The sequence below is a fragment of the Legionella quinlivanii genome (assembly GCF_900461555.1).
Taxonomy (GTDB): domain Bacteria; phylum Pseudomonadota; class Gammaproteobacteria; order Legionellales; family Legionellaceae; genus Legionella_C; species Legionella_C quinlivanii.
The window spans coordinates 2,408,330-2,869,702 of sequence record NZ_UGOX01000001.1 but is presented as its reverse complement, the minus strand read 5'-3'; the positions used below and the strand labels follow the sequence as shown (position 1 = coordinate 2,869,702).

Below are 461,373 nucleotides of genomic sequence, written 5' to 3'. Positions count from 1 at the left end.
GAGCCCATAAAATTGGATTGCATCAGCATCGCGATATGCTGGGAACTCAGCAATTGTTATTGATGAAGCAGGCTCAGGATATGAGCCGGCTGGAAAAAAGAAGGAATGTGGCTGAAGAAAAGCGGTTACACGTGCTTGAAGATGTTGCGAAATTCAGTAAAGCACTGATTGATATTCATGACGCCAAATTATTTGCCAGGGAGAGAGTCGCTGCCTATACATCCCATAATTACATCCCAAGGCCTCAGCCTGCTTTTCAGGAGGAAATGAAGGCAAGCTATGTTCACATGCTTAAACTAATGAAATTGCAGCCCACCCCTCAGGTTATTGATAGCCTTAAAGCAACAGCAAAAGCAGCGCAGGTTAAAGACCTGCCCTTGCAAACGGCGCTGAATGGGTTAAAACCGGGTTCAATAGTTCCACAGGAAACGATGAACCTTCTAAATCAGGGAGCGAGATTTTTTGGTGGCCCAATTCGTCCTCAGCCCGTTAATGCTGCAGTTCGGCCAGAGCCTAAACATTCTTTTGCGGGGCGTTAGTTAGCTGCGTAAAAGACCACACTCTACTAGACTAAGTGGAAGTCCTCTCTCTCAAACTGGGAGAGGTTAGGGTGAATTTTAACCCCTCTCTCTAACTCTCTCCCCTGAGGGGAGAGAGGATTTAAGAAAAAAAATCCCCTCTCCCAAGCTGGGAGAGGGTTAGGGTGAGGGTTGATTTTTAAACCAGGGAGCAATCCTAGTGAAAATGGACTTCAGAAAAATATTAAAAAAAGTATGGGATAATTGGAATGCAGACAAAGTGGCTACTTTGTCTGCAGCATTATCCTATTACACCATATTTTCAATAGCGCCTTTGTTGATTATTTCGATTGCCATAGCGGGTCTTGTGTTTGAATAAAACGATTCATCCGGCTAAACATGCAAGACTGGTTAAATAAGCAATATCAGTCTTATCAAGTTATAATGAATCTTTGTTAAGGAGGAATTATGAAAAGATATTCGATCCTGTTATTGTCACTGCTGAGTGTATATTCTAGCTCACTCTTGGCCAAACAGTGTATTGATGCTCATCAGCTTTCCGGTATAGGAAAGGATTTAAAGCAATACACTAAACAGCTATCCTGTCCATTAAACTTAAAATCCTCTGATATTAACTGGGTGATGGACCAGGAATTACCGAAGCTGATTAATAAGCAGTTTCTGGGCGTTGAACCGCCTTCAGATTGGCAGAATATGAGTAAACTGTTAATTCTTAGCTGTTATAGTGATGGTGATCTCTGCGATGCAAAGATTCAAAAAGAAGTGGGTAGTTGCCTCACTGCAAATGGTGCTCTTTTATTGGTCAAATATGGTTCCTGGCTGTCTGATAACTGTGAAGCACTGCAAAACAATGTAGTGGATAAATGGCAAGAGAAGAAAACTGTGGTGTATCAATTAATTGATGAAATATTCACCCGAATAAAGCCGCCGCTTAGTAATTAGTAAATCCAAAATCAGCTACCAGACTGAAAGGTAAAAGGAATTAACTGGCGTGTCCAGAGACACGCCATAGAACGACATTTTATGAAGAAGATGCCGGATTTTGATAATCAGAGTTATTACTGCCTGCAGCCAGACCTGCATCGGGTTCTGCAGCGTGTGAATTTTGCAATAGCAGAATAGTTTCTGTTAACAAAAGACGCTCTTGCTGCTGTCTGCTTAAATACATTTGGTAGTTAATCTCGGCAAGTAAAACCGCAATTTCTTTTTGCACTGTGGCTGAGTTAGCGGTATTGATTTGCTCCACCCATTGTTGCTGAGTTTGTCCGCCGCTGCTGCTTTGATTGCTGTTAAACAATCGCCAGGTGGCCATTGTATATTCACTTAAGGCCTGACTGGTCGTGTTACCTGAGGTCCCACTAAGATTTTGCGGCATGCGTTTGGACAAAATATAATACAGATTACCAATTCCTACCGACACTTGCGCCGCGTAAGTGCGAAGACGAGTGAGATAATCGGTTAGTGTAGTCTGAGCCTGAATCTGATCCGAGGCTTCTGTATTTTTACTCAGATTCAAAGCCTTATTATAAAGTGAATCGTAGGTATTTCTATCTGGCAGAGCGACCGGATTAACCTGTCCGCTGGCATAGCGAATAAAGTTGGCGGCTTCTTGTACCTGATTATTGGCCGTTAAACCCTGGTTCTGTGAATCATCGGAGACCAGCGGGGAAGAAGTTGTTGTCTGACCGCCAGAATTCGTGCTGAACAGCATTGGAGAAAGCAGGGCGTTGCTGTTTAATTGTGAAACAAGCCCCTGCGTATAAGAGCTGTTAAAAAAATCATCGGTTGAGGGCAGGGTGCCTATCACGTTTGACATTACCAGGCTACGATACAGATATTTACATTGCTGCTTCCAGGAACCGTCATTGTTAACACAATAACTGCTGTTAGGGGTTGTCAGAATATTAAAAACTGCCTGGCTGACCGGATCTGACATATATTGCTTATTGGCTGTCTGATCAATCAGAGCGGAGGCACTGACGCCGCTTCCTGAGGTGCTGCCATAGGAAGGAAAAGTAGTTGCAGCCAGACTGTTAATAGTGCTGTTGCCCTGTGAACCGCCGTTCACAATGGGAGCGCCTTGTCCACTACTGCCATTGCTGGATGCGCCTGGTGAAAGCAAAGCGCCGAGAAAGCTGTAATAGCTGGATAATTGAGGAGCTAAATTATTTTGAGAGTTGATCAGCAAATTACTGAAAGTATCCGAGCCGCCCCCGCCCTGACTGCAAGTTCCTCCGGTTGTACAATACTGGGTAATGTCATAACCAAAATACTTTCCAAGATTTTGCAGATAGGTAGGCAAATCACTTTGGCCGCCGCCACCGGCATCATCCAGGCCTCCTGTTGGATCAGCCATAGCAGTCGATGAACAGAGTAAAAGCAAAACGGGTACAGTCTGTTTCAGTTTCAATAGCATTTATTCTTCCCCTTCAAGAGCACGAGCAACAAGTTTTAAGCGATATTCTGAAAAAACGCGTCCCAGCAGACGCAGGCGTTCAAATGTAATATTTCTTTTCAGAAAGAACCCGGCCGGATCATGGCTGCCCAGACTGGTTTCTTCCGCATGGATCAGAATACGCGATGCACTGCCTGGATGTACAGTATCAATGGCTTGTAAAAGTCTAAGGCCGCGTCCTGACTTGATATTTCCTGCCAATCGAATGAAAGCATCCTCCTGGCCCAGCATTCCCATATCGACTTTATCGATGTCATCAAGCTCTTCACCGAGCTTTTTAATAGCCGCTTCCAATTCCGGATTTCCATCCATTGTCCAGTCTTCCACGCTTTCCATAAAGGTAATTACGCGGTAGATCATTGGATCCACATATTCAAACCAATATTGGGCTGAAGCTTCATGACTTAGATCAGGCATACATTTACTCTTTTTTTACTGTCAAACTAATTGATAGACTGGGGGCTATGTAACTACTATAGTATAGTAAGTGGTAGAAAAATCTAATACATAGAAAGTAAATTTTATGAAAAAAGTAAGTGACTCGCGGATAGGTACGATTATCAGAAGTATCTTCAATATTCGTTATTGGGTAGACTACGATCGTTTAAAATCCTTTACCGCTTATCTGGGTAATGGGTTTAAAAAAATGTTTGTTCCCCAGCAAAGCACAACGGGTGAATCTTTTAAACAAGCGGTACGTGAACTGCATCTCGATGACGCCGAATTGCTTGCCCGCCAGAAAGGATTATATCGCTTAAGTATTTTGATGGTGCTGATTGCCATATTCATGCTTGGATATACCGGCTACCATGTTTTATACGGTACCTGGAGATCTATTTTACTGAGCATTGTGGTGATGTTCATCGCGCTTGCTTTATCTTTTCGCTATCACTTTTGGTATTACCAGATTAAACATCGTAAACTGGGAGTTTCTATTAAGGAATGGTATCGGCAGGGTCTGTTAGGTGAAAAACATGAATAAAATAGTATTGGGTTTGCTTTCTGCATTCTTTCCCCTGTTAGCCCTTGCACAAGACAGTGCCAGCGGCGGAAGCAGTTCTATCAGTTTTGCTCCTCCGCCCAGTGATTATTCGGTTGTTTTTCTGGGTAATATTTTTGGAATAGTCGATGGTGTGCTGCATGGCACCGGCAGCCAGATTATGGGGACGATGTTTAGCGTATTCAACTCGGCGGTGCTGGCTCTGGGCGGTATTATAATCATGTACACCCTCCTGGTGTCCACTGTTAATACGGCCCATGAAGGGCAAATGCTTGGGCAGAAATGGTCGTCCATATGGGTTCCGTTGCGATCAACCTTTGGCCTGGCACTTTTAATACCTAAAGCGTCTGGTTACTGCCTGATGCAGATTTTCGTTATGTGGGTGGTCGTACAGGGGGTTGGTGCGGCTGATAAAGTCTGGCAGGCCGCATTGAGTTATCTTAACCGTGGAGGCGTGATAGTCCAGGCTCAGATGGACCCCATGAAATCGATTCTTGGAGACAATGGCAGTATCGCAACAGGGGCTACTGCGATTCTTGCGGGTCAGGTTTGTATGCTCGGGCTGCAAAATACGCTGACAAGTGTGCAGCAGGGATACAAAAATCAGGCAAGTAAAAACTCGGGTCCCTGTGTCAACGGACCCAGTAAGGAAATGAAGGATTTTTGTCAGACCAATGTTCCTGATTTCCTTAATACAGTCAATGTGGTCACCCAGCAAAATAATAATCCGAATAATTCAAAACAAAGTGTTCCAATGCCGAATTTCGACTCGGATTCAGCCTATTCCTTTTTAAACGGCATTTGCGGAAAGATCGAGTGGAATGCCTATCCTGCCGATAAAATTACCACCATTCAAAAAAATATCTCTACTCTCGACAAAAATGAAATTGATACCGTAAAAATGTCGCGAGCGATAGCCATCCAGCAGATGTATCAGGATTTGTCGCAAGTGGCCACGGTGATGGTGAATAATGATCCAAAGCTGAACTCTTCAACCTATGCCTCAATCAATAAGGATAATGAGTTCTCCAAGGTTGCTGTTCAGCAATATGGTGTTGCCTATATGTCTACTGGAGTTCCCTGCAGCAGTCCTGACAAGGATTGTATCTCCTGGGGCAGCGATTCCTCAGCTCAAAGTGCACCACTGTTCAATGGTACTGAGTTTCAGGGAGCGGTAGCGGATTATAATGGCATCATGCTTCCTACTTTAAATCTCTATACACAGGCTACAGAAAGTAAAACCAAGGACAATGTCAGGGATTTTATTGCCAAAGCAGAGGCTCAGGGTTGGTTAATGGCTGGCAGTTATTTTATTGACCTGGCCAAAATTAACTCTTCTGATATCAAGTTGTCGAACCAAACAGATTCAGATTCCGGACTTGACAGCAGTTCCGCGGATATTAGTACCATGACCAATGCGTTTGGAGGCGATGGGACTTGTAAAGGGCAATACTCTGAATTATGTCAATGGTATCAGGGGGATGATAAATATGTAAAACATATTGCCGGATTGATTGACGGCTCCACCGTATTGAACTCAGGATTGGACGTTCCCACCTTTAATTCAATTAGCCATAAGGCGGTAACCGGATTAGGCTCGTCTACGACCTACGGTTATATTAGCAATGCGTCTATGGTGCAGTTACCGGGGCAGCCTGGGATTGTGACAGCGCCCAAATTCGCTATGAAAATTAATATCACTTTCACGCCGTTCTACTTAAAACCGATGAGTTTTAGCTGCGGAAAAGTGCAGATTTTGTTCTTCGTATTCTGTTTGGGCGAAATGTTCGGTGTTCTGCTTTACAACGTCATCTTTGTAACTCTGTTTAATTTGTTCCTCTCTATGATGGCACAGATTATTAATATGGTCGTGTTGACCTTCCTCTCGGTTCCTTTACAAGGGATGGCGCAGATCTTTACCTATGGCGTATCTTTTATTCAGCAGCCCACGGTGAATCCGGTCATTGCGCTGGCAAATATGGGCGTGAACTATATCAATTTTGCCAATGAGTTGTGGATTTATCTGCTGATGATGGCAATTACCAGTATATTAATTCCCTGGTTTGGTGTGTTCATATTCCCGCTGATAGCAATGGTAATGCCTTTACTGATTGCCTGGTTGGGAACGATGGTCAGTATAGGATTTACAACTGCCTATTTTATTCCTTTCCTGCCGTATATGATCTTCACCTTCGGTACGATGGGGTGGTTGATTGCGGTGATTGAGGCCATGGTGGCGGCACCGATTGTTGCACTTGGAATCACCCATCCGGAAGGCGAGGGCGCCTTTGGTAAAGGGGAGCAGGCTATCATGATTCTTATGAATGTCTTCTTGCGGCCGGCGATGATGATTATTGGCTATATCGCCGCCATTGCGCTCTCCTATGTGGTGGTCTGGATTATTAATGCCGGTTTCTACAATGTGGTGACTTTCATTCAGGGGGATCCAAGCGGCTCGGCATTTAGTTACAGCAGCACTTCCGGGGATCCCAGTAAGCAGGCGGGTGCCATTAATACCAGCACGGGATATACGGGTTGGGCGGGTATTTATGGGTTCTTCTTCTCAATTCTGGTTTATACCATGATGTATGTGACGGCAGTGACCAAGTCCTTCACTCTGATTACTTATCTTCCCGATAAGGTATTACGATGGATTGGCGGTCAGCCCGAAGGTATTGGTCAGGAAACCTCACAATGGGCTGAAGAACCCAAGAAGCAGATAAGTGACGCGGGCTCGAGCACGGCTAAAGCGGCTCAGCAGATTGATAAACAACTCAGCGGTTACGCGATGAAAGGCGTCAAGAAAGCCGCTAGCGCGGTCAGCTCGCCTGGAGCGAATGTGGAAGCAACTGCAGGTGGAGAATAATAATTGTTCCGCCCGGTATGGGCGGAACAAGGTTTTCCTGGGATTCGATAGCTATTTTTATCAATATGAGGATTGTGGCAGATCAATTAATGGAGCTGATAATAGCTCCTGTTATTCTCTTTGGTATTCTTTGGTTCCGGCAATAATCAGCTTATAAACCCGTTCACTGATAATTCCTTGTTCAAATTTATTACGGGCATCCACCGTCATTAACTGCCCTTTTTGCCTTACCAGCTTTCGTGTCTGGGAGGTGACATCATTGGGGTCACTTTCAAGCAGAATATCGCGGACCTCTTCATCAAAAACTAAATATTCTCTCAAGGCCACCCGTTTTTCATCTACGGTAGGAACCAGCTTTTGCCAGATACAGAGCCGAATGGTTTCAAGAATGTCGATGGTTCGTCCCAACCGTTCCTCACCGCTAAACGAGGTTACCAGTCGTCGCATGGTTTCAGCAACCCCGGAGGTATGCAGGGTGGTATACACAGGGTGACCGGTCAATGCAGCCTCTAAAGCCGCACTGATTGTTGCCGCATCACGACACTCTCCCACCATAATCAAACGGGGTTTTCTACGAAGCGCATTACGAACGCCATCAGCGAAATCGGGTAAGTGGCGGGGAATTTCAGACTGACTGACCACAGCCGAAATTGTTTCAATCTCATCGAACACAAACTCGATAGGCGACTCATAGGTGAGAACTTTTCGATTGGAATCCTGAGTCTCAATCAATTCGCGAATAATAGAGGCAAGCAATGTGGATTTACCAGAGCCGGTTGCGCCAGTGATAAAGACAATCCCTTCCTGGGGAGCTATAGACTCGAGAATGTTATCAGGAAGTCCCATTGTTTCCAGTCTTGGCGGGGTAGTCGGAATCGTCCGCAAAGTGATTTGGATAGCATCATGCCCTTCGACCAGACAAGCTGTGGCATTGACCCGGTAACGATAACGCACGCCGCGGTTGGGCCGGAATTCATAATGGGTATCGATATCCTTACCTGATAATAACTGGGTAGTAGCGTTAGGACCATAGATGGAATTAATCAGGTCTCCCAGCTCGGTATTGGATAAGGTGCGGTTAGTAATTTTTAGAAGTCGGCCATATACTTCGGCAAAGATAGGTGAGCCGGTCTGAATAGTGATATCTGAGGCATGGAGACTTTCTGCATGCTCTAACATTTTGTCCATAAAAATGGGCGTGAATCGGGTAGGTTCATCTGGCATCAGACTAATGTTACTCATATGCAAATCCTGAATTGAAAAAGTTGACGTATTTAGTTGCTCTGTTGAGCTATTGGCAGCGTTTGCGCTAATTTTTGTACGGAATAGCCTGGTACAGAGTGCGCAGCTAGCTGCTTTTAATTATTACAAAGCTATTGATGTTAATTGTAGACACTCCAGCCCGGGGTCTCAATTTTTTATAACAACATTGTTAGTGATTATAGATTGCGCATAAGTCTTAACTCAAAAAATCCCCTCTCCCAAGCTGGGGAGGGTGAGGGGCACTGCCATTAAGTAAACTCAATCGTATATTGAACTGTCGCCCCCGTGAAGGCGGGGATCCATCTCTGAGCTTGCAATAATGTCGATTGAGAGATGGATTCCCGCCTTCGCGAAAGACAAATGTCCTTAACTTAACGCCAGTGAGGGTTAGGGTTGCTTTTAAACCCCTCTCTCTAACTCTCTCCCCTGAGGGAAGAGAGGATTTTAAGAAAGATTTCTGGCGAAGCAGCTTAATTCACCGGGGCAATTACCGGCTGCCATGCTTTACTTGTCACTGTGATATTAGTGTTTTGTGCGAGCTTATCCATATTTTTGAATTGCTCCAAGGCATTTTCATCTTTCTCTACAGCTGCACGCCACTCTTTGCTGTTAATATTAAGACCGGGTAGCGCTGTGATACGCAATACGCGATCATCAATATGAATTTCCGAAGCATCTCCAGTCACCCCTAGTTCAGTATGGGATACGAAAGGAGGCGAGACCATGTTCATCGCCAGCAGTTTTCGGTAAAGAATCATTCCGCTAAAATCTTCCTTGATACGGGCCACGCTTTCTTCAAGAATTGTATTTGCCTGATCAACGCCGTTTTTCCAGCCTTTTTCTATATAGGCCACCCAGATAGCTCTTTCTTCTCTGCATTTAGGAAGCAAGCTGACATGCGGTGTTTCCGGTTTTTTGTAATCCATCCACAAGTACTGGCGCCAGGTGGGTGGCGTTGTTACAAAATGGGCTTGTTTGGAAACTTTATATACTCTATCGGACACACGGATAGTTTGCAGATCAGCAAGATTTAAAGTATTCCGCCCTTCCAGCAGGACAGGAGGCAGGATATTGTTTTCGAGAATCAGGGAGTTAAAATCATAGACTGCGTCCAGAGTTCGCTGCTGTCGGGTTAATTCGTCATTGATCTGACAGGCTCTCCAGGCAAGTCCTGATTGAGCGCCAAGGCTCAAAGCTGTTTCCTTGAGAGCCATTTCCCTGATTTTACCAACGCTTTGCGTGCCACGGGCATTCGCAGGGCCTGTGTTTCCCATCGCAATAAGTCCTGGCAGTGTGCTGGTATCAATTACCGTTACTGTGGATCGATGTGCGCATGCTGCCACCAAAAGGGTCAAACAGCAAACACTTAAACTAGGAATAAATTTTGACATATCGTAATTCAACTACCTGACTGTTTGGATAAACATGTATGTTCGCCTTGTGTTTGGCCTGATAATCAATGTTTCGCAGTATTTCGGCAAGGCTCTGATCTTTGGCATTCAGACTTATAAGTACCGGAATAGCGGGTTCAGGACCCAGTACTCTTAAACGATAGTGAGCAGCTTTCGCAATACGTGCGGTCAATTCCTCAATCGGGCCAGACCAGTCCACTGAAGCTCTGGCTTGCAGGTTGTAAGCATTGGGTATAGTGAGAGTATTATCCCCGTGCGGTGGAACGATGCTCTTTTCAACTCTGGTCATCTGAAGCATGGAATCGCTAATGGACGAAGCGGCTTCAGCAAGTTTAATCGTTGCATCATCGCTTGGATCATTAAGAGGCGGCTTTTTGTAAATGCCTGTTCCTTTACAGGCCTGCAGCAAGATAGCAGTTGCAATCAATAGTGCCAATTTTTTGTTCATTATTTGTTCGGCTATTTAATGGATCAGTACTGTAATGATTGAAACAGGAGGCTGTCACCTTGTCAAGAATTACCGTACATTTTCAAAGGTAAAATAGAACTCTGCCGGCTTCCTGCGAATGCAGCATTTTGCTTAATATGAATTCTATGAGTATAAACCAGGATCATAGTCGTTCATAAAGCGAGAAAATGACCTGCCCGGCCTGTTTATTTTTTAAGACTACCCATTGAGTATTGTTCAGATTCAGGGGCTCAGGAGACTCTACATAAAGCAAGCCTCCTGGAGCTAATATCCTGTTTTTCGCAATAATATCAATGCATTCTTCCTGGAGGCGACTGGCAAAAGGCGGATCAAGAAAAATGAGATCAAAGGCTTCCTTACAATGTTTGAGATAGTGACGAGTATCGTCATGAATAATCTCAATTCCATTTGCCGAAATACTGTCTGCGGTTTTTCTGAGCTGTTCAAATACCGGCTTGGCCGACTCTACGAAAACAACATGAGCCGCTCCCCGAGACAATGCCTCAAACCCCAGTGAACCACTGCCGGCAAACGCATCCAGACAGCGTTTACCGTGCAGGGAATTCATTAACCAGTTAAACAGCGTTTCCTTTACCCGATCAGGGGTTGGCCTTAAACCTTCCACATCCGGGAAGCTGATTTTCTTTCCGCGGAAGTGACCGCCGATGATTCTTACCGTATTTTTCACATTTTCCCTACACTGATCAGCAGCATGCGCTCTGGATGAATGGTCATATCAAAGGCTTTCTTGATATCTTCCGCTGTTACCGCTTCGATGTGTGCCACGTAGGTATCCAGATAGTTATCCGGAAGATTATAAAATGTCATACGCAAAAGCATACCGGCGATATTGGAGTTACTTGACAGGGATAAGGGGAAGCTGCCTGTCAGATATTGTTTGGCAGCATTTAGCTCATCATCAGTCGGACCGGACTTCAGAAAATCATTTAAAGTATCCTGAGTCATCTTCAGAGCTTGTTTGGCTTGATTATTCTGCGTTGAGAAACTAATCATAAACGGACCATTACCGGGCATCGGCATGAATTGACTGCTGATTCCATAGGTTAAACCATTTTTCTCACGGATCTCGGTCGACAAACGTGAAACCAGTGAGCCGCCGCCAAGAATATAGTTTCCTACCATTAACGGGAAATAATCGGGATTATCGTGCTGGATGCCGATTTGCCCTAATTTCAAAACCGTTTGTGAAGATGAAAAATCAAAGTTGATTTGTTCTGCTCCTGCGAGCGGCGCAGATTTAGCAATTGCGGGGCTTTTAACTCCGGCAGGGATATTTTTAACCAGATTATCCGCAATTTCATGCGCTTGCTGGCTGCTGATGGCTCCCACCATCACAATGACTGCATTATTGGCGACATAATATTTTTTATAAAAATCCTTTACCTGCCAGTTAGAAATTTTCTTCACTGACTCAACTGTGCCGTTTACGGGATGCCCATAGGGGTGATTTTTATAAAGTTTGCTGAAAAACAGATTATTGGCAATATCCGCTGGAGACTCCTGGGCCTGGGTGATTGCAATAATCTGCTGATTTTTTTCTCTGTTGAAAGCATCTTGTCTGAAGTTCGGCTTATTGACGATGAGGTTAAATGTATCCAGTGCCTCATTTAAAGCAGGTAGACTGGTCAAGGTTTTCAAACGTACTATGGCCATGTCGCGGCTGACTTCACTATCAAACTGGGCGCCGGTATTTGCTATTTTCTCAGCGATCTGATTGGCGTCCAGATTGCTGTTTCCCTGATCCAGCAGGCGATTGGTCAAGGCTGCCAGACCAAAAAAATTATTGTCATAGGCAGATCCCGCCGCAAAAGCGATACTGATATCCAGCATGGGAACCTCGTTAGCCTGATAAAAGACCACGCGGGCTCCGTTGCTGGTATTCCATTTTTCAGTTTTGAATGAGGCGGCTTGTGCACACAAACTTAAACTGCTGATGAGTAAAGCGGCTAAAAAATAAATTGTTTTCATTGTAATTCCTTGGACTGCAATAAGGGATACAAACGGGCTTCCGTGATCGTATTCTCATTTAAATAACGTTGAGCTGCTTCCTGAATCTGAGCTGGTGTTATAGCCTGTATTTTGGATGTATAAGTTTCAGCTGTTTCTGAACCCAATCCAATCGTTTCCAGTAAACCCAATTCCATCGCCTGGCCGAAGATAGAATCTTTCTCGAATGTTTTCTGGGCGATAATTTGCGTTTTAATACGATTTAATTCAACGTCATTGACTGGTTCAGTTTGCAGGCGGTGAATTTCACGCAGCAAAGCGGTTTTTAATTCGTCCATAGTATGGTTTTGAGTGGGTATTCCGAAAAGAACGAATTGCGTTTGATATCGGTTATATAAATTGTAATAGATATCTACATTGCTGGCCAGATGGCTGCCGCGTACAAGGTTTTTGGCAAATCTTGAGCTTTCTCCTGCGTCCAGAATGCCGGCTATGACTTCCAGTGCATAAGGTTCCCAGTTCGTTTTGGCTGTTTTTACAGTGGGTACCGAATATCCAAACATAAGCATGGGCAATTTGGCGGGTGCATGAATGGCTACTGATTTAGCCCCTAAATTGGGCGGTTCCAGTTGTGATTTCCGGACAAAACTGGGCTTTCTCTTTAACTGACCGAAATACAATTTCGCAAGCTCATGCACTTTTGCAGGATTGACATCCCCGACCACCACCAGTGTCGCATTGTTTGGGGTATAAAAGCTTTGATACCAGGCGCGGGCATCATTAACGGTCATTTGCTGCAAATCAGTCATCCAGCCTATAACCGGATGATGGTAGGGAGCGGCCAAATGGGCGGTCGCCAGATAACGCTCAAAGGTCAGCGCCTGCGGATTGTCGTCAGTACGCATGCGCCGCTCTTCCTGAATTACCTTGATTTCTTTGGAAAATTCATTGGGGTCCAGGACCAGATTCTGCATGCGATCGGCTTCCAGCTCAAAGGCGATGGGAAGCTGAGAGGCCGAAATTTTTTCAAAATAAGCCGTATAATCGGTATTGGTGAAGGCATTTTCCTGGCCTCCGATTCCCGCAATTGTTTTTGAAAACATGCCGATAGGATACTTTCGGGTGCCTTTGAACATCAGATGTTCCAATGCGTGAGAGACGCCGGTAATACCACCGGGTTCATCTGCGGAACCCACATTATACCAAACCATCACCACGGCCACAGGCGCGCGGTGATCTTCCTTGACAATTAGCTTCAATCCATTATCCAAAGTAAATTTTTGCACGCCGCTCATGGCAAGAGTGGATAGCAAGCTAAAGAAAATTGCAAATACAAGACGCATGGATTAACTCCCGGCGAAAAAAGGTGATAGAATTCCATATTTCCTCTCTTTTGTATACCTTATGATTAAATGGTTTAAAAAAAATCAGGATGTTTCTACAAAAAACTCATCTCCAGAGCCTGAAAGCGACACTCATCAGCCTCAGCGAGAGGCTATGGCAATTGAAACACCCGAAACGGCTCCAGCTGCTGCACCGCTCTTGCCTGAAGTACAACCGCAAGAAGAATCACGACTAAGCCTTTATACCCGCCTGAAACGCGGATTGGCTAAAACACGGCAGCAATTTGGGGATAGCGTTGGGCGCTTACTGCTTGGAAAAAAACAAATTGATGCAGGTTTGCTGGAGGAACTGGAAACCGTGCTGATTAGTGCCGATCTGGGAATTGATACCAGTCAGGAGGTATTGAAGCAGTTAAGCGAGGGAATGGCTCGAAAGCAGCTCAATGATGGGGATGCGGTGTTTCGCAGTTTAAAAGATAAACTGGAAGCCATCCTCAGTCCTTGCTCACAGCCCCTCCTGATTGATAATAAGGCCCACAAGCCTTTCGTAATTTTGGCGGTTGGGGTAAATGGAGCGGGAAAAACTACGACCATTGGCAAGCTTGCCAAACAATTTCAGCAGCAAGGCAAAAAAGTGATGCTGGCCGCTGGAGATACCTTTCGGGCAGCAGCCGTGCAGCAGTTGCAGGTTTGGGGGGCCAGAAATGAAATCCCGGTGATCGCTCAGCATACAGGCGCTGACAGTGCCTCGGTGATTTATGATGCCTTGCAGGCGGCTACTGCCCGCGGTATAGACATTCTGATTGCAGATACTGCGGGGCGCTTGCATACTCAAAATAACCTGATGGAAGAGCTGAAAAAAGTGAAGCGGGTTATGCAAAAAATAAATCCTGATGCCCCCCATGAAACGATGTTGGTGCTCGATGCCAGTATTGGGCAAAATGCTTTGAATCAGGCGCGTGAATTTCACCAGGCGGTTGGTTTGTCCGGTATTACCATGACCAAGCTTGACGGCACGGCGCGAGGAGGAATTTTATTTGCTATTGCCAATGAGTTGGCGATACCATTTCGTTATTTGGGAGTTGGTGAAGGGATAGACGATTTGCGTCCCTTTGAACCGTCACAATTTGTCAAGGCATTGTTTAATGATAATTAAATTTGAACAGGTCAGTAAACGGTATCCAGGTGGATTTGAAGCCTTAAGCCAAATCGATTTTTCCCTCGAAAGAGGAGAAATGGCTTTTCTTACCGGCCATTCAGGGGCTGGCAAAAGTACTTTGCTAAAATTAATTTCCAAGCTGGAAGATCCCTCTTCCGGTCAAGTGATTGTGAATAACGTACGTTTAAATCAATTGCGCAATAATGATATTGCCAGATATCGCAGCAGTTTGGGAATCACCTTCCAGTCCCCGCATCTTTTGAGCGATCGAAGCATCTTTGACAATGTCGCTTTGCCTCTGCAGATTCAGGCCATTCCTCCCGTTCAGATAGCCAAGCGTGTGCATGCGGCTCTGGACATGGTGGGTTTACTCAGCAAGGAAAAAATGCTGCCTGTTCATTTATCGGGAGGAGAGCAGCAGCGAGTGGGGATAGCCAGGGCAGTAGTGCATAAACCGGATTTATTACTTGCTGATGAACCCACAGGAAATCTTGATCCCGGTTTGTCTGCAGAAATCATGAAATTGTTCGCACTGTTTAATCAGGTAGGGGTAAGCGTTCTGATTGCCACACATGATTTGGCTTTGATTGCCGGAATGAAGCATCGGATTATCATGCTTAAAGGAGGCCGGATATGCTGAATAATTTAAAGCAGGCAGGAGCCTATCACCTGCAGGCAGCTACCAATAGTTTTAATCACCTTTGCCGCAAACCTTTAGCGACAATGATGACTGTGATTGTGATTGCAATTGCCTTGACTTTACCCACCTTATTCTGGGTTTTTTCAGAAAATTTGAATCAGTTAACGATTGACTGGCAGCAGGGCGGTCATATTTCTCTTTATTTAAAGTCCAATGTATCCTCAGCTGAGGAAGCCGCCTTGCTGCAGGAAGTACGCGCAGTGGGAGGGGTCGGCCAGGCTTCTTTGAAAACCGCTAATGAGGGTATGCAGGAATTGCAGCAGCAAGAAGGTATGCATGATATTATGAAATATCTGCCGGAAAATCCGTTGCCGGCGGTGATTGACGTGATTCCTGCGGTTTCAGTTAATAATCCCCTGCAGGTCAGACAACTGTTTGAACGTCTGCAATCCATGCCCCAGGTCGAACAGGCCAAACTGGATATGGAGTGGATAACGCGCTTGCATGCCATATTAGGTTTTGCCGGAAAGATTGCTCATGCCCTGATGGCTTTGCTGGCTTCTGCTGTGGTGTTAATCGTCGGTAATACTTTGCGCCTGGCAATTCATAATCGTCATGAGGAAATCCAGGTATTAAAATTAATTGGCGCTACCGAATCGTTTATTCTTCGTCCTTTTCTATATTCTGGCATTTGGTATGGATTGCTGGGGGCAATTTTTGCAGTTCTTTTTGTTAATATTTTTATGCTGAGTATTGCCGTTGCTGTTCAGGAACTGGCCTCTGTTTATCATATGAATTACCCGTTGCAGGGCTTATCAGTGAAACAAGCTTATTCAATTGTTCTTGCTGCAATTTTATTGGGATGGCTGGGAGCGCATTTATCAGTCAGACGGCAGTTGGCTTCTATAGGGCCTTATCATTAACAGGCTCCGTTCCTGAGTCTTTGTGAGGAGCCTCTGTATTGTAATTTACTTTACAGGGGGTGTATAATATGGTATTGAGCACTTGAAGCAGTGTTTTCTGGTAATTTCCTGCTGTCCCTTACTCATAATTACATCAAACAGGAAGACAGCGTTCAGTTTTGATTTTTGGTGATGGAATAACTGGAGGAGTAGTATGAATCGGCAGTTACAACTAGCATCAATCAATTTACCGATTGGAAGTCTCGATGCCTACATCCATCGAGTCAATCTTATTCCAATGCTATCTGCTGAAGAAGAACATGATTATGCAGAGCGTTTTCAAAATGAAAACGATCTCGAAAGCGCACGCCAGCTTGTGCTGGCCCATCTACGTTATGTAGTGCGGGTTGCCCGCGGCTACTTGGGCTACGGCTTGCCCTTAAATGATTTAATCCAGGAAGGTAATATTGGCCTGATGAAAGCGGTAAAACGCTTTGACCCTAAAATGGGAGTTCGTCTGGTTTCATTTGCAGTCCATTGGATTAAAGCAGAAATTCATGAGTTTGTATTACGCAACTGGCGTATTGTGAAAGTCGCTACAACCAAAGCGCAACGTAAATTGTTTTTCAATTTGCGGCAGATGAAAAACCGTTTGGGATGGATGAGTCATCAGGAAGTGGATGACGTGGCCAAAGATCTGGGGGTTTCGCGCGAGGAAGTGTTGCTAATGGAGCAGCGGCTCAACGCGATGGATTCTTCCTATGATGCCTTGGCGACTGATGACGATGATGACGCCTATAAAGCTCCGGCTCATTTCTTGCACGATGAGCATAATGATCCAGCCTATTTGGTTGAGCAAGAAAGAAGCGGCGAACTCGGCCGGGATAATCTGTCGGTTGCTTTTGAACGACTCGATGACAGAAGTCAGGATATTCTTCAGCAACGCTGGCTTGCGGATGATAAAACAACCCTGCAGGATTTAGCTGAAAAATACAGTGTTTCTGCGGAGAGGGTCCGTCAGCTTGAAAAAAACGCTATGAAAAAACTTCGTCAGTACATGGAAGAGATGAGCTAAATCCTTCGTAAGGCTTTAACCCTACTCCTGCGTCCATCGACTTGTCCGAGGGATCCAGAAATCTCGTGTCAGGATTGGACTCTGGATCCCCTGGACAAGCCAGGGGAAGTAGGTAAATATCTTACTTAAGGCAGCGCTATTAGGCACAGGGCCAACCTACAATAACTGCTGACGAAATAAACTAGCTGAAATCATCGTCAAATTATAATTTATTCACATAAGGTGTCAGTACCTGTTCGGTTTGCACGATGATCTGTTGTAGTTGCTCATACAATTGCTCTGAGGAAGGGGTGTAGCCATCCTTTAATGCCTTTTCTAAAGATTCACAGGCAGAAAAAAGACGTTGTGTGCCACAATAGGCTGCCCCGCTTTTTAACTTATGAGCGATTCGTTCAAGCTTTTGCCATTCATGACCTATAAATGCATTCTGTAAAGCCTGACGGTCTTCAGGGAGCTCTTTTGTGATCAGCATTTTTAATAGATCAAGCATCTCTTTTTCGCTGCCCAATTGTGAAAGGGCTTGTTCCTTGTCAAAAATCGGAAAATGATTCAATGCATTGATTGCCGATTCGTTTGTATTCGCCAAGGGCGTATGCAACCTGATATGAGGTAATATTTGCTCAAGGGTGCTCATAGATAAGGGCTTGGTGAGAACCTGATTGACCATATTTGCCCGAGGCTCATCCACCTCGTTAGCGGAATGAGCAGTCAAAGCGAAGATAAGCCGCTCTTCCTGGTGGTGTTCTTTTTCCCATTGTCTGATTAGAGCCGCAAACTGAAATCCATCCATACCCGGCAATTCAAGATCTGTAATGACAATATCGATAGGGTGGCTGCGTATCAATTCAAAACCGGCCTCAGCATTGTCAGCTGAAATATATTCACAGCCTAGTTTATCCAGCATGGTTTCTGCCATTTTTCGTGCAATCAGATTATCCTCTATTAAAAGAACTCTCGATCCTTGAGATTCCAGTTTTAAAGGAACTACAGGCGCTGGTTTGCCTGGTTGCTCCAAATCAGTTAACAAGGCATTTCTAACTTGCATTGCTGGGAGACATTCGGTTTGTGGGCTGATTTTTTTAAGAGGAATGGTTAAGCTCACTGTCGTTCCCTCGCCTTCAATGCTGTTTAGTTGAAACTTGCCTTTAATTAACTGAAGATACTTTTGAACGATATGAAACCCTATTTTTTCTTGTTCCTCATTGTTTAAAGAAGGGAGAGGGGAATTGAAGCGTTCAACTATTCTTTGCTGCGTCTCATTGGGGATCCCTGCACCGGTATCAATCACCTGAAATTGTAAGAATCCTTCTGAAATGCGCTCCACTTTCAATAAAATCGAACCGTTATGGGTAAATTTGATTGCATTATCAATTAGATTTAATAAAACACGGTGTAGTTTTTGCTGATCACCAAAAAGCTGAATTGGAACATTTTGTCCAATCACCAGCACCAGCGATAACTGTTTCGTCTGAATGGCAGGCAGTTCCAGTTTGACCAGACTGTTTAGGCAGTCGGTCAGATTAAACCAGTCGCTGTCCATCTCTTCATGTGGACTATCAGTAGAGATAGTCTTGAGAACAGCATTTAACAAGGTTAATAATTGCTCTCCGCTTTGACTAAGCCATTGCGCATATTGTTTATTTTCCGCTGTAGTCGAATTGTCCTCAAGCATTTTTGACATGCCAATGATTCCGGTAATTGGGGTTCGGATATCATGGCTCATATCAGCAATAAATTCGGTTTTGACCAGATTAGCCGCCTGGGATGTTTCAAGCAGTTTTTGCAGATTAACCTCCAGCTGTTTGCGCTCAGTAATGTCCACCGATAAGCCCAATACGCCAATGCAAACACCTTGCTCATCATACATAGGGACTTTACTGGCGAGCATGGTGACCAACCGCCCATCAGCTTTAGCAATGGTTTCTTCAACATTAATTTTAGCATTGCCCGACATAGCGTCCAGATCGCCTGAAACAAAGAGTTCGGCGTCCTCTCTTCGCCAGTTTAATTCAAAATCAGTTTTACCGATAATGTCGCGCGGGGTTGAATTGAGTAAATTTGCAAAACGGCGGTTACAACCTAAATATACCGAGCGAATATCTTTCCAATAGATAAGATGAGGAAGGCTGTCGATGATACCCTTTAAATAAATATCATTTGCTGAATGATGATCTTTGACCGTAACCACGCCAAGCAATCCCATTAACTGCCCCGTTTGGGATAACAAGGGGGATTTATCCATTAGCAGGGTCAGTGCTTGGTTATGATGCTGAATAGTTCGGGTAATTGCCGAATGCGGAATCCTGTGCATTAATACCTGATCATCCGCTTCGGCAAAATAGCGAATGACTGGATGAGCCATTGCGAGCTCAGCATCTGTTTTACCAACCAAAGATTCCGGGGATTGCACACCGACAAACTCCAGAAAATGCCTGTTGGCACCCAGGTAGAATCCATCTGCCGATTTCCAGAATACCAGTTGCGGTATATTTTCCAATACCGCTTGCATCATTGCTAAAGATTGCATAGGTGCTCCATCACCTTGGTGATTAATCAGATTATATACCATTTAGAAAGGCCGGATTGGACCTGTCTAACTGTTTTATACTCGGGATTGATTAATTCTCAGCGTGTAGTAAACAACACCCAAAAGGAATCCATAGACCAAATGCCCTACCAGCGGAGGGATATTGGCTTTCAAATCCACTAAATTCCATTTTGAAAAGAGAGGAGTTCCAGCAGCCATATACGGTAATAAGGTCATTGGGCCAGCTATCCACATACCCAAACCAAAAAGTAGCCCCAGTAATATCGCAAGACCCCAGGAATGAATGAAATAGCCAAAAACGACGGCGAATACAATACCAGTTATAATACTGACAATGGCATGGACAAGAAGTCCACCTGTCAGAGTGGGCATTCTGATGATTGCTCCCAGGGTTTCAACCATTCCTCCCATCAACAGGAAAAAACTGAATACGATGCCGGCAATAATCCCTGCAATAATTCCGTGCAGTACATTCTTCATTGAAAACATGAAACACTCCCTATTTCAAAATTATACCTGTCTGTATTGACAATAGGTCATCCAGCCTATAAGTCAAGAGAGAAAGGTCTGTAATTTTCAGGCTACAGACCGAGTGCAATTATTGCAACCGCTGCAGCAATTCCTTGCGGGTTTGCTCATCGACAAAGGCATCCTCAATCGCCATGCGGGTGAAATTTAGCATTTGCTGATCGGAAAAACCGTAAATTTTCTGGGCCTGTATATATTCATTAGCCAAATTGGTACGGAAAAAAGGCGGATCATCTGAGTTTAAGCTGATTCTGATGCCGGCCGCCAATAATTGAGGAAGGGGATGGCTTTCAAGGTTTTGAAAGAGGCCCAGAGCGACATTGCTGCCCGGACACACTTCGAGTGCTATTCCCTTGTCTTTAAGCCGAGCCATGGTTTCAGGGGATTCGATAGCTCGCACACCATGTCCTATGCGTTTAACAGGCAGGTAGTCCATCGCCTCCATCATACCTTCTGCAGAAGCAAATTCACCGGCATGAACCGTGCATTCCAAACCGCCCTCAGCAGCAATCTGATAAGCCTTCGTAAATAGTTTGGGTGGAAAATTAATCTCATCGCCGCCCAGACCAAACCCAGTGATACAGGGAACTTTCTCCCTAATGGCTTGTTTTGCCACTTTTATGGCAGAGTCTTCGCCAAAATGCCTGACTGCGGTAACAATAATTCTCCCGATAATCTGATGCCCGGCTTCAGCATCATCAATAGCCTGCTGTATGGCTGCCAAATGCTCGCAGGAAGGGATACCGCTGGACATTTCCGCATGATCCGGAGAATACATGAACTCTACATAAATACCTCCCGCGTCAGCTCGTTCTTTTAGATAATCAAAAGTGATGTCATAGTAGTCCATTGGCTTTTTAATCACTGCCGCGACTGAATCATAGGCTTTCAGAAAATCCAGAAAATCTTTGTATTGATAAGACTGTCCATCCGCTGCGAATAAAGCAGGCGGCAGGTCAATGCGATTGCGCTTGGCAAGCTTTAAAGCTAATTGTGGGGAAATAGTGCCTTCTAAATGAACGTGTAACTCAGCTTGTTTAATTGCCGTCATCAAAACTCCTGATTGAGAAACGAATGTTGGTAAGTTATCATAAAAAGCGCTAAAATTAATTAATTATGTTACGTTGGAATGTACTATGAGCAAAAAAGATATTGATAAGGCTTTTGTCAGTCCTATTGATAAATTCCTGTTTCAATTTGATGCGGAGCATGAGAAATCGGCTTCTCAAAAAAAAGAGATTAAAAAGCATAAACGAATTTTTTATTTTCGTGATCATGCAAATAGAGATAATAACAAAGAAGAGATCTGGGAAGATTTTTAATTTTATTAGATCCGCATCTGTAGGTTGGGCCCTTGGCCCAACATCGAGTCTGGAGTGGTTCAACCCATTTGCGTGAGGCAAGGGCCCAACCCGCAATAGTTCACTTAATTTACCTACGTATTGCGCTATACGCCATTTCTATCCCAAAAAGAAATGCAATGTCTTATAAGCCAGAACTGTTAATAACGAAGCGGCTGGTAAGGTTAGAATCCAGGACATGAATATGTTGCGAATTACTATCAGATTCAATGCGCCAATGCCGCGGGCCAGACCCACCCCCAGAACGGCTCCTACCAGGGTTTGAGTCGCTGAAACCGGAATGCCTGTACTGGTTGCTACGACAACTGTAGTGGCGGCAGCCAGCGTGGCCGCGAAAGCCCTGCTGGGTGTTAATGCTGTAATTGAACTGCCTACGGTCTCAATTACTTTGCGTCCATACATCAAAAAGCCGATAATAACTCCGAAACATCCCAGAAAAATAATCCAGGCAGGATATTGAGTAACCGCAATTGGCGTATTGGCCTGGGTTATCAGACTATGAATTATTGTTAATGGACCCACCGCCAGGGAAACGTCATTGGCTCCATGTGCGAATACCATAGCGCAGGCGGTTAAGGCCATTAGCACTGCGAAATATTTTTCGACTTGCAGAAAACGCTCCCGGCGTCTGATTTTAGGAACCTCGGGAATTCTGCGAATAATAATTATTCCGATAAGCGTAATAACAATGCTGGTTGCCAGGGTGACTGCCAGATCCTGCTTGAAATTGAGGTGGATATCAAAATGATTTAAGCCCTTAAAGACAGTAATGAACGATAGAACTGAACCAATCAAAAAAAGATAAATCGGAATATATAATTTGGCCTTTTCAAGCGGATCGCTTTTGATAAAGATTGTCTGTTGAATACTGATGAACAGGAAGTATGCGGTAATGCCTGCAATCATTGGCGAAGTGACCCAGCCAGCGGCAATACGATACACTTGTGACCAATGAATGGCATCAGCTCCCAAAACCACACTGCCAAAGCCCACCATTGAACCCACAATCGCATTGGTAATAGAGACGGGAAGACCAAAATAACTGGCGAGATTCATCCACACAGTACAGGCAAGCAGTACGCTTAGCATACCTTCAATAAGGATTAAAGGCTGCTCGGATAATTCACTGCTGACGATAATCCCATCGCGCATGGTTTCAGTAACACCGCTCCCACCCAGAAAAGCACCGGCAAACTCAAAAACAATTGCAATAATCATTGCTTGCCGGACAGTGACCGCTTTGGAGCCCATTGTAGTACTCATGACATTAGCCAGGTCGTTCGCGCCGACCCCCCAGGTCATCAGAAAACATAAAGCAATAGCCGCAAAGAAAAAGAATACAGAATAATCCATAAGATATACTACCTGGCGATTAGAATTTGTAATTTGCCGCCCACAATCTGGGCATGATCAGCTAAATCACCAATCCATTGGACCAGCTTATAAAGGAAAACCACTTCAATTGGTGGTAAATCCTTTTCCAGGTCAAAAATGCGGTGTCGGATATCCGCCAATTTGTCATCACTGTCGTGTTCGATTTCATCGAGAGTCATGATCATTTCTTCAACGATTTTGACTTCGCTTCCGCGAAAACCGCTTTCGAGCAGTTCGTCCAGTTCATTGATTGCTTTGCAGGCCTGTTTGGCTGCATCAAGAGAACTATTTAAAAAGGGCATGAACACGGTGGACAGTGCTGACGGAATAATCATCTGACGGCTGACAATTAATCCTGCGATATCTTGCGCCTTATTGGCAATTCTATCCTGAGCACTTAATAGCTCAAGCAGGTCGGTCCGTGAGACTGGTAAAAAAAGGCCAGTTGGAAGATGGAGCCGTAAATCGCGCTTGATCATATCGGCTTCTTTTTCAAGAATTGATATTTTTTCCTGGATATCGCTGGCGCTTGGCCAGTCAAGTCTTAGCACTGCTTCAAAAAAAGGCAGAAGCTGTTTTGCGCATTGAGTTACCTTGCGCATGTGTTGCTCAATAGGACGGATAGGTGAAGGTCCGAACATATTAAAAATGCGTGTCATGAATTTGCTATCACCTTATTCGCGATGCCGCGATTATATACTTGTCATTATGCAAGATGCAATTTTCGATTAATATTTTTCATTATAATTTTCGTGCTATGCTCAGAATGTCAGTGAAACGAATCAGGGAGAGCTGTTCACATGAGACGCTTAATATGGACATTATGGTTTTTTACCGGAAGCCTGTTTGCCGCTGAAATGGTTACCAAAGTCATTAATCTTCATTATCAGCAGGCGGATAATGTAATTCAGTTAATTCAGCCCTTATTATCTCAGGGAGAGGCAGTAAGCGGCAGCGGTCAGACCCTGATTCTTAAAGTCACTCCCGACACATTAACCCAGCTTCGTGGAGTCCTTCATAAATTAGACCAGCCGCCAGTAACTTTTGAAATTGCCGTATTCCAGGGTGACCCTGACTGGCTGAGTACGCAAAACTCGAATACCATCAGTATCAGCACCTCGTCCAATCAGAACCAGCAGCGCTATCAGTCGGTTAAGGTGATGAATGGCGAGTCAGCCTTTATTAGTACGGGAGAAGATCAACCTGTCATTAGCAATGTAGGAATTGGATTCTGGAGCGCTGGGGTCAGCTATGACCGTCGTCTTGTTCAGACCGGATTAATGGTTGAACCATTATTGCAGGGACAAAAAGTCAGGCTCTCAGTTAAAAGGATTCGTGAACAGGATACTCAGACTAGCGATCAGAGCTTTAATCAGCAGCAGGTTATGACCACTGTCATGCTGCCTTTAAATGAATGGGTGCCTCTGGGAACCGCTCAGGGTGAGCCGGCCGCTGATCAGAATACTGAGGTCATTCGCGCGGGTACCCCGTTCACACAAAATTCTACGCTGTACATTAAAGTGAAAGTGGTTAGCAAGTCCAGCTCCGGGATAGAAAAATAAGTCGCAATCGGGCTTTCATTCGAGTGAAGGCTTGTTGAAAAGAAATGGACTTTGTGGTAGTATTTTGATCAGGTTCGGGGCTAATCAATATTGCAAATGCTTAAGTTTTTAATGAATCATTGTGGTTTCTTTCCGGCAGAATCTGAGCATGCCTCGGCAGTAAATTATTCTATGAGAGATTTTATTTATAACTCGGAAAAAAAATCGAGGCATTTTCTTGCAGAGACAATGAAACAAGACAGATTTTCCGGGCTGGGCTGTGCATTAAAAGTATATGGAGAAATTCCTATAAAAAATATGCTATTTACAGTTCTGTTCTATTGCATTATGAACTACGATAGCAATCGCCCGTCTGAGTGGACTATCTATTCTACAATAGAGACTACTACAAAAGCTGGTTTATTAAATCACTTGGCAATGGAAGCAATTAAACGAATTGAGACCGAGGCAGATTATCCAAATAAAGAGGATTACATCATAGACTTGACCAGGTTAAGTAAGAAAGCGAATAAATTACAGAGGGCTTTCTCTATTGAAGCGCTTGATCATCTAAATAAAGCCTGTCTGGATAAAATCGAAGAAATTAATCGTTTACTGTTGCAAAGTCCTGCCTGACAACTATTTCAGTTCAGTTTTGCCACTGTTCTTTATCTCCTCGCCATGATCATAATGTTTTATTTTGTATTGAAACCGCCAATAAAGAAGAAATACACTGCTTAAAGCACCAATCATCATTCCCCACCAAAGCCCTGTGGTTTTCATATCGAATTGCGTAGCGAAAATATAGCCGATGGGTAAGGCAAGCAGCCAGAAGCTGAAGATTGAAATCAGCAAGGTGAACCGCGTATCTTTTAAGCTTCTTAAGGCGCCGAATAGTGCGATGCGCACTGACTCTGCCAGTTGGAACAATGCACCGACGGCAAGGATTCTGGCAGCATCGTGAATAATAGAATAATTTTCCGGTTTGCTGAGGTCAAAATCGACAGAAATAAGTATGTAGGGTAAGAACCAGTAGCAAAGTGCCACCAGAAACATGAAAGCAAAAGAGAGATTCATTCCGGCATTCGCTGCTTTTTTAGCGGCTTGTGTCTCTCCCGCGCCCAGTAAATGGCCCATGCGAACCGTTATGGCCTGGGCAATTGAAAAAATAACCGACATCAGGGTGCCAAGATATTGCATAGCAATCTGGTTAGCTGCCAATAGTTGACTGCCAAAAAAGCCCATAATCAGGGTCAGGGTGAAAAAGAAACCGACTTCAATGCAGTACATAAACCCGATTGGACAACCGATACGCAGCAGCTCGAAGAGATAGGATGGTTTGCTGGCATTAAAGAGTTTTTTAAAATAGGGATGGTAGGATTTATCCATTAATAAATAAAATGCCAGGAGAACCACCGTAATCCAGTAACCAATAGTCATTCCCCAGCCAGCTCCAGCGATTCCCAGTGCCGGCAGCCCCCATTTTCCAAATATCAGCAGATAACTGAAGAGGATATTCATGGCGACATATACCACACTGAATTTTAGAATGACTCTGGCATGGCCGAGGCCAATAATGATTTCAAATAGCGCGGTCATAATAAAAGTGGGTAAAAGACCCCAGCTGATAGCATGCAGATAGGCTTGCGCTGAAGAAACGACAGCCGGACTTTGTCCCAAAACCAGAAAAACCGGTGCCATATTGCGGAAAATCAAGAAACTGGGGATAACCAGAATAAGCGCAAGCCAAATGCCGTCTCTTACCACCCGCGTAATCCCCTGATGATCTTTAGCCCCGAACTTATGAGCCACCAGGATATTAATGGAGCTTAATGTTCCAAAGAGAATGACCACAAAGGTTCCAAAGAGCCAGCTGACTAATGATCCGGCGGCCAGAATGTCGGGGCCCAAGCGGGAAAGAAAAACAGTTTCAAAAAAGAAAACCCCGGATTGTAGAATACCGGTCAAGGCCAGCGGGATAGCCAGCTTAATCAGTGGGGAATAGTCATTTTTGAATCCATTCATGGTATCAGGCCGATTTTAGTTTTATTAGGAATGCCAAGTGGTCATCTTCAGTTTTTTGTTCTTCATTCAGTATAGTAGCAAAGTCATTGCCAGGAAATTTAATACCTTGACAATCCATGAGATTGACCAAACAATAGCGGCTTATTTGACATTATCAGGTTAAATTCATGCAAATTATCAGTATAAAAGGCCGTGAGATTCTGGATTCACGCGGTAATCCTACAGTAGAGGCTGATGTAATACTAGCGAGCGGTGAAATGGGGCGCGCTGCTGTTCCTTCCGGGGCGTCTACTGGTAGTCGAGAAGCCTGTGAACTCCGGGATGGCGATAAAGCCCGTTATGCTGGGAAAGGCGTCAGCAAGGCAGTTGATTTTATTAATCAGGAAATTAATCAGGCACTGCAAGGCTTTTCAGTGGAAAAGCAAGACCAAATTGATGAAACACTTTGTCAGCTCGATAGCACAGAAAATAAATCACGCCTGGGAGCCAATGCGATACTGGCGGTGTCTCTGGCTTCAGCACGCGCTTTCGCCAATGCCCGTAAAGAGCCTCTTTACATGAGTCTTAACCAGGGCCAGTGTATGTCAATGCCAGTTCCGATGATGAATGTCTTAAACGGCGGGGCGCATGCGGATAATAATGTCGATATCCAGGAATTTATGCTGATGCCGGTAGGTGCCTCGGATTTCTTCAGCGCCTTGCAAATGGGAACTGAGGTATTTCATGTATTGAAAGCGGTTTTGAGGAAACAGGGTTTGAATACGGCAGTGGGTGATGAGGGTGGTTTCGCTCCTGATCTGAAATCAAATCGTCAGGCGCTGGATATGTTATCTCAGGCAGTGGAACAGGCTGGATATAAATTAGGAAAGGATCTGGTGTTTGCACTGGATGTTGCTGCTTCAGAACTCTATAAAGAGAGTGCCTATCATTTGGCCTCCGATAATAAGACCCTAGATAGTGCCGGCATGATTGCTTATTACGAAGAGTTGGTTGCCAGTTATCCTATCGTCAGTATTGAAGATGGTCTGGATGAAAATGACTGGGATGGATGGCGTGAGCTGACCCGTCAGCTGGGAAATAAAATTCAATTGGTGGGTGATGATTTGTTTGTTACCAATCCCCGTATCTTGCAAGAGGGAATTTCTCAAAAGATGGCCAATGCGATTTTAATTAAGTTAAATCAGATTGGCACGCTGACCGAAACACGTCAGGCTATTCACTTGGCGCAGGCTAATGGCTACCGTTGCGTGATGTCTCATCGTTCAGGTGAAACCGAAGATACCTTTATCGCTGATTTGGCGGTGGCTACAGGTTGCGGTCAAATTAAAACAGGTTCGCTTTGCCGTACGGATCGCGTGGCTAAATACAATCAATTAATCAGAATCCAGGAGCAATCCGGATTAACCTATGCCGGCAATGTATTTTCGTAATACCTTGATTCTGCACCTGGGCTATAACTTTGCTGAACTGGACTCCACAAATTCATAAAGCAAAGTTATACTGGATAACCGCTTCTTTGATTACACGGATATGCGCTCAATTATTGTCATATTATTGGTAGCTCTCATCGGACTGCAGTACAAACTGTGGCTGGGGGAGGGGAGCATTAGCCAATGGCGTCAGCTGGATAATAAAATTGCTGAAAAAACAGTAGAGAACGAACAGTTATTAGTGCGTAATCATGCTATTGAAGCTGATATACTTGAATTGAAAAGCGGTGAGCAGGCTTTGGAAGAGCAGGCACGCTTTGAACTGGGTATGGTAAGGGATGATGAGGTGTATTATCAGTTTATAGAATAGGTTGATAGTATAAACCTGTCTGTATGATCCAATAGTTTAGACTAGACTTTCTCTTCATTTTCTTGTAATTCAGCCTGTTAAAAAAGCCATCGCGGCTTAGATCACGGCTGAATTTAAATCAGGTGATTGGAATCCATTCAAAACCGGAGGGCGCAGGGGGATGGTTTTCCCATAGACTGACCACATAACCACCTCCGCCAGAGCCAGTTGGCTTTACAGCCAAGGCCCCCATATTGAGAAGACTTTGAATATGATGGCCAAGGTTTTCACTTACCAGCCCCCAGTCTTTAAAACACTGTCCGGCTTGCTGAACGGCATCGCTCAGCATGGTTAATGCGGCAGGAGAGTATTCTTTCTGGAGTGCTTCGCCGCATTTATCAACTGCGTTTTGCATGGATAAATCGATGCGCTCGGCCTGAGCACGATCATTTTGCCATAATTGGTTAACCTGATTGATGCAATGTGAGGTAAAGCCAATCTGACCGCAGGAAGAGAGATACCAGGTAGGTTTCCATTGCTGAGTCATCGGGTTGACCTGGCCTTGCTTAAAATAGATTCCTGATTCAGCGGACACCCCGGCAATATCCAGGCCGCTACTTTTGCCATGAAATAAGTCCTCAAGATTTTTTGCGAAAAGAGGTACTGTTTCAATGGTAATTAATTTCTGGGCGGCAAACCAGCGGGCCATTGCTACGCAAAGAGCGGCTGATGCCCCCATACCTACGCCCACCGGGATGTTGCAATGCAGGTGAAAATGCCCGGTCAAACGATTTAAGGATTGGCCCAGCAATTGTTGGCCCTGTTCAAGCACGCTCCAGAATAACAGGTGCATGTCAGCGCCGTTGGGGCCTTCATAATTGGCGCTAAGTTCTGAATCCGAGGGCTTATAACTAAATATCAGTTTTTTTTCCTTAATGGGGAATACCAGTGCGCTATGGCCTCTCAGCACAGCGTGTTCACCCGCTAAAATCCATTTGCCATATGTAGTAGTTTGAAATTCATAAAACATCATAATTCCCAACCAAGTATTGTTGTTTAAAGCGCTGGGCCAGCTCTTCCTGATCCGGTCGGTAAAGTAAATGAATGTTAGGGCCAGCGTCCATAGTGACAATAGGACCGTCACCTTCTTTTTCCCATAATATCTGTAAAGATTTTAGCAGGGATTTGCTATTTGCGGTCATATAAGTGAAAGGCCGTTCACAGGTCGCAAATAATTGATGCATATCATGGAACTCGCGCCAGCAAATCTGGTAGGCATCGGCCCAATTTTTTGCTTGTAAAGCGTTTAGCAATACTTTGAGATTTTCTACTGCTCTTTGTGGACGTGTAGCATAATGCTTGCTGGTTTTAACCAGACGATGCGCTTCACTTGATGAGATTTGTTTTTCTTCCCGGCTAATAACCACTACATGATGCAGTAGTTGCTGATAGGGCAGGTCAATGCCTTGCACGCTGTCATCCTGCCAAAGAGCCCAGGGAGCAAAAAAGGAGCGGCAGGAGGAACCAGAGCCTTGCCGACTTAGATTGGCTGCTTGTGCAATAGGCGGCAAAGGAATATTTTTCAGTTCACAAAGTGCGCGGATGGCGCATTTGGTCAGGGCTGCAAAACTGGATGCAGAGCTTGCAAGGCCACTGCCATGCGGAAAGTTATTCGATGAACGGACTAAAAAAGAACCCTGATAATCAAAATGACTTTTTAGAAAGGCCAGGTGCTTTAAGAAGCGCTGCTGAGAAGCCAGCGATAATTCAAAGGGCATTGCGCCTGGTAAATGCAGTGGCTCCCAGAAATCCTGTCTGCCGGAATGACTATCGAGAGTCACATTGCTCAATAAATTGGGAAGCGTATAGGAAAGGGACGGATTCGCCGGCAAATTGCTGTTATCATCCTTTTTTCCCATGTATTTTATCAAGGCTATATTTGACGGGGCCTGAGCAAACCATTGCATTAATTATCTCCTCGCAGTTAATGACCGGGGGCGTCATTCCAAAGTATTTTATGCAGCTGAATCTGAAATCTGACCGGCAGTCGATCGGCTACAATCCAGTCCGCCAGAGTTGTTGCAGGCAATTGATTCCAGCTTGGAGAGTAAAGAATCTGGGTCCGTTCATGCAAACGGTGTTCTAGTAAAAGCTGATTGGCCCATTCATAATCGTTACGACTGCATAATACAAACTTTATCTGGTCAGAGGGTTTTAAGTAGTCAATATTGCTAAATAAGTTTTTAGCACATTCTCCGGAATCCGGTGTTTTTAAGTCCATTACTATCATGACACGTTTGTCAACGTTTTCTATGTCGCGAGCACCGCTTGTTTCCAGTGACACCTGATAACCCGCATCGCAAAGTTGCTGCATTAGAGGTAAACATCCTGGTTGGGCTAGCGGCTCTCCCCCGGTAACGCAGACATGGGCGCATTCAAAACTGGCCACTTTTTCGAGAATAGCTGCGATTTCAGTGTTTTCGCCGCCACTAAAGGCATAGGCCGTATCGCAATACTGACAGCGAAGAGGGCAGCCGGTCAGGCGTATGAAAACTGTCGGCAGGCCGACAGTCGTTGATTCGCCTTGTAATGAATGAAATATTTCAGTGATACGCAGTTGGTTGTTTAATTTGGTCATGAGGTACTAAGAGTATGTAATTTAGCCAGGGCGAGCTGTGCCGTGGGCGTGTCAGGGTAATTTTTTAATACTTGCTGCAAACTTTGTTTTGCTTCGGTTTCTCTACCTGATGCTGCCAGCGCATAGCCCATTTTCAGGGTACAGGCTGCTGCCTTGCTGGATGAGGGGAATTGTTTGAGTACCAGGTCAAAATGGCTGATGGCTTCGGCGTAGTTTTTCTTCACCATGTATAATTCGCCGAGCCAATAATGTGCATTGGCTGTGTAGCCTCCATGTGGGTACTGGGCAACAAAAGTATTCATTGCGGCCAAAGCATTATCAAAATGCTTGTTCTTTACTAATTCATAAGCGGCAAGATAGCTTAATTGTTCATCGGCAGGATTATTTTTAGCGGAAGGAATCACCGCTGTATTTATTTCGGTTAGTGCCGTATTGCTTTGCTGAACTGGTTTAACTGTTGTTGGGACTGCAGAAGGTGCCTGACTGAGGCTTGCAGTCGGCGGTGTTTTGTTTTCCAGCTTTAATTCAGTTGGATTTTCATTTCGGGCAATGGATTTGGTCTGAAGTGTGTTGCTTAGTCTTGAATCGAGATCTTTATAGAAAGACAGTTGCTGTTGCTGGAGCTGTTTTAATTCATGGGACTGAACTTCCAGTTGACCGCGAAGCTCCTGTATTTCCTGCCTCATGCCCTGGAGTTTGTCCAGCAGTTCCGCATTTTCACTGTGAGTGAGTTCACTATCCTGGACCAGAGCAATCTCTTCTTCGGGATAACTATCGTCAAGTTGTGCCTTGGCAACAGGCTGCTGTTCCATATCAGCCTGCTGTTCATCGAGAATCGCAAAGTTTTCGCTGTCATCCACTACAGGCGCTTCTGCAGCAGCCTGTAATGGAAGTAAACCTGCGAAACACAACGCGAGAAAGCGATGCTTCATTTGAATCATCTTGTCGCCTCATAAATAAATTCTACACGACGATTTTGCATGTGAGACGCTTCGTCGTGGCCGAAATTAGCTGGACGCTCCTTACCATAGCTGACCACGCGAATTTGCTGTCTGCTAACACCCGCCATACGCATTAATTCAGCGACGGTGTTTGCACGGCGCTCGCCCAGTGCAATATTATATTCACGGCTGCCGCGCTCATCAGTGTGACCCGCCAGTAGCACGCGTGCACCTGGATGAGACTTTAAATAATCGGATTGAGCATTTAAAGAGGCCATGTATTTAGGTGCAAATGTGGAATCATCGTAAGAGAATAAGTACAACTGATTATGGGGCGCCTGTGTGGTATAGGATTCACCTGGTTCCTGACCCGCAAAACGAGTAAACTGGCCCAGACCGTGTGCCGAAGCATCAGTATCACCCATGCCGGAGTAATCACCCGCGCTGCCTGGGGTTTTTGAACAGGATGCCAGCAGGACGACGCTTGCTGCGACCAGTCCCAATTTTAAAAATGACTTAGCTCTCATCCTTTTCTCTCCTTCTTATTCTTGGTTACAAATATTATTCGGGGGATAAAAAATTTAATTCGCCCTAATGGCGAGCCATTGTACAATTGTTTTTGTATTTTCGCCATGATTTTAAGAGTGGATTAGGGGATACTACAAACCGAATTGCATCAAGGATTTACAAATTGCTCTAATTTTCTCTTAAGTCCCTGTTTCGTCCGGTTTAGTGGGAATCATTCTTGACGTGATTTAATACAAACTTTGTAACCCCGGCTGTAAACAATCCTGTGGCCTGATTCGCGGCGATAACACCGCCATAGGGAGTATCGCTTGGGCAGGGCACATGTAATTCGATTATCCTTGAAGCAATAATACGGTTGTCACTGACATGTGTTAAAACAATCTTGGCAGTAAAATCAAGCTGGCTGGGCTTTTTCAGAAAATTTTGCTGCAATTCCAATAGCTGTGTATCGAGACGATAATCGGTTAATTCCGAAGTTGCAGTCGAAGCGACTGCATAGAAATAGCCGCTTTTCTGTAAGCTCTGCACCATGAGAGGCAAGAGCATATCGGCGGGTGGGCCCATCCAGGCATTATGGACAAAATTGCTGATTTCAAAGGGCTTATCGGTATACAGCATCTCTTCGGTGTCGTACCCGGTTGCAGCATCCGGATGGGTTATCAGAATAGAAGCATGGATCGGCTTGCTGGCAGCTTTCTCGCTGCTGAAGCTTTCCAGTTTATATTCATTGGTAACGGTCGGTTTGACCGCACATCCTTGTAAAAACAATAAGCTGGCAATCAGGCCAAAGCGTCCGATTAATCTATTCAAATCACTCTCCCGGTCCGGCTTTAGGCGTCGCGGTTCCTCGAACCACCACAGCTGGATTTTGGCGCATTAAGTTACTGACTTGTTCCAGATTAGCTGCAATCGTATTTAAACGGCGAATCAGAACAACGGCAGGCGGTATGGTTTGTTGTGAAATTTTATCCAGGGTGGTTTTGCCGGCATCCATTGCAGTGCTCACCTTTTCCCCTGCTTCACTAATCCTTTCGGTCATTACATTCAATTTTTCCACACCTTGTTTCACCTCGCGAATAATCGCGGGCAAATCTTTACTGGCTTGGGCGAGATTATGAGTCAGAACGTCTGTGCTTTTCAGAGTATTGTTAATGGTTTCATTATTTTTAGCCACCACATCAGAAAAGCCTTCCAGGTTTTTTAAAGTGTTTTTGATGTAGAGGGCGTTCTCATCATCAAAAATTTTATTAATCTTCACTGTAACACCATTCACATTCTCGGCCACCTCTTTTAATACGCTATCTAATTGATAAAAAAGAGAAGGCTTGGCTGGAATAATGGGATAGGGTTCCTTGGGAATTTTTTTCAAGGGGGTAAGTTCAGAGGAGGAGGCTGATAAACCCACGTAAGTTGTACCGGTAATCCCCTGCGATATTAATGTGGCGGTGGTGCTGGTGGTTATGGGTGTGCCTTCCTCAATATTTAATAAAATTTTAACCTGCTGTGGATCAATCTGGCTTAGTTCGATTTTGGCAACAGAACCCACCGGCACGCCATTGTATTTCACCGGCGAGTCTTCACTGAGGCCGGAAACTGCTTCGTGGATATATACTGCATATATCTTGTATTTCTTTTGATCAAAACCCACTGATAGCCACAGGGCTGACGCCAGCAGGGCCGCAGTAAGGATGACAACAGTTAACCCAACGATAGTGTAATTTGTTTTAGCTTCCAAGGAATCTTAGCTCCGATGGCAAATGCCAGTAGTTTAAAATTTACTAAAGTATTCAGCAATCAGTGGATGCGGATTTTTCATTAATTCTTTTAAAGGCTCCACTGCCAAAACTTCTCCATTTCCAATAAAAGCAACGCGATCGGTTGATTTTAAGGACTCAAGGTCGTGACTTATCATCACAACGGTTAAGTTTAATGTTTTACGTAAAAAAAGAATCAGCTCATCAAACTGACGAGCCCCTCGCGGATCAAGACCTGTTGTTGGTTCATCCAGAAATAATAATTCCGGATCCATAGCGATGGCTCTTGCCGCTGCCGCTCTTCGCTGCATACCGCCGCTTAACTCGGAAGGATACTTGCTCGCTGACTCTTCCGGCAATCCGACCAGCGACAGCTTGAGCATGGCCAGTTTTTCCATAAACTGCTTATTCATGGCCGTGAATTCACGCATAGGAAAAGTTATATTTTCCAAAACAGTCATGGCCGAAAACAAGGCGCTATGTTGAAATAACATTCCCCAACGTTGACGCAACGTATTGGCCTTACGTACAGAAAGGGTCGATATATCCTGGCCAAAAATCTTAATCTCGCCTTCAGTTGGCTTTAAAAGCATCAACAAGCTGCGTAATATTGTTGTTTTACCGCTGCCGCTTCCTCCGATAATCGCAAGAATTTCCCCCTGGTTGACAGTTAAATTGACATTCTTATGAACCCAGTGTCCACCCAGTTTGTTTTTTAAGCCAGTTACTTCAATTACGGGGCTGCCCATTACAAATCCATCCAGCTGTAAACCACTGAGAAGACAGCGTCGGCAATGATAATCAGGAACAAGGCCTGGACCACACTTTTGGTCGTTTGACTCCCGACGCTGTCAGCGCTGGATTCCACCTGAAACCCCTGAAAACAGCCTACCAACGCAATAAGAAAGGCGAAGGCAGGAGCTTTATAAAGGCCTAACATCAATTGAGATAAGCCGACTGAATCTTTCAGGCGGGCGAGAAAGTCGAAATGATTGACGCCAAGCATCCATTTTGACATGAACATCGCTCCAAAAACGCTGAATACATCGGACCAGAAAATCAGTAAGGGAAATACAATCAGCAGGCCAATGACTTTGGGCATGACCAGCAACTCAGTAGGGGATAAGCCCATTGTATAAAGGGCGTCAATTTCTTCATTGATTTTCATGCTGCCAATCTGAGCCGTAAATGCAGAGCTGGTGCGGCCCGCTACGATAATGGCGGTAATCAGCGGGGCGAACTCTCTGAAAATTGCCATTCCTGATAAATAAGCAATAAAGATGTTGGCTCCATAAGTTTGCAGCTGAAGCCCCATCTGGTAAGCCAGCACAACACCAATTAAAAAAGAAAGCAGTCCCACAATCGGCAAGGCTTTGATCCCGGCTGAATCGATAATGGAAACAATGCTCGGGAACTGAAAACGCCGCCATTGGCCGAATGCTTCAAACAGTTTGGTGCTCAGATCGCCAAGCAAAATAATAAAACCGTCCGCCTGATTAATTTTATGAATGGTTTCCTGCCCAATCATTTCAAGAATAGGTTGAGGTTTTGCCGGAGGCACATGAAAATCAAGTACTTCCTGTTTTTCAGCAATCAGTTTAAGCAATTCCGATTGCTGGGTATTAAAATCTTCAAGCTCGGCTTTTTTGTTCTGCTGGTTCAGGAATAAAATAAAATTGTGAAGCGCTAATGCGCCTGCACTATCAAAGTGCTTAAGTTGTTTTCCACTGATATGCAAGCTATCCGATTCTGGCAGTTTTTCTTTTTGCACCGCCTCAATGAAGCCGTTTAGAGTGGAGACAGTCCAGGATCCTGTGCATTCGTATCGCTGAGCTTCTTCATCATATTTCAGCCCGGCGTCTGAGAGTACTTTAGTCATGATTGCAGTGGCTATAAGAATTGTTCTGCGCAGAGAATACAAGCGTTCTGCCAGCCATTTAATTATCTCGAATAAACTATTTACGTAGAGTATCTAGGCGCGCATTTTTTTTCAATCATAAAATTCAGATCTGAAGACTTGAGAAATTGGAGAATTTGTGAGATGACTTTGAATAAGAACCCTGCTTGTAGGTCAGGCCGGTACAGCAGTAAGGATGTAAAATTTGATAATGACGCCATTCAGGAAGTTAAGATTATTTCTTTGGGGGGTAGATCCGGGCTATTTCCGTCTCAAACATGCATTAAAAACGGTCGTGGCGATTTTGATTACCTTGACCCTGAGCATAAAAGAACCTTTGTTTGGAAAATTAATGGCCGGAATCGCCTGCGGATTCTCCCTGCAAGGAATCACTGCCAAGTCTTTTGCTTTGCGGGTTATTCAGGTCATTGTGTTTGATCTGGTTTATTTTATGGTTTTCATTCTGGGATTGAAAGTCAGGGATTCGCATAATCTGACGGCACTGGTTTTAATTGGATTAGGTTTTGCAGTGAACTACTGTCGTCGTTTCGGACTGCAAAACAGTATGGCGCCGATGATGGCCTGGATCCTGTGTTTTTTTGCCACTATTCTGCCTTTTGATACACCGGATGCCGCCTGGATGCATTTGCATGCTCTGATTATTGGTCTTTTAGTCGCGGCCTTGGTGGCAATATTTATATTTCCGGAAAATTATCCCAAATTATATATAAAAAACTCAAATCGTTTATTTAAATTACTCTCAAGAGGAATGAGGGAAATCCGTTACTATCTGGTTAAACGCGACGTTATTCAAAGTTTTGAAAAGCTGTCCTTTGTACGATTAAAACATAATATGAATCATTTGCTCGACAGCAACCAAACAATTGAGCAAAGCGATGTATTTGACGGCTATCAATCAACAGTCAGCGAAATTCTCGTCCATCAATATGCTTTTGTGAGCGCCTATACGATGATGGTGGAAGCTTACCATGTGATAAAAATTCATGATTACCAACTGCCTCGCTCTGTTCGATTATCCTTGGTCGTCATTAACCGGCGCCTCGCAGCACTTTTTGATGCGGTGCGAATGAGAAAGGATTTTGTAATCCGATATGAGCGCGTAAAGGTTTCCCTGCGGCAGCTGGATGAATCCATGAGCCATGAACTTCTGACGGAGCCTACACTGGTAATGGCTTTACTCAATCTAAAATTAACCTTCAATTTGCTTAATCAGCACATGGCTGAACTGGTGAGGATTCAAGATGGCGCTTCGCAATACCACTAAAATAGCATGGCAGGCTGCAACAGCAATTACCATCGCGGAAATTTTAAGTTATTTTCTTAATCTGGAAAGAGGATATTGGATTACCCTGACAGCAATGGCATTGACTACCCAATCCTGGGGAGAGAGTCTGAAACGCTCACTGGAACGGGTAAGTATGACAATTCTTGGCGGCGCGGGTGGTACGTTATTGTATTGGCTAACCCCGCAGAATCAGTATGTAATTCTTGGGATCATGCTATTGTTTGTATTTTTCGCAGTGTATCTTTTTCAGATTTTTCATTTGGCGGCAATGATTGCCCTGACGGGCTTTGTAGTTTACTTATTCGCCATGTTTGGCGACTGGAATCTGTATTTACTGCGAGAAAGAATTCTGGATACAGCGCTTGGTGCTGCGATCGCATTGACCGTATCCACGTATTGTATGCCGGTAAGAACCAATGTAGTTGATTTGTTTGTGGGCTATATAGAAAAAATTCAAGCTTCGTTGTCCAATGAATTCCTTAATCGGCCAATTACTTCACAACCTGTGACCGTTCAGCAATTATATCTTGAATATCAGCTGATACGAAAAAACGCGTTGTCAATCAGCTATGAAGTCCTTTTTCATCGTATTAACCGCAAGGATTTTCATCTTTTACTGACGCAAACCGCTTTTTGTACTCACTATGTAGTGGGACTGATAGAGGCCTATTCCTGGCTTTCCTCCTATATCAATGAAGAGGATAAAAAACGAATTTTACTGGCTGTGGATACCACAATAAACAATCTGGATACACTAAAAAAGCGTCTGAAAAAAGAAACTCACACGGCAATGCTGCCTGCGATTAGCATTATTGATATATTGACGAAGGCAATTAAGGCAGATCCTGCCCGATTTTCTACACTGGAAAGCAAATCTCTGGGATTTTTTAATCTGATGTATTTTTTTACACGATTAAATACACGTCTGAATGAAATTTATTCCTTATTGGAAAAGGTCAAGAAATGATTCCTTTAATCTTATAGTTATCTTCTAATGGTTTATGCTAAAGTCTGCCTTTTTTTAATGAATTATGGTTTTAAACCGCTATTGAAATTATTTCAGATTTACAGGAGAAGGCATGCCGATTAGTAATCAAGCCAGCCAATTATTTCAGGGTTTCTCCAGATTGAATCGCGAGGAACGATTTAATCGATTATTGGAGTTAGGCGCTTTAACTAGCGAGGATGTGTCTTACCTGAGAGCGGGGGGGATACATGACATTAGCCTCGCCGATAAACTAATTGAGAATGTAATTGGCTATTTTCAATTGCCTCTGGGGGTTGCTACCAATTTTCGTATTGATCATCAGGATTATATTATTCCACTCGCGGTGGAAGAAACTTCAATCATTGCGGCTTTATCCAAAACTGCGAAATGGATAAGGCAACAGGGTGAAATAACAACCTGGGTCGATGGGGAATGCATTATTGGACAAATTCAGTTAGCCAAAGTCAAAAATTTTGCACGATTTGAAGCCTTGTTTCAGCAAAACAAGCAAATGTTAATTCAAAAAGCCAATGAAGACGTTGCTACCAATATGGTGAAGCGAGGCGGCGGAGTGAGAGATTTGCATTTGCGTCATTTGGTTCGTGATGACGGAGCTGATATGGCCATTATTCATCTGATGATGAATAGTTGTGATGCAATGGGAGCAAATATTATCAATCAGGTACTGGAATATTTGAAAACCCCGATTGAGAACTTAAGTGGTGAACAAGTCTCCATGTGCATTTTGTCCAATCTTAATGATCAGAAATTAACTACGGCGCGTGTCGTTATTAATGAGGTTGATGACGAATTAGGCGAGCGTCTGCAGGAAGCGTCTTTGTTTGCGGAAAAAGATCCTTACCGCGCTGCAACTCATAATAAAGGGGTTATGAACGGTATTGATCCGGTTTTAATTGCAACGGGAAATGACTGGAGAGCAGTGGAGGCAGGAATCCACGCCTATGCAGCTCACAGCGGCCAATATCGTGCTATTACCCGCTGGCGTTATAAGAATGGTCAATTAACCGGGCAATTAACGGCGCCTCTTATAGTGGGCACGGTCGGCGGTGTGACGGCGCTTCATCCTACTGCCAGCATGTGTTTGCGCATGATGGGAGTTGACTCGGCCAATCATTTGGCAAGAATTATCGCGGCCGTGGGATTAGTACAGAATCTTGGAGCTCTCAAGGCACTTTGCACCGAAGGCATCATCCAGGGACATATGAAATTGCATATTGATAATCTATTATTAGTTGCAGGAGCTAACGAAGATGAAATGCCTTTATTGAAGGATAAGCTGCAAAGCTGGCTATCATTAAATAAGCGCGTTAGTCTTAAAAATGCGCAGGAGCTATTGGCTGAGATCCGCAAAGGATAAAAAAGAATGAAATGGTCTATCCCTGCAAAAACATTTTTAATTGGAGAATATGCGGCTGTGATAGGGAAATCCGCTATTGTTCTTACAACATCGCCCTGTTTTGAGTTGAGAATTAATTCAACCGAAGAAATTCAGGGCATTCACCCTGAATCTCCTGCAGGAAAATGGTGGAGCAGACAAAAGCAGGCTGGCGTAGGGCTATCCTGGTTTGACCCTTATCAGGGACAGGGAGGTTTAGGGGCTTCAAGTGCTCAGTTTCTGGGGGCTTACCTGGCGAGCTGCTACTTACAAAAGGTTACCCCGACGCAAGAAAATCTTTTAAACGCTTATTTTGAATGCGCCTGGAGCGGCAATGGGCTTCGCCCCAGCGGCTATGATGTGCTGGCTCAGTCAAATCATCACTGCGTCTACATCAATCGTGAGCAAAATATCCTTGACTGTTACCACTGGCCATTTCCGGATATCGCCATTCTTTTACTGCACAGCGGAAAAAAACTGGCGACTCATCATCATTTACAGGATATGACTTTACCGGATGCAATTCACTTGCTGCCATCAATAGTTGAACAGGCAAAAACGGCTTTTGAACACAAAGATAGCCAGAGTCTTATCGATGCCATTAATACCTATCATCAACGTTTGTCGGAAATGGGATTAGTGGCAGAACACAGCTGTCAGCAAATCAGGGACTTAAAGGCTGATAAAAGCGTTCTCGCAGCAAAGGGCTGTGGAGCCCTTGGAGCTGATGTATTATTGATTGCAGTAGCGGCTGAGCAATTGAATGAACAGAAAATTAAACTCGCTAATGAGGGCTGGACAATTATTGCCAGTACTGAGCATTTATATGCCGGAGAGGCATTAATTTAAAAAATAATTCAAAAAAATACTTGAAATTTTATCCTAATCCGTTATTATTTCAGCCTCTTTGGGGCCGTTAGCTCAGTCGGTAGAGCAGAAGGCTTTTAACCTTTGTGTCATAGGTTCGATTCCTATACGGCCCACCATTTTTGGTGGATAATCCAAAGAGCAAAAACAAATATTAGTGACAAGCCAATGGGTCGTTAGCTCAGTCGGTAGAGCAGAAGGCTTTTAACCTTTGTGTCATAGGTTCGATTCCTATACGACCCACCATTCAAACCACTAATACTCAGCACAAGTTTTACCCGAATCTCACCAGGCGCTCGTAGCTCAGCTGGATAGAGTACTTGGCTTCGAACCAAGGTGTCGGGGGTTCGAGTCCCTCCGAGCGCGCCAATTTTCTATTTAAAATCAATAGATTACAGACAATGAGTTTGAATACGATGACGTGGTACTGTACAATTTGTAACACCTGATACTCATTTATAGCCTTTTTTTCTCTTCCTCTGCCCAACTATTTTTTCTATACTAAATCAATGAGTTCAAGTCAAACTCTTGAGAGTATATAGAGTATATATGGTACAACGTGATCGAGAAAAATTTGCCAAGAATAAAAAAATAAGCGCATTAACAGCACAACTTAAAGAAATGCTTCCCCAAGTATTAAAGGAAACGAAAACTCGTAATGAACAATCATTACATGCTTATTTTGCTACAAGAAAGGCTCGATACATCGATCTTAAACATGAGGTCATTCCTTCGGCAGAATGTTATATATCTTTATTATAAAAGGACTTAAAACTGATCTTGAAACGGAAGGGAATACACCTTATCAACAATTCTACCAGAATCTCAGTTCATCAGAAATATCCAAAAAATACCTTTATATTTTTTTCCTTCGTACTTATCTTAGGGAATATGAAAATCTTTCTAAATGTCGACCTGATACAGAAGAGGCTATTATTTGGATTGGTCAAAATCATGCGGATTATGGACTTTTGGTTACACCAAGATTTAGAGATGGCTCTTGGGCTAATGATAATAGTGAAATTAGGCGTTTTCGAAAACGATATTGGTCAATAGGACATATCCTAGAAACAGGACTTGTTATACCTAATAAAAATGACGTTTTCCACTTTAAAACCATTGAGGAATATCTGAAGTTCTTTGAACACGTTCTCGTAAGAAATACGGCTTCAACCTATCAAAAACGAATTGCAACGCTATATAGTCAATATGTGCAGGCATCACATAGCCCAGAAGATATATTACTTCTTATTCCCGAATTTCGATATGGAGGTATGAGTTCTAAACATGAATACCGTTTAGATTTTTGTATCATAGATATTGAATCCAATAATAAAATTGGGTTTGAATTATCCCCATGGTCTACTCATGGTCAATTGACCGGAACAAAAAATAAAACCCAAGCTTCGATTAATGCTGAAGCCTCTTCGAATTTTCAGAGGGAAATGAAAAAACATAAAGATTATTTTAAAAAATACGGGATCTTCTCTTTGATATATACTGATAATGAATTAGCAGATATATCAACCATTTTTTCTGATATTGAAAAATACTTACAACCACAAAAAGTTGCTTCTCATCTTCAACTTCATGTCCTTTCAGAGTTTTTTAATAGTTAATCTACATCATAGAATTATTTATAAAAAGTATTCCTTTAAATCTTTTTTCGAAGTCTTCCTTAATCATTTATAGGGATTAATTTATAAAGATGACTCTCTAAACCTAACAATAGTAAAAGTTGTAAATGGGAAAAATAACTCTTCAGTTTTAGTAGAAAAGTAATGATGGGAAAGGTAAACTTTGAATACTTTAGACTGTTGAGAAAGTTAATGGTTCTAATAAGGTTTATCAATTAGTAAATTAACAACTAATCGAATCAGAATATCTTTCTGACTTGGATTACTTTCTGCAACTAATAGAGCAAGTGCTACTAAACCATTTTCATTGAATTTAATCGGCAAATTTTGTGATTTAAGATATAACAAAAACATAAAGCTTCCAATTCGTTTATTTCCATCAGTGAAGGGATGATCTTTGATAATAAAGTATAACAAATGAGCTGCTTTTTCTTCTGGTGTGCTATATAAAGGTTCGCTATCAAAAGTTTGTTCGATGTTATTTAATATACTATCCAGCCCACCATCACGCTCTTTACCAAACAATTCTGTTGCTCGTTACGTGTACGCAATTCTTGTTTTAAAGACTCAATTGCTGATAAAGCTGCTTGATAAGTTAACTTGGATGTCGTTTGTTTACTTTTCGTTGGTAATTTGAGTTTTCCTTCATCATAGGCTAGAAGTAAATCCCAAGCTTTAGTATAGGCTAAAATTATTTGAATGGCTTCTTGGCCTAGGTCATTAATCAATTCATGGTTGATCAATGTTTTCTGCAATAATTCAACGGATTGTTGTAAATCATGAATGCCTTGTTGGTTTAAACGGTTCTCATTGTCTGTATAACTGCGAATTAAATGTTCTTTGAATATGTTGCTAGCCCATTTTCTGAATTGAACGCCTTCTTTAGAATTTACTCGGTAGCCAACAGAAATAATGGCATCAAGATTATAGTAATCAACTTGGTAAGTTTTACCATCTGAGGCAGTTGTTGCAAAATTTGCAACAACTGAATTTTTATCTAATTCATTTATTTTAAATATATTACTCAAGTGTCGTGAGATAACTGATTTATCACGTCCAAATAGTTGTACCATTTGATTCAAAGTAAGCCACACAGTTTCGTTAGCCAAGTTAACATCTAATTAGACATGTCCATCCTTAACTGTATATATTACGACATCCGACACATGCACCTCTTTAGTGTTAATTATTATTGTGGATTCTATCGTTAACTTGCCGGAATGGAAAACATAAAAGAGTATATGCGCAGAATTAAACACTTTACTTGCTATAGTGCCTATATCCTTGCGATCGAAGCAGTATCTATTCCTGCTATATTGGCATTCCCCCTGCCAATTTTTCACGAATTTTTAAAAGGTACTTCTATGGCGTATAGAGTAGCCAATCCGCCACAATGTTAGCAAAAGTTATAGTTTTTAACTTTCTGAGCACATTTAATACTATAAAATTGCCCTTTTTCAAGGACTCTTATATTTTTACCATCAAAAGCCGTGACGATAAATCCAAAACCAAATGCCCCTTCCTGCAAATCTTTAGCTCCGACATCAAAGACTAATTTTGGTTGATCAAGATTTTGCAATATTGCAGGTTGAGAAGCTAGCCTTTGAATATCTTGTTCATACCGCGATAAGCAATACAAAATAGCCAATGCATCATGCAAGGGGCTATGCTCTTGTAAACCCGATATTTGGCTAGCCCGGCTGCCATTGTACAATCGTGTTCAAAGCCTGAATTATCGAAATAACCAGACTTTGATATCTAAGGTGTCTACTGCCAATTAAAAATCATTTGCGTTTTAGAATCTATCGGAGATATTGCTTTAGGTAAAGAAGGACTGCCAGAAACAGGTAGTTTAAAAAACAAATTGTCTCCCTGTTCTTGCGTATAGGATGTTCTATTATATTTTGCCCGAGCTTCTTTAGAGGCGGCAAAGGAGTCGGTTTCCCATTCATAAGGGGAAAGGGGCTGGCCTGCTTTTCCAACTTGTTCCATACGTTTAGAATTTTCAAACAAATTGAATAAATCCAGAAATGAAGGCTCATTATCATTTTCTTTGCATTTATCCAAGACCAGGTTAAGTTGCTTTGGAGAGATTAGCTCTCGACTTGTTAGCGGATATTTTGAACGGTAGCTTGTTCCCTCGTTTATCATTTTTAATTCAAAGATCCAAAAATTAAGTAAATACCTGGTGCGTTCATCTATCTTAATTTTGTTAGTTTCAATGAAATTCAAAAATAATTGGGCTACGGAAGAGTGACCAACGGGCCCCTTTAAGTTCCATAAACCAATATCAAATTCAGCGTGTTCCCTGATATTGGGTGGGTTGGAACGACAACTTTCAGTATAGCCAAATATCTGTGTCTCTTTATCAAGGATATTGTATAACTGCCTTACAAGATCTGTATCTCCTTTTATGTGAATTTCTTTTTCGTAATTATCAGTGAATTGTATTTCAAACATTTGATCCCTCCCTACGAGAAAATTGACAAAGAAGCTCTGTAAACTTGTTTTGCACCCCGAAATTGTTCTGTGGATGCCACAGCAAAGTTTCTTAGACAGACAATCCATTTACGTTCGGCTGTCATAGCGTAAGAATGCATTATACAGTATTGCTTAACATTTGGTCAAACTGATCGATTTTAAGGAGGTTGCTTTCACGTAAGCACGGATACCCTTTATGAAATTATAATTGGTGAATGCTCGATTTCTGTTATAGTTCCCATAAGAATTTTTACAATAAAGTCTGCAATGAAAAAAATTATATTAACTGGCGATCGCCCCACAGGTAAACTACATCTTGGTCATTACGTTGGTTCTTTAGTCAATCGAGTTAAGCTGCAAGATGAATACGAGCAGTATGTAATGATTGCTGATATACAGGCGCTAACTGATAATTTTGAGAACCCTGGTAAGATAGTAGATAATCTTTATGAGGTAGCATTAGATTACTTATCAATTGGGATTGAACCAGGAAAGAGCACAATATTCATACAATCCCATATTCCTGAGCTTGCAGAACTCACTGTCTATTATCTGAATCTTGTCACTTTAGGGCGACTCGAAAGAAATCCTACTGTTAAATCTGAAATTCAGCAGAAAGGATATGATTCCTCCATACCCGCAGGTTTTCTTTGCTATCCAGTCAGTCAGGCAGCAGATATTACCGCATTTAAAGCAGAGGCAGTTCCTGTGGGAGAAGATCAGGTTCCCATGATTGAACAAACCAATGAAATAGTGAGACGGTTTAATAGAATTTATAATACCGATTGCCTAAAAGAAGCAAAACCAATTTTAAGTAAAACCTCTCGCCTGGTTGGGATAGATGGTCAATCCAAGGCAAGTAAATCCCTAGGGAATGCGATTTTTCTTTCTGACACACCCGAAGAAATAAAGCGCAAGGTTTTTTTAATGTTCACTGACCCAGCTCATTTAAAAATAAGTGACCCTGGGAAGGTTGAAGGAAATGTTGTGTTTGAATACCTTAGTGCATTTCATCCGGATCCAGAAGAGGTCAATGAACTAAAGGCACAATATAGGAAAGGCGGACTGGGAGACTCGACAATTAAAAACCTGTTAAACACTAGTTTACAGGCAATGCTTGAACCAATAAGGGAAAAGAGAAATAGTTTTAAGCGTAGTGAAGTAATGGACATTATCATTTCTGGCACTGCTGCAGCTAAAAAAGTAGCAGAAAAAACGCTTGGAGAGGTTCGGAATGCTATTGGATTACGGTATTTTGATATTTGATACTCTTTACCTGGCTTCATTTTTTTACTCTGATTATGGAGTTTTCGATAGGTCTAGCGCTTAGGCTACCACAGCTATACGGCTGTGCAAGATAGCTTTGAAATGCCAAGACCAGAGTTGGCTTCAATTTTTGAAGCGATTAATTTGAAGGATTGAAGAGGGCTTAAAAAATTCTGGATCGATTAAAGCTCCTTTCAATCCCAAAACTATGCGACTGGGGCATGCATCGTAAAATTTGAGAGTACTGATAAAATCCGTGTTCATAGTTATTGTCTTTGTGAGCCCCGCATCTTTTAAAAACACATGCAGTGATCAATTACATCTTCGAGGTAGTGTACAACATATGGGATGTAATGATGGTATAGCCAAGGGACTCATCTGCGAGCATGGCTAAGATATATTTAATGTGGTTTATTTTTTTGCATAAGGTATTTTTTTATGGTAGTGTAGCAATTGGTGTTAATTCAATCCACAGGAGATTACTATGCGTTCACTCTCTGAAATAAATAAGCTCATTCATTTAAACCTTAGCTGGTCTAATCGGTGTCGGGGGTATCTTTTTAAGCGCTAAACCCAAAAATAATGATCGTTCCATCCATTCTAAAGCAATTGACGAATCCATCTTATCCACCACTCGTAAAATGGGAAAAAACTTCCTTGATTACCACAGGCGTACATCCCTTTCTCAACCCCTGACAAACATTGATCATGTTATCACCTATCACAATGGCATTTTGGAGTTGTGGGGTAAACAAAATGATCATCGTTTGGATATTCAGGACTCTGCTGAAACCGAAGCACTAAAACCAACCTATAATATCTTGAAATCACTGTCTCATAATTCGGTGATATTAGACTGTGTTCTACGATCGATAAGTACGTATCAGGTCAGGACAAGTCAAGATGAGCTTGATTTGTTGAATCTGGTTGAACTACTGACCGAACTCCGCTCTAAGGATCCTCACTACATTAAACCTTATCAGGCAGCAATTGAGCAATTAATATTCATTGCTGATAAGGCCCGACTGTCTGCTTGTCTGCGTGAGATAGCTTGCTTACAGGCCCGATATTCAGGGGAAATCAGTTCTGTAAATGAAGGGTATCTAAAGCAAGCAGCAGAACTTCAATTGACTGGAATGCATCAAATTATTTCTCGCTGGAATTTGGCTTTTAATAAGACACGGGTACTCATTGCAGTCGCTGAGGGACCGAAAGAAGATCTGATAGAAGGTCAATATTTTGATGCGTTATATAAAGTAAAAGGCGAGGATAAACCCAACCTTGATTATGTAGTAATGCTGCCAAAACAGTTAGGCACAATTACTGGAGCATGTTTAATTGATAATTTAAGAGAACGATTGCTGAATCAAAGCATAGCAAAAAATATGCTGGGTTGTCCCAAAAAAATGGCTAGAGATGTCTTGGGACCCTATGCACCAGCTGTTCTGGAAAGACTATTCGCCTCCTACAGTCAATCCAGCAAAATCAAGCCTGATAGACATTCATTCTTCCACCAGGCAGTGGAAAAGGCTGTTAGCCTGCAAAATGCATCCTGTCCGAAAATTCAGGGATGATTTTTTTCCTATGCTGAAGCCGCCAGAAAAATGCTTGTTTCATGGCGGTTTCTATTTATTGAGCTTTATAGACTGCATGCCAATATTACCTGGAAAGATCCACCAGCAAATCGATAAATTTGTCATTGTCATTAACACAGGGAATTACTTTCAAACGCTGGCCAGTTAACTGCTGCCATTGCCTTTGAGCCTGTATACCGATTTCCTCCAGAGTTTCCAGACAATCAGCCACAAAAGAGGGGCAAACAACAGCCAGATCAGTTATGCCATCATTGGCAAGTTTAGTTAGCATTTCATCGGTGTAAGGTCTAATCCAGGGTGTTTTACCAAGGCGGGATTGAAAACTTTGGGTATACTGGGATTCAGTTAACCCGAGTTTTTGTGTGATCAATCGCGTTGTTTCATAGCATTGAGCTCGGTAGCAAAAATGATTCGCATTATTGATGGGCTCACACACGGGGTTGCAGATTTCGGCGCAGCCGCCCTTAATCAGCTGGCGCTCAGGCAGACCATGGTAGCTAAATAGATAATAGCTAGCAGGGGTTTGCCGGATTTGATCCGCATAGGCTTCAATAAAATCGTGATGCTGATAAAAATCCCTGATAATGCGTAACTCCGGTATAATCTGCCAGGACATGATTTTATTGAGGGTCGCTTCAACTGCACTGCCTGTTGCTGCAGAGGAATATTCAGGGAACAATGGGATAATGGTTATTTCCCGCAAGTCTTTTAAAGGCTCTAATGCCTGTTCAAGAGTAGGACTTCCATAGCGCATACCTAAGGAAACAACATAGTTCTCACCCAGTTTTTGCTGTAGTTTTTGGGCAATCTTTTCACTAATGCGCAACAAAGGAGAGCCATCATCACTCCAAATGGATTGATAGGCATGCGCTGATTTTTTGGGTCGAAAAGGCAGAATAAAACATTCCACTAAAATGGTTCGTATAGCAGCAGGCAGGTCTATAACGCGCTTATCGTGCAAGAACTCTCGCAAATACCGTCTGACATCAGAGATACTATCGGATGCTGGAGTGCCTAAATTGGTCAGTAATATCCCTTTCTTCATTACATTCTATCTTAGCCTAATGAAAATAATTAAGTAAATTATGTATGGAACTTCAGTTAAAAATCCAGATGAAAATCAGAGATAGCCCCTCAAAAAAAGATGTTTATGGTCTAGTATTAACATTAACGATTAACTCCAAATCAAAATGATCTATTAGGGAACAAAGGGAAATAAGGAGATACACTATGATGGCAGCAGATAGTCTCGTAAATCGCTTACACATTAATCCCAAGCATGAGTTAGCATCCAATACGCCGTTTATGCTCAGGATGTTGTTTAAAAAAGAAAATGATTTACCAGAAAAAACCGATATAGTTAATTTGTTTATTCAGTACATTCCACTTTATAAAGCGATGGAAACTCGATTGGAAGAGCTCACTAAAGAGAGAGCAGTGAGTTATCTGAATATTTTTTGTAAGGAACCATGGCTTAATCGATCCCATTTAGTTGAAGAAGATATTTCCGAAATGATTAACTATGTGCCTGATGAAGAGCAGCACAAACTTTTGCCGATAGACTACACATTTCCAGCAACCAAGGCTATGGCAAACGCTGTGGAGAAAGCAGATCCAATGCATTTATTAACTTATCTCACAGTTAGAAACCTGGCTGACTGCTATGGGGGGCAGGCACTGGGCCGCTTAAACCAGAGGGCATTTGGTGAGGAGCATCCGCTAAGCGCCAGGTTTTATAAAAGTGCATCACGACAAGCTAGAAACCTGGGCGAAGAGGTGAATAACCTGAATCTTTCCAGGGAAGAAGAACATAAGCTAATGCAAATTAGCGATGATTTTTTTCAAATGCATATCGACTTGTTTGAGGAAATGGAGGCAAGGAGACATAATGCATAAAGTCAAGGGGAGAGCCCGTTCCTGAATAGGATGGGGATGGTTCTCCTGTCTTTCAAAGGTGCTTGGATCTATTAAAGCCAACGCCCGAACAATGACCTCGTTCTTATTAACAGGCAAAAAAAAATTATTCAAATTTTGAAAATTAGCCTATGGTAATAAAACTGAGGGAGTTATTATGAAAAAAACAATAAGAATTGCTACAAGACAATCAAAGCTTGCATTGGCACAAGCTGACATTATCCAACGAAGACTATTATCTCGATTTAATGCTGAAATTGCAGTGGAAATCCTGCCTTTAATCACTCAGGGTGATTTGAATTTGGAAAAACCACTCTATGAAATAGGGGGTAAAGGCGTTTTTATTAAAGAAGTCGAGCAAGCATTAATCGATCAAAGAGCGGATATTGCTGTGCACAGTTTGAAAGATATAACATCAAACCTTGCTCCCGGCCTGGTTATGGCGGGATTTACTGAGCCAGAGGGCTATCGTGATGTGTTTATTCCTTCTAAGGATATAGAAGAGCTCGATAAAATTCCCTTAAATTCAACTATTGCCACTGGAAGTTTACGGCGTAAAGCCTTGCTAAAATTTCTACGGCCCGACTTAAAAACCTGTGATATTCGCGGCAATGTGCTCTCCCGGCTGGAAAAGATTAAAGCGCTGCCTGTCTGTGGAACTCTATTATCTGAAGCGGGATTGATAAGACTGGATATTGATTATTCACAAAGCCAGGCACTGGATCCAACCATTTTTATTCCTGCTCCCGGTCAAGGTGTTATCGGGCTGGAAACTCGTAAGGATGACTCCTTTGCAAGAGACCTTTGCAGACAAATCAGTGATGCTAAACAAGTGGATATCTCTACCGCCGAATTGGAATTTTTAATGAAAGTTGGGCTTGATTGCCGTTCTCCGCTTGGGCTGTACACTCAATATGACGGCAGTCATATGGCGATGAAACTGTTTTTAGCTAATGAGAAGATTGACAAATTTCTTCATAAAGATCGTTCTTTCCCTTATTCTGAATATAAAAACGAAGTGCATCAGCTGGCCAATGAAGCGCTTGCATGGATATCTGAGCGAGCAGGCGATAACTGATAGTTATTAAATGATTAAAAGCATGGGTAGGGGTTATGTATAAACAATCTGAAATAGAGTTTCAAAAATCTTCTGCGCTGATTCCAGGAGGTGTTAATTCCCCTGTCAGAGCATTTAAAGGAGTCGGCGGGCATCCTGTTTTTTTTAAAGACGCAAAAGGGGCTTATTTAACTGATGTGGATGATCAACGTTACATTGATTACATTGGTTCCTGGGGGCCTATGATCCTGGGGCATGGTAATGAACAAGTTGTTAACGCAGTCATACAGGCCGCTCAAAAAACCTTAAGTTTTGGGGCGCCCTCGGTAAATGAAACCGAACTGGCACAGCAGATAATTGAAATGATGCCGGCGATTGAAAAAATCCGCATGCTAAACTCAGGCACAGAAGCCGCTATGACAGCTGTTCGCCTTGCTCGCGGCTTCACCCAAAAAGATAAAATTATAAAATTTAATGGTTGTTATCATGGACATAGCGATGGATTATTGGCCAAGGCCGGATCAGGGATGCTGACTCTGGGTATTCCATCCACGCCGGGCATACCCAAAAGTGTGACCGAACATACCCTGGTGGCAGAATATAACAATATAGAAGATGTTGAAGCCTGCTTTGAGCAGTATAAAGACGATATTGCGGCGGTTATCATCGAGCCTATCGCAGGAAACATGGGCTTTGTGCGCGCAGATAAACAATTCCTGCTGCAATTAAGAGAGCTTTGTAATAAAAATCAGACCGTTTTGATTTTTGACGAGGTCATGAGCGGTTTTCGTGTGGCTCGCGGCGGTGCCCAGTCGATCTATGCTATTGAACCGGATTTGACGACGCTTGGAAAAGTGATTGGTGGAGGAATGCCCGTGGGTGCCTTGGGCGGCAGGAAAGAGATCATGGATTATCTGGCTCCGCTGGGTCCAGTCTATCAGGCGGGAACACTGTCGGGTTCTCCGGTTGCTATGGCGGCAGGATTGGCGACCCTGATGCAGCTTGATGATCAGGTATACCAGTTATTGGCTGAACGCTCGAAAGCACTGGTTAATGGCTTAATTGAGCGGGCTCAGGCCAGAAATGTTCCTCTGATTGCTGACTACGAAGGAGGAATGTTCGGATTTTTCTTTACAGAAGAGCCTGAAGTCCGTAATTTTAACCAGGTACAGAAAAGCAATGAATCACGATTCAAAACATTTTATCATGGCATGTTGAAATCAGGGATTTATCTTGCACCGTCTATGTATGAAGCGGGATTTGTATCCTGTTGTCACGGAGAAGAAGAGATTGCCAAAACCCTTGATGCAGCTGAAGAAGTGTTTAAGACTTTATAAATTTATAGCCTGGCGCGATTTTAACCTGGAGAGGGATTAATAATGTTATTTTTGTGGCTCAAAGCGTTTCATATCATTGCCATGGTCGCCTGGTTTGCTGGATTATTTTACTTGCCAAGGCTCTTCATTTACCACAATGAAGCTCGCGACAAAGTGAGTATCGAGCGCTTCAAGGTGATGGAATATCGGCTGTTTTATGCAATCACTTATCCTGCTGCAATTGTGACCACTATACTGGGCATTGGTTTAATTTCAATGAACTGGCATTACTATTCAAACGCCGTTTGGATGTGGCTCAAACTGTTTTTGGTCCTTCTACTTTGGGGATATCATATTCATTGCGGAATTTATTTAAAACGGTTTCGGGACGATAACAATAAACTTTCTACACGGTTCTTCAGAATTTTTAATGAAATACCGACATTATTTTTAATTTTGATCGTTATTCTGGTTGTCACCAGGCCGTTCTAGGAATGAAAACCCAGGGAACAAGTACGATATTGAGTATCGCAAAATCAGTCCTATACTTAAGTAAAGCAAGTGACGAAATCATGCCATCTTGGTCTACGAGGTATTTATGAGCAGCGGATTTTCGAGAAACCAGAAAATGGATAATATGGACCATCACAAGGGCCGTAAAAAAACGGCTCTGACCAGGTCTCATGGAAAAAGAGGTAAGCACACCCCGGAAAATAAAGAATCGTGGATTATTGAATTCATGGCAAACACCATTTTTAATGGCTAAGTTCTGATTTTGGTCTGCGGTTTGCTAATATAATTTCCTTTTACCGCAGATACTTATGGACCACAGATTAAAAAAAATTGCTCTTTTTTCCCTCCCGGTCAGTGCCAATAATCTTATTAATATTCTGGGAAATATTATCGGGGTTATTTTAGTCGCCCAGCTGGGGATAAAAGAGATAGCGGCAGTCAATATTTCAACATCGCTGTATATTGTTCTACTAACTATCACCAGTACCTGTACTTATGCTACTTCTATACTCACTGGTATAGAACTAGCTAAAGCCGAGAGTGGCCAGGATTCATCTCATGCCAGAGTCTTTCAGTCATCGATTATTGCTATTATTCTGTTTAGTCTGCCGATCGCGGTCATTATGTGGCATGGCAGCAACCTGTTGGAACTGGCTGGTCAGCCAGGCACACTGACTCAACTGACTGTACCGTATTTTCATTTTGCCAGCTTAGCCATTTTTGCCATTAATCTGGGAATGGTGAACTCACAATTTTGTATTGGCCTTAAAAAACCAAAAATCAGTCTTTATTTTTCTTTGCTTCGATTGCTGCTGATTAGCATATTATCCTATGGATTAATTTTAGGGCATATGGGTCTTCCCAAACTGGGAATTGCTGGCATTCCAGCTTCCGCTTTTTATGCGCAAAGCATCGTTTGTTTATTAATGTATGCTTATTTCATGGTGAGTCTCGATTTTAAGCGGTTAAACTTATTTAAACACTTTAAGCAATTAACCCTGAGTTCTCTCATCCGTTTTTACAAACTGGGTGTTCCTATTGGTGTTCAATTTGGTGGAGAACTAGCGGCAATATTCGTCAATACAATGATGATAGGCTACTTTGGCACAGATGCCCTGGCTGCTTCTCAGGTATCAATCCAGTACGGACTCTTACTGATCATGATTTTCCTGGGACTATCACAAACCCTTTCAGTATTCACCAGTATTAATTATCAGGAAAATCAGGTTCAAACTATCAAAAAGGACTGTCTCGCTGCTGTTAAATTGCATTCCATACTTTTTTTGGGGCTGGGAGTATTATTTGCTATTGCTTATAGGCCTCTGATTTCATTATATTTTGATGTTAATTTAGTGGAAAATTATTATTTGCTAAATTTAACATTAATCATTACTGCTATACGCTGGTTTATTCTCTACTTTGATGGATTACGAAGCCTTTTTGCCGGGGTCTTAAGGGGTTTGGGGCACTCGGCCTATCCGATGAAAATTGGTCTTTTTTGTTTATGGTTTATTTCCAACCTCTGCTCCTATCTAATTGGCTTTGTCTTGAACGGTGGAATTATTGGATTATGTATTGGATTTAGCAGCGGCTTCGTGGTAGCGTCTTTGTTGTTATGGCTTCGCTTAAATTCTCTTCTTAAAACGGAGTCAGAAAATATAAATGCTGAGTTCGTCAAACAACCTTAATCTTTTAGATATCTACATTTCTGAAAACACAGTCTGCTCTGGCTTCTACGTTCTTCAGCTCCGAGGGATCCAAAAAACTCATAGAGAAATACTGGACCCGTTACTGTATTGTGTTTCTAATTATCCTGTCATGTCTGTCAATGAGGGAATGCACTTCCTGAAGCATAGTCGAATCATGGTTTTTGCAAGATTCTTTTAATAGTAATGTGCCCATGTGGAGTAATACACCAGAGAGATCTTTTATAACTATTGATAACTTTTTATCATCGCTGTCTTTTGGTAAACAGGTTTGAACATGTTCAATATATTCCTTTAAATGGGCTCTTTCCATTTGAATTACTTTTTGCATGAAGTTGGTATCTAATTCTTTACAGAGTTGAAAGATCGATGCTTCAATGAACAGATCAAGCTCTACTTCTATTGCTTTACTCAATAAATTACATTTTTGTTCTGAAAGGGCAGCCAGGTCATCAATATCATAATAGGTAATATTTTCATATTTCCTAACCGTTGAACACACTGCGGGAGGCAAGGATGAATCAGAAATGAAAATATTTTTATCTTTGTCAAACATATCTAAATGGGAAGAATGAATAATTGTCTCGCTCACATTAGTCGCAGTAAAACAGGCATCAACATGGGGAAAATTTTCGACAATTTCATCGATGATACCAATATGATGGGCTGCGTTTCGTAAAAAACCGCAAACCCTGTCGGGGTTTCTGGAAACAATGTAGAGTTTTTTCGGCTCGTGCTTTAGAATCCTCTTCACGATTTCTGTACTCAATTTGCCAGAACCGAAGGTGACAAAGATTTTTTGTCTTGGATCCGGAAAATGTTTTTCAAACGCTTTTTCAAAGCAATTTGCCAGGGAGTTAACTGGTAGTGCCAAACTGTTGTGGATTTTTTTTGACGCTTTATACACATTCTGGTAAATAAAATTCAGCGTTTTGCCCGCAAGTTGATGGGTGGTGGCAATTTCCAGAGATTTCTTAACTTGACCGACAATATTTGTTTCACCAAATATTTTAGAATCCAAACCTGATATCACCCGGTAAATATGCTTTAAAGCCTCCATGCTTTGCATTACTCTAAAGCTTGCCTTAACTTCATCGTAATTAGTGCAGCATTTAAAAGCTATCCACGCAATAACTGCCTCAAGGTCACTTCCTAAAAATACTATTTCAAGGCGATTACAGGTTGAAATAATCAAGCCTTCCTTCACTATTTCAGCATATTTTAACTCTTTAACACGTGACTCCAAATCCTGAAATACAACACCGTATCGACTTCTGACTTCAACATTCATAAATCGATGTGACATGCTCAAACAATAAATACCTTTCATACTGGTCCCTTAGCTTGAATCCCTTAGTATCTATCTTTGACTATTTCATATCTAAAATTAGTCGCCTTTTGTGAAATATAGAAGAGATTGACTGCTTAGGCAAAAAAAACACAGTCTGTTTATTTTTGTTTTCATCATGTTAATGATAATCGTTCTCATTTTTAGCGTCTTTGCCAGAAAGAATTATTAGCTTTATGGATATCGTTAAAATAACAAACTATACTCAAAACCATGCCTATTCCTGTTACAAAGGCAATAACATCCACTCGATATGGCAATCTTATGAACCAATCATTACAGGGCTTACGCATTTTAAATACCCGACCACGAAAGCAGGCGCAAACCTTAAGCAAGGAGATTGCAGCAGCCGGGGGGGTTGCTATTGAATGTCCCACTCTTGAAATCGAAGCTTGTGATACCGCCTGGCTCAACTCATTACCTGGTTTGGATCAAGTACAGCATGCTATTTTTGTCAGCCCAAATGCCGCCTATATCAGTATGCAACATATGAATGAAAAACAGTTGCGCTGGCCAACAGATATGAATGTAATAGCCGTTGGCCAGGGCACAGCAAAAACTTTAAAAGAGTTCAATATTAAGGTAAACGCGATTCCCGCCACCCCAGACAGTGAGCATCTACTCGCACTTACTTCATTACAAGTCTTAAAAGATCAAACCGTACTATTATTTAAGGGCGAAGAGGGTAGAACACTGATTGAAGAAAGCCTCGTGAAAAAAGGAGCGAATTTATTCTGTGTGCCCGTATATCGACGAGTTATGCCACAAATAGATGGGCAGTTTATGAAGGCTTTATGGCATGATGATTTAGTCGACATTATCTTGCTGACAAGCGAGCAATCCATGCATAACCTATTCAAAATGCTTGGCATGGATGCACTCCCCTGGCTACAGCAGAAGCCTTGTGTGGTAATTAGCCAGCGGATTGCGGAAAAAGCAGCTTCTCTAGGCATAAAGAAAGTTATCCTCAGCCATCCTGAAAGAATGCTGGATGCTTTGTATGCTTATACAAAATAAGCCCTGGTATATCCAATGATGCATACTGCGGACAAGCCCCGAGGAATCCCCTCATTTTTTCATTCAAAAAATACGTAGCTTATCAGGTCAAAATGAATTTAATTAGCTCGGAAGAGGAATGAAATTAATGCCGTCAGTAGGCTTTCGAGCAGGGCTAATCCCTTAGGGTAATATAAGCTAAGGGGAAACCAGGCCTGATGGCGCTGTAGTTCCCCTTTTATGAGCGGCCGCTTATTTAGATTCAGGCCTTGCGGTCTCTGAATTTATTATTTCATTTACCCATTGAAACTGCCTATCTCTTTCCTGAAGAATGTTAATGGGCTCCTGTGCTTCTCTTTTATTCCTTTTTGTTTCAGAAAAAAAGCCGGCATTATATTTCTGATTTTCAAATTGCCCTTGCTGGTATAAGGCATGGTAGAGTTTGACTAATCGCCAGCTAAACACTAATACTTGCCCGGGGTTGTTGTCAGCTCTTGCCTTATGAAAGAATAATTGCTCCCTGACCGCTTCTGATACTTCTCTTTCTTCAAATACATAGTGTTTTAATTTCCCATACATTTTCTTCTTTTCTTTGCTATCGAGAGCTTTATCTGATTCTACGATATCATTCGACAATGCAATATCGTCAAGACTTCTTAGCACTACGAAATTTAAAGGATGGAGGGTGTGCATTTTTGACTGCAGATCCTCGCAACAGAGCAGATGCGGTATGCCGTTGGGAAAAATACGTCTTTTACTGACATTGTATTTTTCATGGGTAAGCCGATCGTCGCTATGCAGGTTAAGAAAACGAAGACCCGAAGCATCATCCAGTTTTAAATTTTTCGGCAAGTGGTCTGTGGTTAAATCCAAATTGATCATCGCGTCAATGCCCTGTTTCCAAACCAGAATACAATCATAATCGCTATGAGGCCCAAAAGGTTTGGCCCCCTTTTCATTTGCGTAGGAAAGACCGGTCACACTACTTCCTTTGAAGCATAGATACTCGGGCGGCTCATAGTTCGTTTCTTTATCTACGAAATTCCCCTTATCAAAATTAGTTACAAGGTAATTACAAAGGATGGCAAACTGATGATTGCTCATGCCTAATGGTAACTCATTGGAGCTAAGGGGTTGTCTTTCTGCGTTCCCCAAGACCCCTTCAGTGGAAGAAACGAGGGTTCTCTTAGACCCAATCTGAGTGCTAGAGGATTTCCTTAATCTTCCGATACTTAAATTCGGGGCCTTTTTATTAGTCTCAGTATGTCTTGGCGACTGGACATCCAGGCCGCCTGTTTTGTTTCTGTTTAAATTGATTTTTATTCCTTCCTCGACTTCCCGCATAAATTTTTCTGTCTTGGCCTCAATAATTTCCTCCATTGTTAAATCAGTATGAAGTGATTCTTCTTCAATTTCCTTTTTCAATTGGTTAAGCTTCCCACACCAACGCTCGATACATTTCTTGCGCCGCTGTTCATCTTCAAAATAATGATTGGCCAATATTGTTATCTTTTGCTTAACGAAATACGCCAGGAAGGATGGATTGAGTTCATGTTTACTTTGCATTACACACCTGTGAGCTGTTAGATTAATGTACAAATTATATACTCAATGGGTAAATATTATTAATAGGTAATTAGGAAAATAATTATTTCCATTTTAAACAAAGGGTCTTGTCAGCGATAAAAATTAATTATTTAACTAACCTGTCATCTTTGCGACAACGTGAAGCAATCCAGATCAATTCCTGGGGAGAGGATTATGAACTGGGTTGCTTCGCTCACGCTCGCAAAGACAGCCTTTGGCACTCCTATTTTCAATTACGCGGCAATGCCTTCGCGGAATGACAGCGCCTCTTTCTTATCGAACTGCGAAACTATTCATACGGGTTAGGCTCATACAGTAAAACGCCGTTGCCCTGACGTAACAAAGTCTTCATAATAAAAAAACGGTGATGAATTCCATTAAATCAGAGTTCTGCTTTGTACTCTGTTCTAAAATTAGTGTATGAAAATGATAAAATCCTGGCTGAATACGAAATTAAAAAAACTGACGGATGATGCGGCTCTCAGTGAGCAGTCAGTGTCTTATGCCTCCAAAAAAGCGCAGCCCAATGCTGATTTTTACAAAAACTATTTCTCCCTCATCGCAGATGGTGCACGTCTTAAGCTGGTTGAAGCAATGTTCAACCTGAATCTCTTTGATTTATTTGAAGGCAGGGAATACGTTTTAGAAAGCGAAATCATTGAAAAACTGGGATTAATGCCGATTCGTGCCAAAAAATGGCTGCATCTCTTAAGCAGTGAGCATTTTTTAGTAAAAGCGAAATCCAGAGACTACCGAGTTGCTTACCGACTGCCCGACGAATTCATCGAAATAATCAATAGCGATAAATGGTGGGGGATGAAATTCTTTTTTAATACCTGGCAGGTCGCCGCTGAGGAAAATTTAAGTGATGTATTGCGCTATGGCAAGGTAAAAATCAGTGTCTCCTGGCCGCCGAAAACTGATGGCGAAGTTCAGTGGCTGGAGGACTGGATGAGAAATACCATCCGCCGGCCCGCTGAACGTTTTCTGGAGTCTATTGATTTCACAAAAATCAATACCGTGCTTGATGTGGGCGGCGGCGATGGATCATTGGCCTGTCACCTGGTGAATGCATATCCTCATTTAAAAATGGCAGTATACAATTTACCCAAGTCCGCGGTGCTGGCTCGAGAGAATATTGAAGCCCAGGGATTAACTCAGAAGATAAACGTAGTGGAAGGCGACTTTATCGCGGACGATGCGTTTCCCACCGGTTTTGACCTGCTTCTTTTTTCGCGGGTTTTATATGACTGGGATGAAGCTGTAAACAGAAAGTTATTAAGAATGGCTTATCAGGCCTTGCAAAAAAATGGTTTGGTCGCCATTTGTGAAACATTTAAAGAAAATAATAATGATCTTTGTCTGTCTGCAGAATACCGCTACATGTTCCATGATGATTTTGCTCCTCATGTCATGAAAGCTGCTGCAGACTATTACAGGATGCTGGAGAAAATTGGATTTACTGTCATTTTGCCCACAACAAAAAAAACAGATGTTCTGTATTATTCAATTATTGTTGCGCGTAAATGATGGGTAAGTGCTTATAAAATGCCCACTACATACGAATTAAGAATCAAACAAACAGAAGATATGCTAGGCCAGTTTGAGCGCTCTTATGAGGCCTTAAGCTGGTCTAAACAAAGAATAAGCGAGCATCGAAATTATCAGTTAAGAAAACTTCTGCACTACGCTAAAAAACACTCGCCCTGGTATCAGAAACAATTAGCTCATATTAATCTCGAGCTGTTCACAGAAGAACGGCTTCCAGAAATTCCCGCTATGGATAAAAAAACCTTAATGGATAACTGGGATGAAATAGTCACTGATAAGCGGCTGTCGCTCAAGTTGGTTGAAGACCATATTGATAAGATGAAAGACGATGGAGAGACCTTATATTTACTGGATGAATATCATGTACTGGCAACGAGCGGTTCCAGTGGTAAAAGAGCAATTTATGTCTATAACTGGGATGAATGGAATACCTACTATTTGCACAGCGTACGTTATGCGTCGCGCCAGCCAATCCCGCGCAGGGCAAACCAGGACGCTAAAAAATTAAAAATGGCAATGATCCTGATTTCAAACACTGTCTATGCCATGTATTCAATGATAAAGACTTTTCAACATGATCATGTTGAGCAGTTTCATATTTCAATTACCCAGCCAACCGAGCAAATCATTAATGAATTAAATACAATTCAACCGGATTATTTACTGGGAACACCAACCACGATTGCAAGAATATGCCATGAACCTTACGTGAACCGCTTAAAGATTGACCCTGTACTAGTTTCTGTTTCAGGTGAACCTTTATTCACTCCCATCCGTCAGTTAATTGAAAAAGCATGGCCTAATGCCAGAATCAATAATGCCTATGGCTGCTCTGAAGGTCTGGCAGGGAGTAATTGCGGGGTCAATAGCCGGGAAATGCATCTGAATGAGGATGGCTGTATCCTTGAGCCCGTTGATGCAGAAGAGCAGCGAGTTCCTCTGGGTGTGATTCCTCAGAAAATGTATTTAACGAATTTGTATTTTTATACCTTGCCGCTCATACGCTATGAATTCTTTGATCAATTATTGTTTTTAGATAAACCCTGTATTTGCGGGAGCAACCATCAATTAATTGCAGAGCCAGAGGGACGTCCTGAATATGATTTTATGTACCCCGGAAATGTATTTGTACATCATCTAGCCTTTGTCACACCGCTGTTACTTGAAAAAAATATTCAGGAATATCAGGTCGTGCAAACCGAAAAAGGCGCTCATGTCAGGGTAATGACTACAGGACTGATTAATAAGCAGCTGATATCTCAATCTATAGGCCATTCTTTAAAACAAGCCGGTCTGGAAAGACCTGAAATCAGCTTTGAGGAAGTTACGGAGTTTGAATATTTGTCCTCAGGGAAATTGCGCCGATTTTTAAAGTTGAGATGAGGGAAAATGTATTCTTTTAACGGCTAGAGGGAGAGGGCGAAATTAACAGTCACTGCCAATAAGTTAAGCATTCTTGTCCTTCCCGCGAAGGCGCGCCCTTCGCGGGGGATAACAGTTTAATATAAAAACTGTGTTTAACTTGATGGCCTTGGGGTTTAGCCTCTCCTTTAAAATTCCTCCAGCTCTTCTCTTAAACGTTTTTCTTCGAGTATATCTTCAATTCGCCTTCGCCGTTCCAGCCGTTTGCTGGAAGCAGTTTCGCATACTGCATCATCTATACTGTGGTCGTCATTTATTTCAGATTCAAATTCATTAAAATCCTGCGATTCCATGCAACCTCCTTTTGCTGTTGGCAGCTTCCATTTGAATTGCCTCATACAAAATAACAGAAATCAGGGGCGAGATTCAATGAGTTTTGTTTGTCTGTGATCCTCTCTCCCCTGAAGGGCGAGAGGACTTTAAAGAAGGTTCCGTTTAAAAAGAAAATCCCCTCTCCCTTTGGAAGAGGACTAGGGAGAGTGTTAATTATACCTACATAATCAGTTAATTTTGTGACAAATTATCAGACTCTGAATCCAGTTCCTTTTCGATAGCGTTAATAAAGCGTGTCGAATCGGGGGCGGTGGTTGAAAAAAAATAAGTGACCAGTTCGCCATTTCGATTAATCAGGTATTTATGAAAATTCCATTTGGGGGCACTGCCAAATCCTAATGTTTTATGAGCCCATTGAAAAAAAGGGTGGGCGTTTTTTCCGGTAACAACTTCTTTGCCAGTCATAGGAAAGGTCACGCCATAATTAATCTGGCAAAATTGACCGATTTCTTCTTCTGTTCCCGGCTCCTGTTTTCCAAAATCATTGGAGGGCACACCAAGAATCACCAGGCCGCGATCTTTATAGTCCTGGTATAATTTTTCGAGACCCGCATATTGAGGTGTAAAGCCACATTTTGAGGCAGTATTCACAACGATTAACACTTTGCCTTTAAAATTCGCTAGCGGGAGATCTTGCCCTCCGGCTAATTGATGAAATGAATAGTGATACGCAGTATCAGTCGCGATTGTCATAGGTAAATCCTTTTGGGTGGAATGAAGCGTGAGTTTAGTAACTCACGCGCTTTAAAGAGTCTGAGCTGGAGCGCTATTTTGCGCCAATGCTGCCTGTTTTTCAGCCTCAGCTTCCGCATCTTTCACTTTGGCCTTTTCAGTTTGCAGGGCGTTTTTCAGCACGTCGCTATTAGTGGTTTTGCTAATCGGATTTTCAATATAGTTTTTGCGTTGTGTTGCTTGCTGAGCTGCGACGCGCCGCATTTCTTGCAGACGTGCCTGCAGATCTGGAGTGTCAAACAGCTCATCAGCAGTTTTCGGTTTTCCATTAACCATAATAGTGATATTAGAAAGCGATTTGCTGGGGTCTTTGGGATCAGGAAAAGTTCCTTCCTGAAAGCCGGCACGCAAACAAGCCTCAAAAGAGCGTCTGCCTAATTCCATCGCCCATTTTTCATCTTTGTGATTCACGCTCATTTTGATGGAATTTGCCCCAGTGGCATAGACTGCAGAAGCCAGCGAGGTTAAATCATAAAGAACATTATCGTGACGGGTATTGTAATAAAGAGGGCCAAATTGGGGAAGCTGCATGGAGTATTTGCCATTGCCTTCGACCTTCATAGGCAAGCCTGTAATTCCCTCCATATATTCAAGGTCTTCAATCTTAACATTTTCAAAAATAGCAAGTCCGTTTTCCTTGACATTAACGGAGATTGTCGTTGCTGCAGTTTGCTGGCCTTTTTTATTCAGTTCAGCCACACGAGCTATTTCTTTTTGCATGGCATTGGAGTGATGCCACATAGTAGCCAGCCAGGCTACACGGCGACGTTCATTCTCCGCCTGAGTATGCAGACTTTTAACCTCTTCTGTCACCGAGCTTTCAAACTTGGAAAGTGCGTCTTTATGTGCTTTATCCAGCGTTGTTTCCATCTCTTTTTTAAAACTTTCCAGCTGGGTATCGGTGCTTAAGCCCATCGTTGTTTTCAGCTTGGTCTTAAAATCATCGTCTTTAAAGAGGGCTTCCAGCTTGTCTTTCTCCAGTTTATGCTGGTCGCCGATAGCATTCTTGGCCGCAGCATTGGCCTCCTGCAGCTTGCTGGCGACGGCTTCAACCGGATAACGCGGTGTCTTGCTATGTAAAAGATTGTTTAGCGCGGTCACTGAATTCGCATACTCTTTTTGAGCCGCTGTAGTTTTGGCATCAGTGACCAGGATGTCCTCTAGCGCTTTTTTAACAGCGTTGGCATTATCTTTTGTATCAGCACTGGGCTGATTGATTTTATGACCGAAGTTTTCTTTTTCGTTCTGGGTTTTAATCTCAGCAAAGACGTCTGTATTTTTAACTTTATTTTTTTCGTAGTCATCGAAGGGTGTTTTGCTGCCCAGTTTGATTTGATCAGGTCCTTTTGCACTGGTTTCGTACGCTTTAAATTGCTTGTGCATCGAAACAGGGCTGAACAGCTCCATGCGCTGTTCGGTTTTTAAATGGGTACCAAAAGGAATAAGTGCTACCGGAATATTATCGAGTAACGCTTTTCCGCCAGATACTAATGCGGAGCCTACCTGAGTGAGAACTTCTTTTGGATCAGCCATAAAATTTCCAATTGTTACTGCATATATCACTTAAGTATATCAGCAAAAAATTAACTGTGAATTAAGAAATAAATCAACAATAAAAAATATAATCCGTGCATAATCCTGTATATTTTGCTATTATAGTGAGCAAATTTTATATAACTTAAACCGCTTTACCTTGGTTTTGCTTTATCTTGGAAGTTCTATGACAAATGATTCAACAAGCTTTGCATCTCTTGGACTATCTCAGGCTTTATTAAAAGCCTTGTCTGATATGCAATTTCAAACGCCCTCTCCTGTGCAGGCGCAAACCATTCCCTGCCTGCTTGAGGGACAGGATGTTATTGCCCAGGCGCAAACTGGTACAGGCAAAACGGCAGCTTTTGCTTTGCCCATATTACAGCAGTTAAACCTGAAATCCTCTGCGACGCAAGCCTTAATTTTAGCGCCCACCCGCGAGCTCGCCATACAGGTGGCTGAACAATTTTCTGCTTTGAGTGTTCATTTAGCTGGCATCACCGTTTCTGTTCTTTGTGGAGGACAGGATTATCGCCGTCAGTTAAAACAGTTAAAAGACGGTGCCCAAATCGTGGTTGGAACACCAGGTCGAATTCTTGATCATATCGACAGAGGCACTTTACAGCTCAATCAGTTGAAGACCTTTGTACTTGATGAAGCGGATGAAATGTTGCGTATGGGCTTTATTGAGGACGTGGAGTTGATCCTGTCCAAATTGCCTGAAGCAAAACAAATGGCATTATTTTCAGCGACAATGCCTTATCGTATTCGCCAGATTGCCAATAACTATCTGCGCGACCCTGTTTCTGTTGAAATTCGTTCAGAAACAGCCACTGTTAAAAGTATTGAACAGCGCTTTCTTTTTGCTTCTCAGGGTCAGAAGCCTGATGCTTTGCATCGTATTCTGGCAGTTGAGGATTATCAGGGGGTGATTGTTTTTGTTCGGACTAAAAGCAGCACAGAAGAAGTGGCCGAATCCCTGCAACAGCAAGGTTATCGGGCAATGGCTATTCACGGCGATATCACCCAGGCTTTAAGAGAGCGGATTATTGCCCAGTTCCGTCAGGGTGCGATTGATATCCTGGTAGCTACAGACGTAGCCGCACGGGGGCTGGATGTTGAGCGTGTCACACATGTTATCAATTATGATGTACCGCATGATTGTGAAACCTATGTACACCGTATCGGCAGAACTGGACGTGCTGGTCGAAGCGGAGTGACCATCCTGTTCATTACGCCGCGTGAATCAAGAATCCTTAATACTATTGAAAGACATACGCGACAACGTATTGAAAAAATTACGGTGCCGAATGATCATGCGATTCAGCAAGCACGCCAGAAACGATTTATGGATAATATCTCTGCGCGCTTAACGCATGAGCACTTACCGGCTTATAAAGCCATTGTGGAAGATTATCTTGCGCAAAATAAAGTGTCACCCGCTGACGTTGCAGCCGCCTTGGCATTGCTGCTTCATCAGGACAAGCCCTGGCAGCAAAACTTGCCGCAATTTAAAGAGGCCAAGGAAAAACGCAGCCGCGATGGCGATATAAGAGGCTCAAGAGGCGGTGATCGCCGTCGTGAGGACCGTTTTGAACTGTCAGCAAGAAAATCAGGTAAAAGCGACAAGCGATTCGCTGATAATCATCAACAGGAATTGTTTAGAATCGATGTGGGCCGTATTCATGGTGTTAAACCCGGCAATATTGTGGGCGCGATAGCCAATGAAGCTGGCTTACAGAGCCGTCAGATTTCTGGCCTGAAAATTCATGAGGATTATTCCACTGTTCGTTTACCACAAGGCATGCCTAAAGAAGTATTCCAGGACCTTAACAAAGCCTGGGTTTGCGGACGTCAGTTAAAGCTGACCTCGTTAGGTGTGGTGTAAAGTCAACGCCTTGATCACCTGCTTAACGCGAACAGGTTGGCGTTGTACATAAATGAAAAGATAGATATATAAGCACAGTCTTTGCGAGCGTCAGCGAAGCAATCCATCTCCTAACTTTGTTCAAGTTTCGATCTGGATTGCTTCACTTCGTTCGCAAAGACAACAAGTTAGCCTAGTCGCGGAACTTAAATCAGGGTTAGATTTTCGGTGTATTCGAACCAGAACTCGCCAAAGCTGCAACTCCCAAGACCAGCAATGCAGCACCACCACCTAACAAGGTATAATTATTGATCAATGAAGGTTGGGTATTAGTCACTCTTATCTGCATTTTAATTTCTTCAACCAATAACTTCAAAGGTTCATCCGCATGGATTGGACTTGCGAGTTCGCTGATGAGTGTATTCAGAAATTTTTGGTTGTATTTCTGTGTAATTTCTACGGGCTCTCTTTGATAGTATTCCATCGTTAAAGCATGCGCCTCTGCCACTGCGGCGGTAAGATTCAGTGCGTCTTCATCCTTCCAGTGCTGAATGCCAAAACTCTCTTTATGCATGAAGCGTTTTGTATCGTCTGAACTGTGAAAATTTTGCTTGGCTCTTTGTATTTTGCCAGGGGTATTGAGAATAGAAACCAGGTATCTATAAAACTTTTCCCGAAATTCCTCAGCTGTCACTGCCATGATACTCCTCTTAATTAATTGGTTAATATTTACAATAATCAGGTAAACATCGATAAACACGATAAGTGAAGTCAGCGAACCGTTGACCATTGGTCCTGGTTGCGTATAAAGGAAAAACCCCCACTAGGTGATAATGGTTTAAAAATCCTTTCGCCATCAGTATTTCCATTAGATCATTGGCCCTACCCAATTCATTGACTGAATAAATGATCCAGTCGGGTCGAGCGTTTTGCATAAGATTTACAGCATATAATTCAAGGGAGTTGTATTGTGTCATGTCACGATTATTAAGACACTCGCTGTCAATAAACTCCAAATCAGATCGGCCAAAATAGGGGATTACTCCGCAATCAGACACCAGAATACGGGCATTCTTTTTTGCGTGTTGATTAATCAATTGACTGACTTTAAGACGAAGCGCGCTTCGTTGCTGATAATGACCTAATTCACTTTGAATTTGCTCTGACTTAATGGACGGTATACTGGAAAAAGCCAGCAACAGAATAGCGAGCAGACAGATGAGCTGCTTATAACGGTTACTGATTGAGAAATAGTGCAGAGATTCATTAATTCCCAGAGGGGGCAGTATGCAGACCAGCGCAAATGCGGGCAGAAAAAGACGATTATAATGAGCAATTACCGGGTTGGCATCCCAAAGCAATAAGGCATAGGCTAGTGACGGCAGCCATAAGAGAAGATGCCGGCAGTCGTATCTTGCCATTAAATAGGGAAGTCCGATAATAAGCGATGGAAAACTGATCGCAAGATAATCCTGAATTAGAAAAAAACGATAGTAGGAGGCTATTGAGGGATAAAAACTGCTCATCCATTTGCAAAGATAGCTATTGGGTAGCCACTGGCCAAAATAAGTGAGTCTCCACACAAAATAAATGGAGTAAGGTAGTAGAAATCCCAATATAAAGCAGATGGCTGCTGGCTTCAGAGTAGGTTTCCAGAGTTTCTCTCGAGCGTCACCGGCATGAAACCAGGGGCAAATAATGTAAAGACCGGCAAATACCAGCCATAAAATCCCTTCAAAGCGGGTGAGTGATAGAAGGGTCAGGCTAATACAAAGCCAGAAGCAACTCCCGCGATTGTTTTGTTTAGTATCAGAGAATAGTTGTAGCAATAAAAAAGTAAAGAGCAGGACCAGCATAATGAACAGACTGGTTTCCAGCCCACTCACTGTCCACCAGTAGAGCCCTTTATAGCAGGAGAACAAGTAAACGCTGAGTAAAGCATAAAAAGGGCTGCCAAATAGCCGCGCACAGCGATAAAGTAAAAAGAAGGCTAGTAAAAGACAGCCGGTAGCCACTACTTTGAGAGAAGGGATTAAAGGCAAGCCTAGTTTGATAACCAGATAAGCCAATAGAATCCATGTAAAATTGGAGTAGCCTTCAACTGGCAGCTTGTTGGCTGTCCACAGAAGTCCATTGCCCTGAGCCAATTGCTCAGCGTAACGCCAGCTGATAAATGCATCATCCGTTACAAAATCCCAGCAATTGATCAATGAGTAGCTGAGATTGAATCCAATTAGCAGCAAAATAATTGCGACGAGACTATTTTTTAAAAAAAATGCTTTATTCACTTTCAACCAGTCTGCCCTGAAGCGGGTCTGGCCCCCATCGATTGTTCTTCCTTCTCAGAAAATGCACTTAAATGACTAATAAAGAAAGACAGAAAGTTCCCAATACTATTCTGTTGATAAAATCGTTTAATGGGTGGTCTTGGTTCGTTTACTCCATCCGTCAGTCGAAGGACATAGGCGAGGCAGTCAGTTTCTCCGGGTTTCATGTGATTGGTCATGTAATGCAGTGTACAGGCATGCGTTTCTTGCATCTGCCTGTGCAAAGCCATCATTTCAGCGATTTTTCTACCCGTGGTCTGGCGCGAAATGGGTTGAGTCAGCTCTCTGGTGAGATCGGATGGTGAAATTGCGAACTCGAGCGCAAAAGGGGGTTTATCAGCAATTTTCACTGCAATTAAGGCATGTTGTCCCACATAACCTCTTAAATGTTCACTGACAAATTCTGCCGGATGACTTCCGGCAGTGTAACTGGCGGGCGAATTCAAAAAATGATTCAGCTTTTCCTTATCATTATCAAAATAATTGACCAGCAGATCTTCCAACACTTCGTTGAGATAGTCATGAATTGTTTTACGAGATGAGGTTAATTGATTCAGGTTAAGGTTCAGACCGTCTAATACTAATTTTAATTTCCTGAATAAAGGTTCTTCCAGCAAATATTCCGGTGTTCGATTGCCTATCGCACCCCCAAGACACAAGCCTACAAAAGTACCCAATGCAAAATATTTTAAGGGGTTTTGCTGGTTAATTATTCCCTGGACAACCCCAGTGATCCCACCGAGGATCGCGAAAAACAAGCCAAGTGTAATAGCTAACAATGCAGAGCCAATCGTTAGCAAATGAGGATACAAGACGAAGCTGCTGTTGTATTTATCAATGAGCTTAACCAACCGACCGTATTTAATATTAACCAGCTCAATCTGTTCCTGAAGCTCATCTGCACGCTGCCTGGGATTTAAAAAATCTTTACACTGTGCTGTCAAATCAATTGAAAGGACCAGGATGTCTCTTGTTTGGGGGGTATTGATGGGTTCAATTGCCGCAAGCAATAAAAATAAATGATATTTCAATTCCGTGGTGGGTAATGCAAAAATGTGTTTTCTAAACTCTTCCAGCTTCTGTTTGTATTCTGATGGGAGCATGGCATTTATCACCTGAACGTTTTGATAATTATATTGTGAAGAAAATCACAAAAGTTCAAGCAATAAATGCGAAATTACAAGCGAGTGAATTAAAACCACAACAGGCTGCTATGACAAAAAGAAATCAGAGCATACAAGGCCAGGGGAAAAATTTTTAGAAATCTGCTATTCACTTTCATGAGCGGTTCCATTTATTTGATCAAGAGATAAATCAGGTATTCAAAATTCATGCCGATTTGAATTGGACTGAATATCGGAAACTTACAATTCAAAATTGCCAATTAATGCTCTAATAGTTGACTTATTGTAAATTAAATTGATTGTGTAACAGTTCCATACTATAATTCATCGTTTTTCATAAAATACAATGAATTAAGGCTTTAAATGAAAGTATTACTGACCTTATGTGCTTTGTTTTTCTCCACTGTTATCCAATCGGCCGCTTTAAAAAATATCGTCGTATTCGGTGATAGCCTTTCGGATAACGGCAATCTTTATGAGTACATGCACCATCAATTGCCGCAATCCCCGCCTTATTATGAAGGTCGGTTTACAAACGGCCCCATCTGGGTGGAGCGTCTGCTGGCTCTGTACTACAAACAAAACCCGGAAAGTCATTTAAAGGATTATGCGTTTGGCGGTGCTGGTGTTTCTGAAGAGGATGATGGCGGCGTGCTGTTTACCTTGCGCAGCGAGATCGACAGCTATTTCCTCAGCCATAATAACAGGGCGGAAAAAGACAATCTGTATGTCGTCTGGATTGGTGCTAATAATTATCTTGGCGTTCCGGATGGGGTTAATGAAACGGTTGAACGGGTCAATAAGGGTATTGCTCACAGCCTGTCGGAATTGGCCAGTAAGGGTGCTCGCCATATTCTGGTATTTAATTTACCCGATTTGGGGAAAGCACCTGCTGCCAAAGAGTTCGAGGCGGAAGAGATTCTGTCTGAATTCTGTCAGGCGCATAATGCCGCATTGGCTGAAACGATGAAGCAATTACGCAAGGAATATCCCAAAGTGCAATGGATATTCTATGATGTTAACGAACTTCTGAATAAAATTTTTGCTAATCCTGCTCATTACGGTTTCAACAATATTGAGCAAACCTGTTACGATGTGATGATTGATAAGCCGACCCAGAAATCCGTATTGCAAATCGCCTCACGCATTCGACCCACAAGTGAATTCGATTCCTGCGATGGCTTTTTGTTTTTCGATCCGGTACATCCTACAGGTCCTGCCCATCAGATTATGGCCGAGACTGCCTATCGTCTGCTTAAAGAGGCGAATATTTCATTCAAATAATTGGCTTAGCCCTTCCGACAGCGGAAGGGCAGTCGTACTCAACTTCGGCAAAATTCTTGCATCAAATCATTATTGCACTCAAAAAAGAAATGCGTATGCGCTATCGACTCGTCCTGTTCATCCTGCTTTTTCTCACTCAGCCACTGACTGTTTTAGCCGACGATCGCATTAAAATTAATGTCAATCAGGAGGAAATAACACTGCCTTTCTGGGAGGCAAGACAAAAAGAAGTCAAAGGCGGCATCATTTTGTTGCAAGGTGGGAAACCGGCAGGGGGATCGGAGTTTCCCAGGAAACTGGCTGCTTCCTTAGCGAAAGCGGGATGGTCGGTAGCACTTTTAAATAGCGATCTGAAGGTAAAAACGCCGTGGATAGAGCAATTACCCGAAGCAATGTCGACATTACGGCAAAAAAACAGTAAGCGTCTGATTATGATTCACTATGGTGGTGAGCTCGATCTCAGCCTGAATTATTTTGGCAAACCGCAGTCCAAGCAAGTGAATGGACTGGTGTTACTGTCGGCGTTTCAGAGCCAGCCTGTTGAGGAGACGACTAAAGATGAGCTGGGCAAAGGCCTGCGTTTTCCGGTGTACGAGATATACGCTCAATTTGATTATGAAGCAGTTAAGCACAGTGCTCAGCAATTGAAACTGAAGCTTGAAAAGACAAGATCGAGAAGTTTTCAGGTTCCTGGAAGCAGCCATGATTATTACTATTCCACCGATCTGCTTAAAAATTACCTGAATGGATGGATGAGCCGTCTTCATCCCACTGAAAGAACAAAATTAAGCTTGTAGTTCAGTTATGAAGCGCTAGATTAAATGGAAACTACCACCCTTTGCTTGCACAAATTTGCTCATAAGCTTTAGTAATTCGCTGTGTTTTCTCATTTGCAATTTTAATCATAGCTTCTGGTAAGCCCTGGGCTATCAATTTATCAGGATGATTGCGGCTAATTAATTTGCGATACGCTTTTTTTACTTCCTGCTTACTGGCATTGGGGCTGATTTCCAGAACCGCGAAGGCATGGATTAAATTATTGGGATTCTGATAATTGAATTCCTCTCTGCGTTGATGTGAATTTGATGAGTGCGAGGAAGAGGAGCGCTGATTGCTGCGCTGGGAGTAGTCAGCGGTTGAGTAAGCGCCGCCAAAAATAAAATCTTCATAAAAGCGATACTGCTGTTTCAAGGGAGCAAATCCCATTCGCCGAAAAATGTTGTCCAGCGCTTGAACTTTGGACTCAGTCAGGCCTCCTGCCTTTGCCACCCGGTATTGGATATCCATAAACAATTTCAGAAGCTCGGGATTAACCCGGCAGGTATCCTGAAGCGTGTTTAAGGTGCTTTCGAGATCGAAACGCGGGTCTTTTCCCTCATTGAACAAGCGCTTGGCTAATTCCTGCTGCTCGTTATTTAAGCGCATTTCATTCATTAACTGACGAGCCACCTGAATCTCTTCTTCGGATACTCTGCCGTCCGCCTTCGCAATATGTCCCATGACAGAAAAGGTGGTCTGGAAAAATACCTCTTGAATTACTTTTCTTTTCTCACTGTAATAACTCCAGTGAGGACGTGAAAAATGCTCTGCAAGCCCGCGGTCAAAGAAATTACCGATTAAAATTCCAAATAAAGCGCCTGCGGAGCCTCCCATCAGGTATCCTAAAAAACCACCGATGATTTTTCCCCACCAGGTATGTGTCGTAAAGTACTGACGAAAATTCATGTGAGCCTGCGTTGATTGTTTGAATAAATCAAATCGATATCCATTGTTAGATGATCCCTTTATTATTTCATAAATTAGAAGAATAAACCCCATTAAAGAGACAGTTTACGCTTTGTTAACTCTTATTATAATGGCTAATTAAGTAACTTACATCTAAAACGTCTCCATCTGGATGCCCCGGACAAGACGTGACACGTAGACAGGAGGTGTCATGAGCAGAGAAGAACGTGTTGCTGAATGCTAGGAATACCCCCCGCCGCCTACGTACCACGGCTTGTCCGGGGCATCCAGGGATGCCAGCGCACAGCCCATAGGCTATGAAAATAATCCAATTCAATAAACAATTTCTGAATGCCTGGCAATCGGTATATACTTCTGTTTTTTTGCAAGGAATTCCAATGCGTTATATTTATTCCTTTTTCATGTACCTGATGACACCCTGGCTGCTTTTCCGGCTTTGGTGGAAAGGTAGACAATTGCCTGCGTATCGGGATCGCATTGGCGAGCGTTTCTGGGCAGGCATGGCGCCTGTGCCAAATATTGATGTATGGGTTCATGCTGTCTCTTTGGGGGAAGTCATTGCAGTCACTCCGCTAATCAATGAGATGCTGGCTAAGAACTGGCGGTTGTTAATTACTACTATGACGCCAACGGGAGCAGAGCAAGTGAAGACGAAGTTTGGGGATCGCGTTTTGCATCGATACATCCCCTATGACTTGCCTGATGTGTTGCAACGATTTTTCGTTTCGGTCAAGCCACGCGCTGGTGTGATTGTCGAAACTGAACTTTGGCCTAATCTGATTCATTATGCCAGTCAGGCTAAAATTCCCCTGATGCTTATTAATGCGCGCTTGTCAGAGCGTTCCTGCAGAGGCTACCAAAAGATCAAATGGCTGATAAAACCGGTTATTAATCAATTTACCTGGATCCTTGCTCAAAGCGATGAGGATGGTAGACGTTTTCAGCAATTGGGAGCTAAAGAAGGCCTGGTCCAAACGATAGGTAATATGAAATTTGACTTACAGACCAAGGATATTGACCAGGGACTGTTTCTTCAATTGAAAGCGGCTTGGGGACCGGACCGGCCCGTGCTCATTATAGCCAGTACGCATGACAATGAAGAAGAGCAAATACTGCAGCAATTAACCCGATTGCAGGCCTCTATAAAAAATATACTGGTATTGATCGCTCCTCGCCATCCAGAGCGTTTTCAAAAAGTTAACTTACTTGCAGAGCAGGCTGGATTCAAAACGGCATTGCGAAGCAAGCCTGAGACAATTTCTTCTGAAACTGAAGTGATTACTCTTGATTCTATGGGAGAGCTCTTAGGTTTTTATCAGATTAGTGATTACGCCTTTGTTGGAGGAAGTTTTGTACCCATTGGTGGGCATAATGTGCTTGAGCCTATTGCAATGAAGGTTCCAGTATTTAGCGGTCCTGAAGTGCACAACTTTAAAACGATTTGCCGTGACTTAATGGATGCAAACGCTATGATCATTGTACAATCTGCCGCAGAATTAATAGACAGAGTAGTTGCTCTTCATGCCAATGAAGCGGAAAAAGAAAAGCTGGTATTAAATGCAACCCAGGTATTGAAGGCCAATAAAGGAGCAGTAGCACGCTATTTAGCCGTTTTGGAAACTTTTGTCGATTAGCTGCATTTTCCTGGATCCCGCGAACAAGTCGCGGGACGTAGAAAAAAAGTCGCGGGATAGGAAATAAGCTTAACTGCCCTGGTTTTGTCTTTCTTTAATTTCTGAAAGAGTTTTGCAGTCTATACATAAAGTGGCTGTTGGTCGAGCTTCCAAACGACGCAGTCCAATTTCGACGCCGCAGGCTTCGCAGTATCCGAAATCTTCATCACGAAGACGTTCAAGAGCATCCTCGATTTTTTTGATCAGTTTCCGTTCCCTGTCTCGTGTGCGCAGTTCAAGGCTGAATTCTTCTTCCTGACTGGCCCTGTCATTGGGATCTGCAAAATTCGCCGCTTCTTCTTTCATATGAGAAACTGTTCGATCGACTTCTTCCATAAGAGAGCGCATCCAGGCCAGCAATATTTTTTCAATATGCGCCCGCTGCTGTTCATTCATGTATTCTTCCCCTTCAGTTTCCTGATAAGGGGCAATTCCCATACTGCCAACGGCGTCATTTTTCACGTTAAGTATACTCTCATTGTTTGAATCAATTAATTGTAACGGCATCGAGGCCTCCCACTATTTACGTCCCTTACAGTAAAGCACCAAATTAAAGGCCGTTAGGTATATCAAAAATCGAGTCATTCATCAACCTTTAGCAGCCTTCCTCCACTGACTCTGTCCAGACCTTGTACGTCTTTCCAACACTGTAGATTTTGATACCCATAATCTTTAAGCATAGACCCTACAACAGTTTTTTGATCATAACCATGCTCAATCAATAATAGCCCGTCTCGCTTGAGCCTCGCAATACTCTGTTGCATGATATCCCGAATTGCCGTCAAGCCATCTTCACCGCTGGCGAGTGCGGATTGGGGTTCAAAGCGCAAATCGCCCTGCTGCAGATGAGGATCCGCCTGGGGAATATAGGGCGGATTGGAGACAATCGCATGAAACTGGATGGCATCAGGAATAGCAGAAAACCAGTCAGACTGAAAAAAACGAATATTAGTAATATTCAGGGAAGCGGCATTTTCCCTGGCAATATCGATTGCCTGCTGGCTTATATCACAGGCATAGACTTCCCATTGAGGACGTTCTTTTGCCAGGGCGAGCGCAATAGCGCCGCTGCCTGTTCCCAAATCGATTATTCGTATGTCTGTGTGGTCGGGTATTAAACGAAGACAAAGTTCAACAATCAGTTCTGTCTCAGGTCTTGGAATTAGCGTACTTTCACTTACTTTTAGTGGAAGCGACCAAAACTCCCGCATTTTAATAAGATAGGCCACCGGACGTCCAAGCCGGCGCTCTTTTACAAGATCCCGGAATCGCTGATATTGCTCTGTGTTAAGATTTTGCTCTGGATGCGTATAAAGATAGGTTCTTGTTTTGGAAAGCGTATAAGCAAGTAAAATCTCCGCATCTATTCTTGCCGTATCATGAATATCAGCAAGCATCTCAGTCGCATTGGATAAAGCAGTTTTGATATCAATCATGACGACTTAATTCAGCCAGAAGTTCAGCATGATGTTCCTTCTGCAAGGCATCTACCACTGGTGCTAAATCGCCCTCAATAATATCGCTCAATTGATAGAGCGTCAGATTGATGCGGTGATCGGTAAGCCGGCCTTGCGGAAAATTATAGGTTCGGATCCGTTCGGAACGATCGCCTGAGCCAACCTGCAGTTTTCTTGTTTGCGCCTGCTGTTGTCGTTGCTTGCTTTGTTCTGCATCCAGGAGACGGGTTTTTAAAAGAGCCATCGCTTTCGCACGATTCTTGTGTTGCGAGCGTTCGTCCTGGCATTCGACAACAAGACCGGTGGGCAAATGGGTGATGCGAATAGCCGAATCGGTCTTATTAACGTGCTGACCACCGGCACCGGATGAACGGTAGGTGTCTACGCGTAATTCGTCTGCACTGATATCAATATCGTCAATTTCATCGACTTCAGGAAGAATAGCGACGGTACAGGCGGAGGTATGAACCCTCCCTTGCGATTCAGTTTCAGGGACGCGTTGTACGCGATGGGCTCCGGACTCAAATTTTAATTGCGAGTACACAGAGACACCTGAAATTCTTGCAATAATTTCCTTGTAACCACCATGCTCACCCTGGTTCGCGCTGATGATTTCCAACTGCCAGCCCTGATTTTCCGCATAGCGGCTATACATACGAAACAGATCGCCTGCAAAAATCGCCGCTTCGTCTCCTCCTGTTCCCGCGCGCACCTCGAGATATACATTACGCTCATCATCAGGATCCCTGGGAATCAGATAGATCTGCAATTGTGCATCGAGTTCCTCAATTTGTTTTTTTTCAGCGCTGATTTCATCAGCTGCCATTTCTGCCAGATCCGCATCTTCGCCGGCTGCCATTTCCTCAAGAGCCTGTAGATTTTTCCGGGCATTCTGATAGGTTTCATAACAGGTCGCTACAGGTTCCAGCTGAGCATATTCTTTGGATAAATTTTTAAATTGATTCTGATCGCTGATAACCGATGCATCAGACAACAGACGGCCTACTTCCTGGAAACGTTCGAGGAGCTGCTGTAATTTGGATTCAAGAGATTTCTTCATAACTGGATTGATTAACCGGATTGTGAAAAAGGTATTGGGCCAGATCAAGAAGATCCTGGCGATTATCCCAGGCGGCCTGTCTTAAGCCGACAGTGGGTTGATGAATGAGTTTGTTCAGTATGCGGTTGCAAAAAGTTTCCAGAACCTCTTTTTGATTCTGCCCTGTAGACAGTTGATGAATGGCACGCTCCAGCTCTTGCTGCGCCAAGGATTCCATGTGATTACGATAACCGCAGATAATATCCTTGGCCCGTAATGAACGATGCCAGCGAATATAATTATCGAGTTCGCAGTCAATCAGTTGTTCAGCCTGCAAGGCTGCTGTACGACGTTCATTCATTCCATGCTCAATCATTAACTGCAGATCATCAATATTATAAAGTTCTGTATTGGCCAGCTCGCCTACATCAGCCTCAATATCACGGGGAACCGCCAGATCAAGAAAAAACATAGGCGCCTGGTTTCTTTGAGCCAGGGCGTGTTCTACCAGGCTTTTATTTATAAAAGGCAAGGGACAGGCAGTGGCTGAAATAACGATATCGGCCGAAGCAAGATACTGGGGAATGTCTCCGATGGTCAATGCTTCACCCGCAAAAGCGGCTGCCAGTTGACGGGCATTTTCCTGAGTTCGGCTTGCCACCAGAAATTTTCTTACCCCTTCTTTGTATAAATATTTTGCTACCAGAGAAGAGGTTTCCCCTGAACCAATTAGGAAAACGCGTAAATCGCTGAAATTTCTAAATAGCTGGCCAATTAGTAATACTGCAGCGTAGGCAATGGATACCGGATTGCTGCCAATGCCGCTGCGGCTGCGAATCCTTTTACTTGCGCTAAAAACATACTCAAAGAGGGATCGAAGATTGGATTTGATGGTGCCAGCCTGGCAGGCATGATGATAAGCCTGTTTCATCTGGCCAAGAATTTGCGGCTCTCCAAGCATCATCGAATCCAGTCCACTGGCTACCCTTAGAGTATGCCGGACCCCTTCCTCGCCATGATGAAGATAAAAATAGGGTTGGAGCTCTTCTGCGTGAAGATGATGTTCGCGGGCAATCCAGGGAACCAGTAAATCGGGATCGTCTGTTTCACAGTAGATTTCTGTGCGATTGCAGGTTGAAAGTATGGCGGCTTCATTCACTGCAGGCAAATACATGAGGCGATGCAATATCGAATCCTGAAAAGCAGGCGACACAGCAATCTTCTCACGAATGTCGAGCGGAGCAGTTTTATGATTGAGCCCACAGGCAACAAACACCATAGATTTATCAGAAAAAGCAAAATAATGCAGAATTGTAAACTAAAAAAGGGGGAATTTACAGACTTGACTCGCACAGAGACAAATGAGTTAAAGGATTTACTCAAGTGATTTTCACGTTGGCCGTTAAAAGAAGTAGGCTGGATTCACTGCCATCCTGAGTTAAATAAACAGTAGTCCTGGCATAGATTTCCAAATTGGGCCTATGCTAAACAAGAGGGCTATAAAAAATCGTATCTTCTTACTGTCCTTTAAGGAGCATCAAATGGATATTATTTTCCAAGGGAAGCATAACAGTGAGGAAGCCGCTGAGAGTTTATTGAGTGTATTGAAATTATTTAAAGAGCGCTATCATATAGAGCAGTTTCGCGAAATGCACCTGACCGTGACACTGGTTGATGAGGCGGGCGAGGATGTAGAATTGGTTGACACAGATACCATGCAAACTTATCGTATATTTGAAGTATACCGCAGAGGCCATGAATTATCGACTGGCCGGCGCACTCATCCAATGTTGCAGTTGGTTGTTGATAATACAAAAAAGCAGGAGTAGGGAATGCTTATTGCTCTGCTGGCAATTATTCTGACTTTGTTGTTGGTTGTCGGTTTACATGAAGCGGGTCATGCGATAGCGGCAAGGATTTTTGGCATCAAAATAGAAACCATCTCTATTGGTTTTGGAAAGCCTATTGTCAAATGGCGCAAAAATGGAGTGGAATGGGTTTGGGCGATGTGGCCGCTCGGGGGCTATGTCAAGCTGCTGAACTCTCGCATACATCCTGTAAAACCGCAGGATTATCCTTACTGCTTCGACAAAAAGCCGGTATGGGTAAGAATAGTTGTCCTTTTTTCTGGCGCATTTGTTAATCTGATATTAGCCTGGGCCGCATTATTTTTCTATTTTTCGATGGATCATCAGCAGCAAATTCCAGTCGTTAAACAAGTAGTTACTAATAGTGTGGCTGCCGGTGCTGGAATAAAAAGCGGTGATCGCATTATAGGCGTTGATCAGCATAAAACAGATTCCTGGCAGGATGTGGGTATGTATCTAGTCAGCCATCTGGATAATTCTGCTGTACCGATTAAAGTGATTGGCAGCAATAATACCCATCAGAATTATGTGCTTAATCTTAAAGATCTTCCTATGCAGGGCAATTTACTGACGGCAATCGGCATTGTGCCTGCGGAGAGTCAGGAATATCTTGAGCGCGTTTCTGGTCAGGATTTCATAGAGGCGGCGAACTTTGCAAGTTTTAAACTGAAGCAATTACTATGGTTTTTCCTGATAATTTTAAAACAATTGTTAACCGGCAAGATCCCTTTCTCCGTTCTGTTGGGGCCTGTCGGGCTGTTGAGCGCCTCGATTCTGTCTTTTAAGCAGGGACTCGCGGTGTTTTTATATTTTATCGCGACCTTAAGTCTGGCTGTTGGGCTGGTTAACCTATTCCCAATCCCGGGACTGGATGGCGGCTCTATTATTTTTGCATTGATAGAAAAAATAAGTGGAAGACCCATCTCTGTCGCTCTGGAAATTCTACTATACCGTTTGGCATTGATTGCCTTTTTCCTCTTTCTGGTACAGTTGCTGCTTAATGACCTCCAGCGCTATCTGCGTTAGCCAATTGTTCTGGCACAACATAATACATCAATTTTTTTGACGCCTTGTCGTTTTAATAATGCTGATAACTCATTCACTGTACTTCCGGTGGTCAACAAATCATCCACAAGAATAATATGGGAATAGGGAATCTCTCGTACAGAAAAGCTGTTGAAGAGATTGCTGCGCCGTTGTTTACGATTGAGCTGCGCCTGGGGGGAAGTATTCTTTATTTTCTGACATGAAATGAAATCATAAGGTACCTCTAAATGTCTGGCGACACCTCTGGCAAGAAGGGCTGCCTGATTAAAACCTCTTTGCCGCAGCTTTTTAAAATACAGGGGAACAGGGAGAATGCAATCGGGTTTTTCAAGTGACAGGGGCAAGGCATCAAGAAGCAGCTTAAGCAAGACAGGCAGCAGATAAAGGCCCTCCCGATATTTAAATTCATGAATTAAGCCACGCAGAGGTTCCTCATAACGATAGGCGGTAAATACGCGATTAAACTGCGGCTTTTTTTTAATACAGGCACCACAGAGATCGAATTGTTCTCCTATTGGCATTCTACAGATGCAGCAGGCAGTTTCAATTTTTTTGAACAAGCTCATACAAAATGGGCAAATAGCCTGACTCCCGGTATGGTACTGGGAACAGAGCTTGCAAACAGCAGGTAGTTTTAATCTGTTGAAAATATTTTTCCAGCAGAAAGAGCGGTTATCTAGGCTATCCATCTTTGATAATCCTGTTGCCAGCTAACTAGCGGTGTTATACTTCGATTTTTTTACCAGATTGGATTCATTCCATTTGTGCTGATGATGAACCCGAAAACAGAAGTTTGCAAGGCCTTCAATCGCCATGCTTCAGAATACGAACAGGCCGCCAAGGTACAAAATGAAATTGGTCAACGCCTTTTTGATCGCCTGTCCTACTTAAAAATCACTCCTCGCTATGTGCTCGACTTAGGTTGCGGCACGGGATTATTCACCGTCCAATTGAAAAAGCGCTATCCGCAAGCGCAGGTTATCGCGCTGGATCTGGCCTATGGCATGTTGTTGCAGGCGAGACAGAAGCAGAAATTATGGCGTAAATGGCCTTTGGTCAATGCGGATATGATGCGTTTACCCTTTGCTGATCGCGTATTTGATTTAGTATTTGCCAATCAGGTTATTCATTGGTCGCATCCTTTGCAAGCGGTATTAAAAGAGCTGCATCGGGTGATGAATGTGCATGGGTGCCTAATGTTTTCGACCCTCGGACCAGATACTTTCAAGGAGATTCGTGAAAGCTGGCGGTCGGCTGATGTCTATGAGCATACTAATGAATTTGCTGATATGCATGATATCGGGGATGAATTGCTACGCGAAAACTTCCTGGATCCGGTAATTGATATGGAGCTGCTCGCTGTTCATTATAAAAGCGTAGCGCAATTGATTCGCAGTCTGAAGAATCAGGGAGTGCGCAACATCAATCCAAAACGAAATCATGGATTAACAGGTTGCGAGGCATGGAAAAAATTTGAAAAAAATTATCAGCAATTTTCTACAGAAGATAATAAATATCCTCTGACCTACGAAGTAGTGTACGGTCATGCCTGGAAAGGTGAAAAGCACCAGGATGACGAGGTGTTTATCCCCATTTCAGAGATTGGAAAAGTGAAAAGAAATCCTTAAAGCAGGCACAGAGTTCTCCAGGTTGCGACTGACATTTCCAAGCTCTGGAACTTATTCCCCAGATTACTCTCTATAAGCTATTCTTAATAGATAAGCTGTGGGAGATTGATGGTAATGAGTACCCTGTTTTTGGGGGAAATAAAGTCTCGGATGCTTAGGGAAGACAATATAAATCGAAATGGAGCGAGTCTTTATCGGAACGAATTCGGGCATATAATTGCCCCGCTTTTGCTGACCCAATGGCCGACGTTTAAAAGAAAACAGCCTGTCATATTTAGCGATAAACACCTATGCATGATGCAGCTGGCCGAGTTATGTTATCGAATATTGGTTCGCTGCGAAATTCAGCCTTTACTTTCTTTACAATCGACCCCCATACATGCGAATAACACTATATCCCTATCGCAATTGAACAATATTGAGCAGCGATTATTTACCAGAGTTAACCAGCCGTCGCTATATTTACCCAACGCGAAGGGAGAAAAACTGTCGAAATCCCAGGTTTTAAGATGGACGCATTTATACACACTGGAGGCAGCTCATCTTACAGTCGAACAACAGATAAAAAATTATCCTGATTTAATCAGTGATACAGAGCTGTGGTCGCAGTTTAAAGAGGAAGCAGGGTTTATGATGTATTGTATCGCTTGCGGCGATTGCAATCTGATGAACAAAGTCGATTATATGTTGAATGAATGCCTGCGTTTTCTGGATGTGAGCTGGCTGCAAATGGACATCATACAGCAAAACAATTTCATGTATTACTATCATCGTGAAGTACTGGAAGCTTTTTATGATGATTTTATCGACTACTTTGACAGTCTGGATGAGCATTTTATCTCAATTTACGGGCAAAGCCTGTCACAAATGACTATTAAACAACTGGATGAGCTCTCGATAGAGGATTTCCCTGACCAAGACCCTTTAATTAAAGTGCTTTATGGTCAGGATACAGCCGATTTTCGTCAAAGCTGGCGAGCCAATATTCAGTATGATGAAGCGAGAGAGCTTTATCTTATCACTCGAATATCAGCTCCGGAAAGAGTCATGAAAAATCTTATGAATTAGGGTAGGAAATAATAAGGATTAGGTAATTTAAATCCTTTCTCAGCGAATCCACCTTTCAAATCACTATATTGATCACCGATTGTAGCGACTATGGTATAACCTTTCGCCTCAATCGCCTTTCGCGTGCCTGATTTGAATGGAATAACCGAAGATTCTTTATAATCTATGGGCTTTAAGAAAAGGGCTCCCCAGTGATTGTAGCCCGCCCGGTGTAAATTGAGCTCGGTGGGCTGGCGCTCATTGGTTCGACGTCCAGTCACAAAAAAAACAGTGATATTGTTTTTTTGAGCAAGATTATAAAGATGCAACATGCCAGGAAAGGCGGTCGCCTTGCCTTTAAATACAGATTTTCTAAATGCTTCGGTGCTGACAGCAAAACCGTGTTTCTCCAGGTTGGGATAATTACTCAGGCTGGTTTCATCAATATCAAGAACCAGAGCCAGTTTTTCCCTGTTCTGCATTTTTCTGTTTTGAGCTGCTCGTTTTTCGATATAGCACTCTGCCTGGCGAATCACCTCATTGAATTCTTTTTCATACCGGCCGTCGTTGTGATACTGAACGAGTTCATCTTTAAGAAGACCCAGATTCTGAGGTTCTGCGAACAGATTGGAAAGATTAAAGATTAGAAGGAAAGATAGCAGAATGCGTTGAACTGATAAGGTCATGATTTAATTCCAAAATTAACAGATGGAGGCGCTTCTCGTTGCTTAGTATCGCGGCTTGGCCGCTATTATATCGAGAAAAAACTGACTGTCAAATGAACAGCGTGATAATTAACATTGCAATGCAAGATCGTCAGGAGACAATTGTTTGTCAAACCCATAAACCTTATTGAGACTATCCAAAGTTTTAGCTAGAATACGCCACTGTTTTCTAAATAGAACTGAATTAGTACTATATGATCAAGTTCATGTTATACTTAATGATGAGGAATAAATCAGACTGATTTAGTACTAGATTATTTGATGTGGGGGTGCTATGCTGCGCATCAGCAAATTGGCCGATTATGGAACAGTAGTCATGGTTCATCTGGCAAAATCGCCGGGTCAGCTTTGTAATGCCAGAGATATAGCTCAAAATACTCATTTGAGTATACCGACGGTCAGTAAATTGCTAAAACGTCTGACGGTCGCGGGATTATTAATTTCTGTCAGGGGCGTCAGCGGTGGTTATCGACTGCAGAGACCCGCCAGTGAAATTTCAGTGGCCCAGATTATTTACGCATTAGAAGAGCAGCGCGGCTTGATTGAATGCAGTTTGCAACCGAATGAATGCTCATTGCAAGGCTTTTGTCATATTCAGGGCAACTGGCGCCTGATTAGCCAGGCAATCGAAGCAGCTCTGGACAGTGTCAGCCTGGAGGTTTTGGCCAAACCAACATTGCAAAGTATTGAAATTGACCGCATCAAGCAGTTAGCGAGTGGAGTAAGTCGTGGCTAAAAGCAATGAACAAATTACAGCCCTTCTGGAAAGGGAATATGAACATGGTTTCGTGACCGATATCGAGGTGGAAACCTTTGAGCCCGGATTAAATGAAGAGATTATTCGCCGGTTGTCAGCCATCAAAAATGAGCCTCAGTTTATGCTGGATTGGCGTTTAAAGGCTTTTGCTCACTGGAAAACCATGACCCATCCCGAGTGGTCAAGTGTTCATTATCCGCCGGTGGATTATCAGGCGATATCCTATTATTCCGCACCCAAGTCTAAAAAAGATGCTCCTAAAAGTCTGGATGAGGTCGATCCGGAATTACTGCGAACTTATGAAAAACTGGGGATCCCTTTGCGTGAGCAGGAAATGCTGGCAGGAGTCGCTGTAGACGCGGTGTTCGATAGTGTCTCTGTGGCCACGACGTTTAAAGCCAAACTAGCCGAAGTAGGGGTTATTTTCTGCCCGCTTTCAGAAGCGGTTCATCTCTATCCTGATCTGGTGAAGCAATATCTTGGCTCGGTTGTTTCCTACCGCGATAATTTCTATGCAGCGCTTAATTCCGCCGTATTTAGTGACGGCTCCTTTGTATATATTCCTAAAGGTGTTCGCTGCCCCATGGAGTTATCCACTTATTTCCGAATCAATGCCGCATCCACGGGTCAGTTTGAGCGTACCTTGATTATTGCAGATGATCATAGCTACGTTTCCTATCTGGAAGGCTGCACCGCACCCATGCGTGATGAAAATCAACTGCATGCTGCAGTGGTGGAGCTGGTTGCTCTTGAGGGTGCTCAGATTAAGTACTCAACCGTGCAAAACTGGTATCCCGGTGATAAAGAAGGAAAAGGGGGTATTTATAATTTCGTAACCAAGCGTGGAGCTTGCCGCGGTAAGCGCTCAAAAATTTCCTGGACGCAAATTGAAACCGGTTCGGCAATTACCTGGAAATATCCCAGTGTTATTCTGCAGGGAGATGATTCAGTAGGGGAGTTTTATTCCGTTGCCTTAACGAACAATTTTCAGCAAGCGGACACTGGAACCAAAATGATTCATTTGGGCAAAAATACCCGTTCAACTATTATTGCCAAAGGTATTAGCGCAGGCCATGCCCATAATGCCTATCGTGGATTAGTGCGTATTGCCCCCACGGCGACCAATGCCAGAAATTTCACGCAATGCGATTCCATGTTAATGGGCAGCCATTGTTCAGCTCATACCTTTCCTTATATTGAGGTTAAAAATCCCAGTGCCCAGATTGAGCATGAGGCGACCACCTCAAAAATCAGTGAAGAGCAATTATTTTATTGTCAGCAACGCGGGATTGATACGGAAGATGCTGTATCAATGATAGTTAATGGTTTCTGTAAACAGGTTTTAAAAGAACTACCTATGGAGTTTGCGGTTGAAGCAACCAAATTATTAGGTATCAGTCTGGAAGGGGCAGTAGGTTAATATGTTAGAAATTAAAAATCTTAATGTGGCCATCAATTCTCAACCTATTTTAAAAGGGATTGATTTGCAGGTTAACGCTGGGGAAGTGCATGCCATTATGGGCCCTAATGGCTCAGGTAAAAGCACCTTATCCAAAGTATTGGCCGGTCATCCTGCCTACACTGTGACCGATGGAGAAATCCAGTATGCGGGGCAGGATCTGTTGCCTTTTTCACCGGAACAAAGAGCACAATCCGGTATTTTTATGTCATTTCAATATCCTGTGGAAATCCCGGGAGTTACCAATATTAATTTCCTGAAAGCATCGGTCAATGCTGTCAGAAAAGGTCTGGGTAAGCCAACCTTTGATGCTATTGATTTTCTAAGCTTTATTCGTGAAAAATGCCAACTGCTGGATATGGATGAGAGTTTTCTTTATCGCAGTATTAACGAAGGCTTTTCAGGTGGCGAGAAGAAACGCAATGAGATTTTACAAATGGCAGCTTTAGAGCCTAAGCTGGCCATTCTTGATGAAACCGATTCCGGTTTGGATATTGATGCTCTGCGGATTATCTCCCAAGGAGTTAACGCCATGCGTTCACCTGATAGAGCGATAATCCTCGTTACACACTATCAAAGATTGCTGGATTATATTGAGCCTGATTTTATCCATGTTCTGGCCAATGGGCGAATTATCAAATCGGGTGATAAAAATCTGGCGCTGGAGCTGGAGAAAAAAGGCTATAGCTGGCTCGAGGAGACGGTATAGTCATGAGCGCAATAGTCGAGTTTTATCAATCACAAATCAAGAATAAACCGGCGTCATTGCCCGCTTTGGCAGATGTTCAGCGGCATGCCTTGCAGGAGTTCAGACGCCTGGGGTTTCCCACCCGACATCATGAGGAATGGAAATACACGCTGGTTGATCCGCTGCTGCAGTATGAGTTTCATTCTGAACTGCCTGAGGATGTCAAACAGCCCGCGGTTCCAGCACCTGATTTTGGTATTCACTGTGGTCTGAATAATGGTTCGTTTTATAGTTCTGAAGCCATTTTGCAGTTGCGTGAAAAGGGCGTTATTGTCGAATCCCTTCTGACAATCATTCAGGAACAGCCTGAACGAGTGAATGCCTATTTAAAACAGACGCATTTTGAGCATGGCTTTCAGGCTTTAAATATGGCCAGTTTAAACAGTGGTCTATTTATCTATATTCCCGCAAACGTAAAACTCGAAGAGCCGCTGGTTATTAATTACTGGCAGGATATAAGCGAGCTTGCTGTGCATTCGCGTACTCTTATCATTCTTGAACAAAATGCCTCTGCGGTAGTCGTGGAATCGTATCAAGGTAAAAAGGATTGTGTTTATTTAAACAATCAGATGACTGAGGTTTATTTATCAAAACAAGCTGATTTAACCCATTACAAAATTCAGCAGGAAAGCAGGAAGGCTTTTCACATTGGCCATTTGTCTGTGCAGCAGGCCTATGCCAGTGAGTTTAAAAGCCATTCCTTAAGTCTGGGTGGACGATTAGTGCGCAGCGATATTAATATTGCGATGAAAGAATCACAGGCTGCCTGTTTAATGAACGGTATTTATATTCCCGGCGATAATCAGCATATCGATCATCACACCCTGGTGAATCATATCATGCCCGAATGCCGCAGCACTCAGGATTATAAAGGCATTTTGTCAGGCAAATCCCGAGCGGTATTCAATGGCAAGGTGATTGTTGCCCCGGGAGCTCAGCAAACTGAAGCCCAACAGCAGAATAAAAATTTATTACTCAGCGGACAGTCTGAAGTGAATACCAAGCCGCAGCTGGAAATTTTTGCGGACGATGTAATTTGTTCACATGGTGCCACAGTGGGGCAACTGGATGAGGATGCCTTATTTTATCTGGCAACGCGTGGTATAGGACGGCAGGAAGCCAGCCGTTATCTGATTCAGGCTTTTGCTGCCGAAAATTTGAAGCTGATAGCCTATTGTCCTGCCGCTGAGTGGATTGGCAATTTGATTAATCAGCAATTGGAGGAGAATCATGCCTGATGCAAATACTCTGATTGACACGTTTAACGTGGCCCAAATCCGTAATGATTTTCCTATTTTACATCAAAATGTAAATGAACATCCGCTGGTTTATTTTGACAATGCTGCGACAACCCAAAAACCAAAGTCGGTAATTCAGGCGCTTACTGATTATTATACAAACGATAATGCGAATGTTCATCGAGGGGTTCATGCTCTCAGTGCCCGCGCCACACAGCAATACGAAATTGCCCGCGGTAAGGTTCAACGCTTTATCCATGCTAAAAGCTTAAGAGAATGTATATTCGTACGTGGTACAACCGAGGCTATTAATCTGGTAGCTCAAAGTTTTGTCGGGCCGAGGATAATGCCAGGGGAGGAAATTCTTATAACCCATATGGAGCATCACTCCAATATTGTTCCCTGGCAAATGGTTTGTAAAAAAACCGGCGCAAAATTAACAGTTGCTCCCATTTCCTATGATGGTGAAGTGCTATTGGATGAATATGAACGGCTGTTAACGGATAACACCAAATTCGTCTCAATAAGCTATGCTTCCAATGCCTTGGGTACTATCAACCCGGTTAAGAAGATGATTGAAATGGCCCATGCCAAAGGGGCTTTGGTTTTATTGGATGGCGCCCAGGCCTCTGCTCATCTGCCTATTAATGTCCAGGATTTGAATTGCGATTTCTATGCGTTCTCCGGCCACAAGATGTATGGACCGACTGGCATTGGTGTGCTATGGGGAAAAGAGCATTTACTGGATGACATGGGACCTTATCAGGGTGGCGGAGAAATGATTAATTATGTCACATTTGAAGCCAGCGATTATGCTCAGTTGCCGCATAAATTTGAAGCGGGAACCCCCAATATTTCAGGAGCAATTGGTTTAGGTGCGACCATCGATTATCTGTGGTCACTCGATATGGATGCGGTACTTGCCTATGAAAGTTACTTGCTGGCGTATGCGACCCAGGAGATTAAAGCACTTAAAGGCTTTAATATTGTAGGTACTGCAAAACACAAAGTGCCCATTATTTCCTTTGTTCATGGAAAAATACATTCACATGATATTGGCACTATTCTGGATAGTGAAGGAATTGCCATTCGCAGCGGTCACCATTGTGCAATGCCTTTAATGGACTTTTTTGATATTGCAGCCACTACCCGCATTTCCCTTTCCTTTTATAATACCATTGAGGAAATTGATCGCTGCATTCATGCTTTGAAAAAAGTCAAAGAGGTATTTGCATGAATACAGAACTAAGAGAGTTATATCAGGAAATCATAATCGATCATAACCGTAATCCTCGCAATCATTATGCGATGGAAAAGGCCACTGCGCAGGCCAATGGATTTAATCCTCTATGCGGGGACAAGTTAACGCTTTATGTCAAAATCGAAAATGAAGTGGTGGAAGCGCTTAGCTTTGTCGGTTGCGGCTGTGCGATTTCGCAAGCCTCCGCCTCATTGATGACAGAAGCTTTGCGAGGCAAATCCATCGAGGAAGCTCATCATTTATTTCAGCGTTTTCATCACATGGTTACCAGTGATGAATCCAATGAATTGGCAGCTTTAGATAAATTGGCTGTTTTAGCGGGTGTGCGTGCTTTTCCTGCCCGTGTTAAATGCGCCACTCTGGCCTGGCATACTCTCGAAGCAGCCTTAAAGCAAAGCAGATCGACGGTGAGTACGGAGTAAAACAATGTTCGGATTTAAAAAAAAACCTGAGCAGGAGCAACTTAAAGAGCTTGTGATTAGTGAGCTGAAGACCGTATTTGATCCGGAAATTCCTGTGAATATTTATGATCTCGGTTTGATCTATGATATTGAAATCGATGATGAGCACCATGCTCATGTTAAAATGACACTGACCACTCCCGGCTGTCCAGTCGCCCAGACATTCCCGGGTACAGTGGAACAGGCCGTGAATCGTGTAGAAGGGATTAGCGACTGCACCGTTGAATTAGTATGGGATCCACCCTGGACCCAGGAACGCATGACTGAGGCGGCCAGATTGGAACTGGGTATATTTTATTAATACCCCTAAAAGAAAGTCCTCTCTCCCTCAGGGAGAGAGTTAGAGAGAGGGGATTTTCTTTAAGCTGACACCCATTCACCTTCACATCAATCAAAGGCATTACATCAAACATTATTTACAAGGTCATTCCATGCATCTTCCTGATCAATGGCAGCCATCCACCTCAATACAGCTGTTAAGGCAACGGGCTGCAATTATGAATAATATCCGCAGTTTCTTCAACCAACGCGGCTACTTGGAAGTAGAAACGCCCGCAATGGCTCGCTGTGGCATCACTGATGTGTATTTAAGCAATATCAAAGCGATATTTCGCAATCAGACATATTATCTGCAAACTTCCCCTGAATATCATATGAAACGGCTTCTGGCAGCCGGCAGCGGCCCGATTTTCCAAATGGCTAAAGCGTATCGTGATGATGAAGTTGGCCGGCACCACAACCCTGAGTTCACAATGCTGGAGTGGTATCAGCTGGATATAGATCATCATGCCTTGATAAAAGAAGTGGATGAGCTCCTGCAAACAATCATAAATTGCCCTCCTGCAATCCGTAAAACCTATCAACAGGTTTTTGAGGAACTATGCGCAGTTGACCCATTTGCGGCAAGTATCACTGATTACCGTCATTGCCTAAAGCAATTTGAGTTGGATTATGTGCTGGCGAAGAACGAGCGTGATCCTGATCAATATCTGTTCTTATTGATGAGCCATGTCATTGAACCGGCTTTAGCCAGTAGTGATGCGCCAGTCGTTATCTATGATTTCCCGGTTTCTCAGGCTGCATTAGCCCAGGTCAATAACGGGCGAGCCCAGCGGTTTGAATTTTACTACCGGGGAATGGAGTTAGCGAACGGTTTTCATGAATTGCTGGATATTGAAAAGCAAAGACAACGCTTTAACCAGGATCTAGCTCAACGAGAAAGGCTCAATCTGGAGCTTCCACCCATTGATCCTTTATTCCTCGCCGCATTAGCGCATGGGTTGCCAGCCTGCAGTGGGGTGGCTTTGGGAGTAGATCGCCTGATCATGCTGGCTTTGCAGCAGACTGATATAGCCTCGGTTTTGAGTTTTGATTTCTCGCGTGCCTGATATTTGTGGCCATATGATTGTAGGATGTCCCAAATAAAAAGCCTTTCTCCCGGAAAGGAAGAAAGGCCTTTTGAGCAGAGATATGGCCAGCGTCAATTAGTTATCGCTGTGCTCTCTATTATTGACTTGTTCTTTATCCTTCCTTTTCCCCGAGTTTGCATCAGTTTTTAAAGGAACGACTCGCGCACCGGACTGCTGCTGGTTGCCGCCTTTTTTGCGCTGCATATTCGCACCGGAAGCCTGACGTTGCTGATTGCCAGGCGAACGTCTTCTGCGAGAAGGCGAGCCGCCTTGTCGTTTCTCGCCGCTATTTACAGCTCTGGTATTTTGCTGACGAGGATGCTGATGACGGGTCTGTTTAGGCTCAGTTTTGGCAGCAGGTTGTTTTGATGTCTCATCCGAACCGCCAAAAAGACTCGTCCACAAACGCTTGATAAAGCTGGTCTGAGGCGCTTTTGAACCAGCGGCTACGGCAAAGGCTTTAACAGCAGGTTCGTCTCTTACAGCATCCTGCTCATCGCGCACAAGCGCTAATTCGGGCTGTTGAATCATTGAATAACTGGGTTTCTTGTTCTTGCCCACATTATCTTCTTTTAAGCGCGTGATGCTATATTGAGGTGTTTGCATGTAAGGGTTAGCAATAATAATAATTTTAACCCCATGGCGTTTTTCAATATGCAGAATAAACTCACGTTTCTCATTGATGATAAAGGTCGCCATTTCAACGGGCACCTGAACATGAACTTCTGCTGTTTTATCCTTCAGGGCTTCTTCTTCGATAAGACGTACAATAGACAGACCATGCGACTGAATATTTCTGACAGTACCACGTCCTTCGCAGCGCGGGCAAACTTCCTGAGCGGTTTCTCCCAGAGAAAGTCTCAAACGCTGGCGGGACATTTCCAGTAAACCAAAGCGAGAAATCCGGCCCACCTGAATCCTTGCCCGATCGGTTTTTAATGCTTCTTTTAACTCATTTTCCACGTCACGCTGGTTCTTGCTGGAGTTCATATCGATGAAATCGATGACCACCAGACCACCGAGATCGCGTAAACGTAACTGACGTGCAATCTCATTGGCTGCTTCGAGATTGGTATTTAATGCAGTTGTTTCAATATCGGCACCACTGGTCGCCTTGGCTGAGTTAACATCAATGGACACCAGCGCTTCAGTGCGATCGATGACCAGAGAACCGCCGGAGGGTAGGGGTACTTCACGCTGATAAGCCGTTTCAATCTGACTTTCAATCTGGTAATAATTAAACAGAGGGATATTGTTGTTATACAATTTAACATTGGGTAAGAAATCAGGTTTAACCTGCTCAATGTATTGTTTGGCCTTAACATAGGAAATCTGATCATCAATGATGATTTCAGAAATCGATTTTCTGAGATTATCGCGAATTGAGCGAATAATCACATCACCTTCCTGATGAATGAGGCAGGGAGCCAGTTGATTAGTATAGGCCTGATTAATGGCTTGCCACTGATTGCACAGCATATCAAGATCAGCCTGCAATTCATCCTGGCCTTTGCCAACACCTGCTGTACGAATGATTAAGCCCATTCCTTCTGGTAATTCCAGAGCGTTGAGTGTTTCTTTCAGTTCATCGCGGTCATCGCCTTCGATGCGGCGCGAAATACCGCCAGAATTTGGATTATTCGGCATCAGAACCAGATAACAGCCTGCCAAAGTAATGAATGTAGTGAGTGCTGCTCCTTTGCCGCCGCGTTCCTCTTTATCCACCTGAACCAGTAACTCCTGGTTTTCACGAATTAATGAGGTAATTGGAGGACGATCATCGCCAAATTCTTCAGGATTTTTACTCAGATACTCGGGAGCGATTTCTTTTAGTGGCAAGAACCCTTGTCGTTTTGCACCATATTCCACGAAAACGGCATCAAGACTTGGTTCACGACGAGTGACAACAGCTTTGTAGATATTGCCTTTCTTTTTGACTTCTGTTGGGCAATCAATGTCCAAATCAAACAGGTAATTATCTTTTATCAGGGCAACTCGAACTTCCTCAGTTTGAGTCGCATTTATTAACATTTTCTCCATCACACACCCCGTTGAGGGCGCAACACTTAAGCAGAACGACAGTGCAGGATCTTTTTGTTCGTTAAACGTTTCACGCCCGGGTACAGGCAAAGTACAGCAAACAAACACTAATCATTAGTTCGTATGGCAGTACTGGACAGGGATGATGGCATTGAATAGTAACAATAAGTTACTTTGTCAAATCAACAGATCCCGGATTTATGTCTCTTTAACCAAACAAAATTTATTAAGCATTTCCCAATATTACTAAATTCAGACCATACGCAAGTTACCATTCAATCAATGGTGCATGTAAGTGCTTGTATTTAAAGGACTGTTTACGCAGAGCAGGTGTTTACTTAAGAATAGCGTAACATAGCCTTGACTCTAATATTCAAGTCGTTTTACATCTACACACATGTCTCACATGCGCAGGTATCCGGTGAGTTCTCAGTTTATGACTCTTAATACCGGGTTTACTTCCTTCATATCATTAACCTAAGGGAAGCGCATTTTATTTATCGTAAGTGTGCCGATTTTTATCGGCAATTAAACTTTTTAGTCATTATACGGTATAATTCGGTCGTCGAAATATTTTTTTTCCGACGCCTAGCATTTTAGCAAAAAAAACTGCCACAGCAAATAGGTTATTGAGAATGAATGATGTACGCTATCTGGAAGTCACTGCCAATGAAGAGGGGCAGCGTCTCGACAATTATCTGATGAGGATATTAAAAGGAGTTCCCAAGAGTCATATCTATCGTATCATTCGTTCCGGGGAAGTACGCATCAACAAAAAAAGAGCAGAAGCATCCAGCCGCTTGAAAGAAGGCGATATTCTTCGTATTCCGCCTGTGCGTGTCAGCCAGGAAAAAGAGATTTTTGTCGGCGACAGGATGGAGCAGCGCCTGAGACAAAGTATTATTTATGAAGACGGCGAGCTGCTCGTCATTAATAAGCCCGCAGGTATCGCCGTTCACGGCGGCAGTGGTTTAAATCTGGGAGTTATCGAGGCTTTACGAAAAATTCGGACCGATCTTCATTATCTCGAACTGGTTCATCGTCTGGATAGAGAGACTTCAGGCTGTCTTTTGCTGGCCAAAAAAAGAAGTGCACTCCGATTAATCCAGGCGCAATTGGAAAGCAGAGAGGTAAAGAAAATTTATTGGGCACTTCTTCAAAATAGCTGGGCGGATGAAAAAAAAATTCTGGTTGATGCCCCTTTAAAGAAAAATAATCTGCAATCAGGCGAGCGTGTGGTTGTCGTGCATCCAGAAGGCAAGCCCTCGCAAACAACTTTCAGATTATTGGAGAATTACTCAGATGCCTGTTGGATAGAGGCTTCACCCAAAACAGGCCGCACGCACCAGATCAGGGTACATAGCGCACATATTAAACACCCAATCGCTGGCGATGAAAAATATGGCGGCAGACGTTTGTCCTATGATTTCATTCAGGATCGTTCTCGACTATATTTGCATGCGCGCGCAATTCAATTTAATCTGAAGGATAAAAAACTTTGCTTTGAAGCTGAATTGGATGAGCAATTTAGTCAAACATTAAAATTTTTACGTACACGGGAGTGTGGTATTCATGAGTAAGCGATATCGTCTGGTCGTCTTCGACTGGGAAGGGACAATCAGCGACACTCTGGGGCAAATTATCGATTATGTGGCCAGTGAAGCAAAGCGCCTGAATTTTGGGGAGTTAAATCCTGAAATAGCAAGGGAAAATGTAAACCTTGGTCTGGTTAAGGCGACTAAAAAAGTATTCCCTCATTTAAGTACGCAGCAGATGGAAGAATTGCTGGAGGCGGTTCAAAGTAAACTATATACTCGACATGCGGAAGTTTATTTGATTCCGGGTGTTTTTGACCTAATCAGACGCTTGAGTGAAGAAGGCGTTTTTCTTGCAATTGCCACCAACAAGGGGCAGCAAAGTTTGCATAAGGCGCTGCAAAGCACCGGGCTTGAAAAATATTTCATTGTGACAAAATCGGCAGGCAGCCTTCCATCCAAACCGCATCCGGAAATGCTTAAAGAAATTTTGCAGGATTTTGGAGTTACTGCGAGCGAGACGCTGATGATAGGAGACTCACCCACTGATATGGAAATGGCGAAAAGTTTACAAGTTGATGTGATTGGGGTTGATTTTTACCACCAGCATCCGGAGTTATTAGAGCAATCAGGTGCACTGGCCGTATTTGATGATTACCAGCTGGTTGCAGATTTTCTTCAACTGCCCCAAAAGGATTGATGTCGTGAGTAATCTAACCAGTTTACCCAATATGTTGACGTTGTTTCGGATAGTGCTGATTCCGGTTTTTATTATTGTATTTTATCTGCCCTTCGCCTGGTCGAGGGGTTTGGCGGCCATTATTTTTGCTTTAGCGGGATTTACTGACTGGCTGGATGGTTATGTTGCCCGAAAAATGAAATTGATGTCGCCATTCGGTGCTTTTCTTGATCCTGTTGCTGATAAATTACTGGTTGCCTGTACGCTTCTGCTGCTGGTTGGAGCGAGGGATGTCGATTACATCACATTGCCGGCTATCGTTATTGTAGGCAGAGAAATCGTGATCTCAGCACTTCGTGAGTGGATGGCAGAGGTGGGCAGTCGAGCCAGTGTCACTGTAAGTTACATTGGCAAGGTTAAAACCACATTGCAAATGGCGGCGCTGGTTTTACTGGTAGCCTTTGATCCGACTCAGTCCTGGTGGGGATTAATTGGTTTTATTTTGCTTTATGTGGCCGCCATTTTGACCATATGGTCAATGGTTATTTATTTGTCCATTGCATGGCCAGAATTAACTAAAAAAAGTTAAATTTATGTGTTGACAGAGAATCAATTTTCGGTAAAATGCTTCACATAAAGACGCGGGAATAGCTCAGTTGGTAGAGCACAACCTTGCCAAGGTTGGGGTCGCGAGTTCGAGTCTCGTTTCCCGCTCCAAATTCAAAGCGACGTATAAGTCGCTTTTTTTTCAACAGAAAAATAAGGCTGTGTGGCAGAGTGGTCATGCAGCGGCCTGCAAAGCCGTGTACGCCGGTTCGATTCCGGCCTCAGCCTCCACAAAAATGCCCAGGTGGCGAAACAGGTAGACGCAAGGGACTTAAAATCCCTCGGGAGTTAAATCCCGTGCCGGTTCGACTCCGGCCCTGGGCACCATTCAAGTACATGTTCAAGTTTTAATATCTCAAGTGTAATCTGAGATATCTAATTATTGGAAGAACATCGCCAGCACTTCGATTTTAAGATCTGATGATTGCTCTGTATATCTTCTGCTAGCAAAAAAGATTCAGTTAATATTATTAAAGGATTTCTATGGGATTTTGGCAAAAACTAAAGACGGTCAGCGATCAATATGCTGAAATAACGCATTGTACGGATGGTCTGTTATTTATAGATATGGCAAAGAATACATTGCATCAGTGTATGACAAACTGTGCGACTATTCATCAGGGGTATGTCTATATTAAACCGTTTAAAAGCTATAGTCGAGAGTATCTAAAAAAAGGATTGGAGTTGTTAAATGATGCCAATCTAAATCAGGAAGAACAGTTCAAAATTGTGATTGGTACATTATTAGCTGCCAAGTATTACAATGATCAGTGTTATCCCGATGATATGTATTATAGAAGAAATCCCCGGCATCTTGGTTCGGAAATGAAGGATGCTATCCAAGCACTGCTGGAACCACATGAGGGAAAATCCATATTTACTGCTGAGGAACAGAGTGCTGATTGCAGTCATAAAATAAATGTCTTATCTAATGCTGTATTTAATGACGAATTACATTTGGATGAATCACTTTTTATCAAATCCTCCTTAATTGCTGCTGAGCCATTTAACCTCAAATTAAAAGAGTTGTGTGAAGTTTATGATATTCCATTATCTTTGGAAGAACACACTGATGCTCTGAGCGAAGCGCCTGCAGGGCCCAGATAAACACCTCAGCGTAGGTCGGGCGCTTCGCCCGACAATTCCATTTTCATCAAATTTCAACAATTCGAAAACGTCGGGCGAAGCGCCCGACCTACGTTAGGTAAAATCGGATTAGAGTGTCTCCCACTTTCGGGTAGACCTATCTATTCTGCCATAGTGCAATATGAGCGCCAGTGGGATCCACGAGGATCGCGAAGTAACCAATTTCACCCACTGGCGTAACCGGCATTTTTACAGTGGCTCCTAATTCAGTGGCTTTTTCCAGTTTCTCTTCAAGATCTTCAACCAGGATATATCCCATCCAGTGAGGTGGAATTTCGTTTTGCCTGTCTTTAGGGATTCCCCATATTCCACCAAGATCGTCGCTTCCCGCGGTTTTAATAAACGTATAAACCATATCGCCGGTATCATGTTCAGTGAACTGCCATCCTAACAATTTTCCATAGAATTCTTTGGCAGCAGATACATCAGGCGTAGCTAGCTCATTCCAGCAGAATTTCCCAATTTGTGGCTGGTCCATTATTAATCTCCTTATTATTGAATGGTTTTAATACAGCAAGAACGAATGAGAATAAGTATAGATTATATTAAAACTATAGATTCAATCTTCATCTCGAGCAGAGCGGCTCATTAATTGAAGAACAGCTTGCTGAGGATTCAGTTCCCCCTTTAACAGACTGTTTACTACAGTACAGATGGGCATTTCTACCTGATAGCGATCTGCCAAAAGACAAATTTGTGCCGCGTTATGTTTGCCTTCCACGACTTGTCCGATGAGTTTTTCAGCTTCTTGAGAAGAAATTCCATGACCTAAATGCAGGCCAAAACGGCGGTTCCGAGACTGATCATCCGTACAGGTCAATACCAGATCGCCCACACCAGCCAAGCCCATAAAGCTTTCATCACGTGCGCCCAAAACCTTTCCAAGACGGCGCATTTCCGTTAGACCTCGGGTGATTAATGCCGCTTTGGCATTGGCGCCAAAATGCAGTCCATCGCTGATTCCGCAGGCAATAGCAAGAACATTTTTAACCGCACCACACAACTGAACACCAATTAAATCATTGCTTAGGTAGACGCGCAGATTCTGATGATGCAGAAGGTTGCGAGTGGATTCCTGGTAGGCAATATTATTACCCGCCAGTGTCAGGGCAGTAGGCAGGCTCTGAGCGACTTCTTTTGCAAAAGAAGGACCTGAAATTGCCGCAACTGAAAATTCCTCGCCCCAATGATTAGCGACAATCTGGCTTAGAAATTGATTACTGGATGGATCGAGCCCCTTGGTCAACCATGCGATGCCTCTTGCGGGTTTGTCAATAAGCTCAAGCAATTCAGAAAAAGAATGAGAGGGAACGGCGATAATAACTTCATCAGCCGATGCAGAACATTCATGAAGATTATCAGTGACCTGCAAGTTGTCAGGTAATTTGATGTTCGGCAAATAACGTTGATTACAGCGAGTGGTCTGCATGGAAGCAACATGCTGCGGGTTACGCGCCCACAGCATGACGTTTCTGCCTGTATTCGCTATATGGATAGCGATTGCGGTTCCCCAGGAACCGGCTCCCAATATAGCGATGGTTTTTTGAACATTCATTATTAATGAGTAGTTTCTGTTTCGTCTGCTTTGGATTTGCTTTGCTCTTCAAGTTGCTGCATATACAGGGCATCAAAATTAATGGGTGCCAGTACCAGTTGAGGAAAGCTGCCGCGGATAACTTGTGAAGTAATTGCTTCGCGGGCATAGGGGAACAGAATACTTGGACAGAAACTTCCCAGTAAATGACCTAATTGTTCTTTAGGAGCTCCCTGGATTGTAAAAATACCTGCTTGCTTGACTTCAGCCAGAAACGCCGTAGTGTTTTTATTTTTGACAGTAGCAGTCACAGTAAGAACGACTTCATACACGTTTTTTTCTAATTCAGTATTTTCTGTATTCAGATCCAGAGTTAACTCAGGTTCCCATTGTTGCTGGAAAACAGCAGGCGTATTAGGGGTTTCAAAAGAACTGTCTTTCATGTACACCCTTTGAATCATAAATTGAGCTTCATTCGCTGGATTTGTAGTGGCTTCGTTCATTATTTTTCCTAGTTATTGTAAAAGTTCATTTAGCTTACCCGCATCTTCGAGTGCATATAAATCATCACAGCCGCCGATATGCTGACCATTAATAAAAATCTGGGGGACCGTCCTGCGTCCACTGCGGGCAATCATTTCATCGCGTTTTCCCGGTTCTTCATCAACGCGGATCTCCTGATAACTAACCTTTTTGCTATCAAGCAGCTGCTTGGCTCTTACGCAATAAGGGCAGTAACTGGTGCTATACATAATTATGCTTGCCATAGTTTATTTTCCTTTTACCAGAGGTAAGTCTGCATTTTGCCATGCACTTATTCCGCCTGCCAGAATCATCGGCGCGGTGAATCCCTGTGCACGCAATTTAGCAGCCAATGCCGTAGATTGTAAACCTTTAGCACAAACCAGGATAATAGGTTTGTCTTTATATTTATCCAGTGATTGCTGTTCAAAGTCCTCTACACTGGCACGTACTGAATTAATAATATGACCCTTTCGATAAGTTTCAAGATCACGCAGATCAATTACTGTCGCATCGTCTCGATTAATGAAGTGAACGGCCTGTTGCGGCGACACTTCCTTGGCACGTTTTTTCTGTGATTGAATTTCATTAATTAAAATGAGCAGTAGAATGAGAATTAAGCCTAACCATAAAGCCCAGTGATTAACAATAAATTGCCCAAGTTGTCCCATACAATACTCATGATAATTAAATTACTAGGACTGAATTATCCTTAGAATATCCTGCCAACGCAAGTGATTAAAAGCTGCCGCGCGCCATTTCCTGTAATCTTGCAATCCGGTCAGCAGTAGGCGGGTGAGTTGAAAAGAGGGCAGTCAGACGTTGGCTGGTTAATGGATTGACAATAAATAAATTGGCGGTGGTTGGATGTCTTTCTGCCGCAGGAAATTGACCCTGCTGATTGGCCATTTCCAATTTTCCCAATGCGCTGGCCAGCCATAAAGGGTGACCGGACAATTTAGCTCCGCCGACATCAGCTTCGTATTCTCTTGAGCGAGAAACCGCCATTTGGATCAGGCCTGCTGCCATCGGCGCTAAAATCAGCATTAATATCGCGCCGATCGGGTTATTTCGCTCTCCTTCAGAGTCATGGCCCATCGGCAAAAATATGAACATATTAGCGATTCCGCTAATCGCGCCTGCCAAGGTGGCAGCAATAACACTGATTAGTGTATCCCGATGAGTCACGTGTGAAATTTCATGCGCGAGCACGCCTGTCAGCTCTTCCTGGCTAAGTCTGGATAATATTCCAGTCGTTACGGCAACGCTGGCATGTTCCGGACTTCGTCCTGTAGCAAAGGCATTGGGCACGGGGGCATCAACTATATACACTTTTGGAACAGGGATTTGTGCCCGATTGGCAAGTTGAGAAACAATAGAATAAACTGGATGGCTTTCATCCAGTGGTTGTGCTTTATACATTCGCAATACAATCTGATCTGAAAACCAGTAGGCGCCAAAATTCATAACGACCGCAAAAATCAAGGCAATCATCATGCCGCCATAGCCGCCTAATAAACGGCCGATTAACATGAGAAGGGCTGTTAATGCCGCCAGAAGAATTAAAGTTTTCAAATTATTCATTTTAACCACCATTCCTTGGAATTGAACCGATCGTTTTGCGAGCTCATCGATTTGAATTTTTCGCCAAGCTCGCAATGAATCGACAAGCGATGAGTTGAGCTTCTTATTTATTAATTAGCCATAATTCAACGCTTTTCAAGCTTTATTGTCATAAAAACGCGTAACCTCCGCTAAAGGCTGACCTACGGCGGCAGAAGGCGATTTGATGGCCAGTACCGCTGCCAGAGTAGTGGCAATGTCTGTGGTATAAACAGGACGAGTAATCGCTTGCGGCTCAAATTGAGCGTTCACAAAAAGAAGCGGCACATAACTGTCGTATTGCCAGGGCGTTCCATGATCGACTTTCTGGCCTTCCTGATCTTCACTCAATTGATAAGGAGGCGGCACCAGATAAAGATCGCCGGCGCGGCTTAAATTAGCCATACGAATCACCTTGTCGCTAAGCCAGTCGTGTTGAGTATTGGCCAAAGACAGCGCATAAGCCTGAAAGACGCCGGGGAAATTGCCAAGTGCTTCAACCAGGGTCGCATTGACCTGATCAATATCCATACTATGAGAGCGGATGACGTCATGATTGAGATACACATACGGAGGCATAATCGCTTGCAGAGAGTTAGCTGGCAGCTGGAATCGCTTGAGTAAAGTTTGTTCTATTTTTTGACGCAGTTCACTCTCATTTAAGGCATTGGCTTGCGGCATATGGTGTTCCGAAAGATAGCTTGGCGAGTCACTAACTCCATGATCTGCCGAGAGCACAATTAGGGTATTGGCAAGTCCTACCTGAGCATCAATCGCTTTGAGTAATTTGGCCATCGTTTGGTCAAGACGAAGCAAATTATCTTCTGACTCCAGACTGTTTGGTCCAAATTCATGACCGACTGCGTCGACAGCAGAGAAACTAATGCCTAAATAATCGACTGTATTAGCCGTTTTACCCAATTTTTCTTCTTTGAGCAGGTGAATGGCGAAATCAGCGGTCAATTCATCCGCCTTGGGCGTCATCGATAAGAATTCGTAATATTCTTCACTACCCGGTTCACCAGTATGGTGCGGGAATCCTTTGCCGAAATCCTTGGAGGAGCGGTTAGGAAAGCCTGCCGATTTGGCGAAAGTATATTGATTGACCGGCTTGCTTAACGACCAGGTTTCATTCTTATCCTGATAATCAGCATTCCAATTGATGACCCATTGTGGGTATTGCGTCAAATAATAACTGCTGCTGACAAAGCCGCCATTGCTTCGATCAAACCAATAGGCCTGACCCGCATGGCCAGCAAGAGTGATTGCTGCGCGATCCTTTAAGGAAACGGCGAATGCCTGGCCTTTTTGAGCGAGCACTAATTCATCACTGAGAGTAGAAGCCAGCAGCTGGCGTGGTGAGCGTCCAGGCAATTCTTTTTTTGTGTGCGAGGTTGGAATAATTTTGCTGTTTAAATCTTCCATGCAATAAACAGACTGGCCGGTTTGACGATCAATCCAGTCATTAGCCACAACGCCATGAAGAGCCGGGAAGCTTCCAGTCGCAATAGTCGCATGTCCAACACAGGTTACAGTATGCGCATGAGGGTGATGGGCATTCTGGTAATTGATGCCATGACTTAGCAGGTAGTTAAAACCCTCTGCGCCAAACTTGGTTTTATAGCGCTCCAGCAGGTCGCCTCGAAGCTGATCCACTACAATCTGAACAACCAGTGCGGGCGGTTTGGTTTCTGCCCAGGTCATACTGGTGAGCAGCATCAGCGGTACACTAAGGTATTTCTTCATTTGATTTCCTTTCTGTTGAAGCAAAGCGTCATCCTAAAGCAGAGGCGAAGAGAAATAAAGATTTTTCATCAGAGTTTTTCCTAAACCTGATGTAAAAACAAGAGGTTGTAATTTAGTTAAGTCGTTTAAAGAAAAGTCATGACGAACGGAAATAATTAGTTTACACTGGGTATCGTGAGGAAAGCCCTCACTTTTGGAATATGGAGTTTAAGGAGAAAATTATGGCTTACGAAATACTGAGTTGGACTGCGCTCAAAGAGGCTTGGAAACAACAACAACTTCAAATGAACTCAGACCACTCCGTTGGTGATATCAAAGAATTGGAGCGTTATGGTGATGTCAAGTTCATCAACACTTACATCGCTCATCTGGACAGTTTGAGTGTAGATTACTCAGATGATCAGAAAGCCGATTGTTTATCAGGGGTGATGCTGACAGTCCGCAAGATGGTTTACGATGACTATCCGCGACTTAATCCAAAAGGCGGATTACTTAACAAAGGAAGTTCTCTTTTTCGTGCGCTCGACACAATTTTAAAACCCGAAGATAAGAAAAATCCAATGGACCCTGTCACTGCTTATCGAATTTTAAGCGCTGCGCATCAATCGTTTTCTGCAGAAATTTATGAAGCGGGTGATGAGCTCAAAGGTAAAAAAACCGATCATAAATTTGTTATTCAAGACGACAGAGAAGGTAAAGAAGGAGTAATCTTTAAGCATCTGGAATTTGGCACTACTCTTATTGCCTTGAAAAATGCTGCTCACTCTGGAAAAGATGAACTGCAAAATGAAATCAACAGAAAGGCAAAACTGGAAGAAGAAAAGAGAGCCAGGGAAGAAGCGTTGAAAGCAAAAGGCGGTCACGCAGGCTTTTTATCCAGTTTATCTCATATGTTTCTTGGTGGTGGAAAAGCGTCAGCTTCTACTTCAAAGACTGCGGTAGCCGAGGAAGAATTTGTTCCTGAAGGTCCTTCCACCTGATGCCCCCACAGGTATAGGCTGGGCTTCCAAGCCCAGCACATCCTTTACTTCTCTATCGGATAACCCGCCATACTCCAGCCGGCAATACCACCATTGACTGAATACACTTCCTGATAGCCCATTTGCATCAGTGTTTCGGCTGCAGCCAGCGATCGGACTCCGCCTTGACAGTGCAGATAAATGGGTTCGGCAGTATCAGCGACTTCTTCTTGAATTCGGGCGGCTAATTCGCCCTTCGGAATGTGAAGAGCCTGCGGGATGCGATAATTTTGCCACTCATAGTCTTCACGAACATCAATCAGGCAAAGCTTGCTGTTTTTTTCCATCCGTTGTTTTAATTCATGGACATCGATTGTGGCAATATTATGTTCGTTCATGACTTTTTTCTCTCAATGTAGGTCGTGTTAATGTGGAGTGATGAATAAACCAGTAAATTGCGGCAGTGATTACGCCGCCCAGCAGCGTCGCAAAAGCCCAGGATGCTGCAGAAACCAGGGCAGGCCGCTGGCCCAGCTGATAGAGGCTGCCGGCATCTCGGGCTACTGCACCGGCAAATAACAGATGCAGCAACGCATTAATTAAAATGAGCAGGTATTGAAAAGTGTCGATTTGTGCTGCATATTGTTCTATTAATTGATTAAGCATGATTGTATTGCATCTATTTGGATGAGTAATCATAACAGAAATGCAGGCAAACTGTATTTCTCTTAGGGAAATTGACCGGTTGGATCCCTGGCATATGCAAATAAATGATTAATGTCTTGCGTGGAAAAACCTGGATGCGCTACGCTTATCGAGTCTACGCAGACAATCTGCCTCTTTTTAATAATAATAATCAGAAAAACCTGGCTGTCTCATTAGGCTTGAGTTTAATCGCTGAGGAGTATTCTCATGCATCACTACGATGTACCGGTACCCAGTTTATTTACGGCTCATTGCGGCCCACTGTACCATGTGGAAGAAGTGATACTGAGCCGGATCGCTGATATTGAAGATTGGTTCAGACAACAATGGCGAATGACTCCGCCCCCTCTGACTTCATCTGTTGATCTAAGGCATGCCGGTTTCAAAATTGCTCCAGTGGATACCAATTTATTTCCTGCTGGATTCAATAATCTTAATCCTGATTTCTTACCGCTCTGCGTGCAGGCGGCTCAGGCAGTATTAATCGATTATCTGCCGACCTGCAGGCGTATACTGATTCTACCCGAAAGCCATACGCGTAATCGCTTCTATATGCAAAGCCTGGCCGTCTTAAGAGATATTTTAATGCAGGCAGGATTTAATGTTCGAATTGGCAGTCTGGATCCTGATTTATCGAGTCCTGTTGAAATTGAACTGGAGGGGAATAACAGTTTAGTGATTGAACCCCTGATACGACATGAGGATCGGGTCGGCTTGCATGACTTTGATCCCTGCTTCATTGTATTAAACAATGATCTGTCCACTGGCGTTCCTCCCATTCTCGATGGCATTAAGCAGCGCATACGTCCCACGGCCAAACTCGGTTGGTTTTCGCGTTTAAAATCCAGCCATTTTGGTTTTTTTAATGAAGTTTCTCGTGATTTCTGTGAATTAATCAATCTGGATCCCTGGCTGATTAACCCCTATTTCACCGCGGTGGATGGGATTGATTTTATGGCTCAGGAAGGCCTGGAAAATCTTGCAGAAGCAGCCGATATGCTTTTAAAGCAAATTGAGGACAAATACCGAATTTACGGGATTGACGAAAAGCCATTTCTGGCGGTTAAAGCGGATAATGGTACCTATGGTATGAGCGTTATGATGGTGCATGATGCGAATGAACTGCGGCAGCTGAATCGGAAGCAGCGGACCCGGATGGCAGCCAGTAAAGGTAGCCAGAAAGTTGAGCGCGTCATTTTGCAGGAAGGGGTCTTCTCCTTTGAGACCATGCCCGATGGAGCCGTTGCCGAACCAGTAGTTTACATGATGGGTCAATTCGTAGTTGGTGGTTTTTACCGTGTGCATCAGGGGCGAGGCAGTGATGAAAATCTGAATGCTCCCGGTATGCACTTTGAACCTTTGGCTTTTTCACAACCCTGTAACATGCCCAGAGGCGATTTACCGCCTGTTGAGTATCCCAACCGTTTTTACGCCTATGGCGTCATCGCACGTTTAGCGGCGCTTGCTGCAGCAAGGGAAATCGCTGCAATTGGAGGCGAATAATGAAGCTGGCTGTTTTGATGGATCCTCTGGACTCAATAAAGGCGTATAAAGATTCGACTGTCGCAATGTTGCAGAGTGCTCAGCAATTGGGGTGGGAGTGTTATTATTTTACACCTGCCGATATTTCCTGCAAGCAGGGGAAGGCTTTCGCACAGGTCGCCTCAATCAGGGTGGGAGATGAGCAATCTGGCAACTGGGCTGAGGTGGGTGAAAGAACTGAACGCTCGCTCAATGAGTTTAATATTATTCTGATGCGAAAGGATCCTCCTTTCGATATGGAATATATTTATGCTACTTATGCTTTGGAGCTTGCTGAAAAGGCAGGGGTGCTGGTGGCCAATAAGCCGCAAAGTTTACGCGATGCCAATGAGAAGTTTTTTACCCTGCAGTTTCCACAATGCTGTCCTTTAACATTGGTGACCAAAAATATTGACCGCTTGCACCAGTTCTGGGAGCAGCACCAGCAGGTTGTGTATAAGCCTCTGGAAGGAATGGGTGGGAATGCGATTTTTCATGTCGATGAAAAAGCCAGTAATTTATCGGTTATTCTGGAAGTTTTGACCCGAAATGAAACAGTGACCATTATGGCACAGCGTTACATCCCGGAAATCAAAACCCATGGTGATAAACGCATTTTAGTGATCGATGGCTCTCCTGTTCCCTATGCTTTGGCCAGAATTCCTGCAAAAGGGGATATTCGCGGCAATCTGGCGGCAGGGGCCAGGGGTGAAGTAGTCGAGATAAATGACAGAGATCGCTGGATTTGTGAGCAGATTGCGCCGACTCTGCGTGAAAAAGGCCTGTTTTTCGTGGGTATTGATGTGATTGGCGATTATCTGACTGAAATTAATGTCACCAGCCCTACTTGCATCAGAGAAATAATGCAGGTATCTGGTCTGGATATCGCAGGTGAGTATATGCGCTGTCTGGAGAAGAAGTTGTCATCATAGTAGTTAACTGGAAGAACTCTGTCATTTCGGTGCGCATTATTGTGTAAATGAAAATAGTTGTGCAGAAGACTGTCTTTGCGAACAAAGTGAAGCAATCCAGTGGAAGCTTTGAGCGGGGTGATGGATTGCTTCGCTAACGCTCGCAAAGACGACAGCTTAGTTGCCTGGGTTTATTACGCAACAAGGTTTTCCGCGCAGGCGGAAATCAAAAGATGTTTTCGCAGTGTAGTTCGCGAATGAATCCAGGGATAATTAGCAAACTCAAAACTGGTACTGGGTCTCTGTTTCAGTTAAACTGTTTGTCTTCAAATTGCTGAGCCTGATATGCGTTCCCTTTCCCGTGAAATTCTGATTACGTTTGCGGTAAAAATCGTTCTTCTCATTGCTTTGTGGTTTTTTTGCTTTCATCACATCGAAAAGCCCCAGTCGTTCAAGCAATATCTATTTGGTTCACCGGTGACAATGGAGGCTATCGCAGAACGTTAATTCTTTGATCGGACAAGGGCTTTGTTTTTTTTAACTTCAGTTACTAAGGTGAGCTATGATTCCTGCCAGTGAAGTTGTCGATTTATCCCGCTTACAATTTGCATTAACCGCGCTGTACCATTTTCTTTTTGTTCCTTTAACTCTCGGATTGTCTTTGCTCTTGGCTATCATGGAAACTGTTTATGTAATGACAGGACGTGAAATCTGGCGCCAAATGGTTAAATATTGGGGACTGTTATTCGGTATCAATTTTGTGTTGGGAGTGGCCACAGGATTGACGATGGAATTTCAGTTTGGTACCAACTGGGCTTATTACTCTCACTACGTGGGGGATGTGTTTGGTGCTCCTTTAGCGCTTGAAGGGCTAATGGCTTTTTTTCTGGAAGCCACGTTTGTTGGCCTGTTCTTTTTCGGTTGGGATAAATTATCAAAATTTCAGCATATGTGCTGTACCTGGCTGCTGGCGTTAGGTACAAACTTATCAGCCCTGTGGATCCTGATTGCGAATGGCTGGATGCAAAATCCGGTTGGAGCCACATTTGACTACCAGACAATGCGAATGGAAGTGAGTGATTTTGCCGAGGTCATGTTTAATCCAGTTGCCCAGGCTAAATTTGTTCATACCATCAGTGCGGGTTATGTAACTGGCGCCATTTTTGTTTTGGCTGTCAGCGCTTATTTTCTACTGCGCGGGCGCCATATTGATCTGGCCAAACGTTCGATGACAGTCGCGGTTTCCTTTGGCCTGGCATCGGCTTTGTCGGTGGTAGTTCTCGGAGACGAGAGCGGGTATGTTGCCAACAGCAATCAGAAAATGAAACTGGCTGCAATTGAAGCGATGTGGCACACCGAAAAAGCGCCGGCGGGGCTGACGGTTTTCGGTATTCCAAATGAAAAAACACAAACCACCGACTATGGCTTTGAAGTGCCCTATATGCTTGGATTAATAGCAACACGCTCTATTAGTGAGCCCTTGCAGGGTATCTCAGAGTTAATTGATGAAGGAAAACAGAATATTCGAGAGGGAATGCTTGCTTATAAAGCCTTGGCAGTGCTTCAGCAAAACCCGCAGGATAGTCAGGCAAAAGCTGAGTTTGAAGCACATCGTCATGCTTTAGGCTACGGGCTTTTATTGAAAAAATATACGGAAAATGTAAGCGATGCCACGGAAGAGCAGATTAATTCCGCGGCAAATGATCTCAAGCCGAAAGTGCTCCCTCTGTTTTTTTCATTTCGCATCATGGTTGCTTGCGGCTTTTTCTTTATTTTGCTGTTTGCTGTCGGCTTTTATTTGTCTATAAAACGCAGGCTGCACACCACTCGCTGGTATCTCCATGTGGCTTTCTGGTCGCTTCCTTTGCCCTGGATTGCCGCAGAACTGGGCTGGATAGTTGCTGAATATGGGCGGCAGCCCTGGGTTGTACAGGGAATTTTACCCACCTACATTGCCACCTCGTCAGTCAGCTTTTCTCAAGTCGCGACCTCTCTGGCCGGTTTTATCATTTTTTACACGATACTGGCAATCATTGAGGTTTATTTGATGGTAAAGGCTATACGCCTTGGTCCTGACAGCCTGATACATGGAGAGTAAAGATGATTATCGATTACGAAATGTTGCGAGTGATATGGTGGATTCTCTTGGGACTCTTGCTGATTGGATTTGCGGTGATGGATGGCTTCGATCTGGGCGTGGTGATGTGGTTGCCCTGGCTCGCCAAAGACGATACTGAAAAGAGAATCCTGATTAATAGTATTGCTCCAACCTGGGAAGGCAATCAAGTGTGGTTTATTCTGGGCGGCGGGGCGATTTTTGCCGCTTGGCCCGCATTGTATGCCTTATCTTTTTCCGGTTTTTATCTTGCCATGCTGCTGGTACTGCTCGCATTGATTTTGCGGCCAGTCGGATTTAAATACCGTTCCAAACTGCCATCGATGCAGTGGCGAAATAATTGGGACAAAGCCCTTTTTATCGGCGGAGTAGTGCCGGCGCTGGTCTTCGGTGTGGCAATGGGAAATGTATTGCAGGGGGTTCCTTTTTATTTTGATACGAGCCTGCGTCCTTTCTACACTGGAACTTTCCTGGAGTTATTAAATCCCTTTGCCTTGTTATGCGGGGTATTATCGGTAACCATGCTGGCCATGCATGGCGCGTTTTTCCTGACAGTGAAAACAGTGGGGCCTGTCCAAAACCGTGCAACCGTGGCTGCGCGCGCAAGTGCTATGCTGGTAATTCTTTTATTTGCAGCGGCGGGAGTCTGGATTTATCTGGGAATCGACGGCTATGCCTTGGCCCATCCGATTCCGCAGGATGGACCATCCAACCCTCTTTATAAAACGGTAGTCAGGGTGCCCGGAGCCTGGTTTTTCAATTATTATCAGAAACCCTGGACAATGCTTGTGCCTGCAGCCGCACTGATATCAGCTTTGCTTGCTATTTTATGTTTTAAAAAACAGAAAATAGCTTTTTTATTCAGTGCACTGACCGTTGCATGCATTATTGCTACAGTGGGAGTCAGCATGTTTCCTTTCATTCTGCCTTCGCTAAGCAATCCCTCACAAAGTTTAACAGTATGGGATAGTTCTTCGAGTGCTTTGACTCTAACAATTATGCTGTTTGCAACTCTGATTTTACTGCCGCTGGTTCTTTTGTATACGGCATGGGTTTATCGCGTCCTTAGGGGCAAGGTGACACCAGAGACCGTTAACAATAATTCCGCAATGGGCTATTAGGAGGCATTATGTGGTATTTTTCCTGGATTTTGGGCACAGGTCTGGCATGCACTTTTGCAATATTAAATGCGATGTGGCTTGAGTTGCGGGTTAGTGATTCAAATCAGCCCGTGAATGATATCTGAAAAATGAGGTTAATAGTCTTCGAGTGGAAGATTCCCTCTCGAAGACTGTGCTGCCCGGTAGAACAACGTCAAACAAAGCTTAATTGCCGCCAGGCTTCATAAAGAATAATAGCGACCGAATTAGAAAGATTTAAGCTGCGGCTGTTTTCCTTCATCGGAATGCGAATGGCACTATAGCGCTCTCTTAATTCAGCAGGTAAACCACGAGTTTCCGGTCCGAATAGTAATAGATCGTCATTCTGATAGGTGATTTGATTATAGGGAACGCTGCCTTTGGTGGAACAGGCAAATATACGCCGGTTGCTATTTTGCTCAACAAATGCCGCTTCATTCTCATAGTGAATGACATTGGCCCATTCATGATAATCGAGACCCGCACGCCGCATGCGCTTGTCGTCCATTTCAAAACCAAGTGGATGAATCAGATGTAATTGCGCGCCAGTATTGGCGCACAACCGAATAATATTGCCGGTATTGGGTGGAATCTCAGGCTGATAAAGCGCAATATGCAACATATAAACTTAAACAAATGGAGATGGATTCGCCAATTTTACCTTATTCATCGACATAATCACTACCCAGACCCGAATTACTGCTTGCTTTCTCTCCGCTTTCACCGTTTTCTTCAACATACAAGGATTCCGAGTCACCAGTTTCCCCTTGTTCGCCAGTAATTCGATAATTGCGGTGCTGTAAGTAGGCATCGCGGATAAAGGCATATTTATCCAGGGCTTCATCCATAAGCCGTTCGGTGTCGAACAATTGGGAGCGCAAATCAACATATCTCACTCCAATAAGCGTATTCGTCAGAACAGTGCTGTCCAGATAAGGATAAGGCGTTAGCAGGGGGTATTCAAAGAGCATGCCCATACCATCGCGGAAAGTGCTTGGACCGAGGAATGGAATTACAATATAGGGAGATTCCTTATTTCCCCATTTTGCAAAGGTGAGGCCCAAATCATTACTGTGCGGCGGCAACCCCATTCGGCTGGCAGGGTCAAAAAATCCGGCGATACCTAAGGTGGAGTTAATCAGAAAGCGCCACGTGTCTTTGCCTGCTTGACGTAATTCTCCCTGCAGCAAATCATTGCCTACTGTTGGAATCATATTCACATTTTCATAGGCATTGTTAATGCTGGCGCGTACAGGTCCTGGTAAAACCGCTTTGTAAAGACGAGCCGGCGGTTTCAAAAATGTGGCATCAAATGCCATATTGAACTTGTGAGTCTCGCGATTAATGGATTCATAAGGGTCAACAGGATTAGGGCCTTTATGAATACAGGAGGCAAGCAGAAATGAGCTTGCACAAGTCGTTAAAGCTGCCATTAAACGCATGATATTTCAATTATTCCGAGTCATGGAAAGTTCATGTTACCACTATCTCTGGATCCGCCACAATATGGAAAAACTATTTAAAAATCCATCACAAAGGTTACCGGTCCATCGTTACAGAGGTGGACCTGCATATTGGCTCCAAATTTCCCTTTTGCTACTCTTGAGTATTTCTGATTAGCCAGTTCAACCAGTTCGCTGAATAAAGCTCTGGCCTGATTTGGAGAGGCGGCATTGGAAAAGCTGGGCCTTAAGCCTTTTCGTGTTTCTGCGAGCAGGGTAAACTGAGGAACCAGTAACAAGCCGCCTTCAACCTGCTGCAGATTTAAATTCATTTTTCCTTGCATATCACAAAAGATGCGGTAATTAAGGCATTTTTCAAGCATGGTTTCCAGGGTGGCGCTGTTGTCTGTCGGACCAAAACCGCATAAAATCAGAAGACCATGCTCAATCTGACCGATTATCTGCTGTTCGACTTCTACACGTGCTTCACGAACTACCTGAATAACCGTCAGCATGCGTCTAATCTCTGGCGAGACATTTCCTTGCTTGCGCATATTAGCGCATCAATAATTCCTGCCTCCCTGTCTGAATGGCCTGCATCGCGCACAATGCTTAAATTGGAAGCGGGCAGAGCCTGATGCAATGTCAAGGCACCTGATAAAGGGCATACCATGTCATAACGTCCATGAATCAGATAGGCCGGGATATGGCGCAGTTTACTGGCATTCTTAAGTACCTGATTCTCTTCAATAAAATAGCGATTATTAATATAATGGGTTTCGAGGGTAGCGAGGGTCAGGGCAAAATGCGGGTCGCTATACTGATCAATTAAGTTTTGATGCGGTTGCAGGCTGCTGCAGCGAGCCAGCCAAAGCGTCCAGTTTTTTGCAGCGGACATACGCCCCAATTCATTAGGTCCCTGCAAGCGGCTAGTGTAATAAGCAGGCACTTCATCAAGCTGCGTCTCCGGAATAAGATGAGTAAACTCCTGCCAGTAATCGGGATAAACCAAATTAGCGCCCTGGCGATAAAACCAGTCAATATCCTGTTGTCTGCCTAAAAAAATACGATGTAATAACAAGCCGCAGATTTGCTGAGGATAGAGTTCGGCATACAATAATGCCAGTAAACTTCCCCAGCCTCCGCCTGACAAAACAAAGCGCTGAAGCCCCAGGTAATCCCGAATAGCATCGATATCGTCCATTAACGACTGTGTGGTGTTGTCGTTAAGTTCAAGATGCGGAGTGGAGCGGCAGCAACCACGCTGATCAAATAGAATAATGCGATAAATCTGCGGATCAAAAAAACGCCTGAGATAGGCGTCACCTCCAGCCCCTGGCCCTGGATGCAATACTATAACCGGCAAACCTTCGGGATTTCCTGTTTCCTCAACATACAATACATGGGGGTGGGCAACGGGGAGCTCATGGACATAGTAGGGTTTAATGGGTGGATATAAGCTATGCATAGTTTTACTCGTCTTCCTTTTTACTAATCATATACTTGTTTGTCTGAATTGGAAAACATTCCATAAATATTGCTTTAACTCCACTAAATTTAAGATAATAGCTCATTTTTTTGAAGTGGGAGTCATGCATGACGGTAGAAACATTAACAAAGGGTTTGAATCAAAAACAATATGAAGCCGTCACTGCTGCTTTGAAGAATGTTCTGGTTTTAGCGGGTGCTGGCAGTGGGAAAACACGAGTACTGGTAAGTCGGATAGCATGGATGGTGTCACAGTATAATATGCCCTTTTCATCTATTCTGGCCGTGACCTTTACGAATAAGGCCGCGGGAGAAATGCGCAGCCGGCTCGCTCAGATTTTTAACAGTCCGGTTCATGGTTTATGGGTAGGCACATTCCACGGGCTCTGCCATCGCATGTTGCGCCGCCATTATGAAAGAGCGCGTCTTCCGGAAACCTTTCATATTCTTGATAGTGACGATCAGGCTCGTCTGCTGAAGCGCGTTATAGCCTCCCTCAATCTCGATGAAGAGCAATGGCCGGTAAAGCAGGCTCAATCCTTTATTAATGGTAAAAAAGACGAGGGCCTGCGTCCCTCGCATATTCATGCGCAAAGCTATGGACCTACCCGAACGCTGATTCGTATTTATGAGGCTTATGAGCAAGCATGTCAGAACGCAGGCGTCATTGATTTTGCCGAGATCCTGCTCAGAACGCATGAATTGCTGCGTAATAATCCGGATATCCTTGAGCATTATCGCCAGCGATTTAACGCCATTTTAGTGGATGAGTTTCAGGACACCAACACCATTCAATATGCCTGGATTCGCTTATTAGCCGGTGATCAGGCGGTGGTTATGGCAGTGGGAGATGATGATCAGTCGATCTATGGCTGGCGGGGGGCGAAAGTTGAAAATATCGCTCAGTTTGTCAGGGATTATCCCAATACGGAGACGATTCGTCTGGAGCAGAATTACCGCTCTACGTCAACCATCCTTGAAGCGGCTAACGCCTTAATTACCAACAACAAGTCTCGAATGGGTAAGGAGCTGTGGACAGAGGGACGAGCTGGTGAAAAGATTGTCGTTTACAGCGCTTTTAATGAGCTGGATGAAGCACGCTTTATCAGTGATCGCATTAGTCTTGCTTTGAGTCAGGGACGCAGTGCCGATGAGGTGGCCATTTTGTATCGCTCCAATGCGCAATCCCGTGTTTTGGAAGAAGCATTGCTGCATGCCGGAATTGCTTATCGAATTCATGGGGGGCTGCGCTTTTTTGAACGGGCTGAAATTAAGGACGCACTGGCTTATATGCGTTTGATGGCCAATTCAAACGACGATACCGCGTTTGAGCGGGTGGTTAATTTTCCGACACGCGGTATTGGTGAAAAAACATTGGATGAGCTGCGCCATTTGGCTAAAACAGAGCAAATCTCACTTTGGCAGGCAGCTGAGCTGTTAATTAATAACTCCACACTGACTCAGCGGGCAAGCAGTGCCCTGGCCCGTTTTCTGGATTTAATAAAAGATCTTCAACAGCGGATTGCAGGGCTTGAACTCGATGAGCAATTCAATGAAGTCATCAATTTAAGCGGCCTGTATGCTCATTTCGCGAAAGTGAAGGGAGATAAGTCTGAATCGCGCCTGGATAACCTTCAGGAGTTAATTAGTGCTGCCAAACAATTTCGCTATGAGCAGGATGATTATGATGAGGAATTACCTTTATTAGTTGCGTTTTTAGCTCATGCTTCGCTCGAAGCGGGCGAAATGCAGGCGGCAGAGCATGAGCGCTATGTTCATCTGATGACCCTTCATGCGGCTAAGGGTTTGGAGTTTCCGGTCGTGTTTTTAAGCGGAATGGAAGAAGGGGTATTTCCTGGGAAGCAGTCTATTGAGGAACCTGGACGGCTCGAGGAAGAAAGAAGATTATGCTACGTAGGAATGACTCGGGCAATGGAAGAGCTTTTTCTGACATATGCGGAAGTCAGGCGTCAGTATGGCCGTGAAGAGTATCATCGTCCTTCCCGCTTCCTGCGTGAACTACCCTCAGAGCTTTTACATGAATTAAGGGTAAAAACGCAATTCCAGAAGCCAGTTACTCCCAAAGCCATGACAGCCAGTTTGGCGGAAGAGGCCGGATTGCAATTAGGTCAGACAGTTTCTCATGCCAAATTTGGAACAGGGGTGGTTATTTCTGTGGAAGGAAACGGGGCGCATACGCGTGTACAGGTTAAATTCAAAAGCCATGGAATAAAATGGCTCGTGCTTGCTTACGCCAATCTGACACCGCAAGAGGTTTAAAATTAACTTGAAATTAAAATCTGCTGATGCTACGGTTCATCCGGAAAATTGAAACAGGTGGCTCCAAGTTCATGTGATCGGAGCACCAGCAATGTGGACTATTAATTAAGGGGATTTTCGTGAAATTTTCAGGACTGTTAACAGCTGGCGCATTAATTACTGCAATGTTTTCTCCAATGGCTATGGCAGATAGCAATACCGCAGCAGACACTGCCGCAACCGCTTCCATACCCGACGCGCAAAAGAAAGCGATGGAGCAGGTCATTCATGATTATTTGGTTAATAATCCCGAAGTGTTGATTGAAGCTTCCCAGGCATTGCAGCAAAAACAACAGCAAAACATGCAGCAACAGGCCCAGGCAGCAATTCAAACCAATGCGAACGATTTGTTCAGCGACAAATTAACTGTATTGGGTAATCCCAATGGCAATGTCACCCTGGTTGAATTTTTTGATTATCAGTGTATCCATTGCAAAAAAATGGCGCCTATTGTTGGTGGATTGATACAGAAAGATCCTAACCTGCGCGTTATTTACAAAGAATTCCCTATTTTTGGAAAAAGCTCTGAACAGGCCTCCCGCGCTGCTTTAGCGGCTGCGATGCAGGGCAAATACAAAGCAATGCATGATGCCTTGTTTAATCAGGATCAAAAAGTGACTGATCAAAGCATTAATGATGCAGCGAAAGCGGCTGGTCTGGATATGACCAAGTTTGCTGCGGATATGAATAGCAAAACAGTAACAGATGCTTTGGAAGCTAACCGTCAATTAGCTGAAAAACTGCATTTAATGGGAACGCCTGCATTTATCGTTGCATCGACACCCAATGGCAGCTTTAAAGCAGGCAGTGAGCCAGCGTTTATTCCTGGTGCCGCCAGTGAAGAGGCTTTAATTGACCTGATTAAGAAAGCGGGAAGTAATTAAGCGTTGTTTGCTGGTATAGGCCAGCCCTTTATAAGGGCTGACCTATGTACCAATAAATTGATTAATATCATTTCTACGTCCCGCGACTTGTTTCATAGGTATCTACCCATCACCCCTACGCCCTGCGGCTTGTCCGCAGGGTCCAGTGTTTCTCTATAAGATTGCTGGATCCCTCGGACAAGCCGAGGGACGTAGAAGCGAGGAGCAGACTTTGTTTTCAGAGCTGTGTAGATACCTATGGACTTTTCGCGCGATCCATGAGTCCGCCTGGCTCCCTGGATTCAGCGAATAAACCGCAGAACGCAGAAGTCAGAAATTGCTTAAGAAGAAACTTCTTTTAGCAATGTCATATTTGCTACACTTTGCTGAAACATAGAGTAATGAGATAAGAATGAATAAACCATCGACTTTCCAGGACATTATTTTGACTTTGCAACAATTCTGGGCCAATCAGGGATGCGTGATATTACAACCCCTGGACATGGAAGTCGGTGCCGGCACTTTTCATCCGGCAACATTCCTGAGAGCCATTGGCCCGGAGCCTTGGGCTGCGGCATATGTCCAGCCGTCCAGAAGGCCGGCTGACGGGCGTTATGGGGATAATCCTAATCGCGTGCAGCATTATTATCAGTTTCAGGTGATTTTGAAGCCGTCTCCACTGGATATTCAGGAAAAGTATCTTGATTCACTGCGCGCTCTGGGAGTTGATCCTTTAACCGATGATATTCGGTTCGTAGAAGACAATTGGGAGTCTCCTACTTTAGGTGCCTGGGGATTAGGCTGGGAAGTCTGGCAAAATGGAATGGAGGTTTCTCAGTTTACGTATTTCCAGCAGGTCGGCGGCTTAAGCTGTAAACCGGTCACTGGAGAACTCACTTATGGTCTTGAGCGTATCGCAATGGCCGTTTTAGGGGTAGACAATCTTTTTGATTTGCCCTGGTGCAAGACTCAGGATAAAACAGTGACCTATGGCGATGTGTTTCATCAGAACGAAGTGGAAATGTCAGCCTATAATTTTGAGCATGCGAATGTGGAAGCCTTATTCAGTCAGTTTGATTACTACGAAACCGAGGCTGAAAAATTAATTGCACTGGGCTTGCCTTTACCGGCTTATGAAATGGTTATCAAAGCGTCACATGCCTTTAATTTACTGGATGCGAGACATGCCATATCGGTGACTGAGAGACAGCGCTATATTTTGCGTGTGCGCCAACTATCAAGGTCGGTTGCACAGACTTACTATCAGGCACGTGAAGCCTTGGGCTTTCCTTTATTGAAGGTGTAAACATGGTCAATGATTTTTTATTTGAATTAGGTTGTGAAGAGTTGCCCTCCGGCTCTGTTTTGCCTCTTTCCCGAGAACTAGCCTGTAACATAAAGGATGCACTGGAAAAAGCCGAAATTGCTTATGGTGAAATTAAATCATTTGCTACGCCAAGGCGCCTTGCTGTCCTGATAAGCAAAGTGGCTAGAGAACAGCCCTCTCAAACCTCGGTCAAAAGAGGCCCGGCAGTGGCGGCGGCTTATGATGCCGAGGGTAAATTTAGTCCTGCACTGCTAGGATTTGCGCGCTCTTGCGGAGTTGATGTTGAACAGCTTAGCCGCAGCAAAACCGATAAGGGCGAATGGTTTGTTTATGAAAGTCATTCCCCCGGAGCACCCAGCGAAACCTTACTGCCTGCACTGGTCCAACAGGCATTGGCGAATTTGCCGATACCAAAACCTATGCGCTGGGGAACAGGTGATGATGAGTTTTCTCGACCTGTTCACTGGGCTGTCATGCTTTGGGGTAAGCAAATCATTAAAGCAAGCATTTTTGGTATGGCAACAGGACGCATCACCTATGGACATCGCTTTCATCACCCTCACGCTGTTCAAATAGACCAGCCTGCCGATTATGAACAAGCTTTACATAGTGCGTCGGTTGTTGCTGACTTTGGCAAACGCCGTCAATTAATTGTTGATCAGATTGAAAAAACAGCAGCAGAGGCCAGAGGAACAGCCATCATGCCCGAAGAGCTGGTGGATGAGGTGACCTCAATTGTAGAATGGCCACAGGCCTTATTAGCCAGTTTTGATCCGGCTTTTCTGAATGTTCCACCCGAAGCATTAATCGCTTCTATGCAATCACACCAGAAATGTTTCGCTTTAAAAGATGAAAGCCAGCAGTTGATGCCCTTATTTATCGCAATTTCAAATATCGAAAGCAAAAAGCCGAAACAGGTAATCGCGGGTAATGAAAAGGTCATGCGCGCGCGTTTGAGTGACGCTGCTTTCTTTTTTGAACAGGATAAAAAGCAGACACTTTCCCGACATCTCGATTCAATTTCAAAAGTAATTTTTCAGGCAAAACTGGGTAGTCTGCTCGATAAATCGCTCCGCATTCAAGGGATTATGGAACATCTCATAAAGCCTCTGGGTTTAGACAGAGAACAGGCAATGCGTGCAGCAGAGCTTAGCAAGTGTGATTTGATGACCGGTATGGTTGGTGAGTTCCCTGAATTACAGGGCCTTATGGGATACTATTATGCCCGGCATGATGGTGAAAAGCTGGATGTTGCTGTCGCTCTTAATGAACAATATCTACCGCGCTTTGCGGGTGATGGCCTCCCACAGTCTTCTCTTGGTCTCGCACTGTCTTTGGCCGATCGTCTGGATACCCTGGTTGGAATTTTCGCGATTGGGCAGAAGCCTACTGGTATGAAAGATCCGTTCAAGTTGCGACGGCATGCTCTAGCTATTGTACGTATGCTGGTGAGTAATAACACCGAGTTGAATCTTTCGGAATTAATTGAGGCTTCCATCAGCGCTTATGGCCGTCTGATTAATGCCAATGAGCCGGCTTTGAAAGAAATTCAAGCTTTTATTCTGGAACGCTTGAATTCCTATTATCAAGCGCAAGCTGTGAGCAATGATATTGTACTGGCAGTTCGTGCCCGCCAGGCTGACAATCTCTACGATTTTGAGCAGCGAGTTCAGGCATTGCTTCATTTTATTAACTTGCCCGAAGCGAGCTCCCTGTCAGCGGCCTGTAAGCGTGTCAGCAATATTCTGCAGCAGCAAAGCAATCATATGCATGTGGATTCCAGCCTGTTTTCAGAAGTTGCTGAACAGCATCTTTATGCTTCTCTTCTCGAAGTCGAGGAGCGATCCAAAAGCTGGCAGGAAACTAAAAAATATTCGCTGATATTAAATCAGTTAGCCGGCTTGAAAACTGCAGTTGATGCATTTTTTGAGCGAGTGATGGTTATGGTCGACGAAGAAAAAATCAAGGCTAATCGCTTGGCTTTGCTGAGTCGTTTACAGGTGCTGCTCCAGAGTGTAGCAGATATTTCGGTATTACAGACGGTATCATGAATAAAGTGATTCTGCTGGATCGGGATGGTATTATCAATTCCGATTCAATCAACTATATTCGCTGCGAGGATGATTTTAATTTCTTGCCAGGCAGCAAAGAGGCTATTGCCAGATTGACCCGGGCAGGTTATTTGCTGGGGGTTGCCACCAATCAGTCCGGCGTATCGCGTGGTTATTACACTGAAAAAACGCTGGAGCGGATACATCAGAAAATGCTTGGCGAGTTGCAGGCGGTGGGGGGTGAAATAGCCGCTATAGAATATTGCCTTCACATGCCAGATGAAGGCTGTTTGTGCCGTAAACCAGAGCCTGGTTTATTGCGACGCTTAGCCAAAAGGTTTTCTTGCTCTCTCGAAGGGGTTCCCTTCGTTGGCGACAGAGTATCCGATATCCAGGCCGCACTGGCAGCTGGCGCCACACCAGTTATGGTGTTATCGCCAATGACCGATCGGGTAGGACTAATGAATTATCCAGAAGTTCCTGTTTTCCACTCCTTACTGGAATATGTGGAAAGTTTGCAAGGACAGGGATGATTGAAAATTTATCTATCGCCTATGAAAATGCTCTGCAATATTCACAAGCGGAAGAATTGTCAAAGCGCTTGAATTTGCCCATCAATTTATCCGCAAGGAACCAGCTGCTTGTCGCCAGCAATGGTTTATCACTCAAAATTGCTCCTTTTTCAGCCCAGCAGGCGAGTTTTGACTTTAGCTATTGGCAAGCTCGAAAAAACGAGGGCAAAAAGCAGGGGCTGGTTCGTGCTTGCAAACCACAAGCCGGTTTGCGCATAATCGATGCCACAGCAGGTTGGGGGCGGGATGCAGCAGTCCTTGCTTCTTTTGGGGCAAGCGTTCTGATGCTGGAACGAAATCCGGTGATAGCGGTATTATTAGAGGATGCATTAATGCGCCGAGATCAAGGGTCTGAAAATGCTCTCCAATTATCAGTTCTCCACTGCGATGCGATTCATTTTTTGAATGAACTAAAGGAAGAGCAGTATCCTGATATCATTTATATCGATCCCATGCATCCGGTGCGTCAAAAAACGGCGCTTGTCAAAAAAGATTTGCAGGTGCTGCAGCAACTGATTGGCAGTGATTATGACGCAAATCAGTTATTGCAGATTGCCAGGAAAAGAGCCCGCAATAAAGTGGTTGTCAAATGGCCGCAATCCCTTCCTCCCTTGTTTCCGGCGAATTCTAATATTCCAGGTAAAACAATCCGTTTCGATGTGTATCTTCCAGTTCCCTGAAAACAGTTTGACAGGAAGAGCAATAAAAATGATATAATTGCTCGCAATTTGATCATTTAGTATCTTGGTATGACTCCTCAAACCTTAATTGAACTGTATATTAAACAAAAAAATAAAGCCCGTTTTTCAACAAGTAAGATTTTCCAGGAAGGATACAAAAAAGCATTTCAAGAGGCTACAGCTGATGTTGAAATTGTGGCTAGCGATGAATTTGCACCCCCACTTTTTGAAGGTCAGCCTTCAATTCCTTTTGTGCTCTTTAAGCCTAAAACGGTCAATGCTGAGCGTCCAGCCCCTTTGATTATTCATACGCATGGTGGTCCGAATGTATACATGTCAAAGGATAATTTGCATGCCGAAATTGCTTACTTTCTCACACATGGTTTTGTTGTAGCCTGTCCTAATTATCGCGGCAGTACTGATTATCCTGTTGAAGGGAAAGAAAAGGAAGATTGGTTAAAATGGAAAGATTTGGCTAAAGATAAACATCATATCTATGGGCCGCAGGATATTTACGCAGTGACTCAGTATATGCTTGCAATGGGGTTTATTAATAGTCCCAAGGCAATTCTTAGAGGGGGTAGTTTTGGCTCATTCATCAATGCGCACTTGTTAGCGCAGGTTAAGAAAGGGATTTTTGAAAATCTGTTTAGCGGCGCCCATTTTAGCGGCGGCGTTAAATATCCACATGCCAGTTCGATGCCAACTGATATTCCCATTCTGATAACCCACTCAGAAAAAGACGATATTGCTCCCTATTCCGATGCACAAATCTTTATGGAGCATTTGTTATTACAGCATTTGTCCATTCAGATTGAGGGTAAAGATACGGCAGCCTTGCAAACCTATGTTGCCACAAGAGGCGATCATCACATGATTGATCCGGATCTGGGAGTGGGGCTTATTTATAATCCAACGTCATTAGCAGAACTAACCAGCTACATTATTTATACTACTTCTTTCGTTCATTCACTAGTCGACGGTAATACATTCCAGAATGTAGATTGCTATGATCAATATAAACAATTAATGTCAAACCGTGCTGAAAAACCGGAAGACCAGGCGTATTTGATTGTGAATCAGGCGCGAATTGTTGAACGCTTACGAGCGACCCCCTTTACAGAAGAGCCGCCACAACCCGAACCTGCTCCATTTGATAAACTTCAATCGGCTTCATCCTATACACCTACTACAGGCTTGTTAAAACTATATTTGGGAGACCATTATACTGGTGATGTCAGAACGGATTTCACCTGGTTTTTAAAGCATTGTTTTCGGCCAGTTAATTGGACAGCAACCAAAGAGGTGCTGACTGATGCGGGTAAACAAATGCTGGAAAACGAACAGTTTGTCGATCAGATAGTGACGATGATTGAGCGAGAGAAAAGTTTTCTGGCAGAGCATCCGGATTATGTGCCCCTTTATCACACCGCTGAATATTCCAGCATGCAACTCTATTGCTTTATTAATTTGTGGATCAAGACTTTGAGAGCAGAATTAACCAATCGTTTATCTACTATCACTGAAATGCGATTAGTTAATTTTATAAAAAACAGTATTGATAATATTGATATTTTTCTTCTGAAATGGCGCCGCTTGCATAGTAATGGCGAGACTTTCAATAATATTTTAGGCGCTCCGGACAGAATAGCCGCTTGCAATCCTTCTTCTATCTCAAATTCACACAGTACGGCCTCCTCATCGCTATGGTGGTATTTTAAAGCAGCCTATGGGGAGCGGACTCCATTTGATGAACTGTTTGGTGATTTTTTCAGAATATTGGAAATCTATTCCCCACAGCGTTGCGCGCGCTATAAACATTTTTTTGAAAGAGCCTATCATGGGTTACAGGGAAAACCGCAGGCTCTGATGCAGCAAATATTTCTCCCTAAAAAACTGGCTCATAAAAAATCGTATATGTGTCAGATATGGGGAGAAGAGTTTTCTCATAATGATATGGAGCTTTCCTCTCCCAACAGCCTTGAGTTATTAAGAAGTGACCCTGAACAATTTGAAATGAAGCTTCGTGAACAGAAGCATGCTTTTCAAAATTTTGGAAATTGTCCTGGATTTGGTGATACAGATAATGGGTTCAAATACGCCGGCTTGTTGCAAAATCGCTGGATGGCCGGTGAGCTTGAGGGTGTGGTGATTTATTCACATTTTCGCGATGAAAAACAGCATCAAGCCTTTGTAGCCGAACTAAGTGAATTGGTGTTAGAAGACTTTTCAGATTTTCTTGCCAATGCCACTGACTTGCACGACTCAGTGATACCTGGCACTTATCAAACCAAGCTTCGGCTTTACGAGGAATGGGGTTTATTTAAGAGGCCTACCCGAGTAAGCGATCATTTATTTTATAAACAACAGCTGCAGCTTTTCAGGGGAGAGGTCGAGAATCCGCAGGGTAAAACATTTGAATTGATTTTTCAGGTGGATAGAGATTCCAAGATTAAAATGCAGGAGCGTTTAAGGCAAACGAATGGCGGCGATCCTGGCAGCAAGCAGGTTTTCATTTACTCCCTTTGCCGGTATTTGAAGGGCTATACTTATTACGAACTTTTGGAAGAAATAGCGAAGAAGGCAATTCTTGAACCGGAAGAGAATTTAAAGAAAAAATATCCTCCAGACTATTTACGCTTCGCACCCAATAACTACCCTTATTTTATGAGCATGGTCCAGCAATTCAGCACCCCTGATGCAGTAGAAGCCTATGATCTCAGTTCCAATGGATATCATGAGTTTTATAAGTTATGCCACGATAAAATCAGAGGGCTTTCCTATCGAGACAGTGGTAAAGACGAAAGTGATTTTTTTCTTGAGACTTCCAAAGGTACTTGTTATGCGGTGGACCTATGGGATATGGAATTGTGGACTGCTATTGAATGTGCGCTAAGACATGCCAGGTTGTGTAAGGAAAAGAATAACGGACATGATGTTCGGTCCAGGGTAGAACGACTTTACTAGTTCAGGCTAGATCTTGAGCTTGCTACTGTAAGCGTCAGTATTACAAATATTGAGGCTTTTATCAGGCATAATATGCTCCCTGAGTTATGAATCACAACATTCGAGGCGCGCATTATTTGTTAAACTTTTTTTGATCGGGCTCTGGAATTTGATTTCCTTTTGGACCTTGCGATTTTTTAGTAATTTCGCCTGGTTTTTCCGTCTGATAGTTTCCCTGATGGTGGCTACTAGCCTCTTCGTTCTGAACGCTCACAGGTTTTTTATCATCCATGCGAATTCTCCTTACTTAGGGCTAATCAAAATGAATAAAGAGAGTAACTACATACTTAAGTTTATGGCGGTTCAGCGTAATTTTCAATTACACAGAGCAATAGATTAGCCTTTAAAGAAGGAGGGAGTTATAAACCGAGATAGTGTTCTCGCATGCAGAGATACGAGAACTCAGACAAAATCAGGCAGACATCGCTTTGATACGAGCACTCAGACGGCTTTTAATACGGGCTGCTTTATTCTTATGAATCAGGCCCTTGCCAGCCGCTTTGTCAATAACAGGTTGTGCTTTGGCATAAGCTGCTTTAGCTGCTTCATGGTCACCTGTTTCAACGGCTTTCAGTACATTTTTTACAAAAGTACGGTACATTGAGCGCGCACTGGCATTATGTTGGCGCAATTTAATGTTTTGACGGGCGCGTTTAATTGCTGACTTAATATTTGCCACTTAAAATCTCCACTCAGTAAGACAGCAGCCATTCGTTCGATTGAGGCTACGGACTATATATCAAAAGATGCTAATCATGCACAATGCACTCGATTTTGTCAATATTTATCAGGTCCAGGCAGGCATAAATTCCGATATTTCTGAAATGAAGTCTGCGGAGCATGAAATTGCAGAGTTAATTTAAGTTCTTTGTGTTCTTATTGTGATCATGGTGGCGGTAATGTGTTATAATGGCGCATTTTGTTTCCCTTAAGTCCAACATGAAAGTAAAATTTGAGAATTTCCAAAAATACACTATTTCTGTTTCCCTTCAGGAGGGGCGATTGCAGTTTAAGTTGCGCACAGCAACTGAGTCCTTTAGAACCAATGATTACCAGTTAACTGAGTCATTTAAGTCTTTGTCGACTTTTCCGGCTTCTCAGAATAACGAGCAGCTTCTCTGTACATTCATTCAAGAGCAGTTTAAAACTTTGAACCCCAGGCAGGTGGAAGTCGTTGATCTGAGGCCTTCAGGGAAAAAGGTCGTTCTCGGTGTATCTTATGGCCTGATGGGGGGCGTCACTAGTAATCAGATACTTCAATTGACATTTTCCGGGGTTCAGATGGTTGCTGCTGTGGCAGTGGGTGCTGTAAATCCTGTCGCGGGAGCTGTATTAATGAGCTCAGCGACTGGAACTGCCATAAAAGTGATACAGGATAAAAATTGCAGTACACGTGACTATTTTAAAACAGCTCTGATTAATGGAACTGCTGCTCTCGCGGGCGGCGGTCCTGCGGCTCTGGTTGGAGAAGGGTATAAGGCCATAATTTTGGCAGGCGCCTTGAGTCGACCTACTGCCAAAGTCATGGAAGCAGTAGTTGATAATAAGAAGCTGCCTTCTGGAAAGGAATTGATAGGTGAGGTGGTAGTTGGTGGAATTACGAATGTTGTGGGTAACAAAACCTCCGAGTGGACCTCGAAGGCCTCTCAAATTGTACTGAGTAAATTAATTAATCCTGCCAGCTCAGCATTCAAAGCGGTTGTTAACCAGTCACTTACCGCCGCGACCGCCGCAACCAGCAGCCAGGTGACTTCAACGCTAACTGAAAACATAATTCTTCAGCAGCCTTTGGGTAAGAACCTCGAGCCTGCTACTCTTGTTGCTACCGCACTGGCTTCAGGAGCTGCAGGTGGTATCCATGCCTATATGAATCATCAGGACAAAAGGGTCAAATTAACCGTTCAGGATGAGGATGGCAATGAGCGCGTTTTGTGGAGCGGCAGTGAGCAGGATTATGAGGATTACGACATTGCTGAGAAGGTCAAAGAATGGCAGGAAGTGATGGATCTCGATCAACTGACAGAGAGACTGGCAGAAATAACTGGTGAAAAAAGCTCAGGAAAAAGAAAAGCAGATGATGATGGCGATGAAATATCCCGGGCTAAAAGAGCCAAAGTCGAACCGCTTGTCCCTTTTGAAAAATGGGACGACTCCCTGACTGCGGAGAAATTAGTTAAGACCGAGCGGCATGCTGGAGGAGGTATACAGGCTATTGCTCAACGAATGGCTGATACTTTGGCCTGTAAGTTTTGGGGCGGGGATCCTGCCTATCATGATAGCGCTGCAAAAGAAGCGATGCGTATACAGTTTGAGAAAGATCAGGGCGGTAGTTCAAAAAGGCATGAAAAACGCCTGATCCGCTCGGCAACCCGATACATGGAATCCAATAGAGCTGAACCAGCTGCCAAAGCCTTACTCGCTCAATACGAATCTCAAAAACCAGTCACTGTACAAACGGTTAAATATTTGAATAGCGTGCCTCAAGCCAACCTCATAGTACAGATTTTTATAGAGAAAATTGACAAGGAATTTAAAAAAGCCGGATACGCGCCCCTGAATGGACAACAAAAAACGGAACTAACGATGATTTGCAATCAACATCTGGAAACCACTGCAACTGTCAGACAAAGGGATTCTTTTATTAATGCCTGTTTCGCAACAGCGGGAGGTAATTTTCCCCCAAATGAGATTGAGAAGGGCAGAGGAATTTTTGAACTGGCTCATAAAACTGCTGTGAATGTGGGCGAGCGTCGATTTGGCGGCTTGGAAGTGCAGCAACAGGAACGCGTCCATAAAAACAGAACCAAGGTGCTAAAGAGTGTTGTAAGAGTTGGCGAACAAGCCGTTAAAGAAGTATTTAAAGGCGGTGTGGGAGTTGGCGTGCAAACGAATGGTCAGGACGTGAAAGCAACGGTTGGAACGGCCAAACAGCCTGATGCCATCCCTGTATATAACTCAGGAGAGAAAGGCCAGTTCAGCAAGCAGTTGGATGAGGCAGTCAATAAGCCTACTCCTGCTCGAGAGCAGCCTGTATCAATGGATATCGAGGAAACAGTGCCTTTACAGAAACCGGCTCTGGCTGCAACACTGCCCGTATCGCTGAAAAGACCGGCTCTTCCTGAAAAAGCAAAGGATACTCCCCCTCAAAAGAAAGCGGCTAAAGAGAAAACAAGCGCTTCTTCGAGCAAAGCTGAACGTACCAAATTGACTATACCCACTAAAGAAAAACAAAAAGAAAAAGATAAGAAAGACAACTCTCGCTGGCGTGATCCCAAGACGGGTCGATATACCACAGCCCCTCAGAAACAAATTCCAACTGGCAGTATTGGTTTTTTTAATAAACCTGGTCTCAGCATCAGAGACGCTGATAGAACAGCAGCTGTATCAAACAGTGTTTCCTTTGTGGAGCCTGTAAGGCTGAGTGAAAATATTCAAGTGGAGTTGACGAAGTCGACCAGTGTATCGGCTGTCCAGGTCACTACGGAAAGCGGCATACCCTCTGTCAGTGTTGCTGCGTCCACCCGTCTTGAGGTTTTAAAAACCGAGGGTGGCAGCCGCGTGGATTTGTTTACTGGCGATGTCACTGGCAATGTATCCTCTGAGGGTTTCAATGTGGGTGCCCGGGTTTCTGCGGCAAAAGGGCAGACTTTTTTCCGGTCAAAGCCAAGTTGCAATCAGGATACCTGTACCACAGTAACCGTTGTGGCGGAGCTGAGCCTTCTCAGCGCGGGAGGAGAAATAGGATTTTCAAATAAAGAAAATAAAACGGGTGTCAAACTTGGAGTTGGGGTAGGGCCAATCGGTGCATCCACACAGATGATTATTGAAAAAAGCAAAAATAATGTGAATGGCTCAGTACAGGGTCCGGAGATGTCGGATATGATTGTTAAGTCAAGGATGAAATAATTGCAGATCGGTTACACGCTCTCTCCGTACCTCGGCTGATATCAGTTCCAATGGTACTTACATAAGATATTTGTCTACGTCCCTCGGCTTGTCCGAGGGACGTAGGGCTTAGGGTCATAAGTAAGTGTCATTAGACCAGGGCCCAACCTGCGTCTAATTGCAAAATTTCCTTAAGCTAATGGTAGTGAGCGTTAGACTCAGTTGGTAATTAATGGGATAATCATTCTTTCTTTAAAATCTGAATAATCATGTCTGCGACTGAGATAATGCTTCCAAAACAACAAAGTCTGCTGCGCTCAACCACACTGGTTTCCGTGATGACATTCATTTCAAGAATGACCGGTTTTGCCCGCGATGTGGTCATCGCTCAGCTTTTTGGTGCCGGGGCTGGAATGGACGCCTTTTTTGTAGCGTTTCGGATCCCCAATTTTATGCGGCGCTTATTTGCCGAAGGCGCATTCTCACAAGCGTTTGTTCCGGTTTTGGCTGAATATCAGCAAACGCAGTCCGTTGAGGATGTGCGGCTGTTTATCGCGCGCGTTTCGGGCCAATTATCCGCAGTGCTTTCGGTGGTCACTTTAATCGGCATTCTGGCAACGCCGCTGATTATTTTAATTTTTGCTCCCGGTTTTGGAGAGGGGAGTCCGCGAAGTCTTCTGGCCACAGAAATGCTGCGTATTACGTTTCCCTATCTGATGTTGGTTTCGCTAACCGCAATGGCGGGTGCTGTGTTAAACACCTATGGCTATTTTGCCATTCCAGCGATAACCCCTGTCATGTTAAATCTGAGTATGATCCTGGCGGCCTGGTATCTAAGCCCCATGTTGCCTCAGCCGGTAGTCGCACTGGCCTGGGGGGTATTTATTGCCGGTGTCGCCCAGTTTCTGTTTCAGCTGCCTTTTCTTTATAAAAGAACCTTATTGGTCAGACCCCGTCTAGCGCGAAAGGACGAAGGGGTTAAGCGGGTGATGAAATTGATGATTCCCGCTCTCTTTGGCGTTTCAATCGCACAGTTAAATTTAATGGTCGACTCGATTTTTGCCTCTTTTTTAAAGATAGGCTCTGTTTCCTGGCTTTATTACACTGATCGCTTAACTGATTTTCCTCTGGGTGTTTTTGGTGTGGCAATTGCCACAGTTATTTTGCCACATTTGTCACGCCGGCATGCCGAGCAAAACAATGAGCGCTATTCACGGGCACTGGATTGGGGATTAAGACTCATTTTATTAATTGGCTTGCCGGCAGGGATTGGTCTGGCTGTTTTTTCCATGCCCATGATTGCCTGTTGTTTTTCCTATGGGAAATTTAACTTGAATGATCTTCTGCAAACTCAAAAAAGCCTGATTGCATTGGGCAGCGGTGTGCCTGCTTTTATGATGATTAAAGTGCTCGCCTCAGGATTTTATGCCCGTCAGGATATTAAAACGCCGGTAAAAATCGGGGCCATCGCAATGGTGGTTAACAGTATTTTTTGTGCGGTATTAATCTGGCCCCTGGCCCATGCAGGCCTTGCGCTTTCTTCAACCCTTGCCGGTTATGTGAACTGTGGATTGCTTATTTTCCTTCTTTTGCGTAAAAAAATTTATCATCCGGCAAAAGCTTGGCTAAAATTTATAATGCAGTTGTTGTTTGCCAATACATTAATTGCTGTTTATCTCTATTATGCCAGTGGTGATGTCGAAACGTGGTTGCATCTTTCATCGGTTATGAGGCTCATGCTGCTGTTCGCTCATGTGGGTGCGGCAATTCTTATTTATTTTTCAGCACTGTATTTAACTGGTGTAAGACCCCGGCAATTTCGCGGATTAATTAAGGAGTAAGCTATGCAGGCAGAATTATTTTATAAAAATCAAGGTCAGGATATTGTTCCTGTTTTTCTGCTTGCTAAACAGGATTGGGATTCAGGAATGCCCGAGCTGATTGCCTCTGAGCGTAATCAGTTTTTTACCCAGCGTTTCAAGGGAAATGCGGGGGATATTTGCATCATTAGCGGCGACAATGGAAAATGTCAGAAAGTGTATCTGGGGGCGGGTGAGTCCAACAGTTACTCGCTGTCGCTGGCTATCGCTGCTTCCCGCCTGCCGGAAGGGAATTATCAGCTGCAGCAGGATTTGAGCAATGCGGATATTATCTTCTGGGGCCTGGCTCAATACTGCTATGATCGTTATAAAAAGCAGGAAATACAACCTCGGGTTCTCATACTTAACGAGAATCTGCAAGATATTATTCAGGATGTCGATGCCGCATTCTTGGTCCGAGACCTGATTAATGCTCCCACTAACTGTATGGGACCTGAGGATTTGGCGGATGTTGTAAAAGCGATGGCCACTCGTTATGGAGCCAGTTTTCAGGAATGGGTTGGTGATGAGCTTTTAACGGCCAATTTCCCTGCTATTCATGCTGTGGGAAGAGCCTCTGTTCATCAGCCGCGCCTGTTAAACTTAAACTGGGGAAATGAAGATCATCCCAAAGTTTGCCTGGTTGGAAAAGGAGTCTGTTTTGACAGTGGCGGCCTGGATATTAAACCCTCAAACTTCATGCGTCTTATGAAAAAAGATATGGGTGGAGCCGCGCAAGTGCTGGGACTGGCTCAATGGATTATGGACAAGCAACTCCCGGTCAGACTGCAAGTGCTAATCCCCGCTGTAGAAAATGCTATTGGTCCGGACGCTTATCGTCCTGGCGACGTATTGACGATGAGAAATGGCCTCACGGTTGAAGTGGATAACACCGATGCGGAAGGGCGATTAGTCCTTGCTGATGCGCTTGCCCTGGCGGGCGAGGAGAAACCAGAGCTCATCATTGATTTTGCAACCTTAACCGGGGCTGCTAGAACGGCGGTTGGTACCGAAATTTCAGCCTTATTCTGTAATGATGATGCATTGGCGAATGAGCTATACGATACATCAGTGAGGGTCAATGATCCTGTATGGCGTTTGCCGCTTTATGCACCTTACGCGCCTTTGCTGGATTCTTCAATTGCGGATTTGTCCAATTGCTCCGCGGCCCCTTATGCTGGGGCAATTGTTGCCGCTTTATTTTTACAACGCTTCATTCCCGCAGATACTCCCTGGCTCCATTTTGATGTGATGGCATGGAATACTTCTTCCAAACCGGGCAAACCCGAAGGCGGGGAAGCGATGGGAATTCGGGCAGTAGGTGAATATCTGCTTGGACGATTCAGAAGCTCTTGATTAAGCGCTTGTAAATTGCAAAGATAGGTTCGCGATGAACATGCAATACTGTTCATCACTTATTTGGACCATTCAACGATAAGGATATTAATCTTGAATATCTTGCAAGAAAATCAGTCAGCAATTTCGCAGGCCTCATTTCTGAATGAAGAAACTAAAAGCAGAGCCAGTGGTAAGGCAACCCGTTTTAGTGCATTAGATATACAGCGCGGCATGATCATGATGATGATGGCTTTTTCTCACGGACGCGAATACATGGGGGCGGATAGCTATTCCAACTATCACATGGATGCTTCTCCAGCATGGAAGGGTGATTTTTGGGTCGATTTTTTTCAGCAAGTGGGTGTATCCTCCATTGTCGCTGGCGGTTTCTTTATGATGATGGGGATAGGGATCTACTTCTTATGGCATTCCCGCCTGAAGGAAGGTTACCACGCCAATGAAGTTTGGCGATACTTGCTAACTCGTGGGGCAGTGATGGTAACCGTCCAGTTTACTATCATGGCTTTTTTTGAAACTATTTCCTCCGAGCATTTTTATTTATATGTGGGTGTTCTCTATGCTTTAGGCATATGCATGATGTTGGCGGCGTGTTGTTTACGATTACTTGAAGCCATAAAACAAACTGCCTGGGGTAGAGCACATTCTGCTATCGATTATTGGCTGCCGTTAATGATTGGCGCCGGCATAATAATTATCAACCAGTTACTGGTGTTCCAGACTCAGGCCTCGGATATTTCGCCAACCTTGGGCAAAATCCTGTTGTTGCTAGGAGGAGGCTATAACATTCATGGGATTCATGTGGATTTTGATTTTATGCCCCTTCCCTGGTTCCCCGCTGTCGCCTTTGGACTCATTATCGGCAAAATCATTTCACGTCGAGATGCGAGAAGCATTAAACTTTTGCAGTGGATAGCATTGGCTTTACTGGCAAGCTGGTTTTTGCTAAAAACTGCTTATCTGCAAGGAATATTTTCCTGGGGTGATTATAAGTTACTGGTACCTGGTGAACATTTGGATTGGCGCTCGTATTTCTGCTCCAGTAAATATCCTCCCAGTCTTTCCTATTTTCTTTTTGCCTGGGGCATTAATCTGACAGGAATTCTGCTGTGGTTAAAATTGGAAAACCGTATCGGACACATACCCTTTGTTCTGCAGCCCTTGAAAACCTTTGGCCAATGCGCCTTGTTCTTTTTCATTTGCCATTGGTATCTCTATTATATAATTTCCATCCTGTTACCCGCTAAACTAAGCTCGGCAGGTGGACTCCTGGGCTTCTGGCTAATTGGTTTGATGCTCATGTATCCTGCCTGTTATTTTTACCGCAATTTTAAAATGACAAAATCCAAAGAGTCCTTATGGAGAATGTTTTAAGCCGCAGGACCCAAATGCTCTTAGAACTTTGTCGCTTATGGCTGGACATTGTCGTCCAGCCTCGATAATAGTTTGCATCTGACGTGAAAAAGCGCATAATAGTTGGTTTTTGACGAAATGAAATAAGCCAATGAAACTGACTGTCGAAAATTTGCTTACTGATGCGATTCACTCCTTGAAAGCCTCTAACATTATCCCTCAGGAGGTTGAGGTCGAGATTAAAGTAGAACGCAGTAAAGACACTTCACATGGCGATTTTGCCAGCAATCTGGCCTTGATATTAGCCAAGCCCTGCCGCCAGGCTCCTCGTCAGTTAGCCGAGTTATTGATTAAAGCAATAGGCCAACCTGAAAGCATTGCAAAAATTGAAATTGCCGGCCCTGGGTTTATCAATTTTTTTATGCAAAAAGACAGCTTGTCACAGGTGATTGCGACTGTTTTGGAGCAGCAGGAACAGTATGGTCACAGTGATCTCGGCAAGCAGCAGTCTGTTTTAATTGAGTTCGTATCGGCCAATCCCACCGGGCCTCTGCATGTAGGCCATGGCCGTGGTGCCGCCTTTGGCGCGACGCTTGCAAATTTGCTGAGCGCTGCGGGTTATAAAGTGAGCCGCGAATATTATGTGAATGACGCCGGAAGACAAATGAACATTCTGGCTGTTAGTGTCTGGCTAAGGTATTTGACCCTGACCGGCGAGACAATTACATTTCCGGCCAACGGTTATCGCGGGGAATATGTTAATGATATCGCTGCGGCGGTATTTGAAGAACATGGCGATGAATATAAGAAAGCCTGGACTTTAATCAGGGAAAACCTGCCTGCCGATGAGCCTGAAGGAGGCGACAAGGAACTTTATATTGATGCGGTTATCGAACGCTGCAAGCAATTACTGGGTCTGGATGGGTTTAAATATTTTCATAAGGCAGCGCTTGATTCTGTTTTGGATGATATTAAAGATGACCTGGAAGACTTTGGTGTTCACTTTGATTGCTGGTTCTCAGAACAGCATTTGCTGGAAGACGGTTCGATTGAAAAGGGGATCCAGGCTTTAAAAGAGGCTGGGCACACCTATATCAAAGAAGGCGCGCTATGGTTTAAGGCGACCGATTTTGATGATGAGAAGGACAGGGTGTTAGTCCGTGCTAATGGCCAAACTACTTATTTTGCTTCAGATGTTGCATACCACTGGAATAAATATGATCGCGGTTTTGACCGTGTGGTTGATATTTTTGGCGCCGATCACCACGGTTATATTTCTCGAATCCGCGCAGCGGTTAATGCTTTGGGCCATGATGACAATGCACTGGATGTGTTACTGGTACAGTTTGCCATTTTATACCGTGGCGGGCATCGTGTTCAGATGTCCACCCGAAGCGGCTCTTTTGTGACTCTGCGTGAGTTGCGGGAAGAAGTGGGTAAGGATGCGGCGCGCTTTTTTTATGTGATGCGCAAACCCGAGCAGCATATGGACTTTGATTTGGATTTGGCCAAATCGCAGTCTAATGATAATCCAGTCTATTACATTCAGTATGCTCATGCGCGCATTAGCAGCGTGTTAAGGCAATTAAAGGAAAGAGGCTTAAGCTGGAGCCAGGAAACAGGCATGGCGAATATTTCTAAACTGACTGAACCTCATGAACTGGCTTTGATGACCTTAATCAGTCGTTATCCCGAAGTGATCGCTTCAGCAGCTGCTGTTTGTGAACCGCATCAGATCGCCTATTATCTGCGTGAACTCGCAAACGGCCTTCATAGTTATTACAATGCAGTGACTTTATTGTGTGAACAAGATACTCTACGCTCTGCAAGATTGTGTTTACTAACTGCTGTAAGGCAGGTTTTAAGGAATGGTTTACAATTATTGGGCGTATCATGCCCAGAGAGCATGTGATGGCAAAGGATTACGTAAGAAAGCGACAGTCAAGACAACGAAGCAATGCCCCACGGCAATTGCTATTGTTGCTGGCCTCTTTTTTGGGGGGTTATCTTACCGCTACGATTTTCGATTTTACCAGCTTAAGCGCATGGCTGAATAAACATGTGCTTGCTGCTCAGGAAATTCATCCCGAGGCAACCGTACCTGCTAAAAAGGCCGAGGCCCCGAAACCAAAATTTGAGTTTTATACCCTGTTGGCAAAAGATTCCAGCCCCCAGGTGTTGGCTAATCGTCCAGGAGCCGGCACACCCCGCGCTATTCCCTCTACAAATACCCTAACCGCACAACAAGCGGCCCAACAGTCTTCTCAAGTAGCCCGCGTATCGACAGCACCGGCCGCTACCGCTAAAACTCCAGTCCCGGCAGCACCACAAACAGTGACTGTAGCAGAAAGCAAACCCGTGGCAGCTCCAGCGGCTAAAAATACAAAAGAGTATTACCTGGTACAAATTGCTTCCTTCAATCGACGCCCTGACGCTGAACAAGTAAAAGCGAATCTGGTGTTAAAGGGTTTTGATGTAATGATAACTTCTGCTCCACAGGGACAGGTTACTTGGTATCGGGTGCTTCTTGGTCCTTATCGTTCTAAAGCGCTGGCAGAGAAAGCGCAGGCCGATGTGGCTCGCAGCGAGCATATGAAAGGAATGATTCGCAAAATGGATGCGTAGGTTAAAACTAATGGCGCTGCCTTTAGGCCTTAACCACTACTCCCTACGTCCCTCGGCTTGTCCGAGGGATCCAGAGATCCAATCCTGGCATGAGATTCCTGGATCCCTCGGACAAGCCGAGGGACGTAGAAGATAAAAGCAGACTCTGTTTTCAGAGATGTGTAGATACCTATCTACAAAGGGCAATTCATGACCATTATTTATCAATTTTCAATTCCTGATGTAACCTGTAGTGCCTGCACCAAGCCAATCGAAAACCGCCTTAAAGCGGATTTTAACCCCAGTTATGAATATTATGCCGATCCGGCAAGTAAAACGCTTAAAGTGATTGTCTGGGAGCATAATGAAGCAGATGTCGAATTGAGCGGCAAGATTTGCGGTTTTCTAGATGAGGAAATGTGTGTTAACTGCAGGTTTATGGAAAGTTATTCTCTTAGTTTTCAAACATTACCCAAAACCGGAACGGCCGCGAACCCCTCATTGCCTTCACCGGAATCAAATATCGAGGAAGAAGGTCAGAGCACGTTCTGGATGCAGTTAAAGAATGGCCTACTTTCACACTGGTTTCAGGGCGGTGTGGGGGTTACTGCCGGATTTGCACTGATGATTCTATGTATGTTTTCAGGCGGACTCCCTTTGGCAGCCATGATGGCAATAGGGGGAATCAGCAGTTTACTGACATTTCTGATAGGATTTTCTACATTCAAACAGGCTTATCTGGATATTTTCAAATCAAAAAAATTGAGTATGGATACTTTATTTGCAATAAGTACTCTGGTGGTTTTAGTGGTTTCCCTGGCCTCATTTTTTGTTCCCTGGTTTTCAATGATGTTTGAAGCGGCTTTATTGATTCTTGGATTCCGCCATATTGGCCAGGCGATTAAAAACTCCCTGACCAGACAGTTGATTACTGCGCAAGCCTTTGAAGAGGATCTGCCTGAGTTTGTTCAAGTCTATGAAAATGAGCAATTGACAGATAAACCCCTGGAAGAGATTGAGAAGGGGGAGATCCTTTGTATTTTTCCAGGAGAGATAATCCCTGTGAATGGAATCTGCCTGACCGAAGGCTGCGAATTTTATACAAACGAAATCAACGGCTATCCCGTGCCTAAGAAACTCAAACAGGGAACGGAGTTACTTTCAGGATTGCGTCTGACAGAATACTCTGCTCCCTTAATGATGCGGGTCAGTCATACAAAAGCTGAATCGCATCTGGCACATATGGATCATGCTTTAAAGATTGCAGAGATTTCAAAAGCACCTATTCAGCATACAACCGACAGACTTATGCAGTATTTCATACCCTCAGTGTTTGCCATTGCAGCAGTGACCGGTCTTATTATTGGTCTTTTTTTTCCTCCGGTTTTTGCTATTCAATGCGCAGTTTCAGTGCTAGTTTCAGCTTGCCCCTGCATCCTGGGTTTAGTCGTACCCACGGCCATGAAAATTGGAATCCATAAAGCAGCCCAACATGGGGTTCAGTTCAGCAGCCCCGAGGCCCTCGAAACCGCCGCAAAAGTCACTGCGGTCGTTTTTGATCTTCATGGCACTTTAACCACCGGCATTCCTGTAGTAGAAAAAGTACAGTTTTTAGATCCTGTTCTAAATCAGAAACGCATATTTACTTACATTGCTGCCCTGGAAAAAAAGGCGAAGCATTTTATAGGTGAAGCCTTGTTTGAGCACACAGCGGCTTTTGGAGACGAGTATAAGTCTTTGCAGATTGAAGATTTTAATAACAAGGATCACTCAGGAGTCAGCGGGCTCATTGACGGCTTTGAGATCTGTATTGGTAATGAAGATTTTATGCGAAAACATCAGATTGCTATCGATATTGATTCGAGTGTTCTCGATGATGCGGATTCTGTAGCCTATGTCGCCATTAACGGAAAGCTGCAGGTTTATTTTAAACTGGTCGACCCTTTGAGAGAAGATGCATTCCGCACTCTGGAAATTATGAGAGCCAATGGTATCGAAGTATTCATAAGCACTGGTGCCTGTGAAGAAACTGCAAACCGTTACGGTAAACGTCTTAAGATTCCATCTTCCAATATCAGGGCAGGCAGAGTTGCCTTAGCCGGAAAGGATCAGGACCATTCTAAATCTCAGTTAATCAGAGAGTTAAAGGACCTGGGCTATGTCGTGGCAATGGTGGGTGATGCGGCGAATGATTCAGTAGCGGTAACTGATGCTGATTTTGGCGTGGGTGTGCAATCGCAATCCTCTCATGTGCTGACTTTGAAAAAAGCGGGCGCTATTATCCAAAGCGGTTCGCTTTTACCCATTGCAACTATTTTTACTGTCGCTCGGCAAACGATGAGTAATATAACGCAGAATCTGTATTTTACTCTGGGTTATAATCTGTTTGCGGTGTTGCTTGCCAGCACTCTATTGATTGCTGCAGGTTTTGTTCTCAATCCTGGAATAGGAGCCAGCCTGATGATTTTGCAGATGGGTTTGGTTTTCTGTAATCTTTGGCGTTTCAAAAAACAGCCGATACCGCATTTGGAGTCTTGCGATGCGCAGTTTGAGAATCAGAATGGCCGCGATTCCTATGTTGATTTGCAGCAAGTATTTAAACCCAATGATTTGGGGTTGGAAGAGTTGGTCGAACCAGAAAGCGGAAGCCTCAGATTTCATTCATGCAAAGGCAAACAGCCGGAAGAGAAAATCAGCGCGGCTGCTGCGAAGGGAATGAGTTGCTGTTAGAAGTGATTACTGCAGGTGCTGCCATTAAGTTAAGGAAACTATGTAATTGCATAGGTTGGGCTCTTGTCACTTCATAAGGCTTTAACTCCTACTCCTACGTCCCCCTAAGAGCTTACGTACCCCGGTTTATGCGGGGTATCCAGGCAATGCGTCTGATTGGCAAAAGCATTTTAAAACTCACTACCATTGTTATGGATACCCCGCATAAAGCGGGGTACGTAGGCGCTTACGAGGGACGTAGGTAAAGTCTTAAGGCAGTGCTGCTGGCAGGAATATTTATTTTTTGCCCTGTTCTTTCATCATTTTTTCCATTCGCCGCTGAGTTTCTTCTTCTGAAACGTCCTCGATATGAGTGCCAATGGACCAGATGTGCCCGAAAGGATCAGTGAAAGTGCAGGTACGATCCCCATAGAACTGATTTTCTAAAGGACGAGTAATCGTGGCCCCTTCTTTTTCTGCGAGTTTAGCCACTTCATCCACGTTTGGGACATAGACGTATAAGCCGACTGGCGAGCCGCCATAACTTGCCGGGCTTTTGGAATGGGCTTCTTCGCATTCGTCAGCAAGCATAAATTTGGAATCACCGATACGAAGCTCAGAGTGCATAATGCGGTTATCAGGACCCTCCATACACATGACAACCTCTGCGCCAAGGACTTTTTTATAGAATTCCAAGGCTTTACGCGCCTCGTTGGCAATGAGATAAGGGGTGATGTGATTGTAATCATTTGGTTTATAATTAACGCTAGAACTCATAACAGCTCCCTGTCTATGACTGTAATTGGAATTAACATACTAATAGAATTTTCGGTATTTGTCTTATATGAAAAAAATTGAACGCGAATTTTACGCCCGGGATACGACTATTGTGGCCCAGGATTTATTAGGAAAATATCTGGTTCGTCACATTGGCAATGAACAGAAAATAGGACGTATTGTTGAAGTAGAGGCTTATTTGGGACAGCATGATCTCGCCGCGCACTCTTCAAAAGGCCTTACTCCAAGAACACGTGTTATGTTTGGACCCGCAGGCCATGCCTATGTATATCTGATTTATGGGATGCATTACTGCACCAATATTGTAACTGAAACGGAGGGGAAGGGCTGTGGCGTTTTGTTACGAGCACTCGAGCCCATCCAAAATATCTCAGAGCGTACTCAAGGTCCTGGCTTGTTATCAAAAGCAATGGGGATCACTAAAGAGCATTATGGACAGGATCTCTTAAGCGATCACTTTTATCTTCTACAGGATGAGCCTGGTCAGACCCCATTTTCGATTGTTAAAACACCAAGAATTGGCGTTAATTACGCTAAGGAGTGGGCAAACGAATTACTACGCTTTTACATCAAGGACAATCCTTTTGTTTCAAGAAAATAGGCGTCATGAGCTGCGAAAATCTCCGGTTCTGGGATCTCGCTCTTTGTTATCAAGACGTCCTTCGTCCTGTTCGGTATCCAGTTTTTTGTCATCGGCTGACTCGACCGCGGTCGGTTCTTCAGTTTCGCTGCTTTTATCGGGAGAGTCTTTAGGTTGATTCATGGCAAAATTCCTTCCCTTGTTAATTTCCAAAGCGTCGTCTATCTTTAAATAGTTTTCTTTAATTATAGGATAGACAGAAGCCATAGCAGTAATTGGACTCAGTCGTTTTATCTCTTCCAGGAAGGAGCAGATAATGAAAACATTGATATCTACAATGATTATTGCGTTCTGGTTTTCAATTTTTGCCTGCACAACGACGGAAACCACCCGCAGGGAAATGTCCAGGGTTGGCCAGGAAAGCAGCAAAAATATAAAAGATGAGGAACATGTGCATTCAGTTCAGGCTGCTGTTGGCGATGATCTCAGACAGAAATAGTTCATCTAATATTAAAAATGTTATATTATTGCGCTCATTGATAGATTTATTTATTGGGTAGTCGGTGAGCATTATCAATAAGATTGCGATGGGCCGGATCCCCAAAGCGTATCGCAGTGTGATGGGTTACTATCCTGATCTCATTCTTTATGAATGCAATCAGAATCAATTTGAAAGCAAGTGGCAGCAATTAGCAAGAGCAGATTACATCTATACAGAGGGTTATAAACTACGTTCTGCGGGACGATGGCGTTACTATTTTGAGTCGTTGAAGGGCTGGTTTGGATTTACTAATCATTGCGATGAACATCTGGTGCAACTGTCACTGCGTAAGTTTGCTTATTATGGCTATTTAAAAGGGTATAGAACTCGCGAAACAATACTGAAACACCCTTTGCCTCAGCGTTTTCAACAGCTGGTTAACCAAAATTACAGCTCTGAAATTTCTGCCGAATTACAGAGAAATTTGCTCAATTACTATCGAAATCAGTCCTCTTGTTTTCCGCAATTCGGATCTGGAAGGGGAATATCGCCGCCATCTTACTATGGAAGCAGTTTTGCTGCTTTAAGTTTATGGGATTTAATTCCCTGCCTTGACCCTCAGGATAGTCATCTTATTACTCAAACAAGAGAGAACCTTGAGCCTGATCTTTATCAGCGCTACTCTTTTTTAAATGGCAGTCATTATGCCAGGGCCGTAGCAAATTATTATCTGGCGAAAGCGAAAGAAGATAAGAAAAGCATGTTTTATGGTTTTTCTCCAATTAATTTGTTCATAGAGAATCCACAGGTTAAAACGCAGAGAAATCTGGGACGTGCTTTATATTATGACTCTCTAATATACTTGCAGGATATAGAAATTTATATTGACTATTTTCTTGAGAAGAAAGACGTTTCAAGTGCTTCTAATCTGATTCTACAATTGAAAGATCTCACAAAGGCTTGTGCTTATTTAATTAAACACTTTAATGCTGCTCAACACCTGGGTATCGTTGAAAAAAGCAGTCCTTTGGCAATCGAATTGACTAAACATTATCTTAGGGATTCAAAAAATATTGAAAACATCCGTATGGCCATGAGGCTTGATCCGGGGTTAGAGAAAAGAGAGCCGGCAATGGTGTTTCGTGTGCTGGTGGCTAATGAAGAATTTGAAGAGGCTTATACCCTATATCAGGGAACATCCGAAAAGCGTGATTTCGATAAAACCTGTTGCTCACAGGCTTCAGTCTATTTTCATCAGGAGTCGGAAAAGAAATTAAAAATCGGTCGGGATTTTAGAGGAACTGCCGACTGGGAAAAGGCCGCTTCCCATTATTCGCAAGCCCTGACTGCCAGCAGACAGGCTTATGAACTCAGTCCATGCAATGACCGAAACGAGCATTATTCCAGTTCAAAACGATTCTATGCTCAAATTCTCATCGATGCGGATGAGGCTGAAAACACTGATATTTCAAAATGCAAAATTGCCCATATTCTCTATGCGATTAAACTGCTCAAATCCTGTCAGCCGACGGATAGCATTGAAAAGCAATATCATCAAAAGGCCCTGGTTAAAGCCCTGATGAGAAAAGTTGATTATTTTTGTGAGCTAATTCGCGTGCCGGCAACCTACTCGGCGAATTTGGATGTTCGGAAAGAACACCTTGCAGAGCATACAAAAAATTTTAAACGGATCCTGGAGTCCTTAAAGGAAATAGTGACTTTATTAGAGGGAGCAAAGGAGCGGGAACAGAAATTAATACTGGGAAAAGCCTATTTTCTTTTGGGTGATATCAATTACTTTTTTGATTTAAATGAAAATAATCTGCAATATTTTAGAAAAGCAGTGGATACCGTACCGCTTAATCCTTTTTATAATTTACGCTATTACGAAAGGTTGGTTGTTAAGCAGGAAACTTACAGGGATAGGGGTATTAAAAAGCTTAAAGATTTGGGATTCGAAGTTCTTGACTGGCTGGATTGGGATAAAGAACGGTGGGATCAAGATTTTCGCATTAGTAATATAAAGCAGATTCATTTGCTTGAAGATACGGCAAAACCTTCGGGATGGTTCTCTTCTTTTAGTTTTGGATAGTATAAAGCTAATCCTCTGTTTTCCAGAGGATAAATTGCCAGTTAAGTGGGCACTCCATCGTCTGGCGCCGGAGGGACTTCAGTAGGCGCAGATGCGGGTGCTGGTGCCGAGGGGGGGGAACTGCCTGCGAGATCCGATATCACGTCCGTAGCAAAAACAGTGGCGCCAACAACCAACTTTCCTCCTGCAATAGCGCCCATGGTCGCACCAATAATTCCTGTGGTAGTACTGGCAGCAGAGGAAGCTGCACCTGCTGCAGCCCCAGTTGCTCCGGCTGTTGCCGCCGCAGAGCTGACGGCTGTCGCAGCCCCGGCTCCTGCAGCACTGGCTGCTGCGGCTCCCGGACTTGGGATCCCAAGACTTACCAGTGCACCGCCGATTGTGACATTGCCTGTTACTCCAAACTCTGCACTGGCGAAATTGGTAGCAGCTGAGAGCACATTAACTGCAGGACAACTGATTGTTAAAGTAGGCGCTATAATTTGAATGCCTGCATCATCGATGATAATCGAAGAACCTCCTGACTGAAGCAAAATCATGCCAAGGGCCTGCTGAATGATGACTGGCGATGTATGCAGGCTTATTGCCGAGTCGTCTACGTATTTGAATCCCTGAGTTACTTGCACTGAAAAAGGACCCAGGTACTGAACGGACCCTCCCAGTACTGATTTAATATCAATTCCTGTGGTATCTGTAATATAGGCGCCAGTATAACTTTTAATGGTAGCTCCCAAATGATAACTACCGGTGAAACCTTTTACCGAGGTAATATGGGTTCCCAGGACATGCCAAGCACAATTACCATTCACTTCGGTAATCATGGCATTTCCTATGGAGTTCATCAGATTCTGATCGATATAGTTGTATTGGCTCTGATTGATCTGTACGGTTTCATTGCCTTTGACCTGATAATTTGTGTCCTGATGGCAAACCATTGTGGCGTTGCCTTTGACAAAACGAGTGTAATCTTTGTCAACACTGAGGTTTTTACTTTGTTTGATAGTAATATTGGCATCTTTTCCAATATAGGAGTTGGAGTGACTCAGGGTACTCAAATAGTAGCCCATATCCTGTTGGGATTGAAAAATATCATCCGTTCCCAGAACTATGGTGGTATTATTGTGAGGAGTACGCAGCTTTATTCCCTGGGTTTTTCCTTTCTGTTCATTGATAAAGAAAACATTCTTCTCTTTGGTTTGCAGCCCCATGTATTGCTGATTATCACTGGCAATCAGGTTTCGATGCGTCGAATTATCGATAGCACCTAACAGAATGGGTAAATCCGGATTACCAAAATGAAAGCCGATAGCGACTTCCATTCCCTTGCGCATAGGCAGGCTGAAAGCGTATTTGTCGCCAATATAACTTTCCAGTTTGCGAACCCAGCGAGAACCTTTTCCCGGACCATCATCGCTGATGGCAATGCGAAACTTGTAATGTCCTTTGTCGTTGATTTGAACGGTATCTTCGCCTCCCTCATGATCAACGAAGCCAGGAAGAACGCCGCTGATACGCGGCAACGGGGTCTGAAGGACGGATCGAAAGGGGATTGCCTTATCGATTGAACGGTAGTCGCAGGAAAAATGATCCTCTGGTGCGTCAATAGCCACTGAATGATAGGAAAAAAACGATTTCTTCTGCGAACCGCTATATTTGGCGTGGATGATCAGCATCGGCTTATTTAAATGACCGAGCTTAAAATGCTGGTGTTGTATAAAACTGCCGGGATTAATCAATGCCGCACTGGCGGTGCCATTAAAAATCTCTTTTTGCCACTTGAAGCTCTCGGCAATCTGATTGGCGATGCGCTGATTTTCTTCCTGACTATGAACGTTTTCAGCCCAGTAAACAATTTCTCCAACTCCTTGCGGATCAATGACCGCAGTGGAATTGTAGGATTTGGAGGATTGTTGATAATTGTAGGATTTAACTTTGACTTCGGCCGGTTGTGAGCTGGTGGAAAACTCAAAATCATAAATCAGATTGGCCATGGGGTCGAATTCACTATCCGTTGTATAGCCGTGATAGAATAGTCGATTGATGTCCTTATTCAGTTGTAATGTGGAGTTACTGTCGGTGATAACCAGAACTTCATTATCAGCAGTGTGCTCAAAAAAATAGAATAGGCCTTCGTGTTCCATCCAGCGAGTCACAAACTGCCAGTCGAGTTCATTGTACTGGAATACGAATTCGCGCACAGGATGAGAATTTACAAGATCAAATCGGACATGATTAATATTATTTCTCTGAAAGACATGCCACAGAATTTCCTCAATTCTTTTTTCGAGATAAACATGGGTCCGTCTGGTTTTTTGCAGGCGAGTCACTTCGGGTTGAATAATCATCTGGTATACATAGTATTCATCGAGACTGTCTGTATGACTGAAGTAATTGACGCGGCCGTGCAGAGGGCTCTCGGTTCCCGCTTTGGTCGTAAAAGTCATCTTGGCAGGATGATTAATAATTTCATTACCGTGAATGAGACGTTTGGATGCAAGCTCGACACGAAACTCATAAAGTTCTGATACCCCCATCGTTCCTTCAAACTGCAATATTTCGGTGTCGCTGCCTTCAAAATGCGGGCCGTGCATTTTGGGCATAAGAATCTGATTTTGCATGCAATTCTCCATAATACGTCATTAACAACAATAGCTATTGAGTTATAAGCTGTCAACTGGCCAGAGGCTAACGGCGCTGCTTTTAGACTTTAACCCCTACTCCCTAAGGCATTCCCTCACACCACTACGCTCTCCGCTTATGCCCCTAAGTTCCCCGCTTTATGCTCACTACGTTCCCCGCTTTATGCCCGCTACGATCCCCACTTTATGCCCCTAAGTTCCCCGCTTTATGCTCGCTACGTTCCCCCGCTTTATGCCCGGTACGTTCCCGGATTTATGCTCGCTACGTTCCCCACTTTATGCCCGCTACGTTCCCCGCTTTATGCCCCTAAGTTCCCCGCTTTATGCCCCTACGTTCCCCGCTTTATGCGGGGAATCCAGTGTTTCTCTTTTGAGTTTTCTGAATCCCTCGAACAAGCCGAGAGACGTACATGCTTGGTGCAGACTGTTTTACATAGATGTGTAGAGACCTGTGAGAGAAGACACACGACCTGTGCTGCAAAAATCTCGTTTGCTGGTGTTAAATTTTTGAAAAGATTCTGAATTGGCAGAAAAATTAATAATTTGTGCTATGGTTAACTTATAAGTCCACCAGTGGACATTCTTTTTGGAACAATGGAGAGGAAAATGGCACGCAAAGATCAGTCTGTGGCCCCAAAAGAACGGGTCAATATTGTGTACAAGCCCAGCATCGAGGGGGCGGAGGAAATAGTTGAGCTTCCCCTGCGACAGCTGGTGTTAGGTGAATTTACTAATAAACCGTCCAAACTTCCTCTGGAAAAAAGACAGACCGTCAGTATCAACAAAGACAACTTCAATCAGATTTTAAAGCTTCATGATATCAGAATAACAACAAGAGTGCCCAACCGTTTAAGCAATGATAAGAATGATTTTATTCCACTGGACCTGAAAATTCAGTCTTTGCATGATTTTGAACCTGATCATCTAGTCAAACAAGTTCCAGAGTTAAGAAAACTAATGGAATTGCGAAATGCTCTCAAATCCCTGAAAGGCCCGTTGGGTAACACTCCGGAATTCAGAAGAAAGCTGGATGCCATTGTTAAAGATCCAGGCTTGCGAGATAAACTATTAAAAGATTTGGGTATTGAAGAGAAAAAAGATTCAAAAGATCACTAATCAATAACCCATTTTTGAGGAGATAATGATGGCTGATATGAAAGAAAATCCGGGCAAGGGCCAGGATAAATCATTAGTTCATGATTTGTTGTCAGGGATTGAAATTTCCCCGGAAGAAGAGCGGTATGAGGTAACAAAAACTGGAATTCGCGCATTCATCGATCGTATTGTTGAAGAACATCGAACTGATGAAGCGGTGACTTCGGCGATGGTTGATGATGTGATTGCCGACATCGATGCCCAGCTGTCTGTGCAAATGGATGAAATTCTGCATAACCCGGAATTTCAAAAACTGGAATCAGCCTGGCGGTCATTAAAATTCCTGGTTGATCAAACCAACTTTCGGGAAAATAGTCAGGTTGACTTTATTAATGTGACCAAAGAAGAGCTGTTTGAAGATTTTCTGGACTCCCCTGAAATTGTGAAATCAGGCTTGTTCAAACAGGCGTATAGTTCAGAATATGGCCAGTTTGGTGGTAAACCTTATGCCGCTATTATTGGAAATTATACCTTTGGACCGTCACATAAAGATGTAGCCCTGCTTCGTAATATTGCCGCAGTCAGCGCAATGGCGCATGCTCCCTTTATTGCAGCAGCAGGTCCTGAATTTTTCAATATTAAATCGATGACTGATCTGCCTACACTGAATGATATTGCGGCCATCTTTGAAAGCCCTGTTTATGCGGAGTGGAATGGTTTGCGTGAGTCTGAAGATGCGCGCTATATCGGCTTAACGCTGCCGCGATTCATGCTGCGCATGCCCTATGATGACAGAAGTTATAATCTTCGCACGTTCAATTACAAAGAGGATGTCAGCCATGGTGATGATGGAAGCTTTCTATGGGGTAATGCGGCCTTCGCCTTCGCAGGACGTTTAGCCGACAGTTTTGCCAGATACCGTTGGTGTGTGAACATTATTGGTCCTGAAGGCGGTGGTACAGTTGATAATCTGCCCTGCTATTTCTTTGATGCTATGAAAGAAGTGCAAAGCAAGATTCCCACCGAGCTGTTAATATCAGAGCGACGTGAATTTGAGTTGTCTGAACAAGGGTTTATTCCATTAACCATGCGAAAAAACAGTAACAATGCCGCGTTTTTCTCTGCTAATTCCATCCAGAAGCCAAAAACTTTTGTCGATGTCAGCGGGAACAAGGAAGCGGAAGCCAATTATAAACTGGGAACTCAATTCCCTTATATGTTTATCATTTGCCGCCTGGCTCACTATTTAAAAGTTATGCAGCGTGAAAAACTGGGTATGCATAAAGAAAGAGTGGACATGGAGCGCGAGCTGAATGAGTGGATTGGCAGTTATGTAGTGGATATGGAAAATCCAGTTGCCGAAGTAAGAGCAAAAAAACCGCTGCGTTTTGCCAAAGTCACAGTGGAAGATGTTGCCGGGGAACCAGGATGGTATAAATCCACTTTAATTGTCAGACCTCATTTTAAATATATGGGCTCCTATATTACTCTACAGTTAGTAGGTAATTTAGAAACCGCCGCTTAAGGAGAAAATGGCTATGCAACAACCGGAACTTAATGTCGTACCCTTGCTGCCGGAAGGCGAAGTGGTACGCACCCAGTATAAGCTGATGGCAAGAATAACAACGACTGCGGCTGGCGTTATCAAGGGCAACAGCTCCGTTAAAGGCTATGAGCAATGGGTACAAGCGGTGGATTTTAAAACATCAACTGTCAGGAATTTTGATGCCCAGGATCAGCTGATCGGTGTGCCTGATGCTAAATTTTTCCGACTGACTACTCTCTGGGATGGCGGTGGTATTGTGCCTTTAACGCAAAGTATTTTCACAGGGGAAGATGTAACAACTTGTGATATTCACTGCCTGCGTTCAGGGCCTCAGGGAGAAGTACAACCTGCTGTACTGATTACTCTGAGTCAGGCGAAGGTCCTTGAGGTGGATTATGTTTACTCTCATGTGGCAGGTCCTTTGGTGATTGTTGATTTGCATCCGGTATCATTTAAGATAGTTGACAATCTCAATCGTTATGAATTTAGCTGGAACTTAAGCCGATTGTCCCGAGAAGCTTAAAGGCTGCGGCTTGATTAGCTGATCCATACTTAAATCACTGTGACCCGGCTGCCCTGCAGCCGGGATTGCTTTTTAAGGAGAGCCTTGTGAGAGGGGAGCGTTTAACCGAGCGATTAAGACGATGGGCCAGAAAGGATTCGAAGTCTCTGGATCAGTCCGAGCCTGAAATATTAGTCGAGTCCATAAGAAAACATATCGAGCAGATTCTGTCGACCCGCCAGGGTAATGCGCCGATTGATGAGAATTATGGCTTATCTCAGTCACCTGCGCTGGTAGAAGATTATTCTCTGGCTCGCAAAGAAGAACTGGCAGAGCATTTAAGTCATCTGATTAAAACCTACGAGCCCAGAGTGGCCCAGGTTAGAATAAGCAATCTAATCATTAATCCTGATAAACAGTTAATCACTTGCCATATTGATGGAACCTTAAAAAAACCTTTTGAAGAAATATCGGTTTATTTCACCACGATTCTGACAAGTCATGGTAGAGTAATAGTGAGACTATAGTGCCTGAAATTGATTATTTCCGGGTTTTACATGCTGAAGGATAAGCCATGATTCTCGATTACTACCAATCTGAACTGAGCAAGATAAAAAAACTGGCCAAGGAATTTGCGTCCGCCTATCCTGCTATTGCACCGATGCTAAGAGAGCAGAGCACTGATCCCGATATTGAAAGGCTTCTTGAAGGGGTTGCATTTTTAACCAGCCAGATTCAGATTCTGCTCGATGATAATTTACCGGATATGGTAGATGATTTAACCCAGCTATTTTTTTCCCAGTATTCCAGAGCCTTGCCCAGTACTTCCATTATTCAATTTATTCCCAAACCCAATCTGGGAGAAGCAATCTACGTTAAAAAGGGAACGGAACTGGCTTCGATTCCCGTAAATGGTACGCAGTGTCTGTTTCGTACCGTAGTGGATGTTGAGGTTGAACCTGTCTTAATTGAACAAATCATATTTAAAGAGTCACTCCAGGGGGATAGTCTTCTGGAAATCAATTGCCAGCTTTGCGGTGTTACCTTACAAAACTGGAAAGGCAAAGAACTACGCTTTTTTATAAAACAGCCCTGGGAAGAAGCCTGCAATACATTTTATATGCTTCAGCGCTATGTAAAACGGATTATTCTGCGTGCCGACAATGAAAAAGAGTACATTCTGCCGCTTGAAAATCTGGTTGCCTGCGCTTTGGAGTCAGATGACCCCTTATATCCTCTGGCATTTAAAGACGACAATACGCATTGCATTCTGCATCAATACATTAACCAGCCTTATAAATTTCTGTTCTTTAAATTAAAGGGATTTGACAAATGGATAAGAGAAACGGATGCCACGAATTTCAGGATTTCGCTTGAGTTTAAAGACATCCCTGTCTGGTTTTCTCCTCCAGAAACAGGCAATCTGGTTTTGCATACTGTTCCGATTATTAATCTGTTTGAGCACCATGCCGAGCCTATTCAGCTCGATCATAAAAAGCCGGAGTATCGCGTTATCCCCAGTGATAATGCCGATCAACACTTTCAGATTTATGAAGTAAAGCAGGTGATTGGATATCGCCAACGCGAAAAAAGACAGATAGTGTATGATCACGTCTTAAATTTTAATGATGAGCTGGATTTAAACAAAAAATATACGATTCATAATCGCCCCTCGATAAGCGGCAACGGGCGAGATATTTATATAGGCTTCTTTTACAATTTTGGCCAAGAGTATCCGGTTGACGAAACCCTTTCAGTGACTTTAACCTGTACAAATGGGGATCTAACCACTCTCCTGGATGAAGGGGATATCACCCGTTTTACTGACAGTTCGCCTGAAAATCTGAGTTTCACCAATATTATACCGCCCTCATCCAACATTCCACCGGTTCATAATCAGGCCTTGATCTGGAATTTCCAGTCCTTACTGGTCTTAAATTTTATTCAAATACTGGATAAAAGTTATTTAAAACAAATTGTTAATCTTTATCTCTATGAAAAGGGTGAAAATTATCATCTGAACATGAGCAGAATTCAGGGCGTTGAAGATATTCTGGTTGAAAAGAGCAGGCGTTTGTATCTGGCTGAAATGATTGCTGGCGTAAACATTACATTAGTATGTGAACCCGATCATTTCAAAAGTATTGGGGATATGTATTTGTTTGGCTGTATCCTGGATATTTATTTTTCACAGAACTCACCGATGAATACGTTCACTCAACTGAGTTTAAAAAATTCACGTACTAAAGAGACCTGGAAATGGACACCAAGATTGAACAATCCTCACCAGAGATAGTTAAAAAGCTTTTAGCCCAGCCGAAATCTTTTAATTTTTATCAGGCTATCCGTTTACTCAGTCACGAAATCGAACAGGAAAGGCTGCAAGGAATTCCCGCAAGCCTTGATATCGTTCCCTGGCTAAGTCTTGCTTTTCCTGAAACCGATATTGAAGACATAAAAAAAAATCAGAATAAATATGTTTTAACCGCAACCTTTTTAAGTTTATTTGGTACCACCTCTCCACTGCCCACCTTCTATACAGAGCAGCTTATTCAGGATGAATTTTATGAAATAGGCGAGGTGAAATATTTGCTGAACATTATTCACAAGCGATTATACGAGTTGATGTATGGCGTCTGGTCTAAAAACAGGATAATTGAGCAGTTTGTTGAACATCATAATCGGCAAGTAGAGGATGCACTTTTTGGTCTGATTGGTTTGGCGCTTACAGAGGTTCGGGAAAAAATTCCTCATTATCTGCGCCTGTTAAAATATTCCGGGCATTGGATTAATACTCATCGCAGTTTGATTGGTTTAAGAAATTTTCTGACTGATTTTTTCAAGGTTCCCATTGAGGTGAAATCCTTTTTTCTTGCCATGCAATCGATTCCCTATGATCAGCGCTGTCATATTGGGCATAGTAATAATCAGTTAAATCGTACTGCTTATCTTGGCAGCAGGATTAGAGCCAGCAGTAATAATGTGCTGATTCGGATTGGTCCATTGAATGCTTCAGTATTCCCTACTTTTTTAATCGATAGTCCCAATATTAACTTAATGAAATTATTACTTAAACTGTATGTTCTTGAGCCTTTCAATTACATGATGGAAGTGATTCTTGACCGAGGCTCACTCCAGGGAATGCAATTATCATCAGGTATGTATCCTTTAGGGGTAGCCAGCTGGCTTGCTCCGGAGAAAGAAATTGAATCCTTCACGGTTAGGTATTGGCTTAATAGCAGACTGTCATGAGGAAATGCCAGTCTTGGTTCAATCGTTCTGATAACAGCGGCAGGAAATCATGTTAACCGTCAATTTGAAAGCTTTACTGGAGCGTCTGAATGACTATACCGCTCTGACACTCGAGCAGTCAGTTAATTTATGTATGCAGAAAACGCATCGGGAAGTGACTATTGATCATTGGTTGAGTGAATTGCTATCTAATCCTCGAAGCGATATTAGTTTAATTCTTGAGCAACAGGCCTTGGTGCCAGACAGCATTCGCTTTGATATTCATGCCGGTATTGATAAATTAAAACAGGGGCACAGGGGAAAACCCAGTTTCTCGGTTTCTCTTTTTGACTGGATGCAGGACGCCTGGCTCATCGCGACTCTAGAGCAAAAAGTAGAGAAAATACGTTCAAGCTCTTTGTTGTTTGCTCTGATTAAAAAACACAATCATTATCCCACCCATATTGGAAATGAAATTTTTGAGCTTCTGCCTTTGGAAAGCCTAATGAGTCATTGGCAGACGGATACGATCGAGTCAGTCGAACGGGATATCTCGCAGTTAGGTTCAAACGCAGAGTCTCCTGAGAATCAATCCCGTCTTGGGGAGTCTCTACAGCAGTTTTGTATCAATTTAACAGAAAAAGCACGAAGCGGACAAATAGATCCAGTGTTTGGCCGAGGGCCGGAAATCCAGCAAATGATTGATATTCTGGGGCGGAGACGTAAAAATAATCCAATACTAGTAGGTGACCCTGGCGTGGGAAAAACGGCACTGGCTGAAGGGCTTGCCTTGGAAATCAGCAAGGGGAATGTCCCTGACTTTCTAAAAAACACCAGTATTCTTGCTTTGGATTTAGGCTTACTGGAAGCGGGTGCGAGTGTAAAGGGCGAGTATGAAAGACGTTTGAAAGCGGTGTTGAAAGAAGTAGCCGCCGCCAAATTTCCGATAATCTTGTTTATTGACGAAGCGCATACTCTAATTGGTTCAGGGCAACAGCAGGGTGGACTGGATGCTGCCAATATTCTGAAACCGGCTCTTGTGCGCGGTGAATTGTGTATTATCGCCGCAACAACCTGGCATGAATACAAGAAGTATTTTGAAAAAGACGCCGCCCTGGCCAGACGATTTCAGCTGATTAAATTACAGCAGCCAGACATCGAGGACACCATTCGTATTTTACGAGGATTGCAGCCAATATATGAAAAAGCGCATGGTATCAGCGTTCGTTCTGACGCCTTGGAAGCAGCGGCAGAACTGTCTACCCGCTATATTTCCGGACGACAGCAGCCTGATAAAGCGATTGATTTGATAGATACGGCGGCAGCGAGAGTAAAGATTAATCTGAGTGCAAAACCGGCCGAGGCCAGTGCTATGGAAAATCAAATTGCGGCACTTGAGCAGGAGCTGGGCAGTCTGAGCAAAGATAAAGAACAAGGCCAATCCATTGATCCTAAAAAACTCAAGGCATTGAAGCAGGAAATTAAAGAGAACAAAGCAAGGCTTGATGCAATTCAGAGCGATTGGGAAGAGGAGAGTGCTTTAATCAGTGAACTACTGGCTATACGTGAAGAGATTTCAAAAAAATCAAAAAAAAGCAGCAGCTTACAGAAAAGGCAACAGGAGCTGCTCAATACCATGGGTGAACGGAACATCTCGTTAATTGATCATGAGGTTTCACCAGAAGTTATCGCAAAAGTAGTTTCAGACTGGACAGGCGTGCCTTTAGGTAAGTTGCTGAAGAACGAATATTCCGCTTTGCTTACGCTTGAGCAAAGTCTTGAAGAGCAAATCAGAGGTCAGCATGAAGCGATCGAGGTAATTTCACAACAGTTGAAAGCTTCGAAAACTGGTTTAAGCTCTGTCGACAAGCCTTCCGGTGTTTTTCTACTAGTGGGGCCAAGCGGCGTTGGTAAAACTGAAACTGCATTGACCATCGCAGAGCGCGTGTTTGGAGGTCGTCAGTATTTAACCACTATCAATATGTCTGAATTTCAGGAAAAACATTCTGTGAGCCGCCTGATAGGATCACCCCCGGGCTATGTGGGATTTGGTGAAGGGGGTATGTTAACAGAGGCAGTGCGCCAGCGCCCGTATTCAGTAGTTCTCCTGGATGAAGTCGAAAAAGCGTCACTGGATGTCATGAATCTGTTTTATCAGGTTTTTGATAAAGGCAGTCTGACGGATGGAGAAGGTGAAGAGGTCAATTTTAAAAATACAGTCATTTTTCTGACCAGCAATTTAGGCAGCGATTTGATTCTTCGGTCTGATAATTTGTCCCATGAGCAATTAACAAAATTGATCTGGCCTATTTTATCGGCGCATTTTCAGCCTGCATTGCTTGCCAGAATGACTGTCGTCGTTTATCGTGCCTTGTCGCAGGCAACGCTAAAAGACATCACTCGCCAGAAACTTGAGGCGTTTAAAATGCAACTGGTCCGCACCCATGCCATTAAGCTCCAGTTTAAAGAGGAAATCATTGATTATCTGGTAGAGCGTTATAATGAACCTGAGCTGGGGGCAAGAGAGATTGAATTAAGTCTGCATGCTCTAATAATGCCTGGCTTGGCGAAATATATTCTTGAGGCAATGACAAATAACAGGGAATTGGATGCCTTACATCTTGAAATTGTGGACAATGAGATAGTGATAAGGGAATAGCCTGGAGGCAAGTTGCTTGCTATTTCAGATATTCTATTGATATCATTGAGTTGTCTAGCATTACCTGCAAATAATTATAATAAGAAAGGGAATGTCGGTGTTTAAGAAAATATGTTTACTCTCTGTGGTATTGCTAACTGCCTGCACAATGGGCGGCAATACGAAACAACCCCAATTGGCAGATACTTATCAGGACAATGCTATTCTCATGCGTATTGAGGCTAGTAAAGATCTTAATCTATACAATGATCAGAAACATACCTTGAAGCTTGTAATCATTCAGGTAGAAAAGGTTGAAGATGTTCAAAAGCAGCTGATGTCTTCTGATTCCATTGCCAAACTGCTTGACAGCGCTGATGATTCTGAAGACTCCAAGAACAAGGCAGGGGACAAACAAGTCTATATGCATACCCTGTTTATAACGCCTGGCAGCAAGAAAGTATATACCTTCCCCCGTTTGGCTGGTGCAAGACGAATCATTGTCGTTGCCGGTTATTATGATCTGGTGCCGAACCAGGTGGTGCGAGTATTTGAAATCCCTGTATTTGAAAACTGGAAGCCCGTAACCTTCTGGGAAATGAATCGTAAAATGGGGCGTATAGCAATCTGTTTGATGCTTGGAGCGAAAGGAATTAATTTTACCGACAGCACTTCAAAAGAAACGACCACTGAATCTTTGAAATAGGATAATCCAAAAATGGTTTGGAAAACAGCAGTTGATTGGGAACATGGACTTTTTTTACAACCACAACATTTTCAATGTTCTGAGTTACATCAACAGTTTTTATTAAATCAGGTAATGCGCTATGTAACTCCTTATTTCTGGGGATTTGCCGAGTTAAAACTGAACCATCAGGCCTTGAAGAATGGCCGTTTTGAAGTGGATAAAATGGCCTTATTCCTTCCAGGTGGTGAATATGTTGAGGTGGATTCTAACGCGGTTTTTTTACCGCGCTCATTTTTGAAAGACTGGCCTGCCAATTCTGACTCCATGAAAGTCTATGTGGGAGTGAAGGATTTGTCTTTGTCCAAAAAGAATGTGACCCCTGTTAATCAGTTGGAAGACCTGACCGGAGTCACAACCCGATATATCAGCTATGCTTCTGGTGTTGAAACAGCCGATTTTTATCATCAGGAATCCCAGGCACAGCTTAAAACCTTACAATTCGTCGTTAAGTTATTCTGGGAATTTGAACTGGAAAATACCCATAATTATACATTAATACAAATTGCTGAATTGAAACGTATTGATAACGAAATTAAAAATAATCCGGTGTACATTCCTTCCTGCGTTAATATCGCCGCAGCAGAAAATCTGTTTGTCGGCATGAGAGCGATGCTTGAAAATCTGATGGGCGTTCTCAGTCAGCTTGAAAAGTTTAAGTTGCCAATTGACTGGTATGCCAGTCATATTGATAAGGCCAATTTTGGGCGTTTGTTTTCTTTGCGATCCCTGCTTCGGAGTGTGCCGGTATTAAAGCAATATGTAAAAACGGGTAATGTGCACCCCTGGCATTTATTTACCTTGCTGGAAACTATCGCCTGTGAATTAAGTTATTTTAGTACAGAGGTCAATCTGTTTAGCAGCAGCGAGCAAAATACGACCATTTTACCCGATTACAATCACCAGAATCTAACGGCATGTTTTGCTGCGGTACGAACTCTGTTACAAAAATTAATTATTACGATCGTAGCTGATCCAGGTCGAATTCACAGGATGACTAAAGAGCATAACTATTATTATGCCGATTTGGGCCCTTATTTTATACGACCAGAGAGAAGATATTATCTGGTTATTTATGCAGAAAATAATCAGGAAGAAGTTGCGAACGTCGTTAAAGATTCAAGTAAACTCTGCGCCTACTCAGATATTGTTACTTATATTGAATATGCTTTGCCCGGCGTTCCCATTACCAAATTGAGCGCTGCACCTGAAGGTATACCTCGCGGCGCAAGCTGTCTGTATTACAAAATTGATAACCAGTCTTCAATGTGGCTGAAGATAGAGCGTGAATTAAAAGTGGCCTTATACATGGGTAAAGCGCCAATCGATGTTGTCATTGATATAGTTGCTGTGGGAGCATAAATTGAATCTCCAATCATTATTTTATGATTTGTTTCACTATGTGAGCGAATTAAAAGACAGCGAGTTCTCTACGGTAAGCTTTAACGAGTTTAGGGAGGAGGTCCTTATCCGCATCAAGGAGATCCGAAATCGTAGTGGCTCACTGGATAAAGATCAGGTGAATACGGCTTTATTTGCTGTAGTCGCATGGATTGATGAGTTAGTCCAGAACTCCATGTGGGAAGGAAAAAAAGAGTGGCAGCATCGTTTTTTACAAACTGAGTTTTTTAATACAACGGATGCAGGAAAGGAATTCTTTATTTATTTATCTAAAATTCCGCCAAAACAAGTCGATCTGTTCCGGATTTTTTACCGCTGTCTGACCTTGGGCTTCAGAGGAGAATATCACAGTCCTCTGGATAAACCGGATTTAATTAAATACAAGGCCTACGCGCTGGAACATATTACTCCGGATCATGAAATGGTGGATAACGTAGAGCACTTTATCGCCTTTCCTGATGGATATGAATGCAAGGTTGGTGGAAAAATGCAAATGGGCCGTTCGCCCTGGAAACGATGGTTCTTATGGCTGATACCCATTCCTGTCTTGCTGTTGATTTATTTCTTTTTCTATTTTGTTATCAACAACACTGTTGATAATTATTTACAAATGATCAAATAACCGAGAGATTAAATGAGGTTAATCGGGCAAACAATATTCTGGATGGTTACGCTCCTCGTCTTTGGATTTTTATCTACACTTTTAGTTGTAGGGCATGATCTTCCAATCTGGATGGGCCCCCTGATTTTTATAGGGATATCACTGCTTTTTTATCTGCTTACCTCGATGAGTTATGGCTTGGAGAAGTGGTGGAGAAATCGTAAAAATGAGAAACAAAAGGCCATAGGTGAAAAGGTGGAGACTGGCGGATTAAGCCTGACTCTGCAGAACGCGGTTAACTATATTCATCAAAATTCAGTGGCTGGAGGAGTCAAGCGTTTTTGGCATATGCCCTGGGTTCTGTTTTTTGGCAGTCCCAAAGCCTCACAAATGAATGTCTTCAAACTCCATACTCATTTTAGTGTGGGGGATACCGATGATATCGAATTACAAAGAAACAAAGCAGTAGTCCTGGAAGATTATGTCATTTGGTATGTAGATGACACTTTGCTTCAGACCAATACACCCAGAAAAATTGAGCGTCAATGGCAATCATTTCTTGAAACAATCCGAAAGGGTAAAAAGAAACAACCCGCTGTCCAGCAAATCGTAGTGGAGATACCTGCTTCTCTTTTAACAGGGGGTAATAAGGGGGAGTTATCTTTTTATGCTCGCTCACTAAGGGACCGAATTAACCAGGTCAGTAATATCACCGGATATCGTCAACAAATTCTCTTTATTATTACAGAATGCCAGCATCTGGAAGGATTTGACTCCTATGTGCAGATTGTTCCTGAAAATATGCTTAATCAGGCAATGGGGTATGTGGTCGATGATCCGATGCGCAATTCTTCTTCCAGCAAACCTATCCAATATTTAAGTGAGCGCGCACAAGATGTGATTGATATCATCCTGTTTAACCGCGAGAAACAATTTGATTCCAAAGTATATCGGTTTCCGCTGTCTATTGCCGACTTAAGAGAACAGTATACCATCTTTAGCGAAATATTTTTTTCAGCAACCTCCTACAGTGAATCCCCGGTGTTATTGGGTGTTTACATGACAGGAACAATAGTCAATAAAGGAATTGAAGACCAGGCGTTTGCCTATGACTTAATTGACAAAATTCAGACGCGGCTAATGTGCCCGATGATGCCGCTGAAGAATGAGCTGGCCAGACAACAACGTCGTGAATATGTAAGACTTGGGTTATGGTATTTACTCTGTTTCGGGTTGGCGGGTTATTTGTATTATGTGTACACTCAAACCTCCAAACGCTTGCTTGATTTGGTTCAGTTGTTACCTGCGGAAGAGGTCTATGGAACCAGTCTCGAGGCAAATCTGGTCGAATTCAATGAGTTCCATATTTTAATGAATGCCGTAGATCGCTTTAAAAATCAGTGGCAAATTAAAATTCTTCCATATCGAGGCGGGCTGGACAGGCTTTATGATTTTTTTGGTGATCTATACGTCACCCAATTTAAATCGCATGCCCTGGATATACTGGATGGCAAAATTCTGAACTTGCTGCGTCAGGGCGATGCGGTTACAGATCGCCAGAAAGCTTATCTGGTGCAAAATATGGTAACCCGGGTAAATGCTGTTCAGGCTAAATTGGGCGGTTCTGATCGACAGGCACTGATGAGTATGCCCAATCCTGAAATCAGGTATCTGGGTTATAGCAATATTTCTGAAGACATACAAAACGCGTTTGGCGTTTTATATAAAGATTATATTTACTGGAACTCAAATACAGAGGGATTACGCCTTGAATCGATAAAGTTATTGCGCTGGCTGGAAGATTCCCGTTATTTAAATTCCAATTTACACTGGCTGGTGGAATGGGGGAATACCCGTCCAGGAGCTTACAGTATTGGTCTTAATGATTTCTGGCCTGGAAGTATTAGCATCCGGGAGTATGATATTCAGCCTGCCTTCACCATTCAGGGTGATCTGGCAATTCAGCAATTGCTGGAGCAAATCGAATATGCACTGCCTGTTTATATTGACATTTCTCGTCAGGAAAGTAATTTCAAAGTCTGGTATGAAGAAAATCGCGTTAATAAATGGGAACAGTTCTCCTTTGATTTTTCAAAAGGGCAGAGAACCCTGGCTTATCAGTTTGAATGGGATCAAACCTTCGATAATATGATGACTCCCAATGGAGTTTATTTCAGTTTGATGGACCGTATTAATAATGAATTTTCTCATAAGTTGTCCATTAAAAATCCGCGATGGATTGAGATGATTCATCAATTTGCGGGGTTGCTGAATTACCAATATGAAAGCACTGAAGGCGTACAGCTTAAAGAGCTGTCTAACACCTTGGCAAAATGGGGTGAGGTACTTAATGCACGGCCTTCGCAAATCAATCAGCCTGTGCAGACAATAAAAACAACTCAGACCAGTCAGCCAGTGTCCAGCGATGCTTCGCCTGATGAAATTAAAGCAGTCAGTAACAAGTTGAGTTTTGACAATCAGGTTGATGCTGCCAAAGCCTTCCTTACCTACCGTGGCTTATTGAGAAGATTGTATGCCAAACCTTTTGTGCAATCGGTTAAAGCCTATGCAAGCGCCAAGAGTTTATATGAAAGCCAATCGAGTCTCAGCCGGGATACTTCTAATGTAATTCAGGCTTATCAAGCATTACTTGGCATTCGTCGTACCCTCGATCATTATGATCAGCTGGATGAAACCAATGCGTTCTGGGTATTGATGCGTGGCCCTCTTGATTTTTATATTGATTATACCAATCGCTATGCGTCATGTTATATTCAGCAAAAATGGCTGGATGAAGTCTATTTGCGAACAGCCACAATTGAGGGGGAAGACTTAAACGATCTGCTGTTTGGTAAAGCCGGTGTAGTCTATGCCTTCCATGAAAAATACACTAAACCGTTTATCAAGCAGGTAGGCAACAACTTCGTACCCATTTATGTATTAAAACATAAGTTTCCTCTCTCAGTGGAGTACTACCAATTCCTGAAGTCAGGATTAAATCTCGATACGGGTGATAACAGCCTGGTTAAAATCAAGAAAGAGCTGGATGCGAAACTGCCCACTGATATTACCATCAGAGCCAAACCAGTTAATTTACAACTGGGATCAACCGCTTTACCTTATAAAACAGTACTGAATGTCAAATGCAATGATGATATGGTTTCTCTGGAAAACTTCAACTATCCATCCCAAAGAACAATTCGCAAATGGACTTTGGAGTCTTGTGGACCGGTTGAAATCGATATCTATTTCCCTGCGGCAACCTTAACTATTCAATACGCGGGTAATGACGGTTTCCTTAGATTTTTGCAGGATTATAGTAAAGGCATAGTAACTTATCCTGTAAGCTTATTTCCGGATCAGGCGAAATATTTGAGGGCTAATCGGATCAATGCCATACATGTTTACTACAGTTTAAGCGGAGCAGACGACGTCACCTGGCAAATTGGACAATATTTGGCCGCCCTGAAACAAATCAAGGTTGATAAGGTGAAGTTGGATCAAGTGGTGAAAGTGCCGCGTGTAATTACTGATTGTTGGGAACAAGAGTCATAATATGCTTGAACTTGATCAAATCGCTGGATTAGTTGCCAAGCCTATCACAGATAGTGAACCTGCCGGGGCAAACTGCCAGGACGATGACAAATACATCAGCCTGCGTAATGAAATGCAAAAACTATCACGAGCAGGCCAGTCCAGCGGCATTGAGTGGAATACGGTCAGCAACAATTCACTTTATTTGCTGATTGAAAAATCCAAGGATTTTCAGGTTGCATGTTACCTTGCCTATGCTCTTTTTCATCAGTACCAATATCCAGGTCTTAAAGTTGGAGCGAATGTTCTGACCAATATGCTGGAGCGATATTGGGATAGTTCCCATCCTCAGGACCGACCTCGTGTTAAGGTTAATTTCTTAAACTGGTATGCTTCCCAGTGTTTTAATTACATTCAATATATTAAGCCTGTCGACAACGTTAAGGACATTCAGCAATCGGTCAAATATTTTAATGAAATCAGAGACTTTCTGAAAGATCGGGAACTTGAGTTTGAGGCGTTCAACAATCTGATAGCTACGCTGAATGAGTACCTTCGCCAATTGGATTTTAAAATGGTTGCACCTCAAAAAGAGGAAAAACCTGTCAAGTTGGAAGATAGCGTCAAAACCATTCAGCAAGATGAGAATTTGCCGCTTGAGCAAGGCTTTCTGACCTTGACTCGGGGAGCCCGCGATTTGATGAAAGCGGATTTGACCCTCCCTTATCCCTATTATTTAAATCGGCTCGCTGCCTGGGGAAGTATTGCCGTACTTCCAGACGTTGAAGACGGTGTAACCGGCATTTCACCCCCCGATTTTTTTAGTGTAAAAAGAATTAATACGATTCAGGATGGGCATGACCCTCTCGAAGTTTTAAGATTGGTCGAAGAAATTATTCCTGATGAGCCGTTCTGGCTTGATCTGCAAATTCTTAGTCTTGATATGTTGAAAAAGCTTGGCGAGCGTTACGAAGAGGCATTCGCGGTGGTTAAACGTGAGTTCATTCAGTTTCTCCAGCGCTTTCCTGGCATTGAGAAATTAAAATTCAATAATAACAGCGCCTTTCTCAGTGATTGGGCGCAAGATCAGCTAAATGAGTTAAGAACAACGAGCTCCATGAGTTTTACTGATCGAATGAGTCATTTGTCATTGGCTGAACAACAACAAATCGATGAAATTAAAAGTCTTAGTAAAGCATTCAGCAGAAAAAATATAGAACTCGAAATTGTTCAGCTGGAACAGATAAACAAGCAAGCGGTTTCCGAGCGTGTGCGGTTGACTGCTTATATGGCAATCTGCGAAGAGTTACTAAAAGCAGGAAATCGAACAATTATCAGACCTTATTTATTATTCATTCTTGAAATTATCGACAAACATCAGTTGGGAACATGGGATTCTGTTTTAACATTGGATGCCCTGAGTCTGGTATATCGGGGAATGAAGTCTATAAGAAATAAAATCAGTGATGATTTATTTGAACAGGTTATTCATAGAGTCGCTCGAATTGACTCAAAAATGGTATTGGAATTAAGTAAACTTTAAAAGAGTGCAATGCAAATACTACGTGATCCAACTCACACATTAATCCCTGTTTTTTATCGTCGTGAGAATAAAGATAAGCTGGCTGTGACTCTGATGGCTATGTTTTCTTTCAGCCAACCCAAAGTATTCCTGAGCTTTCAGGAGTTCTGGACCATTGTTAAAAAGAATTTTTCAGACAATGAAATGCTCGATTTCTATCTTCCAAAGCTTAGGGCCGAGTATTTTGTGAAGGGCAGTTGCTTTGCTTATAATCCTGAGACACGTCGTTCTGAAGTAGAAGTGATTCTCGACTCTTTTGAGAAGAAGTTACTAATTTTTGGTGATCGTTACTGGATCATCAATGGCTTGGTTAAGCAAGCATCACAACCCGCTGTATTTCAAACGATGCCCTTATCCTACGAAAATGCATTTGGTGGGGAAGGCAACATTTACAACCCCAGAGGGAAAGGGGACAGGAGTTCCCCTAACGCTGAAAAGTCCAATGAATTACCCAATATAGAAATGCCTGATACCCAGCTTTTAGATGAGGCAGACAAGCCGTTACCGGCTTTGCTTCTACCGTATTCACCTGATTCAAAGATCAATAATTCAAAGTTGGGAACCTTTGATCGGGATTGGTATGAAAACGACCGGCCGTTTTATCCCAAGAATATCGACTGGACTTATTTTAATCGTGCGCTTCCCGATCAGCAGCGTGAGGGGTATTTCAAAGGGAATGAAAGCTTCATGATAAAAAATATGCATCCAGGTAAAAAATTGCTGACTGGCAATCTGCCCGGTATGCGTATCCGCTGTTTTTACCAATATCAAAATCCAGAAGCTAAACTTGAGGAAATTTCTCTTAATCTCGATACGGTATGGTTTATACCCGAGTTCGAGAAAGGAATTTTAATCTGGCATGGGCAGATTGATTTGATTCAGGGTAAAAAGCCTAGCTTCCTTCATAGTGTTCACGAAGCACTTGATGAACCGAAAAAAACGCCTGATTTTTATTTCAGTCGATTAAAAAATCCGGCTATCGAACTTCCTGTTCATGCCTCTCCACCTAAAGAAATAAGACCTCCACAGCCGGGTATTGCGGATGAGCTCGGAGAACAATTAAAAAAGATACGTATTCAGAAAGAGGAGGATCCTGAAACAACAAAGCTTCGCGTGCAGCTAAATACTCTTTTGAGCGGATTATCTCCAGGGGCCAAAATGACTGCTGCGAAAGCGTTTTCGAGTCAGATTCCTAAAGATTCCACATTGAATAAAGCGCAGCCATCTCCTCATGCGACCAGACAATTATTTGAGTATATTTCCAAATATAAAGAAGAAATTGCTGATGGGAATCACTCCAGTAAGGAGAAACAGCAACTATTAGATGAAGCGGTCATACTGGAAAAAAGGCTCAGCATGCTCGATTCCACTGGGAAAATGGCGCAATATCGTCTTGAAACAGCTAGTCCTTCAATGTACACGCGAGACGATGTTATCAGGGCTTATCAGGAAAAAACAGATCTTAAATATGAAAATTTGGCCGGTATTGACCTATCTGACCTGGATTTGTCAGGAATTGACTTGACGGGCTGTAATTTGAGCCATTGTTTATTAGTCAATACCAAATTAAATAAGGCTAATCTTGGGCAGGTCACTTTAATCGGCACTCGACTGGACAAATCAGCTTTGCTGGAAGCAAATCTGACTTCTGCTTATATCAAAGATAGCTTATTCTGCAATGTGGAAGGAAGGCTTGCAAATTTTTCAAAAGCTGAATTGGCCGATTGCAAGCTTGAAAACTGCAACTTCCCACAAGCCAATTTTTATTATGCAAAAATTAGCGAATCCAGTTTTGAACAGTGTAAATTAACTCGCTTAAACGCTGAGGGTTTGATAATGACTGAGAGTTCATTAAAATCCAGCGATTTAAATCAATCCATTTTGAAATACAGTCATTTAGAACGCTGCATTTTTGACCATATTGAGCTATCAGAGGCTGATTGGTCTTACACAGATTGTCGGCATAGCCAATTTAAAGGCATTAGTATCAATCGATTGAAAGCCAAACTAACGGTGATAAGACATTGTAACCTGACTAATTGTCTCTTTGATTATTGCGAATTAACCTCTTCGGAGCTGACTAATTCCCATTTCGAGAAAAGCAGATTCTTACATTGTAATTTGGAGAAGGCAACCTTTGCTGGTACCACGATAATCAATAGCCGAATTGCCCACTCCAATATGAAAAACTGGCGCACCAATGCTGATACAATAGTTAGCAAAACGAAATTTATTAATACAGATTTGAAAGAGTCGGCTTTGCTTGGCGGCAATTTTGATAATATTTCCTGGTTAGCCTGTAGCATGGAAGCGATGCAAGTCACTGATAATATTTGGGTTAATTCGGAGCTCACTCAGTGCAACGCCAGGAAATTACGAGTTTCAGGCAGTGAAATGAAGAGGGTTGATTTTAAAAAGACCAATCTGCTTCAGGCAACTTTTGATCAAAGTCGTTTTATTGAGTCCGAATTTAGTCATTCTAATTTATTTGGAACAACTTTTAATAGTTGTACATTAATTGATACTCAAAAACTGAATTGTCTTGAACAGCAAAGTTATTTTGACAAAAAGGAAGGCTAGCAATGGATTTAGCTCAGTTAAAAAACGCATTGTCAGAACGAAAAGTAATTGAAGGAGAGAACTTTGACGGTACTTTAATTACGGAACTGGATATATTCAGACCTATCTTTTTAAACAGTCATTTCAAGAAATGCGTTTTTAAAAATATGAAATTTAAGGCTGCTATTTTTGAGAATTGCCGCTTTGATGAGGTGTATTTTGAGAAAGTCGAGATGACTATCAATACATTCACTGCCTGCACATTCAACAAGGTCCATGTTGTACATAGTGATTGGAAAAGCGCCGTATTCAACCAGAACAAGATTGATGGACTAATTATCAGTGATTCAAATCTCGCGCTAAGTGATTTCAAGGAAGAGGTATTGGAGAACTGTCAATTCCTGAATAGTGATTTAAGTCAAAGCAGTTTTTCACAATCCCGATTAATTGCTGTACAAATGCAAAATATACAATGGTCGCGCTCAACTGCAACTGAGGCGTGGTTTGAACGTGGAAATTTTTCAAAGGTTGATATGACCGCCTGTAACTTTACCGGTAGCAGGTTTTCCGGTGTACACTTTAAACAATGCAATTTTTTTCACTGCCTGCTGATTAAAGCTAAAATTGATAAAGTCGCTTTTCAGGATCCTGTAGATATCCGGCATATCAATTGCCTGCAAGCGAGTCTTAACCAGCTCTCATTGGAAAAATTGACTTTTTTTGCTGCTGTTTTTCAGGAAGCGAAACTGACCGCTGTCGATTTTAGCCAGGCCCAATTAAGTACGGCCAATTTTATTAGTGCGACAATAGACGATTGCCTTTTTAATCGCTGCCAATTAAACAATGCTAACTTTGAATCTACGATTATTAAGGACTGTGATTTTCAGCACAGCTCCTTAAACGCTGCCAGGTTTAATTATAGTCAGCTTAGTCATTGTGATTTTTCACAATCAGAAATGAACAGCGCGTCCTTACATGACACCAGGGAGCATCAGGTGATCTGGAATATTAAAAGCGGCGAATATATGAAAAAAACAGATCCGGATTTATTAAGAGCAGAGCAGTGGAGCACATAAAAGGTTCCTGCTTCCCAGAGGAAATCAAGGCCTGGCAAGATATTTGGATTCTGTGGGTGAAGCGGCGTTGCCTGGATGAAAACAGGTACGCGGAAAACCTGTCTTTGCGAGCGTTAGCGAAGCAATCCAGTTTTTAACGTTGTTTAAGTTGCAATCTGGATTGCTTCACTTCGTTCGCAAAGACGACAGATTTTCGTTGCTTTGTTCTATTTTTGCAACAACGCCTGGAAAATGGCCGAATGCAGGCTAAAAGCTGACGAGGAGAGCACTATGTTAAAAGAAAATGAAATAATGCGATTGGCCGGTACCGGTGGATGCTATCCCGCTACGATAAAATTCATCGAAGGTGATAATTTTCATTTAAAATTTTCATTCAGCAATTCCACGATCAAAGCAAAAAAAGCGTTTTCTTGTCTGTTGGAGCCCCTGGCTGATGATGAAATCATGGCTTATCTGGGGGAGGAAGAGGTTTATGTGTTAGCGATTTTGAATCGTAGAAGTGAAAATAATGCATGTATTAATATGCAGCATGCGCTTGAAGTTAACGCGCCTTCAATAAGTTTAAATTCCATTGAGCTGAAAATAAATTCTGAAAAAGCCTGTCTGAATTTGCAACATAGCCGGCTTGAGGGGCAAGAATGCAGTTTTCATTTCGAGAAGCTGAAATTCATTGCCAAAACCATTGAAAAAATCTGCGACACATTGAACCTGCAGACTATTCGTCTGTTCCAATGGGTAGAGGATTTGGAGCATCAGGTGTTGGGCCGTTTACGAAGCAGGGTCAAAAAGAACTATCGACTGGATTGCGGCGAACTCACAATTATTACAGAAGACGACGCAAAAATAAAAGCTAAGCAAATTCATTTAGGGTAAATAGTATGACTATGGCATGTATGTTAGGCGGTACCGTTACAACAACGGGAAATACGGATGTTTGTCTTGTTCCGCCTGAGGTACCAACCCCTTTCCCCAATATGGCGACCTGGATAAACAGTATAGGTTTCGTACCTGAAATATTGATCACTATGGCGCCCAGTTGCAATATCCTTACCTCTATCAGTATCTCAACTGGTGATGAGCCTGGTAAGGAGGGCGGGGTAAAGTCAGGTACCACGCAGGGCGTGTTTCAGCCGCTCACAGGCCTGCCGAATGTGCTACTGAATGGATTTCCTGCCTGCAATGTTGGCATAACAAATGGTACGTCAAATACAACTAACACCACATCTATTTATACCGTACCATCACAAACTGTAGTGGTTGCGGCATAGGTCAGGCGTCAATTTGGAAGGAGGCCAAACTTCAACAAATTCTTACCTCTGAGACAAGAATTTTTAGGGATTAATCACAGGGTTCAATAAGTTTCTTCTTGGCTGACCGATAACGTTCTGCCTTTTCAATATCGATATAGCGGTCGGTTGTTGCACTTGAACTGTGTCCGGCATCGTCCCGTACATGTTCTCGTGGTCGAATCTTAACATCTTCAGAAATACCGGTGTGCCGCAACCAATGCACTGTGGCAGCTCCCAGGCCATCGGCCTCTTCTATAAAATGATCGCGGCGCAGCTTTTCAGCAGCGAGATCAAAACAAGTCTGGACGAGACGGCGAAGCGGAGCAGTGTCAGTCATAGGACCATTACCTCGTATTTTTGGGATCAGAGGCGTATTATCGGCGGGAGTGGGTAGATTGCTTAAACCTAAAAATCGCCTCCAGCGACTCAGACTATCCAGCATTGCATCACTTACCGCCACCTGACGTTCTTTATTACCCTTACCAATGGTTGTAAACCACCAGAATCCATTACTGTCCTTGCTGAAATCATTCATGCTGGGAACCCAGCGATCACTTGCGGCAAGCTCTGAAATACGCAAATACATTCCAAAAAGCATACTCAGAATAAAGCGAGTGCGTTCATGTTTTTCAGGATTATCTGCGGCTAAAGTCTCGGCAGCATCCAGTACCGCCTGCCACTGCAAGAGACTAAGTCTTCTAACCGGCGCATTTTGCTGTCTTTTGCGGATAAATTTGCTTTTCTGACGGATTAAGGCAACTGGATTGGAAAACAAGTACTCTTCTGCGATTAAGAAATTAAATAAAGTACTTAAAATTGCGAAAACTTCCTGAATGGCACCCTGAGATAATGAGAAGTCATTGACAGAAGGCTCATGTCCCTGCTTACGAGCCAGCTTACTGACCGTTGCCACAAATGGGCGCCATTCCTGATTGGGCTGTCGTTTACCATCTTTTTCAATGAACCGGGGAACTTTTTTCAGACTAATCCAGCTTGAAGGGGGATGCTGGCAAAACCGTATAAAGGCTTCAATGTCTTCTCGTTTTAATTGCGGCAAGCGGCATTCCCGGACTAACCAGCACCATTGCAAAAGACGCTCGGCTTCTCTTCGATAACTATTAAATGTGCCCAGGCTGCCGCCATAACTTCTTAAAAAATTCAATACATGGATGAAATCGGCATAACAGTCTGGAGAAGGCAGTATGACATGATCTGAATTCTTACTTAATTGATCCAGACTATCGAACAGCGGCAACAACAGTTTTTTCATGACTTAAACCCGAAAGCATTCCTGATTTATGTTAACTTAGCGTCAGTCGGCTGGCAATTTGAATTTATGAGTTCCCATTCCCTGTTTATCAGGAATTGAGCGCGGGATCTAAAAATGATCTATATATTTGAATCAAATACAGTTTGGGTTGAATTGGTTCACTTAATCTATGGATTTTTCAATCAATAAAAAATTAGTTCTCGAATATATTGACCTTAGGAAAAGCAAGCGGTATTATCTGCGCTCTGTCCTAGGACGGGTTTGCGGGGTGTAGCGCAGTCTGGTAGCGCGTCTGCTTTGGGAGCAGAATGTCGGGGGTTCGAATCCCTCCACCCCGACCAATATATTTGCGCCCGTAGCTCATCTGGATAGAGCATCGGCCTTCTAAGCCGAGGGTAGCAGGTTCGAATCCTGCCGGGCGTGCCAGCCTTTGTGCAGTATTCCGATATGGTGAGCGTAGCTCAGTTGGTAGAGCCCCGGGTTGTGATCCCGGTTGTCGTGGGTTCGAGTCCCATCGTTCACCCCATTTAAAACATCAATGAGTCTGAGTTGGTTAAGTAGATTATGCTGAAAAACGGCTATAATATATAGTCGAAACAATTTTTTGGCTATATTCAGAATCCAAAGTCTAAAGATTCGCATCTCGAGTCTTTACAACCAAGTCATACTGTTCGATAATTCCACCCTGTTTTGCGAAAGTGGCGGAACTGGTAGACGCGCTGGATTTAGGTTCCAGTGGGGTAACCCGTGAGAGTTCGAGTCTCTCCTTTCGCACCATTACATGACAAAAATATCCAAGAGGTGACTAGATGCAAATTTCTGTTGAAGCCCTGAATGGTCTGGAGCGTAAGATTACCGTTAGCGTACCTACCGAAAAAGTTGAAGATGAGGTCAAATCGCGTTTGCGTGATCTTGCCCGTAAAGCCAAAGTTGCCGGTTTTCGACCAGGAAAAGTGCCTATGGATGTAGTCAAGAGCCGTTTCTCAAAGGGTGTTCGTGAAGAAGTTGCCCGTGAGATGGTACAGTCAACTCTATATGAAGCGTTGAAAAACAATGAGTTGGTTCCGGCCGGTTCTCCCTATGTTGAGCCAGAAGAGCTCGAAGAAGGTAAAGACTTTAAATTCACGGCAACTTTTGAAGTATTTCCTGAAATCAAAATTACTGAGCTGAACGGCCAGGAAATTGAAATTATTAAATCAGTGATCAGTGATGCTGATGTTGATGAAATGATTAGCAAGTTACGGGATCAAAACAAGGTTTGGAAAGATGTTTCCCGTGCTGCTGCAGAGGGAGACAAAGTCAGCATCGATTTCAAAGGCTTCATTGATGATCAGCCTTTTGAAGGCGGCAGTGCTGAGAAATATGAAATTGTTCTTGGTTCCGGTTCTATGATTCCTGGTTTTGAACAAGGAATTATCGGGGGCGAAATTGGCAAATCCTTTGATATTAAGGTTACCTTCCCCGAAGACTACGGCCACAAAGAATTAGCCGGCAAAGATGCCGTATTTCAAATCACCATCCATAATGTGTGGGAAGGTGAGCAACCTGCATTGGACGATGCTTTTGCTGAAAAGTTTGGCATTAAGGAAGGCGGCGTCGATGCACTCAAAAAAGACATTCGGGAAAATATGACCCGTGAACTGGAACGTCGCGTCAGCGCTACTAATCGCGAGCGTATTTTCAATCAATTGATGTCTGTTAATAGCTTCGATTTACCTGCAGCTCTGATTGATCAGGAAATTGAACATCTTAAACATGATATGTATCATCGCCTTTTTGGGCATGCGCATCATGAGAATGAAAAAATCCCTGACTTCCCCAGAGAGTTATTTGAAGAGCAAGCCAAACGCCGCGTTCATTTGGGGCTTTTATTCTCCGAATACGTCAAGGCACATGAATTAAAAGCGGATAAAGATCGTGTTGACGCGATGATTGAAAAATTTGCCAGTGCTTACGAGAACCCGGACGAGTTACGTAACTGGTACCGAAATAGCAAGGAACGTACTGCTGAGGTTGAAGCCCTTGTTATGGAAGAAATAGTTGCAGAAAAAATCAGTGAGAATGCTAAACTCATCGAAAAATCAATGAGCTACGATGAAGTCATGAATCCCAAAAAGGAAAACACAGAGAAAGGAGAGTGATAAATGGCAGGTCATCCCGATAACCTGATTAGAAATGCCAGCGGCCTGGTTCCTATGGTTATTGAGCAAACGTCAAGAGGAGAGCGCTCCTATGATATTTACTCAAGACTTTTGAAAGATCGCATTATTTTTCTATTAGGTGAAGTTGAAGACCATATGGCTAACCTGGTAGTGGCGCAGCTCCTCTTTCTTGAATCAGAGAATCCAGATAAAGATATTTATCTGTATATCAATTCGCCTGGAGGCGTTGTTACAGCTGGCTTGGCAATTTATGACACAATGCAGTTTATTAAACCGGATGTAAGCACTCTCTGTATTGGCCAGGCTGCCAGTGCAGCTGCTTTATTGCTTTGTGCCGGCGCTGACGGCAAGCGCTTCTGCTTGCCCAATTCAAGGGTAATGATACATCAGCCATTAGGCGGATACCGTGGCCAGGCAACTGATATTGAAATTCATGCCCGCGAAACGCTGGCTGTACGTGAGCGCTTAAACAGCATCATGGCAAAGCATACCGGCAAAACGCCTGATCAAATCATGCGTGATACGGAAAGGGATAACTTCATGAGTGCGTCTCAAGCCAAAGAATATGGATTAATAGACAAAGTGCTTTACGATCGTAATGCATTTACAACTGCAGAATAATTCAGAGTTCAGGACTCTTGACTCAATGGCCTCTTAAAAAGAGGCCATAATCCACTTGGCTTATTTTTATTGATTGTCTAAAATTTTACTAGGTTCTGTCAATTATCATGTCACAGGCAAAGTTGAGGATAGTCATGCGGAGCATTATAAAGGATATAGATAAGAGAGTTTGGCAGCAAAAATTGTTTTGAAGTCAATTCCTATAAATTTAAAATTGCATTCCTTATGAGGAATCGGCACGAGAGGGTTTGTTGATGAGTAAAACCGGTAAAGGTGATGGTGAAAAAGTTTTATATTGCTCATTTTGCGGCAAAAGCCAGCATGAGGTAAAAAAATTAATCGCAGGTCCTTCGGTTTTTGTATGCGATGAATGCGTTGAATTGTGTAATGATATCATTCGTGAAGAAACGCAGGAGACGATTGAGGATACCGAAACCCATTTGCCGACACCCAAGGAAATTTCAAAGTTTCTTGATGAATATGTTATAGGACAGCCTCATGCCAAAAAAGTGCTGTCTGTTGCTGTATACAACCATTACAAGCGTTTGCAGCACAAGCCGCAGGATGGTGTGGAGCTCGGTAAAAGTAATATTCTGCTGATAGGGCCAACAGGCAGCGGAAAAACCTTGCTTGCTCAAACACTTGCCCGATTACTCAATGTTCCATTTACCATAGCAGATGCTACTACTCTGACTGAAGCAGGCTATGTGGGTGAGGATGTTGAGAATATTATCCAGAAGTTATTGCAAAAATGCGATTACGACGTGGATAAAGCGCAGCAAGGTATAGTTTACATTGACGAAATTGATAAGATTTCCCGTAAATCAGATAATCCATCGATCACCCGGGATGTCTCTGGTGAAGGGGTACAGCAAGCATTGCTTAAGTTGATTGAAGGTACAATCGCTTCAGTACCGCCTCAGGGTGGACGTAAACATCCGCAACAGGAGTTCTTGCAGGTTGATACCTCCAACATATTGTTCATTTGCGGAGGCGCTTTCGCCGGCCTTGAAAAAGTAATTCGTGATCGAAGCGACAAGTCAGGTATCGGCTTTGCCGCGCAGCTCAAAAACTCCAAGGATAGCAAAGTCAATGAGAAAATACTGGATGGACTTGAGTCAGAAGATTTAGTGAAATATGGTTTAATACCAGAGTTCGTTGGTCGTCTTCCTGTAGTAACAACACTACATGAACTGGATGAAGATGCCCTGGTTGATATCCTGACTCGTCCAAAAAATGCTTTAACCAAGCAGTTTCAAGCTTTGTTCAAAATGGAGTCAGTTGAACTTGAGTTTCGTGATGATGCTTTACGCCAAATCGCGAAAAAAGCACTGGAACGAAAAATTGGTGCTCGTGGCTTAAGAACGATCCTTGAAAATCTTCTTTTAGACACCATGTATGAATTACCGTCACTCGAGGGAATCAAAAAGGTTGTTGTAGACGAGAGTGTAGTCAGCAACACGAATAAGCCGATTATGATTTTTGAAGAGAGAGACGGTAAGCACTCAGTTGCTGGTGGGGGAGATTAATTCCCTTAGTATGGAGTTGACAAAATGCCCAGCTCCATACTTGTCAATTAAGCAAGTTGATGGCATGGTTCATGCTTTAACTTGCTTAATCAATTACGAACCAGGCGGGTAAATACGACCTGATGTTTCAAAAGCTATCTGCTAGCCTGCATAGAATGTTAGTATTGGATTCAGAAGATTTAAATTGTATTTCCAGCGGTTTGCAAATCATGCAGCCCAGGGAAATAAACGGATTGTAGTCTGAATAAGGGCTTATTATGTCAAGTGAAAACGAACTGATGCCATCCCCGGAGAATGATGAGTTCTCTTTTCTGCCAGTCCTGCCTCTTAGAGATGTCGTAGTGTATCCCCATATGGTGATTCCATTATTTGTCGGGCGGGAAAAATCAATCAAGGCATTGGAAGCTGCAATGGTTGATAACAAACAGATTTTTCTGGTAGCCCAGCGCAAATCTTCCAACGATGACCCGTCACCGGCCGATGTTTATAACATTGGGACCGTTGCGAGTGTCTTACAGCTTCTTAAACTACCCGATGGTACTGTGAAAGTTCTCGTAGAAGGCGAGAAGCGTTCACGTGTCAAAGAATATAAACAAGAACAGGGGTTTCTTGAAGCTCAGCTTGAAGAGGTTGAGGAAGTCGCAGGTGAAATTAATCCCCAGGAAATTGAAATATTAATGCGCTCATTGATGTCTCAATTCGAGCAATATATCAAGTTAAATAAAAAGATACCGCCGGAAGTACTTAGTTCTCTGGCTGGGATTGAAGAGCCGGGACGCCTGGCAGACACCATTGCTGCTCATTTAAGCTTAAAAGTCGATGATAAACAGGATCTTTTAGAAACACTGGAGATTGGCACACGGCTTGAGCGCTTAATGGGGGCAATCGAAGGCGAAATTGATTTGCTGCAGGTTGAGAAACGAGTTCGCGGCCGCGTGAAACGCCAGATGGAAAAAAGCCAAAGAGAATATTATCTCAATGAGCAGATGAAGGCGATACAAAAAGAATTGGGCGAAATGGGCGAGGAAGGAAGCGAAATAGAGCAGCTTGAAAACTCTATTAAGAAAGCCGGAATGCCCAAAGAAGCCAAAGAAAAATCCCTATCAGAATTGCACAAGTTAAAAATGATGTCGCCTATGTCTGCTGAAGCAACCGTCATTCGCAACTATCTGGACTGGATGCTAAGCGTTCCCTGGAAACGTAAAAACAAAATTCAATTTGACCTGCGCAAAGCGGAAAATTTATTGAATAAAGAACATTATGGTCTTGAGAAGGTCAAAGAGCGGATCATTGAATACCTGGCAGTACAACAGCGGGTAAAACGAATGAAAGGGCCTATCCTCTGTCTGGTTGGACCTCCAGGGGTCGGTAAAACTTCACTTGGACAATCGATAGCGAATGCGACAGGAAGAACATTTATCCGTATCGCCCTGGGGGGTGTTCGGGATGAAGCTGAAATCAGAGGGCATCGTCGTACCTATATAGGTTCCATGCCCGGAAAAATCATTCAGAAGCTATGTAAGGCAGGCGTCAAAAATCCGCTTATCATGCTCGATGAAGTCGATAAAATGGCAATGGATTTTCGTGGTGATCCCGCTTCCGCCTTGCTGGAAGTACTGGATCCAGAACAGAATCATACATTTAGCGATCATTATCTGGAAGTGGATTATGATTTGAGTGATGTTATGTTTATCGCCACAGCTAACTCATTGGAAATACCAGCACCCTTACTTGATCGGATGGAGGTGATTCGCCTTGCCGGTTATACCGAGGATGAAAAGATAAATATTGCTGAAACCTATCTTGTCCCCAAACAGACTATTCTTAACGGTCTTAAAGAAAGTGAGTTAACTATTAATGAAGGTGCAGTGCGCGAGATAATCCGTCACTATACTCGAGAAGCAGGGGTGCGTAATCTGGAGCGCGATATCGCCAGTATTTGCCGCAAGGTAGTTAAAGATATTCTCAGCAATAAGAAAACAAAAAAAATAACGGTTTCAAAAACCAATATTGAAAAATACCTTGGGGTTAAGAAGTTCCGTTATGGACTTGCTGAGGAGTTTGATCAGGTCGGACAGGTAACTGGCCTGGCCTGGACCAGTGTGGGTGGAGAACTGCTGACAATTGAAGCATCTATGATGCCTGGTAAGGGAAAAACAACTCATACCGGTCAGTTGGGCGAGGTGATGCAGGAGTCGATTCATGCCGCAATGACGGTAGTCAGAAGCAGGGCTAAATCGTTTGGCGTTCCCGATGACTTTTATGACAAGAATGATTTTCATGTGCATGTACCAGAAGGGGCTACGCCAAAAGATGGACCCAGCGCAGGTATTGGAATGTGTACGGCCCTGGTCTCGGTGGTTACTCATATTCCTGTCCGGGCTGATGTCGCCATGACCGGAGAGATTACCCTGCGGGGGCAAGTGCTTCCAATCGGCGGATTGAAAGAGAAGCTCCTGGCAGCTCATCGCGGGGGTATCAAGCATGTCATTATCCCTGAGGAGAATCGAAAGGATCTTGAAGAAATCCCTGATAATGTCCTAAAGAAGTTAAGCATTCATCCTGTAAAGACTATAGAGCAGGTTTTAGAGCTGGCTTTGCAGCGTAGTCCTCTTGCTGCAGCACCAGATTCTGAGAATTCAGAAGCAAAAGAAGTGGTTTCTGAAAAAACTGCAAAAAAAAATGAAAATAAGGATTTACATACCCATTAATACCGAGTATAGTTCACTCCGTTGTCCGCTACTGGCGGGCAACCCAAGGAAGTGACTGCTTGACTGAGGCTAAAGAATCTGATTAAATTCGCCTCATGGAAGGATGAATAACTGATAGGGGAAAAGATGAACAAAACTGAATTGGTAGAAGCAATTGCAAGCGGTTCTGGTGTTACTAAAGCCGACGCTGGACGAGTTCTTGAAGTGTTTATGTCTACCATTATTGATGCACTGAAAAGTGGTGATCAGGTGGTTTTACCAGGATTCGGATCTTTTTCAACTGGTAACCGTTCTGCCCGTGTTGGAAGAAATCCACAAACTGGCGAACAAATTGAGATTAAAGCGTCAAGAGTTGCCAAGTTCAAAGCAGGCAAATCTCTTAAAGAGGCTGTACAAGAAGCGTAAGTTTTCGGGTGCTTAGCTCAGCTGGGAGAGCATCGCCCTTACAAGGCGAGGGTCGCAGGTTCGATCCCTGCAGCACCCACCAAGAATTGGAGTGGTAGTTCAGTTGGTCAGAATACCGGCCTGTCACGCCGGGGGTCGCGGGTTCGAGCCCCGTCCACTCCGCCAAATTAACGCGCCGTATGGCGCGTTTTTTTTATCTGTTTTTTAGCGTATTAAATTTCTTGTAAACTATCAAAAATGGAACTCCAATAATGTTGCAGAAGCTGAACGAACGTATACAAGGCCTTGTGGCCTGGATAGTTATAATTCTGATTGCCGTAACATTTACATTATTCGGGGTCGACTACTATATGCAATCACACCAGGCTTCCGACGCAGAAGTGACGGTGAATGATCAGCCCATTAGCAAACAAGCCTTTGAAATCAATTATCGGCGTGCTCGTCAGCAGCGTGATCCGTCCGAAATGTCTACTGAAAGTGATGTGGCATTGAAAAAAGAAGTACTCGACGGGATGGTGATGAATGAAGTTACAGTACAAGCCGCACAGGCCGCTGGCTTTGGAGTCAGTATTGAGCAGGCGAATGCTGCAATTCAAAGTATCCCACAGTTTCAGCAGGACGGTCATTTTTCAGCTGAGCGCTACCAGCAGGCTTTGAGCGGAGCCATGTTTACCCCGGAATCTTTCCAAAAGGAAGTCCGTCAGGGGATGCTGCTCAATCAGCAACGTTTTGCTTTTATCGGTACGGCATTTGCATTGCCCAGCGAAGTGAAGCGTTTTGTGAAGCTATATATGCAAACCAGGGATTACGATTACCTGCAAATTTCTACCAGGCTGTTCATGGATAAATCTCAAATTACCAATGATCAGATAGAAACTTATTATAACAGTCATAAAAAAGAATTTATCGCACCAGAAAAAGTAGTTATTAACTTTGTTCGTCTTTCAATGCAGGATGTCCGTAAAAACCTGAAAATTAATGATGAAGAGGTCAAACGTTACTACGAAGAAAACCAGAATAACTTTCTGACCCCCGCCCAGTGGAAGGTGGCTCATATTCTGTTTGCCATCCCCGCGGATTCCTCTGATGAAGCGGCTGAGCAGGTTAAACAAAATGCAGAGGAAGCTTACCAGGCACTGCAAAATAATCCCGCACAGTTTTCACAATGGGTTAAGACAATGTCTGCCGACAAGTTATCAATTAATAATGATGGCGTATTACCCTGGATAGTTGCAGGGCATACCCAGTTTGATAAAGCCCTTTCTGATTTAACGACTCCAGGACAGATCTCTGCTCCCTTTCGTAGCGGAAACGGTTATGAAATTTTCAAATTAATTGATTACAAACCTGCGCAATTAAAACCTTTTGAACAAGTCAAAGCGCAGATAGCCGATCAACTGATGACCGAGTTATCGCAAGCCCGTTATGCGCAATTACTGGAACAATTGACGGACTTAAGTTATCAAAGCCCTGATTCCTTATCACCCGTGGCTGATGAATTAAAATTGACTATTGAGAAATCTGAGCCATTAACACGGGGCGGAGATGATACCGAGATTGGCAAGAATAAACAGATCGTCAATACAGCGTTTAGCCATGATGTGATGGAATTGGGGAATAATAGCGAACCGATCCAGTTAGATAGTGATAGTGTGATTGTATTGCGCGTTAAAAAACATACAGCCGCCAGTGAAAAACCTCTGAATGCGGTTCGCGATGAAATAATCGAACGTCTCGCTTTGGAAAATGCGGCGAATAAGGCCAAAGCATTGGGTACTAACCTTTTATCTACCAAACTGGACTCATCAGAGGATGAGAAGCTGATTGTAGCGAATCAGTTAAAATGGCAAGAGGTTGACAATGCTACTCGTGATACTGACAAAGCCGAAGCAATGATTAACGATCTTGCTTTCAGCCTGGCCAAGCCAAACAGTGTCGACGGCAGAAAATTAATGAATGGCGATTTTGTAATCGTTCGATTAAAAAAGATTTCTGATGGAAAACTAAAAAATTTGGATAAAGAACAACAAGCCAGTTTGGCGCAGCAAATAGAAGCAAATTATGGATTAATGGATTACGATCTTTATGTCAATCAACTGGTTGCCAAAGCCAAGGTTGACAAACATTAACCTATAAACAATACCCGAGATACGAAACCAGGGAGGAGTATTTTATCTTAGGCTAAAGTTTACTCGCAATGTGAGGTAAGTTTATGGCGGTATTTACCAATAATGATATGGCGAAGTTGTATTTGAATTTATCAGGAGATTACGAGCAACTTAAAAATCACAGTTATCCGCGAAAGACCCAGCAGGAAATTTTCTCTACCTTGGCCGCGCGTGTTCATCAAGCTGTGAATGCACCAAACAGCCCCTGGTATACCCTTCCTGAAGAGGAAAAAAATAAAGTTTATCGCGTTCTATATTCATTTTGTAATTCTCTCCCTCAATTTGCCAAGTTAGACGATGACTATCGCAGGCATTATTTTAACTATGCAGCCTACCCGGTATTTCTGCAAATCAAGGTCTATGATCGCCACCATCCCTACGATTGTTATTATGCACGCCATAATGATTTTCTGTTTACCTGGTTAATGTGGGACGCCATGTTAAATCATCACAATCATCACGGGGGTGTAGATGGTTGCTGTGGCCATAATCACGACCATGAAAATAATGGTGAAGCCTGGGCAATGCTTCTTTTGATATTATTGGCAGTCATTGCTGCAGTATTGACTTTTATAGCTTTATATTATTTGTTGCAAAAAATATGCAGTAATGTTGAGCGTCTGCTTTTTAATGAAGGATGGCTGCAAGCGACTATTTCTTTGGCCAGCATGCTCGCTGGTGCGGCGGTTGGTGCTGTTGTAGGTACTTTTTTGTTATCTACTCCTCTAATGTGGCTGGCGTTTACCGCAGGAATCAGCAATCCTATTGGGATAGCAATCACCGGAATCGTTGTCATGACTATTCTGGGGGCTGCTGGGGTTGCATTTATAAGCAACGCGATTCAGGAATATTATATCAATAAAAACAATCCGCATGCCGCTGACCGCGCTGATCCATTTCGGATTCGTGCTGAATTAACCGAAGAAGAGACTGGTAAATTGCTTTTAAAGGGTATCGACCCTTTTGAAGTGACTCAGGCTATTATCGCAGTACGGCATGAAATGGCAGCCCTGGATAAGAAACATTCCGGATCAAACCATAAAAAAATTCCTTCAATCTGGGCCCGATGGTTTACTGAAGCAGGTCGTGAAAGTGACGCGCTGTTGAATACTATTCGAGATTTACGCGAGGGACGCTTGATTTATGTGAAAATAGGCGACGATAAAATCAGAAATCTCATGCATCTGTATGGTCTGACTGATGAAGAAAAACTGGATTTAGTTAGGAAAGGATTAAACCCTGATTCAGTTGAAAATGCTTTAAAGCATGTGTTTACACAAATTGAGAAGCGTATCGCAGCGTTTCGTGATGACACTCTCCATTACGCCAAACCGACTCATGACAATTATTTGCGTGATCAGGATATTTTCCTCGAAAAAATAAGCCGTTTACGCAATGGAGTAGACCGGGTGTTTGAGCTGGATGGGGTCATTTATACTCTGGAGTATCCTCGAATGCACAGTCATCCCGGCAGCTACTATGGCTATCCGTCGCAGCAATACGCTGAATATACCAATCAATATCAGCATCAGCACGCGGGTGGAGCTGGTTTCTTCGGTGGTCAGCAACAAGCCCCTCAATCGGGTTTGGCAGCTTCGAATGAGCCAACGCTTTATGCTTATAATCCCTCTTCTGCTTTGTATCCTAATCTATATGGAGGGGTCGCACCTTCGGCACCGCCAATGGAAGTTCCTCAGAAGTAAAACTTAGCTGTTGGTTGGGCTTTTTGTCTAATGGCGCTGCCCTAAGGCTTAAACCCATACTCCCTACGTCCCTCGGCTTGTCCGAGGGATCCAGGAATCTCATGCCAGGATTGGATCTCTGGCTCACCCGGACAAGCCGAGGGACGCAGATAAATATGTTAAGGCAGCGCCATTAGGCTTTATGCCCAACTGACCAGTTCGATAAAGGAAGTTAGCCGCTATGTCTCTGCAGCAAAAGTTCTCAATCTATAGTGAACAATGCCCATCAAGAAATGTCTTTGAGAAAATCAGTGACAAATGGTCAATTTTGGTAATTAATTGTCTACTGGATGGAACTTGTCGGTTCGGGGAACTGAAACGGAAACTTGAGGGGATTTCCCCAAAAATGCTCACTCAGACATTAATTAAGTTGGAGCGCCTTGGCTTTGTAGTCAGACGATCCTTTCCTGTTTTACCTTTAAAAGTGGAGTATTCATTAACCTCCCTGGGTAATGAATTAGGTAAAATTCTTGGAACTTTAAGGGAATGGACTGAGTCTAATATGGAGGCAATAATGCTTTCCAGCAGTCAGTTTGATGAAACAAGAAAGCCCTAGCTATTGTTTAAACCATTTAAGCAATGTCTCTTCACCCAAATTATCATAGATATAAGATAAATAATCTGAAAGCTCGCGCTCATAATTGTCGCTGGGCAAATGGTCTTCTGCAATGATTGGTTCATGGTGAAAGAAATCGCCGTTTAGGTATTCATTGCAGAAATGCTGATAATCTTTGGTGAACAAAAGGAAAGTGTGCCACATATTATCAATTTCCGACATTTCCGAATGAATGACACAGGAAAAATTTAATAAATCATTGTTTGGATTTTTCTGCTTTTCTGCTTTGTGTTTCTGGCATAACCAGATATATTTCATCAATTCTTTCAAGGCATCTTCTGCTTGTAAACTTGCTTCAGGATAGTCTCTGGCGTATCGAGAGATAAGTTTATTATTTTTATAATTAATCAGTACATCCAGTTTTGGCACACACATAATACTCTTCCTTAATTTTTGCATGCACCATTTTTTAACGTGGTGCATGCGCTATTCCTAGCCAGCACAGGTGCCAGGACCACACCATCCTTTACTAATATTTGCAAGTTTCGCCTGGACAATTTTGTTGATAATAGCTTCCTTCATGGAACTCTCCGGTTTGTTGAAATCGTCATTGAGATTATAAAAGTCCTATTAATCAGTCAATTAGTTACCATTTGGTAACTAAGTAAGCTGGTGTAAGTATAGAAGTGGGGATATTATTTTTCTTGAAGAAATCGTAAGGAAAGTCCTCTCGCCCCTCAGGGGAGAGGGTTAGAGAGAGGTTTTTTTTCCTCGAAGACTCTAGCCTATCGAATGTCTAATCCATGAAGGCCAGCGCTTGACTGCCTGAATAACCTGTTTTATTTTGGGTGAGAAATAATTGTATTGAATTTTATGAATGGCATGTTTAGGTAATAAAAGCCAATAGCGGCCTTGATTTTTCATGTGTTCACCAAGATAAGCTGCTTTCTCACTGGCTCCCCAGTAGATATCGCCTCGTACTAATCCACGAATAGCGCCTCCCGTATCCTGAGCAATCATCAGACGTTTAAATTGCTTCTGTGGCTCATTTGGTACAGGAACTTTGGTAACCAGCCAGAGGGGAGCGCCTAGCGGAATCCATTGACGATCGATTGCCAGGGAATAACCCGGTGTTAAAGCCATTCCCTGGGCACCCAGTGCCGCCGGTTTTTTCAGATTCTGGAAAAAAACAAAGGATTTGTTCTGGTGAAGAATGGGGTTTACTTTTCCGGGATTATTTGACAGATAGTGCTTAATAGCTGTCTTGGACGCATTATCTTTATTCATAATGCCTTTTTTGATTAGAACGCTGCCAATTGACGTATAAGGTGCGCCATTTTCCCCTGCATAGCTAAGGTAGAGATCTTTACCGTTCTTTAGTCTGACAACAGCAGCTCCCTCTATTTCCAGAAATAAGCGATCTACAGGGCTGTTGATCCAGGCAATTACAGGAGCTTTATGGTTTAAAACCCCTTTATCAATCTGTTCACGGGTATACGAAGCGCTTCGCTTGGCCGGCATTCCATAAATAGGGGTATTGTAGACTTTAGAGCGAGTCAGGCTGCCTTTAACCAGCGGGGTGTAATAACCGGTAAAAACTCCTTTGCTGGGCTTTTTTTTGCCGAATTCAATAGGATAAAACCATTTTTCAAAAAATTGTCTGGCTTCTTCCTCATAGACATTATTCATGGATAGGGCGGCTTTACACGCCGGCTGCCAGTCTTCAGCTTTTAAATTAATTTGCTTTGAACCCACTGGATGATCAGGATCTTTTTTCAGAAATGTTTCGCAGGATTTTCTGAAAGCAGACAAGGACTTCTTGACATCTGCTTCCTGCCAGCCGGGCAGCTTGTAATAGGGGATTTGTTTCAGTGTCAGCTGATTAACTACCATCGGGGCAGCAGGTTTTTGATTAACCATCGCTTTGGCCAAAGGAGCTTTGATAAGGGGTAAATGCCCAGAGCTCTTAGTGTATGGTATGGATGGGATTACGCTTACCAAGGCATTCTGCGATGGAGCCTGGAACTTTCTCTGGGGTAAAAAACCCAGCGCGCTACTAAAAATGCAAATGGTTGCGAGAATTATGTAAACTACTTTTCTTTTCATCGGTGTAATTTTACACAATATGGAATTAAATACAACATTTATTTTAAATTGTCAGAATGCTGTGCATAATGCACAGCACCTGGCAAGAGGGAAACTACAATTAATACAATTACTCTTCGAGATTCGACATGGAAACGGCATGATAACCCGCATCCACATGAATAACCTCACCTGTAATACCTGAGGAAAGGGAAGACGCTAGAAATGCTGCGGTATTCCCTACTTCCTCTGCGGTCACATTCCGCTTTAAAGGCGTTGTATTCGCATAGGCATTCTGCATTTTACGGAAATCCTTAATGCCTGCTGCTGCCAGCGTTTTGATGGGCCCGGCAGAAATCGCATTCACTCGTAAACCGCGGCGACCCAGGCTTGCTGCGAGATAGCGTACAGAGGCTTCAAGGCTTGCTTTGGCTATACCCATGACATTGTAATTCGGTACTGCTTTTTCAGCGCCGTAATAGCTAAGTGTGATCACAGAGCCTTCTGTACCCTCCATCATTGGCAGAGCCGCTTTGGCAAGACCAATCAGACTATAGGCACTGATATCGTGGGCAATATGAAAACCTTCACGGTTGCAGGACTCAATAAAATCACCGCTTATCTGATCGGCTGGTGCAAAGGCTACAGAATGAACCAGAATATCGAGTTTATCCCAGTGAGTACCCAATTGTTCAAATACTGCATTCACCTGCATATCATCAGCAACGTCGCAAGGAAAAGTAAGTTGTGAGTTAAATTCAGCCGCCATTGATTCCACACGACCTTGCAGTTTTTCACTTTGGTACGTAAAGGCAAGTTCCGCGCCTTGTTCATGGAATGACTTGGCAATTCCATAAGCTATGGAGCGATTACTGGCAAGACCAACGATTAATGCTTTTTTGCCGTTTAAGAAACCCATAAGACTCTCCTTTATTCATTGTTATGCATGGCCAGAAGCTCACGCATTTTTGCCTGAATCATATCAATCGCAATTCGATTTTCACCGCCACGAGGAACAATAATATCGGCATAGCGGCTTGATGGTTCAATAAACTGCAGATACATTGGCCGCACGGTGGTTTCGTATTGATGCACCACAGACTCAAAAGAGCGATGACGCTCAACCACATCACGTTTTAGCCGGCGAGTCAGGCAAACGTCAAGAGGCGTCGACATAAAGATACGAATATCCATAATTTCGCGCAGTGCTTTATCGGAGAATAATAATATTCCTTCCAGAACTATAATGGCATGCCGGCCGACTGAGCGGGTTTCCGGTAAACGGAGATGTTTGGAGTGTGAATAAATGGGAATATTGACTGATTCGCCGCGACGCAACAGTTTCAAATGTTCACAAAGCAAGGCATGATCAAAAGCGTCCGGATGGTCGTAATTGATTTTTTCACGTTCGGCAAAAGGAAGATGGCTATTATCTTTGTAATAGGCGTCTTCGGAAATGACGACAACTTGCTGAGAACCGAGTTCGTTAACAATAGTATTTGCAAGCAGGCTTTTACCGGAAGCCGAAGGCCCGGAAATGCCAATAATAATGGGTTGTTTACTCATGATGTCAGGCTTTATAACTTTGGGCCTGATGGTAAGCGTTTATCAATTGAAATTCAATGTTTATAGCTTGAAATTAGTGTATTAATTTTGAGGACTCATAGCTCAGTTTTGATTTTTTTCAACAAAACATACACTGCGCCATTGCCCCCATCTCTCGCTAAAGCACTATGAAAAGCAAGGACTTGAGATAGTTGTGGCAGCCAGTAATTAACCAGATTTTTCAATATAGGTTTTTCTCCTCGTAACCCGCCTTTTCCATGGATAATCAATACACAACGATGACCGGCTAAGGTTTCTTTGCTGATAAAATGAATAAGCGCTTCACGGGCTGAATCCGGGGTCTTGCCATGTAAATCAAGTCTTGCCTGAATGTGGATGAGGCCGGTTTTTAACTCACGCATTCTTTTGGATGGAATTGGGTGAGACGTCCAGGATAAAACAGAATCGCTATGCAATTCGTCACGATAGGTATCAGATAAAAAAACAGTGGGTAGAGGACGCTCTGCAAAGGTTGTCTTTTTGGAAGGAAGCGGTAGGGGCTTTGCAGACTGTTCGACTATTTTATTCGATTGCCGAAGCGGTTTGACCGATTGCATTGCATTTCTAAATAATGCTTTATCTTCATCGGATAAATTGTCTTCAGCCATACATTAAGCCTCTTAATATTACTCTGGAAATCAGCGCGCTTGCTATGTAAATGCGACCAAGAGTATTCTTAAACACATCTATTTAATTATACAGGGTTTATATGACGAATATTAATATTGTTTTGGATCTTGAGCCCTCTGAACAGAATAACGGTATCCTTAGACGCGGAATCATTGATTTTAATGTGGCTCATCTGGGAGAAAAAGCGTCTAACTGCAGTGTGTTTGCGCGTGATGAGAATGAAAAGATTATTGGAGGGGCAACTCTTTGGGTACATAGCGACGCGGCTTATATCGATATTTTGTGGGTTGAGGAGGCGTTTCGCCAGCAGCGTATCGGCTCTGCAATCATGAAGGTAGTTGACGATTATGCCAGAAAACAAAATCTGTCCGCCTTATTTGTTGATACCTTTGACTTTCAGGCTTTGGATTTTTATTTAAAACAGGGGTTTCAATTAGTGGCCGAGATTAAAGCCTATCTGCTAAAGCATGATCGCTATTATTTACGCAAGGATTTATCGAATGCGGGAATCTCATCTCTGAGCTAACGCCAACTGAAGAATGGATTCCCGCATTCGCGAGAAGGCGTTGTTGGTAAATGAAGATAGGCGTAAAAAAAACCGTCTTTGCGAGCATTAGCGAAGCAATCCAGATCCTGGCTTTGTTCAGGTTTCGATCTGGATTGCTTCACTTTGTTCGCAAAGACATGTTTGTTGCCTGGTTCTATTTACGCAACAATGCCTCGCGGTAATGACAGAATGTTCCGTAACCTAGCAGGACATCGCATGAGTGCAGGAAATGGGGAAGGATTCATTCAGCGCTACGTGAGCTGCTTCCTCCTTGTTTTTCTCTTTAGAGTTCTGAGTTTTCATGAATTGTATGAATACAGGATTATCACAGGCTTTTCTGCCCGAATGATTACGAATTCTGGGATTAGCTCCCGCATCCACTAAATGTCTGATAACTTCTGTTTTATTTCTCCCCTGCAAAGCGAGATGGAGTGGAGTATTTCTCTGTTTATTCATAACATCCACTGATGCTCCTGAGGTAATCAGAAACGCAACGATATCATCCAGACCCAGGCGCGAGGCATGATGTAATACTGTCATGTGTTTCTTGTCTCTGACAGAAAGATCGGCGCCTTCACGAATACAGATTTCCAGTAAATCTTTTCGCTTAAGCCGGACAGCATAATGAGCAGCTGTTTCTCCCATATCATCCTGAAAATTCACATCAGAGCCTGCTTTCAATAAAAGACGCATACAGGTGGCTTGCTTTTTAATTACAGCCCAGAGCAGAGCCGAGCGCCCAAAGCGTTCATCGGGTTCATCCAATTCCTCATTGTGAGTTTTTATCCTCTGGAGCAATACTTTTAATTCAAAAACCATCCCTTTTGAAGCGGCGCGGCGTAAGGCTTCGTCCAGATCGGGATACTCTGATTCTCCCCGTTTCAGCAGGGTAACACAAACTCGAAGGTACTTTTCTTCCAGCTCTTGAAGCGCAGACGGATTGTTCTGATTGATAAAACCAAGTAATCGCGGACCTAGTCGTCCCTGGGCTGTTGCTACAATTTCAGCATTCGCTGTTTTCATAATTTGACAGAGCAAGTTCTTGCCTAAACATGATTTGAGGTATTCGCTGTCTGCATTTTCAAGAGGTTTTGCTGCAAATAATAGCTCAGCAAACAGAATCACTATTTTCCTTGTTTGTGGCGAATCGCTCATCCTTAATAGTAGAAGCGATCTAAGTGTTTCAAGATAAGAGTCAACAAAATCAGCATTGTGCTCTGTGTATTGATAAAATGGCAACTTTTGATCTACGAATGCTTCCAGAGTGCTTTGAGTGCCCGTTGTAACGATCAAATCGCCGGAAGAGTGAGACATCAATTGTCTCATCAGTTTATTTTCCACTATTGCATGATGATGGATTACGGCCGGTTCAATATTACCCTGGGCCAATAAAATTTCGTTCATTTTCCCTCGCAGAAAATCAATCTCCTGCGTTGAAAAATCACCGAGCAGCATTAACTGATGCTGGCCTGTGATTTCGGTGTAATTCGTTATTGCTTTCCAGCTTGCGTTAAAATTATGATTATTTACGTAGGCAAAACTATAAGCCCTGTTGGGAATTAAAGCCGCTTGTTCCTCATTTAAAAGAGGTAACTGATTAAGCGGGGTTATTGCGGTGATACCTAGTCGGTCCGGACCAAGGCCTGTCGAGCTGAAGATTTTTTGCGAAGGTGGAAGATAGAAAAACAATTCAGGCTGGTCTAAATAATTCTGAAAATCTATCTCTTGCGTCATCCAGTCTTCGGAGAAATCGGGTGCATTGGGTGCTCCTGCAAAAATGTACTTGGTCTCAGGAGAGAATGCTGCGAGCATCAGATTACCATCTGCCGGTTTACAACGGTTTGCATCAATAAATGCAAGCATTGAGTTTTGCTCATCAGTCAAGTCTTCGAGAGCAATAACGGATATACCCAACTCAGTTAAGTGAGAACCGCAAAGCGCTTGGTAGTGATGCATGCTTTCGCGAGTTGTGGTCAAAACCAGCTGGATGTTTTCCGGGTTATTACTTACCAGGGTTTGATGCAGGCTTTTAGCAATTTGTATCGCCAGCATGTAGTCACCTGAAGCGGTAGGACTTAGGCATTGAGCAAAAATGGCAATAAATTTAGACATTCTTTTGGGACTTTAATAAACAGCAGGCCAATTTACAGTAAAAAACTTAAGAGAATATTATGTGGAGTCCCCTGGCTTCTACGTCCCTCGGCTTGTGTCCGAGGGATCCAGGCAATGCGTCTGATAGGCAAACGCATTTTAAAACTCACTACCATTATTATGGATACCCCGCATAAAGCGGGGTACGTAGGCTCTTATAGAATGGTTAAATTTTGTGACCATTTCTCAGGGTTTAACCGCATAATCCAGGAACGTTCAAAAACAGACATTATCTATTCTTCAAATTATCAGGCAGTTCAATATTTTTTTTGTTAACGATAAGATCCCTTATCACCTGGCTATCAAACTCAGGAGGATGATCCCCTTTAATATAAAGATATAAGGCACTGTTAAAAATGGCGTTAAAAGTCGTATTAACAATCAGCCATAATCCAATAAAGACCAGAACAAAGGCCATACTATACTCGTTAGCTACTGACTGGAGCTGTGGCTTAAGCAGGTTAGCAATCAGGCAAAAGACGGCCACAACAGCGGCGATAATCAGAAAAAGAATGAAATTAACAATCAGGAGCTTGCGCCATCCTTTGCCGAGCATTCTGACCGATTGCTTGATTGCTGTAATCGGACCGACATTTTCAGCAACCATCACCGGCATGACAAAATAGGTTATCACTGACCAGGAGAATCCGAAAATCGCACTGAGTATATCAGCAACCGTACTATGGCTTCGTTCAAGGTAGTGGAAAAAGCTGGCGATGGTAGCGCTGATTAAAGTCCAGCCCAGCAAGGGGACCGTTTTTTTCAATGTGCTGGCCATTGCCTGGAAAATATTCATCTTCTGACCTTGCAGGCGGTGAATCACACAGGTAATTAAAGAGGCATTAAAAAATATGGTGATGAAAGCCAGTACAAAATAAAAAGCGAGGATGACTATAAAGAAGATAGGTTTTTGGTGCTGATAGAGGTGCATAATATGGTTAAATTCAAAAAATGAACCCACAAACAAACCCGCAACCGCAATAATTACCGCCAGCATGCTGAGAATGGGCAAAATAAGCAAGGCCGGATTTTTCATTAGAAAACGAAAGCAGGATACCAAAAATTGCCAGCCCGCATGAAAACGTGGTGCGTAAGACATAAGCGTTCTCCACTATGAATTGGAATTAAACGGTTTAAGCATGGGAACCAGTAAATGGCTGTCATAGTCTCCTCCGCCATAAATGCGGCATAAGCCTGTTTGACTCGGTTCATATTTGCTCAGTTGCGATAAGAAAATGTTCCGGGAGAAAAACCACTTTCCTCGCAGTTCCAGCCGCAATTGATCACCCTGTTTAAAGAAAGTGGCAGAGGGAAGCAGTGATAGTTCTACCAAGGCAATCTCTCCTGATTTTAGAAACTGTTGCTCCTCAAAGCGATGCTCCGGTTTCCAGAAAACACTTTCTGCTTCGTCAATTTTACGCAAGGATATTTTTTGCCAGCCTTTACTCACAATATCAAAGCCAAATCCATAACTTCCTTCAAAGTAAACTTCTTCATCCTGATGAAACTTGCGGATTCCTGCAAAAAGGTTCATATCCTGAGTATCGGCCAGCTCTAGCCACAGCTTAAGTTTCATCGGGCCAACAATCTGCAAATCAAAAGGGCAGGTAAAAGTGAGTTGCAAGTTATTCTCAGGTAGAGAGAAATCCCGATGATTCTTTTTATCCGAGTGATTTTTTTCACTTAAGGTCTGGGCTTCTGGATGCAAATACAAAGTAAGCCATTGAGTGTCAGGCAAAGGCCAGGTATTGTGGTAGCTGGTACTATGAATCTGATCACGGCTTTCACGGACTTCCAGTCGAACACCTGGGGTTGATAGCCAGTTGTTTGACTTGTCTTTAAGAAAAAAGTCAAAAAAATCCAGTTGCGTTTTAAGTGCTTCCTCACTGTAATAACTGGACCATTTACCCCCTCGGTGTGTATACAGCCATTTATGTTTTGACTGAATCTGTTCATACACACGAAACGAGCCATTAGTATGCAGACATTGGTCTGAAAAGCTTCCGCAGATGAGCGCAGGCACTTCAATCGCCTTTAGATCAGGTACCCTGGCTTGCCACCAGCTATCTCTTGTAATACGTTGCATTTGCTGGGTGCGTAGTTCAGGGTTTATCATGTGCGTCCAGAACGCATAAAAGCCATCTTCACGAATTCCGCCAGGGCGTGCCAGGTCTTTATAGACATCACTGAATCCTTCCCAGGGGCAAATCGCGGCCAAGTGAGGAGGGTGTAAGGCTGCAACCCGATACTGACTCAATGCCAGATAGGAAACGCCGTTTAAGCCTATTTTTTGATTGGACCAGGGTTGCTCTGCGGCCCATTCGATAAGCTCATAATAATCCTGCGCTTCGGTATCGCTTAGCAAATCAAGTTTTCCCTCAGATTTTCCGGCACCTCGCATATCTCCGTTAATGACCGCATACCCATTTCTGACCCAGAAATCGGGATCAGGGGCCTCCCAACCAGTTAAAGAGGAGAAATGCGAAGGGCTTAGCTGACGTATGAATCGATAGGCCTTTAAAGGCTTATAACGCCCAAATAATGATTTTTTGGGTAACTGGTCTTTGTCATAGGGGTGAAAACAAATCACTACCGGATGCTTTAAACTGTCATCAGGCCGATACACATTGACACTGAGCAAAATCCCGTCTCGCAGACGTATTTTCACGTCTTTTTCAATAATCATGGGAGTTTTTGGTGCGTAGATATCGGTAGGCGGGGAAATAAAATATCGAAGCCGTTTTAAAATATAAACCAATCGAGACTCACTCATAAGGTTTTACTCTGGGGCGCTATAACTTAATGGTTGACTATAAAATGATTTTTTTCAACAAGGAGCCTTGTTTTTACAAGTTTTGACACAAACCAGATTGGGCTGTGAGCCTATATGGGTCTGGTTTGCTCTGATTGCACTCAAAAATTCACGAGCTTAAGCTGTTTTTTTCCATGGTCTTTGCCTGTTCAAACAGTTCGAATTTTCCCAGGTCGCTGACTGTCAGATTTTCCAGGTTGTTTTCAAACCACTCAAGATAGGCTTGGGCTTCTTGCTCGTGCTGTAAGCGCAAATGTGAAAGCTGACTGAGAATAAAATTTTTCGTTACATAATGGGTGGCCTGATAATATTGTTTGATCACTGCTCGATATTCATCGCTGATTTTGATTTCCAAAGAAGCCTGGCGGTTATCGGCTTGTCCGAAAAATCCGCGGCTGGACTGAGTATTACGTACATCAGCAAGACTGTCCTTTTTCATCTGATCTACCTTATTCTATTATGTTCAACTTCTCAGTTTGGACCATTATAAAAGGACTGACAAGTCCTGAATTGTACTCGGCCGGCTGTTTTCTGAAAATTGGTTTACAATTAACAAAAAGACAGGAAAAACAATCATGAACGAAGTGGATATTTTAAAAATGTTTTACGACGAAATGGTTGCCAGAGGGGTCACTCGCGAACAGGTATTTCTCGACCTTGAAGAAGAGGCTGCCAGCAGATTGAGTGACAAACTTGGAACGCCCGTATCAGTAGAAGCGATGCAAAAGCTGGCGGATGCCTGTATAGCCAATGAATGGCTTGAGCGGACCACTATTGATCCAGGCTATAAATTCTTATCGCTGACGGCCGCTGGCTTACAAATTGTATTGAATAATGAATATATCTGAGGAAGCCCCTCGCTTCCTCTATACATTGTGGGTGTTTATTTCGCAATTTGCGCTGCGATACTGCCGAAAATGAGAACGGCTTAGTGTTTTAGCTTGTTCCTCATCAACAACCAATTCAATCACGCGTTTGAATTTTGTGAAGAAGGCTGGAATTTCATCGGACAGATTCAGCAAAATATCATGAAACCCCCGCGGCTCCTGCTGATAGCCAATTTGAATGACCGGTGGAGGCTCAGGACCTTCACCCTGTAGATTGTGAGGAATGAAGCTGTCATCCTTAAAAGTCCACAGCAACTCGTCAAGGCTTTCTGCTTCTTGCCGGTCATTGCAAAAAACAAACACCTGATGGCCTCGTAAATAGGCTTTTTCTAACAGACGACAAGCGAACTGCAAAGCGGTTTGCTTGTCACTGCTGCCTAATAAATAAAAATCAACGCGAACTGGCGGCATGGCGTAAGAACTGAATTAATAAAGGAACGGGCCGGCCGGTTGCGATGCGCTTTTTGCCTGAAACCCAGGCTGTACCTGCGATATCCAGATGCGCCCAGCGGTATTTTTTAGTGAAACGGGAGAGAAAGCAGGCTGCGGTGATGCCTCCCGCGCTTCGGTCAAATGATGCGTTGATCATATCCGCCAGCGGGCTATCGAGAGCATCCTGATATTCCTCATCAAGAGGCAGGCGCCAGCATTTGTCGCCGCTTTTTAATGAAGCGGCAGTGATTTGTTCTGCCAATGCCTCATCAGAAGTCATAAATCCGGTAGTGATCGTGCCTAATGCAACAACCATCGCACCAGTTAATGTGGCGATGTCAATGACCAGTTCGGGATTAAACTGTTCAGCGTAGGTGAGGGCATCTGCCAGCACCAAACGGCCTTCGGCATCAGTATTTAAAATCTCCACAGTTTGCCCGGACATGCTGGTCACAATATCGCCGGGCTTGACAGCACTCCCGCTTGGCATATTTTCCGCACTTGCAATTAAACCAATCACATTAATCGGCAGTTTAAGCATTGCACAGGCTTTGAGAGTGCCAAGTACGCTGGCTGCTCCCGCCATATCGTATTTCATTTCGTCCATCGCATTGGCAGGTTTAATTGACAATCCGCCAGAATCGAAAGTAATTCCCTTGCCGACCAGAACAACAGGGGCCTGACTGCCATTGCCATTATAAGCCAGTTCAATAAGGCGAGGCTCTTCAAGGCTTCCCTTGCTGACAGCCAGCAAAGCACCCATGCCCAACTCAGTCATTTCGGGAATACCAAGAACACGGGTTTTTATTTGCGAAAAGTCTTCGGCCAGTTTCTGAGCCTGTTCTGCAAGAAAACTGGGAGTGCAGTGATTGGCAGGCAAGTCGGCCAGACGCCGGGTTAACCGGATGCCTTCTGCAATCGATTGCGCAGTCGACAATGCAGTATCGCTGGTGTTTGGCAGGTAAAAATCAATCGCCTCCAGGCTATGTGGCTTTTTTTGCCGGGTTTTATAATCAGTTAACTGATAACAAAGGCTGTCCACTGCAAGCAGCATCTGGGTCAGCTGCCAGTCAGCATCCTGTTTGTTAATTGCAGGCAGGGCTATACAGGCTTTTTTGATTTTCTGCTTTAACAGTGCCATTGTGATTTCTTCAACACGTTTTCGCAGGGATGAGGCTTTAAACTCAGACTGCTTACCGCAATGCAGCAGCAATAGGGAGCGGCCATTGATATCGCTTTGCCAGACACTGTCGCCTGCTTCGTTAATTTTAGCCATGAGCCGCGGCAGTAAAGCAACCAGCTCGGCATCATCGATTGTTGAAAATTCATCGGCTCTGGATTCTGAAAACAGTCCCAGCACCAGACATTCATGTGAGGCATCCTGCAATGATTGGATTAATCCGTAGTTCATTTGACTTCCTATAAGACGCAAAAACTGGTAGTTTACCCAATCTTGGATATCATTCAAATGGTTTTAATTATTCGAGACCAGGCATTAAATTGCAGCCTGTCGCAGTGCAGGAATTCGTCTCAGTAATATGATTAATTTATATAGAGACCGAAGGTCGTGCTTATATTCCGTTATCTGGCAAAAGAAGTTTTTATTACACTGGCATCGCTTACCAGCATTTTAATGCTCATTTTCATGAGTAATCAGTTTGTCCGTTATTTAAATCGTGCTGCCAGCGGGCAAATCCCAATTGTCATTATCATGAAACTGATGATGCTTGAATTACCTAATCTGATGGGATTGCTTCTGCCATTGGGCTTTTATGTAGCACTTCTTGTTGCTTATGGCCGCCTTTACGCCGAGAGTGAAATGACTGTATTGCAGGCTTGCGGATACGGGAATTCGCAATTACTGAAGCACAGTTTCATTCTGGCAATTATTGTCACTGTCATTGTCACCGCGCTAACCTTGTGGGTAAGTCCTGTGATTGCCACAGAAAGGGGCAAATTACTGCGTACCACTGGAATACAAACCTTAATCCAAACGATTGTTCCCGGGCGTTTTCGCGGTATTTCCGGGGGAAAGGAAGTGTTTTATGTGGAATCAATGAGCCGGGATCACAGCAAGGCGAAAAATATCTTTCTGGCTAAACAGGTGATTAAGGATTATCAATTTCAGTGGGATATATTGTGGGCTGAGCAAGCTTATGCACAAACCGATCCCGAAACCATGGAAGATTATTTAATTTTACAAAATGGCAGTATCTATCAGGGGCAACCCGGCCATGCGGATTATCAGGTTGCTGAATTTAAGGAATACAAGGCCAGACTGCCGCATCCTGATATTAAAATTGACAACGATATGCGTACCGCAACGACTGCTTCCTTATTTCCCTGGTTTAATTCTGATCCCAAAAAAGCGGCTGAGCTACAGTGGCGGATTTCCATACCGCTGATGGTACTGACATTAACGCTGGTTGCTGTGCCGCTGAGCCGCGTCAATCCGCGTTCAGGGAAATATGCCAAATTATTACCCGCTATTGTGCTGTTTATCATTTATGCCAATTTCATGTTTGTGGCTCGTGACTGGATTGCCGCTGGTAAATTACCGATCTGGATAGGGATGTGGTGGCTGCATCTGATTGTGGCTGGAATCGGTTTGTTATTAATCTGGCGAAACAGGGTGAAGCTGGCATGAAATTACTGGATCGCTATATCGCTAAAAATGTTCTGCTGGCTATTGGCCTGGTTACGCTGCTGCTCGCGGGTTTGCAAATCTTCATTCTTATGGTTAACCAGCTCGAGGATCTTGGCCGCGGGGATTTCGGAATCATTCAGTCGGCGATTTATGTGTTATTGCAAATGCCTTATCAGGTCTATCTATTTTTTCCAATGGCAAGCTTGCTAGGTTCATTAATTGGTCTTGGCGTTATGGCCAACAATCGCGAGTTGGTGGTAATGCGTGCGGCAGGAATGTCTATTGGCCAAATAACAATGGCAGTTTTAAAAGCGTCCCTCATTCTGATTGTTCTGGTTACGCTCATTGGCGAAACTGTAGTGCCAAAGCTTGCCTATTATGCGAATGATGTCAAAGTGCAGGCCATCAGCGGCGGGCAGGCTCTTAGAACCTCTCATGGCGTCTGGCTTCGTTATCAGAATGATTTTATTACCATTGGAACCGTGCAGCAGGATAATACCCTGGTTGATGTGAGACAGTATCATTTTGACGAACATCATCAGATGACTTTTGCACGTCAAATCTGGACGGTAAAATTTTATGATAATAGCTGGTGGGCAGAGAATATCTCGCAGACCTTGATCAATAAAGATCATACAGTGATTCAGCATATCGATAAAATGCCCTGGGATGTCGCTGTTAAACCGTCTATTCTCAATGTCAGCAGCAGTGAACCGGATGAGATGACTTTGAAGGAACTCCGGCAATATCTGCGGGCTCAGAAACAAAATCATCAGACGGCATTAAATTACCAACTCGCCTTCTGGCAGCGAATTATTCAGCCTTTTACTACTGTGGTAATGATGATTCTTGCCATTCCCTTTATCTTCGGGCCGCTACGCTCATCAACAATGGGATCAAAATTACTGGCGGGAGCGACTATGGGTTTTGGTTTTCATATCATTAACCGTTTTTTTGGTCCAGTGAGTCAGGTACTGCAATGGCCGCCAGTGGTAGCGGCACTTGGACCCACAATCTTATTCGCCATTTTAGGCCTGTATCTGATGAAACGGGTCAGATAATGGTTATACGTCATTTGATTGAAGCAGTGGCTAATCCATTTTTTTTATTGATTTTATTCTTTGCTTTTTTACTTTACAAACTGGGAAAATCGACTGATTCACGGCCTCTTTTTATTGGGTTCAGTATTTTTTTTGCTTTCTTGCTAGTGATAAGCACCGGCTGGTTACCTCAACTCCTTACCCACTCCCTCGAAAAACAATATCTCCCGGTAAAGAAAATCAACCCGGAAGTCCAATGGATAGTGGTACTGAGTGGTGGGCAGACCGAAATTGAAGGTTTACCGCCGCAATCCTTACTATATTCGGCCTCGGTCAAACGCGTCCTTGAAGGCTTGCGTTTGTGGCGGCAAAGCCCGTCAATCAATCTGCTGCTCTCAGGTGGCGGCTATGGTCAAGAGAAAGCAGAAGCGTTTCGTATGCGTAAACTCGCATTATTGTATCCTTTGGATACCAGCAGGCTGCAGATAGAAACAGGTTCATTAAATACCGCCGATCAGGCTGTCGCCATAAAAGCATGGGTCAAGGATAAACCTTTTTATCTGGTGACCTCGGCAATTCATATGCCAAGAGCAATGGCACTTTGTGAAGCCCAGGGCTTGCATCCGATTGCAGCTCCTACCGATTTTACTTTGTATTGGGGAGACGAGCGCTGGCAAAAAACAATCATTCCTAATGCGCAGAATATGGTGTTTCTCAATATTGCCTTGCATGAACTGATGGGGCTGGCCTGGGGCAAGGTCAGAGGTTTGTTATAAAACTAAAGATAAGATAGGATCTTTTAACTAAAATCGTTAGAATAGGTCACTCAAACCGTTTTCTAAGTTGTCATGCCAAAACGTACAGATATTAAATCCATTTTGATTCTCGGTGCAGGCCCAATTGTTATCGGTCAGGCTTGTGAATTTGACTACTCGGGTACGCAGGCTGTGCGTGCTTTAAAAGAAGAAGGCTATCGCGTCATTCTTGTTAATTCCAATCCGGCGACCATCATGACCGATCCGGAACTGGCCGATGCGACTTATATCGAACCTGTTCTATGGCCAGAAGTAGCCAAAATTATAGAAAAAGAGCGTCCCGATGCGCTGTTGCCCACTATGGGTGGTCAGACTGCTTTAAACTGTGCGCTTGATTTGGCAAAGCACGGCATCCTCGAAAAATACTCTGTTGAAATGATTGGTGCGACCAAGGAAGCGATTGATCGCGCCGAGGATCGTGATCGTTTCCGTCAGCTGATGAAAAAAATTGGCCTTGAAATGCCGCGTTCGGCAATCGCTCATAGCATGGAGGAAGCGATTCAGGTTCAGGCTCAATTAGGTTTTCCGACCATTATCAGACCCTCCTTCACTATGGGCGGCAGTGGGGGCGGTATCGCATACAATCGTGAGGAATTCGAAGAGATTTGTACGCGCGGTCTTGATATGTCGCCGACGCATGAGTTATTACTCGATGAATCAGTTCTCGGCTGGAAAGAATTCGAGATGGAGGTAGTGAGGGACAAAAACGATAATTGCATTATCGTCTGTACCATTGAAAATTTTGATCCAATGGGAGTGCATACCGGGGATTCGATTACTGTCGCTCCTGCGCAAACATTGACCGATAAAGAATACCAGCGTATGCGTGATGCCGCCGTTAAGGTATTAAGGGCGGTGGGTGTGGATACCGGAGGCTCGAATGTCCAGTTTGCCATCAATCCTGAAGACGGCAGAATGCTGATAGTTGAAATGAACCCGCGGGTTTCCAGAAGTTCGGCGCTCGCCTCAAAAGCAACCGGCTTTCCAATTGCTAAGATTGCGGCAAAACTGGCGGTTGGTTATACCCTGGATGAATTGGATAATGAAATTACTGGCGGCAAAACGCCAGCTTCTTTTGAACCCAGTATTGATTACGTGGTAACAAAAATTCCCCGCTTTAACTTCGATAAATTCCCCCAGACCTCAACCACTCTGACGACTCAAATGAAATCAGTAGGTGAGGTTATGGCAATTGGCAGTAATTTTCAGGAGTCATTGCAAAAGGCGATACGGGGCCTGGAAATCGGGCGCAATGGTTTAAACAGTTTGTTTAAGAAAGGGGAAGATTTAAGCCGGCTTAGAGGGCATTTACGTGAGCCTACTCCGGATCGTCTATGGTATATTGCCGACGCCTTTCGCCAGGATTTAACGCTGGAAGAAATTCAGCTGGAAAGCAAAATAGATGCCTGGTTCCTGTACCAGATTCAGGATCTGGTTATGCAGGAGCGGGCAATTTACGGAAAGACGATTACTGATCTGGATCAACAGCAGCTTCTGCAATTAAAGCGGCATGGATTTTCTGATGCGTTTCTTGCGAAAATTTTATATTGCCGGGAAGAGCAGGTACGTCAGCATCGGCTGGCTTTAGGCGTGAAACCGGTTTACAAGCGCATCGATTCCTGTGCAGGCGAATTTCCCAGTTCCACCGCGTATTTGTATTCCTGCTATGAGGGCAGTTGTGAAGCGCGCGCTGAATCTGATACAAAAAAAGTGATGATTCTCGGAGGGGGACCTAATCGAATCGGGCAGGGAATTGAATTCGATTACTGCTGCGTCCACGCGGCGATGGCATTGAGGGAAGAAGGTTACCAGACCATCATGGTCAATTGTAATCCTGAAACTGTTTCCACCGACTTTGACACCTCGGATCGTCTGTACTTTGAGCCGCTCACTCTGGAGGATGTGTTATCCATAGTGGATGTTGAAAAACCGATGGGTGTTATTGTGCATTACGGCGGCCAAACCCCTTTAAAACTGGCCAGAGATCTGGAAGCGAATGGTGTACCCATAGTGGGAACGTCACCTGACGCTATCGACAAGGCAGAGGATAGAGAGCGCTTTCAGAAAATGGTGGCGGAACTTAATCTGCACCAACCTGCCAATGGCACAGTGCGCAGTACGGAAGAAGCCCTGGAAGTTGCAAAACGCATCGGCTATCCATTGGTGGTAAGACCATCTTATGTTTTGGGTGGGCGGGCAATGGAAGTAGTTTATCAGGAAGAAGATTTGCGCTATTACCTCGAACACGCTGTAGCGGTTTCCAACGACTCTCCGGTGTTGCTGGACAAGTTTTTAAATGATGCCATTGAAGTAGATATTGATGCCGTCTGTGATGGACAGGATGTCATGATTGGCGGGATCATGGAGCATATTGAGCAGGCCGGTATTCATTCCGGTGATTCAGCCTGTACTTTACCGCCTTTTAGTCTGAGTTCGGTAGTTCAGCAGGACTTAATTGAACAAATCAGACAAATGGCTTTAAAATTAGGAGTGGTCGGCTTGATCAATGCGCAGTTTGCTATCCAGGCTGATGATATCTATGTGCTGGAAGTGAATCCAAGAGCTTCTCGGACGGTACCATTTGTTTCCAAGGCAACCGGTCTTCCTCTGGCAAAAATTGCAGCGCGCTGCAAATTAGGGCAAACTCTAAGGCAACAAGGATTAAGTCAGCATTATCCGATGCCGGCTTTTTACTCCATTAAGCTGCCTGTATTTCCGTTTATTAAATTCTCTGGTGTGGATTCCATTTTAGGACCTGAAATGAAATCGACTGGCGAGGTAATGGGAATTGCCAGGCGCTTTGGACAGGCTTATGCAAAAGCACAGCTTGGAGCCGGGGGCAACATTGTTAAACGGCGCCGTGCCTTCGTGTCAGTGAGGGATGCGGACAAAACACGAATTGGTGAAATTGCCAAGCGTCTGATTCAATTGGGATTTGAGATTATTGCGACCCGGGGTACAGCCCTGGTATTGCATGCAGCAGGGATAGACTGCCGCAGAGTATATAAAGTGGCAGAAGGAAGACCTCATGTGGTTGACTTCATCAAGAATAATGAAATTGATTTTATCGTCAATACCACAGAAGGAAAGCAGGCCGCCGCCGACTCGTTTGCAATTCGTCGAAATGCCTTACAACATAAAGTGAGCTATACGACGACTCTGTCAGGTGCCGAGGCAGCTTGTCTGGCAATGAAATATGAAGACCGTGAAACGGTTACTCGTTTACAAGATTTACATTAGAGGTGGATATGCATAAGCATCCAATGACAATTGCAGGTGCAGAGGCACTGAAGAAGGAATTATCTCATTTAAAAAGCGTTGTGCGTCCGCAAATCATCGAGGCGATTGCTACTGCCAGAGCGCTTGGCGATTTAAAGGAAAACGCAGAGTACCATGCAGCCCGTGAGCAACAAAGCTTTACCGAAGGACGTATCAAAGAGCTTGAAGCCAAAATTTCTCATGCTCAAATCGTGGATATCAGTAAGCTTGAAAATAATGGCAAGGTAGTTTTCGGCGCAACAGTAACGATTTGTCATACAGAGACAGGGAATGAACTCAGTTATCAGATAGTCGGTGAAGACGAAGCTGACATAAAATCGAATAAAATTTCCTACAGCTCTCCCATCGGCCGCGCGTTGATTGGCAAACAGATTGACGACACAGTGGTTGTTGAAACACCAGGGGGCAGGGTGGAATATGACATTATTGAAGTGGATTATTTAAACTGAACACCTGCTGTCATTGCGAATGAAGTGAAGCAATCCAGATCGAAAGCTGAACAAAGTTGGGAGTTGGATTGCTTCACTGACGCTCGCAAAGACGGTTTGTTGTGTACCTGGTTTAACTTATACAATATGCCTTACACAAACCAAGGCAGGCAGGGAGCTTCCTCAGCGAAGCTCGTTAACCCCGGACTCATGTCTTTCTGTTTGCTCCACTGTCATTTTTTTCGCTTTCCTTCCGGATGACCTGGTTGTGTTCTTTGTTCCGAATAATCCCTCTGTGACCACAGGGGATAGGGTTTTCTTTTCCAGGGTTTCTTTTAATTTCTCAATTAATACTGCAATGCGTTTTTCCACAATCGGCAAGAGCTGCTCTTTATCCGGGCGCTCATTAATTATTTTTAGAACAGAATGTTTACCTTGTCCGGAAATATTTTTCAAAGCGAGCCAGGGACATTCCAGTATGATTTCAAGCTGCTGGGCGGAACAGATCTGCAGTGTGCGATAGATATAGGGTTTATCAGTCTTTGGGTTAATTTCAGTGAGAAATTTTGTGTGCTGACTTTGTAAAAAAAGCTTTAACAGATCCAGATCCAAAATAACCATTAAATTTTCAAAAAAATAATCTTCTGGCGGGAAGAGCTGGGTATCCCCTCGTCTGCTATTGTCTCTTCTGCTTGATTCCAGTCGGGTAATCAGCAGCGCAGTATCGAGCATGTGCAGGACTTCCTGCCTATGAGATAGAATGACATTGACCAGTCTATTGCCTGTCTCGTTGCAAAATCCAAACATCAATATACCGCCAAAAGAACGAGGGGCTGATTTCTTTGGATTGGGAATATGAAAATGACTATTGCCTATAAAAGAAATCAATTCCGGACGATTGTGAAGAAGACAATATAAAGCCCCCTGACTTTCTATACTCATAAATAAGTTATGAAAGACAGAGACGTCATGATGGCTATTTGTAAATAGATCCTCTTTCGTTATGGAAGCCTGGAACTCAGGGGTCGCTAGCATACCAAACAACATACGACCGGCTGGAAAAGAAGTCATGTGATAAAATAAATTGCTGCCATGATATGCAACATAAGGCATGTATGATATGTCGGATTTGGGGGCTTGCAGAGCATTTTTACAGGGGTACTTCTTTCTTAACCTATCCATCGACAGTGTGAGGCTGGGATATCTTGCCGCCCATCTAAGTACAAGATCTGCGCCAACATTATAATGAAAAAGCTGCGCCAGCAGATGCCCTTGTTCAGTGCCTGTAAAAATTGATCTGAGATAATCTTCATCCCATTCCAGTTCCGCCTGTCCTTGCAGAGCATGCAAGGTATAAATTCCATAGGCATCTTCGCAAAGTTTGGGAAAGAGGGGAGGCTGCTTTTTAGGGATTTGAGGAAATAGCATTTTCATATCAAGATACGCATGTAAGGGCCGCCCATTGAAGGCATCAGGATACCCAAGCAGATCAAGCTGTTTCCTGGTCTCTTCGTTTTTGCATAATAAAGGAAAGACGGGGCTGACCAAATGAGGTTTGCAGCGAAGCAGAATCAGAAAGATAGCAATAGCTAATTGATTGTTGTGTGTAAGCATAAGCGGTGCAATTTTCAATACCAGCTCATCTGGAAGCTCGACTGCATGTTCAATCGCATCCGGGGTTATAATGGGATAGCTTTCCGGATCCCTTATCACAACAGGAAAATAATCATAAAGAAGACTGTGCATTAAAGATTTGGAAGAGAGGATACTGTCTAAGAAATCCATATTCGTTTTTTTTCCATCATGGGTCAGTAGTTGAGTGATGTGCGGATGAGAAAATATATTTTCCCAAAGGCTATACAACTCCTCCCCAGCCCGCCACTTAGAGGTTGCAATAGGTGCCAGCTGGTTCAATCGTCTCAGATAACTTTCTCTGTATAAAGAACATAGTTCGTTGAATAGTGTTTGCGGTTTACCACGAAGCAGGATATTAAGGATCTCAACAACCTTGAGATCTCTATGGTTTATCATCAGAGGGGCTATTTTGAGAATAAGCTTGTCTGAGAAGTGGCCCTTTCGCTTTGTCGCCGTCGGACTCAGAATGCATGTATCATTCTTTTCTATCAGGGGAAAATAATTAAACAAACTGCTAACTAAATGTGAGGAGGAGAAAACGGCTTTCAGAAAGTCCATATCCTCTTCGGTCAGTAGTTGCATCGATTGGGGATGAGTAAAAATTTCATTCCACACACAATCCATGGTGTCCTGATTTTGTTCAGCTGTTTTTTCATCAGGAGCAAGCGCTTTAAGACAATTTAAATAATTATGACGAAGTGTCTTCAGTTCTTGAGCACGCAGTAAGCTCTTGGCGGCTTTGTCAGTATGAATGCTCTTCTTTTCTTGTTCTTGATTGGCTATGGGAGCGGGGGCTTTTGAGACTTCTTTAGCCGCTTGTTTTGAATTGACGGAAATATCTTGCAGGTTCGGGGAAAATGCCAGAGAGGCCGGCCCGGGCTTTGGTCTATCCCAACTCCCCAGTATACTATTTGCCTTCTCTTCAGAATATTTTAACTCTTTCATCAGGACGGAAAGTGCAGATAAATAATCATTCTCAGAATGATAGGCCTTAGCCTGCATAAGCCATTCTTCCTCGGTGGAAGCGCTATGGCCTTTAATATTGAGGCCTTCATTTTCTGCGAGGCGCCGTCCCATTTTGTGCATGGGCGAAACTAATTTCGCCAGCTTTTTATTAGCAGAGTGCAAAACAATGATATTGGCGGTCGACCTTGAGAATAAGACCACCAGCCTATGCATGGGAGCAGCAAATTCTGGATTCCCACGGTCTGGAGCGGGCCGGTTAAATTGCTGTTGATTCTCATCAAATTCAAAATCGCTGGGCAAATTTTTACTGATTTTCTCATAGACTTCCTCTGAAAAAGGTTCAACCAGTAAGGTAGTGGTATACTCAAGGCCTTTACTCGCCTCAGGTGATATAAAGGTGGTGCCAGGAAAATGCTTTTCCAGCATAGGCTTATGAACATCATCTGCAATAATACAAAATTTATGCGATTTCTTAAGCTCATTAATTTCGCTGATAAACTGCGGGCTTAGGTGATCAACCCAAATCAATTCGCCTTCAGCAGCGTCTTCTGACGATTTAATAAAACTGTTTTCATTCTTTTCGCCGATGCCGCCGGTTAATTCATACTTGATTTGTAGGAGTAAATTTAAAAATTTACTATGAAGTTTGGCGCTGCGGTGTGTTGTGGGTAATTTCAGGATATTGAGACTATGCCCTAATTTCTGCGCCTGAGCCTGGATAAGTCTCGCATTGGATTTATTGCCGTCGAGCTTTTGATTGCCATCACCTAAAAAGACTACCTCCCCTTTAGAAATATCAAAAATATTGGCCAACTGTTTGCCAGTTAAATCATTGCATTCGTCAACAGCTATAAATGAAGGTTGAACTCCAAGATTGAGAGAAGAAAAGTGCGGGTGGATTTTATCCTTGGGAATAGCGGCTTCAAATTTTGTATAATGCTGGAAGAATACCTCACGAAACTCCGCTGAGACTTCGCTTATCCGTTTGGCTTTATCGGTATATTGAGTTTTTGTATAGCCTGAGATTAATTTGAATTCCTTATAAAGTCTGACCGGATCAGCAATGAAAGGATGCAAAATCTGTTGATTCGCTTTCGCCAATACCTTTTGTTCGGCATAGAACTGGTCATACCAGCTTTTAAAGAAATTATCCGCTTCTTCTTCAGTAAATAAAGTCCGTTTTGGTGCATTTTCATCACCTGGTACATCCAGTGCGGCGAATTGTTCATAGGTCATGACCCAGACGGGAGGGAGCTCAGGATCAATACTATCAAGTAACTCCGATAATTTATCTCTGACCTGATTAACAAGCGCTGGCGATTTGGCAAGATAAATAATTGGCTGTTGCGACCCTCTGTTTTGCCAGCGCTTTTGTCTGATAAATGTTTCAGCCAAAATCGTTTTTCCTGAGCCTGGTATACCCTCTACATGAATTGGGGTTTGAAGCTCAAATGCAGATTGCTGTAAATCGCTCAACTCAATAAATCGGTGATGATATTCCACCGGCTTGAATCTTGGGTTCTCAGGCACTAATTCTTGCAGACCGGTGCTTTCCAAATCCTCAGCGTTTACTTTTTCCCATAGCTGGTCTTTGTGGTTATGCAAATAGTTTTTTAAAACCTGGGATTTTAAAAAACGTGAATTTTCATATTTATGATTAAGAATAACTTCTAAAACAAGCAGGCGAGGTTTGCCATTAAGTATTTCGGTGGTTAATAAGAGCCTGTCGGAGTGGTTCATGCGAACGCTGTAGATTTTGGGAGTAGTACCGGCCAGTACTTCCAGATCGAGTGCTGCCCATTCCCTGTTTCTGATTTTTGCCAAAGTATTATCAAGAATGGCTGCATCACGGTGGTTTTTCTCAAGAACCCCGTAAGTTGTTTTGTGCAAAGTAAGCATACTTGCCCAAATAAATATTTCATTAGCTTCGTTGGCTTTTTCAATGGGGATTGAGGGGTTTTTTATATTTCTTGTCTTTTGATTTGTCTGAGGTTGGCGGCTGCGTTTTTTATGAGAATGTTTTCTGGTCATGAACGTTATAAATAAGGCGAAGCGGAAGAGGGGAAATATACCATTTGATAAAAAAACAATCAATGTGAGTAAGTTAATGTGGATAATCCTATAGGCTTCGAGGCATTCCCTCACACTACTACGTTCCCGCTTTATGCACACAACTACGTTCACCGCTTTATGCACACTACTACGTTCCCCGCTTTATGCACACTACTACGTTCCCCGCTTTATGCGGGGAATCCAGTTTGTCTACGAGTTTCCTGGATCCCTCGCAGGAATCGAGGGACGTGGCTGTACACAAGCAGAGGAAGTAAATTATTTATATACGAGTTGATGTTCCAAGGCATCCTCAAGCTCAGGATATTGAAACTGATAACCATTATCCATCAGGCGGTTAGGGAGAACTCTTTGTCCGCTGAGCAGAAGGCATTCACCCATTTGACCAAAAAGCAGTTTGATGACCCACGCCGGGATTCTGAATAAAAGAGGGCGCTTCAGAACGCGTGCTAATGTTTTAGCAAAAATCTCCTGAGTAACGGGTTCGGGAGAGCAAATGTTCACCGGACCGGTGATGCCTGGATTAGCGAGGAGAAATTGATAAGCCCCAATAACATCCTGCATATCAACCCAGGAAATGACTTGCTGACCTTTGCCTAAAATACTGCCAATGCCTAATTTAAAAACAGGTGTAAGCTGACCTAACATACCGCCGTCCGGTGATAGAACCACCCCAAAGCGGGTGATGGTTACGGGTATGTCTGCTTCAATGGCTGCTTGCAAAGATTGCTCCCAGCGGATGCCCACCTCGCTTAGAAAATCATGAGGTGATTCATCATCAATAGCGCTGTTTTCGTCAAAGGCCTGGCTCTCATTTTGAGATTGTGTACCATAAATTCCAACTGCATTGGCGCAGAAGTAATGGGGCCGTGCCTGATGTTTTAACAGCCAGTCGATCAGTGTTCTGTTGGATTGAACACGTGAATTAATGATGTCTTGCTTGATGGTATTATTCCATCGAAGGGATGAGATATTTCTGCCGCAGAGATTAATCAGGGTATCAAAGCTATTCGGATCCACACTATCGAGCTGTTCCCAGGCCAAGTGTTTAACTGACTCTGGAAATTGCATTTGCAGGGTTTGCAGATTACGGCCTAATACGGTGATTTGATGTTCAGTACAAAAGGCCGAAACCAGCTTTCTTCCTATAAGCCCGGAAGCTCCTGCAATCAGTATATTCATGATGATCCTTAAGCCATTAATGACAGACTTTGAAGAATGCCTGCTGTCATGGGAGTGAACACTAAATCATTCCCTAATTCCTTTTTTAGTAATTCTATACTTAATCGCCTGGAGCTTTGCATGATTTCCCGTTTCATGTCGCTGGCAGTTTCCCAGATCTCATTCCAGGCTTGAAAAGAGGCTGCTGGATAATCGAGGTGGTGAGCTACCAGTTGCTGCAAAGCACCCATCTTTTTAGGATGCCCGTCTGCGATATTAAAAATACCCTGCACATTGCTTCTGGCAGCAAGCTGTGAGGCAATTTTAACTAAATCGGTGACCAGTATATGATTAGTATAAGGGGCTTGTTGGGGGAATAAAAGGGGGCTCTGACTGCGCGCCGCTTCAATTGGAAGTCGATTAGGTCCGTAAATTCCGGCAATACGCAATAAGACATACGCTGCCTCGTTTTTTCTGGCAAAGCGTTTCCATTGCTGTTCCGCATCCAGGCGCCTTAATTGCCTGTCATGCTGTATACGGCATTTAGCCCGCTCGCTCACCCATTTACCCTGATGATTGCCATAAACAGCGCTGGAACCGAAATAAACAATTTTAATGGGTTTTAAGCTTGTAATGCTTAAAAAGTCCTGAAGAAGAGAGTCATAATCTCCTGACGGGGGAGGAGGAATAAGATAATAGATGGTCAAATCATCTTTCTGCTCGATATTGAGATCGAGCAAATCGCTGGCCACATGCTGTAGACCAGGAAGGTATAATGCAGGATCGTAATGTCTGGAAACCGCGGTGACTTCCCCATGCTGTTTTAATAAATGCTGCGCAAGATAGAATCCGCAATAGCCATAACCGAGAATTAGATGATGCATAATGATTAGGAAAATAAACCTTTCATTATTCAATAAAATTTTAAAAAATCAATAGATTATGTTCACTTTATTGAACGATTACTAATTAAAACATCCAATTTGGTTGTAAATTTACACAATTTGATATTTAATGAAAAAGAACACATCGATGGAGTAAGGGAATGCCTGTCAGTGATCTGTGCCGTAAATCATTTGAAGAAATGATTCTGAATTATCAAAAAAATGGTCTGGAAGATAAGGACTTTGAAAATCTCCATCGCCATCTGAAGCAGTGGCTATATCGAATCAGTGTAGATGACAGCGAATATAATGACGCCCAGTTTGTTATGGAAATTGCTCAAAACGTTGACCTTCTGAATGACCGAAATTCAGGGTTAATCGCTGCTTATCATCAATTTACCAAAGATTATTTCAGGAATACCTCGCAGGCTCGATTATTTGTGAAGGGAAATGGAGATGTTTTAAGTAATTGGCCGGTCACGCCAGAGCCGCTATCGAGATCTCCTGCAGGTCCTTCAAGTGCTGCAACTACCACATTGTTTACCAAGCTCATTCAGGAAACAGCAGAACAGTTTGCTGCAAGACGTAAAGAACGGGTTCTAAATGAGATTAATAAAAAATTTACCATTCTTCCTACTGAAAATTCGCCGGAAATTACTTTAAAGTAGAGGTCATTGATGATTGGATTTCCTGGGTAAATTAAATCTTGCAAAACCGTTCGGCCTTTATGTGTGTGCAAAAAAGTCTTTGCGAGCCTTAGCGAAGCAACCCAGCTTATCACTTTGTTCAGGGTTCGATCTGGATTACTTCACTTCGTTTGCAAAGACGACAGGTTGCTATTTATGCAACAACGCCTTCGCGGAAATGACAGAGTTTGTAACAGCGTTGCATTGCAGCTACCCACTCCAATACTTTATTTGTTAGAATAACAGACTGTCTGGGTTGTTCCCTCCATTATGAGAAAAATGTGAAACCTTATTTCCCAAATTCCATTGAATTAAATGCTATTGGCATTGCGAAACATCAGAATGGTTTAATGCTTTATAACATGGAAAATAAAAGCCCTGAGCTGCTGCTTAGCCTCGCTGATTTATTTGATCTTCCCTACAGTGTCTATTTACTGGATGCCAGAGGAGCCACAGTTAAAATCAATGAAATAGGGGCTGCAGTTTGTGGTTACAATACACCCGAGCAAGCAGTGGGGAAAACAATTTTTGATGTATCCACAGACAGTGCCAGGCATTTGCTGGATAATTGTGAATCCATTTTAAAACAGGAAACCATTCAATTTTTTGATGAGTTTAATACGCGTCTGGATGGTAAATCGCTGCAGTTTTTATCCGTAAAATTTCCCTGTTACGACTCGGCTTGTCAATTACAGGGTACGCTGGGAATATCGATTGTTTTAGGTGAGCACTCACTTGCGGATGCCATAATGCGCCTGACTGATTCAGGTCTTTTACCTGAAAAAACATCTAACAACCCCGCAATTAAACTAAATCTGGAAAATGCCTCATTAACGCCGAGAGAGCAGGAGTGTCTGGAATATACTGTGAAGGGATTTACAGCCAAGGAGATTGCCAGAGAACTCTCGATTTCCCCCCGCACGGTAGAGGAATATATTAATCAGGTAAAAATAAAATTGGGTGTCAGTACCAAACGCGAGATGATTCAAAAAGTGCTTGATGTGTAAATAACCTGGCAACCCCGTATTCAGGACGGAGTGCTTTGAATCTCCGTGATTATTAACATGACGTTATTCAATCATGAGGAGACAAGCATGAAACCTTCCGTTAAAGCCAGTCCTGTAAATACTGAAAATCCTGAAGGGGATACGCAAGAATTCACTATTAGCCGTTTATTGAATCTTAGCAATAATCGTCCCATCAAAAATTTTGCCCGCCGCGGTATTTTTTTTCCTGCTGCGAAAACAATGTCGAGTAAATTTATTAACTTTTATAATCATGGCTGCCCAGTTGAAGCCTGGAATATTGACCCCCAAAAAGTCGCGCGTAACCAGTTCAAAGTGTTTTCAACCGGTGACGCATTTTCTATTCTATCCCCGAATGTTGCCATTCGCGGTGAGAATATCAATATTCATGTGGGGGTTTCATCGGGTACCTATTCGCAGTCAGTATTGCTTCATGAAGCATTGCAGCTTTGCCGCGGGATACATGAACATGGTGCGGAGCGAATAACCCTTGCATTACCCGAACAATTTCATCCGGTATTATATCCTGATGATTTTAATTTACTATTAATTAAATTATTCAAGGCAAGCGGCGCTAATAAACTTTATTATTATGATAAGAATTATCAGGGCATTCTGGATGAAAATCATATTGAAGCGAATATCCCTTTTAAAGTATCTCAGCAATCAAAGCCGGAAGAGTATCAGGTCAGTAAAGACGAATTATCAGCTTACCTGGAGTTACCCGCTAACCAGACGAGCGCGGCAACGTTAGACGCTAAAGTACTTCATTTTACCCGGCGAAGTTATTTAAATGCCGTCTGGTCCAAGCTCGATTTGTCTCACAGTAATCTAATGGAAATTGTCTGTGGCGATGCACCGGTAAGCCTTGAAGTTCCTGAAAAAAAACAAGAACATATATTGATTTGCTGTTCAGCCAACAGGGTTTTAGCTGAAGAAATCGCAAAAGAGCTTCGCCTGAAGGGGGAGGAAATTAAACTCTATTACATCGATGGATCAGGAATGGGAGCCACGATTCCTGATGAGGCGGTTATCGCAGGTTCGGTAGTGACGATTGTACAATCCACTCGCCCCAACCCTGATGATTTTGAGGCATCGGCTGAATACGAGAAAAATGGCGCTTCCGCCTATTTTTTTGAGGCTGCGATGATTGCAAGGCAGGCGCATTTACGGGGTGCCATGCATATCAATCTGATTAATCCTTACCAATTCAGCGCTCGTTCGGATAAGGCAGAAGATAATCCCAAGGGAAAAACGGGTGCTTATGTTCAGCATAATGGAAAACTATTTGAGGCGGCCGGGGTAAATAATGTGGTTACTGCGGAGTGTCATGATAATCATACCTTGTCAGGAACATACACTGGCAAAGAGATAAGAGGCTCGGCAGTCCCCGCACTGACAATTCTTGCTACCCGGATTGCTACAGAATGGCTCAATAATCCGGGACAAGGGCAGTTACGCCTGGTAACCCCAGACGCTGGGGCGGCCAAACGAACCAATGAGTTGACTCAGCATCTGCTAAGTATTTTGGGCGATAAATTATGTTCATCCCGCGTGCTTGGGGAAAAGCAGCGGGATTCTCATCAGGATACTAGTGCGACTATCAATAATATGAATGCTGGTGAGCTGGGAATTAATGCACAGGACAGATATTTAATTACTGACGATGAAACCGCGACGGGTAATACCCTGTGCCAGGCCATTAGCAATTTAAAGAAACAGGGCGCTAATAATATATCAGTCATTGTGGTTCATAATAATATGCCCCTGAACTGGCTGCAGCGACAACTTTGTTTATCGAGATTTCTGTACATGGGGGTGAGTGATTTGCATTTCAGTAATACTCAGGAAATGGGTAGTCTGGCAACTGGTTATGATGATCTCATCCAGACCTATGCTAAAAAAGCAGGTTTAAGCGAAACTCAAGTGAAAGAGCAGGTTTCAGAATGGTTTAAAAAGAATATTGCTGAAAGCTTTCCTGATCATTCACCTCAGTACCTTAAGGATGAGTTTGACCGGTTTACCTCTCAGTTAGAACAACTGAAGAACAAAGTCACTGTTCACTCCCTGGCGGATGAATTTGCAAAAAGGGTTCATATTCAGCCTTCTAAAGTGAGTGTATTTGAAAATACCCCAGGTGTTTCGATGGGGTATAGCTCTGATAAGAGAAATCCGCTATTTGCGTATATACCTCAGGCCCTGGCAACTGATATTAGTGTAAATACTCTGCCGCAGATTTTAGGTAGCGCCATTAGCAATTAATTGTAGGTGGGCCCTTGGCCGAACATTGAGTTCTGGAGTGGTGCGAGCCGTTTGTTGGGCCAAGGGCCCAACAAACGATAGCAGTGAGGGCTAGAGTGCTTTCATAAAGCTGACAAGATCTTTCTTTTCCTGATCATTAAGCTGAAGCTTCAATATCAGATTAAAAAATTCAACGCTATCATCCAGGGTTAATAAGCGGCCGTCATGCAGATAGGGGGGAGAATCCTTTATACCTCTCAAAGGAAAGGTTTTAATCGGCCCGTCACCCACTGCCATCATGTTGTTAATCATTACCGGTTTAAAGAACCGCTCTGTTTGCAGATTATGCATGGTGTTATCGGTGTAATAAGGAGGCGTATGACAGGTTGAACATTGCGCCTTACCAAAAAAGAGCTCCTGGCCGCGCAACTCTTCTGCGGTTGCTTTGGAAGGATCCAGTTTCCCATCTATTGCCAGTTTTGGAGCGGGTGGGAAATCCAGGATTTCCTGAAATTCCGCCATAAAATGAACCTGGCTGCCACGCTCGAGAATATTCACTCCTTTCTTGGTAGCAATCACCGGATCCCCATCAAAATAAGCTGCTCGCTGCTCAAATTCGGTAAAATCCTCCACCGTTTTTAACGCTCTTTGCGATCCAAATAAACGCTGGATATTCAGGCCGCGCAAACTGGGAGTATTAATCCGATGTCTGAATTCCTGTGGTCTGATATCACCTACCAGGTGGGTCGCTTTATTGGTATGGCCGTTCGAATGGCAGTCGAAACAGGCAACGCCGCGGCTAGGGGCCACTGTTCGTCTGTCTTCTGTCTGATTAAATTGCTGCTGCGGGAAGGGGGTAACCAGCAAACGCAATCCTTCTAATTGTTTTGGATTTAAAAGGCCATTAAACAATTCATAATAGTTATTGATATTGACCAATTTTCCTTTGGAAACATCGCCCAGATCAGGGCGGGTTGTCAGGAAAATCGGCGCAGGGAAAATGGGTAGGAAATGATCGGGAATATCGAAATCCAAATCAAAGCGGGTTAAATCACGTTGTTCCTGTTTATTGAATTCATCAATAACAAATTTGGGAAATAGCATTCCACCTTCCGGGTGATTAGGATGGGGCAGTGGCAGAAAACCCAACGGGTATACCCCTTTTTCCTTAATCTCTTCCGGGGTCATCTTCGCCAGGGCTTCCCAGGTTAGACCTGCAGGTAATTTAACACGGACTCCTTCCTGAATCGGCTTGCCGCCAGTCATGGTGGTGCCAGTTGCCGGTTTATTACTGAGGTCATAACGCTGTTCGAGCAAATCAGCATGTTTTTTTTCAACCGCTTCTTTCTGATCAACCATCCGCTTCATAATTGACTGAAAGTCTTCTTTGATATCGACTGGCATGTAGCTTGAGGGATGGTCAGAATACGCGGCTGTTCCGAATCCGACAAGCAAAGGGAAAAGCCATTTGGCAGAAGTGCGCATCAGATAAAATCCTTTTCCAAAAAATCAAAAGCTTAAAAGATAAATCAAAGACTTGCAATAGCCTTCAATTATGGTTGATCCGGCAAAGCGAGGCATAGTTACACTGCTGACAGACCGAACGATTGACAGGCTTCGGAGGGCAGAAACCTTCTGCAAACTCTTTGGCCAGTTGTTCGAGAGATTCTTGCCAGCCCGCTCTCGCTTCTGCCCAGGAACGTTCTTCGGGAAGGCTTTGGATATTTTTCAGTTCATAATCCTTCTCGCTTAAGCCTTTGCAGACATGCTGCCCTTCTTTGAGTGCCGAGAAAATCAGTGTATCGATGGCTTGATCAAGCAAAGCATACATCAAAAGCTGTGGTTCGCGCGGTCGTTCTTCATTCCAGGGAAGGCTGGAGGGTATACTGGTTTTGTAGTCAATAACCCATTTGCTTCCATCAGCCAATTGGTCTATTCGGTCTACGCGCAAATTAAACTCAATACCTTGCAGGGTTAAAAGAAAGCTTTTTTCAAGAGCCTCCACTTTAAACTCAGGACGCTCTTTTTCCCATTCGAGACACAGAGACAACAAACGGTGCAGGCGTTTAATCTCTACTTGCTGTATCAGCGGTGAAAAAGAATACACTCTCTGGCGTCGGTAAGGTTCAATGGCAGAAAGAATGCAATCGGAAATTAATGCGTTAAGTTCCTCTTCGCTTAAAGCCAGCAAACGTTCCTGATCAATAACCTGAAGCCAGAAATATTCAAGGGCTTTATGAGTTAGCTGCCCGCGCTCCAGGAGATTTAAGCCATCAAAGGCAGCCTGGCTTTGCTGAGCATGAAGACGATGAGCTGCAAAGGCCTGGAAAGGGCATTTTGATTGTTTAGCCAATAAAGCAGTGCTTCCCTTGATTAGGGGTTTGCTCTGAGGAATCTGATAGGTTTCTTCCAGCTTTTCAAGTTTAACCAGAGGCCTGGTATTATTAACCCCCTGACCGGTTCTTTGTACCGTGTCTTTTAACAAAGGAGAAGGAAGCTGGGGTTTATCTTCATCAATAGAGGCATAGCTGAAGACAACAAGCGGCGCATTTCGCAGAAAGGAGTCAAACTGTTTTTCCGCCAGATTCAAGGCATATTCTGAGCTGGTGTAAATCCTTTGATATTCTAAAGGGATGAAGGCAGAAGGTTTAATTTTCTTCGGCAGGCATTCATCAGTCATACCAGTCACCCAAAGCGCATCAAAACGTGCCCCTGAGGCTTCCAGTACCCCCATAATATGTAGACCGCTTTTTTCCGCTTTGGGTTGAAAAATAGTATTGGACGCTATCGAATGCAAGGCATCAAGTGCTTGCTCCTGGCTTAAATTGGAGCTAAAAAGCTGCAATTGTTTCAATTCAGAGAATAGATTAAGCAGCTTTTGCAGGCACTGATACGTTTCCGAATCCAGTGCCTGATCACCCGGAAATCCCATATGATTCAGCCTGTTCTGAAAATGCTGCAGCCATTGAGAAGGGGAGGCTGATTGAGGATAAATCTCGATTGAAGAAAGCGTTTTATATAATCCTGGCGTCTGGTGATGAAGTTCTTGTAAAAAGAAATGCCAGTCTATCCTCTCTTCCTGAAGTGAAACGCTGTTTTGTATGAACTGAGCCCGCTTAAGAAATTCTTTACTGGACTGATGTAAAAAAGGTGAATATAGCAGCAATCGAGCCTGATGGTTGCTGAGCGTTTGGCAATCCAGTTTCAGCCACTGCATGGCATGCCCAACAAGTGGATATTCACTTAAGGGCTTGCCCAGTGAAATACTATAGGGAACATTGGGCAGTCTGTTCTGAAGCAGACGCTGCAGTTTTGTGCCTTCAGTCTCCAGAGAGGGTACGACAACCCCAATTCGCCTGGCTTCAGAAAGCTGGGTTTTTGTCCAGGCAATCATTTCCTCATATTCATCGCTTGCATTTTTGGCCTGATAGAGACAGGTGATGCTTGTGGCGGGGTTTAATGTGGTATGAAGCACATTACAGCCGAGCCTCTCTAATTTAATCTGTAAACTTTTTTGTTGTGGAGTGTATTCCTCAAAGCAAACCCAAATACTGGCTGTATGCTGAACGCTTTCAAGAGCCAGGGCCAGATAATCCGCCAATTGCTCATCAACGATAGCCGGGATTTTATCCAGAGCTTGCTGAAACAAGAGAGACCATTTTGCAAAAGATTGAGTCTGCGCAGTTTGAGAAAATGTGGTGGTATTGATATCAAGCTGCCAGCGCTGACATTTGGCCCATGCGTCTTTAACCGCATCGATCAGGCCTGTGTGCAGGGTAATTTCAGTCTGCTGTTTCAGAATATCAAGCCAGAGATAATCGTACTGGGTTTTATTTAATAATAAAGGATGAGCCTTTTGGGAATTATCAAAACACATTCTGTTATATTGCATGCGAAGAAAATCCTGATAAGGCATGCAAAGCGGTTTTTTTAATGTGCTGCTGCTATGAAACTGAAAGAACTGCTCTAAAAGTTCAATCGAAAGACGCTTGGTTGGTGTTATAACTACAGCGCCATCTGCCATTAGGGCAAACAGTTTATCTTTGGCAATCATCCGGCTCAGAGTTCCTTATGCCGGCGCTTGTCCACTGCCCGTAAACCGGGAAAGAAGTGTTTATTAAAATACACTGCGGCCAATGCGGTAACCGGAATTAACCAAAGTCCGATAATCAGGGTGGCTGACAAATAAATTGCGCCAAAAACAACCATATTATCTTTGACTGAGAGCCTGGCGAAATTAGGATCATTCCAATAAGAGTTGACCAGTACGGCAAGGCTGATAATGAGCAGATAAACAATGGCTAACAGAATTCCAAGCAAAAAAGGCCTCCACCAGCGAGAAGGTTTGGCCAGTTGATTTCCAAACAAAGCTCCCAGCAGGATGCCGATAAAAGGAACAACGATTAAGGCATATCCCAAGGGAAAGCCCTGGCTGGCTTTTAAGGGAAGCAAAGTATAGCGAGTAAATATCAGAAATAGAAAGGCAAAAATGCCAAAGAAAACAGCAGCTGCAAATCGAGCGCTGATTGGTTTTTGTTCACTTATTGAGTTCATAATCTTTTTTGTCTGCTTATCGTTTTTCTTTTCAGCCGAAAATCACGCTGTTCCATTTCGCTATGCAGGATAATGTAAACCAGATGACCACGCAAATACACCGCTGCAAACCCGGATAAAATCGCTAGCCACCATCCTACTATGATAATGCTGTTCCTCAAAACAAAAAAATAAATGTTCAGCCAGTCGGGAGAATAGGGAACAATACTGAAATAGGTATCATATTCTTTAAGAAAGTAGAGGAAAAGAAAATCGTAAAATGGCATTGCTGCGGATACCATGAGAAAGCCATACAAAAACACTTTCAAAGGATAGGGCCTTGGGCAATGCACTATTCGTTTGCCAAATAGAAATCCAAAGACGCAGGCGATAAAACCCGCCAGAGCGACTGCAAGGAAAACAGGCAGGATTTGCTCAAATCCTATTAAAAATAGAAAGGCATCAATCAGAATGGTACCGATGACAGCAAGGAATGCGTAATAGGAAGCGCATAGCAATCTGGGATTATGTAATGATAGCGCATCGTCTTTGCGTTTTTTCATTAGCATGTCTCCTGTATTAAACCTGATAACAGCCAAGGTTTGAAAAACCGAGACAAGTTAATTATTCAAGGCGGAAATTAACAATAGCCTGCTATTTAATTTTAGACTAAGTTGGTTAAATTCATTTCATTTATCTACAATTAAAATAATAAAAAAAGAAAAAAATCGGATGAATATGGATATCACACCTTTTTTCAAATTGATGGTTGAACGCGGCGCTTCAGATTTATTTTTTAGTGTGGGCGCTCCTCCCCATATCAAGATTGAAGGCATCACATCCCCGATTGGTCAATCACCTTTAAAATCTCAGCAAATGTCTGAAATCGCCTCGTCTATCATGAACGATGAGCAACGAAAGGAATTTGATGCCACAATGGAACTGAATATGGCCATTTCGCTTACCGGAGTTGGCCGTTTCAGAATTAATCTGTTTCGCCAGCGCGGGGAAGTCGCTATGGTGGTGCGGTATATCAAAGGCATCATTCCCAGTATTGAAGAGTTGCAATTGCCTGCCATTCTGCAATCGATCATTCTTGAAATGCGGGGCCTGATATTGGTTGTGGGATCCACCGGCTCCGGGAAATCGACTACACTGGCATCAATGATTGACTATCGAAATGATAATCACAGAGGTCATATTCTTACTATTGAAGATCCGATTGAATACCTGTATCGCCATAAAAAATCGATTGTTGATCAGCGAGAGGTGGGCCTTGATACCCTTAGTTATGAATCAGCTCTTAAGAATGCCATGCGCGAAGCGCCTGATGTAATTTTGATTGGTGAGATCCGCGATCGCAATACAATGAGGCATGCGATTGCCTATGCAGAAACCGGACATTTGTGCTTATCAACCCTGCATGCGAATAATGCCAATCAGGCCCTGGATCGTATTCTTAATTTTTTTCCCGATGACGCGAGACAGCAATTGCTGCTTGATCTCTCGCTGAATCTAAGGGCAGTGATTTCCCTTCGCCTCGTACCCGGTATTGAAAAACAAAGAGTTCCTGCAGTCGAGATCATGCTCAACTCACCTTATATTGCTGATTTAATTGAAAAAGGAAAAGTCGATGAAATCAAAGAGGTGATGGCTAAAAGCAGAGAACAGGGTATGCAGACTTTTGATCAGGCCTTATTTGATCTTTACAAAGCAGGAAAAATCAGCAAAGACAATGCCATACGCTTTGCCGATTCCAAGAATAACGTGGGATTACAAATCCGCCTGACCGACGAAAAAAGCCTTGATGACATTCAGGACTTAACTATTCAGGAAGATTTTCCCGAGGGTTCCTGAACACACCTAATGAGTCTGCATCTCGCCCAGGCGAAATGGATAATCAACACGGCATTGCTCGTAGGCTCTATACATGCGCGCAGGATTCGGATAATAACCATAGTGTTCGGCCTCATAAGCACAGCAAGGCAGCCGGCTTAAAAAGCATCCGCGCTTGGCATTCCAGACAAAGCCTTTGCCAGTGCAGCTAAGCGATCGCCCGTCAATGCAAACATAACGTGCTTTGGAAGGAGGATTGCCAATAATGCAGCCTTGCGCCAGGCTGATAGAGGGGATTAAAACAAGTAAAAGAGCTATTGTTTTCATTCTTATTTGATCCATTCACTTGCTATACTGATAAGAATAGTTGATTTTAGTAAAAATGTAAGACGGACCGGTGACTTATCTGCGCTTTAGCTTACAGCAATTAAAAAAACAGGATATTAAGGACTTCTTAAGCTTTTATAGTTAAAATGACGGAAGAATTGCGATTGGAGTATTCACATGCCTCAGAATCAGACATTACAAGATGCCATAAAGAAACTACATCATAACAATAATAAAGAGAAACATGAAAAAGCCCAGCGAGCACTGGATGCAATTTTTGCGGCTGATCCAAATGATGAAGCGGCCTTTAAGGCGGCGGTTAAAGCCCATGAGGCGTTCTGGAAAGAGAATGGGGTGGACCCGGTTGACGACCTTGCTAAAGATGGTGCAGATGATGCACCCAATTTTGTGGAGCTTTACAAACAGGTTGCCAAACAACGGGTGATTAGCCGTCTAGGTATACATGAAAGCCATCTCGTAAAATTCATTCTCGATAATCCTGTCGAATTACGAAGACAATTAGTAGTAGACCCTTATAAAAACCACTTTGGCGATCTGACCAAATCAAAATTGCCCTGGGATGCCAGCAATGAGGGAGTCATTTCCAATCCCGCAGCTGCTGAAATCAGCTTGGCTGCCCAGACTTACTATCTCGAATCCAAACTGAAAGCAAGCGACGATTCTCAGCAATTAGATGCCTTGCTGCAGGCAATTGATGACGATGATGATGCGGCATTTCGGCGCGTGCTTCAGAACTGGCAAATTCCCCAGCCTGCTCTTGATAAGATGACTACTGAGGGAGTCGGTGCCCAAATTACACACTCCCTCGCGCTTAAGGCGCTTGAAGCAAGGGCGCGTCTTCTGGCAAGTCAGCAAGATCGCCATAATGATCTGCTTGCTATGATTCAACGAAATGATGATGCTGATTTCGCTGCTCATCTTGGGGCTCCTTATGATCAGAAAGTAGACGCTGAAGATGCCAAAGCACTTCGTGGCGCGATGGGGGGAGAATATCTCAAAGCCAGATTGAACGCAGAGCAGCGGCAAGATACATTATTGCAACTCGCTGGAATGACCATACTTGACAATTTGCAAGCAGCGTTAGCCAATGAGTATGGCAGCCAGGCAGGTAACAAAGATGCACTGAATCAGTATATTGGCGAAGCAGTCACCCAGAGCACTATAAACAGCTTCCGGCAAGTCGCAGCCAGCAAAGCTCTGACTGATAAAATTGCGACGATGAATGATGTGGCAGCCCTTGAAGCGCTGGCCAGGGCAAAAACGCAGAAAGACTTCTCCCAGGTACTGGAGACCGTTTCGGCTTTTGGTTTAAATACACCGGCTAAAAAATCGGTCTGTGAAGCCTTTACCAATTTAGAAGAAATTAAAAAACTGAGTACCATTGCTCATGTTCGCAGTAATTTACTGCCTAAAATACCGCAGACGGACAAAGACTGGGGAGAGGCCAGGGTACATGCTGATCGTTTAGCCACTCTACTTGATCCCGCCTATACCTCTGCCAATTACGCTGCGCAATTCTTACCCGCCAATCCAAAGCCTGAGGAATTGCAATCGTTCAAGGATTATTTCAGTGATCCGGCCCGCTTAATGGAGGCACGCAAAATGGCTCTGGCCGGTTTAATACCGGCTACCCTGAAGAATGCCGATTCAGGGCTTTTAAATGGAATTATAGCCGCCGATGATACTAATAAACTGAAAGCGGCAGTTGCCGCAGTATTGGGGCATGATAAAGCCAATGATTTGATCGATAACGATTTAAATTCTCCCTATAATCTGAAGATTCGTGCCTATGCACATCTTTACCAGATGCCGCAATTTCTGGCGGAAAAGAATTACGCTGATTTGTCGCGGATTGTAGGGGCAAACGGTTGGGAGGGCTTGCCGCCGGTAATGCAAACCGTGCTTCCCGGCTTAAGTCAAAACGATGCGCAGAATCTTGAAGCAGAACTGATTCAGGCCTTGCTTAATAAATACCCTGCTGATGCTGATTTGAATCTGTTGGTTAATTTAACCAAGCCAGGTATTTCAGAGGCTGAATTTAAACAAGCCTTAACTGACCTGCATATTAATCGCCAGGACTGGGTGAATCCAGCTCGTATGCAGGCGGCTCAGAAGGTTGCCGGTGAACGAGCCATGATTATCCGAGCCGAGAATGTCCTCGGGGTTTCGCTTGATCAACGACCGGAACTGAAAAAAGTCATCCTGAATCTTCCCCCAAAAAAGCAGGCTTCTCTTGCTGCCAATGGCGAATTGATTTCATTATTAGCTAGCCGGACTGACGCTGATAAAATCAGGGATTTGCTGAACGACAAGCATCTGAATCTCGATGCACTGGTTCAGGAAAACACAAATCTTGGGCTATTCCACAAGATTCATAATGCCGCTATTGCGAATACCTTAAAAGGTCTCAACGTAAAAATTGACCCCAGTCTGGTGCGCAGTATCAATGAATACATTGATTCTAAAACAACGGCTGAGCTTTCAGGACAGCCACAGGCATTTGCTGATTCAGTTAAAAAACTTTGGGAAATTCTGGAAAGGGCTAATCGGCATGTTGAAGAAGCCGCCTTTAATCGAGCCTTCGGCTATAATGACGATAGAAGCGCTTTAAACCGCCACGATCCCAAGAACAACATTTCACATCAGCATGATCATAATCAGGATTTACGCGCTTTTATGAATGGCGCAAATCCCGCGGGCAGGAAAAGAGTTGCTGATTTTATGCTGGGCTTATCCAAAAATCAGCAATTTACAACGAATCAGTTTCAGCAATTGTGTACGCATCTGGGAGCAGCAAAGGATCGGGCTGAATTGGATCGTTTGATCACTAATGATCCTGCTTTACAAGGAGCAATGCCGCCTGAATTTAGCCGGCAATTAACGGAGAGTGTCTATAGTTTCCTGACCCAGGGTATCAAGAGTGATAAATACAAGAACATGAGCCTTCAGGAGCTAAGCGCTTCCATAGATGCTAGCCATCTTGTAGTTGAAATGAATCTCGATAAGCTTCATAGTTTACAGAAAGAGTCCGGCCATTCTTATTTAAAGTCCTTCAGTGAGTTACAGGAAGCCCTCTGGCTTGATCCTGCATTTGAGGGCCTGTCTAAAACCAATGCGGCGCGAATAGAGGAGGATCTAATAAACACAGAAAAAATGTGTAATATTGTGATCCCTGCACTTAAAGCGCATTTGGCTCTGATTGAAGAGCACCTCAAATCATTACCAGATAATGATCTTAATAGCAAAAAAGCCAAGGCAATCACGAAAGAAAAAGCCTTTCTTACCCAAGCATATAATGAGATTAAAACCGAATTGGATATGTATCTCAAAATAGAGGATGTATTAAAGGGTAACCCCAATGCTTCCGATGAACGCATGCAAAAAGGATTGCTGGCGGCCGTTGAGGAAGCGAAAAAAGGGGAGTATACAATCCAGTTTACTGAGTTTAAGGTAAAGGTTGGCAAAGACGAAGATATTGCTGTCTTTGATGATCTGATTAAGAAGGAAGACGGACAAAGAAAACAGGCGACCTATAATCAGGCTTTACAGCTTGATATCGGGGTGGCAGTCAAGGATTATGAAACAGAGAAAAAGGTTCCGGTAGGCAAAGTCCGGCCCTATATTCTGGAGCATCAAACCAAAGGCAGTGATGGTACGGTCACCATCACTACCAGTACCGTACTTGAGAGACGCCATTCGCAGGATATGGCCCCTAAAACCAGCAAGGGAGAAGAGGCCTATAATCCTTCAAAATCACTGACGTTGGTTCCTAATAAGAAACGTACAGAAGATCAGATGGCTAAGGATGCCATATTCATGGCTATGAAGGCGCTTACCGGTTTAGCGAAAGCCCCAGATAAGGATCATCCGTTTCTGCTAACCGGGGATAATGCGGATGAGGTCAGATTATTGTATGGTGCTTTATTAGCTGTCGGTGAACTTCATCCTCGATTTAAAATCAGTGAAGAATGCATTCGTATGGGCACTACTGCGTATGTTCCTCCAAGATCGAGTGTATGGAGTGACCCCAATTATAAAATAATAAAAAATAATCCTGAATTTAAAGCCTTAACCCAGGGATTTAGTAAGATGGTAATCCAGCAGGAAAAGGCGCAGGCTGATTTGAAGCGTGTGGAAAAGCAGGTCACGAATTCCGGTAATATGTATAAAACGGCTATTCAGGATGGACGTGCGCTTAAGGAATTAGAACAGGAGAATGCCAATCGGCCTCAAAGCCCTTCGGTTGGTTCTCCATAACAAGAGCAATTAAGGACAACATGAATAATAATAATTTGCCAGTCGGTGTATTCGACTCAGGGATGGGCGGCCTGACCGTTCTGCGTGCCTTGAAAAGCTTATTACCCAGAGAGTCCTTCATCTATCTGGGGGATACAGCCCGTTTGCCTTATGGAACGAAAAGTGCAGAAACTGTGCAACAATATGCTGTTCAGATGGCCAGATTATTGATAGCCAGACGCATCAAGGCGCTAGTGATTGCCTGTAATACGGCAACCACTGCCGCCTTGCCCTATTTGCAGGCCATGTTTACGGAAATACCGGTGCTTGGAGTGGTTCGGCCGGGAGCAGGTGCAGTAGTGGCTGCCACACGCAACCAGCAAATTACCGTGTTTGCCACCGAGACCACTATTGCCTCCAATGCTTACCAACGCTTAATTACCGAACAGCTGCCTCAGGCGTCTATCAGTGCGCGTGCCTGTAGCGTTTTGGTAGCGCTTGCCGAAGAGGGGATGGTGAATAATGCAGTAGCACGCGAAGCGCTGCTTTATTATCTGTCTGAATTCAAGAACGAAGATACTTTATTGCTGGGCTGTACGCATTTCCCAGTTTTTCGCCCCTTGCTTGCGACGTTGCTGCCCGAATCAGTCGCGGTAGTTGATTCTGCCGAGGCAACTGCCTATGCGTTTCAAAAGCTATTGTATTCGCATCATCTGCAAACAGACTCTACTTCTTCGGGAAAAATCGAATATCTGGTAACCGACTCTATTCGTCGTTTCCAGACGGTGGGAGAGATTTTTCTGGGTGAAGTATTAAAAGATCACCATATTGAACTGGTGGACGCCTGTTTCCCAGTAGAGGCGGATAATTCAACTCGAGCTGCTTAAGGTGTATGGTCATTGCGAACAAAGTGAAGCAATCCAGTGACCATTGCCTGTATGGTGTCAAAATTGGTTGCTTCGCCAAAGCTTTAAAGACTTTTAATTAAAGACATTGGTTTGTTTTTTAAAGGGAGTAATTATCGAATGAGTGTGGAAGTTGCAAATCCACATCCTTGTGGACCAGCGCATCCTTGCGCCGTTTCCCTGTTCTGGAACATCCTGTTCCTGAATTTGCAACTATCCTTACCCTAAAGTGTAGTCTTTACTTGGCAATGGGTCATTAAGAAACTGTATGCGCGTCACTTGAGAAATATCTCAATTTGAATTTGAGGGAAACTAAATGATATTCTGGATGAATGCGTTCAGGATGTGGTACCAAAGAGCCCCCTTAATGAGAGTCAAATTATTTACATGGTTAAAACCACTAATCAAGCTTATCTGTTTAAGTCTTTTAATTTTACTTGGATTAAGGATATTTGAGTTACAGCGAGGCCCTGCATTAGAGCTATGGCATACTTATGTTCCAAAGGAGAAGCAGGCTAAAGAACTGGATAAGCTTGGCTGGCCACAATACATCGACATAGAAAATTCTCTTTTTGATGCTGTGCGCACTGAGGTAACTGAAAAATTAACTAGCAAGCAGCGCATTCCAGGTAATCGATATTTCTCCGGCAGCCCGGTTTATCCTGAAAAATTTTCTACTGACTGGAATCGTTCCTATATACTTGATCCCCAGGGTCCAGCTGTCGGCGCTGTAGTCTTATTACATGGGTTGACGGACTCTCCTTATAGCTTGCGCCATATCGCCAGACGATATGTTGCTCATGGTTACGTGGCAATCGCGATTAGATTACCAGCCCATGGCACAGTACCGGCTGCCTTAACTGATGTGAAATGGGAAGACTGGTTGGCGGCAACCCGGCTAGCAGTACGTGAAGCACGAAGACGCATAGGCCCGTCGCAACCTCTGCATCTTGTTGGTTTTTCAAATGGGGGTGCACTGGCATTAAAATATGCTCTTGATTCTCTTGAAAATAAAGAATTAACCAAGCCAGACAGGATTATATTAATTTCACCCATGATTGGAATTACACGCTTCGCACGTTTTGCGGGCTTTGCTGCCTTGCCAGCGATATTACCACCCTTTGCAAAAGCAGCCTGGCTCACTATACTCCCTGAATTCAATCCATTTAAATACAACTCTTTTCCAGTCAATGCAGCAAGTCAGTCTCATCGTCTAACTACAGTATTGCAACAACAGATAACACGCCTTGCCAATGAAGGTCGACTAGTTGAACTCCCACCGGTATTAACCTTTCAGTCTGTAATGGATTTTACAGTCAGTACGCGAGCGATAATCCGATCTTTCTATGCTAATCTTCCTGCAAATGGCAGTGAATTAGTATTATTTGATTTGAACAGGGCATCAAAATTAGGTCTTTTATTACGTCCTTCAGCAGATACGGCAGTGGAAAGGCTTCTGAATGCTCCTCCCCGAAACTACCGCAGCGTCATTATCACGAATGCGAATAATGACAGTGTTGATGTGGTTGAACGTGTCACTAATGCTGGAACGGTTAATGAACGTATTTTTCCACTAGGATTGACTTATCCGCGTGATGTCTATTCTTTGTCGCATGTTGCAATTCCTTTTCCAATGAACGATAGTCTGTATGGTCTTTTTCCTGACTCAATGGACTATGGAGTTCAATTAGGAACCATTGCTTCGCATGGTGAACGGCAAGTGCTTATTGTCAGTCTGGATTCAATCCTTCGACTTTCATCCAATCCGTTTTTCCCCTACATGATTCAGCGGATAGAAGAGCAGCTCTCTAAGAGGAGCTAATTTTTTCTTTATTACCTATAGTCTTAGCAAACGAAGTGAAGCAATCCAGATCGAAACTTGAATAACCTTAAAAGATGGATTGCTCCGCTGACGCTCGCAAAGACGATTTTTTGCGTACCTACCTTCATTTATGCAACAATGCCTCTGGGAATGACAAAATCTCTGTTGATCAGCGATCAGAAAAGTAGTCAAGCACTGCTTGATTCCATTGCTGCGGTTGTTCCAGGCTGGACAGATGGCCGGCATTTTCAATAATCACCAAAGCACTGTTTCTGGCGATTTCATGCAGATTCTCACTTTGCCGGGGTGAGAGCACTGAATCGTATTCTCCGCTTAGAATTAACACAGGGAGTTCCGTACTTCCGAGAATGGAAGAAGTGTCTTCTCGCAGCGCCATCCCGCGTAGTGCCGATGCCAGGGCAGTTGCTTTCTGAGATTCCAGAATTTCGAGAAGCTCCGCCTTTATTTGTTCTGATGCCTGCGTGGAAAGTGCTTTGCTGATAAATGCCTGGATAAATGACGAAGTGCCCTTGTTTAAGATTTCCTGGGCTGCAAGTTCGCGCCGCTTTTTTGTATCCTCGTTATCTGCAATTGATTGCGTGCCGGATAAGATTAGGGAATTAATGCGTTGGGGATATTTTTTTAAAAAAGCCAGTGCAACATAACCACCCATTGACTCACCGCCAATGATCGCATTGGGAAGTTGCAAGTGATCAAGAACCATCCTGATTTCCTCGGCATATTCATCCATAGAGACTGGCTTACCATTAACTTCACCAGACTGACCAAAGCCCCACAAATCCACGGTGATCACCCGAAATCTGTGCTTTAGTCCTTCTCTCTGAGCTTTCCAGATGTTCTGGTCGGCAGGAAAAGGATGAATTAATACCAGCGCAGGGCCTTCGCCGACGTCAGTATAGGAATAATAATTACTCTGGGCTGCTGCACTCTGAAATAACAAGCAGAAAAATAAGTATTTTAAAAATCGGTTCATCTAACTTCGTCCATGAAAAAGGGATATACAGCTTAGGGCATATAACCCCATTTTCATAATCAATATTTTTTATCAAAATCATTGATAAAATTGATAATAAAGCGCTGCTTATCAGACAAGGGGATAATGCCGCCCTAAAGAGAATTATCCCCCGCCTATTGTTTTTAGCTGTTTTTAATCATCCATTTTTCGATTAAAAACATGAAAAGTCCGATGGCTAAAAAATATAAGGGCATTGCCTGGAGTGTGCCGTTATGAAAATAGCCCATCCCCAAAGTAAAGACGGAAATCAAAGAGTAATAAAAGAAACCGAACACGCTGGACGCGGTGCCGATACACCATTTGAAGTCAGTCAGAGCGAGTGCCAGGGCATTAGTCGTGACCATGCAAACGCCAAACATAATAGTCATTTGCATTACCAGGCTCATAATAATCATGAACCTCGCAGGCAGGTGCAAATAGACAGCGATAAAGCTGTATATCAGGGTCGCAATCAAAATTATCATTAAGCCGTATTGCATGATTTTACCGGAAGAACGATAGGCATGCAGATATTTGGACAGCAGACCGCCCGACATGGTGCTTATGGCAATGGCAATGAAGCTCATACCAAATTGACTGGGCGACAAACCTAGCATCTTGATGAAATAAAAAGGGCCTTCAGCAAAATAACTAAATGAAATGCCATTACAACCTGCTACCAGAAGTGCAAATCCCATTACTTTTTTGTTACCCAGTAATTGAATAGCCACTCTGGCAAGAGAAATTCGGGCTCGTTGCTGTGGAAGATGCGTTTCAGGCAGATTTCTCGCTACCAGAATGATTAGCAGCAAGCTGAAAAGAGCTAACACTGTAAAAATGCTTCGCCAACCCAGATGTTCTGCAATAAAACCGCCCACGACCGGTCCTACCGCAGGAAACACAGCCAGTGCACTACCGACCACAGAGTAGACTTTACCTAAAGCACTGCCTTGAAAGGCATCCCGGCAAATCGCCTGTCCAAGAACACTGCCGATACTTCCGCCAAAGGCCTGAACAAAACGACTGATCATTAATCCGCTGATAGTTGTGGAATAGTAACATCCCGTACAGCCTATAATGAATATCAGCAGTCCCAGTAGAATTCCGGGTTTTCGTCCAAACCGATCGGAGAATTTTCCCCATATCAGCGTGCCAATAGCAAAGCCGAATAGATAGATAGTGAGTGTATATTCCATCATTGACGCAGAGGTATGCAGACTTTGCGCGATGACAGGAAGTGAGGGCGTATAAACTGTTTCAGACAGTTGGGGTAAACCCGCGATAAGTACAATCAGCCACACAGGCGGCATTTTAAAATTCATAAAAACCTCGAAGTTTTAGAAAATAGAACACTTCTGCTTTTCTAAAAAAGCAGCTCATTGTGAAAATGAAGTAGTTCTTCTCTTAAACAACGACGATTTTTTTCATTCCATAACACCTGAAGCAAAAAGTAGAGCGACTATTATACAGTAAACGAAGGGAGATGTCATTAGGTTATCAAGATTATGTAGGTCGGGCGCTTCGCCCGACATTTCCTTGGATAAGTGACTGCGTCGAATTTGTCCATTTGGATAAAAAAACGAGCGTCGGGCGAAGCGCCCGACCTACACTATCCATATAGTAAAAAGATTAAACTTCAGCAGGGGTTTCGCTCTGATTGATTGCGTTTAGTACCCATTGAACCTGGCTAGTGAGATCAATGTCAATGTAGGAAAGCTCTTCATAGCGGTGATCTTCGTAGGGATTAGACTCCGCATCTTCTGCTTTGATCCGGGCAATTTGCTTATCCCTTTCCTGATGCAGCCAGACAATCTGAGGTTCAAACAAATGAAGCATGCCCTCAACCCATTGATCAAGAATCATCCAGTAAGGGTCATCTTCCAGTGTCATTTCATACTTTTTGATGAAACTGGACACGTGTTTTGCATCATACCAGATCTCGGAGGATACCCATCGGTTTACGGTAAACAGACGTATCGGCTGGCCAAGGCAATTCATGGAAATAGCCACGATATGGGTCATTGGGTTATCCATATTTTTATCCCAGTCGGATAAAGGAGTAGGCGTAATTTTGGCAGGGATCCCCTTATAGCGCAGGAAACAATGAAAATGGCCATGCTCCATGCTTTCATAATCTTCACGATGGCAATGATAAAAATACTGGGCTCCCGTTTGGCGATCAATACGATCTCCCTTGGGATAATGGCTCATCGACTCGTGACGGCGCTTCTTTTGCAGGGTGTAATGAATAATGTTTTTTCCTTTGGCAGTCGTCATCTGTTGCTGGGCTTCCAGAATCTGAGACGCATAGGCCAAAAGTCGGGATTGTTTCGTTTTACTCAAATAAGGTAATGAAAATTCAGACATAAATACACGCTGGAAAAAAAGGAAGCGTTTCCGCTTCCTTTAAAAAATATTAGCTACCGCTGCAGCCGCCACAACCTTTGCAGCCATTGCAACCTTTGCAACCTTTGCATCCGTTGCAGCCTTTACAACCTTTGCAGCCTTTGCAACCAGCGCAACCACTTGCTTGAGTAGTAGTTGAATCAGCATAGGCAGCAGGAACAACAGAAGCAGCTGAAAGGGCAGTCAGTAATGCGGCCACGGCTAAAGTCGATTTTTTCATGATGAATCCTTCCTTTGAAAAAGTTTAGAATTTGAAACACAGTTAAGGACCAGAAACAGTTATCTGGCACATTTACTCCTTTGGAACTTTGTGAGCCGCAGTTAAAGCTTGCTTACAGTTTCAAAAGGTCAATTTAATTATATTAGAGTGGCGCATTTGATCAAGCTATGTTCTTCATATTTTTGAAAATTTTTGTCGTCAAAGGTTTCATTATGATTAAGAGAAGTTCACATTGGCAATTTATGGCGGGTCAAAGTTTTAAGCCGGAACCTTCATTGGGCATACAATCATCTTTCATCTCTCCTATCCTCTGTCTGAACTGATGCGATTTACTTATAGTTGTACACGAATTAACAGTGAGCGATTGATTTAACAGATTGTCTACGGGTTGCCACCAGGAGGAACTGCGATATTCGGATTCATTTTTTTGAAGGGTATTTGCAAAAGCGGCTAAAGCCTCACTTGCCTGAGGGATGGTTTCTAACTTGTCAATCAGCTGATTAAGCCGATTGATTTCAATAAGATTACCGGGCTGTTCTTTAACTAGCGCATTGGCTTGAAACCGGGACTGATAATCCTTCAGTGTTTTAAGCAATTCGTCCCGAAGGACGAAATCTTTTAAATCAATCATGAGATCTTGCAGTAACACTTCAATTTGGGAATTGGGTACAATTCTTGATAAATCATCTGTTCCAAATATTAACTGGCTAATTGCATTCAGCTCAGCTTGTCGAATATGCGGCCTATCTTTGCTTAATTTATTAATAATTGTATTAATCCCCGTGATCGCATTATTAACCCAATTGATTTCGGGGTGATAGTCTCTATGCTTTGCTTCATAAATACGTATTGATAAATCATCGACAATTTTTGTGATTAGCTCTGCTTCCTGTGCAAACCTGATTTGCTCAATGTTTTTATACAGTAAGCTTATTTCCCGGTGAGTTTCTTTAATATCTTTAATCAGATTCTGAGGATGAAAAGGGTTTCGGCCAGTGACAGGGATTTTCGTTTCAGTCCAGAACCGGTCAAGATCAGAAGCACTATTGATATCAATAGCGACTAATTGACTATTATTCTGAGCAATCACATCATTCACCTGCTTCAATTGATCATCAAACAACAGGCCAATAGCGTCATGGTGGCCTTCCTGATGATAAGATTGAAGGATTTCAGCCATTTTATGGCCTTTGAGCCCTGCTGGCGCGCGGACTATTTCAACATTATGTACATCATAGGCCTCAAGAATATTAACAATTTCATTGGTGGGTTTTGTTCCCAGATAGTTACTCAATGCCTGCAATCCTCTATCCACAATGCCAGGTCTGGCAGTTAATATCAAAATGTCATAGCCTTCTTTTTGAGCTCTGCGGACATATTCCAATAAAACCTGTCTCATATGGCTTTGTTTATTGCGAAGGCCATAGAGAGGATTCTTGTCAATTTTTTCTACCAGAGTAGTTCCGTCTATATCAATCGCGATGAAACCTTTGGATGATCGGGGCATGTAAGTTCATTAGGTAAATTGCTTACTATTTATTCTAGTAGAAAAGAAGTTGCTTTATTATCGATGGGACTGTTTTTAAACTGGCGCTTAAGTTATAATATTAGGCATCTAGGTAAAAATAAGGTCAATCATGTCTCAGCTCAGCCGCTTTAAAAAGTCGTCAAATAAAATTGAATTTTTAACTGATCCTTATCTGGACAAAGCGTTTTACGATGACTTATGTGCCATGTCGAAGGAAGAGAGAGAACAATATGCAAATGAAATAGTTGAGCAAATCAAGCATGATGGTGGTATGGAGTTATTAATCATTCGTTTGACCGATCTCTGTTTTGAAGCCAAAGGTGAAAAATTTATTCGAGCTGACAGCGGCGACTTTTTCGCGAATATCTTGCTTAAGATTATAAAAGAACTGGATGGAGACGCTTTTGCAAAGGCTTATCAAGAAAGCAATATTAAAAATGCCTATCCGAAAGATTATGCGTTTAATGAAAAGATAGACCAAATTCTGAATATTATAAGAAGCATTGCTGCAAGAAAAGGAGAGCTGCATCAACAATACCTCTACAGTAATCTGGCTATTAAAATATTCAATTCCTTGATTATGGAAGGTATCGTTAATCCTCAGGAATTAGCACCATTACAACAGATAATTGCAAATAAAACTGCATTGGATGAGTACTTTACCACGCATCTTTCAGATCCAAAAGATTTCAGCGCTGGCGTAGAGCCTTATTTTGAAGCGCAAACAAAAGCCCAGGATGAAAAAGAAGAATTGCACAATAATGCGATTCAGAACATCAAACAGTTAATTCGCAGCAAACCCTGGAGTATACCCGGTTTCTTGTTTATTCGAGGCGGGGTGGATATGAATGTCGACGGCAGAACATTGAGAGTACCTCACCGAGTCGCTGAAATGGCTAGAGCTATTGAAACTTATGAAGCCAAACAAAACAAAACGGAAAATGATTTGTACGACCTGTATGAGCAGATAAAGGATATCGCTCAGGAAGCCCTGGATAATCCACGACAGGGTCGCCAGCCTTCCACTACAAAGTTTTATAATGATGTGCTTGAAAATGTGTACCGGGCCAGAGACGTTAACCTGGTGAACACTAATGAGGATGATCGTGCCAGATTGTTAGGTCTGGATTAATAAGCAATCGTTGAGAACGTCAGCGTTTTTCATGGTGACGTTCTACCGTGTACCCTCTGGCTAAAAACGTTCAGGATCCGCTTTTAGCCAGTGTTTTTTGAAGCATTCCGGAATCTCTTCGCCAAGCAATTGTCCGGGTTTTAAATAATCATAGATTTCGTTAAAGGGTTTAACACAATCCGCACTGACTCGTCTCATCAGATATTCAGGTGAAAGGTCGCTGGGATTACATAATCCCATCGCACCTACCATCTCAAGAAAACTCCTGACGGTGTTATTATGAAAATTCAGTACACGGTATTGTTTCTCTTCGACCACCAGACCACGTTGTAATCTTAAATTTTGGGTGGCAACTCCGGTAGGGCAGGTATTGGCATTGCATTGCTTTGACTGAATACAGCCTACTGCAAACATCATGGCGCGTGCCGCATTACACATGTCCGCTCCCATCGCGATATTGGCGACCAGATCAAAGCCGCTGGCTACCTTTCCACTGGAAATTATTCGGACTTTATCCCGTAAATTAACCCCTACCAGGGCATTATGGACGAAAACCAAAGCCGCTTCCAAAGGCTCTCCCACTCGATTGGTATATTCAACCGGTGCGGCTCCCGTACCGCCTTCAGCGCCATCCACTGTGATGAAATCAGGAGTAATGCCGGTTAAAAGCATTGCCTTGCATATCCCCAGAAACTCATGGCGTTTGCCTATACACAGTTTAAATCCTACCGGTTTGCCTCCGGATAATTGTCGTAAATGTTTTACAAACTCCAGTAAAGTACGCGGAGAATCAAAGGCTGTGTGGGCTGGCGGAGAAAGAATATCGCCTCCGATTTTAATTTTTCGCACCTTCGCAATTTCCGGAGTCACTTTAGCTGCTGGCAAAATCCCTCCATGCGAGGGCTTTGCCCCTTGCGAGAGTTTGATTTCAATCATTTTGACTTCTTCGCGAGTCGACTCGGTGACAAACTCCTTTTCATCGAAATTGCCATTGTCATCCCGGCAGCCAAAATAGGCAGTCCCAATCTGGAATATAATGTCGCCGCCCTGCAAATGATAGGGGCTTAAGCCACCTTCACCGGTGTTGTGAGCAAAATTTCCCAGTTTTGCTCCTTTATTAAGCGCCATGATGGCATTAGGTGATAAAGAACCATAACTCATTGCAGAGATATTCAGACGTGAGGCACTATAAGGCTTGCTGCAGTCAGGTCCGCCGACCACAATTCTGGGTTCAACTTCTGATACATGTTTGGGAGAGAGCGAGTGTAAAACCCAGGTATAACCGACCTGTGTAATGTTACGGCTGGTACCGAAGGGAATCGTATCGCGAACATTTTTTGCGCGCTCATACACCATGCTTCTGATTTCACGATTATAGGGAAGCTCTTCCTGATCATCCGCAATAAAATATTGCTGAATCTCAGGCCTTAGAAATTCCATGATGAACCGAAAATGACCTAATACCGGGAAGTTTCTAAGGATGGAGTGTTTGGTTTGTATCAGATCGTAGATACCCACAATAATGATTGGTACCAGAAAGACAATGCACCAGAGGGTGTCGTGCATCATGATTAGGAAAAAAATAAAGCTTAACAGGACGAGCCCGAATCCAATATACCACTGGCGCCGCATAGTTAAATCCTCTTATAAAACGGGTAAGGAATACAAGCCAGGAGGCTTGTATTCAGGATGAAATTACTTCGTAAATACCTCATATTCAGGGTACCACATGGTTTCCTTTATCGCTGTTTCAATTTCCGCATCACTGATTTTATCTGCATGGTTTTCCTTAATAGCCTGTAAAATCACTGCCTTGGCAATATGTCGGCTTACATCACGAATGACTCGAAGATCGGGCAGCAGAGCGCCTTCACCCTTAATCATTGCCGGAGACAGATCGCTCAATGCCATGGCGGCGGCCATCATCATTTTATCGGTGACGCGACGTGCTTTTCCGGCAACTACTCCCAAGCCTACACCTGGAAAAATATAGGAATTGTTGCATTGGGAAATTTCAATCGGATGAGAACCGATCAAGACCGGATCAAATGGACTTCCTGTGGCAACCAGTGCTTTACCGGCACTCCAGTCAAGAATTTGCTGCGGAGTCGCTTCAGCCCGTGAAGTGGGATTTGATAGTGGGAATACGATGGGCCGATCACAGTAGCTGGCCATACTGCGTATCATTGGCTCGCTAAATTGCTGCGGTTGGCCGGAAACCCCGAGCAGGATAGTTGGTTTGGCGTTATTAATTACCTCCAGGAGGTTAATCTGTTGTCTGTTTTGGACTGTCCAGGTTTTTAATCGGTTTTTGGATTGAACAAAGCCTTTTTGGAAGGGCAGAATATTTTCCAATCCTTCCTGTAGTAAGCCCATCCTGTCGACGAGATAAAAACGTGATCGAGCCTCTGATTCGCTAAGCCCCTGATTCATCATGGCCTGCACCAGTTGCTCGCTGATGCCGCAGCCAGCTGAACCGGCACCGAGAAGGGCGATACGGTGGTCTTTTAGTGGAACACCCGAAACACGCGTTGCAGCAATGATAGCGGCTACTGCAACAGCAGCTGTTCCCTGAATATCATCGTTGAAGGTACAGAGCTGGTCACGGTATTTTTCGAGAATTGGATAGGCATGCTGTTGGGCAAAATCTTCAAACTGCAGCAGTACATTGGGAAAGTATTTTTTGACTGATTGCACAAACTGATCAATAAATTGATCATAGTCCTCTCCTGTAATACGGGAATGCCGCCATCCTAAATACTCAGGATCATTAAATTTTTCCTGATTATTGGTACCCACATCCAATACAATAGGTAATGTATGAGCGGGATGGATACCTCCGCAAACGGAGTAAAGCGATAATTTTCCAATAGGAATTCCCAGACCGCCAGCCCCCTGATCGCCCAATCCCAGAATCCGTTCGCCATCAGTGACGACGATCACATCAATCCGTCGATTTCTCGCAACAGTTGAAAGGATCTGTTCCATTCTATCCCGTTCCGGATAACTAATAAATAACCCGCGGGGTTGACGATAAATACGATGAAACTGCTGACAGGCTTCCCCCACTACCGGGGTATAAATTATAGGTAATACTTCGAGCAAGTTATCAAGGACAAAACGATAAAATAACACTTCGTTGCGATCCTGCAACGCTCTAAGATAGATATGTTTTTCAAGAGGAGTATCTTTCGCATCATAGGCATCGCGGCTGCGTCTCAGTTGCTCGAGAATGCTTTCGGTATTGCAGGGAAGGAGTCCATGCAGCTCAAACAAATCCTTCTCAGCTTCAGTAAAAGCGGTGCCTTTATTTAATAAGGGGTCTTTTAATATTTCCTGGCCGCGTGCCGTAATTTTGGAACTCATAACCACTCCCTGGTAACTGTAATTTAAAATGCCAAATGAACATATATTAGGCTCTGTGAACCTAGTTCATTGGCTGAGAGAAATCAAGATCCTCATTGCAATATTTATCAAGTTTCTGATTCCAGATATCACACTGGAGTTTTACCACCTGATTCAGAGAACCACTTTCCTTGAAAACCTTCCTCAGCAGAAAAGCATCATTGATTTTGTTAAGAATATCATTTTGCAGTAGATTCATAAAATATTGATTGTTTAAAAACTCAATTTGCGGCCTTATTTTTTTTAGCGTATTAAGAATATCATCCTGTATCAGATGATGCTGGCCATTATCGGAGTCAATGATGTCGCCCTCAAAACCATAACGGCTTGCCTGGAACCGGTTATAACTGTATAAAAAATAAAGATCATGACTGACTTGAGTGGGGCGTTCTTCAAGAAGATAAAGTGAAAGGCTTTGTAAATAAGCCGCGATTTGAATGGCTTTACCAAGGCTTAAAGGCGTATCACATACCCGGACTTCCACCGTGCCGAACTCTGGTTTGGGACGAATATCCCAGTAGAAGTCTTTCATGCTGCCGATTATTCCGAGTCGGCGAAATTTATAATAGTACTCAGACAACTCATTCCAATTAATTAAGTAGGGGATTACACCACTTAAGGGAAAGGCGCTAAAGATACTGGAACGGGAAGAGCAATAGCCGGTGTCCACTCCCTGATAAAATGGCGAGGATGCTGCTATTGCAATGAGTTGCGGAACATATCGACCTAATGCATGGGTCAGATACAAAGCATCCTCGGGGCTGGTGCAGCCGATATGAATATGCTGCCCAAAAATAGTGGCTCTTTTTGAAAGATAACGGTATTTTCTGGCCAGATTTTTGTAACGTTTTGCTGGAAAAATCTTTTGCTTAGACCAGCGCTCATAGGGGTGAGAGCCGCCGCCGCAAATATAAGCGCCGACTCGCTCGGCTTCCTGTAACAGGTATTGCTGCAGTTCTGAAAACTCGTGAAGCATGCTCTGAGCCGACTGATGCACTGAGGAGTTAATTTCAATCATGCTCTGAGTAATTTCCGGAACAATACGCGTTTCAAAATTACTGCCATGCACATCTCTTATGATGTCTTTTGAGCAAAATTTGTGCCCCCAGCTTCTCGGATTGATTAATTGAAACTCAAGTTCTATTCCAATCGACACCAGAGCTGATTTTTTGAAAGGTAATCGTCGCATTGTCGTCCTGTTATTTTCTGCAATCCATTGCATAGGAAATTCGATACCAACCTATATTCAATTATAATCTGTAAATCCTAAATGTTCTAAAAATAATCAAGTAGGTTGCCGATTAACCCAATTATCAGCGACTGTGCGATTTAATTCTTTCAATCCTAAGGCGAATCCAAAATATGTCGATATGAGTCTTAAATGCCATTCTGATTATCATTTGGGCATTCGCTGCAAGCCTGAGAACGCATTCTGCATTAAAGGATTAAATAACAACAAGGAAGAAAACATGAGCCCGGAAAAGATTTCATACTTTGTATTAATGGGGGATAGCCTGACCGACCGTGGCACTATTGCGAATAAATATTTATGGGGTTGTATTCCTATGAGCTGGATAACCGGTCTGGATAAAAAATCACCGGATGGCCGTTTCACCAATGGCTATGCATGGAGTGATCATCTGAGCGCCGGTATTGCTGAAGATTTCATTATCAAAGAGGTAGGTAAAGAGTACAAAATGGATGCGACGGACATTAGCGACGCAGTGATTGCCCATGATAGTAAAGTTCGAGCACATGTTCAGGATAGTTATGATTTGGATGATGATCTGGTAGTCCGCTATAAAGGAGTTGATTTCGTTAGAAATTACAGCGAAGGGGGATTAAGCGCGCATGATTATAGCTGGGTTCCAAGCTCAAGTTTGAGCCGTTTCTTTAATCGAATGGTGGTATCAACGCTTGAAGAAATGCGGGAGAAAATGATCAAATATGACGAGACTCATCAGGTGTCGAATACACAGAAAAAATCAACACTGGTTATTGAATGGTCTGGAGCCAATGATTTAATCACGGTTAATGAGCGGCCCACTATTGGCGAAGCAAAAAAAGCTTTGAAGGCCAGAGTTGAAAATGTTGAGGAACTAATAAAAAAAGGCTACTCGAATTTTATTTTATTTAATCTGCCGGACTTGTCATTTACTCCCATGTATCAGCAAAAAAGTGAATATGAGAGAGAGAATGCTCAATCCTGCTCGCTTTATTTTAATGAGCAGTTACGGCTAGCCTGTAATGAGTTAAAGATTCGCTATCCCCATTGTTCAATTGAATGCTTTGATATTAACTCGCTGTTTACTGATATAATTCAGCATCCCCTGAAATGGGGATTTGATCCAGAGAAGGTGAGTACTCCTTATTATGGCTCTGCTGATTTTTACAATGAAGACGGCAGCTCGCCGGCAAAGGGTTATATTTTCTGGGATACTATTCATCCTTCCGCCGATATGCATGCTCTTCTTGCTCATCATTTCTATCTGAAATATCAGTTCAAATACAATTTTATTGCGCCTGATTTTTTAGGTGAAAGCCAGCGAAAAGAGGCGAGTTCAACTATTAGTGAATTGCGGCGTCAGTTTATTCAAGAATACGGCACCCGTCTGGCCAAAGATAAAAACAGCTTTTTTGGCAGCTTGTATCGTTCCAATATTGATTATAAAAATGCCAGTCTCGAAGAGATATTTCGTCACGCACTGTATGAAAAGGGCTATAGAACGCGCGCCAGCATCACTCATTTAAACTGGATAGACAAGAAGGGAAATATCACTTTGAAAGTGCCGCCTTTGGAAACTGCAAAAATGGTTGTGGAGGCGAAGGAGGGGATAAGAAGGGAGCGCCCTGAAGACGAGAGGTTGTCAAAAAGAATGTAATCAGGCAGGCCCAAAATGGGCCGAGTGTTTTAAGTGCCGCAGGTTGATTCAGCGTTTAACCGTCACCCTTACATCATTGGCGTGAGCTACAGAATGTGGTTTGCTTACGCTAACGACCACTTGCTCAAGATTGAATTCTTCTTTAATTAAAGCAGCCACACGGTCTGCGACAGTTTCAATTAATTGAAACGAATTGGATTCAACATAATCAGTCACGCTTCGACAAAGCGCATCGTAATCAATCGTTTTATTAATATCGTCATTACACTGGCTAAAGTCGCTGGGAATACTGATGTCAATAAACAAATTCTGGTTAATTTGCTGTTCCCAGTGATGTACGCCAATGCGGGTGGCAATTCTTAAGGCTTTAATTTCCAGGATATCCATTTTTTAACCAACAAAGACAAAAAGGGCAGGGTAGCAAAGTTTGAGGGCTTATACAATCATATAACCTACGTCCCGACTATCCCCCCTCCGTGCCAACCATACCGCCTACGTTCCACGACTTGTTCGGGGGACCCAGGAATACTCAAAACCCGTTTTTGCGAGCGACAGCGAAGCAATCCAGCTCTTAAGCCTGTTCAGAGTTGGATCTGGATTGCTTCACTTCGTTCGCAAAGACTTCAGGTTCTGATAAAACCGCAAAACGCAGGATTTGCCTGAACTATGCCGATTTCTGCAGACTAATTAATTCCTTTATCCCAGTCTCAGCCAAATCCAGCATGCCATTTAATTGAGCGCGGTTGAAACTTTTTTCCTCCGCGGTGCCTTGTATTTCAATAAAGTCACCGGCTTCATTCATAACGACATTCATGTCCGTTTCAGCAAGCACGTCTTCTGCATAGTCCAGATCCAGCACGGATTGCCCGCGGTAAATCCCTACTGAGACGGCTCCGACATAAGTGAACGCCGGCATTTTTTTAATTTTCTCACGGCTAACCATCCAGTTCAGCGCGTCTCTTAATGCAAGACAAGCCCCAGTAATGGCAGCTGTTCTTGTTCCTCCGTCAGCCTGAAGCACATCACAGTCGATGGTAATAGTATTTTCACCCAGCACTTTAAGATCGAAGCAGGCGCGAAGTGAGCGGCCAATCAAACGCTGAATTTCAAGGGTTCGGCCGCCTTGCTTTCCTTTACTGGCTTCCCGGTCAGAGCGGCTGTGAGTGGCTCGGGGCAACATTCCGTATTCTGCAGTAATCCAGCCTTGATTTTTTCCCTTGAGAAACCGTGGAACACCGTCTATAACTGAAGCATTACAAATAACTCGAGTCTGGCCAAATTCGACCAGTACAGATCCTTCAGCATGCTGCGTATAGTTGCGGTGCAACTGAATGGTTCGAAGTTGATTGGGTTCACGATTGCTGGGGCGCATGGTTTGCTCCTCGATAAAATTGCAAAGTATACCCCTTTCTTCTTAATGATGCACGCAGACTTGCATTTGTACAAATTTAGTTTATAGTCGGCCATCCTCAGAAAGAATTAGTAGTAAAACTCGATTATGACTAATAGTATGACCGCTTTTGCACGAGAGCAAATTCAAGTAGACGGCATGATTTTTTGCTGGGAAATTCGTTCGGTAAATCATCGCTATATGGACGTTTCCTTTCGCTTGCCAGAACCTTGGCGTTTTCTCGAAAATGATCTGCGGACAATGCTTAGAGGGCAGATTAGCCGCGGTAAACTCGAGTGTCAGTTAAAACATCAGGATAATTCCGGTATTGAAAAAACGATTGCAGTTAATGAGCCTTTATTGAATGCTTTAGTTAATACGGCTGAAAAACTATCCAGTGATAACCATCTGGCCAATGATATGAGTCTGTCAAAGGTGCTGGCATGGCCTGGAGTTGTAAACATAGAACAACCGGTTCTTGAGCAATATTCGGCTTCGATTTTAGACCTGTTCAATCATACGTTAAAACGGCTGCAGTTAATGAGATCTGCGGAAGGAGCGGCACTGCATCAACATGTACTGGATAAACTTTCACGGTTAAAAACCGAGATTGAGAAAGCCCGCGGGTTTGCCGGGAAGAACAGCTTGCTCGCCCGCGATAAACTGCTGACCCGATTGCAGAGTCTGAATCTGGAAGTGGATAGCAGTCGAATTGAACAGGAATTGGCGATTCTTTTAAGTAAAATGGATGTAAACGAAGAGCTGGAACGATTGTCGGTTCATATCCATGAAGTGAATAATAGTCTCAATGCAAAAGAGCCCGCGGGGCGGCGGCTTGATTTTTTAATGCAGGAATTGAATCGCGAAGCAAACACACTGAGCTCAAAATCTGATTCCATTGAAATGACGCAGTCTGCGGTAGAAATGAAAGTATTAATCGAGCAAATGCGAGAACAAATTCAAAATATAGAGTAAAGATAAATGGCGAATGATGGCACAGGAAATTTATTTATCGTAGCGGCTCCTTCAGGCGGGGGAAAAACCAGTCTCGTGAAAGAGCTTGTTAACAGCATGCCTGATATTGAGGTGTCTGTTTCGCATACTACCCGTTCCATGCGTCCGGCCGAAAAAAATGGCGTGGATTATTTCTTTGTTTCGGAAAGCGAATTTCTCCGCATGATTAACGACTCAGCGTTTATTGAATACGCAAGAGTTTTCAACCATTATTATGGTACTTCAGTGGCTCAGATTAAAGACAGGCTGGCTGCCGGAATCGATGTTGTTCTTGATATCGACTGGCAGGGAGCGCAGCAAATCAGAAGATTGTTTCCCGGCTCGGTCAGCATATTCATTATCCCCCCTTCGCTTGAAATTCTCAAACAGCGGCTTCAAAACCGTAAGCAGGATAATGAAGCGGTGATTGGGAGCCGGATGTTACAGGCACAGGAAGAATTGAGCCATTATTCCGAATTTGATTATCTGATTGTCAATGACAGTTTCGAGGTCGCGTCCGCTGAATTAAGGTCCATTGTACTTGCCAATCGTTTAAACATACAGCGGCAATCAGTAAAGATTGCAAAATTACTTTCCTTCTTATTAGCATCGAAGTAAAATAGATTATTTTGGTTATAAGCTTAAGATCGTGACTGCGGGCCCTGGTGAAACCGGTTCAGGCTTACTATACGACTGATGCTATAACTTAATACTTGTATTGTGGGGGTTCTAATGGCACGTGTCACAGTTGAAGATTGTTTGGAGCATGTTGCGAATCGCTTTGAATTAGTGATGGTTGCAACCAAAAGAGCGCGTGAGATTGCTGTTCGCGGCGAGCAGCCTTTAGTGGAATGGGAAAACGATAAACCGACGGTTGTGGCTTTAAGAGAAATTGCGGCTGGATTAGTAAAACCAGATATTCTGGATAAAGATTAATTCAAATCGGCAGTATCAGTTGCAATTCAATTTTTCAGCTTTAAGCGAAGGGAGTGCTCTGTGAGCTACTTTAAGGAGTTACACGAAGAGCTTCAACATTATCTTGAGCAACAGCAGGTTGAAAAGTGTCATCAGGCCTATCTGGTTGCCGAAAAAGCGCATCATGGGCAGATGCGCCGATCGGGTGAACCTTATATTACCCATCCAGTAGCCGCTGCGCTGATACTCGCCCGCATGCGCCTCGACTATCAAACTATTATGGCAACCCTGTTGCATGATGTGGTCGAGGATACCTCCATCAGCAAGGAAGAGTTAAGCCAGTTGTTTGGTGAGGAAGTCACTGCCCTGGTAGATGGTGTCACCAAATTGACTAAAATAAAGTTTGAGTCCCGAGCGGAAGCCCAGGCTGAAAATTTTAGAAAGATGGTTCTGGCTATGGTGAAGGACATTCGCGTCATCATTGTCAAGTTGGCTGATCGCTATCACAACATGAAGACTCTTGGGGCGATGCCTTCGTCCAAGCGTCGACGCATTGCAATTGAAACCCTTGAAATTTATGCGCCTATTGCTAATCGGCTGGGGATGCATGCTATTTATGTGGGTCTGGAAGATTTAGGCTTTCAGGCGCTCTATCCCATGCGATTTCGCGCAATCAAATCAGCCGTTGAGAAGTCACGGGGCAATCGCCGTGAGCTCACACAAAAAATAGAACATGACCTGGAAGAAGCCCTCCAGCAATTAAATATTCCTTACGAGCATGTATTCGGCCGTCAAAAACATTTATACAGTATTTATCGAAAGATGCGCCAGAAAAAGGCCTCTTTTACTGAAATCACCGATGTGTTCGCTTTTCGTGTAATCACCGAAGATATAGATGCCTGCTATCGTGTAATGGGGGCATTGCACCGCACCTACAAACCTGTTCCGCAGCGATTCAAGGATTATATAGGTATTCCCAAAGCCAACGGCTATCAGTCCTTACATACTACTTTGTTCGGCCCCTTTGGTGTTCCACTGGAGGTACAAATCCGTACACGCGATATGGATAAAGTGGCAGAAAACGGGGTGGCGGCGCACTGGATTTATAAATCCGCTGGTTTGGAAGTAAATGAAGCACAGCTTCGTGCCCGAGAATGGGTACAGCGTTTATTGGAAATGCAGCGAAGCACCGGAAGCTCTCTCGAGTTTATTGAAAACGTTAAAATTGATTTGTTCCCGGATGAGGTTTATGTATTTACCCCTAAAGGGCATATCATGGAGCTTCCCAAAGGAGCCACTCCGGTTGATTTCGCTTATACAGTACATTCTGGTGTCGGTAATAGTTGCGTGGCTGCCAAGGTCAATCGCCGTCTGGTGCCTTTAAGCATTCCTTTGACGAATGGGCAGACGGTAGAAATTATCACTGCTCCCGGGGCTCACCCCAATCCAGCCTGGCTTAATTTTGTGGTTACCGGAAAAGCCAGAAGCAATATTCGCCACTTTCTTAAAAGCCAGCAGCATAATGAATCGATTGTAATGGGGAAACGCTTATTGGAACAGGCACTTGCGGAATTATCTTCCGATTATGCCAAAGTACCACCCGAATCCCTGCAGGCGATACTCCATGATTTAAATTATAAATCCGCTGAGGAATTACTTTATGCTATTGGGATTGGCAACCAAATGCCAATGGTTATTGCAAAACGTCTGGTGGTTCGCCCGGAGCCTGCCGAGCTCGATAAAAATGGTAAAAGCCGTCCCCTGGCCATTAAGGGAACCGAGGGTATGGTGGTGCATTTTGCCGAATGCTGCCAGCCTATTCCAGGGGATAGCATTGTCGGGCGCTTTCAGCAGGGACGGGGAATTATCGTGCATGCCAGCGATTGCCCGCTGATTCATCATGTCCGCAGCCCTGAGCAGTTCATTGCGTTACGTTGGGATGAGCAGGTTGAAGGTGAGTTCTGGGTGGATATAACCGTTGAAGTGGCCAACCAGCGAGGTGTTCTCGCCGCCTTGGCAACGGCGATTGCCGAAGCGGAGTCCAATATTGGAAATATTAATGTGGATCCTCGCGATGGACGCCACAATGCCGTTACTTTTTCAATCAGTGTGCGTGACAGAACGCATTTGGCGCGTGTGATGAGAAGACTTCGTTCCAACAATGTCGTCATGCGCCTTTATCGAAAAAAACAAGGGGAATGAGATGCAACCAATTCATAGTGAACAAGCTCCGGCTGCTATTGGAACTTATAGTCAGGCTATCCGCTGCGGCGATACAGTTTATCTTTCCGGTCAAATCCCATTGGATCCCGCGACCGGTGTTTTATGTAGTGATGAAATCCGACTGCAAATAGATCAGGTATTAAATAATTTAACCGCCGTTTGTCAGGCATCAGGCGGCAGCTTGGCTAATATTGTCAAGTTGAATGTTTATCTGACCGACTTAAATCATTTTCCTCTGGTAAATGAAGCAATGAGCCGCTTTTTTGTCGAGCCTTATCCTGCTCGCGCTGCCATTGGCGTGTCAGCATTGCCGCGTGGCTCGCAGGTCGAAATGGATGGCATTATGGTACTTGATAAGTCTGTTACGGGATAGTTTGCAGTGGATAATAATCAGTACGCCCAAACCGGGCGTCGGATGTTTATTATCACTTGGCTCCTCCTTTTTGCTTTGCTGTTTATATTTTTTTATTTCCATAGCCAATCCGACAAAGGCCGTGTTGAAAGCCATCCAGGCAAAGTGATCATTAAGGCAGATGCGCAGGGCCATTATCGTATCGATGGCGCTATTGATGGCCAACCTGTCCATTTTATCATTGATACAGGGGCTACACTGTTAGCGATACCAGAAAAAGTTGCGCGGGATTTAAATTTAATCGGGCGCTATCCAATCCGTATGCAAACCGCAAAAGGAACCGTTGAAGGCTCGCTGACAAGGGTAAATAAACTCTCTTTCGGCAATTTTACCTTACATAATGTGAAAGCCGTGATTATTTTAGGTGCTGAAGATGACATGCTGTTAATGGGTATGAACGTTCTTTCGCATTTTAGCCTGACGCAAACTAATAAGACATTAGTGATTAAGAAATCCGATGAGCAGTAGGCATTTCCGCACTGCACTGATTATAAAACGAGAAATACATGAGTATTGTGACATTAAACAAGGTCATCTTAAATGTAGGCGGCAACAGATTGCTTGATGAAGCCGATTGGCAAATCCAGCCGCAGGATCGTGTTGCCCTGGTGGGGCGGAATGGGGCCGGCAAATCCTCCTTGCTGCGCTTATTGCAAGGTGAGATGCTGCCTGACAGTGGCCAGATAAACCGTCTAAGCGGTCTTAGAGTTGCGGGATTAACTCAGGAAGTTCCTGTGCACGATAATGAAACAGTGTATCATTTTCTGGTGAAAAGTCTGGGTGAAACGGGTGAGGTGTTAGCCGAATTCTACCATTTGTCTCAAGGTGAGGATTTATCTGCTTTAGCTCGTTGCCAACAGCAAATGGACAATTTGCATGCCTGGGATCTATTGCCTCGGGTAGATACAATGGCTTCGCGTCTGGGTATTGATCCTTCCTCAAGAATGGACAAATTGTCTGGAGGGATGAAAAGGCGGGCATTGCTTGCAGCGGCGCTGATTGCCAATCCTGATCTACTGCTACTGGACGAACCGACCAACCATCTGGACGTAGAAGCTATTGAATGGTTGGAATCCTATCTAAAAACCTATCAGGGAGCGGTTTTACTCGTGACTCACGATCGTGAGTTTCTTAGTGCTGTATCCAATCGTATTGTTGAAATCGATCGCGGTAAACTCTACACCCATGAATGTGATTACGAAACCTATCTTGACCGGCGTGAGGCAATGCGGGTGACCGAGCAGCGTCATAATGAATTATTCGATAAGCGTTTAGCGGAAGAAGAAGCCTGGATCCGTACTGGCATTAAGGCCAGGCGTACTCGCAATGAAGGCCGGGTTCGTGCTTTGAAAGCCATGCGGGAACAGTATAAAGCGCGCCGAAACCAGCAAGGTAAAGTCAAAGGCATTAATCTTGAGATTGCTCATTCGGGGAATGTGGTCATTGAGGCAGAAAAGCTTAATTATCAGATAGGGGGTAAAACGATTCTTCGCGATTTCTCGCTGCTGCTTTCCCGCGGGGATAAATTGGGTATTATTGGACCTAATGGCTGTGGTAAAACTACACTTGTTCGTCTGCTTCTTGGTGAATTGACCCCCGATTCAGGCCTGGTGAAACAGGGCACATCGCTGGCGGTAGCCTATTTTGATCAGCTTAGAAGGCAATTGGACGAGCAACAGACCGTGATGGCAAACGTTGCAGATGGGGCGGATCACGTCAGCATCAATGGCAAGCAAAAACATGTTGCCAGTTATCTGAAGGATTTTTTGTTCCCCTCGGAGCGCTTTAACCAGCCTGTTTCCAGTTTGTCCGGAGGCGAAAGAAACCGTTTGTTATTGGCGAAATTACTGGCTAAACCGGTCAATTTTCTGGTTATGGATGAACCAACTAATGATCTTGATATAGAAACCATGGAACTTCTTGAAACCATGCTGATAGATTACCCTGGAACCTTAATTTTGATCAGCCATGATCGCGCATTTATCAATCAGGTGGTGACCAGTGTGCTGGTATGGGAAGGGGAAGGACAGTTTAACGAGTATGTGGGTGGATACGATGATTACCAGATGCAGAAGAAAGCCCAAAGACAGTCTCCCTCCGCAGCTTCAACAGCCAGGACTTCGCCAAAACGGACCAACACTTCGAGTAAGCTAAGTTTTAATGAGCAACGTGAACTTTCGCAATTGCCGCAGCAGATAGAAACGCTGGAGGCAAAAGTTGCTGAAGCGCAGTTAAAAATGACAGAAGCTGATTTTTACCAACAGGATGCACAGGCGATTGCCTTATTCGGCCAGCAGTTACAGGCAGATGAAGCGGAGCTCACGAGATTATATTCTCGATGGGAGGAGTTGGAGGGTTAGCACTACCGGCTACGTGCTGCGGGCTTGTCCGAGGGATCCAGGAATGCTTGTAAGCGCTCTGAATTTGAATCGGCCAGTGAGATTAAATTGCGCTATGTAGCGGGTAGGCCTGTGTGATGCAATCTATCCTTGATAAGCTAACCACATCAGAGTTATAGTTTGATTAATATCAATTTTCCTCGTAATTGGAGAAATGCACTGTGTTGCTAACCTTGGCGCTGGTTGTGTTTTGCTCGGCAATAATCGTCTTCTTTGCGGAGGAGTTTGGCGGCGTCGCTAAGAAAATTTTCGCAATTCCTGGTGTTAAACTGATTCTGCCTTTGTTAATTGCTTCATCCATCGTAGCGCTTTATGAAGATTGGATTGTATGGATATTGCTAATCAATAAGTATGCATTTCATAGCGCTATGAGTTCTATTGCATCTTTATTTCCTTTTGAGCAGTTCGCGGCTGAAACGGTGCAGATTTTGTTTTTACTCATCTTAACTCTTGTACCTCCTTTCATTTTTATCACTTTGCGCAAGCGTAAAACAATACTTCCCTTTCCTTACACCTGGTTGATTTGTCTGCTGCTCTGGCTATTTTTCAGTATTTTATTCACGGTCAAATAATTTTACTTAAATTATTTTTTAGATTTCATTTCAAACGCTTATAAGCCTCCTATAATTTATTTAGACAAGCTCAGTTCACTTTGAGGGGCTATGAAAATTTCAGGCAGGCTTTTACAAAAAGCAGTCGAGGCAAAAATCATCGATGAAAACCAGGCCAATCGTTTACTGGAATTTATCAAGATAGAATCCGCACACGAACCCCATTTTGATTTCACTAATGTCCTTTATTACCTGGGCGGCTTAATCGCCATTGGGGCAATGACCATATTTATGAACGTCAGCTGGGAACATTACGGCGGCATGGGCATATTTTATGTTTCACTGCTCTATGCCGTAGTCGGTCTGGGTTTAGCCCATATGCTCGCACAAAAGGAGTTTCCGATACCCGCGGGCATTTGTGCAACCTTCGTTGTAGCCTTAACCCCGCTGGCAATTTATGGGCTGCAGAAAGGCATGGGATGGTGGCCTGATGACAGTGTATATAATGAATTTCATGACCGGATTCAATGGCATTGGATTTATATGGAAGCAGGCACATTAATTGTGGGGATTATCATGGCCTGGCTCTACCGCTATCCTTTTATGATTATGCCCATTGCCGTAACACTTTGGTATCTCTCGATGGATGTGGCTGCATTGATTGTTGATCCGCATTCTATGGATTTTGAGTTCAGAGCGATTATTTCCATGTATTTTGGACTGGTGATTGTTTTAATTGCTTTTTGGGTGGATGTTCGTTCGCGGCATTCAGCGGATTACGCATTCTGGCTTTATATCTTTGGTGTCATTGCCTTTTGGGGAGGGCTCACCTGCCAGAGCTCCGACAGCGAGCTGTCGAAATTTTTCTATCTCTGTATTAATTTAGTGATGATCATAATTGGCGTCGTTCTAAACCGTAAGGTATTTGTTATTTTCGGCGGCATCGGTGTGGCTTTTTATCTTGGACATCTGGCATCGAATGTGTTTAAAGACAGCCTGGGATTTCCTGCGGCTTTGGCTTGTATTGGTCTCCTGATTATCTACTTGGGTACCTTATGGCATAAAAACGAAGATAAATTACGAATAAAACTCCAGTCCCTGCTCCCGAAACCTTTGCAGGAACTATTGCAGGCAAGGGATTGTGGGTAATGCACGCCAGTTTCTTCGTATTACGACGACGCCTTCTTCCTTAGAGCGCCGGGCATAGGAAATCTATACCCTTGTTCAGCATTTAAAATGTAAAGACAGGTAGGGCCCAGCAACTGAAAAATTACTTTGTACATGTTTTACACTAGATGTGGATAACGACCCCGAATCTAAAGCAATTACATTGGTATTTGTTTCATAAGCTGATAAGGGATTAAAGTAAACAGCCCCCATATAACCGAGCTCAACGCTAAGCTCATGGCCCTTTTGCAGAATATGGCTATAACTTAATCCAATTTTTGCATCAAGCTCTGGAACAAGTTGAGTCACACTGGAACTGGATAGCTGCTCACTATTAACAGCAATTCCTACTAATGCTAAATCAGAAGAAATTGCCTTAAATTTATATTGTGCAGGTTGCATGTTACCGATTAAAAGGCTACTCGCGAACTGACCTATAAAATGAATACCTTGATGGATATAATAGTCATTCGCTAATCCTAATCGTGGGCCTACACCGATATAAGTTGAAGTATTATTTAAAGAAAAATTGACTTTTGATCCCCCATAAAAATTAGAAACTAATTTTTCTTTAATCCTGGTGCTACTCAAACCTGTAAAGAAGCGAGTTTGTAAGTTTGAGCCCAAGTTAACAAATTTGCCAACATCTAAATTCACAGCATTATAATTGAAAGTTAATTTAGCTTTTGCACTATTTAAGGAAGCAACACCGGTGATTTCACCGCCAGTTGGAGGAGTACCTGTTTGAGAAAACGGCGATATCCATTGCGATACAGGATTGACATTGACAGCATCTTTATAATTAGTGCTTAATGAAAACCAATTTAATTGAAGGTCTGTGCCTGAGTTTGCAAAAATATAGCGTGCTCCTGCTTGAAATCCTGCTCGATAATCAGGATCAAACGATTTTATTTGCCATTGAGGGGTGGGAATAGGCAGAACAGTTGTGACCGCTCCCCATCCTAAATTTCCAGCCTGAGGTTGCAAAATAAGTGCACTTAAGGATAGATCAAAACCCGGTTTTAAATTTGGGATAAATACATTAAAGAGGTTATCCGTAGTGCCCATAGCGCCTGCAAAGCTCGTGCTATTAAAGCATTGCAGAGCCGCTACTAGAAACGTTTTTATAAAGACTTTATCCATAATGTATTTTTTTTCAGATAGTTAAATGATTTGCGGAAAAGAATAGCTAAATAACTCAGCTTATGCAATAAGGTATTGATTTGTTTTTCCGTAAGAAACAAGCTGTCATTTTGAGTTGCTTAATATAAACCTCGTGGCTAAAATGTCCAAAAAATGAGTGGTCATCTGTAGGAGAGTTCATGTTTTTTCGGAACGTTTTTAGTCTATTTCAATCTTCTCCACGAGGGTACAATCCTGTTCACGATGATATTGAAAGTCCGGATATAAAACCTGAATCACAACCTGCTGCTGCAGAACAACAAACTTTGCAAATACGAATTGATCAATTAAAACAATTTAAAGCAGAAATTGAGGAAATAGAGAGTGAATATAATAAATCCTTCTTCAGGTGGAAAGTGTCAACTGTATTGGTCAGTATTGGCTTGACTGCGGCATTGGGAGGAGGAATTGGTCGCTTAAAGCATAAGTTTTTTAATCCTTACTGGGAACAAAAAGACCTTTTATATAGGCAAAGATTCGAATTCATGACACAAGATGATGATGGATGCACGTCTGCTTCTTTTGGGTGCGCAGGTTACTATCCGAACTTTCTTCATTTTAATTCCAATTCCTTGGCTAACTGCACTCAAGCAGGTTATTCATCTCTGGAAAATTTAGTATGCTCGGACCTGTACATTCAGACATGTTTAAATATTATGGATACAATGTGTAACATTTTAAACTCAACTAACTTTCAATATGTGGATGATGAGACAAACAGACATAATTTAGAAACGACTTTAAACCAGTTGATCGCAGCTTGTTATCTGACACCATTGATTGGTCTTTTAATGGTGGGCTTAATAGACTGGTTTAAAGACAAAAAGCGAGAAGACCTTGTTCCTGTCTCAGCATTGCAAAAAGAAAAACTACAAGAGTACATTAGCCAAATCGGCAGCGATATTCATCTTAATATAAGCAAAAAATGGTTTGGTAATGAATATATTAATAGCGCAGAATTACATTCTCAAATTGATCGAGAAATCACTTTAGCTAACGCCAGACTGCTTGTAAATAACATCGATCAGGATAAGAACAATCGAGCAAGCTTTTTTCAGCCGGATAAGGATGAGGAGCAAACAGGTATTAACCTCACTGACGAAGCGGTTTATTCAGTTTGAGGGCACTGACCGCTACTGAGAACAAGCCCTGTCATTCTGTGCAGCATTGTTGTGTGGATAGAACCAAGCAACCTAAGCTGTCGTCTTTGCGAACGAAGTAAAGCAATCCAGATCAAGCTTTGAGCAGGGTTATGGGCTGGATTGCTTCGCTGAGGCTCGCAAAGACGAACTTATGCACACCTGTTTTCATTTGCGCAACAACGCCTTTTCGCGGAGCCGGAAATCTATCCATGATTCACGGAAACTAATCTTCCTCTAATATTTTAGCGGAAGCATTTTTTTTCATCACAATAATACTGATTCGCCGATTTTTGGGATTTAGCGGATTTTTTTTATCGAGAAGAACAGTCGAGGCGTAGCCTGTAACCCGCATTACTTTATCCTCCTGCAATCCCGATTTCAGCAGGGCTCGTCTTGCGGTATTGGCGCGTTGAGTTGAAAGCTCCCAGTTGGTTTGCTCCAGGTCTTCAGGATTGTGATAGGGGTGGGCGTCGGTATGCCCCTGGATGGTCACTTTATTGGGAACAGAGTTAAGCAAAACGGCGATTTTCGCAAGGATTTGTGCCATCGCTGGATCAATCTCATCACTGCCTAATCCAAACATAGGCTTATCGTCATTATCAATTAATTGTATCCGCAGGCCCTCCGAGGTCACATCCATTAACATGCGATCCTTTAATTCAGTGAGAGCAGGATCATTTTCGATGCTTAGCATGATGTTGGATTGCAGCTCCTTCAACTGCTTCATTTCTTCCTGTTTGAGATTACCGGCGGTGGATTGCTGACCTGACTTGGCAGGTTGATTGTTACCCGAAACCTGGCCATCTTTCTTCTCTAAATTATCACCGCCGCCTTTTACGGTTATCTCTCGTGAACCCATGCTATCGCCGCTTATAAGCGATATCTTCAAGGGTTGCTTAAAATATTCGGACAAACCATCCTTCTGGGCCTTGTTCAGTGATGCCAGTAGCCACATTAGCAGAAAAAAGGCCATCATCGCGGTAACGAAATCGGCATAGGCAATTTTCCAGGATCCCCCATGATGCCCATGACTATGCCCATGACGTTTTTTTATAATAATGGGTGGGTTTTCTTCTTTGTTAGCCATTTGGATAATTTTTCCGAATTTAAGCTGTTTTAGGAGTTTTAATTTCCTCGCTCAACTCATTAAATGACGGCCTGTCATTATTGAATAGAACCTTTCGCCCAAACTCCAGTGAAATAATAGGGGGGTTATTATGCAGACTTGCCAGAATGATTACTTTGATGCAATTCAGCATAATTTGCGTCTGATTGGCGCGCTGCTCCATAGCTTGCGCTACAGGACCAATAAAACCATAGCCCAGCAATATACCGAGAAAAGTACCTACCAGCGCCTGCGCGACCAGAACGCCTAGCTGTGCAGGGGGAAGGTTGATCGATTCCATTGTGTGCACAACGCCAAGCACGGCGGCGACAATACCAAAAGCGGGCATGCCATCGGCGAGCTTGGTAATCGCATTCACCGGGATCATTTCTTCCTGATGATGAGACTCTATTTCAGCATCCATCAGTGATTCAAGTTGGAAAGGCTGCAGGTTGGAAGTGATTATCAATCGGAAATAATCACAGATAAAACTGACGACATGATGTTTGGCTGTAATCTTTGGATAATTACTAAAGATTGCACTGTTCTGTGGATCATCAATATCCGCCTCGAGCGACATCAGGCCTTCCTGCCGCGCTTTATTGAGCAGCGCATACATCAATCCCAATAAATCCATATACACGGCTTTAGGTGCTTTCTGACCTTTAAAAGCGGCAGGAAGTGCTTTCCCAATCGATTTCAAAACCGCCGGGCTGCTTCCTACAATCAACGACCCAATCGCAGCTCCTGCGATGATCAATAATTCAATCGGCTGAAAAATCGCCTTTAAATGACCGCCAGCCAACGCGAAACCGCCAAAAACACTTGCCAGAATAACCAGATATCCAACTAAAATCAGCATAAATTTCCTTATTTCAGGTAATCGTATACCACTTTCCCGTAGGGTAATACCAAATCACTCAGAATATGTACTGCACTCACGACTTTCTTTACCGGCAATAAAGCAATAGGTGCAAGGGCATGATGGAAAAGCTCCAGCTGAGCCGGTCCTGACCATGCACCCTTGATCACCACGTCTTGCAGTTCATATTCGACGAGCTCACAAATTCGAGTGGTGCCATCCACATGAGGAACAAGTTTCAGCAAATAGTTAGGGCTGACCATTGAACTGTGAATTTTCTTATGGTCAAGGCTTTCGTATTTATAACCCATAGTGGCCGTTGCGATACGTGTGGTTTCATAGTCAAGAATTCCCATCAGCGTTTCCTGGACTACGTACAGTTTGGGATTAGCCAGTTTCTTTGGAAAGCCCCAGATTTCCCGTCCAGCGGCGATTGGCGGCAGATCATCAAGATACATGGCATGGGTGTATCCTCCTGTCCTGCCTTTGAAGCTAACCGGAATGACTTGTCCCGATTCAGTATAATCTCCAAAACCTGTGGAGTCAGGCATGCGGATAACTTCAAATTTAACCAGAGGTTCGGTTACCTCAAGAGGGGCGGGAACTACTTCCCTTAACAGGTCAATATCCGTTTCATAGGTAATGATCAAATATTCTCGATTATTAAATCGATAGGGCCCACGCGGATAGGCTGGGCTCGCTAAAGGCATTGCAAAGGCCTTGTCTCTTACTTCAGATTCCTTCATGTTAAACTCCTTTTATTCTAAGGGCTTATTCCATAAACCAACCATGACTGACTACAATGGATTGACCGGTCAGTGCGTTTGTTTCAAATGCCGCAAGGAAAAGAGCCGTATTGGCAACGTCATCAACAGTTGTAAATTCTCCATCGACCGTTTCTTTCAGCATGACATTTTTAATCACATCCTGCTCGCTGATTCCCAATTCTTTGGCTTGTTCCGGAATTTGTTTATCCACCAGCGGTGTTCTGACGAAGCCTGGGCAGATGACATTAGAGCGGACACGATAGGCAGCGCCTTCTTTAGCCACGACCTTGCATAAACCTAAGAGGCCATGCTTGGCAGTCACGTAAGGTGCTTTTAATTTGGAGGCTTCTTTGGAATGAACCGAACCCATGTAAATTACACTGCCGCCTTCACCTGAAGCATACATGTGTCTCAGGCAGGCGCGGGTGGTTAAAAACGCGCCGTCCAAGTGAATGGCCAGCATTTTTTTCCAATTGGCCAATGATAATTTATCCACTGATTCAATAATCTGAATACCGGCATTGCTTACCAGAATGTGAATCTTGCCAAATTTTTTGACAACTGATTCTATCCCCTCATCGACTTGCTGCTCATTCGTCACATCCATTGCGACTGCCATTGCTTCGCCGCCTTTAGACTTTATTTCGCTAACGACCTGCTCTGCCTGATCGAGATTTAAATCGGCGATGACAACTTTTGCGCCTTCACTTGCATAAAGCAGTGCGATTTCTTTTCCAATGCCGCTGGCGGCCCCGGTAACAACAGCAACTTTATTCTGAAGTTTCATAACACAATCCTTGTAAAATGGTCTGTGAAGAAGTATAGCAGTAATTTGAATTAGCGCATCCATTCAATAACTTAATTTATTGCCTGGGTTGTAGCGGTGCAATGCTTGTGTTAAAACCAAACATGGATTGAATGATTGATTGGGGAGAACAAATGGACTGGATGATATTTTTGGAACACCTCAATGAGGATCAGGCGTATCTATATATGATAATCCGTGCAGTATTGCTTTTTCTAATCAGCACAATCGCTTTGCGCTACGGAAATCGGCGTTTTAATCTGCAAACCTCGTTTGATTATCTGCTCTTAATCATTCTAGGGGGATTAATCAGCCGGGGGATTAATGGATCGGCCACTTTACTGTCGACTTTGATAGCGACATTTACCCTAATGCTGTTACATCGGATTATCGCAATGCTCACTTTAAATTTTGAAACCTGTGAACATGTTCTGAAAGGACGCTGTTATTTATTATTTGATCAAGGTGAGTTTCTAATGGATACGATGAACAGACTTCATATCACAGAAAATGATTTGATAGCAGAAATGCGGCGTCAGTTAAACACCGAGAATTTTGCCAGCATTGAAAAAGCTTATCTGGAAAGAACCGGCTCTATTAGTTTTGTATGCAGAAACTCGGTTGACTCAAAGAATTAAACAGCAGCGGTGAAATCAGGTATTAAATATTACTATAAGTATTTAATACCTGTTTCCACTAGCGAAGATAGTCAGACAGCTATATTAGTAATAATAATAACGATTATAGTAATAGCGTCGATCCTGTTCACGGCCTATGTGATGTCCTACCAGAGCGCCCGCACCTGCTCCAATGGCAGTTCCCCAGGCGTCTCCACCTGAAACGGCATAACCGATACCTGCTCCCGCAGCGGCTCCGGTTGCGGTTCCAACTTCAGTGTTAGTACAGGCTGTCATAAAGGAAGAAGCTCCCGCAAACACTAGAATGGGTAAGGTTTTTTTCATGATGTTTCCTCATCTTTTTAGATTCCTTCTTTATCATAATAGCTCAATTTTAACCATTTTGATTAAAATTTAACTTTTGCGCTAATTGAAGAAATCTTGAGAAAAACTAATTCCACCAGTAGTATTGGCAAGATTATTCCTAAAAAAATGAGGATATTATGTTTCGAGGTAGTATAGTTGCTTTGACCACTCCCTTGCTGGACGACAAGGTCGATATAAAAGCTCTGCGCGAACTGGTTGAATTTCATATTGCCGCAGGAACTCATGCCATTGTTGCAGCAGGCACGACCGGAGAGTCGGGAACCTTAAACAAAGAGGAAAAACATCTGGTAATTAAAACGGTAATTGAGCAGGCGCGCGAGCGCATTCCGGTTATTGCCGGTACCGCTGCCAATGCCACTCGAGAATGTATTGAATTGACACGCATGGCAATGGAGTGCGGCGCTCATGCTGCGCTCATCATGACGCCGGCCTATATCAAACCGACCCAGGAGGGTCTGTATCAACACTATCGCCATGTGGCTGAGAATGTCGCCATTCCTATCATTCTTTATAATGTTCCCGGACGTACGGCCTGCGATCTTTTGCCTGAAACAGTAGCCAGACTGGATAAAATATCGAACATCATCGGTATTAAAGAAGCCACTGGACAAATGACTCGTTTGCAGCAGATTCTTCGTTTGTGCGAATCTCGCATGGATGTATACAGCGGAGATGACGAAACCGGTGCGCGCTGGATGCTGGCTGGTGCCAAAGGGGTTATTTCAGTAACTGCCAATGTGGCTCCGCGATTAATGGCTAAAATGTGTGATGCTGCTTTTGATGAAGATCAGGCAGCTTGCCTTCGCTATAATGATCAGCTGATGCCCTTACATAAATTATTATTCTGTGAAGCGAATCCAATTCCTGCTAAATGGGCTTTAAGCAAGATGAATTTGCTAAAAAATGAATTGCGCCTGCCATTGACTCCTCTGTCTGAAAGTTATCACGAAGAGCTGGAAAAAGTTTTGCAGGAACTTCAGTTAATTTAAAATGAAGTGATGGTGTGTGTTACTTTTAAGTATCAAACAGGCTAAACTAATCGCTGGCTCAAAAAATGTCGGCCATTTTTGTGAAACATGTAACCACTATCCCGATATTTGTGTTCATTGATTGTTCGCAGGTCAGGAAAAGTGAAAGTTACCAAATTGTTGTTTTTTCTTTAAGTTAATGGGGATAGTTGTGAAAAAATGCTTTATAGTTATGGTAATAATGGTGCTGCTTTCTTCTTGCTCACGCTATGCCAGTAATGGTGAAAGTTTGTATTTAAGGAGTCAAAATGGACCATCACTTAACGTACCATCGCCCCTGACCAGTGATAATATCAGTCATTTTTATGATTTGCCTGATCAAAAACAAAATGCAGTAGTCAGTATTGTTCCGCCAATTGACGCAGGTGCACAAGCAGGCTAACAGAGAGGGTTGACGAAATGTCCAGTGAATCTAGCGAATTAACAGTGATCCAAGAGCTATCCAGGCGTATGGTGGAAGCACAGCGTAAAATTCGTATCCTGGACAGTATCAAATGGGATGACACGATTAAAAGGGAATTTTTTGAAAATAAAGCCCGAAAATTGCCTTTAGTTGATAAAACCTATTACGATAACAAGCCGCTCCCCTTCGATGTGCAGGAAAAAAAAGAAGAGTTCCGGCTAATCCTGCGAGACGCGAATAATAGCCTGGGTCAATATTCTCCAGTAACCCGACTAATCAAAAGACAGTGTGAAGAATACAGTCGGGCGGTCGAGATGCTGGCGGTGCGTGGCACCCCTGCTTTCAGTGAAATTGCGATGGAGTTATACGGCAGCCCCAATGATGTGTTTTATTCAGGCGGGCCGCGTCTGTCTGAACTGGGTACTCTACTGTTTGATGTGTTAACAGCTCTGGATGTTCAATTGCAATCCGATGCGGACTTAAAGCGTCATACACCATTCCAGGCTCAGCAAATTCTGGAAGCCCGTTTAGGCTCTTATTTTGACCAGCATCCCGGTAAAGTGACAGTGATTGTCAGTGACGATATGGTAGCCGACGCGTCAGCGGGCGCAGACAATATCAAATTAAGCCAGCATGCCATGTTCAGCGATCGGGATTTGAAATATCTTGAGGTGCATGAAGGCTGGGTGCATGTCGGGACAACCCTGAATGGTTCCATGCAGCCTTATTGTTCTTTCCTGTCCAAAGGATCTCCTTCCAGTTCGGTGATTCAGGAAGGGCTGGCAGTCATTACTGAAATTGTGACGTTCTCCTCATACCCTGGACGGGTACGCAAGATTACCAATCGAGTAATCGCATTGGATAAAGTGCGTCAGGGTGCTGATTTTCTTGATATTTATCGTTATTTTCTTGAGTGTGGACTGACAGAAGAGGATAGTTATAATCATGCTGTGCGTGTTTTTCGCGGCAGTACACCCACTGGCGGGCCATTTACCAAGGATTTATCTTATTCCAAAGGCTTTGTCCTTATTTATAATTTTATCCGTTTTGCTATTAGCCAACAGCGGGTTGACGCAATTCCACTGTTATTTTGCGGCAAACTGGTTTTGGATGATATTCCTCTGCTGAGGGATTTGCGCAGTCATGAACTTTTAGCCCCTCCTGTCTATCTGCCGCCGCCTTTCCGTGATTTGGCCGCTTTAAGCGCCTGGATGAGCTTTTCTTTGTTCCTCAATAAATTCAGTCTGGCGGAGATTTCCAAGGGATTTAGCTTCTTGCTGGGCTAATAATTATCAGGAGATTACTATGGGATTATTAGTGAATGGGCAGTGGCAGGATCAATGGTATGACACGAGCAAAAGTAAAGGGGAGTTCAAGCGTGAGAATGTTAAATTTCATCAGGTGATTAGTCCTGATCCAAAGGCTGAGTTTCCCGCCGAGGCGAAGAGATATCATTTATACGTATCCTTAGCTTGTCCCTGGGCTCATCGAACACTGATTTTCAGGAAGTTAAAAAAACTCGAATCCCTGATTGATGTGTCCATAGTCCATCCACATATGTTGGAGAATGGCTGGGAATTCAAAAGCGGGCTGGGCGCCACCGGTGACCGCTTATATAATTTCAAATTTCTTCATCAACTCTATACCAAGGCTGTTCCAGATTATACAGGCCGGGTTACAGTGCCCATACTTTGGGATACTCAAAAAGAGACCATCGTTTCCAATGAATCGGCAGAGATCATCCGTCAATTTAACAGCAGCTTTAATGCGCTGACAGGGGATACGCAGGATTTTTATCCTCAAGCCTTACGCGCGGATATTGATCAAATCAATGAGCGCATTTACCACACAGTCAATAATGGGGTATATCGCTGTGGCTTTGCCACTTCGCAGGATGCTTATGAGCAGGCATTTCTCGAGTTATTTGATACACTTGATTTTTTAGAGTCGCATTTATCAGACAAAGACTATCTGGTGGGTGAACAATTAACAGAAGCCGATTGGCGGTTATTTACAACGCTGATTCGTTTTGATGCCGTTTATTTTGGGCATTTTAAAACCAACCGTCAGCGAATTATGGATTATCCTCATTTATTTGCCTATCTTAAGCGCTTGTATCATTACCCTGGAATTGCCGAAACGGTAAATTTTGAACATATCAAGCAACATTATTATTTCAGTCATCGCATGATTAATCCGACGCAGATTGTGCCTGAAGGCCCGCTTCTTTATCTGGATTAATTCGTAAGTTCTATGTTTTAATAAGCATCATTTTTATTGAGAGAAGAGAAATGACCTTCGTAATTACTGAAAGCTGTATCAAGTGCAAGTACACAGATTGTGTTGAAGTTTGTCCTGTGGATTGTTTTTATGAGGGCCCCAATTTTCTTGTGATTAATCCTGATGAATGCATCGATTGCGCGTTATGCGAGCCGGAATGTCCTGTGGAGGCCATTAAGTCTGAAGATGACCTGGCGGATGAAGAAAAAGAGTTCAAGGAATTGAATGCCGAGCTATCCAAAAAGTGGCCTAATATTACGGTCAAAAAGGATGGTCCTCCGGACGCAAAGGATTGGGAAGATGTGAAAGATAAGCTCAAGTATTTACAAAAAGACTGGTGAGCGCTATTTCGATTAACAGCGATCCCATTGCTCATTGTCGGCGGCTTTTTAGTGAAAATGGCAGATTAACGACTGCCATTCCCGGCTTTGTCGCAAGAACTGCGCAAATAGATCTGGCCGTTGCTATTGCAGAAAGTATCGAAAAAAGCTCGATACTGATTGCTGAGGCGGGTACTGGAACAGGTAAAACCTTTGCCTATCTGGTTCCCTGTCTGTTAAGCGGTAAAAAAACACTGATTTCCACAGCCACCAAAACACTGCAGGATCAATTATATCAAAAAGATTTGCCTAATCTGATTAAAGCCTTGGGCTTGTCACTGCAGATTCAGAACTTAAAGGGAAGAGCCAACTATATATGCCGGCATCGAACCGAATTGCATGCACAGGAAGGGCGTTTTTCACATCCGCAGGCGGTACATGATTTAATCTTTATCCGCGAAAAGCTGCCCTTACTGCAGTCTGGCGAAAGGTCTGAATTACCAGAAATTAACGAAGATGCCGCCGTGTGGCCCTATGCGACATCGACAGCGGATAATTGTCTGGGCAGTGAATGCGAATACTATAAAGACTGCTTTTTAGTAAAAGCCAGAAAAAAAGCATTGGATGCGGATCTGGTGGTGATCAACCATCACTTGTTTTTTGCTGATTCTCAACTGAAAGAAGAGGGCTTTGGCGAGCTGCTTCCCGGGGTAGAGGTGGTCGTTTTTGATGAAGCACATCAGCTCGCTGAAATAGCCGCTTTGTTTAATAGCGAGCGATTTAGTACCAGACAATTAATTGATGCCGCTAATGAGTTGATGCTTGAATGGCCGGTTCTGGATCTCCCCAATCAGCCTTTTAAGGAACTAACTATTGAACTGGATAAAACAATTGATCAATTGCTCTTAGCCATTGCCAGGGAAGACGAAAAAATGCCTTGGGAACAGGTTATCAGGCAGTCGCTCTTTAAAAAATCCTGGGATACTCTGCTCACTATCCTGGATGATTTTATTTCGGCGATTGAAAAGTCTGGCAGTCAGGAGCAGAAAGGGATCGGCAATTGTTTGATGCGATTAAAAGAATCTAAGTCACTCATTCTGCGTATCAGTGATAGCAGCCAGCCATTTATTCGCTGGATTGAACGATTTAAACACAGCCTCACCTGCCATGCGACTCCTTTTGAAGTGGCTAAGTCGTTTAAGAAATTAATCAGCCGGCAACAGGCAGCCTATATTTTTACTTCGGCGACCTTAACGCTGGAATCTTCGTTTAACTGTTTTCTTAAACCCTTGGGATTGGAAAATGCTCAAACAATGATTTTACCCAGCCCATTTAACTATCAGGAACAGGCTTTATTGTATTTACCCAGGGATTTGCCGGATCCAAAGCATAACCGTTATTATGAGTCTTTGCTGGAAAAAGCATTGCCTGTTATTAATGCTTGCAAAGGCCGCTGCTTCTTTCTGTTTACCAGTCATCGCGCGCTGAAAATGGTTGCTCAGTTGCTTGGCAATACATTAAACTACCCACTGCTTATTCAGGGAGACGAGGCCAAACCGATCCTATTAGCCCGTTTTCGTCAATTGGGCAATGCTGTGCTCTTAGGTACCGCCACCTTTTGGGAGGGTGTTGATGTGAAGGGCAGTGCATTATCCTGTGTTATCATTGATAAATTGCCTTTTGCCAGCCCTACGGATCCGGTTATTCGCGGCAAGATGGCCTACTTGAAATCACAGGGCTTGTCCGGTTTTGATGAGCTTTCGCTTCCCAATGCGGTACTGGCTTTGAAGCAGGGCGTGGGAAGGTTAATCCGTGATATTGATGATCGAGGCGTGTTAATGATAGCTGATCCTCGTCTCACTGGCAGAGAATATGGCAGGCAGATATTTTCCAGTTTGCCCAGTCTTCGTAAAACTCGCGATGAGCAAACCGTATTACGTTTTATTAAACAGTTGGCATTAGATGAAGAAATTATTGAGCATTGATACCTCCACTACCCATGCGTTTGTAGCTCTCAGTATCAATGGAAGTGACGCAGTTATCGAACAAAGCGTTCAGCGAAAACACGCTCAGACTCTGCTGCCAATGATTCAGCAATTGCTTGCTGAGCATGAATCCAGCCTTAATCAGTTAGATGGCATTGTGTTTGGACAGGGGCCAGGAAGCTTTACCGGCTTAAGAATTGCCTGCGCAGTAGCCAAAGCTCTGGCTTATGCTCATGATCTTTCTTTATTTCCGGTAAGCAGTCTTCAGGCTATTGCGTGGAATGTACGTCATTCTGCAGTGCCTGACAGCCAATGCCCGGTTCTAGCGATGATTGATGCCAGAATGCAGCAGGTTTATTGGGGTTTTTTTAAGGATGAGTCGGCAACAGAGGAGCAGGTTTCTGATCCTGGTGAAATCTATCTGAACTCTGAAAGCCCAGTTGTTATCGCGGGTATTGGCTTTGAATCCTATTTATCCCTTATGCCAGAAGCCACTCGTAAAAATATTGGCAGGCAGATTGAAACCTACCCTGATGCCTTGTCAATGATTCATCTGGTTCAGGCAGGGAAGATTAACCCAGTGGATGTCGCCGCAGCCGCCCCAGTTTATATCCGCAACAAGATTACTCAGTAAGGAGTCTCGATGGATAAACGTTTGCTTGAAATTCTGGTTTGTCCCTTATGCAAGGGCAAACTGATTTTAAAAGACGAGGAGTTAATTTGCGCTTTTGATCGAATTGCCTATCCTGTTCGCGGAGATATTCCGGTCATGCTCGAGCAGGAAGGGCGGTTAATCCCCCTGGAAGAAAAGGAGCAGTTGTGAATCCTGATTATCATGTCATTATTCCCGCACGCTATAGCTCCTCAAGACTTGCGGGTAAATTAATGCTGGAATTGGCTGGTAAAACGATTATTCAGAGAGTATATGAGCAGGTGCTTCTGGCACAGCCTCGTTCTGTTATTATCGCGACAGATCATGAACTGATTGCCGATCATGCGTCTGGTTTCGGGGCTCGAGTGATGATGACGGATAATACTCATCCAACGGGTACCGATCGACTTGCCGAGGTAGTTAAAAAAAATAATTATCAGCCTCAGGATATCATTGTGAATGTGCAGGGGGATGAACCCTTTATTCATCCTGAGCTGATAAAACAGGTTGCCGCCAGCCTGCAACAGGCTGAAACGCCAATGGCGACTCTTTGCTGGCCGATAGAAACCAGACAGCAATTAAATAACCCCAATGTGGTGAAAGTCGTTCGCGATCAATTTAATAACGCCTTGTACTTTTCGAGAAGCGCTATTCCTTTCAATAGGGATAATCAGGATTCATTGGAGCATATGTTCCGCCATATTGGCTTATATGCCTATCGCGCTTCCTTTATTCTTGATTATGTCAAATGGGAGCCTGCTCCTCTGGAAGTGACAGAGTCACTAGAACAATTACGCGTTTTGTGGGCAGGTCATAAAATTCGCATAGAACAGGCTTGTGTACAACCCAGACAGGATATCAATACCCCGGAAGATTTCGATGCGGCCTGTTTAATGCTTCATGCTAAAGGGGAGTCAGAGCTTTCCTAAGCTTGAGATGCTTCGGCGGCAGCCATTCTTGCTAACTGACTGAGCAATCAGCGCAGGGATGTATAAGAAATATCTCAGGTCTTCATCTTGACCGTGTGAAACTTGTAATATTCTTAAAAATTTCACGACAAAAAATTATCTTAATAATTAAGTAGATAGATTAATTCTGAATTTAAAAAATACAGAGAGGAAATGTCAAGACTGGCGATTGAAAAAAAAAGGCGATACAATGCACTCCCGCAAAATAGATCAACCCACTCAGATTTGTGGATAAGTTTTTTAATTTTCTTCATCACGCACTTTTTTAGTTCTTCAACCAACTAGTAAACCCTTGTTAATGAAGCATTTTGCGCCTTTTATACGAAAAAGTCCTGAAGTTTTTATCCACAAAATCTGTGGATAACATTGTGTATAGCCTGTCAGATTGCCCCCAGGTGAAGGATAAACGGCGATGTGCAGACATCTCTCAATTTGTATTGCTGTTTAATCTTATGCCGCTGGTGCTGACATGAGCTCACTGGACATTTCATTACCCAGGGCAACCAGATTTTTCTCAGTCACAGAAGCTCCGGGAGTCGCATAAAAGAATTGGTGCTTATTATCTCGTTTTGCAAAGTAATCATAGGTACCAATTGCAGTAGTTTGTAGTGGCCTGAGCACATAGGTTCTGATCCATTGCGTGAAATAGTGACGTTTGCCGTCAGAATAATGTTCCATCTTGTCATTATGAAGGTGGTCATTTACATGTTTTATTAAAGCCTCCCTGTATTGCGTATGATTCGTCAGATGAGGGTTGATGTTGATGTAGTGATTATTTTCTTTAATAAAAAGTAAGCGAATATTGAGTAACTTCATGATACGGCGATCAACTTTGTCATACAGGATGTTCTCCTCATCACTGAATTCTTTCTTGTCAAGACACAAGTCCGGACTTTGTATGATATCAGCCAGTATAGATTGCACCTCTTCGTTACAAAAATCCTGTATTTTAGGGCTGTATTTTTGCAAAAGACGAATAATCTCTTTACCCAGGGCATTAATGATTTTAATGGAAGCCTGGTAAGTAGGATGCTCCAGACGTTGCTGGATAATTTTCGCCTGACGCTCCAGAGAATTTCTATATTGGATATCATAATACAGTTCATCGCGATGCGACTGGAGATTGCCAAGCCAGGCTCGTAATTCTGAACCCCTTGTTGTTTCCAGCTCCCTCCAATGCTTATCCAAACTCATCTTCTGTCGGGCCATTGCCGGATAATGCTGTTCGAGCAATGGTTGACAGGGGTTAGTATTAGTGAATTGGGTGTAACCGGCATGAGGTGCATAATATGCCTTATAAAGCTGCTGAAGCTCCGGTTGCCATTTGTTCTTAATCAGCTGTTTTACAGCACTTATTTCTTTCTCCAATTTATTTGCAGTGTACTCTGCTTGCATTCTTAGCGCATAAAGCGGTTGCTGCTGCTGCAAAATTTTTTCGCAAAATGAACGGGCTTCTGAAAGTTCGAAATCCACCGTGACTTTATCTTTGATTAATAGTAGGGCATCATTCGCTGCTTGAATACTTTGACTAAGCTTACGAAAAACCAGTTTCTTTTCAGATTCGTATTCCAGGGTGAGTTTCTGTTTGAACATCGAGTGTCCAGGTCGGTACTGCTCCACCAGTCTCTCAACATTTTGAAGTGCCTGTATACAGATTTCCTGCTGCCCGTGAATAGATTGCAATCGTTCTAATGCAGACAGCGATGGAACTAACTGACTGCATTGCTGCTGATAGGCTGCCAGAATGGCATCGACTTGATTTGACCATTCATTCAACAGAGGCCGCTTTGTCCTGGCTTGAGCAATGATCGGTTTTTCGCTGTCTTCACTGCTAAAAAGTCTAAGCCGCTCATTCAGATCTGTAGAAAACTCACTGAGTTCTGCGGGTAATTTCAGGGCATAAGCTTTGATCATTTGTTCATTTTGTTCAGTGAGTTGGTTTAGCATGTCAAATTCCTTGATAGCGTGAAGGGGAAAGGCAGCAATTTTAGTGTTCAGATGATGCAGCGCGACTATTTGCTTTTTTAAAGTGGCCCAGGATTCCGGGCCTTGCCAGTAAAACAGATTGGCAATCAATTCACTGGTGTTTTGAGAGGCCGCTGTTTTCATAAACCAGCTCTTTACTCCAAGATGAGCATAAACTGAGCGTTCTAATGTCTTGATCGTTTCTCTATTCAAACCGGTAGTTTTGTCTTTAAGTAAGGGAAAGGTATCATTCAGGAAAGTGATTAGATCTTTGGTAAGTTTGAGGCTGTACGGATCTTTTTTATTTCCTATCCTGAGAATAAAAATGCCTAGAAAAAATTTCTCCAACTGTTTTTGAAGCGCTTCGGCTGCCAAATCTTTATGAACCTGCAGTTCCTCAATGTTATTGGTAGCAGGGAATACCTGTGCGAATCGCTGCTCTATTGCATTGTGCAGGCTAGTACGCTTGCTTGTCAGTTTCTGTAATTGCAAAACGGCTTCAGTGATCTCTTTGACGAGAGAATGATGGTAGGCCTGATGATCAATTCGGTTTCGATAATGCATCATAATTTGTGCAATGAGAGTATTAGCTTTGACTGTCTTGTTCTGAAAAGCAGTGACGTACTGATTTAAACGGAATTCTTTGTCTGCCAGCCTTAAGACATCATCTTTCAGCTTAAGATTCTTATGTATTTTTGCCAGAGAGTGGAACTGCTTCATTAATTCATCAATTTCAGCAGATTGGCTGCAGTTTTCCTCTGCTTCAGCCGAGAGGATAATGACTTGTCTTGGTTTTTTTGAGTTGTTTTTACGCATTTAGAAGCTCAAGACTCATTCAAGTAAAATCAAATTACCATCCGATTCTTAAGAAAATATTAAAGAAATGTAACTAAAGTGTAAATTTACGGCTGCCATTAATTTAAGGAGAGATGCATTTAAATGTAGGTTGAGCCCTTGGCCAAATGGCGCTGCCTTAAGACTTTACCTACGTCTCGTAAGAGCCTACGTAACCCGCTTTATGCGGGGTATCATAACAATGGTAGTGAGTTTAAAATGTTTTTGCCAATCAGACGCATTACTTGGATACCCCGCATAAAGCGGGGTACGTAGGCTCTAATAGGATGGTTAAATTTTGTGACCATCTCTCAGGGACAAGCCGAGGGACGTAGAGAGTAGTGGTTAAGGCCTTAAGGCAGCGCCATTAGGCCCATGGCCCAACTTACAATGCTTTATCACCCGCTTTGGCAAGCAGCATTCGCCGTCTAAGGTAAAGAATAAAAGCGGGTAATATCATCATTAATATCCCACAGCTAAAAACCAGACGAAAACGCTCTGCACCGCCAATATCCATGCTGTTTTCAGGAGGTATAAAACCTACGGCCAGGGTAATGAAGCAGCCGATTAAACCCAGGAGGCAAGTTGCATAATAACCCGCTTTACCGCCAGGAATCTGAAAGGTTCTCGGCATGCCTGCGGCTTTACTTTTTAATCGCCAGGCGGCGATAAACATGAACACGTACATCAAAATATATAATTCAGTGCTTAAGTCCGTGAACAGCCAATAGATAGCATTCACACTGGGAAATAATAAAAACCCACTGCACAATAAGGTGACAAGAATCGCTTGCAGAATCAGAATTCGGGAAGCAATCCCATGTTTGTTCAGCCGATAAAGCCAATGGGGCAGAAAACCGTTATCAGCTGCCAGTAACAGGCCTTTGGCGGGCGAAATAATCCAGTTCACCATTCCGCCGAGGCTACCCAATAAAAGCATGACGATAATCAGCGGCATTAGCCAGGTCATATGGTAAGCCTGAAAGAAATTACTAAATGCCTGCATAACACCATCGACAAGACTGATCTGGTCTTGCGGCAAGACGAAGGCAATCGCCAGGGAGCCAAAAATCATGGTAGACAAAATCAGCAACACTGAAAAAAACATGGCTTTAGGAAAATTATGCTGGGGAGATTCCACATTACGGACATGGACTGCAGCCAGCTCCATTCCCAAAAAAGAGGTCATGATAGCCGTTAGCGAAACCCAGGATTGAGTATCTCCCCAGTGAGGAAGAAGATGGGCAGGGCTTAAATCAACTGCAATCGGCTGGCCTTTGATTAGCCAGATAATTGCCAGCAGAATAATAAAGGCCATCGGGATAATCATTCCAAAAATGGCGCAAAAACTGGCAAAACGGGCGGAGGCCTTGAGGCCGCTTAATCCCAGCAAGGTCAGAGACCAAAATACTGTGAGAATGACTGCAATCAGATAGTATTTGTTTTGAGCCAAAGCAGGATTAACCAGATAGGCCAAGGTGCCTGCGATAAACGAGAGAATGGTCGGATACCAGACCATCGTATTAATCCATTGCAGCCAAATGGTGAAGAAAGCGAGAGTTTCCCCGAAGGCATGTTTTACCCAGGAGAAAACCCCGCCTTCTTCTTCAGACCAGGTCGATGATAATTCGGCGGATACCAGTGCCACCGGAATTAAAAATACAATAGCTGAAAAACTGAAAAAGAATATCAGGCTGGAGCCAAAAAGGGCTGTTGCGGGTAAGTTACGAATACTATCGATCGCTCCTGTAATTAAGAGTACAAGTGCTAACACAGATATTTTTTCGGAGGACCAGGCTTTCATTAAAAAAAGTTCCAACAACAGATACTGACAAAAAGATATACATTATAGGGGATTGAGCCTTTTGAAGAAACTGATTTTATTTAAAATTCCATATAAAAAACTTAAATCCGAATGCTTGTATCTCTTTTTTTCATGATGTTTAATGGAGGTTCTATATTAACAGGAGTTCAACATGTCTGGTTTTTTTAGTGCAAATAGTTCCTGGCGGGCTGCTTTACAGAGACTCAACCTTGCTGCCACTGTAGCCGCTGCAGTCTACCTGCTAGCCAGTGAAGATGCGAAGGGCAGCGAATTAGCCTTTAAAATGCTCGTGCAATTGGTTACTGCTATGGGCCTTCGCGATAATAACAGTACGCTGACTTATATTTCGAGCGTCATATTAAATGGAATGGCACTGGGAACTGATTACTCCGCATTAACAATGTGCAGCAGTCTTCCTGACAGCGTCAATTATATGCTGAGCGTAATGGACGGAGTCAATTTGGGGACCGCTATTTTAAATACGCCAGAAGAAGAACAAAAGCAGGCTGCAGAATTCAAACCGTCCTGATTGTATAGTCTTTGCGAACAAAGTGAATCAATCCAGGGCAAGCCTGTGTTGGGGCATGTTCTGGATTGATTCACCAAAGCTCGCATAACACTTAAACCAGCTTAGCTGCCCTGAATGGTCACTATTAATCGGCGAGCACTGGCCTGATTCCGGTGTTCACAAAGGTAAATTCCTTGCCAGCGACCAAGCAATAACCGCCCGTCCTTTATTGGAATTGTAAGGCTTGAGCCAAGCATCACATTTTTAATGTGAGCCGGCATATCGTCTGAACCCTCAAGAGTATGGCGAAACAACTGATCATCATCAGGAATCAAGCGATTAAAATGGGTTTCCAAATCGAATGGTACATCCTGGCAGGTATTTTCGCTGATAGCCAGCGAAGCGGAAGTATGTTGAAGAAAGAGATTGGCCAGGCCAATTTTAATCCTCGTTGCGCCTTGCATCGACTTGATGACCTCGCTTGTAATCAAATGAAAGCCACGCGATTTGACTGGAAGTTGAATGTCGGTTTGCCAGTAAATAGATTCAGCCATGCTTAAACCCGCCCCGACAATGAGGAGAATTGCTTGTTTCCCCTTGTCGTTCTTTCCATTCATCCTCAGTGAATAAATGCATGCTAAGCGCATGCAGACCCTGGTTAAACTCTTCTGATAACAATTTATTGATTAAACGATGCCGGGCGACTCGCGATTGGCCTTTGAATGAATCAGAGACCAGAACAAGCTTAAAATGAGTTTCAGCACCCTCTGGTACATGATGCTGACTGGATTCATCAAAGACTTCCATGTAATAAACAGGAAGCTCCCGATTTAAAATAGATTCAATGCGTGCTTTACGATTCATTGTTGCCCGCTAAAAATAGGAGGTGCAGCAATTATAATCCATTTGCGTCTGAAAACTATGTCAATTAGTGACTTAATTGGTCCATTTTTATAACAAATAATTGCCCGATTTCTATTTGACAAGTCACTCTACATTTGAATTAATAATAGATGCTTGAAATATCAATCATTTTATAAGACTGGCATTTAATTTGCTTAGATAAAGCAGAATGCTGAAATTAATCGAAGGAGAGTAGCATGAAGCAAAAAGGTTTTACATTAATCGAGTTGATGATCGTGGTAGCGATTGTCGGTATATTGGCTGCAATTGCAATCCCCGCCTATCAGGATTATACCATTCGTGCTCGCGTAACTGAAGGACTGAATCTGGCCGCATCAGCCAAATTGGCAGTATCTGAAACGGCAATTTCCAATAATGCCTTGCCGGCTACACAAGCTGCTACAGGATATGTTAGCCCTGCTGCAACAACGAATGTACAATCCATTGCCATTGGCGCCAACGGAATAATAACCGTGACCTACACTGCTGCTGCGGGTGGAGGAACAATTATTCTGCAACCAACCCTGCAAGCGAATGGGGATGTGACATGGACCTGTACTGGAGGAACTTTACTCGCTAAATATCGTCCTGCAAGCTGCAGAGCCTAGTGACTAGTTTATTTTTGACGGGAGTCTTCGAGATTCCCGCCTGCTTTAATACCCCACCATTTCCATGTTCTCTGTCTTATCGCATAAGGAGTCTGGCATGAACAAAAAAGAAAAAGGTTTTACACTCATTGAATTGATGATTGTCGTAGCAATCGTTGGAATTTTAGCTGCCATAGCGATTCCTGCCTATCAGGATTACACTATCCGCGCCAGAGTAGCAGAAGGATTAAGCTTGGCATCCTCTGCAAAACACGCGGTTTCGGAAACCACTCAGACTCGCAATGCTTTACCGGCAACCCAGGCGGCAACAGGTTATGTTTCTCCAGCAGCGACTGCGAATGTCTCATCCATTGCTATTGGAAATAATGGTCTGATTACCATTACATACACTCCAGCTGCAGGCAACGGAACCATTATTCTGCAACCGACCCTTCAAGCAAATGGCGATTTGACCTGGAGTTGCACGGGTGGAACATTATTAGCTAAATACAGACCTGCCAGTTGCCGATAGCATAACTCAAATTACTGGCCTTCAGAGCTGAGGGCCATACAGCTCATACGCCATCTTTGTCATTCCCGCACGTTTTGTGGACACCTATCTTTATCCACACAACAAAGCCTTGTCGCGCATGCGAGAATGACTTTCATCACCAGCACAATGCCAACTTATCGAAGGATTTCCGCTCGCGGAAATGACAGTATATTTTATGCACATACTTATACGATTCGCATTAAACGCAGGAAGTTGATTTTTACATTATACTAATATGATTGAATAATGATCAATTAGGTGCAAAGATGGCTAGCGTAAAAGAGTATGATGATAAAATCCGGGCAAAACAGAATGAACTTTCTGCAAAGGAAAAAGAGTTGAAACAACAGGATGCGTTTCTGTTGGGAAGAAGAAGGGATCTGAAAGGTTTAGAAGAGACTCTTGATAATGTTAGAAGTAGACTGGCGAGAGTCGATTTGGATTTTAATAAAGAGGATGCTGTTCTGGAAAAGCGAAAATTACAGTTTGAATATGATCAAATTGAGGAAAGTCAGAAAAAGCAATCTCTCTCTTGTGACGACGCATTGGCCGCTCGAGGTAAGATAGCTGAGGACCTTGTAAAATTAAAAGCAGAGATTGTTGAGTTAAAAAGTGCAAGAGAAAAACAAGCCGAGCTTGAAGATCTGGAGGCAGGAAAATTGCAGGCTGAAGCAGAAGCACAGGCTCAGAGAGTCAAGGCAGAGGCTTTGGAGGAAGAGAAAAAAGCTTTGGAAGCAGAGAAGGAGGCTGCCAGACAGAGACTAGAGGAATCTCACTTGGAAATTAACTCCATTTTAAAACCAATTGAAGATGCATTGGCAACTTTAAAAGCAGAACTCGCTGCCATTGATCAGAAAGCGCAACCGGAGGCGTTTAAAGCCGCAGATGTTCTAATACAAAGCCTGGAGGGTGCTTTTAGCCAATACCAGCAAGCTTTAGTTAGTGCTGTGGGTGCTAGTCACTCTAAGGAACTAATCAATGATGCGGGGAAAACATTCAAGCAAAGCTGCAAGAATGCAATAGAAATTGCCAGTCCAAAACTTGGAATTGGCTGGGGAGAACAACTCAAAAACTTTTTAAGAGCTATCGGCAATGGAATAAAATATGTTGCTAGTAAATTGGGAGCCGATGTTAATTATTACGAATATAAGCAAAGCGAATCATTAAGAGCGGTTGGGGTTTTCAAAGCGTCGACAAAATTAAACCAAGAGGAATCTCATGAGTTAGAGAATGAGAAGGGTAATACACCTCAGTAATGGCAGAGTAGCCTTTAAGACTAAAGTAATCGATAGGAAATGAGACTATGTATCGTCTTTGCGAACAAAGTGAAGCAATCCATATCAAGCCTTGAGCAGGCGATGAATTGCTTCGCTGACGCTCGCAAAGGCAGTCTTTTGAGCACCTATTTTCATTTACGCAAAACACCTGCGCGAAAATGACAGAAACCAAAATAGATAAGGTCTCTGATTCATAAGGATACGCCAATTCGACTGCAATATCTTAATCAGGATGTTATAGCTTTTGCTCAACAAGCTGGTTCTTCAATCGAACATAAACAGGCAGGCCGTTATTATAATGAGGATAGGCTTCACCCTGAATTAACGGACTTAGATAACGCCGGCAAGCCTCGGTAATCCCAAAACCGTCTTCGCTGATAAAATCCGCAGGCATGGCTTTTTCCTGATTGGCCACTTCACTTAATGGAACATGACTGATTGACCAGCGATAAGGTGAATCCTGTTCTCTTTTAACGATTGGCATAATGGCATTGTGCCCGCTAATTGCCAGTTCAACGGCTGCCTTGCCTAAAGCATAAGCATGTTCCAAATCAACCTGGGATGCTATGTGACGCGCTGCGCGTTGTAGATAATCCGCAACTGCCCAATGATATTTGTAACCCAGACTGCTTTTTATCAATTGCGCAATCACAGGCGCTACCCCACCTAGCTGAGCATGTCCAAACGCATCGCGAAGACCGGCGTCACTTAGGAAATTCCCTTCCTGATTCTTAATTCCTTCCGAAACCACGACTACACAATAGCCATATTCTTTAACGCAGGCGTCGACTTTCGCTAGAAATTTCTGTTCATCGAAAACGTTTTCCGGGAATAAAATGATATGGGGCGGTTCGCCTTGCTTTTGTGAGGCCAGGCCGCTGGCGGCTGCGATCCAGCCTGCATGACGTCCCATGACTTCAAGAATGAACACTTTTGTCGAAGAGGCAGCCATTGAGGCCACATCAAAACCAGCTTCCATAGTTGAAACGGCAACATATTTAGCGACAGAACCAAAACCTGGGCAGTTGTCCGTGAAAGGTAAATCATTATCTACTGTTTTGGGAATGCCGACACAGGTAATGGGATAATTCATCTCTTTACTCATCCGGGCAATCTTATTGGCAGTATCTTGAGAATCGCCGCCCCCATTATAAAAGAAATAGCCAATATTATGGGCTTTGAACACTTCGATCAGACGCTCATATTCTGAGCCGCTGTCTTTCAATTTATAACGGCATGAGCCGAAGGCGCCGGCTGGTGTAAACATTAATCCGGCAATGGCCTCATCATTTTCAAGTGAGGTGTCTATTAATTCTTCGTTTAAAGCGCCAATAATACCGTTTTTGGCGGCAAATACTTTGCCGATTTTTTCAGGATGTTGACGCGCAGTTTGAATGACCCCGCAGGCCGATGCATTAATAACTGCGGTAACCCCCCCGGATTGTGCATAAATTGCATTTTTCACTGACATTAGGACTCCCTAAATAATTTACGTGTTAAGTGGCGTAAAGACTATCATATTCATCGATGACTTCATCAATATTACGGATTAATTCAGCGAAAGTGGTTTTCATTTCATCAATTTTTTTCGCTTCTTTAGCCTGTTTTTCCAGTTTGGAAACTTGAGTTTGCAGGTGAGGGACGCCACAAAAGCAGCAGGCTCCGTATAATTTATGGGCTGCATTCTGTAAGCCCTGGATATTCTGTTTGTTATATAGCTCAAAAAACTCGACACGGCTTTTGTGGAGCTCCTCAACAAAGCGATTTAAAAATTCTTCAGCCAAAGCCTGATTACCAGATACTTTTTGTACGCATAATTGCCAATCAATTGCCTGGTTTTTTGATTTTTTCAGTAAACGCAGCAGATGAGTTAATAATTGCTTCTCATCAATAGGTTTTTGCAGACAAAGGTCTACGCCTGCCTTTTTCATTTTATCTTTATTCATGTCATTGCCGCTGGCACTGATCACTACTATTGGGGTTAGCTTATTCAACATCGATTGCTGGCGTATCTGCTGTGCAGCTTCCAGTCCGCTAAGTTGCGGCATTTGCAAGTCAAGAAGCAAAAGATTATAGCGTTTGCTATTACAGGCTCTTACTGTTTCCTTTCCATCTTCAACCGCCTCAATATTACTTAACTCGCTAAGAAGTGAATTTAACAGCATGCGGTTGACTGGATTATCTTCGGCAATCAATATTTCAGGATGAATCAAACGCAATTGCTTGCGCAAATTGTCGAGTTCCTGATCCATCGCAACAGGAACGGTGGTTTGACTTGAGAGCTGCTCGATGACTTCATGGAGTTTCTGAATGCTGATTGGTTTGAACAGAAAGCCATTGGCTCCCAGTGACTGTGGATTGTGGATAAGCCACTTGGAAATCAGAACACTGGGCATTTTTTGTTTGCCAAGAATTTGTGCCACCTGTTTTTCGCAGCCTTCATTCACATTAATAAAAGCGATGGTGCAATCCCGGTGTATACTGAATGCTTTCTCCAGTTGATTAAAGGAAGTGACTGGCACGCATTCAATTCCCCAATAACCCAATCCATTACACAATGCCTCCAGCTGCAGGCTGTTATCATCAAAGCAAAGCGCTTTTATGTTGTTAAAGCGGTGGCTCTGATTTTTCTCCACTTCATAGGCCGATAATTTTTCAAGTTTAATATACACTGAAAACGTAGAACCTTTGTTAAGTTCACTGTTAAGCACAATGCGCCCTTGCATGGCTTCAACCAGCTTTTTGCAGATCACAAGCCCGAGACCTGTGCCGCCATAACGTCGGGTGATGGAGGTATCTGCCTGATTGAAGGCATTGAATAGACGGGTTTGATCATCAGCGGAAATACCGATGCCTGTGTCAGTCACTGACACACAGAGCATATAATCTTTGTCTGATTCCTGTTCAATGGAGGTACGAACCAGCACATAGCCATGATCGGTGAATTTTACGGCATTACTAACCAGATTGGTCAGGATTTGCTTGATTCGCAGAGGATCACCAAGCACCGTTTTAGGTACATTAATTTGAGTTGAGGGGATTAAGTCAATTCCCTTCTTATGAGCATTGGGTGCTGCCAAAGTCAGTACTTCATCAATACAGCCTCTCAAATCAAGTGGAATGCAATCCAGATGGAGCTTTCCAGCATCCATTTTGGAGTAATCCAGAATATCATTAATGATGGCCAATAAATCCTGGGCAGATGACTTGATAGTTTTAACATAATCAAGTTGCAAGGCATCCAGCTTGCTTTCCAGCAACACATTGGTGAAGCCGATAACGCCATTCATGGGAGTGCGGATTTCATGGCTCATATTAGCAATGAATTCGGATTTTTGCCGGCTTTTTTCTTCCGTTTTCTTCTTCTCGAGAGATAACTGGATATTTTTTTCTTCAAGCAGTTCGAGGCCTTGCTGTAAATCGGCGGTGGCCACTTCAATGTGATGATTGAGCTCTCGGACAATATTCAGATATTGTTTTTGCAAATGCGCGCATCCTTTTTCAATTTCCCCAAGTTCCCCAGGGCTTGAAACTGTAATCTTAGTCTCAAATTCATTGCTGAGAATTTGTTTCATACTGCGGCGAAGACGAGATATCGGCTGATAGATCTGTTTGGAAAGAAAATAATGAATGGTCAAGCTGATAAGTAAACCGAGTAAGGTAATAAAAATGGTAATAATGTACATTTTATACTGCTTAATCAGAGTCGATTGAGTATCGATATCAATTGAAAGCCAGCCTAAAATATCGTCAGCCTGCAGAGGAATATAATCTGAAGGGGCTCTGAAAGGGGTCGTCGCATAAAGATTGTATTTTGGGATAGTAATCGGTGCGACAAAATTAATAGAGTAAGGGGTGATTTGCTTACTCTCAATATAATCTCCGGTATATTCAGGCGGTTTAAATGGTTTATGAATAGAATGCTTGCCTCCGCGATAGGCGACCAATTGTCCCTCGGCATTATAAAAGGCCAGCGCCTGAACCTCTGGATTGACGGTGGAGGCATTAATTAAACCCTGGAGGGTTCGACGGTCATTGCGCATCATTGCCAATTGAGCTGCCGGCAGTAATTGTCTGATATACGCTTCGCCCAGGCGGGACATGTGTTGATGTAAATCTTTACTGAATTGGCCGTTATAAAAAACAGCAAAAAGAAGAGCGACCAGAAATACCGGGATTAAGGTGGTTAGCCTGAGTTGGTATTTGATACCAATTCCCTTCATGTGGGAATCCTGTGTCTGTGCATAAATAATAAAAAAGAAAAAATTTGGAAAACAATACAAAGTTTAGATGGAAACATCAATCACTTCCCGCATTTTATTTCAACTATCAGCAATCAGAACTCTTATCATGCCTTACTGCAGTAACGGTCATTGTGCCGGGTATCCAATCTGCGCTATGATATCAGGTTGCTATTGACTAATTAATGGAGAGCCTTATGGTTGTCAGAACAAGGTTTGCCCCAAGCCCTACAGGGCTGCTTCATGTAGGCGGTGTGCGCACTGCTTTGTATTCATGGCTTTACGCCAGGCATCATCAGGGCGAATTTATACTCCGGATTGAAGATACAGATCAGGAACGTTCAACCAAAGAATCAGTGCAGGCCATTCTCGATGGCATGGCATGGCTTAATCTCCACTCTGACAAGGGACCGTTCTATCAGTCCGAACGTTATGAGCGTTATGAAGAAGTCGCCAGCCTTTTGTTAGAGCAGGGCATGGCTTATCGATGTACTTGTTCCAAAGAACGTCTTGAGGCGCTGAGAGAAGCGCAGTTGGCTGCTAAACAAAAGCCACAGTATGACGGGCATTGCAGGGATTTGAATCTTGCGCCTACTGATGAAGCGCATGTGATTCGCTTCAAAAATCCGAAATCGGGAGTGGTTAGTTTCTCTGATCAGGTGTATGGCGATATTCACGTGGATAATGCTGAACTGGATGATTTGATCCTTATCCGTTCGGATGGCCATCCAACTTACAATTTTGCCGTGGTTATTGACGATTTGGATATGGAAATTACTCACGTTATTCGTGGAGATGATCATATCAACAACACTCCGCGCCAAATTAATCTTTTTAAAGCCCTGAATGCGCCAATTCCTGTTTTTGCTCATTTGCCAATGATCCTTGGGGATGATGGAAAGCGTTTATCAAAACGTCATGGTGCGGTCAGCGTCATGCAGTTTAAAGAGGAAGGGATACTACCTCAGGCCTTGTTGAATTATCTGGTTCGTTTAGGTTGGTCGCATGGTGATCAGGAAATATTTTCTCTGAAAGAGATGATTGAGTTTTTTGACTTAAAACATGTCAGTCGTGGTGTATCAAGCTTTAATTATGAAAAATTATACTGGCTTAATCAGCATTATCTAAAAGAACAAGATCCTGCTCAAACGGCAAAAGCGCTTGCATGGCATTTTGAAACCCAGGGCATCCCCACAGAAAAAGGGCCTGAGCTTGCAAATATCGTTGCTCTTCAGGCGGAGCGTTGTAAAACGCTGGTGGAAATGTGTGATAAAAGCCGTTATTTTTTCGAAGACGAAATTGCTTATGATGAGGATGCAGTTAAAAAACATTTGCGGCCTGTCATTCTCGAGCCTTTAGAAAGACTGTATAGCAGTTTGCTTGACCTCTCCGACTGGAACGCGGAAACATTACATGAGTCGATTGACAAAGTTTGCAGTGAGTTTGATATCAATATGGGTAAGCTGGGCCAGCCTCTTCGTGTGGCTGTCACTGGTACTGGCATGTCGCCCGCGATTGATCAAACCCTGTTTTTAATCGGAAAAGAAAAAACTCTCGCTCGTATGAACTATGCTCTCGAACGTATACGTGAACGTGCTGCGGCAAGTGCTGGCTGAGAAGAGAAAGCCACGTAGGTCGGGCGCTTTTGCCCGACCTTTGCTGGAAACCAAGCTTTGTCTCTCAGGAGTAACACTGAGCCTAATTTTTCGCCCCTTCCTCCTTTATTGAACTCTTCTTAAGATTTTCCAGCCAAAGCGTGCGGCGTTCTTTCCCCATATCGGCACTGCGGTAAACATAATGCAGGACATAGAACCCGTTATCTGTTCGCACGATTTTCTGAATTTCATCCTGCACAGAATTACTGGGCTCTTTAATTCTGAATTCAAAAATAATCTGATCAGGGGTCTCTTCGAGAATCGTTATTTCCGGATTTGCGATTTTTTTCAGATTTTCCATAATAACATTGGAAAACTGTTTTAAGGTGGCTTGCTTTTGCAGTTCTGGAAAATATTGAGTAGTCACCAGTTCCTGCCAATGATCAAGCCGTTCACCGGCCGGGAGATACTCTATAGTGACCATGACTGAATCTTTTTTTCCCCAGGCAGCCTGCCAGACACGATTATCGAAGACCAGGTTCTGCTGCTCAGATCTGACTATTTCAGGATCCACTTTAACGTCAGGATTTAAGATCTTTGAGCTGCAATATAAACCATCCTGATAAGTGTAATATTCAACGCATTGAGTTGTATTCCCCTTATCAACCTTGATGAGATCTTCCGGTTTAACCGAAGCTGCCTCTGCGTTTGGCAGGAAGGTAAGAAATAAACTGGCGCTTAGCAAACTGACAAGCTTTGTCATTGTGGGATATCCTTAATTTTAAAAGAATATTGTAAATGATTTTATGATGAAAGTCTTTTTTGAAAAAAAGTAAAAACAATCATCTATAGTTAGAATAACAAGATCAAACCGGGTGTGCTAAATGAAAATTAAGGGATTTTGTTTTCTTTTCTGGCTAGGCTTTATGATGAATGTTATCGCCGCAACTCCTGTAAAGATCGGAACTCCTTTTTTTGATCCTCCTTTTGCAACAAACGATGGCCACTACTTATTGAATGGATTTGATATCGATTTGATGAAAAAAATCTGTGAGAAGCTGCATTGGGAATGTCAATTTGTTTCCCTGGAGGGGCCGCAATTATATACTGCCTTGTCCGAGCGAAAAATTGATTATGCGATTGGAGATATCGCGATTACCCCCTCAAGACAGCTGAATTACCTGTTTTCTATTCCATATATGATTACAGAAGGAGCATTTGTCACATTAAAAGACAGCCCGCTAACCACTTTGAAATCACTGTCTGGAAAACGGGTGGGGGTAATGTCCTGGCGGGTTTACAATGAATATCTGCAACAACATAATGACTTGAATATCACTGTGGTTCCCTTTGATGATTTTAATAATCTGGCCATCGCTTTGGCCCGGCAGGATATAGACGCTGTGTTTATGAATAAATACAGTGCGCTATATCTGGTTCGTCAGCATCCAGATAAAATTAAACTGATGAATATTGATTTGAAAATTAATGAGGGAATTGGTATAGCAAGCTATTATGGAAATGAGAAAAATATGGATCTGATTAATCATTTAATACTGCAATTTCAAGCCGATGGAACTTTTGTTAACCTGTATAATTACAATTTTGGATTTTTTATACGCCGCTGACTATGTCTAAATTACAAGAGCAACAATTGCAAACAGAGCTTTCCGCAGCCGCAGTCATTAAAGAGCAGCTCACTGCCGTTACCGACGATTTTATGCGTAAGTATGAAGATGAAGGGGCGAGGCAATTTGCAAAAGCGGCGCATTCAAGTACCGACAATGCTCTTGAAGGAATGCTTAAAGCCAGGACGGCAGACGATTTTTTACTGCATGAAAAACGCTTGTCTGCCCTTTTAAAAACGTTAAAAAAGAAATCAGACCTACCTGACAATCTTGACGATTCATTAACCAATTATCGTTTCTACCGGTATCTGATGTCATTATTGGGTGCTTTGCATACTCACAACAGTGACACGATTTTAGCCCGCCAGCCTCAGTGGTTTTGCGAACATCCTTCTCATGATGAATGGGAACAGAGACTGAACCAACTCAAGCATTTAAAAAATGAAAATGAGCTTGAAATTACAAAAGGCAAATTGTTTGAAGAGGTTCTTAAAAAAGATGCGGGTATGGATTTAGCCAATCTTGCCTCGCTGGCTGTTATTGAACGGCAGGTTCGCGCGTTCAGTAAGCAGCGGCTTTCTGAATTAAAACCCAATAAACGATGGAAACATTTTCTGCAAGATGCGGCCTGGATGGGACTTGGATTAGGATTAGTGATTACCTCTTCGGTACTGGGCCTCGCTTTTCCTTTTTTGGCAATACCAGGGATCGTCCTGGGGGCGGCAGTAGTTGGTTATAGTGTTATTGATTTTATCAAGCAAAGCAAAGAAGTGTATTCGCAGCTGTATCCTGAGGACAAATCTGCCCTTGTGACTCAGGAGTTCATCGAGAATTTAGAGAAAGAATATGGTGAAAGCCTTCCGGACGTTGATTTTAAGGCATTAGTCAAACAGCAGCTTGCCGACGATAAGAAATGGTCGCTGGAAAAAACGCTGGTAATCGGTTTAGGTTATGGATCATCCGCCACGGGACTGGCTCTTGCAGTGGCTGGTATGGCCTTTCTTTTTCCCGGTTTGGGAGTTCCCTTGGCAGTGATTATTGCAGTCACTGTGACCGCCTTGGCGGTTATCAGTTTTTCCAGTGTGTTATTGGGATTTAAAACCTACCGCGAGAATGCGGAATATAATGCCAGACAAAGTGAAATGAAGCAGTCCATTATCGAAGATAATCAGTTGATCTCCGCGATTTCATTATCGCCAGTGGATAAGTCTGAACCCAGCAGTACTGCCAAATTATTTCAAAAGGGAATAGCTCATGCGGTAGAAGAGGAACCGCAGTCTGTTTTACCTGATGAGCCTTCTCAAAATGGGCAAATGTTCCAAAACAACCAAAATCAGACCCCCGCAGGTCCTGAAAATGTAGCCGAAACGGAGAATGAAGGTGATAGCGAAAGCGAGGGAGAAAACCAGAGACCGCATTAAAACTGGCATGTTTCTTGTTAATCAATAAAACAAATCTTCCGGGAGTCAGATATGCGGTACTTGCCGATAGTCTTGCTTTCCCTGCTGTATACGTTCACATGTCAGGCGGATACGATTCACATCGTAGCCGTTGGTGATGTGCTTATTCATAAACCGCTGCGCGACAAGGGCATGAAGCTCGGTTTCACTCAGTTATGGAGTTCTCTAATTCCTGAACTACAGAAAGCTGATATTACCTACGGCAATCTTGAGGGCCCCGTTGCCGCTATGCTTGACTCCAGAGGCCGTGCCACAGAGAGCCTGCATGCCGCCTATACAGCCTTCCCAATGTTTAATTATCCGCCCAGTCTAATATCGGGATTAAAAGATTCCGGATTTGATGTGGTTTCAACAGCCAATAATCATGCACTCGACCGTTATGGAACAGGTATCGATAAAACGATTGATGTTTTGAATAAAAACGAATTGGCCTTTACAGGAACTAAAAAAAACGGCAGTGAGGAGCGCTGGTTCGCAGAAACCAATGCTCATGGCATTTCAATTGCCTGGTTGGCCTGCACCCAGGATACCAATGGAATTAAGGATACAGAGCAGCAGGTCTTATTATGCCATCGTGATCAGGAACTGGTTTTAAGCCTGATAGCTGAGTTGGCCAAAACACATGACGCAGTCATTGTGACGCCTCACTGGGGTGTTGAGTATCAGTTAAAGCCCGATAAATCACAGCGCCGTTTAGCGCAGCAGTTTGCAGATGCGGGTGCAATGGCCATTTTGGGTTCTCATCCCCATTGTGTCCAACCCTTCGACTGGATAAAGGCAAAATCCGGACAGAAAGTGTTTGTCGCTTACTCTCTGGGGAATTTTATTTCGAATCAGGGCAGTTTGAAAAACCGTTCCAGTGGCTTATTGTCCTTGTATATTGAAAAAAATGAAGTGAGTACTCATATCGATAGAGTCGATTATCAGCCTACGTATATGGAAAATCGTGGGGATGAAATGCAGGTGAACTGGGTTAATTCTCGAAACCACCCGGCGTATTTGTGGCTAAAGAAGGTTGTGGGAGAACAATATCTGACGCTGGCAAAAGAAAATGATAAAAAGCCTTGATTTCTGTCAAGGCTAATAATTTTCGTTTATGTATATTAAGCCGCTTGCAGTGGTTGATGACTACTAAATAATGCGTCAGCCAAAGCGAGTATGGAGCATTCTGGATTTTGTTCTCTTGCTTTCTCGATATACTCTGAAACTTTTTCCCACTCCTTATTCAGAATAGCTAACAAGGCCAGACCCGACCAGGCTTCGGAAATTAAAGGCTTTAGCCGGCTGGCCGAGTGATAGCAGTGTTGTGCTTCAGACAAGTCATTCATTAGCAAATGACACCAGCCAAGCCCTATCCAGGTCGGGTAGAACCGTTCATTCAATTGCAGGCTTTTTTCAAACGAGGCTTGTGCATCTGGCAATTGATGTTTTTCCATTTGCTTAACGCCATAATAATACCAAAGACGGAAGTTGGCTGAATCCACCGCAATGAAAGCTTCAATATCGGTTAATGAAGTTTGTTTATCCAGAAATAGCAGCACCAGCTGTGCTTCACGATTCGTATCATTTAAAGACAGACATAATTTAGCATGGTAAACAGCCTCTTGCTCATGTTCCAGCTCAAACCAGGATGCTGCCAATAAGCCCAAAAGCTCCGCATTCTCCTCATAGTGCTCTATAGAACGAATTAGCTCAATACTCTCTTCAAAACGTTCGAGTCGCTGCAATAATCTCGCTTTCATGGCGAGTATCTCATTACTGGCCTCAAGCGGCTTGAGTAATTCCAAGGCATAGGCATAATTTTTTTGTAAACTATAGGAATAAGCCAGATAATAGCGCCGTTGCGGCAGATCGCGCTCCTCTAATGCTTTTTCAAAAACAGCAATAGCTTCCGCATGATTTTCAGCCGATAAGTGCAGCAGGCCTTGTTGCAGCCAAAGGGCCTGGTTGGAGGCTTTTTTGGCTTGATCCAGATAGTGTTGAGCCTGATGCCAGTTTTGCTGGTTTTGGAAGTTTTGACTGATTGAAAGAAGCAGATTGGTATTATCCGGGTCTTGTTTTAAATAATGCAGATAACGTTGAAGTGTTTGATTTTCCATTGTTTTAAATCCTTTAATTTGCTTGCGAGGCAGCAGCGATTGTAAAGGATAGTGAATGGCCTAGTAAAGAAAATTTAAGATCATTTTAAATTACCTCAGCGAAGCGCAATACTTCGCTGAGGTTGGCTGGATACTTACATGGGTGTATTAAGGGAGCTGTTTTGTGCTTCCATATCATCCTCACCCAGGAATTGGAAATCATCTAAACTTATTTCTTCATCAGAATAAAGATTCTCAAATTCATCTGCGAGGCTGTTAACTTCTTCATCATTGATATTTTCTTTTACTGATGTTAATGCTGCTGATGAGGTTACACTGGGTGGGGAAGAAAGAAGAACGCTCATTAAACCAAAGCCTTTCTGTGCAGCTTGACCGGCAAATGCCCATCCGGCTCTGCTTATATCACCAAATTTGTAACCAGACTCTTCGGTTGGAATTGTTTCTTCAGCCTGCGTCATTTCAGGAGTCGCCTTGTTGGCTTCACTTGCACAATATCTGATATGGGCAGACATTTTCTGGAACTGCTCTATTTGTTTGTCATTTAGTTTAACTAAAGGATTTACTTTCGCAGATTGGTTATATTCAATGACATTTTTAATCAGAATGTCATAACGAGGACCACGTTGCACGGGCTCAATCAGATAATCTGACAAGCAAAAACCCTGTTTGTTGCTTGCATACACGTAATCTTTTAATGCCTTAAATGCCTTAGGGTTTCCAGCTTGTTTCTGAAATGCACCATAATTTGTCGCATATTCAGCATAAAGCACGAAATACTTAATTAATAATTGTTGGCGCTGATCTCTTAATGAATCAAGAGTTTCCTGCTCTTCAATGGAAATAGTTTCTCCTGCCGCTATTTTTTGAGAAATTTTTAACCCCTCAGTCACGTTTGTATCGAGTCTCATTGAAATTTCAACAAGTCTCGGGAGTAATTGTTTGAATTTGTTTAAAACAGGGTTGGTTCCAATCAATCCAGATCTTGAAAACACATCAACCAGAAAAATTAATTTATTACGATAAGTTTCTTCAGTTTTAAATAACTCTACCAGGGAGTGGTTAACAGGATTAACTGGGGCTTTTGGTTCTGACTTCTCTAGCATGGCAATTCCTATAGTTTTACATATAGTTTAAAAAATAACCATTTTAATCGACTTTCATTAAGATAAAATTAAGGGTGGCTATTTTGATATAAGTAATTGCTGGATCGCGCGAACAAGTTGCGGACGTAGGTAATTAGCCGTGGGAGGTGAGGTAATCAGTTGAAAAAAAATCAGGCTGCATTGGCTGTAGGCCTTTCGTCTGGGCAGATGGCGAGTGTCTGGCGGCTGCGTCTTGATAGTTTGATATAGGCAAAAGGAACCACATACAGGGAAAAGAAAGTACCCACTAACATCCCTCCGAGAATAACAATACCCAATTGCCGGCGGCTTTCTGCACCCGCTCCTGTTGCCAAAGCGAGGGGGAGGGCGCCGAGCAGCATTGCCAGGGTGGTCATCAAGATAGGACGGAGTCTGATTTTTGCACTTTCAATGACAGCATTAAATTTATCCATTCCTTCCTGTATTTTCAGATTGGCAAATTCGGTAATCATGATACCGTGTTTGGTAATAAGACCTACCAGAGTTACCATCCCAATATTGCTATAAATTGAAATCGTCTGATTGGTTAAATACAAGGTGAGCAAAGCACCTACCAGACATAATGGTACACTGAGCAGTACAATCAAGGGATCGATAAAGCTTTCAAACTGCGCCGAAAGCACCAGATAAATAAATAATAAGGCTAAAAGCATTGCATAAATGCTATTTCCAGAGGATTCCAGATAATCTTTGGCGGTACCGGTAAAGCGATATTGGATATCATCCGGTAATTTTTTATCCAAAATATCCTGAATTTTAACTATGACTTCATTTAAATGAGCACCAGGTGCGAGTTCAGCGCTGATACTTGAGGTCCTTAAACGATTCAAATGCGGCAAACTATCTGGTCCAATTGAATGGCTGACGTCAATCAATGTGGATAAAGGAACCATTTTTTGCCGCCCGCTTTTAACATAGAGTTTATTGAGAATGGCAATATCGCGGCGCTGGGAATGATTTAACTGCAAGATCACTTTGTAAGTTTGCCCGTCATAATTAAAATTGACCGGATTACTTCCGCCAAGCATTGTCGATAATAGTTCTGCCACCTGTGCCAGATTAACATCAAGATCGGCTGCCAGTTGTCTGTCAATTTCAATATTGACCTGCTCGCTATCCAGCGCAAGATTGTTTTTAACATGCCTTAATTGAGGAAACTCGCTTAAGGTTTTGGCCACATCGTTGCTTATCTCGTTGAGCCGTTTGTAACTGGTGTTTCCCATAATTGCGAGGCTGAACTGATTACTGCTGCCGCCGCGATTGCCCAAGGGATTAGGGCTTACCGGATACACATTCACCCCAATCAGTTTCTGCATTTTTTCACTGAGCTCGTCACTGATTTCCTTTTGTGAACGTGAGCGTTCGTGCCATGGACGCAACTTTAAAATGGTAAAGGCTGAGGAGGGTTTAACGGAAACAAAATAATTCAGCTTTTCCGGAATGGATTCATAAATAGCCTCCAACTGCCGGCTATAGTGGTCGGTGTATTCGGTGCTGGCATTAGTGGGTGAGGCGATGGGTCCTATAATGTAGGACTGATCTTCAACCGGAGCCAGATCCGCTCCTAACTGATAATAACAGAAGAAACCAAGCAGACAGGATGCAGCCAAAATCAGAGATAAGCGGTATGGGCGATGAAGCATCGTGTTCAAACTTCGGCTATAGCAATCGCCCAGTTTTTTAAATACCTGATCAAGCCAATGACTGTAGCGGCTTTCTTTTTGATTAAGTAATTGCGAACACATCATTGGGGACAGACTTAAAGCAACCAGTCCGGATAGTAATACGCAAATTGACAAAGTCGCGCCAAATTGAAAAAACAGTTTTCCGGTAAAGCCATCCACAAAACCCATCGGGGCATAGACTGCCGCTAAGGTAATAGTCATAGCCAGAATAGCGAAAACAATTTCGTTGCTTCCCTTAATAGCGGCTCGAATGGGAGATAAGCCATTTTGTATGTGCCGGTGGCAGTTCTCCAACACCACAATGGCATCATCGACGACAAGGCCAATCGCCAAAACCATTGCCAGAAGGGTTAATGAATTCAGTTCAAATCCCATCCAGTACATTGGCCAAAAGGTTCCAATCAGGCAAATGGGAATGGTGACGATAGGAATTAAAGCCGCACGGATGCTGCCCAGAAACAAAAGAACCACCAGCCCGACAAAGAGAGAAGCCTCAAAAAAAGTCCAATAGACTTCATGGATGGAGGCCTTGATAAACTGGGTTGAATCAAATACGATTTCTGATTTAAAGCCCTCAGGAAAGCTTTTCTCCAGGCGGGACAGGCTTTTTCGAACCGCTTTGGCTACGTCGACGGGATTGGCATTGGATTGAGCAAGAATCGCCAGGCCGACCGCTGGCTTTCCGTTAATGCGCAGCAAGTTATCCTCATTTTCACTGCCGACGGACACTGCGGCCACTTCACTTAAACGAATTAGCTGGTGATCGCGTTGCGCTATAACTAACTCTGAAAATTTTCTGGCATTTTGCAGGCGTGCATGAGTGACCACTGTGTAATAGCGATTAGCACTTTTAATTTGCCCGCTGGGTACGTCTATATTTTGTTGAGCCAGTGCTTTTTTTATTTCAGCTACTGTAATCTGCCGGGCAGCCATTTTTACCGGGTCCAGTGCAATTTTGACGGCATAATTACGTCCGCCATGATAACTGACTTCACCCACTCCCTGAATTTCCTGCAAAACCGGTTTGATATTTCTTGAAATATAATCAGTAATTTCAAGCGGATTTTTTCGTGCATCATGAAAACCAAGTACAACAACCGGATTGGCATCAGAATCATTTTTGTTGACCACGGGTGCATGGCTGCCCAAAGGCAAATGCGTTTGCAGTGAAGACATTTTGTTACGAATATCACTAATCACTTCATTGATATCCACACCCAATTGAAAATCAATGGTCACCCGGCTTTTACCCAGCAAACTGGTTGAACGTAAGCTATCGACCCCGGGAACGCTGGACAGCATGTTTTCTACGGGAATGGTAATTTCTTTTTCTACCAGCTCAGGACTTGCGCCATCAAATTCAGTATTGATAGTGATAGAAGGTTTTTCAATATTGGGAAGATGGCGCAGAGACAATTTGGCGAAATGTAAAAGTCCGGTGATTACTATCATAAGTGTTAAAACAATGGTAAATACGGGGCGCTTAATGCAATGCTCTGGAAAAGTCACCGCGGACTCCTGATATGATTTACAGCGGTAACCTTACTGCCTTCTTTTAATTTATGCTGCCCGCGTACGATAATGATGTCTTCTGCCTTAAGCCCCTGGCAAACTTCCGTCATGGCTGCATGGTGAGCTCCTGTTTTAACGCGAACGGTAATGGCTTTGTCACCGCGAAGAACAAAAATTTTCTGCCCGCTAATTGTTGGAATCAGACTTTCCTCCGGAACCAGCAAGCGTTTTCTGGCCAGACCAAGCTGGTGTTTAACTCTGACGAACAGCCCAGCTGAAAGCTGGTTTTTACTATTGTCTATCAGAGCCTCGACCGCAATGGTGCGAGTGTCTTTGTCGATGGTAGGTGCAATATAATTCACTTTTCCAATGAAAACCTGAGTGGGGAAGGCATCTGAACTGACTCGTACCCGCTGGCCATTGTGAAGACGAGGCAGCAACTTTTCCGGTACATTGTATTCGACGCGCAACTGCTGGTTGGCAACCAGATGAACCAGAGCCTGCCCCATTTTCACATATTGACCGACACTGACCTGTTTTGAACCCAGCGTGCCGGTAAACGGTGCACGAAGATTTAATTTTTCCAATTGCGCCTGTTTGACCTTAACCGCGTTTCGTTTTTCACGCAGATCAGCCAGGGCTCGATCAAGAGCCTGTTCGGAGGCCAGACTTTTCTGTGCTAATTCCTTTGTTCGTTTGTAATTGGTTTCACTGAGTGACAGGCTGGCTTTTGCACTCGCAAGCTGACTTTTCATAACAGTACTGTCAAGTTGAATCAGCAAGGTGTCTTTTTTTACCAATGCGCCGGGCTGAAAATGGATCGCTGAAATTTGTCCGGCAATTTCCGAGCTGATGTCGATACTATCCATACTGGCCAGACTGCCCAGCGTTTCAAATTGCTCGGCTAGTACACGCTCGGTCACATGCGCGGTTTCAACAGCGATCAGCGGCGATTGCGGTTGAGAATGCTGTTTACCAGAGACTGCGAATTTAATATAAAAAACTGAAATAACTGCCAGGACTGCTAACAGCAAAAGTGAAAATCGAGATTTCATGCGAGATCCTGGAAGGTTTGGCCGATCGGGCTATTATAAAACAACTTGCACACAGGTTCAAAAGAAAGCTTGGTTTTTAGAGGGGGAAACGAGTTGCAGTAGGGATAGGTTGGGCCCTTGGCCAAATGGCGCTGCCTTAAGACTTTACCTACGTCCCTCGTAAGAGCCTACGTACCCCGCATAAAGCGGGGTACGTAGGCCCTAATAGGATGGTTAAATTTTGTGACCATCTCTCAGGGATAAGCCGAGGGACGTAGAGAGTAGTGGTTAAGGCCTTAAGGCAGCGCCATTAGGCCCTTGGCCACATTATGTTCAGGAGTGGTTCGAACGCAAAGGCCCAACCAACAATAATTCCTTAACTTAAGCTCTCAATTACTCAGCGGCCAGCCACTGGTTCAGCACTTCAACAATTTTCCGCGCCTGATCTTCACTGGAAATATTAAATTTGGATTTCATCCAGTATTGATTATTCCTTTTCTGATATCGTCTTATGGAATATTTGATTGGGCCGAAATCGTTTTTTGCATTATCCCAATCCTGATATTTAAACATAATGGTGGTCCAGGCCCCTTTGGTTAACACATACTTATCCAGTTCTTTGGTAGTTTCTGTGCCATTTTCGCTAAAAGCAATAGTCAAATCATCAATTGTTTCACTCATTTATAAACCTTTGGAAGAATTAATCGATGGATTGTAGTTTGCCGTCGACAAATGTCAAGGACATGGGCGGGCCATACTGGGATGGCTGATAGGTCCAAATCTGCGGTTTAGTCTGACTTTGTACAGGCACTTCGATAAAGGTATTGTTAACGATGGAGGGGCTTCCACAAGCACCATATACTTTGCCGACCGGATCACCTGCCTGGATGCTGGTGCCTCCGCAAATAGAAAAAGCATTAGTGGAGTTGCCATTCAGAACAATGTCATGAACCTGATTATTGACAACGTCTACTTGCAATTGCACCCCACCCGCAGTCCCCTGAAAGGGCGCGCTGCCGTAATTGCTGTTTCCGATAGGCAGCTTCCATACACCATAAAAGGCGGTTGGAGCTCCTTCATTGTTGTAATAAAGCTGTTGCGCAGGAATTTTCTGCATTAGAGGCTTGTTAGAGTTTTGCTGACTTAATGGTTGCCCACAGGCTGCGATAACCTGGTCCTGAGTCATCCCCACATTGATATACCCGTGATTCTGCGGGCAATATACCGAATCGGCTGCCCAGAGAATACAGGGGAAAATAACGGTTCCTACAGCTACTGCAATTTTTCCGGCCATTTCAGCCTCCTCAAGTTCCCTCATAATCAGTATATACCCTGTGAAGAAAAAAAAGGGATTTAATCTGCCGGTATAAAAAATGTTTTATTCAGGGACTTGTTAATAAAAGCTTCAGAATTCTTTTTTATACTTATAGAAAGTATGTATGTAGTTGAGGTTGTCATGGCTCTAATCATTAAAATTGAAAATCCTGACGAAATAAGTAAGGAAATTACCGGTAAACGTAAAAAAGTAGTTGAATTAAAAGAGGGTATCCAGGATTCTCTGAGCAATGTGGAAGACGATCTGAATGGTGGTCTGGACACAGAACTTGCAGAAGGAAGGCTCAGTCCTGAGGAATATGAGCTGCATAAAGGAACTAATGAGCAGATGTTAGAGAATTATACGAATGCGCTCAAGGCTGCCGGTAATACTATCACTCGTTATGATCAGCTCTTGGCAGAAAACTCTGGTCTTTGTATCATAATACCGGCCAGTACTGGAAGAGATGAACTTAAGCAGATTATTCAAGGCATAGAGGCGCTATTAAAAGAAAACAGGAATGCAGAAGAGGTTGAGTTTTTCAATGCCATTCTTACCCGAACGAAAAATTTGAAAGATATTGTGGATACGGGTAAGCCTATCAAAGAAACCAATATTCCCATTACCAGAAGCGAATTGGCAGTCTGGGAAAGAATTGCAAAAGATCTTGGTCAGGATAATAGTCAGGCGAAAGATTTGAACTATTTGAATAGTCAGGTGGCCGCTGTACATAGCAGCAAAACATTGCGAGGGGAAGAGAAAAATATACTTATCGATTTATATAATAAGCTATCATCCATTATACTAAGTGATGCCACGGACAAACAAAGCAAGATCCAGCAAGCAGTGAGCGCCGTGGCCGATACCTCTGCATCGATTAAACGCACTGAGGGGTTCAGAGGCTTTCTTAATGCTGTCTGTCAATTTTTTAAGCTCCCGCTTGTCTTTACCATGAAATCAGAGTCGGTGGCCAGCACGATTAGCATCAAGCAGGAATTGCAATTGTTTAAGAAAGCACAAGCTGCAGATGATTCGCCAGAAGTGGAGGTTGACCATGATCAGCAGATGGATGAAGCTCCGGCAATAAGTCAGTTCAGCTGATTAAGCATGCACTTCCCTGTGCATCGGCATACTGCACTACACTAAAGGTAATGGCATGGACGCACTAATGAACAAAGTAATGACTTTGATCATCACCATCATAATGTAGGGTGCAAAATCAAATCCTGAAACATTGGGAATTATTTTGTGGCCTAGACGAATCAGTGGATTAGTCATTAAGCTAATCACATATCCCGCTGGATTCTGCTGTTCCCAATGCGGATTGACCCAGCTCATGATTACCCGAATGAGCAGCGCAAAGAACATCAGGTTAAGCGGTTGAACGACAAGATCAGCAATTACGAACAGAAGAATGAAGGAAACCGGCAGTAATCCTCCATAGGCAAGCAATCCAAGACATACGAATTTGATAATCTCAACTACGGCAATCAGGACTAATCCTGGCCAGTCATATTGGGAAAGGGGTTTTCTGGTTTTTCCCGGTGCATCCTGCTGTATCATCCGCTCAATGGGGCCTAAAACAGGACCTACCAGAGCATTAATACTCTGATTGACAGGATGAAGGGGGCTTAAACGAAAATAACGTAGAATCACCCGTGCCCAGAGAAGGAATAATATTAATGTAAAAATCACGGACACTAAAAAATAAGCTGCCGTCAAAAGTCCTGTCATCATTTTATCACCTGCACTTTATGAGCCTGGCAAGCAGTCTCGAATATTGTTTATGCATTTTACGGCATCACAGTGATTTGACAAGAGCTTTGCAAGCTACAGAGGCTTATCAAAAGTAATCAGATATAATCGGCTATTTTCATGTTTTAAACCGGCAATACCAGTCTTTTTATCAAGCTTTCCGTTTAGATAAAAATCATTATCGATGATTAGAGCAATCTGATTGGGCTTCACCAAACTGATGCCTTCAATTTTGGAATCTTTGATACCAAGAGCAGCTAAATCCAACACCAGTTCTTTTTGCAGGGTTTTAATTCCCAGGGTTTTAAGTGAATCAGCGCTCTGACTTTCCAGGTTTTTATTGAGTCCCTTTATTTTTAGATCTGGAGATTGCAGGTTGCTGGCATTAGAGAGAGCAACCAAATAGATTTTTTTATAGGCATTTTCCCCAGTCTGATCATTTTGTTCAATTACTAAAAAACGCCCTCTGCCTAGAGCCGTCATATCCCCAATTCGATCCGAGCCCTTTTGATCAAGCAGGTAGATGAATTGGCCGGTGGTTTGTTTTTTTTGTATATCAAACTCAATGAGGCGGATAACTTTTGAGTTTTTGCCATAACTACCAGGGGGATTTTGCAAGGGGCTTTGTAAAATGGCATAGACTTTTGAACCTTGCAGAGCAATCCCTTCAAACCCCCGATTGAGTTGCCGTCGTTTTAAAAGAAGCGGGAGGCCTTTACCTGGGTAGAAGCTCTCCAAAAGCTCTCCCTGCGAGGAAAAATGAATGATGGATGGGCCATACTCATCAACCATCCAATAACTGTGATCATTGGCGACATCGATCCCCTCCAAATCCATGTCTAATGGTTCAGATGCCAGATCTTTGCCAAACAGATCCACTGCTTTTTCCTGGTGCTCAGAGGAGGGAGATAATCCTGAAATAGGTTTGCTATCGATATTTTTAAGTAAGATTTGTTGGCTTACTGTTAATGTTGTAGTAACAGGATCGGCCATTAAAATAACCAGGCGAGGATTAAAGTCTGGCAGAAGGAAGGGGCGCTTGATGACTCCTTTCTCTTGATAAGCCTCCGGATTAGGGCCTCTGTCTGTATGACTAAGAAACTGCAGTTTGCCTTCGCTGGTTTCACCTAAAAATCTCAATCCAGAAAAACCGCCGAGCAGAATAGTTTGCCCCGCCCGAGTTTTACCCAGGGGAGGAGGATTTTTCAATTCAAAACGCTCAATTATGGGTATTGAAGCGAGGGTTGATTGCGCAAAAAAAAAGCACAAGCCGAATATAAACCTTTTTAGTGGAATCATAATGGCTCATTATCCGGTTTAGCCAGATAGTCTTTAAAGGCTTCAATCCCTTGATTGCCGGGCTCTTCAAAAACATAATAGGCTGGAGAAGGAACACGTGTGACATAAAATTTATCTATTTCATCCAGATAGGCGGTGGCGTCTATTCCCACTTTTGAACTGATCATATGCTTTTTAATCGAGGGATCCAGTTTTGAACCAAGTGCTCCGTTAACAACTACCAGGTCACGCTCTGCCTGAAAGCGAGTGGCTATGGCCCATTCAATGTCATTCGGATCGTCAATGTTAATGTCATCATCCACCACGATCACCAGTTTGATGTCGTAATGGCATCCAAAGGCGCAGCAAATCACATTTTTGGCTTCACCCAAATTGGTTTTTTTCATCTTAACCACCAGGTGGTAACGTCCTAATCCGCCCGTTGTCAATCTGATATCAATGACATTAGGGAAGTTAACACGAATTCTTTCGAGCAGGGAGGCTTCGCGAGGCACTCCGCCCAGCACAACATTTTCCAGCCCGGAAGGGTGATTGGTTTCAAAAATCGGTTTACGCCGGTGGGTGATGCATTGAATCTGAATAACAGGCAGCATCGAACTGCCGCTGTAATATTTGGGAAATTCACCAAACGGTCCTTCCAGCGCTCTTACCCCGGGTAAAACCAATCCTTCAATAGCAATTTCAGCTTCGGCGGGGATATACACATCATTGGTATACGATTTCACAACAGATAGGGGCCTTCCCAGTAAAGCGCCTGCAATTTCAAGTTCGGATTGATCGCGGGGAGCAATCATTTGTGAGGCCATTTTGGTTACCGGATCATGGCCAATGGTTATGGTGACTGGCAGAGGTTTTCCCATACGTTCTGCATCCTGATAATAGGCATGCAGATCACGCGGCAGCATGAGAATACCCAGCTTGTCAGGAGCATGAACCTGCAAGCGGTTAATTGAGGTATTTTGCTTGCCTGTTTTTAAATTCAGACCATGCACCAGGCCTGAGGTAATATAGGGACCAATATCCTTTTCATGATGAGTTACAATAGGAAAAAGTTTTAATAAGTCGATTGACTTATCATGAATAATCTCATGAACGGGGGCTTGTTCCTGATTAACGACCACCCAGGGAAGTGGTTTGTGCAAAGCGTTTTGAATGTGGCCGAGCATTGCGTCCTCTCTGACATTCATGGCTTCTGCCGCCCAGGCACGCTGTCCCAGTGTTCCGGAGACAATAGGAATAGAATGTCCAAGAGGATCGGGAAAAAAGCAAGCTTTCTTTCCTTCAAATTGTTCAATCCAGGTCATCACTTCAAATTTTGGATCAGCGCCGGTTTTACAAATCATCAAACGCTCAGTACTAAACAGCCTGTCAAGCCAGTCACGAAGGTTATTCATAGCTCATCCCTGGGTTAATAGTGTTGGCAATCAAGAAAATGCGAGTCACGAAATGAATCCTCAGGTGGCTCGACAAGAGATGCAGATAATGAGTGGATATTTTCAGGTTCAAGGGCAAAAAACAATGGATATCCGGGATTGTCCTCTACCACAATGCGGTAACCTTCTATTGTGATTCCCCTGCTTTTTAAAGTTTCTTTGGGTTTTTCAATCAATTGTTTTTTCAGAGTATTATTATTTTCTGCTTCAGCCAGTAAAGTGGAAATCATTTCCGCCAGCTGAGGTGATTGAATATTAGACATCTTATTCTCCTTGAGATCACTGATTTTAAGTATAAACACTTCTGAGATTAAAGGGTATTCAGTGATTCGCCCAATTCCTGAGCTCGCTCAGACGCTTTTTGAAGTGCGTTTTCAAGTAATTGCTTAAACTGTCCTTTCTGCAGTACATCCAGTGCAGCGGCTGTAGTGCCTCCTGCCGAGGTGACATTCTGCCTCAAGGCTTCTGGAGATAATTGTGTGCTATTTAGCAAATCAATTGCTCCCAGAATGGTCTGTTTAGCGATAAATTCTGCCTGAGCTCTGTTGATCCCCAGCTTTTCTGAGCCTTCAGTCAGCGCTTCCAAAAACAAATAGACATAGGCCGGCCCGCTGCCTGACAAGGCGGTAATGGGATTGAGAAGCGCCTCATTTTCAATCCAGAAAGCATAGCCTCCGGTGTTAAACAAACGCTCCACTCGCTGACGTTGTGTTTCATTTAATTGAGAATTCGCAACCAGTGCCGTGACGCCCTTACCCACCGCAATAGGAGTATTGGGCATGCTTCTGACAATAGGCTGGGTTTTTGGGCAGTATCGAGCCAGGTGCTCAAGGGTGATGCCGGCTGCCACTGAGAGTAAAACGGCTTGTTCAGGCAGACGCCCGCCAATTTCGGCAAGTACTTCATTCACTTTAAATGGTTTGACTGCCAGAACAACGAGATCGGCGTTTTCAATAATTGCCTGGTTGTTAAAATCAGTGAATAATCCGCTGGGTAATTGTTCTTTTTTTAAAGAGGGCGAGGAAACAGCTAATTGAATGTCTGGCTGAGTGATTAAATTGTGCGCCAAGGCTTTTGCCATATTACCATAACCAATGATACTTATTTTCATTGACGCTCTCCAAAAATAGCTCGGCCTATTCTAATCATAGTGCTCCCTGCTTTAATCGCAGCGTCCATGTCATCACTCATTCCCATTGAGAGAGTATTGAGCTTAAGACCCGTTTGCTGATTGAGTTTGTCAAGCAGCTGAGACAGCCGCAAAAAACTCCGATATTGTTCTGTTTCATTCTCACGAGGCCTGGGAATCGCCATCAGGCCGCAAAGCTTAAGATGGGGCAGTTCAGTGATTAATCTGGCAAGCGGCTCCAATTCCTCTGGCGTAATCCCTGATTTACTGGCTTCCTGGTCAAGCTTCACCTGAATGCAAATTTTAAGAGGCGGCATTGAAGCTGGGCGATGCATGCTGAGCAGGCGGGCGGTTTTTTCTCTGTCTACACTGTGAACCCAGTCAACACTGGCTGCGATTTCTGCAGTTTTATTGCTTTGAATGGCTCCAATAAAATGCCAGCGGATTGGCAGATCTCGTAAATCAGAGATCTTTTTTTGCGCTTCCTGCCAGTAGTTTTCGCCGAATTCATTTAATCCTGCTGCCTGCGCCTGGCGAATCGATTCACTGCTGTGGCCTTTGCTGACTGCAAGCAGAGTGACGCTGCCTGACGGCCGGTGAAGTTCGGCTTCAAGCTTTTGAATATGATTTTTTATCCGGATAATTCGCTGAGCTATAGTCATTTTCAGATTCATAAATAGCAACATCATAACTGATTTCGATTTGTGAGTGAATTTGCTCTGAGCAGCATCCTGAGTTAATCTTGCATTATTCCAATGACTTAGAGCCCTATATGGATATTGCCGAGCTGCTGGCTTTTTCTGTTAAAAACAACTCATCTGATTTGCATCTGTCCGCCGGAATGCCTCCTATGATTCGGGTTGACGGTGATTTGAGAAAAATCAATATTCCGCCCCTGGAGCATAAAGAAGTAATCAAAATCATTTATGATATTATGAATGACAAGCAGCGCAAGGAGTATGAAGAGCATCTGGAAACAGATTTTTCTTTTGAAATTGCCAATCTGGCGCGCTTCAGGGTTAATGCCTTTAATCAGGCTCGCGGGGCGGGGGCGGTATTCAGAACCATTCCTTCCAAAATTCTGAGCATGGAAGATTTGGGATTGCCGCCAGTGTTTACCGAAATTGCCTCGTTTCCCAAGGGGCTGGTATTGGTTACTGGTCCTACAGGTTCAGGAAAAAGTACCACACTGGCAGCGGTAATTGATTACATTAACTCAAATCGCTATGATCACATTCTAACCATCGAAGACCCTATTGAGTTTTTGCATACCAGCAAAAAATGCCTCGTCAATCAACGGGAAGTGCATCGCGACACACACAGTTTCGGTGCTGCCTTGCGTTCTGCCCTGCGGGAAGACCCCGATATCATTCTTGTCGGTGAGCTTAGAGATCTCGAAACCATTCGTCTGGCGATGACCGCCGCAGAAACAGGCCATTTAGTATTTGGAACTCTACACACGAATTCTGCAACCAAAACAATTAATCGAATCATTGATGTGTTCCCTGGTGATGAAAAATCGATGATCCGCACCATGCTTTCTGAATCCTTACAGGCGGTGATAGCGCAGACACTGTTAAAGAAGCGAGGCGGAGGACGCCTGGCTGCTCTGGAAATTATGATATGCAACTCTGCAATCAGAAATCTGATTCGTGAAGACAAAGTGGCTCAAATGTATTCTTCCATTCAAACAGGGCAAAGCAGAGGGATGCAGACTTTAGATCAGCATTTGACCCAGTTGGTTAATCAGGATTTGATAGCCAGGCATACGGCCCGTGAAATCGCGATTAACAAGTCAATATTTTAGATACTGACATCCCCTGGAAATAATGCAGCATTGAAAGGGGAATACTTCGATCTGTTTTTAGTTTTCTATTTAGGGTAATATCGCTCAGCCCAATTTTTTAAGGATAAAAAGGTGATAAAACAATGGTTAAAAGCTGGTTTTTTTACCAGTTTGATTTTTTCCGGGGTGGTTGATGCGGCAATTCCAAAATTTAGTCTTGCTCCTCTTACTCCCACTATCTTGAATGTTCCTTCCAATGCTTCAGCCTCCGTTAGTTATTTGGTACGCAATAATACCAGCCTTCCCCGTGTGCTCACTATGCAGCCATTGCCGGGTATTGCTCAGGTAGTCAATGCAGGCACTTGCGGTAATCCGTTTTATTTAAATCCCGGGCAAACCTGTGTACTTGGTTTGCAAGTCAATGGCAGTCAATTACCTGTAAGCGGTATTCACGATGGTCCTGTCATTTGTAAAACGATGGGCCCGGGCAATAATAGCCCAGATCCATTTTTATGTTCCCGACCAGACCCCTTATCCATTTTAAATATTAGCTTAAGTGCTGCGACTACCGGGCATCTGCTGTGGGTTTACAATGGAGTTCCTGTAACCAATGTCGATTTGCTCACCGATACCAGCGGTATTATTACGTTAAGCAACACAGGGATTAACACGGTCACCAATTTACAGATAAATATCCCAGCGCCTTATAACGCCTATTTCTCGAATGGCTGTGGTGCCAGCTTGTCACCCAATAGCAGTTGTAATGTCAGCTATAACATTCCATCGCCGGTATTCTCAAATAATTTCGTGATTACAGCGACTGGCTTAAATGCAGATAACAGTCCCTTGCCCTTGTCGGTTGAAATTGGTCCTGTAGGCCCTGTGCAATGTTGGGGGGAAAATAATACTGGACAACTGGGGAATGGTACAACAACACCTCCAGCACTTCCTGTAACCTCTCCAGCAGACCCCTTGAGTGTGGTTCTGGGGATTACCAACGCTACCGAGATAAGCGGCGGTTCCACCTATACCTGCGCCCTGTTGGCCACTCGCCAGGTTCAGTGCTGGGGTGCTAATAACGTAGGCCAGTTAGGAAATGGCGCTCCACTTCCTGGAGCTACGTCTTTAACGGCAGTTAATGTAGTCGGAATTAATACGGCTGTGGATATTAGTGCGGGTGAGAATCATGCCTGCGCAGTGCTTGCCAATGGTACCGTACAGTGCTGGGGTGCTAATAACGTAGGTCAGTTAGGAAATGGTCTGACCACGAACAGCAGTACGCCTGTGACTGTGGCTGGAATTACTAACGCCATCGAAGTCAGCGCCGGCTTTTATCATACTTGCGCTGTGCTCGCAAACGGGCAGGTATCCTGTTGGGGAGCCAATGATGCAGGGCAATTAGGGAACGGTACGACTGCACCTCTACCACAGTTTTTCCCAGCTGCTCCCGTTATAGGAGTGGATAATGCTATCGCGATTACCACCTCGAGTTCGACTTCATGTGCGCTTCTAGCGAATACTCAGGTCAAATGCTGGGGTCTGAACAATGCGGGACAGGTGGGTATGGGGCAATTCACCCCGTCCGTACCGACTCCAACCACTGTAGTAGGAGTTAACAACGTGGGTGTTTTATCCGGAATCACTGATTTGTCAGGGCGAGGCTTTCATACCACAGCGCTTGGCAGCAATGGTTTGGTATATGCCTGGGGATTAAATAATGCTGCCCAATTGGGTAATGGTACGCTTATTAATAGCCCATTCCCGACGCTGGTACTTGGTATCACTCCACCGGCAATTGATGTCAGTTCCGGTCTGGTGCATGCCTGTGCTCTTCTGATTAATGGTCAGATGCAGTGCTGGGGTAAAAATGAGTTTGGCCAGTTGGGGCTTGGGAATGCGCCGCCTCCACCCTCTGTTCCGCCGGATATTTACACTTCAGCGCAAACTGTGCTTGGTTTAACCAACGGCATTGGACTGCTCGAGCATGGTTCAGCGGCCATAAGTTGTGCGATTGTTTCTTAATACTCAATAACTTGTTACATACTGCGGCCAATGTCCGCAGTATGTAACTTCCAGTCTTATGCATAAAATCTTTTTAATATTCTGTTAATAATTTTTTGATTAAATAAGCACTCTTTTAGCAAGTTAATGGAAAAAGTATGCCTGCTTATTCAATCGATAGCCCTGTGATTTTGTTCTCTCATTCTGAATATGGTAAAAGACTTTTATTTAAAAATGGCGCTACCAATCCAAGAAATGAATTAGGAAAAAACGGCGTTACTCTCCACAGTGGATTTGGTTCATTAGCTTATAAAACAATAAAAATTAATGCTAAAAAAATTAATCAGGATGGTACTGAAGAGCTAACTACATTTCGGGTCAATCGAAACAGCCTGATTAAATACCTTGGTATTAAAAATCCTAAAGGAATGAAGGATGCAGACCTGATCGCCACTCTTCAATCGCAATTCTGGACAGATGACTACGAAAATCGAGATACCGCTAAAGCTCAGGGGATGGCTGGTGAGCGTTTACGACATGCTGGAGAACATAACAAGAGAAAAATCAGCAATTGGCGTAATGCGATTGGCGATAGCCTTAAAGGCGGCTTTCTGAGTTGGTTGTATAAAAAAACGATTAGCGGCGTAAACCGGATTAAAGCTCGTTTCCTTTTTGTACGTACGGAAAAAGACATATTTGAGGCTGGAGAAGTATTGGCCAAGAAACGAGTTAAGCAGGCCTATAAAGAGATCCCAGCATACAAAGAGCATTTATTGCGCTTCAATTGTAAAATTAATTCTGAAACCAAATTTTCTGACCTCCCGGTTACCACCAAAGAAAATTATATTAAACATAATGATAAACATGAGAACAGAACGCATCGTCATGGTAAATTTCCTGCAAAAGCGAAAGTGGATACCTCAACCGGCACCACTGGAAAGCCTACTGCATGGGTCCGCAGCCATGAAGAAGTTGAGCTTGTCAAAGAATCATTGCAATTAGCTGCAAAAATTCAGTTTGGCGATCGCAAACTTCATTATATTGATGCGTTTGCACTGGGTCCCTGGGCAACGGGTTTGACCACTTATGAGCTAATGCGAAATACCGGCAGTGTGTTTGCTACCGGTTGCGATAAAGAAAAGATTCTGGAGGAGTTAGTTCTCAGAGCTCGCTATGACACTGATTTACGAGAACAGGCATTAGACAGATGGCAGAATAAACATCCAGAAAAAATCACAGACGGTGATAAAGAGCTGATTGGCAAGTTAATTAAGGATACATTGGCCAAGGTTTTAAAAAACCGTGATCTTGACTTATATGATGCTTTGAAAGAAGCATTCCAGCAAAGTGAGGGTCGAACTGCTGAGCTTGTTCAGCGATATAAATCTGAAATACGACGGATGGCTGCCGAGTTAAATAAGGACAAGCAGCAGATCATTATTGCCGGCTATCCACCCTTTTTAAAGGATTTGACCGCCTATGTTGAAAGTAAAGGCTATCAGTTCGAGGATTTTTCAGCAATTGGTGTAGTTGGAGGACAGGCCATTTCAGAGGCAATGCGTGAATTGCTGATAGAAAAAGGGTTCAACCAAATCTATTCCTCTTACGGTGCGTCAGATCTTGATATTAATCTGGGAGTTGAAACTGAATTTGAGATAGCACTGCGCAAGGCGCTTGAGAAGCACCCAGGCCTGGCTCGTGAGCTCTTTGGGGAGAATAAAGGCATTCCGATGGTATTTCATTATGATACGATGAACTATCATGTGGAATGCGATGAGAAAAATCAACTAATCTTTACCTGTACCCATGATTACCAATCCTCCCAGCGGGCGCGCTATAAATTGGGAGATGAAGGCCGTCTTTATGCCTGCAGTGACGTTCAGGCAGTGATGGCTAAATATGGGATATTCAATAAACCTAAAACCAATCTTCCTCTAATGTTTGTCTGGGGGCGCGAGTCTACCGTGATTTATAACGGGGCCAATCTGGCTTTCACGGAGCTGGAACGCGCAATCACCGATGACGAGGAACTCAAGTCACAGGTACTTAAAAAAGCGTTTTATGTTTATCATGACGATGAAGGAGCTGAGAAAATGGAAATGTGGCTTGAGCTTGATGAAGGGCAAGAGTTCCCTTCTGAAGAGGAAATGTTTGCTTCCTCGCAACGCCTGTATACCAACCTGGCATTAGTTAACCAGGATTTCAGATGGCAGCTGAAACAACTGGATGAAGGCAGACAACTGCCCGTGATACGTTATTTCAAACGGGGTGCAAGCCCAATCAGTGAAACGGATGGACATCACAAACAGGTTCTTGTCTTTAAACAAAATGCCAATCTTGCCCGGGATTATCAGTTCCCTGACGAAAGCCTGTGCAGAGCCGTTACCGTGCCGATGAGTGGTGAAATTCTTAAGGAAAGGCCTGCCGAATTGGGAATCTGAATCATCTGATTAACCTCTGGGTCTGTCATTCCCATGCAACAAAGCCTCGCGGAAATGACAGACACGTCTATGTGAAACAGATTAATTTGCGATAGAATACAATTTTTATCGGAAGGTTAAAAACAATGGGTGTAAACGAATCAATTTTCCTGCGCAGTCTGCGCCGAGAGCCAGTACCAAGAACTCCGGCTTGGTTAATGAGACAGGCAGGACGTTATTTACCAGAATATCGCCGGGTTCGTGCACAAGCCGGCGATTTTATGACCCTTTGCAAAACCCCAGAGCTCGCTTGCGAAGTCACCTTGCAGCCGCTCAGACGGTTTCCTCTGGATGCCGCCATCCTGTTTTCAGACATTTTAACCATTCCGGATGCAATGAGGCTTGGCCTGCATTTTGTGGAAGGCGAGGGACCCTGTTTCCGGTTTCCGCTGCATACTGAAAATGCTATTAAAGCGCTTCCTTTTGAGCAATTAAATGAAGGTCTTTCCTATGTTTTCAAGGCAGTTGAATTAATCCGTCGGGAGATGCCTGCTGACCTGCCTTTAATTGGTTTTTCAGGCAGCCCCTGGACGCTTGCCTGTTACATGGTGGAGGGCCAAAGCAGCCGTCAGTTTCCCCGGTGCATGCAGCTGATTGAGAAAGAGCCGCAGATTGCCAGGCTTTTGTTAAATAAGCTAACTCATGCAGTTACTCACTATTTACTCGCACAGATCCATTCAGGTGTTAACGCCGTCATGTTGTTTGATACCTGGGGAGGGCTTCTGTCAACGGAGGATTATCTGAATTATTCACTCAATCCGATGAAGGAAATTGTTCAAAATATAAAAAAACAGTACCCCTATATTCCCGTTATCTTATTTACCAAGGGCGGGGGGCAGTGGCTCTTGCAAATGGCTGAAACCGGTTGCGATGCATTGGGGCTGGATTGGACAACGGATCTGGGAAAGGCCAGAGCACTGATTGAGGACCGGTTGAGCCTACAGGGAAATTTTGAGCCGGCCTTGCTTTTAAGCGATGAAGAGACCATTACTAAAGAAGTAGAGCGTATTCTCGCCTCTTATGGAAACGGGCACGGTCATATTTTTAATCTGGGGCATGGGATTACACCGGACGTTCCTCCTGAACATGTCAGTATGTTATTGCAGGCTGTACAAACCTTTAGCCCTGCTTATCATAAGGAAAGCAAGTGATTACCGAGAGTGAATTCAAGCCGGCCTGGTGGCTGGGTAATGCACATAGTCAAACCATCTATCCCACAATTGCGCGCAGCATTCGATTTGTCATTGATAAAAGCGAACGCATTGAATTGGCGGATGGTGATTTTCTGCAATTATCCTGGATGACTAAGGGAGTGCCGCAGAATGCGCCAGTGGTCGTTCTGTTGCATGGTCTTGGTGGAAATTTGAATTCGACCTATGCCGCCGGTTTAATGCATTCGTTTAATAAAGCAGGCTGGCGCGCAGTAATGATGCATTTTCGTGGAGGCGGCAGTAAGCCAAATCGTTTGCCAAGAATTTATCACTCCGGTGATACGAGTGATTTTTCTTATTTCCTGAATATCCTCTCAGAGAGGGAGCCTGACGTCCTGAAAGCAGCGGTGGGGATATCTTTAGGAGGCAATGTACTCTTGAAATGGCTGGGAGAAACAGGCGAACAGAACCTTATCCAAACTGCAGTCGCTGTTTCAGTACCTTTCAAACTAAATATTGTTGCTGAAAAAATAAATAAAGGCTTTTGCCGCATCTACCAAGCCTATTTGCTGAAGAAATTGAAGAAACTGGTTGTAAGGAAACAGCAGATTTATTCCGACCAATGGGAAGATATTTTCAGCAGACTGCAACAATCCAATTGTTTTCGCAGTTTTGATGAAAATATAACCGCTCCTTTGCATGGCTTCTCCAGCGCGAATGATTATTATGCCAAAGCGAGTTCGCTGCCTTATTTATCAAAAATAGCGACGGAAACCTTAATTATTCATGCCAAGGATGATCCTTTTATGACTACGGAGGTTATCCCTTCTAATCGGGAATTATCCGATAAAATTACTTTAGAGTTAAGTGAGAAGGGCGGGCATGTGGGTTTTATCAGCGGGAATATGCCAGGTTTGCCAGTATATTGGCTGGAAGAAAGGATCCCTGAATATATCCAGTCTGTATTTGGGGCTCTCATGAAAAAGCCCAAATAAAATCCGGTATACCAGGGTGTTTAGTCGCCGCATAGTTGAACCGCCTGTCAGGCTCCTTGTTCTTCCTCGGTTTTTTTCATTGGGCGAGGATTAAAATGCCGGCTTAGCTGAATTGCCATTTCTAATGATTGTTCATAATTCAGACGAGGATCCACGAGGCTTTTATAAGCGTGCTTTAAATCTTCTTCACTTAAGCCCCGGGCTCCACCGATGCATTCGGTGACGTTATCCCCAGTCAATTCAAAATGAACACCACCCAAATTGCTGTTCATTTCAGTATGAATGCGATCGGCTTGCTGCAATTCTGATAAAATATTATCAAAATGACGGGTTTTTATTCCATCTGCAGTAGTTTCTGTATTTCCGTGCATAGGATCGCAAGACCAGGTGACTGGAATATTAGTCGAGTGCACCGCTTCAATTAAAGGAGGTAATAATTGAGAAATTGATTGTGCACCAAACCGGGTAATCAGTAAGACCCTTCCCGCCTCGCAGTTGGGGTTAATAATTTTCAGTACATCAATCAGCCATTCCCGCGTGGCTTTGGGTCCGACCTTAATTCCAATAGGATTTTGAATACCCCGCATAAATTCAAGATGGGCGCTATCCAGTTGCGCGGTTCTCATTCCTATCCAGGGAAGGTGAGTGGATAAATCGTACCACAGTCCGTCATGCAAACGTCGGGTCAGAGCCTGCTCATAATACAGATGTAAGGCTTCATGAGAAGTATAAAAATCCACTTTGTTTAAGTTGTTTAAATCATGGCCATTAATAGCCTGAAAAAAATCTAGGGAATCAGCAATCGAGTGCACCAGTGAATGGTATTCATCCGCTTGCGGCGAATGATCAACAAATCGCAAATCCCATTGCTGTGGATGGTTCAGATCTGCAAAGCCCCCGTCGAGAAGCGCTCGGATAAAATTGAGCGTCATCGCAGCACAGCTGTAACCCTGAAGCATTAACTTGGGGTTTGGAATACGTGATTGCGCATTAAACTGAGGAGAGTTAACCAAATCACCGCGATAGCTGGGCAGAGTCACCCCATCAATCGTTTCAAAATCAGAGGAGCGGGGTTTGGCGTATTGGCCGGCAATTCGTCCCACTCGAATAATGGGTTTACGCATTCCATGCAGTAGAATCAGGCTCATCTGCAGAAGAATTTTCAGTTTGTTACTGATAATATCCGAACGGCATTCGCTAAAAGATTCTGCGCAATCGCCTCCTTGCAGAATAAACGCTTTTCCCTGTCCTGCGAGCGCAATTTCCTTTCTGAGATTTTTAATTTCACCGCTTGTCACCAGCGGCGGTAACTGACTCAACTGTTCAACGACTTTTTCCAGCTGTGTTTGATCAGGATAGACTGCTGCTTGCTGGTAGGAGAACTGTTGCCAGGAGATTGGCGACCACGCGTTCATAAGCACCTTGGATTACATTAATAATTCAACAAGTATGCGATAACTGCGTGGGAGTAGCAAGAAGGAATCCAGGCAGGGGAGCAAAGCATTCGAGTGTTCATTGGAATTCTCATCGCTTTTTAGAACTATTCTTCAAAAAATGATAAAAAATTTCCATGCAAGCCTTGAATTTATCGTTATCATCCCCATTTTCTGTTGTCGGTAAATTCAGGAGTTGTTCAGATGAGCAGTGAAAAAACAAAAGACTGGAAAAAAATTAAAGAAGAAATCGAGCAAAAACTCAATGAAGACACTGAAAATTCAATTGATACGGATGAAGAAGAAGGTGAGAGCGGGAGCAGTGGAAAAGCGTCTGAAACTGCTTTGGATCATCCCAGCTACACCGCGCTCGAGGAAAAGCTGACTCTGGCTGAGCAACAGGCTCATGAGAACTGGGAAAAATCAGTACGCGCAATGGCCGAGCTTGAAAATGTCCGACGCCGGGCTGAACGCGATATCGCTAATGCCCATCGCTACGGGCTGGAGAAGTTTATCACCTCGCTTCTTCCTGTAGCTGACAGCCTGGAGCAAGCAATGCAGTTGGCTGATAAATCGGCTCAGGATGGCATGTATGAAGGCCTCGAACTTACCATGAAGCTATTTCTGGATGCGCTGGCCAAACAGGATGTTGTGCAGATCGATCCGCAGGGGCAATTGTTTAATCCCCAGGAACATGAAGCCATGTCGATGGTGGCAGTGCCTGACGCAGAGCCTAATACAATTGTCACTGTATTTCAGAAAGGATATAAATTGGCGGACCGAATTATTCGTCCGGCTCGTGTTATTGTGTCAAAAAAATAAAACTGGTTGCATGCATATTGGCTTGAATTTATTAGATTCACCCCCATATGTTGGACTAATTGCAATAAAAATTTATATTGGAGCAAAGGCAAATGGCAAAAATTATTGGTATTGACTTAGGTACGACTAACTCCTGTGTTGCGGTTATGGAAGGTAAAAATGTGCGTGTTATTGAAAATAGCGAAGGTCATCGCACAACGCCATCCATTGTCGCATTTACTGAAGACGATGAAGTGTTAGTTGGGCAATCAGCCAAGCGTCAGGCAGTAACCAATCCGGATAAAACCCTGTTTGCTGTCAAGCGTTTAATTGGCCGCCGCTTTGATGATGCGGTTGTTCAAAAAGACATTAAAATGGTTCCTTATAAAATTGTCAAAGCAGACAATGGCGATGCCTGGGTTCAGGTGAAAGGCCAGGATAAAGCGCCTCCGCAGATCTCTGCAGAAGTACTGCGCAAAATGAAGAAAACCGCTGAAGATTATCTCGGTGAAGAAGTGAAAGAAGCGGTCATCACTGTTCCTGCATACTTCAACGACTCTCAACGTCAGGCAACCAAAGATGCGGGTCGCATTGCTGGTCTTGAAGTCAAACGTATTATTAACGAACCAACTGCCGCAGCTCTTGCTTATGGTATGGACAAAAAGCGCGGTGATTCTGTTATCGCTGTTTATGACCTGGGTGGTGGTACATTTGATATTTCAATTATCGAAATTGCTGAAGTTGAAGGCGAACATCAGTTTGAAGTATTGGCTACTAATGGTGATACGTTTCTCGGCGGGGAAGATTTCGACCTGGCTCTGATAGAATATCTGGCTGCGGAATTCAAAAAAGACACTGGTATTGATCTGCACAATGATCCTTTAGCGCTGCAGCGGCTGAAAGATGCAGCAGAAAAGGCAAAAATTGAATTGTCATCTGCTCAGCAGACCGATGTGAATCTGCCTTATATTACTGCCGATTCCAGTGGTCCAAAACATATGAATATCAAGCTGACCCGCGCCAAGCTGGAGTCACTGGTAGAAAAATTGGTTGAACGTACTATTGAACCCTGTAAAACAGCACTTAAAGACGCTGGATTGACTGTTTCCCAGATTAATGAAGTGATCCTCGTGGGCGGTCAGACCCGTATGCCTTTAGTGCAAAAAACAGTACAGGATTTCTTTGGTAAAGAACCGCGTAAAGATGTGAACCCTGACGAAGCGGTCGCTGTGGGTGCGGCTATTCAGGCTGCTGTATTGTCCGGTGAGGTAAAAGATATTCTACTGCTTGACGTTACTCCGCTTTCTCTGGGTATTGAAACCTTGGGCGGTGTAATGACCAAGTTAATTCAGAAGAATACGACTATACCTACCAAGGCAAATCAGGTATTTTCCACGGCCGATGATAGACAAACCGCGGTCACTGTGCATGTTTTACAAGGAGAGCGTGAGCAGGCTTCCGCTAATAAATCGCTTGGTCGATTTGATTTAACGGATATTCCTGCAGCGCCTCGTGGCGTGCCTCAGATTGAAGTGACTTTTGATATTGATGCAAACGGTATTTTGAATGTATCGGCAAAAGACAAGGCAACCGGCAAAGCGCAATCCATTGTTATTAAAGCGTCCAGCGGTCTTAGCGATGAGGAAGTTGAGGCGATGGTTAAGGATGCTCAGTCCCACGCGGAAGAAGATAAGAAATTTAAAGAGATGGCCGACTTGCGCAACCAGGCGGACAGCTTAATTCACAGCAGTGAAAAATCACTGACCGACCTCGCTGGCGAGCTTGATGATGCTGAGAAAAAAGGCATTGAGTCTGCAATTGCTGAGTTGAAAGAAGCTGTGAAAGGCAATGATAAAGAGCAAATAGAAGAGAAATTAAAAGTTCTCACCGATGCTTCTGGAAAAATGGCTGAACGCGTTTATGCTAAAAAAGCTGCTGAAGGACAAGCCCAGCAGGGTGGCGAAGCGCCTCATGCCGGCCAACAGTCACATGCTGGTGAAACTCAATCGGGCAAGCCTTCTGACGGTGTGGTGGATGCTGAGTTTGAGGAAGTTCAGGACGATAAGAAATAAAGCTTAACAGGGTTGTTTCTGCTAAAGCGAATAGGCGCTGAAAGAATCCCCTCTCCAAAGCAGGGAAAAGGGCTAGCGGCTAAGTTAAGGAAATTTTGTCATTCCCGCGAAGGCGGGAACCATTCCTTCGTTGGCATTATAGCTAGCTCAGAGATGGATCCCCGCCTTCGCGGGGAGGACTGTTCAATATAGAGCTTAACTTATGGTAATAAAGGGGTGAGGGTGATTTTAAAATCCCTCTCTCTAACTCTCTCCCTGAGGGAGAGAAGATTTTTAAGAGAGATCCCTAAGAAGTTGACGCCTATGTGCTAAAGCAGGAATTTATTTAAAATGTAGCCTTGATATGCGAAGCGCATCAAGGTTTTTTTGCTTAAGAATGCTAAATCCGGATGCCATTTATTTTGCAGGGGCTACAATTTAATAGTATAGAATAGGTGGAAGAGCGTCGCGGTTTAATAAACGAGACATTCTTTTTGTATTATTCCGTTTTTACCCCGGGTAAAAGCATAGTTATTGGTGTGTGCAGTCATGGATCAACGGGATTATTATGAGATTCTGGGTGTTAATCGTGGAGCCAATGAAGGCGAAATAAAAAAAGCTTATCGAAAATTGGCAATGAAATATCATCCGGATCGTAATCCAAATGATAATGTTGCGGAAGATAAATTCAAAGAAGTACAAAGAGCCTATGCAGTGTTATCCGATCCGCAAAAGCGGACTGCCTATGATCAGTTCGGTCATGCGGGAGTAGATGGGGCTGCAGGCGGTTTTGGCGGCCAGGGCGGGTTCGGTTTTGGCGATGTGTTTGAAGATATCTTTGAAAATATTTTCTCAGGCGGCCGCACTCATAGCCGGCAGTCCAGAGGGCAGCGTGGCTCTGATTTACAGTATAATGTTCAGTTGACGCTTGAGGAAGCAGCACTGGGCAAGCAGATAGAAATCACTGTTCCCCGGCATGCGGCTTGCCAGACCTGTAGTGGTACAGGTGCAAAAGCCGGCTCAACCCCAAAAAATTGTGAAACCTGTGGCGGAATAGGCCAGGTACGAATTCAGCAAGGCTTTTTTTCTATTCAGCAAACATGCCCCGGTTGTCATGGTGAAGGTAAAATAATTACGGATCCCTGCACAAGCTGTCATGGGCAAGGTCGAGTCAGAGAAAGTAAAAAATTAACCGTTAAAATTCCCGCCGGTGTGGATAATGGGGATCGGGTTCGTTTGTCCGGCGAAGGCGAAGCCGGCGCTTACGGCGGCGGTTCGGGTGATTTGTACGTCCAGATTAACGTCAAGCAACATGCCATCTTCGAACGTCATGAGAGTGATTTATATTGCGAAGTGCCTATTAGTTTTGCCACCGCAGCATTAGGCGGCACGATTGAAGTACCTACCCTCGAGGGGCGGGTTAGTCTGAAAATTCCACCGGAAACACAAACAGCCAAAGTGTTTCGATTACGCGGAAAGGGTATGAAATCGGTCCGTGGTCATGGTGTTGGTGATTTATTATGTAAAGTGGCAGTAGAAACGCCTGTGAATTTATCCAAAGAGCAGAAAGAACTGTTGACGAAATTACAGGAATCTTTGGACAGTAGCAAAAAAACACATTCTCCCAAGTCAAGCTCCTGGTTTGATGGTGTAAAAAAGTTTTTTGAAGACATGAAATTTTAACAAGTCTGAGCTACAATTACGGCTTTGATGTATTTTTCCGCCATTGTACGGCACTGCCATTCAGGAAGCGTATTGAGGAATTCGCGCCATGTGTGCGAATACAGGATTAAGCAGCCTTATACTGGCTGCTGCCTCGCAGCATACAAAGGGATTTCACGCAATGGCAGCGAGACTAATGATTGCCCATTTGTAGGATTTTCTTCATGTTGAATAAACCAGCCATATTAGCTCTTGCTGATGGAACGCTTTATCATGGACTCTCTGCAGGTGCTTCCGGTCACTGTGTTGGAGAGCTCGTTTTTAATACGGCAATGACTGGTTACCAGGAAATGCTCACTGACCCTTCCTATGCCCGCCAGATAATTACACTAACCGCAGCACATGTTGGGAACACTGGTTGTAACGAAGAGGATATGGAGTCATCACGAATTTGGGCGGCAGGATTGGTCATGCGTAACTGCACTCAAAATCCCAGTAATTATCGCTCGACGCTATCTTTACCTGAATGGTTAAAACGAAATGGGGTTGTGGCTATTTCAGGAATTGATACCCGCCAGTTAACTATTCATTTACGTGAGCAAGGTGCAATAGGGGCTTGTATCAGCACGCAGGCAGATAAAACCGAGCAAGCGATTGAGAGAGCCAGGGCGTTTAGCGGATTAAATGGCGCGGATTTGGCCTGCGAAGTGTCGCGTCAGGCAATTGACCGCTGGGATGAAGGCCGTGGACAATGGGCATTAGATTCAAGCCCGCTTCAATACCATGTAGTCGCTTATGATTTTGGTGTGAAACATACCATCCTTCGTATTCTGAAAGACAAAGGCTGTTATATAACCCTTGTGCCCGCTAAAACCAGCGCAGAAGAGGTCCTGGCTCTAAACCCGGATGGTGTATTTCTTTCTAATGGACCCGGTGACCCATTAGCCTGCGACTATGCAGTCAATGCAACCCGGGTATTTCTGGAAGAAGGGATCCCGATATTCGGCATTTGCCTTGGTTTTCAAATTCTAGGACTGGCTGCTGGCGGCAAATCGTTAAAAATGAAGTTCGGCCATCATGGCGCCAACCATCCTGTGGCTGAATGTGGTGGGAAAAAACGAGTATTCATTACCAGTCAGAACCATGGCTTTTCAATTGATGAAGCCAGTTTGCCAGAGTGTCTGGAAGTAACCCATCGCTCTTTGTTTGATAACAGTTTGCAGGGGATAAAACACAAAACAAAGCCTGCTTTTGGATTTCAGGGACACCCTGAATCAAGCCCGGGGCCTCATGATATTGAGATTCTTTTTGAGCAATTTATTTCGATGATGAAAAATGATAAGTAATTACCCATATTACTATAAAGCCAGAAACTGTTTTTACATCCCAATGAATCGAGTCTCGACATAAGCATGAGAGAATTTAAAACAAAGAGATTCGGGAAGCAATGTTGTTTGCCGCAAACTCAGAGCATTAACGTTAAAAGGAAATATAGAAGTGACCGAGCTTAAAGTATTTACTTCAGAATCTGTTTCTGAAGGTCATCCTGACAAAATCGCTGATCAAATATCTGACGCCATTCTTGATGCAATCCTCAGCAAAGACCCTAAAGCAAGAGTTGCCTGTGAGACTTTTGTAAAAACCGGTATGGTTTTAGTCGGTGGTGAAATCACGACTTCTGCATGGGTGGATGTTGAAGAAATTACCCGTCAGGTGATTAAAGAGATTGGTTATAACAGTTCGGAAATGGGTTTCGATTGGGCTTCCTGTGCCGTTCTTTCGGCAATAGGCAAGCAATCGCCTGATATTGCCCGTGGAGTGGACAATCAGGATACAAAAATTCTGGGAGCAGGGGATCAGGGTTTAATGTTTGGTTATGCCAGCCGCGAAACGGATGTATACATGCCTGCCCCGATTGCTTATTCCCATCGCCTGATGGAGAAGCAGGCGGAGCTACGAAAAAACGGCAGCATTTCCTGGTTACGGCCTGATGCCAAATGCCAGCTGACTCTTCTATATGAGAATGGTATGCCGGTTGCTGTGGATACGGTTGTGTTCTCCACCCAGCATCATCCTGATGTGAGTTATAATGAGCTGGTTGAAACAATCAAATCCGCGATCATTCATGAAGTGATTCCAGCAGAATGGTTAAATAGCAAAACACGCTATTTTATCAATCCCACCGGGCGATTTGTAATCGGCGGACCTTTAGGGGATTGCGGTTTAACCGGCAGAAAAATTATTGTGGATACTTATGGCGGCATGGCCAGACATGGCGGCGGCTGCTTCTCAGGAAAAGATCCATCCAAGGTAGATCGTTCAGCGGCCTATGCGGCTCGCCATGTGGCTAAAAATCTGGTTGCGGCAGGAATTGCAGAAAAATGTGAAATTCAGGTTTCCTATGCGATTGGTGTTGCAGAACCTACTTCCATCAGTGTAGAAACCTTCGGCACCGGGGTTCTTCCTGAATATACCATCATCAACCTGATTCGTGAGCATTTTGATTTAACCCCCCAGGGTATAATTGATCATCACGAACTGTTAAGACCTATCTACCGTCAGACAGCAACTTATGGCCATTACGGCAGACCGGATTTTCCCTGGGAAAGACTGGATAAAGTCGATGCTTTAAAAAAGGCGCTTTAATTCATAAGCTGTCAGTTATTAACGCAAGGAATATTATGAAAACAACCAATGTAGCCAGTAACCTGCAAACACATCAAGATTATAAAGTGGCTGATTTGTCACTTGCAGACTGGGGGCGCAAGGAAATCGCCATCGCCGAAACGGAAATGCCAGGCTTAATGGCTTTACGGGAAGAATTTGCTGCTCAAAAACCGCTAAAGGGGGCTCGAATTGCAGGTTGTCTGCATATGACGATTCAAACGGCTGTTCTGATTGAAACCCTGATTGCTCTGGGTGCTGAAGTCAGATGGTCTTCCTGCAATATTTTTTCTACTCAGGATCATGCTGCTGCTGCGATGGCAGAAGTGGGTGTTCCCGTTTTTGCATGGAAAGGCGAGACAGAAGAGGAATACTGGTGGTGTGTGGAACAAACATTGCGTGGTCCCAATGGCTGGACGCCCAATCTTTTATTGGATGACGGCGGCGATTTAACGCAGGTTCTGCATGAAAAATATCCGGAAATGCTGAAACACATTCATGGCGTTTCAGAAGAAACGACCACAGGTGTCGCCAGATTGTATGAAATGGCGCGAAATAAGCAGTTGATGATCCCGGCTATCAATGTCAATGATTCGGTCACCAAATCCAAATTCGATAATTTATACGGTTGCAGAGAATCCTTGCTTGATGGGATTAAAAGGGCTACAGATGTCATGATAGCCGGTAAGATTGCCCTGATTATGGGCTATGGCGATGTGGGCAAGGGCTGTGCTCAGGCGCTGCGCGGTCAGGGCGCCACAGTGTGGATTACCGAAGTGGACCCAATTTGTGCTCTCCAGGCTGCAATGGAAGGATATCGCGTAGTAACCCTCGATGATGTGGCACATGAAGTGGATATCGTGGTAACAGCCACAGGAAATTATCATGTGGTAGCCCATGAGCATATGATTCGTATGCGCAATCAGGCGATTCTCTGTAATATCGGTCATTTCGATTCAGAAATTGATATCCAGAGCCTGAGACAATATCAATGGGAAAATATCAAACCTCAGGTGGACCATGTCATTTTCCCTGACGGCAAACGATTAATCGTCCTGGCAGAAGGACGCCTGGTGAATCTGGGCTGTGCGACTGGACATCCAAGTTTTGTGATGTCAGCTTCTTTCTCCAATCAGGTATTGGCACAAATTGAATTATTCACCAATGCCAGCCAATATCAAAAGCAGGTTTATGTACTGCCTAAATTATTGGATGAAAAAGTGGCACGTCTGCATCTCAAACGTATCGGGGCAAAGCTGACAACCTTGACTAAACAGCAGGCAGAGTATTTAGGTGTGAAAGCGAATGGACCTTACAAGCCGGACCACTATCGTTATTAACGCTAACCTGTCTTTGCGAACAAAGTGAAGCAATCCAGATCGAACCTTGAACAAAGTCAGGATCTGGATTGCTTCGCTGACGCTCGCAAAGACGGTTTTTCTGAATCATCAAGAAGAATATGAATTCCCCTATCATATTCGAAAATCCGCCGAATCTGGAAAATCAAGAGCAAGTACAAAATAACGCTAACTTAGCATCAATACCCTGCGGGATGATGGGAGAACTTCTTTATTTGAATTATGACGGGATAGAAAATAAGCCCCCGATTTTGATTTTAAACAAGAACCCACGAACTCTGACAGAGTGTTAAACAAACAAAAACTAATTATTTTGCGAACATGGTTTATGTGCTTTCAATTATCAAAATCTGCGCTTGCAACACAATGCATTAAATTATGCCCGGGCGGGGGATACGATAGGGATTAAGCGCTTTTCCTTGAATCCATCTTTTGCATTTCCTCAACTGCCCAGTTCATTAGTTCGTACCTAAAATCTAATTAGTATAAACCTTTGTTTGAATATTAACTTTACCTTACGGGCAATAGTGTAAATTTACTTTACCACTACATTTAACGTATAGTTATTATCTAACCGCAACTTAAAGGGACTTTATGAAAATATATAAAAGGACGCATATTCCTGAAACAGTATGGGAGTTTTTTAACACCGAAAAAGGATTATCAATAGAATTGTTACAACAGGCAATTGATGTAGGCGATCCGTTTAAAACATATTCATTTGCCTTAGAAATGATTGAAATATTTAACGGAAAACATCTGATTCAATACTACCGAGACAATCCTCCTTTTTCTATAATTGACTTATTACAATATAATCCTTACGCAATTCGAGATTTTATATGTCATGATGGTACCGATGAAAAAGGATATAGATTTCACAATTGGCTGCTTCAAAACAAATTAAAAATGCCTTCTTTTCTGGTAAATGACGGATTTTATAATATAACAAACTTATGTGATGAGTCTGGAATAGAATATCTAAACCGGAAAATTATTAATTCTCCTCAACAGGATAAACAAGCTGAACTTGAAAAACTGGTACAACTTGGAGTGTGTGAGCTTCCGATAAATAAGCAAGAAGTTTTAGCTGATAGCCTTTTTAAAGGTCCGATTTATGGTTTTGATACTACTGATGATCGATTCCTAATCTTCAAAAAACATCAACAGAATCGCTTTTTTAAAGAGCATACTGCTGTGCCAAAAGAGGATACCACTACAGATATGGCGACAAAAATGATTGAATTGAACCGGAATGGCTCACCCATGGGGTAATCACACTACTACAACTTATATTGCGAAAGGCAAACCACTAAATTCTCATTTATGCTCGTGTATTATGTGCCAGAAGTAAGTCTTCGGGCGCACCAACCGTTGCATGGTTGGGTTTCCATTAGACCATTTTGAATGGACAGCAAATAATCCAGCATTATATCAATCTTCCTCCTAAATGGTGTAAAATTCAGATTGTATAATAAAATTCATTTGCTTAAGTCGGTTGGCCGTTCCATTACCCCCCAAGCCCGTTAAGGAAAACGCCGGATCAGTTAGGTTGATTTAAGAATTGAATGGCCTGTTTTATACTCTTATCTTCTGGTTTAAACATTGAATAAAAATTATGTTCCAACCTGGTATCAATGTCTAAATATAAGGGTTGTTCGATTCCATCCGCTGATACCATGCGCAGTATCATTAGATTGAAATAGTTGCCGTCTTTTAATTCCAAGCTTGCATTGACTGACAAAGTGGGACTGGTTCGTTCACCAAGGATATGAGATGTGCTTGAATTTTCTTTCAATGCAAAAGCTGTAATTGCACCAGAACTCCCTGTTCCCTCATCTACTAGTAACACAATAGGTATATTAACTCGATTTACTGGAGGCGAATGATCGATTTGGTGAAGTATCACTTTTAAACCATCCGCTGTTAATGCAGCCAGGGTATTCCCATCCTCTGATAAATGTATCCTTTCTCCGTTTGAATACGAAAATAAGGTTCCTGGAGTTATTAATTTTGAAAGACTCAGTAGCATCGGAAAATAATTACCACCACCATTAAGTCGAAAGTCAACAATAACCCCTGCGGCGGTATCAAGATCTAACTCATTAATAAGATTCCTGCCTTCCATTATTCTGGCATTTACTTCATTATGACTAAACGCATACCCACTTGGTACATAGATATACGCTATATCCCCATACCGTTTTCCCCAAAAATGGGAGGTTGTCTCTTGAATATAAGAACGAGCAGCATCATTTAACTGTATAAAGTCACTCCAATATTGACTCAATTCATCAGGATGGTAATTTGGACATAATGTACTACCTAAACCCTGCTCAGTCACTAAGGAGTGAAAATCATATTTGTTAAGTGCAGGGGCTAATATATTCGCAATTGCGGAAGTACCTCGACAGATAATCTCTTCATTGCCAATAAACTCCAGTGCTTTTGTTTCAATGTCGTTCCAATTTAGTTGCTGACTAAAAGGAGACTCATTTTTAGCGAAATTAAACGCCTGATAGAAAACATCCTGGGCGTCGCTAGCATAACCAGACAAGCATAAGTAATTGCTTGCAAGAATCAATGCTATTAGTTTAATTTTCTTCATGATAAGGCCTTGGAGTGAAAGACAGCAATTATACACACTGATAAATCTGAAAGTGAGGTTGTCAATCCTGTTAGAAATCCAACCGCAACAGGAGCAACTTGTGAAAAGTGAAATCAAATTTCATAATGATTCATTTGGATATCATTCGCTCCTTAAAATCTCTCATCCCTTTGAATATTGGATCTGCAATCTTTTCTGGGAAATGGTCTGGTAATTGTATGGAGACCTCATCGATAGCAGAATCAATACGATCGAGCACTTGTTCAAAAATCTGAGTTGCTTTAATTTTAGAATATTGGACGTATTTTGCCGTTTCAATAAAGTGTCTTTTTTGAATGCCGTCAATCTTATAATGATTATTTTTACCATATAAAGCCATTGCCATTTTCAATTTCTTAAAGGATAGCTGTTTTTGTTCCACGATAGGATAGGCTGAAATGATGTCGTATAAGGGGGTGAGCTGGTAAGCGCCTTGTGGTTGTATACTTATACTGAAATTTTTGGCATGCGCATCAATAGCGCCAAGGCACCAGTACACAACCTGAGCTCTGAAAAAATCATCTCTGTCTTTTTGGGGCTGTTGCGAACCATTAAGCAGCTGCATAACGTCTTTAATACCCGGACCGCCATCTGACTGATATTTTAAATTTGGTGAGTAGCCCAATGCCTGGCATAGGTCTTCTTGCGGTAACCTGAGTATATAGCGGTTATCTCGACTCCATTTTCGATCAAATCTTTCGACAACCAGCACCTTTTCATCTTCGAATTGTAAGATTTTTGATTTTGCAACATCCAAACCAAATTTGCTGGCTAGTAATAAACAGAGATGCTCATTTTCACAGCTCTCACTTAAATCCATTCCTTGATGTGGTAAATATCCAATAGGTAATTTGAATATGTGAGTTGTTGGTGTAGGTCCAAATGGCTTATGCCATTCATTTTGGTAATATAGAAAAGCTGTTTTTTCCTGAGCACCGGCTATTGAGATTCTAAACTCATCATCCTCTTTATCCATTCCCAGTGGCGAGGTTTGGTAAGAACGTAAAGTACGAGCTATTTCGGCCTCACTGACAACGTGACTTTCAATGCTGAGGGGCTGTGTTTGAGGAATACGCTCAACAATTTGTATTGCACCAACACAATCAATGCCAATTAATGCCAATAAATCAAAGGGTCGTGATGATTTTGCCTGAAAACGAGCTTGAATTCTAGCTCTTATCTGTGGATTATCGGGAAGCAAATTATCAAAAAAGTTATAAACGACTTCTCCTGAAAATTTTTGATTTACTAATGGCAACGATAAAGATACTGGTCGCGAATGTGGCTTGGAGATCCAGTCCCCGACATAGGAAAAACTCAAGCCTCCTGCATTATCCTGTATAAGCTCACCCACAAGCTCATTATTCATCAATATGTATAATTTACGCATTACCATTCGAGCTCTTTATGAGTCTCTTGATTTTTTTCAACAAGGCTAATATTTAAATTCAGGGCGGACAATATTCTAAATAAAGTATCAATTCGACTATTGTCAGGGCTATTTTCAAACTTTGATATAGTATCCTGTTTTAAACCCACTAAATCCGCGACTTCAGATTGACTCATTTTGAGTTGCTTGCGCTTGTCATTTAAATATAATGCCAAATCTTTTGCTGATCGAATAATCATAAACCCTCTATTTTACCCTCAATTGCCAATAATACCAACTATACCCTTAAGTGCGGGTAAAATCAAATATACCCGCATTTGCGGGTAAAAAAGTTGCAGCATATGCTAAAAATTTAACTAACAAGGCAACTTGTCATACATTAATTACGACACAAGCTGTGTCATAATTACCATACGAACACAATGTAGCTTTTCTGATGCAGATGGTTAAGGATGGAAGTAAGTGGCAGAATAAAAATTTACATGAAATTTTAATAAAATTTTTTGTTAAACTAGACAGTGCTTGTATATCATATAACCATGAAAACATTAAAATTTGATTTTAACTAGAAGCCTTACTGTATATGATTCCCAGTCAAGACTCGAACCTGAGACCTAATGATTAACAGTCGTAGTCTTAGCCATCAATCGCAACACTCTACAACAAATAACAATAATAAATCAATCACTATGAACAAGCTTATTACTGCCAGTTGTTATCATTTATTGCCATTATTTGTAGCGTAGTGCCCATGAGTGTCCTACGAAATCAATTACTTTTTAGACGTCTAAAACTCGTTTTAATTTGTTGAGCTGCTCTATTTTTTTCTCTTCGGGAATTTTGTTAATGTTTTGTAACTTCCATTGAATACCAGGAAGATTTTCAATGCCATCTATAGGTAGTAATGACCAGTCAGGATTGCCAGACTTTAATTGAATTAAAAACATTTTTTCTGTTTCGGTAAAAGAACTCAGTAGTAGTTTAGGTAAATGTGCTTGAATGCCTTTTAATTCTTCATGTGTGGTAGGAATGGAAGTCATGCCAGAAAACTCATTTTGAAAAGTGCTTTCAAATTCTTTTTGTGATGTTTCTGTTATTCTCGGTTCAAGAAGTTCATGCATAGGTCTCGAACCACTGGCAAGATAAACAATGAACGCTTGCCGGATTGCTTCAGTTAGTCCTTGATTTTCTAATAAAAGTTTTATATCGAATAGATCACGAGGATGATATCTATCTAATGCTGCGCATATTTTACCACCGTACAAATCAGCAACGGATAATGTTCTAACGCGCATAAATTTTAAAAATTGGCCTTGGGCTTTGTCGCATAGCTCTATCTCTTCACAAGGAAATACAGAACCTCTTAAGACAAAATTAGGTTCAATCTTGATCATGCCATGATTGGAATAAACCTGTAGTTTGGATATTGATCCGTTTTTCATAAGTACTGTTTTAACTGTCACACCAAATTGCTCGATCAGCTGTTTCATTTTCAGTAATTCAACTTCGATATTTGTAAGGAAAACATCTCGGCTCTCAATAGGTAAATAAGTCAGGTCAATATCAACACTTAATCTGGGCATATCATGGATGAATAAATTAATTGCTGTGCCACCTTTTAAAGCGAAACATTTAAAATCATTAAGTACAGGTAAGACTTCGAGCAATAAAGCTACCTGATTTTTATAAACGTCTTGAAAACTCAATGCATTACTCCTTTACTTCAGGCAAAGACAGCTGATATTTAGAAAAATATTTTCCGCCTTCAGCTAATACTCGCTTACCTTTGCCCAAATCTACTTTTGTTAAATCCAAACTAGAAAACCAAGGATGATTAAATTGTTCACTTAAATGTAAGAAAAGCCTTTTTACTTTGATTGAATGGCAGTCCTCTAGTAATGCTTGGATTACTTTCGGTCTTAATTGAGCTAGATTTTCTATTAAATAGGTTATCTCATTCAGTGATTGATGCTGAGGATATAGATAAAGTAGTTCAAGCGCGGCTCTTTCAGGACTGGATATTTTTAAGTTTATGCCATTGATAGGTCGTTCTACTAATCCTTGATCATTAGAAAATAATGAGGATTTGTATATCTCAAACTCTGCATTCCATGTATTAGCTAATAGCCATTTTGGTATTTTAGTAGTTGCAGGCGCAAATAGCATGATGTGCTGCATACCTTGCATAGATACAAAATGCCCTAATCCTAATAAATGCAAGGCAGTTTTTGCTCCTACATGGATTGGAGTTGCTAGCTGTGTTTGCAGCGCATTAATCGCCCCTTCCCAAGTGATGTGATCGCCTGCTTTTTTATAAGCGTTAGTTCCGAGCTTTTCTAATAGCCCTGAGTGGACATACCACCACGCTAGCTTGGAAGATACGCCTTGTTCCTCAAGCCATGCGGCAGTCAATACTACACCTGATGGTGCTGTAACCATAAAATGGTTTATTTTTGATTCATTATTTCTAGTCATACTAGATATTATAGCATAAAGTTAAACCTAGGTTTAATTTAACAAGAAATATTCGAGGATTCCTAGAATTTTTACATAAAATGTAAACTTTTAATAATTGTGTGATTTAATAGGTGATATTTTATAGTCGGTGTGTTACAGCGAAGGAAAACTCACTCGTGCATTTTTTTGAGTACAGGGTTAGTTTCTAGCCATTCCCATTCATTAACCGCAGTAGTTAATACATGGGATATGGCTGCTAAATATCGATTAACTGTCGCATTGGTTCTTTTTTCGCCTCTGGGAGTGGGGCTGTTTGCTAATTCTATTCGGAGGGATGTTATAATTTGAGAGGTAAAATCTGCCAATAAATAGTAGCCTGCTTTATCTTTCCACCTAGCAAGTTGTTTTGCCTGAGAGGCTTGCATGGATTCTGATTTTTCAGGCAGGATGATTTCAATGTATCTATCAATAAGCTCTGCTACAGTACGTTTTTTTGATTCAGCACATTTAAAATAACGGTTTTCTCGTATAGCGGCTTCTGTGCTTGTCGCCCAATTTTTGGCGTCTGTCTTTCTTTTGAAAGTCGCCTCTTGTGGTTTATGTCCTTTCAGACGGATTTTGACACGATAGGAAACACCGTCTTTTGATTTTCGTTCTTCAATTACTGCCATATACCAATCTCCTCAGATGGAGGTTGGTAACTGATATGTTATAGTTACATCAGTCACCATTAGCCCCGATACGGTTAATGTTGATTAAGATTGGTGGCGCCTACCACCAATCTGCCTATTCTGCGAAGACTAAAGAAATCACCAAAAAATAACAACCATTGATAGCTAATCATGAGACTAATAAAAATTAATTTTTATCGATCAATACATTGCATGGCTTTTTTTAATTTTTGGGACACTCACGGAACAGTAACCCAATAAGCACCTTTAGTTTCGTTTTAAAATAAGGCAAAAAGAACAAATGACATAGCTTATGTTAAGAGAGCAAAAGACAGGTTGATTAGGTATTGTTTTGTTGTAGTTTGTTGCCTTGTACTGTCCCATCAGTGTCCCAAATGGGTGATGGTTTTTTAGGAGGATTCGATTTAAGCCACGCTAGAAGTGGCTCCCCGGTCAAGACTCGAACCTGAGACCTAATGATTAACAGTCAAATGGAATGGACGTGGCAGCTTAGATTCAACCACATCATTCCTGTCGGACGCAGGAATGACGTGATTCTGGAGCGTCAGATAGACGCTTATTCCCAGGCTGGTATTGCTGCGTCACCAAATAACTCTTTGGCTTTTGCTTTGACTTGAGGTGATTGGAAAGCCTTAACAAACTCTTCGAGTTGTACTTTCTTTTCACTGTTTTGATTAATAACAATCAGATTGGCATAGGGTGAGTTTTTATCTTCAACAAAGATGGCGTCTTTCAATGGATCAAGGCCGGCCGGAATGGCGAATGTAGTATTGATGATCGCTGCATCCACATCATCAAGTACGCGCGGCAATTGGCCTGCATCCATTTCCTTGATTTGCAGGTGTTTAGGGTTTTCGGAAATATCCGCAACGGTCATTGTAGTGTCGTCTTTTTTTAATTGAATCAAACCGGCTTTTTGCATTAAAAGAAGGGCTCTTTCTTCATTACTGGGATCATTTGGGATAGCGATGATGGCATTATCGCCGATTTCGCTGATAGCTTTATGTTTGCTGGAGTAGATCCCTGTTGGATAAACAAAGGTTTTGCCAATAGGTTCCAGAGTATAGCCATGGGCTTTCATGGAGGCTTTCAAATAGGGGAGATGCTGATAAACATTGGCATCAATGCTCCCATCCTGCAGGGCTTCATTAGGCAAATTATAGTCATTGAATTCAACTATTTTTACTGCTAAATCATATTGCGTCAGTGCGACTTCCTTGGCGGTTTCCACCAAATCGGTTTCCGGGCCGGAGATGGTCCCTATAACCAGAGTATTAGGGGAGGGTTTACTGCATGCCAATAAACTGAGACTTAAAAAAATTATGGAAAATAAGCGCATGAAAATCTCCTGTTAACAATGTGTGTAGCGTCTGGTCAGTCGGTCCCCTGCCATTTGTAATAACTGGACGATACCGACAAGAATGATTACGGTGACAATCATCACGGTCGAATTAAATCGCTGATAGCCGTAACGGATAGCCAGATCGCCAAGACCGCCTCCGCCGATTGTACCGGCCATTGCGGTATAATTAACCAGCGCAATAGCAGTCACGGTGGTGGCCTGGATTAGCGATGGAAAGGCTTCCGGCAGCAAAATGTGTTTAATCATTTGCCAGGTATCTGCGCCCATGGAAAAGCCGGTTTCAATGAGGCCGCCGGGAAGTCCCTGATAAATATTATCCACCAGGCGCGCATAAAAAGGGATAGCACCGATGGTTAATGGAACAATAGCGGCATTGATTCCAATGGACGTGCCTATCAAAAGGCGTGTGAAGGGAATTAGAGCAACCAGTAATATAATAAAGGGGATGGAACGCGTAAAATTAATCAGGCCGGCGGTAAAACGATTAATCCAGGCATGCGGCTTTATTCTGGAGGAAGTAAATAATAAAGTCCCCAGCGGCAGGCCCAGTAAAGTTGCCAGAATAGTGCTTACTGCCGTCATATAAACTGTCTCAAGACTGGCTTGAACAACATCATAAAGCAGGTTCAGTGACATAACCTAAAATCTCCACGGTTAAATTGGCTTTCTCACAACGCTCGATAAAAGCAGTTAACAGGTTTTCATCCGCTATCAGTTCTACAACCAGCACCCCACAGGTCACCGTATCGAAACGATCAATATTAGCCAGCAGAATATTGATATCAATATGCAATTCCCGGCTGGTTTTACTTATGAAGGGTACAGTGGCATTGTCGCCCTGAAAGAATAAACGCAGCAGAGGTTTATTATTGGGTTTCTGAATCAGTGTACCAGCAAGACAGGGGGGCAGCTGCGGGCTTAATTGGGAATATAACATATTCCTTGCCAGACTTTGTGGGTCTTTAAACGCACTGGCCAAAGAAGTTACTTCAATAATTTGCCCTTTTTCCATAACCGCCAGGCGATGGCAAATTCGCTTCACGACATCCATTTCATGGGTAATCAGAACGATGGTAATACCATAAACTCCATTTATTTTTTTTAGCAGCGTTAAAATGGACTCTGTGGTTTCAGGATCCAGGGCCGAGGTGGCTTCGTCACAAAGAAGGATTTTAGGGGAACAGCTCAGAGCACGCGCAATGGCGACCCGTTGTTTTTGACCGCCGCTTAATTGGGCTGGATAGGCATGTTTTTTATCCTGCAATTCGACCAGCGGTAATAATTCTTCAATCTTTGCGGCGATTTCATCTTCGCTGATGCCCTGTATCCGCATGGGCAATGCGATATTGTCATACACATTCTTAGATTGCAGGAGATTAAAATGCTGAAAAATCATGGCAATTTTATGCCGAGCCTGGCGCAGCTCAGATTCTGTCAGTGAAGTCATTGCTTTATTGTCAACGAGAACTTCGCCTGAGTCTGGCCGTTCAAGCAAATTGATACTGCGCAGTAAAGTGGATTTTCCAGCACCACTGCGGCCAATAATACCAAATATTTCACCTTCCTGAATGAATAAACTGACGTTATTCAGAGCAGTTACCTGATGATAAGATTTGTGAAGCCCAACTAATTCAATCATATGTGTATATTACCTACGAGGAGTACAGCAGGCGGGAATAGGGCAGGATGGGATGTTTGATCCGCTTTAGCCGTTTTACAAAAACCAGAGACTGGTTTTGTGCGCCCGCAAGCTGAAATTTCAAATCGGCGCAATGCATTAATAATACGCTATTTCTTCAGGAAGGGGAATATATTTTTAAATTTTGCTATGTTTTTGAGCAAGATAGCATAGGGAGGAGGTTAATGTGAATTTGACTTTCACACAAGTTCTTGGCATCTTAGCGCCTTTTAGCAAGGAGCAGTAATGAAAAAAACAGTCCTCTCTTTAATGGCAGCAGCCGCTTTCTCTGTTCAGGCAGCCGAGCTGGCCAGTTTTTCAGAGGTTGCCGACGCAGTGAGCCACGGACAAGCCTTAAGTTTTGTCTGGTCGGTTAAGAATTGTGTCTCGGAAATGCCTTTACCTGATGTCACAACCTCTATTCAACCCAACGCTGTAATGCTGATAGCAGGCCAACTGGTCACGGCCTCAGATCGCCATTTTACCCTGAACGACCCATTTCTGCCGGGAACACCTGCCTTTGGCTATAGTAAATTTGAGTTGACTGCTGACGGTAAGGCTGCATTGAAAATTACATTAATGCGCGCTGCTGACTACAGCAAGGTTAAGGAATATAGCATCCAATGTCATCTAGGAAATGGTCTGAATATTTTTACCGCTGGTTGATAGTAGTTTGAAACTAACCTTGATGCATCACGCATCAAGGTTATGGATTTTTACTGTTTTAATTCTACTCTATTCCGGTAATATTCCAGCGCTTCCGGGTTTGCCAGAGAACTTAAATTGCTTACTGTTTCGCCATGAACCACTTGCCTGACTGCGACTTCAACAATTTTCCCGCTCATCGTTCGCGGAATATCAGTCACTTGCAAAATCCTGGCAGGTACGTGTCGGGGTGACGCATTTTTCCGGATAATATCCCGTATTTTATGTTGTAATTCCTCGGTTAATTGAGAACCATTACGCAGTTTGACGAATAAAACAACTCGCACATCGTCCTCCCATTTTTGGGCAATTACGATGCTTTCCAGTACCTCTTCTACTTTTTCGACCTGACGATAGATTTCAGCGGTGCCTATTCTTACGCCCCCTGGATTTAATACGGCATCGGAACGCCCATAAATAATCAGGCCTTTGTGCGGGGTCAGTTCGGCAAAATCGCCGTGAGCCCAAACCTTTTCAAAGCGCTCAAAATAGGCATGCTTATAGGCTTTTTTGTCAGGATCATTCCAAAAACCTATCGGCATTGAGGGAAATGCCTGAGTGCAAACCAGCTCCCCGCATTCTTCCTGTACCGACTGACCTTCCTCATTATAAATTTTCACGGCCATGCCTAAACCGCGGCATTGCAGCTCGCCGCGGTAAACAGGCAGTATCGGGTTACCCAATGCAAAGCAGGAAACGATGTCTGTGCCGCCGGAAATTGAACTCAATTGCACATCGGATTTGATCTGCTGGTAAACAAAATCATAATTTTTGGGCAGCAGCGGGGAGCCTGTCGATAAAATAGCTTTTAGAGTCGGCATAGAATAGCGCGAGCCTGGAGTGGCTCCTGCTTTTTCGACAGCAGATAGAAACTTGGCACTGGTACCGAACACGGTAACCCCTTCTTCATCCACTAATTGGAATAACCGATAGGCGTCAGGAAAATTGGGAGCCCCTTCATAAAGGGTTAATGTCGCGCCTAAGGCCAGCACAGAAACCATCCAGTTCCACATCATCCAGCCGCAGGTGGTATAAAAACAAAGATTATCCTGTTCTGAAATATTGCTGTGCAGCCCAAGCTCTTTAATATGCTGTAGTAAAGTGCCGCCAGCGCCATGCATGATACATTTGGGCTTACCTGTTGTTCCTGACGAGAAAAGAATATAAAGCGGATGAGCAAATGGCAGGGAAGTAAACTGGCAATCTGCGGCGGGTTTAAGAAAGTCTTGCCACCAGACGGCCTTATCGATTGTTTCGATATTAAAAGGCTCATTGATGATCGGGGAAATAATGACCTGTTGTATCGAGGGAATCGCTTTTTTCAATTCTGCAATTTTGTCTTCGGCTAGATGTGTTTTGCCCATATACTGATGGCCATTGCAGGCAAATAAAACTTTGGGTTCAACCTGGCCAAGCCGGTCAATGGCTGCCTGAGCGCCGAAATCGGGCGAGCAGGACGACCAGATTGCGCCAATTGAGCTGGTTGCCAGCATGGCGATGATGGTATGGGCGACATTGGGCATAATAGCGGCCACTCGGTCGCCTTTGCAAACGCCGGCATCGAGAAGGCCCTGGGTACAATAGGCTACTTGCTGTCGTAATTGTTTATAGCTCAGCTGTGCACGCTTCCCATTTTCATCGATACTCACAATTGCTGGGTGATCGTCATTGCGTTTTAATAATTGACTGGCAAAATTAAAGCGTACTCCTTCAAACCACCTGGCTTCCAGCATATGCTCATGATGATTTAAAACCTCACCAGCTGAATCATCCCATTCTATGCCGAAAAAATTCACTATGGCTTGCCAGAATTGTGCCGGTTCCTGGATAGACCAGTCATATAATTGCTCGTAGTGATTAAAATCCAACGAGCAAGATTTTTCGACGTGGCGCATAAATTGCCACATTCTGCTTTCTTCAGAATGTTTGGGCTGCCAAACAGGAATGTTCATAATGCTTCCTTTCTTGAAACAATAGTTTATCTGGATACGGGTTGCTGCTGAGTTATACAATGTATTCCACCTCCGCCAGCAAACACATCCAGTGCATCAATTTGACTGATTCGGCAGGTGGGGAACAGTTGTTTAAACAGGACAAACGCGGCTTCATCGTAACTTGCATGGCCGAAAGAGGGCATTACAATACCCTGATTGGCGCGATAGAAGTTAATGTAGGATAAGGTCAGACGCTCCTCATTCATAAACGTGGCTGGGGGTTGTTCGACAGTGACCACCTCCAGTTGACGTCCTCTGGCATCACGAGCGGTTTTTAAAATTTCCAGGTTTTCCTGGAGCAGGTAATAGTTAACATCCGTTTTGTCGCTGGTGGTCAAAGCTAATACTTTGGCGGGCTCAATGAAGCAGGCGATTTCATCGATGTGCCCATCAGTCTCGTCGCCAATTAATCCGCGGTTTAGCCAAATTGTATGTTCTGCTCCCAGAAATTCATGTAAATAACTTTCAATCTGATGCTGACTGAGCTGAGGATTACGATTTTTGTTGAGCAGGCATTCACGGGTGGTCAAAACAGTACCTTCGCCATCGACGTGAAACGAGCCGCCTTCCATAACCAGCGGCGCTTTAAAATAACGGGCCTCGGTATAGTGAATAAGGGCTTTAGCAATTTCCTGATCCAGTTCATACTCGGGATAGTTTCCTCCCCAGGCGTTATGGATCCAGTCAATTCCTGCCAGTTCGTATTGATGGTTAAGAAGGAAAGTCGCTCCGGTATCCCGTGTCCAGGAGTCATCCAGGGGCAAAGTAATTATGCGCACACTGTCATTGCAGTATTCTGCCACCTGCGCTTCTTCTCCAGGCTGAACCAGCATCATCACTGGCTCGTATTGACTAATGGCCTTGGCGACTTTTGCATAGGCTTTTCTGGCGCGTTCAAGTCCAATGGCTGACCATGTTTGTAAATGGCGGGGCCAGGCCATCCAGCAAGCTGCATGAGGATACCATTCGGCAGGCATGTAATATCCGGCTTGTCGCGGAGTAATCATAAAGTTCCCTTTGTTTTGTTACCATTAAGATAGGTTAGTTGTGAAAATACACTACGCAACTCATTTAAATAGGTGTTAATGCTTTCCTCAGAAAGATCTGTGTTTAACAATTGTTTCTCATAGGATTGCAGCAATCTTTTTGTATCATAATGAGCCATATTCAATACATTGGTTACTGTATCTCCGCTGACCAAATCATTAATTTCAAACCCTTGATTATCTGACAATTTTACATCGAGCGAATTGGTATCGCCAAATAAATTATGCAGATTACCAAGAATTTCCTGGTAGGCCCCTACCATAAAAAAAGCAATCGCATAGGGGTTTTGCGGATCGAAATGAGGCAGCAGTAATGTCGGATGAATACGAGAACTGCCTGTATATTGTTTGAGAGTGCCATCGGAGTCACAGGTTAAATCCTGTAAGATACTGTGCATTGCAGGCGGTTCGGTTAAATGAGTAATAGGGGCGACTGGAAAAATCTGACCAATGGCCCATGCATCTGGCAGTGACTGAAAAAAGGAAAGGTTGCAAAAAATCTTGGCCGCCATTTGCTCATGAATTAAAGCAATTAATTCATTATCTCCTGGACTCTCCGGATCGAGCCTATTCTGAATTTCCAGACAAATTACGGTAAACAGTTGCTCAACTTTAGCTTTTTCCTTAAGGCTTATCACGCCATGCTTAAACATTGAATGTGCTTCATCAAGCGAATGCCGGGCATAATTGTAAATTTCACTGGGTAAGCTGTCACTAATTGATTGATAAGTATCCCAGATATCCCGTATGACGTGTGAATCATTCGCGTCGATTTTGGGTAGAGGAGACGATTTCCTGATAATTTCCACATCGGTGATATTGGATATTAACACCGCATGATGTGCTGTCAGGGCACGACCTGATTCAGAGATAATATCTGGCTCTGGCATATTGGCTTCTTCACACATATGCCGAAGTGCCAGCAGAATATTGGTCGCATATTCATTGACGGTATAATTCATTGAGCAGCCGGTACTGGAGCGGGTGCCTTCATAGTCCACTCCTAATCCGCCTCCGACATCAATAGTGCCGATTGGCGCCTCGAGCCGTCTTAATTCAACATAATAGCGGCCAACTTCCAGCATACAGTGGCGGATATCATGGATATTGGCAATTTGTGAGCCTAAATGACAGTGCATAAGCTGAAGGCAGTCCAATGCATTATGCGCTTTCAGCTTCCTGACAACCTCAAGAACCTGTTCGGCATTCAGCCCGAATTTTGACTTCGCTCCGCCCGTATTTTCCCACTTGCCAGCGCCTTTGGTAACCAGCCGAATGCGGATGCCGATGCTGGGTTTAACACCCAGACGAGCCGCTTCTTTGAGTAAGATCTCAAGTTCGGATTGTTTTTCAATGACTATGAATACCTGATGCCCCATTTGCTGAGCGATAAGCGCAATGCGAATATAGCCGCTATCTTTATAGCCATTGCATACGATGGTTGTTCTTTGGTGGCTAAGCATACCGATAACAGCCATTAACTCAGGTTTGCTTCCCGCTTCAAGGCCTACACTGAAATGCGGCGATTTAAGCAGTTCGCGGACCACGCATTGCTCCTGGTTGACCTTGATTGGATAAACCAGTTTGTATCTTCCCTGATAACTAATTTCTTCAATCGCTTCATAAAAGGCTTCATGAAGTTTTGCGACCCGATCATGCAGAATATCGACAAATCGTATAAGTAAAGGTAGTTGCAGACCGGCGCGGCTGGCACTATTAACAATGGCCTGAAGCTCTACACCCGGCTTATGCGGATGTTTGCTGACTTCAATATTGCCCCTGTTATTGATTGAAAAATAGCCTTCTCCCCAATGGGAGATATTATAAAAATTCTCGGAAGATGGTTGGGTAGGCATCAGGGGCATCCAGTTGGTTGATGAGGTTTCAGCAATTCATGATAAGTTGCCGGTTGCCTTTGTTTTGGGAAAGGAAATAATCGACCCCATAAGTCTCTCTGATTAAAATCGAGTTCTGCAACCACTACTGCGGGTTCATGACGGGGAGCCTCCGCAATAATTTCACCAAAGGGATTGGAAATAAAACTGCTGCCGTAAAATTTAAGGCCGTCTTCGGTGCCGATCCGATTGACCGCGATAATGAAACAGTTAGCCATAATGCCTTGAGCGATCATCACTTTCTGCCACATCGGTTGACTGTCAAATCCGGGTGCAGTGGGTTCGGCGCCAATAGCGGTGGGATAAATTAAAAGCTCCGCTCCTTTAAGGCCATAAATACGGGATAACTCAGGAAACCATTGATCATAGCAAGTAGGAAGCCCGGTCTGATGATCGGCAATCCGATGGATCGGATAGTCAGAATCTCCCGGTTTAAAATAATAATCTTCATGGTATTTTTCACCGCTGGGGATGTGTTGCTTGCGGGTGACAGCTATCAATTCACCTTTATTATCGAAAGCGACTGCTGTGTTATATCCCTCTCTCTCAAACAGGGATGCGGTGATGGTGGCATTCGCGGTTTTTGCCATATGACTAACGAACTGGGCAGTAGGTCCTGTTTTAATATCTTCCATATAGGGTTCTGGATCAACAGAAGGACTAGTACAGAAATAGGGTGAAAGGGTTAATTCCTGCAGACAAATCAGTTTAGCTCCTTGTCTGGCCGCATGAAGAATCCCTTTACTCAATTCTTCTTTGTGTTTGTCGGCATTTGGATACCACTGTTGTTGAACTAATCCTACTGTTAATTTTTTACCATCCACTTTTTCACCTGACTTCGTTGAGAGTTAGAAAAAATAAGAGTGAATATTACACCGGTTTTAAGATATTCATACAGTAAAGAATCGTTAAAGGATTGAAAAAAATTTGCAGATTTCTCGAAAAATCCGGTTTTGTCAATTATGCAAAAAACAGCCCTGTGATTGATGCTCTATAGCAGGTTCTGGTCAATAGAACCTTGTTCTAGCTTCCGCCTTCCGGAGGGCTTGCTACCTCTGTCGGTACTGAGGCATTGGTTGAGCCTGTTTCTACGGAGTGAAAGCCTTTATAATTATAAAAGGCGAGGGCGACTATAAGAATGATGATAATCAGGCTGATAATGCCAATAATTTTATTTCGATTATCCATAAAAAGCTCCGTGAGTTGGCTTGTCTGCATTGCTTAATGGCGCTTACTTAAGGCTTTAACCCTTGCTCCTACGTCCCTCGGACAAGCCGCGCCATTAGTCTGTATTACTGGCTTGGCAATTTTTGTTCGGTTCTTTTAGTAATTATATATCCAGTGGCCTTAAATAGAGCGGGAATCTCGGTTTTTTTCAAAAAGTATACAATTCTTTAAGGATTTGCCAGAAGCGCTGTAGCGACTTTGGACTGATTTTTTTTACCCAGTATTTTACAAATCATATCGCCGGCAGCCACAATTTTATAGATATCGACTCCTGTTTCGATTCCCAATCCGTGCATAAGATAAAGCACATCTTCAGTCGCCACATTTCCGGCTGAGCCGCGCGCATAAGGACATCCGCCGAGTCCGGCCACGGAGCTGTCAAAGCGGCTAACCCCTAACTGCAGTGAGGTATAAATATTGGCAATTGCTTGCCCATAGGTATCATGAAAATGCATGGCCAGCTGGTGTCGGGGTAAAATTTCCAGGACTTCTGAAATCAATCCGTGAGTTTGTTTAGGTGTGCCAACGCCGATTGTATCCCCCAGACAGATTTCGGTTACTCCAAGCTCAAGCAGCACTCGCATGACGCTGACAACCTGCGCCGGAATAATAGTGCCTTCGTAAGGACAGCCAAGCGCACAGGAAATATAGGCTCTGACCGGCATTTTTCGTTCTTTGGCGATATCCATTACCGGCTCGAAACGACGGATGCTTTCGGCAATTGAACAATTGATATTATACTGATTAAACGCTTCACTGGCGGATGTGAACAGCGCGATTTCTTTCACTTCGCAATTCAAAGCTTTCTCCATGCCTTTCATATTAGGCACAAGAGCCGATAAATGGATGTTGTCTGATTTATTAATTGATTTGAAAACCTCTTCGCAGTCTGCAAGCTGTGGTATGGCTTTAGCCGATACAAAGCTGGTAGCTTCTATAAAACGAAGACCGCTTTCACTGAGTAAATTAATCAGTTCAATTTTGGCTGCGGTAGGCACAAAGACTTGTTCATTCTGCAAGCCGTCACGCGGGCCTACTTCTACTATCGTAACTTGTTGTGGATAGTTCATTTCAGTCTTTTCCTATCGTTTCGCCGAAACTGTTTATCGAATGGTTTTCTTCATTTCGCGCAGAGGTGCACTGGGATTATGTAAGCTTCAGTAATTCCTCACCTTCATTCACCTGAGAGCCGATCCTGTAATATAATTCCGTTATTACTCCATCTTTGGGAGCGCGGATGCTGTGTTCCATTTTCATGGCTTCCAAAATCAGTAATTGCTCTCCTTTTTTTACCACATCTCCTTCATTTTTTAAAATAGCAACCACAGTGGCGGGCATCGGCGCTGTTAAACGCCCTCCCTGACTAGCAGTGTCGGCATGACTTGTCTGCCAGCTAAAACGTTCAATACGCACATTACCCGTTGCATTGTAAATTTCAATCTGCCCTTCTCTGTTTATAACCCAGGCAGAGCGCCGCTGATGACCATCATTGACTGTTAAACGCTCATTGTGATACGTAGCAGACAGACGCCAGATTTTGTTCTGAATTTGGGCAATAAATTCCTGGCCATTGACGGCAATAATTTTCACTTCTTTCAGTTGATCCCCCAGCATGTAGCGGAAAAACCAAAAACCTTCTAAATTCAGCTGCCAGGCAAAATTTTCAAGAAACAATGGATCCTGTTCCTGGTTGATTAATCTTAAGTAGTCATAAGCGGCAGAAAGTAATAAGCACTCCAGCTCATCCGAGTTTTCTATTTCAATGGTTTCACGGCTAAGAAAATCAGTGCCCAAATCCCCCTTGATAAACCGTGGATGATTGCAAATGGCCTGCAAGAAGCCGATATTGGTTTTTAAACCGCCCACAGCATAGGATTTAAGGGCTTGCTGCAGACGTTGAATGGCTTCAAGCCGTGTTTCTCCCCAGACTATCAACTTTGCAATCATTGGATCATAATACTGGCTAATCGTTGAACCAGTGCTTACGCCTGTATCAATGCGCACACCCTCTCCACAAGGCTCTTTAAGAAAATGGATTTTTCCAATGGAAGGAATAAAGTTCTGTTCCGGATCTTCAGCGTATATCCGGCATTCAATGGCATGACCTGTCGCCTGAATATTCTCCTGCTTAAGGGGCAGGGGTAAATTAGCAGCAATTTTGATTTGCCAGGCGACTAAGTCAAGTCCGGTGATCATTTCGGTTACTGGATGCTCCACCTGCAGGCGAGTGTTCATTTCCATAAAATAAAACTGATTATCTTCAGCGACTAAAAATTCAACTGTACCGGCGCCGCGGTACTGGATTGAACGGGCTACTTCGCAGGCCGCCTCTGCAAGACCTTGCTTTAGTTCTGTATCTAAACCAGGGGCAGGGGCTTCCTCAATAATTTTCTGATGACGACGCTGGATGGAACAGTCTCGCTCGAAGAGATGAACAACCTCTCCATGCTGATCGGCCATGATTTGTACTTCCACATGACGTGGATTTAAAACCAGCTTTTCTATGATCATGGTATCATCAGCAAAACTTGCCTTGGCTTCACGCCGGGCTCCTGCTAATGCGGAATCAAATTCAGCAAGCTCATGAACTGCCCGCATTCCCTTACCGCCGCCTCCGGCAGCCGCTTTTAACAGAATGGGAAACCCGATACGGCTTGCTTCTTCCTTAAGACGTTTATCGCTCTGATCGCCGCCGTGGTACCCTGGAGTTAATGGAACAGCGCTTCCCTCCAGTAATTGCTTGGCTAACTGTTTGGAAGCCATTGCTTCAAGCGCTTTAATAGTAGGGCCGATAAAAACAATATCTTCTTTTTCACAGGCTGCTGCAAACTGAGGATTTTCTGATAAAAAACCATAACCGGGATGAATAGCCTCTGCCTTCGCTTTTTTTGCGATGTCAATGATCGCATGGATGTTTAAATAGCTTGCCAGAGCAGGGGAGTCTCCTACCCAATAGGCTTCGTCGGCCTGCTTGACATGTTGGCTCTCTTTATCCGCTGTGGAATATAGGGCAACGGTTGTAATTCCCATGCTTTTTGCCGTGCGAATGATTCGACAGGCAATTTCACCGCGGTTAGCGATAAGAATTTTATTAAACATGAAAATCCTTAGTTCCAGTTAGGGGGTTCTTTATTTAAAAACGCATGCAGGCCGCGCTGTCCTTCCTCAGAAACCCTTTTTGCTGCAATAATGGCAGCTGTCTCTTCGATAAGCTGCCCATCAATGGGCTTTGATGCCACCCGCTCTATCAGCGATTTGCAATCAACAATAGCACGGGGTGCGAGATGGCTGAGTTTGCTGGCATAGTCTAGCGCAAATGAATCCAATAAATAATCATCAATATAATGATGAACCAGATTATATTGTTTTGCTTGTTCTCCATCGAATACTTCAGCACTCATGAACAGCCATTTGGTTAATCGCTCACCAATTGCTTTGATTATATAGGGGCTAATCACAGCGGGTATAAGGCCTAGTTTAACTTCAGAAAAACAAAAACGCGCGGAATGGCCGGCAATAGCAATATCACAGGCAGCTACCAGTCCTACTCCGCCGCCATAAGCGGCACCCTGTACCGCAGCGATTGTCGGTTTAGGGCAGGAATAAAGAGTATTCATAAGTTTTGCGAGAATCATGGCATCGGCCAGATTTTCCTCTTGCGTGAACTGAGCCATTCGCTGCATCCATTGTAAATCAGCGCCTGCTGAAAAATGGCGGCCATTGGCGCGCAGTAAAATGACAGAAACCGCAGGATCCTGGATTGCTTTCTCCAGACTGGTTTGCATTGTTTTTAATAATTCATCATCAAAGGCATTATTCTTTTCGATTCGATTCAGGCTGATTTCAAAAACTTGTCCTTTTAATTCACATTCCAGGTCACTCATTTTTATCCTTACATTCTGAATATGCCAAATCGGGTTTGATTAATCGGGGCGTTTAAAGCCGCAGACAAGCCTAAGCCCAGAATACGCCGAGTGTCAGAAGGGGCAATGACGCCGTCATCCCACAACCTGGCACTTGCATAATAGGGATTCCCCTGTTCTTCGTATTGTGCGCGCAAACTGGCTTTGAAGGCTTCTTCCTGCTCAGGCGGCCATTCGGTGGCATGTTTACTGTGTTTATCGCGATTGATTTGCGCTAAAACATTGGCAGCCTGATCACCGCCCATCACCGAAATTCGTGCATTGGGCCAGGACCATAAAAAACGCGGATCATAAGCACGGCCGCACATGGCATAATTTCCCGCACCAAAACTTCCGCCGACAATCACAGTAAATTTAGGCACCTGCGTGGTGGCAACTGCGGTAACCATTTTTGCGCCATGCTTGGCAATTCCGGCTGCCTCGTATTTACTACCGACCATAAAGCCAGTGATATTTTGCAGGAATATAAGAGGAATATTACGCTGAGAGCATAACTCGATAAAATGTGTGCCTTTCAAAGCACTTTCACCGAATAATATTCCATTATTAGCCACAATACCCACAGGATAGCCATATAAATGGGCAAAACCGCAGATTAATGTGGTTCCGAACAATGCTTTGAATTCATCAAATTCTGAACCATCCACAATTCGCGCGATAACCTCGCGAATATCAAAAGGCTTGCGCAGATCAGTTGGAATGATACCATTTAATTCGCTGCTATCGTAAAGTGGTTCTACGCTTTCTCTTCGCTGGAGCACGCGCGGTTTTTGCCGGTTCAAATGACTGATAGCGACCCGTGCCAAATGCAGGGCGTGTGCATCGTTATCAGCATAATGATCGGCGACCCCCGATTGTCTGCAATGCACCTCGGCACCGCCCAGCTCCTCGGCACTGATTATTTCGCCGGTTGCGGCTTTGACCAGGGGAGGGCCGCCCAGAAAAATAGTGGCCTGATTTTTAACCATAATCGATTCATCCGCCATTGCGGGTACGTAAGCACCCCCTGCGGTACAGGAACCCATTACAACCGCTATTTGCGGAATGTTTTTCGCTGAAAGATTGGCCTGATTGTAAAAAATACGGCCAAAGTGATCGCGATCAGGAAATACTTCATCCTGACGCGGGAGAAAAGCACCTCCTGAATCTACCAGATAAACGCAGGGCAGAGAATTCTTTTCAGCGATTTCCTGGGCGCGCAGATGTTTTTTTACTGTTAGAGGATAATAAGTTCCCCCTTTAACGGTGGCATCATTAATGACAATCATACATTCAGTTTGATGAATACGCCCAATTCCGGTAATTATTCCGGCTGCGGGAACATTATCATTGTAGACCTGGTAGGCGGCCAGTTGTGATAATTCAAGAAAGGGGCTGCCTGGATCAAGTAATTGCTGCAAGCGCTCTCGTGGTAATAATTTTCCATGCTCTAAATGGCGCTGTCTTGCCTTTTCATCTCCCCCCAGAGCAATCTGTTGGATGGTATTCTGCAAGTTGTCCAGCAGCGATTGCATCGCAGCGGCATTTTCTCTGAAATCCTTGCTTGCAGGGTTAATTTGACTGCTTAACTTTGGCATTGATTTACCTTAACGTATCAAAATGTTGCTGAGTACAATGACTAGCCATAAACACCAGGTTAATTCGAGAAAATAAGGCATTGGTTTTCCCTTAATTGGACGATAAATCAAGGCGGGAACCAATGCAATAATAATTGGTATAAAAGTCAGTAGAATAATTTTGCGAATTAATACACCCACTCCGGTATGAGTGAACAGAGGACTAAGTTTTATATTGATGTAGGTATAAAACAAATCGATATAAAGAATAAGAGTGTGTGCAAATTTGGCGAATACGACAACCAAAATGGTTAGAACCAGATAAATAAGGCTTTGTCTAAGCATAACTCTCCATTTAAAACAACAAAGATTTAACAAATAGTCACACATGAAAGCGAATCTGTCATCCTGCGTTCACATAAGATGACAGACTCTTGAATTGCAAGTATTACACCAGCTCAATGGCCATTGCTATCCCTTCGCCTCCACCGATGCAAAGTGCTGCAATACCTCTTGCTTTTTGCTGTCTTTGCAGAGCATGCAGCAGAGTCACCATCACGCGTGTGCCGGATGCTCCAATTGGATGACCCAGGGCGCAGGCGCCGCCATGAATATTAACTTTGGAATCATCCAGTTCCAGTTGCGCGATAGCCGCCATAGCCACAACAGCAAAAGCCTCATTGATTTCAAATAAATCAACATCCTGATGCTGCCATCCTGCTTTATTCATAACTTTGCGGATTGCGTCAACAGGTGCTGTGGTGAACCACTCGGGAGCTTGAGAATGAGTAGCCTGAGCAACAATACGCGCCATCGGTTTGATGCCTAATTTTCGTGCGTGTCCGGCGCTAGTGATAATGATGCTGGCTGCTCCATCGGAAATAGAGCTGGAGTTTGCTGCGGTCACTGTTCCATCTGCCTTGAAGGCGGGTTTTAATTGTGAAATCTTGGAAAGTTTGCTTTCATCCGGGCCTTCATCCAGGGATACAATGGTATCGCCCTTGCGTCCGGCAATGGTCACCGCTGTAATTTCTGACAGAAAGGCATCATCTTGCTGAGCTTGCAAGGCGCGAGTTAAAGAGCGTACCGCGTATTCATCCTGCTGGCTCCGGCTGAATTGGAAATGACGAGCAGTCGCTTCAGCAAAACAGCCCATCAATTGTCCACGCTCATAGGCATCTTCCAAACCATCCAGAAACATATGATCTTTCAGTTCGCCATGGCCCAAGCGATAGCCAGAGCGGGCTTTAGCTAATAAATAAGGGGCATTACTCATGCTTTCCATACCGCTTGCCAGAACTACATTTGCGGAGCCTGCCTTGATCATGTCATGACCCAGCATAATGGATTTCATACCAGAACCGCACATTTTATTAATGGTGGTTGCACCTGCTGAATGGGGTATGCCTGCTTTAATCGCCGCTTGTCTGGCTGGAGCTTGTCCAATCCCTGCCTGTAACACACAACCGGAAATGACCTGATCTATTTCTGCAGGATTAATATTGGCTTGTTCCATTGCGGCCTTGTGAGCAATCGCTCCCAGCTCAGGTGCGGTTAAACTGGATAAAGAACCAAGCATTCCTCCCATTGGGGTTCTTTTTGCGGCAATAATGACAACATCATTTTGATCCATTTGAATTTTTCCTTATTCAGTTTCTTTAAAAAGTTCACGACCAATCAGCATTCGTCTGACTTCCGAGGTTCCAGCGCCTATTTCATAGAGTTTGGCATCTCGCAGCAGTCGTCCGGTCGGGTATTCATTTATGTAACCATTTCCACCTAAAATCTGAATGGCTTCCAATGCCATTTGTGTTGCTCTCTCTGCAGTGTATAAAATCACTCCGGCTGCATCCTTGCGGCTTACCTGATGCCTGTCACAGGCAGCGGCAACACTATATACATAGGCCCTGCTGGCGGTAAGCTGCGTATACATGTCAGCCAGTTTGCCCTGAATGAATTGAAATTCACCGATAGGTTTATCAAATTGCTTACGTTCATGAACGTAAGGCAAAACCACATCAAGGCAGGCTTGCATAATACCTACAGGGCCTGCGGAAAGAATGGTTCGTTCATAATCCAGGCCGCTCATCAGCACTCTGGCTCCCTGATTCAATTCGCCAAGAATATTTTCAGCAGGAACTTCGCAATTATTAAAAACCAGTTCGCAGGTGTTGGAGCCGCGCATTCCCAGTTTGTCTAATTTCTGTGCTGTTTTAAATCCTGGAAAGCCTTTTTCAATAATAAATGCAGTAATGCCTTTGCTTCCTGCATCTTTCTCTGTTTTGGCGTAGACAACCAGTATATCGGCATCGGGACCATTAGTAATCCACATTTTGGTGCCGTTTAAGATAAAATGATCGCCGGAACGTTTCGCTTGTAATTGCATGCTCATGACATCCGAGCCGGAATTGGCTTCACTCATGGCTAATGCCCCTACAAACTCCCCGCTTATCAGCCGGGGTAAATACTTTTCTTTTTGTGTCGGATTGGCATTTAAGGATATTTGATTGACGCAAAGATTGGAGTGGGCACCGAAGCTTAAACCGACTGAGGCCGATGCGCGCGAGATCTCTTCCATAGCGATAACATGAGCGAGATAACCCATATCGGCTCCGCCATACTCTTCACCGGCGGTGATCCCTAACAAGCCCATTTCTCCTAATTTACGCCATAAAAAATGGGGAAACTTGTTTTCCTCATCAATTTTGGCAGCCAAAGGCGCAATTTCTTTTTGGGCAAATTGGTAAACACTGTCGCGTAATAAATCAATTGTTTCGCCTAACTGAAATTGTAAACCAGTATACATGATGACTTTCCTGTAGTAAGGAGCTGTCCTAGCAATAATCACTTAGGCCATGCTCAAGTCAATGAATAAAAAAACAGCGGCTTGTTTTTCCTGTTTGTTTTTTCAGCACTCACATTCATGGAGCAAATGAGCTAGACTATACCCAATCAAGTTTAACTTTCAACCTGATTTTATTTGTTAAACGCATTATTGAGATTTTTAGCTTAGCACAGGAAATCATCGCAGCAAAATCCAATGCGTTCAAAAAGAAGAAGAGGTGTGTACATGAGCAAACTGGTACTTTGGGGACATCATGTTGATGATTATCGCGAGATGTTTGATCTAAGTGATGACGATCTGAAATCCAATCTACTCGAATTCGGTTGTGGCCCAAGCGCTTTTAATACAGAGGTTCAGGCTTATACCAGTTCCTGCGTAAGCTGTGATCCCCTGTTTTCTTTGGATCTCGCCACGTTAAAAACCAAAACTTCCCTGGTATTTGAAGATATGATTGCACGTGTTAAACAGGATCACGACAAATACGATTTTGCTGATTATGGCGGTTTGGATGGCCTGGTTGAAAAAAGACGGCAGGGAATGGAGGCCTTTTTTTCAGACTATGAGAAAGGAAAGCATGACAAGCGTTATCAGGGAATTCAACAGATCCATTTGCCTTTTGACAGCTTTCATTTTGATTTGGCCCTGAGTTCCCATTATCTGTTTGCAGGACTGGACAATCAGAGTCTTGATTTTCATATTGAAGTAATTCAGGAGTTGACGCGGGTGGCTAAAGAGCTGAGAGTATTTCCTCTTATTGATCGCTTTGGTACTCCTTCGCCGTTATTAGGCCCGGTGTTGCTAGTTTTACAGCAGAAAAATTATGGTGTTGAATTACGCACAGTCGCCTATCATCTACAGGAGAAGGGTAATGTTATGCTGCGTATTTATGCGCAGGAGTGCGAATTATAGAGTTGACAAAGCCACTGCTGAAGTGGCTCTGGATCTTCTTAATGAGATAATCCATAACTGAGCAGATCACAGTCTCCCGGTATATCAATAATGCAATCTGATAAATTGCCTATCAATTCGTCCTCGAATTCCTGTTCTCTTTCTTCAGGGGTAGGAGGGGTATAAATCAATTCATCCAGATTTGCCTCTTGCAGTAATTGGTCACATAAAGCGATTCCATCCTTACTTGTCAGTCGACATTTTGGATTATATCGGGTCAAGCCATAAATCAGAGTGTCCAGAAGGATTTTAGCCGTTTCTGACAAGTTCATTCGAGCGTACAGATCTTTAAATGTTTCTTCACGATTTCGACGATATAACCGTTTGGCGTCACCACTAATGGAAATGAGATCCAGGAGTGTGTCTCCCCATAACTCGGCGAGACAAAGACCTGCGGAATAATCATCACATTGCGAGGTAATATAACCATGCCTATACACCTCGGGTGCAAGATAAAGAGGGGTTCCTTTATTAGTTTTACAATGCGTCTGAGGATGTTTCAGTTCTTTGGCAAAAGCAAAATCTACCAATGTTGCTTTGCCATTGGGCAGATCCAGTAAAATATTAGCAGGCTTAATATCACGATGTCCGTATTTTTTTTGCTGAACCGTATCAACCTGCATTAGAATTGACTTTGTTGCAAGGATCATCTGGCGCAGGGTGGGATTGATCTCACCGATTTTCATCTTATCAATCACACGAGAGAGCGGAATTCCCTTGGCTTTACTCATTACTAAAAAGGCCCATTGATTGCTGAACAATGGCGGTTTGCATTTTATTGCATCACCCAGACTGGCTCGCTGGGCTTCTTTTGTAATTTTTTTCCGGTCCTCTTCAGTATATCGAAGTGCCTTAATCACGGCTTCCTTGTCATTTTCTCTTTTAATGAATTTGAAATCCAGACGACTTTTCACTTTCCCCTCTGAATTATAAACTTTCGCGAAAGTGCCTGAGCCTATTTGATCAGAGAAAATATCAAGGGTGAACTCACCGGGATATTGTTTGCTGGGTTTAGCGAGAAAGGCTTTTTTAACCAGAACAGGAATAGTGACCTGGTTTTCGCCTTCTGGAAGCAGGTTGCTATACAATGGAACATAGTGGACCCCCTGTCCAAACAACGGGTCGTTTGTAGATGCGAGCAAAATTCTCATAAGAGGCTTGGACAGCTCATTCAAATTATCAGGGTCAATCTCAATCATTAACAACTCCTTTTGTCAATTAACTGATAAACCAGGTAAGGCTGGCATCGTGCTGTGGTTTGACAAGAATCCAATATGTCAAAGGGCTGTACTACACTTGAATATCATAGCAATGATTTTTAAATAACAGCAATGGATGAGCAGTCATGATTTCATGGAAGAGGAAAGAATGATAATCTTGGGAAACTAAAGAAGCATACCAGATTTATAGCCATTAAGTTTTGTCATTCCCGCGAAGGCGTTGTTGCGTAAACAGAACCAGGCATTAACTTGCCGTCTTTGCGAACAAAGTGAAGCAATCCAGATCGAAACTTGAACAAAGTAAGGCGCTGGATTGCTTCGCTAAGCTCGAAAAGACGGTTTTGTGCACCAGTCTTCATTTACGCAATGCCTTCGGGGGATGACAGTTTAATTTAACTCCAAGTAGTTACCCTGATTTTCTGAAAGGAGAGGGAATGTACTCACTGATTCGTCCGTTATTGTTTTCTATGGATGCCGAAAAAGCGCATCACATGACCTTGGCTGTACTTGATTCGCTGCCTGCTTTTTGTTTCAGACAAGCTCCTTCCTTACCGGTTGACGTTTTGGGGATGCGGTTTAATCACCCTGTCGGCTTGGCCGCCGGACTGGATAAAAATGCATCGCATCTTGATGGCTTGGCTAAACTGGGGTTTTCATTTGTCGAAGTAGGGACGGTTACACCGCGTCCACAGGCGGGGATGCCAAAGCCCCGTCTTTTTCGATTGCCCAATGCAGAGGCGCTGATAAACCGCATGGGGTTTAATAATCGTGGAGTCGACGTATTAGTCAATAATATTCAGAAATCCTCTTACAGAGGGATCCTGGGTATCAATATTGGCAAAAATAAAGATACTCCAATGGATAAAGCGGTTAATGATTATCTGTTTTGCCTGAAAAGAATTTACACCTGTGCATCCTATATTACGATTAATATTTCTTCACCCAATACTCCCGATTTACGGCTTTTCCATCAGGAAATGCTGCTGACTCAATTGCTGACGAGTATCGTGGATGAGCAAAAACGATTGGCAGACCAGCATCAACGCTTTGTACCTCTGGTGATCAAACTGTCTCCGGATGAAAGCGACGAAGAGTTAAAGATTGTTGCCAATGTGGCCGCACAATGCGGGATATCCGGAATTATCGCAACAAACACCACCTGTACCCGGGTGGGTGTGGAGAATTTTCCGGAAAGCAAAGAAATGGGGGGGCTTAGCGGAAAACCGTTACAGGATCGCTCAACACAATGCATTCGCGTTCTTAAAGAAGCCATTGGCAACCAGCTGATTATAATTGGTGCTGGAGGCATTCAATCTGTTGATGCTGCTAAGGAAAAGCTTAATGCCGGAGCCTCTCTGTTACAGGTTTATACCGGATTAATTTACAAAGGCCACCAATTGATCTCTCAATTGGTTAAAGGATTAAAAAAAGATCAAGGGTAATAAGACGGCTTTTGAATGCTCTTCTACAGGTAAATTTGGTACTTCGTGCAAATGGCGTTACAATTTGCCCTTGTTTAAAGCTATTCAGTTTTATTTATGACCGAAAAATTCACCACCAGCACCAGTTCTCTTTACCGGCGCCTAATGAGAGACGTTAAACCATTCTGGCTCGTATTATTACTGGGAATTGCCGCCAATATTTTCTATTCGCTGGTTGACGCGGGCCTCACATACATGCTGCGTCCCTTTCTTGACAAAGGATTCATCGATATTGATATGAGCTTTGTTAAGAAAATTCCGCTGATTATTTTAGTCGGTATTACTGTGCGTGGTCTGATGAGTTCTTTGGGCAGTTATTGCATGACCTGGGTAGCGCGCTCGGTAGTAAAAGTTTTACGGCAGAAAGTCTTTTCCCATATATTAAGATTGCCCGCTGATTATTATGATGAAGCTACCTCCGGCCAGCTTTTATCAAAGATATTATATGATGTGGAGCAGGTCGCTCAGGTCAGCGCGGACGCCCTGACTGACTTTGTTCAGAATACCTGTCTTGTTATTGGTTTGCTGGCAGTGATGATGATTATCTGCTGGCAGCTCTCACTGATGTTTTTACTGACGATTCCTTTCGTTGGCATAATTGTTAACTTTACCAATAAGCGGGTTCGCCGAATCAGCCATAAATTACAGAAAACGATGGGCCTGGTTACAGAAATTGCCGCAGAGGCAATTGATGGCTATGGCGTGGTACGCATTTTTGGCGGTGAAGACTATGAAACCAAAAAGTTTAATCGTGCAACCGAGCTCTCACGTCAAAATGATATGAAGGTTGCCGTCACTAAAGCAATCAATGTTTTTGGAGTTCAGTTTGTTATTGCAGTGGGGATTGCATTAATTATTCTGGCTGCCATTCAGCTGACTACCGTAATCACCATTTCTGCCGGGTCATTCCTGGCAATTATTGCGGCCATGCTGCAACTGATAAAACCCATGAAAACCCTGACGACATTGAATGCTACCATTCAGCGGGGCCTCGCGGGTGCTGAAAGTGTGTTTTCCTTGCTGGACAAGCCAATTGAATCGGATAAGGGTAAAACCTTATGCGCAGGAGCTAAGGGAAATATTATTTTTGACAAGGTAAGTTATGCCTATCGTCAGGGTTCTCCTGTATTACATGAAATCAGTTTTACAATCAATGCGGGCGAGACCGTGGCTCTGGTAGGCCATTCGGGTAGCGGCAAATCGACTATTGCCAGTTTGCTGCCGCGTTTTTATGAAGTGAACCAGGGGCGCATTCTGCTGGACGGTGTGCCTTTAAAAGACATAAGCCTCGCCAGTCTCAGAAAACAGATTGCCCTGGTGAGTCAACAGGTTACCTTGTTTAATGACAGCCTTGCCAATAATATAGCTTATGGCTGTTTTGAGGCAACTGAGGCGCAAATTATCGAGGCGGCAAAAAAAGCCTATGCTGATGAATTTATTCGTTTATTGCCTGAAGGTTATAATACTCGGGTCGGTGAAAACGGCATCCTCTTATCGGGCGGGCAACGGCAGCGTCTTGCCATCGCTCGAGCCATTTTGAAAGACGCCCCTGTTCTGATTCTTGACGAGGCGACCTCCGCATTGGATAGTGAATCAGAAAGGGCTATTCAGGCAGCCTTAAATGAGGTGGTGAAGAATAGAACCACATTAATTATTGCCCATCGTTTATCAACCATACAACGAGCGCACAAGATTATTGTGATGCATCAGGGAAGAATAGTAGAGCAGGGCACTCATCAGCAGCTTTTGGCAAAAGAAGGCCACTATGCACAGCTTTACAATGCCCAGGGCCTTGGTGTAAACCATGAAGAGGAAATGCTAGTTTGATACAGTCCTGTTTGGAAAAAATGTGGTATGGTTCAAGGCGGTTCGGCTGGTTAATCTGGCCGCTTTCTCTTTTTTATCAGTTTGCTAGCATGCTGCAGCGATTCTATCTGCGGACATTTAAACAGCAGCATTTTGAAGTGCCTGTGATTGTAGTCGGTAATTTGAGCGTTGGCGGGGTCGGTAAAACGCCTCTGGTAGTAGCGCTGGTCAAGGAATTTCAGAGCAAAGGATTGCGGGTAGGGGTAGTCAGTCGTGGTTATGGCGCATCAATAACTACTTTTCCGCATGAGGTTTTATCAACAGACACTGCCGTTGAGGTCGGTGACGAACCCTTGCTGCTCGCTTGTAAATTATCCTGCCCGGTAGTTATTGCACCAAAACGGGTAGAGGCCATTCGTTATTTACTGGAAAAATTCCAAACGGAAATTATTATCAGTGACGATGGCTTACAGCATTATCGCATGGGAAGGGCAATTGAAATTGTAGTCATTGATGGTTTGAGAGGTCTTGGAAACGGCTTTTGTCTCCCGGCTGGCCCTTTGCGCGAAAGGCCGTCTCGGCTCAAAACTGCTGATTTGGTGGTCGTTAATGGCGGTCAGTGGCAGGAAGCGCATGCGATGAGCATACACCCGGGAGCTATACAGCATCTGGCAAGCGGACATAGCATTAATGCAAAATCTCTGGAAATGCCTGTAGCTGCTGTGGCGGGTATTGGACATCCGGCCCGCTTTTTTACTACTCTTAAAGAAGAGGGAATCATTTGCAGGCAATATCCTTTTCCAGATCACTTCCAGTACAATGCAAGCGATCTTTGTTTTTCGGAAAAAACCGTCATTATGACGGAAAAAGATGCGGTTAAGTGCAAATCGTTTGCTGCGGATAATTGGTATTTTTTACCGGTAGAAGCCAGATTAGCTCCCTCATTCTGGCAGGCTTTGTGGTCGAATCAACATTTGAAAGGTTATCAGAGATGAAGCGAGCTTCTTTATACATCCCGGGATTTTATCTGGCTTTAACCGGTCTTATTTATGCGGATACCCAACCGGCTGAGGTAAAGAGCGGCTCCAATGCGGAATTAATCGCGACTGCTGAAGTGCCGGTCAGCAAACCGGTTCCATCCCTTGATGCTTTACAGGCCAATTGGACTTTTGCCGGAATCGTGGTTAATGAGAATGACGAGCGATATCAATATTATCTGGAAATACAGCGTAACGATAAAGATCTGCATGCTTTTGCAACATTAATTAATGGGACAACCAAGGAAGTAGTACTTTATGAAGAAAGTGATGGTCAGGTCGATGCGGCTGATAAAGCCTCGCTGAAAGCCGGCAGAATCTTTCTCCATTATTATCCCATTAACGACAGCTGGATTTTTGGTGTAAAAAGCAAAGAGAATAAAGGATTTAATTTTAAAGTGGATATGCTGGGTTTAGCCGAGACTTCTTCAGCAAAGCAGCAAAAACTTCAAAGCGGGGTGGAATTGCAAATTAGTCAAACCGGTCATTTGAATGGTCATTTACAAACAGGAAGTGGAAGCAAGGAAGAGTTTGTGACTGCGTCCAAAGCCTGGTTTCGGCAAGTCTGGGCCAATTCTTCAGAGGCGGGCAAACCTTTGTTCATGGGGGTTTTGTGTCAGTTTAACGATGGAAGTGCCTTTTACTCAGTTAACATGAAAGAGCCTGATGCGATGAAAGCGGCTGTGGCTGGCTGGCGAAATGATCAGGGAGAAGCAGTTAATATGGCGCAATCGGTAACCGTTAAAGAGGAAAAGCAAGGCAGCTGGCAAATTCAAATCTCATCTCCAAAAGTGAAGCTCTCTCTGGAAGATATGCTATTCGATAAAACTGTAAATCACCGTATAATCCTTGGCTTAACCAAAGGGATGCGCCCGGGGTTTTGTGCGATTAGTAAAAATGATTTGAGTCAGATCAGTGTCGATAAAACAGTGAGCTGACAGCGATTAGACTATTTCGCTTTTTTCTCCGGCAAAAAATAAACCAGACAGCTCGCAACTAATAAATTCACTGGCAAAACGGCCAGGGCAATCTGATAAGCCTGAAGACTATAGTGATGTTCCGGGCCGCCATACAGGTCAAGAAGAAACCCGGTAACCAGCTGGAAAATCGGAGCAGTGAGCATGGCCAGTGTATTTGTAAATCCTGTGCTGGTGGACAGTGCCCCTTGGGGCGAAATTTCATTGGAGATAGTATAGGAAAGCATATAAGAACCACAACTAATCCCGGTCATAAAAAACAAAACGCTCATCAGCACCGGATCGTTATATGGGAAATAAAGCGTTATATAAAGCAAGATAGCCGTCAGAGTGCAAGAAATAAACATCAGCGGTTTTCTTTGTTTCAAACAGGCGTTCAAATATCCAAAAAGCGGGCAACTGATGGCTGCTCCTAAAAACAGCATGGAATCGATGACGCTGGCTTCTTTCAGACTGCATCCCAGTTTAGCCTGGATAAAAGGAATGGCCCACATTGCGCCAAAAACTGTGATAACTGTAAACCCAAGACCGGCGAAACAGCCGTTAGCCCACTGGGTTTTACAACGAATGATAATGTTCAGTGAATCAGCAATTGAATAATTTCCTGGTTGTACAGAGGTGGTTGCCGGGATAAAAAGCCAGGCGAAAAAGGCGATCAGACAGCCCACCAGGGCAGCTGAATTGATGAATTCACGCCATCCGAAGTAGCTGACTAATATACCCAGCCCAATAATACCGAACATAGTGGAGATAAATCCCAGGGTTTCTGATAAGCCAATTAAAAAGCCAAACTGCCGCAATGAAAAATGCTGGCGCAAGAGATGTGACAATCCCACAAAGGCAAAAGCCGAGCCCATTCCAATAATGATTCGGCCAAAAAATAGCAGATAAATATTCATTGAGTTGGCAAAAATAAAGCAGCCGATGCTGCATATCAAGGCGGTAGTAGTCAGAATGGTTTGCGTATTTCTGCGATCAAACAGCATCCCGGCAGGAATTTGCAGACTGGTGTAAATGTAATAGAAAGCACTGCTTAGCAAGCTTGCGGTAAATGCGGAGATCAGCGTTTCCTGCATGATCGCGCCTATAATGACGCCAGATGACAATTGCAAAAAAAATTGAAACAATACAAAGGAGACTCCTACCAGCCAAATGAGAAAGCGGGGGGAGTGTAGACTAGTTAATGACTTCATTCGTTATTATATTTATTAGGATTTCTGAATTGGTTAGCTCTTATCCATTGGTTTATTTTTGGATAAAAAACGTAAATTTTGACATAGCTTTAAAAAAAAGGCGAGAAAAAGTCGGAATTTTTACGAGTATTTATTAAAGTGTGTCATTCTAATGTGAGGATGTGTATTAAAATCCTTCCTTCAGTGGAGAGGGGTTACACTGCCATTGAATTAAGGAATTATGTCATTCCACGAGGCATTGTTGCCTAAATAAAACCAGGACGGCAAAAGGCTGTCTTTGCGAGCGTCAGCGAAGCAATCCAACTCATAGCCCTGCTCAAGGTTTGGTTTGGATTGCTTCACTTCGTTCGCAAAGACGACGGCTTAGTTACTGTTTCTATTTACGCAACAAGGCCTTCCCGCGAAGGGGGGAATCCATTCCTCAGTTGGTATTCTAGCCAGCCCAGGGATGGACAGTTGAGAATAAAACTGAGCTTGGTTTAATGCAGGCATGAATATTGATTAATTTTGCTGGATGCACATGAATTTACGGGATTTGCACTATTTTATCGTTTTGGCAAAAACACAGCATTTTGGCGAGGCAGCCAGGCTTTGTCATATCAGTCAGCCTACTTTAAGCATGCAGCTTAAAAAACTGGAGGATGAGCTCGGTGTCCTGCTGTTTGAACGGTCTAATAAGCAAGTGATTTTAACGGAGGCCGGTAGAAAAATTCTGGAAAAGGCTCAATCTGTCTTGCATGAGACCCGACAATTAAAGGAGACGGCCCAGTCATTATCCGATCCCTTTTCGGGTGAACTGCGTCTTGGTGTAATTCCTACGCTGGCTCCTTATCTGTTACCTTTGATAATGCCTGAGATTCAAAAACGTTTTCCCAGGCTTCGCGTCTGGTTAATTGAAGAACAAACTCATCGCCTGACATCCAAATTGGCACTGGGTGAGCTTGATGCGGCTATAATGGCAATGCCGGTGGAAGCAGATTTTGAATCGATTACCCTTTTCAAAGAACCTTTTTATTTCGCCTGCTCCAAAGATTACCCGTTTTCTAAAGCCGCGCCTCTCGAGCTGAGTGATTTAACAGAGCAAACAGTACTGCTGCTGGAAGAGGGACATTGCCTCAGAGAGCAGGCGATGGATATCTGTCGAACTGCCAGAGCCAATACAGGTGTGGACTTTACCGCAACCAGTCTTGAAACATTGCGTTTAATGGTGCAATCGGGTTTGGGTGTTACTTTATTGCCTGCTTTAGCCGTCAGAAACAATTCAGAACAGCTTGAAACATTTCCTTTCGCTGAGCCGGCTCCATACCGAACTATTGCGCTGTTTCATCGCTCACAAAGCGTAAAACTTGACTGTTTGAAACAACTTGCCAGCTTGATTGAGGCGATAATTAATCCTTTATTGCGACCTGATTTATGAATCAATTAAATGATGCGGCAGAAGTAAAGAAATTATCTATTTATTTTGAAACGCGAGCCAAAACCACCCGAGCGGTCGAAGAACTCGATTTTTCATTATTGCCCGGAAAGACGCTTGCTTTACTGGGTGAGTCTGGCTGCGGTAAATCAATCACTGCTTTAGGTTTGATGCGTTTACTGCCGGCAACGGCCCGATATGGCATGCAGAGTCAGATTTTAATCGACAATAAAGATATACTTGATTTACCTGAAAAGATAATCCGGGCTTTACGAGGAAAACGTCTGGCGATGATTTTTCAGGAACCGATGACCGCTTTAAATCCGGTGCTTCGTATTGACGCACAGTTAGCTGAAGCCGTTTGCCGTTATCAGAAGCTATCAGGCAGTGCCTTAAAACAACGTTTGATTGATTTGCTGACAGAAGTTGAGATTGCAGATCCAGAACTTCGTTTGCAGCAGTATCCACATCAACTGTCTGGAGGACAAAAGCAGCGTGTTGTTATCGCAATGGCACTGGCGAATCAACCCGACATTCTGATTGCCGATGAGCCGACTACCGCCCTGGATGTGACCATTCAGGCTCAAATCCTTAAGCTATTAAGAAAACTGCAGCAACAGCGGCAGATGAGCATGTTATTAATCACTCATGATTTGGGAGTGGTAAAAGCGGTCGCTGACCGGGTCTGTGTGATGTATGCCGGTCAATTAGTCGAGGCGGCGGAAGTTGAAGAATTCTTCAGTCATTTGAAACATCCCTATTCACAGCAATTAATGGCCTCTTTGCCCAGGTTTGAAAAACGGTTTGGCCGTCTGCAAACTATATCAGGCGCTGTGCCGTCATTGGATAATTTACCGGAAGGTTGCCTGTTCCATCCTCGTTGTGCTTATGCCTTTGAACGTTGCCATAAAGAAACACCGCTGATACAACAGTTGGGAGAGCATCGTATCCGTTGCCATCTTTATCCCGAATTGAAGCAATTGCCTGCGCTGAATGCTTCCCAGACCTTATGGAATATAGAGGAAAAGGAGACGCCAGTCTGTTTATCAGTCAATGATTTAAAAGTCTATTTTCCAGTGGGAGGGGGGCTGTTTAAAAGAAGTCAGTCTCTGATTAATGCAGTGGATGGCTTATCCCTGGATTTGCACAGGGGCAAAACACTGGCATTAGTGGGCGAGTCTGGATGTGGAAAAACAACTGTATGCCGCAGCATTTTAAAACTACAGCCTGTGACTTCCGGCGAAATTCGATTCAAAGAACAAGATATTCAGAGAATTAAAGGCAGGGATCTCAGGGCTTATCGTAAAAAAGTACAAATTGTATTTCAGGATCCTTTTTCTTCGTTAAATCCGCGCTTAACTATTGGCGAAATAATCGCAGAGGGTATGATTGCCCAGCGATTATCCAAATCATTGATCCATCACCGCCAACAGCAATTACTGGAGCAGGTCAATTTGCCACGTAATTGCTTAAACCGTTATCCTCATCAGTTCTCAGGCGGTCAAAGACAGCGGATTTGTATCGCTCGCGCGCTGGCGACTGAACCAGAGATTTTAATATGTGATGAGCCAACCAGTGCGCTGGATGTCTCGGTACAGGCCCAGATTCTGAATCTTCTTAAAGAATTGCAATATGAGCTGGGTGTTTCTTATTTATTTGTCACGCATAATATGTCAGTGGTGTCTTATATTGCTCATGAAGTCCTGGTGATGCGCAATGGCAAAGCGGTGGAAACAGGCAGTGTAGAGCAGATTATGAAGTCGCCCCAGGAAGACTATACAAAAAAACTATTAAATAGCGTCTTGTCCGCCTGACCGTCGGTTCACGGATTGTTATTTGAAGGAAGGTTCACTAGTCGGAACCACCAAAAACAACAAAGTGGTTATAATCCATCTAATTCTAAGTAGGGGTCATTGAGTTGTTAGTTAAATCAAGACTCTCTAGCGTACACTCTATCACTTGGTCTGTTAATTTGTTAGCGTTTGTTGTGAGCGATTGCCTTATCAGCGTATCAAATTCGGTGCCCGCAGTGGTTTCTTTTGGTGAAAAGAAGGAAGCCCTGGCTTTATCGAATTTTTCATAGCGCCGAAAGTTTGAGGCACTATGAACTTTTTCGACACAAGAATAGAACTTATGCATAGAATGTATATCTTCCAGTTTAAATGCCTTAAACTCTGCTTGAAGTGCCTTAAATTGTTCGAGTTTACTTATAGTCTGGCTATTTTTAAAAAAAGCACCTTCCAGGCGTTTAATCTGATTAGTGATAAAGTTATTTATCTCTGGTATAAGGTTGCTATTGATAAAAGCTATATCCGTTGTCTCATTTACCAGTTTTATTTCAGCCTTCGTCAAATAGGGATTGCTGTCGTTACAGGCAGCCTGAATGACCTTTAATTTTTCTGGGTCGACACAGGAAGTTTTATAAAGGGAATATTCATGAAGGTATTGGGCTACGGCTTTCCTGTATGCCACACCATCGCTCCCTAGTTGAGTGGACTCTCTTAAATTCTCGATAATTTGATCAGGAGCGGGAATTCCTTGTTTAAAATCTTCGAATATATCCTTATAACTCAATTTAGGAAAAAATTCTGGATCTAATATTTTTTCAATAGTTTCAATAGAATAGCTGTTAACAGGAGATCCCCAATTGATTTCAATGTATTCCACATCTTCCAATTGATCTCTGAAATCTCCAAAAAGTTTGTTAAGTAACTGTTCACGTTCAAGATCAGAAGTATGCTCATAAAGTTCAAAAAATATTCTTCTGGGCTCGATCACTAATTGGTGTAATTGAAATGTAATGTGATATTGTCTGTTCTTTTCTTTTTCTTCTTCTGTCAGACTGTTGGAACTCCGCTGGGGAGGATTTTTTGCCCATGTACTAGCCAGGGAAAATAAAAACTTACTGGTATCAGGATAATCTGTTAAATCTTGGTTCTGAATAGCGTCTACTGCTTCCTGTGATAAATCAGAGACAGCTGCTCCTAAATTGCCAGGACCTGCCATTGCTTTTGTCCATTCGAACTTGAACTGCTGGGCACTGAAAGCTCGCATAGGGGTGTGTTGATAGTCACGATAATCGTATAGGCTACGGTCAGTTGTAATGTCTACATACTTACCTGTTAATAGTTCAGTTAATGGTTTTGTATAATTTTCCTGAAATCTAGCAATGGCATTTTGAATGAATGGACTATTTGGTACTGCTGCTATCCAGTCATTGTTAAAAACAGTCCTTACGCGTGGCTCCGGCCATCCATACGCATTATATTTTCTCAAGCTTTCTAAAGGGTCTTCTTCAAAAAAGGTACGACCGTAGGTACTGAGGTTAACCCCATGCGAAAGTGCAACATTATCGGATAACTTTCCTGTACAAACAATATCGGTCGTATCACTATAAATACCGCCAAAATGACTAAGAATTTTTAACCGTAACATATCAGTGGCACTTCCAGGCCATTTTTTTTTCATTTCCATTTGATATAAAAGGCCTGCATCCCCTAAACAATTTCCGACACTGCTGTTAACGTCTACTAAATGGATAGAGTTGTCTTTTGCCCATTGCTTTAGTTTTTCAAACTCCTCTTTTTCATAAACGTGCTTATCCACCCACAAAGTAAAGCGATAGTGAGGATTTTGTTTTTTACCTTCTGCAATCATGTCTTTATAAGTATCCGGAATCGGATTAAGTACGAACAGATAATGGAGGAAATTAGGTAGAATGGTTTCATCGGTTGCGCTTTTATTTTGAGGCTCAATATTCACGTTTGCTAAGTCATGAGTCTTTAAAAGCTCCTCGAAGCTCCGATAAGGCCACTCCTCGCTTTTGTATTCAAATAAATGGTATGGATCAGGTAGGGGCATTGACTCTCTCCTATTATCTGCCATTCGAGTTTTCATAATTTACGAACAATGATTCTCCGGTTCTTACAATTATACTATATAGACCCATTATTGCTCATGCTGAGCAAATAAAATCAGTTAATACGAAAGCTGGATAAGATTGCCAGTGTTAAACTTGTTCCTATTAGTGGCAATTTAATCCGAATTCATTTCTTTATTTTTTGACAGACACTTTCGCGCCTCAAATCATAAGGAAAGAGGTTGTGGCATTGCTTAATGATGTTTTGCAGGCAATGTATTGAAATTTAATCGGAAATATGAATTGAATAAATTTAAGTAAAGATAAATTATTTTTAGCCATCTAAAGCTATCAAAAAAACTCAACTTAGCTATTTAAGCTGCCCGGTTGCATGGCAACCGGGCCACTCACTTATTTAGCAGTTAATATACGTTTCACAAAGTCACTTACCTCAGCCAGCGGAATCATACTAAGCTCTTCTTTATTCCGTGCCTTATATTCTACAGACTGCTGTTCTAAATGACGTTCGCTGATGACCAGACGGTGAGGAATACCTACCAAATCAGAGTCTGCAAATAATACGCCTGGTCTTTCATTGCGGTCATCCAGCAATACTTCAACACCGAGCTCAGTGAGTTGCCTGTATAGTGTTTCGGCTGCATCTCTCACAGTTTCAGAGCGTTGAGCATTAATCGGGATAATCACCAACTGGAAGGGGGCGATTGCCATGGGCCATAATATTCCTCGCTCATCGTGATGCTGCTCGATAGCCGCAGCGACTACGCGTGAGATACCCAAGCCGTAACAACCCATTTGCATGACCTGTAATTGACCGTCTTCATTGATGACCGAAGCATTCATTGCGGCTGCGTATTTATCACCTAGCTGGAACACATGGCCGACTTCAATTCCGCGGCAGGAAGATAATCTGCCTTTGCCATCCGGGCTCAAATCGCCTTCTTTAACGCTGCGTAAATCATAGGCATCCTGGTATTGAGCATCTCTTCCCCAGCAAGCATGAGTATAGTGTTTATGCTCGATGTTCGCGCCACAGACAAAATGAGCCAAGGCCAGTGCATGATGATCCGCAATGACAGGAATGGATAAGCCCACAGGACCCAGAGAGCCGACAGGCGCTCCCAGTGAGGATTTTATCATTGTATCGTCAGCCAGACGCAGCGGGGATTTCACCAGTGGATGTTTGGCAGCTTTGACTTCGTTCAACTCGTCATCACCGCGTAAAACCAGTGCAACCAATGGATGCTCTTGTCCTTCTACAATCAGGGTTTTAACCATCTCAGCCGCTTGAATCTTTAAATGGCTGGCGACTTCGTCAATTGAGCGCATATTCAAGGTATCAACCAGTTGAATATCATGACTCAAATCAGGACTTGCTTTTGCAGGAATCACTGAGCTAGCCTGTTCGACATTGGCGGCATAGTCACTCTCATTACTGTAAAAGATAATATCTTCACCTGAATCAGCCAGGACCTGAAACTCATGCGAAGCGGAGCCGCCAATTGCTCCTGTGTCTGCTTCAACTGCGCGATAACGCAGGCCTAAGCGATCAAAAATTCTGCAGTAAGTTTGATACATTGTATTGTAGGTCTTTTGAAGACTTTCCTGGCTTAGATGGAAAGAATAGGCATCTTTCATTATGAACTCACGGGCACGCATTACTCCAAAACGCGGTCTTATTTCGTCACGGAACTTCGTTTGAATCTGGTAAAAATTCACGGGCAATTGCTTATAGGATTGCAACTCATTACGCATAATGTCGGTAATGACTTCCTCATGAGTGGGGCCGAAGCAGTAGTGACGCTCGTTGCTGTCAGTCATTGTTAATAACTGGCCGCCAAAAGTATCCCAGCGTCCTGTTTCCTGCCAGAGTTCGGCTGGTTGAACAGCGGGCATAAGAACTTCCATGGCCTGTGAGCGATTCATTTCTTCTCTGACTATTTGTTCGACTTTTTGTAACACTTTAAGACCCATAGGCAGCCAGGTGTAAAGTCCTGAACCCAGTTTTCTAATCATACCTGCACGAAGCATCAGCTGGTGTGACACAATTTCTGCATCATTTGGTGTTTCGCGAAGAGTCGGTAAAAACCATTGTGAAGCCCGCATTGTTGTTCCTGTTTATTTTACGAATAAAGCTATTATAAGGAGCAGCAGGGAAAGTGCAATCGGTTTTGGGTAATAGAACAGCGGGGAAGCAGTTAGTCAATGTATTAATGCTCTCATTTCGGTAAGGCGTTGTTACTAACTTGTCGTCTTTGCGAGCGTCAGCGAAGCAATCCAGATCGAACCTTGAACAAAGCTGGAAGTGGATTGCTTCGCTGACGCTCGCAAAGACAGTTTGGTGCATTATTCTCATTTATGCAGCAAAGCTGTCCCGCATAGATGTAAATCCATTATTAATTACGAAGCTGTTATTATGGAAGACAAAGGCACAGGCAAGTCGACGACTAATAGCGAAATTGGCTATCGTTTTTCTCAGCTTCTTTTTCATCGACCTCCGGCTGCCCTTTCTGATCATTTTCTGGCGGCCTTTGATGCGGCAGGAAAGTGGTCTGAGATTTCTGATAGGCCGCGATCCCATCATAAAACATAAGCAATGCTTCCGCCAATTTACTGCGGTATCCTTTAAGGCGCGAGGGGTTTTGCTCTATTTCCTTGCGGGTGATGGGACATTTCTCAAGATGCTTTCCATTATGATATAATACCGAGCTATTAAAGATATATCCCGATTCAAGCACATAAGGCTCACTAAAAAGCTCTTGTTCCACAGGGCAAAATAAATCTTCCTCTAGTCGGTTTATTTGAAGCCATGTTGAAAATAAATCCTTCATGTCTTTGGCAATTCCGGATTCATAAGGAAAGGGCTGGTTTAAAGCGTTTTTGAACAGTTTTAGATCGGGAAGGGTTAGTTCCTGATACCTTTGAAATAGAGAGGGTTTGGTTTTATCCCAGTAATTAATACTTCCTGTTGCCATGCGCAGTACGCTCATAGCTTTGTCAAGACCTTTCAGAGGTTCAACATACTTTTTGGGGCTCGGTAACGCTTTCTCATGCCAGTGAATATAAGGGCTTTGATGAATGTAGTTTGAGTTTGAAGAGGCTTGCTCCTCTGTGGGTAAAAGTAATCTATCTTTGACGATTTCCGGAAACTTCGTGAATATTTTATCCAGTAAAGAGGACAGCATTGTTTTTTCCTGACCGTCTTCAGTTTCTTTTTTTTCCAGGGTTTCTTTGTAATGCGGTTTAAAAGAAGGATCGCATTTCGTCTGTTCAATTGACTCGCTGGTGACAATGAGCCATTCGTTATTACAGTAGGCATAGCGCTGGTGTTTGACTGGCTGATTTAATGTTACGAAGGATAGGGTAATCATACCAGGGGTGCGGCTCTCTCTGAGCAGCCAGGTTCCACTCCTGCGGTACTCAAGGAAACTGACAAATTCATTTAACACATTGCCCCTCGAGTTCGGGAGAGCCTTTTTAAAAACAGAAACCATATAATCATTTTCAGATAACACTTTGTGTTCTTTATCCTTGGTTAACGCGGCTTGAATAATTGCTGTTGATTGCACGAATTACCTCTAAATCGATATTGTTTATAATTTGCGCGGATTTTATATTTTTTAAGAATTTTTGTCAAAAAATAGCTTTTTTGAAAATAGGATGAGGGGTGAATTTTAAACTCAGTTTATATTGAACTGTCACCTCTGCGAAGGCGTTGTTATGTAAATGAAGATAGGTGCACAAAAAGCTGTCTTTGCGAGCGTTAGCGAAGCAATCCATCTCCTTACTTTGTCCAAGTTTCGATCCGGATTGCTTCACTTTGTTCGCAAAGACGACCTATTTGTTGCTTGGTTCTATTTACGCAATAATGTTTCGCAGGGATGACAAAAACCTCTCCCCTGAGGGGAGAGAAAATTTTAAGGACAGCAAGTTAATTAACACAGAATTGCAGGTTATTCGTCATCCCAGTTTAATGTACCGCCTGCCTGATATTCAATGACACGGGTTTCAAAGAAGTTTTTCTCTTTCTTGAGGTCCATCATTTCGCTCATCCAGGGGAAGGGATTTTCGGCGCCAGGATATTGCTCTGGCAAGCCAATCTGGCTTAAACGGCGATTGGCAATGAAGTGGAGATACTCTTCAAACATTTCGGCATTCATTCCCAAAATACCATGCGGCATGGTATCCCTGGCATATTGATACTCGAGTTCTACACCCTGACGAATCAACTGAATGATTTCTTCTTTAAACGCGGGTGTCCACAAATGCGGATTTTCGATTTTGATTTGATTAATCACATCAATACCAAAATTCATGTGCATGGATTCATCGCGCAAAATGTATTGGAACTGTTCAGAGGTTCCTACCATTTTATTTCGACGGCCCATTGACAGAATCTGGGTAAAGCCGACATAGAAAAAGATCCCTTCAAAAACCACATAAAATGCGATCAGATCACGCAGCAGGCGCTGATCATTTTCCGGCGTACCGGTATGGAAGTTCGGATCACCCAGACTTTGGGTAAAGGGCAGGGCCCAGGCTGCTTTGGTCGCCACCGAAGGAATTTCCCGATACATGTTGAAGACCGCCGCTTCATCCAATCCAAGGCTTTCAATGACATACTGATATGCATGGGTATGCAGTGCTTCTTCAAAGGCCTGACGAAGCAGGTACTGACGACACTCGGGATTGGTAATATGCCGGTAAACCGCTAATACCAGATTATTGGCAACTAATGAATCGGCTGTGGAGAAGAATCCCAAATTGCGAAGCACAATCAGGCGCTCATCTTCGGTTAGCCCGTTAGGATCTTTCCATAAGGCGACATCGGCACTCATGTTAATTTCATTCGGCATCCAATGGTTGGCGCAGCCGGTCAGGTATTTATCCCACGCCCATTTGTACTTGAAAGGTACGAGCTGATTTAAATCAGCCCGGCAATTAATAATTTGCTTATCATCAACATGAATGCGTCCTGCACCCATCTCTAAAGCTTCCAGGCCGGTTGCCCCCATATGAGATAATGGGGCATTTAATATTTCTTGTAATTCTGACATGGAATTCTCCTTTATTGGCACGCTTCGCAATCGGGATCAAGGATAGAGCATACTTTAGGCTCATCAATCTTGACTGCATTGAGCGCACCGTCTGTAACTGTGGATTTTTCTGCATTACTTGCCCCAAGGCTTCGCAGATAATAGGTGGTTTTCAAACCGCGTAACCAGGCGTGCTTATAGAGCTGATCCAGCTTTTTACCGGATGGTTTTGCCATATAAACGTTCAATGATTGGGCTTGATCAATCCATTTCTGACGTCGTGAACCGGCTTCAATTAACCACAGGGGGTCAATTTCAAACGCGGTTGCATAACGCGATTTCAATTCATCAGGGATTCTGCTGATAGGCTGTACACTACCATTATAGTACTTCAGGTCATTGACCATTACCTCATCCCAGAGATTCAATGCTTTCAAATCGGCAACCAGATAAGGATTAACCACGGTAAATTCGCCGGACAGATTCGATTTAACATAGAGATTCTGATAGGTAGGCTCAATGGATTGCGAAACGCCGCAGATATTGGAAATGGTTGCAGTGGGAGCAATCGCCATTACATTGGAGTTACGCATTCCCTGAGTACGGACTTTCACACGCAAACCTTCCCAGTCCAGACGTTGTGAGCGATCCTGTTCCAGGTATTTGCTGCGAGCCTGCTGCAATAAGTTGATAGAATCAATCGGCAGAATGCCCTTGCTCCACAATGAACCCTCATAGGTGGAGTAGCTGCCGCGCTCTTTGGCCAGGTCAGAGGACGCTTCAATGGCATAATAACTGATTAACTCCATTGATTCGTCAGCAAACTGGACAGCTTCCTGTGAAGCATAATCGAGCTTCATTTCATAAAGCGCATCCTGAAAGCCCATTAAACCCATACCGACTGGACGATGTTTTAAGTTGGAGTTTCGAGCCTGAGGCACGGAATAGTAATTAATATCGATCACATTATCCAGCATACGAACAGCAGTTGTAATGGTGCGTTTTAATTTTTCACGATCAATTTTGCCGTTTTTAATGTGAGCCGGTAAATTAAGGCTGCCCAGATTACAAACCGCGATTTCCTCGCTGGAGGTATTTAAAGTGATTTCCGTACACAAATTGGAGCTATGAACAACGCCCGCATGCTGCTGGGGTGAGCGAAGATTACAGACATCCTTAAATGTTAGCCAGGGGTGGCCTGTTTCAAATAACATGGAAAGCATCTTCCGCCATAGTTTAACCGCGGGAATTGTTTTGGCATTATGAATTTCACCAAGACGTGCCTTGCTCTCATATTCTTTGTAGGCTGCTTCAAACGCCTGACCGTAGAGATCATGCAGGCCGGGTACTTCATCAGGAGAAAACAGCGTCCACTCGCCTTCTTCATGGACACGTTTCATGAATAAATCAGGGATCCACAGCGCTGTATTCATGTCATGAGTACGGCGGCGATCGTCACCGGTATTTTTGCGAAGCTCAAGGAACTCCTCAACATCGCGATGCCAGCATTCCAGATAAGCACAGACAGCACCTTTGCGTTTGCCGCCCTGATTCACTGCTACTGCGGTTGCGTCAGCTACATTCAGGAAGGGAACAACACCCTGTGATTTTCCATTAGTGCCTTTAATATGAGCACCCATTGCACGAACTGGAGTCCAATCATTACCCAGCCCGCCTGCAAATTTGGACAGTAAGGCATTGTCTTTGATGGCACCGTAAATGCCATCCAGATCATCAGGAACTGTCGTCAGATAGCAGCTCGATAATTGAGGCCTGACCGTACCGGAATTAAACAGAGTAGGAGTTGATGACATATAATCGAATGAGGATAGCAATTGATAAAACTCAATGGCTTTGGCTTCGCGATTGGCTTCACGAGTAGCCAGCCCCATCGCGACACGCATAAAAAAGGCTTGTGGTAATTCGTAGCGAATGCCTTTTTCATGAATGAAATAGCGATCGTAAAGTGTTTGCAGGCTCAGATAGGTAAATTGCATATCGCGCTGCGGTAATAAGGCTTTTGCCAGTTTTTCAAGATCAAATTCACCCAGTTTATGATCCAGCAGGCCTTGTTTAATGCCTTGAGCAATATAGGCTTTGAAATAAGCAGGGTAGAGATTGCTCATTTCATCAAAAGTGGCCTCAGTCTGCATACCTAATTTAGACAGTGCCTCACTGCGCAGGCTGTCAAGCAACAGGCGTGCGCTGACATAAGTATAATTAGGCTCACGCTCAACCAGCGCACGGGCAGCCATAATCAGGGCTTTATGAACTTCTGTCAGTTTAGCCTGATTGTATAAGTTACGTAATGCGTCTTTAATGACCGGCTCCGCCTGAACGTTGGAAAGATTTCGACAGGCTTCCTCGACAATGGTCTGTACACGGGACATATCAAGCGGCCTGCTTTCTCCGTCCGGCATGACAATTAAGGGAACCTTGCTGTCTTTGGCCTGTTGCTGCAGCTTGGCTTCACGCGCTTCCCGGTGTTTCTCGCGGTATACCACATAGGCTCTCGCCACTTTGTGATGGCTGCTGCGCATCAAGGCTAACTCAACCTGATCCTGGATGTCTTCAATATGAATGGTTCCACCAGTGGGCATGCGTCGCTTAAAGGCTTGAGTGACCTGATTAGTCAGTTCTTCAATTTGCTCCCGGATACGATCGGAGGTTGCAGCGGCAGCGCCTTCTTCTGCAAGAAAGGCTTTGGTAAGGGCAATTCTGATTTTACTCGCGTCATAATCAACCACTTTCCCATTGCGTTTAATGGTTTTAATCGCACCAGGGGCATTGGCGGTCAATTCCAGTTGACTTATGTACGGCACATCTTTTACCGGCTCAAGAAGTTCTGACATGTTCGCTCCAGAATTATTGTGTTTTTATTTTTCAGAGCAGAACATTTTATCCGCTTGAGTCAAAAAACACAATATATTGTGTCGATCATGATTAAATTTTAGTACATATTGTGTTTATGTGCAAGTTATCCCCATAATTCACAATCTGGCAAAGCCCTGAAGTTTATTAGGGTTTTGAATGATATTTACATTTTATCCACAGGTTTATAAACAATATTAATCCCACGGTTCTCTGTAGATGAAAAAGGATTGACCTCGTCTTTGATGTACTTATAGCGATCAGGATTTCTTTTTAACAATCACCGCATCGGAAACATTGGAGAAGCCATGAACATTCAGGCGGAAGGCGTCAATTTGCGCATGCAGCTGGCTGGAACTTCCACCATCGAGATTCAGTGCGTTCAGGCAGTTCAGCGGCGGTGCTCTCATAATTTGCGCAAGCTCGATGGTGGACAGCGCAGCATTATCAGTGACCAGGATAATGACCTCTCCATCACGCGTAATGCCTAAGGCGCTGCGCTCCGCCCGTCCTGGCTTTAGAGGAGGGATTTGACCATTAATCAACAGGCGAGGCCCGCTTTGAACTGCAAATTCTATCTGGCTGTCTCGTTTGAACTGACGCACATTGGTGATGTAGGGTTTGTCGTTTCTGATATAAAAGATTCCCCACCAGCTAATTTGCTTCAGAGGGCTTTTTAACTGTCTGTTTTTTATCCGAAGACCCAGAGGCTTAAAGTCCTGATCAAAAAAGCCGCCATTAATAGTGATTAAGGCATTACTATGCTGTGCATATTCGTCAGCTGACGCGTATTTAACTGCCATATCTTTGGCAAAGACTAAAGAAAGTTGATTATACTTTAAATTGATTTTGAAGGCGTACACATGGGCCCAGGGCGTTAAATAACTTTCTTTAAGCTCCTGATACTCAACGCCCGATGTTAGTTTATGCCAGTTATTGGAAGCAAGAGCATAATTAAGCAGTAAGGCTAATAATGAAACGGTGAGCAGGGATTTCCAGATCCGCGTCAGCCATTTTCTGTTTACAATGGTTTGACTGGGCATAGTAATCTTGTATCCTTGTGAACAAAAATATTTTTCAGCAGTGGAAACCGCCATGCAAATAACAACGCAAAATAGCAATGAATTACAACAAAAGTCAATCGAGAAGTTATCCGAGTTGATGAAAGATGTCCTGGACCGGGCAAAAGCTCTGGGCGCTTCCGATGCCTCGGTTGCTGTCAATCATGATAACGGATTCTCGGTCGATGTACGGATGGGGGAAGTAGAAACCGTCGCTTTCAATGATGACAAAGGGGTTAGCCTGGTCGTTTATTTTGGGCATCGGAAAGGAAGCGCAAGCAGCACCGATACATCGCCTGCAGCGCTTGATTCACTGGTGGCTGCAGCTTGTGAAATCGCTAAAGTCAGTGCGGCTGATCCCTGTTTTGGACTTCCTGACAGCGAATTGATGACTAATCAGTATTCCAATCTGGAGCTCCATCACCCCTGGTCAATAACGCCTGCTCAGGCTATTGAAATGGCATTAGCCTGCGAATCGCACGCCTTATCTCTGGATAAGCGCATTAGTAACTCAGATGGCGTCAATCTCTCTACCTATGAATTCTGTCATGGTTTTGCCAATTCCCGCGGCGGAGAAGGATTTTTGACCGGTACTCGGCATGGATTAAGTTGCTCTTTAATCGCTCAGGAAAATGAAGCCATGCAAAGAGATTATGATTATACGACTGCACGGCATGCCGGCGATCTGGCGGATATCAGATATTTGGCTGCTAATACAGTGGAGAGAACTATCAGCAGACTAGGTGCGAAGAAAATCAGTACGCAGCGAGTACCAGTCCTGTTTTCCTCCCGTATTTCCAGCGGGCTCTTATCCAGTTTTATTAATGCAATCAGCGGCTCCAATCTTTATCGGAAAAATTCATTCTTGATGGACTCGATTGACCAGCAGGTTTTCCCCAAAGGGTTTAAAATTTACGAACAACCTCATCTCTTGCGCGCTCTGGGCAGTTCTCCTTTTGATAGTGAAGGCGTTCCTACCCGTGATAACGTGTTTGTTGAAGATGGACGGGTTAAACAGTATGCACTGAGTACTTACTCCGCCCGCCGAATGGGCCTTAAAACATCGGCTAATGCTGGGGGCGTCCATAATCTGACGCTTGACTCCACTGCAGGGAATTTACAGCAGCTGATTAAGCAAATGGAGAGGGGATTATTAGTCACAGAGCTGATGGGACAGGGGGTTAATGGGTTAACTGGCGACTATTCCCGCGGAGCCAGCGGTTTCTGGATTGAAAATGGAGAAATTCAATTTCCAGTCGAAGAAGTAACCATTGCAGGCAACCTCAAGGATATGTTTTTAAACATTGCCGCAGTAGGCAGTGACATCAATCCGAATATTGCCACACGCTGCGGATCGATTTTAATCGAGGAAATGATGGTTGCTGGAAAGTAGATGATATTCTTAACAATCCTCTCGATTAGGTTGATATTAGCACTCTCCCCAAGGAGAGGATTGAAAGAAAGTTTCATTTAATAGAATCCCCTCTCCCAAGTTGGGAGAGGGCTAGGGTGAGGGTTGATATTAAGCCCCCTCTCTCTAACTCTCTCCCCGGAGGGGAGAGAGTATTAAAGGATATTTTTAAGAAGATGGAAGTTACCCGGAGAATAGACCTCGTTTACAGGGGAATGACATAGTAATGGCGAATATACTTTTCTAATTTTTATCGCGAAAAATAATACGGCCTTTAGTCAAATCATATGGAGTTAACTCAACCTTTACCTTGTCACCGGTCAGGATACGGATATAGTTTTTTCGCATGCGTCCGGAAATATGAGCCGTAACGATATGCCCGTTTTCCAACTCCACTCGAAACATGGTGTTAGGCAAGGTATCAATAACTGTCCCTTGCATTTCAATATGATCTTCTTTCGCCATAAGTCTCTCAAAATTGCTTCAACAAATAAAAGCAAGATAGTGCACTAAAATAAAAAAAATGGCAATCAAAACTGCTTGCGAATGCCTCTTCCTTACTCAAATGGGCTGGTTGAATCACTACTGGCCAATTTAGCCCAGCTTCCCCGAAGTGTAGGGTGTTGCAGGGCCTCTTTAAGCCGGTGCAGAAATTCCTTGCGGCTGATAATCGTGCATCCAAGGCTTATCAGATGAGCTGTTGGTAATTGACAATCGATAAAATCGAAATGCTGATTTAAAAGGGTCTGGCTAAGATAATACATCGCCATTTTTGAGGCGTCCTGTTCGTAGTGAAACATAGATTCACCGAAAAACGCTTTTCCAATACTAATGCCATAGAGTCCGCCAATTAGGCGGTTCTCACGCCAGATTTCAAAACTGTGAGCAAATCCCATCTCAGACAAATGGATATAGGCCGCTTGCATCTCCTTGGTTATCCAGGTGTTATTTTCACGGGCCTCTACCGTTGCGCAAGCCTGAATCACCTCTTTAAAATCAGAATCAATTTTCAATTCATGGGGTTGTTTCAGGCTCTTTTTAAGACTGCGGCTTAACTTGAATTGCTGGGGATAAAGAATCAGTCGGGGGTTAGGAGACCACCAAAGAATAGGGCATCCACGTTCGTACCAGGGAAATATTCCCTGGCGATAGGCAGATAACAATCGTGCAGGCGACAAATCGCCGCCGATTGCTAATAATCCCTGTTTATCACTGCTTTCCGGATCAGGGAATGAATAGTCTTCACCGTCTTCAGAAAAATCAGAAATAATTATTCTCCCAAATCATCCAGATATTTTTCGGCATCCAGGGCCGCCATGCAGCCAAATCCCGCAGACGTAATGGCTTGTCTATACACATGATCAGCCACATCCCCACAGGCAAACACGCCGGGAATAGAGGTTGCAGTGGCCATTCCTTCCAAACCTGAGCGGATAATCAGGTAACCATTTTCTTTCATATCCAGTTGGCCTTTAAACAGGCTGGTATTGGGATCATGACCAATAGCAATAAAGACGCCATCAAGAGTGAGCGTTTGTATTTCACCGGTGTCGACATTGCGGACACGAGCGCCGGTTACTTTCATGCCGTCACCGATAACCTCATCCAGTGTGTTATGCCAAAGTAATTTAATATTGCCGTGCTCTGCCTTTTCAAACAGGCGATCCTGAAGAATTTTTTCTGCTCTTAAGCTGTCGCGGCGATGGATTAGGGTGACAGACGCTGCGATATTAGATAAATAAAGCGCTTCTTCAACAGCGGTGTTACCGCCTCCTATGACGCAAACGGTTTTGTTTCGGTAAAAGAACCCGTCGCAGGTCGCACACGCAGAAACTCCACGCCCCTGATAAGCGCTTTCCGACTCGAGGCCCAGATAGCGGGCAGAGGCGCCAGTTGCGATAATCAGCGCATCGCAGGTATAGGATTCGCTATCACCCTGTAAAAGGAATGGTTTTTGACCAAGATCGGCTTTTACGATGTGATCAAAAATAATTCTGGTGTCGAAACGCTCTGCGTGTTTTTGCATGCGATCCATCAATGCCGGGCCTTGCAGGCCTTCTATGTCTCCTGGCCAGTTGTCCACATCGGTGGTTGTGGTAAGCTGTCCTCCTGGCTGCATGCCAGTGATTAATACAGGGTTCAGATTGGCGCGTGCTGCATAGACAGCCGCGGTATAGCCTGCCGGGCCTGAGCCAAGAATTATCAGGCGATGGTGATTGCGATTAATCATCTCTGCCTTCCTCGTGAATTATGGTAAGATGGCAAATGGTATGACAAAAACACAGATTTTAAAATAGCTATGGCAAAACAAGAATCCGGGCGGCAAACTGGTGCCCTTAAAAAAAACCTGCCACCATTTATACGAAATCGGATTAGCGAGGGTAGTTTTATTCTCGTATTAACCTGTTCGCTGTTTATCTGGCTCTCACTGGCAACCTATAGTGTGACTGATCCCGGCTGGACGCATGTGCCGCGCAGCCATGTGCCGATTGCCAATGCCGGCGGTACAGTAGGTGCGTATATTGCGGATACTCTTTATCTTCTTTTTGGCTATTTCGCCTACATTCTGCCAGTGTGTATTGCCTACCTGGCCTGGGCCATTATGCAGGATCAGAAAACGTTTAAAGCGATTAGCCGTTTTAGTCTGATGATTCGAGGCAGCGGTCTGATTTTTCTGATGATTGGCGGGTGCAGCCTGCTAAGTCTGGAACCCGGTATTACTGCTATTGACGGCTCACAAAGCGCAGGCGGTGTGCTTGGAAACTTCATTGCCGATGGGTTTAACTATGCCTTGAATCTGCATGGTGCTACATTACTTTTGTTAGCGATTTTACTGGTGGGAGTTACATTTCTCACCGGCATTTCCTGGATTCAGACAGTAGAATCACTGGGTTATTACACGCTTGAGCTGGGAAGAAAAACAGTGAGAGGGCTTGGAACAAGCAGTCGGGCAATGAGCCGAATGATTGCCGGCCTGAGATCGCTGGCCAGTTATTTACCCGCTCGAAAGGAAGCGGAAGAATCAGTCGGACAACCTGTGGTCAGCCGCCCTCTGATTAGAGAAAAGAAAGAAAAAAGAGAGCCCAGAGATAAAAATGTACCTGTGTTAATGTCCTCATCAGTCTCTGTAGAAGAAAAAAAACCAGTGGAGCCCTCAATAGCTGCTGTTCCGGCTTTAAGCTCTATTCCCGTATCTGCACCAGTTTCTGGGCCTGCGCTTGATGCATTACCTGTGACTAAAGCAGCCAGAGAGCCCAAGGCTAGTAAACCGCCGGTTACACCTGGATTGCCTTCACTATCTTTACTCGACAAGGGACAGCCAGGCAAAGTAATGGGAGGATTTACCCATCAGGAACTGGAAGGATTGTCCCGGGAAGTAGAACAGCATTTACTCGATTTCGGCATTCAGGCCGATGTGGTGGCCGTGCACCCAGGACCGGTTATTACCCGTTTTGAATTGCAATTGGCTGCAGGCATTAAAGTAAGCAAGCTGAGTGCCCTGGCGAAGGATTTGGCTCGCTCATTATCAGTGACCAGTGTGCGGGTTGTTGAAGTGATTCCGGGTAAAACCGTGGTAGGTCTTGAACTGCCCAATCAGCATCGCGACATGGTTCGTTTATCAGACGTATTAATATCTGACACCTATCAGCAGGCTCATTCGCCTTTGGCATTAGCTCTGGGCGTGGATATTGCCGGGCATCCTATGGTGGTTGATTTGGCAAAAATGCCTCACCTTCTGGTTGCAGGAACCACTGGATCAGGTAAATCAGTGGGAATTAACGCCATGATCTTAAGTCTGCTCTTCAAAGCATCTCCCGATCAGGTACGTCTCATTATGGTGGATCCCAAAATGCTGGAGCTGTCAGTTTATGACGGTATCCCCCATTTATTGACCCCGGTAGTAACTGATATGAAGGAGGCAGCCAGTGCTCTGCGCTGGTGCGTTGCTGAAATGGAGCGCCGTTACCGTTTGATGGCGGCTATGGGCGTTCGCAATCTCGCAGGTTTTAATAACAAACTTACTGAGGCTGCAGCAGCCGGTGAAGTGCTGACGGATCCTACCTGGAAACCCAGCGATTCAGTGGATGAACAGGCTCCAGCGCTTCAGTCTTTGCCCTATATTGTAGTGGTCATTGATGAGCTCGCGGACATGATGATGGTTGTCGGTAAAAAAGTCGAGCAATTAATCGCCCGGATTGCTCAAAAGGCCAGAGCGGCTGGAATCCATTTGATTCTGGCCACCCAAAGACCTTCTGTCGATGTGTTAACCGGTTTGATTAAATCCAATATTCCGACCAGAATGTCATTTCAGGTGTCTTCAAAAATTGATTCTCGCACTATTCTTGACCAGCAGGGCGCGGAACAATTACTGGGCCATGGGGATATGTTATATCTCGCGCCTGGAACCGGAGCTCCCTTGCGCGTTCATGGAGCATTTGTCGATGATATGGAAGTGCATCGAGTCGCAGATGACTGGCGCTCACGCGGCGAACCGGAATACATCGATGAAATTACTCAAACCTTTGATCCTTCCGAAGGGCCAGGGGAAGAGGGAGGCGGTCAGAATACAGAGGATTCTGATCCGCTCTATGATCAGGCAGTTGAGTTTGTGCTTCAAACCCGTAAAGCCAGCATCTCCTCAGTTCAGCGCCGTTTGAAGATAGGTTACAACCGGGCTGCGAGACTGGTTGAAGAAATGGAAAGAACAGGCATAGTGGGTCCTCTTGAAGGGGGATTTCGTGATGTTCTGGTATCGTCTGTCAATGAGGAATAAGTATGAAAAAATTAATGAGTATCGCATTATGCTTTTTAATGAACACAGCCTTTAGTCAGTCTCCCGGTGAAGAACTGCAGGAAAAACTGAATGCTCTAAAAACTATGAGCGCCAGTTTTAATCAGGTAGTAAAGGCAGGTAAGCGAGAAGTGTCACAGACTTCTGGTACGATGGCGTTGTCAAGACCCGGCAAGTTTCGTTGGGAGACCAAGGATCCAATGGAGCAATTAGTCATTGCTGACAGTAAAAAAATGTGGGTTTATGATGTCGATCTTGAGCAGGTCACTGTAAAAAAACAACAGAAGGGGCTTGGAGGTACGGCAGGTTTATTTTTAAGCGGTTATGATAATACCGTTACACGTGATTTTGATGTGAGCTCCGCTGTTGACGGCAGTAAACAGGTTTATAGTCTTAAAGCCAAATCGCCGAAGGAGAATTTTCAACAGCTTAAACTGGTTTTCAAGGGCGATAAATTAACTAATATTGAATTATTTGATCAATTAGGGCAGCACACCAGCGTTCAATTGTCTAATATTAAAAACAATCCCAGTTTGGCAAGCAGTCTGTTTCAATTTAAGCCGCCTAAAGGTGTTGACGTAGTCGAACAATGAACCTATTTTCAGAGCAATCCCATACCCCGCTTGCCGAACGAATGAGGCCTGAAGTTTGGCAAGAAGTTGTTGGCCAAACCCATCTTCTGGGGGAAGGCAAACCGCTGCGTCTCGCTTTTAGCTCAGGCAAACCGCATTCTATGATTTTCTGGGGACCGCCCGGAGTCGGTAAAACGACACTCGCCCGCCTCGCAGCGAAAGCCTTTGATTGTGAATGGATAGCCTTATCAGCGGTATTAGCCGGTGTGAAAGATATCCGGGCGGCAGTCGAACAAGCCGAACGAAATCGATATCATCAGCGACAAACTATTTTGTTTATTGACGAAATTCACCGCTTTAATAAATCTCAGCAGGATGCCTTGCTTCCTTTCACTGAATCAGGTCTGATCACCTTTATTGGTGCGACTACTGAAAATCCTTCGTTTGAAGTCAATAATGCCTTGCTTTCCCGAGCACAGGTTTATGTATTGAAATCCTTAAGTGAAGAGGAACTCGGTTTGCTGGTTAAGCGTGCACAGGATAGGGGCTTTATTAACATTCAATTGGATGCAGAAGCACTGGCGGCTCTCACTGCAATGGCGGATGGTGACGGCAGGCGTTTGTATAATTTTCTCGAGCAGATTGAAACCGCTGCCAAAGTGGAAGGCCAATCTTTAATTGACCACGAGCAGTTGCTGAGAATGCTGACGCCTGCGGCGCGCCGCTTTGATAAAGGCGGAGAGAATTTCTATGATCAGATCTCTGCTTTACATAAATCCGTGCGCGGCTCTCATCCTGATGCGGCCTTGTACTGGCTATGCCGTATGCTCGACGGCGGAGTGGACCCCTATTATTTATCAAGACGCATTGTCCGTATGGCCTGGGAGGATATTGGTCTTGCCGACCCCAAAGCCATGCAGATTGCGAATGACGCAGCGGCAACCTACGAGCGTCTGGGTTCTCCTGAGGGCGAGCTGGCATTGGCGCAAGCTGTAATTTATCTGGCCGTTGCACCAAAAAGCAATGCAGGTTATATAGCTTACAATCAAGCCAGAGATTTTATTAAAAAAGATAAATCGCGGGAAGTACCACTGCATATCCGCAATGCGCCCACAGCGCTTATGCAGAAGCTCGGATATGGTCAGCAATACCGTTACGCGCATGATGAGCCGCATGGGTATGCAGCAGGCGAAAGTTATTTGCCTGAAGGAATGAAAGAACCGCACTGGTATGCCCCGGTTCCGAGAGGATTGGAAATTAAAATCGCAGAAAAGCTTAAATTTCTCCGCCAGCTGGATGAAGAGTATAGGAAAAAATGATAATTTCCAAAGCTCTGTTTAGATTAATTAAGTTTTGATACATTTAATAATTAATTATTAATCCAAACCAGCGCATGTTATCTGAAATCTCAATCAAAGAAATTCTATCCTGTGTGCCTACAGGATTAATTGTTTTGAACAGTCAGGGCCTTATTGCCTGGATGAATCAGGCTGCCATCGAGCTTCTTGAAGCCGATATGACCGGGCAAGAGTGGCGAGGCGTTATCGATAAGGTGTTTTCTCCCAAAGAAGATGACGGTCTGGAAGTCTCTCTTGTCAATGGCCGCCGCGTACATCTATCCATTTCCTCACTTTCCACCCCGCCAGGGGAGTTAATTATTCTTACCGATTTCACCGCTACGCGTGAATATGAGCATGCCAGAGAAAATCAGAATCAGCTTATGACGCTCGGACGGATGACTGCGCAGCTTGCCCATCAGATTAGAACCCCTCTGGCTTCAGCCATGTTATACACCGAGCATCTGAGTGCTACGCAAAAACTTGAGGAGCGCAGCCAGCTGTGGTTATCAAGGCTGCAGGCCTGCCATAGTGCTATTGAGCAGCAAATTGAGGAGTTATTGCTGTTTGCCCGTGGGGAGCGATTGGAAAAACAATCTCTTGATCTTCAGCAATGGAGCAAGGTATTGGAAGAAAGAATATATATCTTGTTAGAAGATAAAACGGTACAATGGAAAATAAATAACCAACTACCTGCACGCCGATGCCAGTTGCACAAGGAAGCTCTGATTGGGGCTGTTTTAAATTTGGTAAGTAACAGTCTTCAGGCGGAAGCGGGGCATATTACAGTGGATATGCAGCCGAATGAGGGCAACACCGGCTTTGTAATCAGAGTAAAGGATGATGGTAAGGGGATGTCTGAGGAAGTCAAAGCTCAGGTTTTTTCGCCCTTTTTTACCACGCGCGCCCAGGGTACAGGCTTGGGATTAGCAATTGTCAAAGCAGCGGCGGCCGCTCATAAGGGGCGGGCAACAATACAGACGTCAGAAGGAGTCGGTTCGACGATTGAGCTGGATATTCCCTGGTAAATAATGATTACTTTCATTTAGTTATTGAAGCATCTTGTTTTTTATGACATGTTTAGATTCTATGAAAAAATATCGTTGTCGTTTATTGGTACGATTAATTGAGGAATAGGTATGGGCGATGTGTTAATTGTAGAAGATGATCCAGTGTTGCGGGAAGCACTGGCAGAAACAATGAACCTGGCAGGTCATTCCTATTTGTCTGCCAAAGACGGTAAAGAAGCACTGGCCATGCTGGAAAAACATAGTCCCGCCATTGTGCTCAGTGATGTGCGAATGGACAGGATTGACGGACAGCAGCTTCTTGCGGAAATACAAAGACGCAATCCCGGCGTACCGGTGATCCTGATGACCGCCTATGCGTCTGTTGAAGACGCGGTCAGCGCCATGCGCAATGGCGCCGTTGATTATCTTCAAAAGCCATTTAGCGCTAACTTACTGGCAGAAAAAATCAATCGCTATATCAAACCAGCTTTTATGCAAGATGATTCCCAGCCCATTGCGATGGATCCTAAAAGCCAGGCATTGCTTTCTATGGCTTTGCGAGTGGCTCAGTCGGATGTGGGCGTAATGATTAGTGGAGAGAGTGGAACGGGTAAGGAAGTTCTTGCCCATTTCATTCATGATCATTCACCGCGGGCGCAGAAACCTTTTGTGGCGATTAACTGTGCGGCAATTCCCGAGCAAATGCTGGAAGCCACATTGTTCGGCTATGAAAAAGGTGCTTTTACCGGAGCTTATAAATCAACGCCGGGAAAATTTGAACAGGCTCAGGAAGGCACGCTGCTTCTGGATGAAGTCAGTGAGATGAGTCTTGCTCTACAGGCCAAATTGCTGCGTGTTCTGCAGGAAAAAGAGGTAGAGCGTATAGGTTCCAACAAGATGATTAATCTTGATGTGAGAGTACTTGCTACCAGCAATCGTCATTTATTAGAAGAAGTAAAAGCGGGGCGCTTCAGAGAAGATCTTTATTATCGTCTCAATGTGTTTCCCCTTCACTGGCTGCCGCTTCGAGAACGTATTTGCGACATCATACCACTTGCTAATTATTTGATTAGACGCCATTGCCAGGATAATTTTCCTGTAATTCCTGTGCTGAGTGAAGAGGCAAGGCAGGCCTTATTGCATTATTCCTGGCCAGGAAATGCCAGAGAACTGGACAACGTGGTGCAAAGAGCGCTTGTTTTGCAAACGCATGGAGTCATTGAAATAGCTCACCTTCAATTACCTGATTTAAATAAGGACAAACCGGCTAAAAAAACAGAAACAAAAAACCTTCAGAATCATGAATTTGATCTTATCGAAAAAACATTGAAAGATTATAATGGTAATCGTCAGCAGGTCGCCGGAGCGCTTGGAGTCAGCGAAAGAACATTAAGATACAAATTAGCCAAGATGCGAGAAGAGGGATATGAGGTGTGATCTGGCACAAATCCAGGTGTATCAGTTAAATAAAAACGCAGGTAAAAAGAAATGACTGATGTGAATACTGTTTCACTGTTTAATCAAATGCGAGTCATGGCTGCGGAAGCGCAGGGAAAAGCCCCCGAACTGACTCCTGCTACGACCTCTTTTGGTGATATTTTTCACAATGCGATGGGAGAGGTTAACCAGTTGAGTCAGACGGCTGACCATTTGCGAAACCAGTTTGAGGTAGGCGCGGCCAATGTGAGTCTGGGGGATGTTATGATAGCAGCCCAAAAATCGAATATTGCTTTTGAAGCAACACTTAGAGTCAGAAACAAACTGGTTCAGGCTTATCAGGACATTATGAATATGCCGGTCTAATCCGGACAATCTATACAGGAAGTAAGTTAATAATGACAGGAGTATGTCATGGCCTTGGCTGATACTGCGGCCAATGCGGCCACAAAGTTTACCCGCTTACCCATTGCCAAACAATTAGGCCTGATGATTGGGCTCGCAGCGAGTGTGGCAATTGGCGTTGCTGTAGTTCTCTGGTCACGCACGCCAAGTTATATGCCGTTGTATAACCAGTTAAGTCCGCGTGACTCCACCGATGTGATGGATACATTGCAACGTAATGCAATTCCTTTCAGGCTGGATGAAACCTATGGCACCATCATGGTTCCCAGCAGCGATGTTCAGACTGCCCGCTTAAAGCTTGCGGCTGAAGGTTTGCCGCGTGGTAATAACCCAATCTCGGAATTATTTGCCAATGGGAATACATTTACCACCAGCCAATTCATGGAAAATGCCCGATACAAACAGGCACTTGAGGCTGAGTTAGCCAGAACCATCAGCCAGTTGCATGATATTAAATCTGCGCGCGTACATCTTGCTATTCCACGGGAATCGGCTTTTGTGCGCGATAGCCGCGAGCCCAGCGCTTCAGTATTCATCGATATTTATCCCGGTGTGGAGTTAAAAAAACAGGCGATTGCATCCATTATAAACCTGGTTGCCTCGAGTATTCCCAACTTGTCGGCAAGCAGAGTGACTGTTGTTGATCAAAACGGGCAATTATTAAATGAGGGCGGTGGCGGCTCTGTGTTCAGTAGTTCTGAAAAATATCTTGATTATCGTCAGACTCTGGAGCAGCAATACGCTCAGAAAATACAAGACATTTTAACTCCCTTGCTTGGCTTTGGAAAAGTGAAGGCTAAAGTTTCAGCGGATATTGATTTTACCGATTTTGAGCAGACTCAGGAGCTCTATAATCCTGATGGCGGAGCGGTACGTAGTGAGCAACTGGTAGAAGAGCAGCGCAAAACAGCCAATGCAGGCGGGGTTGCCGGTTCACTATCTAATTCTCCTCCTAAAAACGCTAATTTGCAGGGCAAAGGGCAAAATAAAAATGCGCCCAACACGCCAACCCCGGCCAATCAGGGGCAAGCTGATTCCAATGATATGCAGAAACAAGTGGTCAAGAATTTTGAGCTTGACAAGACCGTAAGTCACACCAAAAATCAGCCTGGCAGTATTAAGCGCTTAACCGTGGCTGTGTTGATCGATAACCGCCCTGTTCTGGATCCAAAAACCAAGAAAATGGTATTAAAGCCATTAACGGCTAAAGAACTGGATCAGGTCAAGGCGCTGGTTTCAGACGCAATCGGTCTTAATACCGAAAGAGGCGACAGTCTCAACGTAGTGAATAGCAATTTTGTAAAACCTGATCCTATTGAACCTATCCCTGAACCTCATTTTTGGCAGACCAGCACATTTTGGTCCATTGTAAAACAGAGTCTAGGGGGCTTATTTATTCTTGCTCTGGTCTTCGGTGTATTCCGTCCTTTATTCAAAACCCTTGCAAGCAACCGTTCTGAAGAGGTTGAGGAAGAACAGCAAAGCGAACTGACTTATCAGGGGCAAGGTATACTTCCTTCAAATGCCAATGACTATGAAACGCAGCTGGCTTTATTGCGGCAGGTGGTGGATAAGGAGCCAAAGCGGGTTGCGCAGGTGGTCAAGACCTGGGTAGATCGAGGATAATATTATGGATGGAATAGAAAGAGCGGCCATTTTATTACTCGGCATGGGGGAAAAAAATGCTGCTGAAGTGTTAAAACATCTGGAGCCTCGTCAGGTTCAAAAAGTAGGAATGGCAATCTCCACTTTGAGCAGTGTCAGTAAGGCAAAAATGCAAAATGTGCTGGGGGAATTTTTAAACGCCATCGAAGAACAAACCAGCCTCACTGTCGATGCGGAAAACTATCTGCGTACGGTATTGATCAATGCACTGGGTGAGGAAAGAGCCACACCCTTCATCGACAGGATTTTAGTTTCTGACAAAGACAGTGGTCTGAACCGATTAAAATGGCTTGATGGACGCTCTATTGCGGATGTAATCCGCAACGAACATCCACAGATTATCGCTACCATTTTAATTCATCTGGATAGTGAGCAGGCTGCCGAGGTGGTTAGCTATTTCACGGGTGAGAAACGCGCAGAGGTGCTTTTGCGCATGTGCACGATTGATACCGTCAAGCCAGAGGCAATTTCTGAACTTGGCAAAGTGATTGAAAAACAATTGAGCGGACAAAAAATCAGTAAAACAGCTTCAGTAGGAGGCATTAAAACAGTAGCTGATGTCATCAATTTTCTGGAAGGCTCCGTAGAAGAAGAAGTTCTCGAAAAAATTAATGCCTGGGATCAGGAAATCTGTGAAAAGATAAAAGACAAAATGTTTGTTTTTGAAAATCTTGTAGATATGGATAATCGCAGCGTGCAAACCCTTCTCCGTGATATACCCTCCGAGCAGCTTTTATTGGCATTGAAAGGCACTACGGAACCGGTGAAAGACAAAATCTTTGGTAATATGTCAAAGCGGGCTGCTGATTTATTACGAGATGATTTGGAAATGCAAGGCCCTGTTAAGGTCAGTGAAGTCGAGAAAGCGCAGCGCGATATTCTTGCACTGGCCCGAAGTCTTGCTGAAGAAGGGAAAATTGCCTTGGGAACGAAAGGCGGGGATGAAATGATTTAGAGTCTTATGCGGGGAGAAAAGGCATTTATTTCGCCTTAAATTCCACCAAAACAGGCTCTTCTGCGGAAAACTCTTCCAGAGCTGCTTTTTCATTCTTCACTGTTTCAGCAAGTTTTTCCACATACTGCAGTCGTCCTTTCCTGGGATTAGCCTGATTGAGTTCAATATAATTTTTGCATTGCTCAGCAATAGCATTTAATGCAGATAATCGCAGCGTCCTGGACACATCAGGATCTAACTCTTTATAGGCTTTTACTGCCTTCAAAACAGCCTCTGCCTCTCTGGATGTTCTAGTGCCCATGAATCCTTTATCCCAAAGAAGAATGGCCGCCTGATGGCTTTTCGTAAACTGCAGACTTTCTGAAGGACTGGATAATCTAACGAAGGCAAAGTCTCTGCTGTGAGCTGCGGTTTCGCCAGCAGGCCGGGAACTCAGTAATTTCTGATAAGTATCACTCAAATGTTGTTCAATAACTCTGGCATTCTGAGCAATTTGGTTAATAAGTCTCATGGGTTCGGCCAGTTCCTGATTACCGCTGGCCAGTTGATTACAGGCTTCAAGGAGATTAACCAAAGCACAGGATTTACGATAAATTTCTTCCCGATACTCTTTAGTATTAACATACTGATGTGACTTGGGTAGTTTGCTCTCCATCCCGAAATAATCGTGCAGAGCCTGATGAATATTCTTAAAATCAGGAGTATCCTCAAGCTGCTCTTTGAGACTTTTTAACAAGGCCTCCTTGTCCTGAACCACTTCTGATGTAACAGGCCTGAGTTTGCTGTCTGCTTTTACCAGAGCAATTTCTTCTTTGGTGTTTCGGATTTTTGACGCTGCGTCACTTTCCATTTGCGAAAGAGCGCTTCCCATTTGCTTCCAGGAACTGGCCGTTGGCGAATTTCGTAACTGGCCGCGGGCTGTATAAGTAGCCCCAATCTTTTTGCTATCTTCATACGAATCTTTAACAAAAAATATATCAGGCAGAATATTGGAAAATACATTATTCCACCAGTCGCCAATTACATTGATCACATTCGGTAAATGCTTAATTGGTTTTGCCAAATTGGCGAATGAGGAAAAGATAGCACCACCGGCCAGGTTTACCGGTGCCAGAACCACATCCATGACCATCCACCAAAAGTCTCTGGGGTGGGGAGAGCGGCCATAGGCGAAGGCCTGATGCGCCATATTGGCAACTGAAATAATAGAGGCTGCATAGGATATGAAGCTTATAGTACCGATGATCCCGGCGGGTACAAGCAAGGGTGGAAAAAAGATTCCTGCCAAACCGAGAATGGCTGCTGGAAAACTGGTGACCCATCCGATTAGAGAAGTAGCTGTAGCCACATCGTAGCCAATAGCCTCCGTCAAGGTCATTTTTTTGGCATGTTCATATTGTCCATCGATGACTCGTTTGCCTAAGACTTCCAGCTGTGTAATCGCTTCGAGGGCGTCTTTATTGTTTGCATCCGCAAAAGTTCGCAATTCCTGACAAAGTAAACTGATTTGTCGATGAGTTTGCAGGCAATCATATCGTCTCTGTAATTTCAGTAAGGCGTTGGCTGAAAAAAGATTTCGTATTTTATCTTTAATCTGATTAATTGATTTGGCTGCATCGTCATTCGCGATGGAAAGATCATCAAGGGTTTTGTTAACAAATTGAATCAGTGCTTTTTCTTTTAAATAGTCAGATTGCTTTTTGAATAATTTTTCAAAAGCAAGGATCTCTTTTAAAGCCTTCTCGTCTTTCTTGTTGGCTTTTTTCGACTTTTCAATGAGTTCTTCAATTAATTCAGAAGCAGGTTTTTCCTTACTTTTAGCTGCGTTGATCCGTGTTTCAAACAACCGTGCCCCTGACCATAACGCAGGGTAGTTCAAGATGCTATATTGGGAGGTTTTTATCTGGTCGGTATTTTTAATAGTTTCAGGCACATGGCTTTTGATCCATTGTTCAAATTCTTTTTGAATGGATTGGTCAATGGACTCAAGATTTTTGAGTGTAATAGCCATTGTCCCCTCAGTGCTCATTAACCGCTTCTAATCATTATAAGCTTTCAATGCTTAATATTTGCTTAAGTGGTTCGATAAAGATCAGAAATGATTCATTACTGTATTAAGTTAAGAACTATTGTAGGTGGGCCCTTGGTCCCCAATGCAAAGGGGTTGAACCCCTCCAGAAATCAATGTTGGGCCAAGGCCCAACCTATATATGGACCCATTCGTTTTTACAAGCAAAATTATAATCAACAAATAAATAGAAGTAAGATTGCATCTATATATTCGACCTGTTAATGAGTCTATTGACTCTGGCCTCTATGAAAATCAGCGCTTTCTCTCCTATCTACAAAACGACTTTTTATAGTCGGCAGGTTGGTCAGGTTTTGAGAAAGCCGGTTCTTACCTGTTTACATAGTCGATTAATCGCCTTGCTTGGTACTACGTACTCTTTCTATTTCTAATCAGCGCGCGTGTTATCCATAGTTTTATCATGCTAGGAGCCCCTCATTCTTGCGGAGAGCATGATAAGGCTGTGGGTAACACGCGCTACCTTCTACTAATTCATCATTTTTTGCCTGATACGGTTTACATGATTGCAATACCGCCCATGCAATTCGAGCTGTTCTATTCGCTACAGCAGTAGTCACCACATTCGTATGCTTCTTGGAAGATAGAGCAGTGATCCATTCGCTTCGCCAATCTGTTTTTTTACCTGCATGATAAACAACCGCTCTGGCTCCATGAATAAGTAGTTTCTTTAAATCAGCATGGCCTTTTTTGATAATACCTAAAAGCCGATGTTTTTCCCCACTGGACGATTGCTTGGGGACTAATCCTATATGCGCAGCCATCATCCGCCCATTTTTAAATTGGCTTCCATTACCAACTGCCGCATAAAGTGCCAGGGCGCTTATCGGACCAACTCCAGGTATCGTGCGAAGTAAGCGACAATACTCATGCTTATTGCTGATAGTCTCTATTTTCCTATCATAATAGGCTATGCGTTTACTCAACTCTTTAAACTCTTCATAACAATCGCTAATCCCTTCTTTTAATTCTTCACTCAGCTCGTTGCTATTTGCATCAAGAAGTTGGCTAATATGTTTCTTCAAATGAGAAAAACCCTGGGGTATTACTATGCCGTACTCCAGTAGTAAGCCTCTTATCTGATTACTCAAACTTACTCGATTACCTACTAATCGTTCTCGAATACGTAATATGCTTTGCATATCTTGTTGCTCTAGCGTTTTTACAGTGACAAACTTGGTGCGGGGTCTTGTTCCGCACTCCAATATCCCATCGGTATCCTTGTCATCATTCTTATGATTCCCTACATAGGGCGTGACATGTTGCGGGCTTATTAATTTTACTTCGTGACCCATCGTGCCAAACACTCTGCCCCAGTGATTTGAGCCTCCACACGATTCCATCATGATCGTACAACTTGGCAAGCCTCGCACAAATGACTCCAGTTTGCTTCGACTCAATCTCTTCTTAAATATCTCTTTATGATGTTTATCTAATCCTTTCAATTGAAAAACATTCTTTGCCAAATCTATTCCTAATAGGGTAATCTCTTTCATGGACCCGTCTCCTTGTTGATTAAGATATCTCGTGGATATCAACTTAATCTTGGCTCATTACGAAGCCGTTTGATAGGAGAATGGGTCCATATCATTACATGCAATTGTAGAATTTCTTAACTTAATGGCAGTGGGCCCAGTTTTGCTATATCACTAAAAATTAATTTGTTTTCAAAGGTTATTTTTGTGATACTAGCCTGCATGTCTGCTGGAGTTAGGGATGACAGCGAATGGAAAAAGAGTTTGAACCATTCCATGAAAAGGCCAGTCAAAATGAATTTTGCCCCTGGGATTTAAAAGCGCCTGTATCCGAGTCGCCGCCATCGCCGGTGGATACACAGGCAATTTTTGAGGCGGAATGTCAGCGTCTGCGGGAAGAGGCCCGCTTGGCGGGATATAAGGAAGGCATGGCAAATGCTCTTTCTGAAATAGAGTCGCTTAAATCCCGATTACTGGAATGGATTGACTTTTTTCAAAACCCTATCCGTTTGCTGGACAAGGAAGTCTGTGACGAAATTGTCCAAACCATTTTCTGGATTTGTGAATCCTGCATCGGACTTGAGTTGAGCTGTAATCCTGAGAAGGTCTTGTGTCTGGTTGAAGAGATTAAGAAGGAATTGCCTTCTGTTAAAGGAAATAAGCAGCTGGCCATGCATCCTTTGGACGTCGAATGGCTGAGAAATCATCTGGATAAACAGAAAGTAGCAGTAATCACCGATATTTTACAAGAAGACGCTAATCTGATGCGCGGGGATTTCTATTTAAAGGGTGCCTACACTGAGCTTGATGGGCGGCTTAAAGCGCGATTTGCACAATTATTTTCTGAGCAGTTCAGTCTTGAAATGAGCATTCCTTCAAGCGATGATAATTCCCTGGATGATTTCTATGATTCATTATGAATCCCGTCTGGTTCCGCTTTTAAAACGATTAAGAAAACGCTCTGCAAGCGGTTTGCTTCGACGCGGCAGAATAAGCCGCGCGGTAGGTTTAACTCTTGAAGCCCGCGGATTTCAACAGCCTGTCGGAGCATTATGCTGGGTCAAATTGTCTGCTTCAGAGCGCGTTGAGGCAGAAATTGTCGGTTTTGATGATGATGCTTCCTATCTGATGTCGATTAGTCATACTCAGGGAATTGCGCCTGGCATGCTCATAACGCCCACCGGGCGGATTGCTGAGGTAAGAGTAGGAGCCCAGCTGTTGGGCCGAGTTCTCAATGGGGCCGGAGAAGCGATTGATGGCGGGGAAAAGCTTGAAATTATTGAGAATTATCCCCTCATTAGTTCTCCCGTTAATCCTTTAAAAAGAGCGAACATTGATACAGTGCTGGATGTGGGAATTCGGGCAATTAACGGCTTGTTAACCATTGGGCGGGGGCAGCGAATTGGCCTGTTTGCCGGCAGCGGCGTCGGTAAGTCAGTATTGCTGGGGATGATGAGCCGCTTCACTGCTGCTGACCTGGTGGTGGTCGGTTTAATTGGCGAGCGCGGGCGCGAGGTCAAAGAATTCATTGAAACTAACCTTGGTGAAATGGGTTTAAAACGAGCGGTTGTGGTCGCTGCACCGGCCGATGAAAGTCCATTAATGCGTCTGCATGGTGCAATGGTTGCTACCAGTATCGCGGAATATTATAGGGATCAGGGTAAGCATGTATTGTTATTGATGGATTCTCTGACTCGTTTCGCACAGGCCCAAAGGGAAATTGCATTGTCGATAGGCGAACCTCCGGCAACCAAAGGCTATCCACCTTCGGTATTTGCCAAACTCCCCCAATTGATCGAACGAGCAGGAAATGCCATGACAGGGGGAGGGTCGATCACTGCATTCTATACTGTTCTTACGGAAGGGGATGATCAGCAGGATCCCATTGCGGATGCCGCCCGTGCGATTCTGGATGGACATATTGTATTAAACAGAAGCCTTGCGGAAGCTGGGCAATACCCAGCAATTGATCTTGAGGCATCCATTAGCCGGGTTATGCCAAACATTGTGCCGGAAAGCCAGATGAAGGCTATGCTTGTTTTAAAAAAATATCTGTCTATTTATGAAAAAAATAAGGATATGATCCTGCTTGGGGCATATACAAAGGGAACAGACAAACAATTGGATAAGGCCATACTTTGCCGCGATCAGATAAGAGACTATATTTCTCAGGATATGAATCAGTGTGTTAGTCAAGAGGAAAGTTTGTCAAAGCTAAGGGAGTTGGCATCAATTTTGGAAAAATAAACTATGAGTCAGGCACCTATCAATCAGCTGCTGCAAATTCTTAAAATCAGAGAGCAGACAGTTTTGGAAGCTGCAAAAAACTGGCAGCTGGCTCGGGATCAGTTTCATGCCGGCAAAACAAAACATGAGCAATTACTGGTTTATCGTCAGGATTATGTCGAACAGTTGCATCAGTTGGGCAATGCCGGTTGCGAAATCGGGCGTATGCGAAATCGTATCGAATTTATTACGCAACTAGATCAGGCTCTAGGGCAAATGAATCAGCATCTGGCCTCTCTTGCGAAGCAGCGTTCGCAACTTGAAAAAAACTATCTTCAGGCTAAAGCAGAACAGGATGTAGTGCTTGAGTTGCTGAAAAAGCTGTATGACGAGAAAAAAAACGAGCAAGAACGTCTGGATCAGAAAGAAAGTGATGAGTACGCGCTCAAGCAATGGTATAGTAAGGGTCCAATAACCCATTCAAAAAAAACTGGTGACTAAACTATTAAAACGCTGCCGTTTACCCTTAGCGATAATGATTATTGCTGCGGCGGTGATATCCAGCCTCTTTCGAGCTCTGACTCCCTGGGCCTCCCAGTATAAAACAGAAGTCGAGAAGCATCTGTCTGCCCTGGTAGGTGAACCTGTTCATATCCAGACAATGGAGACGGGATGGTATTGGTTTGAGCCGGTTATAAAATTGAAGCAGGTCAGCGTTTCAGATGGCAAAGAGGGTGCTATTCATTTAAAAAATCTGCTGGTAGGTATTAATCTTTTGGGCTCGTTGTGGCATTGGCAGATACAGCCCGGTGTTCTCTATGTCGATGATCTGAATCTGGATATCCGTCAAAACAATAATCAATGGTCAATAGAAGGCTTAAACCTGGGTAATGGAGAGTTCAAACTGGATCCTGCTGTCTATACACCAGTTCTGGCCTGGATACTTAATCAGCAAAAAATTATTATTAAGCATTTCTCAACCCAGATTCATCTACAAAATGGCAGCGTCATTCCAGTGAAACGCTTTAATCTGGTTGTTTCCAGAAAAGCCGATCGCTACCGCATCCGCGGTGAAGCGGCACTTGAACAGGATATACCGACTAGTTTTCGATTAATTGCTGATCTATCTATTGATCCTTATCATCTTGCGCAAACCGAAGGCCAGATTTATTTTGCTTCAGAGGACTGGAAATTTGAACAGTGGACTAGTTTGTTGCCGCAGAATCTCCAGCAAGAACTTAAAGGATCAGGCGATTTAAAATCCTGGATTGATATCAAAAAAGGAGAGGTACAAACAGTTCAGGCCAAACTGAATTTAGAGCAGATTCAATGGCGGGAACTGCTGAATGACAAAACAAATACAATTCAAAAATTAAAAGCCAGCCTCGCCTGGACATTAACCCAGTCAGGCTGGAAGTTAACGGGCAATGAGGTGGTTTTACGTTTAAATGGCACTAAGTGGCCAAAAAACTCCTTTGAGATCAGCTACGATACGCAGAATAACGCCTATAAGACCTATATTAAACAGATCAATATCGCCTCTGCTTTGGAAAGCTTGTCAAATCAGCTGACTGAAAAGTTTTCCAGTATCCGCTCCTATAATCCAATTGGTTTTATGAGCGATACACAACTGGTGATAAAGCAGGGGCAACTGGATTGGGTTCTTTCTCGTTTTAGTAAGCTGGGCTGGCAAAATTCGGCAACAGTGCCTGGTATTGATAATTTTTCCGGTGTCCTTCAATGGCAGCCAGGACAAGGTCGTCTTGAACTGGATAGTGAAGATGCGGTGATACGCGTTGAAGATAAGCCTCCGGTCAAATTATTGCTGGCCAATGCGGCGCTCGACTGGAAAACAGAGAATCAGGAAACAACGATTGATATTGAACGAATGGTACTGCAGCATCCCGATCTGTTGCTTAAACTCGAAGGCAAATGGTCTGGCATAAGTAATCAATCCAGGGGAAATCTGGATTTGACAGCAGAGCTGGAGGGCAATAAGGGTGAGCAATGGTTGAAATACATCCCCTCAGGCAAGCTGAAGCCGAAGCTGGATTTATGGCTGAAGCAGGGAATTAAACAAATTGATCATATGGTGGCTGAAGTTCATCTTCATGGCCCCGTCGCAGAGTTTCCTTTTGATCAGAATAACGGCGAATTTCTGGTTAAAGGTCATCTGCGGGGAGTAGACCTGTATTATGCCAGGCATTGGCCTATAACCCGCAACGTCGAGGCCTATCTGACTATTGACAGACGCTCGCTTAATGTCGATGTGGTGCATGCGAATTTACGCGGTATCATGGTGGATAAGGCCAACCTTCGTGTCAATGACATCGGCCATGATCGGGAAACTCTGCTTTTGCATGCCAAAGTCAATTCGGACTCCAGAAAAGGATTGGCTTATGTTATGGCCTCTCCGCTTAAAAAGAAACTTTCAACCTTGAAAATGCTGCAGATGAGCGGTGATCTCAGCCTCGATTTTCGATTGGAAGCGCCGCTATATCCAGAAAATGATGAGATTCTGGTGTTAGGCGATATGGACTTTGATAATAATGAGGTAACAGTCCATCACAGCCTGGAGGATTTACAGTTAAGCGGCGTCAGCGGTAATCTGCAATTTGATCAGGAAGGCGTACTGGATAGCAATTTGAAAGCCTCGCTTTTACAAAACCCGGTAAGTATTTTAATTAAATCTGTACGCAAGGGTAAACCCTATACCGAAGTCAAACTGAAAGGAAAGACGAGCATTGAATTGCTTAAAAATAAATTGAATCTGGCCTTATTTTCATTGATGCAGGGTGATCTTTGGCTGGAAAGCACACTGACTCTTACTGACGATCCAAGTGATTTGGATCATTTGCTAATCAAAACAAATCTACAGGGTGTTGGTATTAATCTTCCTGCGCCGTTCGGCAAAACGGCGATGAGTAAAGCGCCGCTAACACTGGATGTTCAGTTCAATCCTGAAAAGGCTGTTAAATTGAACATGAATTATGACAAACGCTTATCGGCGAGTTTGAGTTTTGCCGGAAAGAAAAAAGAGTTTCATCTGGATACAGGGAGCATTCTATTCGACAATGGCCGTGCTGATCCGAAGATTAAGGGCTTGCAAATTGCGGGTACTTTGCCTGTGTTTAATTTGCAACAGTGGCAGAATCTGTTGGCCAAGACTAAAGCAGATAATCAAAAGGGAATTGCCGGACTAGTGACATTTATTAATGTTCACCTGAAAAAAGCAATTGTGGGCAGTTATGAGTATGATAATCTTGGTATCAAGGCGAGCAAAACGCCAGAGGATAGCTGGGCTATCCGAATCAATCAGAAAGCAATCGACGCCAACCTGAACTATGATCCCAAATTCAATTTAATTAAAGGCAGTTTCGACCGATTGGTTTTAGGCCAAAATAAAAAAATTGAAGGGGCTTCCTGCAATCCTGATATTAGTGATATGCCTAATATGGAATTGAATATCAATGACTTGCGATTTGCGGACTGGCGTTTGGGTAAAATGACTCTGAAGGCGATTTCCACACGCTCCGGTTGGAAAATCGATTCTTGTACTTTAAAGTCGCCTGCTTATCGAATGACGGCAAAGGGATTATGGTCGCCTCAGCAAAATGGCAGTAAAACCGAAATTCAAAGCAATGTTGAACTTACTGACCTGGCCAAAGGACTGGAACAGTTTAATATTAGTCCGGTGGTTGAGGGACAGGAGGGAGCTATCCGCTTTTCAGGAAACTGGACGGGAGGTTTTCAGGATTTTTCCATTGACAATCTCAAGGGTAATATGTCGATTATGCTCAAAAACGGACGTATAACTCATCTGAGTCCGGATACAGAAGAAAAACTGGGGCTGGGTAAACTATTAAGCATTCTCAGTTTGCAAACCATACCAAGACGATTAAAACTGGATTTTAGTGATTTGTCGAATGATGGATATAGCTTTGATATATTTGAAGGCAATTTCAACATTACCCAGGGGATGATGACGACTCAGGACAGTTATATTGATGGTCCAATAGCTTATGCGAGCATGAAAGGAAATCTCGATATTTCCCGCCAGCTTTATAATCTTGATTTACGGGTGACTCCGCATATCACTGCAAGCCTGCCAATTGTCGCTACGATTGCCGGAGGGCCGGTTGTTGGTTTAGCGACCTGGGTGGCTAGTAAAATAATTAATCAGGGAATGCAGAAAATAAGCGGCTATACTTACAAAATTTCAGGTCCCTGGAAGCAGCCGGTGGTCGCTCAGGACAAAATTTTCAGAAAAAAGAAACAACAGGCCTAGTCGGATTTGTTCACTCAATAGTTTAATACAGAGCTTATAATTTAAGTATCTGCTCCGCTGTTAAAACTTTTCGGGGTAAGGACTGGCGCAGAATGAATGGATGATCATGTGGAAACATATTTTGCAGCGATATTGGAAAGTAACTACCTTAAAAGAATCACCGGCGCAAACGCCGTATTCATTGTATTTACTAGTGATTCTGTCGCTTCTTTTTTTTATTGTCGTTAGTGTTCAGTGGTCTTTGGTGGCCCCAAAAAAGCAGGCCTTTCAGATTCCATTTCTTGCGGCAGCCATCCTTCTCGGGACCTATTTTATCTATACCTTATTTCTTTTATATCTAGCCGGAAAATCAGAACGACTTGTCCAAACTGTCAGCTCACTCTATGTGACCTATCTGATTATTCATTTACTTGCCTTTCCCTTGATTTTCTTCTCGCAAATTATGCTTGGCGAGCAAATTAATAATCTTTTAATGCTGCTTTTGCTGTTAATTTATTTAGTGGCGGCACTCTTCCTGACCGGCTGGCAATTTTTAGTGACTGCCAATATCTACCGCCATGCTTTGGATTTAAGCTTTGTTAATGGTATTCTAGCCTGCCTGGGATTAATGGCATTCAGCCTTCTAACTCTTTCTTTTATCCGGTGAGAAAATGCATCTACATATACTCGGTATTAGCGGTACATTTATGAGTGCTTTGGCACTACTGGCCAGGGAAGCGGGATTTACCGTTACTGGCAGCGACGCCAATTGTTATCCGCCCATCAGTGACTTGCTGGAGGCCAAAGGTATTGACTGGGTTGAGGGTTATGACGATGCATCAATGGCGTTAAAGGCAGATTGCATTATCGTAGGAAATGCAATTAAACGCGGTATGCCTGTACTTGAGGCGATTCTTGACGCAGATAAACCTTATACTTCCGGCCCTCAGTGGCTTGCAGAACATATTCTCAGCAGATACCGGGTACTTGCAGTTGCAGGAACTCATGGAAAAACAACAACTACTTCAATGCTGGCTCATATACTGGATCAGGCGGGCCTGGAACCAGGGTTTCTGATTGGCGGAGTCGCCCCCAATTTCAATACCAGCAATCGTCTGGGCAAAGGGAAATGGTTTGTTATTGAAGCGGATGAGTACGATAGCGCCTATTTTGATAAGCGGCCTAAACTCATGCATTATCGTCCCGAAATCGCCTTGTTAAATAATCTTGAATTCGATCATGCCGATATTTATGCTAATCTGGAGGCTATTCAACAACAGTTTCATTATTATTTGAAAACAATCCCTGCCAAAGGAATTGTGCTTAAGCCACGCGATGATGCAGCGCTGAATGCTGTCGTAGAACAGGGGGTATTTTCTCGACTGGAAGAATTAGCCTTGAATGGCGATGCGCAATGGCGTGCTGAATTACTGGAAGAAACCGGACGTGCTTTTCGTGTCTGGCATCATGGCAAGATCGTGGCCGAGGTGAATTGGCCGCTGATAGGCCGTTTCAATGTGGAAAATGGTCTGGCGGCCATTGCGGCCAGTTCCCATACTGGCGTTAATCCAGTGGATGCAGCAAGGGCGCTCGAATCATTTCGTCCGGTTAAGCGCAGGCTTGAAGTAAAATCCGATCAGAACGGCATAACCGTTTATGACGATTTTGCCCACCATCCGACTGCAATCAGTAAAACCATTCATGCTTTGAAGAATAGTCAGCGCCATAAGCGCATCACTGTGGTGCTGGAGTTTGCTTCTTACACCATGAAAATGGGCGTACATGGCGATAAAATTCGAGACGCTTTACAAGAGGCTGACAACGTTATTATTTTAAAGCCGCAACATTTTAATCTGGATGATTTGGTTAAAAGCTGGAATTTTAGCTACAAAATTCTTCCTACAAGCACCGAAATTGTCAATGAAGTGGCCACCAACTGTCAGGCTGGCGATGCCATTCTGGTAATGAGTAATCGAGGCTTTGACAATATCCATCAGCAACTGACCGCGGCTATTGCCCAACTTGGTTGATGCTGTCGCTAGAACAGCAGTCACCCGCTGGCGTACAAAACCGTCTTTGCGAGCGTTAGCGAAGCAATCCAGCTCATAACTTTGTTTCAAAGTTCGATCTGGATTACTTTACTTTGTTCGCAAAGACGACAAGTTAGTTGCTATTATTGTCTGCAACAAGGCCGTGGGGAGTGACGTAGTTGCACCTAATGAATAATCTTGCCGGATATTTCAGCCCCTATTCAATCAGGATGCCAGCATACAATATTGCTGGCTTGCTTTTTGCACCTATAAAAACCTGGTTAATCGACTATTTATATTGCAAAATCTTTAACAGATTGTTATAAAAAAAAAGGTTCCCAAGGAAACTATGGATTGGGATTAGCAACGTCGCTGATTTTTAGCTGCGAGTGGATGCTTGTGGAGGGATGCCATGTCAGATTTTAAAGTTCTGCAAAAAAAAGCAATAAAACTCCCTGCGGATTTAACTCGAAGCAATAACACTGGGTTGTTCGGTACATTTTTTGGCTCCTGTTTACCCTTAAATCGAATCAATATTCAACATTTGAATGATGCAGAACTTCTGAAGCTGGTCGCGGAAAGTCTTAATTTTTATAAATCCGCCAGCGATAAGCTGAAGTTCGATATATTAGTGGGTATGTATATATTTATATGGGAGCGTCATGACACGCCGGTAGAGTGGATTTGGGATAAATCTTTATTTAACGCAATGCGGAATCACCTGGGAGTGGATGACATCCACCACTTGGAAAAAGAGTATTATGAGCGCGCATTGCTGTCACTGCGGCATTATTTTACCTGGCTAAATGATAATCAAAATACAGTGGAGTTAAATCCTACCTGGCAAGCTTTCCCACTGGATACCCAAAGTTTAATTCATGCATTGCTTTGCGCGGAGCCCGAGGAAGAAAAGATTAGCTGGAATTGCGGCATTTTTAATTATTGTTAAAAAAGGAGCTCTCATGGGATATCGTAAGCCACCCTTATCGCATCTGTTAGAGAAAACAGCTTCGCTAAAAAAGGATTTTGTTCAAAAAGCCAGAGGCTATACTCCGCCTACCTATGAATATTTGTTTGAGCATTTGGATAAACTAAAAAAAGATTATGCGGAAGCTGCGGCTAAAAGCTATAAGACCAATGAAGAATATGTAACGCTGCTCATTCAAACTATGGCCTTACTACCCAAACCTGAGGAAATTGACGAGAGAGCTAAGGCGCAAAATGTTGATCGTGATGAATATGAGGCAGAGTGCAGAGATATTTTAATGGGGGCAATATTCGATCGATTTTTTCGGATGAATACGGGATATACCTCATGGTATTTCTGGGATCGCGAAAATAGTGTTTTATATACAAAATTACGAAAAATTCTGGATATAGAGAAGAACACAATCACAGATTCCAGGTCGCTGTCTGAGTATTTTAAGAAACATCCTTATGCCTTGAAAGAATATTTAAAAGCCTATCATAAATTTTTAAATCAGGCTTACAAAACGGAAACAACTGAATTTACCTGGCAAGCCTTGCCGCATGTCCGTGATCAAAAGGCGCAATATTTTTTAAAATTAGAGGGATTTATATCCAACGCAAAAGAAAAAATTAATAAAGATAAAACCTATCATGACATTAAAAAGCAAATTCCTTATGTTCATTTTGTGTTATCGATGAAAAACTCTTTTGTCAGTTGTGAAACCAGAATTTCGGAAATACTTAAGCAGTTAGAAATTCAGGCAGCTTCCTCTGGTCCCTTCAACGATGGAGATGAAATGCTAGCCTGGGCTAAAACCCTGGTGCCGAGAGAATTGATGAGTGTATTTGAATATTGTGCTGAACGCTTTGAATTTGAAAAAGATGCTGACAATGTGTTAGATCTTGTAAAACATATGCGTATTCGGTTAAACGGTATGTTAAGCCACTCTCTGCTGGCTGTTTATATTATGTGCTCAGAGCAAATGAAGAAAAAAGATTTGAAAGAATCTATTCTTTACAAACTCTGCCATCATGCCATTCATTCAGGGCTTGGATTAATTGACCCTGAGTCGGTTCATGATGCACTGGATATTTTTGCTACTTTCAGGAGTAAATTAGGTGAGGTCTATGCGCCAGTACTAAAAAATACACCTTGGGAAAAGCTTGGATTAAAGGTCCTCAATGAGGACTTTAACAATTTAACCGAAGAATACCAGCTGCTGCTGCAAGGAAAAAATGCAGAGGAAAAGCGCAGCAGTATGGTGCCTAGTTAGGGGGGCAGATTCCAGTTCCTTCAAAAGTTCTTCCCGCGGAGCGGGAAGAATTTAAAATCAATTCGCAATGTGAAATTGCAAGCTGTCGTCTTCCCAACTTGCCTTGATGGTATCGCCTGATTTGAATTCCCCGGTTAATAAGGCCTGAGCTAGCGGGTTTTCAAGCTTTTGTTGAATGATCCGTTTTAAGGGTCTGGCTCCATACACGGGGTCAAAGCCTGCTGCCGCTAGATGTGCAAGGGCATCCGGAGTTACTGAAAGCTGAATATCCTGCTGCTGCAGGCGCTGCTGTAAGTAACTTATTTGAATAGCGGCGATGGTTGCTATCTGCTCTTTGTTCAGAGGATGGAATACCACCGTATCATCAATACGGTTTATGAATTCAGGTCGGAAATGCTGGGTGACAATTTCCATCACCGCGGCTTTTAACTGATCATAACTGAGCTTTTTAGCCATATCCTGAATGAGATGAGAACCCAGGTTGGAGGTCATTACGATCACTGCATTGCGAAAATCAACAGTTCGTCCCTGTCCATCGGTCAAACGTCCATCGTCCATGACCTGCAACAGGATATTGAAGACGTCTGAATGGGCCTTTTCGATTTCGTCCAGCAGGATGACCGAGTAGGGGCGTCGTCGGATAGCTTCTGTCAGATAACCGCCTTCTTCATAGCCTACGTAACCAGGAGGGGCGCCGATAAGACGAGCGACTGAATGTTTTTCCATAAATTCGGACATGTCGATACGCACCATTGCATCGCTGGTATCAAAAAGAAAGCTTGCCAGTGCTTTGCATAACTCCGTCTTACCGACTCCGGTAGGCCCAAGAAATAAGAAGGAACCAATCGGACGGTTCGGATCTGACAGACCGGCGCGTGAGCGGCGAATGGCATTGGCTACCGCGTCAACGGCTTCATTCTGCCCAATCAGACGTTTGTGCAGGGCGTCTTCCATATGCAAAAGTTTTTCTCTCTCGCCTTCAAGCATTTTTGCAACAGGAATACCGGTCCATTTGGAGACAACATCGGCGATTTCCTCTTCGGTGACTTTATTGCGTACCAGTCGATTTTCTGTTTTTTCGGCTTCATTAACTTTAGTTAACTGTTTTTCCAGTTCAGGAATTCGTCCGTATTGAAGCTCAGACATTCGGGTCAGATCGCCTGCGCGTCTTGCCGTTTCCAGCTCGACTTTGGCCTGTTCCAAAGATTCCTTGATTTGTGTCGCTCCCTGCAAGGAAGCTTTTTCAGACTTCCATACTTCTTCCAGATCGGCATAATTTCTTTCCAGCTCATCAATATTGGTTTGTAAATCCTGTAAACGCTTTTTGGAGGCTTCGTCATGTTCCTTTTTTAAGGCTTCCCGTTCAATTTTCAATTGAATCAATCGACGCTCAAGCTTATCCAGACTTTCTGGCTTGGAATCAATTTCCATGCGGATTTGGCTGGCTGCTTCGTCGATTAAGTCAATAGCTTTATCGGGCAGTTGTCGATCCGTAATATAACGATAGGAAAGGGTGGCTGCGGCAACAATTGCCGGATCGGTAATCTCAACGCCATGATGTACTTCATAACGTTCCTTCAAACCTCGAAGTATGGCGATCGTATCTTCTACAGACGGTTCGTCAACCAGCACTTTCTGAAAACGGCGCTCAAGAGCGGCGTCTTTTTCAATGTATTGACGGTATTCGTCCAGAGTAGTGGCACCGATGCAATGAAGCTCGCCGCGCGCAAGTGCAGGTTTTAACATATTGCCCGCATCCATAGCACCTTCTGCTTTACCAGCTCCAACCATTGTATGCAATTCGTCTATGAAGAGAATGATTTGGCCTTCCTGCTTCGCGAGATCATTTAAAACGGCCTTTAAACGTTCTTCAAATTCACCACGGTATTTGGCTCCGGCAATTAAAGCGCCCATATCAAGAGACAAGAGGCGTTTACTCTTTAAACCTTCTGGAACCTCACCATTGATTATACGCTGAGCCAGGCCTTCAACAATGGCTGTTTTACCGACGCCAGGCTCGCCAATAAGGACAGGATTATTCTTGGTTCGCCGCTGGAGTACCTGGATAGTTCGTCGAATTTCATCATCCCGGCCAATTACGGGATCAAGTTTTCCCTGCTCCGCTCTGGCAGTTAAGTCGATGGTGTATTTTTCCAAAGCCTGCCGCTGCTCTTCAGCATTAGGATCATTGACTGCGGCTCCGCCCCGCAATTCATTGATAGCTTTTTCAATAGACTGAGTCGTGGCGCCTGCCTGTTTCAGGATTTTACTTAAATGACTGTCTTCACTGATAACAGCCAGTATGAACATCTCGCTTGAGATATAGCTGTCTTTTTTTTGTTGGGAAAGTTTGTCAGTCAGATTAAGAAGCCGGTTCAGGGCATTGGATATATGAATTTCGCCGCCAGTGCCGCTGACTTTAGGCAGCTTGTCGAGCGCCTGATCAAGCAAGGTTTTAAACTCAGTGAGATTGACTGCTGCCTTTGCCAGCAAAGCGCGGCAGCTGCCTCCTTGCTGATCGAGCAAGGCTTTCATAACATGTTCCGGCTCAATAAAGCCATTATCTTTTCCTAACGCTAAAGATTGTGCGTCAGCAAGGGCCATTTGGAACTTTGATGTTAACTTGTCCATGCGCATAAGAGGAACCTCTTTTTTGTTATTTAATTTAACCGCTATCTGCCGTAAAATGTGGGTTCATTTTTTAAAATCAAGTAGCCGCAACAATGAATAATCCTTCAGTAGAGAATTCCGCGGATTCTCAAGTCCTGCTAAATCAAATTGTAATTGAATTTATGAAAGAACAAAAACGCAAACGACGCTGGAGATGGGTCTGGCGTATTCTGTTTTTGCTATTAATTGTCTGGATTGTTTATGAAGCAGCCTGGGATACTGAAGAAAAGGGAGCAGGCAGCAAACCTCATGTCGGTTTAATTGATGTCAATGGCAGCATCTTCGATACACAGAGTAATAATGCTGAAAATTTTGCAAAAGGTCTGGATGCCGCTTATAAAAATAAAGGCTTAAAGGCATTGATTTTGCGAATCAACAGTCCTGGCGGCAGCCCAGTGCAAGCCAGTTATATGTATAACTCATTAAAATACTATCGCAGCAAATATCCAGATATTAAGGTGTATGCCGTGTGCGTGGATATTTGCGCATCCGCTGCTTATTATGTGGCGGTTGGCGCTGATGAAATTTATGCGGATGAATCAAGTCTTGTGGGATCGATCGGGGTTTTGTATAACGGCTTTGGTTTCGTAGATGCCATGCAGAAGCTCGGGATTACCAGGCGCTTGCAAACCGCAGGCAACAACAAGGGAATACTGGATCCCTTTTCCCCAATCACTCCAGAGCAAACTCAGCTGATGCAAACCATGCTGGATGATATTCATCAGCAATTCATCGCCAAAGTTAAAGAAGGGCGGGGCACGCGTCTGCTCATTGATGATCAGACTTTTTCCGGTTTGTTCTGGACTGGAACACAGGCTAAACAGCGCGGTTTAATTGACGGTATAGCCAGCAGCGGTCAATTAGCGAGAGATACTATCAAGATTGACACGGTATCTGATTACACTTATAAGCAAAGTGTATTTGAAAAAGTCAGCAAAAATATTGGAACCGCGATGGCTGATCAATTGCCTTTGGCTCTCGGTTTGAATACCGGGCTCCGATAATGGATGAAAAGTTATACTGTTAATTGCCACAAAATCGTCTTTGCGAGCATTAGCGAAGCAATCCAGAGTCTGGCTTTATTCAGGCTTCGATCTTGATTGCTTCACTTTGTTCGCAAAGACAAAAATGCGACAAAGTGAGAAAATGAGATTTAAAAAGAGCGGCTGATTAGTGACTTCAGATTCAGCAGAAAATTTCTTTTCATACTGCCGATTGCTGTCAGCAGGGCGAATTTTGCTGCTTCTTTTAAAAAAGCAAAAATCCCTGAAGCCCGAATCATTTTCCATCCCAAAAATACCAGTGGAAGCGCTCCAAGGGCAACCATGCGTTTATCACCCATGTTGTAGTCAAGATTTCGCTTATAATAGCGAACTTTACTCAACTCGAGCTTTAACCGCATGTCTGTCTGCATCAGCTCTTGGTAGATTTGTTGTCTCTGCTTCATCATGGATATCTTCCGGATGGTGAGAAAAATATTCTCGGGTTTTTTCAAAACTCATCTTTCTTACATTTGAAAGGGCAAGCCTGTAAACGGTATACATTATCCCCAGGTTTAAAACGACTACTAGCAATAAGGCTAAGGCGATACTGCCAAGGAGATAAAATAAACCATAGGCCACCAGCGACATTATCAGTAGCCATAAAGTCATGCTGATAATCAAAAACAGGACTGTATGGATAATGAGAGGCAAAACCCCCATTGCCGCCAGTCTTGTTTCCAGCTGGAATACTTTCGCGAGTAACTTATAGCTTTCCAGTTTACTGGAAACAAGGCCTGTTATCGTTTCAAATAGGTTACTCATTTTATAGATAAAACTTTGGCCAACACGAACCCAATGCCTCCAGCGATTAATAATGCACTCAGCGGATTGGTTTTTACCTTTTCAGTTAACTCATCAGAATATTGTTTCACTGTTTCCTGTGCTTCATTCACTTTCTGGGCAATATTCTCTTGATAGAGTTCATTTGCCAGTTTTTTACCTTCTTCGAGAAGCTGACTAGCTGCTTCACCTACATGGGATTGTGATTTAAATCCAGATTGATTGCTCATTTGCGGTCCATTTGATCGTGGTTGATTAAGATTTGAATTGTCCATTTCATCGTTCCTTAACTAGTTGTCGATTATTCTTTAAAAAATATCGTTACTAATTAAGTATAGTCTATGAATGAGATTTGTTTATTTAATGCGGCTTCAGTTTATTCTGAGAAATAGCGAACCGTCTCGAAGGAACACAGCGTGAGTCTTCGAGACAGATAAGGATAATCTTTACTTTAGTTGCTCCCAAAAGTGGGTGTATCAGATGCGGGTGCTTCTTCAATTCTGGATGCTTTAGGCAGAGCGAATTGTCCAAAACTTGCCAAAAGGCTGGCTGTGCCAACTTTTACAGGAGCCTCGGGAGCCGCTTTTTCGACTGGAATAAACTGAAGCGCTTTATCTGAAATTAAGTCTGGCGTGTAGATTTTGTTGGTAAATTCAGAAACCTTCAAATGACATGCGCCCTGACTCTGATCAAACACCATCCTGACTGTTCCGTTTAACTCACAAACAGGCACAATATTGCCTTTTGTTTTTCCACTGACCTCCGCTGAGGCTCGGGGAATGACCTTTTCAAGATCATCATTAACTACCTGAACAAGCGAAGAACCATCACTGCCAATGGTGAAAAACTTCTGCGGATCCTCGACATCATCGAGATCTGCAGTGGAACAGGTGAAGATTTTCAGATTAACTTTTGCAGAAATTTCTCGATTTTCAGGATTCTTAACCCAGTCGATGTGGCCTTTAACCATACCGCGCTCAAGAATAAAATCCGGATTAGTAGCTAGCTGCATGCTATGGGTGAACTCCTGTAGTAAAATAGCTTCAAGAAACTGGCCGCCAAAATGATAGATTTTATTGGCCTGTGAGCCGGCGGTATGAATCTGATCGCCTGTGAAATTTTCAATGGCCTGTCGAATCCAGGGATCATTATTATCATTACTGTCTTTGGCTGTGATCACTTTTCCATTAAGAGTCACCCCCTTGCGCTGGATATCTTTAACAATGGTAGCGCTGTCGGGAAGTTGCGCCTGCTGGCTCGTTAATTCCAAATCAAAAAATGATTGAGTGCTTTGTAGCTGCTCGGTGCTGTATTTTACTTTACTGACAGGAATCTGACCTGCGGCATGATTGCGGGATAACTGATAACTGCTCAGTAAGGATTCATGCAGCTTTATCAGCAAACTGCTTATCTCGGTATCGCCCCCTGGGACAATAATCGAAAGTTTTTTCCCTGATGAAGCGGGTATTGATTGAGCTTCATCTAATATTCGATATTGTTTGCTGTCCAGATAGTCTTTGAAATGAATTGCCGCAGTAGCTCCTTCGGGTTTAATAAGCAGATTTTCCACAGTAGATATCGCACAAGCCAGGTCACTGATACTCATCGTATCGTTTAAAGACAGGGCTTCGTCCAACTGCTTAAGAAATGCTGCTTTATGATTGGTACTGAAATATCCATGCTTTTCTTGACGAACTAATTGTCTTAATTGTTCCAGGATGTTGCTTTGTACGGTAACTGCCGTTTGCTTGATTTTCATATAACTTTAAAACTTAATGTACACCCTGCGTATAATATGGTATAAACATTAAGGCCGTATTAAGTACAAAAGAGAATCAAAGTGACCGGTTTTTTTAATAGAAGTGGGGCGGTGGTCCCTGAAAATAAAGAGGCATCCCCAAGTTGGTATTACGTTCCTGTGCTTGAGCAGTTTAGAAATCAGACCGCTGGGAACAAGCGAATGTGGCTCTGTGCCAGCCAGAGTAATGTGGTGCGTCAATTTTATACATCCACAGACGCTTTAAAAAAAGCACTATTTTCACGTCTAGGCGCTAATCAAACCTTATCTTGCTACAAAGTATGGCTGAGTGCGGAACAGAAAGAAAATCTTGTTCAATTAAACAATAATCCTGAGATCTTCACTGCTGCAATTTCATTGCAAAGCACTCAGATTAGATCGCTGATTAAATTACGTGAGCAGGAAATCGAGGAAGTGAATCCCAACTTTGGCGAAGCTGTTCCCGCTTCTGCCTCCTGTGCTGCCTGAGTTTAAAAGAAGTCCCCTCTACCAGGTCATGAGAAGACTGGAGGCACTGCCATTAGATATTTATCTACGTCCCTCAGCTTGTCCGAGGGATCCAGAGATCCAATCCTGGCATGAGACTCCTGGATCCCTCGGACAAGCCGAGGGACGTAGGAGTAAGGGTACAGCCCCCTGAATTAATCGGAGCAAAAATGGCTAAAAAACAATATAGCATTAAAGAACTGCAACAATTTAATACCATGCAATCCTGTGTTGAAGTACCAGCAGGAATTCCGGAAGAGATACGGGTCGCCCCCGAAGCGCACATTACCCGTATTTTCAGAGAGCGTAATACACAATGCGGCAATCAGTTCTTTGGTCACTGTTTACCCAGGAAGCCGGAGGAACCGGATACAGCAGCGAGCGCTATTCCAGTAATGTAGGTTTATTGTAACTGCTTCCAGGATTGACGGCCGAAAATCTGAGGTCCCGGGTTTTCACCTACTTTCTGAATGCCGCCGCTGGTTCCCGGCATGTATTTGTATTCTTTACTGCCGGCATTCAATATGGAGGGGCCGGCTATCAGACCCACTTCAGACTTGATGCCGCTAGGTGGTACGGTGACTGAGCTTCCGCCATCACTGGATGTGACTGAATCGGCAGTGGTGAACGCGCCGTCTCCATTCAAGTCAAATACATTATAATTCAGACGGCTTCCTGTCAGCGCATTCAGTTCCATAAGCCAGCTTTCACCGCCGAAATCGCAGGGATCAGAGGTGGGAATAACGGTTGCAAAAATGATTTTGCCATTCAAGTAGGTGAGATTGGAAATAACGCGCTCCCCTCTGGCCTGACCATTCACCACTAAATCGAGAAACCAGCCGCGATCATTATTTGCTAACAGATTCGTACTGGTTACGCGAGTGTTTTCCTGCTCCGATAGAATAGTCTGTTGACGAAGCTGATCGCGCCGTATTTCAGAAGTATTGTCATCTCTTAAGGCATAGACTGATTGCACGCTCAAATCGATTTTGTCGCTGGGTTCAAGGTATTTACCTGTTCCTATATAAACCTGTAAAGCGGAAGCACTGAAAGTCACTCGCGAAATTTCTGGTCGGGTGGTGATTGGCTGGCGTTTTCCCGTACTGTCCGCAGCTACAAAAAGGGGCAGAGGCTGATTTCCCTGCTTATACCAGAAGTCCCACTGAGACGGATTAGCCGATGAAATATCAATTTTCCATAAGTTGCCGAATAAATCACCCGCATAAATAATATTAGCGATTGAATTACCATCGGTATCGACAACCGCAGGTGAAGCCATGCCGTTAGGTCGTCCAAGGCCAAGCGGATCCTTACTCATGCCTACGCCGGTATCCAGCTTTTTAATCAGCTCGCCGGTATCAATATCTACGATGTAAATCACGGCGTTACCAGTGGTGCTGGAGAAACCGTCACTGGCTGTATTGTTATAGCCATTGCCAAAAACAGCGGCCCAGCGGCCATTAGCCAATCGTACAATGGACGCCTGTCCGTAAGTAAATCCCAGGTCCGCATCATCGCTGTCGGTGAATTCCCATTTCACAATGTTGGCGGCGTTATTTTCGTTAAACTGGGTCGGCGTAGTGACATCCAGAGCGAAAACGCCCTGGCCACCGCCTCCCAGCGTACCAACCAGTGCTGTTCGCCACTGCGAGTTTATAAATACATCAACCACTGTCGGCGAGCCATCGACGTAGAATTGATGCGTGTAATTAGGATCGGTTAGCAAATTGAGCTTGGGAAACACTTCCGCTGGCACATAGGCGAATAGTTCATTTCCTGCTTTCGCATCAAAGGCGTGCAGCATGCCGTCATTAGCACCGACATAAATGACGCTCTGCCGGTTGATATTATTTTGACGGAATGTGCTGTATGGAGCTGCATTTTCAGCAGCATTATCCGGCCAGACGGGGGGATAATTCTGATTAGGCGCTCCAACAACAACGCCCTCCGAATTAATAATATCGCCAAGCAAAGTTTTTCGATTACGGAATGTTCCGCCATTTTTCTGCTCGAGGGATTGATCACCCCTTAAATAATTAAGACGACTGCCTCCAAGATTGTCACTTAGCGCATTCTGAGGATTGGTGTTAAGGGCGCTAATCTGCGCTGAATCGAGATCGGATATGCCAGGAAAGGAAGGAGCGCCTGGCCATCTGAATTTAATTCCTTTTTTGGTTGATGGTTTAAAAGTCAGTATTTTTCGACCGGTGTTAAAGTTTTGCAAGCTGAGAAGTTGACCCGCATCCCAGAGAGAACCTCGTGGACCACTGCCAGTACTAAGAATATTGCCGCTTGTTTCATCAATAGGAAATGCCAGTAACTGACCGCTCCAGTCTTTTGTTTGAAAGATGGACTGATAAATAAAAGTATCGGAAGAAAGAAATCCGCTGCTCAAGGCCGCTGAGGAAAACGAACCTGCGCGATCCACTATCAGAGAGAAGGCTTTTGCTAGTTGGGCCCGCAGGCTGTTAGCGTTGGTGACTAGAAAGTAATTGTCGGGATCACCGCTGTTTGAGGTGTCAAACTCCCCTTGAATGTCCGGAACATTATTCCCATTGGAGTCATTAAAACCTCCCCATTTCGCGGCATACCAAAGCGGCGAATTGAAAATAATTGCCGAGGGGGTATTGCTGGGAGTAAAGGTCCTTGTCGTGGATATTGGTAATGCCGCTTTATCTTGCCAGGCTTGCCCAGGCAGTTTTCCAGGCGGGGTGTCCAGAAAATAATCAACATCATTAATCGCAGCAGTATCGCTGTCTCTCACCTCGAGATATACTCCATCGGCTGTGGTGCCTGAAATGACATAGCCGAGGTGTTGATTAATGCCGCCCGCAGCATAAATGGTTTCAGTACTAATAGTTAAGGTATTATTAGCGTTGACTGTAATAGTGTATTTAACCACCGCATCCATATCGAAATCAGCGCCTTGCTGCAAATCGGCAAAATTGACTCGGAAAACCCCGCCGGTGTTAGAGAGTGATTCAATATAAAAATCAACGATTTCATTGCTTGGCTGATATTGCCCTTGCTCCGCATTGATATTTAAGCCTGCAACCGATTTTGCGAAGGGAACAATGGTGACAATATTATTTCCTACCTTGAATTTTATTTCGGGTTGCGGTGAAGAGAGAGCGATAATGTATGACTTCACATTTTGCGTGCCTCTTGCGCTATTTAAGTCATTTATCCAGCCATAATAGGCAGCACTTGCTGCATAATAACTGCCTTCCGAATTCGCTTCCTGTGGAGCAAGTCCTCGTATATTACCGAAGCTGGTCACGGTCTTTGGTGTGGGGGCGCCATTGGCTACTGCGCCGGATTGACCGATGAAAGCCGAGACACTGGTAAATCCCTCTCGATTAAAAATAGTTTGAGCCAGCGAGGATGCATTCAGCGCAGGATTTAAATCGCTGCTTGCCGTATTAAAAGAGTTTCCGGGCACCTGATCGCTGTCATAAGAAGGATAAAGATCGCTAATTACCAATAGATTAGCCTGAGAGCAATAGGGGTAAATGCTATAAGGATTTTGCCAACCCGGCTTTGGCAGACCAAGCGTCGCATCGGTTCCACTGGAATAGTCGAAACTGGGGGTGGGGGAACCTTTGCCGCCGAGATAGCGCAAAGCTTCATACATAATTTCGCCGATGGGATTACCCCACATCTCACATTCGCCATTGACAATATTTCTGGTGCTGATGAATCCACAGGAATAATTATAATTGCTATCAAAGCCGGTGACTGTTAACTTGTTGATGGTCGAAATAATGCCATTCACCGCCGTAAACTGGCCGGTATTTAAATTGATTTCATCGGTGATACTGGAAATATTTTTTCTCAATACACCGCCCGCCAGATTGTTTTTGTAAGAGCCGGTCATTAAGCCAAATAGCATCGAATTATTTTCACCAAACTCCTGTAGAAGCCCGATAGGTTTATATTGGCCGTTGGGATAAGCCCGGCAGTTGCTTTCAAGCCCTGCACTGGAGTCACAGACTTTGACTCTTACCGTATAGTCAGTGATCCCGAGAATAAGGGGACCGCTACTGCCATTAAGCGCGCGGCTTCCGGCGACCGGCACTTCAATGCTGACCCACTCCCATATGCGATAGGGTTGGTTGGCTGCCACTCGCAATAAAGGGGCGCTGGTTCCATTTCTTAGCGTGGTATTGACAAATAAATGACGCGTGCCTAACAAGGGGGGGAGGAGCGGGGTATAGTCGCTTATATTATACCCATCGACAGCAAAACTGGTATATTCTTTACCCCAGCTATGCCCGTCTTGTGGAATATAGGTTCGTTCAAGAATGGTTTGATTGAGCGCGTCATTGGAGCGATATCCGCCGTAAAGCACTTTTCTTATCGCGTCCAGTCTGGCAGTAGTTACATAGTTTAGAAAATTTCCACTCCAGGCGCCAACACATTTTTTAGTGCTGGTTACTGAAATAGGATAAAAAAATTGCTGCAGGCCGCTGTACCCATAGCATTTATAACTATCATAATACCCATAATAATCAATTGCCGGATTGAACCGTAAATCAATAACATCATCGCCGTTAATATCGGACGCATCATTGTAAGCTTCAAAATAGAGTTTATGGTCACGTTCAAGAATCAGCATCGTCAAGGGAGCTACCGAAGAAGAAATAAATAGAGGTGTTTGCGATAAGTTAAGGGTTGCGGCCTGACTGGTCAGGATTCCAAACCACAAAAGCCAAACTATCAGCAGGAGTCGTTTCATTAAAATCTCCTTCCCACTGTGGTCTGTAATACGGTAATTGCCTCATCCGTAAAACCATAACCTCTTCCGGTAACCTGGTAGTAATAGACCCCCTTGCTTCGAGATGACGAGGTGCCAATCACAGGGGAATCAGGCACAAATTGTAGAAACTCAATAATAAATCGCGGTTTAGAGCTCGCCTGTTTAAGAGTGGAGCTATATTCAGCAGAGTTGCTTTTCCACCAGCTGTCTGACTGGCTGGCAAAATCAAGATTCTGATAGGGCTCCTGCACACAGGGAAAGCTCGGGCAGAGTGTATAGAGGGTGGGCTGCCTGCTTTGACGAAGTAACCAGTTTTCTCCGGCGACTAAAGCAGTTTCTGCAGATGCAAACGACATTTCCTTATTCTGCATATTTGCGGACATTTTTTCCTGCATTTGCGTTACCTGAACGGCACTGATGGCTAATAACGTGATCACCAGCAGTAAAAGCAGGCTAACTGCCAATGTGGCTCCTCTCTGCTTTATATGCAAATCGCTTTTCATAAGGGAAGTCCTCGATTACGCAAGGTAACAAAAATAGTCCATTCCCGCCGGAGCTTGCGATCACCCGGAGTTAAATTGCTGCCGTTGTAAGAATAGGACATTGCCTTGTCAGCCACATTTTCAACCGTGGCCAGGAGCAGATTAATTTGGACTGAAATGACGTTATTCCAATTGTCGCCGCTTTGAACCTGGGCTGCTGTCTGATAGGTATCGACCGTGTTATCGCCGTTGGTGTCGACGCCATAACTAATACGCATCTGCTCAATTCCCTCGGCTATCTCGTCCTCATTGCCATTTCTGTCTTGCCTGACCAAAGCCAAAATAGCCTGATTTTGGGCATTCACCCGACCGGTATCTTTTATATAGTAGGAATAATAATCAAATATGGCTATCTGGGCAGTACGGAGATAAGCCACACTCAAATCATTGGAAGTGTTTTGATTTGAAGAGTGGGTAATGGCGGTAGCATTGCTGTTGGAGCCGGCAATGAAAAGATCCCCCACAGAACAATCAGTAATCATCAAGGGGGTTCCTGCTGTAATTCCCATGCGATCATAGACCAGAATAGGATTGTTAGGTCTATTCATGTCATCACGAAGCTGTACCCCAAGACTGGATGCCTTGCGTATTTCGATAACATCGCTTCCTGGAACGGATTTGCCTTGCAGGTTTGCGGGCAAGCCCGGGCTGAATGTGGATCCAGCGCCATCATAACCGCGCAAGGGTTTGTCATAATCTAGCATTGTTGATAAATTTTTTATTAAATTGGTCACTTTGACTTGTCGTTGGTTTGCACAGCCCTGATAACCCGCCATCCGTAGATCATAACTCAGCATGTAATCGGCATAACGTCCATTTTCCTGTAGTCTGGCAAGCGCGTCCTGTATGACAAAGGTAGTTTTATTACTGAGATACACTATGGAAATACTGGCTACCAAAAGAGTCCCCAGACTTATGGCAATCATAAATTCAATAATTGAAAATCCTTGCTCATTTCTTTGTAAACTGCTCATAACTCAACATCCATGGTAAGACAAGCCAAATCCACCCGATAGTCACCGCTGCAATTCATCCCGGTGGCGCCGGTACGGTCATTATCCCAGCGAATAATAATTGTAAATACATTGCCATTACGAGTGACACTGCCCTGTCCATTGGGTAGAAGCTGACTGTTTGCCTGATTCCATTGATAGAGATCGCGCTGCGCGATTTGCGACATACTGCAGGTGTTGCAGTTAGGGTTTGTAGAAAGACCAGACATATTATTGTAAGAGCCCGCTTGCACCCCTGCAGGATTAGCCAGCATCCGGTCAAACATATTACTCATCTGGGAAATTGCAATCGAGCGCAGATAAGCGGAATGATTATAGCGAACCGCGTTGGTCTGCAATGAAGCAATGCCTAATAAGCCAATGGCCAGGATTACTGTGCTGATGAGGACCTCAAGCAAACTGAATCCTTCCTGTTTGCTTAACATGTGCATAGGAGTTCGGGATGATGAATGTTAATTTGGGCTTGCAAGAAGTGTGCCAGATGCCTGCGGGACTCAGTGTGTACTCCTACATCCCTCAGCTTGTACTCCTACGTTCTCGGCTTGTACTCCCTACGTCCCGCGGCTTGTCCGAGGGATCCAGGAATCTCATAGAGAAACACTGGACCCTACGGACAAGCCGCAGGGCATAGATACCTATGGGACATAGATAAATACTCCAAGAGTTTAGCTGCCTCTTGTGACAGGCATAAGGGTTTGTAGTAAAGCTTTGAAAATTTTTGGGTTTCCTCCGGAAATATCGCCTTTTTTGAGATAATCTTCACCGCCTTGAAGATCACCGACCAAACCACCTGCCTCTTTAATCAGTAAGGCGGCGGCTGCCATATCCCAGGGTCTTAGTCCCATTTCCCAAAAGCCATCAAGACGGCCGCAGGCCACATAGGCTAAGTCCAGTGCGGCGGAACCGGTTCTGCGGATGCCTGCACATTTTCCAATCAAGGCTTCAAATGTAGGCATATACCTTTGAGCGAGCTTGGGATCACGGAAAGGAAATCCGGTTCCCAGCAGGGAAGAGTCAAGCTGGGTTTGTTTGGATACTCGAATACGCCGATCATTTAACTGAGCGCCACAACCGCGGCTGGCGGTAAAAAATTCATGGCGAATTGGATCATAAACGACCGCATGTTCAATCCTGTTTTTGATTTTGCAGGCGATAGAAACGGAAAAGAAGGGAAACCCATGCAGATAATTGGTTGTGCCATCAAGGGGATCGATCATCCAGGTAACTTCTGAATCGATATTATGAGTGCCGCTTTCTTCAGCAAGAAATCCATGATCAGGATAAGCTTTATGAATAGTATGCATAATTGCCTGTTCGGCTTTAATGTCCACTTCACTGAAATAATCGTGAGTACTTTTAGCGCTGACCTTTATTCGGTCAATTTGCTCTATATGGCGAACAATAATATCACCCGCCTGCTTGGCGGCGGTCACTGCAATATTTAATAGTGGCTGCATAATTTAGCTCATGAAAAAACAAAGGGCGATTCTAGCACATTTTTTTTGTACAGAGAGAAGACATTGCTGGTATAGTTGCTTTTTTTTATTTAAATTGGTTAAGATGAATTTTTCTGCAATACGAATAGTGCTTGTTGGGACTACTCATCCTGGCAATATCGGCTCTGCAGCAAGAGCCATGAAAACGATGGGATTAACCCGTCTTTATCTGGTCAATCCAAAGTCTTTCCCTGATTTAAGGGCCTGTGAAATGGCAGCGGGTGCTGATGATTTATTGGACACTGCAGTAGTAACTCAGGATCTGGAGCAGGCTTTGCAGGGCTGCCAACTGGTTTTGGCGACCAGCGCAAGACCAAGAGGAATAGCTTTACCGGGCCTTAATCCGCCTGAAGCGGCAACCTTAATTGCTGGAAAGTCCGATGATACCGAAGTGGCCATTTTATTTGGCCGCGAACATGCCGGACTAACTAATGATGAACTGCTGCGCAGTCAGTTCCATATTAACATTCCCAGTAATCCTGAATACAGTTCTTTAAATCTCGCCCAGGCAGTGCAAATTATTGCCTATGAGCTGCGGATGAAATTGCTGTCTTCGCCTAAAGTTGAAGTGGCACTGCGTGAAGATCGGGTGGCTACAGCAGAAGAAGTAGAACAGTTTTATGGGCATTTAACGGATGTGATGGTGGCAATCGATTTTTTAAGACCTGATAACCCTGGGCGATTGCAGCAACGCATTCGCCGGCTTTTTAATCGCGTAGGTCTGGAACACATGGAGGTGAACATTCTGCGCGGCATTTTGAGTCATATGCAGAATGCTTTGAAATGGGCGAAAATTAATAAAGGGAGTTAATCATGAACAAAATGCCTCTTTATTTTGATTATATGGCGACTACACCAGTCGATCCGAGGGTTATAGAAAAGATGCTGCATTACCTGGGAAAAGATGGCATTTTTGGTAATCCAGCTTCAACTACGCATCGTTATGGCCAACAGGCTCAAATGGCAGTAGAAACAGCGCGCGCGCAAATTGCTGAATCAGTTCATGCTGAACCCAGAGAAATTGTATTCACATCCGGGGCAACCGAGGCTGACAATCTGGCCATTCTTGGAGCTGCCAGGTTTTATCAGCGGAAGGGGAAGCATTTGATCACATCTGTCACGGAGCATAAGGCTGTTCTTGACAGTTTTCATCAGTTGGAGCAGGAAGGCTTCCATGTAAGCTATCTTACTCCACAGCCGGATGGGTTGCTTTCATTACAGGATTTAGAGCAGGCGATCACTGAGGAAACCATCCTTGTTTCTATTATGCACGTCAACAATGAAATTGGTGTAGTTCAGGATATTGCAGCCATCGGCGAATTATTAAAGAACCGGGGGATTATTTTTCACGTGGATGCAGCGCAAAGTGCAGGGAAAATTGCAATTAATCTGCGTGAATTATCGGTTGATCTCATGTCATTTTCTGCTCATAAGAATTATGGTCCCAAAGGGATCGGTGCATTATTCGTGCGTCAGAAACCAAGAATACGACTGCAGCCGCAAAGTTTTGGCGGCGGACATGAGGGTGGTTTACGTTCAGGAACCTTAGCGACTCATCAGATTGTTGGTATGGGGGAAGCCTTTGCTTTAGCCGAAGCGAGCCGCGAGGTGGAACAGGAAAGAATACTTAAACTACGAGAACTATTATGGAATAATATAAAGGTCCTGCCTGATATTCATCTCAATGGCCATACAAGGCAAAGAGTGGCTGGCAATTTAAACATCACCTTTCCGGGAGTTGAAGGCGATTCACTGCTCTACGCTTTGAAGGATCTGGCTGTTTCCAGCACCTCTGCCTGTGCATCCTCCAGCATGCAGCCTTCCTATGTACTGAAGGCCATCGGGTTAGATAATGAAAGCGCCTTTAGCTCGATACGCTTATCAATAGGCCGATTTACCACAGAGGCTGAAATTATCGAAGCCTCGCAGATTATTCGTCAACAAGTCTCACGGTTACATGAAATATCACCATGATCATTTATAATGAATTAGTAGAACGTTGTTTTTTTAAGCCCCGCCATGCAGGTATTCTGGATTGTAATGAACCCTATACGGTGCATGCCAGGGCTGGTTATCCTGGCCGATCAGGACATTTTGATCTTTACTTACAGTGTGATGCAGGTTTAATTAAAAAAGCGAGATTTAAAGCATTTGGTAATCCTTATCTGATTGCTGGACTGGAGCTTCTCTGTGAGCAGATTGAGAATAGTTCATTAAACGAACATCCTCACTTTGAGCATAATGGGCTTGCGTGCAGCCTGGATTTACCAAAAAATCAGCAGCAGCTTGTTTTTTTGATTGAAACAGGGTATCTCAGTGCTATAAATCATATGAAAGAGAAATTAGGGGTTTAAGATGAGTGTGGTGCAGCAACATGTTAACGATGATTCAATAATGGGGATTTCTCTGAGCGAGGCAGCCATTAAACATTTATTAAGCTATCTTAAGACGCAAGCCGGAAGTAAAGGAGTACGTTTCTCAGTTAAAAAAACGGGTTGTTCTGGCCTCTCTTATGTCGTGGATTATGTCAATGAGACGGTTGAGGATGACGCCAGTTTTCCTCTTAATTCGGATTATCAGATTTATATCGATCGAAAAAGTTATCCTTATTTAAAAGGAATGCAGATTGATTACGTCAAACAGGGTCTTAATTCCAAGTTCATTTTTAATAATCCTAATCAAACGGGTCAATGCGGCTGCGGTGAAAGTTTTACTGTGGATTAAAATCTATCCCGGTTGTCACAACCGGGAGCCGACAATCTTCCAAAACCCTCTATAGCCCTCATTTAATCTATTTTTACACTGTTTGATAACAAATAATTGCGAATGTTTAAATATTGGCAATTGCTTTTCTTAAGCTTTCTTTAGTGAATTTATGCAAAGTTTGCTCCAATTAAAATTAATTAGTATAAATTTGCAACGAAATATGCAAAAAAACTTGATTAAATCTTAATTTTTTCTTAATATTTCCTTAATAAATGAGTATCTATAAAACAATGTTTACATAGTTTGTAATATTTGGTAGTATTGCGATCATGATGCTCAAAATGGGTAACTTTTTTTAATGATTCAACAGAGTCTTTGGAGAGATCAATGAGTGCAGTAATGCAAGATGTGACACAAATTAACGATGCCTTGATTCAGCAAGTAATCGGAACCGTCAAAGGGTATCTGAATGCTGTCAGCAATAAAGATAATAATCTTAACCTTTATCAACTGATTGTTGAGGAAGTAGAAGCTCCCTTATTTCGTACGGTGATGGAACTGACCCGTTATAATCAATCAAAAGCTGCTCGTGTACTTGGTGTTAGCCGCGGCACACTGCGTACTAAACTGAAGCGTTATTTTGATGATGAGTTTATTGGCACCCGCGGTTAATTTCTAAAGGCTTCTGTTGAGTGTATCTTGCGAAAAATCATAGAGTGTTTAATACTATTTCTCGCAGGATGCATTCAAGCTGTTTAATTCATGTTTAGTATAAACAGGCTCTAGCCGGGCGCCAATTTTGTTGGAATATCTTCATTATTTTTCTGCTCCTTCGATGTCTGATTTGCCGATTCTCTTAAATCCTCGAGGGTTGATCGCATATTCTTTAGCTTATCCTTGACAACCTGTCCATCTGATACTGTATTTCCACTGTCTTTGCTTGCTCGTGAATATAGGAATCTGAGGGACAAAATGGCTAGTAAGATTCTTTTCACTTTAGCTCCCAGACTTTCTTTTTTTTCCAGACCGCTTGCTTCAGAAATATTTTTGCAGTTTTTATAAAAATCATTAGATGATGACTCACCGTTTTTAAAACGTTGAAACTCTTGGCGTATCAGGCTGCAAAATTTTTTAATTGTCCGTTGATCTGGACCGGGTTTTTCGGACAGTTGTTCCAGACTTGATAATGCTGCTTTAAAATCATGGATTTTTTCGGGAGCCATAGGGGGCCTTTTGGCCAGTTGCCCCCGATAGTTTTGTGCTTGTTCTTCGATACTCTGCTTTTTTTGCTGAATAAGTTCGTTGAATTTACTGTTAAGCTGTTCGGCTGATACTATCTGCTCAAGCCGGCTTTTTTCCTGGGCGATTTTTTCTGTAAGTTCATCCTCTGTGTCACAGTCTGTAAAATCGGCTATGAAATTTATTAATTGTTCTTCAACTCTCTGCTCATTTTGTTCTTTCTCACTTAAATTGCTATCTAAGCCATTTTTTTCCGGATTGCTCATATCTTTGATATATCGACTGGGATCATCCAACATCTTCTCAAATTCAAGTTGTACCTTTTTACTGTGCTCTGTGCTCAAAGCTTTTCTCTTAAATCCGTCGACTGATTTTGAGCAAATAATTTTATTGAATATTGCCTCGAAAGCACATAGAGGTATATTTTCCAGTTCTTTATTACCCTTATGTTTCGCAAAGAATATCGCTATCTCATTGTCCATAAATGGAAATTCACCATACGCTTTAATTGCTTTGCAAGTGTCAAATCTTCCTGAGACGAATGAATTAAGTTCGACTGAGCTTTTTGAATCCTCAGTTATTTTATTTTCTGGTACCTTTTGTTCCAGAAGATATGCTTTTATTTTCTCAGATAAAGACATAAGATCCGCAACAGAGGCGTAACTATTCATGTATATTGTCAGTTGAGCCGTGTTTTGAAACCGCGGATGGCTAAGTACCTCAGGGTTGATAACTTTAAAATTTCGGACATTATGTGCCCAACTTTCCGTATGAATCAGACGTATCAGGCCAAGTAAAGTTTCTTGATCCAGGCTGCCTATTTCATTTAAATTGACATGCAGTTTGAAAGAGGCCTCTTTAAAATTCTCTTCTCCATAACCTGATGTACTTATATAATTATTTGTAAATTTGTGTATGAACCGGCTGAGGGGGTCACGTTGAGCGAGATCTTGATACGCATTTAGATGGATGCTCTGATATTGGCTTTGCAGTGGTACGTTCATATCTCTATTGGAGGGGGATATGTACGTAAACCCGCCCATTACACCACAGTCAGCAAATTCTCTTTTAATTCTTTTGAGGAACTGATCCGCAGAAAGCGAGCTAAATTGTTTTTTAGGAGACATAATTTATAAGAATAAATTGCATTATTTGTTAATAATAGTATAGCTTTGACTCTTTTCATTGAATAAAGCCTCATTTAAAGGAGATGTTACTGGTTTTCCAAAACCCAGTTTGCTATTATGATAGTCAAAGTCGGTTAGGCAATCGCTCTTTGCTTTGCAAGGGGAGGAAAGTCCGGGCTCCATAGGATAAAGTGCCAGGTAACGCCTGGGAGGCGTGAGCCTACGGAAAGTGCCACAGAAAATATACCGCCATGAAAATGGTAAGGGTGAAATGGTGCGGTAAGAGCGCACCGCGCAACTGGCAACAGTTGTGGCAGGGCAAACCCCACTTGGAGCAAGACCAAATAGGAATCCATCCGGTTTACCGGAACGTATGGTCCGTACGGGATTCGGGTAGGTCGCTTGAGGCATTCGGTGACGAATGTCCCAGATGAATGATTGTCCCTGACAGAACCCGGCTTATCGACCGACTTTTTTCTCACCTCATTTAGGCTGCGAAGTAGCATTGGCCGTCTCGGAGACTGGCAATGATGGTTTAAGCTTGATTATGTTCAAGTCAGGCTTTACTATCGGAAGCCTGAATTCCTGAACAATAGAAACTTATGATTTTATGCCTCGATGTGGGAAACTCTCATATATATGGTGGTGTCTTTGCAGGGGATGAAATCCGCTTGCGATTTCGTCATACCTCCAAAGCCTGTACCTCGGATGAGTTCGGTATTTTTTTGAAAACGGTCTTGCGTGAAAATCAATGCTCACCGGAAGCTATAAAGCAAATCGCTATTTGCTCGGTCGTACCGCAACTGGACTATTCCCTGCGTTCCGCTTGTCTTAAATACTTTACTGTCGACCCATTTTTTCTGCAGGCCGGAGTAAAAACAGGACTTAATATAAAGTATCGAAATCCTCTGGAAGTAGGAGCTGACAGGATCGCCAATGCCATTTCGGCGGCACATATTTATCCCGGTAAAAATATTATTGTGATTGATTTTGGTACGGCAACTACGTTCTGTGTCATTACTGCACATAAATTTTATCTGGGAGGAGCTATCCTTCCGGGAATGCGTTTATCGGTTGATGCACTTTCCACTAATACCGCTAAATTACCGGCGGTAGAAATTGTAAAAATGAACCAGGCTGTTGGCCGTTCCACGATTGAAAGTATCCAGTCGGGCGTTTATTTTGGCGCCATAGGTGCTTGCCGCGAATTAATCACCCGGATAAAAGCGGAATCCTTTAATGATGAGGAAGTTTTAGTACTGGCTACCGGTGGTTTTGCTTCCCTGTTTGAAAAGCAAAATATTTATGATTATCTGGTACCAGATCTGGTATTGCAGGGCATTCGTCTGGCTGCCTTAATGAATCAATAATGATGTAGCCTCCTTGTTCCTGACATCACCCGTCTGGAATCAGTCATTTCCGCGCGGCATTGTTGCGTAAATAGAACCAGGCAACTAGTCTGTCGTCATTGCGAACAAAGTGAAGCAATCCAGATCAAAACTTGAAAGTAAGGATCTGCTTCGCTAATGCGCGCAAAGACGGTTTTTGTGACCCTGTCTTCATTATGCAACAAGGCCTTTCCGCACCACCTTCTGCCAATTCATAAAAAAATCAACCTGCCCATCACTTGGTCAAAAATTCCTCTTCCTATTAAAAATTAAACAAAATTTGTTGACGAGAAGGATTTTGTGTTTCTATAGTGTAAGAAAGTGGTGTAAAATATTAAAAAAGTGGAGAATTGTGGGATAGCCTGCAAAATTAATCATGTTTCGTGGCATAACGTCTTTGACAATCGATGCGAAGGGTCGTATAGCGGTTCCAACACGTTACCGTGAAGCATTGGACAACGCAGGCAATGCCTCTTTAGTCATCACTATTGATACTGAAGAAACCTGTCTTTTGCTGTATCCCGCTGCACAATGGCAAGTTATTGAAGATAAATTGCAGAGTTTGCCGAGTTTTAACGCGGCTGCAAGGCGTATTCAGCGTTTGCTGATTGGGCATGCAACTGATGTTGAGGTAGATAACAATGGACGATTATTATTGCCTTCTTTGCTGCGTGAATACGCAGGACTCGAAAAGCATGCAGTAATGATTGGCCAAGGCAATAAGTTTGAGATTTGGAATGATAAGACTTGGGAAGAAAAACGTGAAAGCTGGTTAGCTGAAGAAGCCTCTCAGCACGACGTCTTACCAGATGAAATGAAAACATTTTCTTTATAGTGAAACAACATGCATCAATCAGTCTTATTAGAAGAATCGATAAATGGTTTGGCAATCCATCCGGACGGTGTCTATGTTGATGCCACTTTTGGCCGGGGAGGGCACAGTCGTGCAATTCTTGAGCGCCTGTCGGAGCAAGGCCGATTGATTGCCATTGATAAAGATCCTGAGGCTATCCAGTATGCCGGTGAAGTATTTGCCCAGGAAAAACGCTTTGAGATTTTCCACGGTTCGTTCGCTGATATTGCCGTTTTTGCAGAAAAAGCAGGCGTTAGTGGTGTTGTAGATGGAGTGTTAATGGATTTGGGAGTGTCATCTCCGCAGTTAGATGACGCAGAAAGGGGGTTTAGTTTTTTAAAAGAAGGCCCTCTGGATATGCGAATGAACTTGCATCAGAAACTTGATGCCGCAACCTTTGTTAATCGTACCGACGAGCAGGAAATGAAGGAGGTGTTCAGGAAGTACGGAGAGGAGCGTTTTGCAGGAAGGATTGCGCGGGCGATAGTGGCAGCCCGCCAGCAATCCCCAATATTGACTACTCAGGCACTTGCCGAGATCGTCAAGGCGGCAAATCCAAAATGGGAAAAACATAAGCATCCTGCAACAAGAGTATTCCAGGCAATACGTATTTATATCAATGATGAATTAAGCGATTTGGAAAAAGCGCTCAAATCATCGGTTGATGTGTTGAAAATCGGGGGGCGTTTGGCTGTTATCAGTTTCCACTCCTTAGAAGATCGAATAGTGAAGCAGTTTATGAAGGCAATGGAGGAAGGTAATAGACCGCCTCCCGGTGTGCCTGTGAAATACAATGAGATTGTAAAAAAATTCAGACGAGTAGGTAAGGCGATTATGCCAGAAGAAAGTGAAATTAAAGAGAATGTCAGATCCCGTAGTGCGGTCCTTAGAATAGGAGAGAAGTTGTCATGAATGCCGCAGCCAGAGCGATAAATCAAAGCAATTTATTTACTGGACAATTATCTGAGATGCGCCTATCCAAACAGATGAGTTTGATAATAACTTTGCTAATCAGTGTTCTCTTAAGTGCACTGGCAGTAGTTTATATTACCAATGAGCATCGATTACGCTTTGATTATTTGCAGCAATTAGAGCAAAATAACCACCAATTGCAATTACAGTGGGGACAGTTACTTTTGGAACAAGCAAGCTTGGCTACTCCGGCGCGCGTTGAGCAATTGGCTATCGAAAAATTACGGATGCGTTTACCGGCAGATAAACAAACCTTTGTATTAAAGCCGCGATGAAAAAAAACGGACACCGTTTACGGTTAATTACCGTTTCAGGCTTTTTTGTTCTCATTCTGGGTATCTTAGTCTGGAGAATGCTTGACCTCACTGTCCTTCATCGACAATTTCTTAAAGGACAAGGCGACGCCAGAAGTTTAAGAGTTCAGGATATTCCTGCGTATCGGGGAATGATAACTGATCGTAACGGCACGCCGCTCGCTGTAAGTACCCCTGTTCAATCTGTTTGGGTTAATCCCAAGGAATTTTCTCCTACCCCTCAGCAACTTGCAACATTGTCCAAAATAACCGGTATTCCCGCCAAAATATTAAAAGCACGAGTTGAGAAAGCCAAAAACCGGGAATTTCTTTATTTACAACGCCAGTTACCCCCTATGCTGGCCAAGGAGATTGAAGTATTAAAAATTCCAGGTGTCAATTTCCAGCAGGAATTTAAACGCTATTACCCGGAAGGGGACAGTACTGCTCAGCTAATTGGATTTACCAATATTGACGATGCCGGAATTGAAGGAATGGAACTGGCCTATCAGGACTGGTTAATGGGTGTTCCGGGGAAAAAGCGGGTTGTTAAGGATAGAACGGGTCATATTGTTGAAGTATTAGGGATCCTTAAGGAACCTAAGCCCGGTCATGATTTGGTTTTGAGTATCGATCGCCGTATCCAGTACCTGGCGCATCATGAATTGAAAAATACAATGGAAAAATTTGCCGCTCGCAGTGGTTCGGTCGTCGTGGTGGATACTCAAACCGGTGAAATTCTGGCAACCGCCAATTATCCCTCGTTTAATCCTAATGCCAGAGCTAACTATTCCCGGGATAGTTATCGTAACAAGGCGATCACCGATACATTTGAACCCGGCTCCGTTATCAAACCTTTCAGTATTGCCAGTGCGCTTGGCAGCGGCCTGGTAACGCCGGCGACAATTATTGATACCCGTCCGAGCTGGATGATTGTTCATGGTCATACTATACGAGATGTTCATAATTATGGCGTACTTGATGTAACAGGAGTTTTAGAACATTCAAGTAACGTCGGAGTGACCAAAATGGTACTCTTAAGTCCGCCGGAGCAACTGCTTGGGCTTTTGCAGCGCAGTGGTTTTGGTCAAAGAACAGAAAGCGGTTATCCAGGGGAAAGCGATGGGGCGATTGTGAAGCCTAAAGATGCCAATCCTTTCGTTTTAGCAACCGTCAGTTTTGGATATGGGTTATCAGTGACCCCCCTGCAATTGGCTAAAGCCTATTTAATATTTGCCAATCATGGCAATTTGCTGCCTGTTACTTTGTTGCATAATCCCGATTATCACCCGAGCGTCGAAAAGGTAATTGACGAGAAAACTGCTAATGATGTTCTGGCTATGATGGAGGCCGTTATGGTGGAGGGAACGGGTAAAGCAGCCCAGATTCCGGGCTATCGTGTAGCAGGTAAAACAGGAACCGCCCGAATCGCTGGAAAAAATGGCTATGAGGCCAATCGGCACATAGCCAGCTTCGTAGGTATTGCTCCAGCATCGCGTCCTCGACTGGTTGTGGTGGTAGTAATTCATGAGCCGACTAAAAATGGTTATTATGGAGCAGCGGTTGCCGCACCCTTATTTGCAAAAGTAATGTCAGGCGCCTTACGCACTCTGGATATTCCGCCCGATATAACAACAGGCTAAGTCAAATGAAACTCAATGAACTGCTCAATCCCTGGATTGATGATGTATCTGAATTGGAAATAACCGGGATCAGCAATGATAGCAGATCCGTTAAGGCTGGTGATTTGTTTATAGCTTACCCTGGTCATGCCTCAGATGGACGGCAGTTTATTTCACAAGCTGTAAAGAGTGGGGCTGCCGCAGTTCTTTTTGATCCTCATGGGTGGAAGATATCCGAGCCTGCCGCGTCTACTGTGTATATTCCATTGGCTAATCTTGCAGCGAAGCAGGCTGAACTGGCTGCCCGATTTTATCAAAATCCTTCGGACAGCCTCTACGTTACCGGCGTCACTGGAACGAATGGTAAAACAACCATCGCCTATCAGTTAGCGCAGGCACATGAACTACTTTCTGCAAAATCGGCTTATATCGGCACTTTGGGCTATGGAAAAGCGGATGATCTGCAATCACTGGCCAATACCACGCCTGATGCATTTTGCCTGCAACAGCTATTCAGCCGATTTCGTCAATCCGATATCAGTCAGGTGTGTATGGAGGTATCGTCACATGCTCTTGATCAGGGACGCACTGATTGTATTCGTTTTTCTCAGGGGATTTTCACTAACTTAACCCACGATCACCTCGATTATCATCACACGATGGATGAGTATGCAAAGGCAAAAGCAAAACTGTTTGCGTTTCCAGAGTTAAAGTGGGCCATTGTAAATCAGGATGATCAGTATACCCGACAAATCCTGAAATCTGTTTCTGCCAATTGCCAGTTGTTAAGCTATGGTGTTCATCAGCAGGCTGATGTCAGAGCTATTGAACATGAAATCAGTCTGACAGGAACCCGAATTAAACTGATCTCTCCTTGGGGAAGCCATGAATTGCAGATAAGAGCTTTAGGATATTTTAATATTTACAACGCCCTGGCCATATTTACCAGCCTTATGGCTGCAGGCTATCCCGTGTCTGAAGTTGTTGAAACAATGTCTAAACTTCGAGCCGCTCCGGGCCGTATGGAAATTGTAAGCCATGAACCCTATACCATTGTGGATTATGCTCATACACCGGATGCTTTGAAAAACGTTCTTGAAACCTTAAATGGCGTCAAAAAGGGTAAAATCATTGCGGTGTTTGGCTGCGGCGGCGACAGAGATAAAACGAAGCGCCCCATTATGGGACAAATCGCCAGTGACAATGCGGATATTGTCATTATGACCAGCGATAATCCACGCACCGAAGATCCTGTGCAAATTCTTGATGAAATTGAGCAAGGTATCCATAAACGAGACAATTTATATAAAATTGCCAACAGAGAAGAAGCTATTGCCAAAGCAGTCAGTCTTGCCTCAGCTGATGATATCGTGTTGGTCGCTGGGAAAGGGCATGAATCCTATCAGCAAGTGGGCAGTATACGCCATCATTTTTCTGATCAGGAAGTCTTAAAGCGCTATGTGGATAAGAAATTATTGTAGTTTGGGCCCTTGGCCCAATGGCGCTGCCTTAAGACATTTACCTACGTCCCTCGGCTTGTCCCTGAGGGCTCCCCTCATAAATAGGGATATTAAAAAGTGGCAGTGCATGAAGATATATGATCAAATAGTTTTGCGAACAATTTTGATTAGGATATCTCATGCACATAAAGCGATTTTTACACAATTTGCTATCAAGTACTATCCATGGAAAACGATTTAATACTCTTAATTTATTTATCAATGCCTTACTCAGGGAAAAAAAGCTGTCGTTAACTCAGTTGGGGCGAGCATTAAAAAATAAGGCTCAAGAAAAGAATAATATTAAACGCTGTGATCGTTTTTTAGGGAATAAAAACCTGCATGGAGAGCGATTCTCGATATACCAAAAAACAGCCCATAGGTTAATTGGAACAAATAGTCGTCCTATTATCCTGGTAGATTGGAGCCATGTTCCTAATACAACGCATTACTTGCTTAGAGCCTCATTAGTCGCTAAAGGCCGTGCGTTATCAGTCTATGAAGAGGTATTTCCTCGCCAATATGAAAATAGTGACAAAGCGCATCACTTATTTTTACAGAATTTAAAGCAAGTTCTGCCTGAGACAAGTCTCCCGATATTAGTTACGGATGCTGGTTTTTATAATTCATGGTTTCGGTTGGTGTTAAAACAAGGTTGGGACTATGTTGGCCGTATCCGGGGTAATATATGTTATCGATTGGATACCCATACTTACTGGGAATATTATTGTGATTCAAAGGAAAAGGCGACCGAACAAGGACAATCTCTGGGGTGGGGCATTGTCTCTAAAACAGACCCAATAGAAACATTTCTTTATTTAATAAAGCTATCCGGAAAAAAACGTACACGTTTTAATAAGTACAAAAAGAAAGCGCAAAGCAAGAAAGACAAGGTGTATTCAAAATCAGCCAATGAACCTTGGCTTTTAGCAAGTTCATTAAACAATACAGAAACATCGTTTAACCCTTTTTCAATCTATTTCAAACGCATGCAAATAGAGCAGAATTTTCGAGATTTGAAGTCATCTCAATATGGCTTTAGCTTTGAACATGCTTACTCAAAATCAATAGAGCGAATTCAAGTGTTACTAATGATTGCTATGTTGGCTACTTTAATTGCTTATTTAACCGGCTTCGTTGCTGAAAACAAGCGATGGCATCTCTCTTTTCAAGCCAACACATCCCAAAAAAAACGAGTGCTTTCTTTGTTCTATCTCGGCTGTCGAATCATACAAAGGAAATTTAAACATAGAATTGATTATGATAAAGCCGTCGAGGCCCTGCAAATAGAGATACTAGTTGCAGGGAGAGAATTATGAGGGGATCCCTCAGGGCTTGTCCGAGGGATCCAGGAATCTCATGCCAGGATTGGATCTCTGGATCCCTCGGACAAGCCGAGGGACGTAGGAGTGAGGGTTAAAGCCTTAACGCAGTGCCATTAGGCCAAGGGCCAATCTACATGCTTTTCTAAAACAACCGCTGATTTCTCATAATACTAAATGACTTTGCATCCATTTCGGCAGATTCTCCATCCAGAAAATATGCCACATCGTCTCGTGCGCCAGTCTGTTCGTAATTGCCCCCCCATTCGAGGACTGCCCATTTGATTAGGGGATTGAAAATATTGTGATCCCATTCAAAGGCAGCATGTCTGCTTGCTTCAGCCAGATTAATTTTTACAAACTCTTCCTGATCCGCTGCATCGGACTTATTCTTAAATTCGGCAAAACTTTTGGCATCCATTTCGGCTGTTTCTGGATTTACAAAATAGGCAATGTCTTTTCTTGGGGGCAGAGCTTGCGGTCCACCAAATTTTTGACCCACACTGGCGCATTTGACTACTAGCCAACCAATGGCAAATTTGCCGATTTTGTGATCCCATTCCAAGGCTACATAAGTCATAATCAGTTTATCCTTATCTAATTTCCCATGAACTATTTGAAAAAGAGATATTTTTTATCTTTTAATCAAACATTATAAAATGTAGACAAGAAGTGAAGAATTGTCGACTATTGATTATTCGTTTCCCACACCAGCAATTCGCTGTAGTTCAGCAAGTTTACCGGTAGCCATTTGATAATGATCAAAATCATGCCTTGGCGGATGGGCTTTGCGCAATTGCAAAAAAGCCGTCTGAAGATCTACTGCTTGTTTAAGCGCAGCAGTTTCCGGCTCGGGGTTATACAGGGCTAAGGCCAGCTCCTCCCAGGTCTCTGCTGCCGGTTCATCCATAAATACCTGACTTTCAGGAAAAGGGCTTAAAGGAAGATTATACAATGCATGTAATTTGCAACTGAGTATTTGTACCGCCCGCAATTTTGCTTCGATACTATGGCCGGCGATGTGTGGGGTACAAACTGTAGCCATTTTAATAATCTCGGGATTTACCGCGGGTTCATTACTGTATACATCGGTGCAATAAATTAGCCCTGGTCGTTTTAAAAGAGATTGTTCATTAACGATATGTCCTCTGGCGGCATTTATAATAATTCCTTGCGGATTGAATGCATTAAAAAATGGCTCATCCAGAAGGTGGAAACTGGGATAGGGATCAATCGTATGTAAATTCGCATGAATGCTTATCAGATCGGCATCAAATAACTCTTGATAGCCGCAGCTTTTAAAGCCGGTATCAGAAGCCGATTTTAGAGGATCGTAATTTAATACCTCAAAACCCAACATTTTCAAACGGCGGCTGACTTTTGAACCCACCATACCGGCACCAATCACCACCGCATTCTTACCGCTAAATTTTCTATGCTTTCTTAACCAGGCAATACTGCATACTACATAATCCGCAACCGCTTGAGCATTACAACCCTTTGCATCCAGCAATTCAATCCCAAGCTGGGCCAGCAAGCCGCTATCAATATGATCGGTGCCACTACTGGCCGTGGCCACATATTTAACCCGATGCTTTCTAAAAAGAGATTCATTGACTTTCAATGCGGCACGACAAAGCAGGATTTCCTGTCCTGCCAGCAAATGGGGAATATGGCTTTGATCTTCATAAACAGTCAGATTAAAAGGTGCTGGGAAAGCGCTCTTCAAATTGGGGAGTGATGCATCGGCTAATATGTTCATAAATGAAACACGGCGACCAGCAGACGAAGAGAATAATTCATAAGTGGATTGAGAATCCAGCTCAGAGCGCCGGTGATTAGCAACAAAAGCACAATAAAAAAGCCATATGGCTCAATTTTTTGAAATTTCATTGCGGCTCGTGGTGATAACAGGCTCATTACCACTTTACTTCCATCCATCGGGGGAATAGGAAGCAGATTAAAAAAACAGAGCAGCAGGTTTATGATCATCCCGGCCCTTGCAGCCAATAAAAGAAAGAGGGCATAGCTAGTGCGCTGGGGATCCAGATAGAACGAAAGTTTAAAACAAATGGCCCAGAATATTGCCATGACCAGATTAGACAAGGGACCGGCCAAAGTGACTAAAGCGAGATCACGACGCGGATTGCGCATACGAGAGGGCATGATAGGCACAGGTTTTGCCCAGCCAAAAACAAAACTGAATTTGCTTAAAGTTAATACCAGCAGAGGAACAATAATAGTTCCAAACAGATCGATATGTCTTACGGGATTAAAACTCAGCCGTCCTTCCTGCTCAGCAGTTCGATCGCCGCATAATGAAGCAACCCAGGCATGTGATGCTTCATGAATGGTTATAGCCAGCAAAACAGGAATAATCCAAATAGCAATTTGCTGTATCGTTGATAATTCTGGCATGAGAAACGCTGATAAAAAGAGAAAGTGTAACTCGCAATGATAACAGGAACAAGATAATAAGATACCTGCATTTAGTCTAAGCTGAACCGCGGGAGGAATTTTTTGTCATTTCCAGGGGAGTTAAGTATAATCAGCCCAGCCGAAGATTCAGGAGTATAAGGCATTGCGCAAATTAGTGATTTGGTCAGGGCTTGTTATTCTGTCCCTGATCTTTTTTGCCTCAGGCATTAGCCAGTTGCCGGTGATTGACAGGGATGAAGCGCATTTTGCACAAGCAAGTCGCCAAATGCTGCAATCAGGTAATTTTTTTCAAATCCGCTTTCAGGATAGAACACGCTTCCAGAAACCGCCCGGAATTAACTGGCTTCAGGCGGGCAGTGTAAAATTATTCAGTGAACCTGATTCAAACCAGATTTGGCCTTACCGGATCCCTTCTGTTTTAGGGGCATTAATTGCTGTATTGGCCACTTTTTATTTTGGTTCACGGCTGTTGAATGAACGCTCGGGATTAATTGCGGCGCTATTGCTGTCCTCCTGCCTCTTACTTGTGGTTGAGGCGCATATGGGGGTAATTGATGCCGCTCTTCTTGCCACTGTGGTGTTAATGCAGGGTGCCTTGTGGATGGTTTATCAGGGAAGCGCTAATAATACTGGAATTCACTGGGTTTGGCCTTTATGTTTCTGGCTGGCAATGGCTGCGGGACTGGTGTTAAAAGGGGTTACGCCTTTAGTAGGTTTTCTGTCCATAGCTACCCTTTGTCTAATCGATAAAAATATTCGCTGGTTACGCAATCTATGGCCGTTTACAGGCTTATTGCTCCTCCTTTTCCTAACTCTAATCTGGGTAATTCTGGTCAATGAGGCTGAGCACAGTAACTATTTAATGCAAATGATTCATAAGGACTTATTACCCAAACTAAAGGGCGGGCATGAGTCACACGGAAAGCCTCCACTTTTTCATTTAGCTATTTTGCCATTAACCTTTTGGCCCGCATCACTCTTTTTATGGCCCACTGCAGTTTATGCATTCAGACATCGAAATGAAAAGGCAGTGAGATTTCTTTTGAGCTGGGTTATTCCGAGCTGGATTTTTTTTGAAATCATGCCCACCAAGTTGCCCCAGTATATTCTTCCTGTTTTTCCGGCTTTGGCGCTATTGGCCGCAATGGCGATTGATTCTTTAATCAATATGACAAAAACTGGAGAGGCGAGGGCTTCAGCTAATAGTTGGCTGAAGCTCTTGCAAAGCCTTTGGGGGATATTATCCATTGGACTTGTGATATTTCTAGCTGTTATATCCTATGTCTTTTTAAACCACAACAGCTGGCCCGCTGTTTCAATACTATTTTGCGGAATAACATTCGCAGTGGTAACCGTTTATTTCATATTCAGGCGAGCTTATTATCAATCCATCGCTTCGCTGCTGATTATGGCAAGTGTGGTATATTTTCTAAGCTTTAATCGAATTTTGCCGGATCTCGAGCCGCTTTGGATTACGCCTAAAATCTCTGAGCTGGCTTTAAAGCATGCGGTTAACTCCGATAATCCTTTAATTGCAGTAGGTTTTGATGAGCCCAGCCTTGTTTTCAATCTGAATACCAACTGGATAAAATTTGGAGATACTGCCGATGCGATTTCCTCTTTAGAAAAAAATCCAAGACAGGTGCTCCTGGTTGATGACAAAACATTTGCTCGCTGGAATATCGCTTTTGATTCTTTTGGCGTTATTGCAAGACTGCGTGGTTTTAACTATAGTAAAGGCCGATGGCTCAATCTTTTTATCATCGGGCCTAAAAATAAAGAGAGTAATGATGTCTCCGTGTAACAAAATAATGTCTTTTTTTGTCAAACCCTGGGTTATGGTGTTAGCAGTAAGTTTGATTGCCTTTTGCTTTTTCTTTGTAGATAAACCGCTAACAGAATTTTTCTTTGATATTGATCTGCGTCATAATTACAAATTTCTGGAGCTATTCACCAAACTGGGGGCGGGTTTCTTTTATTTTTCAGCTTTTATATTAGGAATATTCATTTTTAGATATATTAGGGTCAATACAGACTGGGAAGCGAAATGCTGGTTTCTATTGCTGTGTGTATTAATACCCAGCTCAATTTGCGGGTTTCTGAAAGTAGTATTAGGACGTGCCAGGCCCAGCATGCTGCTCGAAGGTCAATACTTTGGCTTTTATGGTTTTCAAACACATTCCCCCTTCTGGTCATTTCCCTCTGGTCATACGACCACTATAATGTCGGTTGCTGCCGGTTTAAGTCTTTTATACCCACGTTCCAGCTCTTATGTGCTGACTGTGGGATTTTTAGTCGCTGTTTCGAGAATTATATTAAACCACCATTACTTAAGCGACGTGTTGGCTGCCACTTATCTGGTGTTTATAGAACTTGCCGCATTGCTCTGGGTTTTACGCAAACAGAAATGGTTGGAGTCTGCCTGGAAAAATCCCCAGTGCAGTAGGTATGGATGCAGCAACAGGACGATAAGTAGTCAGTAATATTGTAAGGGAGTGACATTTGAAACAACCTATTAATTTATCAGTAATTATACCTGTATATAATGAAGAGGATAATGTTGAAGTACTTTTTCATGAACTAGTGAATGTTTTGGAAAAAGATGATTATTGCTTTGAGGTCATTTTTGTTGATGACGGCAGCAATGATGAGACTGTCAGCCGTTTGTTAAAGCTGGCTGCAGAGGATGAGCGGTTGCAACTCGTACGACACAGGGTTAACTGTGGTCAGAGTGCTGCTCTGGTTAGCGGGGCAAAGGCAGCGCGCTATGAATTTTTAGTGACGCTTGATGGCGACGGCCAAAATGATCCTAATGATATTCCTGCCCTTTGCGGCTTTATTGAGGACCACAAAACAGTGGTGCTTGGAAATCGAAAACGACGAGATGATAACCTGATTCGCCGCATTTCTTCCCGTATAGGTAATGGTGTGCGTCAGACTATTTTGCGTGATAGTTGCCCTGACACAGGCTGCAGTCTGAAACTGTTTCCCAAAAGTGCATTTTTAAATTTGCCTCATTTTAATCATTTACATCGCTATTTACCGGCATTATTTTTAAGGGCTGGATACAGGCTCGTGAATGTGCCTGTGAACCACCGCCCGAGAAGGCATGGTGTATCAAAATATGGGGTCATGAACCGATTATTTGTTGGTATTTACGATCTGGTGGGGGTGCGTTGGCTGTTGAAGAGACCCTGTTCGCCGGAGGTTATCAATAATGAGCTCTGAGTCAATCTGGCTATGTGTGGGATTAGTCGGGCAAGGCATTTTTTCTGCCCGATTTTTTGTTCAATGGCTAATAAGTGAAAAAGAAAAGCGAAGTGTTATTCCGGTCGCTTTCTGGTATTTAAGCTTATTAGGCGGTATCACATTATTAATGTATTCAATTTATAAAAAAGATCCAGTGTTCATCCTGGGCCAGTCCACCGGTGTATTTATTTATTTAAGAAACCTATATTTAATCCAACGGGAAAGAGTGGCACGGCAACTTAAAACGACGGGGTAAGATTTTTTCAGTCTGGTTTGCTATGTTAGTTTCCGTCATTGCTTCGCTGCATCCACAATGACGGGTTTCAATTAAGCTTCGGTAATCTCGATCATCTTTCTCAATGCTTTTTTAGCATTATCAATAACCCATTGCTGGTCATTCAGCTGCAGGCGCTGACGTAAGCCAGTAAACTCGTTGACTACGTCCCCGGCTTTCACTTCATTGTATGCCATTTCTTTGCCTTGTCTTAGCAAATCAACAAGCCCAATCAAATGAGGAGGATCATTTCTCGACATAGTTGCGCAGCCGCAGCCAATGCCTTTGGCATCATCAGGTTTAGGTGCTTCGGCGAGATTTACTACCTGAATACCAAGGTTTTTACAATGTTGTTTGACATTTTCTACCATATGGTTTTCAGTACCGATGGCATAACGTTTGGTGCCAGCACGATCATTGACTACGTAGTCCCAAATGAATGCTGTAGAGCCAGCCTGCTGGGCGGCGCGAACCACTTCGTTTCGGCATTCAGGGTGCACCACTGTGGCATAGTGTTGCGAGTGCCAGTAATCACACATATAAGCCTGATAGTGGGTATGAACTGCGCATTGGCTGGAAAATAGTATTAACTCGGCTTTATCAAAAGTATCGAGTGTTGCCTTATCCTGGGCTTCTAAAGAGTATTGGGCACCGGCCGTTCCGCCTGGCCAATAAGCAAGATTTTTTATTCCCAGCCAGTAGGCAACGTTTTCACCCATATGCTGATCAGGTATGAACAGGATCTTCTTATTTTGAGCGCGAGCCCATTGGAAGATTTTTTTTACGTTTGAACTGGTACACACCGCACCTCCCTGAGCACCAGTCATGGCTTTCACCCGGCCGGAGGTATTCATATAACAAACGGGTAAAATATTCTCAGCCCCATAACGTTCATTAAGATCCAGAAAGGCAGGCTCCACCATAAAGTCTTTAGCCAGCATTTCCATAGTACAACCCGATTTAGGGTTGGTGATATAAACATGTTGATTGTCATTGGCGAGAATACTTATTGACTCCGCCATAAAATGCACGGCAGACTCAATAATAACTGACTTCTGTGGATTTTGCGCTGCCATTAATGCCAGTTGATAGGAATCCCCAATCTGGCCGCCGAACTGCTCTACCAGTCTGACAATATCTCCGCCCATATAATAATGCGCTAAAAGCAACAGGCGTTCGCCAAAATGGGCCTCTGCTTTTTGCATATATGGCTTCATCCAGGCAAGTACAGTAGTAAGCTTGCGATCAGCTAATGCCTGATACTCTTCTGCATAGGGAATGAAATCTTCCTGATACCAGTCCAGCGGATAATCACTTTGACAGATACTCATGTCATTAGTGATGCGCATAATACTTTTTTCAGGTTGGTAAATGGATGAATAACCGAACATTACTACCTCATAAGAAAAGGTCTGATTAAAAAAATGGGTTTTGCGGCGATGTTAATCGAGCAATACTTTCCTGGGCATGGAGATTTTTATCAGGGAAGTCTTCGCGATAATGGCCTCCCCGAGACTCCCTTCGACAAAGTGCTGCTCTGACGATAAGTTCAGCATTCAGAACAATATTTCTCAGTTCAATGAAATCTCTGGTGATACAATGCTTCCAGTAATACTCCTCAATAATTTTCTTTCTCTTCAATATTAATTGTAGTAAATCTTCAAGACCAGCCTCGGTTCTTACGATTCCGGCATAGGAAGTCATTTCGCCGCGCAAACCGCGCCAATGGGCATTAATTTGACTCGCTCTTCTCGGATTGACGGCTCCCGGAGACGACCAGTTAGGGATATCCTGGGACAACTTATTGGGAGTGGAAATGTCTTTTAATGTACAGCGAGCAGCATTACTCGCCATTGCCAGTGCTTCCAGAAGCGAGTTGCTGGCAAGCCTGTTGGCACCGTGCAAGCCGGTGAATGCTACTTCACCCACCGCATACAATCGTTTCAGGTCTGTTCTGCCGTCAACGTCTGTTAATACCCCCCCGCATTGATAATGAGCAGCGGGAACAACTGGAATCATATCCTGGCTCATATCAATCCCAATCGTTTGAAGAGTGGAAAAGATTTGAGGAAAACGTTTTTTAAGAAAGGCACGTGATTCATGAGTAATATCCAGATGCACAAATCCCTGTTGCCCTTGTTCAATTTCACTAAAAATTGCACGGGCCACCACATCGCGTGTTGCCAGTTCCATCGCTTCTGGCGCATATTTCTTCATGAACCGCTCGCCGGATTCCGGATTAATCAGGATCGCACCTTCACCGCGTACGGCTTCCGAGATTAAAAAATTATTCAGGCTATGATGATGCAAAAGGGTAGGGTGAAACTGATAAAACTCCATATTTCCTACACGTGCTCCAGCCCGGTATGCCATGGCCACGCCATCTCCGGTCGCCACCATTGGATTGGTGGTATATCGATAGGTTTTGCCTGCTCCACCCGTTGCCAGAATGACGCAGGGAGCAAGAAATGTGTGGATTAGATTTGCCTTGCAGTCGAGAATGTAAGCGCCCAGCACTTCCCCCTGAATATCCGTTCGATGCGGGTGATAATGAGTGATAAGATTAACCGCGATATGATGTTCAAATACCGTGATTTGTTTCAACTCTGCGATCTGGCTCAGAAGGGCTTGCACGATAACCAGCCCGGTTTGATCACCGGCATTAAATATACGGCGAAAGGAGTGCCCGCCTTCCTGAGCCAGGTTATAACCAGTATCCGTACGGGTAAAGGGAACTGAATAACCAAGCAGCTCTTCAATAATAGAGGGGGCTTGTCGAATGATAAATTCAACAGCAGGTTCATAGCATAAGCCATCCCCTGCCAGAATAGTATCTCCAATATGAGCTTCCAGTGAATCTTCTTCCGTAAATGCGGCGGCAATACCTCCCTGGGCATAACGACTGTTACATTCACCCAGCTCTGCCTTACTGATTAAAGCAATGCGAAGACGAGGCTGTAATTTAAGGACCTGCAGACAATAATGTAAGCCCGCAATCCCCGTTCCAATGACAATGACATCAAATTCCCGAGAGGTCCCTTGTTGTGATAATGATTCTTCGATCATGAAAATGCTTTCACCAATTGCGCGGCCAAGCCAGTGTAACTCTCGGGTGACATGGCTAATAGTCTGGTTTTTGCTGCTTCGGGTATCTCCAGCTTTTTAATGAATTGTTGCAGACTGCCTGCGTCAATTCCCTGACCCCGAGTCAAGTCTTTTAATTGTTCATAAGCATCTGGAATCTGATAGCGCCGCATGACAGTCTGAACCGCTTCGGCAAGAACTTCCCAGTTATCTTCGAGGTCTTCTTTCAATGCAGATTTATTGATCTGCAGTTTATCATTGCCTTTGGCAATTGCCTGATAGGCGATGAGCGTATAGGCAAATCCTGCACCGAGATTTCTTAGCACAGTAGAGTCGGAAAGGTCGCGCTGCAGACGGGATTTCGTTAATTTATCCGCAAAATGCTCAAACAGGGCATTGGCTAATCCCAGATTGCCTTCGGCGTTCTCAAAATCAATGGGATTCACTTTGTGCGGCATGGTGGAGGAACCGACTTCGTCAGCAATTGTTTTCTGGGTAAAATAGTTTAATGAAATATAAGTCCAGATATCCTGCGTATAGTCGAGCAGAATATTATTGATTCGCACCATAATATGACAGACTTCGGCGATGCCGTCATGCGGTTCAATCTGAGTGGTGTAAGCACTGAAAGACAAACCCAGTGAGCTGACAAAGGAAGCGCAATGTTTACGCCAGTCTACTTCCGGGTACGCCGCGACATGCGCGTTATAGTTACCAACCGCGCCATTGCATTTGGCAGGAATCAACACTTCGGCAAGCTGCTGTTGAGGTCTTTTAAGACGTGCCACAAAGTTAACCAGTTCTTTGCCTAAGGTTGTCGGAGTTGCAGGCTGTCCGTGGGTCCGGGATAACATCGCCGCATCACCATGTTGCTTCCCCAGCAGGGTGATCCCGCCAATAATTTCTGCCAAAGTAGGCTGAATAACCTGAGCTAATGCTTCTTTTATCATCAGGGCATAGGAAAGGTTGTTAATATCTTCCGAGGTGCAGGCAAAATGAATGAAACCGGCTGCGGCGCTCAAACGAGGATGGTCAGTCAGCTTTTCCTTTAGATAATATTCAATTGCCTTGACATCGTGATTGGTTTTTTTCTCTATGGTCTTAACTTTCTCAGCTTCTTCCTCATTAAAATTGCCAAGAACTTGCTCCAGAAAGTGTTTGTCGTCTTCTGACAAAGGCTTCACCTCCGGAATATCCGGATTAGCGGCCAAAGCTTCCAGCCAGCGAACTTCAACGATCAGACGATAATAAATGAGTGCAAACTCGCTAAAATAGGGGCTTAGTATGCTGGTTTTTTTTTGGTAGCGGCCGTCAAGCGGAGAGACGGCAGTTAAAGAAGTTAAGCTCATGAATATTTTCACCACAGTCATAAAGCACATATAATATTAGAAGCTAGACCATATGTGAATAAAACAATAGAAATATGCCATTTTTTTTCACTTAATTAAGGCTGCCAGGCACATTAACAGCGGTAAGCACATGCTGGTTTAATAAAAACCGCGTGAAGTAACAAAAAGCGGCTTTTGCAGCAAAAATACAGGAAAAATAAACAATCCTTGTCTAAACATTATAATATTCGTTGAATGAGGTAATCAGAGCATTGAATCAAAGTGGGGTGAAGTTATTATTTTACTGGCAAGTTTTAACAGCAAACATTCCCATTAATGGGCATTTTGAGTAGAATGGCCAATATTTTTAAGGATTATAAGGGTGGCGTTATGGCATTAGAACAGCACACGATTAGTTTTACGCAGCTAGGCATGCGTGATCTGGAGCAGGTTGGCGGAAAGAATGCGTCGCTGGGAGAAATGATTAGCCACTTATCTTCGGCCGGAGTCCAGGTTCCTACCGGATTTGCCACCACTGCCGCGGCTTTTCGTGAATTTTTACAGCAAAACAAGCTGGATGAGAGAATTCACCAGATGTTGCAATCCCTTGATACTGATAACATTAATGACCTCGTCGCCACGGGTAAGTCCATTCGGGAACTCATCATCAATACCCCATTTACCCGGCAATTCATTCAATCGGTAACTGATTCCTATAATGCATTGATAAAAGAGATAGGAAACAATGATTTTAGTGTCGCAGTACGTTCTTCGGCGACAGCGGAAGATCTGCCCGATGCCTCATTTGCCGGTCAGCAGGAAACCTTTCTCAATGTGAAAGGGATAGACGCTATTCTTGATGCTATCAAGCTGGTGTTTGCTTCATTGTACAATGACAGGGCAATTGCTTATCGTGTGCATCATGGGTTTGCTCATGATGAGGTTGCCTTATCTGCCGGGATCCAGCAAATGATACGCAGTGATCTTGCGGTGAGTGGCGTTATGTTTACTATCGATACTGAATCAGGCTTTGATCAGGTGGTGTTTATTACTTCTTCTTTTGGGCTGGGTGAAATGGTGGTGCAGGGCGCGGTTAATCCCGATGAGTTCTATGTTCACAAACCCGCCTTGAAAGCCGGCAGGCCCGCCGTGATTCGTAAAACTCTAGGCAGCAAGGCGCTCAAGATGATTTATGCACAAGATGCGGATAACGGCAAAACCGTGGAAACAGTTGATGTTTCTGAGGCCGAGCGGCTGCGCTTTTCATTAACACCGGCAGATATTGAAGAACTGGCTCGCTATGCGGTCATAATTGAAGAGCATTATGGTCGGCCTATGGATATTGAATGGGCAAAGGATGGCATCAATGGCCAGCTCTATATTTTGCAAGCGCGCCCGGAAACGGTGAGAAGCCGCGACAAACAACAGAAAAGAGAGCGCTATCAGTTGTTAAAGCGAGGCGAAGTCTTGAGCGAAGGACGCAGTATTGGCCAGAAAATTGGCCAGGGCAAAGCAAGAATTATTCATGACATTAGTGAAATGGATAAAATGGAACCCGGCGATGTGCTGATATCGGATATGACTGATCCTGATTGGGAACCTATTATGAAGCGTGCAGCAGCGATTGTCACCAATCGTGGCGGGCGAACCTGCCATGCAGCAATAATAGCCCGCGAGCTGGGAATCCCTGCAGTGGTTGGTTGCGGCGATGCGACAAAACACATTCGTGATGGCGAGGAAATCACTGTCAGTTGCGCAGAGGGAGATAATGGTTATGTGTACAAAGGGATTTTGCCCTTTGAGTATGCAACGCTTGATGTCGAGTCGATGCCTGAACTGCCAATGAAAATTATGCTGAATGTGGGAAATCCGGAGCGTGCATTTGCGTTTCAGTCTATTCCTAACTCCGGTGTTGGCTTGGCTCGCCTGGAATTTCTAATCTCCAATTCCATTGGTGTGCATCCCAAGGCGCTTTTGCAATTTGATCAATTGCAGGACGAGAAGCTGAAAGAGTATATTTCAAGAAAAACCGCGGCTTATGAGTCGTCAGTTGAATTTTATATAGAGCGCCTCAAGGAAGGGATTGCCACAATTGCCGCGGCATTTTATCCCAAGCCGGTTATTGTTCGGTTATCTGATTTTAAATCCAATGAATATGCCAATTTGACCGGGGGCGAGCTGTTTGAGCCCCATGAAGAAAACCCCATGCTCGGCTTTCGTGGTGCTTCCCGCTATGTTTCATCTGCGTTTGCGGATTGTTTTGCGCTTGAATGTGAGGCGGTAAAACGCGTACGTGAGGTCATGGGTTTTACCAATGTCGAAGTCATGATTCCTTTCGTAAGAACGGTACAGGAAGCGCATGATGTCATTGATGTATTGAAACAGCAGGGGCTTGAGCGCGGAAAGAATGGCCTTCGCATTATCATGATGTGTGAACTGCCTTCCAATGCCTTACTGGCTAACCAGTTTCTCGAATATTTTGACGGCTTCTCCATTGGCTCTAATGATCTAACCCAGTTAACTCTTGGTCTTGATAGGGACTCTGGGTTGGTTGCTTCGCAATTTGATGAGCGCAATGCTGCAGTTAAAGCTTTACTGCATATGGCCATTTCAACTTGCAAAAAGGCAGGCAAGTATGTGGGGATTTGCGGGCAAGGCCCCTCGGATCATAAGGATTTTGCTGAATGGCTGATGGCAGAGGGTATTGACAGCGTTTCCTTAAACCCTGATTCTGTTGTAGATACCTGTCTGTTTCTTGCCAAACACTCATCATGAGTTTTACAAAATATTGTGAGTTCCTGATTAGAAAGGCTTCTTCCTTGTTTGGGAAAAAGCCTGAGCTCTCAGCAATAAGCAAGGCTTGTGGCTGCTTCCTGGTTTTAATGATCTTTCCCCTGACTGTTTTAGCCCAAACGCAGCGGGAAGCTGAGCATGATCCGGTAGCCAGCATTATTTTTTGGGTCACTTTAATTTTTACTCTCTCAATAATGGGGCGATGTATTGCCAAAGCCCTTCGCCAGCCTGGTGTGTTGGGTGAATTGTTAATGGGCGTTTTGTTAGGAAATATCTGTTATTTTTTTGGCTCCGAGCTCATTGTTGTGCTTCGCGAGGGATCCGCGATTTTTAATATTATGAGAGATATACTGGGAAACGCCACTCTCGCTGAGGCTGTACAAAATAATATTGCGGATCCTGTTTATGCTCAGCAAATGGTGGTTGCGCTAAGCAGTGTGAAAGGAATTGATTATTTAAAAGTGGGTTATATTCTCGATATCTTTTCGCGCTATGGGGTCATTTTCCTTTTGTTTATGGTGGGCTTGGAAAGCTCATTCCAGGAGTTAAAGCATACAGGCCGTGAAGCTTTAAGCGTGGCTCTTATTGGTGTGGTCGCCCCAATTATTTTAGGCTTTGCTATTGCTCATTGGCTATTGCCGAATGCCTCCTACCAATCAGATTTATTCGTAGCCGCTACCTTGTCAGCGACCAGCATTGGCATTACTGCACGCGTTCTTTCCGAGTTAAAAAAGTTGCGTACCCGGGAAGCGCATACGATTTTAGGTGCGGCAATGATAGATGATGTGCTGGGATTGATCATTCTTTCGATTGTCAGCAGTATCGTCATTAATAATAGTCTGGACATGCTGGTGATAGTCCGAGTGGTTGTTTCGGCATTTTTATTTTTTACCGCAGTATTGACGATAGGCCCCTGGGCTTTAAGAAAATCGGTCAAAATGCTCAACTTTCTTGAATTATGGGAAGCAAAGCTTTTTTTGGCTTTTATTTTTTTAATGGCTCTAGCCTGGTTTGCAACTGTGGTTGGATTGTCTTCAATCATTGGCGCATTTGCCGCCGGTCTGATTATTCATGACGGCTATTTTGAACCTCATTCTGATTCAAGTTCTGTCAAGCCTTTTAATATCAAACAGTTAATTGCTCCTCTGGAGTTCATATTAGCGCCTTTGTTTTTTATACTGATTGGCATCCAGGTGAAACTGGAATCCTTTTTCGATTGGCATGTGTTAATGACTTCGGCAGGATTAATTGTTGCTGCCATAGTCGGAAAACTGATTAGCGGTTTGGGAGGAAACAGAAAAGATGATCGCCTGTTAATCGGCATCGGTATGTTGCCACGCGGTGAGGTCGGGCTTGTGTTCGCGTCCATTGGCCGCACATTGGGGGTTATTTCCGATCAATTATTTTCGGCCATCGTTTTAATGATTATAATCACTACTTTTTTAGCGCCTCCGCTATTAAAGTCTCGTTATGCTGCTTATGACCGGAGGAAGAATGAAGTTAACTCCTGATTTAATTGAAGCCGATGTGAGCAGGGCATTGGCTGAGGATTTGGGCACTGGAGATGTCAGTGCAGAGTTGCTGCCTGAGAGTCTTGAGGTGCGTGCGGAAATCATAAGCAGGGAAGCTATGCTGGTTTGTGGACAGCCCTGGGTAGAAACAGTGTTCCGCAGTTTAAGCCCTGCGATACAAATTAACTGGCATGTTGCTGAAGGACAGTGGCTGGCCGAACCCGCCACACTCTGTCAAATCAAGGGACCTGCACGTGAAATTTTGTCAGGCGAGCGTACAGCCTTGAATTTTTTTCAAACCCTTTCGGGAACGGCAACAAAAACCCGGCATTATTTGAAAGCGTTGGAAAATACCAAAGCCAAGCTGCTCGATACGCGAAAAACCTTACCTGGATTAAGACTGGCGCAAAAATATGCGGTTGCCTGCGCGGGTGGCGTGAATCATCGCTTAGGTTTGTATGATGCTTTTCTGATTAAGGAAAATCATATCAAGGCCTGTGGTTCAATTACACAGGCAATTCAAAAAGCAAAAACGATGCATCCTGAGTTAATGGTGGAAGTCGAAGTTGAAAATCTTGTGGAATTACAAGAAGCGCTTGAGGCAAAACCTGACCGAATTCTCCTTGATAATTTCAGTTTGCAGTTGCTGACTCAGGCTGTAAATCTTAACCAATCCTATGGCTCTACATTAGAGGCATCTGGAGGGGTAAGCCTTGAGACTATCCATGCAATCGCTCAAACAGGTGTTGATTTTATTTCTGTAGGCGGTTTAACCAAATGTGTTGAAGCCATCGATCTCAGCTTATTAATCAAGGAAATTCAATGAGCCCAAGAATTGTTTTAACAGGCGGCGGCACTGCAGGGCATGTTACACCTAATCTGGCCCTGATTGAAATTCTTAAGCGAGAGAATTGGCAGATTGACTACATTGGTTCAAAAAATGGGGTAGAAGATAGTATGATTCGGGCGCAAGGCGTTCCCTTTCATTCGATAAGCTCGGGTAAATTGCGGCGCTACTTTAGCTGGCAGAATTTTTTGGATCCTTTGCTTATTCTCAGGGGGATCTTTCAATCCTGGCGTTTGCTTAAACAGCTGAAAACGGATGTGGTATTTTCAAAAGGCGGTTTTGTCGCATTTCCTGTAGTATTTGCAGCCTGGTTACGCGGCATTCCGGTGATTGCTCATGAATCCGATTTAACCCCGGGACTTGCTAATCGTTTGAGTTTTCCTTTTGTTAATAAAATCGCCGTAAATTTTGCCTCAGCCAGTACTCATTTTAAACAAAAAGAAAAAGTGGAAGTGACTGGAACTCCAATTCGTTCGGAACTTTTTCGTGGCAATCGTCAAAAAGGGCTCGACCTTTGCGGCTTTAATGATGAAAAGCCCTGTCTTCTGGTGATGGGAGGAAGCCTTGGTGCAAGCAAAATAAATACAATTATTCGTAAGGCTCTACCCGAATTAACCAAGACCTGGCAGATTATTCATCTCTGTGGTAAAGGGAAACTGGACTCATCTATTAGCAACTCTGCCTATTGCCAGTTTGAATATGCCAATGAAGAGTTGTCTCATTTGTTTGCCGCCAGTGATTTGATTATTTCAAGAGCTGGAGCCAATGCAATTTACGAAATTCTTGCTCTACAAAAGCCTCATATCCTGATTCCCTTATCTGCAAAAGTAAGCAGAGGGGATCAAATTCAAAATGCACGCTTTTGCAAGCAGCAAGGTATTAGCGTGGTGCTCGATGATGATCTTTTTAACGAGGCAGAGCTGTTGAAGGCTATTGAAGAAGTGAAGGCCAATCGTGAGCATATTCTCGATAATATCAGACTCCTGGGAATTGAGTCTGCTACGGAGAAAGTATTAGCACTAATTAAGGAGTTATTAAGTGTTGAATCACCAAAAGCTGTTTGAATTCATAGGCAATGAATGGCAGGAAACTATTTTACCAAGCTTGATGGAATACATAAAAATTCCTAACAAGTCTCCTCATTTCGATCCGGATTGGGAAGCTCATGGTCATATGGAACAGGCCGTTAATCACATAGCAGATTGGTGCAGACATCATGCGCCACGCGATATGCTCATGGAAGTTGTACGACTGCCTGGCCGAACTCCTCTGATTTTTATGGAAGTTCCGGGACAGGGTGAGGAAACGGTATTGCTTTATGGGCATTTGGATAAGCAGCCTGAAATGTCTGGATGGAAAGAAGGCCTTGGTCCCTGGCAGCCTGTTTTAAAAGAGGGCAAGCTCTATGGGAGAGGGGGGGCTGATGACGGTTATGCTGCCTATGCGTCACTACTGGCGATCAATGCATTACAGAAGGAGGGGATCCCTCATGCGCGCTGCGTCATTCTGATTGAGGCTTGCGAGGAAAGCGGCAGTTATGATTTACCTTATTATATTCAGGCTCTTGAGGAGAGAATAGGAAAACCTTCTCTCGTCATTTGCCTGGATTCTGGCGCAGGAAATTATGAGCAGCTATGGATGACGACCTCATTGCGCGGCAATATTGTCGGCGAATTATCCGTTGAGGTGTTAAAAGAAGGGGTTCATTCAGGCAGCGCCAGCGGCATTGTCGCTGACAGTTTCCGTATTGCCAGGCAGTTATTAAGCCGAGTGGAAAATGAAACAAATGGGGCTATTCAGCTCGAAGAGCTGTATTGTGAAATCCCGGCAGAGCGTGTTAACCAGGCTGAAGCCTGCGCTGAAGTGCTGAAAGAGGAAGTTTATAAAGCCTTTCCTTTTCAGGAACGAGTGTTACCCGTCAGCATGGAGAGAGCGGAGTTGATCTTAAACCGGACCTGGCGCCCTGCCATGACGATTACTGGCGCGGAAGGTTTGCCGAATCTCGCCAATGCGGGCAATGTCTTAAGACCTAAAACAGTCCTAAAAGTCTCTATGCGTATTCCGCCTTTGGTCAATCCTGAGAAAGCTGCGAAAGCACTTAAATCAACCCTGACAGAAAATCCTCCCTATTCGGCAAAAGTAGATTTTAATATTGCGGACGGCGCAGAGGGTTGGCACGCTCCATTGTTAACAGAATGGTTCTCACAGGCAGTCAATGATGCGTCAATGACTTTCTACCAGAAGCCGGCGATCTATATGGGTGAGGGGGGTACCATTCCGTTTATGGGCATGTTAGGCAAAAAATTTCCACAGGCTCAATTTATGATAACGGGGGTCTTGGGGCCGCAGTCCAACGCGCATGGACCTAACGAATTTCTGCATTTGGAAATGGCGGAAAAATTAACGGCTTGCGTTTCATTTGTTCTTGCCAAACATTTTGATCATTTTGCTCTCGACAGAACAATTAATAACTGACATACTGACGGCCGTTCTAATTATGGAAATAATGGAACGGTCAAAAAATAGCCTGGAAAGGCTGTTAGTCCAATCAATATGGAGAAAAAAATGAAAAGCAAATTAATTGGTTTAATACTCTCTTTTGTTATGTTCAATCTTCCGCTTCATGCTTCAGAAGTTCCGGTTACACCTACAGAAAAGCAATCAGGTTCAACAATCAATCTCAATAGCGCTGATATAAAGACCTTGTCCAAATCCATTAAGGGGATTGGAAAAAAGCGGGCGGAATCGATTATAAAATATCGGACCGAGCATGGAGATTTCAAACGGGTGGAGGATTTGGCCTCAGTTCCTGGAATTGGAAAAAAATTTGTAAATTCGCATCTGAAAGAATTGCAAAAAACATTTATTATACAGTAAATTAGTATCCGGCTGCGGGCTCACGTTCATCCCACGATATTAATCCCTCAAGTGGATCCGCAGCCAGTTAGTATTTTACAGCAAACCCTATCCCTGTTTATACAATTCTAGCGGATCTGCTATAGCGATTTTCGTTTATTCTTATGCTCTTGTAATCTTTATTAGTCTAATATTTTAGAATACAGTAGTTATTCACCCGTTCTTTTGAGATTTCAATGATCATTAAGATTATTATAATTTTTTTCCTTCTAATCGTCGCATTGATTGGTATTAGAATCGTGACCTGGCCATCTAATCCCTATCCAGGGCAACAAGCCAGCGCTGAATCAATTCCTCATTTTGACAGTATCGAATTAAATTTCGTACACAAATTTAATAATGAGAAATCCCTGCCATTTATGGGAGCTGCAATTTTTAATCTTGAGGGGAATGATGTCCAGTATCTGTTTGCAGGAGGAGGATATAATCAGGAAGATAAATTATTCAAATTCGCAGATGGCCAGTTTGTCGATGTTTCTGCGCAGACTGGATTACAAAAACCTGCTAACGATACAACTTACGGAGTAATTGCCGTTGATGCAAATCATGATGGCTTGCCCGATTTGTTTGTAGCCCGTGACAGTGGAATTTATTTCTATGAAAATGTACAGGGTCGGTTCAATATCAAAAAACTTGATATTCAAATGGACCCACGCTATTCACCTATTTCAATAGCCAGCGCTGATTTGCAAAAAAAAGGCACAGTTGATTTGTATGTCGCAGCCTACATCAAACCTGAGTTTGTAGAAGGGCAAACGATTTTTAATAAGAAAGATTATGGAGCGAAAAGTTTATTATTAAAAAATAATGGTGATAATACGTTCACAGATATTACCGACAGTGCCGGATTGAATTATATTCATAACACCTTTCAGGGCGTTTTTGTGGATTTAGACGGTGATAATGAACTTGACCTGGTGGTGGCACACGATACAGGTCAGGTAAGAACTTATAAAAACATGGGTAACCTGACTTTCAAATACATGCCCAATCCCACTTCGACAGTATACTCCTATCCTATGGGGATTGCCGTAGGAGATTATAATGATGATGGCCTTCCAGATCTGTTTTTTAGTAATATCGGCCCATCTTATTGGTGGAATTTAGGCTCTACACCTCCAGGTTTTATAGTCAGAGGTGATTTAAGGAAAGATCAGACTTTATTACGGGATAATATTTTTCTGAAAAATAAAGGTAATTTTCAGTTTGAAGATGTGGCTAAACAGACCATGACGGCCGACTACGAGTTTGGATGGGGTGTGATATTCCAGGATTTCACTAATGATGGCAGGCAGGATTTGGTAATTGCTCAAAATTACATTGGATTTCCCTTGCATAAATTATTCCGGCTGCCTGGCCGAGTTTTGAAAGAATTACCCAATCAAACTTATGCCAGCATTGAAAAGCAGGCAAATGCAGAAGACCCTTATTTTGCGATCTCTCCTCTAAGCACCGATTTCACGGGGAATGGTTATCCGGATTTGCTTTATACAAACCTTAATGGACCGCTTAAAGTTTTCCTGAATAATACAGGGGGAACTAATAAGTTTATAAAAATTCAGATGCCTTACTCTCCAGAAGCACTGGGTGCGGTGCTTAAATTGAGGTTGACGAATGGGAAAGTGCTGACCCGATTTTTTGTGCCGACTCAAGGCTTGTGCGCTTATCAGGGAAATCAGATCATCTTTGGTCTGGGCAAGGACCAAACTGCAGAACTTCTAACTGTCCGCTACATGAATGGAACTGAGCAAACAATAAATCATCCAGCAACCAACAGTACCATTCATATAGGTAAAACGGACTCACCCCCTGAGCCGAATGGCGAAAAAGGTTGAGAGTGCAAAGAATAGAGTGTAGGTAACATTCATAGCTATTGGCATAATGTATTTGCCAATAGCTGGTGATATAAAATAAATCAAAAAGACGGCAAGCAGGATGAAGAAGGGATTTAAAGCCCACATCCAGCTTGGATAATAAGTCGATCCAGTTAAAACGAGGTAGATAAATCCGGCAGACATAGCCAGGGTGGTTACACGTATGATCTGAAGTAATGTTTCCTCATAAAGCTGATAAGATGCAATTAACTCTGCATTGGCTGAGGTTTTGCTTTGTATAATAGCCGCTATGATTGCCCGCGAACCAATCCAGACGATTCCCATAATAAATCCATATGCCGCAGTCAATGCGACTGCGGCTGGCAATTTACCTCCTGCTGGAAGTAACATTTGATAAAGATGCCAAAAGCCAACCAGGTAAAACGGAGCTGCCAGAACGGCGATAAAATGTCCCCATAGCAAACGTTTAGGGGATATATCATGAAAAAACTGATAAGGGATTTTAGAATCATAGCCATTCGAAGTATAGTGGAGAAGGAACTCTCCTGTGCCCACCAGAACTGCTGCTGCCAATCCAATAAAACCAGCCAGAATAATTTTGTCTATGCTCATATTAGTATCATCCCAAAATAATGAGTATCTCTATGTATACTATGAAATCAGGCTCGGTAGAACAACCCAATGATGAGTGGGTCAAAAAATTATATGACCAGGCACGACAAGAAACGAAAATGGTGCCTAATCTTTTTAAGGTAATGGCCAATGCTCCAGAACTGCTGCAAGCCTATCTGGATACCTACAGATTATTCAGTCAACACTCTGGGTTTTCTTCTGAAGAACAACAAATCATTTTTCTGGTAATCAGTTATGAAAATGGATGTGGTTATTGTCTGGCTGCCCATGGAACTGTTGCCAGTATGGTGGCTAAAATTCCTTATGAAGTGACTGACGCTATTAACAGCGATGCCGAAATTCCTGTACCCAAATATCAGGTTCTGGCTAATTTTATCCGGGAAATGATCTGGAGCAGGGGACGGCCATCCGAAGATAAAGTAAAGGAGTTTCTGGCTGAGGGCTACACTGAAAAGCAGATATTGGATATCATTCTTGCCATCTCATTGAAAACCCTGTCCAATTATACAAATCATGTATTTAATACGCCAATCGATGCTGTATTCAAGGCACAGCAATCGAGATTGGGAAAATTTGTCACACGCGTATATCAGGGATTTAATCGAAAAAAGTAATTTGTTATCACTGTTATCCGTTGACATAGCAGCGCAAAGCTTTAGCTCATGTAGATAATAACGTTTTGCAATCCTGCGATAATGATTACGCCACTCTTATGTAAATCGCAGTTCCAAAAAAAAAACTGCGATTTACAATGACAAAAATCCATTAAGCCCTGATTTGAACACCAATATAGGGCCCATAATAGGTAACATAGTTCAGCCGTAATGGATCATTGGGTCCTGTTCCGGCGCGTCTGCCATGAATATCATCATAATAAATGACTTTAAATCCCCCATTGATACCCGCTTCATAAGCACCCAAGGGCAGGTCGTACTGCAGTCCAATGTCGAGGAAGCCATAAGGTACGAGCCGTTCTCGATCGAAGTTTTTAAAGTCAATATAGGTAATAGGCTGGATGGGAGCATCATTAATATCTCCCATTGTCCGCATATCCGCATCTCCAATGAGGAACCCTAAGGTGAAGTCATTTTTTAGCGTCAATCTATCGAATAGTGGATAATGGCTTTCAAGGCCTATTATGGGGCCAATTCCTCGGAAACGACTCGTGAGATAATGGACAAAAGCAGCGTCGCTGCGATAAAACCGTTGGATTAATCGATCATTCTCCTCAACATAATGAAGTCCGGTGTAAGGTCTTAATCGCCAACCCGATTGGGAGGCATTGATGTTAGCACCGATAGATAATTCATAATTGTCCAGATCAAAGAGCACTTTTCCTGCAGCCCCACCAAAAAAATCGGAAACAAGTGTCGAGTTGACGACTAATAATGAATCAGGAATCGTCACTGAGGAGCCAAACTCATGATCAAAATGAGTCGTCCTGAACTGAATATCAGCTTGAGGCGTCCAGTTATACTTGACAAATGCTGACCAGGAAGGCTCATAAGACGGGTTTACATAACTTCCATGCGCAGCAACAACTGTGGGTGTTACAAAAACCATTTCAGTCGCATAATCAATCATCGCACCATCGGGTCTCAAATAAGACAGCTCACCGCCAATTGTCCATCGGCAGCAAGGGCTGCTGCTTTGCTGAGGCCCCATATCTCCCGCGCTAGCCGTCGTTAGGACAGACAGTAATAACATTCCAGTTACATATTGCTTCATCGTTAAAAACTCCTTGTTTCTGATATCAAAAGCCAATTTACTCTGATTACTTTGCGTGTGATCTGAAGTCAGGCGCCAAGAATACTACACGAACCACCCTCCGTCTTTAATATTTTAGGAATTGCTCATTAATTGCGAATACAGCTAAACTGGCAATGGCATAATAAAAGGCCTAATGCAAAGATCTCACAAAGATCTGTCGATTTTTATCCAAATATAAGGTAAAGTACAGGCCAAAAAAAGAACGAGGTAATGTTGCACATGTTCAGGAAACTCAGGGGCGTATTTTCCAATGATCTGTCGATTGACTTGGGAACCGCCAACACATTGATTTATGTGAGGGACAAGGGGATCGTCTTAAATGAACCCTCTGTTGTGGCTCTCAGAAATGAATCCGGGCAGAAGCGGGTTGCCGCTGTAGGGCTCGAAGCCAAGAGAATGCTGGGACGTACTCCCGGAAATATAAACGCGATCAGGCCCATGAAAGACGGTGTTATTGCCGATTTTTTTGTTACTGAAAAAATGTTGCAGCATTTCATACACAAAGTTCATGAAAACCGATTTTTACGTCCAAGCCCGCGTGTTCTGGTATGCGTGCCTTGCGGATCAACACAGGTAGAGCGCAGAGCGATTCGTGAGTCCGCGATGGGCGCTGGTGCCCGCGAAGTATTTCTGATCGAAGAGCCCATGGCTGCGGCATTAGGTTCAGGTATGCCAGTTGAAGAAGCCAGTGGTTCAATGGTAGTGGATATTGGCGGGGGTACTACCGAAGTCGCTATTATTTCTCTCAGTGGAATTGTGTATCATCAGTCGGTTCGTATTGGTGGTGACAAATTTGATGATGCCATCGTTTCCTATGTGCGCAGAAATTATGGAACACTGATTGGTGAAACCACCGCTGAGCGTATCAAGCATGAAATTGGCTCAGCCTTCCCCAGCCGTGATCTGTTTGAGATTGAAGTGCGTGGAAGAAATCTGGCTGAGGGAGTGCCAAGAAGTTTTACACTAACCAGTGCCGAAATTTTAGAAGCTTTACAAGAGCCTCTTTCGGGCATTGTGGGTGCAGTCCGTGCGGCTCTTGAGCTTGCACCTCCCGAATTGGCAGCGGATATAGCCGAGCGGGGCATGGTATTAACAGGTGGTGGTGCGCTTTTAAAAAATATGGATACGCTGCTTATGGAAGAAACCGGTCTTCCGGTTCTGGTGGCGGAAGATCCATTGACTTGCGTAGCACGCGGTGGTGGTAAGGCATTAGAAACAATGGACCTTCGCGGCGGTGATTTCCTCTCAACCGAATAATTCCAAAAATAGATTATTTACTAAAGGCAGGCACAAAACCTCAGGTTTTGTGTTTGCTGTTGCTTTATCTATTGCTTTGATGTTTTCTGATTACCACTATAACTATCTGGGTTCAGTGCGTAATGGCTTTTCCTTTCTCGTTTCTCCCTTACAATACGCAGTCGATTATCCCGTTCGTATTATTGGCTGGATTCAGTCACTGGTAGGCTCCAAAAACGCCTTAATTAATGAGAATATGCAGCTTCGCTATCAACAAACTATGCTTGAAGCGGAACTGCAAAAATTAATGGCGATTAAAGAAGAGAACTCCCAGCTTCGCGAGTTGTTACTAACCTCCTCAAAAGCACAGATGCGGGCAATGGCTGGGCAAATTCTTGCGGTTGATACGACGACGGCTCGTCAGTTTGTTGTATTAAATAAAGGCAAGCGGGACGGTGCTTATGTAGGGCAGCCTGTTTTGGATGCAAAAGGTGTAATGGGGCAGATCATTGATGTGGGTTATATGACCAGCACCGTATTGCTGATTTCAGATTCAAAAAGCGCTGTTCCTGTAAGAAATACCCGTACGGGTGAGCGGGCAATACTGGTTGGCAGCAATAATCTCGGGCAGCTGTCTTTGATTAATCTGCCGCGCACTTCCAATATAGCAAAAGATGACTTATTGGTTACCTCGGGCCTGGGCCGTCTATATCCCGAAGGATATCCTGTGGGGCGTGTGGAGTCTGTTCAAAGTATACCGGGAGATGCCTTCATCAAGGTGAATGTCACACCGGTTGCTCTTTTAAACCGAAATCGCCTGGTCTTGCTTATCTGGCCGGATAAAGAGCAAGCCGAGTTGACTCGTCAGATTAATGAGCGAATCAATGCTGCTGGAGCCAGCTCATGAGTTCACTGAATATACGCTTACTTATTGCATTTTTACTGGCATTGGCACTCAGTATTCTGCCTTTACCCGAACTCATTGTGGGTATCAGACCGCCCTGGATACTGCTATTGATGCTTTATATCCAGTTCTATCTGCCTGATCGCTTTAGTCTGGCGGTTCTTATTCTCATGGGGCTCATTCTCGATACTCTGCTGTCGACGATTATTGGTGAGCATACCTTTGCCTTATCGATTGTTACCTGGATTGCCAGCAGCAAATCCAGGCGATTCTGTCTTTTTTCAATTGGCCAGCAAATGGTTTTGGTAGGCATTGCGGTTCTGGTGTATCAGCTATGTATTTTTGGCATCGATATTATTCTTGGCGGTTATGCCAGTCTTTTTGATGTCCTCGGCAGTGCAGTCATCAGTATTTTGATATGGCCCTGGATTCGATTATTAACCGAAGACACGCTGCTTACTAAAATACATCCTCGATCGCAATTTAATTGAATATTATAAGGCCCCGGTTTATCAGATAGTCACCACTTTATATTGACCTGGTAAGAGATCTCCCAGTTCCCAATCAGCTATCCGGTGACGTATAAGACGCAGCGTTGGAAAGCCAATTGCGGCCGTCATTCGCCTGACCTGATGATTTTTGCCTTCGCAAAGCACAATCTCAAGCCACGAGGTGGGTATCGATTTGCGGAAACGAACCGGCGGATTTCTTGGCCATAGATTGGCAGGTTCTTCAATGATTCTGGCTTCGGCTGGAAGAAAAGTTTCCTTTTCAAGTTTTAAACCAGCACGTAATTTGTTTAAATCACTATCGACAGGGGTTCCTTCAACCTGTACCCAATAATATTTCTGTTTACGTTTATCAGGATGAGTGAGTGCGTGTTGGAGCTTGCCGTCATTGCTTAGTAACAAAAGTCCTTCGCTATTTTTATCAAGCCTGCCGGCAGCGTAAAAGCCAGGCATTGAAATATAATCAGCCAGTGTTTTGTCTTGTTCTTCACCAGTAAACTGGCAAAGGACTCCGAATGGTTTATTAAACAGAATGATTCGTTTCACAAGGGGTCTATACCAATAAAAGATGAATTATGCCGAATTAGAAGAAAAGTGTCTAATTCCGAAAGCCCTTCATTTTGAGCCAGCCGAACGGTTTGAATCCAGATCACTTCGAGGTGCTTGGGTTAAAGAGTTTTAGCATGCTATGATAGCGCTCATTGGAGTAATAAGCGTATTATTGATGAGCATGGAAATGGCTCTCGTATAATTTTCCTGCTTCATTGCAGGGATAATACTCAAACGTAGCTATTTGGCCTGGATATAAGATTTCTTCCTTGTATTACTTGCTTTCCAAATGAGCACTGAAGCCTAAATCGCCTTGGTGATCATGAATTTTACTAACGGAGCAGTCGATGACATTTGAAAAAATAAAAGTACCCGCAAATGGGCAGGCAATTACTGTTGCCCCCGATTTTTCTTTACAGGTTCCTGATCATCCGATTATCCCTTTTATTGAAGGCGACGGAATTGGAGTGGACGTTACTCCTGCAATGCGCATGGTCGTAGATGCCGCTGTTGAGAAAGCCTATGGTGATAAAAGAAAAATTGCCTGGATGGAAGTATATGCCGGTGAAAAAGCGACCCGAGTATATGGTGAAAATCATTGGCTTCCTAAAGAGACGCTGCAAGCTATCAGTGAGTTTGTCATTGGGATTAAAGGTCCTTTGACTACGCCGGTGGGCGGTGGTATTCGTTCGTTGAATGTCGCGATACGGCAAGATCTTGATCTTTATACCTGTTTGCGCCCTGTGCGTTATTTTCAGGGAACACCAAGCCCTCTCAAAGAGCCCTGGAAAACAGACATGGTAATATTCAGGGAGAACTCTGAAGATATTTATGCCGGTATCGAATGGCAGGCGGATAGTGTTGAGGCTAAAAAAGTAATTCGTTTTCTACAGGAAGATATGGGCGTTAAAAAAATTCGATTCCCGGATCATTGCGGAATTGGAATTAAGCCTGTTTCACAACAGGGAACTGCCCGATTAGTTAAAGCGGCTATTCAGTATGCAATTGACAATAATAGAGACTCTGTGACACTGGTTCATAAAGGCAATATCATGAAGTTTACTGAAGGCGCCTTCAAAGACTGGGGTTATCAAGTCGCTCGTGAATGCTTCTCCGCTACAGAATATCAGGGTGGTCCCTGGTTGCATTTCAAGAATCCTAAAACAGGAAAGGACATTATTGTTAAAGATGTTATTGCAGATGCCTTCTTACAGCAAATCCTCCTGCGTCCGGATGAATACAGCGTCATTGTAACCTTAAATCTTAATGGTGATTATATTTCCGATGCCCTGGCTGCCCAGGTCGGTGGAATCGGTATTGCTCCAGGGGCCAATATGGCGGATGCAATTGCTGTTTTTGAAGCCACACATGGTACTGCACCCAAATACGCAGGCCAGGACAAAGTCAATCCCGGCTCGCTTATTCTGTCTGCTGAGATGATGTTGAGACACCTGGGTTGGACTGAAGCTGCTGATTTAATTATCAAAGGAACTGAAGGCGCAATCGAAGCCAAGACTGTAACTTATGATTTTGCCCGATTAATGTCAGGTGCAACTGAAGTAAGCTGCTCAGGTTTTGCCAAAGAAATAATTAATCATATGTAAAGCTTGAGCCTGTTCAGCATTGTTGCATAAATAGAACCAGCCTGCTCGCAGGCCGCAGTCAATAATTCAGCGGTTTGCGGGCCAATTGCAAAGAGTCTTTGATTTTTGTCAGGATATTTTGCAAAATGGATGCAAGAATGTGGCTTTTATCAATTGCTTGAAAAAAATAATCTGCTTACTGTTATATAAGACCGTCAATTTGAATCTTTAAGAAGCAGGATGCTGGCGAGAACTACAAAATTAATTTTTTTCATGAATTAAATCACTTTTTTACTGGCCAAATGCTCGTGGTAAGTCTATAAAATTAGTAAAGGGTGTACGTAATGAGCGAGCGATTTTCAGGTGAAATAATTGAGCGAAAGGTGACGGAGCTAGAGGTCGTCCCAGCGCTGAAATTGCCCAAAAAATATAAGGTTATTCTCCTGAATGATGATTACACCCCGATGGAGTTTGTGGTGGATGTGTTAAAGCGTTTTTTTCACTTCCGTGAAGAGCTGGCGACACAGATAATGCTACAGGTGCATATAGTTGGAAAGGCTGTATGCGGCGTTTTTACTCGGGATATAGCAGAGACAAAAGTTGCTCAAGTCAATGATTTTGCCAGAAGCAACGAGCATCCACTGTTATGTACCATGGAACCGGAATGAGTGCAGATGGGTGAAGAGGAGCAACGACAATGTTAAACAAAGAACTTGAATTCACCTTAAATCTTGCTTTTAAGGAAGCAAAGGAGAAACGTCATGAGTTTATGACGGTAGAACATTTGTTGCTATCATTGCTTGATAATCCAGCAGCAGGAAATGTTCTGCAGGCATGTGACGCTAATATTGACTCATTACGCCGTGATTTGATCGAGTTTATCGATGAGACAACTCCCCGAATCCCAGAAGATGAAGTCGATCGTGAAACACAGCCGACACTCGGATTTCAACGGGTACTGCAAAGAGCGGTTTTCCATGTGCAATCGGCCGGCAAAACTGAGGTGACCGGAGCAAATGTACTGGCTGCTATTTTCAGTGAGCAGGAAAGCCAGGCAGTTTATTTTCTCCGCAGAGAGAATATTACACGCCTTGACGTGATCAATTATATCTCTCATGGGGTTTCCAAGTACCAGAACAACGACATGAGTGATAACATGAATTCTTCTATGGATGAAGAGTCGATGTCAGGAGAGGGCAGCGAGTCGCCGCTTGAAAGCTACTGCATGAACCTCAACAAGCGAGCCAGATTGGGCAAGATTGATCCGCTTATTGGCCGACATGAAGAAATTCAGCGCACCATACAGGTGCTCTGCCGTCGTCGAAAGAACAACCCATTACTGGTGGGCGAAGCAGGGGTTGGAAAAACAGCAATAGCCGAAGGTCTGGCAAGACGTATCGTGGATGGGGAAGTACCGGAAGCGATCAGTAGCTGTATCGTTTATTCTTTGGATTTGGGCGCTTTGCTGGCGGGAACCAAATACCGTGGTGATTTTGAAAAACGCCTGAAAGCGGTGCTCAAACAATTGGGGCAGCAGGATGGCGCCGTACTTTTCATCGACGAAATCCATACCATTATCGGCGCTGGAGCCGCTTCTGGTGGGGTCATGGATGCGTCCAATCTCATCAAACCTCTTCTGGCGAATGGTGAGTTGAAATGTATCGGTTCTACTACTTATCAGGAATACCGGGGTATTTTTGAGAAAGATCGTGCCTTGGCAAGACGTTTCCAGAAAATTGATATTAAAGAACCAAGTATTGATGAAACCTTTGAGATCCTCAAAGGGTTAAAAGGACGTCTGGAAGAGCATCATGGCGTCAAATTCTCAATCCCTGCACTTAAAGCGGCTGCGGAATTGTCTGCCAAATATATTAATGATCGTTTCTTACCGGATAAAGCCATTGATGTGGTTGACGAGGCAGGGGCCTACCAAAACCTTCTCACAGCCAACAAACGCAGAAAAATTATCAGTGTCACTGAAATAGAGAATGTGGTTGCGAAAATTGCCCGTATCCCGGTGAAAAAAGTTTCTGCAAGAGATAAGGATACTTTACGAAATCTCGAGCGGGATCTCAAATTGCTGGTTTATGGACAGGATGTGGCCATTACCGCCCTGGCTTCTGCAATCAAATTGGCACGCTCAGGTTTAAGAGAACCGCAAAAACCAGTAGGCTGCTTCCTTTTTGCCGGACCTACCGGGGTAGGTAAAACTGAAGTGACCCGTCAGTTGGCTAATGTACTGGGCATTGAGCTCTTACGTTTCGATATGTCAGAATACATGGAAAAGCATACTGTATCTCGATTAATTGGAGCGCCTCCTGGGTATGTAGGTTACGATCAAGGCGGATTGCTGACTGAAGCGGTGACTAAGAATCCTCATTCGGTATTGCTGCTTGATGAAATCGAAAAAGCGCATCCCGATGTGTTCAACCTGTTGCTTCAAATTATGGATCATGGCACGCTGACCGACACCAATGGACGTCAGGCTGATTTCCGTCATGTGATCATGGTGATGACCAGTAATGCCGGCGCTACTGAAATTTCTCGAAGCTCTATCGGCTTTGCCATGCAGGACAATAGCCTCGACGGACTTGATGCCATCAAGCGTCAATTCAGCCCGGAATTCAGAAACCGTCTGGATGCGATTATCAACTTCGCACCATTGGATAATGTCACTATTGGTCTGGTAGTTGATAAATTTATCATGGAGCTGGACGAGCAATTAAGTGCCAAGGGAGTGACCTTTAAAGTGGATAAGGCGGCCCGCGAATGGTTGATTGAACATGGCTATGATAAGGCAATGGGTGCAAGACCAATGGCCCGTCTGATTCAGGAAAATGTCAAGAAGCCTTTAGCTGATGAGCTGCTGTTTGGTAAATTAACGAATGGCGGTCATGTGATTCTGAAAGTCAAAGAAGGCAAGCTGCATTTTGAAAGCCATGATTATCGTGAAGGTGTTTTCTAGCTAGATAGTCAGATTCAAAAAATCCCGCTTAGGCGGGATTTTTTTATTCTATGCGGCAGTGACTGAATGTATTTTTTGAGCAGGCTCGGAATTGGAATGTATATTTAAGTTAATTTCAACTGATTTGGCAAGGCTTTTTCCGCTCGTATCCCTGCTATAGATTTCTTATTCTTATGAGAAAATTAAGAGGCTATGAAAAAGGAAATTATTTTGATTTCATACATGGCACTGTGCCGAATCAGGAATAGATTTCCGCCTGCGTGGAAATGACAAGGTGGGGATTGTCAGGAGTCCGAACACTTGAAAAACGCTTTTGATTTGTTATTGTTCTCAATGTATAATATATCGCCATGCAGGTGGTTGTTTGTTTTTGGTGATTCATGCAAGAGAAGAAAGAAAATAATCTGGTTCGTTGGAAACGTGTATTTATAGACAGAGCCGCATTGGCGAAATATACGAAGGGTCCCAAGCTGGTAAAGAATCTGGCTGGGGCATTGCTGAATAGCCCCGGCACAACAGACTATGAACCATTGCGTCGTGATTTGGCAAGCGCACGCTTGAACAAGGCCGACCGGGCCCTGATTATTGATTTTGAAGTAGATGGTGAGTGTAATGCAGTCATAGCAGACATTGCCGAAAATCATGATTATAACAAATCACCCCTATATTCAGATAAGCACGGGGTAGAAAAATATCGGACGAAGTACGGTACCTCAATAATCCAGCGCATCCGCGAGCAGATGGCAGAAGAACGTGCCGCTGCTGATCGTCAGGTTGCTGGGGAGGCAATTGCTCCACCCCATCCGGTGATAACGCTGGATTGTTACAATCAGAATTTCATTCGTTTAAACAGCCAGCAGGAATCGCTATTGGAAGCTATGCTTCCTGCTTTAGTCAGTGGGGCGCCTGGCTCTGGAAAATCCTGTGTGGCGATCTCGCTGATTACAGAGTTTCTAAGCCGTCTGTCTGATAATCCTGAGGCGCGCATACTTTATGTGACGAAATCCCCGGAATTAATCGAGGCGATGCAGGCAATTTGGGATGCCCTGTTACTACCTGAGGAGCTGAAGCAACGAGTTGAGTTTAAAACCTATGAAACGGTTGCCCGCGAGCAGAAAAGTGAGGCTTTTGTTGGGAAAAGCCTGGCCAGGGAAACCGATTTTGAGCAGTGGTTAAAAGATCATATACCATCCCGTTTACATGAATCACGCCAGATTTATGAGGAGTTTCGTCTGCTATCGGGTTATCCAGGTGAATACATGGGGCTCGGAGTAAAGAAAAGCCTGTATCATAATCAAGCGGATAGGCAATGGATACTTAAGACCTACGAGGCCTATCTGGCCAATCTTGAAGACCAACATAAGGTGGCGCTTGATTTTCTTGATCTGAAACAGCAAGGCAAATACGACCTGGTCCTCGGCGATGAGGCCCAGGATTTGTCAGGCCAGGAACTGGTAAATTTGCTGAATCTTGCTAAAAATGGGCAGATTTGCTTTTGCATGGATTCTCATCAAAGTCTATTTGATAGTAAATCCAAGCGTCCATTCATCTTTGAAATGATGCACCGCTCAAAGTTAAAGCTTGAGCATATTGAATTGCCGCATTCTTACCGTTGCCCTGCTGATGTGGTGCATTTCGCGAACACAGTGATCCGTATAAAAAACACGGTGGTGGGCGGAAGCTCAGACAAACTGGAAAAGCCTGAAATAAAGATGTCTCCTGAACAGGCAAATACGCCAGGCATGGTCCATTGGTTGAAGCAGGATAAAGAAGAACTGGCCAAATTACGGGAAATGGCCAGGCAAAGTAATTTCGCCATTATCACCCTGCCTCAGTATGTGAAGGAAGCCCGGGACAAATATCCTGGTGTAATGATATTTACCCCGGAGCAAATCAAAGGACTGGAGTATGAGAATGTGCTCCTGTATCGGATGCTGGATGATACGCTTTGCCATGAGGCCAGCCGTGAACTGGATCCGAATGCCAAAGTACCTGTTAACCGGGCCAGACGAGGTTGCAGCAAAGATCGATTTGGTCCGCCCTTAAACAAATTCTTCACGAGCTGTACACGCGCTACGCGCCGTTTATTTGTTGACCAAGGGAAAGGCCATCCATTGACTATGCTTTGCAATGAGCTGGAGAAAGGCATAAAAACGCCAGACACGGCCTTTTTGAGCGAGGTGATTCTTAAACAAACTGAGGAAGAACGCCTGGCGGGATGGCTGGAAGAAACCTGCAGGCTGTATCGGAACGGCAGGAAAGAAATGGCGGAAGAAGCGTTTAATCGCTGGCTTAAGGGGAATACGCCTCATGCTGATTATACAAGCTTCCTGTTGGCGAATGAGCTAATTAAGATAGAAGAGCCAGTTAAGCCAAGTGAAACAGTTCCCGCTCAAGAGTCGGAAAAGTTACTGGAAGCTGCTTCTTCTGTAAATGTAAAGGAAGACGCTGCGCCTGATTCAAATACAGTAAGAGGAAAACGAAATGCTAATAAAGGAAGAAGGGGCAGGCAGCGTATGAACCCTGCTGGAGGGAAGCCTCCCGCCGCCGCAACTACCGCCAGTCTTTCAAAAAATAATGTTTCAGGCGGTTTGGCAGGTCTGTTACCCAATTTTTTTAACAGTAACCAGAAAAGTCAAGAGAAGTTGCCAATCAGCACTGGTGGTAATTTAGGCGTATCCAGGCTGATAGATACAATTAAAACAGATCTTCCCCTCGATGAGCAGACAAAGTTGATGAGTTTATTTGAAACCAAGGATCCATCAGCATCTGCAAGTCAGTCTTCGACGTCCTTAACAAAAGACGAGAAAACTCAGTCAGATTTGAATAGATGGTTTGAGGTTTTTTCTGACGACTGGCTTGATCGTCTGGGTGGTGAGAAACCGCAGCCGGAGGTAATTCTTGAATTCCTATTCCTCATCAAGAATGCAGGTTATGACAGTTTCCTGAGCAGGTTAAAATCCGATAATGATAAATGGATGGCGCTTAAACGTTCTTTTACCAAGAATCCCGAGATGACCGAGTTTTATTTTTCACTAAATGAATTAATTAAAAAAGAACCTGTAAGTGGGAAAAGCTATTTTGAAATTCTATGCCGGCGACAGGATGGCCTCGATTTTTTGAAAGAGGTCCTGGAATCCCTACCAGTCCCTGAAATGCTCGATAAAGGTCCTCTCCTTGTATTGTCGGTTATTTTTTTTGGTGCGACCGCAAACACTGAGTGGGATAATTTGAGCGATGAGAACAATTTGTTAATATTCCTGCTTAACAGTCCATCAGGCCGACAAGTATTTAAGCTTCTTTTTACCAGTCAATTGTTTTCAGGCTTAGTCTGGAAAGACAAAGCAAGTGAGACACTTTTGCATTGGGCGGTCAGAAACCAGCGCATCAATGTGATTGTTTTAATCATGGCTGCAAGAGACAGCGTATTGCGTGATGGCCTTTTGAAGCCGGAATGCGATGTATGGAGCATAAAAAATAAGGATGGGCTTACGCCTCTCGAGTTAGCTCAAAAGAATAATCTGAGTAATGTAATCAAAGCGCTTGACCCTGCACTTTATGTAAGATCTTCCGCTAAAAAGGCTACTTCTACCTCGCATGAGCCCGATAATAGCGAGGAGTCTCTTATGAAAAGGATGAAAAATATTGTTGGAACAAGAGGGGCTTTCCTTCTTCCTGATGCTAAGAAACTGAGAAATGAAATTAATGAGTTGAACCAGGAGATTGCCACGATACGAAATAAAATAGCATCGGCCAAATTGCAAATGCAAAAGAGCGGAAAAGAAAGGAAAATCTTGCTTCAACTGAAAACAAAGGAGCAGCGTGTTCTTGGAAAACAGGATGAGCTCAATGAACTCTGTAACAAGGCAAAAATTAATGCACTCTTGGACTTATTGACTACTACACTGCACTCAGAAGAAATCTATGCTAATTTTGATCTATTGATGATAGGAACAGTTCCCAGTTTATTGTACTCGTTTCTAGTGAACCCCTGGAAAGGCATGCCGTCCCTGCTTCAGTATTTATTTGAAAAGAGTCTTAAAACGAGAGAGGAGGAAAACCTCTGGCGTTGTCTTGAAAAGTATTTGGGAGAGAATCCTGAGCTGGTTAATTTCAGTTTCTCTTTAAAAGAATTGTTCAAGCCTTTTGAGGAAACCAGTAAATCCTGCTTTGAAGTGCTGGCGCGTACTGAAGCAGGTCTTGAGTTTCTGGTATTAATTTTCAAGAACCTGGCTATATCCGATACTATGAAATCAGATCTACAAGATGCTATCGGATTAAGTTTTGATCATGATATAACCAGAAAGAGCTGGGGTGGATTGTCGGAGTCTAATTCCCTATTACTTTATTTGCTCAATCGCCCGCAAGGTCGTTACCTGCTTTCAAGGTTGCCTACAAATATTTTTTACAATTTGATTCGGCAACAGGATTCGCAATCGAATAGTTTTCTGCACTGGGCTGCAGCTACGCAGCGAACGGATCTGATCTCTATGGTACTTGAGCTTCAACTAAGACTTAAGGATGGCGCTACAATACAAGTGTTTGCCGGCATAAAAAACAAAGAGGGGCAGACTGCACTGGATATCGCAAAAGCGAATCAGTTTGAAGATGGGATTGATTTATTCACCCAGCTGGAAGCAAATCAGACTGTTCAACCGGGATTGGCGGCGTATTCCTCTTTGTTTCATTCTGTAGAGAGGCTATCAGCAGAAAGGGAAAGCAATGTAACCTCTCAGTGCACTCAAATAACGCTTTAGCCTGCGTGCTGCGAGTTGTTCAATAGGTATATCTACACACCTCTGACAACTCAGTCTGCAATTAGCTCTACGTCCCCGGCTTGTCCCTGAGAGGTGGTCACAAAATTTAACCATCCTATTAGAGCCTACGTACCCCGCTTTATGCGGGGTATCCAGGCAATGTGTCTGATTGACTAAAGCATTTTAAAACTCACTACCATTTTTATGGATGCCCCGCATAAAGCGGGGTACGTAGGCTCTTAGGGTACGTGGGGGAGGAATTAGATGATAATTCAATACGTTAAAAATGAATCACAAACCGGGCTACGGCAACTTTAGCCTGTGCTCTGTTCCTTGCGTCCTGTTCTGCATAATAGTTAAGGAAGAGAAAATGGTTTTTTGTAATGTTATATAATAACCCGGGTCCAATTGACCAGAGCTTCTCACGCCTGCCTTGAACGTCCGCACCATTTACTTTGGTATCGGTGAACTGATTGAACCAATAACCATTGATACCTGCAAAAAACTTGTCTGTAAACTGATAGCTGCCAGCAAAATTGGCGTAAACTGCCTGTCCCGCTTGTGTGGTTCTTGCGTAGGGGCCAAAGGCAACATTGGGGTCATGATTTTTAGCGTTCCATAAATAATGGAGACGAAATGAAGCGGCTATTTTGGGAGTAAACCAAAATGTTCCTGCCCAGTAAGGGTTAATTGACCAGAAATTGCTCCCCGGGTTAATTGCATAATTGCGGTTATACTCACCAGTGGGTACGACAATATCCAGATCCAGACGATGGACCCATAGGGGGCCTTGACCGTCTTTTCGCATGACCGGGTCAAATTGCAGGGCAGGACCTATAAATAAATCCCCTTGCCCCACTTGGCCATATATGGCTGTGTTGTCCAAACCATCATCCACACTGCTGTTGACCACCCAGGGAAGCAGGGCGGACATACCCAGACTGGCGCCAAGAATTTTAATTTTCGAGAGATAAATCAATTGTGTAATATTGACGGTGACATCGACATCTGTTTTTGGAAGAGGCAGACGATCGCCATTCTTATCTTTTAGCTGATCGGTAGTGAAATATTGGAAATAATCCTGAAAATACACCCCTGGTCCAGCAGGAGGCCCGCCATCGAAGAAGCTTGTAAATCCCAGATTGACATAAGGTTCATCATAGGCAAGTGCTGTAGAGATATTTAACAGTAATAATAAACCCGCAATACAAATCCTTTTCATTTTACTCCTGATCCAGGTTAAGGTTTAAATAGACAATCTGCTATATTATGCTCTTTTGCCGACCTGGGAAAGAGGCAAAAAATAAATGCTGCAAAACTGGTACAACAGCTTGTGATTTTCAAAACTGTGCCATACTTAATTTATCAGGATGTAAGATCTGCTTTGCAATTCCCGTAGTAAACCGAAAGGTTTTACATCGCGTGAACTTCATTGTGTCTATTGCTGCTCATTATTGTTAATGGGGAATTGTTATGTTTATATATACGGCTAAAATTTACGTAGGAGCACAGGAAGTTCAAAATAATACAAGCGATGATCTTGAGCAACTATTCATTTGGATGTTAACCCAGGTGCAAGGCAAGACAGGTGATTATCACGGACATATTGTTAATAACTCCACCAATGAAATCATTAGAAACTTTCGTAAATGCCATGACGAATAATTTTGTCTGATATCAGGATATGAGTCCGATAGGTTCTATATTTTAATTTTCTTCTTAAAATATCTCTTCTTAGTTACAAGCTCAGGCATTCTCGTTAAAATAAGCCCAGGTTAACTGTCGGGTCGATTTAATGCTCAGTGTTATTATTATTACCAAAAATGAAGAAGCGAATATAAAAAGATGCTTGGACTCGATTGATTGGGCTGATGAGATTATTGTACTGGATTCCGGGAGTACCGATAAAACGGTTTCCATTGCTCAGGAATACACAGAGCATGTGTATATTAGCGATGATTGGCAGGGCTATGGTATTCAGAAGCAGCGTGCTCTGGCACTGGCCTCAGGGGATTGGGTATTAAATCTGGATGCGGATGAGTCGGTGAGCGACGATTTAAAATCAGAGATCGAGTCTGCCATGCAGTCGGGAAAAGCCCAGGCTTTCCGGGTTCCTATTCGCATGAATTTTTATGGAAAAGTATTACGCTATTCTGCCAGCCCCAAGCGTCATATTCGTTTGTTCCAGCGAGACGGAGCTCGATACAGTGATGATATAGTTCATGAGAAAATCATTCTTCCCGATAATCGTGTTGTAGGTAAGATATCTAACCCCATTATGCATCATTCCTTTCTCGATGTGACGCACGCCCTTGCTAAAATTAATCGTTATTCGTCTTACAGCGCACGAGTTCGCATTAAACAAGGTAAAGCTCCTTCGTTCCTGTCGGTAATGTTGAGTACCGGCTGGATGTTTTTCCGCTGTCTGATTTTGCAGCGCGGGATATTGGATGGTAAGGCTGGTGTCCTTATGGCAGTTTTCAGCGCTCAGGGGACCTTCTACAGAGGGGTGAAGCAGATTTATCCCGACAGGCAATTGCATAAGTTACCGGAAAGTAAGAATACGGAGTGAGAGGCAGGGTGTTTCTTAACCCCTCTCTCTAGCTCTCTCCCAAAGAGGCGAGAGGGCTTTAAGGTGGGGTTTAAGAAAAAAATCCCCTCTCCCAAGCTGGGAGAGGGCCAGGGAGAGGGTTGATTTAACCCATCTTCCAGCCTGTTACTAAAACGCCAGTTTAAGCTGTTCCCAATACTGGTTATATATTAACAAAGTATCTTCTCCCACATCTCTTTGAAAATGTCCTTGCTTCAAAACATCCGCAGAGGGATAAATCAGTTTGCTTTCCTGAAGTGAGGGAGGCAGTAATTTTCGTCCTGATAAATTGGTGATTGCATGTCCTTCTTTGAGTGCAATCTGACTGGCAACGTCAGGGCGTAAAATGAAGTTGATGAAGGCATAGGCTTCTTCGGGATGCGGTGGATTGAGCGGCATTGCGAGACAGTCCACCCAAATCACAAAACCATCTCGGGGAAAGTTAAAACGGATGTTTGTATTTTCCGCCTGCGCCTTAAAAGCATCGCCATTCCAGGCGCTTCCAAGCGAGGCATCTTCATCAATCATTATGGCCTGAATACTGTCGCTGGCAAAGAGTTTGATATTGGGAACCAGCTTCAAAAGATGTTCATAAGCTAGCTGAATATGCTTTACATCCGTATCATTGGGATCAAAGCCCAGACTCATCAGGGCAATAGCAAATACTTCCCGGGAATCATCAAGAAGCATTAACTGGTTTTTCCACTGTCTCTCCCAAAGTTCTGCCCAGCTTAAGGGGGGATTTTTTATTTTGGTCTGATTGTAAAAAATACCGGTTAATCCCCAAATCATGGGGACGCTGAATTGATTACCCGGATCAAAGGCATTATTGGTAAAAACAGGATCAAGATTTTTAAGATTAGGTAATTTTTGCGGATCGATAGGATGAAGCATATTCTGTTTTTTCATTCGTTCAACAAAATAGCCGGAAGGTAGAATGACATCATAAATTGTTCTGCTGCTTGCCTTTAGTTTGGCATACATGGTTTCATTGCTGTCATAGGTGGAAAAATTCACCTTAATCCCTGTTTCACTTTCAAATTGCTGAATAACAGATTTGGGAATTTCGCCGCCCCAGACATAGACATTCACTACAGCAGAAAACCCGGTTACTGAATAGAATACAAACCAGAATATAAGCATCAGCTTTTTCATAGTGAACGCCTGGATAATAAATGGGAAATGATAACCAGAATCATTGAGAAGCCAAAGGTGATAGAACAGAGTGCATTGAGCTCAGGAGTAACCCCTGCGCGTACCAGCGAATAGATGGTTAAGGGAAGAATATTGAAATCAGGCCCGGCGACAAAATAACTGATAATCACATCATCAAGAGACAGGGTAAAGCAAAGCAGAAAGGCGCTAAGGACAGCAGGCCAAAGCAGGGGGAGCAAGATTTTTCTTAATGCGGTAAAACGGCTGGCGCCTAAGTCCAGCGCACTGAAATAGATATTCGGGTTGAGGGTATTGATGCGTGCATTAATGGTTAAAATAACAAAAGGCAGGCAAAAAGTGATGTGTGCAATCAACAGACTAAAAAATCCCAGGGGTAATCCGGTGATATTAAAGAATATCAATAATGAAACGCCCAGTACCAAATCGGGAATAATCACCAGCAATAAAAGCATCACAGCCAGAACTTGTCGATGTCTGGTTTTGAAGAGAAAGAGGTGGACGGCAGTTAATAAACCAATAACGGTAGCGATTAATGCCGAACTGACTCCCAATATTAATGAGTTGCTAAATGCAGCCCACAATCCGCGATCATGGAAAAGTTCAGTGTACCATTTTATTGAAAAACCATGCCATTGCAGGGAAAACTTGGCATTATTAACAGAATAAAGCACCAGGATAAGAATAGGTAAATATAAAAGTGTATAAACAAAGAAAAGGAAAAAACGCTGGGCGAGCTGTTTCATGCGCTCACCTCGCTACTTTGACGTCGATAAAACATGAGAATTAGAAGCAATAGTAAAGTAAGCACAATACTGGTCGCCGAGCCCTGCGGCCAATTCTCAAGCACTAAGAGTTGATTCTGAATTAAATTACCAAGAAGAATGGAACGTGCTCCTCCCAATACGTTAGGAATATAAAACAGTGTCATTGCCGGAAGCATGACCAAAAGAGAGCCGGCGGTGATACCCGGAGCTGTGTTGGGTAGAAAAACGCGGTTGAATATTGCCCATTTGCTTGCGCCCAAATCTCTGGCCGCCTCAATTAAGCGAAAATCAAAACGTTCCATATTATTAAAAATCGGCAATACCATAAAGGGAAAAAGATTATAAACAAGACCGATAATGACCGCAAAATTGGAGTAAAGCAGCGATAAAGGTTCATGAATGATATGAAGCTTTAAAAGTACAGCGTTGATAATGCCTTTATATTTCAGCATAGCGATGAGCGAATAGGTCCGTACCAGAGAGCTGGTCCAAAAGGGTATGATAATTAAGAGAATCAAAATAGACTGATGCCGGGATTTCACTAGGAGATAGCTAAATGGATAGGCGATTAAGAGACATAGGAAAGTTGTAATCGCTGCAATCAGCAATGAGCGAAAGAAGATTTTTGTAAATACCCAGTTTAACAGAGCTGAATAATTTTCAAGCGTAAAGGGAAGGGCCATCAGATTTACGGGATCCCTGGAGAGAAAACTGGTTATCAGCACAAAGCAAAGCGGCAGGAAACTGAAGATAATCAGCCAGCTGTATAGAAAATAAAGTGAGAATGCCTTAGCTTTCATCGCGTAAAAGCACCTCCCATCCTGATAACCATTCTACCCAGACTGTTTCATTTGCACTGTATTCCAGCTTATCGTCATCCTCATCAAAAAACTCAGAGGCATTAATTATTTTTCCTGAGTCAAGGCTGACTTTTAAATCAACGGTCGAACCTTTATAAACAATTTCATTAATTTGTCCTGGAAGCATATCGTGGCTGTCTTTTACTTCGTGCAAATCCCACACACGGATATCTTCAGGCCGTACAATCAGGTGAACTTTCTCTCCAGGTTTGAAGTTGGAGGTGTTTTTGCAGGTGAGCTCCACTCCCTCAATCTCAACTGTCAGATCCTGTTCTCTGACTTCCTTAATTGTGGTCTGAAAGATATTGGCTTCGCCGATAAAGCTGGCCACGTGCAAATTTACAGGGGTTTCATAGACTTCACGCGGAGTGCCAATCTGCTCAATCTGGCCGTGATTAAAAATGACGATTCGATCAGACATTGATAATGCTTCTTCCTGATCATGGGTGACAAAAATGAAGGTCATATTTAATTTTTGCTGCAGCTGCTTTAATTCTGATTGCATGGCCTTTCTCAGACGATAATCCAGTGAGCTTAGCGGCTCGTCAAGCAGCAAAACCTGCGGGCGGTTAATTATTGCTCTGGCAATGGCAACCCGCTGTTGCTGGCCTCCGCTCAACTGCTTGATATTACGCTCGGCGAAGGGTTCCAGCTGCACAAGCCGTAAGGCGTCCAATACCCGCTCTCGAATCTCTTCTTCTTTGATTTTGCGGCAGCGCAGGGCAAAAGCCACATTTTCAAATACAGTCAGATGAGGAAATAAGGCATAGCTTTGGAATACTGTATGCACATCGCGTTTTTGGGGAGGCAAATTATTTACGCAGATCCCGTTAATATAAATTTCCCCCTTCGTCGGCTGTTCAAAACCGGAAATCAGACGAAGCAGCGTCGTCTTTCCGCAACCCGAGGGGCCGAGTAATGTTAAAAATTCGCCATCAAGGACAGATAGGGAAATATCGGTCAGAATTTCATTCTGGCCATAGGATTTAAAAACGTTTTTAATTTCTATCAGAGGTGTCGTCATTGATTTTTGCTGAGCAAAACCTTAATTATGATTGTTGCAAGGAAAGTTGTCCAGTAATAGATTCTTTTTATGACAGGATGCTCGGGTATAAGCACCGAGCAAGCTCTGTAAATTAGAACTGGATTACCAGGTTACTATATTCTGAGTAATATCTAGGCTGCATGATTCTGAAACCTGGCCGCTATTGCAAATTACTGCACCAGTGATGTCGTCGACTTTTAAAACGCCCCCCTGCCAAAGGCAGCAACCCTGGATTTTCTGCAGATCCATAATCGCATGCCGGGTACAATAACAGGCGGAGTAGTAACCGTTGTTACATACGAAGCGTCCTGCCGATGAGTCGCAGTATGAAATACCGCCCATATTGCCACAGCACTGATCACAGCAAGTCGGGCAGGCTGTGGAAGTGTTTCCTAAACAGCGTCCGGCATGTGCCAGGGACAGACTGAATAATAGAAATGTAAACAGGACGAGACGCGAAACATTATACATGAGTAGTTCCCTCAGAGCTGATTAAGTCAGCATATCAAATTGCGGGTTTGAAAAGAAGTTCTTTGGACTCAATCGTTTATTCCTTTGAGTCCTCGGTGATCAGCAAATCTACCGATTCAATGCGCTGGAAGCGCTGGGTGATTTTTCTGGCTGAAGTAGAGACTTCGTCGACATCCTGATGCGCCTGATCGATATGCTTCGACAATTTATCCATCCGTTTTTCAAAGCGCTGGAAGTCATCAGCCAGAGCATGTAAATGTTTCTGAATGATATGAACCTGTTTGCGAGTGGCGTCATCTTTAAGTACCGCCTTCGCCGTAGTCAAAACGGCCATCAGTGTAGAGGGGGAAACCAGCCACACTTTGAGTCGTTGTGATAAGGCAACCACCTCCGGGTAATTGGCATGAATTTCAGCGAAAATAGCTTCAGCCGGTATAAACATCATCGCACCATCGCTGGTTTCACCTGAAATAATGTACTTTTCGGCAATATCTTTAATATGTTTGCTGACATCCTGACGAAATTGCTGCTGCAGTATTTTTTTATCTGCCAATGAGCAGTTGCTGTTAATCAGTTTTTGATAGGTTTCCAGCGGAAATTTGGCATCGATGACCACCTGTCCAGTGGGTTCGGGGAGAAAAAGTATACAATCAGCACGTTTTTGATTACTTAAGGTGTATTGCATTTGATAGTGGGTGGAGGGAAGCATATTGGCAATTAAGACATTTAACTGGACTTCGCCAAAGGCGCCTCTTGAGCGTTTATCCTGCAGTACATCCTGAAGGCTGACGACATGAGTGGACAGCTCAGTTATTTTTTTCTGTGCTTCATCGATAATGGTCAGGCGCCTGACTACATCCGTAAAGGTGCTGGAGGTTTTTTCAAAGCCCTCTGCCAGCTTATGATTGACTTGTTGAGTAAGTTGTTGCAGGTGATTGCGGATTTCCTCTGTCAAGGAATGAAGATGAGAGGTGAGCCCATTAGCGTGCTGCCTGAAACTGAAATTGATTTGCTCTCTGATATCCGTCATTTGCTGTTGTATATTTTTAGTAATCAGCTCCTGAGCGCTTAACTGGTTTTGGATGATCAGCTCATAAAGGCGTTGCTGGCTGTTTGAAGCGTTTTCACTGATCACCATTTCCAACTCATGAACTTGCTCTATAAACAGCTCTCTTAACTGGCTCATTTCCAAAGAGACGCTTCTCTGTAACTTTCCTCGTTGTGCAATCAACAGAAAGAGAAACAGCAACTGCAACAGGTTGGTATAAACCAACCCCTGCAGCGAAAAAAAACAGGATAAATCAGGCATTAAATAAATCTTAAGAAATAAGAATAGGGTTATTGTACTCAAAAACTGACTTGATTTGACCATAGTCAATCACTTGAATAGCGGTTAAATAAAAAGGTCCGCTATAACGGTTGGCCAAATCAGGAGAAAAACTAAGGGTCAAAGTTGTTTTTCCAGCGTCCAGCCAGTTTGCAGATTGTGCTGTTTCCACTGGAATCTTATGGCCTTGTTTATCTGTGGCCAATAAGACTGCCTGCAGGGCATAACGACTTGACATAGATACGTTTAATTTGGCGCTATACTCAAAGGCCTGTCTGCCGGATGGCTTAATCTCAAGCAGGGCCGCCGAGGGCAGTGAATAGGAGAATGCGGTGTGAGCCTGGTACTTAAGCTCCTGACTTCCTAAAAGAATACATTCCTCGGCTTCCACATACCAATTTTCACCCAGAGAATTGATCTCTTCTGTTAACCGGATTTTCCCTTGATAAACCCCTTCACTGATTTCTTTAAGGGTAAGGGGGTATTGGGTACCGCCAGGACTAAACAGGGTTCCTTCAATCCGATCTGCGTTATAGTCAGTTGTACGAATGGTGGCAATTAGCATGTCGCCATAGCGATAGCTGCTTTTATCCGTGCTTACACTGAAATAGGCGCTGGAGCCTATATCATTTACATGTATGATAAATTCATCTGCAGGGGAATTATTTCCTGATGCGGCTGTCAGCGAAAACATACCGCTGCCCAGTGAGGGGCTGAGTTGCATCACCACCCCATTCCTGGGAAAGGGTGTGTCGGCGAGGGCTTCATCTTTCGCCATCAGCTCAGCAGCCTCTTTCAATGTATATTGAAGTTTATCTTTTTGAATTAGGAGCTGTGGTATTTCAGGAAGAGCGGAGGATTTACTTTGAACAGGATTTATTCTAAGAATCGCACCAGCCGCTTTGGTTGGCAGCTGGATCCCTTTCTGCAACTGCGCAAAACTGACCTTGATGTGGTAGGATTTTGTCTGCTGTTCGCGCAGGGGGCTTGTTTTTTTCAGCAGTCGGGCATCGGTAAAAGGCCAGTGAGTGCTTAGCGCCACACGAGGTAATAAGGCGCAGCTCTCACAAGGATAGGTGTGAACCGCCTGTTCCGGAAATGTAGCTGCCATAGCCTGTGAGGCGGCAAGCGCCAGAAAAATACTGTATTTTGCTCTCATGGCTATACTCCTTGTTGCGCCAGATCGGTGATGAGAATTTGTTCCAAACCGAAACAACTGTGCCTGCTTTGGCTGTGACTTAAAGGCGTCTTATCGTTTGTTTTCTCGGTATCAAAAAACCAAAGGGTCCCGGCAATGACCTGCGAGCTGCAATTAAGAAAACCGTCTGAGCATCGTTCCAGGTATAGCTTGGTTAGTTTTAAACCGGTGCTAAGCAAATAGCCATTGCAATAGCTTGCGCTGGAAAAAGGAGACGCGGTGACATCTGTTCCTACAACCACTCTGAACGGTACGGGCAGGTTGCTTCGTCCGGCACTTCCAAGGAGGAGTTCATTATTAAACAGGGCCATATCACCGACACGCTGTTGTTTGACGGAATTATTTCGATAGCCGAGCAGCCATCCCACTGATTCCGTAAAAATATTTCCGCTGATCACTTCATCAGCAAGCGGAGTTCCGCCGCTTGAAGGGGCAAGTGCGACGACCCGGCGAATGATTTTGCCTAATTTCAAGAATCGCTCGTCATAGGTGGGGTGAGACAAGATCCAGCGCATGACGTTAGCACCATTGGAATGAGTGTATACTACCAGCTTGTCAATATTTTTATTTGTTACAAAATCCAGAATCTGATCGGCTGTGCAGCCAGAGGCCTCTTCTTCCCACATGTATTTACTGTAGTCACAGGCTATAACCAGAGCATTGCCGGGTTTAGGCAGACTTTGGCTCATCTGGCTTATAAAATCCTTTTTCCAATAACCGCCATCTGCGTCATCACGGTGATCATTGGTACCATGAATAAAAACAATACCCAGATTGTCTGAGGTCGTTGAAGAATAGGATATCGTTGAAACAATAATCAAAAAAAGACTAAGTATTAAGCGGGAAAAGTCCATTTCTTTTAAGTCCTGTTTAAAAGTCTAGCAGTATCTATATCACAGGTTATAAGATAACGACAAGCGGGTCATTAAAAAAATAAAATTCAACCGGCTGTAATAATCCGGCGGTTTTGATTATGATTAATCACAAAATTATTGCATTATCCAGGGTTAGAAATGAGTCTCGAAGCAGTCAGAAAAAGACTTGAGTCATTGCGTGAAACAATCAGATTGTATGACTATCAGTATTACGTCCTGGATAATCCCAGCGTTCCTGATGTTGAATACGATCGCTGTTTTCGAGATTTGCAGGCTCTTGAAACAGAATACCCGGAATTAATGACGATAGACTCTCCAACACAAAGAGTCTCAGGAAGTGCTGCCCATGTTTTTGAACCGGTAAGACACCGCCAGCCAATGTTATCTCTTTCCAATGTGTTCAGTCCTGAAGAGCTGCAGGCTTTTATCAAGCGGGTGGCGGATAGACTGGATTCTGCTGACGACGAGTTATTATTCAGCTGCGAGCCCAAGCTGGATGGCCTGGCAGTCAGTCTTACTTATGAAAACGGCATCCTGGTAACGGCTGCCACGCGTGGGGATGGCAGCGTGGGGGAAAATATTACTGCTAATATTAAAACAATCGCCGCGGTTCCCTTAAAACTGATGCTTGACACTCCCCCGTCCTTAATCGAGATCCGGGGCGAAGTGTATATGCCAAAAGCCGGATTTGAAGCCTTAAACCAGCGGGCAATTGAGCGCGGTGAGAAAACCTATGTGAATCCTCGCAATGCGGCGGCAGGTAGTTTAAGACAGCTTAACCCGCAGATAACGGCTACCCGTCCATTGGCTATTTTTTGCTATGGTGTTGGTGCTCGTGAAGGGGTTGAGCTGCCTGACAGTCATTTCCAGCAATTGCAATGGCTTCGTCAATGGGGATTTCGGGTGTTTGCCGACAATCGTCAGGTTCGCGGGTTAAGCGGGTGTCTCGATTACTATCATGAAATGCAAAAAAGGCGAGACAGCCTGCCTTTTGAAATCGATGGGGTAGTCTATAAGCTGGATAGTATTGCCTTACAGAATGAGCTGGGGTTTGTAGCACGTGCACCGCGCTTTGCCTGCGCCCATAAATACCCTGCCAGTGAAGAAATGACAGAAATATATGCTGTTGATTTTCAGGTTGGCCGCACCGGCGCATTAACTCCTGTCGCGCGTCTGAAACCTGTTTTTGTAGGCGGCGTCACGGTAAGCAATGCGACCTTGCACAATATGGATGAAATCAGACGCAAGGGGATTTTAATTGGCGATACGGTAGTGGTACGCCGGGCTGGTGATGTGATTCCAGAAGTAGTGAGCGTAGTGCTTGAAAAAAGACCCGATACAGCCAGAGAAATTACCTTGCCTTCTAATTGTCCGGTTTGTGATGCGGAGGTAGTGCACGAAGAGGGCGAGGCTGTGGCACGCTGTATGGGAGGATTATTCTGTCAGGCTCAGTTAAAAGGAATGATTTGGCATTTTGCCTCACGCCGGGCCATGTCCATTGATGGATTGGGTGATGTATTAATTGAGCAGTTAGTGAATCAGCAGTTAGTCAAGGATGTTGCAGATCTTTATGCTTTAACTCTGGATCAATTGATGGCTTTGCCGCGTATGGGCAGGAAATCGGCCGAAAATTTATTGAATGCAATAGAACAAAGTAAGAAAACAACCTTTAAACGCTTTTTATATGCTTTGGGGATCCGTGAAGTAGGAGAGGTCAGCGCAGGCGTTTTAGCTGATCATTTTAAGGATTTGATCGAGCTGAAAAACGCCAGTATCGAGCAATTAATGGAGTTGAAGGACATTGGGCCTGTCGCTTCGCATTATATTGTTCATTTTTTTTCCCAGGATCATAATTGTGAAGTCATTAATAAACTGTTGCTTTATGGCGTTTACTGGCCGCAGGTAGAAAAAAAGCAAATCGACACAAGCAACCCTTTTTATAATAAAACACTGGTCTTGACGGGTACTTTGAACACGATGGGAAGAGATGTGGCGAAAGCCAGGCTGGAGGCGCTTGGTGCCAAGGTAACCGGCAGTGTTTCAAGTAAAACCGATTTTTTAATCGCAGGTACCGATGCTGGCTCCAAGTTAGAAAAAGCCGCTAAGTTAAAAGTAATGATTTTAGATGAAGAACAGTTTCTTCAAATGCTGGATCAGTAAGTCAGGATGTTATTTTGAAACTAACAGGGAATATTCAATTACGAGTTGCAGTGCTGCTGCTAGCCAGCAACTCGAGCTATGGTCTGGTTTTAAATGATCCTTATCCTGAAAGCGATTCTGGAAAAAAAATCTATTATTCCTCATTTAATGAGCAACCTAAAACACTGGACCCGGCTCGTTCCTACTCAAGTAATGAGTATGTTTTCATCATGCAAATTTATGAGCCCTTATTACAATATGACTATTATAAGCGGCCTTATGAACTGGAACCTTTAATTGCGGCGAGCATGCCGCAGGTGACTTACCTCGATAAGTCTATGCAGCCTCTGCCTGATTCTCTTTCAGAAAACGTGGCATTCAGTCTTTATAGGATTGATATCAAACCTGGAGTTCTGTATCAGCCTCACCCCGCATTTGCTATGGATAATGAAGGGAAATATCGCTATTTACCTCTTCCTGATGACTATCTCGAAAACAATGATATTAATCAGCTGGCTGATTTCAAGTATACCGGAACCCGGGAGCTGGTCGCTGATGATTTCATTTATCAAATCAAACGCCTGGCTGATCCGGATGTCAGTTCACCAATCAGAGAATTAATGAGCGAACACATCGTAGGTTTCAGAGAGTTTGCCAGTCAGTTGCCTCCACTAAGAACGCATCATTATGTGGACTTGAGACAATATCCCCTAAGTGGTGTCAAGAAATTGAACGATTACAGTTTTGAAATTCTGGTGAAAGGTTCCTATTCACAGTTTCTTTTTTGGCTGGCAATGCCTTTTTTTGCACCAGTTCCCTGGGAGGTCGACCAGTTTTATTCACAGCCTGATATGGATGATAAAAATTTGAGCTTTGACTGGTATCCTGTTGGAACAGGGCCTTTTATGTTGAGCGAAAACAATCCTAATCGAAAAATGATTTTGTTGAAAAATCCCAATTACCGTCAGGATTTTTTTCCGCACTCTACGGATCCGGAGGATGTGAAAAAGGGGTATAGCATCAATGCGGGGAAGCAACTGCCTCTGATTGATGAGGCTTATTTTACTTTGGAAAAAGAGTCGATCCCGCGATGGAATAAATTTTTGCAGGGCTATTATGATGCCTCTGCGATTAGTAATGAGAATTTCGATCAGACTATCCGTCTGGATACCAAGGGCGAGCCCCATTTGAGCGGCGAAATGAAAGCGCGAAATTTACAGCTGCAACAAACAACCGATCCTTCGATTTATTATCTGGGCTTTAATATGCTTGATCCGGTGGTCGGAGGCAACAGTAAGCGTGCCCGCAAACTTCGCCAGGCGATTTCTATCGCTGTGA

At 43.6% G+C, this 461,373-nt stretch carries 401 protein-coding genes, 12 tRNA genes and 1 other RNA gene (2 of these 414 only partly in view); 233 read left to right on the top strand and 181 right to left on the bottom strand.

Annotated elements, in window-relative coordinates; translation table 11 throughout:
- From DYH61_RS12285 to DYH61_RS12275, 3 genes are all read left to right on the top strand, one after another.
- Positions 1-539: the final stretch of a hypothetical protein gene (locus tag DYH61_RS12285; RefSeq protein ID WP_058507806.1), read on the top strand. 961 nt of this gene lie to the left of the window's left edge; only the last 539 of its 1,500 coding nucleotides appear in the window; the start codon falls outside the window, past its left edge; the stop codon is at positions 537-539.
- A gap of 199 nt (positions 540-738) precedes the next feature.
- On the top strand, positions 739-897 hold the full coding sequence (locus DYH61_RS12280; RefSeq protein WP_160037265.1) for a hypothetical protein: 159 nt from the start codon (positions 739-741) through the stop codon (positions 895-897).
- An 89-nt stretch (positions 898-986) separates the two neighbouring features.
- Positions 987-1,481: a hypothetical protein gene (locus DYH61_RS12275; protein ID WP_058507805.1), complete on the top strand. Its 495-nt coding sequence runs from the start codon at positions 987-989 to the stop codon at positions 1,479-1,481.
- A gap of 79 nt (positions 1,482-1,560) precedes the next feature.
- Here the strand turns inward: DYH61_RS12275 and icmX are convergent, their stop codons facing one another.
- Both icmX and icmW read right to left on the bottom strand, forming a co-directional pair.
- Positions 1,561-2,955: a type IVB secretion system protein IcmX gene (gene icmX / locus DYH61_RS12270; RefSeq protein WP_058507804.1), complete on the bottom strand. Its 1,395-nt coding sequence runs from the start codon at positions 2,953-2,955 to the stop codon at positions 1,561-1,563.
- Entirely contained in the window at positions 2,956-3,411 is a 456-nt protein-coding gene (icmW, locus tag DYH61_RS12265; RefSeq protein WP_058507803.1) for a type IVB secretion system protein IcmW, read from the bottom strand. It abuts the gene before it with no gap.
- Positions 3,412-3,517: 106 nt separating this feature from the next.
- Between icmW and icmV the strand changes: the two genes are divergently transcribed.
- Entirely contained in the window at positions 3,518-3,976 is a 459-nt protein-coding gene (gene icmV, locus DYH61_RS12260) for a type IVB secretion system protein IcmV (protein WP_058507802.1), read from the top strand.
- Complete coding sequence (dotA, locus tag DYH61_RS12255; protein WP_058507801.1) at positions 3,969-6,860, top strand: type IVB secretion system protein DotA; 2,892 nt, start codon at positions 3,969-3,971, stop codon at positions 6,858-6,860. Before icmV ends, dotA begins: the two co-directional genes overlap by 8 nt.
- A gap of 111 nt (positions 6,861-6,971) precedes the next feature.
- Here dotA and dotB read toward each other — a convergent pair whose 3' ends face one another.
- The 6 genes from dotB to DYH61_RS12225 form a co-directional block, all read right to left on the bottom strand.
- Positions 6,972-8,084 (bottom strand): Dot/Icm type IV secretion system ATPase DotB, encoded by a 1,113-nt coding sequence (gene dotB, locus DYH61_RS12250; RefSeq protein ID WP_058507915.1) that lies wholly within the window; start codon positions 8,082-8,084, stop codon positions 6,972-6,974.
- 509 nt (positions 8,085-8,593) lie between these two features.
- Complete coding sequence (locus tag DYH61_RS12245) at positions 8,594-9,514, bottom strand: type IV secretion system DotC family protein (RefSeq protein ID WP_058507800.1); 921 nt, start codon at positions 9,512-9,514, stop codon at positions 8,594-8,596.
- Positions 9,495-9,983, bottom strand: coding sequence for a type IVB secretion system lipoprotein DotD (gene dotD / locus DYH61_RS12240; RefSeq protein ID WP_058507799.1), 489 nt, complete (start codon positions 9,981-9,983; stop codon positions 9,495-9,497). The genes DYH61_RS12245 and dotD overlap by 20 nt, the downstream gene beginning before the upstream one ends.
- Positions 9,984-10,146: 163 nt before the next feature.
- Positions 10,147-10,692, bottom strand: coding sequence for a 16S rRNA (guanine(966)-N(2))-methyltransferase RsmD (gene rsmD / locus DYH61_RS12235; protein ID WP_058507798.1), 546 nt, complete (start codon positions 10,690-10,692; stop codon positions 10,147-10,149).
- On the bottom strand, positions 10,689-11,993 hold the full coding sequence (locus DYH61_RS12230) for a M16 family metallopeptidase (RefSeq protein WP_058507797.1): 1,305 nt from the start codon (positions 11,991-11,993) through the stop codon (positions 10,689-10,691). The genes rsmD and DYH61_RS12230 overlap by 4 nt, the downstream gene beginning before the upstream one ends.
- Positions 11,990-13,315, bottom strand: a complete 1,326-nt coding sequence (locus DYH61_RS12225) for a M16 family metallopeptidase (RefSeq protein WP_058507796.1) — start codon at positions 13,313-13,315, stop codon at positions 11,990-11,992. Before DYH61_RS12225 ends, DYH61_RS12230 begins: the two co-directional genes overlap by 4 nt.
- 61 nt (positions 13,316-13,376) lie before the next feature.
- Here DYH61_RS12225 and ftsY point away from each other — a divergent pair, with 61 nt between their 5' ends.
- From ftsY to rpoH, 4 genes are all read left to right on the top strand, one after another.
- Positions 13,377-14,471 carry a signal recognition particle-docking protein FtsY gene (gene ftsY, locus DYH61_RS12220; RefSeq protein ID WP_058507795.1) on the top strand — a complete coding sequence of 365 codons (1,095 nt, stop codon included), beginning with the start codon at positions 13,377-13,379 and terminating at the stop codon, positions 14,469-14,471.
- Positions 14,464-15,114, top strand: a complete 651-nt coding sequence (gene ftsE / locus DYH61_RS12215) for a cell division ATP-binding protein FtsE (RefSeq protein ID WP_058507914.1) — start codon at positions 14,464-14,466, stop codon at positions 15,112-15,114. The genes ftsY and ftsE overlap by 8 nt, the downstream gene beginning before the upstream one ends.
- Positions 15,108-16,037: a permease-like cell division protein FtsX gene (gene ftsX, locus DYH61_RS12210; RefSeq protein WP_058507794.1), complete on the top strand. Its 930-nt coding sequence runs from the start codon at positions 15,108-15,110 to the stop codon at positions 16,035-16,037. The genes ftsE and ftsX overlap by 7 nt, the downstream gene beginning before the upstream one ends.
- A 193-nt stretch (positions 16,038-16,230) precedes the next feature.
- Positions 16,231-17,091 carry an RNA polymerase sigma factor RpoH gene (rpoH, locus tag DYH61_RS12205; protein WP_058507793.1) on the top strand — a complete coding sequence of 287 codons (861 nt, stop codon included), beginning with the start codon at positions 16,231-16,233 and terminating at the stop codon, positions 17,089-17,091.
- Positions 17,092-17,293: 202 nt separating this feature from the next.
- Here the strand turns inward: rpoH and DYH61_RS12200 are convergent, their stop codons facing one another.
- The 3 genes from DYH61_RS12200 to DYH61_RS12190 all read right to left on the bottom strand — a co-directional run bounded on the left by DYH61_RS12200 (position 17,294) and on the right by DYH61_RS12190 (position 21,218).
- Positions 17,294-19,618: a PAS domain-containing sensor histidine kinase gene (locus DYH61_RS12200; RefSeq protein WP_058507792.1), complete on the bottom strand. Its 2,325-nt coding sequence runs from the start codon at positions 19,616-19,618 to the stop codon at positions 17,294-17,296.
- Positions 19,619-19,693: 75 nt separating this feature from the next.
- Complete coding sequence (locus tag DYH61_RS12195) at positions 19,694-20,128, bottom strand: hypothetical protein (protein ID WP_058507791.1); 435 nt, start codon at positions 20,126-20,128, stop codon at positions 19,694-19,696.
- 109 nt (positions 20,129-20,237) lie between these two features.
- Positions 20,238-21,218: an adenosine deaminase gene (locus tag DYH61_RS12190; RefSeq protein ID WP_058507790.1), complete on the bottom strand. Its 981-nt coding sequence runs from the start codon at positions 21,216-21,218 to the stop codon at positions 20,238-20,240.
- An 85-nt stretch (positions 21,219-21,303) separates the two neighbouring features.
- Here DYH61_RS12190 and DYH61_RS12185 point away from each other — a divergent pair, with 85 nt between their 5' ends.
- Positions 21,304-21,489 (top strand): CBU_0585 family protein, encoded by a 186-nt coding sequence (locus DYH61_RS12185; RefSeq protein WP_058507789.1) that lies wholly within the window; start codon positions 21,304-21,306, stop codon positions 21,487-21,489.
- A gap of 138 nt (positions 21,490-21,627) precedes the next feature.
- Here DYH61_RS12185 and DYH61_RS12180 read toward each other — a convergent pair whose 3' ends face one another.
- Together DYH61_RS12180 and DYH61_RS12175 are read right to left on the bottom strand one after the other, a co-directional pair.
- Positions 21,628-22,881, bottom strand: coding sequence for an inorganic phosphate transporter (locus DYH61_RS12180; RefSeq protein WP_058507788.1), 1,254 nt, complete (start codon positions 22,879-22,881; stop codon positions 21,628-21,630).
- A gap of 8 nt (positions 22,882-22,889) precedes the next feature.
- Positions 22,890-23,561 (bottom strand): TIGR00153 family protein, encoded by a 672-nt coding sequence (locus DYH61_RS12175; RefSeq protein ID WP_058507787.1) that lies wholly within the window; start codon positions 23,559-23,561, stop codon positions 22,890-22,892.
- 141 nt (positions 23,562-23,702) lie between these two features.
- Between DYH61_RS12175 and DYH61_RS12170 the strand changes: the two genes are divergently transcribed.
- Positions 23,703-24,464 (top strand): type II/III secretion system protein, encoded by a 762-nt coding sequence (locus DYH61_RS12170; RefSeq protein ID WP_058507786.1) that lies wholly within the window; start codon positions 23,703-23,705, stop codon positions 24,462-24,464.
- Between the two features lie 228 nt (positions 24,465-24,692).
- Positions 24,693-25,079: a hypothetical protein gene (locus DYH61_RS12165; protein ID WP_133129070.1), complete on the top strand. Its 387-nt coding sequence runs from the start codon at positions 24,693-24,695 to the stop codon at positions 25,077-25,079.
- A 3-nt stretch (positions 25,080-25,082) separates the two neighbouring features.
- Here DYH61_RS12165 and DYH61_RS12160 read toward each other — a convergent pair whose 3' ends face one another.
- Entirely contained in the window at positions 25,083-26,468 is a 1,386-nt protein-coding gene (locus tag DYH61_RS12160) for an MATE family efflux transporter (protein ID WP_058507784.1), read from the bottom strand.
- A gap of 167 nt (positions 26,469-26,635) precedes the next feature.
- On the opposite strand from DYH61_RS12160, the gene eno reads away from it, so the two are divergent.
- A complete protein-coding gene (gene eno / locus DYH61_RS12155) occupies positions 26,636-27,898 on the top strand; it encodes a phosphopyruvate hydratase (protein WP_058507783.1) in 1,263 nt (420 codons plus the stop codon).
- A gap of 100 nt (positions 27,899-27,998) precedes the next feature.
- Positions 27,999-28,268 (top strand): cell division protein FtsB, encoded by a 270-nt coding sequence (gene ftsB / locus DYH61_RS12150; protein ID WP_058507782.1) that lies wholly within the window; start codon positions 27,999-28,001, stop codon positions 28,266-28,268.
- 118 nt (positions 28,269-28,386) lie between these two features.
- Here the strand turns inward: ftsB and DYH61_RS12145 are convergent, their stop codons facing one another.
- The 9 genes from DYH61_RS12145 to DYH61_RS12105 all read right to left on the bottom strand — a co-directional run bounded on the left by DYH61_RS12145 (position 28,387) and on the right by DYH61_RS12105 (position 35,987).
- Positions 28,387-29,277: a mevalonate kinase family protein gene (locus tag DYH61_RS12145; protein WP_058507781.1), complete on the bottom strand. Its 891-nt coding sequence runs from the start codon at positions 29,275-29,277 to the stop codon at positions 28,387-28,389.
- Positions 29,267-30,214, bottom strand: coding sequence for a diphosphomevalonate decarboxylase (locus tag DYH61_RS12140; RefSeq protein ID WP_058507780.1), 948 nt, complete (start codon positions 30,212-30,214; stop codon positions 29,267-29,269). Before DYH61_RS12140 ends, DYH61_RS12145 begins: the two co-directional genes overlap by 11 nt.
- Before the next feature lie 17 nt (positions 30,215-30,231).
- A complete protein-coding gene (queE, locus tag DYH61_RS12135) occupies positions 30,232-30,885 on the bottom strand; it encodes a 7-carboxy-7-deazaguanine synthase QueE (protein WP_058507779.1) in 654 nt (217 codons plus the stop codon).
- A complete protein-coding gene (gene ybgF, locus DYH61_RS12130) occupies positions 30,882-31,826 on the bottom strand; it encodes a tol-pal system protein YbgF (RefSeq protein ID WP_058507778.1) in 945 nt (314 codons plus the stop codon). Before ybgF ends, queE begins: the two co-directional genes overlap by 4 nt.
- Positions 31,823-32,353, bottom strand: coding sequence for a peptidoglycan-associated lipoprotein Pal (gene pal / locus DYH61_RS12125; RefSeq protein WP_058507777.1), 531 nt, complete (start codon positions 32,351-32,353; stop codon positions 31,823-31,825). Before pal ends, ybgF begins: the two co-directional genes overlap by 4 nt.
- Before the next feature lie 202 nt (positions 32,354-32,555).
- Positions 32,556-33,164: an ABC-type transport auxiliary lipoprotein family protein gene (locus tag DYH61_RS12120; RefSeq protein WP_058507776.1), complete on the bottom strand. Its 609-nt coding sequence runs from the start codon at positions 33,162-33,164 to the stop codon at positions 32,556-32,558.
- A gap of 1 nt (position 33,165) precedes the next feature.
- Positions 33,166-34,089, bottom strand: coding sequence for an MlaD family protein (locus DYH61_RS12115; RefSeq protein WP_083499226.1), 924 nt, complete (start codon positions 34,087-34,089; stop codon positions 33,166-33,168).
- Positions 34,090-34,122: 33 nt separating this feature from the next.
- Positions 34,123-34,857, bottom strand: coding sequence for an ABC transporter ATP-binding protein (locus DYH61_RS12110; protein WP_058507775.1), 735 nt, complete (start codon positions 34,855-34,857; stop codon positions 34,123-34,125).
- Positions 34,857-35,987: an MlaE family ABC transporter permease gene (locus DYH61_RS12105; protein ID WP_058507912.1), complete on the bottom strand. Its 1,131-nt coding sequence runs from the start codon at positions 35,985-35,987 to the stop codon at positions 34,857-34,859. Before DYH61_RS12105 ends, DYH61_RS12110 begins: the two co-directional genes overlap by 1 nt.
- 229 nt (positions 35,988-36,216) lie before the next feature.
- On the opposite strand from DYH61_RS12105, the gene DYH61_RS12100 reads away from it, so the two are divergent.
- The 9 genes from DYH61_RS12100 to DYH61_RS12060 all read left to right on the top strand — a co-directional run bounded on the left by DYH61_RS12100 (position 36,217) and on the right by DYH61_RS12060 (position 42,181).
- Complete coding sequence (locus tag DYH61_RS12100; RefSeq protein ID WP_058507774.1) at positions 36,217-37,290, top strand: aromatic acid exporter family protein; 1,074 nt, start codon at positions 36,217-36,219, stop codon at positions 37,288-37,290.
- Positions 37,268-38,278, top strand: a complete 1,011-nt coding sequence (locus DYH61_RS12095) for an FUSC family protein (RefSeq protein ID WP_058507773.1) — start codon at positions 37,268-37,270, stop codon at positions 38,276-38,278. Before DYH61_RS12100 ends, DYH61_RS12095 begins: the two co-directional genes overlap by 23 nt.
- A 112-nt stretch (positions 38,279-38,390) precedes the next feature.
- On the top strand, positions 38,391-39,677 hold the full coding sequence (locus DYH61_RS12090; RefSeq protein ID WP_058507772.1) for a hydroxymethylglutaryl-CoA reductase, degradative: 1,287 nt from the start codon (positions 38,391-38,393) through the stop codon (positions 39,675-39,677).
- A 6-nt stretch (positions 39,678-39,683) separates the two neighbouring features.
- Positions 39,684-40,544: a mevalonate kinase family protein gene (locus DYH61_RS12085; RefSeq protein ID WP_058507771.1), complete on the top strand. Its 861-nt coding sequence runs from the start codon at positions 39,684-39,686 to the stop codon at positions 40,542-40,544.
- A 61-nt stretch (positions 40,545-40,605) separates the two neighbouring features.
- Positions 40,606-40,681, top strand: a tRNA-Lys gene (locus DYH61_RS12080).
- Positions 40,682-40,732: 51 nt separating this feature from the next.
- A tRNA-Lys gene (locus tag DYH61_RS12075) sits at positions 40,733-40,808 on the top strand.
- A gap of 46 nt (positions 40,809-40,854) precedes the next feature.
- Positions 40,855-40,931 (top strand) — tRNA-Arg (locus DYH61_RS12070).
- Positions 40,932-41,111: 180 nt separating this feature from the next.
- The gene (locus DYH61_RS12065; protein WP_058507770.1) at positions 41,112-41,324 is read left to right on the top strand and encodes a hypothetical protein; all 213 of its coding nucleotides are present in this window, start codon (positions 41,112-41,114) and stop codon (positions 41,322-41,324) included.
- Positions 41,303-42,181: a hypothetical protein gene (locus tag DYH61_RS12060; RefSeq protein ID WP_058507769.1), complete on the top strand. Its 879-nt coding sequence runs from the start codon at positions 41,303-41,305 to the stop codon at positions 42,179-42,181. Before DYH61_RS12065 ends, DYH61_RS12060 begins: the two co-directional genes overlap by 22 nt.
- A 216-nt stretch (positions 42,182-42,397) precedes the next feature.
- Here DYH61_RS12060 and DYH61_RS15795 read toward each other — a convergent pair whose 3' ends face one another.
- The 4 genes from DYH61_RS15795 to DYH61_RS12045 all read right to left on the bottom strand — a co-directional run bounded on the left by DYH61_RS15795 (position 42,398) and on the right by DYH61_RS12045 (position 44,659).
- Entirely contained in the window at positions 42,398-42,724 is a 327-nt protein-coding gene (locus DYH61_RS15795; protein WP_200823612.1) for a type II toxin-antitoxin system death-on-curing family toxin, read from the bottom strand.
- The gene (locus DYH61_RS15790) at positions 42,682-43,308 is read right to left on the bottom strand and encodes a virulence RhuM family protein (RefSeq protein ID WP_200823613.1); all 627 of its coding nucleotides are present in this window, start codon (positions 43,306-43,308) and stop codon (positions 42,682-42,684) included. Before DYH61_RS15790 ends, DYH61_RS15795 begins: the two co-directional genes overlap by 43 nt.
- Before the next feature lie 287 nt (positions 43,309-43,595).
- Positions 43,596-43,859, bottom strand: a complete 264-nt coding sequence (locus DYH61_RS12050; protein WP_133129069.1) for a hypothetical protein — start codon at positions 43,857-43,859, stop codon at positions 43,596-43,598.
- 107 nt (positions 43,860-43,966) lie between these two features.
- Positions 43,967-44,659 carry a hypothetical protein gene (locus DYH61_RS12045; RefSeq protein WP_058507767.1) on the bottom strand — a complete coding sequence of 231 codons (693 nt, stop codon included), beginning with the start codon at positions 44,657-44,659 and terminating at the stop codon, positions 43,967-43,969.
- A 288-nt stretch (positions 44,660-44,947) separates the two neighbouring features.
- Between DYH61_RS12045 and trpS the strand changes: the two genes are divergently transcribed.
- Both trpS and DYH61_RS12035 read left to right on the top strand, forming a co-directional pair.
- Positions 44,948-45,946: a tryptophan--tRNA ligase gene (gene trpS, locus DYH61_RS12040; protein ID WP_058507766.1), complete on the top strand. Its 999-nt coding sequence runs from the start codon at positions 44,948-44,950 to the stop codon at positions 45,944-45,946.
- Positions 45,947-46,587: 641 nt separating this feature from the next.
- Positions 46,588-47,520: a hypothetical protein gene (locus tag DYH61_RS12035; RefSeq protein ID WP_058507765.1), complete on the top strand. Its 933-nt coding sequence runs from the start codon at positions 46,588-46,590 to the stop codon at positions 47,518-47,520.
- 85 nt (positions 47,521-47,605) lie between these two features.
- Here the strand turns inward: DYH61_RS12035 and hemH are convergent, their stop codons facing one another.
- Complete coding sequence (gene hemH, locus DYH61_RS12030) at positions 47,606-48,586, bottom strand: ferrochelatase (protein ID WP_058507764.1); 981 nt, start codon at positions 48,584-48,586, stop codon at positions 47,606-47,608.
- Between the two features lie 185 nt (positions 48,587-48,771).
- Between hemH and DYH61_RS12025 the strand changes: the two genes are divergently transcribed.
- The 6 genes from DYH61_RS12025 to DYH61_RS12005 all read left to right on the top strand — a co-directional run bounded on the left by DYH61_RS12025 (position 48,772) and on the right by DYH61_RS12005 (position 54,029).
- On the top strand, positions 48,772-49,437 hold the full coding sequence (locus DYH61_RS12025) for a biliverdin-producing heme oxygenase (protein ID WP_058507763.1): 666 nt from the start codon (positions 48,772-48,774) through the stop codon (positions 49,435-49,437).
- Positions 49,438-49,612: 175 nt separating this feature from the next.
- Entirely contained in the window at positions 49,613-50,533 is a 921-nt protein-coding gene (gene hemC, locus DYH61_RS12020) for a hydroxymethylbilane synthase (RefSeq protein WP_058507762.1), read from the top strand.
- Positions 50,534-50,568: 35 nt separating this feature from the next.
- Positions 50,569-51,849: a glutamate-1-semialdehyde 2,1-aminomutase gene (gene hemL / locus DYH61_RS12015; RefSeq protein ID WP_058507761.1), complete on the top strand. Its 1,281-nt coding sequence runs from the start codon at positions 50,569-50,571 to the stop codon at positions 51,847-51,849.
- Between the two features lie 42 nt (positions 51,850-51,891).
- Positions 51,892-52,320 carry a protoporphyrinogen oxidase HemJ gene (gene hemJ, locus DYH61_RS12010; RefSeq protein WP_058507760.1) on the top strand — a complete coding sequence of 143 codons (429 nt, stop codon included), beginning with the start codon at positions 51,892-51,894 and terminating at the stop codon, positions 52,318-52,320.
- 106 nt (positions 52,321-52,426) lie between these two features.
- A complete protein-coding gene (locus tag DYH61_RS15695) occupies positions 52,427-52,594 on the top strand; it encodes a hypothetical protein (RefSeq protein WP_157072298.1) in 168 nt (55 codons plus the stop codon).
- A 55-nt stretch (positions 52,595-52,649) separates the two neighbouring features.
- Entirely contained in the window at positions 52,650-54,029 is a 1,380-nt protein-coding gene (locus DYH61_RS12005; protein ID WP_058507759.1) for an MATE family efflux transporter, read from the top strand.
- A gap of 100 nt (positions 54,030-54,129) precedes the next feature.
- Here the strand turns inward: DYH61_RS12005 and DYH61_RS12000 are convergent, their stop codons facing one another.
- The gene (locus DYH61_RS12000) at positions 54,130-55,377 is read right to left on the bottom strand and encodes a glutamyl-tRNA reductase (protein WP_058507758.1); all 1,248 of its coding nucleotides are present in this window, start codon (positions 55,375-55,377) and stop codon (positions 54,130-54,132) included.
- A gap of 282 nt (positions 55,378-55,659) precedes the next feature.
- Here DYH61_RS12000 and DYH61_RS11995 point away from each other — a divergent pair, with 282 nt between their 5' ends.
- A complete protein-coding gene (locus DYH61_RS11995) occupies positions 55,660-56,412 on the top strand; it encodes a uroporphyrinogen-III synthase (protein ID WP_058507757.1) in 753 nt (250 codons plus the stop codon).
- A gap of 231 nt (positions 56,413-56,643) precedes the next feature.
- Here the strand turns inward: DYH61_RS11995 and DYH61_RS11990 are convergent, their stop codons facing one another.
- Complete coding sequence (locus DYH61_RS11990) at positions 56,644-57,957, bottom strand: hypothetical protein (RefSeq protein WP_058507756.1); 1,314 nt, start codon at positions 57,955-57,957, stop codon at positions 56,644-56,646.
- Positions 57,958-58,398: 441 nt separating this feature from the next.
- Here DYH61_RS11990 and DYH61_RS11985 point away from each other — a divergent pair, with 441 nt between their 5' ends.
- The gene (locus tag DYH61_RS11985) at positions 58,399-59,508 is read left to right on the top strand and encodes a methyltransferase (RefSeq protein ID WP_058507755.1); all 1,110 of its coding nucleotides are present in this window, start codon (positions 58,399-58,401) and stop codon (positions 59,506-59,508) included.
- Between the two features lie 18 nt (positions 59,509-59,526).
- The gene (locus DYH61_RS11980) at positions 59,527-60,912 is read left to right on the top strand and encodes a phenylacetate--CoA ligase family protein (RefSeq protein WP_058507754.1); all 1,386 of its coding nucleotides are present in this window, start codon (positions 59,527-59,529) and stop codon (positions 60,910-60,912) included.
- Between the two features lie 167 nt (positions 60,913-61,079).
- Here DYH61_RS11980 and DYH61_RS15690 read toward each other — a convergent pair whose 3' ends face one another.
- The 3 genes from DYH61_RS15690 to DYH61_RS11970 form a co-directional block, all read right to left on the bottom strand.
- On the bottom strand, positions 61,080-61,244 hold the full coding sequence (locus DYH61_RS15690; protein WP_164480537.1) for a PA3496 family putative envelope integrity protein: 165 nt from the start codon (positions 61,242-61,244) through the stop codon (positions 61,080-61,082).
- 211 nt (positions 61,245-61,455) lie between these two features.
- On the bottom strand, positions 61,456-61,977 hold the full coding sequence (locus DYH61_RS11975; RefSeq protein ID WP_058507753.1) for a glutathione peroxidase: 522 nt from the start codon (positions 61,975-61,977) through the stop codon (positions 61,456-61,458).
- A gap of 51 nt (positions 61,978-62,028) precedes the next feature.
- The gene (locus tag DYH61_RS11970) at positions 62,029-63,549 is read right to left on the bottom strand and encodes a hypothetical protein (protein WP_058507752.1); all 1,521 of its coding nucleotides are present in this window, start codon (positions 63,547-63,549) and stop codon (positions 62,029-62,031) included.
- 187 nt (positions 63,550-63,736) lie between these two features.
- Here DYH61_RS11970 and DYH61_RS11965 point away from each other — a divergent pair, with 187 nt between their 5' ends.
- Positions 63,737-65,437: a DEAD/DEAH box helicase gene (locus DYH61_RS11965; RefSeq protein ID WP_058507751.1), complete on the top strand. Its 1,701-nt coding sequence runs from the start codon at positions 63,737-63,739 to the stop codon at positions 65,435-65,437.
- A 196-nt stretch (positions 65,438-65,633) separates the two neighbouring features.
- Here the strand turns inward: DYH61_RS11965 and DYH61_RS11960 are convergent, their stop codons facing one another.
- Genes DYH61_RS11960 through DYH61_RS11950 form a run of 3 tightly spaced genes read right to left on the bottom strand, consistent with a single transcriptional unit; the run spans position 65,634 to position 68,846 of the window.
- Positions 65,634-66,116 carry a hypothetical protein gene (locus tag DYH61_RS11960; RefSeq protein WP_058507750.1) on the bottom strand — a complete coding sequence of 161 codons (483 nt, stop codon included), beginning with the start codon at positions 66,114-66,116 and terminating at the stop codon, positions 65,634-65,636.
- Between the two features lie 22 nt (positions 66,117-66,138).
- Positions 66,139-67,704, bottom strand: a complete 1,566-nt coding sequence (locus DYH61_RS11955) for a hypothetical protein (RefSeq protein WP_065236162.1) — start codon at positions 67,702-67,704, stop codon at positions 66,139-66,141.
- Positions 67,705-67,706: 2 nt separating this feature from the next.
- On the bottom strand, positions 67,707-68,846 hold the full coding sequence (locus DYH61_RS11950) for a hypothetical protein (RefSeq protein ID WP_058507748.1): 1,140 nt from the start codon (positions 68,844-68,846) through the stop codon (positions 67,707-67,709).
- On the opposite strand from DYH61_RS11950, the gene DYH61_RS15685 reads away from it, so the two are divergent.
- From DYH61_RS15685 to DYH61_RS11940, 3 genes are all read left to right on the top strand, one after another.
- Positions 68,837-69,004 (top strand): hypothetical protein, encoded by a 168-nt coding sequence (locus DYH61_RS15685; protein ID WP_157072297.1) that lies wholly within the window; start codon positions 68,837-68,839, stop codon positions 69,002-69,004. The genes DYH61_RS11950 and DYH61_RS15685 overlap by 10 nt on opposite strands.
- Before the next feature lie 226 nt (positions 69,005-69,230).
- Complete coding sequence (plaA, locus tag DYH61_RS11945; protein ID WP_058507747.1) at positions 69,231-70,151, top strand: GDSL family lysophospholipase PlaA; 921 nt, start codon at positions 69,231-69,233, stop codon at positions 70,149-70,151.
- A gap of 95 nt (positions 70,152-70,246) precedes the next feature.
- Positions 70,247-70,948, top strand: a complete 702-nt coding sequence (locus DYH61_RS11940) for an alpha/beta hydrolase family protein (protein WP_058507746.1) — start codon at positions 70,247-70,249, stop codon at positions 70,946-70,948.
- A gap of 31 nt (positions 70,949-70,979) precedes the next feature.
- Here the strand turns inward: DYH61_RS11940 and djlA are convergent, their stop codons facing one another.
- Entirely contained in the window at positions 70,980-71,876 is an 897-nt protein-coding gene (gene djlA, locus DYH61_RS11935) for a co-chaperone DjlA (RefSeq protein WP_058507911.1), read from the bottom strand.
- A 398-nt stretch (positions 71,877-72,274) separates the two neighbouring features.
- Here djlA and waaA point away from each other — a divergent pair, with 398 nt between their 5' ends.
- Positions 72,275-73,531, top strand: a complete 1,257-nt coding sequence (waaA, locus tag DYH61_RS11930) for a lipid IV(A) 3-deoxy-D-manno-octulosonic acid transferase (protein WP_058507910.1) — start codon at positions 72,275-72,277, stop codon at positions 73,529-73,531.
- Positions 73,532-73,600: 69 nt separating this feature from the next.
- Here the strand turns inward: waaA and dksA are convergent, their stop codons facing one another.
- The 4 genes from dksA to hemA all read right to left on the bottom strand — a co-directional run bounded on the left by dksA (position 73,601) and on the right by hemA (position 77,345).
- On the bottom strand, positions 73,601-74,077 hold the full coding sequence (gene dksA, locus DYH61_RS11925; protein ID WP_058507745.1) for an RNA polymerase-binding protein DksA: 477 nt from the start codon (positions 74,075-74,077) through the stop codon (positions 73,601-73,603).
- 74 nt (positions 74,078-74,151) lie between these two features.
- A complete protein-coding gene (gene prmC / locus DYH61_RS11920; RefSeq protein ID WP_058507744.1) occupies positions 74,152-75,006 on the bottom strand; it encodes a peptide chain release factor N(5)-glutamine methyltransferase in 855 nt (284 codons plus the stop codon).
- Entirely contained in the window at positions 74,999-76,087 is a 1,089-nt protein-coding gene (prfA, locus tag DYH61_RS11915) for a peptide chain release factor 1 (RefSeq protein ID WP_058507743.1), read from the bottom strand. The genes prmC and prfA overlap by 8 nt, the downstream gene beginning before the upstream one ends.
- Positions 76,071-77,345: a glutamyl-tRNA reductase gene (hemA, locus tag DYH61_RS11910; protein ID WP_058507742.1), complete on the bottom strand. Its 1,275-nt coding sequence runs from the start codon at positions 77,343-77,345 to the stop codon at positions 76,071-76,073. Before hemA ends, prfA begins: the two co-directional genes overlap by 17 nt.
- Before the next feature lie 262 nt (positions 77,346-77,607).
- On the opposite strand from hemA, the gene DYH61_RS11905 reads away from it, so the two are divergent.
- Positions 77,608-77,895, top strand: coding sequence for a hypothetical protein (locus DYH61_RS11905; protein WP_058507741.1), 288 nt, complete (start codon positions 77,608-77,610; stop codon positions 77,893-77,895).
- Positions 77,896-77,898: 3 nt separating this feature from the next.
- Positions 77,899-78,960 (top strand): M50 family metallopeptidase, encoded by a 1,062-nt coding sequence (locus DYH61_RS11900; protein ID WP_058507740.1) that lies wholly within the window; start codon positions 77,899-77,901, stop codon positions 78,958-78,960.
- On the opposite strand, the gene DYH61_RS11895 is transcribed toward DYH61_RS11900, so the two are convergent.
- Positions 78,957-79,502 (bottom strand): ComF family protein, encoded by a 546-nt coding sequence (locus DYH61_RS11895; protein WP_234999770.1) that lies wholly within the window; start codon positions 79,500-79,502, stop codon positions 78,957-78,959. The genes DYH61_RS11900 and DYH61_RS11895 overlap by 4 nt on opposite strands.
- 252 nt (positions 79,503-79,754) lie before the next feature.
- Between DYH61_RS11895 and bioC the strand changes: the two genes are divergently transcribed.
- Positions 79,755-80,609 (top strand): malonyl-ACP O-methyltransferase BioC, encoded by an 855-nt coding sequence (bioC, locus tag DYH61_RS11890; protein WP_058507738.1) that lies wholly within the window; start codon positions 79,755-79,757, stop codon positions 80,607-80,609.
- 114 nt (positions 80,610-80,723) lie between these two features.
- Entirely contained in the window at positions 80,724-81,677 is a 954-nt protein-coding gene (locus tag DYH61_RS11885) for a hypothetical protein (protein ID WP_133129068.1), read from the top strand.
- On the opposite strand, the gene DYH61_RS11880 is transcribed toward DYH61_RS11885, so the two are convergent.
- Positions 81,674-82,342: an HAD family acid phosphatase gene (locus DYH61_RS11880; protein WP_058507736.1), complete on the bottom strand. Its 669-nt coding sequence runs from the start codon at positions 82,340-82,342 to the stop codon at positions 81,674-81,676. The genes DYH61_RS11885 and DYH61_RS11880 overlap by 4 nt on opposite strands.
- A gap of 313 nt (positions 82,343-82,655) precedes the next feature.
- Here DYH61_RS11880 and DYH61_RS11875 point away from each other — a divergent pair, with 313 nt between their 5' ends.
- From DYH61_RS11875 to epmA, 8 genes are all read left to right on the top strand, one after another.
- The gene (locus DYH61_RS11875) at positions 82,656-83,117 is read left to right on the top strand and encodes an SUF system Fe-S cluster assembly regulator (RefSeq protein WP_058507735.1); all 462 of its coding nucleotides are present in this window, start codon (positions 82,656-82,658) and stop codon (positions 83,115-83,117) included.
- Complete coding sequence (gene sufB, locus DYH61_RS11870; RefSeq protein WP_058507734.1) at positions 83,110-84,558, top strand: Fe-S cluster assembly protein SufB; 1,449 nt, start codon at positions 83,110-83,112, stop codon at positions 84,556-84,558. Before DYH61_RS11875 ends, sufB begins: the two co-directional genes overlap by 8 nt.
- Position 84,559: 1 nt before the next feature.
- On the top strand, positions 84,560-85,306 hold the full coding sequence (sufC, locus tag DYH61_RS11865) for a Fe-S cluster assembly ATPase SufC (protein ID WP_058507733.1): 747 nt from the start codon (positions 84,560-84,562) through the stop codon (positions 85,304-85,306).
- Positions 85,307-85,308: 2 nt separating this feature from the next.
- Complete coding sequence (sufD, locus tag DYH61_RS11860; RefSeq protein ID WP_058507732.1) at positions 85,309-86,583, top strand: Fe-S cluster assembly protein SufD; 1,275 nt, start codon at positions 85,309-85,311, stop codon at positions 86,581-86,583.
- Positions 86,576-87,820, top strand: a complete 1,245-nt coding sequence (locus DYH61_RS11855; RefSeq protein WP_103989259.1) for a cysteine desulfurase — start codon at positions 86,576-86,578, stop codon at positions 87,818-87,820. The genes sufD and DYH61_RS11855 overlap by 8 nt, the downstream gene beginning before the upstream one ends.
- Complete coding sequence (gene sufU / locus DYH61_RS11850; RefSeq protein ID WP_058507731.1) at positions 87,817-88,266, top strand: Fe-S cluster assembly sulfur transfer protein SufU; 450 nt, start codon at positions 87,817-87,819, stop codon at positions 88,264-88,266. Before DYH61_RS11855 ends, sufU begins: the two co-directional genes overlap by 4 nt.
- Positions 88,267-88,270: 4 nt before the next feature.
- Entirely contained in the window at positions 88,271-88,606 is a 336-nt protein-coding gene (locus tag DYH61_RS11845; RefSeq protein ID WP_058507730.1) for an SUF system Fe-S cluster assembly protein, read from the top strand.
- A 130-nt stretch (positions 88,607-88,736) separates the two neighbouring features.
- A complete protein-coding gene (gene epmA / locus DYH61_RS11840; RefSeq protein ID WP_058507729.1) occupies positions 88,737-89,693 on the top strand; it encodes an elongation factor P--(R)-beta-lysine ligase in 957 nt (318 codons plus the stop codon).
- 96 nt (positions 89,694-89,789) lie between these two features.
- Here the strand turns inward: epmA and DYH61_RS11835 are convergent, their stop codons facing one another.
- A complete protein-coding gene (locus DYH61_RS11835; protein WP_083499225.1) occupies positions 89,790-91,754 on the bottom strand; it encodes an Rne/Rng family ribonuclease in 1,965 nt (654 codons plus the stop codon).
- Between the two features lie 635 nt (positions 91,755-92,389).
- Here DYH61_RS11835 and DYH61_RS11830 point away from each other — a divergent pair.
- The 7 genes from DYH61_RS11830 to DYH61_RS11800 all read left to right on the top strand — a co-directional run bounded on the left by DYH61_RS11830 (position 92,390) and on the right by DYH61_RS11800 (position 95,681).
- Positions 92,390-93,334 (top strand): RluA family pseudouridine synthase, encoded by a 945-nt coding sequence (locus tag DYH61_RS11830; RefSeq protein WP_058507727.1) that lies wholly within the window; start codon positions 92,390-92,392, stop codon positions 93,332-93,334.
- On the top strand, positions 93,327-93,989 hold the full coding sequence (locus DYH61_RS11825; RefSeq protein ID WP_058507726.1) for an HAD family hydrolase: 663 nt from the start codon (positions 93,327-93,329) through the stop codon (positions 93,987-93,989). Before DYH61_RS11830 ends, DYH61_RS11825 begins: the two co-directional genes overlap by 8 nt.
- 4 nt (positions 93,990-93,993) lie before the next feature.
- Positions 93,994-94,557: a CDP-diacylglycerol--glycerol-3-phosphate 3-phosphatidyltransferase gene (pgsA, locus tag DYH61_RS11820; protein WP_058507725.1), complete on the top strand. Its 564-nt coding sequence runs from the start codon at positions 93,994-93,996 to the stop codon at positions 94,555-94,557.
- Between the two features lie 52 nt (positions 94,558-94,609).
- Positions 94,610-94,685 (top strand) — tRNA-Gly (locus DYH61_RS11815).
- Positions 94,686-94,731: 46 nt separating this feature from the next.
- Positions 94,732-94,805 (top strand) — tRNA-Cys (locus DYH61_RS11810).
- A 7-nt stretch (positions 94,806-94,812) separates the two neighbouring features.
- Positions 94,813-94,901: transfer RNA gene (locus DYH61_RS11805), tRNA-Leu, on the top strand.
- A gap of 156 nt (positions 94,902-95,057) precedes the next feature.
- Complete coding sequence (locus tag DYH61_RS11800; RefSeq protein WP_058507724.1) at positions 95,058-95,681, top strand: hypothetical protein; 624 nt, start codon at positions 95,058-95,060, stop codon at positions 95,679-95,681.
- A 136-nt stretch (positions 95,682-95,817) separates the two neighbouring features.
- Here the strand turns inward: DYH61_RS11800 and DYH61_RS11795 are convergent, their stop codons facing one another.
- The 7 genes from DYH61_RS11795 to DYH61_RS11765 form a co-directional block, all read right to left on the bottom strand.
- Entirely contained in the window at positions 95,818-96,198 is a 381-nt protein-coding gene (locus DYH61_RS11795) for a VOC family protein (RefSeq protein ID WP_058507723.1), read from the bottom strand.
- Between the two features lie 81 nt (positions 96,199-96,279).
- On the bottom strand, positions 96,280-97,275 hold the full coding sequence (locus DYH61_RS11790; protein WP_058507722.1) for an NAD(P)H-dependent glycerol-3-phosphate dehydrogenase: 996 nt from the start codon (positions 97,273-97,275) through the stop codon (positions 96,280-96,282).
- A 2-nt stretch (positions 97,276-97,277) separates the two neighbouring features.
- Positions 97,278-97,757, bottom strand: a complete 480-nt coding sequence (gene secB, locus DYH61_RS11785; protein ID WP_058507721.1) for a protein-export chaperone SecB — start codon at positions 97,755-97,757, stop codon at positions 97,278-97,280.
- A gap of 12 nt (positions 97,758-97,769) precedes the next feature.
- Positions 97,770-98,021, bottom strand: a complete 252-nt coding sequence (grxC, locus tag DYH61_RS11780; RefSeq protein WP_058507720.1) for a glutaredoxin 3 — start codon at positions 98,019-98,021, stop codon at positions 97,770-97,772.
- A gap of 3 nt (positions 98,022-98,024) precedes the next feature.
- Positions 98,025-98,447, bottom strand: a complete 423-nt coding sequence (locus DYH61_RS11775) for a rhodanese-like domain-containing protein (protein WP_058507719.1) — start codon at positions 98,445-98,447, stop codon at positions 98,025-98,027.
- A gap of 67 nt (positions 98,448-98,514) precedes the next feature.
- Complete coding sequence (gene htpX / locus DYH61_RS11770; protein ID WP_058507718.1) at positions 98,515-99,360, bottom strand: zinc metalloprotease HtpX; 846 nt, start codon at positions 99,358-99,360, stop codon at positions 98,515-98,517.
- A gap of 135 nt (positions 99,361-99,495) precedes the next feature.
- A complete protein-coding gene (locus DYH61_RS11765; protein WP_058507717.1) occupies positions 99,496-101,124 on the bottom strand; it encodes an alkaline phosphatase family protein in 1,629 nt (542 codons plus the stop codon).
- Positions 101,125-101,345: 221 nt separating this feature from the next.
- Here DYH61_RS11765 and DYH61_RS11760 point away from each other — a divergent pair, with 221 nt between their 5' ends.
- Complete coding sequence (locus DYH61_RS11760; protein WP_058507716.1) at positions 101,346-102,104, top strand: hypothetical protein; 759 nt, start codon at positions 101,346-101,348, stop codon at positions 102,102-102,104.
- Between the two features lie 44 nt (positions 102,105-102,148).
- On the opposite strand, the gene DYH61_RS11755 is transcribed toward DYH61_RS11760, so the two are convergent.
- A complete protein-coding gene (locus tag DYH61_RS11755; protein WP_058507715.1) occupies positions 102,149-102,481 on the bottom strand; it encodes a rhodanese-like domain-containing protein in 333 nt (110 codons plus the stop codon).
- Positions 102,468-102,749 (bottom strand): hypothetical protein, encoded by a 282-nt coding sequence (locus DYH61_RS11750; protein ID WP_058507714.1) that lies wholly within the window; start codon positions 102,747-102,749, stop codon positions 102,468-102,470. Before DYH61_RS11750 ends, DYH61_RS11755 begins: the two co-directional genes overlap by 14 nt.
- A gap of 246 nt (positions 102,750-102,995) precedes the next feature.
- On the opposite strand from DYH61_RS11750, the gene gshA reads away from it, so the two are divergent.
- The 6 genes from gshA to cydX all read left to right on the top strand — a co-directional run bounded on the left by gshA (position 102,996) and on the right by cydX (position 108,582).
- Positions 102,996-104,291, top strand: a complete 1,296-nt coding sequence (gshA, locus tag DYH61_RS11745; RefSeq protein WP_058507713.1) for a glutamate--cysteine ligase — start codon at positions 102,996-102,998, stop codon at positions 104,289-104,291.
- A complete protein-coding gene (gshB, locus tag DYH61_RS11740; protein WP_058507712.1) occupies positions 104,291-105,241 on the top strand; it encodes a glutathione synthase in 951 nt (316 codons plus the stop codon). Before gshA ends, gshB begins: the two co-directional genes overlap by 1 nt.
- Before the next feature lie 324 nt (positions 105,242-105,565).
- Complete coding sequence (gene cydP, locus DYH61_RS15680) at positions 105,566-105,727, top strand: cytochrome oxidase putative small subunit CydP (RefSeq protein WP_164480536.1); 162 nt, start codon at positions 105,566-105,568, stop codon at positions 105,725-105,727.
- A 55-nt stretch (positions 105,728-105,782) separates the two neighbouring features.
- Positions 105,783-107,318, top strand: a complete 1,536-nt coding sequence (locus DYH61_RS11735) for a cytochrome ubiquinol oxidase subunit I (protein WP_058507711.1) — start codon at positions 105,783-105,785, stop codon at positions 107,316-107,318.
- 2 nt (positions 107,319-107,320) lie between these two features.
- Positions 107,321-108,457: a cytochrome d ubiquinol oxidase subunit II gene (gene cydB / locus DYH61_RS11730; protein WP_058507710.1), complete on the top strand. Its 1,137-nt coding sequence runs from the start codon at positions 107,321-107,323 to the stop codon at positions 108,455-108,457.
- 5 nt (positions 108,458-108,462) lie between these two features.
- Entirely contained in the window at positions 108,463-108,582 is a 120-nt protein-coding gene (cydX, locus tag DYH61_RS11725; protein ID WP_200823615.1) for a cytochrome bd-I oxidase subunit CydX, read from the top strand.
- A gap of 68 nt (positions 108,583-108,650) precedes the next feature.
- Here the strand turns inward: cydX and trmL are convergent, their stop codons facing one another.
- The 4 genes from trmL to pip all read right to left on the bottom strand — a co-directional run bounded on the left by trmL (position 108,651) and on the right by pip (position 111,385).
- A complete protein-coding gene (gene trmL / locus DYH61_RS11720) occupies positions 108,651-109,097 on the bottom strand; it encodes a tRNA (uridine(34)/cytosine(34)/5-carboxymethylaminomethyluridine(34)-2'-O)-methyltransferase TrmL (RefSeq protein ID WP_058507709.1) in 447 nt (148 codons plus the stop codon).
- 40 nt (positions 109,098-109,137) lie between these two features.
- The gene (locus DYH61_RS11715) at positions 109,138-109,917 is read right to left on the bottom strand and encodes an MlaA family lipoprotein (protein WP_058507708.1); all 780 of its coding nucleotides are present in this window, start codon (positions 109,915-109,917) and stop codon (positions 109,138-109,140) included.
- Positions 109,918-109,994: 77 nt separating this feature from the next.
- Positions 109,995-110,432, bottom strand: a complete 438-nt coding sequence (gene dtd, locus DYH61_RS11710) for a D-aminoacyl-tRNA deacylase (protein WP_058507707.1) — start codon at positions 110,430-110,432, stop codon at positions 109,995-109,997.
- Complete coding sequence (gene pip / locus DYH61_RS11705; protein ID WP_058507706.1) at positions 110,426-111,385, bottom strand: prolyl aminopeptidase; 960 nt, start codon at positions 111,383-111,385, stop codon at positions 110,426-110,428. Before pip ends, dtd begins: the two co-directional genes overlap by 7 nt.
- Before the next feature lie 128 nt (positions 111,386-111,513).
- Here pip and uvrD point away from each other — a divergent pair, with 128 nt between their 5' ends.
- The 7 genes from uvrD (at position 111,514) to DYH61_RS11670 (ending at position 122,184) form a co-directional block, all read left to right on the top strand.
- Positions 111,514-113,685 carry a DNA helicase II gene (uvrD, locus tag DYH61_RS11700; RefSeq protein WP_058507705.1) on the top strand — a complete coding sequence of 724 codons (2,172 nt, stop codon included), beginning with the start codon at positions 111,514-111,516 and terminating at the stop codon, positions 113,683-113,685.
- A gap of 119 nt (positions 113,686-113,804) precedes the next feature.
- A complete protein-coding gene (locus tag DYH61_RS11695) occupies positions 113,805-114,608 on the top strand; it encodes a DsbA family protein (protein WP_058507704.1) in 804 nt (267 codons plus the stop codon).
- A gap of 391 nt (positions 114,609-114,999) precedes the next feature.
- Positions 115,000-115,893, top strand: a complete 894-nt coding sequence (glyQ, locus tag DYH61_RS11690; protein WP_058507703.1) for a glycine--tRNA ligase subunit alpha — start codon at positions 115,000-115,002, stop codon at positions 115,891-115,893.
- A 2-nt stretch (positions 115,894-115,895) separates the two neighbouring features.
- On the top strand, positions 115,896-117,965 hold the full coding sequence (gene glyS / locus DYH61_RS11685) for a glycine--tRNA ligase subunit beta (protein WP_058507702.1): 2,070 nt from the start codon (positions 115,896-115,898) through the stop codon (positions 117,963-117,965).
- Positions 117,962-118,498, top strand: a complete 537-nt coding sequence (gene gmhB, locus DYH61_RS11680; RefSeq protein WP_058507701.1) for a D-glycero-beta-D-manno-heptose 1,7-bisphosphate 7-phosphatase — start codon at positions 117,962-117,964, stop codon at positions 118,496-118,498. Before glyS ends, gmhB begins: the two co-directional genes overlap by 4 nt.
- Positions 118,495-119,217 (top strand): class I SAM-dependent methyltransferase, encoded by a 723-nt coding sequence (locus DYH61_RS11675; protein ID WP_058507700.1) that lies wholly within the window; start codon positions 118,495-118,497, stop codon positions 119,215-119,217. Before gmhB ends, DYH61_RS11675 begins: the two co-directional genes overlap by 4 nt.
- A 69-nt stretch (positions 119,218-119,286) precedes the next feature.
- Positions 119,287-122,184 carry an alpha/beta hydrolase family protein gene (locus DYH61_RS11670; RefSeq protein WP_058507699.1) on the top strand — a complete coding sequence of 966 codons (2,898 nt, stop codon included), beginning with the start codon at positions 119,287-119,289 and terminating at the stop codon, positions 122,182-122,184.
- Positions 122,185-122,296: 112 nt separating this feature from the next.
- Here the strand turns inward: DYH61_RS11670 and DYH61_RS15675 are convergent, their stop codons facing one another.
- The gene (locus tag DYH61_RS15675; RefSeq protein WP_157072296.1) at positions 122,297-122,455 is read right to left on the bottom strand and encodes a hypothetical protein; all 159 of its coding nucleotides are present in this window, start codon (positions 122,453-122,455) and stop codon (positions 122,297-122,299) included.
- A gap of 180 nt (positions 122,456-122,635) precedes the next feature.
- Positions 122,636-122,902, bottom strand: coding sequence for a 30S ribosomal protein S20 (rpsT, locus tag DYH61_RS11665; protein WP_058507698.1), 267 nt, complete (start codon positions 122,900-122,902; stop codon positions 122,636-122,638).
- A gap of 323 nt (positions 122,903-123,225) precedes the next feature.
- On the opposite strand from rpsT, the gene DYH61_RS11660 reads away from it, so the two are divergent.
- From DYH61_RS11660 to DYH61_RS11630, 7 genes are all read left to right on the top strand, one after another.
- Positions 123,226-126,129, top strand: coding sequence for a hypothetical protein (locus DYH61_RS11660; RefSeq protein ID WP_133129067.1), 2,904 nt, complete (start codon positions 123,226-123,228; stop codon positions 126,127-126,129).
- A 248-nt stretch (positions 126,130-126,377) separates the two neighbouring features.
- On the top strand, positions 126,378-127,949 hold the full coding sequence (gene murJ / locus DYH61_RS11655; RefSeq protein WP_058507696.1) for a murein biosynthesis integral membrane protein MurJ: 1,572 nt from the start codon (positions 126,378-126,380) through the stop codon (positions 127,947-127,949).
- 3 nt (positions 127,950-127,952) lie between these two features.
- On the top strand, positions 127,953-129,323 hold the full coding sequence (locus DYH61_RS11650) for a leucyl aminopeptidase family protein (protein WP_058507695.1): 1,371 nt from the start codon (positions 127,953-127,955) through the stop codon (positions 129,321-129,323).
- A gap of 93 nt (positions 129,324-129,416) precedes the next feature.
- Entirely contained in the window at positions 129,417-130,697 is a 1,281-nt protein-coding gene (locus DYH61_RS11645; RefSeq protein WP_058507694.1) for a heparan-alpha-glucosaminide N-acetyltransferase domain-containing protein, read from the top strand.
- Between the two features lie 130 nt (positions 130,698-130,827).
- Positions 130,828-132,588, top strand: a complete 1,761-nt coding sequence (gene argS / locus DYH61_RS11640; protein ID WP_058507693.1) for an arginine--tRNA ligase — start codon at positions 130,828-130,830, stop codon at positions 132,586-132,588.
- Positions 132,588-133,301 carry an SPOR domain-containing protein gene (locus DYH61_RS11635; protein ID WP_065236161.1) on the top strand — a complete coding sequence of 238 codons (714 nt, stop codon included), beginning with the start codon at positions 132,588-132,590 and terminating at the stop codon, positions 133,299-133,301. The genes argS and DYH61_RS11635 overlap by 1 nt, the downstream gene beginning before the upstream one ends.
- A gap of 189 nt (positions 133,302-133,490) precedes the next feature.
- Positions 133,491-136,010, top strand: a complete 2,520-nt coding sequence (locus DYH61_RS11630; protein WP_058507691.1) for a heavy metal translocating P-type ATPase — start codon at positions 133,491-133,493, stop codon at positions 136,008-136,010.
- Positions 136,011-136,286: 276 nt separating this feature from the next.
- On the opposite strand, the gene DYH61_RS11625 is transcribed toward DYH61_RS11630, so the two are convergent.
- Positions 136,287-136,766 (bottom strand): VOC family protein, encoded by a 480-nt coding sequence (locus DYH61_RS11625; protein ID WP_058507690.1) that lies wholly within the window; start codon positions 136,764-136,766, stop codon positions 136,287-136,289.
- 67 nt (positions 136,767-136,833) lie between these two features.
- Here DYH61_RS11625 and DYH61_RS11620 point away from each other — a divergent pair, with 67 nt between their 5' ends.
- Positions 136,834-137,388, top strand: a complete 555-nt coding sequence (locus tag DYH61_RS11620; RefSeq protein WP_058507689.1) for a DNA-3-methyladenine glycosylase — start codon at positions 136,834-136,836, stop codon at positions 137,386-137,388.
- Positions 137,389-137,391: 3 nt separating this feature from the next.
- Here DYH61_RS11620 and DYH61_RS15670 read toward each other — a convergent pair whose 3' ends face one another.
- A complete protein-coding gene (locus DYH61_RS15670) occupies positions 137,392-137,550 on the bottom strand; it encodes a hypothetical protein (protein WP_157072295.1) in 159 nt (52 codons plus the stop codon).
- Positions 137,551-137,683: 133 nt separating this feature from the next.
- Between DYH61_RS15670 and DYH61_RS11610 the strand changes: the two genes are divergently transcribed.
- Together DYH61_RS11610 and DYH61_RS11605 are read left to right on the top strand one after the other, a co-directional pair.
- Positions 137,684-137,866, top strand: coding sequence for a hypothetical protein (locus tag DYH61_RS11610; protein ID WP_058507687.1), 183 nt, complete (start codon positions 137,684-137,686; stop codon positions 137,864-137,866).
- Between the two features lie 64 nt (positions 137,867-137,930).
- Positions 137,931-139,940 carry a hypothetical protein gene (locus tag DYH61_RS11605; protein WP_133129066.1) on the top strand — a complete coding sequence of 670 codons (2,010 nt, stop codon included), beginning with the start codon at positions 137,931-137,933 and terminating at the stop codon, positions 139,938-139,940.
- 41 nt (positions 139,941-139,981) lie between these two features.
- Here DYH61_RS11605 and DYH61_RS11600 read toward each other — a convergent pair whose 3' ends face one another.
- A complete protein-coding gene (locus tag DYH61_RS11600; RefSeq protein WP_058507685.1) occupies positions 139,982-142,558 on the bottom strand; it encodes a type VI secretion system Vgr family protein in 2,577 nt (858 codons plus the stop codon).
- A 627-nt stretch (positions 142,559-143,185) separates the two neighbouring features.
- Between DYH61_RS11600 and tssB the strand changes: the two genes are divergently transcribed.
- The 16 genes from tssB to DYH61_RS11520 all read left to right on the top strand — a co-directional run bounded on the left by tssB (position 143,186) and on the right by DYH61_RS11520 (position 164,357).
- The gene (gene tssB / locus DYH61_RS11595) at positions 143,186-143,695 is read left to right on the top strand and encodes a type VI secretion system contractile sheath small subunit (protein WP_058507684.1); all 510 of its coding nucleotides are present in this window, start codon (positions 143,186-143,188) and stop codon (positions 143,693-143,695) included.
- 25 nt (positions 143,696-143,720) lie between these two features.
- Positions 143,721-145,199, top strand: coding sequence for a type VI secretion system contractile sheath large subunit (gene tssC, locus DYH61_RS11590; RefSeq protein WP_234999772.1), 1,479 nt, complete (start codon positions 143,721-143,723; stop codon positions 145,197-145,199).
- A 7-nt stretch (positions 145,200-145,206) separates the two neighbouring features.
- The gene (locus DYH61_RS11585) at positions 145,207-145,743 is read left to right on the top strand and encodes a type VI secretion system tube protein Hcp (protein ID WP_083499222.1); all 537 of its coding nucleotides are present in this window, start codon (positions 145,207-145,209) and stop codon (positions 145,741-145,743) included.
- A gap of 86 nt (positions 145,744-145,829) precedes the next feature.
- The gene (gene tssE, locus DYH61_RS11580) at positions 145,830-146,249 is read left to right on the top strand and encodes a type VI secretion system baseplate subunit TssE (RefSeq protein WP_058507681.1); all 420 of its coding nucleotides are present in this window, start codon (positions 145,830-145,832) and stop codon (positions 146,247-146,249) included.
- A 47-nt stretch (positions 146,250-146,296) separates the two neighbouring features.
- Positions 146,297-148,018, top strand: coding sequence for a type VI secretion system baseplate subunit TssF (tssF, locus tag DYH61_RS11575; protein ID WP_058507680.1), 1,722 nt, complete (start codon positions 146,297-146,299; stop codon positions 148,016-148,018).
- Positions 147,982-148,974 carry a type VI secretion system baseplate subunit TssG gene (gene tssG, locus DYH61_RS11570; protein ID WP_058507679.1) on the top strand — a complete coding sequence of 331 codons (993 nt, stop codon included), beginning with the start codon at positions 147,982-147,984 and terminating at the stop codon, positions 148,972-148,974. The genes tssF and tssG overlap by 37 nt, the downstream gene beginning before the upstream one ends.
- Before the next feature lie 49 nt (positions 148,975-149,023).
- A complete protein-coding gene (gene tssH, locus DYH61_RS11565; protein WP_058507678.1) occupies positions 149,024-151,612 on the top strand; it encodes a type VI secretion system ATPase TssH in 2,589 nt (862 codons plus the stop codon).
- 97 nt (positions 151,613-151,709) lie between these two features.
- Entirely contained in the window at positions 151,710-152,297 is a 588-nt protein-coding gene (locus tag DYH61_RS11560) for a type VI secretion lipoprotein TssJ (protein ID WP_058507677.1), read from the top strand.
- Positions 152,298-152,309: 12 nt separating this feature from the next.
- Positions 152,310-153,698 carry a type VI secretion system baseplate subunit TssK gene (tssK, locus tag DYH61_RS11555; RefSeq protein WP_058507676.1) on the top strand — a complete coding sequence of 463 codons (1,389 nt, stop codon included), beginning with the start codon at positions 152,310-152,312 and terminating at the stop codon, positions 153,696-153,698.
- 1 nt (position 153,699) lies between these two features.
- Entirely contained in the window at positions 153,700-154,359 is a 660-nt protein-coding gene (locus tag DYH61_RS11550) for a DotU family type IV/VI secretion system protein (RefSeq protein ID WP_058507675.1), read from the top strand.
- 12 nt (positions 154,360-154,371) lie between these two features.
- The gene (locus DYH61_RS11545) at positions 154,372-157,893 is read left to right on the top strand and encodes a type VI secretion protein IcmF/TssM N-terminal domain-containing protein (protein WP_083499218.1); all 3,522 of its coding nucleotides are present in this window, start codon (positions 154,372-154,374) and stop codon (positions 157,891-157,893) included.
- A 1-nt stretch (position 157,894) separates the two neighbouring features.
- On the top strand, positions 157,895-159,415 hold the full coding sequence (locus DYH61_RS11540; RefSeq protein WP_058507673.1) for a TssA family type VI secretion system protein: 1,521 nt from the start codon (positions 157,895-157,897) through the stop codon (positions 159,413-159,415).
- Positions 159,416-159,424: 9 nt separating this feature from the next.
- Complete coding sequence (locus DYH61_RS11535; protein ID WP_058507672.1) at positions 159,425-162,034, top strand: DUF2169 family type VI secretion system accessory protein; 2,610 nt, start codon at positions 159,425-159,427, stop codon at positions 162,032-162,034.
- A gap of 2 nt (positions 162,035-162,036) precedes the next feature.
- Positions 162,037-163,089, top strand: coding sequence for a pentapeptide repeat-containing protein (locus tag DYH61_RS11530; protein WP_058507671.1), 1,053 nt, complete (start codon positions 162,037-162,039; stop codon positions 163,087-163,089).
- Between the two features lie 270 nt (positions 163,090-163,359).
- Positions 163,360-163,962 (top strand): DUF3540 domain-containing protein, encoded by a 603-nt coding sequence (locus DYH61_RS11525; RefSeq protein WP_058507670.1) that lies wholly within the window; start codon positions 163,360-163,362, stop codon positions 163,960-163,962.
- A 5-nt stretch (positions 163,963-163,967) separates the two neighbouring features.
- Complete coding sequence (locus DYH61_RS11520) at positions 163,968-164,357, top strand: PAAR-like domain-containing protein (RefSeq protein WP_083499216.1); 390 nt, start codon at positions 163,968-163,970, stop codon at positions 164,355-164,357.
- A 70-nt stretch (positions 164,358-164,427) separates the two neighbouring features.
- Here DYH61_RS11520 and DYH61_RS11515 read toward each other — a convergent pair whose 3' ends face one another.
- A complete protein-coding gene (locus DYH61_RS11515; RefSeq protein ID WP_058507668.1) occupies positions 164,428-165,648 on the bottom strand; it encodes a tyrosine-type recombinase/integrase in 1,221 nt (406 codons plus the stop codon).
- Positions 165,649-165,912: 264 nt separating this feature from the next.
- Here DYH61_RS11515 and DYH61_RS11510 point away from each other — a divergent pair.
- From DYH61_RS11510 to DYH61_RS11445, 14 genes are all read left to right on the top strand, one after another.
- Positions 165,913-165,989, top strand: a tRNA-Pro gene (locus tag DYH61_RS11510).
- 8 nt (positions 165,990-165,997) lie between these two features.
- Positions 165,998-166,074 (top strand) — tRNA-Arg (locus tag DYH61_RS11505).
- Between the two features lie 24 nt (positions 166,075-166,098).
- A tRNA-His gene (locus DYH61_RS11500) sits at positions 166,099-166,174 on the top strand.
- A gap of 166 nt (positions 166,175-166,340) precedes the next feature.
- Positions 166,341-166,425: transfer RNA gene (locus tag DYH61_RS11495), tRNA-Leu, on the top strand.
- Positions 166,426-166,457: 32 nt separating this feature from the next.
- Entirely contained in the window at positions 166,458-167,789 is a 1,332-nt protein-coding gene (gene tig / locus DYH61_RS11490; RefSeq protein WP_058507667.1) for a trigger factor, read from the top strand.
- Positions 167,790-167,792: 3 nt separating this feature from the next.
- The gene (clpP, locus tag DYH61_RS11485; protein WP_058507666.1) at positions 167,793-168,431 is read left to right on the top strand and encodes an ATP-dependent Clp endopeptidase proteolytic subunit ClpP; all 639 of its coding nucleotides are present in this window, start codon (positions 167,793-167,795) and stop codon (positions 168,429-168,431) included.
- Between the two features lie 254 nt (positions 168,432-168,685).
- Positions 168,686-169,960 carry an ATP-dependent Clp protease ATP-binding subunit ClpX gene (clpX, locus tag DYH61_RS11480; RefSeq protein WP_058507665.1) on the top strand — a complete coding sequence of 425 codons (1,275 nt, stop codon included), beginning with the start codon at positions 168,686-168,688 and terminating at the stop codon, positions 169,958-169,960.
- 257 nt (positions 169,961-170,217) lie between these two features.
- Entirely contained in the window at positions 170,218-172,671 is a 2,454-nt protein-coding gene (gene lon / locus DYH61_RS11475; protein WP_058507664.1) for an endopeptidase La, read from the top strand.
- A 126-nt stretch (positions 172,672-172,797) separates the two neighbouring features.
- Positions 172,798-173,076, top strand: coding sequence for an HU family DNA-binding protein (locus tag DYH61_RS11470; RefSeq protein ID WP_058507663.1), 279 nt, complete (start codon positions 172,798-172,800; stop codon positions 173,074-173,076).
- Between the two features lie 6 nt (positions 173,077-173,082).
- A tRNA-Val gene (locus DYH61_RS11465) sits at positions 173,083-173,158 on the top strand.
- A gap of 6 nt (positions 173,159-173,164) precedes the next feature.
- Positions 173,165-173,241, top strand: a tRNA-Asp gene (locus tag DYH61_RS11460).
- A gap of 86 nt (positions 173,242-173,327) precedes the next feature.
- A complete protein-coding gene (locus DYH61_RS11455) occupies positions 173,328-175,205 on the top strand; it encodes a SurA N-terminal domain-containing protein (protein ID WP_058507662.1) in 1,878 nt (625 codons plus the stop codon).
- A gap of 83 nt (positions 175,206-175,288) precedes the next feature.
- Complete coding sequence (locus DYH61_RS11450; RefSeq protein ID WP_058507661.1) at positions 175,289-176,947, top strand: hypothetical protein; 1,659 nt, start codon at positions 175,289-175,291, stop codon at positions 176,945-176,947.
- A 220-nt stretch (positions 176,948-177,167) separates the two neighbouring features.
- Positions 177,168-177,542, top strand: coding sequence for a winged helix-turn-helix transcriptional regulator (locus DYH61_RS11445; protein WP_058507660.1), 375 nt, complete (start codon positions 177,168-177,170; stop codon positions 177,540-177,542).
- On the opposite strand, the gene DYH61_RS11440 is transcribed toward DYH61_RS11445, so the two are convergent.
- The 5 genes from DYH61_RS11440 to DYH61_RS11420 all read right to left on the bottom strand — a co-directional run bounded on the left by DYH61_RS11440 (position 177,543) and on the right by DYH61_RS11420 (position 181,840).
- On the bottom strand, positions 177,543-177,977 hold the full coding sequence (locus DYH61_RS11440) for a glycine-rich domain-containing protein (protein WP_058507659.1): 435 nt from the start codon (positions 177,975-177,977) through the stop codon (positions 177,543-177,545).
- 345 nt (positions 177,978-178,322) lie between these two features.
- A complete protein-coding gene (gene mltA / locus DYH61_RS11435; protein ID WP_065236151.1) occupies positions 178,323-179,462 on the bottom strand; it encodes a murein transglycosylase A in 1,140 nt (379 codons plus the stop codon).
- A gap of 295 nt (positions 179,463-179,757) precedes the next feature.
- Entirely contained in the window at positions 179,758-180,546 is a 789-nt protein-coding gene (locus DYH61_RS11430; RefSeq protein WP_058507658.1) for an enoyl-ACP reductase FabI, read from the bottom strand.
- Between the two features lie 11 nt (positions 180,547-180,557).
- A complete protein-coding gene (udk, locus tag DYH61_RS11425) occupies positions 180,558-181,193 on the bottom strand; it encodes a uridine kinase (RefSeq protein WP_058507657.1) in 636 nt (211 codons plus the stop codon).
- Between the two features lie 95 nt (positions 181,194-181,288).
- Positions 181,289-181,840, bottom strand: a complete 552-nt coding sequence (locus DYH61_RS11420; RefSeq protein ID WP_058507656.1) for a Smr/MutS family protein — start codon at positions 181,838-181,840, stop codon at positions 181,289-181,291.
- 101 nt (positions 181,841-181,941) lie between these two features.
- Between DYH61_RS11420 and DYH61_RS11415 the strand changes: the two genes are divergently transcribed.
- Positions 181,942-182,388, top strand: a complete 447-nt coding sequence (locus DYH61_RS11415; RefSeq protein ID WP_058507655.1) for a GNAT family N-acetyltransferase — start codon at positions 181,942-181,944, stop codon at positions 182,386-182,388.
- Positions 182,389-182,610: 222 nt separating this feature from the next.
- Here the strand turns inward: DYH61_RS11415 and ankY are convergent, their stop codons facing one another.
- From ankY to DYH61_RS11395, 4 genes are all read right to left on the bottom strand, one after another.
- Positions 182,611-184,521 carry a Dot/Icm T4SS effector AnkY/LegA9 gene (gene ankY / locus DYH61_RS11410; RefSeq protein WP_083499214.1) on the bottom strand — a complete coding sequence of 637 codons (1,911 nt, stop codon included), beginning with the start codon at positions 184,519-184,521 and terminating at the stop codon, positions 182,611-182,613.
- A 268-nt stretch (positions 184,522-184,789) separates the two neighbouring features.
- Entirely contained in the window at positions 184,790-185,659 is an 870-nt protein-coding gene (locus tag DYH61_RS11405) for a DUF6159 family protein (protein WP_058507653.1), read from the bottom strand.
- A gap of 12 nt (positions 185,660-185,671) precedes the next feature.
- Complete coding sequence (locus DYH61_RS11400) at positions 185,672-187,333, bottom strand: CocE/NonD family hydrolase (protein ID WP_058507652.1); 1,662 nt, start codon at positions 187,331-187,333, stop codon at positions 185,672-185,674.
- Between the two features lie 148 nt (positions 187,334-187,481).
- Complete coding sequence (locus DYH61_RS11395) at positions 187,482-187,811, bottom strand: hypothetical protein (RefSeq protein ID WP_058507651.1); 330 nt, start codon at positions 187,809-187,811, stop codon at positions 187,482-187,484.
- A 136-nt stretch (positions 187,812-187,947) separates the two neighbouring features.
- Here DYH61_RS11395 and DYH61_RS11390 point away from each other — a divergent pair, with 136 nt between their 5' ends.
- Positions 187,948-188,220, top strand: a complete 273-nt coding sequence (locus tag DYH61_RS11390; RefSeq protein WP_058507650.1) for a hypothetical protein — start codon at positions 187,948-187,950, stop codon at positions 188,218-188,220.
- An 18-nt stretch (positions 188,221-188,238) separates the two neighbouring features.
- Here DYH61_RS11390 and DYH61_RS11385 read toward each other — a convergent pair whose 3' ends face one another.
- Positions 188,239-188,670, bottom strand: coding sequence for a DNA polymerase III subunit chi (locus DYH61_RS11385; protein WP_058507649.1), 432 nt, complete (start codon positions 188,668-188,670; stop codon positions 188,239-188,241).
- Entirely contained in the window at positions 188,651-190,102 is a 1,452-nt protein-coding gene (locus DYH61_RS11380) for a leucyl aminopeptidase (RefSeq protein WP_058507648.1), read from the bottom strand. Before DYH61_RS11380 ends, DYH61_RS11385 begins: the two co-directional genes overlap by 20 nt.
- A gap of 156 nt (positions 190,103-190,258) precedes the next feature.
- On the opposite strand from DYH61_RS11380, the gene lptF reads away from it, so the two are divergent.
- From lptF to greA, 5 genes are all read left to right on the top strand, one after another.
- A complete protein-coding gene (gene lptF / locus DYH61_RS11375; protein WP_058507647.1) occupies positions 190,259-191,338 on the top strand; it encodes an LPS export ABC transporter permease LptF in 1,080 nt (359 codons plus the stop codon).
- Positions 191,335-192,399, top strand: a complete 1,065-nt coding sequence (gene lptG / locus DYH61_RS11370) for an LPS export ABC transporter permease LptG (protein WP_058507646.1) — start codon at positions 191,335-191,337, stop codon at positions 192,397-192,399. Before lptF ends, lptG begins: the two co-directional genes overlap by 4 nt.
- Positions 192,399-193,154: a YdcF family protein gene (locus DYH61_RS11365; protein WP_058507645.1), complete on the top strand. Its 756-nt coding sequence runs from the start codon at positions 192,399-192,401 to the stop codon at positions 193,152-193,154. Before lptG ends, DYH61_RS11365 begins: the two co-directional genes overlap by 1 nt.
- A gap of 72 nt (positions 193,155-193,226) precedes the next feature.
- On the top strand, positions 193,227-196,433 hold the full coding sequence (gene carB, locus DYH61_RS11360) for a carbamoyl-phosphate synthase large subunit (protein WP_058507644.1): 3,207 nt from the start codon (positions 193,227-193,229) through the stop codon (positions 196,431-196,433).
- A gap of 8 nt (positions 196,434-196,441) precedes the next feature.
- The gene (gene greA, locus DYH61_RS11355) at positions 196,442-196,921 is read left to right on the top strand and encodes a transcription elongation factor GreA (protein ID WP_058507908.1); all 480 of its coding nucleotides are present in this window, start codon (positions 196,442-196,444) and stop codon (positions 196,919-196,921) included.
- Between the two features lie 162 nt (positions 196,922-197,083).
- On the opposite strand, the gene DYH61_RS11350 is transcribed toward greA, so the two are convergent.
- The 3 genes from DYH61_RS11350 to DYH61_RS11340 all read right to left on the bottom strand — a co-directional run bounded on the left by DYH61_RS11350 (position 197,084) and on the right by DYH61_RS11340 (position 203,616).
- Entirely contained in the window at positions 197,084-201,532 is a 4,449-nt protein-coding gene (locus tag DYH61_RS11350) for a DEAD/DEAH box helicase family protein (protein ID WP_146063021.1), read from the bottom strand.
- Between the two features lie 297 nt (positions 201,533-201,829).
- A complete protein-coding gene (locus DYH61_RS11345; RefSeq protein ID WP_058507642.1) occupies positions 201,830-202,753 on the bottom strand; it encodes a TIGR01777 family oxidoreductase in 924 nt (307 codons plus the stop codon).
- Between the two features lie 8 nt (positions 202,754-202,761).
- Positions 202,762-203,616 (bottom strand): Rossmann-fold NAD(P)-binding domain-containing protein, encoded by an 855-nt coding sequence (locus DYH61_RS11340; RefSeq protein WP_058507641.1) that lies wholly within the window; start codon positions 203,614-203,616, stop codon positions 202,762-202,764.
- Positions 203,617-203,777: 161 nt separating this feature from the next.
- Between DYH61_RS11340 and DYH61_RS11335 the strand changes: the two genes are divergently transcribed.
- From DYH61_RS11335 to DYH61_RS11325, 3 genes are all read left to right on the top strand, one after another.
- Complete coding sequence (locus DYH61_RS11335) at positions 203,778-204,284, top strand: hypothetical protein (protein ID WP_058507640.1); 507 nt, start codon at positions 203,778-203,780, stop codon at positions 204,282-204,284.
- Between the two features lie 299 nt (positions 204,285-204,583).
- Complete coding sequence (locus tag DYH61_RS11330; RefSeq protein ID WP_058507639.1) at positions 204,584-205,309, top strand: helix-turn-helix domain-containing protein; 726 nt, start codon at positions 204,584-204,586, stop codon at positions 205,307-205,309.
- Positions 205,310-205,396: 87 nt separating this feature from the next.
- On the top strand, positions 205,397-207,589 hold the full coding sequence (locus DYH61_RS11325; RefSeq protein ID WP_058507638.1) for a phosphoribosyltransferase family protein: 2,193 nt from the start codon (positions 205,397-205,399) through the stop codon (positions 207,587-207,589).
- 90 nt (positions 207,590-207,679) lie between these two features.
- Here the strand turns inward: DYH61_RS11325 and DYH61_RS11320 are convergent, their stop codons facing one another.
- The 4 genes from DYH61_RS11320 to DYH61_RS11305 all read right to left on the bottom strand — a co-directional run bounded on the left by DYH61_RS11320 (position 207,680) and on the right by DYH61_RS11305 (position 212,664).
- A complete protein-coding gene (locus tag DYH61_RS11320) occupies positions 207,680-209,053 on the bottom strand; it encodes a cytochrome B6 (protein ID WP_103989260.1) in 1,374 nt (457 codons plus the stop codon).
- 64 nt (positions 209,054-209,117) lie between these two features.
- Positions 209,118-211,622 (bottom strand): PD-(D/E)XK nuclease family protein, encoded by a 2,505-nt coding sequence (locus DYH61_RS11315; protein WP_058507637.1) that lies wholly within the window; start codon positions 211,620-211,622, stop codon positions 209,118-209,120.
- 5 nt (positions 211,623-211,627) lie between these two features.
- On the bottom strand, positions 211,628-212,122 hold the full coding sequence (locus tag DYH61_RS11310; protein ID WP_058507636.1) for a hypothetical protein: 495 nt from the start codon (positions 212,120-212,122) through the stop codon (positions 211,628-211,630).
- Positions 212,119-212,664 (bottom strand): hypothetical protein, encoded by a 546-nt coding sequence (locus DYH61_RS11305; protein ID WP_058507635.1) that lies wholly within the window; start codon positions 212,662-212,664, stop codon positions 212,119-212,121. The genes DYH61_RS11310 and DYH61_RS11305 overlap by 4 nt, the downstream gene beginning before the upstream one ends.
- Before the next feature lie 175 nt (positions 212,665-212,839).
- On the opposite strand from DYH61_RS11305, the gene DYH61_RS11300 reads away from it, so the two are divergent.
- Positions 212,840-213,958, top strand: a complete 1,119-nt coding sequence (locus tag DYH61_RS11300; protein WP_058507906.1) for a PilT/PilU family type 4a pilus ATPase — start codon at positions 212,840-212,842, stop codon at positions 213,956-213,958.
- Between the two features lie 6 nt (positions 213,959-213,964).
- Here the strand turns inward: DYH61_RS11300 and DYH61_RS11295 are convergent, their stop codons facing one another.
- Positions 213,965-214,264 carry a hypothetical protein gene (locus tag DYH61_RS11295; RefSeq protein ID WP_058507634.1) on the bottom strand — a complete coding sequence of 100 codons (300 nt, stop codon included), beginning with the start codon at positions 214,262-214,264 and terminating at the stop codon, positions 213,965-213,967.
- A 177-nt stretch (positions 214,265-214,441) separates the two neighbouring features.
- Here DYH61_RS11295 and DYH61_RS11290 point away from each other — a divergent pair, with 177 nt between their 5' ends.
- The 3 genes from DYH61_RS11290 to DYH61_RS11280 all read left to right on the top strand — a co-directional run bounded on the left by DYH61_RS11290 (position 214,442) and on the right by DYH61_RS11280 (position 221,248).
- On the top strand, positions 214,442-218,542 hold the full coding sequence (locus DYH61_RS11290) for a hypothetical protein (RefSeq protein WP_058507633.1): 4,101 nt from the start codon (positions 214,442-214,444) through the stop codon (positions 218,540-218,542).
- Between the two features lie 20 nt (positions 218,543-218,562).
- The gene (gene murI, locus DYH61_RS11285) at positions 218,563-219,408 is read left to right on the top strand and encodes a glutamate racemase (protein ID WP_058507632.1); all 846 of its coding nucleotides are present in this window, start codon (positions 218,563-218,565) and stop codon (positions 219,406-219,408) included.
- A gap of 385 nt (positions 219,409-219,793) precedes the next feature.
- Positions 219,794-221,248, top strand: coding sequence for an alpha/beta hydrolase (locus tag DYH61_RS11280; RefSeq protein WP_083499213.1), 1,455 nt, complete (start codon positions 219,794-219,796; stop codon positions 221,246-221,248).
- A 169-nt stretch (positions 221,249-221,417) separates the two neighbouring features.
- On the opposite strand, the gene DYH61_RS11275 is transcribed toward DYH61_RS11280, so the two are convergent.
- From DYH61_RS11275 to DYH61_RS11255, 5 genes are all read right to left on the bottom strand, one after another.
- A complete protein-coding gene (locus DYH61_RS11275) occupies positions 221,418-222,242 on the bottom strand; it encodes an alpha/beta fold hydrolase (protein ID WP_058507630.1) in 825 nt (274 codons plus the stop codon).
- 164 nt (positions 222,243-222,406) lie between these two features.
- Positions 222,407-223,585, bottom strand: a complete 1,179-nt coding sequence (locus DYH61_RS11270) for a multidrug effflux MFS transporter (RefSeq protein WP_058507629.1) — start codon at positions 223,583-223,585, stop codon at positions 222,407-222,409.
- 307 nt (positions 223,586-223,892) lie between these two features.
- Complete coding sequence (locus DYH61_RS11265) at positions 223,893-224,630, bottom strand: DUF6969 family protein (RefSeq protein ID WP_058507628.1); 738 nt, start codon at positions 224,628-224,630, stop codon at positions 223,893-223,895.
- A 49-nt stretch (positions 224,631-224,679) separates the two neighbouring features.
- Positions 224,680-224,889 carry a hypothetical protein gene (locus DYH61_RS11260; protein WP_058507627.1) on the bottom strand — a complete coding sequence of 70 codons (210 nt, stop codon included), beginning with the start codon at positions 224,887-224,889 and terminating at the stop codon, positions 224,680-224,682.
- Positions 224,890-225,139: 250 nt separating this feature from the next.
- On the bottom strand, positions 225,140-226,396 hold the full coding sequence (locus DYH61_RS11255) for a hypothetical protein (RefSeq protein ID WP_058507626.1): 1,257 nt from the start codon (positions 226,394-226,396) through the stop codon (positions 225,140-225,142).
- Positions 226,397-226,526: 130 nt separating this feature from the next.
- Here DYH61_RS11255 and DYH61_RS11250 point away from each other — a divergent pair, with 130 nt between their 5' ends.
- Positions 226,527-227,549 (top strand): hypothetical protein, encoded by a 1,023-nt coding sequence (locus DYH61_RS11250; protein ID WP_058507625.1) that lies wholly within the window; start codon positions 226,527-226,529, stop codon positions 227,547-227,549.
- A gap of 60 nt (positions 227,550-227,609) precedes the next feature.
- Here DYH61_RS11250 and DYH61_RS11245 read toward each other — a convergent pair whose 3' ends face one another.
- The 3 genes from DYH61_RS11245 to DYH61_RS11235 all read right to left on the bottom strand — a co-directional run bounded on the left by DYH61_RS11245 (position 227,610) and on the right by DYH61_RS11235 (position 232,143).
- Entirely contained in the window at positions 227,610-229,181 is a 1,572-nt protein-coding gene (locus tag DYH61_RS11245) for an FMN-binding glutamate synthase family protein (RefSeq protein WP_058507624.1), read from the bottom strand.
- Positions 229,182-229,244: 63 nt separating this feature from the next.
- On the bottom strand, positions 229,245-230,915 hold the full coding sequence (locus tag DYH61_RS11240) for an NAD-dependent malic enzyme (protein ID WP_058507623.1): 1,671 nt from the start codon (positions 230,913-230,915) through the stop codon (positions 229,245-229,247).
- Between the two features lie 61 nt (positions 230,916-230,976).
- The gene (locus DYH61_RS11235; RefSeq protein ID WP_058507622.1) at positions 230,977-232,143 is read right to left on the bottom strand and encodes a YbdK family carboxylate-amine ligase; all 1,167 of its coding nucleotides are present in this window, start codon (positions 232,141-232,143) and stop codon (positions 230,977-230,979) included.
- A 280-nt stretch (positions 232,144-232,423) separates the two neighbouring features.
- On the opposite strand from DYH61_RS11235, the gene DYH61_RS11230 reads away from it, so the two are divergent.
- Positions 232,424-233,836, top strand: coding sequence for an SGNH/GDSL hydrolase family protein (locus tag DYH61_RS11230; RefSeq protein WP_065236160.1), 1,413 nt, complete (start codon positions 232,424-232,426; stop codon positions 233,834-233,836).
- A 48-nt stretch (positions 233,837-233,884) separates the two neighbouring features.
- On the opposite strand, the gene folB is transcribed toward DYH61_RS11230, so the two are convergent.
- Both folB and rph read right to left on the bottom strand, forming a co-directional pair.
- Positions 233,885-234,223 (bottom strand): dihydroneopterin aldolase, encoded by a 339-nt coding sequence (gene folB, locus DYH61_RS11225; protein ID WP_058507620.1) that lies wholly within the window; start codon positions 234,221-234,223, stop codon positions 233,885-233,887.
- Between the two features lie 277 nt (positions 234,224-234,500).
- Positions 234,501-235,208 (bottom strand): ribonuclease PH, encoded by a 708-nt coding sequence (gene rph, locus DYH61_RS11220; protein WP_058507619.1) that lies wholly within the window; start codon positions 235,206-235,208, stop codon positions 234,501-234,503.
- A gap of 126 nt (positions 235,209-235,334) precedes the next feature.
- On the opposite strand from rph, the gene DYH61_RS11215 reads away from it, so the two are divergent.
- The 9 genes from DYH61_RS11215 (at position 235,335) to DYH61_RS11175 (ending at position 243,868) form a co-directional block, all read left to right on the top strand.
- Positions 235,335-236,201 (top strand): YicC/YloC family endoribonuclease, encoded by an 867-nt coding sequence (locus DYH61_RS11215; RefSeq protein ID WP_058507618.1) that lies wholly within the window; start codon positions 235,335-235,337, stop codon positions 236,199-236,201.
- 6 nt (positions 236,202-236,207) lie between these two features.
- Positions 236,208-236,837 carry a guanylate kinase gene (gene gmk / locus DYH61_RS11210; protein WP_058507617.1) on the top strand — a complete coding sequence of 210 codons (630 nt, stop codon included), beginning with the start codon at positions 236,208-236,210 and terminating at the stop codon, positions 236,835-236,837.
- 114 nt (positions 236,838-236,951) lie between these two features.
- Positions 236,952-237,155: a DNA-directed RNA polymerase subunit omega gene (gene rpoZ, locus DYH61_RS11205; protein ID WP_058507616.1), complete on the top strand. Its 204-nt coding sequence runs from the start codon at positions 236,952-236,954 to the stop codon at positions 237,153-237,155.
- A gap of 60 nt (positions 237,156-237,215) precedes the next feature.
- Positions 237,216-239,336: a bifunctional GTP diphosphokinase/guanosine-3',5'-bis pyrophosphate 3'-pyrophosphohydrolase gene (gene spoT, locus DYH61_RS11200; protein WP_058507615.1), complete on the top strand. Its 2,121-nt coding sequence runs from the start codon at positions 237,216-237,218 to the stop codon at positions 239,334-239,336.
- Between the two features lies 1 nt (position 239,337).
- Positions 239,338-239,730, top strand: a complete 393-nt coding sequence (locus tag DYH61_RS11195; RefSeq protein WP_058507614.1) for a RidA family protein — start codon at positions 239,338-239,340, stop codon at positions 239,728-239,730.
- A gap of 6 nt (positions 239,731-239,736) precedes the next feature.
- Complete coding sequence (locus tag DYH61_RS11190) at positions 239,737-240,237, top strand: retropepsin-like aspartic protease family protein (protein WP_058507613.1); 501 nt, start codon at positions 239,737-239,739, stop codon at positions 240,235-240,237.
- Positions 240,238-240,275: 38 nt separating this feature from the next.
- A complete protein-coding gene (locus DYH61_RS11185; RefSeq protein WP_058507612.1) occupies positions 240,276-242,129 on the top strand; it encodes an ATP-binding cassette domain-containing protein in 1,854 nt (617 codons plus the stop codon).
- A 200-nt stretch (positions 242,130-242,329) separates the two neighbouring features.
- On the top strand, positions 242,330-242,740 hold the full coding sequence (locus DYH61_RS11180; RefSeq protein ID WP_058507611.1) for a hypothetical protein: 411 nt from the start codon (positions 242,330-242,332) through the stop codon (positions 242,738-242,740).
- A gap of 90 nt (positions 242,741-242,830) precedes the next feature.
- Entirely contained in the window at positions 242,831-243,868 is a 1,038-nt protein-coding gene (locus tag DYH61_RS11175) for a hypothetical protein (RefSeq protein ID WP_058507610.1), read from the top strand.
- A 75-nt stretch (positions 243,869-243,943) separates the two neighbouring features.
- On the opposite strand, the gene DYH61_RS11170 is transcribed toward DYH61_RS11175, so the two are convergent.
- Positions 243,944-245,029, bottom strand: coding sequence for an Lpg1974 family pore-forming outer membrane protein (locus tag DYH61_RS11170; protein WP_058507609.1), 1,086 nt, complete (start codon positions 245,027-245,029; stop codon positions 243,944-243,946).
- A gap of 179 nt (positions 245,030-245,208) precedes the next feature.
- Here DYH61_RS11170 and DYH61_RS11165 point away from each other — a divergent pair, with 179 nt between their 5' ends.
- Positions 245,209-246,189, top strand: a complete 981-nt coding sequence (locus tag DYH61_RS11165; RefSeq protein WP_058507608.1) for a hypothetical protein — start codon at positions 245,209-245,211, stop codon at positions 246,187-246,189.
- A 244-nt stretch (positions 246,190-246,433) separates the two neighbouring features.
- Here DYH61_RS11165 and motB read toward each other — a convergent pair whose 3' ends face one another.
- The 4 genes from motB to DYH61_RS11145 are packed head-to-tail and all read right to left on the bottom strand — an operon-like array spanning position 246,434 to position 249,731.
- On the bottom strand, positions 246,434-247,297 hold the full coding sequence (gene motB, locus DYH61_RS11160) for a flagellar motor protein MotB (RefSeq protein ID WP_058507607.1): 864 nt from the start codon (positions 247,295-247,297) through the stop codon (positions 246,434-246,436).
- Positions 247,298-247,316: 19 nt separating this feature from the next.
- Positions 247,317-248,177 carry a flagellar motor stator protein MotA gene (motA, locus tag DYH61_RS11155; protein ID WP_058507606.1) on the bottom strand — a complete coding sequence of 287 codons (861 nt, stop codon included), beginning with the start codon at positions 248,175-248,177 and terminating at the stop codon, positions 247,317-247,319.
- 8 nt (positions 248,178-248,185) lie between these two features.
- Positions 248,186-248,923 carry an acetoacetate decarboxylase gene (locus DYH61_RS11150; RefSeq protein WP_058507605.1) on the bottom strand — a complete coding sequence of 246 codons (738 nt, stop codon included), beginning with the start codon at positions 248,921-248,923 and terminating at the stop codon, positions 248,186-248,188.
- Positions 248,924-248,948: 25 nt separating this feature from the next.
- Complete coding sequence (locus DYH61_RS11145; protein ID WP_058507604.1) at positions 248,949-249,731, bottom strand: 3-hydroxybutyrate dehydrogenase; 783 nt, start codon at positions 249,729-249,731, stop codon at positions 248,949-248,951.
- Between the two features lie 152 nt (positions 249,732-249,883).
- On the opposite strand from DYH61_RS11145, the gene DYH61_RS11140 reads away from it, so the two are divergent.
- Complete coding sequence (locus DYH61_RS11140) at positions 249,884-250,387, top strand: DUF421 domain-containing protein (RefSeq protein WP_160037266.1); 504 nt, start codon at positions 249,884-249,886, stop codon at positions 250,385-250,387.
- Positions 250,388-250,471: 84 nt separating this feature from the next.
- On the opposite strand, the gene DYH61_RS11135 is transcribed toward DYH61_RS11140, so the two are convergent.
- On the bottom strand, positions 250,472-250,711 hold the full coding sequence (locus tag DYH61_RS11135; RefSeq protein ID WP_058507602.1) for a glycine zipper domain-containing protein: 240 nt from the start codon (positions 250,709-250,711) through the stop codon (positions 250,472-250,474).
- Positions 250,712-250,869: 158 nt separating this feature from the next.
- Here DYH61_RS11135 and dapA point away from each other — a divergent pair, with 158 nt between their 5' ends.
- From dapA to kdsB, 9 genes are all read left to right on the top strand, one after another.
- A complete protein-coding gene (gene dapA / locus DYH61_RS11130; protein WP_058507601.1) occupies positions 250,870-251,742 on the top strand; it encodes a 4-hydroxy-tetrahydrodipicolinate synthase in 873 nt (290 codons plus the stop codon).
- A 190-nt stretch (positions 251,743-251,932) separates the two neighbouring features.
- Entirely contained in the window at positions 251,933-252,163 is a 231-nt protein-coding gene (locus DYH61_RS11125) for a hypothetical protein (protein WP_407927356.1), read from the top strand.
- 17 nt (positions 252,164-252,180) lie between these two features.
- Positions 252,181-253,470 carry a flavohemoglobin expression-modulating QEGLA motif protein gene (locus DYH61_RS11120; protein WP_058507599.1) on the top strand — a complete coding sequence of 430 codons (1,290 nt, stop codon included), beginning with the start codon at positions 252,181-252,183 and terminating at the stop codon, positions 253,468-253,470.
- A gap of 19 nt (positions 253,471-253,489) precedes the next feature.
- Positions 253,490-254,425: a glutathione S-transferase family protein gene (locus DYH61_RS11115; RefSeq protein ID WP_058507598.1), complete on the top strand. Its 936-nt coding sequence runs from the start codon at positions 253,490-253,492 to the stop codon at positions 254,423-254,425.
- 50 nt (positions 254,426-254,475) lie between these two features.
- Entirely contained in the window at positions 254,476-254,805 is a 330-nt protein-coding gene (gene fdxA, locus DYH61_RS11110) for a ferredoxin FdxA (RefSeq protein WP_058507597.1), read from the top strand.
- On the top strand, positions 254,802-256,769 hold the full coding sequence (locus tag DYH61_RS11105; protein ID WP_407927355.1) for a DNA repair helicase YoaA: 1,968 nt from the start codon (positions 254,802-254,804) through the stop codon (positions 256,767-256,769). The genes fdxA and DYH61_RS11105 overlap by 4 nt, the downstream gene beginning before the upstream one ends.
- Positions 256,747-257,403: a tRNA (adenosine(37)-N6)-threonylcarbamoyltransferase complex dimerization subunit type 1 TsaB gene (gene tsaB, locus DYH61_RS11100; RefSeq protein WP_058507596.1), complete on the top strand. Its 657-nt coding sequence runs from the start codon at positions 256,747-256,749 to the stop codon at positions 257,401-257,403. The genes DYH61_RS11105 and tsaB overlap by 23 nt, the downstream gene beginning before the upstream one ends.
- Before the next feature lie 9 nt (positions 257,404-257,412).
- Entirely contained in the window at positions 257,413-257,592 is a 180-nt protein-coding gene (locus tag DYH61_RS11095) for a Trm112 family protein (RefSeq protein WP_058507595.1), read from the top strand.
- Positions 257,589-258,350 (top strand): 3-deoxy-manno-octulosonate cytidylyltransferase, encoded by a 762-nt coding sequence (gene kdsB / locus DYH61_RS11090; RefSeq protein WP_058507594.1) that lies wholly within the window; start codon positions 257,589-257,591, stop codon positions 258,348-258,350. Before DYH61_RS11095 ends, kdsB begins: the two co-directional genes overlap by 4 nt.
- A gap of 489 nt (positions 258,351-258,839) precedes the next feature.
- Here kdsB and DYH61_RS11085 read toward each other — a convergent pair whose 3' ends face one another.
- Positions 258,840-261,170 carry a hypothetical protein gene (locus tag DYH61_RS11085; protein WP_058507593.1) on the bottom strand — a complete coding sequence of 777 codons (2,331 nt, stop codon included), beginning with the start codon at positions 261,168-261,170 and terminating at the stop codon, positions 258,840-258,842.
- 403 nt (positions 261,171-261,573) lie between these two features.
- Positions 261,574-262,992, bottom strand: a complete 1,419-nt coding sequence (locus tag DYH61_RS11080; RefSeq protein ID WP_058507592.1) for an APC family permease — start codon at positions 262,990-262,992, stop codon at positions 261,574-261,576.
- 172 nt (positions 262,993-263,164) lie between these two features.
- On the opposite strand from DYH61_RS11080, the gene DYH61_RS11075 reads away from it, so the two are divergent.
- Entirely contained in the window at positions 263,165-263,542 is a 378-nt protein-coding gene (locus DYH61_RS11075; RefSeq protein ID WP_058507591.1) for a hypothetical protein, read from the top strand.
- Positions 263,543-263,643: 101 nt separating this feature from the next.
- Here DYH61_RS11075 and DYH61_RS11070 read toward each other — a convergent pair whose 3' ends face one another.
- Together DYH61_RS11070 and DYH61_RS11065 are read right to left on the bottom strand one after the other, a co-directional pair.
- Positions 263,644-264,075 carry a secondary thiamine-phosphate synthase enzyme YjbQ gene (locus tag DYH61_RS11070; protein WP_058507590.1) on the bottom strand — a complete coding sequence of 144 codons (432 nt, stop codon included), beginning with the start codon at positions 264,073-264,075 and terminating at the stop codon, positions 263,644-263,646.
- Positions 264,068-264,385: a BolA family protein gene (locus DYH61_RS11065; protein ID WP_058507589.1), complete on the bottom strand. Its 318-nt coding sequence runs from the start codon at positions 264,383-264,385 to the stop codon at positions 264,068-264,070. The genes DYH61_RS11070 and DYH61_RS11065 overlap by 8 nt, the downstream gene beginning before the upstream one ends.
- A gap of 236 nt (positions 264,386-264,621) precedes the next feature.
- On the opposite strand from DYH61_RS11065, the gene DYH61_RS11060 reads away from it, so the two are divergent.
- The 3 genes from DYH61_RS11060 (at position 264,622) to DYH61_RS11050 (ending at position 266,820) form a co-directional block, all read left to right on the top strand.
- Positions 264,622-265,032 carry a pilin gene (locus DYH61_RS11060; protein ID WP_058507588.1) on the top strand — a complete coding sequence of 137 codons (411 nt, stop codon included), beginning with the start codon at positions 264,622-264,624 and terminating at the stop codon, positions 265,030-265,032.
- 97 nt (positions 265,033-265,129) lie between these two features.
- On the top strand, positions 265,130-265,543 hold the full coding sequence (locus DYH61_RS11055; protein WP_058507587.1) for a pilin: 414 nt from the start codon (positions 265,130-265,132) through the stop codon (positions 265,541-265,543).
- A 287-nt stretch (positions 265,544-265,830) separates the two neighbouring features.
- Complete coding sequence (locus tag DYH61_RS11050) at positions 265,831-266,820, top strand: coiled-coil domain-containing protein (protein ID WP_115343312.1); 990 nt, start codon at positions 265,831-265,833, stop codon at positions 266,818-266,820.
- A 256-nt stretch (positions 266,821-267,076) separates the two neighbouring features.
- Here the strand turns inward: DYH61_RS11050 and DYH61_RS11045 are convergent, their stop codons facing one another.
- On the bottom strand, positions 267,077-268,312 hold the full coding sequence (locus DYH61_RS11045; RefSeq protein ID WP_058507585.1) for a 6-phosphofructokinase: 1,236 nt from the start codon (positions 268,310-268,312) through the stop codon (positions 267,077-267,079).
- 25 nt (positions 268,313-268,337) lie between these two features.
- Positions 268,338-271,064, bottom strand: coding sequence for a two-component system sensor histidine kinase LetS (gene letS, locus DYH61_RS11040; RefSeq protein ID WP_058507584.1), 2,727 nt, complete (start codon positions 271,062-271,064; stop codon positions 268,338-268,340).
- A gap of 215 nt (positions 271,065-271,279) precedes the next feature.
- Between letS and gltX the strand changes: the two genes are divergently transcribed.
- The gene (gltX, locus tag DYH61_RS11035) at positions 271,280-272,698 is read left to right on the top strand and encodes a glutamate--tRNA ligase (protein ID WP_058507583.1); all 1,419 of its coding nucleotides are present in this window, start codon (positions 271,280-271,282) and stop codon (positions 272,696-272,698) included.
- A gap of 82 nt (positions 272,699-272,780) precedes the next feature.
- Here gltX and DYH61_RS11030 read toward each other — a convergent pair whose 3' ends face one another.
- Positions 272,781-273,440 (bottom strand): hypothetical protein, encoded by a 660-nt coding sequence (locus tag DYH61_RS11030; RefSeq protein ID WP_058507582.1) that lies wholly within the window; start codon positions 273,438-273,440, stop codon positions 272,781-272,783.
- Between the two features lie 121 nt (positions 273,441-273,561).
- Here DYH61_RS11030 and DYH61_RS11025 point away from each other — a divergent pair, with 121 nt between their 5' ends.
- The 3 genes from DYH61_RS11025 to DYH61_RS11015 are packed head-to-tail and all read left to right on the top strand — an operon-like array spanning position 273,562 to position 276,833.
- Positions 273,562-274,305 (top strand): transporter substrate-binding domain-containing protein, encoded by a 744-nt coding sequence (locus tag DYH61_RS11025; protein ID WP_058507581.1) that lies wholly within the window; start codon positions 273,562-273,564, stop codon positions 274,303-274,305.
- 2 nt (positions 274,306-274,307) lie between these two features.
- On the top strand, positions 274,308-275,726 hold the full coding sequence (locus DYH61_RS11020) for a hypothetical protein (protein ID WP_058507580.1): 1,419 nt from the start codon (positions 274,308-274,310) through the stop codon (positions 275,724-275,726).
- Positions 275,727-275,777: 51 nt separating this feature from the next.
- The gene (locus DYH61_RS11015; RefSeq protein ID WP_058507579.1) at positions 275,778-276,833 is read left to right on the top strand and encodes a CapA family protein; all 1,056 of its coding nucleotides are present in this window, start codon (positions 275,778-275,780) and stop codon (positions 276,831-276,833) included.
- A gap of 35 nt (positions 276,834-276,868) precedes the next feature.
- On the opposite strand, the gene DYH61_RS11010 is transcribed toward DYH61_RS11015, so the two are convergent.
- From DYH61_RS11010 to DYH61_RS10985, 6 genes are all read right to left on the bottom strand, one after another.
- A complete protein-coding gene (locus DYH61_RS11010) occupies positions 276,869-277,864 on the bottom strand; it encodes a tetratricopeptide repeat protein (protein WP_058507578.1) in 996 nt (331 codons plus the stop codon).
- A gap of 134 nt (positions 277,865-277,998) precedes the next feature.
- A complete protein-coding gene (locus DYH61_RS11005) occupies positions 277,999-278,967 on the bottom strand; it encodes a RhoGEF domain-containing protein (RefSeq protein ID WP_058507577.1) in 969 nt (322 codons plus the stop codon).
- A 170-nt stretch (positions 278,968-279,137) separates the two neighbouring features.
- Entirely contained in the window at positions 279,138-282,200 is a 3,063-nt protein-coding gene (locus DYH61_RS11000) for an efflux RND transporter permease subunit (RefSeq protein ID WP_058507576.1), read from the bottom strand.
- Entirely contained in the window at positions 282,197-283,258 is a 1,062-nt protein-coding gene (locus DYH61_RS10995; protein ID WP_058507575.1) for an efflux RND transporter periplasmic adaptor subunit, read from the bottom strand. Before DYH61_RS10995 ends, DYH61_RS11000 begins: the two co-directional genes overlap by 4 nt.
- A 372-nt stretch (positions 283,259-283,630) precedes the next feature.
- Positions 283,631-283,918: a hypothetical protein gene (locus tag DYH61_RS10990; RefSeq protein WP_058507574.1), complete on the bottom strand. Its 288-nt coding sequence runs from the start codon at positions 283,916-283,918 to the stop codon at positions 283,631-283,633.
- Between the two features lie 19 nt (positions 283,919-283,937).
- A complete protein-coding gene (locus DYH61_RS10985) occupies positions 283,938-284,531 on the bottom strand; it encodes a DUF2845 domain-containing protein (protein ID WP_058507573.1) in 594 nt (197 codons plus the stop codon).
- 162 nt (positions 284,532-284,693) lie between these two features.
- Between DYH61_RS10985 and DYH61_RS10980 the strand changes: the two genes are divergently transcribed.
- Positions 284,694-285,653: a hypothetical protein gene (locus tag DYH61_RS10980; protein WP_133129063.1), complete on the top strand. Its 960-nt coding sequence runs from the start codon at positions 284,694-284,696 to the stop codon at positions 285,651-285,653.
- A gap of 36 nt (positions 285,654-285,689) precedes the next feature.
- Here DYH61_RS10980 and DYH61_RS10975 read toward each other — a convergent pair whose 3' ends face one another.
- The 6 genes from DYH61_RS10975 to DYH61_RS10950 form a co-directional block, all read right to left on the bottom strand.
- Positions 285,690-286,289, bottom strand: coding sequence for a YggT family protein (locus DYH61_RS10975; protein ID WP_234999780.1), 600 nt, complete (start codon positions 286,287-286,289; stop codon positions 285,690-285,692).
- 93 nt (positions 286,290-286,382) lie between these two features.
- Positions 286,383-287,606: an esterase-like activity of phytase family protein gene (locus DYH61_RS10970; protein WP_058507571.1), complete on the bottom strand. Its 1,224-nt coding sequence runs from the start codon at positions 287,604-287,606 to the stop codon at positions 286,383-286,385.
- Complete coding sequence (locus DYH61_RS10965; protein WP_058507570.1) at positions 287,603-289,000, bottom strand: UbiD family decarboxylase; 1,398 nt, start codon at positions 288,998-289,000, stop codon at positions 287,603-287,605. The genes DYH61_RS10970 and DYH61_RS10965 overlap by 4 nt, the downstream gene beginning before the upstream one ends.
- Positions 289,001-289,014: 14 nt before the next feature.
- A complete protein-coding gene (locus tag DYH61_RS10960) occupies positions 289,015-289,302 on the bottom strand; it encodes a hypothetical protein (RefSeq protein WP_058507569.1) in 288 nt (95 codons plus the stop codon).
- A 47-nt stretch (positions 289,303-289,349) separates the two neighbouring features.
- Positions 289,350-290,150, bottom strand: coding sequence for a pyrroline-5-carboxylate reductase (proC, locus tag DYH61_RS10955; protein ID WP_058507568.1), 801 nt, complete (start codon positions 290,148-290,150; stop codon positions 289,350-289,352).
- The gene (locus DYH61_RS10950) at positions 290,147-290,830 is read right to left on the bottom strand and encodes a YggS family pyridoxal phosphate-dependent enzyme (protein WP_058507903.1); all 684 of its coding nucleotides are present in this window, start codon (positions 290,828-290,830) and stop codon (positions 290,147-290,149) included. Before DYH61_RS10950 ends, proC begins: the two co-directional genes overlap by 4 nt.
- A gap of 110 nt (positions 290,831-290,940) precedes the next feature.
- Here DYH61_RS10950 and DYH61_RS10945 point away from each other — a divergent pair, with 110 nt between their 5' ends.
- The 5 genes from DYH61_RS10945 (at position 290,941) to DYH61_RS10925 (ending at position 298,581) form a co-directional block, all read left to right on the top strand.
- Positions 290,941-291,975, top strand: coding sequence for a type IV pilus twitching motility protein PilT (locus DYH61_RS10945; protein WP_058507567.1), 1,035 nt, complete (start codon positions 290,941-290,943; stop codon positions 291,973-291,975).
- A gap of 111 nt (positions 291,976-292,086) precedes the next feature.
- Positions 292,087-293,976, top strand: a complete 1,890-nt coding sequence (locus DYH61_RS10940) for an RCC1 domain-containing protein (RefSeq protein ID WP_058507566.1) — start codon at positions 292,087-292,089, stop codon at positions 293,974-293,976.
- Between the two features lie 137 nt (positions 293,977-294,113).
- On the top strand, positions 294,114-296,396 hold the full coding sequence (locus DYH61_RS10935) for a phenylacetate--CoA ligase family protein (protein WP_058507565.1): 2,283 nt from the start codon (positions 294,114-294,116) through the stop codon (positions 296,394-296,396).
- Positions 296,397-296,521: 125 nt separating this feature from the next.
- Entirely contained in the window at positions 296,522-297,586 is a 1,065-nt protein-coding gene (gene hemE / locus DYH61_RS10930) for a uroporphyrinogen decarboxylase (protein WP_058507564.1), read from the top strand.
- Positions 297,583-298,581 (top strand): hydrolase, encoded by a 999-nt coding sequence (locus tag DYH61_RS10925; protein ID WP_058507563.1) that lies wholly within the window; start codon positions 297,583-297,585, stop codon positions 298,579-298,581. Before hemE ends, DYH61_RS10925 begins: the two co-directional genes overlap by 4 nt.
- A gap of 47 nt (positions 298,582-298,628) precedes the next feature.
- Here the strand turns inward: DYH61_RS10925 and DYH61_RS10920 are convergent, their stop codons facing one another.
- Entirely contained in the window at positions 298,629-299,996 is a 1,368-nt protein-coding gene (locus tag DYH61_RS10920; protein ID WP_058507562.1) for a 3-deoxy-7-phosphoheptulonate synthase class II, read from the bottom strand.
- A 222-nt stretch (positions 299,997-300,218) separates the two neighbouring features.
- On the opposite strand from DYH61_RS10920, the gene grpE reads away from it, so the two are divergent.
- The 7 genes from grpE (at position 300,219) to DYH61_RS10880 (ending at position 309,825) form a co-directional block, all read left to right on the top strand.
- Entirely contained in the window at positions 300,219-300,836 is a 618-nt protein-coding gene (grpE, locus tag DYH61_RS10915; RefSeq protein ID WP_058507561.1) for a nucleotide exchange factor GrpE, read from the top strand.
- A gap of 92 nt (positions 300,837-300,928) precedes the next feature.
- Entirely contained in the window at positions 300,929-302,887 is a 1,959-nt protein-coding gene (gene dnaK / locus DYH61_RS10910) for a molecular chaperone DnaK (RefSeq protein ID WP_058507560.1), read from the top strand.
- Positions 302,888-303,415: 528 nt separating this feature from the next.
- Positions 303,416-304,549, top strand: a complete 1,134-nt coding sequence (dnaJ, locus tag DYH61_RS10905; protein ID WP_058507559.1) for a molecular chaperone DnaJ — start codon at positions 303,416-303,418, stop codon at positions 304,547-304,549.
- A 203-nt stretch (positions 304,550-304,752) separates the two neighbouring features.
- Positions 304,753-305,874, top strand: a complete 1,122-nt coding sequence (gene carA / locus DYH61_RS10900; protein ID WP_058507558.1) for a glutamine-hydrolyzing carbamoyl-phosphate synthase small subunit — start codon at positions 304,753-304,755, stop codon at positions 305,872-305,874.
- A gap of 151 nt (positions 305,875-306,025) precedes the next feature.
- Positions 306,026-307,174 (top strand): methionine adenosyltransferase, encoded by a 1,149-nt coding sequence (gene metK, locus DYH61_RS10895; RefSeq protein WP_058507557.1) that lies wholly within the window; start codon positions 306,026-306,028, stop codon positions 307,172-307,174.
- A gap of 35 nt (positions 307,175-307,209) precedes the next feature.
- Positions 307,210-308,532 carry an adenosylhomocysteinase gene (gene ahcY, locus DYH61_RS10890; protein WP_058507556.1) on the top strand — a complete coding sequence of 441 codons (1,323 nt, stop codon included), beginning with the start codon at positions 307,210-307,212 and terminating at the stop codon, positions 308,530-308,532.
- Positions 308,533-309,144: 612 nt separating this feature from the next.
- On the top strand, positions 309,145-309,825 hold the full coding sequence (locus DYH61_RS10880; RefSeq protein ID WP_058507554.1) for a hypothetical protein: 681 nt from the start codon (positions 309,145-309,147) through the stop codon (positions 309,823-309,825).
- Between the two features lie 268 nt (positions 309,826-310,093).
- On the opposite strand, the gene DYH61_RS10875 is transcribed toward DYH61_RS10880, so the two are convergent.
- The 9 genes from DYH61_RS10875 to DYH61_RS10835 form a co-directional block, all read right to left on the bottom strand.
- Positions 310,094-311,158, bottom strand: coding sequence for a S41 family peptidase (locus DYH61_RS10875; protein WP_058507553.1), 1,065 nt, complete (start codon positions 311,156-311,158; stop codon positions 310,094-310,096).
- A 130-nt stretch (positions 311,159-311,288) separates the two neighbouring features.
- The gene (locus tag DYH61_RS10870; RefSeq protein WP_058507552.1) at positions 311,289-312,593 is read right to left on the bottom strand and encodes a type II toxin-antitoxin system HipA family toxin; all 1,305 of its coding nucleotides are present in this window, start codon (positions 312,591-312,593) and stop codon (positions 311,289-311,291) included.
- A complete protein-coding gene (locus DYH61_RS10865; protein WP_058507551.1) occupies positions 312,587-312,826 on the bottom strand; it encodes a helix-turn-helix domain-containing protein in 240 nt (79 codons plus the stop codon). The genes DYH61_RS10870 and DYH61_RS10865 overlap by 7 nt, the downstream gene beginning before the upstream one ends.
- A gap of 540 nt (positions 312,827-313,366) precedes the next feature.
- Complete coding sequence (locus DYH61_RS10860) at positions 313,367-314,293, bottom strand: nucleotidyl transferase AbiEii/AbiGii toxin family protein (RefSeq protein ID WP_058507550.1); 927 nt, start codon at positions 314,291-314,293, stop codon at positions 313,367-313,369.
- Between the two features lie 4 nt (positions 314,294-314,297).
- Complete coding sequence (locus tag DYH61_RS10855) at positions 314,298-315,062, bottom strand: type IV toxin-antitoxin system AbiEi family antitoxin (RefSeq protein WP_058507549.1); 765 nt, start codon at positions 315,060-315,062, stop codon at positions 314,298-314,300.
- A gap of 152 nt (positions 315,063-315,214) precedes the next feature.
- Positions 315,215-315,715: a hypothetical protein gene (locus DYH61_RS10850; protein WP_058507548.1), complete on the bottom strand. Its 501-nt coding sequence runs from the start codon at positions 315,713-315,715 to the stop codon at positions 315,215-315,217.
- A gap of 577 nt (positions 315,716-316,292) precedes the next feature.
- Positions 316,293-317,075, bottom strand: a complete 783-nt coding sequence (locus tag DYH61_RS10845) for a MetQ/NlpA family ABC transporter substrate-binding protein (RefSeq protein ID WP_058507547.1) — start codon at positions 317,073-317,075, stop codon at positions 316,293-316,295.
- 12 nt (positions 317,076-317,087) lie between these two features.
- A complete protein-coding gene (locus tag DYH61_RS10840) occupies positions 317,088-317,735 on the bottom strand; it encodes a methionine ABC transporter permease (protein WP_058507546.1) in 648 nt (215 codons plus the stop codon).
- A complete protein-coding gene (locus DYH61_RS10835) occupies positions 317,713-318,738 on the bottom strand; it encodes a methionine ABC transporter ATP-binding protein (RefSeq protein ID WP_058507545.1) in 1,026 nt (341 codons plus the stop codon). Before DYH61_RS10835 ends, DYH61_RS10840 begins: the two co-directional genes overlap by 23 nt.
- Positions 318,739-319,023: 285 nt before the next feature.
- On the opposite strand from DYH61_RS10835, the gene DYH61_RS10830 reads away from it, so the two are divergent.
- Positions 319,024-319,443 (top strand): VirK family protein, encoded by a 420-nt coding sequence (locus tag DYH61_RS10830; RefSeq protein ID WP_058507544.1) that lies wholly within the window; start codon positions 319,024-319,026, stop codon positions 319,441-319,443.
- A gap of 50 nt (positions 319,444-319,493) precedes the next feature.
- Here the strand turns inward: DYH61_RS10830 and DYH61_RS10825 are convergent, their stop codons facing one another.
- The 12 genes from DYH61_RS10825 to DYH61_RS10775 form a co-directional block, all read right to left on the bottom strand.
- Positions 319,494-321,434, bottom strand: coding sequence for an acetoacetate--CoA ligase (locus tag DYH61_RS10825; RefSeq protein WP_058507543.1), 1,941 nt, complete (start codon positions 321,432-321,434; stop codon positions 319,494-319,496).
- A gap of 26 nt (positions 321,435-321,460) precedes the next feature.
- The gene (locus tag DYH61_RS10820; protein WP_103989261.1) at positions 321,461-322,483 is read right to left on the bottom strand and encodes an agmatine deiminase family protein; all 1,023 of its coding nucleotides are present in this window, start codon (positions 322,481-322,483) and stop codon (positions 321,461-321,463) included.
- Positions 322,480-324,378 (bottom strand): biosynthetic arginine decarboxylase, encoded by a 1,899-nt coding sequence (gene speA, locus DYH61_RS10815; protein WP_058507542.1) that lies wholly within the window; start codon positions 324,376-324,378, stop codon positions 322,480-322,482. Before speA ends, DYH61_RS10820 begins: the two co-directional genes overlap by 4 nt.
- Positions 324,378-325,241: a nitrilase-related carbon-nitrogen hydrolase gene (locus DYH61_RS10810; RefSeq protein WP_058507541.1), complete on the bottom strand. Its 864-nt coding sequence runs from the start codon at positions 325,239-325,241 to the stop codon at positions 324,378-324,380. The genes speA and DYH61_RS10810 overlap by 1 nt, the downstream gene beginning before the upstream one ends.
- 199 nt (positions 325,242-325,440) lie before the next feature.
- A complete protein-coding gene (locus tag DYH61_RS15665; protein ID WP_157072294.1) occupies positions 325,441-325,605 on the bottom strand; it encodes a hypothetical protein in 165 nt (54 codons plus the stop codon).
- A 206-nt stretch (positions 325,606-325,811) separates the two neighbouring features.
- Entirely contained in the window at positions 325,812-326,714 is a 903-nt protein-coding gene (locus DYH61_RS10805; RefSeq protein WP_058507540.1) for a hydroxymethylglutaryl-CoA lyase, read from the bottom strand.
- A gap of 76 nt (positions 326,715-326,790) precedes the next feature.
- Positions 326,791-328,743 carry an acetyl/propionyl/methylcrotonyl-CoA carboxylase subunit alpha gene (locus tag DYH61_RS10800; RefSeq protein ID WP_058507539.1) on the bottom strand — a complete coding sequence of 651 codons (1,953 nt, stop codon included), beginning with the start codon at positions 328,741-328,743 and terminating at the stop codon, positions 326,791-326,793.
- Between the two features lie 8 nt (positions 328,744-328,751).
- Positions 328,752-329,528: an enoyl-CoA hydratase-related protein gene (locus tag DYH61_RS10795; protein WP_058507538.1), complete on the bottom strand. Its 777-nt coding sequence runs from the start codon at positions 329,526-329,528 to the stop codon at positions 328,752-328,754.
- A gap of 8 nt (positions 329,529-329,536) precedes the next feature.
- A complete protein-coding gene (locus tag DYH61_RS10790; RefSeq protein WP_058507537.1) occupies positions 329,537-331,144 on the bottom strand; it encodes a carboxyl transferase domain-containing protein in 1,608 nt (535 codons plus the stop codon).
- A 9-nt stretch (positions 331,145-331,153) separates the two neighbouring features.
- Positions 331,154-331,468: a hypothetical protein gene (locus DYH61_RS10785; RefSeq protein WP_058507536.1), complete on the bottom strand. Its 315-nt coding sequence runs from the start codon at positions 331,466-331,468 to the stop codon at positions 331,154-331,156.
- A gap of 103 nt (positions 331,469-331,571) precedes the next feature.
- Positions 331,572-332,756, bottom strand: a complete 1,185-nt coding sequence (locus DYH61_RS10780) for a thiolase family protein (RefSeq protein WP_058507535.1) — start codon at positions 332,754-332,756, stop codon at positions 331,572-331,574.
- Positions 332,757-332,768: 12 nt separating this feature from the next.
- The gene (locus tag DYH61_RS10775; protein WP_058507534.1) at positions 332,769-333,929 is read right to left on the bottom strand and encodes an isovaleryl-CoA dehydrogenase; all 1,161 of its coding nucleotides are present in this window, start codon (positions 333,927-333,929) and stop codon (positions 332,769-332,771) included.
- A gap of 264 nt (positions 333,930-334,193) precedes the next feature.
- On the opposite strand from DYH61_RS10775, the gene DYH61_RS10770 reads away from it, so the two are divergent.
- Positions 334,194-334,877 carry a hypothetical protein gene (locus DYH61_RS10770; protein ID WP_058507533.1) on the top strand — a complete coding sequence of 228 codons (684 nt, stop codon included), beginning with the start codon at positions 334,194-334,196 and terminating at the stop codon, positions 334,875-334,877.
- A 38-nt stretch (positions 334,878-334,915) separates the two neighbouring features.
- Here the strand turns inward: DYH61_RS10770 and DYH61_RS10765 are convergent, their stop codons facing one another.
- Positions 334,916-336,115, bottom strand: a complete 1,200-nt coding sequence (locus tag DYH61_RS10765; protein ID WP_058507532.1) for a protein kinase domain-containing protein — start codon at positions 336,113-336,115, stop codon at positions 334,916-334,918.
- Positions 336,116-336,570: 455 nt separating this feature from the next.
- Between DYH61_RS10765 and DYH61_RS10760 the strand changes: the two genes are divergently transcribed.
- The 4 genes from DYH61_RS10760 (at position 336,571) to DYH61_RS10745 (ending at position 341,398) form a co-directional block, all read left to right on the top strand.
- Positions 336,571-337,578 carry a quinone-dependent dihydroorotate dehydrogenase gene (locus DYH61_RS10760; RefSeq protein ID WP_058507531.1) on the top strand — a complete coding sequence of 336 codons (1,008 nt, stop codon included), beginning with the start codon at positions 336,571-336,573 and terminating at the stop codon, positions 337,576-337,578.
- Positions 337,579-337,674: 96 nt separating this feature from the next.
- The gene (msbA, locus tag DYH61_RS10755) at positions 337,675-339,444 is read left to right on the top strand and encodes a lipid A export permease/ATP-binding protein MsbA (RefSeq protein ID WP_058507530.1); all 1,770 of its coding nucleotides are present in this window, start codon (positions 337,675-337,677) and stop codon (positions 339,442-339,444) included.
- A gap of 20 nt (positions 339,445-339,464) precedes the next feature.
- Positions 339,465-340,418 carry a tetraacyldisaccharide 4'-kinase gene (lpxK, locus tag DYH61_RS10750; protein WP_058507901.1) on the top strand — a complete coding sequence of 318 codons (954 nt, stop codon included), beginning with the start codon at positions 339,465-339,467 and terminating at the stop codon, positions 340,416-340,418.
- Entirely contained in the window at positions 340,415-341,398 is a 984-nt protein-coding gene (locus DYH61_RS10745; protein WP_058507529.1) for a hypothetical protein, read from the top strand. Before lpxK ends, DYH61_RS10745 begins: the two co-directional genes overlap by 4 nt.
- 11 nt (positions 341,399-341,409) lie before the next feature.
- Here DYH61_RS10745 and DYH61_RS10740 read toward each other — a convergent pair whose 3' ends face one another.
- Positions 341,410-342,564: an MFS transporter gene (locus DYH61_RS10740; protein WP_256595712.1), complete on the bottom strand. Its 1,155-nt coding sequence runs from the start codon at positions 342,562-342,564 to the stop codon at positions 341,410-341,412.
- Positions 342,565-343,150: 586 nt separating this feature from the next.
- Here DYH61_RS10740 and DYH61_RS10735 point away from each other — a divergent pair.
- Both DYH61_RS10735 and DYH61_RS10730 read left to right on the top strand, forming a co-directional pair.
- A complete protein-coding gene (locus DYH61_RS10735) occupies positions 343,151-344,047 on the top strand; it encodes a LysR substrate-binding domain-containing protein (protein ID WP_058507527.1) in 897 nt (298 codons plus the stop codon).
- On the top strand, positions 344,044-345,858 hold the full coding sequence (locus DYH61_RS10730) for an ABC transporter ATP-binding protein (RefSeq protein WP_058507526.1): 1,815 nt from the start codon (positions 344,044-344,046) through the stop codon (positions 345,856-345,858). The genes DYH61_RS10735 and DYH61_RS10730 overlap by 4 nt, the downstream gene beginning before the upstream one ends.
- 85 nt (positions 345,859-345,943) lie before the next feature.
- On the opposite strand, the gene DYH61_RS10725 is transcribed toward DYH61_RS10730, so the two are convergent.
- The 6 genes from DYH61_RS10725 to DYH61_RS10700 form a co-directional block, all read right to left on the bottom strand.
- Complete coding sequence (locus DYH61_RS10725; RefSeq protein WP_058507525.1) at positions 345,944-347,905, bottom strand: glycosyltransferase; 1,962 nt, start codon at positions 347,903-347,905, stop codon at positions 345,944-345,946.
- Positions 347,906-348,314: 409 nt separating this feature from the next.
- A complete protein-coding gene (locus tag DYH61_RS10720) occupies positions 348,315-350,027 on the bottom strand; it encodes a proline--tRNA ligase (protein ID WP_058507524.1) in 1,713 nt (570 codons plus the stop codon).
- Positions 350,028-350,368: 341 nt separating this feature from the next.
- Positions 350,369-351,490: an RING finger protein gene (locus tag DYH61_RS10715; RefSeq protein ID WP_058507523.1), complete on the bottom strand. Its 1,122-nt coding sequence runs from the start codon at positions 351,488-351,490 to the stop codon at positions 350,369-350,371.
- A gap of 384 nt (positions 351,491-351,874) precedes the next feature.
- Positions 351,875-352,978, bottom strand: coding sequence for a ribonucleotide-diphosphate reductase subunit beta (locus DYH61_RS10710; RefSeq protein WP_058507522.1), 1,104 nt, complete (start codon positions 352,976-352,978; stop codon positions 351,875-351,877).
- An 11-nt stretch (positions 352,979-352,989) separates the two neighbouring features.
- Entirely contained in the window at positions 352,990-355,809 is a 2,820-nt protein-coding gene (locus tag DYH61_RS10705; RefSeq protein ID WP_058507521.1) for a ribonucleoside-diphosphate reductase subunit alpha, read from the bottom strand.
- A 279-nt stretch (positions 355,810-356,088) separates the two neighbouring features.
- On the bottom strand, positions 356,089-356,871 hold the full coding sequence (locus DYH61_RS10700; protein ID WP_058507520.1) for a phosphodiester glycosidase family protein: 783 nt from the start codon (positions 356,869-356,871) through the stop codon (positions 356,089-356,091).
- Positions 356,872-356,923: 52 nt separating this feature from the next.
- Between DYH61_RS10700 and pmbA the strand changes: the two genes are divergently transcribed.
- Complete coding sequence (gene pmbA, locus DYH61_RS10695) at positions 356,924-358,282, top strand: metalloprotease PmbA (protein ID WP_058507519.1); 1,359 nt, start codon at positions 356,924-356,926, stop codon at positions 358,280-358,282.
- A 261-nt stretch (positions 358,283-358,543) separates the two neighbouring features.
- Here pmbA and infA read toward each other — a convergent pair whose 3' ends face one another.
- The 3 genes from infA to trxB all read right to left on the bottom strand — a co-directional run bounded on the left by infA (position 358,544) and on the right by trxB (position 360,530).
- On the bottom strand, positions 358,544-358,765 hold the full coding sequence (gene infA / locus DYH61_RS10690; protein WP_025386155.1) for a translation initiation factor IF-1: 222 nt from the start codon (positions 358,763-358,765) through the stop codon (positions 358,544-358,546).
- Positions 358,766-358,857: 92 nt separating this feature from the next.
- Entirely contained in the window at positions 358,858-359,568 is a 711-nt protein-coding gene (gene aat, locus DYH61_RS10685; RefSeq protein WP_058507518.1) for a leucyl/phenylalanyl-tRNA--protein transferase, read from the bottom strand.
- A 2-nt stretch (positions 359,569-359,570) separates the two neighbouring features.
- The gene (trxB, locus tag DYH61_RS10680) at positions 359,571-360,530 is read right to left on the bottom strand and encodes a thioredoxin-disulfide reductase (RefSeq protein WP_058507517.1); all 960 of its coding nucleotides are present in this window, start codon (positions 360,528-360,530) and stop codon (positions 359,571-359,573) included.
- A gap of 69 nt (positions 360,531-360,599) precedes the next feature.
- On the opposite strand from trxB, the gene DYH61_RS10675 reads away from it, so the two are divergent.
- From DYH61_RS10675 to fliG, 8 genes are all read left to right on the top strand, one after another.
- Entirely contained in the window at positions 360,600-363,074 is a 2,475-nt protein-coding gene (locus DYH61_RS10675; protein ID WP_058507516.1) for a DNA translocase FtsK, read from the top strand.
- Between the two features lie 2 nt (positions 363,075-363,076).
- Positions 363,077-363,685, top strand: a complete 609-nt coding sequence (gene lolA / locus DYH61_RS10670; RefSeq protein WP_058507515.1) for an outer membrane lipoprotein periplasmic chaperone LolA — start codon at positions 363,077-363,079, stop codon at positions 363,683-363,685.
- Entirely contained in the window at positions 363,682-364,983 is a 1,302-nt protein-coding gene (locus DYH61_RS10665; RefSeq protein ID WP_058507514.1) for a replication-associated recombination protein A, read from the top strand. Before lolA ends, DYH61_RS10665 begins: the two co-directional genes overlap by 4 nt.
- A gap of 74 nt (positions 364,984-365,057) precedes the next feature.
- Positions 365,058-366,029: a sensor histidine kinase gene (locus DYH61_RS10660; protein ID WP_058507513.1), complete on the top strand. Its 972-nt coding sequence runs from the start codon at positions 365,058-365,060 to the stop codon at positions 366,027-366,029.
- A gap of 111 nt (positions 366,030-366,140) precedes the next feature.
- Positions 366,141-367,448: a sigma-54-dependent transcriptional regulator gene (locus DYH61_RS10655; protein ID WP_058507512.1), complete on the top strand. Its 1,308-nt coding sequence runs from the start codon at positions 366,141-366,143 to the stop codon at positions 367,446-367,448.
- 51 nt (positions 367,449-367,499) lie between these two features.
- The gene (gene fliE, locus DYH61_RS10650; RefSeq protein ID WP_058507511.1) at positions 367,500-367,814 is read left to right on the top strand and encodes a flagellar hook-basal body complex protein FliE; all 315 of its coding nucleotides are present in this window, start codon (positions 367,500-367,502) and stop codon (positions 367,812-367,814) included.
- A 48-nt stretch (positions 367,815-367,862) separates the two neighbouring features.
- Positions 367,863-369,479: a flagellar basal-body MS-ring/collar protein FliF gene (gene fliF / locus DYH61_RS10645; RefSeq protein ID WP_058507510.1), complete on the top strand. Its 1,617-nt coding sequence runs from the start codon at positions 367,863-367,865 to the stop codon at positions 369,477-369,479.
- Between the two features lie 4 nt (positions 369,480-369,483).
- Positions 369,484-370,473, top strand: coding sequence for a flagellar motor switch protein FliG (gene fliG, locus DYH61_RS10640; RefSeq protein WP_058507509.1), 990 nt, complete (start codon positions 369,484-369,486; stop codon positions 370,471-370,473).
- Between the two features lie 25 nt (positions 370,474-370,498).
- Here the strand turns inward: fliG and DYH61_RS10635 are convergent, their stop codons facing one another.
- Both DYH61_RS10635 and DYH61_RS10630 read right to left on the bottom strand, forming a co-directional pair.
- Positions 370,499-372,484, bottom strand: coding sequence for a hypothetical protein (locus tag DYH61_RS10635; protein WP_058507508.1), 1,986 nt, complete (start codon positions 372,482-372,484; stop codon positions 370,499-370,501).
- A gap of 476 nt (positions 372,485-372,960) precedes the next feature.
- Positions 372,961-374,055, bottom strand: coding sequence for an IS110 family RNA-guided transposase (locus tag DYH61_RS10630; protein WP_115343311.1), 1,095 nt, complete (start codon positions 374,053-374,055; stop codon positions 372,961-372,963).
- Positions 374,056-374,285: 230 nt separating this feature from the next.
- Here DYH61_RS10630 and DYH61_RS10625 point away from each other — a divergent pair, with 230 nt between their 5' ends.
- From DYH61_RS10625 to DYH61_RS10590, 8 genes are all read left to right on the top strand, one after another.
- A complete protein-coding gene (locus tag DYH61_RS10625) occupies positions 374,286-374,954 on the top strand; it encodes a flagellar assembly protein FliH (protein ID WP_058508087.1) in 669 nt (222 codons plus the stop codon).
- Entirely contained in the window at positions 374,941-376,281 is a 1,341-nt protein-coding gene (gene fliI, locus DYH61_RS10620; RefSeq protein WP_058508086.1) for a flagellar protein export ATPase FliI, read from the top strand. Before DYH61_RS10625 ends, fliI begins: the two co-directional genes overlap by 14 nt.
- 3 nt (positions 376,282-376,284) lie before the next feature.
- Entirely contained in the window at positions 376,285-376,761 is a 477-nt protein-coding gene (locus DYH61_RS10615; protein ID WP_058508085.1) for a flagellar export protein FliJ, read from the top strand.
- Complete coding sequence (locus DYH61_RS10610; protein ID WP_058508084.1) at positions 376,754-380,548, top strand: YhdP family protein; 3,795 nt, start codon at positions 376,754-376,756, stop codon at positions 380,546-380,548. The genes DYH61_RS10615 and DYH61_RS10610 overlap by 8 nt, the downstream gene beginning before the upstream one ends.
- Before the next feature lie 106 nt (positions 380,549-380,654).
- Complete coding sequence (locus DYH61_RS10605; RefSeq protein WP_058508083.1) at positions 380,655-381,194, top strand: hypothetical protein; 540 nt, start codon at positions 380,655-380,657, stop codon at positions 381,192-381,194.
- 4 nt (positions 381,195-381,198) lie between these two features.
- Complete coding sequence (gene mpl / locus DYH61_RS10600) at positions 381,199-382,557, top strand: UDP-N-acetylmuramate:L-alanyl-gamma-D-glutamyl-meso-diaminopimelate ligase (RefSeq protein WP_058508082.1); 1,359 nt, start codon at positions 381,199-381,201, stop codon at positions 382,555-382,557.
- A 412-nt stretch (positions 382,558-382,969) separates the two neighbouring features.
- Positions 382,970-383,506 carry a hypothetical protein gene (locus DYH61_RS10595; protein WP_058508081.1) on the top strand — a complete coding sequence of 179 codons (537 nt, stop codon included), beginning with the start codon at positions 382,970-382,972 and terminating at the stop codon, positions 383,504-383,506.
- A gap of 13 nt (positions 383,507-383,519) precedes the next feature.
- Entirely contained in the window at positions 383,520-384,800 is a 1,281-nt protein-coding gene (locus tag DYH61_RS10590; RefSeq protein ID WP_058508080.1) for a hypothetical protein, read from the top strand.
- A 57-nt stretch (positions 384,801-384,857) separates the two neighbouring features.
- Here the strand turns inward: DYH61_RS10590 and clpB are convergent, their stop codons facing one another.
- Positions 384,858-387,437 carry an ATP-dependent chaperone ClpB gene (gene clpB, locus DYH61_RS10585; RefSeq protein ID WP_058508079.1) on the bottom strand — a complete coding sequence of 860 codons (2,580 nt, stop codon included), beginning with the start codon at positions 387,435-387,437 and terminating at the stop codon, positions 384,858-384,860.
- Between the two features lie 86 nt (positions 387,438-387,523).
- On the opposite strand from clpB, the gene DYH61_RS10580 reads away from it, so the two are divergent.
- A complete protein-coding gene (locus DYH61_RS10580) occupies positions 387,524-388,474 on the top strand; it encodes a S49 family peptidase (RefSeq protein ID WP_058508078.1) in 951 nt (316 codons plus the stop codon).
- Between the two features lie 149 nt (positions 388,475-388,623).
- Here the strand turns inward: DYH61_RS10580 and DYH61_RS10575 are convergent, their stop codons facing one another.
- From DYH61_RS10575 to DYH61_RS10560, 4 genes are all read right to left on the bottom strand, one after another.
- The gene (locus tag DYH61_RS10575) at positions 388,624-388,872 is read right to left on the bottom strand and encodes a hypothetical protein (protein ID WP_058508077.1); all 249 of its coding nucleotides are present in this window, start codon (positions 388,870-388,872) and stop codon (positions 388,624-388,626) included.
- Positions 388,847-389,275, bottom strand: coding sequence for a hypothetical protein (locus tag DYH61_RS10570; protein WP_058508076.1), 429 nt, complete (start codon positions 389,273-389,275; stop codon positions 388,847-388,849). Before DYH61_RS10570 ends, DYH61_RS10575 begins: the two co-directional genes overlap by 26 nt.
- Positions 389,272-389,568 carry a hypothetical protein gene (locus DYH61_RS10565; RefSeq protein ID WP_234999883.1) on the bottom strand — a complete coding sequence of 99 codons (297 nt, stop codon included), beginning with the start codon at positions 389,566-389,568 and terminating at the stop codon, positions 389,272-389,274. The genes DYH61_RS10570 and DYH61_RS10565 overlap by 4 nt, the downstream gene beginning before the upstream one ends.
- Before the next feature lie 176 nt (positions 389,569-389,744).
- Positions 389,745-391,052 carry a hypothetical protein gene (locus DYH61_RS10560; RefSeq protein WP_058508075.1) on the bottom strand — a complete coding sequence of 436 codons (1,308 nt, stop codon included), beginning with the start codon at positions 391,050-391,052 and terminating at the stop codon, positions 389,745-389,747.
- Positions 391,053-391,133: 81 nt separating this feature from the next.
- On the opposite strand from DYH61_RS10560, the gene DYH61_RS10555 reads away from it, so the two are divergent.
- Together DYH61_RS10555 and DYH61_RS10550 are read left to right on the top strand one after the other, a co-directional pair.
- Positions 391,134-391,559: a hypothetical protein gene (locus DYH61_RS10555; protein ID WP_058508074.1), complete on the top strand. Its 426-nt coding sequence runs from the start codon at positions 391,134-391,136 to the stop codon at positions 391,557-391,559.
- A 188-nt stretch (positions 391,560-391,747) separates the two neighbouring features.
- The gene (locus DYH61_RS10550; protein ID WP_133129130.1) at positions 391,748-391,978 is read left to right on the top strand and encodes a hypothetical protein; all 231 of its coding nucleotides are present in this window, start codon (positions 391,748-391,750) and stop codon (positions 391,976-391,978) included.
- Positions 391,979-391,980: 2 nt separating this feature from the next.
- Here the strand turns inward: DYH61_RS10550 and DYH61_RS10545 are convergent, their stop codons facing one another.
- From DYH61_RS10545 to DYH61_RS10525, 5 genes are all read right to left on the bottom strand, one after another.
- A complete protein-coding gene (locus DYH61_RS10545; protein ID WP_058508072.1) occupies positions 391,981-396,315 on the bottom strand; it encodes a pilus assembly protein in 4,335 nt (1,444 codons plus the stop codon).
- A complete protein-coding gene (locus DYH61_RS10540; protein WP_058508071.1) occupies positions 396,315-396,839 on the bottom strand; it encodes a pilus assembly PilX family protein in 525 nt (174 codons plus the stop codon). The genes DYH61_RS10545 and DYH61_RS10540 overlap by 1 nt, the downstream gene beginning before the upstream one ends.
- The gene (locus DYH61_RS10535) at positions 396,836-397,852 is read right to left on the bottom strand and encodes a PilW family protein (RefSeq protein ID WP_058508070.1); all 1,017 of its coding nucleotides are present in this window, start codon (positions 397,850-397,852) and stop codon (positions 396,836-396,838) included. The genes DYH61_RS10540 and DYH61_RS10535 overlap by 4 nt, the downstream gene beginning before the upstream one ends.
- Positions 397,849-398,322, bottom strand: a complete 474-nt coding sequence (gene pilV, locus DYH61_RS10530) for a type IV pilus modification protein PilV (protein WP_083499246.1) — start codon at positions 398,320-398,322, stop codon at positions 397,849-397,851. Before pilV ends, DYH61_RS10535 begins: the two co-directional genes overlap by 4 nt.
- A 234-nt stretch (positions 398,323-398,556) precedes the next feature.
- Positions 398,557-399,348, bottom strand: coding sequence for an inositol monophosphatase family protein (locus DYH61_RS10525; protein WP_058508068.1), 792 nt, complete (start codon positions 399,346-399,348; stop codon positions 398,557-398,559).
- A gap of 103 nt (positions 399,349-399,451) precedes the next feature.
- Between DYH61_RS10525 and DYH61_RS10520 the strand changes: the two genes are divergently transcribed.
- From DYH61_RS10520 to DYH61_RS10500, 5 genes are all read left to right on the top strand, one after another.
- The gene (locus DYH61_RS10520; RefSeq protein ID WP_058508067.1) at positions 399,452-400,198 is read left to right on the top strand and encodes an RNA methyltransferase; all 747 of its coding nucleotides are present in this window, start codon (positions 399,452-399,454) and stop codon (positions 400,196-400,198) included.
- Positions 400,199-400,200: 2 nt separating this feature from the next.
- A complete protein-coding gene (locus DYH61_RS10515; RefSeq protein WP_058508066.1) occupies positions 400,201-401,361 on the top strand; it encodes an IscS subfamily cysteine desulfurase in 1,161 nt (386 codons plus the stop codon).
- On the top strand, positions 401,358-401,741 hold the full coding sequence (locus DYH61_RS10510) for an iron-sulfur cluster assembly scaffold protein (RefSeq protein WP_058508065.1): 384 nt from the start codon (positions 401,358-401,360) through the stop codon (positions 401,739-401,741). Before DYH61_RS10515 ends, DYH61_RS10510 begins: the two co-directional genes overlap by 4 nt.
- A gap of 1 nt (position 401,742) precedes the next feature.
- A complete protein-coding gene (locus DYH61_RS10505; protein ID WP_058508064.1) occupies positions 401,743-402,111 on the top strand; it encodes a HesB/IscA family protein in 369 nt (122 codons plus the stop codon).
- A 369-nt stretch (positions 402,112-402,480) separates the two neighbouring features.
- Positions 402,481-402,765, top strand: coding sequence for a helix-turn-helix domain-containing protein (locus DYH61_RS10500; RefSeq protein ID WP_058508063.1), 285 nt, complete (start codon positions 402,481-402,483; stop codon positions 402,763-402,765).
- Between the two features lie 110 nt (positions 402,766-402,875).
- Here the strand turns inward: DYH61_RS10500 and DYH61_RS10495 are convergent, their stop codons facing one another.
- The gene (locus DYH61_RS10495; RefSeq protein WP_058508062.1) at positions 402,876-404,459 is read right to left on the bottom strand and encodes a hypothetical protein; all 1,584 of its coding nucleotides are present in this window, start codon (positions 404,457-404,459) and stop codon (positions 402,876-402,878) included.
- Positions 404,460-404,585: 126 nt separating this feature from the next.
- On the opposite strand from DYH61_RS10495, the gene rnpB reads away from it, so the two are divergent.
- The 8 genes from rnpB (at position 404,586) to DYH61_RS10455 (ending at position 412,405) form a co-directional block, all read left to right on the top strand.
- Positions 404,586-404,937: RNase P RNA component class A (rnpB, locus tag DYH61_RS10490), an RNA gene on the top strand.
- A 124-nt stretch (positions 404,938-405,061) separates the two neighbouring features.
- Positions 405,062-405,829 carry a type III pantothenate kinase gene (locus tag DYH61_RS10485; protein ID WP_058508061.1) on the top strand — a complete coding sequence of 256 codons (768 nt, stop codon included), beginning with the start codon at positions 405,062-405,064 and terminating at the stop codon, positions 405,827-405,829.
- Between the two features lie 394 nt (positions 405,830-406,223).
- On the top strand, positions 406,224-406,682 hold the full coding sequence (mraZ, locus tag DYH61_RS10480) for a division/cell wall cluster transcriptional repressor MraZ (RefSeq protein ID WP_058508060.1): 459 nt from the start codon (positions 406,224-406,226) through the stop codon (positions 406,680-406,682).
- A 9-nt stretch (positions 406,683-406,691) separates the two neighbouring features.
- Positions 406,692-407,612 (top strand): 16S rRNA (cytosine(1402)-N(4))-methyltransferase RsmH, encoded by a 921-nt coding sequence (gene rsmH / locus DYH61_RS10475; protein WP_058508059.1) that lies wholly within the window; start codon positions 406,692-406,694, stop codon positions 407,610-407,612.
- On the top strand, positions 407,609-407,947 hold the full coding sequence (ftsL, locus tag DYH61_RS10470; RefSeq protein WP_058508058.1) for a cell division protein FtsL: 339 nt from the start codon (positions 407,609-407,611) through the stop codon (positions 407,945-407,947). Before rsmH ends, ftsL begins: the two co-directional genes overlap by 4 nt.
- Complete coding sequence (locus tag DYH61_RS10465; RefSeq protein ID WP_058508057.1) at positions 407,944-409,608, top strand: peptidoglycan D,D-transpeptidase FtsI family protein; 1,665 nt, start codon at positions 407,944-407,946, stop codon at positions 409,606-409,608. Before ftsL ends, DYH61_RS10465 begins: the two co-directional genes overlap by 4 nt.
- A 5-nt stretch (positions 409,609-409,613) precedes the next feature.
- A complete protein-coding gene (locus DYH61_RS10460; protein ID WP_058508056.1) occupies positions 409,614-411,068 on the top strand; it encodes a UDP-N-acetylmuramoyl-L-alanyl-D-glutamate--2,6-diaminopimelate ligase in 1,455 nt (484 codons plus the stop codon).
- A 158-nt stretch (positions 411,069-411,226) separates the two neighbouring features.
- Positions 411,227-412,405, top strand: coding sequence for an IS4 family transposase (locus DYH61_RS10455; protein ID WP_115343291.1), 1,179 nt, complete (start codon positions 411,227-411,229; stop codon positions 412,403-412,405).
- A 148-nt stretch (positions 412,406-412,553) separates the two neighbouring features.
- Here the strand turns inward: DYH61_RS10455 and DYH61_RS10450 are convergent, their stop codons facing one another.
- The 3 genes from DYH61_RS10450 to DYH61_RS10440 form a co-directional block, all read right to left on the bottom strand.
- On the bottom strand, positions 412,554-412,988 hold the full coding sequence (locus DYH61_RS10450; RefSeq protein WP_058507373.1) for a hypothetical protein: 435 nt from the start codon (positions 412,986-412,988) through the stop codon (positions 412,554-412,556).
- Between the two features lie 114 nt (positions 412,989-413,102).
- Complete coding sequence (locus tag DYH61_RS10445) at positions 413,103-414,170, bottom strand: NAD(P)-dependent oxidoreductase (RefSeq protein ID WP_058507372.1); 1,068 nt, start codon at positions 414,168-414,170, stop codon at positions 413,103-413,105.
- Positions 414,167-414,826: a site-2 protease family protein gene (locus DYH61_RS10440; RefSeq protein WP_058507371.1), complete on the bottom strand. Its 660-nt coding sequence runs from the start codon at positions 414,824-414,826 to the stop codon at positions 414,167-414,169. The genes DYH61_RS10445 and DYH61_RS10440 overlap by 4 nt, the downstream gene beginning before the upstream one ends.
- A gap of 163 nt (positions 414,827-414,989) precedes the next feature.
- Here DYH61_RS10440 and DYH61_RS10435 point away from each other — a divergent pair, with 163 nt between their 5' ends.
- From DYH61_RS10435 to DYH61_RS10420, 4 genes are read left to right on the top strand one after another with little or no spacing between them, the layout of a single operon-like run.
- Positions 414,990-416,651 carry an ArnT family glycosyltransferase gene (locus DYH61_RS10435; RefSeq protein WP_058507370.1) on the top strand — a complete coding sequence of 554 codons (1,662 nt, stop codon included), beginning with the start codon at positions 414,990-414,992 and terminating at the stop codon, positions 416,649-416,651.
- A complete protein-coding gene (locus DYH61_RS10430) occupies positions 416,635-417,330 on the top strand; it encodes a phosphatase PAP2 family protein (protein ID WP_160037289.1) in 696 nt (231 codons plus the stop codon). The genes DYH61_RS10435 and DYH61_RS10430 overlap by 17 nt, the downstream gene beginning before the upstream one ends.
- 19 nt (positions 417,331-417,349) lie before the next feature.
- Entirely contained in the window at positions 417,350-418,075 is a 726-nt protein-coding gene (locus DYH61_RS10425) for a glycosyltransferase family 2 protein (RefSeq protein WP_058507368.1), read from the top strand.
- A complete protein-coding gene (locus DYH61_RS10420) occupies positions 418,065-418,352 on the top strand; it encodes a lipid-A-disaccharide synthase N-terminal domain-containing protein (protein WP_058507367.1) in 288 nt (95 codons plus the stop codon). Before DYH61_RS10425 ends, DYH61_RS10420 begins: the two co-directional genes overlap by 11 nt.
- Before the next feature lie 71 nt (positions 418,353-418,423).
- On the opposite strand, the gene nadA is transcribed toward DYH61_RS10420, so the two are convergent.
- Genes nadA through purB form a run of 3 tightly spaced genes read right to left on the bottom strand, consistent with a single transcriptional unit; the run spans position 418,424 to position 422,803 of the window.
- Complete coding sequence (nadA, locus tag DYH61_RS10415) at positions 418,424-419,761, bottom strand: quinolinate synthase NadA (RefSeq protein WP_058507366.1); 1,338 nt, start codon at positions 419,759-419,761, stop codon at positions 418,424-418,426.
- A gap of 25 nt (positions 419,762-419,786) precedes the next feature.
- Positions 419,787-421,433 carry an L-aspartate oxidase gene (gene nadB, locus DYH61_RS10410; RefSeq protein ID WP_058507379.1) on the bottom strand — a complete coding sequence of 549 codons (1,647 nt, stop codon included), beginning with the start codon at positions 421,431-421,433 and terminating at the stop codon, positions 419,787-419,789.
- Positions 421,433-422,803: an adenylosuccinate lyase gene (gene purB, locus DYH61_RS10405; RefSeq protein ID WP_058507365.1), complete on the bottom strand. Its 1,371-nt coding sequence runs from the start codon at positions 422,801-422,803 to the stop codon at positions 421,433-421,435. The genes nadB and purB overlap by 1 nt, the downstream gene beginning before the upstream one ends.
- A 369-nt stretch (positions 422,804-423,172) precedes the next feature.
- On the opposite strand from purB, the gene ppsA reads away from it, so the two are divergent.
- The 7 genes from ppsA to DYH61_RS10370 all read left to right on the top strand — a co-directional run bounded on the left by ppsA (position 423,173) and on the right by DYH61_RS10370 (position 432,684).
- A complete protein-coding gene (gene ppsA, locus DYH61_RS10400) occupies positions 423,173-425,557 on the top strand; it encodes a phosphoenolpyruvate synthase (protein WP_058507378.1) in 2,385 nt (794 codons plus the stop codon).
- Positions 425,554-427,086: a cation:proton antiporter gene (locus DYH61_RS10395; protein WP_234999869.1), complete on the top strand. Its 1,533-nt coding sequence runs from the start codon at positions 425,554-425,556 to the stop codon at positions 427,084-427,086. Before ppsA ends, DYH61_RS10395 begins: the two co-directional genes overlap by 4 nt.
- Complete coding sequence (gene nadC, locus DYH61_RS10390; RefSeq protein ID WP_058507364.1) at positions 427,070-427,912, top strand: carboxylating nicotinate-nucleotide diphosphorylase; 843 nt, start codon at positions 427,070-427,072, stop codon at positions 427,910-427,912. Before DYH61_RS10395 ends, nadC begins: the two co-directional genes overlap by 17 nt.
- Entirely contained in the window at positions 427,909-428,997 is a 1,089-nt protein-coding gene (locus tag DYH61_RS10385; protein WP_058507363.1) for an undecaprenyldiphospho-muramoylpentapeptide beta-N-acetylglucosaminyltransferase, read from the top strand. Before nadC ends, DYH61_RS10385 begins: the two co-directional genes overlap by 4 nt.
- Positions 428,972-430,408 (top strand): M20 family metallopeptidase, encoded by a 1,437-nt coding sequence (locus tag DYH61_RS10380; protein WP_058507362.1) that lies wholly within the window; start codon positions 428,972-428,974, stop codon positions 430,406-430,408. The genes DYH61_RS10385 and DYH61_RS10380 overlap by 26 nt, the downstream gene beginning before the upstream one ends.
- A 90-nt stretch (positions 430,409-430,498) precedes the next feature.
- Entirely contained in the window at positions 430,499-430,810 is a 312-nt protein-coding gene (locus DYH61_RS10375) for a ComEA family DNA-binding protein (RefSeq protein ID WP_065236148.1), read from the top strand.
- A 215-nt stretch (positions 430,811-431,025) separates the two neighbouring features.
- Positions 431,026-432,684 carry a CRTAC1 family protein gene (locus DYH61_RS10370; protein WP_058507361.1) on the top strand — a complete coding sequence of 553 codons (1,659 nt, stop codon included), beginning with the start codon at positions 431,026-431,028 and terminating at the stop codon, positions 432,682-432,684.
- Here DYH61_RS10370 and DYH61_RS10365 read toward each other — a convergent pair.
- Positions 432,652-433,296, bottom strand: a complete 645-nt coding sequence (locus DYH61_RS10365) for a DUF6796 family protein (RefSeq protein WP_058507360.1) — start codon at positions 433,294-433,296, stop codon at positions 432,652-432,654. The genes DYH61_RS10370 and DYH61_RS10365 overlap by 33 nt on opposite strands.
- A 32-nt stretch (positions 433,297-433,328) precedes the next feature.
- On the opposite strand from DYH61_RS10365, the gene DYH61_RS10360 reads away from it, so the two are divergent.
- Positions 433,329-433,931: a carboxymuconolactone decarboxylase family protein gene (locus DYH61_RS10360; protein ID WP_234999868.1), complete on the top strand. Its 603-nt coding sequence runs from the start codon at positions 433,329-433,331 to the stop codon at positions 433,929-433,931.
- 151 nt (positions 433,932-434,082) lie between these two features.
- Here the strand turns inward: DYH61_RS10360 and DYH61_RS10355 are convergent, their stop codons facing one another.
- The gene (locus tag DYH61_RS10355; protein WP_058507358.1) at positions 434,083-435,045 is read right to left on the bottom strand and encodes an Lpg1974 family pore-forming outer membrane protein; all 963 of its coding nucleotides are present in this window, start codon (positions 435,043-435,045) and stop codon (positions 434,083-434,085) included.
- 261 nt (positions 435,046-435,306) lie between these two features.
- Between DYH61_RS10355 and DYH61_RS10350 the strand changes: the two genes are divergently transcribed.
- The 3 genes from DYH61_RS10350 to mreD are packed head-to-tail and all read left to right on the top strand — an operon-like array spanning position 435,307 to position 437,718.
- The gene (locus DYH61_RS10350; protein ID WP_025385468.1) at positions 435,307-436,344 is read left to right on the top strand and encodes a rod shape-determining protein; all 1,038 of its coding nucleotides are present in this window, start codon (positions 435,307-435,309) and stop codon (positions 436,342-436,344) included.
- On the top strand, positions 436,322-437,230 hold the full coding sequence (mreC, locus tag DYH61_RS10345; protein WP_058507357.1) for a rod shape-determining protein MreC: 909 nt from the start codon (positions 436,322-436,324) through the stop codon (positions 437,228-437,230). Before DYH61_RS10350 ends, mreC begins: the two co-directional genes overlap by 23 nt.
- On the top strand, positions 437,227-437,718 hold the full coding sequence (gene mreD / locus DYH61_RS10340) for a rod shape-determining protein MreD (RefSeq protein WP_058507356.1): 492 nt from the start codon (positions 437,227-437,229) through the stop codon (positions 437,716-437,718). The genes mreC and mreD overlap by 4 nt, the downstream gene beginning before the upstream one ends.
- Positions 437,719-437,739: 21 nt before the next feature.
- On the opposite strand, the gene DYH61_RS10335 is transcribed toward mreD, so the two are convergent.
- Positions 437,740-438,282 (bottom strand): pseudouridine synthase, encoded by a 543-nt coding sequence (locus DYH61_RS10335; protein WP_058507355.1) that lies wholly within the window; start codon positions 438,280-438,282, stop codon positions 437,740-437,742.
- Between the two features lie 350 nt (positions 438,283-438,632).
- Between DYH61_RS10335 and icd the strand changes: the two genes are divergently transcribed.
- The 4 genes from icd (at position 438,633) to DYH61_RS10315 (ending at position 447,590) form a co-directional block, all read left to right on the top strand.
- Positions 438,633-439,889 (top strand): NADP-dependent isocitrate dehydrogenase, encoded by a 1,257-nt coding sequence (gene icd, locus DYH61_RS10330; protein WP_058507354.1) that lies wholly within the window; start codon positions 438,633-438,635, stop codon positions 439,887-439,889.
- 323 nt (positions 439,890-440,212) lie between these two features.
- Positions 440,213-440,536 (top strand): ATP-dependent Clp protease adapter ClpS, encoded by a 324-nt coding sequence (gene clpS / locus DYH61_RS10325; protein ID WP_058507353.1) that lies wholly within the window; start codon positions 440,213-440,215, stop codon positions 440,534-440,536.
- 29 nt (positions 440,537-440,565) lie between these two features.
- Positions 440,566-442,833, top strand: a complete 2,268-nt coding sequence (gene clpA, locus DYH61_RS10320; RefSeq protein ID WP_058507352.1) for an ATP-dependent Clp protease ATP-binding subunit ClpA — start codon at positions 440,566-440,568, stop codon at positions 442,831-442,833.
- Positions 442,834-443,213: 380 nt separating this feature from the next.
- Positions 443,214-447,590, top strand: coding sequence for a DNA/RNA helicase domain-containing protein (locus DYH61_RS10315; protein WP_058507351.1), 4,377 nt, complete (start codon positions 443,214-443,216; stop codon positions 447,588-447,590).
- A 280-nt stretch (positions 447,591-447,870) separates the two neighbouring features.
- On the opposite strand, the gene DYH61_RS10310 is transcribed toward DYH61_RS10315, so the two are convergent.
- Complete coding sequence (locus DYH61_RS10310) at positions 447,871-448,812, bottom strand: SphA family protein (protein WP_058507350.1); 942 nt, start codon at positions 448,810-448,812, stop codon at positions 447,871-447,873.
- Positions 448,813-449,063: 251 nt separating this feature from the next.
- Here DYH61_RS10310 and DYH61_RS10305 point away from each other — a divergent pair, with 251 nt between their 5' ends.
- Positions 449,064-449,255: a hypothetical protein gene (locus DYH61_RS10305; RefSeq protein ID WP_058507349.1), complete on the top strand. Its 192-nt coding sequence runs from the start codon at positions 449,064-449,066 to the stop codon at positions 449,253-449,255.
- A gap of 130 nt (positions 449,256-449,385) precedes the next feature.
- Positions 449,386-450,162 (top strand): glycosyltransferase family 2 protein, encoded by a 777-nt coding sequence (locus DYH61_RS10300; protein ID WP_058507348.1) that lies wholly within the window; start codon positions 449,386-449,388, stop codon positions 450,160-450,162.
- 147 nt (positions 450,163-450,309) lie between these two features.
- Here the strand turns inward: DYH61_RS10300 and DYH61_RS10295 are convergent, their stop codons facing one another.
- The 8 genes from DYH61_RS10295 to DYH61_RS10260 all read right to left on the bottom strand — a co-directional run bounded on the left by DYH61_RS10295 (position 450,310) and on the right by DYH61_RS10260 (position 457,875).
- A complete protein-coding gene (locus DYH61_RS10295; RefSeq protein ID WP_058507347.1) occupies positions 450,310-451,335 on the bottom strand; it encodes an ABC transporter substrate-binding protein in 1,026 nt (341 codons plus the stop codon).
- Positions 451,332-452,099 carry an ABC transporter permease subunit gene (locus tag DYH61_RS10290; RefSeq protein ID WP_058507346.1) on the bottom strand — a complete coding sequence of 256 codons (768 nt, stop codon included), beginning with the start codon at positions 452,097-452,099 and terminating at the stop codon, positions 451,332-451,334. Before DYH61_RS10290 ends, DYH61_RS10295 begins: the two co-directional genes overlap by 4 nt.
- Positions 452,096-452,920, bottom strand: coding sequence for an ABC transporter permease (locus DYH61_RS10285; protein ID WP_058507345.1), 825 nt, complete (start codon positions 452,918-452,920; stop codon positions 452,096-452,098). Before DYH61_RS10285 ends, DYH61_RS10290 begins: the two co-directional genes overlap by 4 nt.
- A complete protein-coding gene (gene potA / locus DYH61_RS10280) occupies positions 452,910-454,004 on the bottom strand; it encodes a spermidine/putrescine ABC transporter ATP-binding protein PotA (RefSeq protein WP_058507344.1) in 1,095 nt (364 codons plus the stop codon). The genes DYH61_RS10285 and potA overlap by 11 nt, the downstream gene beginning before the upstream one ends.
- A 123-nt stretch (positions 454,005-454,127) precedes the next feature.
- Entirely contained in the window at positions 454,128-454,496 is a 369-nt protein-coding gene (locus DYH61_RS10275) for a hypothetical protein (RefSeq protein WP_058507343.1), read from the bottom strand.
- Positions 454,497-454,572: 76 nt separating this feature from the next.
- Entirely contained in the window at positions 454,573-455,805 is a 1,233-nt protein-coding gene (locus DYH61_RS10270) for a DNA recombination protein RmuC (RefSeq protein WP_058507342.1), read from the bottom strand.
- Between the two features lie 10 nt (positions 455,806-455,815).
- Complete coding sequence (locus DYH61_RS10265; RefSeq protein WP_058507341.1) at positions 455,816-456,982, bottom strand: DUF4785 domain-containing protein; 1,167 nt, start codon at positions 456,980-456,982, stop codon at positions 455,816-455,818.
- A gap of 2 nt (positions 456,983-456,984) precedes the next feature.
- On the bottom strand, positions 456,985-457,875 hold the full coding sequence (locus tag DYH61_RS10260) for a lipase family protein (protein WP_058507340.1): 891 nt from the start codon (positions 457,873-457,875) through the stop codon (positions 456,985-456,987).
- A gap of 159 nt (positions 457,876-458,034) precedes the next feature.
- Here DYH61_RS10260 and ligA point away from each other — a divergent pair, with 159 nt between their 5' ends.
- Entirely contained in the window at positions 458,035-460,056 is a 2,022-nt protein-coding gene (gene ligA / locus DYH61_RS10255; RefSeq protein WP_058507339.1) for an NAD-dependent DNA ligase LigA, read from the top strand.
- A 32-nt stretch (positions 460,057-460,088) separates the two neighbouring features.
- A protein-coding gene (locus tag DYH61_RS10250; RefSeq protein ID WP_058507375.1) for an ABC transporter substrate-binding protein crosses the window boundary here: on the top strand, positions 460,089-461,373 show its 5' portion. 875 nt of this gene lie beyond the right edge of the window; only the first 1,285 of its 2,160 coding nucleotides appear in the window; the start codon lies at positions 460,089-460,091; its stop codon lies off the right edge, out of view.

Excerpts from the sequence above, each read along its gene's own strand:
- DYH61_RS11525 (WP_058507670.1), top strand. The coding sequence starts at position 163,360 with ATGTTAAAAGAAAATGAAATAATGCGATTGGCCGGTACCGGTGGATGC.
- ligA (WP_058507339.1), top strand. The coding sequence starts at position 458,035 with ATGAGTCTCGAAGCAGTCAGAAAAAGACTTGAGTCATTGCGTGAAACA.
- DYH61_RS11960 (WP_058507750.1), bottom strand. The coding sequence starts at position 66,116 with ATGGCAGTGACAGCTGAGGAATTTCGGGAAAAGTTTTATAGATACCTG.
- DYH61_RS10795 (WP_058507538.1), bottom strand. The coding sequence starts at position 329,528 with ATGAGTGACCTGGAATGTGAATTAAAAGGACAAGTTTTTGAAATCAGC.
- DYH61_RS12000 (WP_058507758.1), bottom strand. The coding sequence starts at position 55,377 with ATGAAAGGTATTTATTGTTTGAGCATGTCACATCGATTTATGAATGTT.
- DYH61_RS11875 (WP_058507735.1), top strand. The coding sequence starts at position 82,656 with ATGCTGCGCATCAGCAAATTGGCCGATTATGGAACAGTAGTCATGGTT.
- DYH61_RS10970 (WP_058507571.1), bottom strand. The coding sequence starts at position 287,606 with ATGATTCCACTAAAAAGGTTTATATTCGGCTTGTGCTTTTTTTTTGCG.
- carB (WP_058507644.1), top strand. The coding sequence starts at position 193,227 with ATGCCAAAACGTACAGATATTAAATCCATTTTGATTCTCGGTGCAGGC.
- DYH61_RS11280 (WP_083499213.1), top strand. The coding sequence starts at position 219,794 with ATGAGAGTCAAATTATTTACATGGTTAAAACCACTAATCAAGCTTATC.
- DYH61_RS11540 (WP_058507673.1), top strand. The coding sequence starts at position 157,895 with ATGCTTGAACTTGATCAAATCGCTGGATTAGTTGCCAAGCCTATCACA.
- DYH61_RS11515 (WP_058507668.1), bottom strand. The coding sequence starts at position 165,648 with ATGAAAAAACTGTTGTTGCCGCTGTTCGATAGTCTGGATCAATTAAGT.
- DYH61_RS12105 (WP_058507912.1), bottom strand. The coding sequence starts at position 35,987 with ATGACTAAAGTACTCTCAGACGCCGGGCTGAAATATGATGAAGAAGCT.
- purB (WP_058507365.1), bottom strand. The coding sequence starts at position 422,803 with ATGAGCTTAACTTCTTTAACTGCCGTCTCTCCGCTTGACGGCCGCTAC.
- hemL (WP_058507761.1), top strand. The coding sequence starts at position 50,569 with ATGTATAAACAATCTGAAATAGAGTTTCAAAAATCTTCTGCGCTGATT.
- fliG (WP_058507509.1), top strand. The coding sequence starts at position 369,484 with ATGGATGGAATAGAAAGAGCGGCCATTTTATTACTCGGCATGGGGGAA.
- motA (WP_058507606.1), bottom strand. The coding sequence starts at position 248,177 with ATGCTGATTTTAGTTGGATATCTGGTTATTCTGGCAAGTGTTTTTGGC.
- DYH61_RS10770 (WP_058507533.1), top strand. The coding sequence starts at position 334,194 with ATGAGCAAACTGGTACTTTGGGGACATCATGTTGATGATTATCGCGAG.
- hemE (WP_058507564.1), top strand. The coding sequence starts at position 296,522 with ATGGGTGTAAACGAATCAATTTTCCTGCGCAGTCTGCGCCGAGAGCCA.
- fliE (WP_058507511.1), top strand. The coding sequence starts at position 367,500 with ATGACTGATGTGAATACTGTTTCACTGTTTAATCAAATGCGAGTCATG.
- DYH61_RS10365 (WP_058507360.1), bottom strand. The coding sequence starts at position 433,296 with ATGAGCATAGACAAAATTATTCTGGCTGGTTTTATTGGATTGGCAGCA.
- DYH61_RS11885 (WP_133129068.1), top strand. The coding sequence starts at position 80,724 with ATGAGTACCCTGTTTTTGGGGGAAATAAAGTCTCGGATGCTTAGGGAA.
- letS (WP_058507584.1), bottom strand. The coding sequence starts at position 271,064 with ATGAAGGGAATTGGTATCAAATACCAACTCAGGCTAACCACCTTAATC.
- rpoH (WP_058507793.1), top strand. The coding sequence starts at position 16,231 with ATGAATCGGCAGTTACAACTAGCATCAATCAATTTACCGATTGGAAGT.
- dnaK (WP_058507560.1), top strand. The coding sequence starts at position 300,929 with ATGGCAAAAATTATTGGTATTGACTTAGGTACGACTAACTCCTGTGTT.
- DYH61_RS10455 (WP_115343291.1), top strand. The coding sequence starts at position 411,227 with ATGCACATAAAGCGATTTTTACACAATTTGCTATCAAGTACTATCCAT.
- DYH61_RS10835 (WP_058507545.1), bottom strand. The coding sequence starts at position 318,738 with ATGATTGAATTAGTTGGGCTTCACAAATCTTATCATCAGGTAACTGCT.
- DYH61_RS12185 (WP_058507789.1), top strand. The coding sequence starts at position 21,304 with ATGAGCAAAAAAGATATTGATAAGGCTTTTGTCAGTCCTATTGATAAA.
- DYH61_RS11800 (WP_058507724.1), top strand. The coding sequence starts at position 95,058 with ATGGGATTTTGGCAAAAACTAAAGACGGTCAGCGATCAATATGCTGAA.
- tssB (WP_058507684.1), top strand. The coding sequence starts at position 143,186 with ATGGCACGCAAAGATCAGTCTGTGGCCCCAAAAGAACGGGTCAATATT.
- DYH61_RS10820 (WP_103989261.1), bottom strand. The coding sequence starts at position 322,483 with ATGATTACTCCGCGACAAGCCGGATATTACATGCCTGCCGAATGGTAT.
- DYH61_RS12195 (WP_058507791.1), bottom strand. The coding sequence starts at position 20,128 with ATGTTTTCAATGAAGAATGTACTGCACGGAATTATTGCAGGGATTATT.
- DYH61_RS11600 (WP_058507685.1), bottom strand. The coding sequence starts at position 142,558 with ATGCAAAATCAGATTCTTATGCCCAAAATGCACGGCCCGCATTTTGAA.
- pilV (WP_083499246.1), bottom strand. The coding sequence starts at position 398,322 with ATGCACATGTTAAGCAAACAGGAAGGATTCAGTTTGCTTGAGGTCCTC.
- DYH61_RS11995 (WP_058507757.1), top strand. The coding sequence starts at position 55,660 with ATGAACCAATCATTACAGGGCTTACGCATTTTAAATACCCGACCACGA.
- gmhB (WP_058507701.1), top strand. The coding sequence starts at position 117,962 with ATGAATAAAGTGATTCTGCTGGATCGGGATGGTATTATCAATTCCGAT.
- DYH61_RS10535 (WP_058508070.1), bottom strand. The coding sequence starts at position 397,852 with ATGAGCAGTTTACAAAGAAATGAGCAAGGATTTTCAATTATTGAATTT.
- DYH61_RS10840 (WP_058507546.1), bottom strand. The coding sequence starts at position 317,735 with ATGTCACTGAACCTGCTTTATGATGTTGTTCAAGCCAGTCTTGAGACA.
- ftsL (WP_058508058.1), top strand. The coding sequence starts at position 407,609 with ATGAATGCCGCAGCCAGAGCGATAAATCAAAGCAATTTATTTACTGGA.
- infA (WP_025386155.1), bottom strand. The coding sequence starts at position 358,765 with ATGGCGAAAGAAGATCATATTGAAATGCAAGGGACAGTTATTGATACC.
- DYH61_RS10945 (WP_058507567.1), top strand. The coding sequence starts at position 290,941 with ATGGATATTGCCGAGCTGCTGGCTTTTTCTGTTAAAAACAACTCATCT.
- murI (WP_058507632.1), top strand. The coding sequence starts at position 218,563 with ATGAATAATAATAATTTGCCAGTCGGTGTATTCGACTCAGGGATGGGC.
- DYH61_RS11765 (WP_058507717.1), bottom strand. The coding sequence starts at position 101,124 with ATGAAGAAATACCTTAGTGTACCGCTGATGCTGCTCACCAGTATGACC.
- DYH61_RS11855 (WP_103989259.1), top strand. The coding sequence starts at position 86,576 with ATGCCTGATGCAAATACTCTGATTGACACGTTTAACGTGGCCCAAATC.
- DYH61_RS10870 (WP_058507552.1), bottom strand. The coding sequence starts at position 312,593 with ATGGTAATGCGTAAATTATACATATTGATGAATAATGAGCTTGTGGGT.
- DYH61_RS11245 (WP_058507624.1), bottom strand. The coding sequence starts at position 229,181 with ATGCGGCGCCAGTGGTATATTGGATTCGGGCTCGTCCTGTTAAGCTTT.
- DYH61_RS10285 (WP_058507345.1), bottom strand. The coding sequence starts at position 452,920 with ATGAAAGCTAAGGCATTCTCACTTTATTTTCTATACAGCTGGCTGATT.
- DYH61_RS12275 (WP_058507805.1), top strand. The coding sequence starts at position 987 with ATGAAAAGATATTCGATCCTGTTATTGTCACTGCTGAGTGTATATTCT.
- DYH61_RS10420 (WP_058507367.1), top strand. The coding sequence starts at position 418,065 with ATGAGCTCTGAGTCAATCTGGCTATGTGTGGGATTAGTCGGGCAAGGC.
- DYH61_RS11260 (WP_058507627.1), bottom strand. The coding sequence starts at position 224,889 with ATGAAAAAATCGACTTTAGCCGTGGCCGCATTACTGACTGCCCTTTCA.
- queE (WP_058507779.1), bottom strand. The coding sequence starts at position 30,885 with ATGACCAAATTAAACAACCAACTGCGTATCACTGAAATATTTCATTCA.
- DYH61_RS10510 (WP_058508065.1), top strand. The coding sequence starts at position 401,358 with ATGATCATTTATAATGAATTAGTAGAACGTTGTTTTTTTAAGCCCCGC.
- DYH61_RS11825 (WP_058507726.1), top strand. The coding sequence starts at position 93,327 with ATGAGTAAGCGATATCGTCTGGTCGTCTTCGACTGGGAAGGGACAATC.
- msbA (WP_058507530.1), top strand. The coding sequence starts at position 337,675 with ATGACCGAAAAATTCACCACCAGCACCAGTTCTCTTTACCGGCGCCTA.
- DYH61_RS10675 (WP_058507516.1), top strand. The coding sequence starts at position 360,600 with ATGGCAAAACAAGAATCCGGGCGGCAAACTGGTGCCCTTAAAAAAAAC.
- clpP (WP_058507666.1), top strand. The coding sequence starts at position 167,793 with ATGGCAGGTCATCCCGATAACCTGATTAGAAATGCCAGCGGCCTGGTT.
- DYH61_RS12245 (WP_058507800.1), bottom strand. The coding sequence starts at position 9,514 with ATGTCAAAATTTATTCCTAGTTTAAGTGTTTGCTGTTTGACCCTTTTG.
- DYH61_RS11315 (WP_058507637.1), bottom strand. The coding sequence starts at position 211,622 with ATGATTGCCAAAGATAAACTGTTTGCCCTAATGGCAGATGGCGCTGTA.
- DYH61_RS11455 (WP_058507662.1), top strand. The coding sequence starts at position 173,328 with ATGTTGCAGAAGCTGAACGAACGTATACAAGGCCTTGTGGCCTGGATA.
- ankY (WP_083499214.1), bottom strand. The coding sequence starts at position 184,521 with ATGTCTAAATTTATTGCCATTTTTGCTCAATGCCTAAGTCCTACCGCT.
- mpl (WP_058508082.1), top strand. The coding sequence starts at position 381,199 with ATGCATCTACATATACTCGGTATTAGCGGTACATTTATGAGTGCTTTG.
- plaA (WP_058507747.1), top strand. The coding sequence starts at position 69,231 with ATGAAAGTATTACTGACCTTATGTGCTTTGTTTTTCTCCACTGTTATC.
- DYH61_RS11165 (WP_058507608.1), top strand. The coding sequence starts at position 245,209 with ATGTTTTTTCGGAACGTTTTTAGTCTATTTCAATCTTCTCCACGAGGG.
- DYH61_RS10865 (WP_058507551.1), bottom strand. The coding sequence starts at position 312,826 with ATGATTATTCGATCAGCAAAAGATTTGGCATTATATTTAAATGACAAG.
- DYH61_RS10275 (WP_058507343.1), bottom strand. The coding sequence starts at position 454,496 with ATGTATAATGTTTCGCGTCTCGTCCTGTTTACATTTCTATTATTCAGT.
- nadA (WP_058507366.1), bottom strand. The coding sequence starts at position 419,761 with ATGTTCGGTTATTCATCCATTTACCAACCTGAAAAAAGTATTATGCGC.
- DYH61_RS11025 (WP_058507581.1), top strand. The coding sequence starts at position 273,562 with ATGAAAATTAAGGGATTTTGTTTTCTTTTCTGGCTAGGCTTTATGATG.
- DYH61_RS11530 (WP_058507671.1), top strand. The coding sequence starts at position 162,037 with ATGGATTTAGCTCAGTTAAAAAACGCATTGTCAGAACGAAAAGTAATT.
- DYH61_RS11055 (WP_058507587.1), top strand. The coding sequence starts at position 265,130 with ATGAACAAAAAAGAAAAAGGTTTTACACTCATTGAATTGATGATTGTC.
- DYH61_RS10960 (WP_058507569.1), bottom strand. The coding sequence starts at position 289,302 with ATGTCTAATATTCAATCACCTCAGCTGGCGGAAATGATTTCCACTTTA.
- DYH61_RS11350 (WP_146063021.1), bottom strand. The coding sequence starts at position 201,532 with ATGACCAGAAAACATTCTCATAAAAAACGCAGCCGCCAACCTCAGACA.
- DYH61_RS11335 (WP_058507640.1), top strand. The coding sequence starts at position 203,778 with ATGCCTGTCAGTGATCTGTGCCGTAAATCATTTGAAGAAATGATTCTG.
- DYH61_RS10465 (WP_058508057.1), top strand. The coding sequence starts at position 407,944 with ATGAAAAAAAACGGACACCGTTTACGGTTAATTACCGTTTCAGGCTTT.
- DYH61_RS11140 (WP_160037266.1), top strand. The coding sequence starts at position 249,884 with ATGGACTGGATGATATTTTTGGAACACCTCAATGAGGATCAGGCGTAT.
- DYH61_RS12170 (WP_058507786.1), top strand. The coding sequence starts at position 23,703 with ATGAGACGCTTAATATGGACATTATGGTTTTTTACCGGAAGCCTGTTT.
- DYH61_RS10805 (WP_058507540.1), bottom strand. The coding sequence starts at position 326,714 with ATGAACTATCCACAACAAGTTACGATAGTAGAAGTAGGCCCGCGTGAC.
- DYH61_RS11120 (WP_058507599.1), top strand. The coding sequence starts at position 252,181 with ATGTCCAGTGAATCTAGCGAATTAACAGTGATCCAAGAGCTATCCAGG.
- DYH61_RS11845 (WP_058507730.1), top strand. The coding sequence starts at position 88,271 with ATGTTCGGATTTAAAAAAAAACCTGAGCAGGAGCAACTTAAAGAGCTT.
- DYH61_RS10660 (WP_058507513.1), top strand. The coding sequence starts at position 365,058 with ATGTTATCTGAAATCTCAATCAAAGAAATTCTATCCTGTGTGCCTACA.
- secB (WP_058507721.1), bottom strand. The coding sequence starts at position 97,757 with ATGAACGAAGCCACTACAAATCCAGCGAATGAAGCTCAATTTATGATT.
- DYH61_RS10375 (WP_065236148.1), top strand. The coding sequence starts at position 430,499 with ATGAAAAGCAAATTAATTGGTTTAATACTCTCTTTTGTTATGTTCAAT.
- DYH61_RS11305 (WP_058507635.1), bottom strand. The coding sequence starts at position 212,664 with ATGAAAAAACGCAAAGACGATGCGCTATCATTACATAATCCCAGATTG.
- ftsY (WP_058507795.1), top strand. The coding sequence starts at position 13,377 with ATGATTAAATGGTTTAAAAAAAATCAGGATGTTTCTACAAAAAACTCA.
- DYH61_RS11760 (WP_058507716.1), top strand. The coding sequence starts at position 101,346 with ATGGCTTACGAAATACTGAGTTGGACTGCGCTCAAAGAGGCTTGGAAA.
- DYH61_RS10350 (WP_025385468.1), top strand. The coding sequence starts at position 435,307 with ATGTTCAGGAAACTCAGGGGCGTATTTTCCAATGATCTGTCGATTGAC.
- DYH61_RS10745 (WP_058507529.1), top strand. The coding sequence starts at position 340,415 with ATGAAGCGAGCTTCTTTATACATCCCGGGATTTTATCTGGCTTTAACC.
- DYH61_RS11895 (WP_234999770.1), bottom strand. The coding sequence starts at position 79,502 with ATGCCAATAGGAGAACAATTCGATCTCTGTGGTGCCTGTATTAAAAAA.
- hemC (WP_058507762.1), top strand. The coding sequence starts at position 49,613 with ATGAAAAAAACAATAAGAATTGCTACAAGACAATCAAAGCTTGCATTG.
- DYH61_RS11755 (WP_058507715.1), bottom strand. The coding sequence starts at position 102,481 with ATGAACGAACATAATATTGCCACAATCGATGTCCATGAATTAAAACAA.
- tssC (WP_234999772.1), top strand. The coding sequence starts at position 143,721 with ATGATGGCTGATATGAAAGAAAATCCGGGCAAGGGCCAGGATAAATCA.
- lon (WP_058507664.1), top strand. The coding sequence starts at position 170,218 with ATGTCAAGTGAAAACGAACTGATGCCATCCCCGGAGAATGATGAGTTC.
- DYH61_RS11095 (WP_058507595.1), top strand. The coding sequence starts at position 257,413 with ATGGATAAACGTTTGCTTGAAATTCTGGTTTGTCCCTTATGCAAGGGC.
- DYH61_RS10590 (WP_058508080.1), top strand. The coding sequence starts at position 383,520 with ATGGGATATCGTAAGCCACCCTTATCGCATCTGTTAGAGAAAACAGCT.
- ppsA (WP_058507378.1), top strand. The coding sequence starts at position 423,173 with ATGGCATTAGAACAGCACACGATTAGTTTTACGCAGCTAGGCATGCGT.
- argS (WP_058507693.1), top strand. The coding sequence starts at position 130,828 with ATGAAACTGACTGTCGAAAATTTGCTTACTGATGCGATTCACTCCTTG.
- DYH61_RS10550 (WP_133129130.1), top strand. The coding sequence starts at position 391,748 with ATGGCTAAAAAACAATATAGCATTAAAGAACTGCAACAATTTAATACC.
- htpX (WP_058507718.1), bottom strand. The coding sequence starts at position 99,360 with ATGAATAATTTGAAAACTTTAATTCTTCTGGCGGCATTAACAGCCCTT.
- DYH61_RS10270 (WP_058507342.1), bottom strand. The coding sequence starts at position 455,805 with ATGCCTGATTTATCCTGTTTTTTTTCGCTGCAGGGGTTGGTTTATACC.
- DYH61_RS11175 (WP_058507610.1), top strand. The coding sequence starts at position 242,831 with ATGAAAATTTCAGGCAGGCTTTTACAAAAAGCAGTCGAGGCAAAAATC.
- DYH61_RS10360 (WP_234999868.1), top strand. The coding sequence starts at position 433,329 with ATGTATACTATGAAATCAGGCTCGGTAGAACAACCCAATGATGAGTGG.
- DYH61_RS12110 (WP_058507775.1), bottom strand. The coding sequence starts at position 34,857 with ATGGGCAGCCCCGTAATTGAAGTAACTGGCTTAAAAAACAAACTGGGT.
- DYH61_RS11545 (WP_083499218.1), top strand. The coding sequence starts at position 154,372 with ATGAGGTTAATCGGGCAAACAATATTCTGGATGGTTACGCTCCTCGTC.
- gmk (WP_058507617.1), top strand. The coding sequence starts at position 236,208 with ATGGCGAATGATGGCACAGGAAATTTATTTATCGTAGCGGCTCCTTCA.
- DYH61_RS12060 (WP_058507769.1), top strand. The coding sequence starts at position 41,303 with ATGTTATATATCTTTATTATAAAAGGACTTAAAACTGATCTTGAAACG.
- DYH61_RS11070 (WP_058507590.1), bottom strand. The coding sequence starts at position 264,075 with ATGGCTGAATCTATTTACTGGCAAACCGACATTCAACTTCCAGTCAAA.
- DYH61_RS12230 (WP_058507797.1), bottom strand. The coding sequence starts at position 11,993 with ATGAAAACAATTTATTTTTTAGCCGCTTTACTCATCAGCAGTTTAAGT.
- carA (WP_058507558.1), top strand. The coding sequence starts at position 304,753 with ATGTTGAATAAACCAGCCATATTAGCTCTTGCTGATGGAACGCTTTAT.
- DYH61_RS10875 (WP_058507553.1), bottom strand. The coding sequence starts at position 311,158 with ATGAAGAAAATTAAACTAATAGCATTGATTCTTGCAAGCAATTACTTA.
- DYH61_RS10935 (WP_058507565.1), top strand. The coding sequence starts at position 294,114 with ATGCCTGCTTATTCAATCGATAGCCCTGTGATTTTGTTCTCTCATTCT.
- DYH61_RS10560 (WP_058508075.1), bottom strand. The coding sequence starts at position 391,052 with ATGAAAATCAAGCAAACGGCAGTTACCGTACAAAGCAACATCCTGGAA.
- lpxK (WP_058507901.1), top strand. The coding sequence starts at position 339,465 with ATGTGGTATGGTTCAAGGCGGTTCGGCTGGTTAATCTGGCCGCTTTCT.
- DYH61_RS15695 (WP_157072298.1), top strand. The coding sequence starts at position 52,427 with ATGAGCAGCGGATTTTCGAGAAACCAGAAAATGGATAATATGGACCAT.
- trpS (WP_058507766.1), top strand. The coding sequence starts at position 44,948 with ATGAAAAAAATTATATTAACTGGCGATCGCCCCACAGGTAAACTACAT.
- DYH61_RS11050 (WP_115343312.1), top strand. The coding sequence starts at position 265,831 with ATGGCTAGCGTAAAAGAGTATGATGATAAAATCCGGGCAAAACAGAAT.
- DYH61_RS10305 (WP_058507349.1), top strand. The coding sequence starts at position 449,064 with ATGTTTATATATACGGCTAAAATTTACGTAGGAGCACAGGAAGTTCAA.
- DYH61_RS10615 (WP_058508085.1), top strand. The coding sequence starts at position 376,285 with ATGAGTCAGGCACCTATCAATCAGCTGCTGCAAATTCTTAAAATCAGA.
- DYH61_RS10965 (WP_058507570.1), bottom strand. The coding sequence starts at position 289,000 with ATGAATAACCTTCGTGACTGGCTTGACAGGCTGTTTAGTACTGAGCGT.
- DYH61_RS11065 (WP_058507589.1), bottom strand. The coding sequence starts at position 264,385 with ATGAATCGTAAAGCACGCATTGAATCTATTTTAAATCGGGAGCTTCCT.
- clpA (WP_058507352.1), top strand. The coding sequence starts at position 440,566 with ATGTTAAACAAAGAACTTGAATTCACCTTAAATCTTGCTTTTAAGGAA.
- rpoZ (WP_058507616.1), top strand. The coding sequence starts at position 236,952 with ATGGCACGTGTCACAGTTGAAGATTGTTTGGAGCATGTTGCGAATCGC.
- DYH61_RS11300 (WP_058507906.1), top strand. The coding sequence starts at position 212,840 with ATGGATATCACACCTTTTTTCAAATTGATGGTTGAACGCGGCGCTTCA.
- DYH61_RS10775 (WP_058507534.1), bottom strand. The coding sequence starts at position 333,929 with ATGTATACTGGTTTACAATTTCAGTTAGGCGAAACAATTGATTTATTA.
- DYH61_RS11380 (WP_058507648.1), bottom strand. The coding sequence starts at position 190,102 with ATGAACTACGGATTAATCCAATCATTGCAGGATGCCTCACATGAATGT.
- DYH61_RS11750 (WP_058507714.1), bottom strand. The coding sequence starts at position 102,749 with ATGCTTAATCAATTAATAGAACAATATGCAGCACAAATCGACACTTTT.
- DYH61_RS15675 (WP_157072296.1), bottom strand. The coding sequence starts at position 122,455 with ATGGATGATAAAAAACCTGTGAGCGTTCAGAACGAAGAGGCTAGTAGC.
- DYH61_RS11975 (WP_058507753.1), bottom strand. The coding sequence starts at position 61,977 with ATGACAATCGCGACTGATACTGCGTATCACTATTCATTTCATCAATTA.
- hemH (WP_058507764.1), bottom strand. The coding sequence starts at position 48,586 with ATGAAGAAAGGGATATTACTGACCAATTTAGGCACTCCAGCATCCGAT.
- DYH61_RS10460 (WP_058508056.1), top strand. The coding sequence starts at position 409,614 with ATGAAACTCAATGAACTGCTCAATCCCTGGATTGATGATGTATCTGAA.
- DYH61_RS12200 (WP_058507792.1), bottom strand. The coding sequence starts at position 19,618 with ATGCAATCTTTAGCAATGATGCAAGCGGTATTGGAAAATATACCGCAA.
- clpX (WP_058507665.1), top strand. The coding sequence starts at position 168,686 with ATGAGTAAAACCGGTAAAGGTGATGGTGAAAAAGTTTTATATTGCTCA.
- DYH61_RS11900 (WP_058507740.1), top strand. The coding sequence starts at position 77,899 with ATGCTTATTGCTCTGCTGGCAATTATTCTGACTTTGTTGTTGGTTGTC.
- DYH61_RS10790 (WP_058507537.1), bottom strand. The coding sequence starts at position 331,144 with ATGCCAAAGTTAAGCAGTCAAATTAACCCTGCAAGCAAGGATTTCAGA.
- DYH61_RS11310 (WP_058507636.1), bottom strand. The coding sequence starts at position 212,122 with ATGAACTCAATAAGTGAACAAAAACCAATCAGCGCTCGATTTGCAGCT.
- DYH61_RS10545 (WP_058508072.1), bottom strand. The coding sequence starts at position 396,315 with ATGAAACGACTCCTGCTGATAGTTTGGCTTTTGTGGTTTGGAATCCTG.
- DYH61_RS10570 (WP_058508076.1), bottom strand. The coding sequence starts at position 389,275 with ATGAGTAACCTATTTGAAACGATAACAGGCCTTGTTTCCAGTAAACTG.
- DYH61_RS11325 (WP_058507638.1), top strand. The coding sequence starts at position 205,397 with ATGAAACCTTCCGTTAAAGCCAGTCCTGTAAATACTGAAAATCCTGAA.
- udk (WP_058507657.1), bottom strand. The coding sequence starts at position 181,193 with ATGAGTAAACAACCCATTATTATTGGCATTTCCGGGCCTTCGGCTTCC.
- trmL (WP_058507709.1), bottom strand. The coding sequence starts at position 109,097 with ATGTTGCATATTGCGCTTTATCAGCCTGAGATTCCACCCAATACCGGC.
- DYH61_RS11670 (WP_058507699.1), top strand. The coding sequence starts at position 119,287 with ATGACTCCTCAAACCTTAATTGAACTGTATATTAAACAAAAAAATAAA.
- DYH61_RS10710 (WP_058507522.1), bottom strand. The coding sequence starts at position 352,978 with ATGTCAGAATTACAAGAAATATTAAATGCCCCATTATCTCATATGGGG.
- DYH61_RS11795 (WP_058507723.1), bottom strand. The coding sequence starts at position 96,198 with ATGGACCAGCCACAAATTGGGAAATTCTGCTGGAATGAGCTAGCTACG.
- DYH61_RS11420 (WP_058507656.1), bottom strand. The coding sequence starts at position 181,840 with ATGGCTGAAGACAATTTATCCGATGAAGATAAAGCATTATTTAGAAAT.
- proC (WP_058507568.1), bottom strand. The coding sequence starts at position 290,150 with ATGAAAATAAGTATCATTGGTTATGGTAATATGGCAAAAGCCTTGGCG.
- DYH61_RS11320 (WP_103989260.1), bottom strand. The coding sequence starts at position 209,053 with ATGCGCACTTCTGCCAAATGGCTTTTCCCTTTGCTTGTCGGATTCGGA.
- DYH61_RS11440 (WP_058507659.1), bottom strand. The coding sequence starts at position 177,977 with ATGTGTGTGCCAAAACTGGATGTACTGATTAATTATAAAAATAATAAA.
- DYH61_RS11230 (WP_065236160.1), top strand. The coding sequence starts at position 232,424 with ATGAGCCCGGAAAAGATTTCATACTTTGTATTAATGGGGGATAGCCTG.
- DYH61_RS10525 (WP_058508068.1), bottom strand. The coding sequence starts at position 399,348 with ATGCAGCCACTATTAAATATTGCAGTGACCGCCGCCAAGCAGGCGGGT.
- dtd (WP_058507707.1), bottom strand. The coding sequence starts at position 110,432 with ATGCTGACGGTTATTCAGGTAGTTCGTGAAGCACGTGTAGAAGTCGAA.
- DYH61_RS12140 (WP_058507780.1), bottom strand. The coding sequence starts at position 30,214 with ATGCAATGGTTTGCTCAGGCCCCGTCAAATATAGCCTTGATAAAATAC.
- DYH61_RS10665 (WP_058507514.1), top strand. The coding sequence starts at position 363,682 with ATGAACCTATTTTCAGAGCAATCCCATACCCCGCTTGCCGAACGAATG.
- DYH61_RS11610 (WP_058507687.1), top strand. The coding sequence starts at position 137,684 with ATGAAAACATTGATATCTACAATGATTATTGCGTTCTGGTTTTCAATT.
- DYH61_RS12160 (WP_058507784.1), bottom strand. The coding sequence starts at position 26,468 with ATGAATGGATTCAAAAATGACTATTCCCCACTGATTAAGCTGGCTATC.
- clpB (WP_058508079.1), bottom strand. The coding sequence starts at position 387,437 with ATGCGCATGGACAAGTTAACATCAAAGTTCCAAATGGCCCTTGCTGAC.
- icmV (WP_058507802.1), top strand. The coding sequence starts at position 3,518 with ATGAAAAAAGTAAGTGACTCGCGGATAGGTACGATTATCAGAAGTATC.
- motB (WP_058507607.1), bottom strand. The coding sequence starts at position 247,297 with ATGGCTAACAAAGAAGAAAACCCACCCATTATTATAAAAAAACGTCAT.
- DYH61_RS11295 (WP_058507634.1), bottom strand. The coding sequence starts at position 214,264 with ATGAAAACAATAGCTCTTTTACTTGTTTTAATCCCCTCTATCAGCCTG.
- DYH61_RS10950 (WP_058507903.1), bottom strand. The coding sequence starts at position 290,830 with ATGACTATAGCTCAGCGAATTATCCGGATAAAAAATCATATTCAAAAG.
- lolA (WP_058507515.1), top strand. The coding sequence starts at position 363,077 with ATGAAAAAATTAATGAGTATCGCATTATGCTTTTTAATGAACACAGCC.
- greA (WP_058507908.1), top strand. The coding sequence starts at position 196,442 with ATGCATAAGCATCCAATGACAATTGCAGGTGCAGAGGCACTGAAGAAG.
- DYH61_RS10630 (WP_115343311.1), bottom strand. The coding sequence starts at position 374,055 with ATGAAAGAGATTACCCTATTAGGAATAGATTTGGCAAAGAATGTTTTT.
- DYH61_RS10825 (WP_058507543.1), bottom strand. The coding sequence starts at position 321,434 with ATGAACATTCCTGTTTGGCAGCCCAAACATTCTGAAGAAAGCAGAATG.
- potA (WP_058507344.1), bottom strand. The coding sequence starts at position 454,004 with ATGACGACACCTCTGATAGAAATTAAAAACGTTTTTAAATCCTATGGC.
- DYH61_RS11675 (WP_058507700.1), top strand. The coding sequence starts at position 118,495 with ATGATTGAAAATTTATCTATCGCCTATGAAAATGCTCTGCAATATTCA.
- DYH61_RS10705 (WP_058507521.1), bottom strand. The coding sequence starts at position 355,809 with ATGTCAGAACTTCTTGAGCCGGTAAAAGATGTGCCGTACATAAGTCAA.
- rph (WP_058507619.1), bottom strand. The coding sequence starts at position 235,208 with ATGCGCCCCAGCAATCGTGAACCCAATCAACTTCGAACCATTCAGTTG.
- DYH61_RS10655 (WP_058507512.1), top strand. The coding sequence starts at position 366,141 with ATGGGCGATGTGTTAATTGTAGAAGATGATCCAGTGTTGCGGGAAGCA.
- DYH61_RS10920 (WP_058507562.1), bottom strand. The coding sequence starts at position 299,996 with ATGAACGCGTGGTCGCCAATCTCCTGGCAACAGTTCTCCTACCAGCAA.
- DYH61_RS11385 (WP_058507649.1), bottom strand. The coding sequence starts at position 188,670 with ATGCCGCCAGTTCGCGTTGATTTTTATTTATTAGGCAGCAGTGACAAG.
- DYH61_RS10625 (WP_058508087.1), top strand. The coding sequence starts at position 374,286 with ATGGAAAAAGAGTTTGAACCATTCCATGAAAAGGCCAGTCAAAATGAA.
- prfA (WP_058507743.1), bottom strand. The coding sequence starts at position 76,087 with ATGAAGAAATCTCTTGAATCCAAATTACAGCAGCTCCTCGAACGTTTC.
- DYH61_RS11240 (WP_058507623.1), bottom strand. The coding sequence starts at position 230,915 with ATGAGTTCCAAAATTACGGCACGCGGCCAGGAAATATTAAAAGACCCC.
- DYH61_RS11585 (WP_083499222.1), top strand. The coding sequence starts at position 145,207 with ATGGCTATGCAACAACCGGAACTTAATGTCGTACCCTTGCTGCCGGAA.
- DYH61_RS12085 (WP_058507771.1), top strand. The coding sequence starts at position 39,684 with ATGAAATGGTCTATCCCTGCAAAAACATTTTTAATTGGAGAATATGCG.
- ahcY (WP_058507556.1), top strand. The coding sequence starts at position 307,210 with ATGAAAACAACCAATGTAGCCAGTAACCTGCAAACACATCAAGATTAT.
- DYH61_RS10735 (WP_058507527.1), top strand. The coding sequence starts at position 343,151 with ATGAATTTACGGGATTTGCACTATTTTATCGTTTTGGCAAAAACACAG.
- DYH61_RS10290 (WP_058507346.1), bottom strand. The coding sequence starts at position 452,099 with ATGAAACAGCTCGCCCAGCGTTTTTTCCTTTTCTTTGTTTATACACTT.
- DYH61_RS10595 (WP_058508081.1), top strand. The coding sequence starts at position 382,970 with ATGTCAGATTTTAAAGTTCTGCAAAAAAAAGCAATAAAACTCCCTGCG.
- DYH61_RS10515 (WP_058508066.1), top strand. The coding sequence starts at position 400,201 with ATGAACAAAATGCCTCTTTATTTTGATTATATGGCGACTACACCAGTC.
- DYH61_RS11150 (WP_058507605.1), bottom strand. The coding sequence starts at position 248,923 with ATGAAGGAATCTGAAGTAAGAGACAAGGCCTTTGCAATGCCTTTAGCG.
- dotD (WP_058507799.1), bottom strand. The coding sequence starts at position 9,983 with ATGAACAAAAAATTGGCACTATTGATTGCAACTGCTATCTTGCTGCAG.
- DYH61_RS11030 (WP_058507582.1), bottom strand. The coding sequence starts at position 273,440 with ATGACAAAGCTTGTCAGTTTGCTAAGCGCCAGTTTATTTCTTACCTTC.
- DYH61_RS11940 (WP_058507746.1), top strand. The coding sequence starts at position 70,247 with ATGCGCTATCGACTCGTCCTGTTCATCCTGCTTTTTCTCACTCAGCCA.
- DYH61_RS11135 (WP_058507602.1), bottom strand. The coding sequence starts at position 250,711 with ATGAAAAAAACCTTACCCATTCTAGTGTTTGCGGGAGCTTCTTCCTTT.
- DYH61_RS12145 (WP_058507781.1), bottom strand. The coding sequence starts at position 29,277 with ATGTTTTATGAATTTCAAACTACTACATATGGCAAATGGATTTTAGCG.
- DYH61_RS11950 (WP_058507748.1), bottom strand. The coding sequence starts at position 68,846 with ATGCTCCCATCAGAATACAAACAGAAGCTGGAAGAGTTTAGAAAACAC.
- prmC (WP_058507744.1), bottom strand. The coding sequence starts at position 75,006 with ATGATTGATATCAAAACTGCTTTATCCAATGCGACTGAGATGCTTGCT.
- DYH61_RS11195 (WP_058507614.1), top strand. The coding sequence starts at position 239,338 with ATGCAACCAATTCATAGTGAACAAGCTCCGGCTGCTATTGGAACTTAT.
- DYH61_RS10800 (WP_058507539.1), bottom strand. The coding sequence starts at position 328,743 with ATGTTTAATAAAATTCTTATCGCTAACCGCGGTGAAATTGCCTGTCGA.
- DYH61_RS10495 (WP_058508062.1), bottom strand. The coding sequence starts at position 404,459 with ATGTCTCCTAAAAAACAATTTAGCTCGCTTTCTGCGGATCAGTTCCTC.
- mraZ (WP_058508060.1), top strand. The coding sequence starts at position 406,224 with ATGTTTCGTGGCATAACGTCTTTGACAATCGATGCGAAGGGTCGTATA.
- folB (WP_058507620.1), bottom strand. The coding sequence starts at position 234,223 with ATGGATATCCTGGAAATTAAAGCCTTAAGAATTGCCACCCGCATTGGC.
- DYH61_RS11170 (WP_058507609.1), bottom strand. The coding sequence starts at position 245,029 with ATGGATAAAGTCTTTATAAAAACGTTTCTAGTAGCGGCTCTGCAATGC.
- grxC (WP_058507720.1), bottom strand. The coding sequence starts at position 98,021 with ATGGCAAGCATAATTATGTATAGCACCAGTTACTGCCCTTATTGCGTA.
- DYH61_RS11990 (WP_058507756.1), bottom strand. The coding sequence starts at position 57,957 with ATGCAAAGTAAACATGAACTCAATCCATCCTTCCTGGCGTATTTCGTT.
- hemA (WP_058507742.1), bottom strand. The coding sequence starts at position 77,345 with ATGGTGTTTGTTGCCTGTGGGCTCAATCATAAAACTGCTCCGCTCGAC.
- DYH61_RS11980 (WP_058507754.1), top strand. The coding sequence starts at position 59,527 with ATGCCCACTACATACGAATTAAGAATCAAACAAACAGAAGATATGCTA.
- DYH61_RS12025 (WP_058507763.1), top strand. The coding sequence starts at position 48,772 with ATGATGGCAGCAGATAGTCTCGTAAATCGCTTACACATTAATCCCAAG.
- DYH61_RS11630 (WP_058507691.1), top strand. The coding sequence starts at position 133,491 with ATGACCATTATTTATCAATTTTCAATTCCTGATGTAACCTGTAGTGCC.
- cydB (WP_058507710.1), top strand. The coding sequence starts at position 107,321 with ATGATTATCGATTACGAAATGTTGCGAGTGATATGGTGGATTCTCTTG.
- speA (WP_058507542.1), bottom strand. The coding sequence starts at position 324,378 with ATGCCTACCCAACCATCTTCCGAGAATTTTTATAATATCTCCCATTGG.
- DYH61_RS10730 (WP_058507526.1), top strand. The coding sequence starts at position 344,044 with ATGAATCAATTAAATGATGCGGCAGAAGTAAAGAAATTATCTATTTAT.
- DYH61_RS10355 (WP_058507358.1), bottom strand. The coding sequence starts at position 435,045 with ATGAAGCAATATGTAACTGGAATGTTATTACTGTCTGTCCTAACGACG.
- nadC (WP_058507364.1), top strand. The coding sequence starts at position 427,070 with ATGAAGTTAACTCCTGATTTAATTGAAGCCGATGTGAGCAGGGCATTG.
- DYH61_RS12225 (WP_058507796.1), bottom strand. The coding sequence starts at position 13,315 with ATGCGTCTTGTATTTGCAATTTTCTTTAGCTTGCTATCCACTCTTGCC.
- pal (WP_058507777.1), bottom strand. The coding sequence starts at position 32,353 with ATGAGAGCTAAGTCATTTTTAAAATTGGGACTGGTCGCAGCAAGCGTC.
- DYH61_RS11620 (WP_058507689.1), top strand. The coding sequence starts at position 136,834 with ATGAAAAAAATTGAACGCGAATTTTACGCCCGGGATACGACTATTGTG.
- DYH61_RS10845 (WP_058507547.1), bottom strand. The coding sequence starts at position 317,075 with ATGCGCTTATTTTCCATAATTTTTTTAAGTCTCAGTTTATTGGCATGC.
- tssK (WP_058507676.1), top strand. The coding sequence starts at position 152,310 with ATGGTTTGGAAAACAGCAGTTGATTGGGAACATGGACTTTTTTTACAA.
- tssH (WP_058507678.1), top strand. The coding sequence starts at position 149,024 with ATGTTAACCGTCAATTTGAAAGCTTTACTGGAGCGTCTGAATGACTAT.
- DYH61_RS10485 (WP_058508061.1), top strand. The coding sequence starts at position 405,062 with ATGATTTTATGCCTCGATGTGGGAAACTCTCATATATATGGTGGTGTC.
- sufC (WP_058507733.1), top strand. The coding sequence starts at position 84,560 with ATGTTAGAAATTAAAAATCTTAATGTGGCCATCAATTCTCAACCTATT.
- DYH61_RS10635 (WP_058507508.1), bottom strand. The coding sequence starts at position 372,484 with ATGGCTATTACACTCAAAAATCTTGAGTCCATTGACCAATCCATTCAA.
- glyQ (WP_058507703.1), top strand. The coding sequence starts at position 115,000 with ATGAATAAACCATCGACTTTCCAGGACATTATTTTGACTTTGCAACAA.
- glyS (WP_058507702.1), top strand. The coding sequence starts at position 115,896 with ATGGTCAATGATTTTTTATTTGAATTAGGTTGTGAAGAGTTGCCCTCC.
- DYH61_RS11365 (WP_058507645.1), top strand. The coding sequence starts at position 192,399 with ATGGTTATACGTCATTTGATTGAAGCAGTGGCTAATCCATTTTTTTTA.
- DYH61_RS10430 (WP_160037289.1), top strand. The coding sequence starts at position 416,635 with ATGATGTCTCCGTGTAACAAAATAATGTCTTTTTTTGTCAAACCCTGG.
- DYH61_RS10565 (WP_234999883.1), bottom strand. The coding sequence starts at position 389,568 with ATGGACAATTCAAATCTTAATCAACCACGATCAAATGGACCGCAAATG.
- DYH61_RS11080 (WP_058507592.1), bottom strand. The coding sequence starts at position 262,992 with ATGAAAGCCTGGTCCTCCGAAAAAATATCTGTGTTAGCACTTGTACTC.
- DYH61_RS11060 (WP_058507588.1), top strand. The coding sequence starts at position 264,622 with ATGAAGCAAAAAGGTTTTACATTAATCGAGTTGATGATCGTGGTAGCG.
- fdxA (WP_058507597.1), top strand. The coding sequence starts at position 254,476 with ATGACCTTCGTAATTACTGAAAGCTGTATCAAGTGCAAGTACACAGAT.
- DYH61_RS12065 (WP_058507770.1), top strand. The coding sequence starts at position 41,112 with ATGGTACAACGTGATCGAGAAAAATTTGCCAAGAATAAAAAAATAAGC.
- DYH61_RS10395 (WP_234999869.1), top strand. The coding sequence starts at position 425,554 with ATGAGTTTTACAAAATATTGTGAGTTCCTGATTAGAAAGGCTTCTTCC.
- dotB (WP_058507915.1), bottom strand. The coding sequence starts at position 8,084 with ATGCCAGATGAACCTACCCGATTCACGCCCATTTTTATGGACAAAATG.
- DYH61_RS11650 (WP_058507695.1), top strand. The coding sequence starts at position 127,953 with ATGCAGGCAGAATTATTTTATAAAAATCAAGGTCAGGATATTGTTCCT.
- eno (WP_058507783.1), top strand. The coding sequence starts at position 26,636 with ATGCAAATTATCAGTATAAAAGGCCGTGAGATTCTGGATTCACGCGGT.
- grpE (WP_058507561.1), top strand. The coding sequence starts at position 300,219 with ATGAGCAGTGAAAAAACAAAAGACTGGAAAAAAATTAAAGAAGAAATC.
- fliI (WP_058508086.1), top strand. The coding sequence starts at position 374,941 with ATGATTCATTATGAATCCCGTCTGGTTCCGCTTTTAAAACGATTAAGA.
- ftsX (WP_058507794.1), top strand. The coding sequence starts at position 15,108 with ATGCTGAATAATTTAAAGCAGGCAGGAGCCTATCACCTGCAGGCAGCT.
- DYH61_RS10855 (WP_058507549.1), bottom strand. The coding sequence starts at position 315,062 with ATGACTAGAAATAATGAATCAAAAATAAACCATTTTATGGTTACAGCA.
- lptG (WP_058507646.1), top strand. The coding sequence starts at position 191,335 with ATGAAATTACTGGATCGCTATATCGCTAAAAATGTTCTGCTGGCTATT.
- gshB (WP_058507712.1), top strand. The coding sequence starts at position 104,291 with ATGAAGCTGGCTGTTTTGATGGATCCTCTGGACTCAATAAAGGCGTAT.
- DYH61_RS15685 (WP_157072297.1), top strand. The coding sequence starts at position 68,837 with ATGGGAGCATGGCATTTATCACCTGAACGTTTTGATAATTATATTGTG.
- DYH61_RS11390 (WP_058507650.1), top strand. The coding sequence starts at position 187,948 with ATGAACGAAGTGGATATTTTAAAAATGTTTTACGACGAAATGGTTGCC.
- uvrD (WP_058507705.1), top strand. The coding sequence starts at position 111,514 with ATGACGGTAGAAACATTAACAAAGGGTTTGAATCAAAAACAATATGAA.
- DYH61_RS11830 (WP_058507727.1), top strand. The coding sequence starts at position 92,390 with ATGAATGATGTACGCTATCTGGAAGTCACTGCCAATGAAGAGGGGCAG.
- DYH61_RS11395 (WP_058507651.1), bottom strand. The coding sequence starts at position 187,811 with ATGAAAAAGGACAGTCTTGCTGATGTACGTAATACTCAGTCCAGCCGC.
- hemJ (WP_058507760.1), top strand. The coding sequence starts at position 51,892 with ATGTTATTTTTGTGGCTCAAAGCGTTTCATATCATTGCCATGGTCGCC.
- DYH61_RS11790 (WP_058507722.1), bottom strand. The coding sequence starts at position 97,275 with ATGAATGTTCAAAAAACCATCGCTATATTGGGAGCCGGTTCCTGGGGA.
- tssF (WP_058507680.1), top strand. The coding sequence starts at position 146,297 with ATGATTCTCGATTACTACCAATCTGAACTGAGCAAGATAAAAAAACTG.
- DYH61_RS10265 (WP_058507341.1), bottom strand. The coding sequence starts at position 456,982 with ATGAGAGCAAAATACAGTATTTTTCTGGCGCTTGCCGCCTCACAGGCT.
- DYH61_RS10785 (WP_058507536.1), bottom strand. The coding sequence starts at position 331,468 with ATGCTTAGACAAAGCCTTATTTATCTGGTTCTAACCATTTTGGTTGTC.
- DYH61_RS11340 (WP_058507641.1), bottom strand. The coding sequence starts at position 203,616 with ATGCATCATCTAATTCTCGGTTATGGCTATTGCGGATTCTATCTTGCG.
- DYH61_RS11215 (WP_058507618.1), top strand. The coding sequence starts at position 235,335 with ATGACTAATAGTATGACCGCTTTTGCACGAGAGCAAATTCAAGTAGAC.
- DYH61_RS11430 (WP_058507658.1), bottom strand. The coding sequence starts at position 180,546 with ATGGGTTTCTTAAACGGCAAAAAAGCATTAATCGTTGGTCTTGCCAGT.
- DYH61_RS10500 (WP_058508063.1), top strand. The coding sequence starts at position 402,481 with ATGAGTGCAGTAATGCAAGATGTGACACAAATTAACGATGCCTTGATT.
- DYH61_RS12175 (WP_058507787.1), bottom strand. The coding sequence starts at position 23,561 with ATGACACGCATTTTTAATATGTTCGGACCTTCACCTATCCGTCCTATT.
- DYH61_RS10880 (WP_058507554.1), top strand. The coding sequence starts at position 309,145 with ATGAAAATATATAAAAGGACGCATATTCCTGAAACAGTATGGGAGTTT.
- mltA (WP_065236151.1), bottom strand. The coding sequence starts at position 179,462 with ATGGTTAATCAAAAACCTGCTGCCCCGATGGTAGTTAATCAGCTGACA.
- icmX (WP_058507804.1), bottom strand. The coding sequence starts at position 2,955 with ATGCTATTGAAACTGAAACAGACTGTACCCGTTTTGCTTTTACTCTGT.
- DYH61_RS11450 (WP_058507661.1), top strand. The coding sequence starts at position 175,289 with ATGGCGGTATTTACCAATAATGATATGGCGAAGTTGTATTTGAATTTA.
- DYH61_RS11470 (WP_058507663.1), top strand. The coding sequence starts at position 172,798 with ATGAACAAAACTGAATTGGTAGAAGCAATTGCAAGCGGTTCTGGTGTT.
- DYH61_RS11905 (WP_058507741.1), top strand. The coding sequence starts at position 77,608 with ATGGATATTATTTTCCAAGGGAAGCATAACAGTGAGGAAGCCGCTGAG.
- bioC (WP_058507738.1), top strand. The coding sequence starts at position 79,755 with ATGAACCCGAAAACAGAAGTTTGCAAGGCCTTCAATCGCCATGCTTCA.
- DYH61_RS11270 (WP_058507629.1), bottom strand. The coding sequence starts at position 223,585 with ATGAATTTTAAAATGCCGCCTGTGTGGCTGATTGTACTTATCGCGGGT.
- trxB (WP_058507517.1), bottom strand. The coding sequence starts at position 360,530 with ATGATTAATCGCAATCACCATCGCCTGATAATTCTTGGCTCAGGCCCG.
- DYH61_RS11015 (WP_058507579.1), top strand. The coding sequence starts at position 275,778 with ATGCGGTACTTGCCGATAGTCTTGCTTTCCCTGCTGTATACGTTCACA.
- DYH61_RS10575 (WP_058508077.1), bottom strand. The coding sequence starts at position 388,872 with ATGCGGTTAAAGCTCGAGTTGAGTAAAGTTCGCTATTATAAGCGAAAT.
- tssG (WP_058507679.1), top strand. The coding sequence starts at position 147,982 with ATGGACACCAAGATTGAACAATCCTCACCAGAGATAGTTAAAAAGCTT.
- DYH61_RS11005 (WP_058507577.1), bottom strand. The coding sequence starts at position 278,967 with ATGCTAGAGAAGTCAGAACCAAAAGCCCCAGTTAATCCTGTTAACCAC.
- DYH61_RS11520 (WP_083499216.1), top strand. The coding sequence starts at position 163,968 with ATGACTATGGCATGTATGTTAGGCGGTACCGTTACAACAACGGGAAAT.
- sufD (WP_058507732.1), top strand. The coding sequence starts at position 85,309 with ATGAGCGCAATAGTCGAGTTTTATCAATCACAAATCAAGAATAAACCG.
- DYH61_RS10580 (WP_058508078.1), top strand. The coding sequence starts at position 387,524 with ATGAATAATCCTTCAGTAGAGAATTCCGCGGATTCTCAAGTCCTGCTA.
- DYH61_RS10990 (WP_058507574.1), bottom strand. The coding sequence starts at position 283,918 with ATGAGTGAAACAATTGATGATTTGACTATTGCTTTTAGCGAAAATGGC.
- clpS (WP_058507353.1), top strand. The coding sequence starts at position 440,213 with ATGAGCGAGCGATTTTCAGGTGAAATAATTGAGCGAAAGGTGACGGAG.
- DYH61_RS11185 (WP_058507612.1), top strand. The coding sequence starts at position 240,276 with ATGAGTATTGTGACATTAAACAAGGTCATCTTAAATGTAGGCGGCAAC.
- dnaJ (WP_058507559.1), top strand. The coding sequence starts at position 303,416 with ATGGATCAACGGGATTATTATGAGATTCTGGGTGTTAATCGTGGAGCC.
- rsmH (WP_058508059.1), top strand. The coding sequence starts at position 406,692 with ATGCATCAATCAGTCTTATTAGAAGAATCGATAAATGGTTTGGCAATC.
- DYH61_RS11715 (WP_058507708.1), bottom strand. The coding sequence starts at position 109,917 with ATGCGTTTAATGGCAGCTTTAACGACTTGTGCAAGCTCATTTCTGCTT.
- DYH61_RS11970 (WP_058507752.1), bottom strand. The coding sequence starts at position 63,549 with ATGGCTGATCCAAAAGAAGTTCTCACTCAGGTAGGCTCCGCATTAGTA.
- DYH61_RS10505 (WP_058508064.1), top strand. The coding sequence starts at position 401,743 with ATGAGTGTGGTGCAGCAACATGTTAACGATGATTCAATAATGGGGATT.
- fliF (WP_058507510.1), top strand. The coding sequence starts at position 367,863 with ATGGCCTTGGCTGATACTGCGGCCAATGCGGCCACAAAGTTTACCCGC.
- DYH61_RS10450 (WP_058507373.1), bottom strand. The coding sequence starts at position 412,988 with ATGACTTATGTAGCCTTGGAATGGGATCACAAAATCGGCAAATTTGCC.
- DYH61_RS11835 (WP_083499225.1), bottom strand. The coding sequence starts at position 91,754 with ATGGAGAAAATGTTAATAAATGCGACTCAAACTGAGGAAGTTCGAGTT.
- DYH61_RS10765 (WP_058507532.1), bottom strand. The coding sequence starts at position 336,115 with ATGATTGAGATTGACCCTGATAATTTGAATGAGCTGTCCAAGCCTCTT.
- ybgF (WP_058507778.1), bottom strand. The coding sequence starts at position 31,826 with ATGATTCAAATGAAGCATCGCTTTCTCGCGTTGTGTTTCGCAGGTTTA.
- DYH61_RS11265 (WP_058507628.1), bottom strand. The coding sequence starts at position 224,630 with ATGTCTGAATTTTCATTACCTTATTTGAGTAAAACGAAACAATCCCGA.
- DYH61_RS12045 (WP_058507767.1), bottom strand. The coding sequence starts at position 44,659 with ATGTTTGAAATACAATTCACTGATAATTACGAAAAAGAAATTCACATA.
- DYH61_RS11965 (WP_058507751.1), top strand. The coding sequence starts at position 63,737 with ATGACAAATGATTCAACAAGCTTTGCATCTCTTGGACTATCTCAGGCT.
- DYH61_RS10985 (WP_058507573.1), bottom strand. The coding sequence starts at position 284,531 with ATGGCCGGAAAAATTGCAGTAGCTGTAGGAACCGTTATTTTCCCCTGT.
- DYH61_RS12165 (WP_133129070.1), top strand. The coding sequence starts at position 24,693 with ATGAAACAAGACAGATTTTCCGGGCTGGGCTGTGCATTAAAAGTATAT.
- DYH61_RS11415 (WP_058507655.1), top strand. The coding sequence starts at position 181,942 with ATGACGAATATTAATATTGTTTTGGATCTTGAGCCCTCTGAACAGAAT.
- DYH61_RS12100 (WP_058507774.1), top strand. The coding sequence starts at position 36,217 with ATGACGCCATTCAGGAAGTTAAGATTATTTCTTTGGGGGGTAGATCCG.
- DYH61_RS11985 (WP_058507755.1), top strand. The coding sequence starts at position 58,399 with ATGAAAATGATAAAATCCTGGCTGAATACGAAATTAAAAAAACTGACG.
- DYH61_RS11400 (WP_058507652.1), bottom strand. The coding sequence starts at position 187,333 with ATGAGTGAGTCTCGATTGGTTTATATTTTAAAACGGCTTCGATATTTT.
- DYH61_RS10980 (WP_133129063.1), top strand. The coding sequence starts at position 284,694 with ATGGCTCTAATCATTAAAATTGAAAATCCTGACGAAATAAGTAAGGAA.
- DYH61_RS10295 (WP_058507347.1), bottom strand. The coding sequence starts at position 451,335 with ATGAAAAAGCTGATGCTTATATTCTGGTTTGTATTCTATTCAGTAACC.
- pip (WP_058507706.1), bottom strand. The coding sequence starts at position 111,385 with ATGCATAGCTTATATCCACCCATTAAACCCTACTATGTCCATGAGCTC.
- DYH61_RS11250 (WP_058507625.1), top strand. The coding sequence starts at position 226,527 with ATGTCTCAGCTCAGCCGCTTTAAAAAGTCGTCAAATAAAATTGAATTT.
- DYH61_RS11145 (WP_058507604.1), bottom strand. The coding sequence starts at position 249,731 with ATGAAACTTCAGAATAAAGTTGCTGTTGTTACCGGGGCCGCCAGCGGC.
- DYH61_RS10315 (WP_058507351.1), top strand. The coding sequence starts at position 443,214 with ATGCAAGAGAAGAAAGAAAATAATCTGGTTCGTTGGAAACGTGTATTT.
- DYH61_RS15665 (WP_157072294.1), bottom strand. The coding sequence starts at position 325,605 with ATGGATAATCGAAATAAAATTATTGGCATTATCAGCCTGATTATCATC.
- DYH61_RS12090 (WP_058507772.1), top strand. The coding sequence starts at position 38,391 with ATGCCGATTAGTAATCAAGCCAGCCAATTATTTCAGGGTTTCTCCAGA.
- DYH61_RS11735 (WP_058507711.1), top strand. The coding sequence starts at position 105,783 with ATGATTCCTGCCAGTGAAGTTGTCGATTTATCCCGCTTACAATTTGCA.
- DYH61_RS10310 (WP_058507350.1), bottom strand. The coding sequence starts at position 448,812 with ATGAAAAGGATTTGTATTGCGGGTTTATTATTACTGTTAAATATCTCT.
- DYH61_RS12190 (WP_058507790.1), bottom strand. The coding sequence starts at position 21,218 with ATGACGGCAATTAAACAAGCTGAGTTACACGTTCATTTAGAAGGCACT.
- tsaB (WP_058507596.1), top strand. The coding sequence starts at position 256,747 with ATGAAGAAATTATTGAGCATTGATACCTCCACTACCCATGCGTTTGTA.
- sufU (WP_058507731.1), top strand. The coding sequence starts at position 87,817 with ATGAATACAGAACTAAGAGAGTTATATCAGGAAATCATAATCGATCAT.
- DYH61_RS10760 (WP_058507531.1), top strand. The coding sequence starts at position 336,571 with ATGTACTCACTGATTCGTCCGTTATTGTTTTCTATGGATGCCGAAAAA.
- DYH61_RS11255 (WP_058507626.1), bottom strand. The coding sequence starts at position 226,396 with ATGCCCCGATCATCCAAAGGTTTCATCGCGATTGATATAGACGGAACT.
- DYH61_RS10260 (WP_058507340.1), bottom strand. The coding sequence starts at position 457,875 with ATGGACTTTTCCCGCTTAATACTTAGTCTTTTTTTGATTATTGTTTCA.
- DYH61_RS11010 (WP_058507578.1), bottom strand. The coding sequence starts at position 277,864 with ATGGAAAATCAAACACTTCAACGTTATCTGCATTATTTAAAACAAGAC.
- murJ (WP_058507696.1), top strand. The coding sequence starts at position 126,378 with ATGTCTGCGACTGAGATAATGCTTCCAAAACAACAAAGTCTGCTGCGC.
- icd (WP_058507354.1), top strand. The coding sequence starts at position 438,633 with ATGACATTTGAAAAAATAAAAGTACCCGCAAATGGGCAGGCAATTACT.
- pmbA (WP_058507519.1), top strand. The coding sequence starts at position 356,924 with ATGCAAATAACAACGCAAAATAGCAATGAATTACAACAAAAGTCAATC.
- DYH61_RS10975 (WP_234999780.1), bottom strand. The coding sequence starts at position 286,289 with ATGATGACAGGACTTTTGACGGCAGCTTATTTTTTAGTGTCCGTGATT.
- DYH61_RS11445 (WP_058507660.1), top strand. The coding sequence starts at position 177,168 with ATGTCTCTGCAGCAAAAGTTCTCAATCTATAGTGAACAATGCCCATCA.
- waaA (WP_058507910.1), top strand. The coding sequence starts at position 72,275 with ATGCGTTATATTTATTCCTTTTTCATGTACCTGATGACACCCTGGCTG.
- DYH61_RS15670 (WP_157072295.1), bottom strand. The coding sequence starts at position 137,550 with ATGAATCAACCTAAAGACTCTCCCGATAAAAGCAGCGAAACTGAAGAA.
- DYH61_RS11020 (WP_058507580.1), top strand. The coding sequence starts at position 274,308 with ATGTCTAAATTACAAGAGCAACAATTGCAAACAGAGCTTTCCGCAGCC.
- djlA (WP_058507911.1), bottom strand. The coding sequence starts at position 71,876 with ATGAATTTTCGTCAGTACTTTACGACACATACCTGGTGGGGAAAAATC.
- cydP (WP_164480536.1), top strand. The coding sequence starts at position 105,566 with ATGCGTTCCCTTTCCCGTGAAATTCTGATTACGTTTGCGGTAAAAATC.
- dksA (WP_058507745.1), bottom strand. The coding sequence starts at position 74,077 with ATGCCGTTACAATTAATTGATTCAAACAATGAGAGTATACTTAACGTG.
- DYH61_RS10445 (WP_058507372.1), bottom strand. The coding sequence starts at position 414,170 with ATGAACATATTAGCCGATGCATCACTCCCCAATTTGAAGAGCGCTTTC.
- DYH61_RS10300 (WP_058507348.1), top strand. The coding sequence starts at position 449,386 with ATGCTCAGTGTTATTATTATTACCAAAAATGAAGAAGCGAATATAAAA.
- icmW (WP_058507803.1), bottom strand. The coding sequence starts at position 3,411 with ATGCCTGATCTAAGTCATGAAGCTTCAGCCCAATATTGGTTTGAATAT.
- DYH61_RS11880 (WP_058507736.1), bottom strand. The coding sequence starts at position 82,342 with ATGACCTTATCAGTTCAACGCATTCTGCTATCTTTCCTTCTAATCTTT.
- DYH61_RS10830 (WP_058507544.1), top strand. The coding sequence starts at position 319,024 with ATGAAAAAAACAGTCCTCTCTTTAATGGCAGCAGCCGCTTTCTCTGTT.
- DYH61_RS10385 (WP_058507363.1), top strand. The coding sequence starts at position 427,909 with ATGAGCCCAAGAATTGTTTTAACAGGCGGCGGCACTGCAGGGCATGTT.
- DYH61_RS11625 (WP_058507690.1), bottom strand. The coding sequence starts at position 136,766 with ATGAGTTCTAGCGTTAATTATAAACCAAATGATTACAATCACATCACC.
- DYH61_RS11775 (WP_058507719.1), bottom strand. The coding sequence starts at position 98,447 with ATGGGACAACTTGGGCAATTTATTGTTAATCACTGGGCTTTATGGTTA.
- DYH61_RS10605 (WP_058508083.1), top strand. The coding sequence starts at position 380,655 with ATGTGGAAACATATTTTGCAGCGATATTGGAAAGTAACTACCTTAAAA.
- DYH61_RS10540 (WP_058508071.1), bottom strand. The coding sequence starts at position 396,839 with ATGAAAAGCGATTTGCATATAAAGCAGAGAGGAGCCACATTGGCAGTT.
- DYH61_RS12095 (WP_058507773.1), top strand. The coding sequence starts at position 37,268 with ATGGCGCTTCGCAATACCACTAAAATAGCATGGCAGGCTGCAACAGCA.
- ftsB (WP_058507782.1), top strand. The coding sequence starts at position 27,999 with ATGCGCTCAATTATTGTCATATTATTGGTAGCTCTCATCGGACTGCAG.
- DYH61_RS11345 (WP_058507642.1), bottom strand. The coding sequence starts at position 202,753 with ATGAATATACTGATTGCAGGAGCTTCCGGGCTTATAGGAAGAAAGCTG.
- DYH61_RS10520 (WP_058508067.1), top strand. The coding sequence starts at position 399,452 with ATGAATTTTTCTGCAATACGAATAGTGCTTGTTGGGACTACTCATCCT.
- DYH61_RS11635 (WP_065236161.1), top strand. The coding sequence starts at position 132,588 with ATGGCAAAGGATTACGTAAGAAAGCGACAGTCAAGACAACGAAGCAAT.
- DYH61_RS11405 (WP_058507653.1), bottom strand. The coding sequence starts at position 185,659 with ATGTCTTACGCACCACGTTTTCATGCGGGCTGGCAATTTTTGGTATCC.
- DYH61_RS12035 (WP_058507765.1), top strand. The coding sequence starts at position 46,588 with ATGGGAAAAAACTTCCTTGATTACCACAGGCGTACATCCCTTTCTCAA.
- dapA (WP_058507601.1), top strand. The coding sequence starts at position 250,870 with ATGTTTCGAGGTAGTATAGTTGCTTTGACCACTCCCTTGCTGGACGAC.
- DYH61_RS10440 (WP_058507371.1), bottom strand. The coding sequence starts at position 414,826 with ATGCCAGAATTATCAACGATACAGCAAATTGCTATTTGGATTATTCCT.
- epmA (WP_058507729.1), top strand. The coding sequence starts at position 88,737 with ATGCATCTTCCTGATCAATGGCAGCCATCCACCTCAATACAGCTGTTA.
- gltX (WP_058507583.1), top strand. The coding sequence starts at position 271,280 with ATGGTTGTCAGAACAAGGTTTGCCCCAAGCCCTACAGGGCTGCTTCAT.
- DYH61_RS11085 (WP_058507593.1), bottom strand. The coding sequence starts at position 261,170 with ATGCGTAAAAACAACTCAAAAAAACCAAGACAAGTCATTATCCTCTCG.
- DYH61_RS11115 (WP_058507598.1), top strand. The coding sequence starts at position 253,490 with ATGGGATTATTAGTGAATGGGCAGTGGCAGGATCAATGGTATGACACG.
- gshA (WP_058507713.1), top strand. The coding sequence starts at position 102,996 with ATGCATCACTACGATGTACCGGTACCCAGTTTATTTACGGCTCATTGC.
- DYH61_RS12180 (WP_058507788.1), bottom strand. The coding sequence starts at position 22,881 with ATGGATTATTCTGTATTCTTTTTCTTTGCGGCTATTGCTTTATGTTTT.
- dotA (WP_058507801.1), top strand. The coding sequence starts at position 3,969 with ATGAATAAAATAGTATTGGGTTTGCTTTCTGCATTCTTTCCCCTGTTA.
- DYH61_RS10720 (WP_058507524.1), bottom strand. The coding sequence starts at position 350,027 with ATGCGGGCTTCACAATGGTTTTTACCGACTCTTCGCGAAACACCAAAT.
- DYH61_RS11075 (WP_058507591.1), top strand. The coding sequence starts at position 263,165 with ATGTCTGGTTTTTTTAGTGCAAATAGTTCCTGGCGGGCTGCTTTACAG.
- DYH61_RS10995 (WP_058507575.1), bottom strand. The coding sequence starts at position 283,258 with ATGAAATCTCGATTTTCACTTTTGCTGTTAGCAGTCCTGGCAGTTATT.
- DYH61_RS10780 (WP_058507535.1), bottom strand. The coding sequence starts at position 332,756 with ATGGATCAAAATGATGTTGTCATTATTGCCGCAAAAAGAACCCCAATG.
- DYH61_RS11535 (WP_058507672.1), top strand. The coding sequence starts at position 159,425 with ATGCAAATACTACGTGATCCAACTCACACATTAATCCCTGTTTTTTAT.
- tig (WP_058507667.1), top strand. The coding sequence starts at position 166,458 with ATGCAAATTTCTGTTGAAGCCCTGAATGGTCTGGAGCGTAAGATTACC.
- DYH61_RS10850 (WP_058507548.1), bottom strand. The coding sequence starts at position 315,715 with ATGGCAGTAATTGAAGAACGAAAATCAAAAGACGGTGTTTCCTATCGT.
- DYH61_RS11290 (WP_058507633.1), top strand. The coding sequence starts at position 214,442 with ATGCCTCAGAATCAGACATTACAAGATGCCATAAAGAAACTACATCAT.
- DYH61_RS10370 (WP_058507361.1), top strand. The coding sequence starts at position 431,026 with ATGATCATTAAGATTATTATAATTTTTTTCCTTCTAATCGTCGCATTG.
- DYH61_RS11045 (WP_058507585.1), bottom strand. The coding sequence starts at position 268,312 with ATGTCAGTGAAAAATGCAATTTATGCACAATCCGGGGGGGTTACCGCA.
- mreD (WP_058507356.1), top strand. The coding sequence starts at position 437,227 with ATGAGTTCACTGAATATACGCTTACTTATTGCATTTTTACTGGCATTG.
- DYH61_RS10700 (WP_058507520.1), bottom strand. The coding sequence starts at position 356,871 with ATGCCCAGTCAAACCATTGTAAACAGAAAATGGCTGACGCGGATCTGG.
- DYH61_RS11275 (WP_058507630.1), bottom strand. The coding sequence starts at position 222,242 with ATGAACCGATTTTTAAAATACTTATTTTTCTGCTTGTTATTTCAGAGT.
- DYH61_RS15690 (WP_164480537.1), bottom strand. The coding sequence starts at position 61,244 with ATGGAATCGCAGGATTTTAATGAATTTGAATCTGAAATAAATGACGAC.
- DYH61_RS10725 (WP_058507525.1), bottom strand. The coding sequence starts at position 347,905 with ATGCCCCTACCTGATCCATACCATTTATTTGAATACAAAAGCGAGGAG.
- DYH61_RS11235 (WP_058507622.1), bottom strand. The coding sequence starts at position 232,143 with ATGCGACGATTACCTTTCAAAAAATCAGCTCTGGTGTCGATTGGAATA.
- DYH61_RS12005 (WP_058507759.1), top strand. The coding sequence starts at position 52,650 with ATGGACCACAGATTAAAAAAAATTGCTCTTTTTTCCCTCCCGGTCAGT.